Origin of the sequence: Spirillospora sp. NPDC048911, from assembly GCF_043198015.1 — a bacterium.
In the GTDB taxonomy this organism is placed as follows: domain Bacteria; phylum Actinomycetota; class Actinomycetes; order Streptosporangiales; family Streptosporangiaceae; genus Spirillospora.
On sequence record NZ_JBICUD010000009.1, the window covers coordinates 169,811 to 497,993 of the forward strand.

Here is a 328,183-nt window from a genome sequence, read left to right on the forward strand (position 1 = left end):
GATCGGCAACGCGCTGCGGCTGATGCTGGTCGACGAGCAGTTCGCCGTGACGCTCCAGGGCGGCCGCGGCAGCGTCGTGCAGGCGCTCAACCAGGTGCTGTGGGAGGACACGCCGTCCCAGAACAACATCGGCCGCTTCGCCGTGCACTCCTGCGAGCTGGCCGGACGCAAGGTCCGTCCCGGTGACATGCTGATCCTGGGGTGGGCCGCGGCCAACGCCGACCCGCAGGTACAGCCCACGGCGCACGGTGCCGGCGCCGGCAACCGCGCCCACCTGTCGTTCGGGCACGGCGACCACGGCTGCCCGTTCCCCGCGCCGGAGCTCGCCGAGGTCATCGCGAGGACGGCGGTCGAGGTGCTGCTCGACCGGCTGCCCGACATCGAGCTCGCGGTCAAGCCCGACGAGCTCCTGTGGCTCCCGTCGTTCTGGGTCCGCCGCCTGGCCGCCCTGCCGGTCACGTTCAGCCCCGCCGCCGCCTCCCACCGAGGCTGACCCGGCTCCGCGAACCGGTGAGGCGGCCCGGGGCCGGCCGCCTCACGGTGGTTGGGGCCGGCCCCGGTCACGTCTTCGCCGCGTCGTACTCCTCGCGCGCCTTCTGGACCGCCGCCATGCGCCGCTCGGTCCACTGGGAGAGATCGCGGATCTGCTCGGCGGCCTCGCGGCCGAGGCCGGTGAGGGAATAGTCCACGCGGGGCGGGATCACGGGCTTGGCGTCGCGGTGGACCATGCCATCGCGTTCGAGGGTCTGCAGGGTCTGGGCCAGCATTTTCTCGCTCACCCTGCCGATCTCCCGGCGCAGCTCGCTGAAGCGGTACGAGCGGTCGAGCAGCGCGATGAGGATCAGCGCGCCCCAGCGGCTCGTGACATGCTCCAGGACGAGGCGGTGGGGGCAGATCCCGTCGCCGTCGGCGGCGTTCCGCAGGCGTTCCGCGAGCGTCGTCGTCTCACTTACCTTCACACCAGTACCTTACTTTGAAGTGGGTACTTTCAGAAGAGTTAGCCGCCTCCTAGGTTGAGTGACGTAGAGCGACCCCATAAAGGAGATGCCACACCATGAGCATTGTCGTCACCGGCGCCACCGGGAACCTCGGCCGACTCGTCATCGAGGGCCTGGTGGAGAAGGTCCCGGCCGATCAGATCACCGCCGTCGTCCGCGGCGAGGAGAAGGCCGCCGGCCTCGCGGCCCGCGGCGTGAAGATCGCGATCGCCGACTACAACGCCCCCGAGACCTTCGTCGGCCTGTTCTCCGCCGGCGACAAAGTGCTGCTGATCTCGGGCAACGAGTTCGACAAGGGCCGAGTCGGCCAGCACAAGGTCGTCCTGGCCGCCGCGAGGCAGGCCGGGGTCGCCCTGCTCGCCTACACCAGCGCCCTCGGCTCTCTGACCTCCTCCCTCGCCGACGATCACAGGGACACCGAGGCGGCGATCCTGGAGTCCGGCCTGCCCTACGTCCTGCTGCGCAACGGCTGGTACAGCGAGAACTACACCGGGCAGCTGGCCCCAGTGCTCCAGTACGGCGCCGTCACCCAGGCCGCGGGCCAGGGCCGCATCGCCTCCGCCGCCCGTGCCGACTACGCCGCCGCCGCGGTCGCCGTGCTCACGGGCGAGGGGCACCAGAACAAGATCTACGAGCTGAGCGGCGACACCGCCTGGAGCTTCGCCGAGTACGCGGCCGAGCTGAGCAGGCAGACCGGCCGGGAGATCGGCTACAACGCCATCTCCGCCGAGGACTACACCGCCATGCTGTCCGGCGCCGGGGTCCCGGAGCCGCTCGCGGCGATCCTGGCCGGCGTGGAGGTCGCCATCGAGAAGGGCGAGCTGGCCGGCACCAGCGGCGACCTCTCCCGGCTGGCCGGGCGGCCCACTACGCCGATCGCCGACTCCATCGCCGTCGCATTGAAGAACTCGGCCGCGTCATAGCTCGGCGGCGAGTGGTTCCTGTGCGCTCACGCCATGGTCGGCGCAGACGATGACCTCGCAGGGCGAGTCGCGCAGGACGCCCGGCACGGTGCCACCGCCCAGCGGGCTGCCGCCGTCGGAACGCACACGTGCTCCGATGACGAGCAGTTCGGAGTGTGCGGAGGCCCCCACCAGCGTCATGGCGGGCTCACCTTCGAGGACGCGCAAACGGGTCGTCCGGTGCTGCGACACCGGAATCGTGTGCGCGACGAGTTCTCGCAGCCGCAGCCACTCCGCCGCGACGCGCCACGCCGGCCGGCCGCGGCCGGCCGGCGGCGCGAGCACCCGCACGACCTTGAGCTGCGCGTGCCGCCGCTCGGCCTCCGCGGCCGCCCTGCGCAGGGCGGCGATCGAATTCGGTGACCCGTCGACCCCGACGATCACGCTCCGCCTGTCCGGCCTGACGTGCATGGACGCCTCCTTCGTTCACCCTCCACTCTGGGGCTCCGGGCACGTCCCGCCGTAGTGCCGAGCGGCCCGATCGAACGGGACCTTCGGCCCTGATCGGGTGCCGGTCTCCGCCGTGAGATCGGCGGTTTCGCTCAGCGGAGTTCCGACTGGAGACGCTGGGCGTTGCCGTGTTCGATGGCCGTGCGCGTGCCGGGTGACAGGGTTCGCAGCCGTGCGAGGCCCGTCTCGGCGCGGATCGCCACGTTGGGGGCGTCCGAGCCGAAGAGGAAGCGGTCCGGGCGGGCCTCCAGTTCGGCGTCCGGCAGCGCGACCGGGTCGTCGATGACCGGTGTCAGGTCGGCGTGGACGTTCGGGTGCGCGGCGACGAGCGCGAGCGCCGCGGCGGTGGACGGGTGCGCGGTGTGCGCGATGATCAGCGGGGCGCCGGGATGCCGCCGGGCGATCCGCGCCAGGGACGCCAGTTCGGTGGCGTGCGTCCGGCCGGTGACGTCGTGGCCTACATGGACGACGGTGGGGAGGCATCGGCGCTCGACCAGCCGCCACAGGGCGTCGAGGCGCGCGTCGTCGGCGCTGAAGCCGCCCACCGAACAGTGCAGCTTGAGCACGCGCAGCCCGAGAACGTCGAGTGCCGTGCCGACGACGCGTTCGGGATCGTCGTCGCCCGGATGCGCGGTGGCGCCGCCCACGATGCGGACGCCGGGATGGGGCGACGCCTGCGCCAGCGCCGCGCTGGCCTCGTTCAGGCCCTCCGCGACACCGGGCTTGTGGGCGTACGGCAGATTCCACACCTCGCCGATCCCGGCCTCCGCGTGGGCGGCCAGGACGGTCGCGTGGTCGTTGGGATAGGCCAGCTCGAGGGGGAGATGCCGGAGGAAGAAATCGCGCACCTTCGCACCGAGCCGGCCCGGCAGCAGATGGACGTGCGCGTCAACGATCATCGTGGGCGATCGTACCGGGCGATGAACCTTTGCCGGCTCACCGGTCGTAGAACCGAGGTGGGATCTTCGTCCGCCGAGTGCGGCCGGGGAACGGAAGGAGCTTCGACAATGGGTCTCTTGGTGCCGGTGGCGATCGCCGGAACCCTCGTCCTGTCCATGGGGACGTCCGCGTCCGCCGGGGCGCCGGCCGCCGCGCCCGGGGACGCGGACAAGGTCACACGGCTGACCCGCCAGATCAAGGCGCTGGAAGCGGCGTCCGGCGGACGGCTGGAGCAGCTGCGCGACGCCCGCCTGGACGCCGGCACCTCGCTGCGGCAGGTCCAGTCCCTCGGCGCGGACCTCGAGCGGGCGCGGAGCGAGGTGGCCACGCTGGCGGCCTCGCAGTACATCAACAACGGCATGGACCCGTCCGTCCAGGTGCTGGGCGGCGGGGACCCGCGGCAGATGCTCGACGGCGCGACGATCGCGGCGCAGCTGAGCGAGCAGCGGGCGGCCAGGGTCAGGCAGATCGAGACCCTGCGCGCGCAGCAGGAACGGACGCGCCGCGAGGCCGAAACCAAGATCAAGAAGCTGGAGGCCGACGTCCGGGAGATCGCCGGCCAGAAGGAGCGGGTGCGGGCCCTGCTCAAGAAGTTCAAGCCGGAGTCACCGATGGTCGGCAGCGGCGGAATGACCCCGCGGATGGTCGCGGTGCGCAACGAGATCGAGTCGGAGCTCGGGCCGTTCCTGACCATCGGCTGCACTCGCCCCGGCGACCCGCAGGACCACGGCACCGGCCGGGCCTGCGACTTCATGGAGAGCACCGGCGGCAAGATGCCGTCCGCCGACCGCGTCGCCCACGGCGACCAGGTCGCGGCGTACGCGATCAAGCACGCCGGACGGCTCGGGATCAAGTACATCATCTGGCGCCAGCGGATCTACGACATGCGCAACCCCGGCTGGCGGGCGATGTCGGATCGGGGGAGCATCACGCAGAACCACTTCGACCACAATCACATCTCCGTGTTCTGAGCGTCCGTCCAGATCCGCCACAGTCGCGGCTGGTCGCCGTCCTCCCTGTCGGACGCGAAGAGCATCTCGACGCCCGAACGCACGACGCGCACGCCGATGGCGTCGTCGTCCAGCACCAGCTCGGGCGCTAGTTCCCAGCCGAGCCCCGCGGTGCTCAGCGCGGCCACCACACGTTCATAGGGAAGCTCGGCGGGCCGCGGCTCGTGCCAGCCGCACAACGCGGCCGGCAGGGCCACCTCGTCCCCGTCCGTCCGCACGGTGATCTTGTGGACCCGGTGCTGGACGAACATCAGCGGGACGCCCGGCTCGACATCTACCCGTTCGACCCGGCCACCGGCCACCGGACCAGCGCGCAGCCCGTCGCGACCTATCAATTCGGTGGCTCCGGTGACGGGTCGTTCGGCCCCTTCAAAGGCCGGGGGACGTCCACTACGAGTTCGCGATGTCGAAGGACGGCACCAACCAGGTCCATCACCACTACTACCAGCCGTTCCGCCGCACCGACCTCGGGATCCGCGTGCTCAGCGGCGACCCCGGCGGCCCCCTCGACTGGCTCATCGAGCGCAACAGGAACCACGTCGCGACGCTGATCTACCGCAACAAGGAGTGGTGGGGCGACCAGGGCGCGAACAGCGACACGCTGACCCTCGACGGCACCGGCGTCCTCAACGCCACCATCGCGCCGCGCACCAAGCGGGCCTGCGGCATCTTCATGTACGACTGGCACTCCGATCGCCGGACCGACCTGAACACCACCGTGGGCCTGTTCCCGGTGCTGCCCTTCATCTCCGGCGCCGACCACTACATGCCCGCCTCCGCGACGGGAACGGTGACGCTGGAAACGCGTCAACGCGCCGCAGACGGCCAGACCGACCGGCTCAGAATCCCCGCCCGGCCGTCCGACACCCACATGAACTCCATCTACATCGACGACTACGCCTGACGGCCAGTGTGTGTGCAGGGGCCTCCTGGGGAGGCCCCTGCACGGTCGGGTTGTCAGTGGCGAGCGAAGTAGTTCGGTTGTGTCTGGGTGTTCAGCTCGCGCAGGCGGATCCTCTTGCCGCCGTCGGTGCGGCGGTCCCTGATGTCGACGACGTCAAGGCCCTTCTGGATGTCGCTGGAGTAGATGTAGCCGTTGTAGTAGTACGCCGACCAGGTGCCGCCGAGGGCGAATCCGGGCGGGAGCGGGCCGCGCTCGAAGAAGCCGAGCTCCTTCGGCTTGCGCGAGTTGGTGAAGTCCCACACCGAGATGCCGCCCTGGTACCAGGACTGCACCATGATGTCGCGGCCCTTCACGGGGATCAGCGAGCCGTTGTGCGCGACGCAGTTCTCGGTGCTCGCGTTCTCGCGCGGGATCTTGTAGTAGCTGCGGAAGCGCAGCTTGCGCTTCTTGCCCTTGCCGACGATGTCGTAGATCGCGTTGGCGCCCTTGGTCGGGCCGACGGCCGGGTTGCAGGTCGCGGCCGAGCCGCCGCCGAGCTCGTCGGTGAAGACGACCTTGCTGGCGCGCTGGTTGAACGTGGCCGAGTGCCAGAAGGCGAAGTTGGTCGTGTCGCGGATGGTGGTGATCACCTTGGGCTTCTCCGGGTTGGAGATGTCGAAGAGCGCGCCGTCGCCCATGCAGGCGCCCGCCGCGATGTCCTTGTCGGGGTAGGCGGTGATGTCGTGGCAGCCGGTGGTCGGGACCCAGGTGTCGTCGCCCGGAACGGGATTGTCCGGCCGGCCGGGGTTGCCCGGGTTGCCGCCGTCGGGGAACAGCACCGGGGTGGCCACGACCGAGGCCGTGGTGGGCGCCCGCAGCGGGACCTTGACGATCGAGATCTTGTCGAACGGGGCCTCGCAGTTCGGGCCGGCGTTGGGCGTTCCGACGAGCCAGGTGGGCAGGATGTACGACGACACGTAGATGTAGACCGAGCCGTGCTTGCCCGGGACCAGCGTGTGCGTGTGCGAGCCGCACTGGGTCTTGACGGACTTGATGTAGCGCGGGTTGGCCTTGTCACTGATGTCGAAGATCTTGATGCCCTCCCAGGCGGTCGGGTCCGACACCGGCTTGGCCACGCTCTGGCACGAGTCGTCGCTGCGCGACGAGTCGGTGGACAGGAACAGCAGCTTCCCGTCGGCCGCCACGGACACGTCGTTCTGCGACCCAGGACAGCTCACCATGCTGACGATCGTGGGCGCGCTGGGCTTGCTGATGTCATAGATGGTGAAGCCCAGGTAGTTGCCCGAGATCGCGTACTTCCCGGTGAACGTGATGTCGGTGCCGAAAGCGGTCGGCCCGGCGAACGGCCCCTGTTTGGGGACGTTGGCGAGGTGCTTGACATTGGAACTGGTCACGACCTCGTCGACCGGGGGGATGTCCGCCGCCCCGGCCGGCGCGCCCAGCAGGGCCGACACGACCATGATGAGGCCGGTCAGCGTTCCCAGCACCGCTCGCCTGGTCGATCTCTGTTGGAGACTTGAGGCCACGTTCTCTCCTTTGGCGTCGCCTGTGACCCCCCGAAGATCTGATCCACTGGAGTATTGCCCTGGTTTGTCAAGTACGGCCAGAGGTATGACCTCTTGTGGTCGCGTGGACCGGGCCGGTATCGCCGCCGCGAGAACGGAACCATAAACGAAATGGATTCGTCCGGCACGGGAGTGGACGCGGCGGAGATGTGTGAGCGTTTCGCTACTTACAAGAAATATTTCGGCACCGCGTCCGCGTAGGCCGACTGAGTCGACCGGCAAAACGAAATTTTGGCCGGTTCACGCCAGTGAGGCCGCTTGACAGCTTTCTCTGTAAAACGTATCAAGATGATCTTGTGATGTATATTTCCACAGCTCATAGCAGGTGTGGTCGAAGGATTATAGGACGATCAAGCAGTCCGTCACTCGTTGTGTCCATTCCCGCGCCTTGCCAGTACTTGCTGGTTTTCTGCTGATCGACTTCCATCTCCACCATGGAGAAGGTCATGGGTGTCATCGAGGAATGGCGACGGCGGATCGATGATCATCCACTGCACAAGTGGCTGGTCGACGAGGACGACGGGGTCGAGCCCGAACAGAAGTTGTGGTTCGCCCTTTACTTCACCAACTTCATCATGTATTTTCGCGAGCTGAACATCTATCACATTTCCTACGAGGCCCGGCCCGGCCTCATCTCCGGGACCGGCGGCCACGGCGACGCCGACGGCCTGCGGAAGAAGGCCATCTCGGCGCACGCCGGGGAGGACATGACACACTCGCGCCTCTTCATGCGCGACTTCCGGACGCTCGGCTGGGACGAGCTGCTCGGCTGGCGGCCCTCGGAGGTGCTGCACTGGCTGTTCTCCAGCGAGGTCAACGAGCAGCTGCGGCGGCGGACGACCGCGATCACCAAGCTCTACGTCGAGGCCGCCGACCCGGCCGTCAAGTACGCGGTGGTCGAGGCGGTCGAGGCCTGCGGGCACGGTCTCTTCCGGCACACGTGCCGGCTCGCCGACCGGTACACCGAGCGGACCGGCAAGGAGCTCATCTACTGGGGGCAGTTCCACCTGGCGCGCGAGACCGGCCACGCCGTCGAGGAGTACGACGAGGGCGAGTTCGAGGGGCTGGAACTGACCCCCGAGCAGCGCGAGACCGCCATCGGCCTGGCGGTCCGCGCGTTCGAGCTGATCGACGAGCAGAACAGCCACATGCTGCAACTGGCCCAGGAGACGATCTCGCAGGGCGGCTTCGCCGAGCGCCGCCGCCTGCACGCCGCGCCGGTGACCACGGTGCCCGCCAAGGAACGCGACATGGCCGGCTGGGACCGATCGCAGTTCTGGCCGGAGCCGTACGAGTTCCACTTCTGGCCGGTGAACGCGCATCCCAGCCAGCAGCCCGTCGTCGAGGCGCTGCGCCGCAGCGACCGCGCCGTGCGCAAGTCGGGCATCCTGGATCTGCTCCAGACGCAGGACGTCGAGGAGGGGCTGGGGCTGCTGCGGCTGGCGCTGATGTTCATCGCCGCCGACACCTGCGGGACGCCCACCGTCTACCGGTACATGGTCCCGTACGCCTATCCGAACACTCCGGAGGAACGGGCCGTCAACCGGATCGCGCGACAGTTCGGCCGGCGCGCGCACATGCTCTACGCCGACTGGGAGTCGCTGGGCATCAACGAGCGGCTGGGCTGGCCGGTCAGCCGGACGCTGGAGTTCGTCTACCTCGACGCCGCCACCGAGTCGCACCGCGATCTGCGGGCCGTGGTCACCCATCACATCGACGCCACGACCGACCCGATCCTGCGGTACTGGACGATGGTCGGGCTCAAGAAGATGACCGCCACCTACGCCGACGGCACCGGTGACCTGGCCCGCCGCGTCGAGGCGGCCACCGGCCTGGACCTGCCCTACCTCACCCTCAAGCAGAACCCGGACAAGGTCGTCCTGGAACCCGATCCCGTGGCCGACGCCGTCCGGTTCGAGGAGCAAGAGATCGACGCCGCCACCGCGGCACGCGCCGCCGCACTGGTCGAGGACATCGCCGAGGCCATCCGCGTCCGCTATCTCAAGATGGTCGACTCCATCCGGGAACGGCATTACCCGGAAGTCGCCTGACCCGGTGGGCGTGACAGCCGGGCCGCGTCCGGAGGAGATGGACGACCTCGGCGTCCCGGAGCACCCGGGAAGCCACGAGGAGTTCGTCGCCGACCCGTACGCCCACTACCGCCTGCTGCGGACGGCAGGCGGTTCGGTGCAGCGCGCGCACTCCGGCGGGCGGCTGCTGGTGCTCGGCCACCGCGAGTGCGCGGCGGCGCTGCGCGACCGGCGACTGCGGCACCCGCTGGAGCGCGTGAACGTCGGCGGCGACCAGTTCCGCCGGATGGTCCACCCGATGTTCACCCCCGCCGCGGTGGCCGCGCGCCGCCGCCGGATCGACGACGAGGTGGCACGCCTGCTGGCCGGGGCGCCGCGCGGCCCGGCGGCGTTCGAGGTGGTCGAAGGGCTCGCCCGGCCCCTCACCCTCGCGGTGATCGGAGACCTGCTGGGGCTGCCGGAGGCCGACCGGCACCGGCTCGCCGCCGCCCCGTCGGTGCTGTCGGGCGCGATCGACCCGGACCGGATCGACCCGGCGGCGCTGGAGCTGGCCGGCCTGTTCGGCGAGCTGTTCGAGGCCCGTCGTGCCGAGCCCGCCGACGACCTGGTGAGCCACATGATCCGGTACGTCGGCGGGGACCACCGGCCGTGGGCAGAGTCGCTGGCCCGGGGATGCCATGTGCTGCTGCGCGCGGGGTACGACGCGACCGCGCACGCCGTCGGCAATCTCGTGCTGGCGCTCGGACGGCACCCGGGCGGGCGGAAGTTCCTGGGGGGTCACCCAGATCGGATCCCGGCGGCGGTGCAGGAGGTGCTGCGGTACGACCCGCCGGTGCAGATCGTCGGCCGGGTCGCCGCCGAGGCCCTCGACATCGGCGGGGCGCGGGTGGCGGCGGGGGAGACGGTGCTGCTCGTCCTCGCCGCGGCCAACCGGGATCCCGAATGGCTGCCGGCCCCCGACGTGCTGGACGTCGGCCGATCGGAGGCGGAGCTGGCCGGCCAGCTGGCCTTCGGCGGCGGCGGTCACTTCTGCCTGGGCGCGGCACTGGCCAGGGCGCAGGCCGCCGCCGTGATGTCGGCGTTGTGCCGCGGGCCCGTCCAGCTCGCCGGTACGAGCGCGAGTGCGCCGGTGTACCGGCCCGGCTTCCCGATCCGCGGGCTGGCCGAACTTCACGTGGTGCTGAGGTAGGTGGCGGCGTAGTGGTCGAGAACAGCGGGCAGCCGCTCTGGCGGGCCGTCGGGAACCGTCAGGACGATCTCCTCGACTCCGGCGGACGCGAAGTACTCCACCTCCTGGGGGTTGGGCGGGAACCCTCCGCACGGGACGATCCGCAGATCGGACAGGTCGCGGTCCCGTTCCGCCATGGCCTTGCGCAGGTTGGGCAGGCCCGCCGCCAGGCTCCAACTGCCCACCGGGAGCCAGCCGTCGGCGTACTCGGCGATGTGCTCGCACAGCACCGGCCCGCCGAAGCCGCCCAGCAGGATCGGCGGGCCGCCCGGCTGGACCGGCTTGGGCCAGCAGAAGCTCGGCTCGAACGACACGTGCTCGCCGGTGAACGCGGCCTCGTCCTGCGTCCACAGGGCACGCATGGCGAGCACGTGCTCGCGCACCACCGCGCGCCGCAGCCCGGGGTCGACGCCGTGGTTGCGGGTCTCCTCGGTCATCCAGCCGAACCCCACGCCGAAGTCGAACCGGCCGCCGGAGATCAGGTCGAGCGTGGCCGCCGCCTTGGCGGTGACGATCGGCTCGCGCTGGGCGACCAGGCTCACCGCCGTCCCCAGCCGGATCCGCGAGGTCACCGCCGCCGCGGCGGCGAGCGCGACGAACGGGTCGAGCAACCGGTGGTATTCCTGCGGCAGCGAGCCGTCCGGCGTTCCGGGAAAGGGCGTGCTGCGATCGACCGGGACATGTGTGTGCTCGGCCAGGAAAAGGGAGGAGAATCCGCGATCCTCGGCCTCTTTCGCGGCGTCGGAAACTGTCGCCGTCAGATCCGTGGGAAACATCGTTATTCCGAACTTCATGGGGCGAGCATAAGTCGGAGATGGCCGGAAGGGAATGGCCGGTGAATGATTTCGATCTGACGGGGCGGGTGGCGTTCGTGACCGGTGCCTCCCGGGGCATCGGCCGCCAGATCACGCTGGGGCTGGCCCGGGCCGGGGCCGACGTGGCGGTGGTCGCCCGTTCCGGTGAGGGGCTCAAGGCGGTCGCCGACGAGGTGGCGGCGCTGGGCCGGGCCGCCGTCGCGATCGCCTGCGACGTCACCGACCGGGCCGCGCTGCAGGCGGCCGCGGCCCGGTCGCTGCGGGAGTTTGGCCAGGTCGACGTGCTGGTCAACAACGCCGGGGCGGTCGCGACGGCCGGGCCGCTGACCCATCTGGAACCGGCCGGCTGGGAGGCCTCGCTGCGCGTCAACCTGGACGCCGCGGTGTGGGGCTGCCAGGTCTTCGCCGAGCACATGCTGGGACGCGGCAGCGGCTCGGTGATCAATGTGACCTCGGTCGCGGCGGTCGTGGGCGCCCCGTTTCTGGCCGCCTACAGCGCGGCCAAGGGCGCGGTCGCCGCCTTCACCCGGACGCTCGCCGCCGAATGGGCGTCCCAGGGCGTGCGCGTCAACGCGCTGTGTCCAGGGATGACGATGACCGATATCAATCGGATGTGGTGGGAGGACCCGGAAATCCGCCGCCAGACATCTTCACAGGTGCCGATGCAGCGTTATGCGGAGGCCGGTGAAATGGCTGGACCGGCCGTCTTTCTGGCTTCGCCGGCGTCCTCTTTCATGACCGGCCAGGTACTGGTGGTCGACGGCGGTCAGAGCATTGTCTGAGTTTGGAGACGGGAGATCGACGATGGGCGAGACAACGGCTGTGGTCTTCGACCTGGGTGGCGTCCTCGCCCACCCTCCGAAGGGGCCGATGGCCCCGCCGAAGGACTTCTTCGGCCCGGCGGGCGACGCCGGCGGGACGGACCAGGCCGACGACCACCCGTGGCACCGGCTCGAACGAGGCGACCTCACGCTGGAAGAGGCCCTCACGTTGCTGTTCGAGGACATGGGCGTCCCGATGCCCTCCTCGGGTGCACCGCTTCCTCCCGGCATGATGCCCCCGGGCATGCCATCTCCGGACGTGCCGCCTCCGGGCATGCCGCCACCGGTTCAGCCGCAGGGCGCGCCGGGGCCGGGCCCGTTCGGGCTGCCGCTGCCGCCCCCGTTCAAGCTGGAGCCCGCCTTCGTCTCCCTGGCCGAGGATCTGTCCGCCGCCGGTCTCAAGCTCGCCCTGTGCGCCAACCTGGTGCGCGAACTGGAACCGCTGTGGTGGGACCTGTATCCCTGGCCCGACCTGTTCACCATCATCGTCCGCTCGTACGAGCTGGGCGCCCGCAAGCCCGATCCTCTCCCGTACGCGACCGTGCTGGAGCGCCTCGGAACCACGCCTGCGGAGACGGTCTTCGTGGACGACTCGGCGCGCAACCTCGCGACCGCCGGGACGCTGGGCATGGTCACGGTTCTGGCGGACGGCCCCGCCGCCGCCGACCGGATCCGGGAGCTCTCCGGGCTGTCCGCGCCGTCCCGTCCCGCCACCGAACCGGCCGTCACCGCCTCACCCAAGACCGACGACGACCACCAAGGCGCCGCCGAAAAGGTCCTGGCGAACCTTCGGACCCTGGCGCGCAGGCTTCCCGAACGTTCGGCGGAGATCGAGAGTGCCCGCGCCATCCCTCGCGACATCATCGAGGACCTGCGGGACACCGGCATCTTCCGGGCCCTCTACCCGGCCTCGCTCGGCGGGCCGGGCCTGTCGGACCCGCAGCTGGTCGAGGCGATCGAGATCCTCGCCGCGGGCGACGCCTCGGTGGCCTGGTGCGCGGCCATCGGGCTGGACGCGGCGCTGAGCGCGCAGAGCTGGCCCGACGAGCAGGTGCGCGAGGTCTTCCCCAGCCCGGACCTGATCACCGCCGCGGTGCTCCCGCCCCTCGGCAAGGGCGTGCGTGTGGCGGACGGATTCGAGCTGACCGGACGCTGGTCGTTCGCCAGCGGCATCGGGCACGCCGACCGCGTCCTGTGCGGTTTCCTGGCCGATGGCGCCACGCCCGTCTGGCGGATCGCCGTCGTGAACCCCGGCGACGTGCGGATCCACGACACCTGGAACACCACCGGCCTGCGCGGCACGGGCTCGCACGACATCGAGATCCGCGAGCTCCTGGTGCCCGAAAGGCACACCTGGCCGTTCCTGGGCACGGGCACGGACCGCGCGGACGGATTCAGCCTCCCGGCCGACCGGGTCAACGCCAAGATGGCGGGCCTGCCGCTGGGCATCGGCACGGCGGCGCTCCAAGCCGCCATCCGGATCCTGAGCGGCAAGAAGGACATGATGACCCGTCAGCCCGCCGCCGCGCACCCGGGCGTCCGGGCGAACGTGGCACGGGCCGAGTCGCTGATCGAGGCGTCGCGGGCGTACGTGCACCGGTCGCTCCAGCCCGGCGGGCGACGAGGCGACGCCGCCCTGGCCCGCCAGTTCGCCCACCGGTCGTGCCGCGAGGCCGTCCAGCTCCTGTACGACACCGTCGGGTCCGCCGCGGTCTACAGCGAGCGCACCCCGCTCGACCGGCACCTCCGCGACCTCACCACGGCCTGCCAGCACGCCGCGGTCGGCCAGCGGATCCTGGAGGGCGTCGGCGAGCTGCGGCTGGGCGGCGACCCGATGTCACCGTTCATCTAGGGAAAGGGCCCACGCCGTCTTCGCGGTTACCGTGGTGGCCATGATCCGATCACGGTGGGTGGACGCGCTGCTCTGGCTCCTGGTGCTTCCGTTCACCGTCTGGGCGGCACTGCGGATCTCGGGCTGGACGCCCACCTGGCATTGGGTGTCGCTCGTCGCCTTCACCCCGTACGTGGCCGCTGCCTCGATATTTCCCGTGATCCTCGCGCTGGTGCTGCGTCGTCGGGTGGTCGCGTCGACGGCGGTGGTCACGGCCATCGCGTTCGCCGTGGTCGTCCTGCCCAGGGTCTTCCCGGACGGCAACCCCTCCGCGCATGGAGCGCGGCTGAGGGTGCTCAGCGTCAACATGGCGGTGGGTCAGGCCGACGCGGCCGCCACGACGAAGCTGGTACGCGAGGTCCGGCCAGATGCCCTGATGCTGCAAGAGCCGACCCCGAAGGCGATCGAGAACCTCGACAGAGCCGGGTTGCGCGCCCTCATGCCGTACGTCGTCGACCGGTCGTTCCTTGAGACGCCGGGCTCCGGCATCTACGCGCGCTTCCCCCTCACCGAACTGCCGATGATCGAGATCGGCGGGTTCCGGCAGGCCCGCGCCATCCTTGAGCAGCCGGGTGGGCAGCGCGTCGAGGTCGTCTCCGTGCACCCCTGCTCTCCCAGCGACGCGCACGATACGCCGTGCTGGGCCGATGGCCTGAAAGCCCTCCCCAGCGCGGACGGCGGGCCCAAGGTGCTCGCCGGCGACTTCAACTCCACGCTGGACCACCGCCCGCTGCGTGATCTGCTCGGCAGCGGCTATCGAGACGCCGCCGACGTCAGGGGCAAGGCGCTGATACCGACCTGGCCGCAGCGTTGGTGGAACGTCCCGGAGGTGACGCTCGACCACGTGCTCGCCGACCGCCGGATGGCGGTGGAGGAGTTCAGTGTGCACTCCCTGCCCGGCACCGACCATCGCGCGGTGTTCGCCGCCCTGCGCCTGCCCTAGGGGACTGCTGCCCGGAAGGCGAGTCCGTTGCCGTGGACGCGCAGCGGGCCGCCGAGCGCGGGGACGAAGAGCGCCTCGCCGCGGTGCAGGACTTCGCGGGACGAACCGCGCCCTACCGTGAGCCGGCCGTCGAGGCAGAGAAGCGCGCTCGGGCCCGGCGCGGTGATCTCGATGGTGTCGCCGTCGGGGCGGAGGCGGGTGAGCTGGAACTGGGCCGCCGGGGTCGGGAACACGTCCTCCCCGTTCGGCAGCCTGACCGCGTCCACCAGCTCGGGCGCCGAGGGCTCGAAGCGGGTGACGGCCTGGAGTTCGGCGAGGTCGACGAGCTTGGACGTGAGGCCGCCGCGGAGGACGTTGTCGGAGCTGGCCATGATTTCCACGCCGGTGCCGCGCAGGTAGGCGTGGATCGTGCGGGGGCGTGCGAACAGCGCCTGGCCCGGTACCAGGGTGACGAGGTTCATCAGGAGCGAGGCGACCACTCCGGGGTCGGCCGGATACTGGTCGCCCAGCCGTCGCGCCCACGCGAGCTCTGGACCGTCCGCGTCCATCACCTCGGCCACCAGCGCGGGACGGTCGGCGGCCGGCCAGCCGGCCAGCAGGGTCATCGCCGCCTTCGGCCCGCCGGTCAGGAGCGACCGCGCCACCCGGCCGAGGCGGTCGCCGCCGGCCGCCGTCAGCAGTTCCGCCGCCTCGTCCGGCTCGCGGAATCCGCACAGCGCCTCGAAGCCGGTGAGGGCGTAGAGGAGCTCGGGTTTGGGCCAGTCGTCGTGGTAGCTGCGCTTGGGGTCACCGGGTGCGAGCCCGCCGCGCTGTTCGCGGGCGTAGCCGTCGCGGGCCTGGCCGGCGTCGGGGTGCACCTGGATGGACAGCGGCCGTTCGACCGCGAGGACCTTCAGCAGGAAGGGCAGCCGGTCCGCGCCGGAGCCGATCATCGGCTCCGGCGCGGCGGCGATGGCGGCGTGGAGGGTGCGGCCGTCGGGGAGCCGGGACGGGGCGCTCGGGTGCGCGCCGATCCACAGCTCCGCCTCGGGCCCGGCGCTCGGCGCGGTACGGCCGAGCAGCCCGGCGAGCACGGTGTGCGAGCCCCAGTCGTACGCCCGGACCGGATTGTCCAGCCGCAGCAGTTCGCTCATGCCCGCCTCCACGTCGATGCCTACTTGGTGAGCGGGGACAGCTTGGGGTCGTTGGCGTAGGCGTCCTTGGCGTTCTCCTTGGTGACGATGACCGGCGGCAGCAGGAACGCCGGGACGACCTTGACGCCGTTGTTGTACGACTTGGTGTCGTTGATCTCCGGCTGGCCGCCGCCCTGCAGCGACTTGACCATCTTCACGGTGTCCGCGACGAGCTTGCGGGTGTCCTTGTTGATCGTGGAGTACTGCACGCCCGCCATGATGGACTTGACCGACTCGACCTCGGAGTCCTGGCCGGTGACGACCGGCACCGGCTTGCCGGCGCCCTTGACCGAGGTGATGATGGCGCGGGCGAGGGTGTCGTTCGGCGACAGCACGCCGTCGGGGCTCTTGTTGCCGCTGTAGGTCGAGGTCAGCAGCGAGTCCATGCGCTGCTGCGCGACCTCGGCCTTCCAGCCCTGGACGGCGGTCTGCTTGACGTCCTTCTGGCCGGAGCCGACCTTGACCTCGCCCTTGTCGATGAGCGGCTTGAGCACGTCCATGGCGCCGTTGAAGAACACGGCGGAGTTGTTGTCGTCCGGCGAGCCCGAGAACAGCTCGATGGTCCACGGCCCCTTGGCCTTCTTGGCCTTCATGCCGTCCAGCAGCGCCTGGCCCTGGAGCTGGCCGACCTTGAAGTTGTCGAACGCGATGTAGTAGTCGACGTCCTTGGTGTTGGTGATGAGCCGGTCGTAGGCGATGACGATCGCGCCGGACTCCTTGGCCTGCTTCACCTGGGTCGACAGCTGCGCGGCGTCGGTCGCGCCGATGACGATGACCTTCGCCTTCTTGGTGACCATGGCGGAGATCTGCGCCTGCTGGTCGGCGACGGTGGTGGAGGCGCCCGCGTACTGCACGTCGGGCTTGAAGCCGGCCTCCTTGAGCCCGTTGACGAACAGGTCGCCGGCGAGGACCCAGTTCTCCGACGTCTTGGACGGCAGCGCGACGCCGATGACGGAGTCCGCCGCGAAGCCCTTGTCCGCCGACTTGCCGTCCCCGCCCTCACGTTCGTTGGAGCAGGCGGCGGCGCCGAGCGCCAGCATGGCCGCCGCGCCGACGGCGAAGGCCTTGGTCGCGAGTGTGCGCATGGGGGGTGAACCTTTCTCGGAGTACTGCGGGGTGGTGGGTCGAGCGGGGTGCCGACCGTCACGGCGGGATCGGGGACCGCCGCGACGGCCGGTCGTGCTGCGTCAGCCGGTCGCCGGGGCCTTGTCGGCGTCGGGAAGCGAGTCGGCCGGTTCCGCGGCGGCGGGCGGATCGTCGCGCCGGAACGGCCTCATGATCGAGCCGATGACCGAGAAGCGGCCCTGGCTGTTGTTGTAGACGTCGAGCGCGGCGGCGAGCAGCAGCACCAGGCCCTTGATGATCTGGACCAGGTCCGAGCCGACGCCCTCCAGCTGCAGGCCGTTGTTGAGCAGGGCCATGACCAGGCCGCCGACGATCGAGCCGCTGATGGTGCCGAGGCCGCCGGAGACGGCGGCGCCGCCGATGAACACGGCCGCGATCGCGTCGAGCTCCCAGCTGAGCCCGTCCTGCGGGCCGGACGCGGCCGACCGGGCCACGAAGATCATGCCGGCCAGCGAGGCGAGCACCGACATGTTCATCATCACGAGGAAGTTGACCCGCTGGAGCTTCACGCCGGACAGCTCGGCGGCGCGGGAGTTGCCGCCGACCGCGTAGATGTGCCGGCCGCCGGCGGTGTTGCGCGTGTAGAACGAGTAGGCGATCACGAGGACGGCCAGGATGATGCCGGACACGGGCAGGCTGGTGCCGACCCGGCCGCCGGCGAAGCGCAGCGTCGCGAAGATGATGACGCCGACCATGACCGCGAGGCGCACCCCGGAGACCCACATCGGCGTCGGCTCGGTGCCCATCTGCTGCCGGATCTGCCGGGCGCGCCACTCCCTCCAGACCACCCCGGCGCACGCGGCCAGGCCCAGGAGCAGGGTCAGGTTGTTGTAGCCGGTGTTGGGGCCCACCTCGGGCAGGAAGCCGGCGCCGATGTTCCGGAAGCCCTCGGGCACCGGCACCGTGTCGGCGTTGCCGATGAACTGGTTGCCGCCGCGGAACAGCAGCATGCCGCCCAGCGTGACGATGAACGCCGGCACCCCCACGTAGGCGACCCAGAAGCCCTGCCAGGCGCCGATGAGCGCGCCGACCAGCAGGCCGAACACGATCGCCGCGGGCCACGGCAGGTCGTAGTCCTTCATCGCCTTGGCGACCACGATGCCGGTGAACGCGGCGACCGAGCCGACCGACAGGTCGATGTGCCCGGCGACGATCACCATCAGCATGCCGATGGCGAGGATGAGGATGTAGGAGTACTGGCTGACGACCGCGATGAGGTTGCCCGAGGTCAGCGTGAGGCCGTCGGTCAGCACCTGGAACAGCAGGATGATCGCCACCAGCGTGAAGATCATGCCGAACTGGCGGGCGTTGGAGGTGCTGCCCCCGAAGAGGTTCTTCTTGAGGTCTTGGTAACGGCTCATGGCGTCGCCATCTTCTTGGTAGAGGTCATCTGCTTCATGAGGAGTTCCGGGTCGGCGTCGCTCTGCCGCACGTTGCCGGTGATGGTCCCCTCGAACACGGTGTAGACGCGGTCGCACAGGCCGATGAGCTCGGGCAGCTCCGAGGAGATGACGATGACGCCCTTGCCCTGGTCGGCGAGCCGCTGGATGATCCCGTAGATCTCGTACTTGGCGCCCACGTCGATGCCGCGCGTCGGCTCGTCGAGGATCAGCAGGTCCGGATCGGTGAACATCCACTTCGCCAGGACGACCTTCTGCTGGTTGCCGCCGGAGAGCTTGGTGACGCCCTCGTCGACCGTCGGCGCCTTGACCCGCAGGCTGTGGCGGTACTCGTCGGCGGCCCGGTACTCGCGCACCTGGTCGATGACGCCGTGCCGGGCGACCTTCGGCAGCTTGGCGGCCACGATCGAGGTCTTGATGTCGTCGAGCAGGTTGAGCCCGATCGCCTTGCGGTCCTCGCTCACGTACGCCAGGCCGTGCTTGATCGCCTCGTCGACCGATCTGAGCTGGATCTCCTTGCCGTCCTTGTAGACCCGCCCGCCGAGCCAGACCCCGTACGAGCGGCCGAACAGGCTCATCGCGAGTTCGGTGCGGCCGGCGCCCATGAGGCCGGCGAAGCCGACGATCTCACCGCGGCGGACGTTGAAGCTGGAGTTCTTGCACACCAGCCGCTCGGTGGAGATCGGGTGGCGCACCGTCCAGTTCTTGACCTCGAAGAACACCTCGCCGATCGCGGGCGTGCGGTCGGGGAACCGGCGGCTGAGCTCGCGGCCCACCATGCCGCGCACGATGCGGTCCTCGTCGACGCCGCCGGCGCTCACGTCGAGCGTCTCGATGCTCCGTCCGTCGCGCAGGATCGTGATGGAGTCGGCGATCGCCTCGATCTCGTTGAGCTTGTGCGAGATGATGATCGAGGTGATGCCCTGCCGCTTGAACTCGCGCAGCAGGTCGAGCAGGTGCCGCGAGTCGGCCTCGTTGAGGGCCGCGGTCGGCTCGTCCAGGATGAGCAGCTTCACCTCTTTGGCGAACGCCTTGGCGATCTCGACGAGCTGCTGCTTGCCGACGCCGATGTCTTTGATGAGGGTGTCGGGCTCCTCCTTGAGGCCGACCTGCTCCAGCAGTTCCAGGACGCGGCGCCGGGCGGCCTTCCAGTCGATCGCGCCGCGCCGCCGCGGCTCGTTGCCGAGGAAGACGTTCTCGGTGATCGACATGCCGGGCACCAGCGCGAGCTCCTGGTGGATGATCACGATGCCGGCGTGCTCGCTGGCGCGGATGTCGCCGAACCGGACCTCCTGGCCCTGGTAGGTGATGTCACCGCTGTAGGTGCCGTGGGGGTGCACGCCGCTCAGGACCTTCATGAGCGTCGACTTGCCCGCGCCGTTCTCCCCGCAGATCGCGTGGATCTCGCCGGTGCGGACGACGAGGTTGACATCGGCCAGAGCGGTCACGCCGGGGAACGTCTTGGTGATCGAGCGCATCTCGAGCAGGACCGGGGCGCGGTCCACCCGGCTGGCTTTCGACATCGACAGTCTCCGATGATCTTGTCCGGTGAGACCGGGGCGAGGCGCCGGTTCACCGCTGTGGTGCCTTCATGTGAGGTGCGTTACGTTGCGGCACCTTAAATCCAATTGATTTACAAAGTCAACGCCAAGGGACAGAATGTCGCAGGCGTCGAGCAGAGAGGACCCAGGGTGCGGCAAGCAGGTACGAATCTCCCCAAGGTGGGCCGGTACAACCGAGCGGTGGTGCTGGACCAGATCCAGCTCGCCGACGGCGTCAGCCGGACGGAGATCGCCCAGCACACCGGTCTCACCCCGCAGACAGTCTCCGGCATCGTGCGCCGGCTGCTCGACGAGGGCATCGTGCGCGAGGACGGCTCCAGCCGCGTCGCCGGCACGGGGAAGCCGCGCACCACGCTCCGGATCAACCCCGACGCGGGCAGCGCGGTCGGGCTCCACTTCGACCCGGTCGAGCTCGCCTGCGTGGTGGTCGACCTGCTCGGCAAGCCGCTGGTGCTGAAGCGGCGCCCGACACCGCCGGGCGCCGACCCGGCGGCCGTCGTCGAGGCCATGGCGGATCTCGTCGGCGATGTGCTCGCCGAGGCGAAGGTGCCGCGCGACCGGGTGCTCGGCCTCGGCCTCGCCAGCCCCGGCCCGATCGACCAGTACTCCGGCATGGTGGTCACGCCGCCCAAGCTCGCGCACTGGACGCGCGTGCCGGTGAAGCAGCAGCTGAGCGAGGCCACCGGCCTGCCGGTGACGCTCGACAACGACGCCACCGCCGCCGCGATCGGCGAGCGGTGGTCGGGCGCGGGGAAGGGCGTGGCCAACTTCGCCTACTTCTTCTTCGGCACCGGCATCGGCGGCGGTCTCGTCCTCAACCACCAGGTCCACCGGGGCGGCTCGCTCAACGCCGCTGAGTTCGGCCATACGACCGTGCTGCCGGACGGACCGGAGTGCTACTGCGGCAACCGGGGCTGCCTGGAGATCCTCGTCAGCCCCGCCGCGATCATCGCCGAGACGCACCGCCGGCTCGGCGAGCAGGTGGGCAGCGTGCTGTCGGAGCCGTTCCGCCGTGATCCGGCCACGGTCGACCATGCCGCGATCCGGCTCGCCGCCGCGTCCGGCGACCCCCTCGCGGGCGAGATCATCGACGCGGCCGCGCGGCACGTCGCCTCCATCGCCGTCAGCGTCGTGAACATCACCGACGTCGACCTCATCGTGCTCGGCGGCCACGGCATCCGGCACGTCGAGACGCGGTACGTCGACGCCGTCACCGCGGCCGTCGCCAGCCGCCCGCTGTCGCGGCACATCCGCGTGGTGGACGTCGCGCCCTCGCCCCTCGGCGCGGACGCCGCCGTCGTGGGCGGCGCCTCGCTCGTCCTGCACGCCACCTACTCGCCGCAACTGTCGGCGCTGCTCACGGATTGACCGGAAGGACGCACATGGACGACGTCGTGCTCGCGGTGGACATCGGCGGCACCAAGATCAGCGCCGGCCTGGTCAGCGCGGCCGGGGACGTGCACCGGCACGCCGAGGTCGCCACCCCCGCGGCCGAGCCCCGGCTCACCGAGGCGCTGCGCGGGTTGCTCGCCTCGACGATCGACGGCGTGCGGCCGACCGCCGTCGGCCTGGCCTCGGCCGGGCCGGTCGATCTGCCGAACGGCACGATCAGTCCCGTGAACATCCCGGCCTGGCGCGACTTCCCGGTGGTCAATCTCGCCCGCGACGTCGTGCCCGGCGTGCCGGTCACCCTCGTCCTCGACGGCATCGCCGCGGCGGTGGGCGAGCACTGGCGCGGCGCCGGACGCGGCGCGACGTCCATGCTCGGGATCGTCGTGTCCACCGGCGTCGGCGGCGGCCTCGTGCTCGACGGCGCCCCGTACGCCGGACCGAGCGGCAACGCCGGCCACCTCGGCCACACGGTCGTCGACCCCGCCGGCCCGGCGTGCTCCTGCGGCGGGACCGGCTGCGTCGAGGCCTACGCCAGCGGCCCGTCCATGGTCCGCTGGGCCAGGGAACACGGCTGGACCGGCCCCGACGCCCGCGCGCTGGCCGCCGACGCCGCCGACGGTGACACCGTCGCCCTGGAGGCCTTCGACCAGGGCACCCAGGCGCTGGCGCGCGGCATCGCCGCCACGTCGGCACTGTGCGATCTCGACCGCGTCGTGATCGGCGGCGGGGTGTCGGCCGCCGGCGAGGTGCTGTTCGCGCCACTGCGCCGGCACCTCGAACGCCTGGTCACCCTCGACTACACGCAGCGGGTGACCGTCCACCCGTCCACCCTCGGCCGGCACGGCGGCCTGCTCGGCGCCGCGCGCAGCGCCCTCCTCGCCGCACGGGCCGGAGCACCAGCACGCACCTGATCAGGGGGGCGCCATCAGCGACCGGACGGTCGCGATGACGATGTCCGCGGTCTCGTTCTCCTTCAGGTCGTCGTTGCGCGTCTGCTCCGCGGCGGTGATCAGGACCGCGTGGATGACGTTGACCAACCAGGCGATCGGCAGGTCGGTGCGGAAGGTTCCGTCGTCCTGGCCCCGGCGGATGAGGGCCTCGACGCGCTCGGCGGGGGCGGCGTGGAGCTCGCGGATGCGCCCGGGCGGCAGCGTGCCCTGGGCCGCGGTCAGCAACGCCGTCGACTCGGCCACGAGTGACCAGCTGGAGGCGAGCAACCGGCTGAGGGCCTCGAACGCGTTCCCGCCGAGGTCGACGCCGGCCAGGGCCTTCTCGCCCTCGTTCAGGGCGTCGACCAGGGCGGCCTCGATCAGCTCCGGCCGTGTCCGGAAGTGGCCGTAGAGCGTCATCCGCCCCACGCCCGCGGCCTTGGCGATGTCGTCGGTGCTCGCGTTCGGATCGCTGCTCAGGCTCCTGCGGGCGGCGGAGACGATGCGGGCGATGTTGCGTTCGGCGTCGGCGCGCCGTCGCGGGCTGCTCATGAGGACAGCTTAACTCGTACGGGAATATACGTGTTACGCTTCGCGCTAGAAGTCGTATATGTACATACGAGTTATGGCGGGAGCCCCTCGATGACACATGAACCGACCACACGGCCGCATCCGTTGCGGTGGCGCATCCTCGGCTTTCTCGGCGTGGCCCAGCTGATGCTGATCCTCGACGTCACCGTCGTGGCCATCGCGCTGCCGCACATCGAGACCGATCTGGGCCTCGGCCGGCAGGCCGTGACCTGGACCGTCAGCGCCTACACCCTCGCGTTCGGCGGCCTGATGCTGCTGGGCGGACGGGCCGCCGACCTCTTCGGCGCCAAACGCGTGGTGCTCGCCGGCCTGCTGATCTTCACGGCCGCGTCGCTGGCGACCGGGTTCGCCGACGACGCCGGCCTGCTGCTGGGCGGCCGCATCGCCCAGGGAGTCGGCGCGGCGCTGCTGTCGCCGTCGGCGCTCTCGCTCGTCGTCGGGCTGTTCGACGGCGACGAGCGGAACAAGGCGCTCGGGGTGTGGTCCGCCCTCGGCGGTGGCGGCGCGGCCCTCGGCGTCCTCGTGGGCGGGCTGCTGACCGCCGGTCCCGGCTGGCCCTGGGTCTTCTTCGTCAACGTGCCCATCGGGCTGGTCATCATCGTCGCGCTCGCGCGGATGTTGCCGCACCAGGCCCCGCCCACGCCCCGGCCCAGGCTGGACATCCTCGGCGCCGTACTGGCCGCCGCCTCGTCCGTCGCGTTGATCTATGCGCTCATCCGCGCCGGAGACGACGGATGGCTCACCGCGGCCGGCGGCTGGCTCGTCCTGGCGGCCGGGCTCGGCTATCTCGCCTTCGTGGTGCGGCAGAAGACCGCCAGGTCGCCGATGATGGACGTCGGGCTGCTGGCCCGGCGTCCCGTGGCCACCGGCACGTTTCTCATCCTGATGGCCACCGCCCTGATGATCGCGGTGTTCTTCCTCGGCACGTTCTACTTCCAGCACGCGCGGGACTACGGGGCTCTTCGCACCGGTCTGCTGTTCCTCCCGGTCGCCGTCGCCACCATGCTCGGGGCCGACCTCACCGGCCGGGCCATCGGCAGGCTGGGGGCGCGCCCGCTCGCGGTGGCCGGGCTGCTCGTCGCCGCGATCGGCCTGGCCCTGCCCGCACTGGTGATGGAGCCGGCGACCGTCGCCGTCGGCACGGCGATCGCGGGTGCCGGGACCGGCGCGCTGTTCGTCGTCGCGTCGGCGACCGCACTCGGCCAGGTCGCCCCGCACGAGGCCGGGATCGCCTCCGGCATCGTCAGCACGTTCCATGAGTTCGGCGCCTCCGCCGGAGCCGCCGTCATCTCCAGCGTGGCGGCGGCCAGCCTCGTCAGCGACACGCTCTCGGGATTCACCGACGGCTTCGTCCTGGCCGCGGTGGCCGCCGCGGCCGGGGCCCTCGTGGCCGCCGTCCTGACCCCGGGCATGCCCAAGCAGGCCGTCGCGTGACGGCCGGACCGGCCGGCCGCTTTCCGCGCTGGAGCGGCCGGCCAGGTCGTTCAGTGCGCGTGCGGCATGGCGCTCATCTGGGGTTTGCCAGCCGGGACGAGAACGGCCGCGAGGAGGGCCGCGACGGCGGCGGTGATCGCCGTCGCGGTGTAGGCGTCGGTGAATCCGTCGATCGACGGCGCCGCGCTCAGCCCGGCCGCGGCGAGCGTGGACGCGGTCGCGACGCCGATGGCCCCGCCGAGTTCGTGGAAGGTGTTGATGACGCCTGAGGCGAGGCCCTCCTGGCCGTGTTCGATGTGGGCGAGCGCCGAGGTGGTGGCGGTGACGAAGACGGGACCGACTCCGGCGGCGGCGATGACGAGGCCGGGCAGCAGCCCGGTGTAGACGCTGCCGTCCGCCGAGAGTTGGGTCAGGAGACCGGTGCCGATGGCGACCAGCGCGAGACCTGTCGCCGCGACGGCCCGGGTGCCGATGACGCTGACGAGCCGCCCGGCCAGATGCGCCCCGGCGCCGGTGGCCAACGCGGCGGGCAGGAACAGCAGGCCCGTTTCCAGCGCGCTGATGTGGCGCAGGTGCTGGAGGTAGAGCGAGCCGAGGAAGAACAGAGAGATCAGCAGGCCCGACCCCGCGAGCATCAGGAACGCGCCGACGGCGACAGGGCGCCGCGCCAGCATCCCGACGTGCATCAGCGGTGTGCGCGTGGCCCGTTCGATGACCGCGAACGCCGCGTACAGGACGACGGCGGCGGCCAGCGGGATGAGCGTCCCGGCGTCGCTCCACCCCTCGTCGCCTGCGGTGACCAGGCCGTAGATGAGCGCGGCGGTGGCGGCGGTCACGGTCAGCGCGCCGAGAAGGTCGATGCGCGGCCGGTCTCGGCGAGCGTGGCGAACGGCGGGCACGGCCGAGGGGAGCGCGGCGAGCACGGCGACGCCGACCGGCACGTTCACGAAGAAGACCCATCGCCAGCCGGGCCCGGCGGTCAGGACGCCGCCGACCAGCACCCCCGCCGCGAAACCGATTCCGCCGAGGCCCGCCCACACGCCGAGGGCCTTGTTGCGCTCCTCGCCGTGGAACGTCGTGGTGATGATCGCCAGGGCGGCGGGGGACAGGAGTGCCGCGCCGACGCCCTGGGCGATCCGTCCGCCGATCAGCAGCGTCTCGTTCTGCGCGAGGCCGGTGGCCAGCGAGGCGAGCGTGAAGGCCGCGAGGCCGGTGAGCGCCGTCCGCCTGGCTCCGAAGAGATCCGCGAGCCGTCCGCCGAGCAGCATCAGGCCGCCGAAGAACAGCGTGTAGGCGGTGACGGCCCAGGTGAGCGTCGTGCGCCCGAGCCGCAGGTCGGCGCCGATGTCGGGCAGCGCGACGTTCACCACCGTGACGTCGAGGATCAGCATGAACTGGGCGACGCTGATCAGCGTGAGCGCCGTCCAGCGCCGTGGCGCGCCCGCCTCTGGAGGTGCGGCCGGGACGTGCGAGGGATGCGACATCGAGACTCCTAACCCGAACAAGCATGTTCGGGTTATATAAACCCCTGCCCGGTATTAAGTCAAACGGTGCTGTTCGGGATTCGGGTAGGATCGGCCGCATGGCAGAGAGCAGCGGGCAGGCCGTGGCGCGCCGCGGCGGCGGGCGCAAGAGGGCCGACGCCGAACGCAACATCGCCCTGATCCGCGCGGTCGCGGCCGAGTGCCTCGCCCGCGACCGCAACGCCTCCATGAGCGACATCGCCAAGGCCGCGGGGCTGGGACGGGTCACCCTCTACGCGCACTTCGCCTCGCGGGAGGACCTGCTGCGGGCCGTGCTCGCCGAGGCCATCGCCGAGGGGACGGAGGTCATCACGGCGGCCCTGCCCGAGGACGGTCCGCCCGCCGAGGCGTTCGCGCGGGTCATCCGTTCCTGCTGGCCGTTCCTGAGCCGCTACGGCAGCCTGCATGCCGCCGCGCGACGCGCGCTACCGCCCGAGGAGGTGCGCGGCTTCCACGATGAGCCGCTGGCCCAGGTGGAACGGCTCATCGACCGCGGCCGGGCGGAAGGTGCCTTCCGAGGTGACTTGCCGCTCGAATGGCTGGTGACGTCGGTGTACACGCTGCTTCACGCGGCCTCCGACGACGTCGCCGACGGGCGGCTCGCGGGCGAGGACGTCGGGGAGATCCTCGTGAAGACCCTGCTTGGCCTGCTCAGGGCCGAGTAGGCGTCGGAGGCTTACGTTCTGCCCTCGGGTGGCACCACTTTGAGTGCCGTCCGCAGCGCCTCGGCCTCTTCAGGAGACAGGTCGGAGAGGAAGTGCACGAGCGCGGCGGCCTGGTTGTCGCTGGTGGCGAGCGCCTCGCGCATGAGCCTGGCGGTGTAGCCCTCGCGGGAGCTGACCGGCTCGTAGAGGAACGCGCGGCCCTCGCGCCCGCGGCGCAGCCAGCCCTTCTTGTGCAGGTTGTCCATGACGGTCATCACCGTCGTGTAGGCGATCGTCCGCTCCCGCTGGAGGTCCTCCAGGACCTCGCGGACGGTGGCGGGACGGCCGTAGGACCACAGCCGGTCCATGACCACGGCCTCCAGATCGCCGAAGCGCTGCCCGGCCATGCCCACCACCCTGTCGATCCCCTCGCCCCCGCGGCCACGCGGATACTACAGGTCATAGTAGGCCGAGGCGGAGGTGGATCACTCCGCCGAATCCGGGTAGTACCTACGGCGTGTCGGAGCCTCGTCCGGAACGTGGGCGGCCATGAACGGCTATCAGGCCGCGCTGGTCCTGGTGCTGCTCGCCGTGGCGATGGTCGCGGCGGTCTACGCGCTGGGCGCGCTCGCCGCCGTGACCCGGTCTCCTCTGGAGGGCGGCCCGTTCGCGGCGGGCGAGCTTCCGGCCGAGCACGCCGTCAGCCGCTTCCATGTGCGCTGGTACCCGATCACCATGATCTTCCTGGCCTTCGACATGGAGATGATCTTCATGTACCCATGGACGGTCGTCGTGGCGGACATGGGCGCCAAGGCCGTGGTGGAGATGTTCCTCTTCCTCGGGCTCCTGCTGGTGGGCGTCCTCTACGCCTGGCGTGAGGGAGCCCTGCGGTGGGTCTGAGCGAGGCGCTGTTCAGGTTCGCGGCGACGGCGCCGCGCCCGCTGGTGGTGGCGGTGCCGGGAGGCACCGCGGTACGGCTGGCGGCGGAGCGGGAGCTCAGGCTCCGTGGACGGCGTCCGGCGCTCGCGCCGGCCCAGGCGAATCTCCTCGTCCTCTGCGGAGAGCCGGCCGGGGCTCTCGAAGCCGCCGCACAGCGCGTATGGGAGCAGATCCCAGCGCCGCGAGCGCGCGTCGAGGTGCGCCTTCCGGGCGACATGGCGAGGCTGCTGGACGAAGCGGCGGAATCGCTGGCCCACCGCGATGACCAACGTGCTCAGGCCGCTGTCCGTCGGCGTGCGCAGCCGACGGTGGAGGCCGAGGCTGCTGAGGGCGGCGGCGGGCATGACCATCACCACGGCCATCACGGGGAGATGGCCTTGCCCGGCGGGCTGGCGATGGCCGATCGTGCTCCGGACCGCGACGGGCTCAAGCTGGATCGCCTGCACGTCACGCTCGGACCGGTGCTGAACGATTGGCCGGCGGGGCTGGTCCTGCGGGTCGCCTTGCAGGGCGACGTCATCCAAGAGGCGCGAGCGGACGTTTCCATGCGGCCCGCCGATGGCACCGCGTTCTGGGACGAGCCGTGGCATCGCCTTCGCGAAGGCGACCGGGTCTCCCGCGGAGAGCTGGCGCGGCGCAGGGCGGCGGCCCATCTCGACAGCCTCGGCCGCCTGCTGGGCGTCGCGGGGTGGGAGGGCCCCGCGTGGGCCGCTCGCGGCCTGCGAGACGATCTCCTGACCGGGGCCGGGCGCGCGGCGATCGTCCCGAGGTTCGCGCGGTTCGCTCGCCGGGCCGGCCGTTCGCGGCTGTTGCGGGCGATGACCGACGGCCTGGGCGTGATCGATGCCGAGGCGGCCACGGCGCACGGCATCACCGGCCCGGCGTCGCGCGCGGCCGCTTCCGGCGGTGATGTCACGGCGCGCTGGCGGGTCTGGCTGGCGGAGACAGCCGAGGCGCTCGATGACCTGGAGTCGAGCGAGCCGGGTACGCCCGCCGAAGGCCCGCGTGGTTCGGTGGCCGAGCGAAGAGCGCCGAGCGAGAGCCTGCTTTCGGCGTTGCCCTCGATGGTGAACGGCGCGGAGCTGGCGGCAGCGCGGCTCATCGTGGCGAGTCTCGATCCCGATCTCGACGGGCTCTCCGATCGGGCCGCCGCCGAGGCGGCCGCCCATGAGTGACGACATCGGATTCTGGGCGGTCGCGGGACTCCTGGTGGCGGTGGGCGTGCTGGCGTTCGCCGCGGCGATGCTGGACTCGGTCATGGGCGCCGCCGCGATGGGCCGCGCGCGTCCGGCGGGCGCGATGCTCGATCCCGTTCGCGAGACCGCCCGGCTCCTGGTCCAGCAGCGCGCCGTCGTGCCTGCCTCGGACTCCGTCCTGCGGCTGATCGGCACAGGCGGGATCGTCGTGGCCGCCGCGCTCGCCGCTCTCGTGGTCCCGATCGGCGCGCGGCCCGTCGCGGACCTCGACATCGGCGTGATCTGGTTCAACGCGATGGAGGTGCTGGTCTGGGCGGCGCTGTGGCTGATCGGCTGGGGCTCCAACGCGCCGTTCGCTCTCGTGGGCGGCTACCGCTTCATCGCCCAGGGCTTGGCGTACGAGTTGCCGCACATGTTCGCGCTCATCACCGCCGCGCTGGGAGCGGGTTCGCTGCGCGTCGGTGACGTGGTCGACGCTCAGGCCGGACTGTGGTTCGTGGTGTGGATGCCGGTCGCTTTCGCCGTCTACCTCCTGTCGGCGCTGGCCATGGCGTTCTGGGGGCCACTCGCGCAGCCGGTCGACGACGACCTGGCGGGCGGCGCGGTGAGCGAGCTGGCGGGGCCCGACCGGCTCGTGTTCCTGGCGGGCCGGTACGCGTTGCTCGCGGTCACGGCGGCGTTCGCGGTGCCGCTGTTCCTTGGCGGCGGGGCGGGGCCGTGGCTGCCGGACTGGGTCTGGACGCCGCTCAAGACGGCCGCCGTTCTCGGTGTGCTGGTGTGGGCGCGCTGGCGGCTGCCCGCCGTGCGGATGGACCGGTTCTTGGAGATCGCCTGGATGGTGCTGATCCCGGCCGTCCTGCTCCAGGCCCTCGTCGTCGGTATCGTCGTGGTGGTGCGGGGCTGACATGGGCGACGCGGGCTTCTGGATCCTGGCGGCGGGCGCGGTGGCGACCGGCGCGGGCGTCTTCCGGGTCGACTCGATGGCGCGCGCGACGTTCCTGCTGCTGGCGTCCTTCCTGTGCGCGGCGGGCGAGCTGCTCCTGCTGGGGCTGGGCTACCTCGGGCTGGTCATCGTGCTGATGATGACCATGGAGATGGTCGTCATGGCGGTCTTCATGGTCATGTACATGATGAACCCGGCCGGGCTGATGCCCATGACGATGGTCCACAACCGGCGGGCGGCGGCGGTGATCGCGGTGGTCACCTTCGTCCTGCTCACCGCCGGGATCCTGCTCACCCCCTGGCCGGAACGGCGGGGCGCGCGGCCGGCGGATTCGACCAGGCAGCTCGGTGAGGCGATCATGGGGCCGCAGATGCTGCTGATGATCGTGATCGGCGTCGCCATCCTGGCCACGATGATCGCGAGCGTGGCGCTGGCGACGCACCGGGGCCGGTACGACCGGTACGGCGACCGCCTCGACCGCCGGCGGCCCGAGGACCCGATTCCGGGAGGCCGCCGGTGACGCTCGACGCGTTCCTGATCCTCGCCGCGGCGCTCTTCGCGGTCGGCCTGTACGGGGCGCTCACCCAGCAGTCCATCGTCATGATCATGATGGGCCTGGAGCTGATGGTGAACGGGCTGCTCGTGGCGGGCGGCGCGTTCTGGTACTTCGTCGCCCCGGCCACCGCCGACGGGCAACTGGTCGTCCTGGTCGCCGTCACCGTCATGGCGCTGGAGATGGCGATGGGCTTCGCCGTCACGACCGCCATCTTCCGCGCCCGCGACGTCGACGTCACCGACGACGCCGAGGACCTCAAGGGATGAGCGCGCCGGCCTGGCTGCTGCCCGCCGTGCCGCTGGTCACGGGCGGTGCGCTGGTGACCGCCGGACGGCGCGCCGACCCGTGGGCACCCGCCGTGGGAGTGGCCGCCGCGCTCGCGTCGCTGGGGCTGGCGATCGCGGCGGCGGCCGTCCGGCCGTCGGCGACCGCGCCGTTCATCGCGGGCGCCCCGGTGGGCGTGGCCGTGGACGGGCTCTCCGCCGTCCTGGTCGTGACCGTCACGGCGGTGACCCTCGCGGTGCTGGTGTACTCGGTCGGGGAGTTCGGGCCGGACGAGGCGCGAGCGCGCTTCTTCGGGCTGATGTCGCTCTTCGCGGGATCGATGCTCGTGACCGTCACGGCCACGACCCTGCCGCTGCTGCTGATGGCCTGGGAGGTCATGGGAGCCACCTCGTACGCGCTGATCGGGTTCTGGTGGCGCGAACCGCGGCGGGCGGACGCCGCGACCACCGTCTTCCTCACGACCCGGACGGGCGACCTCGGGCTCTACATCGCCGCGGGAGCCGGGCTGGCCGGTGCGGGCACGCTGGCGCTCGACCGGCTCCCGCAGGCGAGCGGCGGCTGGCTCCACGTGGTCGCGGCCGGAGTCGTCGCCGCCGCGCTGGGGAAGTCGGCGCAGCTTCCGTTCTCCTTCTGGTTGTCGCGGGCGATGGAGGGCCCCAGCCCGGTATCGGCGCTCCTGCACTCGGCGACCATGGTCGCGGCGGGCGCGTACCTCCTCCTGCGGCTCCAGCCGCTGCTCGCCGCCACCGGCTGGGCGGGGCCGCTGGTCGCCTGGACCGGCGCCGTGACCGCCCTGGCGCTGGGCGCGGTCGCCGTCGCGCAGCGCGACCTCAAGCAACTGCTGGCCGCGTCGACCTGCGCCCAGATCGGATTCATGGTGCTCGCGGCCGGAGCGGCCGGGGTCAGCGGAGGAGTGGCGCATCTCGTCGGTCATGCGGCGACCAAGAGCCTGCTGTTCCTCGTCGCGGGGATCTGGCTGGGCACGCTCGGGACCAAGGACCTGCTCGCTCTGCGAGGCGCCACCCGCCGATGGCCGCGCGTCGGGACTGCCTTCACGGTGGGCGGTCTGGCCCTCGCCGGGCTGGCGCCGCTTTCTCTCTGGGCGACCAAGGACGCCGTCCTGGCGGCGGCGTGGAAGGAGAACCCGGGGCTGTACGCGGTGGCGCTCGTGGCCGCGTTGCTCGGTGCCGTCTACTCGGCCAAGGCGATCACGCTGGTGTGGCAGCGTTCCGGCGGCGCCGCGGAGACCACGGGAACCGTGGGCAGGTGGCGAGCCGCTCCGTTGCCGGTGCTGGCCGTGATCGCCGCCGGGGTCGGTGTCTATGCCGTCCCGGCGGTCGCCGAAGCGTTCGCCGACCTGGTGGATCTCCCGGTGGTCGAGCCCGAGCCGTGGCAGCTCGTCCTCTCCGCTGTGCTCGCCCTGGTGGTGGTCATCGGCACGGTCGTCGGCGTCCGTCACGGCGTCCGCCTGCCCCGCCCCGTCCAGGTTCCGTTCGCGGGATGGCTGGGGCTGGAACAGGCCGCGCATCTGCTCTTCGTCCGTCCGACCTTCACGCTCGCCAACGCCCTCGCCCGCTTCGACGACCGGGTGGTGGACGGGGGAGTACGCGTCGCGGCCAAGGCCGTCCACCACGCGGCACGGCTCGCGGACCTGCGCCTGGAACACCCGATCGACGCCCTCGTCAACGGCGTCGCAGCTGCCTTCCGCTGGCTGGGCCAGGTGGCCCGACGTCCGCAGACGGGACAGCTGCACGCTTACTACGCGCAGGCGGCGGTGCTCTTCGTCGCCCTCGCCGTGATCCTGGTGCTGGTGAGGTGACCGTGCTCAGTCTGGTGATCTTCTTGCCGCTGGCCGCCGCGCTGATCCTGGGCGCGCTGCCGCGCATGACCGGCACGGCCGTCCGGATCGCGTGGGTGACGGTCTCCGTGGCCGACCTCGCTCTGGTGGCCTGGCTGTGGGCCGGCTACGAAGCGGACGACGGTATTGGTTACGAGACCGAGCTGCGGTGGATCCCATCGGTGGACTCGGGCTACCACGTGGGCGTCGACGGGCTCTCGCTCCCGCTCCTGGCGCTCACGGCGGTGCTCTTCCTCGCCTGCGCCGTCTATCCGGCGCCCGAGGGCGGCCGCCTCCGTGCGTACGCCGCGCTCTTCCTCTTCCTGGAGTCGGTCTCCCTGGGGTTGTTCGCGGCGCTCGACCTGATCCTCTTCTTCGTCTTCTTCGACCTGTCGATCGTCGGCATGTACTTCGTCATCGCCGTGTGGGGCCACGGCGAGCGCGGCCGGGCGGCGCTGAAGTTCTTCCTCTACACCTTCCTCGGCTCGCTCGCCCTCCTCGTGGCGTTCATCGGGCTCTTCCTCGCCGCCGACCCGCACACCTTCGACATGGTCGAGCTCGCCCGGCAGAACCCCCTCGCCAGAGGCGGGACGACCGCCGGGCTGGTACTGCTCGCGCTCGGCGCCGGGCTGGCCGTCAAGACCCCGACCGTCCCGTTCCACACCTGGCTGCCGCCCGCGCACACCGACGCGCCCGCCGCCGGGTCGGCGATCCTCGCCGGGGTGCTGCTGAAGATGGGGACGTACGGCTTCGTGCGCATCGCCATGCCGATGCTGCCCGACACCTGGCGACGCTACGCCTGGGTCACCGTCATCGTCGGGCTCGTCAGCGTCCTGTACGGGGCACTGGTGGCGCTGGCCCAGGAGAACTTCAAACGCATGGTCGCCTACACCTCCGTCAACCACATGGGCTACATCGTCCTCGCGGTCGGGGCTGCCGGAGTGCTGGCGCACGGCGACGCGCAGGCACGGGAGCTGGCGGTCACCGGCGCGGTCACGCAGATGGTCAGTCACGGGCTCATCACCGGCGGGCTCTTCCTGATCGCGGGGGTCCTGTACGACCGGCGCCGCACCTACGAGATGGGCGAGTACGGAGGGCTCGCCGGGCAGGCCCCCCTGCTCGGCGGGCTGGCCGCCGTGGCCGCGTTCGCCTCACTGGGGCTGCCGGGGTTCTCCGGCTTCATCGCCGAGTTCCAGATCTTCACGGGCGGGCTGGCGACCGCCACGGTGGCGACCGCGCTCGCCGTGCTCGGCATCCTCGTCACGGCCGGGTTGTTCCTGCGCGCCTACCAGCGCATGTTCCTGGGGCCGGGCGACTCGGCGTTCGCCGATCTCACCATGGCCGAGACGGCCGCGATCGTGCCGCTGCTTCTCGTGGCGCTCGTCATCGGGATCTTCCCGCGGTTCCTGCTGGACGTGATCGAGCCCGCGTCGCGCACGGTCGTGGAACTGGTCGCGCGGTGAACGAGGACCCGGTCGCGCTGCTGCCCGAGCTGATCCTGCTCGGGGGAGCGGTGCTCGGCCTGCTCACGGGTCTGTTCCTGCCCCGGGCACGGCAGTGGGTGGTCTCGGTCATCGCCGCCACGGCGCTCGTGGCAGGGATCGTCGCGGCCCTCATCGCGGCCACCGGGCCCGACGAGATGGCCTTCGAGACGTACGCCATCGACATCGGAACGCACGCCACGCGGATCACGGTGATGGCCGCGATGCTCCTGGTGCTCGGGATCTCCCGTGACACGGTGCGCGGCCACGCCCGCGAGACCGAATTCGTCACGCTCCTCCTGCTCGCGGCTCTCGGCACGGTGCTGCTGGGCGGGGTGAGCGATCTGCTCCTGCTGGTCGCCGCGTATCTCCTGGCCGGCATCCCCGCGTACGCGCTGACCGGCTTCGGCAAGGACGCCCTCGGCACTGAGGCGGCGCTGAAGTACTACCTGATGGGCGCGTTCCTGGGCGTCGCGATGCTCGCGGGCGTCACCGTCCTGTACGGCGCGACCGGAAGCACCGGATATGCCGCGCTTCGCGAGACGGCCGGGGGAGCGCCCTCCGGCGCGATGGCCGTGGGCGTCGTCGCGCTGATGGCCGGGCTGGTCTTCAAGACCGGCGCGGTCCCCGGGCACTTCTGGGTGCCCGACGTCGCCGAGGGCGCGTCCGCCCCGGTCGCCGCGTTCGTCACCACCGTCCCCAAGATCGGCGGGCTGGTCGCGGTCTACCGGCTGTTCGACCAGGCGCTGGAGCCCGCCGACGTCCGCTGGCGGCTGCTGATCGCGTTGCTGGCCACGGCGAGCATGACGCTGGGCAACCTCGCCGCGTTCTTCCAGGACGACCCGCGACGCCTGCTCGGCTACTCGACCATCAGCCAGGTCGGGTACGCGCTGCTCGCGGTGGTCGCCGCCGGGCGCGACGACGCGTTCGGGCTCGCGGCGCTGCTGTTCTACCTCGCCGGATACGCCGTCACCAACCTCGGCGCCTTCGCCGTCGTCGCCGAGTTTCCGAAGGCCCGCACGCTGGACGGCTACACCGGGCTGTTCCGGAGCCATCGCGGCCTCGCCCTGGCATTGATCGTCTGTCTGCTGGGTCTCGTCGGCACCCCGCCCACGGCCGTGTTCGTCGGTAAGGTCGGCGTTTTCACGGCGGCCGCGGACGCGGGCTTCGGCTGGCTCATGGTCGTCGCGGCGATCAACACGGTCGTGAGCCTCTTCTACTACTTGCGCTGGGTGGTGCCGTTGTTCGCCCGGGAAACGACCTTGCCGGCCGGGCGGGCTGTCCTGGAGCCCGCCGGCCGGTGGAGCCGGGGCGTCGCGTACGGATGCGCCGTGGGCACCGTCGTCCTCGGGCTCGTCGCCGGTCCGGTGCTCGACGCCTTCACGGCACAATGAGGGATGGAGGTGGCGCTGTGGCTGGATTGAGCGGCTCGCTCGAGCGCGCTGTGATGGACGTGCTGTGGTCGGCGTCCGGGCCGCTGCGGGTTCGCCGGCTCCTGGAGGCGCTGAACGAGGGAGCATCCAAACCGCTGGCCTACAACACCGTGCAGACGGTGGCCGAACGACTCGTCGCCAAGGGGATGGTCGTGCGCAGCCCCGACGGCCAGGCCTTCCGGTACGCCCCGAAACGCGCCCGCGAGGACTACGCCGTCGAGCTGATGCTGGGGGCGCTGACCGAGAGCGCCGACCATGGCGCGATCCTCACGCGGTTCGCCGAGAGCGTCGCCCCCGAGGACGCCCGTGAGCTGCTGGAAGCGCTGCGCCGGCGCACCGGCGGGCACTAGGTAACGTGACTCCATGCCCGCGCTCCTGATCGGCCTGGTCGCCGCCACCGTCCTGCTGGGCTACCCGGCCGGGCCGGCCCTGGCCCGGTTCCGCCCGTTCGCCGATCATCCCGGTGCCCAAGTCGCCTGCTGGGCGGGGCTGCTGCTGGGCACGGTCGCGGCGACCACCGCCCTGATCACGATCGCGCTGTTCGCGCCCCCCACGCCGGGGCACGGCGTCCTGGAGTGGCTGCAGGACTGCCTGCCCCACCATTCGCCCGTGGCCTTCGTCCTGGGCGGGCTGGCCAGCCTCGCGATCCTGGGCGCGTGCGGCGCGCGGCTGGCCCAGGGGCTCCCGCGGCTGTGGCGTTCCCTCCGCCAGCGACGTGATCACCGCTCGATGCTGCATCTCGTCGCGCGGGAAGACCACCGGAACGCCGACGTCCTCCTGCTCGACCACCCGCTGCCGGTCGCGTACTGCCTGCCGTCCCGCTGGCGGCCGATCGTGCTCAGCACCGGCGCCCAGGCCCGGCTCACCGATCTCCAGCTCCAGGCCGTCCTGGCGCACGAGCGCGCCCACCTCCGGCAACGCCATCACGCGCTGCTGCTGTTCCTCGATCTGACCCACACGCTGCTGTCGTGGCTGCCCACCGTTCGCCGCGCCAAGGCGGTCCTGCCGACGCTCCTGGAGATGTCCGCCGACGACGCGGCGGCGCGCAGGTGGGGGAGGCGGACGCTCGCCGGCGCGCTGCGCCAGGTCGCGGCCACGCCGGGGCTCGCCGGAGCGCTCGCCGCGGCCGGTCCCGGAGACGGCCCGCTGTCGCTCCGGCTCACCCGGCTCGAGACCGCCGTCCCCGCCGGTCCGGCGCACCACACCCGGCGGGTCCTCGCCTGGACGGTGGCCGCGGTCACGGCCGTCGTGCCGGTCGTCACCGCCGCCGCCGCGCTCTCCTCGCTCGCCGTAGTCTGCTGACCCGGCTGCGGCGTATGGGGCAATTTCCCGACTTGGGTGGCGATGCCGCCCTTAACCTCCTACGCTCTGTCGGAGTCAGGGCTCCTATGCCCTGTAGGAGCCTGCGCGCGGGTGCCGCGCCGGGCCGAGGACTCCGATCCGAAAGGTGCGTAGATGCTGCGACGAGGCGCCACTGGCCCGGGCCAGGCGTTCACCCGCCTCACCGCGGCGGCGGCCGGGACGGCCACCATCACCGTGACGCTGGCGTTCCTGCCGGTGAATCCGGCCGTGGCCGCGCCCGAGCCCTCCCGCCGGGAGCTGACCGCGCAGGAGAAGAAGCTCGCCGACCAGGCCGAGCAGCTCAGCGAGCAGTACAACGGGCTGCGCGTGCGGCTGAAGCAGGCGCAGCGCGCCGCCACGGTGGCCAAGGAGAACGCCCGGCGCCAGAGCGACGCCCTGGCGAAGGTCCGGGCCCAGGTCGCGCAGGTGGCCGCGGACGCCTACAAGAACGGCGACGTCGACCCGGCGGCGGCGATGGTCTCCTCGGGCGACCCGCAGGCGGTCCTGGACCGCTCCGCAACCCTGAACTTCTTCGCCCAGCAGCACGGCACCCAGGTCGGGGCCCTCCTGCAGGCCGTCCAGTCGTCCGAACGCGCCCGCAGGTCGGCGGACGCCCGCGCCAAGGAGGTGCGGGACCTCACCGCCGAGGCCGAACGCAAGCGGCGCGAGTTGCAGACCCGGCTCAAGAAGGTCCAGAAGGCGCTCGGCAAGATCTCGTCCTCCTCGCCGTCCAAGCGGGGCTCGGCTCCGGACGTCGCCCCCGGCAAGGCGTCGGCCAAGGCAATGGGGGCTGTCCGCGCGGCGCTGAACCAGCTCGGCGTCCCCTACTCGTGGGGCGGCGGCAGCGCGTCCGGGCCGACCTACGGCACCGCGCAGGGACGCGACATCAAGGGCTTCGACTGCTCGGGGCTGACCCTGTACGCGTACGCCCAGGTGGGGGTCGGCCTGCCGCACTACACCGGGAGCCAGTTCAACGCGGGCACCCGCGTCTCCCAGAGCCAGCTCCAGCCGGGCGACCTCGTCTTCTTCTACAGCGACCTGCACCACATGGGCATGTACATCGGCGGCGGCAAGATGGTCCACGCCCCGCAGACCGGCGATGTCGTCAAGATCAGTACCATCTCCGGCCGCCCCTTCGCAGGCGGCGTCCGCATAGCCTGACCCCGCCTCATCGGTGCCGCGCCGGAGTCCGGGCATCGGCAGGGGATTCTGACTCCGGGCGATGTGCCCTGAGCAGCGTGGCCATGACGAGGCCGCCGACGACCAGGAGGCCGGCGGCGATGGTGAGCGCGAACGAGAAGCCTTCCCCCGCCGGACGACCGGAACCGGGCAGGGCGTCGCTGCGACGTTCGGCGACGGTGACCAGCACCGCGACCCCCACCGCGCCGCCGAGCTGCTGGACGGAGGTGAACAGGGCCGACCCGAGACCGGCGTTCTCCCCGGTGGTGCCCGTGACCGCGGCCGCCGTCAGGACCGGCAGGCTCAGCCCGCATCCCAGGCTCGTGACGAGCAGGCCCGGCAGCACGCCCGCCGGGTACGGATCGCCCGGCGCCACGCCGGACAGCAGGAGCAGCCCGGCCGAGCTGATCAGAAAGGACAGGGTGAGGGCCCAGCGCGGGCCCATCCGCGTCATCGTCCGTGTCGCGAGCCACATGCCGGTGAGGATTCCGGCGCCGAAGGGCAGGTAGGCGACACCGGCCTGGAGCGGACCGTATCCGAGCACCGTCTGCAGGTGGACCATCAGCAGGAAGGCCATCGCGTAGAAGGCCGCGGAGAACAGCAGGGTCGCGGCGTTGGCGACGGCGCGCGTTCGATCGGACAGGAACGACATCGGCACCAGAGGCTCGGCCGCCCGAGACTGCGCCACGGCGAATCCAGCGGCCAAGACGGCGGAGAGAAGCAGCGGGGCGAGGACGGCCGTGTCCGTCCAGCCTGATTCGCCGGCCTGGAGCAGGCCGTAGACCAGGGACACCACGGCGGCGGTGCCCAGGACGGCGCCGGGCACGTCCAGGCGCGCCCGGCGGCCGGCCCGGCTCTCGGTGACCAGACGGGGCATGAGGACGAGGGCGGCCGCGGCCACGGGCAGGTTGATCAGGAAGATCCAGCGCCACGACGTGAGGTCGGTGAGCGCCCCGGAGATCACCAGGCCCGCCGTGCCGCCCAGAGCCGCGATGCCGCCCCAGACACCCAGCGCTCTGGCGCGTTCCCGGGCTTCGGGGAACAACAGCGTGATCAGCGCCAGCGCGGCGGGGCTGGCCATGGCCGCCCCCGCGCCCTGGACGAAGCGCCCGGCGACGAGTTGCCAGGGCTGCTGGGCGAGCCCGCAGGCCAGGCTCGCCGCCCCGAACAGCGCCACCCCGGTCATGAAGACCCGGCGTCTGCCCAGCAGGTCGGCCATGCGGCCGACCAGCAACAGCAGCCCGCCGAAGGCCAGGAAGTAGGCGTTGACGACCCAGGCCAGCCTCGGACCGCCGAAGCCCAGGTCGTCGCGGAGGCTGGGGAGGGCGACGCTCACCACGGTGTCGTCCAGGACCAGCATGAACTGCACGAAGCACAACACGACCAGCGCCGCTCCGCGGCGGTCGGAGATGGAATCGATCATCACCCGGACGACGCTATGCAGCGGTCGGTTTGGCCACAATCCGCGATGGGGCCAGCTCATATCGCGTTGAGGACATATCCTGGCGGACATGATCGAGGTCGTCGACACCGCCGTCCCGGCAGGGGTGGGCGTCATCGTCGTGGGGCACTTCCCGCTGGCGTCCGGCGACTGGATCGCCCCGCACAGCCATACGCACCACCAGCTGGCGTGGACGCGGAGCGGTGTGCTCGGCGTCGCCGTCGATGACTCGTACTGGGTTCTGCCGCCCGCCCGAGCCCTGTGGCTGCCGGCGGGAGTCGTGCACCGGACCGGCGCGACGCGCGACGCGGTGCTGTGCGGGCTCTACTTCGATCCGGAGCGATGCGCCCTCGACTGGGCGGAGCCCACCGCGGTCGGCGTCGGCGGGCTGCTGGCCCATCTGATCGCCCACCTCGCCCGCGACGACCTCGCCGACGACGCGCGGCTGCGGGCGGAGGCGGTGGTGCTGGATCTGCTGCATCCGTTGCCGGCCCTGCCGATCGAGGTTCCGGTGCCCGTGGACGAACGTGTCCGCGCCGTGGCGGACGCCCTGCTCGCCGACCCCGCCGACCCGCGCGGCCTTGAAGCCCACGCACGGGCGATCGGAGTGAGCCGGCGTACGCTGACCCGGCTGTTCGTCAGTGACACGGGCATGAGCTTCGACCGGTGGCGCACCCACATGCGGCTGCGGGCGGCCCTGCCGCTCCTCGCCGAAGGCCGGTCGGTGTCGCACGCCGCGCGCGCCGTCGGGTACGCGACCCCGAGCGCCTTCCTCGCCGCGTTCCGCCGGACCGTCGGCACCTCGCCCGGGCGCTACCTCAACGGGGACACCGCCCTCGGCGTTTGATCGCACCGGCGGCGCCCGCACTACGATGGCCGCATGTCAGAGCGCGACCGCCCCTCGCCTCCCGTCGTCCACCGGCACGAGTGGACCCCGGGCCGGGATCAGCTGGAGGCGGCGAGTTCGGTGTTCGCCCTGCTGTCCGACCCGACGCGGCTGCATCTGCTGTGGCTGCTGGCCGAGGGGGAGGCCGACGTGACCGAGCTGACCACGGCCAGCGGCGCGGCCCGGCCCGCCGTCAGCCAGCATCTGGCCAAGCTCCGCCTCGCGCACCTGGTCCAGTCCCGCCGGGAAGGGCGGCGCGTCGTGTATTCGCTGCGCGATGGCCACCTGCGGGGCCTGGTGATGGAGGCCCTGAACCACGCCGATCACCGGATGACCGGCGAGCCCTGGCACTCCTGAACCACACGATTCCTCAGCACGGGAATACCTCTCGACGCTTCCATGGTTGTCATGTGCGCAACTGCGCACATATGCACAGGAGTTTCGACGAGAGGCGGAGTCATGTTCCTCGTGCTACGCGACCGGACCTACCGGCACCTGTTCGCCGCGCAGGCCATCGCCCTGGTGGGCACCGGGCTGGCCACCGTGGCGCTGAGCCTGCTCGCCTACGACATGGCGGGGGCCGGTGCCTCCGCGGTGCTCGGCACCGCGCTGGCCATCAAGATGATCGCCTACGTCGGCATCGCCCCGGTGATCGGCGCCTACGCCGACCGGCTCCCGCGCCGGACCCTGCTGGTGGCGACCGACCTCATCCGCGGCGGTGTAGCCCTGGCCCTGCCGTTCGTGACCGAGGTGTGGCAGGTCTACGTTCTGATCTTCCTGCTGCAGTCGGCCTCCGCGGCGTTCACTCCGACGTTCCAGGCGACCATCCCCGAGGTGCTCCCGGCCGAGCGGGACTACACCCGGGCGCTGTCGCTGTCGCGGCTGGCCTACGACCTGGAGAGCCTGTTCAGCCCCGTCCTCGCGGCCGGATTGCTCGCCCTCATCACCTACAACTGGCTGTTCTTCGGCACCGTGCTCGGCTTCCTCGCGTCGGCGGCCCTCGTCGTCTCTGTCGTCCTGCCCAAGCCCGCACCCGGACAGCGCAGCGGCGGCGCTTTCGCCAAGGCGACCTACGGAACGCGGCTCTTCGGGACCACACCGCAACTGCGGAGCCTCCTTGCGCTGAACATGGTGATCGCCGCCGCCGGTGCCATGGTCATCGTCAACACCGTCGTCCTCGTCCGCGATCACCTGGACCGGGCCGCGGGGGACGTCTCGCTGGCGTTCGGCGCGTTCGGGGCCGGGTCGATGGCCGTGGCCCTGCTGCTGCCCCGCGTGCTGGAGAGGATCAGCGACCGCACCGTGATGCTGTTCGGCGCCCTCGTCCTCCTGGCGGTCCTCGCCGCTCTCACTCTCGGGCTCGCTCTGGGCGCCATGACCTGGGCGTCACTGCTGATCGCGTGGGCGGTGCTGGGCGCGGCCTCGTCCGCCGTCCTCACTCCGACGGGCAGCCTCATCCGCCGTTCGGTGCGCTCGGCCGACCTGCCCGCCGCGTTCGCCGCCCAGTTCTCCCTCTCCCACGCGGCCTGGCTGCTCACCTACCCGCTCGCCGGGTGGCTGGCCGCTGAGGCGGGCATGACCGCGGCCGCCGGAGCCCTCACCGCGATCGCCTTCGTCGCCGCGGCGGCGGCCTGGGCCCTGTGGCCGGCCAAGACGACGGCGACCCCCGCCCCCTTGGCCGAATCAACCTCCCACCTCACTCAAGAGGACACGGCCCTCGCCGCCTGACGGGGACGCGGAGGCCCGGCGCCGATCACGACGCCGGGCCTCCATGTGTCACATCTTCTTCAGCAACTGCCGCATCGTGGCGATCTCGGCGGTCTGCGAGCTGATGATGGAGCCCGCCATGGTCTTGGCGGCCGGGAACCGTCCCGAGGCCTGCTCGGTCCTGGCCATGGCCACCGCTCCCTGGTGATGCTTGATCATCATGTTCAGGAACGCCTTGTCGTAGGCCATGCCCGACAGCTTGCCGAGCCTCTCCATCTCCTTGGTGGACATCATCCCGTCCGCCCCGCCGTGGTTCATCCCGCCGTGGTCCATGCTCATCCCCGGCGACGGCGCGGGGGCGCCCCAGCCGGTGAGCCACTCGGTCATCTGCTTGATCTCCGGATCCTGGGCCTTCTCGATGCCGGCGGCCAGCTTCTTGACCTCCGGCATGGCGGCCCTGGTCTTGGCCGGCTCGGCCATCTCCAGCGCCTGCTGGTGATGCGGGATCATCATCTGGGCGAACATGACGTCCTGCTGGTTGTGCTGCCCCGGCTGCTGCCCGGCGGTGGACGCCGAGTGGCCCGGCGTCGAGCCGCCGCCCGCCTCCTTCTTGTCGTCCCCGCAGGCGGTGAGCGCGAAGGCGAGGACGGGAGCGATGATGAGCGGGATCGTGCGCTTCATGGTGAGACCTTCCGTGTTGAGAGATGACGGGGACGAGGTCACCGTCACAGCCGCAACACGGCCGATCTGAAGGCCAGTGGAGGGGGCGAACGGCCCGCGTCCAGAGGACACGGGCGCACGTTGCTCCAGGGAACGAGGATCGCGGGCCGCCATGTTCGCCAGACGGCCAGGAGGAGAGCGCCGAAGGAGACAAGCGTCAGCAGCGCCAGGCAGATCTCGCCGCCCGAGTGACGCCCAGGTTCATGGGCACCGCCGCTCTGCGCCTCCCCGTGGCCGACGATCGAATGCTCGACTCCGACACCGGGCAGACCTGACGCGTCGGCGGGACTGCTGGACGCCTGGAGGCCGTGCATGGCCATCACGCAACAGACCAGGGCGAGCCTGAGGAAGACCATCCCGATGCGCTCGCGCGCGGATGCCCCTCGCATGAACCTCTCGCCCTTCCGGAGAACGTCGGCCTGCCGCCGAGATCGGTTAACTATACAGCTTAGTACTATCTCCCTTAGTAGTTTGCTGGAGGCCCGATGATCCGCCGGCCGGGGGAGATGCCTCGGTCAGGCGGACGGCGGGGAGTGCGCGGTCGAGCCATGCCGGCAGCCACCAGTTGGCTGGGCCTGCCAGGCGCATGAGGGCCGGGACCACGATCACGCGGATCAGGGTCGCGTCGATGAGGACGGCGGCGGCCAGGGCGAAGCCCATCTGCTTGGTGAGCGGCGCGGCGGGCACAGTTCCTGCAAGCCGCCGCCACGGTGTTCGCGCGCAAGGGTTACCACGGCGCGCGCATGGACGACGTCGTGGCCGAGGCAGGCTCCAGTAAGGGCGCGCTCTACTGGTACTTCAAGAGCAAGGAAGAGCTGGCCGTCGCGCTCGTCCACCAGATGCTCGAAGGCCAGGAGCAGGCGGCGCGGGCGCTGATGGAGAGCGAGGCGCCCCCCATGGAGCGCCTCGAACGGCTGGCCCGCGGCTTCGCGCAGGACCTGGTCAAAACTCCTCCACTGGCGACGTTGTCGCTGGAACTGCTGTCGCTGGCCCCGCACATCCCCGAGATCAAGGAATGCTTCGCCCGCCACCACGAACGCTTCGCCGGTCAGCTGCGAGCGCTGCTGCGGCAGGCGAAGGGCGAGGGCGACGCGGTGTCGATCGACTCGACCGCGCTCGCGCTCGCGGCGATGGTCGGCGGGCTCGTCATGCACTGGACGCTCTCGCCGGAAGGCTTCGACCTGGAGGAGCAGCTGTGGCGGGCGGTGGGCGCGATCGTCCGCTGACCCGCTCAGTTGGGGGAGGGGCCGGCGGTCTGCACGTGGCCGCCCAGGCGGCTGCGGAGGGGCTGGAGCAGTTCCGGAGTGGAGACGACGATCCAGCGGGTGCCGACCAGGTAGGCGCCGCCGTACATCTGGGAGTGCCGCAGCCAGTCCTGCTGGCCCTTGGCGGTGTCGAACGTGTTGAGCATGTACTTGCCCGTGGGCGTCACGCACACGGCCTGGCGGTAGTCGGCGGGCCTGCCGCGCAGTTGGGGCGTGCATCCCATGGCGGCGCCCAGCTGTTCGATGCTCATCACCGGCCCGGCGGACGTGCTTGAGCGTGCGGACGCCGGACGGGGCTCGTCGCCGGAGCAGCCCGTCATGAGCGACGCCACCGTGATGGCTCCGAGCCCGACCGCCGGCGCCTTCACCGTTCCTCGCAGCCGACAGCGAATCACTGCGTGCCTCCCAGTCCCCGGGTGTCGATCTACACACGGGTACGGATCTCGCCGGCTCGTTCGTTCGACGGGAACCCCACTTTTTCTACGTTGTGTAGAAGAAGTGGCCGGGGACCTCCGGGAGGCGTCAGGCGCGCAGGGCTTCTCTCAGGCGGACCACGGCGGGGCGCGACTCCAGGTGGAGGCGCGTGATGTCGAGGCCCTCGTCCCCCAGGATGACCAGCAGCCCGGAGTCGCCGATCGCGTAGACGACGATGTGGCCGCTCTGGCATCGGGTGACCACCTCGCGCAGTTCCCCCATGCCGACCTCCTTGCCGGTGCTCTTGCCCAGGCCCAGCGCGGCGGCGGCGAGCGCGGCGAGGACGTCCGGACGCACCTCGTCGGTGTCGGAGGCGATCAGGATTCCGTCGACGGAGGCGACGGCGCTGTCGGTCAGCCCGGTCACCTTGTCGCGCAACGTGTGAAGCTCTGCGAGCACGGTCTCGGTGCTCGCCCCTGTACTGGGCATCGTGTCGGGCCCCCGTGTGGTCAACGGCGTGAAACGGCCCGCCTCCCGCCGCCGCGGCGGGAGCAGGAGGTGGCCGGAGTGAGATGGCGCGGCGCTCGCGTCCGCGAGGCCGGGGTGTCCCAGGCGTCCTACAGGCTCAGGGAGTTGTCGATGTTGCGGAGGTTGTGGCGCGCGAGGGCGAGGTTGGCGCGGGAGCGGTCGAGCGCGAGGTACAGGAACAGCCGGCTGCCGCCGCGCTCGAGCAGCCGGATCAGGTGGTACTGCTTGTCCAGCGTGATGAGGATGTCCTCGATGGAGTCGTTGATCCGCAGCGCCTCCAGCGTGCGGACCTTGGCCCTGATGACCTCGGTGTTGCCCGCCGAGGCGACCTCCAGGTCGAGGGCCTGGCCGCCCCCGAGCGAGCCGAGCGACATGCCGCTCTCGTAGTCGACGAGGGCCGCGCCGATGGCACCGTCGGTGGCCATGGCTTCCTTGAGCGCGGATTCGATGTTCACTCGTGTCCCCTTAGTCTGAGCCCGGCCAGCCGAGTCCGATCAGCCCCGGACTGGTGACGGATGCGTCGGCGCCCACCCCTGGCCACCGCGCGTTCCGGGTGATCTTCGGCAATATACCGGGACAAGTCAGGTGAAGTGATCCAATTCACTCATCGAAACGAATGTGGCGCCCGGCGGCCCCGGGTGGCGCCTCCGACTGCGGCCATCCGAGCCTCCGCCGGGGGCGGGCCTGGCAAAATGCGCTCAGCGTCATGCGACACCACCGACACTCATGGGGGACCGACACCGTGACCGCGTCATCCATCCCAGCCGACCCCTCCGGGCAGGTCCTGCCCGAGCCGGTGGGGGTCCTCAGCTCGGCCCTCAGCCGCCGGGCCCACGAGCGCTTCTCCGGGACGCTGCGCATCGACGGGGGACAGGACGGAACGGTGACGATGCGGGACGGGCTCGTCATCGCCGCCGCCACGCCCGCGTCGCCGGGGCCGGAGTCGATCCTGCTGCGGTCGGGACGGATCTCCGAGGACGAGTGGACCGAGGCGTTCGCCGCGGCCGCCCCGGCGGGCCGGATGCCCGCCGAGCTGGTCGAGCGGGACCTCGTCGGCGCCGCGGGCCTGGAGGTGCTGACACAGGTGGCGGTCATGGACGCGGTCTTCGCCATGGCGCTGTGCGGGATACAGACCTGCACGGCCCGGCCCGCAGGGGAGGACGACCTGGCACCGCTGCTGCCCTCCGATCCCGGCATCGAGGTCGACCGGCTGCTGCGCGAGACCAGCCGCCGGCTCGCCACGGCGGTGGAATGGCGCCCGCTCGGGCTTGAGATGCAGACCCGGCCGCAGCCGGCCGGTGAGCCCGCGGACGCGCCCGTCAACGCGTCCCGCGCCGAGGTGCTGGCCAAGGTCAACGGGCGCCGCACTGTCCGCGACATCGCCTTCGTTCTTGGCCGCGGCATCTTCTCGGTGATGAACGACCTGGCCGTGCTCGCGCAAGACGGGCACCTGACTTTCAAGCACCGCTGACTCCGGCGCGCCCATACCCATTGCGTCACGGGCCGGGTAATGGCAGCGCCGACGGAATTCCTGTCAATTATACGTACTGTCCAGTACGAATGTTCTCCGTCGTTCCAGGCTCTGGTCTGCGCGAATCCGGCAGCCGATCTTTCCAGAAAAGAGGCCGATTCTGGTTGTGCGTGTGTGAAAATTGGGATGGTTTCACGCTGCGCGGGGGATATGCCGGATGAGTTCGTTTGATGAGACGTTCGACCCGACGACTCCAGCCGACGCCCGCATCTACGACTACATCATCGGGGGCAAGGACCACTACGGGCCCGACCGCGGGGTGGCCGAGGGGCTCCAGGAGGGCCCCTGGGGCGACGACCCCGAGCGCCGTCCGGCCGTGGAGAACCGGCGGTTCCTGCGCCGCGCCGTGCGCTTCCTGCTGGACGCGGGGATCAGGCAGTTCGTCGACATCGGCTGCGGCCTGCCCACCCGCACGAACGTCCACGACCTCGCCCACGAAGCCGACCCCGCCGCCCGCGTCGTGTACGTCGACCACGATCACGTCGTGGTCAACCACTACCGGGCGCTGCTGTCGAGCTCGTCGACGGCGACGGTGATCAAGGCGGACGCGCGGCGTCCGGACGAGATTTTGGACAGGCTCCGTGCGGCCCCCCTCGTCGACCTCCAGCGTCCGCTCGGAGTGCTCATGGTCGGCCTGCTGCACCTGATAGCCGACGAGGACGAGCCGGCCGAGGCCGTGGCCCGGTTCAGGGACGCTGTCGTTCCCGGCAGCTACCTGGCGCTTTCCCATCTGACGGGGGAGGGCCAGGATCCGGTGCACGTCGCCCAGTTCGTCGAGATGTTCCAGAGTGCGCGCGAGCCGATGGTCATGCGCCCGCGTGCGCGGATCCGCACCTTCTTCGACGGCCTCGACCTCGTCGAGCCGGGCATGGTCGACGCCCCGGACTGGCGCCCCAACCGCGCCTACCCGCCGCCCTCCGGCTGGCTGGTGGCGGGCGTGGCCCGCAAGAACTGACGCCGGCCGCAAGCCGCACCGCCGACCCCTTGACAGATCGTTTGAGCCCGAACATTCTTTAGGGCACGCCCGGCGTTCACCACCCTCAGCGACGTCCTGACGCTCTGTTTCCCCTGCCGAAGGGAATTCACGATGAACGCTGGAATCAATCGCCGACGGTTCCTCGGCCAGGCGGCCGGGGTGGCCGCGGGCGCGGCGGCCGCACCGGTCCTGTCCGCGGGTCCCGCGTCCGCCGGAGGCCGTGGCCGCGGCGCCGCGGACCTGATCGTCTACAACGGGCGCGTCCAGATCATGGACAGGCGCCTGCGCCGCGCCGAGGCGGTGGCCATCCGCGCCGGCGTCGTGATCGCGGTCGGGCGCGAGCGGGACGTCCGCCGCCTGGCCGGGCGGAGCACGGAGTCGATCGACGCCCGGGGCGGCACCGTGCTCCCCGGCGTCAACGACTCGCACGTACATCTGGGCGGCTACGGGCTCGACTTCCCGCCGTACACCATCGAGGTGGACGTCGCCACGATCAAGGAGCTGGCCGACGCGGTGGCCGCGGCCGTGGCGGCGGCCGGGGCTCCCGGCTCCTGGATCCGCGGGCAGGGCTGGAACGAGAACCGGCTGCCGCACCCGCCGCGCCGGACCGATCTCGACCCTGTCTCCGGGGACCATCCGGTCGTCCTCAGGGACTTCTCCGGGCACATGATGGCGGTGAACTCCAAGGTCCTGCGGCTGGCGGGCATCACCCGCGACACCCCCGCGCCGCCCGGCGGGGTGATCGAGAAGGACGCCGGCGGCGAGCCCACCGGCGTCCTGCGCGAGAGCGCCCAGGACCTGGTCAACCCCGTCGTGCCTCCGTTCACCGAGGCCGAGCTGGAGAACGCCATCGACAAGGCGATCACGATGCTCCACGCCCAGGGCATCACCAGCATCACCGATCCCGGGATCCCCCTGACGCAGTTGGCGCTGTACGGGCGCAAGGCCCGCGCGGGCACGCTGCCGCTGCGCATCACCGCGCTGCTCACCGGCGGCAGGTCCCCGGACCAGGTGCGCGCCACGCTCGCCGCCTACGAACCGTTGCGCGGCGTCGACCCGCGGATGCTGCGGGCCGCCGGGGTCAAGCTCATCATCGACGGCGTGCCGACCGCGGCGCAGACGGCCTGGCTCCACAAGCCCTATGTGGACGGCACCAACGGCAAACCGGTCATCCATGGCGACACGATCGAGGAGGCGGTCGCGAACCTGCACGCCATGATCGCGCTCGTTCACGGCGCCGGAATGCAGGTGGGGACGCACGCCACCGGGGACGCCGGGATCGACGCCGTCGTGGCGGGCTACCTCGCCGCCATGCGCGGCGACCGGCGCCACCGCGATCCGCGCCACTACGTCATCCACGGCGACCTGACGCCGCCCGGCACGCTGCGCACGATGGCCCGCCACGACATCGGCGTCAACATGAACGCGACGATCAAGTACGTGCTGGGCCGGACGCTCGACGCCAACCTCGGCCCCGAGCGCACCGACTACCAGTGGCCCTACCGCACCGCCCTCGACCTGGGCGTTCGGGTGACCAGCGCCTCGGACGCCCCGGTGACCACGCCGAGCTGGCTGCAAGGCGTGCAGTCGGCGGTGCTGCGCAAGGGCCTGTACGGCGGCGTCGCGGGAGAGGCCGAACGCATCACCGTCAAGGAGGCGCTGGTGACCTACACCAGGACGAGCGCCTGGCAGGACCGTGCCGAACGCTGGAAGGGCACGCTGGAGCCAGGCATGGCCGGTGACGTGTGCATCGTCGACGGTGACGTGCTGGGCGCGGATCCCGAGACGCTGGTCCAGATGCGCATCGCCGCGACGATCCTCGGCGGCCGGGTGGTCTACGACGGCAAAGCCGTGCCGGCGGCGACCGTCGGTGCCGTCGCACCTGCCGCCAACTGGCGCCACGCCCGCGGAGCCGCGTGCCTGCAGAGCGGTGGCTGCTGCTGCGCGCTGGCCGGACGAGAGGCCGCGAGGGCATGACCGGCCAAGGCGGATCAGGCCTGCGCCAAGCCGACCCGGCCGACGGAGGCGCGGGCCGTCTCGCGAGGAACAGGCTCGGCGTCACGGGCATCGTCTTCTTCGTCGTCGCCGCGGCCGCGCCCCTGGTCGGCATGACCGGCGCCGTCCCCATCGCCATCGTCCTCGGCGACGGGGCCGGCGCGCCCGGCGCCTATCTCGCCGTGGGCCTCGTCCTGCTGATCTTCAGCGTCGGCTACTCGGCGATGAGCCATCGGGTGACGAACACCGGGGCGTTCTTCGCCTACGTCGGCCGGGGGCTCGGCGTGGCCCCGGGCGTGGGGTCGGCGTTCGTCTCCCTGTTCGCCTACATGGTGATCCAGCTCGCGGTCTTCGGGTTCTTCGGGGCCGTCATGGCACGGCAGATGGACACCGAGCTCGGCATCGATCTGGCCTGGTGGGCGTGGGCCCTGATCGCCTGGGCGCTGGTGCTGGCCCTGTCCGCGCTGAGCGTCGACATCGGGGCCAAGGTGCTGGGCCTGCTGATGGTGCTCGAAGTGCTGTCCCTGGCGCTCGTGGCCGTGGCGGTCCTGCTCGACGGCGGCGGGCCGGACGGCATGTCGCCGGCGTCCTCGTTCTCGCCCGGCAACATCTTCGCCGGCGGGTTCACCGGCTCGGCGGGCATCGCGCTGGCCTTCGCCTTCGCCTCCTACATCGGCTTCGAGGCGACCGCCATCTACGGCGAGGAGACCAGGGATCCCAAGCGCAGCGTCCCGCGCGCGACGTACATCGCCGTCTCGCTGATCGCGCTGCTGTTCGCGTTCACCTCGTGGGCGGTGGTCAGCGGTCTCGGCAGCGACACGGTCGCCGACCGCGTCGCCGAGATCTCGACCGTGGACGGGACGCCGCTCGCCGACCCCGCAGCGGTCCTCTTCGCCGTCGCCAAGGAGTACGTCGGCGGCTGGCTGGCGACGCTGATGAGCTGGCTCGTGCTCTCCAGCCTCTTCGCGGGACTGCTCGCGTTCCAGAACAGCGCGGCACGCTACGTCTTCTCGATGGCGAGAGCAGGGGTACTGCCCGCCGCCCTCGGCCGGGTCAACGGACGCGGCGCGCCGGTGCTCGGCACCGCCGCGGTCGCGGTCGTGTCCCTGGTCGTCATCGTCCTGTTCCGGGTCACCGGCCGCGATCCGGTGGTGCACCTGTTCACCTGGTTCAGCGCCGTGGCGGTCCTCGGCATCGTGCTGGTCGAGATCCTCGTCTCCGCCGCCGTGATCGTGTACTTCCGCAGGGAGGACCGGAGCGAGCGCGTGTGGAGCACGCTGGTCGCGCCCGCCGTCGCCATCGTCGGCCTGGCGCTCGGGATGTACCTGCTCATGTCACGCTTCGGCCTGATGGCCGGGACCGCCGCCAAGGGCGCCGACCCCGCCAAGGAGTCGTGGAGCCTGTCGCCGCTGGGATGGTTCCTGGCGATGCTGCCGTTCCTCGTCCTCGCGATCGGGATGGCCGTCGGCGCCGTGCGGCGCAAGAGGGAGAACTCGCAGGCCATGGCCGATCTGGTGACCTGACAGCCGCTGAGGAGATGAGAAATGACGGCTCCGCGCTTCGTGCTCGTGCTGAGCGAGAACTGGACGATGACCGGCGGCCGCGATCTGCCGGCCCTGGTCCGCTGGGCACGGGAGGCCGAGGACGCGGGCTTCGACGCCGCCATGGTCAGCGAGCACATCGTCCTCGGCCCGGACGCCGGTGCCGAGGGCGTCATGCGCAACCCGCGCGAGTACGCGCTGCCCGGCAACCAGGACCCCCGCACGCCCTGGCCGTCGTCGCTCGTGCTGCTCGCGTCGATCGCCGCGGTCACCTCGCGGCTGCGGCTCGCCGCGGCCGCGGTGATCGCCCCGCTCCGGCACCCGCTCGCGCTCGCGCGCGACCTCGGCACGCTCGACCTGCTGTCCGAGGGACGCCTGGTGGTGCAGCCCACCGTGAGCTGGAGCAGGGACGAGTACGCCGCCCTCGGCGTGCCCTTCGAGCGCCGGGGCCGCATCCTCGACGAGCAACTGGAGATCTGGAGCCGACTCTGGCAGGGCTCCCCAACCTCGTTCGAAGGACAGCACTACGCCTTCGAGGACGTGTACTTCGAGCCGCGCGCCCACCGTCCCGACGGCCCCCGGATGTGGTTCGGGGGCCGCCGACTCCACGACAGACTCCTGAACCGCCTCGTCCAGTACGGCCACGGCTTCCACCCGCTGGGCAGGCCAACCCCGGAGGAGCTCGCCCGGCTGGAGACGGCCTTCGCTGCCGCGGGCCGCGACATGGCGGATCTGGAGATGATCGGAGGAACCCGCCCGAAGTTCCCGGACGACCGGTCCTGTGCCCCCCTCCCGCCCGCCCTGGAAAGCATCCCGGAACAGGTCGCTCAGGGATTCACGACGTTCTGCATCAAGCCTTCGCAGTTCATCGACGACCCGAAGGGCGTCGGCGCGTTCTGCCGGGAGGTCATCGAACGCACCGACGCCCTGCTCAGCTGAGGGTGACGGTGACCGGCATTTGTTTGATGCCGTTGACGAAGTTGGAGCGGACTCGGCGGATGTCTCCGGCCAGGCGGATGTCGGCCAGTCTCGGCAGGAGCTCCTCGAACATGATGCGCATCTCCAGGCGGGCCAGGGCGCTGCCTAGGCAGAAGTGGGGGCTGCCCTTGCCGAAGGTGATGTGCTCGTTCGGCGAACGAGTGATGTCGAAGCGGCCGGGGTCGGCGAAGACGTCCTCGTCGCGGTTGCCGGAGGCGAACCACAGCACGACCTTGTCGCCCTCTTTGATCTTCTTGCCGCGCATTTCGACGTCGCGGGTGGCGGTCCGGCGGAAGTGGTAGACGGGCGACGCCCAGCGCAGGAACTCCTCCACGGCGGTCGGCATGAGGTCGAGGTCGCCGCGCAGGCGCTCGGCCGCGGCGGGGTGCTCGATGAGCGCCCGCATGGAGTGCGTGATGGCGTGCCTGGTGGTCTCGTTGCCGGCGACCACGAGGAGCAGGAAGTAGTTGTCGAAGTCGCGGTCGGAGAGGGGTTCGCCGTCGCGGGGGGCCTGGTTGACCAGCTTGCTGATCAGGTCGGTGCCGGTCCCGCCGCGCCGCCGCGCCGCCAGCTCCCGGCCGTACTCGAACACCTCCAGTGAGGCGGGGCTGCGGAAGGGCAGGTCGCGGTACCGCTCGCTCTCCTCGCTGTGCAGCAGGACGTCGGCGTACTCGGGATCGGTGTTGGCGATGATCCGGTTGCCCCAGTCGATGAGCCGCACGGTGTCGTCGTCCGGGACGTCGAGCATCCGGGCCAGCACGTTGATCGGGAAGTCCGCCGCGACCTCCTTCACGAAGTCGAAGGTGCCCTTGGCGAGCGCGGCGTCCAGCGTGCGGGCGGTCAGCCCGCGCAGGAACGTGGCGTAGCCCGCGACCGCCCGGGGCGTGAACTCGCGGTGGAGCAGCCGCCGCAGCGCCAGATGCCGGGGGCCGTCGGTCTCCAGCATGGACCGGCGGATGGCCGCCTGGCGTTCGTCCACCTCCTCCAGGTTGACGAACCGGGTGGAGGTGAAGGTCGCCGTGTCCCGGTCGGCGGCGATGATGTCGGCGTGCCGGGTGAGCGACCAGAAGCCCCCGCCGCCGTCGCTCTCGGGATTCCAGTGCACCGGCTCGTTACGGCGCAGCTCCTCGAACATCCGCCACGGCGTCCGGTCGTCCAGGAAGTTGTCGACGTCGGCGAGGTCCACCGGAAGGGTGTCGGCTGCCAAGGCTGTCTCCTTACAGATGGTGGGCGTACTCGCGGAACTCCCAGTCGGTCACGTGCCGCTGGAATCGGGCGATCTCGTCCCGCTTGTAGGCCAGGTAGGAGCCGACGAACCGTTCACCGAGCACGCCGGTCAGTTCCTCGTCATCGGCCAGGGCGTCGAGCGCGGCCGTCAGGTCACCTGGGAGCCGGGCGGCCTTGCTGACGTCGTAGCCGTAGCCCTCCAACGGCGGCGGCGCGGTGAGCTTGCCGCGGATGCCCAGGTAGGCGGCGGCCAGCAGGGCGGCGATGCCGAGGTAGGGGTTGGCTCCGGCGTCGCCGAGCCGCAGTTCCAGCCGGGTGGCGCCGCCGCGCTCCGGCGGGACGCGGATCATCGCGCTGCGGTTGTCCAGGCCCCAGTCGATCAGCCAGGGCGCCAGGGTGTCGGGGCCGAACCGCTTGTAGGAGTTGATCGACGGGTTGAAGATCGCGGCGAGCGCGGGCGCGTGCGCGAGGACGCCCGCGATCGCCTGCTGCGCGGTCTCCGACAGCCCGTCCGGACCGGCGTCCGGCCCGTCGAAGACGTTGCGGCCGTTCTCGTCCGTGCACGACAGATGGACGTGGAAGCCCGAGCCGCCGTCGTCGTTGAACGGCTTGGCCATGAACGTCGCCAGCCGTCCCTCGGTGCGGGCGAGCTCCTTGACGGCCGACCTCAGCCGGAACGCCCGGTCGGCGGCGTCGAGCGCGCCGGAGTGGTCGAGGTTGATCTCGAACTGGCCGCAGGAGAACTCGTGGTTGGCCATGGTCGCGCCGAGCCCGAGGTCGCGCAGGTGCCGCAGGGTGCGCAGCAGGTGGCCGTCGGGGTCGGTTCTGCGGCCGACGGTGTAGACGTTGCCGGGGCCCTCGCCGTAGCGGCGCCAGCCGTTCGGGGCGCCGGGGTCGGGCTCGCACAGGTAGTACTCCAGCTCCGGCCCGGCGACGGGGACGAGGCCGAGTTCGGAGAGCCGGCCGATGGCGTGCCGCAGGACCTCGCGGGGCCCTTCGGCGCACGGTTCGGTGCCGCCCGGTTCGTACGCGTCGCCGAGGCACTGCGCCACGCCCGGCTCCCACGGGATCGCGGCCAGCGTGGACAGATCGGGCCGGACGCAGATGTCGGGCAGGCCCGCGTCGAGGCCGCCGGCGATATCGACGACGTCACCCTGGGGGCTGGTGTGGTAGACCGCGCGGCAGAAGGCCAGGCCGTGCTCCATCACCGCGGGCAGCCGGCCGACGAGGACGTCCCGGCCGCGATCGACGCCGATCAGGTCGGGGAAGGAGACCCGGACCACGTCGATGCCGTCGGCCGTCAGCCGTTCCACGACGTCGTGGACGTCCAGGGAGTGCGGTCCGGGCACGGGGGCTCCCCTCGGGCGGGCGGGTCACTCGTTTGGGATCAAACAATATGTGCGCCGCTGGAGCCTGACAAGGGTGCGGCTCGACTTAGGTGAACATTCGCGCTCGTCAGGTGACAAGACCGGCCGCCCGCGCATACCGTACGGGTCCAAATGAAATGGTCGGAGGAGGCGGCGTGGTGCCGGTGCGAGGGTTCCTGTATCCCAAGACGGCGACGGGACGTTCGTCGCTGATCCCCAGTCCGCCCTGGCACTACTCCGGTGATCTGCTCACCGTGGAGTACCGGACCGACCCGGCGCGGGTCGCGGAGCTGCTTCCCGGCCCCCTCGAACCCGCGCCCGAGGATCCCGGGGCGGTCGCGATCATCTGGGCGGACTGGCAGTCCTGCTCGGAGACCGCCGAAGAACTCCTCGATCCCGTGCGGGCCCAGTACAAGGAGTGCTTCGTCGTGGTGCGCTGCTCGTTCCAGGGACGTACCTACAGCCGCTGTGTCTACATCTGGGTCGACAAGGACTTCGCCATCGCACGAGGGATCTACCAGGGCTACCCGAAGAAGCTCGGCTCGATCCACCAGACGCGCCCCCACCCGTACGGGCAGGCCGCCCCGCGCATCGGCGCGGGCGGACGGTTCGGCGCGACCCTCGCCGCCGCGGACCGGAGGCTGGCCGAGGCCGTGGTCACCTTGCGCGAGCCGTCCGAGACCAACGGGTTCGTCAACGGCCACCCGATGGCCCACCACCGCTTCCTGCCGTCGATCGAGCCGGCCGGCCCCCCGGCGCTCGACGAGCTGATCGAGTCCGGCGGCGCCGGCTTCGAGGCCGGTCCCGCCTGGGCGGGCGACGCCGAGCTGAGGCTGTTCGAGGCGCCGACCGAGGAGCTGGCCCGTCTCGAAGTCGCCGAAGTCATCGGGGCGTACTTCCGCCAGGTCGGGGTCGTCTGGAACGGAGGCAGGCGGCTGTGGGGCGGGTAGATTCGACGTAGCCGAAGCCCGTCGGTCGTCGAGAGGACATCAGTGACCGGCCACCACACACTGCGCGAGACCGAGCAGGCCATCCAGCGGCGGCTCGGAGACGTCGTCCTCCGCCCCGACGCGATGATGTCGGTCTCCAACATCTACCGGGCCGCCGCCGCGATCCGCCAGCACTTCGAGAGCTCGGTGCTGCGCTCGGCGGATCTCACCTGGACGGCGTTCGTCGTGCTGTGGGTGGTGTGGATCTGGGACGAGATCGAGACCCGGCACGCCGCCGAGGAGGCCGGCATCTCCAAGGGCACCCTCACCGGGGTGGTCAAGACGCTGGAGGGCCGCGGGCTGATGGAACGCGGTCCGCACGAGAGCGACGGCCGCCGGGTCGTCCTCCGGCTGACCGGCAAGGGGCGCGAGCTGATGGAACGGCTCTTCCCCGAGTTCAACGCCGAAGAGGCGTTCGTCGTCGAGCGCCTGGACCAGGGCCAGAACAAGGCGCTGGCGCAGTCGCTCGCGACCATCGTCGAGCACCTGGAGAGCGAGGGGGAGGAGCGCCGCACCTCCCTGCGGGACGGGGCGCCCCTGCCCCCTCGGCGCTCCGGACGCCGCGCGCGAGCCTGACCGTCACGCCCCGCCCCTTGCGGTCACCTGCCTTTGCGGGGCGCGCTTGCCGCGGAACTCCCAGTCGCCGCCGAACGCGGTGGAGATGACCTCTTCCGACTCGGTGGGCTGGGCGCCGCAGTCGTCGCGGACCGGCACGGGACCGGCCACGATGTGGTTGCGCAGCCGCCCGAGCCCCTCGGCCTCGACTTCGACCACGTCGCCCGGCTGCACGGGGCGCGAGTTGGCCGGGGTGCCCGACAGCAGGACGTCCCCCGGGTAGAGGGTGATGGTGCGGGCGATGTCGGCGACGAGGTAGTGCATGTCCCATTCCATCTCGTCGGTGCCCCCGTCCTGCACCAGCTCGCCGTTGACGTAGGTGCGCAGGTACTTCCCGCGGAAGTCCCAGCCGGTGACCAGGCCGGGGCCCAGCGGGCACAGCGTGTCCGAGCCCTTGACCCGCAGCATCGAGCCGGCGTCGGTGTCGCGGAAGTCGTGCAGCCCGTAGTCGTTGGCCACCGTGTATCCGGCGATGTACGCGCCGGCCTCCTCGGGGGAGACGTTGCGGCATGTCCGGCCGATGACGATCGCGATCTCGCCCTCGTAGTTGAGGTACTTGCACCGCTCCGGCCGGACGACCGCGCCGCCGTGGGCGTTCAGGGCGGAGACCGGCTTGTGGAAGAACGTGGGCGCGGCGGGCAGCCGGGCCTGGAACTCTTCCACGCGGCTGCGGTGGTTGAGGTGCACCGCGACCACCTTGGTCGGCCTGCACGGCGGCAGGTGCACGGCCTCCTCGGCGCGTACCCGGCGGCCGTCGGCGGCGACCAGGTCGTCGCCCTCGCGGACGACCTGAACGTCCGCGCCGTCCAGCAGGATCCTGCGGTACTCGGGCATCACGCCGTCCATCCGTGGTCGGGCCGGTCGAACCAGATGTGCACCTGGCCCGTTCCGACGGAGTTCTCGTACGCGCTGTACAGGCGGCCGGGAGCCGTGCAGGCGCCCTCGCCCAGAGCGCCGATCATCATCAGGTAGTGGCCGAACCGCGCCTCCGGCTTGAAGCGCAGGAACTCCGGCATCGTGGCCAGAACGCGGGCATGGTCGCCGCGCGTCAGCCAGCCGATGCGCTCCTCGTCGGCGGCGCGGGCCTCGGGGGTGAAGATGTGCGACGGATCGGCCGCCTCGTGGTCACGGATCTGGCGCAGCGGCCAGAACGTGTGCGACAGCGCGCCCGAGGCGATGAGGAGGACGCGCCGGTCGGTGGCCGCGATCGCGTCCCCCAGTGCGCGGCCGAGGCGCAGGAAGTCCTCGGTGTCGGCGGTCTGGCACACGCCGATCGACATCCAGCGCTTGCCCTCCAGGTCGAGGTAGGGGTTGCCGCGCACCCCGAGGTACGTCCACAGGTTGACGGTGGCGTAGTAGATCGGCAGGTAGGGGTCGTCGACCGGCGTGATCCACGTCCCGTGCTCGTCGGCGTGGCGCGCGACGGCGCGGGCCAGCTCCGGGTCGCCGGGGAAGTCGTAGGGCATCCGGCACATGCCGCGCGGCAGTTCCTCGGAGGTGTACAGCCCGGCCCGGCGGTCATGGGCGGTGGTCACGAACTCGACCGTGGTGGCCCAGTGCGAGTCGAGGACGACGACGGTGTCATAGTCGTCCACCCGGTCGAAGACGTCGGCGCGCAGCCGCTCCAAGCCGTCGACCAGGGTGGAGTCCTCGCCGTGGTTCAGCTCGCGGCGGGTGACCTCCGGGAGGACGATCGTGGGAACGTGCGCCAGGAGCCCGGCGCCGGTTACTTCTCCCATGGGGCCATCACCGTGTTCTTCACGTCGCAGTAGAAATCGAAGCTCCAGTCGCCGCCCTCGCGCCCTACGCCCGACTGCCGGGACCCTCCGAACGGGGCCTGCAGGTCGCGGACGAAGAAGCAGTTGACCCACACCGTTCCGGCGACGAGCCGCCCGGAGACACGGGCGGCGCGCTCGGGGTCGCCGGTGGCGAGGGTGGCGGCGAGGCCGAACCGCGTGCCGTTGGCCATCGCGGCGGCCTGCTCCTCGGTGTCGAAGGTCTGGAGGGTCAGGACGGGCCCGAAGACCTCCTCGTTGAGGATCTCGCTGCCCTCGCGGGCACCCGTGAAGAGCGTGGGCCGGTAGTAGAGCCCGCCGAGCTCGGTGTTGGGACCGCCGCCGATCAGTGCCCGCGCTCCGTCCTCGACGGCGCGCCGCACGAATCCGTCGACGCGCTCGAAATGCCGGCGATGAATCTGCGGGCCGAGGTCGGTGCTCGTGTCGCGTGGATCGCCTTGGACGAGGCGTCCCGTCCGGGCGAGGAAGCGCTCGGTGAACTCGCCGGCGACGGACGCCTCCACCAGCAGCCGCGTCGCGGCCAGGCACACCTGCCCGGCGTTGTCGTACTGCTCCACGGCCAGGTCGACTGCGAGGTCCAGGTCGGCGTCGGCGAACACCAGCAGCGGCGACTTGCCGCCGAGCTCCAGCGACAGCGGGGTCAGGTTCGGCGCCGCCGCCGCGGCGATGGCGCGCGCCGTCGGCACCGAGCCCGTGAAGCTGATCCGCCGCACGTCCGGATGCGCGACCAGCGCCGCGCCGGCCTCCGCGCCGAACCCCTGGACGACGTTGAGCACGCCGTCGCGCAACCCGGCCTCGGCGGCGATCTCGGCCATCAGCGAGGCCGTCAGCGGGGACCATTCGGCGGGCTTGAGCACGACGGTGTTCCCGGCGGCCAGCGCGGGCGCGACCTTCCAGGTGGCCAGCATGAGCGGCGCGTTCCACGGAGTGATCAGGGCGCAGACGCCTGCGGGATCCCAGCTGACGTGGTTGCGGTGGCCGCGGGTCTCGAAGTCGTCATGGCCTAGGCGCAGCAGCCAGTCGGCGAAGAAACGGAAGTTGTGCGCCACACGCGGCATGACCCCGCGCCGGTGAGATCGGATCAGTGCTCCGTTGTCGGCCGTCTCGACCTGGGCCAGCTCCTCGACGCGCTTGTCGACGCCGTCGGCGATCGCGTGCAGCACCCGGGCCCGTTCCTCCCGGCTCGTGCGGGCCCAGCCGGGGAACGCCCGGGCGGCGGCGGTCACGGCGGCCTCCGCCTCGGCGGCCCCGCCCCGCGCGATCTCGGCGATCGGCTGCTCGTCGATGGGGGAGACGTCGGTGAACGCGGTGCCCGAGCCGACCCGTTCACCGCCGATCCAGTGGTCGGTGTCGACGGTGACGCCCGCGACCTCTGCCATGGCGGCACTCCGTTCGGTATTGTTTGGCCTCAAATGAACTCTACCGGATGGAGCGGCCGTGACCGAGGACTGGCGCGAGCGGGCGGCCCGGCTGACACCGCGCACCGGCCACCACATCGGCGGCGCCTTCGTGCCGAGCCGCGACGGCGCCACCTCGCCGGTCGTCTCGCCCCGGGACGGCCGCACGATCGCCGACGTGGCCGCCGCAGGCCCGGCGGACGTCAACGACGCGGTGGCCGCGGCGCGGAAGGCGTTCGACGAAGGGCCCTGGCCCCGGCTCGCCCCCGCCGGCCGCAAGGCCGCCCTCCTCCGCCTGGCCGAGCTCGTCGAACGCGACCGCCGGACGCTCGCCCTGCTGATCTCGCTGGAGATGGGCAAACCGATCTCCGAGGCGGACGGCATCGAGCTGCGCGCGGTCATCGGCTGCCTGCGCTGGTACGCCGAGGCCGCCGACAAGCTCGTCGACGAGTCGCCACGGACGGACGCCGGCTCCCTGGCTCTGGTCACCCGCGAGCCGGTCGGGGTCGTCGCGGCGGTCGTCCCGTGGAACTTCCCGCTCACCATGGCGGCCTGGAAGCTCGCCCCGGCACTGGCCGCCGGATGCACGGTGATCCTGAAACCGGCCGAGGAGTCCCCGCTGTCGGCCCTGCACCTGGCCGCGCTGGCCGCCGAGGCGGGCCTGCCGGACGGGGTCTTCAACGTCGTCAACGGCCGTGGCGAGATCGCCGGACGGGCGCTCGGCGAGCATCCCGGCGTCGACACGCTGGCCTTCACCGGCTCCACCGAGGTCGGCCGCCACTTCCTGCGCTACGCGGCCGGCTCCAACCTCAAACGGGTGTGGCTGGAGCTGGGCGGGAAGTCGCCCAACATCATCCTGCCGGACGCGCCCGATCTCGACGCCGCCGCCGACACCGCCGCCTGGGGCGTCTTCTTCAACGCCGGTGAGATGTGCACGGCCCCGTCCCGGCTGCTCGTCCACCGCTCCGTCGCCGACCGGGTGCTGGACCGGATCGTCGCCCGCGCCGAGAAGCTCGCGGTCGGCGACCCCCTCGACCCGGCCACCACGATGGGCCCGCTGGTCTCGGCCCGCCACCGCGACCGCGTCCTGTCGTACGTTCAGGCCGGTCAAGCCGAAGGTGCCCGCCTGCGCGCCGGAGGCACCCCGATCTCAGGTGACGGCTACTACCTCCGCCCGACCGTCTTCGACCAGGTAGAACCTGCCATGCGGATCGCCAAGGAGGAGATCTTCGGCCCTGTGCTGTCGGTCCTCGCCTTCGACGACCTCGACGAGGCCGTGCGGCTGGCCAACGACACCGACTACGGCCTGGCCGCCGCCGTCTGGACCTCCGATCTGTCGACCGCGCACACGGTCTCGCGCGCGCTCCGCGCCGGAACCGTCTGGGTCAACTGCTACGAGGAAGGCGACATGAGCGTCCCGTTCGGGGGCGTCAAGCAGTCAGGCCACGGCCGGGACAAGTCACTGCACGCCCTCGGCAAGTACCTCGACCTCAAGACCACCTGGATCAAGCTGTGAGGCCGCTGATCGCCGTCCCGGCCCGCTTCTCCGCCGGCGCCTCGGCACTGCGCTACGCCGCCGAGGTCGCCGCCCGCGCTCTGGTCGAGGCGGTCTGGCGAGGCGGCGGCGAACCGTTCATCATGCATCCGGCCGCCGAGGTCGCCGAACGCCTGGCCCGCTGCGACGGGGTGCTGCTGCCGGGCGGCGGCGACCTGCACCCCCGCCACTACGGCGACGCCAATGAGCACGACGCCCTGTACGACGTGGACGACGAGCAGGACGCCTTCGACCTGGCCGTCGCCGAACACGCCCTGGCCGCCGGGCTCCCGATGCTGGCGATCTGCCGCGGCCTGCAGGTCGTGAACGTCGTCCTTGGCGGAACGCTGCGGCAGCACATGGAAGCCGACCACCGCCATGTCGTCCACAGAGTCGTAGCCGAGCCCGGCTCACTGCTCGCGAAGACCGCGTCCGAGCTGACCGCGTCCTGCTACCACCACCAGACCATCGAACGCCTAGGGTCCGGCCTGACCGTCACCGCACGGGCAGCCGACGGAACGATCGAGGCCGCCGGGCTTCCGGAGGCGACCGGCTGGTTCCTCGGCGTCCAATGGCACCCGGAGGACACGGCCGCCACCGACCCGGCCCAGCAGTCCCTCTTCACCGCCCTCGTCCAAGCATCCACCGGAACCCTCAACCTCCGTACGGCAGCAGTAGCCGGTTGAGGGCCGAGGGGTCGCCGCGGGCGAACCGGGCCCCGTTGACCGACAGGACGCCGGGATGGCCTGATGGTTCAGGAGTTGCGCAGGTAGGTCAGGACGGCCAGGACGCGGATGTTGACGCCGGACCGTTCGTCGTCCTGGGGCAGGCCCAGCTTCCGGGAGACCGCGGTGATGCGTTTCTCGACGGTCTTGTGGCTGTAGTTCATCTCGCCGGCGATCGCGTTGTTGGAACGGCCCTCGGCCATGAGCTCCAGGACGCGTTTCTCGCTGGCGGTCAGGTCGCGGAGGGGGTCGACCGCGCGGTGGCGGCTGATGACGCGGTGAATGACCTCGGTGTCGATGACCACCTCGCCCCTCGCCACGCGCACCACGGCGTCGACCAGACGATCGGTGTCCTGCACCCGGTCCTTGACCAGGTACCCGACCGCCTCCGTCGCGATCTCCAGCAGCCGTACCGCGTAGGACGTCTCGGCGTAGTGGGAGAGGACCAGGAGACCGGTCCGGGGATGGCCGGCCCGGATCCGGGCGGCCGCCTGGAGGCCCTCGTCGCGCTGATCCGGCGGCATGCGGATGTCCAGGATCACGAGGTCGGGCGGGTCGGCGGCGACCACGCGCAGGAGTTCGGGCAGCGATCCCGCCTGGCCGATCACCTCGAAGCCCCGGCGGGTCAGGGTCTCGGCGAGGATCTGCCGGAGCAGCCCGGAGTCGTCCGCGATCACCAGCCGCACGGCGCGCCCCTGGCTGGCCGACAGCGGTCAGGGGCCCGGGCGGCGTGATCGTCCGACGGAGAATATCGGTGTGTCATCGGATGACACCCTAAGCGCCGGCCCGCGGGGCGGCCGGGCACGGGCGATCTCGCTCGCGGTGGCCGGGGTCCTCGTCGCGCTCGTCGTCAATGCCCTCACCTGGGGTGACGCGCCGTACGGGATGTCGGCCTGGCTCCTGGTCGAGTTGCCCGGCGTCTCGTTCACGGTCTGCGGCCTGGTGCTGAGCCTGCGGCGGCGCGGGAACGGCATCGGGCCGCGCATGGCCGTCGTCGGGTGCGTCTGGTACGCGGGGACGTTGCAGGCCAGTCACGATCCGATCGTGTTCCGGCTGGGGTACGTGCTGTTCTTCGTCCCGCTCGTGACCTTCGTCCACATGGTGCTCGCCCTGCCCGACGGCCGGCTGGCCCGCGACGAGCGGGTGAACGTGGCCGCCCAGTACGTCACCGCCGTGGGGCTCCAGGTGATCCAGCTGCTGTATGCGGGCTCGCCGCAGCCCGAGATGTGGGGCGACAACCCGCAGCCGGTCTCGGCCTGGGGACGGCTGGGCAACACCATGATGATCCTGTTCGCCGTCGTCTCGATCGCGCAGGTCGTGCGCAAGTGGCGGCGGGCGGGCCGGCCCGGGCGCCGGGAGTACGCCCTGGTCTGGGCCTCGGTCCTCGGCGTGGGACTGGTGATCGCAGCCTCCGCCGCCCTCTACCTGATCGGGGTCGGCTGGCTGGACCGGCAGCGCCTCGGGCTCGCGTTCATCCTGAGCGTCCTCGTCCTGCCCGTCGCGGTCGCGGCGGGCCTGCTGCGCACCCGCCTGGCCCGTCTCGAGGTCGCCGACCTGGTCGTACGGCTGGACAAGGCGGTCGAGCCCGCCGAGGTGCGGTCCGCCATCGCCCGCGCGCTCGGCGATCCCGGTCTGGACCTGCGGTTCCCGCTCCCGGACGGCACCGGCTACGTCGGGGTCGACGGCAGGCCGGCACCGCTGCCGGCCGACGCCGGCCGCGCGCGCACCGCGGTGGCCCGCCAGGGCAGGGTCCTCGCGGTGCTCCTCCACGATCCGGAACTGCACCGGCAGCGCACGCTGGTCGACTCCGTCGTGGCCGCGGCCGGCCTGTCGCTGGACAACGCGCGCCTGTACGCCGCCCAGCACGCCCAGCTCGAACAGATCCGCGACTCGCGGGCCCGGGTCGTGGTCGCCGCCGACGCGGAACGGGCCCGCATCCAGCGGGACCTGCACGACGGCGTCCAGCACAAGCTGCTGACCATCGCGCTCTGCTTCGGCCAGGCCCGCGACCATCTCGCCGACGCGGGCCACTCGACGGCGCGCGACCTGGAGACCATCTCCGGCATGATGCGCGAGGTCATCCGGGACCTCAGGGACGTCGCCGAGGACATCTGCCCTCCCGCGCTGACCGAGCAGGGCCTCGCGGTCGCGATGGAGACCGTCGCCGAGCGGGCCCCGCTCCCCGTCGTCGCCGACGTCCCGGTCCGCCGGTGGCCCGGCCATGTCGAACGCGCGGCGTACTTCGTCATCGCCGAGGCGCTGGCCAACGTCTACAAGCACGCGCGTGCGGGGAAGGCCACCGTCCACGTCGCCGACGAGCCCCGCCGGCTGATCGTCACGGTCAGTGACGACGGGGTCGGCGGGGCGGAGCCCGGCAAGGGAACAGGACTGCGGGGGCTCCAGGACCGGGTCTCCGCACTGGGCGGATCTCTGAGCGTCGGCGACGCTCCCGGCTCGGGCACCAGGCTCATCGCCGTACTGCCGATCTGACCGTCCCGTAGGGAAATCCCTCCCGTGTCGGAGGGCCAGCCCCGATGCCGGCACGCCGTCCCGCTGCGAGGGTGAAATTCCCAAGGCAGACCGAAAGGGATGAAAATGCGAAAGACGATCGGCCAGATTTCCATCGTCGCGTCGGCCGCGGTCGCGAGCGCCGTGCTGGTCAGCCCCATGCCCGCCTTCGCGAACGCCACCGTCAAGGCGGTGCTCGACAATGGCGAGACCGTTCAGTTCACCGGCAGCGACAGCGGCGCCCGCAAGAACAAGGTCAAGGGCAACGTCACCTTTACCGTCCGCTCTAATGGCAATTGGACGATGGACAGCAGGACCAGCAACTCGCTCATCGCGTGGCGGAACGTCACCTGGACCTGCGATCTGCTGTTCGGCCCGGCGCACAGCACCATCCGCTACACCATCGGCAGCCACCGCGTCGGCGGCGGCGACACCAAGAACCGCCACGCCGGTGCCTACGACGCCGACATCCAGGAGTTCTTCGGCGAGATCCGCAACCGTGGCGAGGCCAACTGCAACATCAGCATCGGCTGACACCCCGAAATCCCTGCCGGCGGACGTCGTGGTCCGCCGGCAGGGTCTTGCCTCCTGACCAGCGGCGTGCGGTGCCGTTTGTAGGACCCCCACAACCCAGCGGCTCCACTCTGCAAGGTGCGGGACATTGGTATACCCGCCAGTAACCGAGCAGGGTGTAGATCAAGGTGCAGGCGACGGCCCGGGAGCCGGGCGTCGCGGTCCGCACGGGGTAGTCGGGAGGCTCAGCCGGTGTTCAGTCGTGTCGCCATCGTCAATCGTGGTGAGGCCGCCATGCGGCTCATCCACGCCGTCCGTGATCTCTCGGCGGAGACCGGGGCGCGGATCGAGACGGTCGCCCTCTACACCGACGCCGACCGCGGCGCGACGTTCGTCCGGGAGGCCGACGTCGCCTACTCGCTGGGCCCCGCGTCGGCCCGCCCCTACCTCGACCACGCCGTGCTGGAGCGCGCGCTGACCGAGACCGGCGCCGACGCCGCCTGGGTCGGCTGGGGCTTCGTCGCCGAGGACCCGGCGTTCGCCGAGCTGTGCGACAAGATCGGCGTCACCTTCGTCGGGCCGAGCGCCGAGGCGATGCGCCGGCTCGGCGACAAGATCGGCGCCAAGCTGATCGCCGAGGAGGTCGGCGTTCCGGTCGCGCCGTGGAGCCGCGGCGAGGTCGCCACCCTGGACGACGCGCTGCGCGCCGGTGCGGAGATCGGCTACCCGCTGATGCTCAAGGCGACCGCGGGCGGCGGCGGGCGCGGCATCCGCATGGTCGCCTCGCACGAGGACCTGACCGACGCCTACGAGCGCACCAGCCAGGAGGCGCTGCGCGCGTTCGGCTCCGGCGTGGTCTTCCTGGAGCGCCTGGTCACCGGCGCCCGGCACGTCGAGGTCCAGGTCATCTCCGACGGGGAGGCCGCGTGGGCGCTGGGCGTCCGCGACTGCTCGGTGCAGCGCCGCAACCAGAAGATCATCGAGGAGTCCGCGTCCCCGGTCCTGGGGCCCGAGCAGGCCGCCGAGCTGAAGACGTCGGCCGAGCGCCTCGCCGTGGCCGTCGGCTACCGCGGCGCCTGCACCGTCGAGTTCCTCTACCACCCCGGCGAGAAGCTGTTCGCGTTCCTCGAGGTCAACACGCGGCTGCAGGTCGAGCACCCGATCACCGAGATCACCACCGGCACCGACCTGGTCCGGCTGCAGTTGCACGTGGCGAACGGCGGCCGGCTCGAAGGGCTCCAGCCCGCGGAGGCCGGCCACGCCATCGAGGCCCGGCTCAACGCCGAGGACCCCGACCGCGACTTCGCGCCCGCTCCCGGCCGCATCGCGCGCCTGGTGCTGCCCGCCGGGCCCGGCATCCGCGTCGACACCGGCGTCAGCGAGGGCGACACCATCCCGGCCGACTTCGACTCGATGATCGCGAAGATCATCGCCTATGGCCGCGACCGCGAGCAGGCGCTGGGCCGGCTGCGCCGCGCGATGGCCGACACCACGGTGATCATCGAGGGCGGCGCGACCAACAAGAGCTTCGTGCTCGACCTGCTCGACCAGCCCGAGGTGATCGACGCGAGCGCCGACACCGGCTGGATCGACCGCGTCCGCGCCGAGGGCCGCCTGGTCGCCCACCGGCACTCCGCCGTCGCCCTGGCCGCGGCCGCGATCGAGGCGTACCAGGACGAGGAGGAGATCAGCCGGCAGCGGCTGCTGGCCACCGCGCACGGCGGGCGTCCGCAGGTGCAGCACGACCCGGGCCGCCCGCTCGACCTCAAGCTGCGCGGCGTCGGCTACCGGGTGAGCGTGGCCCGGGTCGGGCCGAGCCGCTTCCGCGTCGGCGTCTCCGGTGGCGGCGACGCGCACCCGGCGGACGTCGAGGTGGAACGGTTCGACGCGCACAGCGGCCAGATCGTGGTCAACGGCCGCCGGTTCCGGCTGGTGTCGGCCACGCACGGACCGGTCCACCTGGTCGAGGTCGACGGCGTCACGCACCGGATCAGCCGCGACGAGGGCGGGGTCGTCCGCTCGCCCGCGCCCGCGCTGGTGGTCGCGACGCCGGTGGCGCCCGGCGACGAGGTCGAGGCCGGCGCCCCGATCCTGGTGCTGGAGAGCATGAAGATGGAGACGGTGCTGCGCGCGCCGTTCCGCGCCCGCGTCCGGGAGTGCCCGGTGTCGGTGGGCGGCCAGGTCGAGACCGGCGCGCCGCTGATGCGGCTGGAGCCGCTGGCCGACGAGGACGAGGCGGAGGCAGAGTCCGCCGCCGAGGCCGTCCCGATCGACCTGCCCGAGGCGCCCGCGGCGGCGTCCGCGGCCGAACGCGCCGAACGCTGCCTGCGTGACCTGCGCGGCCTGCTGCTCGGCTTCGACGCCGACCCGGACCACCGCCGGCGGGTCCTGGCGGACTACGTGACCGCGCGCGCCGAGCTGGCCGGACGGCCGCTCCAAGGCGAGCTCGACCTGCTCGACGTGTTCGCCGACCTGTCCGAGCTCAGCCGCAACAAGCCGGGCGGCGAGCTCGACGCCGAGCCGGGCAGCCCGGTGCACAGCCCGCGCGAGTTCTTCCACAGCTATCTGCAGAGCCTCGACGTCGAGCGCGCCGGAGTCACCGAGGCATTCCAGGCCGGCCTCACCAAGGTCTTCGCCCACTACGGCGTCGACGGCCTCGACCGCACGCCGGAGCTGGAGGCCGCGGTCTTCCGGATCTTCCTGGCCCAGCAGCAGATGGGCGCCGGCGTCGCGATCGTGTCGGAGGTGCTGCGCCAGTGGCTGGTCGGGGTGCCGCCGTTCGAGGAGTTCGGTGAGCGCGCCGGGCCCGCCCTCGAGCACCTGATCGAGGCCACGCAGGTGCGGTTCCCCTCGGTGGCCGACCTGGCCCGAGGTGTCGTGTTCCGCTGGTTCACCCAGCCCGTGATGCGCCGCAACCGCGCCAAGGTCTACCTGTCGGTGCGCGAAGACCTGCGCTACCTCGACCGCAACCCGGACGCGCCCGACCGCGCCGAGCGCATCCAGGCCATGGTGGCCAGCTCCGAGCCGCTGGTCCGGCTCATCGGCCAGCGGATCGGCCGGCTCGGCCGCGACCACGCGCCGCTCCTGGAAGTGCTGACCCGGCGCTACTACGGCAACCGCTGGCTGACGGACGTCACCGCGCGGGAGACCGCGGGCTGCCCGTTCGTCACCGCCGAGCACACCGGCTCGGGCGAGGTGAGACGCGTCGTCACGACCGGCGTCGACATCGCCGCGCTGCCCGACGCCATCGGCGCCGTCGTCGCGTTCGCCGACGGCGTCCCCGACCGCGGGCTCGTCGCCGACCTCTACATCACGTGGGAAGACCAGCCTGACGCCGACGAGATGGCGGTACGGCTCGGGCGGCTCCTCGCCGAGCAGCCGCTGCCCGCGGGCGTCCGCCGGATCACCGCCACCGTCACCGCCGCCAGCGGCGCCGTGATGCACCACCACTTCACCTTCCGGCCCGACGGCGAAGGCTTCGCCGAGGACCGGCTGATCCGCGGCCTGCACCCGCAGATCGCGCAGCGCCTCCAGCTGCAGCGGCTGCGCGACTTCGACCTCACCCGGCTGCCGTCCGCGGACGAGGAGATCTACCTGTTCAAGGCCGTCGCGAAGAGCAACCCGGCCGACGAGCGGCTCATCGCGCTCGGCCAGGTCCGCGACCTGACGCCGGTGCGCGAGGCCGACGGCAGGCTGGTCGCGCTGCCCGTGGCCGAGGACGTGTTCACCGGGTGCCTGGACGCGATCCGCAACATCCAGGCGCAGCGGCCGCAGAACAAGCGGTTCGACACCAACCGGATCATGATGTACGTCTGGCCGCCGACCGACCTCACCGTCGACGAGCTCAAGGCCCTGATCCAGCGCCTGCTGCCGACCATCGCCGGCGCGGGCCTGGAGGAGGTCCAGTTCGTCGCCCGCCGGCGCACCCCCGCCGGCGCGCTGACCGAGATCGCGGTACGGATCACCCAGGAGCCGGGCCACGGCCCGCGCATGCACATCGCCGGGCCGTCGACCGAGCCGGTGCGGCCCCTGGACGACTACCGGCAGAAGGTGCTGCGCGCCGCCCGGCGCGGCAACATCTACCCGTACGAGCTGACGGGCCTGCTCGCCGGGCCGGGCGGCGGCTTCGTCGAGCACGACCTCGACGATGACGGCGTCCTCGTCCCGGTGGACCGGCCGAGGGGGAAGAACTCCGCGGCGATCGTGGCGGGCGTCGTCACGACCCTGACCGAGCGGCATCCCGAAGGCGTCACCCGCGTCGTGCTGCTGGGCGACCCGACCAAGGCGCTGGGCGCGCTGTCCGAGCCGGAGTGCTCCAGGGTGATCGCCGCGCTCGACCTGGCCGAGCGGATGAGGGTCCCCCTCGAATGGTTCGCCCTCTCCGCGGGCGCCCGGATCTCGATGAGCTCGGGCACCGAGAACATGGACTGGGTCGCGGCCGCCCTCAAGCGGATCGTCACGTTCACCCAGAACGGCGGCGAGATCAACATCGTCGTCGCCGGGATCAACGTCGGCGCCCAGCCGTACTGGAACGCCGAGGCGACGATGCTCATGCACACCAAGGGCATCCTCGTGATGACGCCCGACTCGGCGATGGTGCTCACCGGCAAGCAGTCGCTCGACTTCTCCGGCGGCGTGTCGGCCGAGGACAACTTCGGCATCGGCGGCTACGACCGCGTCATGGGGCCGAACGGCCAGGCGCAGTACTGGGCGCCCAGCCTGCCCGCCGCCCGCGACGTCCTCATGGCGCACTACGACCACACCTACGTCGTCCCCGGGGAAACGGCCCCGCGGAAGGCCGCCACGGCCGACCCGGCCGACCGCGACGTCTCGGACTTCCCGCACGCGATCGCCGGCAGCGACTTCAGTACCGTCGGCGAGATCTTCTCCGCGGAGCACAACCCGGACCGCAAGAAGCCGTTCGACATCCGCACGGTGATGCGCGCCCTGTCCGACCAGGACCACCCCGTCCTCGAACGCTGGGCGGGCATGGCCGACGCCGAGACCTCCGCCGTGCAGGACGTGCACATCGGCGGATGGCCGGTCTGCCTGATCGGCATCGAGTCGCGCTCGGTCCCGCGGCGCGGCTTCCCGCCCACCGACGGCCCGGACACCTACACCGCCGGCACGCTCTTCCCGCGCTCCTCCAAGAAGACGGCCCGCGCGATCAACGCCGCGTCCGGCAACCGTCCCCTCGTCGTCCTCGCGAACCTCTCCGGCTTCGACGGCTCACCGGAGTCGATGCGCAAGCTGCAGCTGGAGTACGGCGCCGAGATCGGCCGGGCGATCGTCAACTTCGAGGGCCCGATCGTGTTCTGCGTCATCTCCCGCTACCACGGCGGCGCGTTCGTGGTCTTCTCCAAGGCGCTCAACCCGAACATGACCGTGCTGGCCCTCGAAGGCTCGTTCGCCTCGGTGCTCGGCGGCGCCCCGGCGGCCGCGGTGGTGTTCTCCGGCGAGGTGAACAACCGCACCGCGACCGACCCGCGGGTGACCGAACTGCAGGCCCAGGTGTCGGGCACGAGCGGCGCCGAACGAGCCGCACTGAACGCTCAGCTCGCCGAAGTGCAGTCGTCCGTCCGCGCCGAGAAGCTGGGCGAGGTCGCCACCGAGTTCGACCGCGTCCACAGCATCCAGCGCGCGGTCGAGGTCGGCTCGGTGGACGCCATCATCAGCGCCGCCGAACTGCGCCCCCGCATCATCAAGGCCATCGAACAAGCCCTGAACCCCTGACACTCCACGGCGGAGAGCGGCTCTGAACACGCTCTCCGGCCGAAGCTGATCATCTCGCCCGGGCCGCTCATACCGGCCTGGGCGATTCGTCCGCCAGACGGCGTGCACATGCATTTGGACGTGCATTCGGCCTTGCATTTGCACGGTCGCTTGCTGGATGATACAACCCGAGTCTGCAGAGGCCGCCTGCTTCGCCACCCGCCAGGGGAGCCGGGACATGGACATGTCGCCCGCCATGCATCGCACGATCGTGTGTATCGACGTGGAGGGCTTCGGAGACCGGCGCCGGAGGAACTTCGACCAGGGCGCGGTGAGGGCCGCCATGTATCAGGCGCTGACGGATGCCTGCGCCGGGTCGGGAGTGTCCTGGCGGGAGTGCTATCACGAAGATCGCGGCGATGGCGTCCTGGTCCTGGTCTCGCCCGAAGTGCCCAAGAGCTACTTAGTGACCTCGTTCCCCCAGAAGCTGGCCATGGCCTTGGCCGCGCACAACCGGAAGTGCACCCCGCAGACCCGGATCCGGCTGCGGCTGGCGGTGCACGCCGGCGAGGTGCACTACGACCGGTACGGTGTGGTCGGCAATGCGATCAACTTGACCTTCCGGCTGCTGGAGACCCCTCAGCTCAAGGCCGGCCTGGCCGATTCCCCCACGGCCGTGGCGTTGATCAGTTCACGATGGTTCTTCGAAGAGGTCATCCAGCACACCCCGGCGGCCGGGGCCGAGCGCTACCACCCGGTTCAGGTGCTGGTGAAGGAGACCCGGACCGACGCGTGGATGCGTCTCATCGATCATGGAGACTCTCGGGACGAGCTCCCCGGCGCCGCCTGGAACGATCTTCTGTCCGCCAAAGCGAAGCTGTGCCTGGAGCTGGAGGGGGCCGCCCGGCTCATTCGCGGCTATGAGCTCCATGCCGTCCCGGAGCTTCTGCAGACCGCGGACTATGCCCGTGCCACCTTGCGGTTCGAATACCCGGGCGTTTCCCGTGACGGCATCACCAGGCGAGTCGATCTCCTGATGCGACGGCAGCGGATCCTGCACGGATCCGAACCCTGCCGGCTGTGGGTCGTGATCGACGAAGGGGCGCTGAGGCGACGGTGCAGCAGTGCCGTCATGCGGCAGCAACTCGCATATCTCATCGAGATGAGCCGGCTGCGGCACATCACCATCCAGATCATGCCGTTGAGCGCGGGCGTCGCCGCGGGGGGCGCTCTCACCCTCCTGCGCTTTCCCGCGCCCGAGACAGCGGACGCCGTGTATCTCGAGACGCTCTCACGCGGGCTCTACCTCGACAGGCCGGCCGACGTCGAGCACTACCAGCAGGTCATGTACCGCCTCTGCGTCCTGGCCGCGCAGCCCGACGACACGACGGCGTTCCTCCACCGGATCATGCGAGAGATCTGACCGGCCGACGAGCAACCCGTGTGAGCGGCGTGCCCCAAAAAATAATCGATCGATTAGTATTTGGGTGTGGGCGGGAAGGCGCAGGGGCGAGCGGCGGATGTCGCGTCGTTGCCACGCCCGGTCCGGACCCTTGCCGTGGTGGCGGCCGCTGATGACACCGGCAGGACGTCCGTCATCGCGGACGCGGCGAGAGCCATGGGCCTTCCCGGCGATGCTTTGGACCTTGCCGAACGGACGGGTGTCCTCGACGTCGGCGCGGCCGTTCGTTTCCGTCAGCCGCTGCTTCGCGCCGCCGCCTATCGGGGTGCGCCGCCGGAGGTGCGGAAGGCCGCGCATCGTGCGCTGGCCAGGGTGTTCGCGCGCGAGAGTGACGTCCGGCGGCAGGCGGCGCACCTGGCGGCGTCGCACGCCACGGATGCGGAGATGGCCGCCGAACTGGAGGCGACCGCCGCGCGCCTCCGCGACCTGGGCCGTCACGCTGCCGCTGCGGAGGCCTGCGAGCGCGCGGCGTCGTTCGGTGATACCGGCGGGCGGCTTGTGGCGGCTGCGGAGGCCGCGTTGGCCGCAGGGAAGCCCCGCAGCGCACGCTTGCTCGCAGCGCGGGCGGTGACGGCCGATGCCGCCGTGCGGCTCCGGGCCGCCGCCGTGCGCGGCCGCGCGGAGTACGAGGTCGGGTCCGCGAGCCTCGCGGCACGCCTTTTGACGGCCGCCGGTATGCCGGTGGACGCGGCTGACGCCGCTCGCACTTGCGGTGATCTCAAGGCGCTGCGTGAGGCGGGCCGGGCGCTTGCCGACGGGGCTCTGGAAAGTGGTGATCTCGTCGTTGTCCGGGCGTGGACGGCGGCTGCCGAAGGCGACACCGCGACTGGCCTGCGGCTGCTGTGTGACGTTGCGGGGTGGCGTCCCGACCGCTGTCCGCCGCGATTGCGTCCGTACGTCGCAGACGCGGCTTTGCTCGTCGGAGACGACGAGGCGGCGGTGGACGTGGCGGCGCTGCACGTCCTGGAACTGCGCGGGCGGGGCTTGACGGGTCTGCTGGCCCGCGTGCTGCCGCTGCTCGCGCGGGCGCAGCTCATGCGGGGCGCGCACAGGGAGGCGCGTGCCCTGATCGGCGAGGGACGTCACCTCGCGCGCCGGGCGGGCTCGCGCCGCCTGCTCGCGCGCTTGGACGCCCTCGACGCCCGCCTCGCCGCCACCCGGGGCGACTTCGATCGAGCCCGCGCCCTGGCCGTTCCGGCGGTCGGGGACGACGTGCCGGCGCGTTCGTGGGCCGTTGAGGCGCTTGTGCTCCTCGATCTGATCAGTGGCACGCCTGAGCGGGTCTTCGGGCGGCGCGACCTGCCCGTCGAGAGCCTGCCCGACGTGGTGGCGGCGGCCGTCGCCGCGGGGACGCCTGGTGAGGGGCAGGGGCCTGCCGACGCGTTCGCTGAGTTCGCGGAGGCGTGCGGGAAGCCCTGGGCGCAGGCCGTGGCGTCCCGTTGCCGGGCGCTGCTGGCCCCGGACGGGGAGGCGGGCGAGCATTTCGAACGCGCCGTCCGGCTGCATCGAAAGGGCGGCCGGCCCTTCGAACGAGCCCGGACCGACCTGCTCTACGGCCGGTGGCTGCGCGGCGAGCGGCGCCGGGACGAGGCGCAGGTTCGGCTGCGCAGCGCGGTGGAACTGTTCGAGCACCTGGACGCCGAGCCGTGGGCCGAGCGGGCCCGCGCAGAGTTGCGGGCCGCCGGTTCCGGCGAGCCCGCGGCCGCGTCCGGCGGGGACCGGCTCGGCCGGCTCTCCCCGCACGAGCTCCAGGTCGTCCGGCTGGCCGCGGCCGGCGCCTCCAACCGGGAGATCGGCGCCCGGCTCTCGGTGAGCCACCGCACGGTCGGCTACCACCTGAACAAGGCGTTCCCGAAGCTGGGCGTCGCGTCCCGGCTGGAACTGGCACGGTTCGTCCTCGACGAGCCCGCGGCCCGGATGCCGGAAGGCAGGGCGTCATGACGGCTCCGGTCTTGTACGGGCGGAACGGGTGCCTGGCGGAGATCCGTACGCTGGTCGACCGGGCCCGCCTCGGCCTCGGCGGGACGCTGGTCGTCCGCGGCGAGGCGGGGATCGGCAAGTCCGTCCTGCTTGAGCGCGCCGCCCGCTTCGCTGCGGATGGCCGCGTATTGCGCGTGCGGGGCGTCGCGTCCGAGACGGACCCTCCGCCGGACGACCGCCCTTCTGTTGGTGTGGCGTCGTTGCTCGCCGGTCTGCCCGAAGCCGGGCCGTTGCTCTGCCTGGTCGACGACGCGCAGTGGCTGGACCAGGCCTCCACGGACGCGCTGGCGGACGCCGCGCGGCGACTCGGCGGCGAACGGATCGCGCTGGTGCTGGCGGCTGACGGGGACGCTTCTCCGTTCCCGTCCGCCGAGTGGCGCCTGGCCCCGCTTGGAAGGGCCGACGCCGAGGCTCTGCTGGACGAGCGAGCCGGCGGGTTGCCGCCTGACGTCCGCGCCCGCGTTCTCGGCCAGGCGGCCGGCAACCCCCTCGCGCTGCTCGAACTGGCCGCCGCTTTCGAACGACTCGGCGCACACACGGTCACGCCCGGCCAGGAACGAGACGTGCCTTTCCGATGGGCCTTCCAGGATCGTCTCCAGCGGCTCCCCGAGCCCGCGCGCGAGGCTCTGACGGTCGTCGCCGCGGACGACACCGGCGATCTCGGCACGGTGCTGCGTGCCCTGGAGGCCCTCGGGCATCGTCGGCCGGTTCTCGCATCCGCCGAGCGGGACGGGTTGCTGGCGATCACCGGCGCGTCCATCGGCTTCCGGCATCCCCTCGCCCGTTCCGCAGCCTACGGCGCGGCTCCGCTGGCGTCCCGGCTCGCGGCCCACCGGGCGCTCGCCGAGACCGCGGGCGGGTTCGAGCAGAGATCCCGGCATCTGGCGGCCGGCGTTCTCGGCCCCGACGAGGCCACTGCGCAGTCGCTCGAGAATACCGGCGACGAGGCCCGGCGGCACGGTGACCTGGAGGCCGCAGCGAACGCTTACGAGCGGGCCGCGCGGCTCACGCCTCCCCAAGCAAACGGGGAAGGGCGGCGGCTCGTGGCGGCGGCGCGCGCCTGGGCGGGGCTCGGCCGGCTCGACCGGGCCGAGGCCGCCGCCACCCGGGCCGCGGGCCGCACCGGCGATCCCCGTGACCTGGCGGCCGTCGCCGAGGTGCGGGCCGCCGTCGAACGCGAGCGCGGGTCACCGCGGCTCGCCGGGACGATCCTGCTGGACGGCGCGCGCCGCGCCGGGGACGCCGTGCTCGTCTCCCGGCTGCTCGGTGACGCCGTCCTCGGAGCCGGCTACGGCGCCGACCACGACGCGCTGCTCGCCGCGGCCGCCGTGCTGGACGAAGAGCGCCATCTCGACGCGGCGTTCGCCGGACGCGCCCGATGGGTCCGCGCCCTCGCCGGGTTCTACGCCGCCGACTCTGGCACGGCCGTCCCGGAGCTGCGCGCCGGGCTGGCCGCCCCCGGCGCGATGGACGAACCGCCCGCGATCAAGGTGACGATGGTGTTCGCCGCGCACGCGATCGGCGACGACGCGGTCGGGGCCCGGCTCGCGGCGCGGCTCCTGGAGGACTGCCGGGGACATGACTCCGCCGTCCTCCTGCCCGACGCGATGCAGATGGTGGTGCTGTCCCGGCTCGTCCAAGGCGACCACACGGGCGCCCGCAGGCTCGCCGGCGAGGCGCTGGAGGCGGCCGGTGGCTCTCGTGCGGCCCACCGTGCCGGGTATCTGACCGGGTTGCTCGCCTGGCTGGCCGCCGCCGAGGGTGATGGGGACCGCGTCGCCGCGCTCGCGGAGAAGATCGGCTGGGCCACGACGAGCGGCAGCCGGCCCGTGGAGGGATGGGTGACGGCCGCGTGGGCGTTGCTGGAGCTCGGCCGCGGCCGGCCCCAGGCCGCCCTCGACCGGCTCAGGGCACTCCAGGAGGGACCTGCCTCGCACGTCCTGCCCGCCGTGTTCGCGTTGCCCGACCATGTGGAGGCCGCCGTTCGCGCGGGCCACCGGGAGCTGGCCGTTCCGGCGGCCGAGAGGTTCACCGAGTTCGCGGAGCACACCGGGCAGCCCTGGGCGCAGGCCGTGGCGTTGCGATGCCGCGCCCTGCTCGCCACAGGCGAGGACGCGGGCCGTGCCTATGAAACCGCGGTGAGCACGCACCCCTCGGACCGCCGTCCGTTCGAGCGGGCCAGGACAGAGCTGCTGTACGGCGAGTGGCTGCGCAGGCGGCGACGCCGCGGCGAGGCCCGGTCCCACCTGCGGGCGGCCGCGGCCGTCTTCGCGGAGAGGGGCGCTCTGCCGTGGGCCGGGCGAGCGCGCGGCGAGCTGGACGCGACGGGCGAGCGGACGGCCCGGTCAGGCCCCGGCGGCCCGTCCGGGCGGCTCACCTCGCAGGAGCTCCAGGTCGTGCGGCTCGCCGCGACCGGCGCGTCCAACCGGGAGATCGCCGTCCGGCTGTCCTTGAGCCCCCACACCGTCGGCTACCACCTGTACAAGGCGTTCCCCAAGCTCGGCGTCACGTCACGGATCCAGCTGCGGCGCCTCGACCTGCCGGAGACCTGGAGTGCCGATGGCTGAGCCGAACACCGACCCGCCGCGGCGCCGTGGACGGCCGCCGAAGAGCGAGGCGGGCGACACCAAGGCCGCTCTGGAACGCGCAGCGCTCGACCTGTTCGCCAAGCACGGCTACGCGGGAACGTCCATCCGGGCGGTCGCGCGTGCCGTCGGGCTCAGCGAGAGCGTGCTGTACGCGCACTTCCCCAGCAAGCGGGCCTTGTTCGAGGCCGCGCTCGCCCGGCTGGGACCGCACGGCGCCGCGATCGTCATGGACGACCTGTCCCCGGCGCCCGTCGCGAACGATCCCGCCGGTTATGTCCGCGCCCTGATCACGCAGCTGATGGAGCTGTGGGACACCGCCGACGCGCGCCTGTTCATGAGCCTCATGGCCCGGGACGGCATGGCGCACGACCCGTCCGTGACCGGCGCCATCGAGGGCTCGGTCCACCGGCTCGCCGAGGTGATCGAGGGCTGGGAGGCCGGCGGGCACGTCCGTGCGGGGCTCGGCACCGCGGACGAGCTCGCCTACGCGCTGCTCGCCCCCGTCGGCCAGTCGCGCTTCCTCTGGCTGCACAACGACGCCACGCCTGAGCAGCGCCGGGCCGCCGTGGACCGGGCGCTGCGTCACGCCGAGTTCTTCATCCGCACGGTTCTGCGCTGACCGCAGGCCTCCGCTCGCGCCGCCTCGACGCGGCGCGAGCGGACGGCCGCGGTCAGCCCGCGTGGACGGGGAGGTGCATCTCGTCGGCCGCTCCGGGCGCCGGACGCGGGGTGTTCATCACCAGAAGAATGATCACACCGGCCGTGCAGACGATCGCGGCGGCCCAGCCGAAGCCGGTCGCGAAGCCGTCCGCCAGGCCCTCGCGCAGGACGGCCGGGCTCTGGGGGCGGCCCGCCAGGTGGTCGGCGGTCGCGCTGGTCGCCACGGTGTTGAGCAGCGCCGTGCCGATCGAGCCGCCGATCTGCTGCATGGTGTTCACGGTGGCCGACGCCGCGCCGGCCTCCGCCTCGCCGACCCCGTGCGTGGCGTAGCTCATCGCCGGCGGCATCACCAGCCCCATGCCGAAGCCGAGCAGGCACATCGCGGGCAGCAGCGTCCCGGCGTACGAGCTGCCGGCGTCGAGCACCGTCAGCCAGCCCAGCGCGCCGGACGCGATGAGCAGGCCGGGACCCATGAGCGCGCGCGGCGGCGCCTTCGGCAGCAGGCGCGTGGCCACGCCGCCCGCGCCGACGAGGACCGCCGCCGTCATCGGCAGGAACGCGCACCCGGCCTTCAACGCCGAGTACCCCATCACGATCTGCATGTGGTACGTCAGGAACAGGAACGTCGCGAACATGCCGATGATCCCGAGGCCGACGGCGAGGAACGCGCCGCCCCGCGTCCGGCTGAGCACCACCCCGGGCGGCAGCAACGGACGCGAGACCCGCGTCTCCACCACGGCGAAGACGGCGAGCAGCACGACCCCCGCCGAGAGCAGGCCGAGGACGGTGCCGGAGTCCCAGCCGTCCTCCTCCGCGATGCTGCACCCGTAGACCACGGCGAGCAGGCCGAGGACGGCGACGACCACGCCGGGCAGGTCGAACCGGGCGCGCTCCTTCGTGCGCTCGCCGGCGGGCATGAGGGGCAGGCCGAGCGCCGCGACGCCCGCGATGGCCACGTTGACGTACATGCACCAGCGCCAGTCGAGGTACTCGGTGAGCAGGCCGCCGAGGATCAGGCCGATCGCCCCGCCGCCCGCCGCGATGGCGCCGAAGATGCCGAACGCCTTCGCGCGCTCGTCGGTGCGGCTGAAGTTGACCGTGAGCAGCGACAGCGCCGCCGGCGCGAGCAGCGCGGCGAAGACGCCCTGCAGCGCGCGGGCCGCCAGCAGCGTGCCGAAGCCGGGCGCCGCCCCGCCGAGCGCCGAGGCGAGCGCGAACCCCGCCAGCCCGATCGCGAACGACCGGCGCCGCCCCGTGTAGTCGGCGATCCGCCCGCCGAGCAGCAGCAGGCTGCCGAACGCCAGGGTGTAGGCGGTGACGACCCACTGCCGGTCACCGTCGGAGATGTCCAGATCCTGCTGGGCCGAGGGCAGCGCGATGTTCACGATGGTGATGTCGAGGACGATCATCAGCTGGGCCAGGCAGATGAACACCAGCGCCACCCAGCGGCGGCGGTCCGGCCCGGCGTCGGCCGGCGGCACGGCCGGGTTTCCGTTGGACGACATGGCGAAGCCTTTCTCGAAGAGTTGTCCTCTCCGGAGTCTTCGCCGGGGTGGCATCGCGCCGAATCCCGCACTCGACCAGTGATGAGATTTCGGGATCGGCGTACCGGGCCCATGACATCGCGCGCTACTCGGCGTCAAGATGCAGCTTCCGATAGTCAGTGGGGCAGCGGCCCATTACCTTGCGGAACAGCCGCCCGAAGTGCGCCGCGTCGGTGAATCCCCAGCGCGACGCGATGGCGCAAACGGAGAGTTCGGCCAGCCGGGGGTCGGCGAGGTCGCGGCGGCAGCGTTCGAGGCGATGATGGCGAATCCACGCGGCGACGCTGAGTTCGCCCTTTGCCTGAAAGAGTTTGTGCAGATGCCGGGTGGAAATGTGGTGCGCGGCGGCGATGGCGCCGGGAGTCAGCGCCGGATCGGCGAGATGCCGCTCGATGAACTCCCGGATGCCGGCCAGGAGTTCCTCCTGATGGGCGACCAGTGGCCGGGCGTCGTCGGCCAGCTGGTGCGCGCACGTCGTCGCGATCAGATCGAGCGTGACCCGGCCCAGGCTGGCCGCCTCCGACGGGCGATAGGCGTGCGCGTTGCGGACGAGTTCGTCGAGGTAGCGCGACAGCACCGCGCCCATGCCCTGCCGCCCGTTGAACGGGACCGCGAGCAGTCCCGATATCGACGGAACGAGGGCCTGCAACGGCGCTCTGGGGATTTTCACGAGGATGAGCCGGGAGACCTCGGTGGCCGCGACGTGCCGCATCCGCGGTGGCCGGCCGCTGTCGCAGAGAACGAAGTCACCGGCGCCGAAGGAGTTGTCGTACCTGCCTTGAGAGGCCCTTCCCGAGCCGCCGCAAGACAGATGGAGGAGCACGACTTCCGGATCGCACCGTCTGATCAGCCGCTTTGCGCGATCCGCCTCAATCGACGGGCCGGCCATCGAGGAAACAACTACGGTTCCGAGGTTCAGCACTTCAGCCGGGGTACGGAACATGACCTCCATCACCTGCAATGCGCACCTCCATCGCGAATCAAGTCCGAGTTTTGCAACTGGTGATCGGGCCTGTCATGACCCACAATTGAGTGTCAGCCGTACGGGGGTCTTGACATCCGGCCCCCGGATTAGCGAGGACGGAGAACCGGTATCGCCGTGCCATGCCGCATTCGCGCGCACGACCTCCGACGTGATCGATGACCGAAGCGAGCCGCCGCTGGACCTCGACGGACCCGGCCGGCCCTTCCGGCTACGCGCTGGCGCGCACCGTGCTCCGATTCGCGATCGCGCTGCGCTGCGGCGGGGTCGCGGCGGCCTGCGTCGCCGCCGCCGTCGGTGACGGCACCGGGATCTCCCGCGGCTGGCAGGTGGCCGTGCTGGGCGGGCTGGCGGCGTGGGCGGCGTTCTTCAGCGTGGTCGCCGTCCGCCGCGGGCTGGGGCTGCCGCTGATCACCGCCGACACCGCGCTGGTGGCGCTGGCGATGCTCGTCCAGGACCGCATCGTTCCCGGCTCGATGGTCGTCGACGAGACCACCTGGGCGATCATGCTGGCCAGCACCGCCATCTACGTGGCGCAGCTCGCGCTGCGCCCGGTCGTGGCGCTGCCGTACGCGGCGGTCGTCATCGCCGCCTACCTGACCGGTGTCCAGGAGTCGACCAGCCAGGTCCGCGTCCTGTTCGTCCAGGCCGCGGTGGTGAGCGCGATGATGTGGCTGATGCGCCGCGGCGGGCGGCGCGCCGACGCCATCGTCGCGGCCCGCGACCGCGAGCGGCGGCGGGCCATGCTGGAGGCGGCCCGCCGGGTGGACGAGCGCCACCACCGGTTGCAGATGCACGACTCGGTGCTCGCGCCGCTCACGATGATCGCGTCGGGGGCCCTTCAGGCCGGCTCGCCGGGCCTGCGCGAGGGCGCGCGCCAGGCGCTCCAGGTCATGGAGGAGTTCTCCCCGTCGCCGCCGGCCGCCGGCGCACCGGTGGCCGACCTGGTCGAACGACTGGAGGGACTGATCGCCCAGCTGCGGCCGGCGCTGTCGTGCGATCTCACCGTCGCCGGGGAACGCGTCGCCGGGGAACGCGGATCCGGTGAGCCGCGCATCGAGGTCCCCGAACCCGTCGCCTCGGCGATCGGCGACGCGGTCCGGGAGGCCCTGCGCAACGTCGCGGCGCACGCCGGTGTGCCGGACGCGTCGGTGGGCGTGGAGCCGTGCGGCGACACCGTCCGGGTGGAGGTGGCCGACCGCGGCCGCGGGTTCGACCCTTCCCGCGTCCCCGCCGCGCGGCGCGGCATCAGAAACTCGATCGTGGAACGCATGGCGATGGCCGGTGGGATCGCCACCGTCCGGTCCCGCCCGGACGAGGGGACCGTGGTCACCCTGCGGTGGACCCGTGGCTGACCGCGTGGCCGGCCCGGTGGCCGGCAGCGCGCCCGCCGGCCCGTTCGCCGTGCGCTTCAACCGGGCCTTCGACATCGCCACGGTGACCGCGGTCGCCCTGTGGCAGGTCGTCTCCGTCGGCACGGCGGTCCTGGCCTACTACGACCGGTACCGGTCCCCGGCGGCGGCGGTGGCCGTCTGGGCCGCCGAACTGCTGATCATCGTGTGCGGCGCGGTGCTCCTCCTGCGCAGGAGGTGGAGTCCCGCGCTGACCTGGTCGCTGGCCGCGCTGGACCTCGCCACCGGGGTCGCGATGGCCGTCAACTGCCCCGGCCCCGAGCAGCTGAGGATCAACTGGGCGTGGACGTCGGTCGGGCTGATCGGCGTCCTGCTCCTGCTGCACCGGCCGGTCCGCGAAGTAGTGTCGCTGCTGGCCCTCAACGCGGGAATCATCGTCGTGGCGCTGACGGCCGAGGGAGAGCTGGACCGGCAGGCCGTCGCCGGCTTCATCACCCTGCTGTACGCGTCGGCCAGCATTCAGCTGGCCCTCATCGCCGGCGCGCGGGTGTTCCGGTTCAGCGGCGGCATGGCCGCCGAGGCGGCGGCCGAACGCTGGGAGATGGCGACGCGCGAGACCGTCATCGCCGAGGTCGCGGCGGCCCGGCAGGACCGCTACCTGGAGGTGCGCATGCTGATCGCCGGGGTGCTGCGAGGCCTGTCCGACGGCACCGCCGATCCCGCCGACCCGGCCGTCCGGCACCGGTGCGCCACGGCGGAGGCCATGCTGCGGCAGCTGCTGACCGAACGCGACGACGTCCCCGACCCGCTACTGCGCCTCCTGCGGACCAGCATCGACGAGGCCATGCGCCGCGGCGCCGTCGTCGACCTCGCCCAGGTCGGCGAGGTGCCACCGATGAGCGAGGAGGTCGCCGCGGCGATCGCCGAGGTCCCGCTGGCCGTGCTGACCGGCGTCCGCGAGAACGCGCGCGTCACCGTGGTGTCCGGCACGACGGGCCAGGTCAGCGTCTCGGTGCTCGTCGACGGCGACGCCCTCGTGCCCGCGGCGGCCCGTTCGAGCGGGCGGGCGGCGGGCGTCAACGTCACCAGCGACCGCGATGGAGACCTGCTGTGGGTGGAGGCCGCATGGGACGGACCGTGACCATCGCCGTCATCGACGACCAGGACGTCGTGCTCTCCGGCGTCCAGAACTGGATCGCCGAGGATCCCGGCCGCCGGGTCGAGATCGTGCATGTCGGCACGGATCTCGACGAGCTCGGCACCGGGCCGGCGGCGACGGCCGACGTGCTGGTCATCGACCTGCGCATCGAGGGCGAGATGGTCTTCGACCGCATCGCGGCGCTCGCGCGGGCCGGTCGCCGGATCGTCGTGTTCTCCCAGTACGCCGAGCACCACGTCGTCCACCGCGCCGTGACGGCCGGGGCCCGCGCCTACATCTCCAAGGAGGCCGGCGAGGGGCGACGGCACCTGATCGAGGCCATCCTGGCGGTGGCCGGCGGCGAGACCTACACCACCCCCTCGCAGGCCGGGGCGATGCTCGCCGCCACCGGTCACGACCGGCCGAGCTTCTCCGAGCAGGAACTGCGCAGCATGCGGCTGTGGCTGGGCGGCCTCACCCGCGCCGCGGTGGCCCGCCAGATGGGGATCAGCGAGCACACCGTCAAGCAGTACCTCGACCGGGCCCGGGACAAGTACGCCAAGGCGGGACGCGAGGCGCCGACCCGGATCGCCCTCTACCGCGAGGCCCTGCGCGACGGCATCGTCGACGACTGAGCCTCGCGCCGCGCCGGGCGACCACTTTCCAGTGCCGGCGGTGTCTATCCAAGTGAGAGACGCCACCAGGAGGAAGGAGCCGGCATGCGAGGAATCCCGCCGGCAAGGGAGACCGATGCCCGCGGCAACGCTCGGCGTCCGGCCGAAGAACTGCTGGCGCTGGCGCGGGCCGGCGACGGCGAGGCGTTCCGCGGGCTGGTGGAGCCGTACCGGCGTGAGCTCCAGGTGCACTGCTACCGCATTCTCGGCTCGGTGCAGGACGCCGAGGACCTGGTGCAGGAGACGCTGCTGGCGGCATGGCGCGGGATCGGCGACTTCGAGGAACGCGCGGCGGTACGGACATGGCTCTACCGGATCGCGACCAATCGCTGCCTGAACGCGCTCCGGGCCGGCGCACGCCGTCCGCACGAGTACGCGGGGTACCGGCCGGAGGTCCCGTTGCCCGAGCCATCGCATCGCAGAGCGGAACCGAGCTGGCTGGAGCCGTACCCCGACGTGCTGCTCGACGACATCGTCGACGAGATGCCCGGACCGGAGGCGCGGTACGAGGCCAGGGAGTCGGTGTCGCTTGCGTTCTTGGCGGCGTTGCAACAATTGCCGCCGAGGCAACGGGCCGTCTTGGTATTGAGGGACGTGCTGGGATTCCGGGCCGCCGAGGTCGCGGCCATTCTCGACACGACCGAGAACGCGGTGACCAGCGCGCTGAAACGGGCGCGGGGCACGCTGGCGGACGAGCTGCCGGAGCGGGACGGCGCCCCGCTGCCGGACTCGCCGCGAGAACGCCGGATCGTGGACGATTTCGCCCGCGCGTTCCAGGCGGGGGACGTCGACGCGGTCGTGGCGCTGCTGACGGACGACGCGTGGCTGACGATGCCGCCGCTGCCGCTGGAATACCAGGGCCCGGAGGCCATCCGGCATTTCCTGGTGACGGTCGCGCTCCGCGGCGGCCGCCGGTATGTGCTGATTCCGACGCGGGCGAACGGCCAGCCGGCGTTCGGCTGCTATGTGCGCGATCCGCGGAGTTCCCTCCTGCACGCGCACGGCGTGATCGTGCTGACCCTGGCCGGCGACCGGGTCACCGCGGTGACGCGGTTCCTGGACAACTCGCTGCTGGCGGTGTTCGGCCTGCCGCGCTCGCTCCGCGACTGAACTCCGCGACTGAACTCCGCGATCGAGCCAGCCGGTTTCCACCAATTTTGAGTCGAAGGGGAAACGTGAGTACTGACGATGGGCGAATGACGTCCAAGCAGGCATGGGTGTTGGGCCTCGCCTCGTTGGCGTCGTTCATGATGGCTCTGGACAGCCTGGTCGTGACGACGGCACTGAGCACGATCCGGCAGGACCTGACGGCATCGCTCGAATCACTTGAATGGACGGTCAATTCCTACAATCTGACGTTCGCGGTATTGCTGCTGACCGGTGCGGCATTGGGCGACCGGTTCGGACGCCGGCGAATGTTCGTCGGCGGGCTGGCAATCTTCACCCTCGCGTCGGTGGCTTGCGCCCTGTCCCCGAACATCGGCACGCTGATCGCGTCCCGGGCGTTGCAGGGCGCCGGCGCCGCGATGGTGCTCCCGCTGTCGCTCACCCTGATCAGCGCGATGTTCCCGCCCCGGCAGCGCGGCAAGGCGATGGGGCTGTACCTGGGCCTCACCGGGCTGGCGACGTTCAGCGGGCCGTTCGTCGGCGGCGCCATCGCCGAGGGGCTGGCCTGGCAGTGGATCTTCTGGATCAACCTGCCGCTCGGCCTGATCGCGATCGTGCTCACGACGCGGCGCGTGGCCGAGAGCGCCGGCCCGAACACCCGGTTCGACCTGGGCGGGGTGGTGCTGGTGACCCTGGGCGCGTTCGGCATCGTCTGGGGCTTGGTGCGTGGAAATCCGGCCGGCTGGAGCAGCGCCGAAGTGGTGGGCGCGCTGGTGCTCGGCGCCGTGCTCGTGATCGCGTTCGTGCTCTGGGAACGGCGCGCGAAGGCGCCGATGCTGCCGATGCGGTTCTTCCGGCTGAGGGCGTTCGCCACGGCCAACCCGGCGAACTTCTTCGTCTTCGCCTCCCTCTACGGGACGCTGTTCTTCATCGCGCAGTACTTCCAGACCGTGCTGGGCGAGGGGCCGCTCGGCGCCGGCCTGCGGCTGATGCCGTGGACCGCGACGCTGATGGTGTGCGCGCCGATCGCCGGCGCGCTGGCCGACAGGTACGGCGACCGGACGTTCGTGGTCGGCGGGCTACTGCTCCAGACCCTCGGAATGGGCTGGATCGCCCTGGTCGCCGGGACCGGCACGGGCTACGTCGAGCTGCTCCCCCCGATGATCGTCAGCGGGGTCGGGCTGACCATGGCCATGCCCGCGGCGCAGAAGTCGGTGGTCGGAGCGGTGCAGCCGCGGGAGATCGGCCAGGCGTCCGGCGCCTTCATGATGCTGCGGATCTTCGGCGGGGTGTTCGGCACCGCGGTCACGGTCGCCGTCTTCGCCGCCGCCGGGGGCTACTCCTCGCCCGCGGAGTTCAGCGACGGCTTCACGGCCGCGATGAAGGCGGTCACCGCACTCGCGTTCATCGGCGTGCTCGCCGCCCTGGGCATGCCCGCCAGACGGCCCGCGATGGTCGCACCGCAACCGGTCGGCGCCGCACCTCAAAGCGTCAGGAACTGATGACAGGCGCGAACGCCGACGCGTCGAGTCGGCGTTCGCGCCTTTCGGCGGGAAGGGCGGGCTCTGGCCGTTCCGGACTCTCGAAGAACGGCGTAGATCTATGATCGCTGGGACGCGGCGTCGGGCGCGTCGCGTTCCAGGGGGCTGAGTCGTGCGTCGTTTCTCTTTGCTCGTCGTGGTCTTCTCGATGTGCCTTTTCGGCGTCAGCGCGGTGCGGACGGCGGAGGGCGCGGCCGGTGGCGCGGATCCGCTGGTGTGGGGCCGCCACAAGGTCGTGAGCGAGACCTACGACCTGGGTGACCGGGCGTTCAAGCTTCCGGGCGGTCTCGGGCGCGCCGAGCTGGCGGGTGTCGTTCATCATCCGCGCGGCCCGCGGGGCAAGAGGTTTCCGATGGTCGTCTTCTTGCACGGGCTCTACGACACGTGCACAGGCGGCGGCGATGCGGGAACGAGCTGGCCGTGCCCGCGGGGGAGCCGTGCGATCCCCAGCTATCGGGGCTTCGATTACATCGGGCGCCGCCTCGCCAGTCACGGTTACGTGGTGGTGTCGATCAGCGCCAACGGCATCAACGCCCCCGACCATGGCGGTCCTTCGCGGGAGGGCATGAACGCGCGAGGGCTTCTCGTCCAGAAGCACCTCGATCTGTGGAAGCAGTGGTCGGCCAAGGGCGGGAAGCCGTTCGGCAAGCGGTTCCTCGGGGCGATCGACTTCATGCGGGTCGGGACCATGGGCCATTCGCGCGGTGGCGAGGGCGTCGTCCGCCACTACGAGATCAACGCCGCGCGCGGCAGGCCGTACGGGGTGCGGGCGGTCCTGCCGCTGGACCCGAGCGACTTCTTCCGGCCGGTCGCCACGGGGACCGCGATGGCGGTGGTGCTGGCGCGCTGCGGCGGCAAGGGCATCGGCGTCGAGTACTACGACGACGCGCGGTACCGGCTCGCCGGTGACCGCGGCGCCAAGCACACGGTCACCGTCATGGGCGCCAACCACAACTACTTCAACACCGTCTGGACCCAGGACGACTGGCGAGGGGACCGGCGGTCGGCATGCCACCCGAGCCGGCCGACGCGGCTCACCGCGGCGCAGCAGCGCAACGTGGGCATCGCCTACGTCGCCGGGTTCTTCCGCAGCCATCTCGGCGGCGAGCGGGCCCTGGCGCCGATGTGGCGAGGCGAGACCGTCCCGCGGTCGATCGCGCCCGCCAAGGTCCTCGTGAGCCGGCTGGCGCCGAGCCGACGTGACGTCAACCGCCTGCGAGGCGCCGCCGACCTGCGTCGCAACGCCCTCGGCGGCAAGGTCACCACGATCGGGGCGGCCTCGGTGAAGCTGTGCGGGGGGCCGCGGCGTCTCACCTGCCTGCGCCGGCCCGGCGCCTCGGCGACCGAGCCGCACCAGGGGACCGCGGACGCGCCGGGCCCCGGGCTGAGCGTGCTGAAGATCTCGTGGTCGGGCAAGGCCTCGTACACGAACGCGATTCCCGCCCGGCACGGGAACGTCCGCCGCTTCCGGGCGATCGTCCTCCGCGGCGCGCTGGACTTCACCGACCCGGGCAATCCACGCGGGCGCCCCCAGAACGTGCGGATCAAGCTGACCGACGCCCGGGGCCGCACCGCGTCCGCCGCGACCGTCCGCCACTCCGCCGCGCTCGGCTTTCCACCACCGGTCGGCGCCGATGAGGAAACACCCTTCCTCCTCAACCAGGTGAGAGTGCCCTTGTCGGCCTTCCGGGGCGTGGACCTGCGCAACGTACGCGGTGTCTCCCTCGACTTCGGGACGACCACGAAGGGTTCGATCGGCATCACCGATCTGGCGTTCACCGAGTGAGGCGTCCCTGCCTTCGAGACACACTTCCCACGATTCGGGTCATGCTCCGATTCTCGGCGGCGAGACGCCGGGAGCCCGCTGGTAAGTTCCGGTTCCTCGGGGCGACGAGCTGAGGAGAGTGCTCGTGCAGGTGAGCACCGACGGAGTACCGGCCGGCGAGCGATTCGACTTCTGGAACGACGTGAGCGCGCGAACGTGGGTGCCCTACGAGCTGCGCTGCGCGCCACCGCTGAGAGACGGTTTCCAGGCCCACCTCAGCGTGCGGGAGCTCGGCTCGGTGCAGGTGACGCTGATGACGACCACACCGTACGAGATCCACCGCACCGGCGAGCTCATCCGGCGGTCCGACCCGGGGCTGTGGAAACTGGGCGTCGCCGTGAGCGGCGCGGGCACCGCGGCGCAGGACGACCGGCACACCGAGTTCGCGGTCGGCGACCTGATGCTCTACGACACGTCCCGCCCGTACTCCGCCGCGCTGGCGGCCGGCACCAGGACGAGCCGGCTGCTCGTCCTGCGCTTCGCGCCCGCCCTGCTGCCGCTGCCGCCCCGGGCCCTCGCGGAGCTGACCGCGACGCGCATCCCCGGCACCCACGGCGTCGGCGCGCTGACCTCGCAGTTCCTGCTGCGGCTCGCCCGGCACATCGACGAGTACAGCGCCGCCGACGCGGCCAGGCTGTCGACCCTCTCGCTGGACCTGCTGGCCGCGGCGTTAGCCCACGAGCTGGACGCCGAGGGATCGATGCCGGAGCGGACCCGGCACCGGGCGCTGCTCGCGCGGATCGACGCCTTCATCCAGCGGAATCTCGGTGATCCACAGCTGACACCGGGTGCGATCGCGGCGGCGCACAACGTCTCGCTGCGCTATCTGCACAAGCTGTTCCACGACCAGGACCGCACGGTCGCCGGCTGCATCCGCGAACGCCGCCTGGAGCAGTGCCGGCACGACCTGGCCGACCCGCTGCTGGCCACCCGCCCGATCGGAGCGGTCGCGGCGCGATGGGGATTCACCAGCCCGGCACACTTCAGCCAGGCCTTTCGCAGAACCTACGGCCTCTCCCCACGCCAGTTCAGAGAACAGCACACCGAACGAGCCACGGCGCACGGCCGCTGAGGCCCCCTGCGCCGAAGCCGCTCAGCCGCACGTCGCCGGCCGGGGTGATCAGCACGTTCGCGGGCGTGATCGCACGGTGCAGGAGGCCTTGCTCATGCCCATGCCTGAGGGCGTCGAGCGCCGCGAGCCCGATCTCGGCGACCCGGTCCGGCCGGCGGCCCGCCGCTCGGGCGGTGTGGCGATGCCCGTCTTGTCACCGGTTTCGCGGATGTGTTTGTACGGTGCCGTACGCAAGGCTTACCGTGAAGACGTGCCCAGTGCCTGGCCCGCTAGGGGATCCGCCGCTCACCCGGCGGTTCCGCGCGATCACGTGCGCTCCGGCGGTGACGGTGACCACTCCGGCCGGGTGCGGGCCGCGTTCGAGGTGGTGGTGCTGGCGGCCTCCGCGGGCGGGCTGGGCGTGCTGATGCGGGTACTGGCCGCGCTGCCGCCCGACTTCCCCGCCGCGGTGCTGGTGGTCCAGCATCGCGGGCCGCTGTCCGGCACGGCATTGGAGCCGGCCGCCGGCCACCATGATGATCCACTGGCGACGCTGCTGGGCCGGCGCAGTGCCCTGCCGGTGCGGGTGGCAGCGGCGGGTGAGCGGCTCACCGCGGGCACGGTGCTGGTGGTTCCGCTGCGGACCGCGCTGCGGCTGGACGCCGCCGACACGGTGGTGCTGGAGCCGGCCGGGTCACGGCGGATGGCCGACACCACGCTGGCGGCGCTGGCGGGCAGGTTCGGGCCGCGGCTGATCGGCGTGGTGCTGACCGGGCTGCTGGACGACGGCGCGGCCGGAGTCCGGGCGGTCAAGGCGGCCGGCGGCCGGGTCCTCGTCCAGGACCCGCACGACGCCGCGGCGGCGGCCATGCCGACGGCGGCGCTGGCCACCGGATGCGTGGATCTGGTCCTGCCGGCGGCGCGGATGGCGACGGCGCTGACCGCGTTCATCATGGCGCCCGGCGCCGCCGAACTGCTGCAGGTGCCGATCCCGGCATGGGCCCGGCCCACCGGGGAAGGACACGAGGGATAGTCAGACGATCATTCCTCGGCTTTCGGGACGTCGCCATGCCGACCGCCACGGGTCCGGACGGATCCACCGGAACCGGTCCTGATCCGCGCCGCAACCGCCTGCTGGCCGGCCTCCCGGCGAAGGTCTACCAGCGCGTCGTGCCGGACCTGGAGCAGTTCCATGCCGGCATGCGCCATGAGGTGTACGGGCCGGGCCAGCCCATCGAGCACGTCTACTTCCCGCTGTACTCGGTGTTCTCGCTCGTGGCCGAGGCGGACGGCAAGGCGGTGGAGGTCGCCACCATCGGTCATGAGGGGATGGTGGGCCTGCCGGTGTTCCTCGGGGCCGCCACCAGCCCCAACCGCGCGTTCTGCCAGATCCCCGGCCCCACTCTCCGCATGACCGCCGCCCAGCTGCGGCGGCTGCTCCAAGACAACGGAGTGCTGCACACGGCGCTGCACCACTACACCCAGGCCACTTTGGTGCAGCTGGCCCAGAGCGTGGCGTGCAACCGGCTCCACGACAACGCCCAGCGCATGAGCCGCTGGATCCTCACCACGCACGACCGCATGGACACCGACCGGTTCACCCTGACGCACGAGTTCCTGGCCCAGATGCTGGGCGTACGCCGCGCCACGGTCTCCGAGCACGCCGCCAACCTGCAGAGGCAAGGCCTGATCACCTACAGCCGTGGCGCGATGACGATCACCGATCGGCGGGGGCTGGAAGGGAACACCTGCGAGTGCTATCACATCGTCCGCACGGAGTTCGACGCGCTGCTCGGCCGTGACCGGCTGACGCCTTCCAGCTGATCTGAGCCAAGGCGGGCCAGGGGCGCGGGACGCTGGTCAGTCCGCCTTCGCCTGGGTGCGGCGGGCATAGGCGCGGGCGGCACGGGCGCGGTCGCCGCAGCGGACGGAACACCAGTGGCGGCGGCCGTGGCGCAGCAGGTAGCGGCTGCAGGGCGGAGAGCCGCAGGCCGTGAGGCGCTCGGCGTCGGGGCCGGTGAGGAGGTCGGCCGAGTTGGCCGAGAGGGTCGCCAGCGCGTGGTCGAGGATCTCGTTGGTGGGGCAGGGCGCCGCGCGGTAGGGCCCGTTCTTCTCGTCCCAGTACAGCAGGAGGGCCGTCGGCGCCCTGCTCAGCGCGTCGTTGACGGCGGACAGGGCGGCGGGCAGGGCGGGCACTCCGGCGACGCGGGCGGCGAACAGCGATCTGAGGTGTTCGCGCAGCGAACGCAATTGCGCGGCGCACATCTCCTGGACCCCGGCATCGGCCGGCGCGAGGCCGTGTTCCGTCAGCCACCGGTTGGCCCCTTGGGGTGTGCCGAGGAGGTCGATGAACTGGCCCCCGGGCAGCGCGATGGCGGTGTTGACGAAGTCGAGGGCCGGATAGTCCGCCGCCCCCGGCGCGGGCGGCGGCGCGGACTCGGCGGTCGCGGTCTCCCTCATGACTGTCATGGTACGGGTTGCGCTGGTCCGTGAGAAACGGCTAGCGTCACATCACGGATAATCTCCTACTCATCCGTGAGGTGTCGTCATGGCCAGTACGACCGGCGAGCAGTTCCCCGTCCGCGTCTTCGGGGGGCCGACCGCCCTCTTCGACTACGGCGGGCTGCGGTTCCTCACCGATCCGACCTTCGACGCCCCCGGCGACTACCACGTGCCGGGCGGCAAGCTCACCAAGACGGCGCCCGCCGCCGCGGCGGCGGAGAGCCTCGGCCGCGTCGACGTGGTCCTGCTCTCCCACGACGAGCACCCCGACAACCTCGACAACGCCGGCCGCGCCCTCCTGGCCGACGTCCCGCTCACCCTCACCACGCCCGGCGGCGGGCAGCGCCTGGGGGAGGGGGCCAAGGGGCTCGCCGACTGGGAGCCGATCGAGCTGGACCGTCCCGGCGGCGGCACGCTCACCGTGACCGGCGTGCCCGCCCTGCACGGGCCGGGCGCACGGGAGGAGGTCGAGCCGATCACCGGCCAGGTCGTGGGTTTCGTCCTGACCGGGGACGGCCTGCCCACGGTCTACGTCAGCGGCGACAACGCCTCGCTCGATCTGGTGAAGGAGATCGCCGGGCGGTTCGGCCCGGTCGACACCGCCATCCTCTTCGCCGGGGCGCCCCGCTTCACCGTCCTCTTCGACAACGCGCTGATCGTCCTCGACAGTGCCCAGACCGCCGAGGCCGCCCAGATCCTCGGCGCCCGGCGGGTGGTCCCCGTCCATTACGACAGCTGGGCCCACTTCACCGAGGGGCGAGACGAGCTGGTGGCCGCCTTCACCGCCGCGGGACTGCTGGACCGCCTGGACCTCGGCGCCCCTTAGGAGAGGAGCGCGTCGGCGAGCTCGCGCCACTGGGGCATGGCGGACCGGCCCGGCTCGACGCCGATCACCTGGATGCCGACGTGGTCGGCGCCCGCCTCGACATGGCCGCGGAGCTTCTTGACGATGGTGCCGGTATCGCCCCAGAACACGAAGTCGTCGATGAGCCGGTCGCTGCCGCCGCCGGTGATCTCTTCCTCGGCGTAGCCCAGGCGGCGGAACTTGGCGATGTTGAACTTGCCGTTGAGGTAGACGTCCATGTGCTCGCGCGCGATGGCGCGGGCCTTGCCGGGGTCGGTCTCGAACAGCACCGCGTGCTCGACGCCCAGGAAGGCGTCCGGGCCGAGGATCTCCCGGGCCTGCGCGGTGTGCGCGGTGTTGACCTTGTAGCAGTGGGCGCCGGCGGAGCGGTCGCGGGCCAGCTGCAGCATCTTGGGCCCGTAGGCGGCCAGGACGCGGCGGATCGGGGTGGCGGGCGCGGGGTTGGGCGTCTCGAGCGCGTCCAGCTCGTCCAGGTATTCGGTCATGGCCGTCATGGGAGTGGTGCCGGGGCGGTCGTTGCCGCCGAAGCCCAGGCCGAGCACGTGCCGGCCGGGGTAGGCGTCGGCCAGCAGCAGCGCGGCGCCGTGCGTCCACATGGCCTTGCGCGACCAGATCTTGGCGATGCCGTTGATGACGTGGATGCGCTCGGTGGCCGACAGCAGGAAGCCGGCGTGCGTGAACGCCTCGCGGCCGAGCAGCTCGGGGACCCAGAACGCCTTCCATCCCCGCTGCTCGAGCTCCTGGATCGAGTCGCGCATCCGCGCGGCCGGCTGGAACTCGAAGTCAAAGGTCCAGACCCCGAACGTGCCGAGATCCAGCCCGTCGATGCTCCCCATCGGGCATCCCCCCATGCGTGTGCCGAACGAACGCATCGAAGTATCGCAGAATTGCGATGTGAATCCAAGCGGAGTGGATGATCATGGACTTCGACTCCCGTGCGGACGGGACAATGGCGGTATGAGCGATCTCGTTGACGACAGCCGGCCTCAGGACATCCAGCCCAACACCTGGACGCCCCTTCTCGGTACCGACGCCGAACTGCTCGTCGACGGCATCGGCGAACCCGTGCAGGTCGAGACCGAGACCCTGCGCTCCCGCGACGGCGACGTCACGATCCAGTTCACCCTCTGCGTGAACGGGGTGAGCATCGCCCTGCGTGCTCCTGCCGCGCCTGAGCTGGGGTGATCCGTCCCGCGATGAGTTCCAGGGGTGATCGCGGTCCATATCGGCGGACGGAATTCGTACCGACCGAGGAGGACGGACACGTGGGCAAGTGGAGACGGCGGCTCGGGGCGCTGGTGGCCGGGATCGTGCTCGCGGGGCAGGCCGTGGGCGTCGCGGCCGCGGACGAGCGGCGGACGTACCGGGGTGAGATCGACGGCGCGACGTTCAAGGTCGTGGTGCCGGAGCACTGGAACCGCACGCTGGTGCTCTACAGCCACGGCTACTACCCGGAGCAGGGCTTTCCGATCTCGGACGTCGCGCTGAGCAACCATCCGCAGACCGCGGAATGGCTGCTCGACCACGGGTACGCGCTGGCGGCCTCGGAGTACAAGGGCAAGTACGGCTACGCGGTCGAGCCGGCGTTGACGGACCAGATCGCGCTGCTGGACTGGTTCGGCAACCAGGTGGGGAAGCCGCGGCGCACCGTCGCGACCGGGCAGTCGATGGGCGGCATCGTCGCGACGCTGCTCGCCGAACGGAACCCGGGACGCTTCGCGGGCGTGGCGGCCATCTGCGCGGCCTTCGACTTCAGCGGCTACATGAACACGGCGCTCGACCTCAACTTCGCGACCAGGACCCTGCTCGCGCCGGGCGAGGACATCGACCTCGTCCACCCGAAGAATCCGAAGGCGAGCGCGCAGGCGTTGTCGGACGCGATCGACCGTGCCCTCACGACGCCGGAGGGCCGGGCCCGGCTGGCGCTGGTGGGGTCGTTCGGCAACATCCCGGCCTGGTACTCCACGTACGATCCGAAGCCGACCGAGCTCGCGGAGCGGATCCGCCAGCAGGCGACGTGGGTGCAGGGCGCCTACACCTTGGGCAACGGGCCCATCGGGCGCGCGGACATCGAACGCCGCGCGGGCGGCAACCCCTCCTGGAACGTCGGGGTCGACTACGGACGGCAGCTCGCGCGTTCCGGGCAGAGGGCACTGGTCGCCAAGGCCTACCGTGAGGCCCGCATCGACGTGAAGGACGATCTGCGGCGACTCGCCAAGGCCCCGCGCATCGCCGCGGATCCCGGAGCCGTCCCCTACCTCTTCCGTTACGGCGTCGCGCGGGGGACCACGCCGGTTCCGGTGCTGGCCATCCACAACACCGGCGACGGCGGGGCCCCCGCGTTCGGCCAGCGCTGGTACGCGGATCAGGTCAGGCGCCACGGCGACCCGGCCAAGCTGCGCCAGACCTACGTCGACCGGGGCAGCCACTGCGCGTTCACGGCCGCCGAAGAGGTCGTCGCGATGCGCAATCTGGTCGAACGGCTCGACACGGGCAAGTGGCCCAACCTCAACCCCAAGCGTCTCAACCAGGCGGCCGGTGCCTACCCGGAGCAGTACCAGGAGCCCGTCGACTTCCTGACCGGCCAGGCCAAGGTCGTGAAGCCCGCCTTCACGACGTTCACCCCTGGCTTCCCTCCGCGCCCCTCCCGCTGACTTCCAGACCTGGACGGGCCGCCAGCGGCCCGTCCAGGCGTGTCCCCGGCCGGCGGGGGTTCAGCGGTTGTCGGCGATGTGGTTGGCCGCGATGTAGCCGAACGTCATGGCGGGCCCGATGGTCGAGCCGGCACCGGCGTAGCTGTGGCCCATGACGGCGGCGCTGGCGTTGCCCGCCGCGTAGAGGCCGGGGATGACGGCGCGTCCCGTGGTGAGCACGCGGGCGCTGGCGTCGGTCACCATGCCGCCCTTGGTGCCCAGGTCACCTGGGACGATCTTGAACGCGTAGTACGGCGGCAGCCAGAGCGGGGCCAGGCAGGAGTTCGGCTTGATGATGGGGTCGGTGTAGTAGTGGTCGTAGGCGCTGTCGCCCCGCTTGAAGTCGAGGTCCTTGCCGCTCGTGGCGAAGCCGTTGAACCGGCTGATCGTGCTCTGCAGGGCGGCGCCGGGAACGCCCATCGCGGTGGCCAGGCCCGAGATCGACCATGACTTGACGACCGCGCCGCTGGAATACCACGCGCTCGGGAAGTCCAGGGTCGGCGCGATGTCCTTGAACAGGTAGCGGTTGCGGTAATTCTGGTCGATGACCATCCAGGACGGGATGCACGGCGCGGTGGGGTTCTTGTCGTACATGACGTGGACGACGTCGCTGTAGGGGGCCGCCTCGTTCACGAAGCGCACGCCCTGCCGGTTGACGATGATGCTGCCGGGCAGGGTGCGTTCGGCCAGGCAGAAGTACGGCTCGCCGGGCAGCGGGATCGCGGGTCCCCACCAGGCGTCCTCCATCAGCGCGACCGCCGCGCCGACCTCCTGGCCCGCCTCGATGCCGTCGCCGGTGTTGGAGTCCGCGCCGACCGTCCAGTCGGTGCCGATGGGCTGGCGCTGGTACTGCTTGCGCATGCTCGCGTTGTGCTCGAAACCGCCGGAGCCGACCACGACGCCGTACCGGGCCATGACCAGGGTCTGGGCACCGTTGCGCGTCACCAGTACGCCGGTGACGCGGCCGTTGTCGACGCGCAGGTCGACGAGCGGGCTGTTCAGCCAGACGGGCACGCCCGCCTGCTGCAGCCCGGCGCGCAGCGCCCCGGCCAGCGACTGGCCCATCGTGAGCGGTTTCTTGCCCTGGGCGACGGCCTGTGACCAGCGGGTGTACGTCTCCAGCGCGAGCGCGGCGCCCTTGGCGTTGACCAGGGCGAGGTTGAGCCACTTGTAGTCGCCGCTGAAGACGACCTGCCCGCTGGGCACCGGGATGTAGGCCGGGTTGAGGTTGGCGAGCTCAGTGCCGAGGAGCTTCCCGTCGAACATGTCCGGCTCGATGGAACGGCCGCCCGGCATGCCGCCGGGCAGCTCGGGATAGTAGTCGGAGTAGCCGTCCATGAACCGGAACCGCAGCGGGCTGTTCTGCATGACGAACGAGATCATGGCCGGGCCCTTGGCGAGGAACGCCGCGCGCCGGTCGGCGGGCACCTCGCTCCCCACGACCGCCGCGAGGTAGGAGGCGGCCTTGGCGGGGGTGTCGGGCACGCCCGCGGCCAGGATGACCTGGTTGTTCGGGATCCAGATGCCCGCGCCGGACCGGGCCGCCGAGCCGCCGAACTTCGCCGCCTTCTCGACCACGAGCGTGCTCAGGCCGCGCTTGGCCGCGGTCAGCGCGGCGGTCATGCCGGCGGCCCCGGCGCCGACCACGACGACGTCGTACTCGGCGGCGGCCGCGGTGTCGGCGTGGGCCGCGACGCTGCCGAGCACGTGGGAGCCGAACAGGATCCCGGCTCCGCCGGCGGCCGCGCCGCGCAGCACGGCGCGGCGGGAGGGATGGGGCGTCTGGTCGGGCATGGCGGTCCCTTCACGCGAGGTGGCATGACGGCGCCTCGCGCCCGGCACCTGTGACGGCGATCACGTGATGGCCGTCACAGCGGCAAGCATGCGCTTGCTCGCTTTCGCTGTCAACGGCACAAGGGCACCCCGGCTCGGACCAAGGCCGGGGCGCCCTTGGATCTCTACCGCCCGCCTCCGATGATGCGCAGGATGGTCGCGCGGAAGTACGTGACGTCACCGTAGATGGCAGGAGAAGTGGCGCAGGTGCTGGCCGTGCCGCGGCTCGTCGCGCCGACGAGCTGCCAGCTGCCCGGTCCGCCGATCACGGCGGGACCGCCGGAGTCGCCGTAGCAGGCGCCGCGGCCGCCGCCGCCGTTGACGCACAGCTCGCTGGCCCCGTTGATCCCGCTGCAGCGGGAGTCGGCGAGGATGCTGGTGTCGAGCTGGCGCAGGCCGACCGGCGCGGAGCCGCAGCCGCGGGTCGGACAGGTGATTCCCCAGCCGATGATCCGGGTGGACGAGCCGACCGGCGCGCTGGTCGCGATCGGCGCCGGCGTCCGGGTGGAGGCGGTGCTCAGCGTCAGCAGCGCGACGTCGGCGCCGAGCACCTGGCGGCCGGAGACCCGGCGGACCTCGCCGCCCGACGTGCGGTTGGTGGTGCCGATCCGCACCTGATACGGAGTCCCGCAGTGCGACGCCGTCACCACGTGACGCGGGCCGACCAGCGTGCCGCCGCAGTTGTGGCTGCCGCTGGAGCTCTGCAGCGACGCCATCCAGCTGTAGGTCTCGGTCGCGGGCACGCCGCCCACGATCTTCGGGGTCGGCGGCGTGGGATCGTCCTGCGCGAGCGACGTCCCGGCGAACGCCACGATCGCGAACGGGACGGCAAGCGCGCTCGCCAGTAGAGTCTTGATGCGCATAAGTTCTCCTCGCAATTGCGCGTCACCAATTCGGGGAAATCGAACGGTAGACGTGCCGCGAGGCCCCGTAAACGCCCGCACCCGGCAAGGAACACGTTGATCGACGTAGTCGGCCCTTTTTAAGTAATTCTATTAATTTAACAGCGCATTTTCGCCCCATCGCACGACCGTCGAATACGGCCACCTGAAGATCAACTCCGCCGCCCGCCGTTCAAGCGGGGGGAAGGGTGCCGGGGGGATTGGGGCGGGTGGGTGTGTCGTGGTCGAGATGGGGGCGGGTTTTCGGTAGAGCGGTTGTTGAGCAGGGAGAACTCGGCTATCGGGGAAGCGGGGATCGGGTGGCATGGTAGATGCGGGCAAGGCGTCGAGGCGGGTGGCGCTTCCTGAGCCGGGGGTGCGGGGAGACGAGGTGGGGCTGGACTTCGCCCGTGCGTGGGTGGAGTTTCCCGATCCGGCCGACGCCGAGCAGGTCTTCCGCTGCGACCTGACGTGGCTGGCGTCGCGCTGGACTTGTTTGTTCGGGCGTGGTTGCCAGGGCATCGCCGGGCGGGCGAGCGACGGGTGTTGCTCGCTGGGCGCGCACTTCGCCGATCAGGAGGACGAGGACCGGGTCATCGGGCACGCCTCGCGGCTCACGCCCGAGACCTGGCAGCACCATCGGGCGGCCGACGGCATCGCCAAGAACCTTCGCGGTGGTGGCCGGCAGACCCGGATCGTCGATGGGGCGTGTGTCTTCTTGAACCGGCCCGGTTTCGCGGGGGGAGAAGGCTGCGCCTTGCACGCGCTGGCCCTGCGCGAGGGCCGCGAGCCGCTGGAACTCAAGCCGGACGTCTGCTGGCAGCTCCCCATCCGCCGCACCTACGACTGGGTGGACCGGCCGGACGGCACGCGGGTGCTGATGGTGACGATCTCCGAGTACGACCGGCGCGCGTGGGGCGGCGGCGGGCACGACCTGCACTGGTGGTGCACGGAGGCGAGGTCGGCGCACGGCGCGGGCGAGCCGCTGTTCCTGTCGTACCGGCCGGAACTGGTCGCCTTGATGGGCCCGCGCGCGTACCGGGAACTGGCCGGGCGGTGCGAGCGGCATCTGGCCTGCCCGGTGGCCCCCCATCCGGCCGATCCCGCCTGACGCAAGGTTCGCGCAAGGTCGGCGCCAGAGCCCGTCACTAGCGTTCTTCTCGTGGCGATATTGGTGACGGGGGCGACCGGGAACATGGGCGTGCCGCTGGTTCGCGAACTGTGCCGCCTGGGACGCGAACCACGAGTGACCACACGAAATGCGCGCAGGGCCAATTCACTTCTTCCCGAAGGCGTCGACATTGCCGAAGGCGATTTGACGGAGCCGGAATTCCTCGACCGGGCATTGCGCGGAGTCGACAAACTCTTCTTGTTTCTCGAAGCCGGCGACCCGGTCCGTGTCCTCGAGGCGGCCGGCCGGTCCGGTGTCTCCTACGTCGTCCTCGTGACGTCCTTGCTGGCCGAGACCCGCCCGCGATCCTTCGTCGGCCGGTTCGCGCTGGAGACCGAACGCGCGATGTGGGAGGGCGGATTCCGCGGGGCCGTCCTCCGGCCGTGGGAGTACGCGTCCAACACGCTGGCCTGGGCCCGGGAGATCAGGGACGGCGACGTCGTCCGGCAGCCGAGCGCGGGCCTCGCCTCGCCGGTCATCGCCCCGGAGGACGTCGCCGCCGTCGCCGCGCGGACGCTGCTCGAGGACCACGACGGGCGGACGTACGCGCTGACCGGCCCGGCCGAGGTGACCGCCGTGCAGAAGGTCCGCGCGCTCGGGACGGCCGTCGGGCGCGAGCTGTCGTTCCAGGAGACCGCCGACCCGGAGCTGCTGGAGAAGATCCGGACCTCTCCCGAGGAGGTCGCCGAGAGCGTCGGCGTGTGCTTCATGGAGAGCCCCGGCGTGCGTTCGACCGTCCGGGACCTCACGGGCCGCCCGCCGCGCTCGTTCGGCGAATGGGCGCTCGACCACGCCGAATCCTTCAAATAGCTCGGCCGGGGGAGACCATGAGATCGAGCACGGCGTACCGGACGTCATCACCAACATTTATTCCCGATCGGAATATCAGCGAATCCCACGAGGCGGCCCTCGCCTTCATCCGGACGGCCGTGCGCGCCGCCGTCGACGGCCGTGCCGGTACCGTGGCGAGCCGCGTCGCGTTCGACCCGTCCTTCGCGGCGACGTTCGCGTCGTCCGAGACGCGCGAGCAGCTCAGGCGGCGCCTGGGCGTCGACCTCGGCTACGACGCGGGCGACGACCTGGCGGCCGCGATCTGCGGCCTGCCGCTCCTGCCGGGCGACGCGGACGACCTGGTGGGGGAGTTCGCGCGGATGGCCGGCGCCGGGCGGGCGGGGTGGCGCTTCCGCGTCTTCCGGGCCTGGAACGGCTTTCCGGCCGACACGAGCTGCACGGCGGTGGCGGGGCACGCGCTGTACGAGCGGAACCTCATCTCTCCCGACGGCCTGATGGGGATCGCGCGAGAGCTGCTCCTCACCGCCGTGCCAGCCGGCCCCCGTCCGGGCGTGGTCGCCGTCTACTGGGACGACGACGCGCCGCCCGGCGCGCTCCGGCGCGGCCGCACGCATGACCCGGTCGCCTGCGCGAACGCGCTCTGCGTCCTCATGGAGACGCGACGGCTCGGCCTGCGGGACGCCGACGAGGCGATCGAGGCCGGCCTGCGGTACGTCGGCGGCCATCTGCTCTCGCGCGACTACCTGCGGGGGAGCCGCTACCACCCCGCGCCCGAGGCGTTCCTGTACGCGGTGTCCAGGCTCGTCAAGAGGTTCCCGTCGTGCCGCGAACCATTGGCGGAGCCGCTGGCCGAGGCGATCCTCGCCCGGGACGACGACCGGGGGAACGCGCTGAACGTCGCGCTGCGGACCCTCGCGGCACACAACACCGGACTCTTCGGCGGCCGGCCGGAACGCCTGCGAAAGCTCCTCGACACCCAGGAGCCCGACGGCTCCTGGCCCGCCCTGCCCTATTTCAAGCTCGGGCGGTTTCCGGTCTATTTCGGCTCGCGCGTCCTCTCCACGCTGTTCGCCGCAGCGGCCATCCGCGTCACGGCGACGGACGGGACCGGTCATGACCACTCGTGAGCTCGACGCCGACGTGGTGATCGTGGGAGCCGGCCCGGTGGGCCTGATGCTGGCGGTGGAGCTGCGGCTGTCCCGGGCCCGGGTCGTCGTCGTGGACCAGCCGGCCGTCCCGAGGCCGGAGTCCCGGGCCGTGCAGCTCAACACGCGCACCGCGGAGATCCTGCACGCCCGCTGGATGGACGACCTTCTCGACGAGGCCGAGCCCGAACCCGAGGCGCACTTCGGCGGGCTCACGTTGGACCTCGCCACGTTGGACAGCCCGTACGCCGGCAACTGGAAGGTGCCGCGGTACCGGATCGAGGCCGCGCTGGCGCGGCGGGCGAGGGATCTCGGCGCGGTGCTGCTGCGCTCGTACCGGGTCCACGACCTCACCGAGACGAGCCAGGAGATCCACTGCGGTGTGGAGGGCCCGGCGGGGCGCAGGACGCTCCGGGCCGAGTACGTGGTCGGCTGCGACGGCGACGACAGCGATGTACGGAGGCTGGGCGGTTTCGCGTTCCCCGCGACGGCGGCGACGAAGGAGATCCTCTGCGCCGATGTGACCGGCCTGCGGATCCGCGACCGCCGGTTCGAACGGAGGGAACGCGGCCTGGCCGTCGCCGCGACGCACCGGGACGTGACGCGGGTGATGGTGCACGCCCTCGGCCGGCCCCCGGTCCGGCGTGACCGGCCCCCCGCGTTCGCCGAGATCGCCGGCGTCTGGGCGCGGGTGACCGGCGAGGACATCTTCGGCGCGCACCCGATCTGGACGGGCGCGTTCAGCGACGTTCGTGGCCAGGCCACTCAATACCGGCGTGGGCGCATCCTGCTGGCGGGCGGCGCAGCCCACCGCCACCCGCCGATCGGCGGGCAGTCGATCAACGTGGGGCTCCAGGACGCGGTGAACCTCGGCTGGAGGCTCGCCGGGCACGTCCGCGGCTGGGCGGGCACCGGCCTCCTGGACGGCTACCACGCCGAACGCCACCCGGTCGGCGCACGCGTCCTCCAGGCCGGCGCGGCCCAGGAGACCTTGCTCCTCGGCGGGCCCGAAGTGACACCGCTGCGCACCGTCCTGGCGGAGCTCCTCATCCACGAGCCGGTTCGCGCGCACCTCGCGGGGCTCGCCGGCGGCCTCGACGTCCGTTACGGCGCGGGCCGCCATCCGCTCGTCGGCCGCCGCATGCCCGCCGTCGGCCTGCGCACGGCGTCCGGCACGGTCTCCACGGCCAGGACGGGGGCGGACGGCAGAGGTCTGCTCCTCACCTTGCCGGGATCACCGATCGGCTTGGCCGAGACCGACGCCCTGGCCTCTGCGTGGGCGTCGCGTCTCCACGTCGTCCACGCCGCCCGTCCACCCGAGGCGAGCGCGCTCGACGGGCTGCACACGGTGCTGCTGCGGCCCGACGGCCATGTGGCGTGGGTGAACGGCGAGGCCACCGGCCTGGCGGACGCGCTGCGCCGATGGTTCGGGACGCCGTCCCCAGCACGACCGCGGCAACTGCAGAAAGGCCGGAGCTCATGACCACGGACACCTGTGACCAAAGGATGGACATGACCGAGGAACGTGGCCGCGTCCGCGCGTTCCCGGACGCCACGGGCCCCGTCTACTTCGACGAGGAGACGAACGTCTACGTCGTCTCGTCGCACGAGGCCGCGAAGAAGGTGCTGCAGGACGCCGGCTTCGGTGGCGACCAGACCGACAACCTGGACCTCATCGCCCGGCTCGGCGCCATGGACGAGTTGTCGCCCCTGGTCAGCGCGATGCTGGCGCTCTTCACCGACGGGCCGACGCACGACCGGCTCCGGCTCGCCGTCGCCCGCAGGTTCACCCCGAAGCGGGTCGCCGCGATGCGGCCGCGCGTCCGGGCCCTCATCGACGCCGCGCTGGACGGCGTGGACGGGCGGGACGAGTTCGACGTCATCACCGACCTGGCGCAGCCGGTCACGCTCGGCGTCATCGCCGAGATGCTCGACATCGGCGTCGACAGCGCGCGGGTCGTCCTCGGGTTCGCCAACAGGATCGTCGCGTTCATGGAGCTCCGGCCGACCGGCCGGCAGCTCCTCGACGCGAGCGAGGCGGCGCGGAGCTGCTCGCTGTTCCTGCTGCCGATCCTCGCCGGACGGCGCGAGTCGCCCGGCGACGACCTGCTGAGCGCGCTCCTGACGATGGAGCTCGACGGTGATCTCCTGCTGGTCGAGGAGGTGCTCACGATGGTCGTGCTGCTGATGATCGCCGGCCACGAGGCGCCCGCGCACTTCATCGCCAACGGGGCCAGGGCGCTGCTGGACGATCCGGCCGAGCGCCGGCGGCTGCAGGAGAACCCCGATCTCTACGGGGTCGCGGTCGAGGAGCTCCTGCGGCTGCACCACCCGGTCGGCTATCTCAGCCGGACCGCCACCAAGGACCAGGTGCTGGCCGGGCGCCACATCGCCGCGGGCAGCCGGGTCGTCGTGGACCTGGCGGCGGTCAACCGGGATCCGGCCCGGTACCGCGACCCCGACCGCCTCGACATCCTGCGCACCGATCCCGGCCATCTCTCGTTCGGCACCGGGACGCGCTACTGCGTCGGCCGCGCGCTCGGCCGCCTGGAGGCCGAGGAGACGCTCCGGCGGCTGTTCGCCCGCTTCCCCGACCTGACCCTGGCCGACACCCGCCTCACCAGGCGCCCGTCCGCCATGTTCCACGCCCTCGACAGGCTCCCCGTGCACCCGAAGCCACAGGCCTGAAGCCGCCCCGGAAGAGAACACCATGGACACCCAGGTCATCATTGTGGGGGGCGGCCCGGCGGGCCTCATGCTCGCCGGTGAGCTGCGCGTCGGCGGCGTCGACGTGATCGTCCTCGAACGCCTGCCGGAGCCGGCGGGGCGGCCGCGCGGGCTCGGCCTGGCCGCCAGGACGATGGAGGTCTTCGACCAGCGGGGCCTGCTGCCGCGCCTGGGCCCCGTCGAGACCGGCGACCGCGGGCACTTCGGCGGCCTGCCCCTGGACCTCGCTGTCCTGGAGGGCGCCCGCCACGGGGCCGGGAACGTCTCCCAGGCGCGCACCGAGGCCATGCTGGCGGAGTGGGCGGCCGAGATCGGCGCCGACATCCGGCGAGGCCACGAGCTGACGGGGCTGACCGACCGCGGCGACGCCGTCGAGGCCGACGTGGCGGGGCCGGCCGGTCCCTACCGGCTCCGCGCGCCGTACCTGGCCGGCTGCGACGGCGGCGGCGGCCTCGTCCGCGAGGCCGCGGGGTTCGACTTCCCCGGCACCGAATCCACCATGGAGGGCTCCCCGGACACCGGCCGCGTGATCGTCCGCCAGGTGACCGAATACCGCAGGGGCCGGGTGCTGCTGGCCGGGGACGCCGCCCACGTCCAGCTGCCCGCCTGCGGGGAGCGGTTGGACACCGGCGTCCAGGACTCGGTCAACCTCGGCTGGAAACTCGCCGCCGAGCTCTCGGGCTGGGCACCGGAGGGTCTGCTCGGCACGTACGACATCGAACGCCATCCCGTGGGCCGGCGGTCGCTGACCAGCACCCAGGCGCAGGCGCTCCTCTGCTGGGGCGGCCCGCGGACGGAGCCGTTGCGCGAGCTGATGTCGGAGCTGACGGCGTACGAGGAGGCCGCTCGCCACCTGGCCGGCATGGTCAGCGGCCTGGAGATCCGCTACGACATGGGACCGGGTGACCATCCGCTGCTGGGGCTCCGCATGCCCAAGCGCGAGCTCGCCGGCGGCAGCGGCACGACCACCACCACCGGCCTGCTGCACCGCGGCAGGGGCGTGCTGCTGGATCTGGCCGACGACGCGGCGCTGCGCGACCTCGCGGAGCCATGGGCCGACCGGATCGACGTCGTGACCGCCCAGCCGCACGGGCTCGCCTCAGCCGACCCTCTGCACGGCACCGGCGCGGTCTTCGTGCGCCCGGACGGCCACGTCGGCTGGGCCGCTCCCGACGGCACGGGCCAGGACCTGCCCACGGCCCTGGCCTGCTGGGCGGGCCCTCCGCGAGCGTCATGAACACACGTCACGAGCACACGTCCCGACAGGAGGACCGGCATGGGTGATCTGACGGGCAAGACGGCGCTGGTCACGGGGGCCAGCCGCGGCATCGGACGGGCCACGGCCGAGCGCCTGGCGGCGGACGGCGCCCTGGTGGCCGTCCACTACGGCAGCGACGCGGCGGCGGCCGGCGAGGTCGTGGCCCGCATCGAGAAGGCGGGCGGGCAGGCGTTCACCGTCGGCGCCACCCTGGGCGTGGCCGGCGACATCGACACCCTCTTCACGGGCCTGGAGGCCGGGCTCGACGAGCACGGCGCGGGCGGCGCGGGGCTCGGCATCCTGGTGAACAACGCCGGGGTCATGGGCGGCGTCGCGCCCGAGGACACCACGCCCGCGCTGTTCGACGAGCTGGTCGCCGTGAACGCCAAGGCCCCGTTCTTCATCATCCAGCGGGCGCTGCGGATCATGCCGGACGGCGGCCGCGTCATCAACATCTCCTCCGGGCTGACCCGCTTCGCCAACCCCAACGAGATCGCCTACGCGATGACCAAGGGCGCGGTCGAGATGCTGGCCCTCCACTACGCCAAGTACCTCGGCCCGCGCGGCATCACCGTCAACAGCGTCGCGCCGGGCGTCACCCGCAACGGCAATCCGGTCTTCGACGTCCCGGAGGCCGTCGAGCAGATGGCCGCGCTGTCGGCGTTCCACCGGATCGGTGAACCCGGCGACATCGCCGACGTCGTCGCGTTCCTGGCGTCCGACGAGGCCCGCTGGATCACCGGGGCGTTCCTGGACGCCACCGGCGGCACGCTGGCCGGCTGACATGCCCCTCCACACCGTGACACCGCCGGTGTCCCGCCGCCCCGCCCAGCTCGCGGAGCAGATCGCCGAGCGCCAGCCCGGGGGCGCCGAGCAGCCGCGCGCTCGCCGCGCGCAGGGTCCGCGGCAGCCCGGCGCAGGCGTCGGCCAGGTCGCGCGCGGCCGAGACCTCCGTGCCCACCCGGGCCTCGCCGAGGACCTCGCGCAGCATGAGCACCGCCTCGTCCGGCGTGAGCGTGGCCAGCGAGTGCCGCCGGGCGCCCGGCAGCTCGCCCAGCGCCGACCGGCTGGTGACGAGCACGGCGGCGCTCGGCGTCCCGGGCAGCAGGGCCCGCACCTGCGCGGCGTCCCGGGCGCCGTCCAGCACCAGCAGCACCCGCCGGTCGGAGACGCGGGCCCGGAGCACCGCGGCGCGCGCCTCGGCCGACCGGGGGAGCGCCGCGGCGGGGACGCCGATGGCGATGAGCAGGTCGGCCAGCACGTCGGCGACGGGTCTCGGCGACGCGCCGTCGCCGTTCAGCGCCACGTACCACTGCCCGTCGGGGAAGGACGAGCGGAGATCGTGCGCGACGCGGACGGCCAGCTCGGTCTTGCCCACGCCCTCCGGCCCCCACACCACCGTCACCCTCGGCCCGCCCGCGTCGGCCAGGCCCTCGACCAGCCGTTTCCGGTCGAGGCCGCGGGCGACGAAGTCCGCCGCCGCCGGTGGCAGCTGGCACAGCCGCTCCCACGGCCCGGCGGTGACCGCCACCGAAGCGGCCTCCGGAGCGGCCGCCGAATCGAGCGCGGGATCGGCCCGCAGGATCCTCGTGTGCAGATCGCGCAGCTCGGCGCCCGGATCGATGCCCAGCTCCTCGGCCAGCAGCCGCCGGACGCCGGCGAACGCGGCCAGCGCCTCGGCCTGCCGGTTGTCCCGGTAGAGCGCCAGCATCAGCCGGCTCCAGAAGCCCTCCTGGAGCGGGTGGTCGCGGGTCAGATCGCGGAGCTGGCCGACGACCCGCGCGTGGCGCCCGGCGTCCAGATCGAGGTCGAGCTGCCGGCGGATCGTCTCCAGCCGCAGTTCCTCCAGCTTGGGGACCAGCGAGTGGTGCAACTCCGGCGAGGGCACGTCGGCCAGGGCCGGTCCGCGCCACAGGGCCAGCGCCCTGCCGAGACTCGTCCGCTCGGCGGGCGGCTCGCCGCGTTCGCGCGCCCGCGCCGCCTCCTTGAGGAGGGCGTCGAACTCGTGCAGGTCCAGCTCGCCGGGACCGGCCTCGATCAGGTAGCCCGAACTCGTCGTGCGGATGACGTCGGAGTCGCCCAGTGACAGCCGGAGCCTTTTCACCATCGCGTAGAGCGACGCTCGCGCGGCCCGGGGAGGTGCTTCCCACACGTAGTCGATGAGCCTGTCCACCGGAACGGTCTCGTTCGCGTGCAGCAGGAGCGCCGCGGCGATCGTCCGCTCCTTGCCGGCGGTCACCGCCCGCGCCGAGCCGCCGACCTCCAGCCGCAAGGTCCCCAGGACCGAGAATCGCCGGGTGACATAGGCCGCCATTCGTTTGCCCCCTTGGAACGCCGAGACCCGAACCCCCACCAAAAAGTGCGTCCCGCCTGCGGCGCAATCAGTCGGACGAAGGTGGACGGGATCGGACGATCTCGGATGCCTTACCATGGCCGCGGTTAGTCACAACAAGGGCCATGGGGGACATGGACGCCGCCGCGACACCGCCGTCGGGCGATGGTGCCGAGCCTTGTCCGTACCAAGGACTGGCGCCGTTCGAGGCCGACCGGACCGAGCTGTTCTTCGGGCGCGCCCGGGCGACTCGCGGCCTCCTCGATCGCCTCGCGCCACGGGTCCGCGAACGCGGATCCATCCTCCTCGTCTCGGGCGCGTCGGGCGTCGGCAAGTCCTCGCTCCTGCGCGCGGGGCTGATCCCCGCACTGGCCGAGGGGATGCTGCCGGTCAGCGGATCGGAGCACTGGCCGCGCCTGCTCATCACGCCGACCTCGGATCCCTCGCACGCGCTGGCCGAGGCGTGGGCGAAGGCGCACGGCGGGTCCGTCGACGAGGTGGCCGGGCGACTCCGCGACGACCCGGGGCGCGCGCTGGCGGATCCGGCCGGCCCGGACGGCCGTCTCGTCCTGGTGGTCGACCAGTTCGAGGAGCTGTTCACCCTGGTGACCGGCGAACGGGAACGCCAGTCGTTCGTCGGGATCCTGCACGCCCTCGCCGAAGGGCCCGCGCGGGCCGTGGTGGTCGTCGGCCTGCGCGCCGACTACTGGGACCGGTGCGCCGCCTACCCGCAGTTCGCCGAGGCCATCCAGGACGGCCAGGTCATCGTCGAGCCCATGACCGAGTCGGACCTCCGGCTGGCCGTCACCGGCCCCGCGGCGGCGGTGGGACTGGAGATCGAGCCGGGCCTGGTGGACACGATCCTGGGCGACCTGCGCGCCGACCGGTCGCCCGACGACAGATATGACCCCGGTGCCCTGCCGCTGCTCTCCCAGGCGCTGCGCAACACCTGGCACAAGCGGGAGAACGGCCGGCTGACCATCCGGAGCTACGAGGAGGCCGGCCAGGTCCGCGACTCCGTGCGCCGCACGGCCGACGAGGTCCTCCAGCGGCTGCCGGCGGCGGATCGCGCCGTCGCGTTCAAGCTCTTCCGGCGCATGACCGTGATCGCCCCGGGCGGCCGGGCGGCCCGGCGGCCGGCCACGCTCACCGAGCTCCACGCCGCCGCCCTCGCGCCGTCGGTCCCGGCGGCGGAACGGCGGGACCGGGTCGGCGCGCTGCTGTCGGCGTTCGCCGGCCGGCGCCTGATCACGCTGCACGAGGAGACCGCCGAGATCGCGCACGACGCGCTCTTGGCGGCCTGGCCCGCGCTCCGCCAGTGGCTCGAACCCGACCTGACCGCCCAGGCGGTCTACGAACGGCTCATCGACGACGCCGGTCAGTGGGCCGAGCACGGTCGCGACCCCGCGTTCCTCTACCGGGGCGTCCGGCTGCTGTCGGTCGACGACAGCCGGCCGCGCTGGGACGGTGACCCCGCCAGCTTCCCGCCGCCGGGCCCGACCGCGGCCGCCTTCCTCGGGGCGTCCGAGCGGGAGGCCCGGCGGGCCGGGCGCCGCCGCCGTGCCGTCATGGCCGTCCTCGCGGTCGCGTCGGTGCTCACCCTGATCGCGGCGGTCCTGGCGCTCGACGCGGCGGACGACGCCGATCACCAGCGCGACCTGGCGGTCTCGCGCCAGCTCGCCGCCCAGAGCGAGGTCGCCGACGACCCGATCGCCCGCACGCTGCTCGCCGTGGCGGCCTGGCGGATCGCGCCCACCGTCGAGGCCCGCCACCGCCTGCTGGACGCGGCGGCCAACCCGGGCCGGGGCAAGCTCACCGGGCACGAGTCGGAGGTCCGGACGGTGGTGTTCAGCCCCGACGGCAAGCGCGTCGCCACCGGGAGCGCGGACCGCACCGCGCGGCTCTGGGACCCCGCGTCGCGCCGCCAGCTCGGCGCCCCGTTCGTCCACCCGCGGGACGAGTGCGGGACCGCGGGCGTCAAGGCGGTCTTCGCCGTGCAGGGACGGATGCTGGTCACGAGCTGCCTCAGCACGGTCCGGTTCTGGGACATCGCCACGCACCGGCAGATCGGCGCCCCGCTCGACAGCGGCGGGGTCGTCTCGGCGCTCGCGGTCGCCCCGGACGGCCGCACGCTCGCGATCGCGAGCCTCCAGGGCACGGTCCGGCTGTGGGACGTGACCGCGCGCCGCTGGATCTCGGGCCCCATGGGCCACGCGGATCCGGGCGTCCTGAACGCCGTCAACGCGGTGGCCTTCACCACCGGCGGAAAACGCCTGGTCACCGCGGGCGCCGACCGTGCCGCGCGGCTCTGGGACACGGCGACCTCCCGGCAGCTCGGCGCGCCGTTCGAGGGGCACACCAGGGAGATCAACGACGTCTCGCCGAGCCCGGACGGGACGGCTTTCGCGACCGCCGCCTCGGACGGCACCGTCCGGCTGTGGAACCTGACCACGCACCGGCAGATCGGCGCCGCCCTGACGGCGCGCGACGGCAGGGCCGCCCTCTGGTCCGTCGCCTACAGTCCCGACGGGACGAGGCTCGCCACCGGCGGGAGCGACGGCTTCACCCGCTTCTGGGACGTGGCCGGCCACGAGCAGGTGGGGATGGAGCTCGGCGACAACCACTTCGCCGTCCAGCGGGTGGCGTTCAGCCCGGACGGCCGGCTCGTCGCCGCCGCCGGCGCCGACAGCGTGGTGCGGCTCGGAGATCCGGTGACCTATCAGCAGGTCGGCGGCGCCCTGCGCGGGTCGTCGATCGTGGCGATGAGCCCCGACGGGAAGATCGTGGCGGCGGCCGGGACGAAGGGCTCGGGGCCCGTGGTCCGGTTCTGGAGCGCCGCCACCCGCCGCCCGATCGGCGACCCGGACGAATCCGCGGACGGGCAGCCGGCCGGCGGGCGCCCGGCGGACGGCGGCCGCGCCACCCTCCGCGGCGTCGTCCACGTCCTCGGCTTCGCCCGCGACGGGCGGACGCTCACGGCCGTCGGCCCGGACGGGGTGCGGACGTGGGACACGGCGACCGGGCGCCCGGCCGGCCCAGCCACGACCCTCGGGCAGCGCACGGGCAACGGGCGGCTCACCGCGGACGGCAGGCTCCTCGCGGCCCAGCAGAACCAGTCCATCGTGTTCTGGGACGTCGGCGCGCGCCGCGAGACCGGCCCCAGGATCACCGTGCCCGGCCACACCGAGGTGATCTCGGCGATGGCGGTCAGCCCCGACGGCACCACCCTCGCCACCGCCGGTTTCGACCGCAAGGTGCGCGTCTTCGACATCGCCACGCGGCGCCCGGTCGGCGGCCCGGTCGGCATCGCGTCCAACGGCATGATCGACGCGCTGGCGTTCAGCCCCGACAGCCGCGTCCTGGCGGCCACCGCCGACGACCAGACCGTGCGGCTGTGGGACGTGGCGCGGCGGCGGCCGATCGGGGCCGCGCTCACCGGGCACACCGGCGCGGTCACCGCGATGGCGTTCAGCCCGGACGGCACGGTCCTCGCGACGGGCGCCATGGACGGCTCCCTGCGGCTGTGGGATCTGCTGACCTACCGCCAGCTCGGGCATCCGCTCACCGGCCAGGAGCGCGGCGGCATCGCCGGGATCGCCTACGGCCCGGACGGGCGGACCGTCGCGACCGCGGGCGCCGAGACCGTGCGACTCTGGAACGTGGCGCTGCCCGCCGATCCGGTGGCGGCCGCGTGCGCGAACGCGGGCCGCTCCTTCACCCGCGCCGAGTGGGAACGCTACGTGCCCCAGGAGGCGTTCCGCCAGATATGTCAGTGAGCCCGAGATGTCACTGAGCCCGAGATGTCGCACAGCGCACGTGCCGGCTCGGCGAACGACCCACGTGGACGGACGAGGCAGGAATGTTCTTTCGAGGTTTCCGGCGCCGGACCGGCCGGCCCGTTCCGGAACTGGCCGGGCTGTTCCGCTCGATCGTGGCCGAGAGCCGGCAGATCCACCCGATGGCCGCCGACTTCCTCGAGCACTTCATGGACGGCGCCGGCGCGTCCCGGGCCATGTCGCGGCGGTGGCTGCGCTCGTTCCGGGTGATCAGGAAGGCCGAGCGCAAGAACCAGCGCCGGTTCGAGCGGCAGCTCGCGCGGGCGGCCCGGGCGCTGGCCGACGGCGACTCGACCTGGGTGAACGACCACTGGGACGCGCGGATCAACGCGTTCATCGGCACCGAGCTCTTCTACGTCAGCAGGATGAGCCTGCTGCGCTCGCGCGGCTCGTTCGTCCTGACGCGGACGGGGGCGGACGTGGCGGTGTCCGGCACGGTCCGGCACCACTGGTTCGATCCCTATGACTGGGACCGCGGCCGGTGGGTCTACATTCCGAAGCACGGGTTCGTCCCGATCGCGGTCGGCCGGGAACTGGTCGAGTCCGACGAGGCGCGCAACTTCCTGATGGAGTCGCGCCACGTCCAGACGCTGGTGGGCACCTGCAGCGACGACCGATGGCCACGACGGGGGAGAGCGACGTTCGAGTGGGCGCTGGTGGGGACCGATCAGCGATGACCACCGGTGACTCCCGTCCCCCCGACCCGGCCGGCGCGGGCACGCCGGCCGACTTCGTCCAGACGCTGGTGCGGCTCCGGCAGTGGGCGGGCGAGCCGTCGCTGAGCAGGCTGCGCTCGCTCGGCGGCCAGACGGTGATCCCGGACGGCACCGCGATCGACGCGCTGCCGAAGAGCACGATCTCGCATGTGCTGCGGCAGCCGGGCAAGGTGCCGCGGTGGGACTTCGTCAAGGCGTTCGTCACCGCGTGCCTGAGCTACGGCGACTATCCGGCCGAGCTCATCCCGGGGGAGCTCGAACGCTGGCGCGCCGCCAGGACGGCCCTGACCGACCCGCCGGCCCGTCCCGCGGTTTCTGAAGCTCCGGCGGAGGACGCGGCGGCGCCGGCGGCGCCGGACGAGCCGGTGACCATGGCGGTGCCGGAGGCGGTCAAGAGCTGGATCATGGCCCAGGTCGAGGCCGCCGACCGTCCCCCGGCCGACCCCGCCCTCGAACTGCTGGCCCGGCGCGCGGCCGGGGAGGCTGACAGGGCGCGCAAGGGGCTGCTCGGCGGCTACAACATCGCCCCGATCTCCTTCGGCGCGCAGGCGGGCCCGCGCCATCCCGGTGAGGACGCGGAGGCGATCGACGACCTGCGTTCGATCGGCCGGTTCTTCAGCGGGCTGCGGCCGCGGCGCCTGCTCGTCGTGGGGGAGTCGGGGGCGGGCAAGACGGTGCTCGCCATCGAGCTGGTGCTGCAGCTGATGGAGCGGTTCGCCGCGGGCGGCGTGCCGCCGGGCGAGCGCCCGATGGTCCCGGTGCGCCTCGACGCGGCCCGCTGGACGCTGGGCACCCCGTTCGAGCGCTGGGTGGCCGGGCAGCTCGCGCAGGAGTACGGGCTCGCGGCGCAGGACGCGGCACGGCTCGTCCGCGATCGCCGGGTGCTGCCGGTGGTGGACGGGCTCGACGAGCTGGACCCCGAGCCCTCCAACGGCAAGCCGCGCCGCGCGATCGGGCTGCTGGCCGAGCTCAACCGGTACAGCGACCTCTCGGGGCGGCGCGCGGGAGCGGTGGTCGTGACCTGCCGCGCCGACCGGTACGCGCGGCTCTCCGAGGCCCGGGTGGGTCTTGAGGACGCCGCCCGCATCCACCTGCACTCGCTGAGCGTCGAGCAGATCGGCGCCTACCTGCACGCCCGCTGGCCGGACGGTCATCCGTGCGGCGAGCACCGCGACGGCATCGTGGCGATGCTGTCCGGCCCGTCGGCCGAGGCGGTGCACATCGCGCTGGCCACGCCGTGGCGGCTGCTGCTGACCGTGACCGCCGTGGAGTCCGGCGCCGACCCCGCCGAGCTGCTGCACGCCGAGACCGAGGCCGACGACGGCAAGGCGGCGGCGCGGATCACCCGGCGGCTGCTCGACGCCTACGTCCCGGCGGCGACCGAGCTGACCCCGCGCGGCGCCCACGGCGCGCCCTACCGGCCCGAGCAGGTTCGTTCCTGGCTGGTGAACCTCGCCGCCCATCTGCGCTGGCAGGCCGTGCACGCCGCCGAGACCGACCGGCCGCCGCCCGGCCTGACGGCGATCGACGTCGTTCCGCACCTGCTGTGGCCCATCGGCGGCAGGCGGCGGGTCCGGGTGCTGCACGCGCTGTGCGCCGCGGCCTTCGCGGTCGTCGCCATGCTGGCGTTCTGGGCGGGCTCGGCGGTCGACGCTCCCGGTGCCGCGGACGCCGGGCTCGGCGCCGCCGAGGCGCTCACCCTGGCGCTGATGGCGGGCTGGGTGACCATCGCGACCGGGATGGCGCTGTCGGCCTGGCCGTCGGCCGCCGGCGGGCGCGCCAACGTGCCCCGGCGCCAGCGCGTGACCGGCGGCCTGATCGGCATCGTGGCGGGCGCCCCGGCCGGTGCGCTCGGCGGCCTGGCGGGGCTCTGGCTCACCAGGGGCGAGGTCTTCGGCGTCGGTTTCGCGCTCATCGCGGGTTCCACGGGAGGCTTCGTCCTCGGCGCGGTCATCGGGGTGACCGCCGCCGGACGGCGCGGCGCCGAGCGCATGACCATCACCGAGGCGGTCCGCGCCGGACCGGCGAGCCTCATGGGGTTCGGCCTGTGCGGCGCGCTCACCGGGCTGCCGCCGCTGCGGCTCGCCGGCGCCGGCCCGCCGGCGTTCACCCTCGGCGTCACGGGCGCCTTCGTGCTGGCGTTCGCGCTCGGCGTCGTCTTCAAGATCGCCACCGGCGGCTGGAGCCCGGACGCGGAGCTGGCCCACCCGCGCGAGGCGCTGCACCGCGATCCGACGATCGGCGTGGCGTTCGGCCTCACCGGCGGCGTCGCCGCGTTCCTGGTGTTCGTCCTGAACCAGGGAGTGCTCGAGTCCCTCGTGTGCGCGCTCGTCGGCGGCGTCACGTTCGGGCTCGCCTTCGGCGCGGTCGCCTGGTCCCGCACGATGATCGGCCTGGTCGTCGCCGCCTCGCGCGGCCTGCTCCCGCTGCGGCTGTGGACGTTCCTCGACTGGGCCTGCGAGGCGCGGCTGCTGCGCGTCAGCGGCGCCACGTACCAGTTCCGCCACCGTGAGCTCCAGGACTTTCTCACCCCCGAAGGCGCGGACGCCCAGGTCAACGGGGTGATCGGGATGGACGGCCGAGAGCGGGGTAGGGCCCGGCCTGACGATGTGGCTCGGGGGAGCGATGAGTGAGGAGTGAGGACGATGGGACTCCGCAACCGGTTCTCGCGCGGCCGTGCGACCCGCGACACCGCCGACGCCCGCGAGCGGCGCCGCACCCCGAGCTTCCGGGAGATGCGCGCCAGGCTCCGCACCGAGAAGGCCGAGGCCAAGCTGCTGGAGACGGAGACCAAGATCCACGAAGAGGCCGCCCGGCTGCGCCTGCGCGCACGCCCGCGCCGGTAGGTGTTCAGCTGGTAGGTGTTCAGAGGCCCAGGTTCCATTGCCAAGCGAACCACGTGAGGGCCAAGAGACCGGTGAGCAGGCCGATCTGGTGGACGCGTGCGGTGAGGCCGGCGCCTGAGCCTCGCCAGGCTTTGACGGTGTAGAACGACGCGCAGGCGGTCATCACGACCACGACGACGGGCAGTACGAGCAGGGCTCGGAAGCTGAACGGCACCCCGTACAGGAACTCACTGGTATCGCCTAGGACCTGAACGAAGAGCAGCACCAGGAAGGCGAGGCCAAGGGCGAGAGCGCTCGCGGCAAGGGAACGCGCTATCCGCCAGGCCGAGCTCCGGGGGCGGCGACGGAGGCGTGCCAGCGGTACCGCGAGCGCGCTGAGGGCCGCGAGCACGAAGACGAGCAGGACGCCCAGGTTGACCGGCAGGGTCTCGGCGGCGCCCATCAGCTGGTAGGCGGGGCCGTCGGTCGCGACGTAGCGGCGGCCCTCCGGTCCGGCGAGGAACACGAGATGGTCCCTCCCGTCGGCGCGCGTGTAGAAGCCGTTTCCCTGAGGCCTCCAGGTCTCGCCCTTGAACCGGACGGTGCCGTCGCCGTCCACCTTCAACCGGGCCGGGCCGAGCAGGACCAGCAGCTTCTCGACCGTCGACTCGTTGTGGCGGGCGGGCTTGTAGAAGCCGCCGCGCGGAGCGGCCTCGGCCCGCAGCGTCGGCGGCGTCGGGGAAGGCTGGGAGGACGCCTGCGCGGGTTTGGCGGACGCGGGCACGAACTGGTCGAAGAAGAAGCGTCCCACCGCGGTGACGGTGTCCACTCCGCCCGTGCCGTTGGTCGAGATGAACAGCCCGAGATCGCACCCGGGAACGAGGATCATCTGGCTCTGGAACCCCTCCCAGCTGCCGTCGTGCATCAGGACGCGATGCCCGTTGATGGTCCTATCCATGAAGCCGTGGGCATACCCGCCGAGCCGTGGGTCGGCCGCATAGGAGCGTTCGTGCATCCGCGCCGCCGTCTCGGGCTTGAGGACGGCCCGCGTGCCGAACCGGCCCCCGTCCAGATGGGCGATCATGAAGTGGGCCATGTCGGTGGCCGTGGTGCTGACGGACCCGTCGGGCGGCATGACGTCGAAGGTGAACGGGATCCGCCGCGGCGGCCTGGCGTCGGAGTCGTAGCTGCGGGCGAGGTCGCGCGCGAGCGGAGCCGGGACGGGCTCGGTCGCGGTGCTGCGGTTCATGGCCAGCGGCGCGAAGAGGTGGCTCTGGACGTACCGGTCGTAGGGTTCGCCGCTCACCCGGCTGACGATGTGTCCGGCGAGCGCGGCCCCGTAGTTGGAGTAGGCGGATATCTCGCCCGGCGGGCGGATCAGGGCGGGCATGTGGTGGGCGAGGTGGTCCTCCAGGGACGGCACACCGCCGCTGGTCCGCGCTCCGGTGCCGACGACCTGTCCCTCGAAGCCCGCCGTGTGGTTCATGAGGGTGCGCAGGGTCACCGGGCGCCCGCGGACGGAGGGGACCTTGAACGCGGTCAGATACCGGTTCACGTCCGTGTCCAGGTCGAGCCTGCCCAGCTCGACCTGCTGCATCACCGCCGTCCAGGTGAAGACCTTGGTGATCGAGGCGATCCGCACCAGGGACTTCGCCGGGTCGAACGCGACGCCCCGTTCGACGTCGGCCGATCCGTACCCCTTGGCGAAGATGGTCCGGCCGTGCGACACCACGGACACCACCGCGCCCGGCACGTGATCGTCCCGGAGCCGGCCCGGCAGCGCGCCGTCGAAGAACGCGCCCAGGCCCGCCGTGGGACAGGCGGCCGCCGGTGCGGACGCGGCGGTCCGCGCCGCCCCGGCGGGCGGCGCCGGTGCGGCGAGCGAGCAGCACGCGAGGATCAGGCCGAGCACGGTACGAACGATCAGGCGGGTCTTCGGCGCGGGCATGGACGGTCCCTTCCTGGACTGGACGCTCGGTTCAGTGCCGGAGGGGGAGGGGCGAGCGCACATCGGAGCGCGGGCGACGCCGCGTTCCGACGAAAGTCGGAGCACGGCGGCCGTTTCCGGCGACGAAAGGCGGATGAGGGCGGCCCTGGCCGCGGCCTAGGCTGCGGGCATGGATGCAGCGCGCCGCCGGTGGGCCGTGGACGCGGCCCTCGTCGTGGTGTGCCTGGCCCTCACCGTTCTCGCCGTCAGAGGCCGGTGGGCGCCCATGCCCTCGGTGGTCATCGCCGGTGCCGGCGCGGCCGGGAGCCTGGCGCAGCTGTGGCGGCGCCGCCTGCCGTGGGCGGCGGCGGTGGCCGGAGCCGCGGCCTATCTCCTGTCGGGCAATCCGGGGCCGGTGATCGTCGGGCTGTATTCCAGCGGCGCCTCCATGCCCCTCCGGTACGCGTGGATGCCCACGGTCGCCGGATGGGCGGGACTCGCGGGCTGGTCATGGATCGACGAGGGCCACCTCACGCTGGGCGGCGTGGCGGGAATGGCCCTCGGTGCCGCCCTCGTCACGGCGGCGGGCGTGTACGTCGCCACGCGGCGGGCGCTGGCCGAGTCCTGGCGCGCGCGGGCCGAGGGCGCGGAGGCCGAGCGGCGGTTGCGCGACGAGCAGGCCCGCGCCGCCGAACGGGCCCGGATCGCCCGCGAGATGCACGATGTGCTGGCCCACAAGGTCTCGCTGATCGCCCTGCACGCCGGGGCGCTCGAACTCACCGCGGGAGGCGGTTCCGCTCCGGTGCGGAAAGGGGCGGCCCTGATCCGGGTGACGGCCAGGGAGGCGCTCCAGGAGCTGCGCTATGTCCTCGGCGCGCTCCGGACGGACGAGGCGTCGCTCGACGAGCCGTTCTCCGACCTGGCCTCGCTCGTCGGCGCGGCCGTCCGGGCGGGACAGCGGGTCGAGCTCGACGATCGAGCCGGGACGCTGCCGCCGGTCATGGCCCGCGTCGTCTTCCGCGTCGTCCAGGAAGGGCTGACCAACGCCCGCAAACACGCACCGCACGCCCGGGCCACCGTCACCGTTGACCGCGTCGCCGGTGGCGCGGTGAGCGTCACCGTCCACAACGACGGCGGCGCAGAGCCCGCCGACCTGCCCGGCTCCGGCACCGGCCTCGTGGGGCTCGCCGAGCGCCTCCGCCTCGTCGGCGGCACCCTGCACAGCGGCCCGGCCGGCGCGGGCTGGCGGCTGCGCGCCGAGCTCCCGTGGCGCGCCGACGGCGTGCCGGGCGACGCGTCGTGATCTCCGTCCTGCTCGTCGACGACGAGGCCCTCGTCCGCGCGGGGCTGCGCATGATCCTGGAGACGGCCGGCGATCTGACGGTGATCGGGGAGGCCGCCACCGGCCGGGCGGCGATCGACGCGGTCGGCGCGGCCCGGCCCGACGTGGTGCTGATGGACATCCGCATGCCGGGCCTCGACGGGCTCACCGCCACCGCGGCGATCCGCGCCCGGGCCCGGCCGCCCGCGGTGATCGTCCTGACCACCTTCGACGCCGACGACGCGGTCTTCCGGGCCCTGGAGGCGGGGGCGACGGGCTTCCTCCTCAAGGACACCCCGCCCCACGACCTTCTGCGCGCCGTACGCCTGGCGGCGGCGGGTGACGCGATGCTCTCGCCCCAGGTCACCCGGCAGGTGATCGACCGTGTCACCGCCCAGGACCGCACCCGCCGCCGCGACGCCCTCGACCGGCTGCGAGTTCTCACCGAACGGGAACGGGAGGTGCTCATCCAGATCGGCCTCGGCCACGCGAACGCCGCCATCGCAGCCAACCTGCACATGAGCGAGGCCACGGTGAAGAGCCATATCTCCCGGCTCTTCGACAAGCTGGCCGCCACGAACCGCGTGCAACTGGCCATCGCGGCCTTCCGCGCGGGAATCGTCGAATAGGCCACCCGGATCGATGGCGTAACGACAGTGGACCTGATGGCGCCCCCTTATTTCATGGGGAGGCGTTCATCAGGTCCGCTGTTGTTTCCTGTCTTTTCATGTCACGGTGCGCGGTTGTAGACCCGGAAATGGACGTGGGTCTTGTCGCCGCCGTCCCATTCGACGAAGCCGGGATCGACTTCGGCATTGGTCTCCGGCGCGATGACCTGGTTGAAGTCCTTGGTCATGCGGATCCTGTCGGACAGGCAGCCGCAGGTGCCCTCGCGCAGGTAGACGGTCCCGTGGATGCGGATGCCGCCGTCCGGCAGGAGGTCCGCCATCGCGTACAGCGTGGTGTGGACCTCGCCGCCGCACCCCCAGCCCTTGTCGAAGATCACCTGCTGGTAGCCGTAGACGATGTCGTTGTAGGACAGGCCGTCATGGCAATATTCGTTCTGCGAGGGCCAGTTCTCGTCGTCCTCGATGTAGACGCTGCCGGAAATGCTGACGCGCCGGGGCGGGTCCGCGAACGCCGGTGTGATCGCGGTGCCGAGCATCCCGGCCATCGCCATTCCGGCGACACCCAGGGACGCGAATCTGCGAATCAAGTATGCCTCCCCCACTGCATGTGACTGGAGCCCTTGTTTCCGTGCCTGAATGGTGTCATCGGGCTCAGATCATCAGCAAGCCTCATTTACCTATCCGCCGGGTTCTGCGAATTATGGATTAGCTTGCTATGTCGGGGAAGATCGATATATGTCCTTGGCTCGCCGCTACCAGGAGGATGACGACGATGCTGGTTCTCGCCTTGGCGGCCGCCGCGTTCTATGGCGCCTCCGACTTCCTCGGCGGGCTGCTTTCGCGCCGCGCCCACTACGCGTTCGTCGGGCTGGTCGGGCAGACGACCGCCACCGTCGCGACCGTCCTCGCGGCCTTCGCCCTCGGGTCGGCCGCGCCCGGCGGCGCGGTGCTGGCGTGGGGCCTGGCCGCCGGGATCGGGGCGGCCGTGGGGACGCTCGCGCTCTACAGGGGACTGGCCCGAGGGCGGATGAACGTGGCGGGGCCGCTCTCGGCGGTCGGTGCGGCGGGCGTCCCGGTGCTGGTGGACATCGCGTTCGGGCAACGGCTCACGGTCGCGACCATGCTCGGCATCGGGCTGGCCATCCCCGGGATCTGGCTGGTGTCGTCGGAATCGGGGCGCGGCGGCTTCGCCGCCGGGGGAGTGGGCGAGGGACTGCTGGCCGGGCTCGGCTTCGCGGTGCTGTTCGTGTGCCTCGACCGGGCCGGGGACGGCGCGGGACTATGGCCCGTGGCCGCCGGGCAGGCGGCCTCCGTCGTGGTGCTCGCCGCCGTAGCGCTCAGGATCCGCCCGAACGCGCCCGAGCGTGCGTCCTGGACGGCGATCTGGCCCGGCGTCCTCGGCGCCGCCGCGACGATCCTCTACTTCCTCGCCGCCCACGCGGGAACGATGGCGATCGCCGCCGTCATCACCTCGCTCTACCCCGCGTTCACCGTCGTCCTCGCGGCCGTGGTGCTGCGGGAGCGGACGAGCCTGACGCACGGCGCCGGCCTGGCCCTCTGCGCGGTATCGGTCGGAGCCTTCGTCATGGGATGAGCTCCACGCACGAGCACGCCCGCGGCGGCGGCCACGAGGGACTCGTCGTAGGGGGCCTGACCGTGCATGGTGGGAGTCGGGAACCGCTTCGGGGTGGGGTGGTACCGGGTGGTGGCCGGAAGGTGAGAAGCTTCTCGGGGGTGTTTGTCATCCGACAAGCATTTGGGGGAGAGGGAGGCGAGCGTGAGCGAGACCGTGGACGCGGAGCGGGCCGCCGGCGGCGGGAAGGCCGGCGAGGCCGAGCTCCGGCAACTGCTCGCGGGCCTGACCGCGGTGCGCGACGGCGACTTCGGCACCCGGCTTCCCGACGACGCGCACGGGCTGCTCGGTGAGATCGCCGTGGTGTTCAACGGCATGGTCGACCAGCTGTCGCTGTTCACCTCCGAGGTCACCCGGGTCGCGCGCGAGGTCGGCACGGAGGGACGGCTGGGCGGCCAGGCCCAGGTGCCGGGCGTCTCGGGTACCTGGGAGGACCTGACCGTCTCGGTGAACGCCATGGCCGGCAATCTGACCACGCAGGTCCGCGACATCGCCCAGGTGGCGACGGCGGTGGCCAAGGGCGACCTGTCGCAGAAGATCGACGTGGACGCGCGCGGCGAGTTCCTGGAGCTGAAGAACACCGTCAACACGATGGTCGACCAGCTGTCCTCGTTCGCCGACGAGGTGACGCGGGTGGCGCGCGAGGTGGGCAGTGAAGGTCGGCTGGGCGGTCAGGCCGATGTGAAGGGCGTGTCGGGCACCTGGCGCGACCTGACCGACTCCGTGAACTTCATGGCGGGCAACCTCACCGACCAGGTGCGCAATATCGCCCAGGTCACCACCGCCGTCGCGCAGGGCGACCTGTCCCAGAAGATCACCGTGGACGCCCGCGGCGAGATCCTCCAGCTGAAGAACACCGTCAACACGATGGTCGATCAGCTCTCGGCGTTCGCCGACGAGGTGACGCGGGTGGCGCGCGAGGTGGGCAGTGAAGGTCGGCTGGGCGGCCAGGCCGATGTGAAGGGCGTGTCGGGCACCTGGAAGGACCTCACGGAGTCGGTCAACGTCATGGCCGACAACCTCACCGCCCAGGTGCGTTCCATCGCCCAGGTCACCACGGCGGTCGCCAAGGGCGACCTGACCCAGAAGATCCGCGTGGACGCGCGCGGCGAGATCCTGGAGCTGAAGGAGACCATCAACACGATGGTCGATCAGCTGTCGGCGTTCGCCGACGAGGTGACGCGGGTGGCGCGCGAGGTCGGCACGGAGGGCAACCTCGGCGGCCAGGCCACGGTCCGCGGCGTCTCGGGGACCTGGAAGGACCTCACCGACAACGTCAACGTGATGGCCTCCAACCTCACCAACCAGGTCCGCTCGATCGCCCAGGTGGCGACGGCGGTGGCCCGCGGCGACCTGTCACAGAAGATCACCGTGGAGGCCAAGGGCGAGGTCGCGGCGCTCGCCCAGACGATCAACACGATGGTCACCACGCTGTCGGCGTTCGCCGGCGAGGTGACCCGGGTGGCGCGCGAGGTGGGCACCGAGGGCCAGCTCGGCGGCCAGGCCCAGGTCCCGCACGTGGCCGGCACCTGGAAGGACCTCACCGACAACGTCAACTCGATGGCCAACAACCTGACCAACCAGGTGCGCAACATCGCGCAGGTCACCACGGCCGTCGCGCAGGGCGACCTGACCAAGAAGATCGACGTGGACGCGCGCGGCGAGATCCTCGCGCTGAAGACGACGATCAACACGATGGTCGACCAGCTGTCGGCGTTCGCCGCGGAGGTCACGCGGGTGGCGCGCGAGGTCGGCAGCGAGGGCCGGCTCGGCGGCCAGGCCGAGGTCGAGGGCGTGTCGGGCACGTGGAAGCGGCTGACCGAGAACGTCAACGAGCTCGCCGGCAACCTCACCCGGCAGGTGCGCGCCATCGCCGAGGTGACCAGCGCGGTCACCTCGGGCGACCTGACCCGGTCCATCACCGTCGACGCCTCCGGCGAGGTGGCCGAGCTCAAGGACAACATCAACCTGATGGTGCTGTCCCTGCGCGACACGACCCGGGCGAACGAGGAGCAGGACTGGCTCAAGACCAACCTCGCCCGGATCTCGGGGCTGATGCAGGGACACCGCGACCTCGCCGTGGTGGCCGACCTGATCATGGACGAGCTGACCCCGCTGGTCGCGGCGCAGGTCGGCGCGTTCTACCTCGCGGAGGACGGCGAGGACGGGGTCGAGCTGCAGCTGATCGGCTCGTACGGCTACCCGGCGGACGGCGACCCGGCCGCGCCGGGACGGCCCACCCGGTTCCGGCTGGGCCGGTCGCTGGTCGGGCAGGCCGCGCGCAGCCGCCAGGCCATCGCCGTGGACGAGGTGCCGCCCGGGTACGTCACGGTGTCGTCGGGGCTCGGCCACAGCGCGCCCAACAGCCTGATCGTCCTGCCCATCGTGGTCGAGGACCAGGTGCTGGGCGTCATCGAGCTGGCCGCGGTGGGGCCGTTCACGCCGGTGCAGCGGGCGTTCCTCGAACAGCTGATGGAGAACATCGGCGTCAACGTCAACACCATCGTCGCCAACGCGCGCACCGACGAGCTGCTCGCCGAGTCGCAGCGGCTGGCGACCGAGCTGCAGGCGCGGTCCGGCGAGCTGCAGATCCGGCAGGAGGAGCTGCAGCGCTCGAACGCGGAGCTGGAGGAGAAGGCCGCGCTGCTGGCCAGCCAGAACCGCGACATCGAGACCAAGAACCTGGAGATCGAGCAGGCCCGGCAGGAGCTGGAGGCGCGCGCCCAGCAGCTCGCGCTGGCGTCCAAGTACAAGTCGGAGTTCCTGGCCAACATGAGCCACGAGCTGCGCACGCCGCTCAACAGCCTGCTGATCCTGGCGCAGCTGCTGGCCCAGAACCCCACCCGCAACCTCACGCCCAAGCAGGTCGAGTACGCGGGGATCATCCATTCGGCGGGCTCGGACCTGCTCCAGCTGATCAACGACATCCTCGACCTGTCGAAGGTCGAGGCGGGCAAGATGGACATCAGCCCCGAGCGGGTCCCGCTGCGCCACCTGCTGGAGTACGTCGAGGCCACGTTCCGGCCCATGACGACGCAGAAGAGCCTGGACTTCCGGCTCACCACCGCCCCGGGCGTGCCCACCGAGCTGCTCACCGACGACTCGCGCCTGCGCCAGGTGCTGCGCAACCTGCTGTCGAACGCGGTCAAGTTCACCGAGGCCGGCAGCGTCGAGCTGCGCATCGAACGGGCCGACCCGAAGGAGCTGCCGCCGTCGGTGCGGCCGTACGGCGAGGCCATCGCCTTCCGGGTGGAGGACACCGGCGTCGGCATCGCCGAGGAGCAGCTGGAGACCATCTTCGGCGCGTTCCAGCAGGCCGACGGGACCACCAGCCGCAAGTACGGGGGCACCGGTCTGGGGTTGTCGATCAGCCGTGAGATCGCCTACCTGCTCGGCGGGGCCATCACCGCCACCAGCGCGCTCGGCAAGGGCAGCACGTTCGTGCTCTACCTGCCGCTCGCCCGCCGGGACTTCGTCGACCTGGCCGAGGGCCGGATCACCAAGATCAGCGCGACGCCGGCGGGGACGGCGGGCGCCATCCAGGCGACCGTGATGGAGCGCGCCGACGAGCGGCCGCCGGCGGCGCCGGGCACGCCGCGCCTCGCGCCGCCGCGCCGGCGCCGGCTCCTGGTCATCGAGGAACGCGCGGCGGGACTGCTGTCCCTGGTCGCCGAGAGCGCCGTCGCCGACCTGGCCGGCGGCGGGGGCGGCGAGCCGGCCGACCCCCGCGGGCCGGTCGAGCTCGTCACCGCGCTGGGGGCCGAGGAGGCCGCCGCCGCGCTGGCCGCGGACGCCTGCCACTGCGTCGTGCTCCAGCTCGACATGGCGGGCGGGGCGGCCCTGCGCTTCCTGGAGTCGATGGACGGGGACGCCGCCGTCCGCGGGGTGCCGGTCCTCGCGCACCACAACCGGCGGCTGGAGCCGGAGCACGAACGCGTCCTCCAGGAACGGGCCGGCACGCAGCCGCTGGAGCTGCTGTCGAGCCTGGACGAGCTGCGCGAACGCATCGCCCTGCATCTCTCCGCCGAGCAACCCGGGGACGTGCTGCCGCTCGTCCGCCACGACGAGGCCGGCGCGCCCGCCCCGCGCGAGATCGACGTGTCGCTGGCCGGCCGCACGGTGCTGGTCGTCGACGACGACGTGCGCAACGTCTTCGCGCTCACCGGCATCCTCGAACTGCACGGGATGAACGTCGTGCACGCCGAGAACGGCCGCAAGGGCATCGAGGCCCTCGCCGAGCACCCGGGCGTGGACCTCGTCCTGATGGACGTGATGATGCCGGAGATGGACGGCTACGCGGCCACCGCCGCCATCCGCGCCATGCCCGGGCACGCCGCCCTGCCCATCATCATGGTGACCGCCAAGGCCATGCCCGGCGACCAGGAGAAGAGCCTGGCGGCCGGGGCCAGCGACTACGTCACCAAGCCGCTCAACGCCGACGACCTCATCGCCTGCATCCACCGCTGCCTGGACGCGCAGTGACGTCCGCGGGCATCACCAGGCTGGCGCTGACCGTCGAGCAGCTGCGCGAGGAGGTGCAGCGCGCCCAGGCCGCCGCCGAGGGACGCGGCGTGATCGAGCTGGCCACCGGCGTCCTGGTCGAGCGGCTGCGGTGCGGCCCGGCGGAGGCCGCCGCCCAGCTGGCGTCCCTGGCCGAGGAGGCGGGCCTCACGCAGATCGAGCTCGCGGCCGACATCATCAACCAGGCGGCGCGCGACCGCGTCACCGAGGTCACCCAGGACTTCCTGGAACGAGCCGTCCGGCCCGGAAGCGGGCCCGGAGCCGGGCTCGGGACCGGAGCCGGGGCCGGGGATGCGGACCGGGCGGCGCGGTCCTCGGCCGTGCGGATGCGCGCGGCCGAGAACGGTGCCCTGGCGGCGGACGACACCCAGGCCGTGGCCAAGTCGCTGCTCGAACACGCGCTGGCACCGCTGGGCGCGATCGCGGTGGCCGTCTGGGCCGCGGCGCCGGACGCCTCGCTGACCCTGGCCGGGTCCGCCGGGTTCTCATCCGCCGAGGCCGCGCGCTGGCGGTACGTGCCGCCCGGGGTGGCCACGCCCGCCCGGCGGGCCCTGACCGAACGCCGGATCGTCCGGTTCGCCTCGCTGGCGGAGGCAGGGCTGCCCTCGATCGGGCATCGCGAGTTCCCGGAGGGCGGGCGCGTCACCGTCCCGGCGGGCACGGGCGGCCGCATCATCGGCGTGCTCGAGATCTGCTGGCCCGACCCGCTCGAACCGCAGCCCCGGCAGATCGAGCGCCAGATCGAGGCATTGGCCGACCTGTGCGCTCACACCCTGGAAACACGTCCGCCGGTTGGCAGTGCCCTCGCCACACGGAACTCAGCACTGCCAGATCCAGCGCTGGGGGAGCTCGTCGACCTGGCCGACGGCCTGCATGACCCGGCCCTGGTACTTCGTCCCTACCTCGACGCCGACGGACGCTTGGCCGACTTCCGTATCCACCACATCAACAGGCAGTTCGTCGACCCCGCCGGACGGCCTCGTAGCGACGTCGCCGGAACGCTGCTGCTGGAGTCCTATCCGCTCGCCGCCGAGCAGGACGGGCTGTTCGAGAAGGTCGAACGGGTGCACGCCACCGGCGAGGCCTTCCGTGCCGAACGCATGACCCTCACCGCCCTCGTGGACCAGGTGCCGCTGACCGCCGTCGCCGACATCAGCGTCAGCCGCCAAGGCGAGAGCGTGCTTCTCATCTGGCGGGTCCATGACGAGATGGCGCGGCTGGCGAGCCTGCTGCAGCACGCACAACGGCTGGGCCGCATCGGCGGCTTCGAGGAAAGCCTGGTCACCGGCGAAATCACGTGGGCCAGCCAGGTGTTCGCCTTGCACGGGCTACCTTCCACGGCCGCGCCCGTCCCGCTCACCCGCCTGCCCGACCAGGCCCACCCGGACGACGACATCGCCATCGGCCGTTTCCTGCGCGCCCTCCTGCACCAGCGGCGGCCCGCGTCCACCGCGTTCCGGCTGAACCGCCCGGACGGCATCGTCCGGCACATCCGCGTCATCGCCGAACCGGTGCTCGCCGACGACGGTCACCTGCTCGGAGTCCGCGGGGCGTACCAGGACATCTCGGCCCAGCACTGGACCGAGGTCGCCCTCGCCGCCACCCGCGACCAGCTCGCGTACACCGAGCGCCAGGCGGCCGAGCACAACCGCCTCGCCCTGCAGTTGCAGCGCGCCATCATGCCGCCCACCCGGGCTCCCATCGACGCCGCCGGCCTCCGGGTCGCCGTGCGCTACCGCCCCGCCGAGGACGAGTACCTGGTCGGCGGCGACTGGTACGACGCGACGGTGCTGCCCAGCGGCCAGGTCCTGCTCTGCGTCGGCGACGTGGCCGGGCACGGCATCCAGGCGGCGACCGACATGGTCGTCCTCCGCAACGCCCTGCGCGGCCTGGCCACCACCGGCACCGGCCCGGCACAGCTGTTGACGTGGCTCAACCTCATGGCCAACCACCTGACCGAACACGTCACGGCCACCGCCCTGTGCGCGCTGTACGACCCGGACGGCCGCACGCTGCGATGGGCGAGGGCCGGCCACCCGCCGCCCGTCCTCGTACGGCAGGGCAGGGCCGGCGTCCTGCCCCCGATCCAGGGGCTCCTGCTCGGCGCCCTCCCCGAGGCCGTGTACGAGGAAGGCGCCGTGGATCTGGAGGCCGGCGACACCCTCCTGATGTACACCGACGGCCTCATCGAACGCCGGGACCGTTCCCTGCAAGAGACCCTGGACCACCTCCTGGCCACAGTCGAGGAACCCACCTCCGGCCTGGAGGAGCTCATGGACCATCTCCTCACCCACAGCAACGCCGACACCGACGACGACACCTGCATCGTCGGCATCCACCTTCCCTGACGACCCAGGGCCCTGGTTTCCTCGTTGAAGGACCGGGGAGGCGAGAGTCGGACTCATCCGGCAGTCGGGAGGTGCGCCTTGGTGACGACGGGAACGCTGGCCGCGTTCGTGACGGCGACCGTGATCCTCAACCTCGTCCCGGGACCCAGCATGGTGTTCCTGCTGGCTCGCGGTCTCAGCCACGGCCGTCCGTGGCGGTGCGGTCGGCCCTCGGGCTGATGACCTCGGCGTCGGTCTTCGTCACGGCCACCGCGCTGGGCGTGACCGCGATTCTGGCCTCGTCCGCGCTCGCCTTCGCGGTCGTGCGCTGGCTCGGCGTCGCCTACCTGCTGTTTCTCGGCGTGCAGACGCTGGTGAAGCGGCGGCCGCCCGCGCGCCGCGAGACCGGGCGCGGCGTCTACCGGCAGGCGTTCATCGTCGGCATCGGCAATCCCAAGACCGCGATCTTCTTTCTCGCCTTCTTCCCGCAGTTCGTCGACCCCGCCCGCGGGCCGGCGGCGGCGCAGATCCTGATCCTCGGGTCGCTGTTCGTGCTCGTCGGCGCGGTCTTCGACCTCTCGTACGCCCTGTCGGCCGGAGCGCTCAGGTCGCGGCTGCTGAACCGGCCCGGCGCCCCCGCCTGGATGCGCAGGATCTCCGGCTCGCTCTACCTTCTGCTGGGCGGCTGGCTCGCCGCCACCGGCTCGCGCTGAACGCGGGTCTCGGCAGGGGCCGGGCTGTTCTGAGCGGCAGCAGAAAATCACGGTGCCCCGCTGACGGATGGGGTGAACAACTGTAAGCGAACAGTCACTTCCCTGCGGGCCGCTCGCGGGGTTACTTTTGTTGAATCGCGCTGTGACCTGGCAGTTCGCCCGCCCTGGCCCAGAGAGGAGGGGTGGCCGGGCCACACGGCGAGGTGTGGAGACACGACCGCTGGCCCGTTGTTGGCACGCACGCCCCCGGCTACGACGGCCAGCGGCCGTGCGGACGACTCCGCCGCTCTCCGGCCCTGCGGTGTCGACCATTCCGTCGTCGTCATCGGTCTTGCCGCACGATCGTCCCGTACGCGACACGGGCGACCTACGTTGCCGCTGAGAGACCGGATCGACGACGTCACCGAGCTGAACGGGTCACAGGGCTGGGGCGACCTCGACATCATCTCCAGCGCCGGCGATCTGAACCGGTTCTTCCGGGCCCTGATGCGCGGGAGGCTGCTGCCGCCACGGCAGTTGAAGGCGATGAAGACGACCGTCGACAATCCCGATTTCCCGGGCGCGTCCTATGGGCTCGGCATCGAACGGGTGACGATGGGCTGCGGCGTCAGCCTGTGGTACCACGACGGAGGCATGGTGGGGTGGATCTCCCTGGTCTCCACCACGGAGGACGGAGGCCACCAGTTTCAACTACAACGGTGACTGGGGAGTGGAGACCGCGTTCGCCATAGCGAACGCCGAGTTCTGCGACGCCCCTTCCCGTTCACGCTGAGGCCCGTCTCGCCGGCGGGACGTGCGGCGGGGAACCGGTCTCCAGAAGCTCCAGGCGGTCCGGTTCGCGGAGGCGCCGGGTGAGGAGCCAGGCCAAGATCGGGAAGACGGTCAGCGCCGCCAGCATGGTGTGCAGGGACGTCGCGTCCGCCAGGGCGCCGAAGGCCGGGGCGAGGACGCCGCCGACGCTCACCGCCAGGCCGAGGGTCACACCGCTCGCGGTGCCCACCCGGTTGGGCAGGTAGTCCTGGCCGAGGGTGATGTGCAGGGAGAACGGCACGTAGAGGGCGATTCCCGCGATGGCGATGAGCCCGTAGAGGGCTGGGCCGGGGACGAGCACGACACCGGCGACCGCCAGGATCGCCACGGCGTAGGCACGCCGCACCGTGCGGATCCGTCCCCAGCGCTTGGCCAGGCGCCCGCCGAGCACCGTGCCGACCGCGCCCCCGGCGAACAGGACGAAGAGCGCGGCGCCGCCCGCCGCGTCCCCGGGATGGACCCGTTGCTGCACGAAGAGGCTTAGGAACGAACTGAGCCCGACGTAGGTGATCGATCGCAGGATGACGACCGCCGACAGGACGCGGAAGGCCGGCCAGTCGTCGCGGCCGCGTGCCGGGGGACGCGCCGCGCCGCCCGCGCGCCGTCCCAGCAGCGGCAGCGTGACCAGCGCGCCGAGCACCGCGGGCAGGACCAGGAACGGCGCGGCGGCGAGCCCTCCGGCCGCCAGCACCGGCGTCGCGAGCACAGGGGCGAGGGCGAAGCCGATGTTCCCGCCGAGGGAGAACCAGCTCATGCCCACGTGGTCGCCGCCGGTCACCGCGCGGGCCAGCCGGGCCGCCTCCGGGTGGTACGCGGCGACCCCGAAACCGGTCAGCGCGATCGCCGCGAGCGCGAGCGGATACGACTCGGTCAGCCCGACCAGCGCCACGCCCAGCCCGGCGGCGAGGGTGCTCACCGGGACGAGCCACGGCATCGCCCACCGGTCGGTGAGCACCCCGAACAGCGGCTGGATCACCGACGACAGCAGCGAGGCGGCCAGCACGAACCCGGACACGCCGAGGTAGCCGTAGTGCCGTTCGGCCACGAGGAACGGCACCAGCACCGGCACGATGCCCTGATAGACGTCGACGCTCGCGTGCCCGACCGGCAGCAGCAGCCGCTTGTTCGCTTCCATGCCCCCAGCGTTGATCGCCAGGGGCCTTGTCGGCTTCCGATAAACTGCCAACAAATGTCGATTCCCCGCCACATGCCCGTGGCGCCCACCGGGCTGCGCCGCCTCGTCCCGGGCGGAGCGATCGACGCCCACCGCCACGACGAGCACCAGATCGTGTACGCCGCGCGGGGCGTACTGTCGGTCACGACCGACCGGGGGCGCTGGATCGCGCCCGCCACCCGGGCCATCTGGGTGCCCGCCGGTACGGTCCACGAGCACCGCGCCTACGGCCGGACCGACGTCCACCTCGTGGGCCTCCCGGTGGGCACGAACCCGCTGGGCCTGGACGCCCCCGCCGTGCTCGCGGTCGGGCCGCTCCTGCGCGAGTTGATCATCGAGTACACCCGCGGGGAGGGGGAGGACGCCGAACGCGACCGGCTCCGGGCCGTCCTGCTCGATCGGCTCCGGCATTCGCCGCGGCACCCGGTGCACCTGCCCAGCCCGCGCGACGCGAGGCTGGCCGCGGTATGCGCCCTGCTCAACGAGAACCCCGCCGACGGCCGCACGCTGGCCGAACTCGGCGCCCAGGCCGGAGCCAGTGAGCGCACCCTGTCCCGGCTCTTCCGCGCGGAGCTGCACATGACGTTCCCGCAGTGGCGCACCCAGCTGCGGCTGCACCACGCGCTGATCCTGCTCGCCGACGGCACCCCCGTCACCGCCGTCGCGCACCGCTGCGGCTGGGCCTCGGCGAGCGCCTTCATCGACGTCTTCCGCCGCACCTTCGGCCACACCCCCGGCCGCAACGGCTGATCCTTCAGAAGGCCGCGATCGCGGAATTGGAACGGGCCGTGGAAGCGCGGTGAGGTTTGTTTAATCGTATCGGTGGGGGTACGAGATGGTCATGGCTACTTTGTTGTGGATCATCGCGGTAGTGCTGGTCATCTCGGGCATCTACGTACTCATCGCCCGCAGGGACATTCTGTGGGGCGCCGTTCTGATCGTCGTCGGCCTTTTGGTCGGCCCGGGTGGCGTCAGCATTTTCAGTTGACGCGGCTCGCCGATAGCGGAGTGCCAATTCGCTCCGGAATGACCTGGCGACTGATCTGATGTGCCGGCCCCGCCGTGGACTTGGGGGCGAGACCACGGCGGGGCTTCGGCCTGCCCGCGGACGAGGGTTGTCCTCGGCCGGCATCGCCGCTTTACTTGACCCTAGCTTTTGTAAACCGAATGTGGTTCTGGCGGGGGTGGCGGGACGTGCTCAAGGTCGAGGACATCAACCTGACGGACTGGGAGTTCTGGCGGCGGCCGCTGGCGGACCGCCACGAGGCGTTCAAGGCGCTGCGCTGGGAGCCCTCGCTGATCCACTTCGAGGAGCCCGACGTCGTCATCGTCCCGCGCGGGCCGGGCTACTACGCGCTGACCAGGCACGCCGACGTCGTCGAGGCCTCGCGCCGGCCCCAGGACTTCTGCTCGGGCCGCGGCGCGACCAACATCCCGGACATGCCGGGCGACATGCACGAGTACTTCGGCTCGATGATCAATATGGACGACCCGCGGCATGCCAAGATCCGCCGCATCGTCTCCCGGGCCTTCTCGCCACGGATGATCCAGCGGTTCGAGGACCAGGTGGAGGCCGTGGCGGCCCAGATCCTCGACGAGGTCGAGGCGGGCGGCACCGGCGACTTCGTGGCCGACGTCGCCGCGCGGCTCCCATTGAAGATCATCTGCGACATGATGGGCATCGGCGCCGAGCACTACCGGACCGTCCTGGACGCCACCAACATCATCCTCGCCGGCAACGACGCGGAGTTCGTCCCGGCGGGCGACCCCGAGCAGGTCGCGCTCGCGCTGCTGGGCGCCGGCCAGACCCTCAAGGACATCGTCGAGGAGCTCGGCCGGCAGCGGCGCGCGGAGCCCGCCGACGACCTGACCTCGGCCCTCGTCAACGCCAACCTCGACGGCGAGTCGCTCACCGACCAGGAGCTCGGCTCCTTCTTCATCCTGCTGGTGGTGGCCGGCAACGAGACGACACGCAACGCCATCGCCCACGGCCTCGACCTGTTCACCCGCCACCCGGAGCAGCGGGCCCTGCTCGCCGAGGACTTCGAGGGACGCGTCGCGGGCGCGGTGGAGGAGATCGTCCGGTACGTGTCGCCGGTCGTCTGGATGCGGCGCACGGCGACCCGCGACACCACGCTCAACGAGCACGAGATCAAGGCGGGGGACAAGCTCGTCCTCTACTACTGGTCGGCCAACCGCGACGAGACCGTGTTCGCCGGCGCGGACCGGTTCGACATCCTGCGCGACCCCAATCCGCACCTCGGGTTCGGCGGCCCGGGCCCGCACTTCTGCCTCGGCGCCCATCTCGCGCGCCGCGAGATCACGGTCATGTTCCGCGAGCTGCTGACGCGTCTGCCCGGCATCCGCTCCGGGACGCCGGACCGCCTGGAGTCCAGCTTCATCAACGGGATCAAACGCCTGCCCTACACGTTCTGACAGGGCGCGGGCCCGCGCCGGTCACTTGCCGATGAAGCCCTTCGACTGCAGCCACGCCTCGGCGACCTTCACGGGTTCCTTGCCGTTGACGTCGACCTCGCCGTTGAGCTCCTGGAGGACGGGATCGGTGATGGCCGCCGCGACCGGATTGATGATCTTCTCGATGGCGGTGTGCTCCTGGTAGACCGACGCGCGCACGGTCAGCGCCGGGTTGTAGATCGGGAAGAACTTCTTGTCGTCGACGATCGGGGTGAGGGCCAGCGCCTTGATGCGTCCGTCGGTCGTGGTCACCTCGCCGAAGGTGCAGGGGTTGCGTTTGGAGATGGCGTTGTAGATGGCGCCCTCGGCCAAGGTGGCGAGGGAGCTCTTCGGGAGGGTGAATCCGTAGGCCTTCTGGAGGCCGGGCCAGCCGTCGTCGCGGCCCGCGAACTCGCTGGCCACGCACATGGAGGCCTTGGCCGGATCACTCTTCGCGAGGCGCGCGTAGTCGGACAGGTTCTTGATGCCGAGTTCCTGCGCGGCGGTGGTCTTCACTCCGATGGCGTAGGTGTCATTGGCGGGAGCCGGAGCGAGCCACTTCACCTTGTTCTTGCTCAGGTCTTGCTGGGCGGCCTCCTGGTATTGCCTGGCGGGGTCATCGATCGGCTTGGTGTTCTTGAGGTAATTGATCCAGGCGGTGCCGGTGTACTCCCAGTACATATCTATGCTGCCTGATGTCAATGCGGCCCGTGTGGTGTTGCTTCCTTGGAGCCCGCATTTCTCGCGCACGGTCGCGCCCGCCGAACGCAGGGCGAGGCTGGTGATCTGGCACAGGACGAGTTGTTCGGTGAATTCCTTGGACCCGACAGTGAACGAGGCTCCCTTCAACGAGTTTCCTTTGGCGAGGGTGCCTTCCTTGGCGTCGGTGGTCGACGAGCTGAAACAGCCCGTGGTCATGGTGGCGAGCGCGAGGGAGCAGGCGGCGATCGGGATCAGGCGCATGGTGTCTCTCCTCTGGATGAGCCGTGCCGGATGGGGTCTGGGTCAGAGTCCGCGAGGGCGCAGGTAGTGCTCGGCGAGACCGACGAGCCAGTCGGAGGCCATCGCGAGCACGGCGGTCAGGACGCAGCCGGTGAGCAGGACGGGCGTCCGGTTCAGCGCTATGCCGGTGTTGATGAGATCGCCCAGGCCCCCCGCGTTGGTGAACGCGGCGAGCGTCGCGGTCCCCACGTTCAGGATCACCGCGACGCGGACGCTGGCGAGGATCACCGGGACCGCCAGCGGAAGCTCGATCCGGAACAGCACGGTGGTCCTGGTCAGCCCGATGCCCCGCCCGGCGTCGATGAGCGAGCGGTCGACGCCCTGCAGGCCGACCATGGTGTTGCGGAGCACCGGGAGCGCGGACACGAGGACGAGCGCGACCAGCGCCGGCCGGAAGCCGATGCCGACCGTCACGGCGAGGAGCACGAGCACCCCCACCGACGGCACCGCCTGCCCGACGTTGGCCAGCGCGAGGAACGGCGTGGCGAGCCAGCGCACCCGCGGCCGGGTCAGCACGACGCCGAGCGGGATCGCCACCGCGAGGACCAGCGCGGTGGACACCGCGACCAGCTGGATGTGCTCGACGAACCGCTGGACGATGATGTCCCGGTTGATGGCCCGCCGTTCGATGTCGTCGAGGTCCTGGCCGTGCAGATAGAGCGCGAGCGCCGCACACGCCACGACCAGGAACGCGGGCGTGACAAGCATGCCGAGCACCGACCGGCCACCGGTGCGGTCTTCGTCGCGCTGGTCGAGCATCGACGTGACGGTCATCGCCGGCCGCCGGTCACGTCGCCGGTCACATCCGCCGGATCGGGGCCCGGCCCCGCCGGATGGGGAGACTCCTGCACGATGGTCGCCCAGGAGAGCCTGCCGGCGGGCGTCCCGTCCTCGCCGGTGACGACCGCGACGTCGTCGCCCGCCCGCAGCATCACGTCGAGCGCCTCGTACAGGCTCTGGTCGATCCGCACGGTCGCCGCGCCGGGCGCTTCCCCGCCGGTGAGGGGTTCGAGGTCGATCGAGCCGACCGGGACGAGCCGCAACCGGCGCATCGCCGCACCCGATCCGACGAACGAGGCGACGAACTCGTCGGCGGGCTCGCCGAGGATCGCCGCCGGGGTGTCGTACTGGACGAGCCGGGCGTGCTGCCCCAGCATCGCGACGCGGTCACCGAGCTTGAGGGCCTCGGTGAGGTCGTGCGTCACGAGCACGATGGTCTTGCCGATCCGCGCCTGCAACTCCAGGAACGCGTCCTGCAGCCGTTCCCGCGTGATCGGGTCGATGGCGCCGAACGGCTCGTCCATCAGCATCGCGGGCGGGTCGGCGGCCAGCGCGCGGGCCACCCCGACGCGCTGCTGCTGCCCGCCCGAGAGCTCCTTGGGGTAGCGGCGGCGGAACGTCGCGGGTTCGAGCCCCACCAGGTCGAGCAGCTCGTCGACCCGCTCCCGGATCCGCTTCTTGTCCCAGCCCAGCGCCCGGGGGACGAGCCCGATGTTGTCGGCGATCGTCATGTGGGGGAACAGCCCGACCTGCTGGATCACGTATCCGATCCGGCGGCGCAGCTGGTCGGGGTCGACCCGGGTGACGTCCTCGCCGTCGAGGAAGATCCGCCCTGAGGTCGGCTCGATCAGGCGGTTGATGAGGCGGAGCGTGGTGGTCTTGCCACAGCCCGACGGGCCCAGCAGGACGACGGTCTCGCCGTCCCGCACGCTGAGCGACAGGTCGTCGACCGCGGCCGCGGCCTGCCCGGGGTAGCGCTTGCTCACCCCGTCGAGCCGGATCATCTCCTTCGGTTCGGTCATCGGATGCCCCTGGAGGTCGTGAGCCGGAACAGGACGACGAACAGCAGGTCCAGGGCCAGCGCCAGCAGGGCGACGCCCAGCGTGCCGGCGAGCGTGTCGTTCAGCGCGTTGGCCCCGCCGATGCGGGCCAGGCCGCCGAAGATGAGCTCGCCGAGGCCCGGCCCGGCGACCGCGGCGGCGATGGCCGCGATGGCGACGGTCATGATCGTGGAGACGCGCACGCCGGTGAGCACGACCGGCCACGCGAGGGGGAGGCGGACCCGCAGCATGACCCGGGCGCGGCCCAGGCCCATGCCGCGGGCCGCCTCCTCCACGGCGCCCGGCACCGACTCCAGGCCGGTGATGGTGTTGCGCAGGATCGGGAAGACGGCGTAGAGGACCAGGGCGGTGATGGTGGGGGTCAGGCCCAGCCCGAACAGCGGGATGAGCAGGCCGAACAGCGCGAGTGAGGGGACGGTGAGCATCGTGCCGGTGAGCCCGAGCGCCAGCCGGCTGGCGCGGGGCCTGCCCTCGACCACGATCCCGAGGCCGATCCCGATCGCGGCCGCGATGGCGACCGCGAGCAGGACGACCTGGGCGTGTTCGGCGGTCATCTGGGCTATCGTCGGCCAGCGATCAGCGAGGTAGTCGGAGAAGGACATCGCTGCCTCCTGTGGGGGGTCGCCTCACGAGCCCTACCCACCCGTGATCTCCCACAAGCGACGCCCATCGCCTCACATCAGGCGCTGCTGCGCCTTCTGGCGGCGGGTGGCGACGGCCGAGCCCGACTCGCGGCGCGCCATCCGCCGGAGCACGATCGGCGCCAGCACCAGACCCGCGGTCGCCCACAGGCCGAGGACGGCGGCCGTCTCCAGGTGGCGCCAGGAATCGCCGATCTCGGCGGCGGCCATCGCGTCCGGCAGCATCGCCGAGCGCAGGCCCAGGCTCATCCAGTAGAGAGGGAACACCTGGGCCGCCCACTGCAGCCAGTCGGGGAACGACGCGACCGGGTAGAACACGCCCGAGACGCCCATCAGCGCCATGACGGGCAGCGCGACGAACCCCGCGCCCTGCGCGGTGTCGAAGAGGGAGCCGAGGATCGCGCCGATCGGCAGCACCGCGACGAAGCCGAGCACCAGGACCCAGGCGAGCGTCAGCCATGACGACGCGCCGTCCAGCCGCAGGCCGTCGAAGAGGAAGGCGGCGGGGACCAGGGGGACGAGCATTCCGGCGACGGCGGCTCCCGTGCGGCTGAGGATCTTGCCGGTGAGGTAGCCGGTCATGCCGTTCGGCGTCGCCTTGGCGCGCAGGAGCGTGCCGTCCTCGCGGTCCATCGTCAGCGAGAGGGCCAGCCCGATCATCCCGGCGAACACGACGTTCATCCCGAGGACGCCGGGGACCGACTGGGTGCCCAGCGAGAAGCCGGTGCCCGGCACCGTGTTGTCGCGCAGCACGTACATGACGATCAGCGCGACGACGGGAAAGAACATCATCGACCAGACGTCCTGCGGGCTGGTCATGGTCTGCCGGAACTCGATCCGGCCGCGCTGCAGGCCCGCGCCGAAGGCCGTGCCGAGAACCGTGACGTGCGGGCTCATCGGGCCACCTCCGCCAGCTCGCCCGGCGCCTCGGTCCGCTGCCCGGACTCGAACTCCCGCACCAGCGTCATGTAGACGTCCTCCAAACTGCTCCTCCGGATCTCCAGATCTCCGATGTCCTCGCCGTATCTGGCGAAGAGCTCGCGGACATGGCGGGTCGCGTCCTCGACCGAGTCCACGTGGCGCTCGCCGTCCCTGCGGTAGCTCACCTCGGCCTTGCCGGCGACCTGCTCGGTCAGCTCCGCCGCGCTGCCGTCGGCCACGATGTGCCCGCCCGCGAGGATCACGATCCGGTCGGCGAGCCGTTCCGCCTCCTCCAGGTCGTGAGTGGTGAGCAGGATCGAGGTGCCCTCCAGGTCCGCCAGGCGCTGGACGAGCTCATGGAACTCCCGCCGGGCTTGCGGGTCGAAGCCGACGGTCGGCTCGTCGAGGAACAGCAGATCCGGCCGGCCGGCCAGGCCGATCGCCACGTCGAGCCTGCGGCGCTGCCCGCCGGAGAGGGTGGCGATGACCGCGTCCGCCCGGCCGGACAGGCCGACGAGGTCCAGCAGCGCGCCGGTGCCGTACGGGCGAGGTCGCTGGGGCGTGCCGTACGGGGCGTAGTAGCGGCCGAGATGGTCGAGGAGCTCGCGCACCCGCCATCTGCCGTGGTCGCGCCACGACTGCAGCACGATGCCGAGCCGGGCGCGCCACGCCTCGTCCCCTGCCTCCGGGTCGGCGCCCAGGACGCGCACCTCGCCGGACGAGCGGCGGCGGAAGCCCTCCAGGATCTCGATGGTCGTCGTCTTGCCCGCGCCGTTCGGCCCCAGGAGCGCGACCACCTCGCCCTGGCGGACGCGGAGGTCCACTCCGCGCAGCACGTCGGCGGGCCCGTAGCGCATCCTGAGAGCCCGCGTCTCGATGGCGGGCGCACCGTTCTCACCTGCATTCATACCTTCAAGTTTGTCATTGAACCACGCACTTGATAGTTACGGTGATCAGCCCCCGCATACGATGGGACGATGGCCAAAGAACCCTCAACCAGGGCCGTGAAGACCAAGGCGGCGCTGCGTCCCGTCGACCTGGCGCGGATGGCGGGCGTCTCCACCCAGCAGATCCGCAATTACGCCGACGAGGGCATCCTGCCGCCCACCGAACGGACGGCCGCCGGCTACCGCAGGTTCGAGCCCCGGCACCGCGAGGCCATGCTGACCTACCGGGTGCTGGCGAAGGGGTTCGGCTGGGACGCCGCCCGTTCGATCATGCGGGCGCTGCACGCGGGCGGCCTCGCGCCGGCCGTCGCGCTGGTCGACGCCCGCCACGCCGCGCTCCACGAGCAGCGGCTGTCCCTCCACGCCGCGGCCGAGGCGCTCGAAGCGGTCGCCGGGCAGGTGCCGGAGGCGCCGGATTCGCCGCGTTCCGGCCTGCGCATCGGTGAGGTCGCCGCACACCTCGGCGTGCGCACGTCGGCCCTGCGGGTGTGGGAGGCCGCCGGCCTGCTGGCGCCGCAGCGTGAGAGGGGCACGGGCTACCGGCGCTACGGTGCCGCCGACGTGCGGGACGCGCGCATGGTCACCATGCTCCGGCAGGGCCGCTACCCGCTGCATCAGATCCAGGCCGTCCTCGACGGCCTGCGCCGGACCGGCAGCACCGTGGAGCTCCGTGCCGCCATCGCCGAACGCCACGCGGCCCTGAACACCACGTCGGCGGCCATGCTGGAGGGCACCGCCCATCTGTACCGCTACGTCACCGACCATCTGCCGGACGCGTGAGCAGGTCGCGGGCGGCCCGCTCGGCGGCGTCGATCTTGCGTTCGACGAGGTCGAGACCGCGATCCCAGAAGCCGGGGTCGGCGAGGTCGACGCCGACGATCCGGCCGAGCTCCTCCGGGCTGCGCGATCCGCCCGCCCGGAGCAGGTCGAGGTAGCTGGGCACGAACGCCTCGCCCTCCGCCTCGTACCGCCCGTACACCGCGAGCGCGAGCAGCTGCCCGTAGGCGTAGGCGTACACGTAGCCCGGCGTGGAGATGAAGTGCGGCACGTACGACCACCACGTCCGGTAGCCCTCGGTGACCTCGACGGCGTCGCCGAGCATCTCCTGCTGCGTCGCCGCCCACAGCTCACCGAAACGCTCGACCGACAGCTCGCCCTCCTCGCGCCGGTGAGTGTGCACGAGGTGTTCGAAGCGGTTCATCGCGATCTGCCGGAAGACGGTCAGGATGGAACCCTCGACCGACTCCGCCAGCAACGCCAGCCGCGACTCCGGGGTGGGCGCCCGTTCCAGCAGCCGTCCGAACACCAGCGTCTCGCCGAAGACCGACGCGGTCTCGGCCAGGGTCAGGGGCGTCGCCATGTGGAAGATGCCCTGCCGCGCGCCCAGCGCCGCGTGGACGCCGTGCCCAAGTTCGTGCGCGAGGGTGAGAACGTCCCGGCGGAGGTGCGTGTAGTTGAGGAGCACGTAGGGATGGACGCGCGGCGAGCCGTAGGAGCAGAACGCGCCGCCGCGCTTGCCCGGCCGGACGGGCGCGTCGATCCAGCGTTCGTCGTGGAACCGCCGGACGATGGCGCCGAGCTCAGGCGAGAAGTCCGTGTAGGTCTCGGCGACGAGCTCGCGGGCGTCGTGCCACGGCACCCGCTCCTCGTCCCGCGTGACGGCGGCCATGCGGTCGTGGTCGGCGAGCCGGCCGAGGCCGAGCAGCCGCGCCTTGAACCGGTACCAGCGGCGCGGCAGCTCGTAGCGGCCGCGGACGGCCTCGATCAGGGCCCGCACCGACTCGTCGCTCGCCTCGTTGGCGAGGTTGCGGGAGGCGAGCCAGTGCGGGTGGGAGCGCAGCCGGTCGTCGGTCGCCTTGTCGGCGAGCAGCATGTTGAACGCGTAGGCGCGGGTGCGCAGGCCGGGCCGGAGCGCGGCGCTGATCCGCGCGGCCGTGTCGCGCCGCACGTCGCGGTCGGGGGAGTAGAGGCCCGCGAACGCGGTCTCGAGCGCGACCGGCCCGGCCGGGAGCTCGACCCGGATCGCCGCCCGCTGCTCGTCGAACAGCCGCACCCAGGCGGAGCGCCCGGACACCGCCTTCTCGGCGAGGATCTTCTCCTCCGCCTCGGCCAGCAGATGCGGGCGGTGCCGCCGTGCGGTGACCAGATGGTGGCGGACGAAGCCGAGCCCGTCCGCGGCCAGCAGCTCCTCGGCCTTTCCGTCCGAGAGTGCCGCCCATTCGAGCCGGAAGAACACCAGCGCCGTCTCGATCCCGGTGCGCTTCTCCTCGACGTGTTGCAGCAGCGCGCCGCGGACGGGGTCGGCAGTGTCGATCGAGAACGACAGGTTCGCGTACGTCGCGGCGCGCGCCACGAGCTCCTTGATCTCACCCAGCTCGCCGGCGGCGGCGACCAGCCCCGGCCCGTCCAGGTCGCCGATCGTGCCCGCGTACCGCGCGGCGAACGCGTCGGCGCGGCGCCGGGCCTCGGCCAGCAGGGCGTCGACGGCGGACGCCGGGTCATCGGCACCGGCGTCCGCGATCAGATGGGCGAGGTTCCAGGAGACCTCGCCGGCGTCGGGTTCCATCCGATCAGCTCGCGAGCCGCGGGAAGGCGACGGGGCTTCGCAGCCCCTGGCGGTCCACGGCGCGCAGGCCGAACTGGACGTTGTCCTTGGCGAGGTCGATCGTGGCCGTGGTGACGTCGCCGACGTCGATCCGGTGGGTCCAGTCGGCCGCCGTGGTCTCGCGCCAGACCACCTCGTATCCGGCCAGCCCGGCGTCGGTGCCGCGGTCCCATGTGAGCGTCGTGCTGTTGGTGAGCAGGGCCGAGACGATCTGCACGTTCTTGGGGGTGCCGGGGCCCTGCGCCAGCGACCACAGGGTCGCGCCGTTCACCCTGGCGACGCGCGCCATGTAGTCGAAGTCGACGAACTGGACGAGGTCGCCGAACTGAACCCCGTTCTCGACCCGGACGTCCTGGTGCTCGTGGTCGTAGTTCTCCCTGGGCTCGGTGAACCTCGCCGCCGGATAGCCCTGCCGCAGGAACGAGATGTGGTCGCTGCCGCGCAGGTAACGGTCGCGCCGCCAGACGACGCGCACGTTCATGCCGGTCTGGTCGTTCTCCGCGACGTTCTGGACGAACCGCGCGAGCTGACGGGACGGCCCGTCGTTCTCGCCGCCGATGGACTGCCGGATCGACGCCTCGGCCGGGGTCTCGGTGGTCGGCACGCCCTCCACGAACAGCCTGACCGTGTGCGGGTCGGGCCGCGTGCCGTCCCAGGCCCTGCTGGCGCCGACGATGTCGTTGCTGAACATGGCCTGCACGTCCGCGCCCGCCGCCTTCAGCTCGGCGGCCATGTGCGCCGAGCCGTAGAGCCCCTGTTCCTCGGCGGAGACCACGGCGAACACCACGGTGCCCCGGGTGCGCCGCGTCGCGAACACGCGGGCGAGCTCCATCACGACCGCGACCCCGGAGGCGTCGTCGTCCGCCCCGGGCGCGTCGGCGGTGGCGTTCATGACGTCCGTGACGCGGGAGTCGAGATGACCGCTGATCACGTACATCCGTTCGGGCGAGGCGTCGCCGCGCAGCGTGGCGATGACGTTGGTGATGGTGGTCGGCGCCGGTATCCGCGGCGAGACGGGCTGGACGAACGACTGTTTCCGCACGGTCATCCGCCCACCCGAGGCCGCCGCGGACTCGCTCATCCGCGCGTACACCCATTCGGTGGCCGCGCCGATGCCGCGCGCCGGATCGGTCTGGCTGGACAGGGTGTGCCGGGTGCCGAAGCCGACCAGCCGCTGGACGGTGGAACGGATCCGGTTCCGGTCGACCTCCCGCAGCAGGTCCCGGAGTTCCCTGCCGGGGCGTTGGGGGGTGATGGGCCGGCCGGGCCCGGGCGGGGCCGCGTGGCCGGTGTCCGCGGCCGCCTGGTCCGCGAGGAGGGGCACCGAGACCGCGGGTACCGAGACCGCGGTGACGGCGGAGGCGGAGAGGAACGCACGGCGGCTGGAGCCTGCGCGCCCTCGAGCGTCACGTTTCTCCATGAACTGAACCAATACGACATCAGTCGACAAGTCCACCGGCAGAGCCGGATCGGCACAACCTCCGACGGATCATCGCCTCACCCAGGAGACCCCGTCGCCCGGGTCCGCGAACTCGACGTGCAGAAGCGCCATCTTGAGCCTTTCCTCGTCCCGACCTCGAGTCCGAGGCTAGGGGCCGTACGAACGCGGCGGAACGGTAAGAAAGGCTCGGGCGGAAGGAACCGGACGCGCGGGACCGCGGACCCGCCGGTGCGCCGAGGTTGCGCCCGCCTCCCGGGGGAATGGCCTCGGGCATGGCAGCGCGAGATCTGGTGGTCATCGGCGGCTCGGCCGGCGGGGTGGAGGCTCTGCGAGGGCTGGTGGCCGGTCTGCCCGCGGATCTCGCGGCCGCCGTGCTGGTGGTCATGCACACGCCCGCCTCCTCGACGGGCAGGCTGGCCAGGGTGGTGGCGGACGCCGGGCGGCTCCCGGCCGCGCTCGCGGTGGACCGGCAACCGCTGCGTCGGGGCCGGATCCGGGTGGCGGTCCCCGACCACCATCTGCTCGTCGGTCACATGGGGGACTCCGGAGCCGACAGGGGGACCGTGGTGACGCGGGTGGCCCGGGGGCCGAGGGTCAACCGGGTGCGCCCCGCCGTCGATCCCCTCTTCCGGAGCGCCGCGCGCTGGTGCGGTCCGCGCGTGATCGGGGTCGTGCTGTCCGGGGTCCTCGACGACGGCGCCGCCGGGGCGAGCGCGATCGCCGCCTGCGGCGGGACCGTCCTCGTGCAGGACGCGAAGGAGGCCCGCTTCGACGGCATGCCCGCCGCGGCCCTGGCCGCCGTGCCCGACGCCGTCGTGGGCTCGGCCGCGGAACTCGGGCGGGTGGTCGGCGAGCTGGCGGGGGGCCGGGCCGATGACGTCATGGAGTGCCCGGACGACGAACTGGTGGCGGAGATCGAGATGATGGAACGCGGCGGTCCCGGTCCGGTGGAGGGCCCCGGGCCCGGAACCGAGTCAGGGTTCGGCTGTCCCGAGTGCGGCGGCGGGATGAAGATCATTACGACGGGCAAGAGCGTGCACTATCGCTGCCACGTGGGTCACGCCTATTCCCCCCAGACTCTGGCCGCCTTCAAGTCCGAGACCGCCGAAAAGGCGCTGTGGTCCGCCGCCAGCGCGCTCCAGGAGAAGGCCGCCGTGCACCAGCGGCTCGCCGCCGGCGCCGCCGCGAACGGCCGTGCGGAACTGCAGAGGGAGCACCTCCGCACCGGCCAGGAGGCGGCCACGGCCGCCGCTCTCATCCTGCGGGAGTTCCTCGCGCCCGAATGAGACCCGGCCGCGGGATCTCAAACGTGTTCTCCACCTCCATTTTCCCTGCATAACGGGCAGATCGCCGGGTAGGCGGAGGGGGCCAGGCAGCGGCGAAGGAGATGACGATCATGCCTAATCCCCAGCGACCCGAGACGCGGCGATCGGAGCACCCGGCCCGATGACCATGAACGTGATCGCGAAGACGGCGCCCGGGGTGATCGCGCCGCCCCTCCCGGAGCCTCGCGGTCCGCTGTCGGAGGCCGTGATCGCACTCCTGCGGCGCCGGCCGGGGGACTCCGAGGCGGGGCCGGCCCTCCCGGCCACCACGGCCGGCGCCGACCCGCTGGGCGAGGACCTCCAGCTCGCGCTGTACGTCTGCTACGAACTGCACTACCGCGGGTTCGCGGACGTGGCGCCGGAATGGGAGTGGGAGCCGTCGCTCCTCGGCCTGCGCGCGGCCATGGAACGCGAGTTCCTGGCGTCATTGCGCGAAGGCCTGCCCGGTGGCGACGACGTCTCCGGCGCCATCGAGGAGCTGCTGGTCGAGCCGGTCGACGCGGACGGGGTGAGCCAGTACCTGCGCGACACCGGGGAACGCCGGCAGCTGCGCGAATACGTGGCGCACCGTTCGATCTACCACCTCAAGGAGGCGGATCCCCAGGCGTGGGTGATCCCGCGCCTCGACGGCAGGGCCAAGGCCGCCCTGGTCGCGGTGGAGTTCGACGAGTACGGCGGGGGACGCGCCGAGCGGATGCACTCGCGGTTGTTCGCCGACCTGATGGAGGAGCTCGACCTCGATCCGGCCTACGGCGCCTATCTGGACGCCGCTCCCGCGGCGATGCTCGCGACGGTCAACATGATGTCGATGTTCGGCCTGCACCGCGCGTGGCGCGGCGCCCTGGTCGGCCATTTCGCGGTCGTGGAGATCACCAGCCCGCCCGCCGCCCAGCGGATGGCGAGCGCGCTGGAACGGCTCGGCGTGGGCGAGCGCGGCCGGCAATTCTTCACCGAGCACGTCGTGGCGGACGCCGTGCACGAGCAGGTGCTGCGCCGGGACGTGATCGGCGGCCTGCTGGAGTCGGAGCCGGAGCTCGCCGCGGACGTCGTGCTGGGCGTCCAGGCGACCTGCCATCTGGAGGACCGGCTCGCCGAGCACCTGCTCGGCTGCTGGCGATCGGCCCCGGCCCGCTCCTCCTCGCGGCGTCCTCTCTGACGGACGCCGGAAACCTCATCACCGACAATGGAGTTGCTGAACACGATGCTGCTGCTGCGACCACCAGGTGTGTACCGGCCCCAGGGTGACACCGATCTGCTGAGCGAGACCCTGCGGCGCACGCCCGTCCCGGCGGGCGCGCGGGTGCTGGACATCGGCACCGGGACGGGGGCCGTGTCGGTGGCCGCGGCGCGCCACGGCGACTGCCGGGTGACCGCGGTGGACGTGTCGCTGCGCGCGGTCCTGGCCGCGCGGCTCAACACGATGATCCGCGGCCTGCCGGTCAGGGTCCGGCGGGGAGACCTGTTCGCGCCGGTCCGCGGCCAGCTCTTCGACGTCATCCTGGCCAATCCGCCGTACGTGCCGGGACACGTGGCCCTGCCCTCGCTGCACAGCCGGGCACGCGCCTGGAACGCCGGGCTCGACGGCCGGCACGTCCTCGACCGGATCTGCGCGCAGGCCCCCGAGCACCTCGCGCCGGGAGGCACGCTGCTGATGGTGCACTCGGCCCTGAGCGGGATCGAGCAGACCCTGGACATGCTGCGCGCCGCCGGGCTCACCGCCGAGGTGGCCGCCGGCGGCATGGAGCCGTTCGGCCCGGTCATGCGGGCCAGAGCGCACGTCCTGGAACGCCGGGGCCTGATCCGCCCCGGGCAGCGATACGAGGAGCTGGTGGTGGTCCGTGCGGGCCGAGCCGAGAACTGACGTGACCCGGGTGACGGTGGTGCGTGGCGGGCCGCTCCTGGTGGAGGGGCCCGTCGAGGTCACCCTCGAGGACGGCACCGTCGCGCGCTCCGACCGCTTCATGACGGCGCTGTGCGCCTGCCGGCGGAGCCGCTCCTTCCCGTTCTGCGACACCAGCCATCGCCGCCGCGTGCGCACGGACAAGGATGATTGACCCGATCACGCACCCCCTCTGAGCAGGGCATCGTAGAAGAGATCCCTTTCGTCAGGCCGACGGTGAACCCCCGGACGGGGTGAGCGCCGTACATGGGTTGAGCCCGTGCTTCGGTGAACTGACAGGGGAGACGATGCGTGATCAAGACATGAAGCTGACGGAAGTGGCCGAGTCGGGCCTGACGACACGCCGTGGCACGTTCCGTGCGATCGCCTTCCGGGACCCGGTCGACGGGCACGAGCACATGGCCCTGGTGTACGGCGAGACCGCCGCGCGCGAGCACGTCCTGGTGCGGATGCACTCCGAGTGCATGACCGGGGACATCTTCGGCGCCCTGCGGTGCGAGTGCGGCGAGCAGCTCAACACGGCGCTCGACATGATCGTCCGCGAGGGCGCGGGGGTCCTGGTCTACCTGCGGGGCCACGAGGGCCGCGGCATCGGCCTGGTCGCCAAGGCCCGGACCCACATCCTCCAGGACGAGCAGGGGCTCGACACGATCGACTCCGCGACGGCGCTCGGCCTGCCCGTGGACGTGCGCGACTACGGCCCGGCGGCCCGCGTGCTCGGCCACCTGGGCATCCGCTCGGTCCGGCTGATGTCCAACAACCCGGAGAAGGTCAGCGCGCTGGAGTCGTACGGGATCACGGTGGCGGCGCGCGTCCCGGTCCTGGCGCCCGCGCACGCGGACAACATCGCCTACCTCACCGCCAAGCGCGACCGGCTCGGGCACGACCTGCCGCAGATCGCCCGCGACAACGTGGGAGACGCCTGTGGCTGAGCCGTCCGGCCAGGGGCACCTGCTGCCCGTCGCCCGCGCCGCCGTGGCGCTGGGGCGCGACATCGTCCGGACCCGCGCGCCGGTGTCGGTGACGGCCAAGGGCGACCGCGACATGGTGACCGACGTCGACCTCGCCGTCGAGGACGCGATCCGGGAGTTCCTGTCGAGGGAGACCCCGGAGATCGGGATCCTGGGGGAGGAGTACGGCCACTCCGGTGCGGCCGAGAACTCGCTGTGGTGGGCCCTGGACCCGGTGGACGGGACCGCGAACCTCGCCCGTGGCATACCGCTGTGCGGCATATCCCTCGCGCTCGTCGACGGGCTGCGGGGCGTGCTCGCGGCGATCGAGCTGCCGTTCCTGGACGTGGGTTACAGCGCCGCCGAGGGCCAGGGCGCCTATGCGGGAGACCAGCGCGTCCACGTCTCGGGCATCGCCGACCTGCCCGCCGCCATGATCTCGGTGGGCGACTTCGCCCTGGGCGGGAGCCCGGAGGCCGAGGCGAAGAACCGGGTCCGCCTGGCGCTGCTCAGCAGCATGGGCGCGCGCGCCCAGCGGATCCGGATGATCGGCACGGCGGCGATCGACCTGGCGTGGGTGGCGCAGGGCCGTCTCGACGCGACGGTCATCCTGTCGAACCAGCCCTGGGACACGATGGCGGGCGCGCTCCTCGTCCGCGAGGCGGGCGGCCTCGTCCTCGACCGCGACGGCACCGACCACACGGCCGGGTCGGCCGCGACGATCGCCCTGACCCCGGGGCTGCGGGCCGAGCTCATGGCGAGCCTCGGGAGTTCCTATGCGACCGCATGAAACCTGGGTGATCGCGGGGGTGGGCGCGCAGTCGGCCCTGCTGGCGGTGTTGTGGGCCGGCTTCGGACTGGGCCCGGTGGCGTTGCTGACCGGCGCCCTCTACGCCGTGGGGCTGCCCGTCCTGCTGGCAGCGGCCATGCGCCGGGCGGGCCGCCGGGGGCTGGGGCCGGCCAACCGGGTCACGCTCACCCGCGCGATCCTCGTCGGCGGCGCCACCGCGCTCGTGGCCGACGGCGCCGACCGGGGCGCGGCGCTCGCGAGCCTCGTCGTCCTGGCCGCCGTGGCGCTCGTCATGGACGGGGTCGACGGGCAGGTCGCCCGGCGGACCGGGACGGTGTCGCCGCTGGGGGCGCGGTTCGACATGGAGGTCGACGCCTTCCTCATCCTGGTGCTGAGCGTTCACGTCGCCCTCATCGCGGGGCTGTGGGTGCTGGCGATCGGAGCCATGCGGTACGCCTTCGTCATCGCCGCCCGGTACCTGCCGTGGCTGCGTGGCGAACTGCCCCGGAGCCTCGCCCGCAAGGCCGTCTGCGCGCTCCAGGGCATCGTCCTCGTCGTGGCCGGCGCCGGAGTGCTGCCCGTCCTGGCCGCGAGCGTTCTGGCCGGGCTGGCGCTGCTGGCCCTGGTGTGGTCGTTCGGACGAGACATCGCCCGGCTGCGGCGCGCGTCCCTGATTCCGCAGGCCGAGACGGAGGGTGAGGATGGAACGCGCCGCACGCGCATTCTGGCTGCGGTCTCCTGAGAAGGGCGAGATCCGCGCGGTCGGCCTTCCCGAGCCCGGCCCGGACGAGGTGCTCGTCCGGACGCTGTACTCGGGCGTGAGCCGTGGGACGGAGACGCTGGTCTTCCAGGGCCGCGTGCCGGAGAACCAGTACGACGTGATGCGCGCGCCCTTCCAGGAGGGCGGCTTCCCCGCCCCGGTGAAGTACGGCTACCTCAACGTCGGACTGGTGGAAGACGGGCCGGGCGGGCTGATCGGCCGGGCCGTCTTCAGCCTCTACCCGCACCAGACGCGGTTCGTCGTCCCGGCGGACGCCGTGACGGTCGTCCCCGAGGCCGTGCCACCCGGCCGGGCGGTGCTCGCCGGGACGGTGGAAACGGCAGTGAACGCCCTGTGGGACGCGGCGCCGCTGGTCGGAGACCGGATCGCCGTGGTGGGGGCGGGCATGGTCGGCTGCGCCGTCGCCAGGCTGCTCGCCGGCGTCCCCGGCGCCCGCGTCCAGCTCGTGGACATCGATCCGGACCGCGCCTCGGTCGCCGAACGGCTCGGCGTCGCGTTCGCCTCGCCCGACCGAGCCGACGGCGAGTGCGACCTGGTGCTGCACGCCAGCGCCACCGAGGCCGGGCTCGTCCGTTCACTGGAGCTTCTCGCGCACGAGGGCGAGGTCATCGACCTCAGCTGGTACGGCGACCGGCGGATCGGCCTGCCGCTCGGTGAGGCCTTCCACTCCCGGCGCCTCGCCATCCGCAGCAGCCAGGTCGGCTCGGTCTCCCCGGCGCGGCGAGCACGGCGGACCCACGCCGACCGCACGGCGCTCGCGCTCGGCCTGCTCGCCGACCCGGCGTTCGACGCGCTCATCACCGGCGAGAGCGACTTCGAGGACCTGCCGGGCGTCTTGCCCCGGCTCGCCTCCGGCGAGCTGCCCGCCCTATGCCATCGCATCACCTACGGCTGAGAGGAACGCCCGTTGTTCAGCATCACCGTCCGCGACCACGTCATGATCGCCCACAGCTTCCGCGGCGAGGTCTTCGGGCCCGCGCAGCGGCTGCACGGCGCGACCTTCGTCGTGGACGCGACGTTCCGGCGGACCGAGCTCGACGAGGACAACATCGTCGTCGACATCGGGCTCGCCACCCGGGAGCTGGGCGCGCTGCTCGGCGAGCTCAACTACCGCAACCTCGACGACGAGCCCGCCTTCGCCGGCGTCAACACCTCCACCGAGTTCCTGGCCAAGGTCATCGCCGACGGGCTCGCCGAGCGGGTGGACAAGGGACTCCTCGGTGAAGGAGCGCGCGGCCTGGAGGGCGTCACCGTCACGCTGCACGAGTCGCACGTCGCCTGGGCCAGTTACGAGCGCGCCCTATGAACCTCCCTTACGTCGTCCTGCCGGGCGATGTGGACGACACGTCCGCGCCCAGCGGCGGGAACGTCTACGACCGCCGTCTGTGCGAGCACCTGGCGACGGCGGACGAGATCCTGATCGCGGGGGCGTGGCCCCGGCCGGACGAGACGGCGAGAGCCGAGCTGGCACGCGCGCTGGCCGCCCTGCCCGACGGCTCCATCGTGCTCCTCGACGGTCTCGTCGCGTGCGGTGTCCCGGACGTCGTGGTCCCGCAGGCGCGGCGCCTCCGGCTCGTGGTCCTGGTGCACCTGCCGCTCGCCGAGGAGACCGGGCTCGCGGCCGAGACGGCCGCCGGGCTCGACGTCCTGGAGCGCGAGACCCTGCACGCGGTCGACGCCGTCATGACCACCAGCTTCTGGGCCGCGCGGCATCTGGTCGACCACCACGGGCTGGCGGCCGAACGGGTGCACGTCGTGCCGCCGGGCGTCGACCCCGCCGCGCCGGCCGCGGGCACGGACGGCGGGACGCGGCTGCTCTGCGTCGGCTCGCTCACCCCGCGCAAAGGGCACGACCTGCTCGTGGAGGCCCTCGCGACCGTCACCGACCTGCCGTGGAGCTGCGTGTGGGCCGGCCCCGCGAACCGGGCCCCCGGCTACGTCGAGGAACTGCGCTGGTCGATCGAGCACCACGGGCTCACCGAACGGATCGAGCTGGTGGGCCCCCGTACCGGAGAGCCGCTGGACGCCGCGTACGCCGAGGCCGACCTGCTGGTGCTGCCGTCCCGCGCCGAGACCTACGGCATGGTGGTGACCGAGGCGCTGGCCCGGGGCGTCCCCGTCCTGGCGACGGCGGTCGGCGGCGTGCCGGAGGCGCTCGGCCGCGCCGGCGACGCCGGGGCGCCGGGCCTGCTCGTACCGCCGGACGACGTGCCGGCGCTCGCCGACGCGCTGCGGCGCTGGCTGCGGGACGAGCCCCTGCGGCGCCGGCTGCGGAACGCCGCGACCGAACGGCGCCGGACCCTCGCGGGCTGGGAGGAGACCGCGCGGCGCGTGACCGCCGTGCTCGACCGGCTCACCCCCCGCTTCAGCCCCGGGTGGCTGGCGCTGCGCGAGGGCGCCGACGCCGCCGCCCGCGCCGCCGGGCTGCTCGACGCGCTGCCGGCGGACGGGCCGCGGGTCATCCACGATCTCGGCTGCGGCACCGGCTCGATGGGGCGCTGGCTCGCCGGGCGGCTGACGGGCCCGCAGCACTGGGTCCTGCACGACCGCGATCCCGAGCTGCTCCGGCGGGCGGGCGAGAGCCTGCCGGCCGAGGCCGCCGGCGGAGGCCCGGTCACCGCCGAGACGCGCGAGGGCGATCTCGCCGACCTTCGCGCCGCCGACCTGGCCGGGGCGACGCTGATCACGGCCTCGGCGCTGCTCGACGTCCTGACGGCCGACCAGCTGGCCGCGCTGGCCGACGCGATCGTGGGCGCCGGATGCCCGGCCCTGCTCACGCTGTCGGTCGTCGGCCGGGTCGAACTGTCCCCCGCCGACCCCCTCGACGCCGTGATCGAGGCCGCGTTCAACGACCACCAGCGGCGGTCCGGCCTGCTCGGCCCGGCCGCCGCCGACGCCGCCACCGAGGCGTTCGAGCTCCGTGGCGCCAAGGTGCGCGCCCAGCCCAGCCCGTGGCGGCTCGGGCGGCCCGACCAGGCCGCGCTGGCCACCGAGTGGCTCCGCGGCTGGGTCGGGGCGGCCTGCGAGCAGCGCCCCGACCTGGAGCCGCAGGCCCGGCACTACCTCTGGCGCCGCCTCGACGCCTGCGCGCAGGGCGCGCTGCGCGTCGTGGTCCATCACACCGACCTGCTAGTGGAGCCCTCATGAAGCGGACCCTGTGCGGAGTGGTCATCCTGACCGCCCTCGTGTGGTGGCAGAGCACGGACGCCTTCGTCGCCGCGTTCCGCGTGATCGACGCCCGGTCGCTGGTGGCCGCGGTCGCCATCGGCGGGCTGACCACCGTGCTCAGCGCCGGGCGATGGAGCCTGGTGGCGCGGGGCCTCGGGCTGCGCCTGCCGATGGGCACGGCCGTCGCGAGCTACTACCGGGCGCTCTTCCTGAACGCGGTGCTCCCGGCGGGCGTGCTCGGCGACGTCCACCGCGCGGTGAGCCACGGCAAGGACGAGGGCGACGTCCGCCGCGGCGTCCGGGCGGTCGTCATGGAACGGGCCGCAGGCCAGATCGTGCTCGTCGTCGTCGCCCTCGCCGCCATCGCGGCGGCGGGCGGGTTCGTCCCGGGCCGGGCCGTCGCCGCCGGGCTGCTGTGCGCGGTCGTGGCCTTCGCCGTGCTGGCCGTGACCTCGCGGTGGACCTGGCCGGGCGTGCTGCTCCTCTCGGGGGCCGCGCTGGCCGGCCACGTCGGCCTCTTCGTCGTGGCGGGACGGCTCGCCGGCGTGACCGCGCCGATCGCCGACCTCGTGCCGCTGGCGCTGGTGGCCCTGCTGGTGATGGTGCTGCCGGTCAACGTCGGCGGCTGGGGGCCGCGCGAGGCCGCCTCCACCATGGCCTTCGGCGCGGCCGGGCTCGGCGGCGCCCAGGGCCTCACCGTCGCCGTCGTCTACGGCATGCTCGCGCTCGTCGCGAGCCTGCCGGGCGCCGCGGTCCTACTCCTCGGCCGTCGCCGCGCCCGGGTCGCTGAGGTCGGGCGCGCCGGGGTCGAGGACGCCGAGGTAGTCGCCGAAGGACCCGGCCAGGCTCGCGAGAAGGTCCCGGCCCTTGCCGGCGGTGGCCCGCGACGGCCGTCCGATCACACCCGACCCGGTGTAGGGGGCCATGCCGAGCGTGAGCAGGTGCTTCCGGTCGTCCGCCGGATGGTCGGCGGATTCGTATCCGGGCCGGAGGAGCTCCGGATGAGCGTGCAGGAGGATGGACGTCTCGATCTCGCCCGCATGCATGTCGTCGTCGAGCGAGGTCTCGATCCCGGCGGCGCTCCGCGCCTGCTCCCAATCCTGGAGGCCCGGGAAGAGGGCCATCTGGCCGCGCGCCTCCTGGACGATGTTCCCGAGCACGTAGTTGCCGCCATGGCCGTTGACCAGAACGAGCCGAGTCACGCCTGACCGGCGCAGCGACCCGGCGATGTCGTCGACCACCGAGTACAGCGTCCGCGCCGAGATGCTCACGGTCCCCGGCCAGTCGGCGTGCTCGTGCGAGCACGAGATCGTCACGGGCGGGAGGCGCAGCACGGGATGCGCGGCGGCGATCTCCGCGGCGATCGTGCAGGCGATCACGGTGTCGGTCGCCAGCGGGAGGAACGGGCCGTGCTGCTCGAAGCTGCCGACGGGCAGCACCGCGACCCGGGCCCGCCGGACCCGTTCGTCGGTGGTGGTGTCCTGCGGGAGGAGAGAAGGGATCACACTGTTCATTGTGGGGCGGGCGGGAGGACGGGAGTGCCGTCGGCCCCCGCGACATGGAGCGGCACGCCGCGGGCCCGCAGTGCCCCGACCGTCTCCCTGGGCGTCTTGGCGTCGACGATGACCAGGTCGAACGCGGTGAGGGGCGCGAGCTGGTAGAGCCCGTTCTTGGCGAACTTGCTGTGGTCGACGAGCAGGACGCGGCGGTCGGCCGACTCCATCAGCGCGCGCTTGACCGCGACGGTCTCCTGCGACTGGTGGTAGCAGTGCCCGTTGGTGATCGCGGTCGTGGACATGAACAGGATGTCCGCGTGCAGTGACCGGATGGCCTCGCTCGCGCGCAGGCCGAGGAAGGCGTCGTAGGCGGGATAGTAGGCGCCGCCCAGGGCGACCAGGTCGACGCCGGGCTCGCCCGCCAGCAGGTTGACCGCGGTGAGGAAGTTGGTGATCACCGTGAGCGGGCCGCGGGCCGGCAGCAGCCCCGCGAGCGCCAGCCCGGTGGTGCTCTCGTCGATCATGACCGAGGCCCCGGCCTGGACGAGGCTCTCGGCGGCCCCGGCGAGCTGCCGCTTCTCGTCCGACATCGCCTGGAGCCGGTGGCGCACGTCGCCGTGGTGCACGGCGGACGGCTCGGCGGTGGCGCCGCCCCGGACCTTGCGGAGCCAGCCGCGGCTCTGCAGCTCGTCGAGATCGCGGTGGATGGTCATGAGGCTGACGCCGTAGGCGTCGGCGAGGTCCTTGTTCTGGACGAACCCCTCGTCCGCGACCCGCTGCCGGATCCCCTCGCGGCGGTCCCGCGCGCCCACTCCGTCGTTGCCCCCGGACGTTCCCGCGGCGGTCCCGTCGTCGGTCACCGGGCCGCACCCCCTCGCTCGGCTCGATCGCGCTGATGTGAACTAAATGTGAAGATAACACAGCTATCGCCCAAGGCTGGGCCCGCTCCTTGCCCAGGTCGACCCGGTCCATCAACTTGTGATCACGCTTTATCACGGCTGTGAGTGTTAAGTTCTCGTTGCACGTTGACACTTCTCCCGTCGATCGTGTTGTGTTCATCACCGCAACTCAGACGCCGCCCCTTCCGACCGGGCGGGACCCCGAGGAGAACCAGTGAAGATGCCTTCCTTCAAAGCGTTCGCCGCGACCGCCGCCGCCCTGGCCGTGCTCGCCCCCGTGGCGGCGTGCTCGTCCGGTGGCTCCGGCGGCTCCGGCGGAGCCAAGGGCGCCAAGATCGCCTTCCTGATGCCGGACATCGCCTCCACCCGGTACGAGCTGTACGACGCGCCCCTGTTCAAGGCCAAGATCAAGCAGCTCTGCGGCGACTGCGAGGTGCTCTACCAGAACGCGGGCGCCGACGCCGCCAAGCAGCAGCAGCAGGCCAACTCGGTGCTCGCGCAGGGCGTCAAGGCCATCGTCATCGACCCGGTCGACTCCGCCGCGGCGGCCTCCACCGTGCGGATGGCGCAGTCGCGCAAGGTGCCGATCATCGCCTACGACCGGCCGATCCCGGCGGCCAAGGCCGACTACTACATCTCGTTCGACAACGAGAAGATCGGCGCGATGATCGCCCAGTCGCTGGTCGACCAGCTCAAGAAGACCAAGGCGCAGGGCGGTGTCCTGCAGGTCAACGGCTCGCCGACCGACGCGGCCGCCGGGCTCATCAAGAAGGGCATCCACAGCTCGGTCGACAGCAGCGGCTTCAAGCTGCTCGCCGAGTACGACACGCCGGGCTGGGAGCCGAGCAAGGCCCAGGAGTGGGTGAGCGGCCAGATCAGCAAGTTCCCCGGCCAGATCGCGGGCGTGGTCGCCGCCAACGACGGCACCGGCGGCGGCGCCATCGCCGCCTTCAAGGCCGCGAACGTCAAGGTGCCGCCGATCACCGGCAACGACGCCGAGCTCGCCGCCGCGCAGCGGATCATCAACGGCGACCAGTACAACACGATCTCCAAGCCGATCAAGATCGTGGCCGAGGCGGCCGCCGACGCCGCGTACCAGTTCGTCGAGGGCAAGACGCCGAAGGGCAACACCACGCTCTTCAACACGCCGTCGCAACTCTTCACGCCGACCGTCGTCACCAAGGACAACATCGCCGCGGTCCTGCTCGGCCCGAACGGCGCCCTCAAGGCCTCGGAGGTCTGCACCGCGAACTACAAGGCCGCCTGCGAAAAGCTCGGTCTCAAGTGAGCGCCGCGACCACCACGGCGGCGCCGCTGCTGTCGCTCCGCGGGATCAGCAAGTCCTTCGGCGCGGTCGCCGCGCTGACCGACGTGGACCTGGACGTGGCGGCCGGCGAGGTCGTCGCCCTCGTGGGCGACAACGGCGCCGGGAAGTCCACCCTGGTCAAGGTGCTCTCGGGCGTCCACGCCCCGGACTCGGGGACCATCTCCTTCGGCTCCGAGACGGTGAGCATCCCCAGCCCGGCGGCCGCCCAGGCGCTCGGCATCGCCACCGTCTTCCAGGACCTGGCGCTCTGCGAGAACCTCAACGTCATCGAGAACCTGTTCCTCGGCCGCGAGCTGCGCGGGCACCGCCTCGACGACGTGCGGATGGAGGTCCGGTCGCGGGAGCTGCTCCAGCAGCTGTCGGCCAAGATCCCGTCGGTGCGGGCGCCGATCGCCGCGCTGTCGGGCGGCCAGCGGCAGACCGTGGCGATCGCCCGGTCGTTGCTCGGCGACCCGAAGGTCATCATCCTGGACGAGCCGACGGCCGCGCTCGGCGTGGCGCAGACGGCCGAGGTGCTCAACCTGATCGACCGCCTTCGCGAACGCGGTCACGGCGTCATCATGATCAGCCACAACATGGCCGACGTGACCGCCGTCGCCGACCGGGTCGTGGTGCTCCGGCTCGGCCGCAACAACGGCGTGTTCGACGCCGAGACCGCGACCGCGGAGGAACTGGTCACCGCGATCACCGGTGCCGCCGACAACGCCGTCACCCGGCGCTCGGCACGCCGCCGCGGGCCGGCGGCGGCGGGCGCTGGAGCCATAGGTACGAAGGAGGGGACGGACGATGAGTGATCTCGACACGGTGGAGGCGGTCGCGCCGGCCGCGGCCGAGTTCGACCCCGACCGGCCGCGCGGGGTCACCGGCACCCTCGCGGTGCTCGCCGCCCGCTTCCGCGGCGGCGACCTCGGCGTCGCGCCGGTGGTGGCCGGGCTGGTGGTGATCTGGACGGTGATGCAGATCCTCAACCCGATCTTCCTGTCCAGCACCAACCTGGTGAACCTCGCGATCGAGTGCGTGCCGGTCGGCATCATCGCGCTCGGCGTGATGTTCATGCTGCTGGTCGGCCAGATCGACCTGTCCGTGGGCTCGATCAGCGGCCTGAGCGCGGCGGTCACCGCGGTGCTCTTCGTCGACCAGGGCCTGTCGCCGTGGCTGGCGGTGGCGGGCGCGGTCCTGCTGGCCTGCCTGGTCGGCTGGCTGTACGCGCAGGTGTTCAACCGGCTGGGCGTGCCGAGCTTCGTCATCACGCTGGCGGGGCTGCTCGGGTTCCTCGGCGTGCAGCTGTGGATGCTGGGGGCCAAGGGCTCGATCAACCTCCCGTTCGACTCGGGCCTCGTCACGTTCGCCCAGCTGCAGTTCGTGCCGCCGTGGCTCGCGTACACCCTGGTCGCGGCGGGCGCCGTCGCGCTCTTCGCCGGCGGCTACTCCCGCGCCTCCGCCCGCCGCGGCGCCGGCCTCCCGGCGACCTCGACGCAGGCCCTGCTGCTGCGCAGCGCCGTCCTGCTCGCCGGCCTCGGCGCGGCGGTCTGGTACCTCAACCGGGACCGCGGCGTCGGCTGGATGTTCGTGCTCTTCCTCGGCCTCGTGCTGGCGACCCACTACGTCCTCTCGCGGACGAAGTACGGCAAGTCGCTGTACGCGGTGGGCGGCAACGTCGAGGCGGCCCGGCGCGCGGGCATCAACGTCAAGGCGATCTACGCGTCGGCCTTCATGCTGTGCACCACGCTCGCCGCGATCGGCGGCGTGCTCGCGGCGGCCCGCCTGGCGGCGGCCAACCAGAGCAGCGGCGGCGGCGACGTCAACCTCAACGCGATCGCGGCGGCGGTCATCGGCGGCACGAGCCTGTTCGGCGGCCGGGGGAGCGCGTTCGCGGCGCTGCTCGGCATCGTCGTCATCCAGTCGATCTCCAGCGGTCTCACGCTGCTCAACCTCGACTCCTCGTACCGGTTCATGGTCACCGGAGCGGTGCTGCTGCTCGCGGTGGCGCTGGACTCGGTCGCCCGCCGCTCCCGCGCCTCCAGCGGACGTGCGTGATGGCCGTCATCTGCGTCGACGCCGGCACCACCATGATCAAGGTGGTCGGCTACGACGACGCGGGCGCCGAGCTCGCCGTCGTCCGGCAGGGCACGCAGGTCCGGGGGGCGGAGCCGGGCTGGGCCGAGCAGAGCATGCCCTCGGTGTGGCAGGCCGTCGTCCGCGGCGTCCGCGAGGTCCTGGAGGTGACGGGCGCCGACGTGAGCTACGTGGCGCTGACCGCGCAGGGCGACGGGAGCTGGCTGGTCGACGCCGGCGGCGAGCCGACCGGCCCGGCGATCCTGTGGAACGACGGCCGGGCGGGCGAGATCGTCGAACGGTGGGTCGAGTCGGGCGTGCTGACCGAGGCGTTCCGCGTGAACGGCTCGCTGGCGTTCGCGGGCCTGCCCGCCGGAATCCTCACCTGGCTGCGCGAACACGACCCGGAGCGGCTCCGCCGGTCGGCGGCGTCGCTGACCTGCGGTGGCTGGATCTTCTCCCGCCTCACCGGTGTGGTGGCCGTGGACGGATCGGACGCCTCCGTCCCGTTCATGGACATCCGGGAGCGCGACTACTCGGCCGAGCTGTTCCGGCTGTACGACATGGAGTGGGCGCGCCCGCTGCTCCCGCGGCTGCTCGCGGACGACGACCGGGTCGCCGGGCTGACGGCGACGGCGGCGGCGGCGCTGGGCCTGCCCGAGGGCACGCCGATCGTGCTGGCGCCGTACGACATCGCCACGACCGCCATCGGCGTGGGCGCGGTGGACGTCGGCCAGTCGTGCGTCATCCTCGGGACCACGCTGTGCACCGAGATGGTCGTCGACGCGCCGCGGCTCGACGGCGAGCCGTCCGGCCTCACGGTGGCGATGGGCCTGCCGGGCCGCTATCTGCGGGCGTTCCCGACCCTCGCGGGCGGCCAGGTGGTCGACTGGGCGTGCCGCATGCTCGGGCTGGAAGGCGACCCCGCCGGCCTGTCGGAGCTGGCCGCACGTGCTCCCGTCGGCGCGAACGGCCTGGTCTTCCTGCCGTACCTGTCGCCCGCCGGTGAACGCGCGCCGTTCCTCGATGCCCAGGCGCGCGGCGCGTTCCACGGCCTCACCGTCGACCACGAGCGGGAGGATCTGGCACGCGCCGTCCTCGAAGGGCTCAGCCTGGTGGTGCGCGACTGCCTGACCGCCGCCGGCACCAGGCCCACCGAACTGCGGGTGAGCGGCGGCGGCTCCGCCAGCCCCCTGTGGCTCCAGCTGATGGCCGACGTCACGGGCGTCCCGGTCGTGCGGACGGGCGACGCCGAGCCGGGAGCGCGGGGCGCGTACATCATCGGGCTGCTCGCGACCGGCGAGGCGGCGACCGCGCGGGAGGCGGCCGACGCTCATGTCCGCATCGGCGACGCCTACGAGCCCGACCCGGCCCGTGCCGCCACGTACAACCGGCTCTACCAGGCCTTTCTCGACATCCGGGTGGCCGCCGCGGCGACCTGGCCGATCCTCGCGGCGACACGTGACGCCTCGAGCCGGAACCGATCCGACGGGGGGAATCCGTGACCCGGCCGAAACACCGGGCCGACGACGTGTGGGTGGGGGTGGACCTCGGCACCCAGAGCGTCCGCGCCCTGGCCGTGACCGCCACCGGCGCGGTCGCCGGGACGGGCAGCCGCAGGCTCACCAGCAGGCGGGACGGTCCCCGCCACGAGCAGGACCCCGAGGAGTGGTGGCGGGCCGTGGGGGAGGCGTGCCGGGCGGCCCTGCGCGGCGTTTCCGCGGAGGCCGTGCGCGCGGTCGCCGTGGACGGCACGTCCGGGACCGTCCTCCTCACCGATCCCGACGGCCGGCCGCTGACCCCGGGCCTGATGTACGACGACACCCGCGCCGCGGACCAGGTGCGGCGCGCGGACGAGGCCGGGGGAGAGGTCTGGCGGCGGCTCGGCTACCAGCGCATGCAGCCGGCCTGGGCGCTGCCCAAGGTGCTGTGGCTGCTGGACGAGATGCCCGGCGTCGCCAAGAAGGCGCGTCTCGCGCATCAGGTCGATTTCGTCAACCGGCGGCTCGCCGGGCACGCCGTAGCGACCGACCTGAGCAACGCCCTCAAGACGGGCGCCGACCTGATCGCGGAGACCTGGCCGGAGCGGGTGTTCGAGGAGCTGGGCGTGCCCGCGGGGCTGCTCCCGCCCTTGGAACGTTCCGGCACCGTGCTCGGCTCGGTCTGCGCCGACGCCGCCGAGGCGACCGGCCTGCCCGCCGGCATCCCCATCGTCGCGGGCTGCACCGACGGCTGCGCCGCCCAGCTCGGCACGGGACGGCTCACCGTCGGCTCCTGGAACTCCGTACTCGGCACCACGCTGGTCCTCAAGGGCGTCACCACGGACCTGATCCAGGACCCGCTCGGCGTCGTCTACTCGCACAAGGCGCCCGACGGCGGCTGGCTCCCCGGCGGCGCGTCCAGCACCGGGGCGGGCATCATCAGCCGCGACTTCCCGGACCGCGACCTCGACGAGCTCACCCGGCAGGCGCGCCGGCGCGAACCGGCGGGGACGCTCACCTATCCGCTGGTCTCGTCCGGCGAGCGGTTCCCCTTCGTCGCGCCCGAGGCGCGCGGCTTCGTCCTCGACGAGGATGGGGACGAGGGCGACCGGTTCGCCTCGGTGCTGCAGGGCATCGGCTACGTCGAGCGGCTCTGCTTCGACTACCTGGACATGCTGGGCGCGCCGATCGGGGGTGACCTGACGCTGACCGGGGGAACGACGAGGAGCACGTACTGGTGCCGGCTGCGGGCCGACATCCTCGGGCGGCCGGTGCTGCTGCCCGAACAGGCCGAACCGGCTCTCGGCGCGGCCGTGCTGGCCGCCGCCGCGTCGACCGGCCGGCGGGTCGCCGAGACCGCCGCGTCCATGGTCCGCGTCCGGGAGACCATCGACCCCCGCCCGACCCACACCGCCCGTTTCGACGACGGCTACCTCCGCCTCGTCGCCGAGCTCGAACGGCGCGGCTGGCTGCCCCCCGCCGCCGCCGCCCACGCACGGGAAAGGACGCCACGATGACCCGACTGGTTCTGGTACGTCACGGAGAGACGACGTGGCACGCGGAGAACCGCTACGCGGGGGTCACCGACGTCCCACTCACCCCGCGCGGTCTCGACCAGGCACGGCAGCTCGCCGACTGGGCCAGGACGGCGGAGCTCGCCGCCATCTGGTCGTCGGACCTGACGCGGGCGCGGCTCACCGCCGCCCCCTGCGCCGAGGCCGCCGGGCTGCCGCTCCAGATCGACCAGCGGCTCCGCGAGCTGAACTTCGGGCACGCCGAGGGCCTCACGCGGACGGAGATGCGCCAGCGTTTCCCGGAGGCGCTCCAGGCGTTCCACGCCGATCCGGTGAACGGCCATCTCCCCGGCGGGGAGGACCCCGCCGCCGCGGCCGAACGTTTCACCGCCTGCCTGCACGACATCGTCGGGCGGTATCCCGACGACCGGGTCCTCGTGATCGCCCACACCACCGCGATCCGCCTGGCCCTCTGCACCCTCCTGGGGCTGCCCCTGCCGGACTACCGGCGGCTGTTCCCGTCCGTGCACAACTGTGCCCTGACCGAAGTGCGCGTCGAGGACGGCGAGATCGCCCTCCTCGCGTTCAACACCCCGATCGAAGCCCTGGAGCCGCAATGACCGTCCGTGTCCTGGCCGCCGGTGACCACTTCGTGTTCAACCGGCTGTTCATCGACGCGATCCGTGCCGAGATCCCCGCAGCCGACCTGGCGTTCACCGAGCTGACCCTGCCCTGGCCGGTGGAGCCGTTCGGCCGGGTCGCCGAGGTGGACGAGGCGTCCGGCACCGAGGACCAGCTGATCGAGGCCCTCGGGGACGCGGAGATCTGCGTGACCCAGATGGCCCCGCTCACCCGCCGCATCCTGGAGGCGTCACCGGACCTGCGCCTCTTCGGGATCAGCCGGGGCGGCCCGGTCAACGCCAACCTGGAGGCCGCCGCCGAACACGGCGTCGCCGTCTGCAACGCTCCCGGCCGCAACGCGGGCGCCACCGCCGAGCACACCCTCGGCATGATCATGGCGGCGGCGCGTCGTATCCCCCAGACCCACACCGACCTCCACACGGGCCAGTGGCGCAGCGACTACTACCGCTACGAGGCGGTCGGCCCCGAGCTGGACGGCAGCACGGTGGGCCTGGTCGGCTGCGGAGCCGTCGGCCGCCGCGTGGCGCGCATGCTGGCCGCCCTGGGCGCCCACGTCCTGGTCTACGACCCCTATACGGACCTGGGCGACCTGGCCGAGTCGGTCTCCCTCGAAGAACTCCTGACCCGCGCACAGATCGTGACCCTCCACGCCCGCGTCACCCCCGAGACGACCGGCATGATCGGCGCCGCTCAGATCGCGGCGATGCCCCCAGGCGCGATCATCGTCAACTGCGCCCGCGGTGCCCTCCTCGACTACGACGCCGTCTGCGACGCCCTCGACAGCGGCCACCTCTTCGGCGCCGCCTTCGACGTCTTCCCCGAGGAGCCGATCCCGCCAGGCTCACGCCTCCTGACCAGCCCCAACATCACGCTCACCCCGCACCTGGCGGGCGCGAGCAAGCAGACCGCCGTCAACGCGGCCCGCATCATCGCCGAAGAAGTGGGCCGCTATCTCCGAGGCGAACCCCTGGCCCACTCCGCCAACGGCCTGGAAAAGCCCTTCGTCCGCAACTGACCCATCGTTGGTTGACCCTTGAGGTCGCTGCCGCACGTAGTTCCCGGTGAGGAGAACTCTCGCCGACGAGCTGAGGAGCCGACGTGAGCATCGACCCCGCCTACCGTTACTACGACGACCCGTGGGGTGATCGCGCTCGGACGGCGACGCGCACGTTCGAAGCGCCGTGGGAGGGTGCCCCGCAGGTCCCGCCGTTCGCGTACACGGACGAGACGGGCCGGCGCCGCGACAGGGGATCTCGCGGGATCCTGGTCGCGGCCGCCCTGATCTCCGCCTTGAGCGGTGCCGTGGCGGGCGCCGGCGGTGCCATCGCCACCGGTCTGGTGGGAGCCGGGCAGCCGGGAGCCGGGCTCCAGACGGAGGCGGCCGCCGACACGGCGACGCGGCCCGGGGACCTGCGGAGCGCGGCGGCGAGGGTCCAGCGGAGCGTGGTCTCGATCGACGTGCGCGGGGCGGCGGGCCGCTCGACCGGTTCGGGCTTCGCGATCGACGGCCAGGGCAACATCCTGACCAACGCCCACGTCGTGGAGGGCGGGCGGACGTTCGTCGTCATGCTGCCGGACCGCAGGAACGTCAGCGCGCGTCTCGTGGGCGCCGACGCGGCCAACGACATCGCGGTGCTGTCGGTCGGGGCGTCCACGAGCCCTCCACCGCTGGTCATGGGCCGTTCTTCGAGCCTGCGCGTCGGAGACCAGGTGCTCGCGGTGGGCTCGCCCCTCGGGCTGGCCGGTACCGTCACGTCCGGCATCGTCAGCGCGGCCCAGCGCCAGGTGTCTCTCGGCAACGGCAACCGGCAGGCGGCCGTGCAGACCGACGCGTCGATCAACCCCGGGAACTCCGGCGGTCCGCTGGTCGACACCCGCGGCCGGGTCATCGGGGTCAACACGGCCATCGCGACGCTGGGCCAGGGGGCGGACGGCGGCGGGTCGGGCTCGATCGGCATCGGCTTCGCCATTCCCGCGGAGCGCGCGGACGCCATCGCGCGCCGCCTCATCCGGTAGCGCGGCGAGCCCGGTGCCGCCGAGATCGAAGTGCTCCCGAGCGGCACGTGCGAGCAGGAAGAGATGCTGCGCGACGGCCGCGCCGACGTGGCACTCATGCATACGCCGTTCAACTCCCTCGCCGGGTTCGACAGCGAGGAACTGCTGACCGAGGGACGGATCGCCGTCCTGCCCGCCGGGCACCCTCTCGCCACGCACACGACCTTGACCCTGGCCGACGTCACCGACGTCCCTGATCTTCCGCTCGCCCGCTGGCCCCGCGACGGCGTCTACCCTCCCGGCCCCGGCCCCGAGGTCCGCGACCAGACCCAACTGGCCCAGCTGATCGCCCTCGGACGCACCGCGGCCATCTTCCCCGACTCCTCCCGCGCCTGGCTCTGGGCCGAACACACCGCCGTCCCCCTCATCGACGCACCCCCCGTCGTCACCCACATCGCCTGGCCTCCGCACAGCCGCTCCCGCACCCTCGCCCAGCTGATCCGCACGGCCACACGACTCTGACGGCACGGTGTCCGGGCTGCTCGCGTCGAGGTCAGGCGGCGAGTTGTTCGGTGGGGCGGAGGCGTTCGAGGACCCGGTCGTAGGTGCGGGCGGTCTCGTCGGCGATGCGGTTCCAGGAGTAGCGGCTGTGGGCGCGGTCGGCGGCGGCGATGGAGTAGCCCGTCAGGGTGGTCTGTTCGGTGAGCAGGAGGCGGACGGCGCGGCCGATGGCGGTGGGGCGGTCCGGGGGGACGTGCAGGCCGGTGATGCCGTCCAGGACGCAGTCGGCGGCGCCTGCGACGGGTGTGGCGATGACGGGGACGCCGCAGGCCATGGCCTCCAGCGGGGCCAGGGGCGAGGTGCCGGTGGGGGAGAGGCAGAGTGCCAGCTCGGCGGTGCGCAGGAGGCGGGGGAGGGTCTTGCGGGGCATGGCGCCGAGGAAGATGACGCGGTCGTCGACGCCGAGTTCCTTGGTGAGGACCTGGAGTTCGCGGACCTGGGTGTCGCCCTCCAGTTCTTCGCGGGCGGGGCCGCCGGTGATGGCCAATTCGGCGTCGGGGATGTGGATCAGGGAGCGGATGGCGGTGGCGGCGCCGCCGTCGTCCAGGTCGTCGGTCAGGACGACGAGGCGGTCGCGGTCGCTGCGGGGCAGCGCGGGGCCGAGCTGGCTGAAGTGCTCGGTGTCCACGCCGTAGGGGGTGATGGTGATGGAGCGGCGCGGGACGCCGATCTTGACGAGTCGTTCGGCTTCGTCGGTGCAGCCGGCCAGGACCGCGGCGGCGTTGCGGCCGATCGCCTTCTCCAGGCGGAGCCGGGAGGGGTGCACCGGCCTGCCGGTCGTGCGGCTGTGGTAGCTCTGCACGATCGGGATGTCGAGGCCGCGGGCGGCGGCGGTGGCGGCCAGGCCGGCGATCCAGCCGTGGGCGTGCACGAGGTCGGGCTTGCCGTGCGGGGTGGACCAGTGGTGGTGCAGGGCCGCGGCCAGGTCCGTGACGTGCGGGATCAGTTCGTCGTCGGTGAGCGGGCGGGCCGGTCCGGCGTCCAGGTGGATCAGCCTCGCGGTGGCGCTCAGCTTGGTGCGGCCGGGCGCGGCCGCCTCGTGGCGTCGGGTGTAGAGGGTGACCTGCCGTTCGCCTTGGCCGAGCGCGCGGGCGAGTTCGGCTACGTGTACGGCTTCGACCTGCTGGTTCTCGACGGTGGCGGCGGAAACCAGGGCGATGTTCAGGGGGGAAGACACGACACGACCTCCGGATGTGCGCAGGGGCAACCAGGAGATGTCGTCGTCTTAGACACCCACTCGCAGGATCTTGTTTCCAGGACCGATCGCGACGAAACCTCCCAATCCGGTTGCTGTCCGACTTCGTCCGCCTCCCGCTCGCCGGCATTAATCGTCTCGCCAGAGACGGATTGACCCCCGGACGGCGGACGTGACGCTGGCCGAATTTCACGCCAGAATCTGCACAACTGAGATGAATCCCAGTGAAAGGTGTGCCAAGTGTCTGTGGTCATCGGCTCCCCAGCATCCTCTGCCGGAACGTTCCCCCACAGAGGATCTGATGACACTGTGTGACAAGTTCGCTTCCCCGAGGAGCGGCAATTGCCGCCCGGGGAATTTCTCATGCTCGCCGTAGGGCGCTTGCGCGCCGAACCGTCGCTGACGGGGAGCGGGCCATACGGGGATGAGGCGGCCTGACGGCCGCCGCGTGTGCCGGCTCGTCTCCCGCTACGGACCGGCCGTCTCTCGATCATTGACCGCGTCACGCCCCTTGATGGAGCGGGACGCGGCTCCGCTGGAATCTTCCTCGGTCACCGTGTCTGTCGGCCATGCACGGCTGGATACTCGAATGGAGAGATAATGGCGAACCAGGTCAGTGACACCGAACAGATGAAGTCCGTTCTCTACAGAAAGAAGCCGCAACGGGTGCAACGTGGAGTCGTCTCCGACGAGGGGCGCCGCGGCAATGTGCTCACGACGGCGGTAGGGCTGCAGATACCGGCCGAATTGACGTTCGAGGACTGGGAGCGGGCCGGCCGCCAGCTCTCCGGGATCGTGAACTCGTCGGCATGGTGGCTCGGCGACTGGCTCGTATACGGCAAGGAGCACTACCGCGACCGGTACGAGCGGGGAATCCTCGCGGCCGGGCTGCAATACCAGACGTTGCGCAACTACGCCTGGGTCGCGGGGCGGTTCGAGTTGTGCCGCCGGCACGCGGCGCTGAGCTTCCAGCATCACGCCGAGGTCGCGTCGCTGCCGGTCGAGGAGCAGGACAAGTGGCTCGACCACGCCGAGAAGGCGAGGTGGACCACCAAGCAGCTGCGAGAGAGCATCCGGCTCTCGCGCGCGACCGAGGCCCGCGAGGTCGCGCGGCCCGAGGCCACGCAACGGCTCGCGGTGCCCGGCAGCCACATGCGGCGCTGGCACCTGGCGGCGGAGCAGTCGGGAATCGACCTCCAGCAATGGGTGCTGACCACGCTGGACAGCGCGGCCGCGCGGGCACTGGAGGAATGGTCCGGCGAGAAGGCATGAGGGCGGCTGTCACCGACGCCGGCCACCGGACTCCGTGAAGGGACACCATGCCCACCTTCGACACGCCGGAACCGATCCTGGCCTCGATCCGCATCGGGGCCGGGGTCGTCCGGATCACGGCGGAGAACCGGGCCGACACCGTCGTCGAGATCGCTCCGAACTCCGGCACCAGAGCCGACGTGCGGGCCGCGGAGCGGGTCCGGGTGGACTACGAGGCCCGCGAGCTCCTGGTGCGGACCTCCTGGGCACGGACCCTGTTCGGCAGGTCCGGCGGGGTCATCGTGGAGGTGGTGCTGCCTAAGGGCTCACGGCTGAGGGGCACCGCGCGCAGGGGCGATCTCGTCTGCGCGGGGCGGCTGTGGGAGTGCGAGTTCAGGACCGGCGCCGGGAGGCTCCGGGTCGAGGACGCGGGCCCGGTCCGCCTGCGCACCCGGCACGGCGACGTCGCGCTGGGGCGTGCGACGGCCGACGTCGACGTGGCCACGGGTTCCGGCGAGCTGCGGATCGGACGCGTGGACGGCGACCTGGAGCTCAGGAACTCCAACGGTCACACCTGGATCGAGGAGATCACCGGCGACCTGCGGCTGAAGGTGGCCAACGGGAACGTCGACATCGGCCGCGCCCACGGCTCGGTCACCTCGACGGCCGCCAGGGGCAGTATCCGTGTCAAGGAGGTGACCCGCGGCCGGGTCGAGCTCCGGACCGGGACGGGTGACGTCGAGGTCGGCGTCCACGGCGGCACCGCGGCGTGGCTCGACGTCAAGTCCCGGGCGGGCACGGTGCGCACCGCCCTCGACGATGCCGGCCAGCCTGGCGACCGCACCGAGACCGTGGAGGTGCACGCCCGGACGGGCCGCGGCGACATCACGATCTGCCGGGCGGTGGCGGGATGACGGGAATGTCCTGCCGACGGGACGCGCCGCCTCGGAATATCGAAAAGGACGTCCGCCGGGGGTGGTCCGGCCATTCTTCCTTTCTTAGACTTCGAGTGCCGGTCCGAATGGAGGGGCTCGGAACATGATCTCGATCTCCGGGAATTCGGGCGCACGAGAAGGGAATTCGCCGTGAACATTTCTGGTGACCCGGGCCGCGGCACGGGATTCGTCGACGTCGAGCTCGTGGGCGGCCCGGCCGGCGGGCCCACCCGTGTCAACGTGCCCGTGTCGGCCGTGGACGAGGGCGAACTGAAGGTCGAGCGAGGCGGCGGATACGACCACTACGTGCGTGCGCAGCCGGGCGGCGGTGCCGAGGTGCCCGTCTTCACCTGGGCCACCCGGACGAAGATCGCCGAATAGCTCCCGGCCCTCGGCACTCGCCGGCGGCACCGGCCGGCGTCAGTTCCGGAATTGGCAGGCCACTTTCGGCCGCCTCATGCCGTGGCCGAATCCGCGGCCGGGCCACCGTCGTTGGGCCGCGCAAACGCGCCAGTGTGATGACCTTGTGACGCTGGGAAGTTCGCTCGCTCACCGCCATGGCCGTAATCGTCTTTCGGGCGGGACGCCGATCGGGTGATACTGCTCCACATGTCGGAGGCGATCTTACCTTTCGGGACATGGGGCGATGGCTGTACCGAGCATGTGGCGCGGTGTGACGGTCCGATCCGACCCGGGGCCCGGGCCCTCGGAATACGCGCTGGCCTACGCGATCCGCGGTTTCGTGGTCGCGCTCCGCTGCGGCGCCGTGGTGGCGGCGGTCGTCGCGGCGGCGGTCGACGGCGGCGGCGGAGTGTCCCGGCTCTGGCAACTGGCCTTGCTCGGCGGACTCGTTCTGTGGTCCGCGTTCTTCACCATGACGGCGGTCCGTTATGGACCGGGGTCTTTCCTCGTGGCCGGTGACTCGGCCGTGGTGGCGCTGGTACTGCTCGCCCAGCCACGGCTCGTCCCCGTCGCGTCGGTCGTCGACGAGACCACGTGGGCCATCGTGCTCGCGGGGTCGGCGGTCTACGTGGCGCTGCTGTCGACCGGCCGGCTGACCGGGTCGCTGCTGGCGGCGGGCGTCATCGCCGCCTACATGATCGGTGTTCCGGCCGAGACCAGCCAGGTGCGCAGCCTGGTCGTCCAGGCCACGGCGGTGAGTGTGATCATGTGGCTGCTGCGCCGCGGCGGCCGGCGGGCCGACGTGATCGTCGCGGACCGCGACCGCGAACGGCGGCGGTCGATGGTGGAGGCGGCCCGCCGGGCCGACGAGCGGATCCACCGTTTCCAGGTGCACGACACCGTGCTGTCGATGCTCAGCATGGTCGCCTCGGGCGCCGTCCCGGCGGACTCGCCCGGCCTGCGCAGGGACGCGCGCAGGGCGATGCAAGTGATGGAACGGTTCTCCGGAGGATGGCTCGACGGCGACGGGACACCGGTCGACCTCGCGGAACAGCTGCGCGGGCTCACCGAGGAGCTGTCCGTCCCGGTCACCGTCGATCTCACCATCGTCCATGACGGTGACGCGGCCCGAATGGAGGTTCCCGCGCCGGTCGCGGCGGCGATCACGGGTGCGGCCGGCGAGGCGCTGCGCAACGTCGACCGCCACGCCGGGGTCTCCCGGGCGTGCGTGCGGGCCGAGCGGCACGGCGGCGCGGTCACGGTCACCGTCGCCGACCGGGGGCGGGGATTCGAGCCCGTCGGAGCGCAGGTGAGCCGCCGCGGCATCAGGCACTCGATCGTCGAACGCATGATCACGGTCGGTGGCCGCGCCACGGTCGACTCCCGGCCCGGCGCCGGGACCGAGATCACGCTGCGGTGGCCCCGTGGTTGAAGCGTCGCCGCGGACGTCGTTCGCCGTGCGTTTCAACCGGGCGTTCGACGCGGCCATGGTGTGCACGGCGGCCCTGTGGCAGGTCGGCGCCGCGGGCACGGCCCTGCTGACCTACCTCGACCACTACCGGTCGCCCCTCGTGGCCGTCGCGGTCTGGGCGGCGCAGTGCCTGCTCCTCGTGGTCGCCTCGGTCCTGCTCCTTCGCAGCGGGGGCGGCTCCCGCTGGACCGTGCCGCTGGCCGTGGCCGACCTCACCACGGGGATCGTGATGGCGGCCGACTGCCCGCAGGGCGAGCTGCTGAGGATCAACTGGGCGTGGACCACGGCCGGGCTGATCGGCGTGCTGCTGCTCATGCACCGGCCCCTGCGGGAGTTCGTCGGGTTCCTGGTCGTGAACGCGGGCGTCGTCCTCGTCGCGCTGGTGTCCACCTGCGACCTGAACCGGCACGTCATCGCCGGGTTCGTGGTCCTGCTGTACGCCTCGGCCAGCATCCAGCTCGCGATGGCCGGCGGCGCGCGCGTGTTCCGGGCGAGCGGCGGCGTCGCCGCCGCGGCGGCCGCCGACCGGTGGGAGATGGCCACCCGGGAGATGGTCATCGCGGAGGTCGCCGCGGCGCGGCAGGACCGCTATCACGAGGCGGGACGGCTCGTCGCGCCCATCCTGCGGGGGCTGGCCGACGGCAGCGCCGATCCGTCCGATCCGTCGTTGCGGCATCGCTGTGCCACCGCCGAGAAGATGCTCCGGCAGCTGCTGGCCGAGCAGGAGGACATTCCGGATCCGCTGCTGCGGCTCCTCCAGCCCGGCGTCGACGAGGCGCTGCGCCGCGGGGCGGTGGTCGACGTGGCCCGGGTCGGCGAGCCGCCGCCGATGGACCAGGCGACCGTCTCGGGGCTCGCGGAGGTGGCGCTCGCGGTGCTGGCGAGGACGCGGACGTACGCGCGGATCACCGTCGTCTCGACGGCCACCGACCAGGTCAGCGTCTCGGTCCTGACCGACGACCCCGCCGCCGGTGACATCACCGCGGGAGACGCCGGAGACGCCGGCGGCGGGGTCGACCTCACCATCGATCATGACGGTGAGCTGCTCTGGGCGGAGGCGCGATGGGCCCGACCGTGACCATCGCGGTCATCGACGACCAGGACGTGGTGCTGACGGGGATCAAGACCTGGGTCGCCGAGGACGCGCGGCACCGGGTCGAGATCGTCCACACCGGCCTGGACTTCGCCGACCTGGACACCGGCGCGGCCGCGACGGCCGACGTCCTGGTCGTCGACCTCCGCGTCGACGGCGAGCTCGTCTTCGACCGCATCGCCGCGCTCGCCGGTAAAGGCCGCAAGATCGTCGTGTTCTCCCAGCACGGCGAGCCGGACGTCATCCACCAGGCCGAGCTGGCCGGTGCCCGGGCCTACATCACCAAGGACTCCAACGAAGGCAGGACCCACCTCATCGAGGCGATCCTCACGGTGGCCGCCGGCGGCAGATACACCACTCCGTCGCAGGCGGGCGCCATGCTCGCCGCGAACGGGACCCTCGACGGGACACCCAGATTCTCCGACCAGGAACTGCGGACGATGCGGCTCTGGCTCGGCGGCCTCACCCGCGCCGGAGTCGCCCGCCAGATGGGCATCAGCGAGCACACGGTGAAGCAGTATCTGGAACGGGCCCGGGAGAAGTATTCCAGGGCGGGCCGCGAAGTGCAGACCCGTGTCGACCTTTACCGCGAGGCCCGCCGCGACGGCATCGTCACCGATTGACACCGCGCGCCGCTCATTGGCCCCGGTTCCTTTTGCCCGGCCATTCGGGCTCCCTTGTGGTGTCGGCGGCCGAGACTTACGGTGGCGTCAGCATTCGAGGGCCAGTGCGGATTCAGGGTGTCCCGTCGACGGGACGGCGCCGAAATGGCGAGCCCGGCACGGCCCCGGAGAATTGCAATCCCGAGTTGCCCGTGACCTTCGATCCCGAGTCACGTCGTGACGGTCAAGGACGGTGGCGAATGAGCACGAATCCCTTCGACGACGAGGACGGCCGTTTCCTCGTCGTGGTCAACGACGAGGACCAGCATTCCCTTTGGCCGGTGTTCACCGAGGTGCCCGCGGGCTGGCGGATGGTCTTCGGTGAGGCGTCCAGGGCCGAATGCCTGGAGTACGTCGAGCGGAACTGGACCGACATGCGCCCGCGAAGCCTGCGGGAGGCCATGGCGGCGGACTGAACCCCGGCCGGATGCTGCGGAGGAGTGGATCGCGATGTTCGTGCCTGGCATGTACCGGGAGCCCGACGCGCAGTGGATCGTCGAGCTGATGCGGCGGAATCCGCTGGCGCTGCTCATGACCAACGGCGGTGACGCGGAAGGGCCGTACGGCACGCATCTGCCGGTCGTCCCGGACCCGCGGCCGCCCGCCGGGGAGTCCGCCGGCGGGCGCGCGGACCTGACCGGGACGACGCTGCTCGGCCACATGAACCGGGGGAACCCCCAGTGGAAGGCGCTGCGGCCCGCGATGCCCGCGGTGCTCAGCTTCGCGGGCCCGCACGCCTACGTCTCGCCGGCGCTCTACCGGTTCACCCCCACGGCGCCGACCTGGAACTACACGGCCGCGCAGGTGCGCGGGGTGATCGACAAGGTCGAGTCCGACGAGGAGACGCTGGCCGTGGTGCGCTCCACGGTGCGGGTCCTGGAGGCCGATTTCGGATACGGCTGGGACATGTCCGGGTCGATCGGCCACTTCCGCCGGATCCTGCCCGGGGTGGGCGCGTTCCGGTTCACGGTCACCCGGGCCGAGGCGATCTTCAAGCTCAGCCAGGAGCAGAGCACCGAGACGCGAGGCCGGGTCTGCCGCCACTTCGCCGAGGAGGGGGCCGGCGGGCAGCGGGAGGTCGCGGAGTACATGAACAGGCTGACCGAAGTGGAATGACGTGATCGCCGCCCAGGCGAACACCCCTGGTCCGAAGATGACGTTTGGGGAGCATCCTGTGAGTGCTACGAACGGTTACAAGACGGAGCCGGTGACCACCGGCGGTGATCCCGCGCAGCGCGACGTGGTCCTGTCCATCGTGGGGAAACAGGCGACGGCGCGGAAGTCGGGGATGGTCTTCGCGCAGAACCTGTCGGAGCGGTCCTGGGAGCAGATCGGGTCCGGCCTGCGCGAGCTCACGAACTCCTCGGCGTGGTGGCTCGCCGACTGGCTGATCTTCGGGGAGGCCGCCTACGGGCTGCGGCGGTACCGGGAGGCGATCGACCGCACCGGGCTCGACTACCAGACCTTGCGCAACTACGCGTGGGTGGCCCGGCGGTTCGAGCACCACCGCAGGCGGGACGCCCTCAGCTTCGCCCACCACGCCGAGGTGACCCGCCTGTCGCCGCCTGAGCAGGATTACTGGCTGCGCAAAGCCGAACAGCAGAAGTGGTCGCGCAACGAGCTCCGCAGGGCGGTTCGCGCCAGCCTGGCCGAGCAGAGCCGCGAGGCGAGCCTCCCCCCGGGCGGCGACGAGAAGCGCGAGGCGCCCCGGGCGGCCGAGCCGGCGGGAGCCGGCGAGCGCCGGCGGAAGGGCACCACGCTCACCATCGAACTGTCCGCCCGCCAGCTGGACTCCTACGCGGAGGTCGCGGCCGCGCACGGCCTGCCCGTCGACAAGTGGGCGACGCAGGTGCTCGACGCCGCCGATTGGCGTACCGCCTAGATCCCGCCCCAGATCCCTGCCCCAGATCCCCGTCACACCGGAGTCGGTTGATGATCCTCCAGGGAAAGCGGGTCGCCCTGCCCCCGGCGCCCGTCGTCCACAAGCGGTTCGAGGCGCACGCGGAGGTCGCCCCCCAGGCCGTCGCGGTCTTCTGCGCCGGGCGGCGGGTGACGTACGCGGAGCTGGACGCGAGGGCGAACCGGTTCGCGCACTTCCTCGCCGCGCGCGGGCACGGCCGGGGCGCGAAGGTCGGCGTCTGCCTCGACTACTCGATCGGCATGGTCGTCGCCGTCCTCGGCACGCTGAAGGCGGGCGCGGCCTACGTACCGCTCGACCCGGCCTACCCGCCGGCGCGGCTCCGGCTGCTGCTGGGGCAGATCCCCGATCTCGCCCTGATCGTGGCCTCCCCGGCGACGGCCGGGATGGTCGGATCGGCGGTCGCCGAGGTCGTCGATCTCGATCAGCTGTCCGGTCAGCTGGCGGGTCTCCCCGCGACCCGTCCCGACGTCTGCGTCACCGGAGACGACGTGTGCTACGCGGTCTTCACGTCCGGGTCGACCGGTACGCCGAAGCTGACCGCGGTGCGGCACGAGGGCTGGTTCAACCTGCTGAACTGGCTGGCGCTCGAGTACGGCCTGCACCGCGGGTCGCACAACCTGGTCGTCAGCGCGTTCGGGTTCGACCTCTCCCAGCGCAGCCTGATGGCGCCACTGTTCTGTGGCGCCACCCAGTACCTGATGGCGAGCCGGAACTTCGACGCCCTGATGGCCTATCGCATGCTGACCGAGCACGAGATACGCACGGTGCACTGCGCATCGAGCACGCTGTACCTGCTGGTGGACTGGGAGACCGCGCGCGGAGGCGAGGCGCTCACCAGGCTGGACTACGTGCTGTTCGGCGGGGAGCCGCTGAAGGCCGAGCGCATCGCGGACTGGGCGCGGCGCGAGGGCAACATGTGCACCCTGCTGCACCAGTACGGCGTCGCCGAGTGCACGGACGTCGCGACGTCGTACGACTTCACCGGCCACCGCGCCGGCGAGCACGACATCACGCCGGTCGGCGGACCGGCCTACAACACCGACATCCACCTCCTCGACGAGCGGATGCGCGGTGTCGGGGCGGGGGAGTACGGGGAGATCTGCATCTCCGGCACCAGTGTCGGCGCGGGCTACCTCAACGGCGCGGGTCCCGAATCCGGGAAGTTCACGACGGTCGTGGTCGGCGGCGCGCCGCGCAGGCTGTACCGCACGGGTGACCGCGGCTTCGTGACCGAGGCCGGGGACCTCGTCGTCACCGGCAGGATGGACGCGCAGGTGAAGGTGCGGGGCATGCGCATCGACCCCGCCGACATCGAGCGCGCGCTCGGCAGGCTGGCCGGGGTCCGGGAGGCCGCCGTGGTGATCGCGCCCCCCGGCTCCGGGGCGGGCTCCGGCTCCGGTGAGGCCGAGCTGGTCGCGTTCATCGTCCCGGCGGGCGACGCCCTCGCCGCGAACGACGTGCGCGCCCGGCTCCTCGAAACGCTGCCGCGGAACATGGTCCCGGCCCGGTGCGTCAACATCCCGCGGCTCCCGTTGAGCCCGCACGGGAAAGTGGACCGCACGGCGCTGGCCGACGCGTGCCGCGATCATTTCGCCGGCAGCGGCACCACGGCATGACCGGCGGACCTTGATGGCAATGGAGAGGACTGTGATGATCGCCGACAAGGTGCGCGCCATCTGGTGCCGCGAACTCCGGCGCGACGACGTGTCGGTCGATGACGACTTCTTCGCCCTGGGCGGCCAGTCCGTGATCATGGCCAGAATCCAGGTCGCCCTCATCGAGGAATTGGGCGTCGAGGTCCCGGTGGACCAGATGTTCCTCAATCCGACGGTGGCGTCGATTTCCACTTACATCGAATCCCTGGATTCTCTGCCCCGATAACGGCAACCCCGGCGCCGCTCCATGTCCTGCCGGCGGGACACATATTCCGCCCCGCCGGATCGCGCGGCTAGCGTCGAATTCATCATTCACTCGGTATGAGAGGCGCCATGTACGACGTGATTGTCATCGGTGCCCGTTGTGCGGGTTCGCCGGCGGCCATGTTGTTCGCGCGGGAGGGATATCGCGTCCTGCTCCTGGAGAAAGCGCGCTTTCCCAAGGACACGCTCTCTTCGCATTATATTCACCAGCCCGGAGTGGCGCTGCTCGGCCGGTGGGGACTGCTCGACGAGCTCCGCGACGCGGGCTGCCGGCCGATCGACCACGAGAGCTACGAGGGGCCCGGCGTCCGGCTGGACGGCTTCTCCCTGCCGGTCGACGGCTACCGGACGACCTACGCGCCCAGGCGGTTCGTGCTCGATCCGATCCTCGCCGGCGGCGCCGTGGCGGCCGGTGCCGAGTTCCGGGAGTCCTGCGCGGTCACCGATCTGCTGTTCGAGGACGACCGGGTCGCCGGGGTGCGGTACACGACTCCCGGCGGCGCCGAGGCGACGGACCGGGCGCGGCTGGTCGTCGGCGCGGACGGCATGCGATCGCTGGTGGCCCGCAAGGCCGGCGCGCCCAACGTCGTCGAGCACCCGCGGCTGACCTGCGTCTACTACGGCTACTGGGCGGGGGTCCCCGCGCACATGGAGCTGTACGAGCGGCCGGGACGCTGGATCGTCGCCATCCCCACCAACGACGACCTCACGCTGATCATGGCCTACTTCCCGCAGGACGAGTTCTCCGGCGTCCGCGCCGCGGTGGAGGCCTCCCTCCTCGAAGCCGTCCGCACCACGGCCCCCGGGCTGTACGAGCGGATGGCGGCGGGCAGGCGCGTGGAACGGCTGTACGGCACGGGGCATCAGGAGAACTTCTTCCGCAAGGCCTACGGGCCGGGGTGGGTGCTGCTCGGCGACGCGGTGCACCACAAGGACTCCATCACCGCCCGCGGCATCACCGACGCCTTCATCCAGGCCCGGTCCCTCACCGGGCACATCGGAGGGCGGCTGCACGACGACGCCGCGCTGGAGGCGGCGCTGAAGCGCTACGAGAACGACCTGAACGACGACTTCCCCGACCTCTACCAGGGCGTGCTCAACGTGGCCGAGCTCAAGCCGGAGGGGCGGACGGAGATGCTGCGGAAACTGGCCGGTCACCAGGAGCTGGTCGACCGGTACTTCTCCACGGTGTCGGGCGCGTGCTCCTTCGACGACTTCTACAACGCCGAACTCTTGACGGTGCTCGATCAGAACTGACCGGCGGCTCGCTCCCCGGTCGTCCGCCGATATGGAGAAACAATGATCCCGTTGTCGTTCGCGCAGCGCCGCCTGTGGTTCGTGGACCGGTTCGAAGGCCCGTCGCCGACCTACAACGGCGCCTTCGCCCTGCGGCTGACCGGTGAGCTGAGCGTGGGCGCGCTCCAGTCGGCGCTCCGCGACGTCATCGACCGGCACGAGGTCCTCCGCACGGTGATCGTCGAGGACGAGGACGGCGTCCCGCACCAGCGGGTGCTGCCCGCCGGCCGCAAGCCGTTCGACCTGCCGGTCGTCGAGGTCGCGACGGAGGAGGAGCGGGCTGCGGCGGTCGGCGGGGAGGCCACCGGGAACTTCGACCTGGCCGCCGACGCGCCGATCCGCGCCAGGCTGATCCGGTGCGGATCGCGCGAGTACACGCTGGTGCTGGTGATGCACCACATCGCCGTGGACGGGGAGTCCTTCGGGCCGCTGTTCCGCGACCTCATCACGGCCTATGTGGCCCGCAGAGAGGGCAGGGCACCGGCGTGGGAGCCGCTTCCGGTGCAGTACGCGGACTACACGCTGTGGCAGCAGGACGTGCTCGGCGACGAGTCCGATCCGGACAGCCTGGCGGCCGGGCAGCTGGAGTACTGGCGGCGGACCTTGGCCGATCTGGCGCAGCCGCTGGCCCTGCCGACCGATCGGCCGCGCCCGAAGGCGATGAGCCACCGCGGCGACACGGTGCGGTTCTCGATCGACCCCGACCTGCTCCGGTCCGTGGAGAAGCTGGCCGCGCAGGCGGACACCACGGTCTCGATGGTCATGCACGCCGCGCTGGCGGTCCTCCTGCACCACCTCGGCTGCGGCGACGACGTGCCCATCGGCGCGCCGATCGCGGGCCGCACCGATGAGGAGCTGCGGGACCTCGTCGGGTTCTTCGTCAACACCTGGGTGCTTCGCGTCGACCTCTCGGGAGACCCGGCCTTCTCCGAGCTCCTCCAGCGGGTGCGGGACCGGGCCCTCGCCGCCTACGACAACCAGGACATGCCGTTCGAGCGGCTGGTGGAGCTGCTGAACCCCGACCGGTCCACCGCCTACAGCCCCTTCTTCCAGGTGATGCTCGCCTGGCAGCCGCCCGTGCCCGACATGGAGTTCCCCGGCCTCGACGTCCGGACCGAAAGGCTCGAGACCGGGACGGCCAAGTTCGACCTGTTCTTCGACATGATCCCGAGCGGTTCGGGCGGAGCGAGCTGCCGTCTGGAGTACGTCACCGACCTGTTCGACAGGGAGACGGTCGAGGACATCGCGAACCGGTTCGTCCGCGTGCTGGGCCGGCTCGCGGCCGACCCGGGGCGCAGGATCGGCTGCGTCGACGTGCTCGACGCGGCCGAGCGGGACCGGCTGCTCACGGGGTTCAACGACACCGCCACCGCGGTCTCCGGGCCGCTGACGGTCCCTGAGCTGTTCGAAGAGCAGGTGGCCAGGACGCCGCACGCCCCGGCGATCGTGTGCGGCGACCGGACGCTGACCTACCGGGAGCTCGACGACCGGGCGAACGGCGTCGCGTGGGAGCTGGTCCGGCGCGGCGCCGGACCGGAGGATCTGGTGGCGCTGGCGTTGCCGCGCACGGAGGACCTGGTGGCCGGCCTGCTCGGGATCCTCAAGTCCGGTGCCGGGTACCTGCCGATGGACCCGCGGTACCTCGGCGGCCGCGCGGTGAGCGTGCTGTCCGAAGCGCGCCCGCGGTTCGCGGTCAGCGACACCGGGACGTGGCGAGACCTGCCGCCCAACGACATCTCGGTCGTCGACCTCGACCACCGCCTCGAATGGGACTCGCCCGAAGGGGCGCCGGGCGACGCGGACCGGATCTCTCCGTTGAGCCCGGACAACCTGGCGTACGTCATGTACACCTCCGGATCCACGGGCACGCCGAAGGGCGCGGCGATCACCCACCGCAACGTCGTCAACGGAGTGCGCGAGCTGGTGCGCGTCCTCGACGCGCCGCCCGGCTGGCGGATGCTGGCCGGCACCTCGGTGAACTTCGACGTGTCGGTCTTCGAGCTGCTGACCACCCTGTCCACCGGCGGCACCGCCGAGGTGGCGCCCGACGTGCTGATGCTCGGCGAGCGGGACGCCTGGGACGGGCACGTGATCAGCGCGGTTCCCTCGGTGCTCGAAGAGCTGGTGGGCCACCTCGGGAAGACGTCCGGGGTGCGCTCGGTCGTGCTCGCGGGCGACGTGCTTCCGGCCCGGTTGGTGCGGCAGGTGCGCGAGTCCCTGCCCGACGCGCAGATCGTGAACTCGTACGGGCAGAGTGAGAGCTTCTACGCCACCACGTTCTCCCTCCCGGCGTCCGAGGAATGGGCGGAGGGCGACGTCGCGCCCATCGGCACGCCGCTGGGGAACATGCGCGCCTATGTGCTGGGGCCGGGGCTCGCCCCGGCGCCGCAGGGCGTGATCGGTGAGCTGTACGTGGCCGGGACCTGCCTCGGCCGCGGCTACCACGGCCGGCCGGACCTCACCGCCGAGCGGTTCGTGGCGAATCCGTTCGGCCCCGCGGGCGACCGGATGTACCGCACGGGCGACCTCGCCCGCTGGAACGCGCGCGGTCGGCTGGAGTGCGTCGGCAGGGCCGACGGCCAGGTGAAGGTGCGGGGCTTCCGCATCGAGACCGCCGAGGTCGAAGCGGTGTGCGCGCGGTACCCCGGGATCAGCCAGGCGGTGGTGGTCAGCCGGGAGGCGCCCGCGGGCGGCCGGCGCCTCGTCGCGTACGTGGTGCACGACGGCGAGGGGGCCGTCGGTGACGACGGTGCCGGCGGCATCGGCGACGTCAACGCGCTGGCCGGCGCCTCGGCCGCCGAGCTGCGCACGTTCGTCGCGGCGCGGCTGCCCGACTACATGGTGCCGTCGGCCTTCGTGACCCTGGGCCGGATGCCGCTCGGGCCGACCGGCAAGCTGGACCGCTCGGCGCTGCCCGAACCGGAGTTCGCCGGCGAGGCCTACCGGGAGCCGCGCACCGAGGCCGAGGTGATCATCACGTCGGCGTACGCGGACGTGCTCGGGGTAGAGCGGATCGGCGTCGACGACGACTTCTTCGCGGTGGGCGGGGACAGCCTGCGGTCGATCCAGGTGGTGGCGCGGGCCCGGGCCCGGGGCCTGGACCTCACCACACGGGAGATCTTCGAGTGCCGCACGGCGGCCCGGCTGGCCGCGGTGGCCGCCGCCCGCCGGGACCGGGTGCCCGTACTCGCGGAGGACGCGGGCGGCGGCGTCGGCCCGATGCCGTTGCAGCCGGTCGCGCGGCACGTGTTCGAGCACGGCGGCGGGATGAACCGGTTCGCCATGGCGATGACGCTGGAGCTGCCCGCGGGCATCGGCGCCGGCGGGCTGGCCGCGACGCTGGACGCCGTGCTCGACCGGCACGACATGCTGCGCGCGCGGCTGGTGCGCGGCGACGAGCTCTCCCTCGTCGTGCCTCCGGCGGGCACCGTGCGGGCGGCGGACCTCATCCGCCAGGTTCCGTGCGACGGCCGGTGGGACGAGCCGTCCTCGCTGGAGACCGCGAAGGCGGAGCTGGACGCCGCGGCCGGGCGGCTCGACCCCGAGGCCGGGATCATGGCGGCCTTCGTCTGGTTCGCCGCCGAGCCCGGTGCGGGCCGGCTGCTCGTGGTGCTCCACCACCTGGTGGTCGACGGTGTCTCCTGGCGCGTCCTCATGTCGGACCTCGCCGAGGCGTGGCGGCAGGTCCGGTCCGGCGGGACGCCCGAGCTGCCCGCAGTCGGGACGTCGGCCCGCCGCTGGGCGTCGGCGCTGCAGGCCGAGGCGCTCTCCCCGGAGCGGGAAGCGGAGGTGGAGTACTGGCGGGACATGCTCGAGGCACCGAACCCGCCGCTGGGCGACCGTGCGTTCGACCCGGCGGTGGACGTGATGTCCACGGTCGCCGCCGTGCGGGTGGAACTGCCGGCCGACGTCACCGAGGCGGTGCTGACCAGGCTGCCCGCGGCGTTCCGAGGCACCGGGACCGATGTGCTGCTCGCCGCGCTCGCCCTGGCGGTGAACCGGTGGAGCGGCGCCGACCGCTCGACCCTCGTCCGGCTGGAGGGGCACGGCCGCGAGGAGGACGTCGTCCCCGGAGCCGACCTCTCCCGGACCGTCGGGTGGTTCACCAGCATGTACCCGGCCCGGATCGACGTGCGCGGGGTCGACCTGGCCGACGTGCTGGCGGGCGGCCCATCGGCGGGGAAGGCGATCAAACTGGTCAAGGAGCAGCTGCGCGGCATCCCGGACAAGGGCGTGGGATACGGGCTGCTGCGCCATCTGAACCCCGAGACCGCCGCGCAGCTCGCCGACCATCCGGCGCCGCAGATCGGCTTCAACTACCTCGGCCGGATCTCCGGCGCCGACGTGCCCGAACACCTGCGCGCGGACGGCTGGGGACCGGCGTCCTGGTCCGCCGAACTGGCCCCGGCGCCCGACCCGGACCTGCCCGCGCTGTCCGCGCTGGAGATCGGCTCGGTCGCCACGGAGACCGCCGGCGGCACCCGGTTGCAGACCGCCTTCATGTTCCCCACCGGGGTGCTGCCGGAGGAGCGGGCCACCGAACTGGCCGAGCTCTGGGCCGAGGTGCTGCACGGCATGGCCGCGTACGCCGCGCGCCCGGACATCGGCGGGCTCACGCCCTCGGACGCCCCGCTCGTTCCGGTGCGGCAGGACGAGATCGAGGACTGGGAGGCACGCTACGGCCGGCTGGCCGAGGTGTGGCCGCAGGCCCCGGGACAGTCCGGCCTCCAGTTCCAGGCCGCGGTCGCCGACGGCTCCTTCGACGTCTACCACATGCAGTTCGTGCTGCACCTGTCCGGCGACGTGGACGCGGCGCGCCTGCGGTCGGCGGGGCAGGCGCTGCTCGACCGGTACCCGAACCTCCGCTCCGCCTTCCTCACCGGAGCCGGCGGCGATCCGGTCCAGGTCGTGCCCGAACACGTCGCCCTGCCCTGGCGGCACATCGATCTGACCGGTCGCGGCGAAGCCGGGCAGAACGCGGCGCTCGGCGACGCCCTCGCCGCCGACCGGGCCGACCAGCTCGACCCCACCCGGCCGCCGCTGTTCCGCCTGACCCTGCTCACCTGCGGGCCGCGGCGGGCGAAACTCATCATCACGGCGCATCACACCCTGTTCGACGGCTGGTCGTCGTCGCTGGTGATCACGGATCTGATCCGGCTGTACTCCGGGGCCTACGAGCTTCCCCCGGTCCGGAGCTACGGCGACCACCTGGCCTGGCTGTCCACGCGGGATTGGGAGGCCTCGGCCGCCCGATGGGCCGCCGAGCTCGCCGGACTCGACCAGCCGACCCTCGTCGCGCCGGCGGCTCCCGTCCAGGAGACGGCGTCCGCCCTCGGGCGGGTCGAGGTCCCCCTGCCGGTCGACAAGGGGCGCGAGCTCGCCCGGCGCGCCGCGGAACTCGGCGTCACGCTGAACACGCTCCTGCAGGGCGCGTGGGGCATCCTGCTCTCGAAGCTGACCGGGCGGCAGGACGTGGTGTTCGGGGCCGCCGTCAACGGCCGCCCGGCGGAACTCCCCGGTTCGGACCAGATGGTCGGCCTGTTCATCAACACCCTGCCGACCAGGGTGTTCTGCAGGCCCGACCACAGCGTGGGCGACGTCATCAGCGAGTTGCAGGACCGGCAGACCGCCCTGCTCGACCACCACTACTACGGCCTGGCCGACATCCAGCGCGGCGCCGGGCTGCCCGCCCTGTTCGACACGATCATCGTGTTCGAGAACTATCCGGTCGACCGCGAGGGCGTCGTCGACGCGAACATCGCGGCGGGCTTCACGATCGACGCCATCCGGCCGTTCGCGGGCTCGCACTACCCGCTCACGCTCAACGCCGCCGACCCCTACCTGCGGCTCTCCCTCGACTACCAGAACAACCTCTACGACCGCGACGCGGCCGAGGGGATCGCCGCCCGGCTCGTCCGGGTGCTGGACCAGGTGCTCGAAGACCCCGGCACGCGTCTCGCGGACATCGACGTGCTGGACGGGGACGAGCGGAAGTGGTTGCTGCATGGGGTGAACGACACGGTCGAGCCGACGCTGGAGCCGGGGCTGGTGGAGGCGGTTTCCGGGCAGGCGAAGGCGACGCCGGATGCGCTCGCTGTCGTCGGCGAGGAGAACTCGCTGACCTATGGGGAGTTGGAGGCGCGGGCGAATCGGCTGGCGCGTTGGCTGGCCGGTCGTGGTGTGGGGCCGGAGTCGCTGGTGGCGGTGTGCCTGCCGAGGTCGGTGGATCTGGTGGTGGCGTTGCTGGCGGTGGTGAAGGCGGGTGCGGCGTATATCCCGATCGATCCGGATCATCCGCGTTCTCGGATCGACTACATCCTCCAGGACGCGAAACCGGCGCTCCTCATCGACACCGAGGCGCTGGCCGGTGTGGATTGTTCGGGATATCCCGACTCGGCACCGGAGACGGAGGTGGCGCCGGACAACACCGCCTATGTGATCTACACGTCGGGGTCGACGGGCAATCCGAAGGGCGTGGCGGTTTCGCGGGGTGCGCTGGCGAATTTCCTGGCGACGATGAGCCGGCGGGTGCCGTTGTCGTCCGCGGATCGGCTGCTGGCGGTGACGACGGTCTCGTTCGACATCGCAGCGCTGGAGCTGTACCTGCCGCTGATCTCCGGTGCGGCGGTGGTGCTGGCAGGGGAGCAGGACGCCGTTTCCCAGTCTTCGGCCGTGGAGGTGCTGCGCCGTAACGGGGTCACCGTCGTGCAGGCCACGCCCGCGTTCTGGCAGATGCTGCTCATGGACGAGCCGGACGCCGCGGCGGGTCTGCGGGTCCTGGTCGGTGGGGAGGCTCTGCCTGGACGGCTGGCCGAGGCGCTCGCCGGCCAGGCCGCCGAGGTGTTGAACGTCTACGGCCCGACGGAGACGACGATCTGGTCGACCATGGCGCCCGTCGAGACCGGGGCGCAGGTGGCGATCGGGTCGCCGATCGGGAACACCCAGGTGTACGTGCTGGACTCTGGGCTGCGTCCGGTCCCGCGTGGGGTGCAGGGTGAGCTGTACATCGCCGGTGACGGGCTGGCCCGGGGCTACTTCGGCCGCCCTGGGCTGACCTCGGAGCGGTTCGTGGCGTGCCCGTTCGGTCCCGAGGGTGCGCGCATGTACCGCACAGGCGATCTGGTGCGCTACGGCGGCGACGGTCGGCTGGAGTACATCGGCCGTACCGACTTCCAGGTGAAGGTCCGGGGTTTCCGGATCGAGCTGGGCGAGATCGAGCATGTACTGGCTGAACATCCCGATGTGGGGCAGGCCGTCGCGGTGGTGCGGGAGATCCGTGCCGGTGACCAGCGGCTCATCGCGTACGTGGTGCCGGACGGCAAGGCGGACCCCTCCGGGCTCGACATCGAGGCGTTGACAGATCTGCTCCGGGAGCGCGTGCCGGAGTACATGGTCCCGTCGGCGATCGTGCCGATGGCCGAATTCCCCACCACGCCGAACGGCAAGCTCGACCGCGCCGCGCTTCCCGCGCCCGACCACACCCCCGCCACGACCGGACGGGAACCGCGCGACCGGCGTGAGGAAGTCCTCTGCCGGCTGTTCGCCGAGCTTCTCGAACGGGAGAAGGTCGGCATCGACGACGACTTCTTCGCCTTCGGCGGGCATTCGCTGCTGGCGACCCGGCTGATCGGCCGGATCCGCAACGAGCTCCATGTCGACGTGAAGGTCGCGATGGTGTTCCGCAATCCGACCGTCGCCCAGCTGGCGGCTCGCATCGAGGAGCTGAAGACGTCGAACCGCCCCCGGCTGCGCAGGATGACGGTGGAGGAGCAGCGCTGATGATCCCCTTGTCCTTCGCCCAGCGCCGGTTGTGGTTCCTCGATCGCCTGGAAGGCAGGTCCGCGACCTACAACTTCCCGTTCGCGCTGCGCCTGGAGGGGCCACTGGACACGGCGGCTCTGGCCGCGGCGGTGACGGACGTCGCGACCCGGCACGAGAGCCTGCGCACCCTCATCGCCGAGAACACGGACGGCACGCCGGAACAGCGGATCCTGCCCCCGGAGGAGGCGATCCTCCCCTTCCGCGTGGCCGACGTGGCCGCGGACGCGGTCGACGGCTCGATGCATGAGGCCGTGTGCGAGGGGTTCGACCTGGACACGGACCTTCCCCTGCGGACCACCGTCTTCCGCGTCTCTCCGCGGGAACACGTGCTCCTGTTCGTCTTCCACCACATCGCCACGGACGGCGCGTCGATGGCGCCGTTCCTCCGGGACCTGATGTCGGCGTACTCGGCCCGCCACCGGGGGAAGGCGCCGGAGTGGACACCGCTGCCGGTGCAGTACAAGGACTACACGCTGTGGCAACGGCAGCTCCTCGGCGACGAAGCCGACCCGGAGAGCATCGTCGCGGCGCAGCTGGACCACTGGCGGCGGGAACTGGCCGGGGTGCCGCAGCCGGTGCGGCTGCCGCTGGACCGGCCCCGGCCGGCGGTGGCCGGCCACCACGGCGGCCATGTCGACCTCGTGCTGGAACCGGAGCTGGTCGCCGGCCTCGGGAAGCTGGCCGCAGACCGCGGCGCCACGGCGCCGATGGTGGCCCAGGCCGCGCTGGCGGTGCTGCTGCAGAAGCTGGGCGGCGGCGACGACGTGACGATCGGCAGCCCGATCGAGGGGCGCACCGACGAGGCCCTGGCCGATCTGATCGGCCTCTTCATCAACACCTGGGTCCTGCGCGCCGACCTGTCGGGTGACCCGTCGTTCGGCGAACTGGTCGAGCAGGTGCGGGACAAGGCCCTCGCCGCCTACGACAACCAGGACCTGCCGTTCGAGCGGCTGGTGGAGCTCCTCAACCCGGACCGCTCGACCTCGTACCAGCCGCTGTTCCAGGTGATGCTGGCCTGGCAGTTCCTGTGGCCGCGGATCGAGATGCCGGAGCTGCGGGTCACCCCCGTCCCGGCGGGCACCGGCACCGCGAAGCTCGACCTGTACTTCAACATCATCCCGAACGAGTCCGGGGGAGTGTACGGGCGGCTGGAGTACGCGACGGAACTCTTCGACCACGACACGGCCGTCGACATCGTCCACCGGTTCGCGCTCGTCCTGAGGCAGGTGGTCGCCGACCCCGGCACGCGTCTCGGTGATATCGACGTGCTGCGTGAAGACGAGCGGCGGTGGCTGTCACATGGCGTGAACGACACGGCCGAGCCGGCGCTGGAGCGGGGCCTGGTGGAGTCGGTGGCCCGTCAGGCGGTGGTGTCGCCGGATGCGCCCGCCGTCATCGGCGAAGAGGTGTCGCTCTCCTACGCGGAGCTGGAGGCGCGGGCGAACCGGCTGGCGCGTTGGCTGGCCGGTCGTGGTGTGGGGCCGGAGTCGCTGGTCGCCGTGTGCCTGCCGCGGTCGGTGGATCTGGTGGTGGCGTTGCTGGCGGTGCTGAAGACCGGTGGGGCCTACGTCCCGATCGATCTGGATCACCCGCGCTCTCGGATCGACTACATCCTCCAGGACGCGGACCCGGTGCTCGTCCTGGACGCCGAGGCGCTGGCCGGCGCGGATTGGCCGGGGTCGCCGGACGTGGCGCCCGAGGTGGCCGTCTCGCCGGAGAACACGGCGTATGTGATCTACACGTCGGGGTCGACGGGCAGCCCGAAGGGCGTGGCGGTTTCGCGGGGGGCGTTGGCGAATTTCCTGGCGACGATGAGCCGGCGGGTGCCGTTGTCGTCTGCGGATCGGCTGCTGGCGGTGACGACGGTCTCGTTCGACATCGCAGCGCTGGAGCTGTATCTCCCGCTGCTCTCAGGAGCGGCAGTGGTGCTCGCGGGGAGGGACACCGTTTCCGATCCGCCGGCCTTGGTGGCGATGACGCACCGCCACCAGGTCACCGTGGCCCAGGCCACGCCCGCCTTCTGGCAGATGCTGCTGACCCACGAACCCGGCGCCGCGAAGGGGCTACGCGTGCTGGTGGGCGGGGAGGCTCTGCCGGCTCCGCTCGCCGAGAACCTGGCCGACCAGGCCGCCGAGGTGCTGAACGTCTACGGTCCGACGGAGACGACGATCTGGTCGACCATGGCGCCCGTCGAGACCGGGGCGCAGGTGGCGATCGGGTCGCCGATCGGGAACACCCAGGCGTACGTGCTGGACTCTGGGCTGCGTCCGGTCCCGCGTGGGGTGGCGGGTGAGCTGTACATCGCGGGTGACGGGCTGGCCCGGGGCTACTTCGGCCGCCCTGGATTGACCTCGGGACGGTTCGTGGCGTGCCCGTTCGGCCCTGCCGGTGCGCGGATGTACCGCACCGGTGATCTGGTGCGGTGGGGCAAGGACGCTCGGCTGGAGTACATCGGCCGGACGGACTTCCAGGTGAAGGTCCGGGGTTTCCGGATCGAGCTGGGCGAGATCGAGCACGTGCTCGCCGCGCATCCCGGCGTGGCGCAGACCGCCGTCGTGGTGCGGGAGGACCAGCAGGACGACAAGCGCCTCGTCGGTTACGTGGTGCCCAAGCCCGACGCGGTGTCGGCGGCTGACGCAGGCGCTCAGGTCGACGAGTGGCAGCAGGTGTACGACGAAAGCTACACGGCCTCCAACGACCAGCCATTGGGTGAGGACTTCCAGTTGTGGAGGTCGTCGTATGACGGTGAGCCGATTCCGCGTGAGCAGATGCTGGAGTGGCGGGATGCCGCGGTGGCGCAGGTGTTGCGGTTCGAGCCGCGGCGTGTGCTGGAGATCGGCGTGGGGTCGGGTCTGCTGCTGGCGAAGATCGTCGGCGAGGTGGAGGAGTACTGGGGCACCGACATCTCGGCGACGGTCGTGGATCGGGTCCGCGCTCAGGCTGAGCGCGCCGGTCTGGGCGGCCGGGTCCGGCTGAGCGCCCAGGCGGCGGATGACGTGTCGGGGTTGCCTCGCGCCGCGTTCGACACGGTCGTGCTGAATTCGGTGGTGCAGTACTTCCCGAGCGCCGACTACCTGGATCAGGTGCTGCGCGAGGTCATGGGCCTGCTCGCGCCCGGTGGCCGGGTGATCGTCGGCGACGTTCGCAACGCCGCGACGGTGCGGGTTCTGCTGGCGGCGGTGCAGCGCGCGGCGCATCCCCACGCCTCGCACGAGCAGCTGCGGACGCTGGTGGAGAAGGAACTGCTCGCCGAACGCGAGCTGGTGATCGCTCCAGAGTGGTTCAACGAGTGGGCCCAGCACCGATCGGTCGGGGTCGACGTCCGGTTGAAGAGCGCGGTCGCGCACAACGAACTGTCCCGGCACCGCTACGAGGTCGTGCTTTACAAGGAACCCGCCGACGTGCTCGACCTCAACGGTGCGCCGGCGGTGGCGTGGAGCAGGGAAGTGCTTGACCTGGACGGCCTGTGCCGCTTCGCGGATCAGGTGGGTGGCCCGGTGCGGGCGACCGGGATACCCAACGCGCGCCTGGCCGAGGAGGCCGCCGCGGCTGTCGGGATAGGCGTCCTTGACCCGGCGTCTGCGCCGGCCGGGCCGGCCGACCCGGAGGAACTGCGCCGTGCGGCGCGTGGGCATGGGCGGGACGCGATCGTCACCTGGTCCGGTGACGACGCGCGCTGTTTCGACCTGGTGCTGCTGCCGGGCCACCGGGACGAACACCAGGACGGGCGGCGGATCGTCTCCGGCGGGTTCGTTCCCGGCGGCACGGGCGGAAGGCCGCGGGCGAACACCCCCGCGCTCGCCAGGTCGATCGGCCCGCTGCTCGCCGAGCTGCCCGAATACCTGCGCGGCCGCCTCCCGGACTACATGGTGCCGTCCACGCTGGTGCCCCTCTCGGAGATCCCGCTGACCCCGAACGGGAAGCTCGACCGGCGAGCACTGCCGGTGCCGGACCACGCGCGGGAGGCGACCGGCCGGGCTCCGCGCACCCGGCTCGAGGAGACCCTGTGCGCGCTGTTCGCCGAAGTGCTCGGGGTGGCGAGCATCGGCCTCGACAACGACTACTTCGCACTCGGCGGCGACAGCATCCGTTCCGTCCAGGTCGTCGCGCGGGCCAAGGCCCGTGGCGTGACGGTCAGCGTGCGGGAGATCTTCGAGCACCGCACGGTCGCCCGGCTCGCGGAACTGATCGAGGGAAGGGACGAGGAGGGCCCCGCCCTGGCCGAGCTGCCGGGTGGCGGCGTCGGGTGGGCTCCGTTGCCTCCGGCGGTGGCGCCCGATCTCGCGCTCGGTGGCGCCATCGGCGCGTTCTGCACCTCAAGGGTGCTGATCCCGCCCGGGGACGTCGACCGCCCGGAGCTGGTCGCGGTGATCCAGGCCGTGCTGGACCGGCACGACGTGCTGCGCGCCCGGCTCGACAGAGCGGAGCCCGGCCTGCTGATCGGGCCGCCCGGCGGCGTGGCCGCCGAAGCGCTGCTGCGGACGGTCCGCCGCGATGACACTGGCGGTGACCCGGTTCTCGCCGAGCTCGAAGCCGCCGCGGGCCGCCTGGACCCGGACGCGGGCGTCATGGCGCAGTTCGTGTGGCTCACCTCGGACTCGGACGCCGACCGGCTGCTGGTCGTCGTGCACCGCCTGGTCATGGACCGCGTCTCCTGGGGGATCCTGGTCCCGGACCTGGTTCTCGCCTGGCGGCGGGCACGGGAGGCCCGGACTCCGGCACCGGCGCGGGTGGGCACCTCGTTCCGCCGATGGGCACACGCCCTGGCCGGCGAGGCGGCCGACCCGGCGCGGGTGGCGGAACTGCCGTTCTGGCAACAGATTCTGCGCGACGAGGAGCCCGTGCTCGGGGCACGGGAGCAGGAGCCGGACCGAGAGCGTGGCGTCGCGGACACGGTGCAGGTCAACGTGCCCGCAGATGTCACAGAGACCTTGCTGGACCGGCTGCCCTCGGCGTTCCGCGCCGACGCCGACGACGGCTTGCTCGCCGGATTGGTGCTGGCGCTGGCCCGCCGGCGCGAGTCGCGCGGCCTGCCGGAGGCGCCGGCGCTGGTCCGGCTGGAGAGCCGGGACCGGGACGAGCAGGTGGTGCCCGGCGCCGACCTGTCCCGCACGATCGGGTGGCTCACCGCGGTGTTCCCGATGCGGCTGGAACTGCCCGGCATCGACGTGGCGGAGGCGTTCGCCGGTGGTCCGGCCGCCGGACGAGCGATCAAGGCCGTCAAGGAGCAGCTGCGGGCGGTACCGGGCGACGGCGCCGGCTACGGCCTCCTGCGCCACCTCAACCCGGACACCGCCGCCGAGCTCACCGGTGACCGGGAACCACCGATCGGTTTCACCTACCACGGCTCGTCCTCCGGCGCGGACCTCCCCGCGGACCTGCGCGGCCTGGGATGGGAGCTGGACACGGCACACCGGGACCTGGCCGCCGGGCCGGGCGGGAACGCACCGGTGCGGTCCGAGCTGGAGATCGATGCGGTTGCCGACGGGGACGGGCTGACCGCGTGCTTCAGCTTCCAGTCTGGTGTGCTGTCCCGTGCCGAGGTGACCGAGCTGGCCGGGCTGTGGGTCGAGGCGCTGACCGGCCTGGCCCGGCACGCTTCGGCCCCGGGCGCCGGTGGGCTGACTCCGTCGGACGCACCGCTGGCCGGGGTGCGCCAGCAGGAGATCGACACATGGGAGGACCGGTTCGGCCGGCTGTCCGAAGTGTGGCCGGTGACCCCGGTGCAGTCCGGGATGTTGTTCCACACGATGCTGGCCGGCACGTCGTTCGACGCCTACCACACGCAGTGGGTCTTCCACCTGTCCGGCGAGGTCGACCCGGAGCGGCTGCGGCGGGCCGGCCAGGCGCTCCTGGGACGTTACGCCAACCTCCGCGCGGCGTTCGTCGACCAGGCGGACGGCGACATCGTGCAGGTGGTGCCGGAAACGGTGTCCCTGCCGTGGCAGCACCTCGACCTGACCGCGGCCGGTGCGGCGGAACGGGACCAGGCGTTCGAGCGATTCCTCGCGCGGGACCTGGCCGCCCACTTCGACGTGAGCGCCCCGCCCCTGATCCGGCTGGCGCTCGCCGTCCTGGAGCCCGATCGGGCCGAACTCGTGCTGACCGCCCACCACGCGCTGTTCGACGGCTGGTCCATGCCCCTGCTGATGCGGGACCTGCTGTCGCTCTACTCGTCCGACGGCGATCCGACGGGCCTGCCCGGTACCCGCAGCTACGGTGACTTCCTGTCGTGGCTCGCACGGCAGGACCGTGACGAGGCCGCGGGTGTATGGGCGGCCGAGCTCGACGGGGTGGACGAACCCACCTTGCTCGTGCCACGCGCGGGCGGGCAGCGCGATCCCGAAGGCTTCGCGCACATCGAGATGACGTTCGAAGACGTGGACGGCCTGTCCCGGCGGGCCGCGCGACTCGGCGTCACGCTCAACACCCTCGTCCAAGGCGCGTGGGCCGTGCTGCTCGCGGAACTCACCGGGCGGACGGACGTCGTGTTCGGCGCCACCGTGGCAGGCCGCCCGGCCGCCCTCATGGACGGCGGCGACATGGTCGGCCTGTTCATCAACACCATCCCCGTCCGGGTACGCTGCGAGCGGCAGGACACCCTCGCCGGCCTGCTCACCGCGCTGCAGGACCGGCAGGCCGCGTTGTTCGACCACCATCATCACAGCCTCGCGGAGATCCAGCAGGCCACCGGGCTGAGCGCGCTGTTCGACACCCTGGTGCTCTTCGAGTCGTTCCCCGTCGACACCGGAGCGCTCGACGCGGCCGACTCCTCGGCCGGAATCGCCGTCACCGGGGCGCGGCCGTTCGCCGGCACGCACTACCCGGTCACGCTGACCGCCGTGCCCGCCCCGCGATTGCAGCTTTCCATGCAGTACCAGAAGGACCTGCTGGATGCGGACACCGCGGCCGGCATCGCCGACCGCTACACCCGGATACTCGGCCAGTTCCTCGCCGACCCCGGCACGCGCCTCGGGGACATCGACGTGCTGGGCGAGGACGAGCGGCGGTGGCTGCTGCACGAGGTGAACGACACGGCCGAGCCGACGCTGGAGCCGGGACTGGTGGAGGCGGTGGCACGGCGGGCGGCGGTGACACCCGATGCTCCGGCCGTCATCGGCGACAAGGCGTCGCTGTCGTACGCGGAGCTGGACGTCAGGGCGAACCGGCTGGCGTCGTGGCTGATCGGCCGTGGTGTGCGGCCGGAGTCGCTGGTGGCCGTCCGCCTGCGGCGGTCCGCGGATCTCGTGGTCGCGCTGCTGGCGGTGCTCAAGGCAGGCGCCGCCTATGTCCCGATCGACCCGGACCATCCGCGCTCTCGGATCGGCTACATCATCGGCGACGCGGATCCGGTGCTGGTGCTGGACGACGACGTGCTGGCCGGCGCGGACTGGCCGGGGTTGCCGGACGCGGCGCCCGAGGTGGCCGTCTCGCCGGAGAACACGGCGTATGTGATCTACACGTCGGGGTCGACGGGCAATCCGAAGGGCGTGGCGGTTTCGCGGGGTGCGCTGGCGAATTTCCTGGCGACGATGAGCCGGCGGGTGCCGTTGACGCGTGAAGATCGGTTGTTGGCGGTGACGACGGTCTCGTTCGACATCGCGGCGCTGGAGCTCTATCTCCCATTGATCGCCGGTGCCGCGGTGGTGCTGGCGGGGGAGAAGGACTCCGCTTCCGATACGTCGGCGGTGGCGATGATGCGCCGTCACGGGGTGACCGTCGTGCAGGCCACGCCGGCGTTCTGGCAGATGCTGCTGACCCACGAGCCGGACGCCGCGAAGGGGCTTCGGGTCCTGGTGGGCGGTGAGGCCCTGCCCGCCCCGCTGGCCGAGACGCTGGCCGGCCAGGCCGTCGAGGTGTTGAACGTCTACGGTCCGACGGAGACGACGATCTGGTCGACCATGGCGCCCGTCGAGGCCGGGACGGCGGTGGCGATCGGGTCGCCGATCGGGAACACCCAGGTCTACGTCCTCGACGCGCGGTTGCTGCCGGCTCCCCGCGGGGTCGCGGGCGAGCTCTACATCGCCGGTGACGGATTGGCCCGGGGCTACTTCGGCCGCCCCGGACTGACCTCGGAGCGGTTCGTGGCGTGCCCGTTCGGCCCTGCCGGTGCGCGCATGTATCGCACTGGAGATCTGGTGCGGTGGGGGAGGGACGGTCGGCTGGAGTACATCGGGCGTACCGACTTCCAGGTGAAGGTCCGGGGTTTCCGGATCGAGCTGGGCGAGATCGAGCACGTGCTCGCCGCGCATCCGGGTGTGGCGCAGGCCGTCGCGGTGGTGCGGGAGGTTCGCGCCGGGGACCAGCGGCTGATCGCGTACGTGGTGCCGGACGGCGGGGCGGACCCGGCCGGGCTCGACGTCGAGAGTCTGAAGGCCCTGCTGCGGGAGCGCGTGCCGGAGTACATGGTCCCCTCGGCGATCGTGCCGATGACCGAATTCCCCACCACACCGAACGGGAAACTCGACCGTGCTGCGCTCCCCGCACCCGACCGTTCCGGAGCCGCGGCCGGACGGAAGCCCCGAAACCAGCGCGAGGAGACCCTGTGCGCCCTGTACGCGGAGGTGCTCGGGCTGGAGAGGGTCGGCATCGACGACGACTTCTTCGCCCTCGGCGGGCACTCGCTCCTGGCCACCCGGCTGATCAGCCGCGTCCGCACCGAGCTGGGGGTCGAGATTCCCATCCGCACGTTCTTCGACCTGCCGACGGTGTCCGCGCTCGCCGCGTGGTCGGAGAGGCCCGCCGCTCGCCGCCGTCCCGCCTTGCGCAAGATGACCGTAGAGGAGTGAGGCAATGATCCCGCTGTCGTTCGCGCAACGGCGCATGTGGCTCCTGCACCAGCTGGAAGGGGCGTCGGAGACCTACAACATGTCGGCGGCGTTCCGGCTCACCGGCCCCCTGGACCAGGCCGCCCTCGCCGCGGCGATCCGCGACGTGATCGACCGGCACGAGATCCTGCGCACCACGTACGGCACGAACGGCGACGGAGAACCCCACCAGCGGATCCTGCCGATGGCGGAGGTGCCGACGCGGGTGCCGGTCTTCGAGGTGGCGCCCGGGGAGGTGTCCGACGCGGTCGGCAAGGCCGTCGCGCACCATTTCGACCTGGCGGCCGAACTCCCGGTACGGGCGAGCCTGTTCCGCTGCTCCCCTGAGGAGCACGTCCTCGTCCTGGTCATCCATCACATCGCCATGGACGGCAGCTCGGGCGCGCCACTGGCACGGGACATCGCCGACGCCTACACGGCCCGCAGGGACGGCCGGGCACCGGAGTGGGAGCCGTTGCCCGTGCAGTACAAGGACTACACGCTGTGGCAGCGGGAGTTGCTCGGCGACATCGCCGACCCGGGCAGTCTCGCCGCGGAGCAGGTCGAGTACTGGCGCATGGAGCTGGCCGGGGTACCGCAGCCGCTGAGCCTGCCGCTGGACCGCCCGCGGCCCGCGGAAGCGAGCCCGCACGGCGACACGGTCGACTTCGTCGTTGAACGCGACGTGGCGGCCGGACTGGAGAAGCTCGCCGCCGAGCGCGGGACGACCATGTCGATGCTCCTGCAAGCCGCACTGGCGGTGCTGCTGCACAAGCTCGGCGGCGGCGAGGACGTGACGATCGGCAGCCCGGTCGCCGGGCGGACCGACGAGGCGCTGGCCGAGCTGGTCGGATTCTTCGCCAACACCCTGGTGCTGCGGGCCGACCTCTCCGGCGACCCGTCGTTCACCGGCCTGCTCGCGCAGGTGCGGGACAAGGCGCTGACGGCCTACGGGCACCAGGACCTGCCGTTCGAGACGCTGGTCGAGGCGATCAACCCCGACCGCTCCGCGGCGTACCAGCCGCTGTTCCAGGTGATGTTCGCCTGGCAGAACTTCGAGAGGCGGAACCTCGAACTCCCCGGGCTCGACGTGGAGTACGAGCAGGCCCTCACCTCGACCGTCAAGTTCGACCTGTTCTTCAGCATGGCCGCGGACGACGCGGGCGCGCTGAGGGGCGACCTCCAGTACGCGACCCGGCTGTTCGACCGGGACACGGCCGAGGCCATCGCCACCAGGTTCACGCGTGTGCTGGAACGGCTGGTCGATGATCCAGGCGTGTGCGTCGGGGACGTCGACGTGCTGGATAAGGACGAGCGGAAGTGGTTGCTGCATGGGGTGAACGACACGGTCGAGCCGACGTTGGAGCCGGGTCTGGTGGAGGCGGTTTCCGGGCAGGCGGAGGCGACGCCTCAGGCGCCCGCGGTGATCGGCGATGAGGTGTCGCTGTCTTATCGGGAACTGGAGGCGCGGGCGAATCGGCTGGCGCGCTGGCTGACAGATCGTGGTGTGGCACCGGAGTCGCTGGTGGCGGTGTGCCTGCCGAGGTCGGCCGATCTGGTGGTGGCGTTGCTGGCGGTGCTCAAAGCAGGTGCGGCGTATATCCCGATCGATCCGGATCATCCGAGTACTCGGATCGGCTACATCCTTAAGGACGCGGCCCCGGTGCTCCTCCTGGACGCCGAGGCGCTGGCCGATGCGGATTGTTCGCGATACCCCGACTCTGCGCCCGAAGTGGCCGTCTCGCCGAGCAGCACGGCGTATGTGATCTACACATCGGGTTCGACGGGAAACCCGAAGGGTGTGGCGGTTTCGCGGGGTGCGCTGGCGAATTTCCTGGCGACGATGAGCCGGCGGGTGCCGTTGTCGTCCGCGGATCGGTTGCTGGCGGTGACGACGGTCTCGTTCGACATCGCAGCGCTGGAGCTGTACCTCCCGCTGATCATCGGCGCCGCGGTGGTCCTGGCGGAGAAGGAAGTCGTCGCCGAGCCGTCGGCCGTCGTGCAGGTGATGAGCCGTCACGGCGTCACCGTCGTCCAGGCCACGCCCGCGTTCTGGCAGATGCTGCTCACGGACGAGCCGCACGCCGCGGCGGGGCTGCGGGTCCTGGTCGGTGGAGAGGCGCTGCCGGCACGTCTCGCTGAGAACCTGGCCGAACAGGCCGCCGAGGTGCTGAACGTCTACGGTCCGACCGAGACGACGATCTGGTCGACGATGGCGCCGGTGAAGGTCGGGGCGGGTGTCCCGGCGATCGGATCGCCGATCGGGAACACCCAGGTCTACGTCCTCGACGCGCGGTTGCTGCCGGCTCCTCGTGGGGTCGCGGGCGAGCTGTACATCGCGGGTGAGGGTCTGGCTCGCGGGTATCAGGGCCGGCCGGAACTGACCTCGGAGCGGTTCGTGGCGTGCCCGTTCGGTCCTGCCGGTGCGCGCATGTACCGCACGGGTGACCTGGTGCGTTACGGCGGCGACGGTCGGCTGGAGTACATCGGCCGGACGGACTTCCAGGTGAAGGTCCGGGGTTTCCGGATCGAGCTGGGCGAGATCGAGCACGTCCTGGCCGCGCATCCGGATGTTGCGCAGGCCGCCGTCGTGGTGCGGGAGGGCCGGGAGGGCGACAAGCGCCTTGTCGGCTATGTGGTGCCCAAGCCGGATATCGCGGCTGACACCGGCGCTCAGGTGGACGAGTGGCGCCAGGTCTACGACGACGGTTACGCCGAATCCGGTGATGAGGCGTGGGGTGAGGACTTCCAGTTGTGGAGGTCGTCGTATGACGGTGAGCCGATTCCGCGTGAGCAGATGCTGGAGTGGCGGGATGCCGCGGTGGCGCAGGTGTTGCGGTTCGAGCCGCGGCGTGTGCTGGAGATCGGCGTGGGGTCGGGTCTGCTGCTGGCGAAGATCGTCGGCGAGGTGGAGGAGTACTGGGGCACCGACATCTCGGCGACGGTGGTCGACCGCGTCCGCGTCCAGGCCGAGCAGAACGGGCACGGCGAACGCGTCCGGCTGAGCGCCCGACCCGCCGACGACATCTCTGGACTGCCCCGGGCGAGATTCGACACCGTGGTGCTCAACTCGGTGATCCAGTACTTCCCGGACGAGAGCTACCTGGACCGGGTGCTGCGCCAGGCCATGGAATTGCTCGCGCCCGGTGGCCGGATCATCGTCGGCGACGTCCGGAACGCCGCGACGCTCCGGGTCCTGCTGACGGCGGTGCAGCGCTCGGCGCATCCTCACGCCTCGCCCGCGGACTTGCGGACGTTGGTCGACAAGGCGCTGCTCGCCGAGCGGGAGCTGGTCGTCGCCCCGGAGTGGTTCGCCGAGTGGGCGCGTGAACACGCCGATGGTGTGGACGTCCGCTTGAAGGCGGGGCGGGCGCACAACGAGCTCACCCGGCATCGCTATGAGGTCGTGCTCCACAAGGAGCCTGCCGACGTGCTCGACCTGGCCGAGGTGCCGTCGGTGGCGTGGGGCCGGGAGGTGTCCGATCTGGACGGGCTGAGCGGCCACGTGGACCGGGCGGGGGGCCCCGTGCGGGTGACCGGGATACCGAACGCGCGCCTGGCCGACGAGGCCGCTGCGGCCACAACGGCCGGTTCGCGGAGTGAGGCCGTCGCGTCCGGAGGTCCACTCGATCCCGAGGAGGTCACCCGATGGGCGCGGCGGCAGGGACGGGAGGCGGTCCTCACCTGGTCGGGCGAGAACGTCCACGACTTCGACGCGGTGCTGCTGCCCGGGCCGCGGGCCGTCTCCGGCGGGTTCGTCCCGAGCGGCGCGGGCGGACGGGCCCGGGTGAACGCTCCCGCGCTCGCCACGGCGATCGGCCCGCTGCTCACCGAGCTGCCCGGATACCTCCGGGAGCGGCTTCCGGACTACATGGTGCCGTCCGCGCTGGTGCCGCTCCTGGAGATCCCGCTGACCCCGAACGGCAAGCTCGACCGGCGGGCGCTGCCGTCGGAGCACGCGAGCACCGCGGCCGGCCGTGCGCCGCGCAACCTGAGCGAACGAACGCTGTGCTCGCTCTTCGGCGAGCTGCTCGGCCTGGAGAAGGTCGGTATCGACGACGACTTCTTCGCGCTCGGCGGGCATTCCCTCCTCGCCGTCCGGCTCATCGCCCGCATCCGCGACCATTTCGACATCGACGTGCCGCTCAGGACGATCATCAAGTACCCCACGGTGGCCGAGCTGGGCGCGCTGATGCTCGCGAACAGCGTTCCCCAGGAACACGCCGACCCCTTCTCGGTCGTGTTCCCGTTGAACGCCGATCCCGGAACGGGCAAGCCGCCGGTCTGGTTCTTCCACACGGGAGGTGGGCTGAGCTGGGCGTACTTCAGCTTCGAGCCCTACCTGCGGGATCGGCCGCTCTACGCCCTGCAGTCCCGCGGCCTCGACGGCACCGAGGCGCTGCCGGGGTCCGTGGAGGAGATGGTCGACGACTACGTCACCGAGCTGCTCGGGATCCAGCCGGAGGGGCCGTTCCACCTGATCGGCTGGTCCTATGGCGGCACCGTCGTGCACGCCGTCGCGGACGCGCTCGACCGGCGCGGGCACGAGGTCGCCTTCGTGGCCGTCCTGGACTCCCTGCCGGGGCACGAGTTCAAGGAACAGGCCGGCCGGGACCAGTCGGAGTTCCGGAAGGAGCTCGAAGACTTCCACAGCCAGTTCATGAACCTCGGCAACCAGGAACATCTCCTGGACAGCATGTCGAAGGTGCTGATGAACAACATGCACATCATGGCGAAATTCGAATCACCGACATATCGCGGTGATGTGCTCTATTTCAATGCCGAGTCCAAGCCCGAGGGGCTGATCCAGGGATCGTGGGCGCGCCTGTGGCGGCCTTACGTCCTCGGTTCCCTCGAAGTGCACGACGTCCGCGGCACGCATTTCGACATGCACATGCCCGGCCCCGCGGCGGAGATCTTCGAGGTCATCACCCGCAAGCTGGCGGACTGACCGGGACATCGAACGGAGTTGCTCAGGGTGAGAGAAGTCGATGAATCCGCGGAGGGCGGAGGCCCGGCCACGCTGCTGTGCGTGCCGTTCGCGGGAGCGGGCCCTTCGTTCTTCCATCCGTGGAAGGCGCTGTCCGCCGGCCGGTGGCGAGTGGTCACGGTCGAGCTGCCCGGCAGGGAGAAGCGGCTCCTGGAGACGCCGTATCGCAATGTCGTCGAAGCGGCCAAGAGCGAGGTAGACGGCATCGTCGCGGAGCTCGGCGAAGGAGCGCGGACCGTGCTGTTCGGGCACAGCCTGGGCGCGGTGCTCGCGTACGAGCTGGCGCATCTGCTGAGCGCGCGCGATGTGCGCGTCGAGCAGTTGGTCGTCAGCGGCTCGCCGGGGCCGTGGACGCAGCGCGAGCGGCGGGCGTCGGGACTGCCGGACGAGGAGTTCCTCGCCAGGGTCGAGGAGTTCGCGGGTTTCCGGCACCCGGCTCTCGATCACCCGGAGATGCGCGAACTGATCCTCCCCACGCTGCAGGCCGACTGCGAGATGCACGAGAACTACGTCCCGAGCACCGACGAACCGGTGTCGGTGCCGATCCACTCGCTGCGGGGCGGCTCCGACGGCCTGGTGAGCGCGGAACAGGCCCGGGAGTGGCGGCGCGCGACCACGAGTGAATTCGGTTACGCGGAATTCCAGGGCGACCACATGTACCTGGTCGACCGTGCCCGGGAAGTGCTGGACACGATCGAGGCGGGCCGATGACGCGAAACGGGAGAACGCCCTCCGTCGCCGTGTTCGGGGCGGGAGTGATGGGCGTCGGCATCACCGCCCTCGTCGTCGGGCGAGGGCTGCCGGTCACGCTCGTGGACGTCGACCAGGCGCGGCTGGAGACGGCTCGCAAGCGGGTACGGGACGAGCTCCGGATGGCGCACATGATGGGAGCCCTTCCGCGGCGCGGGCCGGCCGGTGAGCTGAGCCTCGCCGGCTCGGCGGTGGCGGCGGCGGACGCCACCTGGGCGATCGAGGCGATCACCGAGGACGCCGAGTTGAAGGCCAAGGTCCACAGGGAGATCGCCGCCGCGGTGGCGCCGGGGACGCCGCGGATCACCAACACCTCGTCCATCCCGGTCGACGAACTCGCCGGCCAGGTCCCCGCCCCCGTGGACCTGGTCGGCGTCCACTTCATGAACCCGCCCTACCTGATCGGCACGCTCGAGGTCATTCGCGGACCCCGGACCGGCGAACGGGCCATGTCGGCCGTGCGGGACCTCCTGACCGCACTGGACCGGAAGGGGATCGTGGTCGGCGACGGCCCCGGCTTCGTCACCAGCCGGGTGCTGCACCGCATGATCAACGACGCGGCCAACGTCGTCGCGGAGGGCCGGGCCACCGTCGAGGACGTCGACGCGCTGATGGAAGGCTGCCTCGGGCATCCGACGGGTCCGCTGCGGACCGCCGACCTGATCGGGATCGACAACCTCGTCGACTCCCTGACGGTGCTGTACGAGCGCACCGGAGACGAGGGCTGCCGCCCGAGCGAGCTGCTCCTGCGCAAGGTCGCGGACGGCGACCACGGGCGCAAGACCGGCCGGGGCTTCTACGAGTACGGGACCCGCTGATGGCCGGCCAGGTGGAGCTGAGCGAGCGCCTGCTCGGCTACGTGCGGTCGGTGTCCCTGCGCGACGACGAGATCCTCCGTGACCTGGTCGCCGAGACGGCGTTCATGCCGGCGCTCAGCGCCATGGTGACCATGCCGGAAGAGGGACAGCTGCTCGCCATGCTGGTCGGGCTGACCGGTGCGAAGAACGTGCTGGAGATAGGCACGTTCACCGGTTACAGCACGCTGTGCATGGCGCGGGCGCTGCCGGCCGGCGGCCGGATCATCACCTGTGACATCAGCGAGCGCTGGACCCGGATCGCCCAGCGGTACTGGGTTCGCGCCGGGGTGTCCGACCGGATCGAGCTACGGCTCGGCGACGGCGCGGAGACGATGTCGGCGCTGCTCGCCGAGCGTGGGCCGGAGACCTTCGACCTGGTGTTCGTCGACGCCGACAAGACCGGCTACGCGCACTACTACGAGCAGGCGCTGACCCACCTGCGGCCCGGCGGCCTGGTGGTGCTCGACAACACGCTCTATTTCGGGCGGGTCGCGGATCCGGACGCGGACGACCCCGACACGGGCGCCATCCGCGCGCTCAACGCCTCGCTGCACGACGACAAGAGAGTCGGCCTGTCCATGCTCGTGATGGCGGACGGGATCACGCTGGCCCGCAAGAACACAGTGAGCTGAGAAGGGAGCTGTCCCATGACGGAATCGACGACCGCGTCATCGGTCGCTGAGATCGAGCAGCGCATCGGTGCGTTCCTTGAGACGAAGACCAAGACGACCTGGGAGCCGGAGGTGGATCTGTTCGCCTCGGGCGTGGTCTCCTCGCTCTTCGCGATGGAGCTGGTGGTGTTCGTGGAGGGGACGTTCGGCATCACCGTGGAGGGCGCCGACCTCGCGATCGACAACTTCCGCACGTTGCGGTCCATGAGCTCGCTGGTGACGCGGCTACACGGCGACCACGCCGGTGCTTGAGACCCTGACCGCGCTGGTCAGCGACACGGTCGCCGGCGCCGCGGGCGAGTGGGACGTGGCGGGCGAGATCCCGGTCGGCGTCATGCGGGGCCTGGGCGCGAAGGGCGTGCTGTGCGCCGAGGCGGCCCCCGAGTTCGGCGGTCTCGGGCTGTCCGGCATGGACAACGGGGAGCTCACCGCGCACACCGGCGCGCTGTGCGGCTCGCTGCGCAGCGTGATGACGTCCCAGGGGATGGCCGCGTGGACCGTCCAGCGGTTCGGCGACGGCGCGCAGCGGGCGGAGTACATCGGCCGTCTCACCGGCGGGGACCTGGCCGCGGTGGCGTTCAGCGAGCCGGGCGCCGGCAGCGACCTCGCCGCGATGACCACCGGGATCCGGCGCGACGGCGACGAGATCGTCATCGACGGCACCAAGACGTGGATCACGGTCGCCGCCTACGCCGACTGGATCGTGGTGTTCGGCCGCTACCAGGGTGCCGGCGCGGTCGCCGTGGTGCCGGCGTCGGCGCCCGGTGTCCGGATCACGCGCGTGGCCGACCCGCTCGGCTGCCGCGCCGCCGGGCACGCCTCCGTGGTGCTCGACGACGTGCGGCTGCCCGGGCGGAACCTGCTCGCGGTGGCCGGCCAGCCGGTCGTCATGCTGACCACCATCGCCCTGACCTACGGCCGGCTGTCGGTCGCCTGGGGATGCGTCGGCATCCTGCGCGCCTGTCTCGCGGCCGTCGCCCGGCACGCCGCAGACCGCGAGCAGTTCGGGCGACCCCTGCTGAAGCACCAGCTCGTCGCCCGCCATCTGGCCGAGCTCTACGCCGCGGAGCGGACGGCGACGTTCGCGTGCGAGCAGGCCGGCCGCAGCCGGGACGGCGGTTCGCCGGAGCAGGTGCAGGCGTCGGTCCTCGCCAAGCACGTCGCGGCCGGGAACGCCGCCCGTGGCGCGGCGTCGGCGATGCAGGTGCTCGCCTCCGCCGGCGCGGCGGGCGGGCACGTGGTGGAGCGGGCCTACCGCGACGCGAAGCTCATGGAAGTCATCGAAGGCAGCAACGAGATCTGCCAGCTGATCCTCGCCGAGCACGCCGCCTCGGCGGCGGGCTGAGAGGTCGTACCGGGACGGAACGGGAGCGGACATGTCCGGAGCGGATCCGATCGTGAAATGCCTGATCTGGGATCTCGACAACACGCTGTGGAACGGCACGCTGGTCGAGGACGGTCACGTCGAGGTCGACGACGTCGTCCGCAAGGTCGTGACGGGGCTCGACGCGCGCGGCGTGCTGCAGGCCGTGTCGAGCCGCAACGACCACGACGAGGCGTGGGCGCGGCTGGAGAAGCTCGGCCTGGCCGAGTACTTCGTCCTGCCGCACATCGGCTGGGGCCCGAAGTCGGAATCGGTGCGGAAGATCGCCGAACGGCTGAACTTCTCGCTGAAGACGATCGCGTTCATCGACGACCTGCCGAGCGAGCGCGCCGAGGTCCACTACCACCTGCCGGAGGTCCGGTGCTATCCGGCCGAGCAGGCACGCGACCTGCTCGACCTGGCCGAGTTCAGCCCGCCGGTGGTCACCGTCGACGCCCGCCGGCGCCGCGAGATGTACCAGGCCGGGTTCGAGCGGGACCAGCAGCGCGAGAGCTTCCAGGGCGCCGACGAGGACTTCCTGCGCTCCCTCGACCTGGTGATGCACATCGCGGAGGCCAGGGACGAGGAGATCACGCGGGTCGAGGAGCTGACCCTGCGGACCAGCCAGATGAACGCGACCGGCGTGCACTACCCGGACACCGCGCTGCGCGCGCTGCTGTCCGACGAGGACCACGACGTGCTGGTGGTCTCGATGTCCGACCGCTTCGGACCGCACGGCGCGGTCGGGGTCATGCTGATCGAGAAGACGGCGCGGGCATGGCGCATCAAGCTGCTGGCGACGTCGTGCCGGGTCGTCTCCTTCGGCGCGGGCGCGGTGCTGCTGCGGTGGCTCACCGACGCGGCGGCGCGGGCCGGAGTGCACCTCGTCGCCGATTTCAGGCGTACCGAGCGCAACCGGATGATGGAGGTGGCCTACCGGTTCGCCGGATTCACCACCGCGGAATGCGCCTGTCTCGCCCCGTTCACGCCTCCCGAGGGCACCGAGTGCCTCCATCTGGAGCCGGTCCGGCAGGACCCGCCGACGACCATGCGCGTCATCGCCCCCGCCCGGACGGGTCCGTCCTGGACCGGCGTGTGAACGTCAACCCCGGCCGTCCGAAGGGGCCGTCCCGCCGGCGGGACGGCCCGAAACCTCCCGGCGGCCGTGATGGTGGTGCTGGTCGGAAGGAAGGAACCTGGCAATGGAATCGTCGCCACAGGAGATCTCGGCGCTGTGGGCCGAATTCCTCGACGGGCGCGAGGTCGGGGTCGATGACGACTTCTTCGCGATCGGCGGCAACTCGCTGATCGGCATCAAGATCATCGACCGGGTGACCCGGGACTACGGCGTCGAGCTGTCCGTGCGCGACTTCTACCTGGCGCAGACCCCGGCGCGGGTCGCCGAGCTGATCCGGCGGGGGAGGGCACGGGCATGAGGTTGACGCCGGCCGCCGCGGGCGGCATCGGGATCGACCTCGATCGCGTCGACCTGTTCGACCTGGACCTGTACACCTCGGGCGATCCGCACCCGGTCTGGGACGCGATGCGCGCGAAGGCGCCCCTGCACCACCAGGTCCTGCCGGACGGCCGGGAGTTCTGGTCGGTGACCCGCTACGACGACGTCTGCCGCGTGCTCGGCGACCACCGGGCGTTCACCTCGGAGCGCGGCACGGTGGTCACCCACCTCGGCGAGGACGACGTCGCGGCGGGCAGGCTGATGACGTCCACCGACCCGCCGCGCCACACCGAGGTCCGCAGGGCGATCGGCGCCAGGCTCACGGCGCGGGCGGTGGCGTCCTGGCGGGACCGGATCCGGCGGGCGGTCGTGCGCTTCCTCGAACCGGCCCTGGACGGCGGCTCGTTCGACCTGGCCGAGCGGGCGCACCGCCTCCCGATGGTCGTCGCGGGCCCGCTGCTGGGGATCCCGGAGCGGGACTGGGACGAGCTCGTGCAGCTGACCGCGATGGTGACGGCGCCGTCGGACCCGCACTTCCAGCACGGCAGCGAGGCCGCGACGCTGGCCATCTCCCACCATGAGCTGGTCACCTACGTCACCGAGTGGGTCAGGCGGCGGCGGTCGGACGGCGGCGAGGACGGGAGCCTGCTCGACCACCTCATGAGCGTCCGCGCGGGAGACGCGCCGCTGACCGACGAGGAGATCGCCCTCGACGGCTACAGCATTCTCCTGGGCGCCAACGTGACGACGCCGCACACCGTCTCGGGCACCGTGCTCGCCCTCATCGAGCGGCCCGAGCAGTTGGACAAGGCGCAGGCCGACCCGTCACTAATCCCGAACCTGGTCGAGGAAGGGCTGCGCTGGACGTCGGCCGCCTGCAACTTCATGCGGTACGCCGTGAGCGACATCCGGATCGGCGGGGGCACGATCCCGGCCGGCGGGGCGGTCGTCGCGTGGATCGGGTCGGCCAACCGGGACGAGTCCCAGTTCACCGATCCGCACGAGTTCGACATCACGCGCAGCGGCGCGGGCCGCCACGTCGCGTTCGGATTCGGGCCGCACTACTGCGTCGGGGGACCGCTGGCCCGGCTGACGCTGCGCGTCTTCTTCGAGGAGCTGCTCCAGCGGTTCGGATCGATCGTCCTCGACGGCGAACCGCGGCACCTGCGGTCGTACTTCATCGCCGGGATGACCCACCTGCCCATCGTCGCCGAGAAACGAGCGACGCCATGACCCCCGGCTCAGCCACCGTCACCTCGCCGTGGTTCGTTCGGCCGCAGTCCGCCGGGCACCCCGCCCGGATCTTCTGCTTCCCCTACTCCGGGTCCGGGGCCTCGGCCTTCAGCGCCTGGCCGGCCGCGATCGGCGACATCGAGATCTGCCCCGTGCAGTTCCCCGGCCGCGAGAACCGGCTGGGCGAACCCCACTACGGCACCTACGAGAATCTCGCCACCGGCCTGGCCGGGCCCCTGGTGCCGCTGCTCGACACGCCGTTCGCGTTCTTCGGGCACTGCGCGGGCGCGCTGGTCGCGTTCGAGACCGTGGTCCGCCTCGCCGAACTGGGACTGCCCGGACCGCGGTGCCTCATCGTGTCGGGCCAGCCGGCCCCGCACGACGCCGCTCTGGACCGCATGCTCACCATGACCGAGCCCGAGCTGCGCGCCGAGCTGGAGTCGGTCATCCGCGGCCGGGGGATCGAACCGCGGCCGGACATGATCGATCTGGGCATGGTCGTGCTGCTCCGCGATCTCACCGCCGCGGCCGGGTACCGGCGGGCGGAGCCGGTCGCGGTGCGATGCCCCATCGTCGCGCTGCACTGGCGGGACGACCCCGACGTCAGCCTCGGCCAGTTCGACGGGTGGCGCCGGTACGCCGAGTCCGTCGAGATCCGGGTCGTCGACGGCGGCCACCACGACTTCATGAACGCGCCGGACGACCTGCTGAAGCCGTTGACCTCGTGGCGGTGACCGCAGTGCAGCCGGTGGTCCCCATCAAGCCCGGTGAAACCCCGCACACCGCAGCCTCACCACAGCCGCCCCACCCGGCGGAACGGCCGGGCCCACCGGGCCCGCGGCCGGCCGTCCCCGTCACCACCTGACCCTCTGTGAGGAATGGCATGTCTGTTGACGACACCCGCGGCGACGCGGGTCTCGCCGCCGGCCGTCCGGGCTTCCGTGCCGCCACGCTCCCACTGATCATCTCCGGGGAGAGCCGGGATGACGTATCGGCGCGGGCACGGCGACTGCTCGCCCACCACGAGGAGAACCGGCCCGCGCTGCGCGACCTCGCCCTGTCCCTCGCGGCCGCGCACGCGGCCTGCGAGCCCTCCGCCGTCCGGCACCGGACCGTCCTGTGGGCGGACGAGGGCCAGGACCCGGCCGGTGAGCTGGCCGCGCTCGCCCGCGGCGACCGGAGCGCCACCCGGATCAGCGGCAGCGCCGCCGCACGGGACCGGGTCGTCTTCGTCTTCCCCGGCCAGGGCTCCCAGTGGATCGGCATGGCGGCCGGGCTCCTCGACGACTCCGACGTCTTCCGCGAGGCCATAGACGCGAGTGCCCGGGCCCTCGCCCCCTATGTCGACTGGTCGCTGGAGGACGTCCTGCGGGGAGCGCCCGGCGCCGCGTCCCTGGACCATGACTCCGTCGTCCAGCCCGCGCTGTTCGCGGTGATGGTGGCCCTCGCCGAGCTGTGGAAGTCCTTCGGGGTGCGGCCCGCGGCCGTGCTCGGGCAGAGCAACGGCGAGATCGCCGCCGCCGTCGTCGCCGGTGGCCTGTCCCTGGAGGACGGGGCGCGGGTGGTGTCGCTGTGGAGCAGGGCCCAGGCCCGGCTCGCGGGCCAGGGCGGGATGATCTCGGTGTCGGCGCCGCTCGCGTCCCTGGAACGCAGGATCGCCGAGGCGGGCGACCGGCTCGCCGTCGGCCTGGTCAACGGACCGCGGTCGGTGGTCTTGTCCGGCGACCGCGACGTCATCGACCGGCTGCTCGACGAGCTCCCCGCCGAGGGAGCGCCGGCCAAGCGGATCCCCGTGGACGTCGCGGGGCACTCCCCGCACATCGAGGCGCTGCGCGAGGAGGTGCTCACCGGGCTCGCGCCGATCCGGCCACGGCCGGCGACCGTGCCGTTCCACTCGACGGTGACGGGCGACTTCCTCGACACCACCGCGCTGGACGCCGCCTACTGGTACTCCAACCTGCGCAACACGGTGCGGTTCGAGCGCTCCGTCCGCGCCCTCGAGCCAGGCCACCAGGCCTTCATCGAGATCAGCTCGCACCCGGTCATCACCATGGCGCTCCAGCAGACCCTGGACGACCTGGCCTCCGACGCGGTCGTGGTGGAGTCGCTGCGCCGCAACGAAACCGGAACGCGCCGGTTCCTCGCCTCGCTCGCCCGGTTGCACGCCGCCGGCGCCACCGTGGACTGGCGGCCGGCGTTCGGCACGGACGCCTCACGCACCGAACTGCCCGCGCACCCGTCGCGTGCGGGGGACCGGGCTCCGGCCGACCCGGCACCGGCCACGGCCGGCGAGCGCACGCCGGAGGAGGTCCTGGACGGCCTCCTGGAGCTGGTCCGAGCCGAGACCGCCCTGGTCATGGAGCTCGACGCCGACGCCGGGCTCGACGGCACGGAGGCGTTCCGCGACCTCGGCCTCGACTCCGCGCGCGCCGTGGAGCTGCGCAACCGCCTGGTCGAGGCCACCGGCCTGCGGCTCCCGGTGACGCTGCTCTTCGACCACCCCACCCCGGAGCAGCTCGCCCAGCACATCGCGGCGCTGCGGACCGGCACCGCCGCCGGGCCGGCGACGCCCGCGAGGCGCCGTGCCGGCGACGCCGACGAACCCATCGCCATCGTCTCCATGGCCTGCCGTTTCCCCGGCGGCGTGGCCTCGGGGGAGGACCTGTGGCGGCTGGTCCTGGACGAGAAGCACGTGATCTCCGGCTTCCCCGTCAACCGGAACTGGGCCCTCGACACCCTCTTCGACGACGACCCCGGCACCCCGGGCCGCTCGTACACCCGCCAGGGCGCATTCCTGCACGACGCGGACCTGTTCGACGCCGAGTTCTTCGGCATCAGCCCGCGCGAGGCCCTGGGCATGGACCCGCAGCAGCGCCTCGTCCTGGAGACCGCGTGGGAGGCCCTGGAGCGGGCCGGGATCGACCCGGCCGCGCTGCGCGGCAGCGACACCGGCGTCTACCTCGGCGCGCTCGCCCAGGACTACGGGCCACGGCTGCACGAGGCGGACGACAGGGCCGGCGGATTCCTGCTGACCGGCACCTTCACCAGCGTGCTCTCCGGCCGCGTCGCCTACACCTTCGGCCTGCGCGGCCCCGCCGTCACCGTGGACACCGCGTGCTCCTCGTCCCTGGTGTCCCTGCACCTGGCCGCGCAGGCCCTGCGTGCCGGCGACTGCGCGCTGGCCATGGCGGGCGGCGTCACGGTGATGTCGAGCCCCGGCATGTTCGTGGAGTTCAGCCGCCAGCGCGGGCTGTCGCCCGACGGCCGCTGCAAGGCGTTCGCCGACGGCGCGGACGGCACGGGCTGGGGCGAGGGCGTGGGAATCCTGCTCCTGGAGCGGCTCTCCGACGCCCGCCGCAACGGCCACGAGATCCTGGCCGTCGTCCGCGGCTCGGCCATCAACCAGGACGGCGCCAGCAACGGGCTCGCCGCGCCGAGCGGCCCGGCCCAGGAACGGGTGATCCAGGAGGCGCTCGCCGCGGCCGGGCTCGCCGCCGCGGACGTCGACGCGGTCGAGGCGCACGGCACGGGCACGCGGCTCGGCGACCCGATCGAGGCCGGTGCGCTGCTCGCGAGCTACGGGCAGGGCCGCGCGGCCGACCGGCCCCTGTACCTGGGCTCGCTCAAGTCCAACATCGGCCACACCCAGGCCGCGGCCGGCGTCGGCGGAGTGATCAAGACGGTCTTCGCGATGCGGCACGGCATCCTGCCGCGCAGCCTGCACCTGCACAAGCCCACGCCGCACGTCGACTGGAGCAGCGGCGCCGTGCACCCGCTCACCGAGGCGCTGCCCTGGCCCGACACCGGCCGGCCGCGCCGGGCCGGCGTGTCCTCGTTCGGCATCAGCGGCACCAACGCCCACGTCATCCTGGAACAGACGCCGCACGAGCCCGCCGTGCCCGAGGGGCCGGCGGCCCCCGCCGAGGACGGCGCGCCGCGGCCATGGGTGATCTCCGGCCGCACCGAGGAGGCTCTGCGCGCTCAGGCCGCACGCCTGCGCGCCTTCGTGGCCGCCGACCCCGGCCTCTCCCTCGCCGACGTCGGCCTGACACTGGCGGGCGCGCGGGCACGATTCGCCCACAGCGCCGCCGTCATCGCCCACGACCGCCCCGGCTTCCTCGATGGCCTCGCCGCGCTCGCCGACGGAACACCCGCCACCAACGTGATAGGCGGCCCGACGGCGACGTCGGCCAAGACCCGTACCGCGTTCCTGTTCACCGGGCAGGGCAGCCAGCGCCCGGGTATGGGCCGACAGCTGTACGAGACCGAGCCGGTGTTCGCGGCGGCGTTCGACGCCGTGTGCGCCCACCTTGACCAGCACCTGCCGATTCCCCTCAAGACCATCGTCTTCGCACCCGACGCGGAGGACGGGGGCGACGGGGTCGAGGACGCCCGGGTGCACCAGACGGTCTTCACCCAGCCCGCCCTGTTCGCCCTCGAAGTCGCGCTGTACCGGGTGCTCGAGCACTACGGCGTGACCCCCGACCACCTGCTCGGCCACTCGGTCGGCGAGATCGCCGCCGCCCATGTCGCAGGCGTCCTCGACCTGGCCGACGCCTGCACCCTGGTCGCCCACCGGGCCCGCCTGATGCAGTCCGCCCCGGTGGGCGGCGCCATGATCGCGATCGGGGCCACCGAGGACGAGATCCGCCAGTCTCTGGCCCCCTACACCGGACGCCTGGACCTGGCCGCCGTCAACGGCCCGACCTCCGTGGTCATCACCGGCGACCCCGACGCCGCCCGCGAACTGGCGCAGACGTGGAAAGACCGGGGCCGCAGAACCCGCGGCCTGAAAGTCAGCCACGCCTTCCATTCCCCTCACATGGACGCCATCCTCGACCAATTCCGCGACGTGGCGGCCACACTGACCTACGCGGAGCCACGGATCCCCGTGATCTCCAACCTCACCGGGCGCGTCGCCACCACGGGAGAACTGACCGACCCCGACTACTGGGCACGCCACCTACGCGGCACGGTCCGGTTCGCCGACGGCGTGAGCACCCTGGCGGCCCAGAACGTCACCACGTACGTGGAACTCGGCCCCGCCCCCGTCCTCACGGCCATGGCCAGCGACTGCCTGGGCGAAGACGGCCCGCAACCGTTCGCCGTACTGCGGCCCGACCGGCCCGAGCCGCACACGTTCACCACCGCCCTGGCCAACCTCGCCCTGCACGGCCACACCCTGGACACCGGACGGCTGTTCCCCGGCGCCCGCCAGACCGCACTGCCCACCTACGCCTTCCAACGCCGCCGCTACTGGCTCAACGCCCCCGCGGCACGCGGCAACGCCACCGGCCTCGGCCTCAGCCCCGCGGACCATCCGCTTCTCGGCGCCGCCGTAGACCTCGCCGGAAACAACACCGCCGTCCTCACCGGACAGATCTCCCTGGCAGACCACCCGTGGCTCGCCGACCACGCAGTGACCGGCACCGTGCTCCTGCCCGGCGCCGCATTCATCGACCTGGCCCTGCATGCGGGCGAACGACTCGGCTGCCACCACATCGACGAACTCACCCTGGAGGCCCCGCTACCACTCCCCGAGCAGGGCAACGTCCAAGTACAGATCACCGTCGAGACGCCCGCCCCCGACGGCCACCGATCCGTGACCATTCACGCACGACACGGCGACGACGAGGACTGGACCCGTCATGCCACCGGTGTGCTCACCGCCGAGGCGCCGGACACACCGGATCCGGCGGAATGGGCGGATCTGGCGGCGTGGCCGCCGGTCGACGCCGCCCCTCTGCCCGCCGAGAGCATCTATGACCGGCTCGCTGATCGCGGCTACCGGCACGGCCCCGCCTTCCAGGGCGTGACCGCAGCGTGGCGCAACGGCGACACTCTCTACGCCGAGGTCACTCTCCCCACCGACGGCACCGACACCGCTGAGTACGGCATCCACCCTGCCCTCCTGGACGCCGCGCTCCATCCGGCCGCCGCCACCGGCCCCGGGCAGGACCTGGATCAGGTGCTTCTTCCGTTCACGTGGTCGAACGTCCGGCTTCATGCGGTGGGCGCTCGGGTGTTGCGTGTCCAGATCACCCTTGTTGACGCGGGGACGCTACGCGTCAGGCTGGCCGATCCGGCCGGGCAGCCGGTCGCCGAGGTGGGATCGCTGGTCCTGCGGCCGATCGGCGCCGAGCAACTGGCGAAGGCCGTCACGACAGGGGGAGACGACCACCTGTTCCGTCTGGCCTGGACGCCCGTGCCGGACGCGTCTCTGCCCGATGACACCACTGCCGTTCCGGAGGTGGTGATCGATACCGGCTGGCTAAGGCGTTCCGGCTCGGCTGACGATGTTCCCGGCTCGGTGCGCGGAGCTGTCGAGCACGTGTTGGGGCTGGTGCAGTCGTGGCCGGCTGAAGAGCGGCCGGCCGACAGCCGGTTGGTAGTGGTCACTCGGAGAGCCGTCGCGGTCGACGCCGATACCGAGTCGCCGAGCCTTGCGGATGCCGCTGTTTGGGGTTTGCTCCGTTCGGCTCAAAGCGAGAACCCGGGCCGTTTCGTCGTGATCGATGTGGAGGACGAGGACGCCGTCTCGGCTGATTCGTTCCGTGCGGCGCTGGCAAGCGGCGAGCCGCAGGTGGCTCTGCGCGACGGTCACCAGCAGCTGTACGTCCCCCGGCTCGTGCGCGAGGCCCTGCCGGACAACGACGCCACTGCGCCGGAGCCCGCTGTGGGCGGCACGGTCCTGATCACCGGTGGCACGGGCACGCTGGGCGCGTTGTTCGCGCGCCATTACGCGACGGCTCGGCAGGCCGGTCATCTGCTGCTGACCAGCCGACGCGGCATGGACGCTCCGGGCGCGCCCGAGCTGGCCGCTGAGCTGGCCGAACTGGGCGCGAAGGTCACCATCGCCGCCTGCGACACCGCCGACCGCGACGCCCTCGCCGGACTTCTGGCGACGATCCCGGACGAGCACCCGCTGACCGCTGTGGTGCACGCCGCCGGTGTGCTGGACGACGGCGTCATCACCTCCTTGACGGCCGAGCGTGTCGACACCGTGTTCCGACCCAAGGTCGACGCAGCGTGGCACCTGCACGAGCTCACCCGCGGGGCGGAGCTCACCGAGTTCGTTCTCTTCTCGTCCATGGCCGGTGTGCTGGGCAATCCAGGCCAGGGCAACTACGCGGCGGCCAACGTCTTCCTCGACGCGCTGGCTCAGCGTCGTCGCGCCGACGGTCTGCCCGCCACTTCCCTGGCGTGGGGATTGTGGTCGGACAGCAGCGGCATGGCCGGTCATCTGGATGAGGTGCAGCTGACTCGCCTGGCTCGCTGGGGGCTCAAGCCCATCACGGCGCAGGAGGGACTCGCCCTCTTCGAGGCGGCCATCGCCCTGGACGAGGCGGCGCTGGTTCCCGCGCGGTTGGATGTCGCGCGGTTGGAGCGGGGCGACAACGGGGCGTTGCCCGCGGTGCTGGGCGCTTTGGTGCGTCCGCGTGCCGTGCGGCGTATCGCTGCGGCGGGTTCGGCGGGCGGTGCGGCCGGAGGGCAGCGGTTCGCCGGGATGTCGGCGGCCGATGCCGAACGCGAGCTTGCGGAGGTGGTGCGCGCTCACGCCGCGACCGTGTTGGGGCATGGGAGTCCGGAGGCGGTTCGGCCGGACAGCAAGTTCAAGGACCTCGGCTTCGACTCGCTGTCGGCGGTGGAGCTGCGCAACCGCTTGACCGCGGCGGTCGGTCTGCACCTGTCGGCCACGGCGGTGTTCGACTATCCGACGCCGGCCGCGATGGCGCGGCACCTGCGCGGCGAACTGCTGGGCGAGGCGGCGCCCGCTGCCGGAACCGCGGTCATGGCTACCGCGGTGGATGAGCCGGTGGCTGTGGTGGGCATCGGCTGCCGGTATCCGGGTGGTGTGCTTTCCGCGGAGGATCTGTGGTCCTTGGTGGAGAGCGGGACGGATGCCGTCGCGGAGTTTCCGACTACTCGTGGCTGGGATGTCGAGGGGTTGTACGACCCTGAGCCGGGGAAGCCGGGTAAGTCGTATTCGCGTCATGGTGGGTTTCTTTATGACGCCGACGCCTTCGATCCTGCCTTCTTCGGGATCAGCCCCCGCGAAGCCCTGGCGACGGATCCCCAGCAGCGCCTCCTGCTGGAGGTGGCCTGGGAGACGATCGAACGTGCCGGGATCGATCCCGCCACCCTCCACGCCACCCCTACCGGCGTCTTCACCGGTGTCATGTACGGCGACTACGCCAGCCGCCTCAGCTCGTTCCCGGAGGACCTCGAGGGGTACTTGATCAACGGCAGCGCGGGCAGCGTCGCTTCTGGCCGTGTCGCCTATACCTTCGGGTTGGAGGGGCCGGCGGTGACGGTCGACACCGCCTGCTCGTCTTCCCTGGTGGCGTTGCATCTGGCCGCGCAGGCGCTACGGCAGGGGGAGTGCTCCCTGGCCCTGGCCGGCGGCGTCACCGTCCTGGCGACGCCTGATGTCTTCACCGAGTTCAGCAAGCAGCGTGGGCTTGCGGCGGACGGCAGATGCAAGTCCTTCGCCGAGGCGGCGGACGGCGTCGGCTGGAGTGAAGGTGTCGGCCTGCTGTTGCTGGAACGGCTGTCGGACGCGCGGAAGAACGGCCACCAGGTGCTGGCGGTCGTGCGCGGCTCGGCGGTCAACCAGGACGGCGCGTCCAACGGTTTGACGGCGCCCAATGGGCCTTCGCAGGAGCGCGTCATCCGGCAGGCCCTGGCCAACGCTCGCCTGACGCCGGATGAGATCGATGCCGTGGAGGGCCATGGCACCGGCACCACCTTGGGCGACCCGATCGAGGCCCAGGCGTTGATCGCGACCTATGGCCAGGGGCGGCCGGAAGATCGGCCGTTGTGGCTGGGTTCGCTGAAGTCGAACATCGGGCACACCCAGGCCGCGGCGGGTGTGGGCGGCGTGATCAAGATGATCATGGCCATGAGGTACGGGGTGCTGCCCAGGACGCTGCACGTCGACGCACCCTCGCCGCACATCAACTGGGAGTCCGGCGCGGTTGAGCTTCTGACGGAGGAGCGGGCGTGGCCGGACACGGGACGTCCGCGCCGTGCGGGTGTGTCCTCGTTCGGCGTCAGCGGCACCAACGCGCACCTGATCGTCGAGCAGGCCCCGGAGAGCGAGAACGCCGCCGGGGAGCCGGTGGTGGTGACGGATGGAACGTTGCCGTGGCTGGTGTCGGCCAAGTCCCAGGTCGCGCTCGGTGAGCAGGCGCGGCGGTTGCTGGATCACCTTGACCGTTACCCCGATGCGTCGCCTGCCGAGATCGGTCACGCGCTGGTGGCGGGCCGTTCGGTGTTCGATCACCGGGCGGTGGTGATCGGCCGGGAACCCGCCGACTTTCGAAGTGGCTTGGCGGCGTTGGCCGCCGGTGAGCCCTCTGCCCACGTGGTCACCGGAACGGCGGCCGCCCAACCTGGCAGGACGGTGTTCGTCTTCCCCGGTCAGGGGTCGCAGTGGGTCGGCATGGGTGTGGAGTTGATGCGCACTTCGCCGGTGTTCGCCGAGCAGCTGACGGCTTGCGCGGAGGCGTTGGAGCCGTTCACCGGCTGGAACCTCATCGACGTCCTGACACAGGCGCCCGAGGCTCCCGGCCTGGATCGGGTGGATGTGGTCCAGCCAGCCCTCTGGGCGATGATGATCTCTCTGGCCCGCATGTGGGATCACCTCGGGATCACCCCCGACGCGGTGGTCGGCCACTCCCAGGGCGAGATCGCTGCCGCGCATATCGCTGGTGTGCTGTCGTTGGAGGACTCGGCGCGCCTTGTCGCACTGCGCAGTCGGGCACTGGTGGAGATCTGCGGGCCGGGCAGGATGCTGACCGTACTGGCCCCCGCCGACCAGGTACGGGCGATGCTGGCCGACGGCGACAGCGGCCTGTCGGTGGCTGCGGTGAACGGCCCGGCCACGGTGACGGTGTCGGGCTCGGTGGACGCGATGGCCGAGTTCAACGCCACGCTCTCCAAGGCCGGGATGATGCGCTGGGAAGTCCCGGGAGTGGACTTCGCCGCCCACTCCCCGCACGTTCACACCCTGCACGACCAGCTGCTGGAGCAGCTGGCACCGATCGACCCGCGACCGGCGACCGTGGCGTTCTATTCCACCGTCACCGGTCACCTCGGTGGCCCGGTGGCTGACACGACGGTGATGGACGCGGCGTACTGGTACGACAACCTGGCGACCACAGTTGATTTCCAGGCCGCCACCCGCGCCCTGCTGGATGACGGGCACACGCTGTTCATTGAAGCCAGCCCTCACCCAGTGTTGACCAGTGCCTTGCAGGAGACCTCCGAGAATCATGCGGGCACCGGCGAGGTCGCCATCACCGGCACCCTGCGCCGTGACGACGACACCTGGCAACGTGTACTGACCTCCCTGGCCACCACCCACACCCATACCACCGCCAACTGGTCGGGCTTCTACCCCACCACCCGCCCCACCCACCTCGACCTGCCCACCTACCCCTTCCAGCACCAGCACTACTGGCTGCTCGACGGCACCACCGCCACTGATCCTCACTCCATTGGCCTGCACGCCGCCGACCACGGCCTGCTGGGTGCCGCCGTCGCCCTCGCGGACGGCGACGGCCACCTGTTCACCGGCCGGTTGTCACTGCAGACGCACGGCTGGCTGGTCGATCACGCGGTCTTCGACACCCCCCTGCTGCCCGGCACGGCCTTCATCGAGCTGGCCTTGCACGCCGGCCAGGCCACCGACAGTCCCCACCTGGAAGACCTCACCCTCGAAGCACCTCTCACGCTCCCGGCCTCCGGTGGTGTCCATCTGCAGGTGCAGGTGGAGGCAGCCGAAGGCGACGGCCGCCGGACCCTGGCCATCCACTCCCGGCCAGACGACGCCACACCCGGGCAGCCCTGGACCCGCCATGCCACCGGAGTCCTCACCTCCCAGGCGTCCGCCATGCCGGACACGGCCGAGTGGGCGGACCTGATGGCTTGGCCGCCAGCCGGTGCCACCCCTCTGCCCACCGACGGCCTCTATGACCAGCTTGCTGATCGCGGCTACCAGTACGGCCCCGCCTTCCAGGGCCTGACCGCGGCCTGGCGCCACGGCGACACTCTCTACGCCGAGGTCACCCTGCCCACCGACACCACCGACGTCGATCACTACGGCATCCACCCGGCTCTTCTGGACGCCGCGCTCCACACGATCGCCGCCACCGGTCCCCGGCAACACTCGGACCAGGTGCTCCTTCCGTTCGCGTGGTCGAGTGTCCGGCTTCACGCTGTGGGTGCCCGGGTGCTGCGGGTCCAGATCACTCCCTCAGAGACGGGGACGCTGCGCGTCAGGCTCGCTGATCCCGTTGGGAAGCCGGTCGCCGAGGTGGCATCGCTGGCCATGCGGCCGATCGCCACCGACCAGTTGGCGCAGACCGTTGCGGCGAGGGGAGAGGATCACCTGTTCCGTCTGGCCTGGACCCCCATGCCCGTTGTGGAGGGGCCGATCGCGTCGTCGCCTGATGATGGGGTGGTCGCCACCGGCGTGCTGGAGCATTCCGGAGATGTTCCCGGCTCGGTGCGCGGGGCTGTTGAGCATGTGTTGGGTTTGGTGCAGTCGCGGCTGGCCGAGGAGCGATCGGCCGATGGCCGCCTGGTCGTGGTCACCCGGCGAGCCGTCGTGGTCGATGCCGATACCGAGTCGCCGAATCTCGCGGACGCGGCTGTGTGGGGTCTGCTCCGCACGGCCCAAAGCGAGAACCCGGGCCGCTTCGTCGTGATCGATGTGGAGGACGAGGGCGCCCTCTCGGCTGATGTGCTGGGTGCGGCGTTGGCAAGTGGCGAGCCGCAGGTGGCTGTCCGGAACGGCGATCAACAGCTGTACGTCCCCCGGCTCGTGCGGGAGATCCCGTCCGACGAGGCTGTTGTGCCGGAGCCCGCTGTGGGCGGCACGGTTCTGATCACCGGTGGCACGGGCACGCTGGGCGCGTTGTTCGCGCGCCGGTACGCGATGGCCGGCCAGGCCGGTCATCTGCTGCTGGTCAGCCGCCGCGGGCTGGACGCTGCGGGCGCGCCCGAACTGGCCGACGAGTTGGCTGAGCTGGGTGTGAAGGTCACCATCGCTGCTTGTGACACCGCTGATCGGGATGCTCTCGCAGAGCTTTTGGCGGCCATCCCTGACGAGCATCCGCTGACCGCCGTGGTGCACGCTGCGGGCGTACTGGACGACGGCGTGATCACGTCCTTGACGGCCGAGCGCATGGACAGTGTGTTCCGTCCCAAGGTCGACGCTGCCTGGCATCTGCATGAGCTCACCCGCGAGATGGACCTCGCCGAGTTCGTCCTGTTCTCCTCGATGGCAGGTCTTCTGGGCAATCCGGGGCAGGGCAACTACGCGGCGGCCAACGTCTTCCTCGACGCACTGGCCCAGCGCCGTCGCGCCGAGGGCCTGCCCGCCACCTCCCTGGCGTGGGGACTGTGGTCAGACAGCAGCGGCATGACCGGTCATCTGGCCGAGGTCGATGTGACCCGCATGGCTCGTTTCGGGATCAAGCCCATCACGGCGGACGAGGGGCTGGCGTTGTTCGAGGCCGCCCGGGTGACGGGCACCGCCTGTCTGGCCCCCGCCAAGATCGACCCCGTTCTGCTCCGTTCCCAACTGGAGGCCGGCGCTGTTTCCGCCGTCCTTCAGGGCCTCGTGCGCGTTCCCGTCCGCAAGGCCACCACGGCGGCCGATGCCGTCACCCTGGCCGATCGCCTGGCCCGCCTCTCGCCTGCGGAGGCAGAAGACACTCTTGCCGGCCTCGTCCGCAGCAACGTCGCGGCCGTCCTGGGCCACGCCACGCCCGATGCCATCAACCTCGATCAGGCGTTCAAGGACCTCGGGTTCGACTCGCTGACCGCCGTTGAGCTTCGCAACCGCCTCAACGCCGCCACCGGCCTGCGTCTCCCCGCGACACTGATCTTCGATCACCCCACCCCGCACCGCCTGGTCGCCCATCTCCGCGCCGCCCTCGTCTCGACCGCCCACGCACCCGCCGTCGCCCCGGCCGCGACGGTCACGCCCCTCGCCGCCGACGAGCCCATCGCCATCGTCGGCATCGGCTGCCGGTACCCGGGCGGCGCGCACTCGGCGGAGGACTTGTGGAACCTGGTGGCGGGCGGGACGGATGCCGTCGCGGAGTTCCCGAGTACTCGTGGCTGGGACGTCGAGGCGCTGTATGACCCTGAGCCCGGAAAGCCGGGCAAGTCGTATTCGCGTCATGGTGCGTTCCTTGATGACGCCGACGCCTTCGATCCTGCGTTCTTCGGGATCAGTCCCCGTGAGGCCCTGGCGATGGACCCTCAGCAGCGGCTGCTGCTGGAGGTCGCCTGGGAGACCATCGAACGCGCCGGGATCGACCCCACCGCTCTGCACGCCACCCCCACCGGCGTCTTCGCGGGCGTCATGTACGGCGACTACGCCAGCCGTCTCAACTCCGTCCCGGAAGACCTTGAGGGATACCTAGGCAACGGGAGCGCGGGCAGCGTCGCGTCGGGTCGTGTCGCCTACACCTTCGGGTTGGAGGGGCCGGCGGTGACGGTCGACACCGCCTGCTCGTCCTCTCTGGTGGCCCTGCACCTGGCCGCCCAGGCGCTGCGCAACGGCGAGTGCTCCTTGGCTCTGGCCGGTGGCGTCAACGTCATGGCGACGCCTGGTGTCTTCACTGAGTTCAGCAAGCAGCGTGGACTGGCCGCCGATGGGCGGTGCAAGTCCTTCGCGGCCGCCGCCGACGGCGCGAGCTGGGGCGAGGGTGTCGGCCTGCTGCTGCTGGAACGGTTGTCGGACGCGCGGAAGAACGGCCACCCGGTGCTGGCGGTTGTGCGTGGCTCGGCGGTCAACCAGGACGGTGCGTCCAACGGCCTGACCGCTCCCAACGGGCCTTCGCAGGAGCGGGTGATCCGGCAGGCCCTGGCCAACGCCCGTCTGACGCCGGACGAGGTCGACGTGGTGGAGGGGCATGGCACGGGTACCACGCTGGGTGACCCGATCGAGGCCCAAGCGCTGCTGGCGACCTATGGTCAGGACCGTCCCGAAGACCGGCCGTTGTGGCTGGGGTCGTTGAAGTCCAACATCGGGCACACGATGGCGGCGGCCGGTGTGGCCGGTGTGATCAAGATGGTGATGGCCCTGCGGCACGGGGTGTTGCCGCGCACGCTGCACGTGGACGAGCCGACCCCGCACGTCGACTGGACCGCAGGTGCCGTCGAGCTGCTGACCGAGAACCGCGCTTGGCCTGAGATCGACCGTCCGCGCCGCGCCGGGATCTCCTCCTTCGGCATCAGTGGCACCAACGCGCACTTGATCGTCGAGCAGGCCCCGGAGAGCGAGAACACCGCCGAAGAACCGGTGGTGGTGACGGGCGGTACGTTGCCGTGGCTGGTGTCGGCGAAGTCGGAGACGGCGCTCGCCGAGCAGGCGCGGCGGCTGCTGGATCATCTCGACAACCACCCGGACGCGACGCCTGCCGAGATCGGTCACGCGCTGACGGCGAGCCGCTCAGCCTTCGATCACCGGGCAGTGGTGATCGGCCGGGAGCCCGCCGACTTCCGAAGTGGCTTGGCGGCGTTGGCCGGCGGTGAGCCCTCTGCCCATGTGGTCACTGGAACGGTGCCCGCTCAGCCCGGGAAGACCGTCTTGGTCTTTCCGGGGCAGGGGTCGCAGTGGGTCGGCATGGGTGTGGAGCTGATGCGCACTTCGCCGGTGTTCGCCGAGCAGCTGACGGCTTGCGCGGCGGCGTTGGAGCCGTTCACCGGCTGGAACCTCATCGACGTTCTCACCCAAGCACCCGGGGCTCCCGGCCTGGAGCGGGTGGATGTGGTGCAGCCCGCCCTGTGGGCGATGATGATCTCTCTGGCCCGCATGTGGGAGCACCTCGGGATCACCCCGGACGCGGTGGTCGGCCACTCTCAAGGTGAGATCGCGGCCGCCCACATCGCCGGGATTCTCTCGCTGGAGGACTCAGCCCGGATCGTGGCGTTGCGTTCTCAGACCATCGGCCACATCGCCGGTCAGGGCGGCATGGCCTCCCTGCCCCTTGCCGTGGCGGACGCCGAGCGCCTCATCGCCCGGTGGGACGGGCGGCTCGCCGTCGCCACCATCAACGGACCGTCGGCCACGGTGGTCGCGGGTGACACCGACGCCGTCGAGGAGCTGCTGGCTCAGTGCGGGGGGGAGGGCATCCGGGCCCGGAAGATCCCGGTGGATTACGCCTCCCACTCCTCGCACGTCCAGGCTCTGCACGACCGCCTCCTGGAGTTGCTGGCTCCGATCGAGCCGCAGCCGGCCACGGTCGCGTTCTACTCCACCGTCACCGGCCACCTCGGCGAGCCGATGGCCGACACCACGGTGATGAACGCCCAGTACTGGTACGACAACCTGGCCACGACCGTCGACTTCCAAGCCGCCACCCGCTCCCTGCTCGACGACGGCCACACGCTGTTCATCGAGGCCAGTCCCCACCCCGTCCTCATCCACCCCCTTCAGGAGACCGCCGAAGACCACGGAGACACCGGCGACGTCGCCATCACCGGCACCCTGCGCCGCGACGACGACTCCTGGCAACGCGTACTGACCTCCCTGGCCACCACCCACACCAACACCCGAGCCACCGCCAACTGGTCAGGCTTCTATCCCGCGACCCGCCCCACCCACCTCGACCTGCCCACCTACCCCTTCCAGCACGAGCACTACTGGCTACTGGACGCCGACCGACCCGGCACCGATCCCCATGCCATCGGCCAGCACCCCGCCGATCATGGCCTGCTGGGTGCCGCCGTCGCCCTCGCGGACGGTGAGGGCCACCTGTTCACCGGGCGCCTGTCGCTGAGCAGCCACCCCTGGCTGGCCGACCACGCGGTCTCCGGCACCGTTCTGCTGCCCGGCACCGCGTTCGTCGAACTCGCCCTCCACACAGGCCAGGCCACCGGCACGCCCCACCTGGAGGACCTCACCCTCCAAACACCCCTCACACTCCCGGCCACCCGCGGCATCCACCTGCAGGTGCACGTCAAGGCAGCCGACCACGACGGCCGCCGGGCCCTGACCGTCCACTCCCGGCCCGACGACGCCACCCCCGACCAGACCTGGACCTGCCACGCCACCGGCACTCTCGCCCCTCAGGCGTCCACCACACCGGACACGGCCGAGTGGGCAGAGCCGACGGCCTGGCCGCCGGCCGACGCCACCCCCCTCCCCACCGGCGCCCTCTACGACCAGCTTGCCGATCGCGGCTACCAGTACGGGCCCGCCTTCCAGGGCCTGACCGCTGCCTGGCGCAACGGCGACACCATCTACGCCGAGGTCGCCCTGCCCACCGACGACGCCGGCGACATCCCTGCCGACGTTGACCGTCATGGCGTCCATCCCGCTCTTCTGGACGCGGCGCTCCACCCGATCGTGGTCACCGGTCCCGGGCAGGACCCGGATCAGGTGCTTCTTCCGTTTGCGTGGTCGAACGTGCGGCTTCACGCCGTAGGCGCCCGGATGCTGCGCGTCCAGATCACCCCCTCGGACGCCGGGTCAGTGCGAGTCAGGCTCGCCGATCCCGCTGGGCAGCCGGTCGCCGAGGTGGGGTCGCTGGCCATGCGGCCGATCACCGCCGAACAGCTGGCGAAGGCCGTGACGACAGGCGGCGAGGACCACCTGTTCCGCATGGAGTGGGTGGGCCGGGCGGTGGAGGACACCGCTGGTGCTCCGTCCGGTCCTTGGGCGCTCGTGGGCGACGACGCACTCGGGCTGGGCGTCGTTCTGGACGCCGTGCAGATGCAGCGGTATGCGGACTTGTCCGCGTTCGGCGACGAGCTCGAAGACACCGCGTCCGCCTCTCGACCCGAACTCGTCCTGGCCTGCCGCCTCCCCGGTGAAGACGCCGTCTCCGCCGATCCCGCCTCCGCTCGCGCCGAGTTGCGCAAGGCGCTGGCCTTGGTGCAGTCGTGGCTGGCCGACGAGCGGTTCGCCGACACGCGGCTGGTGCTGGTCACTTGTGGCGCGGTGGCGACCGGGGACGACGAGCGGCCGGATCTCGCCCTGGCGCCGGTCTGGGGTCTGCTGCGCACCGCGCAGACGGAGAATCCGGATCGTCTCGTCCTTGTCGATGTTGACGGGGACGAACGTTCCCTGCGGGTGCTGCCGGACGCGCTTGCCCGTGGTGAGCCGCAGTTCGCGGTGCGCGGGGGAGAGGTCCTGGTGCCGCGGCTCGTGCGGGCCGAGGCCGGCGGCATGCTGATGCCCCCGCGGGAGAAGGCGGCGTGGCGGCTGGACGTGACCAGCCGCGGGACGCTGGACGCCCTGTCGCTGGTGGGAGCCCCCGAGGCGATGGAGCCGTTGCTGCCGCACCAGGTCAGGGTCGCCGTACGCGCGGCCGGGCTCAACTTCCGGGACGTGCTCATCGCGCTCGGCGTCTACCCGGGTGAGGCCTCCATGGGCATGGAGGGCGCCGGGGTGGTGACCGAGGTCGGCTCGGCCGTGACCGGCCTGGAGCCGGGCGACCGCGTGATGGGCATGGTGCCGGGGGCGTTCGGCCCGGTGGCGGTGACCGATCACCGGCTGGTGGTGCCGATCCCCGAGGGCTGGTCGTTCGAGGACGCGGCGTCGGTGCCGATGGTGTTCGCGACGGCGTACCACTGCCTGGTGAACCTGGCGGGGCTGCGATCGGGCGAGTCGGTGCTCGTGCACGCCGCCGCGGGTGGTGTGGGCATGGCCGCGGTGCAGCTGTCGCGGCATCTGGGCGCGGAGGTGTTCGGCACGGCGAGCACCGGCAAGTGGGCCGCGCTGAGGGACTCCGGGCTGGACGAGGAGCACATCGCCTCGTCGCGGACGCTGGAGTTCGAGGAGCGGTTCCTGTCGGCCACCGGCGGCCGGGGCGTGGACGTCGTACTGGACTGCCTGGCGCGGGAGTTCGTGGACGCCTCGCTCCGGCTGCTGCCCCGCGGCGGGCGTTTCGTCGAGATGGGCAAGACCGACCTCCGCGATCCCCGCGAGGTGGCCGAAGCCCACCCCGGTGTGGCGTATCAGGCGTTCGACATGGCCAGGCTCGCTCCGCAGGAGCCGGAGCGGTTCGGAGAGATGCTGACCGAGATCGTCGCCTTGTTCGAGCGCGGCGCCCTGCGGCACTCGCCGGTACGGACATGGGACGTGCGGCAGGCACCGGAGGCGTTCCGCGTGCTCAGCCAGGCCCAGCACGTCGGGAAGATCGTGCTCACCATGCCGCCGGTGCGGGACCCGGAGGGCACGGTGCTGATCACCGGCGGCACGGGCACGCTGGGCGGGCTGCTGGCAAGGCATCTGGTGACCGAGCGTGGGGTGCGGCGGCTCCTGCTGGCCAGCCGGCGCGGCGCGGGGGCCGAGGGCGCCGGGGAGCTGGTCGAGCAGCTGGCCGGGCTCGGAGCGACGGCCGAGGTCGTGGCGTGCGATGTCTCCGATCGCGAGGCGCTGTCCGGCTTGCTGGACGGGATCCCGGCCGAGCATCCGCTGACCGCGGTCGTTCACACGGCGGGTGTGCTGGACGACGGCCTGGTCTCCGCTCTGACGCCCGAGCGGCTGGACGCGGTGCTGCGCCCCAAGATGGACGCGGCGTGGCATCTGCACGAGCTCACGCGCGAGAAGGACCTCGCCGAGTTCGTTCTCTTCTCGTCGATGGCGGGTGTCCTGGGCAACGCGGGTCAGGGCAACTATGCGGCGGCCAACGTCTTCCTCGACGCGCTGGCCCAGCGCCGCCGCGCCGACGGCCTGCCCGCCACCTCCCTGGCGTGGGGCATGTGGTCCGACAGGAGCGGCATGACCGGCCACCTGGACGACGTGGATCTGACCCGCATGGCTCGCCTCGGGGTCGAGCCCATGACCGCGCAGGAGGGCATGGCGCTGTTCGAGGCGGCCGTCGCCTCGAACCAGGCGGCGCTGGTTCCGGCGCGGCTGGACGTCGCGCGGCTGGAGCAGGGCGACAACGGGGCGTTGCCCGCGATGCTCAGGGCCTTGGTGCGCCCGCGTGCCGTGCGGCGCATCGCCGCGGCCGGTTCGGCGGGCGGTGCGACGGCCGGGCAGCGGTTCGCCGGGATGCCGGCGGCCGACGCCGAACGTGAGCTTGCGGAGATGGTGCGCGCTCACGCCGCGACCGTGCTGGGGCACGCGAGCCCCGAGGCGGTCCGGCCCGACGGCAAGTTCAAGGAGCTCGGTTTCGACTCGCTGTCGGCGGTGGAGCTGCGCAACCGCTTGACCACGGCGCTCGGCCTTCGCCTGTCGGCCACAGCGGTCTTCGACTTCCCCACGCCGGCCGCGCTGGCCCGGCACCTGCGCGGTGAACTGCTCGGCGAGGCGGCGCCCACTGCCGCAGCCGTGGTCACGGCCGCCGCGCTGGACGAGCCCGTGGCGATCGTGGGCATCGGATGCCGGCTCCCCGGAGGCGTGGATTCGCCGGAGGAGCTGTGGGAGCTGGTCGCGTCCGGCACCGAGGCGATCTCGGGACTGCCGGTCGACCGTGGCTGGGACGTCGAGGGGTTGTACGACCCCGATCCCGGCCGGCCGGGCAAGACCTACGTCCGCGAGGGCGGCTTCCTGTACGACGCGGCCGGGTTCGACGCGGGCTTCTTCGGGATCAGCCCGCGTGAGGCGAAGGGGATGGATCCGCAGCAGCGACTGCTGCTGGAGGTCGCCTGGGAAGCGTTCGAACGGGCGGGCATCCGCCCGGAATCGGTGCACGGCAGCCAGACGGGCGTGTTCGTCGGCGCGTTGTCGCAGGACTACGGCTCATTGCTGCATCAGGCCGCGGAGGGCATGGAAGGCCTGCTCCTGACCGGCAAGTCGACCAGTGTGATCTCTGGTCGGCTGGCCTACTTCCTCGGGCTGGAGGGCCCGGCGATCACCGTCGACACGGCGTGTTCGTCGTCGCTGGTGGCCTTGCATCAGGCCGCGCAGGCCCTGCGCCAGGGGGAGTGCTCCCTCGCTGTGGCCGGTGGTGTGTCGGTGATGGCCACTCCGGGTTTGTTCACCGAGTTCAGCCGCCAGCGCGGGCTGGCGCCCGACGGGCGGATCAAGGCGTTCGCGGCCGCCGCCGACGGCACGGGATGGGGCGAGGGTGTCGGCGTCCTGCTGCTGGAACGGTTGTCGGACGCGCGGAAGAACGGCCACCCGGTGCTGGCGGTTGTGCGTGGCTCGGCGGTCAACCAGGACGGTGCGTCCAACGGCCTGACCGCTCCCAACGGGCCTTCGCAGGAGCGGGTGATCCGGCAGGCCCTGGCCAACGCCCGTCTCACGCCGGACGAGGTCGATGCGGTCGAGGGGCATGGCACGGGTACCACGCTGGGTGACCCGATCGAGGCCCAAGCGCTGCTGGCGACCTATGGTCAGGACCGTCCCGAAGACCGGCCGTTGTGGCTGGGGTCGTTGAAGTCCAACATCGGGCACACGATGGCGGCGGCCGGTGTGGCCGGTGTGATCAAGATGGTGATGGCCCTGCGGCACGGGGTGTTGCCGCGCACGCTGCACGTGGACGAGCCGACCCCGCACGTCGACTGGACCGCGGGCGCGGTGGAGGTACTGACCGAGAACCGCGCTTGGCCCGAGATCGACCGTCCGCGACGCGCCGGCATTTCGTCGTTCGGCATCAGTGGCACCAACGCTCACATGGTGCTGGAACAGGCCCCGGAGGATGAGGACGTTCCTGTCCGGGATGCGCCGGATCCGGCCCCCGCGATGGTGACGGACGGAACGTTGCCGTGGCTGGTGTCGGCGAAGTCGGAGACGGCGCTCGCCGAGCAGGCGCGGCGGCTGCTGGATCATCTCGACAGCCACCCGGACGCGACGCCTGCCGAGATCGGTCACGCGCTGACGGCGAGCCGTTCGATCTTCGATCACCGGGCGGTCGTGGTCGGCAGGGATCTGGCCGATTTCCATGGTGGGCTGGCCGCGCTGGCCGCCGGTGAGCCGTCCGCTGTCGTGGTGACCGGCACGGCGGCCGCCCAGCCTGGCAGGACGGTGTTCGTCTTCCCCGGGCAGGGGTCGCAGTGGGTCGGCATGGGTGTGGAGCTGATGCGCACTTCGCCGGTGTTCGCCGAGCAGCTGACGGCTTGCGCGGAGGCGTTGGAGCCGTTCACCGGCTGGAACCTCATCGATGTCCTCACCCAAGCACCCGACGCTCCCGGCCTGGACCGGGTCGATGTGGTGCAGCCCGCACTGTGGGCGATGATGATTTCGCTGGCTCGCATGTGGGAGCACCTGGGCATTACCCCCGACGCGGTGGTCGGCCACTCCCAGGGCGAGATCGCCGCCGCCCATATCGCCGGGATTCTCTCGCTGGAGGACTCCGCTCGCATCGTGGCGTTGCGTTCTCAAGCCATCAGCCACATCGCCGGGCGGGGCGGCATGGTGTCCTTGCCCCTCGCCGCGGCGGACGCCGAGGCCCTCATCGCCAGGTGGAAGGGGCGGGTGGCCGTCGCCGCGGTCAACGGCCCGTCGGCCACGGTGGTCGCCGGTGATGCCGACGCGCTGGCGGAGGTCGTCGCTCACTGCGAGGGCGAGGACATCCGCGCCCGCAAGATCCCGGTGGACTACGCCTCCCACTCCCCGCACGTGGAGGCGCTCCACGACCGGCTCCTGGAGCTGCTGGCCCCGGTGCGCCCGCGGGAAGCAGAGGTCGCGTTCTACTCGACGGTGGCCGGCCACGCCGACGGCGTGATGAGCGACACGACGGCGATGGGAGCGGTGTACTGGTACGAGAACCTGCGTACCACCGTGGCGTTCGAGGCGACCACCCGCGCCCTGCTGGACGACGGCCACACGCTGTTCATCGAGGCCAGTCCCCACCCCGTCCTCATCCACCCCCTTCAGGAGACCGCCGAAGACCACGGAGACACCGGCGACGTCGCCATCACCGGCACCCTGCGCCGCGACGACGACACCTGGCAACGCCTGCTGACCTCCCTCGCCGCCGCACACACCCACGCCACCCCGCACTGGCCGGGCTTCTATCCCGCCACCCGGCCGGCCCGCCTCGACCTGCCCACCTACCCCTTCGAGCACCAGCACTACTGGCTGGAGACACTTGAGAGCGCGGGGGACGCGGCGGCGGCCGGGCAGGCGGCGGTCGAACATCCACTGCTCGGTGCGGTGGTGGAACTCGCCGGGAGCGATGTCACCGTGCTGACCGGGCGGTTGTCGTTGCAGACCCATGGCTGGCTGGTCGATCACGCGGTCTCGGACACGGTTCTGCTGCCCGGCACGGCCTTCGTCGAGATGGCGCTGCGCGCGGGTGACGAGGTGGGCTGCGACCACCTTGAGGAACTCACCCTGCAGGCACCGCTCGTCCTGCCCGCGACAGGCGGCGTCCAACTGCGGGTGGAAGTGGAGGAGTCCGACGACGCCGGACGGCGTCCGGTGAACCTCCACTCCCGGCCCGACGGCGAGGGGACGGCTGCGCCCTGGACCTGCCATGCCACCGGTGTGCTCGCCACAGGCGGCCCGGTGCCGTCCTCGTGGGACGCGCGGGTGTGGCCGCCGGCCGGGGCGCAGCCGATGGAGATCGATGAGCCCTACTCGTCACTGGCGGCCCTCGGCTACCAGTACGGCCCCGCGTTCCAGGGGCTGCGGACGGTGTGGAAGCGCGGCGACGAGGTGTTCGCCGAGGTGGCGCTGCCCGAGGACCGGCACGCCGAAGCGGCGGCGTTCGGTCTTCACCCCGCGCTGCTGGACGCGACCCTGCACGCCGGGCTCATCCCGGACCAGGAGAACGGGCAGGAGCCGGAGCCGCCGAGGCTGCCGTTCGTGTGGTCCGACGTGCGGCTGCACGCGACCGGCGCCACGAGCGTGCGGGTGCGGCTGGCCCCCTCGGGACGTGACGCCCTCGCGGTGGAGGTCGCCGACAGCGAGGGCGCGCTGGTCGCGTCGGTCGGCTCGCTGGCGACGCGTCCCGTCGACCCCGAGAAGCTGGGCGGGACGCGGGACGGGCACCACGACTCGCTGTTCCGCATGGAATGGGTGAGCCGGGCGGTGCAGAACGCCGCCGCCGGGCTCCCGGGCGTCCCGTGGGCACTGCTAGGCGACGACGTACACGGACTGGGCACCGCTCTGGACGCCGCACAGATACGGCGATACACCGACCTGGCCGTGCTCAGCGGCGAGCTTGCCGCCTCCGGATCCGGCGTCCGCCCCGAACTCGTGCTGGCCTGCCATCTGCCCGACGACGACGCCACTTCCGGGGATCCCGCCGCTGCTCGTGTCGAGTTGCTCAAGGCGTTGTCCTTGGTGCGGTCGTGGCTTGCCGACGAGCAGCTCGCCGACCTGCGGCTCGTGGTGGTCACTCAGGGCGCGGTGGCGGCCGGCGACACGGAGCAGCCGCGTCTCGCCCTGGCTCCGGTCTGGGGCCTGCTGCGCTCTGCGCAGACGGAGAACCCGGACCGCTTCGTCCTAGCCGACGTTGACGGCGAGGAGCGTTCCCTCCAAGCCCTGCCTGCCGCACTCGCCTGTGGAGAGTCGCAGTTCGCGGTGCGCGGGGGAGAGGTCCTGGTGCCGCGACTGGTCCGGGCCACGGGCGGGCTGACGACCCCGCGGGGCGAGGCGGCGTGGCGGCTGGACGTGACCAGCAGCGGAACCCTGGACGCGCTGTCCCTGGTGGCGGCCCCCGACGCCGTGGAGCCGTTGCAGGCGGACCAGATCCGGATCGCCGTGCGCGCGGCCGGGCTCAACTTCCGGGACGTGCTCATCGCCCTGGGCATGTACCCGGGTGAGGCGTCGATGGGCAACGAGGGCGCGGGCACCGTCGTCGAGGTCGGGTCCGAGGTCGAGGGCCTGGCGGTCGGCGACCGGGTGATGGGTTTGATCCCCGGCTCCTTCGGCCCGACGGCGGTCGTCGACCGCCGGCTCGTCGCCCCGGTCCCGGCCGGATGGACCTTCGAGCAGGCCGCCTCCGCGGCCACGGTGTTCCTGACCGCGATGTACGCGCTGGTGGACCTGGCCGGGCTCAAGGCGGGCGAGAAGGTCCTCGTCCATGCCGCGGCCGGTGGTGTGGGCATGGCCGCCGTGCGCCTCGCCCGCCATCTGGGCGCCGAGGTCTACGGCACCGCCGGCGAGGGCAAGTGGGACACGCTGCGTGCGGCAGGGCTGGACGATCAGCACATCGCGTCGTCGCGCACTGCCGAGTTCGAGGAGTCGTTCGCCGCCGCCACCGGGGGCGCCGGGATGGACGTCGTTCTCGACTCGCTCAGCGGCGAGCTGGTGGACGCGTCGCTGCGGCTGCTGCCGCGCGGCGGGCGCTTCATCGAGATGGGCAAGACCGACCTCCGCGACCCGGAGCGGGTCGCGGAGCGGCACGCGGGCGTGCGCTACCGGGCGTTCGACCTGCTGGAGGCCGGCCCGGACCGGCTGGCCGAGATGCTGGCCGAGCTGGTGGAGCTGTTCGAGGCCGGGGTGCTCCAGCCGCTGCCCGTCCGCTCCTACGACATCCGGCGGGCGGCCGAGGCCTTCCGCTACATGAGCCAGGCCAAGCACGTCGGAAAGATCGTGCTCACCATGCCGCCTGTGTGGAAGCCGGAGGGCACGGTGCTGATCACCGGCGGCACGGGCACGCTGGGCGGGCTGCTGGCCCGGCATCTGGTGACCGAATACGGGGTGCGGCGGCTGCTGCTGGCCAGCCGACGCGGGCCTGAGGCCGACGGCGCCGGGGAGCTGGTGGAGCGGCTGGCCGGGCTCGGGGCGACGGCCGAGGTGGTGGCATGCGATGTCTCCGATCGTGAGGCGCTGTCGGGCCTGCTGGAGGGGATCCCGGCCGAGCATCCGCTGACCGCGGTCGTTCACACGGCGGGTGTGCTGGACGACGGCCTGGCTTCCGCGTTGACGCCCGGACGGCTGGACACAGTGCTCCGCCCCAAGGTCGACGCCGCCTGGCACTTGCACGAGCTGACCCGTGAGATGGGCCTCGCCGAGTTCGTTCTCTTCTCGTCCATGGCGGGCGTTCTGGGCAATGCGGGCCAGGGCAACTACGCCGCCGCGAACCTTTACCTCGACGCGCTGGCCGAGCACCGGCAGGCCCAGGGCCTCCCGGCCAAGTCGCTGGCCTGGGGTTTCTGGGACCAGCGCAGCGGCCTGACCGAAGACCTCGACCAGGCCGATCTCGCCCGATTCGCGCGGGCCGGTGTCGTGCCCCTGCGGTCGGACGAGGGACTGGCCCTGTTCGACGCGGCCGTGGCACTCGATGAACCGACGCTGGTCCCGGCGCGGCTGGACACCGCGCGGCTGGCCCAGGGCGGGACCGGGGCGGTGCCCGCGGTGCTGGGTGCTCTGGTGCGTCCCCGTGCCGTCCGGCGGACCGCGGCGGCCGGGTCGGCGGATGGGCGGCGGTTCGCCGGGATGTCCGCCGCCGACGCGGAGCGCGAGCTGCTGGAGGTGGTGCGCGCCCATGCCGCGACCGTGCTGGGGCATGCGAGTCCGGAGGCGGTCCGGCCCGACGGCAAGTTCAAGGAGCTCGGTTTCGATTCGCTGTCGGCGGTGGAGCTGCGGAACCGTCTGGCTGCGGCGATCGGTCTGCGCCTGTCGGCGACGGCGGTCTTCGACTATCCGACCCCGGCGGTGATGGCGAGGCACCTGCGCGGTGAGTTGCTGGGCGAAGCGGCACCCGCCGCCGAGCCCGTGGCCATGGCCGCCGCGCTGGACGAGCCGGTGGCCGTCGTCGGCATCGGATGCCGGCTTCCCGGGGACGTTGGATCGCCTGGGGAATTGTGGGAGCTGGTCGCGTCCGGTACCGAGGCGATCTCGGGGATGCCCACCGATCGTGGCTGGGACGTCGAGGGATTGTACGACCCTGACCCCGACCGGCCGGGCAAGACCTACGTCCGCGAGGGCGGCTTCCTGTACGACGCGGCGGCGTTCGACGCCGGATTCTTCGGGATCAGCCCGCGTGAGGCGATGGCGATGGACCCGCAGCAGCGGCTGCTGCTGGAGACCGCCTGGGAGGCGCTGGAGCGGGCGGGCATCGACCCGGCCACGCTGCGCGGCAGCCAGACCGGTGTGTTCATGGGCGCGCTGTCGCAGGAGTACGGCGCGCCAGTGCACGACGCCGCCGGGTTGGACGGATACCTGCTGACCGGCAAGTCGGCCAGCGTGATCTCAGGTCGACTGGCGTACTTCCTCGGGCTGGAGGGCCCGGCGATCACCGTCGACACGGCGTGTTCGTCGTCGCTGGTGGCGCTGCATCAGGCGACGCAGGCGTTGCGCCAAGGGGAGTGCTCATTGGCGGTGGCCGGTGGTGTGTCGGTGATGGCCACTCCGGGTTTGTTCACCGAGTTCAGCCGCCAGCGCGGATTGGCACCGGACGGGCGGATCAAGGCGTTCGCGGCCGCCGCCGACGGCACCGGCTGGGGCGAGGGCGTCGGCGTCCTGCTGCTGGAACGGCTCTCGGACGCGCAACGCGAGGGCCATGAGGTGCTGGCGGTCATCCGCGGCTCGGCGGTCAACCAGGACGGCGCGTCCAACGGCCTGACCGCTCCCAACGGGCCTGCACAGGAGCGCGTCATCCGCCAGGCCCTGGCCAACGCCCAGGTCGAGGCCGGCGAGATCGACCTGGTCGAGGCACACGGGACCGGCACCACGCTGGGCGACCCGATCGAGGCCCAAGCGCTGATCGCGACTTATGGTCAGGGCCGGTCGGAAGACCGGCCGCTGTGGCTGGGGTCGCTGAAGTCCAACATCGGGCACACGATGGCGGCCGCCGGTGTGGCCGGTGTGATCAAGATGGTGATGGCCCTGCGCCATGGGGTGATGCCCAAGACACTGAACGTGGACGAGCCGACCCCGCACGTCGACTGGACCGCGGGCGCCGTCGAGCTGCTGACCGAGGGCCGGGCCTGGCCGGACACCGGGCATCCGCGCCGCGCCGGGATCTCCTCCTTCGGCATCAGCGGCACCAACGCGCACCTGATCGTCGAGCAGGCCCCCGAGAGCGAGAACGCCACCGACCAGAACGCGCCGGAGCCGGTGGCGGTGACCGACGGGACACTGCCGTGGCCGGTGTCGGCGAAGTCGGAGACGGCGCTCGCCGAACAGGCACGGCGGCTGCTGGATCATCTCGACAGCCACCCGGACGCGACGCCTGCCCAGATCGGTCACGCGCTGGCGACGGGCCGCTCGGTCTTCGACCACCGCGCGGTGGTGGTCGGCCGGGAACTCGCCGACCTCAGGGACGGGCTGGCCGCGCTCGCCGCCGGCGATCCCTCCCCGCACCTGGTCACCGGCACGGCGGCCGCCCAGCCCGGCAAGGCCGTCTTCGTCTTCCCCGGGCAGGGCTCGCAGTGGGTCGGCATGGGCGTGGAGCTGATGGCCACCAGCCCCGTCTTCGCCCAGCACCTCACCGCCTGCGCGGCAGCGTTGGAACCGTTCACCGGCTGGAATCTCATCGACGTTCTCACCGAGGCGCCGGACGCCCCCGGCTTGGACCGGGTGGACGTGGTCCAGCCTGCCCTGTGGGCGATGATGATCTCCCTGGCTCGCCTGTGGGAGCACCTCGGGATCACCCCGGACGCGGTGGTCGGTCACTCCCAGGGAGAGATCGCCGCCGCCCACATAGCCGGTGTGCTGTCCCTGGAGGACTCGGCCCGCGTTGTGGCGTTGCGCTCTGCCGCCATCACCCGCATCGCGGGCCGGGGCGGGATGGTCTCCCTGCCGCTGTCCATGGCCGATGCCTCGGTGCTCGTCTCCCGGTGGGAGGGACGGCTTGCCGTCGCGACCATCAACGGACCGTCGGCCACCGTGGTCGCCGGTGGCACCGACGCCGTCGAGGAGTTGCTGACCTTCTGCGAGGGCGAGGGCGTCCGGGCCCGCCGCATCCCCGTCGACTATGCCTCCCACTCCTCGCACGTTCAGGCTCTGCACGACCGGCTGCTGGAGTTGCTGGCACCCATCGAGCCGCAACCGGCGACCGTGGCGTTCTACTCCACGGTGGCCGGGCACGTGGGCGGGGCCATGGCCGACACGACGGTCATGAACGCCCAGTACTGGCACGACAACCTGGCCACGACCGTCGACTTCCAGGCCGCCACCCGCGCCCTGCTGGACGATGGGCACACCCTGTTCATCGAGGCCAGCCCCCACCCCGTCCTCACGCATCCCCTGCAGGAAACCGCCGAAGACCACCCGGCGGGCGAGCAGGCCATGGCCACCGGAACCCTGCGCCGCGACGAGGGCACTTGGCAGCGCGTGCTGACCTCCCTGGCCACCACCCACACTCACACCACCGCCGACTGGTCGGGCTTCTACCCAGCCACGCGGCCCACCCACCTCGACCTGCCTACCTACCCCTTCGAACACCAGCACTACTGGGTCCGGCACACCACCGCGGGCAACGACCCCCGCACCATGGGCCTGCACGCCGCCGACCACGGCCTGCTGCGTGCCGCCGTCGCCCTCGCGGACGGCGACGGCCACGTGTTCACCGGACGCCTGTCGCTGCGCAGCCACCCCTGGCTGGCCGACCATTCTGTCCACGACACGCCCCTCCTGACCGGCACGGCGTTCATCGAGCTGGCCTTGCACGCCGGTCAGGCCACCGACACTCCGCACCTCGAAGACCTCACGCTCGAAGCGCCCCTCACACTCCCGTCCGCCGGCGGTGTCCATCTGCAAGTGCAGGTGGAGGCGGCCGACGGTGACGGTCGCCGGGCGCTGACCATCCACTCCCGGCCCGACGACGCCGCCCCCGACCGGCCCTGGACCCGTCACGCCACCGGCATCCTCGCCCAGGCGTCCGCCGCGCCGGACACGGCCGAGTGGGCGGACCTGGCGGCATGGCCACCGGCCGGTGCCACCGCGCTGCCCGTCGACAGCCTCTACGATCACCTCGCTGATCGCGGCTACCGCTACGGCCCCGCCTTCGAGGGGTTGACCGCGGTCTGGCGCCACGGCGAGACCCTCTACGCCGAGGTCGCCCTCCCCGCCGACGACACCACCGATGCCGGCCGCTACGGCATCCATCCCGCCCTCCTGGACGCCGCGCTCCACCCGATCATCGCCACTGGGCCCGGACAGGACCCGGACCAGGTACATCTTCCGTTCGCATGGTCGAACGTCCGGCTTCACGCCGTGGGAGCACGCGCACTGCGCGTCCAGATCACCCCGGTTGACGCGGGCGCGCTACACGTCAGGCTCGCCGACCCCGCTGGGCGGCCGGTCGCCGAGGTGGCGTCGCTCGCCGTGCGGCCGATCGCCGTCGAGCAACTGGCGGAGGCTGTCGCAGGGGCAGGAGACGACCACCTGTTCCGTTTGGCCTGGACGCCCGTGTCGGACGCGTCGTTGCCGGATGACACCACAGCCGTTCCAGACGTGGTGATCGATACCGGCCTGCTGGAGCATTCCGGCTCGCCTGAGGATGTTCCCGGCGCCGCGCGTGAGGCTGTTCAGCATGTGTTGGATTTGGCGCAGTCCTGGCTGGCTGAGGAGCGATCGGCCGATGGCCGGTTGGTGGTGGTCACCCGGCGAGCGGTCGTGGTCGACGCCGATACCGAGTCGCCGAATCTCGTGGACGCCGCCGTGTGGGGTTTGCTCCGTTCGGCTCAAAGCGAGAACCCGGGCCGTTTCGTCCTGCTCGATGTGGAGGACGAGGACGCCGCCTCGGCTGATTTGGTGCGTGCGGCGTTGGCAGGCGACGAGCCGCAGATCGCTGTCCGTGGCGGCGACCAGCAGCAGCTTTACGTTCCCCGGCTGGTGCGGGAGTCCGTGCCAGGCGACGCCACTGCGCCGGAGCCTGCTGTGGGCGGCACGGTCCTGATCACCGGCGGCACGGGCACGCTGGGCGCGTTGTTCGCGCGCCATTACGCGACGGCTCGGCAGGCCGGTCATCTGCTGCTGACCAGCCGACGCGGCATGGACGCTCCGGGCGCGCCCGAGCTGGCCGCTGAGCTGGCCGAACTGGGCGCGAAGGTCACCATCGCCGCCTGCGACACCGCCGACCGCGACGCCCTCGCCGGACTTCTGGCGGAGATCCCCGACGAACATCCCCTCACCGCTGTGGTGCACGCCGCCGGTGTGCTGGACGACGGAATCATCACGTCCTTGACGGCAGAGCGCGTGAACACGGTGTTCCGTCCCAAGGTCGACGCCGCTTGGCATCTGCACGAGCTCACCCGCGGGGCGGACCTCGCCGAGTTCGTCTTGTTCTCCTCGATGGCCGGTGCTCTGGGCAATCCAGGCCAGGGCAACTACGCGGCGGCCAACGTCTTCCTCGACGCACTGGCCCAGCGACGACGCGCTGAGGGACTGGCCGCCACCTCCCTGGCGTGGGGGCTGTGGTCAGACAGCAGCGGCATGACCGGCCACCTGGACGACACGCATCTGGCCCGCATGGCTCGCCTCGGCATCAAGCCCATCACGGCGGACGAGGGGCTGGCGCTGTTCGAGGCCGCCCGCGTCGCGGGCACCACGTGCCTGGCCCCTGCCAAGATCGAAACCGCCCCGCTTCGTCCCCTCCTGGAGAACGGCACTCTTCCCGCCGTCCTCCAGGGACTGGTGCGCGTTCCCGTCCGCAAGGCCACCGCGGCCGCTACGGCGGCCGACGGCGTCACCCTCCGCGATCGCCTGGCCCACCTCTCCGCCGAGGAGGCCGAGGACACTCTCGCCAGCCTTGTCCGCACCCACGTCGCCGCCGTCCTTGGGCACGCGACGTCCGACGCCATCAACCTCGACCGGGCGTTCGGCGACCTCGGGTTCGACTCGCTGACCGCGGTCGAGCTTCGCAACCGCCTCAACGCCGCCACCGGCCTGCGTCTCCCCGCGACACTGATCTTCGATCACCCCACCCCGCACCGCCTGACCACCCATCTCCGCGCCGCCCTCGTCTCGACCGCCCACGCACCCACCCCTGCCCCGGCCGCGACGGTCACGCCCATCGCCGCCGACGAGCCCATCGCCATCGTCGGCATCGGCTGCCGGTACCCGGGCGGCGCGCACTCGGCGGAGGACTTGTGGAACCTGGTGGCGGGCGGGACGGATGCCGTCGCGGAGTTCCCGAGTACTCGTGGCTGGGACGTCGAGGCGCTGTATGACCCTGAGCCCGGAAAGCCGGGCAAGACGTACACGCGCCACGGCGCATTCCTCTACGACGCAGACACCTTCGACCCCGCCTTCTTCGGCATCAACCCCCGGGAAGCCCTCGCCATGGACCCCCAGCAACGGCTGCTGCTGGAGGTCGCCTGGGAGACCATCGAACGCGCCGGGATCGACCCCACCGCCCTCCAGGCCACCCCCACCGGCGTCTTCGCGGGCGTCATGTACGGCGACTACGCCAGCCGTCTCAACTCCGTCCCGGAAGACCTTGAGGGATACCTAGGCAACGGGAGCGCGGGCAGCGTCGCGTCGGGTCGTGTCGCCTACACCTTCGGGTTGGAGGGGCCGGCGGTGACGGTCGACACCGCCTGCTCGTCCTCTCTGGTGGCCCTGCACCTGGCCGCCCAGGCGCTACGGCAGGGGGAGTGCTCCCTTGCTCTGGCCGGTGGCGTCACCGTCCTGGCAACACCTGGTGTCTTCACCGAAATCAGCAAGCAGCGCGGGCTTGCCGCCGACGGACGATGCAAGTCCTTCGCGGCCGCCGCCGACGGCGCCGGCTGGGGCGAGGGCGTGGGCCTGCTGCTGCTCGAACGTCTCTCCGACGCGCGGAAGAACGGCCACCCGGTGCTGGCGGTCGTGCGTGGCTCGGCGGTCAACCAGGACGGTGCGTCCAACGGCCTGACCGCTCCCAACGGGCCTTCGCAGGAGCGGGTGATCCGGCAGGCCCTGGCCAACGCCCGTCTGACGCCGGACGAGGTCGACGTGGTGGAGGGGCATGGCACGGGCACCACGCTGGGTGACCCGATCGAGGCCCAAGCGCTGATCGCCACCTATGGCCAAGGACGACCGCAGGACCGGCCGTTGTGGCTGGGGTCGCTGAAGTCGAATATCGGGCACACGCAGGCCGCGGCGGGTGTGGGCGGCGTGATCAAGATGATTATGGCCATGCGGAACGGTGTGCTGCCCAGGACGCTGCACGTTGACGCTCCTTCGCCGCACATCGATTGGGAGTCCGGCGCTGTCGAGTTGCTGACCGAGGAGCGGTCGTGGCCGGAGACGGGTCGTCCGCGCCGTGCGGGTGTGTCCTCGTTCGGCGTCAGCGGCACCAACGTCCACGTCATCGTGGAGCAGGCCCCGGAGGCCGAGAGCCCCACCGATCAGGACATGCCGGAGCCGGTGGTGGCCACGGACGGGACGTTGCCGTGGCTGGTGTCGGCGAAGTCGGAGACGGCGCTCGCCGAGCAGGCGCGGCGGCTGCTGGATCATCTCGACAGCCACCCGGACGCGACGCCTGCCGAGATCGGTCACGCGCTGACGGCGAGCCGTTCGATCTTCGATCACCGGGCGGTGGTGATCGGCCGGGAGCCCGCCGACTTCCGAAGTGGCTTGGCGGCGTTGGCCGGCGGTGAGCCCTCTGCGCGTGTGGTGACCGGCACGGTGCCCGCTCAGCCCGGAAAGACGGTGTTCGTCTTCCCCGGGCAGGGGTCGCAGTGGGTCGGCATGGGTGTGGAGCTGATGCGCACTTCGCCGGTGTTCGCCGAGCAGCTGACGGCTTGCGCGGAGGCGTTGGAGCCGTTCACCGGCTGGAACCTCATCGATGTCCTCACCCAAGCACCCGGGGCTCCCGGCCTGGAGCGGGTGGATGTGGTGCAGCCCGCCCTGTGGGCGATGATGATCTCTCTGGCCCGCATGTGGGATCACCTCGGGATCACCCCGGACGCGGTGGTCGGCCACTCTCAAGGTGAGATCGCCGCCGCCCACATCGCCGGGGTCCTCTCCCTGGAGGACTCTGCGCGTCTCGTCGCGCTGCGCAGTCAGGCCCTGATGGAGATCTGCGGGTTCGGCAGGATGCTGACCGTGCTGGCTCCTGAGGAGCGAGTGCGGGCGATGCTGGCGGCCGGGCACGGTGACCTGGCGGTGGCCGCGGTGAACGGTCCGGCCACTGTCACGGTGTCGGGTTCAGCGACCGCGATGGCCGAATTCAACACCGCCCTCTCCGAGGCCGGGATGATGCGCTGGCAGGTGCCAGGCGTGGACTTCGCCGCCCACTCCGCGCAGGTGAAGGCACTGCAGGACCAGCTCCTGGAGCAGCTGGCGCCCATCGACCCCCAACCGGCCACCGTGGCGTTCTACTCCACCGTCACCGGCTACCTCGGCGAGCCGCTCGCCGACACCACAGTCATGGACGCCCAGTACTGGTACGACAACCTGGCCGCCACCGTCGACTTCCAAGCCGCCACCCGCGCCCTGCTGGACGACGGCCACACGCTGTTCATCGAGGCCAGCCCTCACCCCGTCCTCACCAGCGCGCTGCAGGAGACGACCGAAGACCACGGAAACACCAGCGATGTCGCCATCACCGGCACCCTGCGCCGCGACGACGACACCTGGCAGCGCGTGCTGACCTCCCTGGCCACCACCCACACCCACACCACCGCCGACTGGACGAGCTTCTATCCCGCCACCCGGCCCACCCACCTCGACCTGCCCACCTACCCCTTCCAGCACCGGCACTACTGGCTGCTGGACGCCGCCCAAGCGAGCACCGACCGCGCGGCCAACGGCTCGGCGGGCCCGGTCGAGGCCGAGTTCTGGGACGCCGTAGACCGGGAGGACCTGGACTCGCTGATCAGCACGCTGGAGCTGGGAGACGCGGGGGGTGAGCGCGACGCCGTGGATTCCGCACTTCCGGCCGTGCTGTCCGCCATGTCGTCCTGGCGGCGGCGCCAACTGGACCGTGCGGCACTGGAGAGCTGGCGCTACCAGGCGACGTGGAAGCCGCTGCCCGGCATCGGGGCCGGGGCGAACCAGAGGCTGGACGGGAGCGCCTGGCTGGTGGTCGTTCCCGAGACGGCCGCCCCGGACCCCGCGGTGGAGACGGTGCTCGACGCGCTGCGGTGGCGCCGTGCCCGGGTGGTCCGGCTGGACGTCGCACCGGCCGACCTGCGGGACCGCGCCGCGCTCGCCCGGCAGCTCGCCACCGTGCTCGCCGAGGACGAGGCCCCGGACCGGCTCACCGGAGTGCTGTCCCTCGCCGCGCTCGTCGACGACGGTCTGGGCGCCGCGCACGAGCCGGTCTCCGATGGCCTCGCGGGCACGGTCGCCCTGGTGCAGGCGCTGGAGGACGCGGGCGTCGAGGCACGCCTGTGGTGCCTGACGCGCGAGGCGGTGTCCACGGGGAACGCCGACGCCGTCGCCAACCCGTTGCAGGCCCAGATCTGGGGCCTTGGCCAGGTCGTGGCCTTGGAACGGCCGCAGCGATGGGGCGGGCTCGTGGACGTGCCCGCCCGGCTGGACGGGCGCGCCGCGGAGTTGCTGTGCGCCGTCCTCGCCGGCGTTGACGAAGTGGACCGCGCAGGCGCGGGCCATGGCGAAGACCAGGTGGCGGTACGCGCCTCGGGAGCGTTCGGCCGGCGGCTGGCGCGGGCTCCGCTGGGTGACGCGCCCGAGCGGGACTGGCGTCCACGGGGAACCGTGCTGGTGACGGGCGGTGCGGGCGAGGTCGGCTCGCACGTCTGCCGCTGGCTGGCCCGGGCCGGAGCGCCGCACCTTCTGCTGGTCGGCAGGCGCGGCGACAAGACGCCCGGCATCGCTGAGCTGGCGGCGGAGCTGACGGGACTCGGATCGCGCGTGACCGTGGCCGCGCTCGACGTCGCCGACCGGGACGGGCTGCGGGAGCTGCTGGCGTCGGTTCCGCGGGAGCACCCGCTGACCGCCGTGTTCCACGGCGCCGCGGTGCTCGCGGACGGGTTGGTGGAGTCCCTCACGGCGGAGCGACTGGAACAGGTTCTCCGGCCCAAGGTGGCCGCCGCCACGGTGCTGCACGAGCTCACCGCCGACCTGGAGCTGGACGCGTTCGTGCTCTTCTCCTCGGCCGCCGGAGTCTTCGGCAGCGGCGGGCAGGGCGGGTACGCCGCCGCCAACGCCTTCCTCGACGCGCTGGCCCAGCTGCGGCGGGCGGCCGGGTTGCCCGCGACCGCCGTGGCCTGGGGGTCATGGGGCGGCGGCGGCCTGGTGACCGGCAAGGTGGCGGATCGCCTGCGCAGGCAGGGGCTGCCGCCGATGGCTCCCGACACGGCGGTGGCGGCGCTGGTCGCCTCGCTGAGCCGGGAGGAGACGCAGGTGACGGTGGCTCAGGTGGAGTGGGCCGACTTCGTGCCCGCGTTCACCGCGGCCCGTCCCAGCCGGCTCATCGCCGATCTCCCCGACGTCGCCTCGCTCACGGCGGAGCCCTCTGCGGCCGGTCACACCAACGGCGCGTCGGAGGGCGACCTCGTCGCCCGGCTGAGGGAGCTGCCGGACGGCAGGCTGGACGACGCCCTGCTGGAGACCGTCAGCGCGCACGCGGCGGCGGTCCTCGGCCTGGACGGGCCGGACGCGATCGGCGCCGAGCGCGCGTTCAGCCTGGCCGGTTTCGACTCGCTGACCGCCGTGGAGCTGCGGAACCGGCTGTGGCGCGTGACCGGGCTGCCGCTGCCGGCCACGCTGCTGTTCGACTATCCGACGCCGGTCGCCGCGGCGCGGTACCTGCGGGAGGAGCTCTTCCCGGAGCGGATGGCCCGAGGCGGCGGCCCTGGTGCCGCCGCTGGCGGGGCGGCGGCGGCCGCGGACGACGCCGAGGTGCGGGATCTGCTGCTGTCGATTCCGCCGGCGCGGCTGCGCGAGGCGGGGCTGCTGGAGTCGCTGCTGAGCCTGGCCGGTGGCCCGGCGGCCGGCGGCGCCGAGACCAACGGCGGGGGTCACGCGCCGCGGAACGGCGACGGGCCGTCGCTGGACGAGATGGGCGTGGACGACCTGGTGCGCATGGCGATGGAGAACGACGTCCCTGACGAGATGCGGAGTTCATGATGGCCGAATCGAATGATGCCGTTGTCGAGGCGTTGCGCGCATCTCTCAAGGAGACCGAACGGCTTCGCCGCGTGAACGCCGAACTGTCCGCGGCGACGCGCGAGCCGATCGCGATCGTCGGCATGAGCTGCCGCTATCCGGGCGGCGTGCGCTCGCCGGAGGACCTGTGGGACCTGGTCGCCGCCGAACGGGACGCGATCTCCGGCTTCCCGGGCGACCGCGGCTGGGACCTCGACGGGCTGTACGCGCCGGAGCCGGGCGCTTACGGTAAGTCGTACGTGCGCGAGGGCGGCTTCCTGTACGACGCCGACGAGTTCGACCCGGGCTTCTTCGAGATCAGCCCGCGCGAGGCGACGGCGATGGAACCGCAGCAGCGGCTGCTGCTGGAGACCTCGTGGGAGGCGTTCGAGCGGGCGGGCATCGACCCGGCGACGCTGCGCGGCAGCCGTACGGGCGTCTTCGTGGGGATCGCGCACCAGGAGTACGGGGCGGCGCGGATGCACGAGTCGCCCGAAGCGCTCGAAGGGTACCTCGGGGCGGGCACCTCGACCGCGATCGCCGCCGGGCGCGTCTCCTACGTGTGGGGGCTGGAGGGACCGGCCGCCACCATCGACACGGCGTGCTCGTCGTCGCTGGTGACGCTGCACATGGCGGCCCAGTCGCTGCGCAACGGGGAGTGCTCGCTGGCCCTGGCGGGCGGCGTGACGGTCATGCCGATGCCCGGCGTGTTCGTCGAGTTCAGCCGCCAGCGCGGGCTGGCCCCGGACGGCCGGTGCAAGCCGTTCGCGGCCGCCGCCGACGGCACGGCCTGGGGCGAGGGCGTGGGCCTGCTGCTGCTCGAACGCCTCTCCGACGCGCGGAAGAACGGCCACCGGGTGCTGGCGGTCGTGCGCGGCTCGGCCGTCAACCAGGACGGTGCCAGCAACGGCCTCACCGCCCCCAACGGCCCGTCCCAGCAGCGCCTCATCCGCCGGGCCCTGGCGAACGCGCGGCTGACGGCGGACCAGGTGGACGCCGTCGAGGCGCACGGCACGGGCACGACTCTGGGCGACCCGATCGAGGCGCAGGCGCTGCTGGCCACCTACGGCAAGGACCGGCCCGGGGACCGGCCGCTGTGGCTGGGGTCGGTGAAGTCGAACATCGGCCACACGCAGTGCGCGGCGGGCGCGGCGGGCGTCATCAAGATGGTCATGGCCATGCGGCACGGCACCCTGCCGAGGTCGCTGCATCTGGACGAGCCGACGCCGCATGTGAACTGGTCGGCGGGCGCGGTGGAGCCGCTCGCGGAGGCGCGGCCCTGGCCGGAGACCGGCGGCCGGCCGCGGCGGGCGGGCGTGTCGTCGTTCGGCGTGAGCGGCACCAACGCGCACCTGATCCTTGAGGAGGCGCCCGAGGAGGAGACCGCGCCCGAGACCACGCCGGGCACTGCCGATCACGTGCCGGCCGGTGCCGGCGGGCTGGTCCCGTGGATCGTGTCGGCGCGGTCGGAGGAGGCGCTGCGGGCCCAGGCGGAGAAGCTGCGCGACTTCGCCGCCGCCGACGCGGGCTTGGACCTCGCCGATGTCGGCTGGTCGCTGGCTTCGAGCCGGGCGCGGCTTGAGCATCGCGCGGTGGTGCTGGGGCGCGACCGGGACGAGTTGCTGAGCGGTCTGGCGTCGGTGAGGGGCGGCGTGGAGACGGCCGGGACGGTGCGTGGCGTCGCCGGAAAACTCGGTGGTTCCGTCTTCATGTTCCCGGGGCAGGGGGCGCGGTGGGCCGGTGTGGCGCGGCAGCTCTACGACGCCTTCCCCGTCTTCGCGCAGAGCCTCGACGAGGTCTGCGAACGCTTCGACGCGCACCTCCCCTTTTCGTTGACGTCCCTGTTGCTCGCCGATGAACCTGCGGAACGCGAGCGGACGGATGTCGCGCAGCCGGCGTTGTTCGCACTCCAAGTCGGCCTGTATCGACTCGTGACGCGGTACTTCCCGCGGCCGGACCACCTGATCGGCCACTCGGTCGGCGAGATCGCGGCCGCCCACGTGTCCGGAGCCATCGACCTGGACTCCGCGACCAGGCTCGTGGCCGCTCGCGGCCGGGTCATGCAGACGGTCGCCGAGCCGGGCGCCATGCTGGCGGTCCGGGCCTCGGAAGACGAGGTGAGGGCGCTGCTCGGCCCGTACGGCCGCGTCGGGATCGCCGCCGTCAACGGCCCGGACTCGGTCGTGATCTCGGGCGCCGGCGACGAGGTCCACGAGCTCCGCGAACGGCTCGCCGGCGACGGCACGTCGGCGAAGCCGCTCGAGGTCGGCCACGCGTTCCACTCTCCGCTCATGGACCCGATCCTGGACGAGTTCGCGGGCTCCATCGGCACGCTCCGCGCGGGCGAGATGGCGATCCCGGTCGTCTCGACCAGGCTGGGCCGCGAGGCCACGCTCCAGGAGCTGACGTCCGCCGAGCACTGGGTGCACCACGTCCGCGAACCCGTTCGCTTCTTCGACGCGGTAGAGCACGCCCGCGCCGCCGGTGCGCGCGTCTTCCTCGAAGTGGGCCCGGGATCGGCACTCGCGAGCATCACCAGAGAAGCCTTCGCCGATGAGGGCGTGGACGACGCGCTGGTCCTGTCGTCGTCGCGGCGCGACCGCGGGGCGGTGGAGGCGCTGGTCGGCTCGCTGGCCCAGTTGCACGTGCGGGGCGGCGTCGTGGACTGGAACGCCCTGATCGGGGCGCGCCGGCGCGTGGACCTCCCGACGTACGCGTTCGAGCGGCACCGGTACTGGCTCGACTCCTCGGCCGGGACGGGCACGGCGGACGTGGCCTCCGCCGGGCTCTCGGCTCCGGAGCACCCGCTGCTGGGCGCCGTCGTGGACCATCCCGGCACCGGCGAGGTGGTCTTCACCGGCCTGTGGTCGCTGCGGACCCACGGCTGGCTGGCCGATCACGCCGTGTTCGGCGCGGTCGTCGTACCGGCGACGGCCTACCTGGACCTGGCACTGTGGGCGGGCGACCTCGTCGGGTGCGCCGCGGTCGAGGAACTCTCCCTGGAAGTCCCGCTGATCCTTCCCGGCTCGGGCGGCGTGCAGGTGCGGATCGTCGCCGGTGCGGTGGACGAGACGGGCCGCCGCTCCCTGGACGTGTACTCGCGTCCCGGCGAAGACGGCCGGGCGGTGGGTGGCTGGGCCCGGCACGCGACGGGGAGCCTGGCACCGAGCACGCAGCAGGCGGGCGCACGCGACGATGACGTGCGATCACTTGCCGTGTGGCCGCCGGCCGGGGCACGGCGGCTCGACATCGACGATCTCTACGAGAGCCTCGCGGACGTCGGTTTCGACTACGGTCCGGTCTTCCGCGGGCTACGCGAAGTGTGGCGGCACGGTGATGATCTTTACGCGCTGGCCACGCTGCCGGCGATCGACGACGGCCCGTCCGGCGGTGAGTTCCCGCTGCATCCGGCGCTGATCGACTCGGCGCTGCACGCGGTGGCGATCGGCGGTGTCATCGACGCCGGCGGCCAGGGCTGGGTGCCCTTCTCGTGGTCAGGCGTGGAGCTGACCGGAGGGCGCGGCCTGAGCGTGAAGGTCCGGATCACCCCGGCCGGCGAGGGCGCCGTGTCCGTGACGATCGCCGACGAGCACGGCCGCGAGATCGCCCATATCGGGGCGCTGACGTTCCGGCCGGTCAATGCCGGGCAACTGCGTTCGGCGCGAGGCGGGAATGAGCCATCGCTGTTCGAGCTGCAATGGCGGCCGCTCCAGCAGAGCAAGCCGGAGACCTGCGGCGGGCAATGGGGCGTCCTCGGTACGAAGAACGGCCTGGCCTCCCGGCTCTCCAAGCCAGGCGACGAGGACGTCCCGTTCTACGAGTCCATGGACGAGGTCCTCACGGGCAAGGCACCCCAGCACATCGTCCTCTGCCTGGACGACTTCGTCCCCGCCGGCTCTGACCTGCTCGCCGAGGTCGTCAGCGCTGACACACGCATTCTGGGCTGGGCTCAGCGGTTCCTCGCCGAGGAGCGGCTCGCCGATTCCACGCTGGTGGTTCTCACCCGCCTGGCCCTCGACACCGGCGGAGGAGAGGGCGTCGAAAGCCTTCCCGGCGCGTCGGTGTGGGGCCTGATCCGCTCCGCCCAGACCGAGCACCCCGGCAGGTTCCGGCTGGTGGACGTCGATGACGAGGAGGCGTCCCTCGCACGCCTCCCGGACGCGCTGGCCGTCGGTGAGGCCCAGCTGGCACTGCGCGGCGGAGCGTGCCTCGTGCCGCGCATGACACCCGCCTCACCCGCGGACCATCGGCTCGAACCACCCGCCGCCGGCGCCCACCGGTTGGGCATCCCGGTCAAGGGGACCTTGGAGAACCTGACCTGGGTGCCCTGCCCCGCGGTGGAAGCGCCCCTGACCAGCGGGCAGGTGCGCATCGCCGTACAGGCCGCCGGGCTCAACTTCCGGGACGTCACGATCGCCCTGGGACTGGTGGACGGGACGGCCTTCGACGCCGGGATCGGCAGCGAGGGCGCCGGAATGGTGTTGGAGGTCGCGGACGACGTCACCGGCCTCGCGCCGGGTGATCGGGTGATGGGCGCGTTCACCGGCGCCTTCGGCGGCGTGGCCGTGACCGATCACCGCTTGCTCACGCCCATCCCCGACGGCTGGAACTACGCCGAGGCGGCGTCGGTGCCGACCGCCTTCCTCACCGCCTACTACGCGCTCTTCCGTCTGGTGAGGCTCGAGAAGGGGCAGCGGATTCTCATCCACGCCGCGGCGAGCGGGGTCGGGATGGCCGCCGTTCAACTGGCGAAGCACGCCGGCGCCGAGATCTACGCGACCGCGAGCCCGGCCAAATGGCCCGTCCTGCGCGCGCTGGGACTGGACGACGAGCACCTGGCGTCGTCGCGGGACCTGGAGTTCGCGGACAAGTTCCTGGAGTCCTCGGGCGGCCGCGGCGTGGACGTCGTCCTGAACTCCCTCGCGCACACGTTCGTCGACGCCTCGCTGAGGCTGCTCCCCGGCGGCGGAGACTTCCTCGAGATGGGCAAGACCGACGTCCGCGACCGCCGTCAGGTGGCGGCAGGTCACCCGGGGGTCGACTACCGGGCCTTCGACGTCTTCGGAGCGACGGGCATGGATCTGCTCCAGGAGCTGTCCCGGGACGTCATGGAGCTGTTCACCGACGGCCGGGTGCGCCTGAACCCGATCACGGTTCGCGACATCCGCGACGCGCGCACGGCGTTCCGCGAGATGAGCCAGGGCCGCCACGTCGGCAAGCTGGTCCTCGACGTGAGTGGCGGCTTCGGCGGCGGGACCGTGCTGGTCACGGGCGGGACCGGGGCAGTGGGCTCGCAGGTCGCGCGGCACCTCGTCACCGGCCACGGGGTGCGGAGCCTCATGCTTGCGAGCCGGCGGGGAACGGAGGCGGACGGGGTCTCCGAGCTGGTCTCGGACCTGGAGAAGGCGGGCGCGGCCGTCAAAGTGGTGGCGTGCGACGTCGCGGACCGGGCAGCCGTGGCGGACCTGCTCGCAGCCGTGCCGGGGGAGTACCCGCTGACGGCGGTCGTGCACGCGGCGGGGGTGGTGGCCGACGGCACGGTCGAGTCGCTGACCGCCGAGAGCCTCGAACGCGTGCTGCGCGCCAAGGTCGGCGGCGCGGTGAACCTGCACGAGCTGACCAGGGACCGCACCCTGTCGGCGTTCGTCCAGTTCTCCGCTCTGGCGGGCACGCTCGGCGGCGGAGGGCAGGCGAACTACGCCGCGGCGAACGCGTTCCTGGACGGTCTGGCGGCGCGGCGCAGGGCGTCCGGGCTGGCCGGCACGTCGCTCTGCTGGGGCTGGTGGGAGCGGCGCGGCGGCATGGCCGCGGACCTGGACCAGGCCGGCCTCGCGCGGATCAGGCGGGCCGGGGTCGTGGAGATGCCCGTGCCCGAGGCCCTGACCCTGTTCGACTCGGCGCTGGCGCTCGGCAGGCCCGTGCTCATCCCCGCCCGGCTGGACCTTTCCGTGCTGCGCGGCAGGACCGGCGACGAGTTGCCGCCCCTCCTGCGCGACGTCGCCGACGGTGTCCGTCCACGCCGGAGCCGGGCGGGCACGACCGGGGACGGCGGCGACCCCCGACTGCCCGCCAGGCTGGCGGCCCTGCCGGAGGGTGAGGCGGAGACGGCCGTCCTGGACTGGGTCCGCACGCAGACCGCCATCGTCCTCGGACACCCGTCCGGCGCGACCGTCGACGCGGACCTGGCGTTCACCCGCCTCGGCTTCGACTCGCTGACCTCGGTCGAACTGTGCAACCGCCTGGCCTCCGCGACCGGGCTGCGCCTGCCGTCCACCCTCGTCTTCAGCTACCCGACACCACGTGAGCTGGGCCGGCACATCTCCGGCCTGCTGCGTCCGGCACCGGACACCGACGCCCATGCGGACACCGATGCCGACAGGCATGCGGACACGCACCCGGACGTCCGTACGGGCGAACTCGCGGACCTGGACCTCAACGCACTCGTCGACCTGGCTCTGAACGAAGGGTGAGAGACATGGACAACTCCGCGGACCGCACGGCGGACGGCGCGGACCGGGTCGAGCGGGCGCTCCGCACGCTGCTGGAGGAGCGCGACCGCCTCCGGCGGGAGAACGAGGCCCTGAAGGCCGGGCGCGGCGAGCCGATCGCCGTGGTGGCCATGGCGTGCCGCTTCCCGGGCGGCGTCGCGTCGCCCGAGGACCTGTGGGACGCGGTCCACGGCGGCCGGGACCTGGTGGAGGAGTTCCCGCGGGACCGCGGCTGGCGGGACGTTTTCGACGAGGACCCCGACACCCTGGGCGGCTCGTACGTGCGCCACGGGGGCTTCCTCGCGGATGTGGCGGACTTCGACGCGGACTTCTTCGGCATCAGCCCCCGGGAGGCGCTGGCGATCGACCCGCAGCAGCGCCTGCTGCTGGAGACGTCGTGGGAGGTCTTCGAGCGGGCGGGCATGGTTCCCGCCGACGTGCGCGGGGCCGACGTCGGCGTCTTCTCCGGAGTGAGCTCACCCGAGTACGGGCTGCGGTTCCTGGAGGTGACCCGGCACGAGTTGGAGGGCCACCTGGCGCTCGGGAGCGCCCTGAGCGTGGCGTCCGGCCGGGTGGCGTACGAGCTGGGACTGACCGGGCCGGCGCTGACCGTGGACACGGCGTGTTCGTCGTCGCTGGTGGCCGTTCACCTGGCGGTGAAGTCGCTGCGCTCGGGGGAGTGCTCCCTCGCCGTGGCGGGCGGTGCGGCGGTGATGTCGACGCCCGGCGCGTTCGTGGAGTTCTCCCGGCAGCGCGGGCTGTCGGCCGACGGCCGGTGCAAGGCCTTCGCGGACGCCTCCGACGGGACCGCCTGGGCCGAGGGGGTGGGCGTGCTGCTGCTGGAACGGTTGTCCGACGCCCGCCGCAACGGCCACCCGGTGCTGGCCACCCTGCGCGGTTCCGCGGTGAACCAGGACGGGGCGAGCAACGGCCTGACCGCTCCCAGCGGCCGCGCCCAGGAGCAGGTGATCCTGAAGGCGCTGGCGGACGCGGGGATCGCGGGGTCAGAGGTGGACCTGGTCGAAGCCCATGGCACCGGCACCGCGCTGGGGGACCCTATCGAGGCGGGCGCCCTGCTGGCGACCTACGGGCAGGGCCGGGCCGACGGTCGGCCGCTCTGGCTGGGATCCCTGAAGTCGAACATCGGCCACGCCCAGGCGGCCGCCGGGGTCGCCGGGGTCATCAAGGCCGTGATGGCCCTGCACCACCGGTTCCTGCCGCAGACCCTGCACGTGGACATGCCCTCCCGGCACGTGGACTGGTCATCGGGCGCGGTCGAACTGCTGGTGGAGGGGCGTGCGTGGCCCCGGGAAGCGGGTCCGCGGCGAGCCGGGGTGTCATCGTTCGGCTTCAGCGGAACCAACGCGCATGTGGTCCTGGAAGAGGAACCGCCGGTGGACCGGGGTGCCGAGCCCGGTGCGGGCCCGGCCCCCGCAGGGGGGCTGGTGCCGTGGGTGGTGTCGGGCAAGACCGCGACGGCCCTGGAGAAGCAGGCGGCCAGGCTGCGCGATTTCGTCTCCGCCGGTCCGGACGTCGACATCGCCGATGTCGGATGGTCCCTGGTGTCGAGCCGGTCGCGGTTCGCGCATCGCGCCGTGGTGCTGGGGCGTGACCGGGAGGAACTGCTGAGCGGCCTGGCGTCGCTGAGCGACGGCGCCGAGTCCGCCGGGGCCGTACGTGGCCGTGCCGGGGACCTCGGTGGCGTCGTCTTCATGTTCCCCGGGCAGGGTTCGCAATGGGTCGGCATGGGCCGGCGACTTTACGACGCCTTTCCCGTCTTCGCCCGCAGTCTCGACGAGTGCGCGGCCGCGCTGGCCGAGTGGGCCGACTGGTCACTGCTGGACGTGGTGCGCGGAGCGGAGGGGGCGCCCTCCCTGGACGAGGTGGACATCGTCCAGCCGGCACTCTTCTCGGTGATGGTGTCCATGGCCGCCCTGTGGCGGTCGTGGGGCGTCGCGCCGGCGGCCGTGGTGGGGCACAGCCAGGGCGAGATAGCCGCCGCCCATGTGTGCGGCGCGCTGTCGTTGCGCGATGCCGCCAAGATCGTGGCGCTTCGCAGCCGAGCCCTGCGGAGCCTGATCGGTCAGGGCGGGATGGCGTCGGTCGCGGAGTCCGCGGACGTCGTGGCGGCACATCTCGCTCCGTGGCACGACCGGCTGAGCATCGCCGTCGTCAACGGGCCCCGTTCGGCGGTGGTCTCCGGTGAACCGGACGCACTCGACGAGTTCGTCGAGAAGATGATGGCCGAAGGCACCCAGGCCCGGCGGATCGCGGTCGATTACGCCTCGCACTCGCCTCAGGTGGCCGGGGTCCGCGACCAGGTGATCGAACCACTGCTCGACCTCGACCCGAGAACGTCGACGCTGCCCTTCTACTCGACGCTCCGCGGCGAGAAGATCGACGCCGCGGAGCTGAACGGCACCTACTGGTACGACAACCTGCGGGAGAAGGTCCTGTTCGCGCCTTCCGTGCGGCGGCTCCTCGACGACGGGTACCGGGTGTTCATCGAGATGAGCCCGCACCCCGTTCTGACCGTCCCGGTGGAGGACATGGTCGAGGACGTGGACGACGCGGTGGTCCTGTCCTCGGCACGGCGGGACCGGGGCGAGGTGGAGGCCGTGGTCGGCTCGCTGGCCCGGTTGCACGTCCAGGGCGGCGCCGTGGACTGGAGCGCCCTGTTCGGGACGCGCCGGCGGGTGGAGCTGCCCACGTACGCGTTCCAGCGGCGGCGGTACTGGCTGGACCCACCCCGCACGGTGGTCGAGGCGGAGCCGCCGTCGGACGAGCCCGTCGAGGACGGTGAGGAGCCCGTCGCCCTGCGGGACAGGATCAGCGGCCTTCCCGAGGACGAGGCGACGGCGCTCGTGCTGGACCACGTCCGGATGAAGATCGCCGCGGTGCTCGGTCATCCCTCTGCCGCGTCCGTCGATCCCGACCAGGAGTTCCTGACCATGGGGTTCGATTCGCTGCTGGCGGTGGATCTGAGCAAGCGCCTGGCCGCGACGACCGGTGTCAGGTTGCGGGCGAACGTGGTGCTGCGGCACCCGACGCCGAGGCTGGTCGCGGGGCACATCCTGACCTTGGTGGCCGGCCGCGACGGGTCGTGATCGCGCGCTGTCGCGGGTGTCCGCCGCGCCGCTGCGGCGGGGTGTCCGCCGTCCCGTGGGATCGTCTCGCCGGCGGGACGCAAGGTGGCCTCCGGCCTGGTGTGTTGCGCTGCCGGGTGGTGTTGAACGGTTGATCCACTTTCGTGAGAGTGAGTTCGGCCGCGGATTCCGCTGGGTCCCGGCCCGTTCACTGAGGGGATGATCTCTGTGCGTTCGTTCGCGGCCCAGGCGGGGGCGAGCCGACCGCGGATGGTGAAGGGAGCGTTCAATGATCACTGAGCCCGTCTTGACCGCCACGTTCCAGCCGACCGACGGTGCGGCGCCCGCGGATCACCAAGCCCGGGCCCGCCGCCTCAACTTCCTCTACCAGGACGGTCTGGTCCTCTCCTCGATCATCCGCGCCCTCGACTCGCTGGGCCTGCTGGAGGCCGGCCCCGGCAAGGACTGCGGCCTTCCCGAAACCGGGTACCTGAACGTGATCCGGCGCTGCCTCGCGAGCGTCGGCTGGTTCGGCGACGACCTGGCTTCGGCGGAATGGACGGTGTCCGGGCGCGCAGCCCTACGCCATCGCGAGCAGCTCGTGGGGGCGGGCCGCTTCCTCACCCGGTTCGCCGGCAGCGCGCCCGACTCGTGGAAGGCGCCGTGGGGCGCCGAGACCTCCGAGGAGTTCTCGGCCGCGGTCGTCCGCTTCGAGGAGTGGCGTGCGGACGCCGAGCGGGACGAGCTCGTCGGCGCCCTCCTGGAAGGAGCTCTGCTCCTGCCGGTGATGCTGTCGCTTCGCGCCCGCGAGGGCGACGACCTGCTCCCGCCGGACGCCGAGCGGCTTCTCGTCCTGCTCGGCTGGATCGGCGCCGACGGCCGCTGGACTCGGCAGGGTCTGGCGTGTCGCGGGTTCAGCGATCATTTCGGCATGGCGGCCTCCTACCTCCCCATGCTGGCCCGCCTCGAGGAGCTGCTCCGCGGCGAGCTCGTGGTCGACCCCGGCGGCGTCGAGTGGCACTGCGAACGCGAACTCAACGTGCAGGCCAGCGCGGCCGCGCACCGCCGCTACTTCGCCGACGCGGACCCGATCTTCCGCGAGATCTTCACGCACGGCAAGCCGCCGGCGTTCATCGCGGACATGGGCTGCGGCGACGGCAGCTGGCTCGCCCATCTGTACCGCCTCATCGGCGACGGCGTCCGCTATGTCGGAATCGACGCCAGCCCGGTCGCCCTGGACAACGCGCGGCGGACGCTGGAGGCCGTCGGCGTCCGCGCCCCCCTGCTCCTCCTCGGCGACGTCGCCTCGCCGGGCGACCTGCGGGAGCAGCTCGCGCGGCACGGCCTGGCGATCGAGGACGGCCTGCACATCCGCTCCTTCCTCGATCACGACCGGACCTATCTCGGCGGGCCGACGTCCGGCGAGCCCTTCTCGGCGTCCGGCGCCTACGTGGCACCCGACGGCACGCCGTTGTCGGCCGACGAGGTCGAGGCCGATCTGGTGGCCCACCTCGAACGCTGGAAGCCGCACATCGGCCGGCACGGCCTGGTGATCCTCGAGGCGCACTGCGTGCCGCCGCGGGTCGCGTCCCAGCATCTCGGCGCCCTGCACTCGGTCGCCTTCGACACCTACCACGGCCTGTCACACCAGTATCCGGTCGAGTACTCGACCTTCATGAGCTCCTGCCGCAAGGCCGGCCTGACCGCGGTCAGTCACCACGAGCGCCGCTACCCGACGACGCGCCCCTTCGTGGCGGTCTCGCTCAACCGGTTCATGTGCGCGGAACCCGATCCGCTGGCGGAGAGCCGGCCGGGCGTCCGCGGCGAGCAGGTCCTCCCGGTGCCCGAGGAGGCCGGCTGCTGGTCCCCGGAACCGGGAACCGACCTGAGCGACGGCCGCGGCCTGCACGAACTGCTCTATTTCGACGGGGCGCTCGCCCAGCCCCGCCGGTGGTGCGCCGGAGCGACCGGCTTCGTGGTCCGCGAGGTCCTGGCCGACCTCGAGGCCCGCGCCGAGCGGGCTCGCGCGGGTGACGTCATCCGCGTCATGGACTACGGGGCGGGAACCGGCCTGGCGTCGATCGAGCTCTCCAAGGCCTGCATCGCGCACTACCTTCCGGACCGCCTCGCCGGACGCGGCATCGGCTTCGAGCTCCATCTGGTCGACCTGCCGAACGGGTGGTTCGCCCTTGGCCACGAGCTGCTCAAGGACGTCCCGTGGGCCAGGTTCCATTCGCTGCGAGGCGAGGACGGGAAGTTCCGCGATCTGCTCGAGGTCACCGAGGGTGATCACATCGATGTCGTGATGGCCAATATGGTGTTCCACCTGCTTCGCGAGGGCGCGATGCGGCACGCGGCGGACTCGATCGCGGCGGTGCTGGCACCTGGCGGCACGCTGGTCTTCAGCGCACCCGACCTCGGGCCCGTCACCGGGCATTCGGTCCTCTTCCACGAGCCCAACCGCCTGCTCCGCCGGCACTGGCTGGACGCGATGGACGGCGCCGACCCCTCGGCGCTGCCCGCACCGTTACGCGAGGCCGTCGCCCAGGCGCGGTCCGCCTCCAGGCCGCTCAGCCGGCAGCGCGCGGATCGCCGCATTCTGCCCACGCCGCGGACGGTCGAGAGCGTCGCCGCGGACCTCGAACGCTCGTTGACCGGCACGACGACCTCCCAGACGTTCGAGCTGCTCGCGGAGGAGAGCCTGGCGACCGCGCTCGTCCCGTCGAATCAGGCCGAATACCTCGCCGAGATCACCGACCGCGCGACCCGCGAGGAAGTCATTCGGTACATCATGGGCGAATACGTTTTCCCGGAACTGATGACGGGCCCGGCCGGAACCGGTCTCGGATTCAACATCGAATGGAAATTCGGCGTATTCGAGCGCGCCGTCCGGTGCGACTAGGGATCGTCTCGCCGGCGGGACGCAAGGTGGCCTCCGGCCTGGTGTGTTGCGCCGCCGGGTGGTGTTGAACGGCTGATCCGCTTTCGTGAGGGTGAGTGTGGCCGCGGATTCCGCTGATTCCCGGCCCGTTCACTGAGGGGATGATCTCTGTGCGTTCGTTCGGTGTGTCGTCCGCGCATGAAGGGATGTGGCGGGCGCAGAAGATGGCTCCCGACACGCTGAACCATGCGATGACCACGTGGGAGGTCGGCGGTGCGCTGGACCCGGTGGTCATGGAGTCTGCGTTCCGGCACGTGCTGGACGAGGCGGAGGTGCTGCGCGTCGGCTTCGTCGAGGACGGCGGCGAGCTGCGGCAGGTACCCCGGGAGCTGGGCGGCTGGCGGCCGTTCTCCCTGGATCTGAGCGCCGAGGCCGATCCCGGCCAGGCAGCGCGCGACGAGCTGGCCGACATGCTGCGGCAGCCGTTCGACCTGGAGCGCGACCTGCTGTTCCGCCTGGGCGTGGTCAGGCTCGCGGCGGCCCGCTGGCTGGTGGTGATCGCCTACCATCACCTGATCTCGGACGGCTACGGCGTCGGTGGTCTGCTGTCGCGCCGCCTCGCCGAGGTGTACACGGCGCTGGTGCGCGGCTCGGACGTGCCGGAGCCGCCCCACCCGTGGGACGTCGGGTCGTTCGCGGCCCGGGCGGGGGAGTACCGCGCCTCCCAGCGGTTCACCGATGACCTTGAGTTCTGGCGTGACTACCTGAAGGACGCGCCCGCGCCCGCGCAGGTCCCGCACGTCGTCATGTCCGACTCGACGCGGTCCGCGCTCTCCGAACCGCTGGACGATGGCGACCGCTGGTCGGAGGTGGCCGGTGGCATCGGCATGGTGAGCCGGGCGCTGGCCGTTCCGCGCGCGGAGGCCGACGCGTGGACCGAGGCCGCGAAGTCCATGGGCATGTGGCTGTCCTCGATGCTGACCGCGGCCGCGGCGGTGTACTTTCGGCACCGCTGCGAACGTCCGGAGTTCCTCTTCTCGCTGGCCGTGGGCAACCGGTCCGGGGCGGCGGGCACGACGCCCGGCCTGGCCGTGAACGTGGTGCCGGTGCGGGTGAAGGTCCCGCTCGCTGCGACCTTCATCGAGGTCGCCGACGCGGTGGGCGACGAGATGTACGAGATCTTCGATCATCTGGCCTGCCACTACTCGGACATCCAGCGGGCGAGCGGGGCCGTCCTGAGCGGCCGCGGCGGCTTCGGCGCCGTCATGAACATCGTCGAGTTCGTGGAACGGATCCACTTCGACGGCGTTCCGGCACGCTACCTCGGGGGGACGACGGGGGCGTTCGACGAGCTGTCGTTCGGCTTCTGCGGCGACGGAACCCCGCAGGGCGACCTGTATCTCCGGCTCGACGCCCCCGCGGGCCTGTACTCGGGCGCGGAGCTGCGCGTCATCGGCGAGGAGCTGATCACCTACGTCCGTGCCGTGGTGGCCTGCGAGGGGCGGCTGCCGGTCGGGGCGCTGGACGTGGTGAGCGGGGCCGAGCGGGAGCGGGTCCTGGTGGAGCCGAACGACACGGCGGCGCCGGTGCCGGGGCTGACGGTGCCCGAGCTGTTCGCCCGCCAGGTCGAGCGTGCCCCCGACGCCGTCGCGGTGGTGTCGGGGGACTCGCAGATCTCCTACCGGGTGCTGGATGAGCTGTCCGGCCGCGTGGCCGAGGCGTTGCGGCGCCGGGGTGTCGGGTCCGAGACGGTCGTGGCGGTGGCGTTGCCCAGGTCGGTGGACCTGGTGGTCGCTCTGTTGGGCGTGGTGAAGGCGGGCGGAGCCTACCTGCTGATCGACCCGACGTCGTCCGTGGAGCGGATCAGGCCGGTGGTGACCGGCGCCGCGGTGCGGGCGCTGCTCACCGGCACGACGACGGCCGACGTGTTCTCCGCCGGTCTGGACGTTCCGGCGATCGTCTTCGACGACGCCTGCTCGGCCACCACCGACGACGTCGTTCCGGACGTTTCAGTCCCGGCGCGTCGGGACGGCCTGCTGGCCGTGATGCACGGCTCCGGGTCGGCCGGCGCGCCCGCGGGCGTCGCGGTGACGCACCGGAACCTGGAGCGGTACGTCATGGATCGCCACTGGCGGGACGGCGGCCATCGCGTCGTGCTGTGGCATGCGCCGCACTCCTACGACGTGCTCGCACTCGAGGTCTGGACGCCGCTGCTGAACGGCGGCCGGATCGTGGTGGCGCCGCCGGGGAGGCTGGACGCCGACGTGCTGGCCGCGATGCGGGCGGCGCACCAGATCTCGACGGTGTGGTTGCCCGCGGGCGTGTTCGCCGCGATCGCGACGGAACGTCCGGAGAGCGTCGCCGGGTTGCGCGAGGTCTGGACCGGCGGGGACCGCCCCTCCTTGACCGCGGTGCGGCGGGTGCGGGAGGCGTGCCCCGAAGTCGCGATCGTGCACGGTCACGGCGCGGCGGAGACCAGCGGCTTCATCGCGTGCCACCGCCTTACGGCGGACGATCGGGAGGGGGGCGCGGGCGGGCTCGGCCGCCCGATGGACAACACGGCCCTCTACGTGCTGGGACCGGGACTGGCGCCGGTCCCGGCCGGCGTGACCGGAGAGCTCTACGTGGCCGGATCCGGCGTGGCGCGCGGGTACACCGGCCGACCCGGACAGACCGCGGAGCGGTTCGTGCCGTGTCCGTTCGGGCCGGCCGGCGGGCTCATGTACCGGACCGGGGACCGGGCGCGATGGGGTGTCGACGGTCGCCTGGAGTACGCGGGCCGGGCCGGCGTCCAGGCACGGATACGCGGTGTCGCGGTCGAGCCGGTCGAGGTCGAGGCGGTGCTGTCGGAGTATCCCGGGGTGGCGCAGTCGGCGGTGGTCGTCCGGGAGGACGACTCCGGACAACAGCGGCTGGTGGCCTACGCGGTTCCGCTGGAGCCCCGGGTCGGCCTCTCGGCGGAGGAACTGCGCCGGTTCGCCGCGGGGCGGTTGCCGGAGGCCCTGATGCCGTCGGCGGTCGTGGTGCTGGAACGCCTGCCGGTGACGGCGGGTGGGATCGTCGACCGGGTGTCGCTACCAGATCCGGAGTCCGGCGGCCGGAAGTACCGCGGACCGCGCAACGCCACCGAGCGGGTCCTGTGCACGCTCGTCGCCGAGGTGCTCGAACGGGACCGGGTGGGCATCGACGACGACTTCTTCGACCTCGGCGGGAACTCGCTGCGGGCGATCAGGCTGGTCGGCCTGATCCGGGCGGAGCTGAACCAGGAGGTCTCCATCCGCACGTTGTTCGTGGCCCGCACCGTTGCCGGCCTGTCCGGCATGTGGCAGGACTTCGCCCGGTCCAGGAGGCCGGCTCTGCACAGGAGGACCAAGGACGGTGAGGCCCTCTGAGTGCGCTCGTTGCCCGTCGCGCCGTCCGTGTCAGCGGGAGGATCCCCCATGAGAGACCGTGAACACGAGATCTACGACGTGGTCGGCATCGGGTTCGGTCCGTCCAACCTCTCGCTGGCCATCGCGATGGAAGAGTGCGGGGCGCATGGCCTGGACGGAGGGCTCAGTGCCGTCTTCCTCGAGCGTCAGTCCTCCTTCGGCTGGCACCGCAACATGCTGCTGCCGTCGGCCACAATGCAGATCTCCTTCCTCAAGGATCTGGTCACCTTCCGCAATCCGACCTCGCGTTTCAGCTTCATCGCCTACCTGCACGCGGCGGGGCGGCTCCCGCAGTTCGTCAACAACCAGGACTTCTTCCCCACGCGCCAGGAGTTCCACCAGTACCTCGAATGGGCGCAGGCCCAGGTGGCCGATCGCATCGCGTACGGCTCGGAGGTGACGTCGATCCGGCTGCCGCCGGGTGCCGGTCCGGAGTCGGCCGACCGGCTGCGGCTGGAGGTGACGGATACCGCCGGCCTGGGGGACCGTGTGGTCGAGGCACGGAACGTGGTGATCTCGACGGGCCTGGTCCCGAGCATGCCCGCGGGAGCCGAGCGTGACGAACGGGTGTGGCACAGCTCCGAGTTCCTGGCGAAGTACCGCCGGACGGACCCCGCGGACCTGCGCCAGGTGGCGGTGGTCGGTGCGGGCCAGAGCGCCGCCGAGATCACCAGGTTCCTGTACGACGAGCTCCCGCACGCCGACGTGTGGGCGATCATCCCGTCCTACGGCTACTCCGCCGCCGACGACACCCCCTTCGCCAACCAGATCTTCGATCCCTCGGCCGTCGACGACTACTACTTCGGCACGGTGCAGACCCGGGAGGCGTTCTGGCGGTACCACCGCAACACGAACTACTCGGTCGTCGACGACGAGGTGATCCGGGATTTGTACCGCCGGGCGTACGACGACGAGGTACGAGGCGCCAGGCGCCTGCGGTTCCTCAATCTGACGAGGGTCACCGGGGTGAAGCGAGCCGGCGCCGAGACCCGTGTCTCGCTGCGGGCCGGCCCCGACGGCGAGCCGCGGGAGCTCGACTTGGACGCGCTCGTCTGCGCGACCGGCTACACGGCGATGGAGCCCACGGACCTGCTCGGCGACCTCGACCGGCACTGCCTGCGTGACGAGGCGGGCAGGTACCGGGTGGAGCGGGACTACCGCATCGTCACCTCTCCCGAGATGCGGTGCGGCATCTATTTCCAGGGCGGTACCGAGCACACCCACGGCCTGACCTCCTCGCTGCTGTCGAACCTCGCGGTACGGAGCGGTGAGATCGCCGACTCGATCGCCGCCCGCTGTGCGGGGCGGGGCACCGAGCGCGCGGTCCCCGCCGCTGTCGGGGGCGACATCATCCGCTGAACGCATGGGAAGGGAAGTCCCCGAATGAGGAGTCCGATGGAAGAGCAAGGCGAGGAGCAATGGGTGCGCCGCTTCCGTGATGGCGACGGGTGCGGGACCAAGCTCGTCTGCTTTCCCCATGCCGGTGGCTGGGCGGCGGCGTACCGCACCTGGCCTCAGGGCCTGCCCTCGGACGTCGGCGTGCTCGCCGTCCGGTACCCGGGCCGGGAGGACCGGCACGGTGATCCGCTCCCGTCCGGACTGGAGGTCCTCGCCGACGACATCGCCGACGCGTTCGGCGAGCTCGCGCGGCATCGGCTGGTGCTGTTCGGTCACAGCATGGGGGCCTCGGTCGCGCACGAGGTGGCGGTGCGCCTCCAGGAACGAGGGTGCCCGCCGGCCGCCCTGTGCGTATCCGGCAGGCGCCCGCCGCGGCTGCTGGACGACCGGCGGCGGCTCTCGGGCACCGACGAGGAGATCATCGCGGACATCGTGCGCTTCGACGCGCGACGTGCCGCGGTCTTCGCGGACCCTGACCTGCGGAAGATGGTGCTCCCCGCCATCCGCGCGGACTACCGGTTGGTGGACGACTATTGCGGCGGCGACCGGCCTCCCCTCGACTGCCCGGTGTACGGCTACGTCGGTGACGATGACCCCGAGGTGACCGTCGAACAGATGCGCGGCTGGGCGGAGGTGACGCGGCAGGCGTTCCGGCTGCGGGTACTGCCCGGCGGGCACTTCTACCTCATGGCGGAGGAGGCCGCGCTGCTGGCCGACCTGAGTGGCGTACTGAGCGGCGTACTGGGCCGCGTTGCGGCGACCGCCGAGACCACGACCCGGTCCTGACGGCGCCGCAACGCGGCCCGGCCCTGACGGCGGCGCCTACTGTGCCGGGCCGAACCAGGTGGCGAGGGCCCTCCGGAGCGCCGCGGTGTCGCCTGGGCCGTCGGCGGCCGCCCAGGCGACATGGCCGTCGGGGCGGATGAGGAGCGCGGCGGGAGTGGAGATCTCGCCGACGGCCGGGACCGGCCAGCGGTCATCCTCACTCCGCGCCTCGACGACGTCGACGCGATCGGTCCAGCCCTCGGCGGCCGCCGCCACCTCGGCACTGCCGCGCAGGTCGAGCAGTACTGGCCGGCCGGCGTGCAGCAGTTCGTAGACGCGGCCCGCGCCGTCCGACGTCTTGAGGTCGGCGTCGGGGACCCGGCGGCCCGCCAGCGGGTGGTCGGCGTCGACCGGGTACTGGATGTCCAAGCCGGTGAGCATGCCGCACAGGTACCGGTTGACGTCGTCGAACATGATGAGCGAGGCGAACACGTCGCGCAGTGCCTCGGTCTGGGCGCCGGGACGGGCGAGGGCCGTCTGGGCCCGGGTGTTGTGCAGAACGCTCTCCCCGACGGGGTGGCGCTCGTCGTGGTAGCTGTCCAGCAGGCTCTCCGGCGCCCGGCCGAGCACCACCGAGGCGAGCTTCCAGCCGAGGTTGACCGCGTCCTGCATGCCCAGGTTCAGCCCTTGCCCGCCGAGCGGGAAGTGGATGTGCGCCGCGTCGCCCGCGAGCAGCACCCGGCCCTCCCGGTACCGGGCCGCCTGCCGTGCGGCGTCGGTGAACCGGGAGACCCACCGCGGGCCGTGCATGCCGTAGTCGGTGCCCGCGACCCTGATCAGTGATTCCCGGAGCTGCTCGAACGTGACGGGTTCGTCGCGGTCGCGATCCCCGGCGAGGCTGTAGTCGGATGTGATCACCCGGTACCAGCCCGGTTCGAAGGCGATCACCGAGTAGCCGCCGCCGGCGGTGCGCCGTCCCCAGATGTAGTCCTCGGTCAGATCGGGGAGCTCGACGTCGCCGATCAGCGCGGTCATCGTCGCCGGAGTGCCGGGGAAGTCGATTCCCGCCAGCTTGCGCACCGCGCTGCGCCCGCCGTCGCAGCCCACGAGGTAGCGGGCGCGCAGCGTCGCGGACGTGTCCTCCGCCGTGCGCAGCTCGACCGTCACGCCCGCCTCGTCCTGGCGGATCCCGCTCACCTCGGACGAGCGGCGCACCCGCACGCCGAGCTCGGTGGCCCACTCCTCCAGCAGCCGCTCGATGGCGGACTGCAGGATCATCAGCGGACGGGGATGCCTGGACTCGAACTCGTCGAACTCCAGATAGAGGCCGGAGAAGTGGCCCACCCCCTGCAGCTCGCCGATCGCCAGGAAACGCTCCAGGACTCCGCGCTGGTCCAGCACCTCCAGGGTGCGCGAGTGCATTCCGCCGGCTCGCGACTCGCCCGACCGTTCCGCGAGCCGTTCGGCCACCACCACGTCGACGCCCGCCAGCCGCAGCTCGCAGGCGAGCATCAGGCCCGTCGGCCCGGCGCCCGCGATCACCACGTCCGTGTCCATGCCGGTGTGCCCCACGCCGATCCCCTCACTGTCGTCGAATCCCCTCCACGCTCACGGAAGGGGATCGGCCGTTCAAGACGGCGCCGGGCCGGGCTGGGGCAGGCCGCTGCCGGACTTGCCACGTCCCGCCGGCGGGACGGACCGGGCGCGGGGCGTCCGCGACGCGCTGCGCCCCGCGCTCACCGACCCGGATCCCGTCGTGCGGGTGACGGCCGTCTACCACCTGGCGACCCACGGGGAGTGGGCGGACGGTGTCCTGGACGGGCTGATCCGCCATTCCGAATCGCGATCCGCAACCAGACTCTGAGTCTTCTCGGCTCGTACCGATCCGCCTCGCCCCTGCTCTGGACGAGCCTCGGCACGCCCGGCTGTCCGAGGCCGATCCGAGCATCCGCCGCATGGCCCTGGCCGCGCTGGTGAAGGCCGGAACGGCGCCTCCCGAACCTGACGACCGGGTCAACCGCTACGTCCTCGGCAAGATCCTCACGCGTCCGCGCTCCTGAGCGCCGTGGAGAACGGGCCGTCCCCGGCGAAGGCGATCGCGGCGAAGCGCTCTCCCATGCGGCGGTATCCGGCGGCGTTGGGATGGAGGTCGTCGGGCAGGTCCGCGACGTCGGCCGGGCCGAAGAGCTCCCGGCCGTCCAGGTAGTGCAGGTTCGGGTCGGAGCGTTCGGCGGCGATCCCGCGCAGGACGTCCCTGATCACGGTCAGGCTCAGGGCGCCGGCGGCGATGTCGGCGGCGATGTCGGCGGGGTCGCCCGAGGCGGTGAAGCGCCACCCGTCCGCGCCCTGCACGAGGCCGGTCGGTCCCGGCCGGGTCTCGACGATGGGGCAGGCGACCGGCGAGACGAGCAGGAGCGGAGCGTCGGGGTGGCCGTCCCGGACGGTGTCGAGGAAGCCGTGGACGGCGGGCACGAAGGCCCGCAACCGCATCGTGGCGCCGTTGACGACGTTGATGCCCAGCTTGAGGCTGATCAGGTCGGCCGGGAGGTCGCGGATCGTCCGGGCGGTGAACGGATCGAGCATCGCGTTGCCGCCCAGACCCAGGTTCAGCACCTCGACGCCCGCCCGCCGCGCGGCGACCACCGGCCACGAGCCGAGCGGGCCGTCGGCGTCCGCGCAGTGGCTGATGGAGCTGCCGTGGTGGATCCAGACGGGCCGGTCGCCCGGCTCGGGTGGGTGGACTGGGGCGTCGGCGCGCAGGTCCACGAGCTCGACCTGCGAACTCTGCGGCAGCCAGATCTCCACCTCTTTGAAACCGGGCGGCAGCCCGAATCGGACCACGTCCGGGAGCCCGTTCTCCCGGCGCACCGCTCCGGTCTCCAGGTCGAGCACCAGGACTCCGCCGTCGGGCGCGGGCACGCGGCCGGCGGGTTCGCCGTCGACCACGAGATCGAAGCAGCCGGCGGGCTCCGCGTCGGGGTCGCCGGCGAACCACGTCCGGGTGATCAGCACCGTCAGCTCCAGCGAGGTCGCCTCGGTGCCGAAGACCAGCCGGACGCCGGACGGCTGGGAGACCACCATCTCGCAGAAGGCGTCCGGCAGTTGCGGCCTGGTCCACGACGGCAACCGCCTCGGCATCCATCCCGCCGGGGTCCGCTCCAGATCGAGGGCGCCGCGCAGCCGGACCGAGCAGCTGGGCAGCGGAACGTCCATATCGTGCATACCGTCATCATCCCTCGAAGGAGGGTGCGCGCAGATCGGCGATGCATTCGCGTAGCAGGGCCAGCAGTTCGTCGTCAGGGGTGTGCGCGGTCGCGGCCCGTACCGCGACGACGACCCGCATGGCCGCGCTGTGGACGTACAGCCGCTCCAGCAGTCCGGCCCAGCGCCGGGCCGCCGGCTTCGGGCCCCGCCGAAGCCGCCGGTGGGCGTTGCGGAGGTCCCATTCGAGTGCGTAGCGCAGGCTCTCGTCGCGCGGCGGACGCTTCAGCGCGGTCGCGGCGCAGCGGGCGACCAGCCGCGCGGCCGTCGCGGCGCTGGACGGCGCCGTGCCGATCATCTGGGGAGCCAGGGCGGCGAGCTGTTCCCGGGCCGCCGCCGTGACCGCGTCGTTGACGGTGCGGGCCACCGCGGCGAGCACCGGGTCCACGCAGCGCGGATGGTCGCTCCACGGCTCTCCGCTGAGCACCGAGACCAGCTCCATCACGCACACCTGGCCGCCGGGCGTCCGGTGACGGCCACGGCCCAGGCTCGGCGACTGTGACATGACTCTCTCTTTCGCGAACGGCATACCGTCGCCCGTATACTGAAAACACCATGGCCGATGTCATCCGTCCCGTCGCGCGTCCGGTGCCGCTCCGGCAGACCGTGTACGACGCGCTCGTCGAGCTCATCGTCGGCGGCGTCCTGCAGCCCGGCCAGCGCATGGTCGAGGCCGAGCTGGCCCGCCAGCTCGGGGTCAGCCGGCAGCCGATCCGCGAGGCCTTCCACCGGCTGGAGGCCGAGGGCTGGGTCGACCTGCGGCCCGGCCAGGGCGCCTTCGTGCACACGCCCACCGAGCAGGAGGTCGACCAGCTCCTCGACGTCCGGGGGCTGCTGGAGAGCGAGGCGGCGCGGCTGGCCGCCGGCGCCGCCGCCCCGGCCGACGTGGCCGCGCTGCGCGCCATCTGCCGGCGCGGCGTCGACGCGCTGGACGCGGGCGACCCCGAGCGCATCGTCGACGCCAACGCCGAGTTCCACGCCCAGGTCCGCGCCATCTCCGGCAACGTGGTCCTGGCCGAGCTCATCGGCATGGTCGACCGGCGGGTCCGCTGGTACTACCGGCGGGTGGTGGAGTCGCGGGGCCGCGAGTCGTGGACCGAGCACGCCGACCTCGTCGAGGCGATCGAGGCGCACGACGAGCCGCGCGCCGCCGCCGTCGCCCGCCGCCACACCGAACGGACCCGCGACGCCTACCACGCGACGCGCTAGGGGATCGCCTCCGCGGCGGCCTCCTCGGCGGCCGGTGGCGCGGGCAGTTCGCCGACGGCCTGCTTGACCAGCGGACGGATGAGGAACCACGTCAGCAACGTCGCCAGCGCGCTGCATCCGGCCATCGCCCACAGCACCGGTATCCACTGGCCCGACCCGCCGTTGAGGGAGGCCAGCCACGCGGCCCCGGGCGCGGCGAAGAACGCGGCCATGCCCTTGGACGTGTAGAGCATCCCGTAGTTGGTGGTGGCGTGGGCCCGGCCGAACAGATCTCCCACGGTCGCCGGGAACAGCGAGTAGATCTCGCCCCAGGAGAAGAACGCCAGCGCCGTCAGCACCACGAACGCCACCGGCTCCTCGATGAACGTGATCCAGGCCAGCATCACGACGAACTGGAAGCCGAACGCCAGGGTCAGCGCCGTCTCCCGGCCGATGTGGTCGGACACCCAGCCCCAGAACGGCCGGCACACCCCGTTCAGGACGCGGTCCACCAGCAGGGCGAGCACCAGCGCGCTCGTCCCGAGCCAGAGCACCCCCTCGTCCATGCCGTAGTCCTTGCCGATCGGCTTGAGCTGCGCCGTCATCACCAGCCCGGTGAACGCCATCATCATCATGACCAGGTACAGGGCCCAGAAGGCCGGCTGGCGCAACGTCTCCCGCCAGGTGAAGTCGCGGGTGCTCATCCGCACCCTGGCCCGGATCTTCCGCTCTTTCTCGGCCCAGTCCGGCGGCTGCCAGCCTGCCGCCGGGCTCCGGACGAACAGCGCCGCCAGCGCCACCACGATCCCCTGAACGATCCCGAAGGTGATGAACGTGGCCCGGTAGCCGGAGGAGTCGATCATGCGTGAGATCGGGACGATGGTGAGCGCGGTCCCGGCGCCGTACCCGCCGGCCACCAGCCCGGCGCACAGCCCGCGATGGTCGGGGAACCACTTGAGCGCGGTGCCCACGCAGGAGCCGTAGATCGCGCCGGCGCCGACGCCGCCGACGGCGTAGACCGCCCACAGGACGTAGATGTCGTCCGCCAGGCCGGAGCCGACCCAGGACGCGGCGATCAGCACCGCCCCCGCCAGCATGACCAGCCGCGGGCCGAACCGGTCGACCAGCCAGCCCTCGACCGGCACCAGCCAGGTCTCGGTGAAGACGAACGCGGTGAACGCGAACTGGACCGCGGTCAGCTCGGCGCCGAGGCTCGTCTCCAGCGGGTCGGTGAACAGGGTCCAGGCGTACTGCAGGTTGGCGATCGCCATCATCGACACGACCAGCGACACCAGGACCCACCAGCGGTTCACGGTGAATCCCGGGACCAGGTGGTCTTTGTTCTTGTGCGCCACTACCGGCATCTCCGGCCTCCTCGGGCTCTCCGCGCGTCGCGCTAGGGCAGCCGGACGAGGCTGACGGGATCGGGCGCCCCCGGATCGTTCGCGTTGTCGATCAGCTCGATCTCGGCCCTGTCCGAGAGAACGTGCAGGGAGCCGTCGGCGCCGTACGCGCGGATGATCACGACGGTCCCGTCCTGGTGGGTGTAGCGCTCCTCGGTGTAGAGCGCGGTCTGGTTCCTCTCGGCGGCGACGGCCGCGTCCCCCTGCCATTCGAAGCGGTAGGGGGCGAGCGGCAGCCGCAGCTCGTAGGGAAAACGGTCGCGGTTCATTGCGGGCCTCCCGCCGACGGTGATGCCTGCGCCCGCGCGGAACTGACCCGCGCGGGACGGGCATGCGCGGGAGGGGCACGGGTCAGGACAGGCCGAGGATCTGGAACAGCTCGCGCCGGGCCGGGCCGTCCTCGGCGGCGGCGACCAGCTCGTCCAGGCCCCAGCCGGCTTCCTCCAGCAGGTCCCGGCCGTGGTCGAACAGCCGGTGCCGGCGGCCGGGCGGCACCGCCTCGACCACCAGATGCCCGATGATCTGCACGACGGCCTCGCGCAGCGCGTCCTGGTCGCGGGACCGGGACGGGCCGACCGAGAGCGGCAGCAGCCGCGGCACCCGGCCGGGCGGCCCGTCCTCACCGTCGCGCGCCACGTCAGTCACCTCCGGGACGAGCCGTGCCGCCGCCGAGACGGGCGCGGAGGCGGGTGTAGCTTCCGGGCGCGCCGACGTCGATGACCTCGGCCAGCTCGAACGTGCGCCCGCCCGGTGATCCGTCGGCCAGCCGGACCGGCGCCCCTTCCGCCCACACCTCGAATCTCGTGTCCGCGGCGTGCGGGCCGATCCGCAGCACGTACCGCAGGACCGACCCGTGATCGGGCAGGTAGCGCTGCTGCCGCCCGCCGTCGAAGCGCAGCTGGTACATCGCCGGTCCTCCTAGGCGCCGATGCCCCGGTTGAGCGGCATCGCGTAGTTCTCCTCCTTGAGGCGCGCGTGCCGTTCAGGGTCTTCCAGGTCGATGAGCTCGTCGGGCACGTCCATGCCGATGTCCACCCAGTTCTGGTTGGCGGACCGCTGCATCCGCGCGACGTGCTCGGGCAGCATGTGCCCGAACCGGCCCTGCATCGCCAGGTAGTCGGTGACCGGCCGCTGCGCCGGCGGGTGGAAGTAGGAGTACTCGCGCGTCTCCGGGTCGTACTCCCACACCGGGAACAGGCCCGCCTCCACCACCCGGCGGCCGATCTCGACGGTCATCGACGTCTGGTAGACCCAGCCCTTCTGGCACGGCGTGAAGCAGTGCAGGAACGCCGCGCCCCGCAGGTTGAGCCCCTTGCGGGTCTTGTTCATCACGTCGACGGGGTAGCCGACCGTGGTGGTCGCCACGTAGCAGTGCGGATGGCCCTCGGCCATCATCCTGGCCAGGTTCTTGGGCGGCAGCGTCTTCCCCTCGGGGATCTTCGTCCCGAACGGGGTGAACGTCGTCATCCCGGCGTACGGGGTGGTCGGTGAGGTCTGGATGCCGGTGTTGGCGTAGCACTCGTTGTCGTAGCAGACGAACAGCGCGTCGTGGTTCCGGTACAGCGCGCCGGAGATCGACCCGAGCCCGATGTCGGAGGCCGACCCGTCGCCGGCCATCACGATGAGGTTCGGGTACGGGCCGTCGTACCGGCCCTTCCGGATCATCGCCTCGTACGCCGCCGCCATGCCCGAGGTGAACGAGCCGCCGCTGGCGATCGGGGTGTGCGCCCACGGCACGGTGTAGGGGGTGCAGAGGTAGGTGGAGTTGGCGACGTACATGCATCCGGTGGGGCCCGCCAGGATCGTGTCCTCGCCGGCCGCCTTGAGCGTCCAGCGGTACTCGATCGCCGGGCCGCAGCCCGCGCAGGTGCGGTGCCCCGCCTGGTAGGGGTCCTCGCCCGGGAGATCGGGGAGGTAGTGCAGGTCCCGGCCGTCCTCGTCGGGGACGGCGGCGGAGCGGCCCTGCTCGTCGAACAGCGGCAGATGCTGCCTGATGACCTCGTGCATACGGCTCAGTCCTCGGGTTTGGTTCCTCTGGTTCAGTCCTCGAACCCGACCCAGTGGGTGGGCTTCTCGACGGCGCCGCGTTCCTGGGCCTGGGCGAGCTTTCCGGCCATCCAGTCGAACTCGGCGATGGGCACGGTCTCGCCGCCCAGCCCGGCCATGAACGAGGTGACCAGCGGCCGGCCGTGGGGGGAGTGGAACAGCGCGGTCGTCACGTCCAGCGACAGGATGCCGCCGTAGCTGGCGCCGCCGAGCCCCAGGTTGGTCTCCACGACGCCGACGGCCTTCACCCCGCGCAGCGCCTTCTGCAGATCCTCGGTGGGGAACGGCCGGACCCACATCAGCCGCGCCATGCCCGCCTTGACGCCCCGCGCCCGCAGCCGCTGGATCGCGGCCCGGCACGTCACCGAGTGCCCGCCGGAGATGACGAACGCGATCTCGGCGTCGTCCAGCAGGTACTCCTCGACGAAGTGGGCGTAGCGGCGGCCGAACACCTCGGCGAACTCATCGGTGCGCCGACGGATGACCGGAATGGCCGTCTCCATCGCCCGCGCCCGCTCCAGCTGCAACGGCGGCCCCTGCGCCGGGTGGATCTGCGCGCCGTGCGACACCGGGTGCCGCGGGTTGAGCGGGAACGGCAGGTTGTACGGCGGCAGGTAGCGGTCCACTTGCTCGGCCGAGGGCATCTCCACCTCGCCGGCGATGTGCGAGACGAAGTAGCCGTCCTGGACGATCATCTGGGGCAGCAGCACCCGCGGGTCCTCGCCGATGGCGTAGCCGATCAGCGTCTTGTCGAAGACCTCCTGCGGGGTCGCCGCCCAGCCCAGCAGCCAGCCCATGTCGCGGGTGCACAGCGCGTCGGTGTGCTCGGAGCCGAAGTCGCCGGGCGGGTCGAGGGTGCGGTCGGCGATCGCCATCTGGATCGGGATCCGCGCGCCCGAGGTGATCGAGTACATCTCGTACCCGTAGGTCACCCCGACGCCGGACGAGCCCGTGTACGCCCGAGCCCCGCACGACCCGGCGCCGAACGCGGCCGAGAGCTGGGCGTGCTCGCCGTCGGCGTGCAGGTACTCGGCGTCCAGGACGCCGTCGGCGATGAACTGCGCCAGGTTCATCATGATCGCGGTGTACGGGCGGATCGGGTAGGCGGTGACCACGTCGACGTTGGCGTACAGCGCGCCGTACGCCGCCGCCGCGCAGCCGTTCAGCCGCACCCGGGTGCCCGCGGCGTTCCGCAGGAACGCCTCGCCCTCGGGGGTGCGCTCGCCCCGTGCCAGCCAGGCGGGCCCGTTCGCGTGGACGGTCGTCACCTCGGCGGGAGGGGCCTCGCGAATGGTCGTCATCGGCTCACACCTTCCGGGCGGCGTCGTAGGCGGCGGTCTGCTCCTCGATGAGGCGGGCGATCGGCGGGGACTGCTCGGCGTGCGCGCCGTCGTGGGTGGCGAACGCGGTCTCCATGCGGACCACCGCGTCCGGCTCGTCGAAGTCCATCTCGGGCGCCTTCTCCAGGCAGCCGGTCGGGCACTCCTGCACGCACACCAGGCAGCCCTTGCAGTACGGCAGCCGGATCTCGTACTCGCCGTTCTCCCGGGCACCGCGCATCACGCTGACGTCGGGGCAGACGAGATAGCAGTTGTCGCAGCCGTTGCAGACGCCGCAGCTCATGCACCGGTCAGACTCGGCCACCGCCTCCTCGCGGCTGTAGGCGAGGGTGACCTCGACCTTCTGCCCCCTCCGGCGCTCCTCGGGCGGGGTCACCGGCGCCTCCATGCGCGGTGCCTTGGGGAAGTACGCGGTGTTCAGCCGCTCGTAGGGCATGATCTCGACCGGCTCGGGCTCCTCGGGCCCGGCATCGCGCAGCAGGGCGTCGATGTTGAGCGCGGCCCGCTTGCCGTCGCCGAGCGCGTCCACCACCATGGACGGCCCGCGCGCCACGTCCCCGCCGACGAACACGGTGGACCCGGCCCGGCCGTATCCGTCGCTCTTCACCAGACCGTTCTCGACCATCTCGGGTGCTAGCCAATCCAGTTGCTGCACTTGACCGATCGCCACCATCACGGTGTCGCAGGCGACCTCGCGTTCGGTGCCGGGGATCATCTCGGGCACGACGCGTCCGGCCTCGTCCTTGGTCAGCCGCGCGTCGCACAGCACGGCGCCGGTGACCACGCCGTCCTCGCCGAGGACGCGGGCGACCGCGGTGTTGGTGGCGTACCGCACCCGCTCCTCGCGGCCCTGCTCCAGATCCTCCTGGACGATCAGCAGCTCGTCCGGCGACTCCAGCGACACGATGGTCGCCTCGCCGCCGCCGAGCCGGATGGCCGAGCGGGCGGCGTCGGACGCGGTGTTGCCGCCGCCGACCACCAGCACCTCGCGGCCGACCTTGACCGGCCGGTTCAGCCCGGCCTCGCGCAGGAACTCCATCGCCCCGACGACCCCGCGCAGGTCGGCGCCCTCGATACCGAGCCGCCGTCCCACGTCCTGGCCGAGGCCGAGGAAGACGGCGTCATAGTCGTTCACCAGATCGTCGACGCACACCCCCTCACCGACCCGTACGCCGCAGCGGATCTCGATCCCGCCCAGCCCTTCGATCTTGGCGATCTCGGCATCAAGGATCTCTTCGGGCAGATGCCAATGCGGGATCCCGGCCCGGAGCATCCCGCCGGGCCGGGGCAGCGCCTCGTAGATCACGCTCGAGTGCCCGCGCCGCCGCAGGTGGTACGCGCAGGCCAGGCCCGCCGGACCGGACCCCACGATGGCGACGCGCCGCCCGGACAGCGGGGGCACGGCAACCGGATTCTCGGCCAGCTGCAATCCGAAGTCGCCCAGGAACCGCTCCACGCTCCGGATCCCGATCGGCTCGTCATGGAACCCCCGATTGCAAGCCGTCTCGCACGGGTGGTAACAGACGCGGCCGGTCACCGACGGCATCGGGTTGTCTTCCAGAATGGTCAGGTACCCGTCCAGGTACCGCTCGTGCTTGACGTAGTCGAGGTACTTCTGGATCTGCTCGCCGGTCGGGCAGGCGTTGTTGCACGGCGGAGTCTTGTCCTTGTACACGGGCCGGAACGAGCGGAAGTTGCCGGTGGGGAAGAGCCGCTGCCCCTCCTCCTCGGTGGGCGGCGGGGTCACTCCGGCGATGGGGAGTCGCAGATGCGCCGGGACCCGGGTGCCACGGACGGACATGGGAGCCCTCCTCAGACGGCGGAACGGGAAAGGACGCGGTACTGGTCGGCGCCGCGCAGCAGAGCCTCACGGTCGGCGACGACGTCCGCCACCGCCTCGATCGGCAGAACCCCCGTCTCGGCGACCAAGGCGCCCAGCACCGGGGCGGCGACGCCCATGCCGATCGCCAGCCGTTCCACCGCGCCCTCGGTGGACATGCGGTCGAACGCGAGCTCCGACAGGTCGCGGACGAACATCCACGGACTCGACCCTCGCTGCTCGGCGAGCCCCACGGCGTCGACGACCACCAATTTGGCGAGCTTGTCCAGCATGTGCTCCGGCAGGAACTTCAGCAGATATTCAGGCTCCCGCGCGGAGTTGACGACCAGCACACCCTCACCGGGCCGGGTGCCCCGGAAGAAGTTGACGGCCTTGACGATGGTCTCTTCGATCAGCACCACCCAGTCGGGGTGCGGGTTCTCGTAGACGAACCGATCCTCGATCGGCTGGTCCGCCAGCCGCGCGTACCGGCGGACGAGGCAGTTGGTCCTGTCGGGGTCGTCGACGTAGTCGCTGACGTTCTCCGCGTGGTAGCCCAGGGACCGCGCCGTCGCGGCGACGCACGAGGAGACGTCGCGCGCCTCCTTGTCCATGATGATCCCCCGAGACCAGACGGTGAGCTCGTGGTACACGAGGCCTCCCTAGATCGGTATACCGTCGCCGGGATACAGGACATCGTATACCGACACCAAGGGATGACAACCCCCAAAAATCAACGTGGCAGGGTGAGGGGATGGACTACGTCTCCCAGTTCCATCGCGAGGTGCTGGCGTTCGAGGCAGCGGCCCGCTCCACCATCGGCCCCTCCCCGGCGCCCCTGATCCCGTCCTGCCCCGGCTGGTCGATGGCGGATCTGGTCCTTCACCTGGGCGGGGTGCACCGCTACCTGTCCCACGTCATCGAGGGACGACTGCAGAAACCTCCGGACCCCTCCGACCTCAGCCTGCTCAGCTTGCCCGCGGACGTGCGCGGTTGGCCGCGGCCGGAGCGCGCGCCCCATCACGGACCGGTGCCGGAAGGCCTGATCGACTGGTTCGCGGAGGGCGCCGCCGTCCTGGAGTCGCTTCTTGCAACCAGTGACCCCGACACGGCCGTCTGGACCTGGTCCACAGAGCAGACCGTCGGATTCTGGCAGCGCATGCAGAGCATCGAAGCCGCCGTACACCGCTGGGACGCCGAGAACGCCATCGGAACGGCCCAGCCGATCGACGCCGCGCCGGCAGCCGACGCCGTCCGCCAGACGTTCGAGGTCATGGCGCCGGCCCGGCGAGCCTGGACGCAGGCACCGCCCGGCTCAGGAGAGAGTTACCGCTTCCGCCAGACCGACGGCCCCACCGACCTGCGCGTACGTTTCGAAGCCGCCAACATCCACATCGACCAAGACACAGGCCCCTGCGACGTCGAACTGACCGGCACAGCGTCAGACCTGATGCTCTTCCTCTGGCAAAGACTGCCCGCCGACCAACTCGAAGTGGACGGCGACCCCCAATTGCCAGATCGCTACTTCACCCTCGTCCCTCCGGTATGACCGCCCTCGTCAACGACGCCCATTCGGCGGCGGTGAGCTCCAGGATCGGGCCGGTGCCGCCCTGCTTGCTGTCGCGGATGCCGATGGTGCCGTCCGTGGCCTGCCCAACTTCGACACAGTGCCCGTTGGGCTCGCTGCGGCGTGACTTGCGCCAGCCGGAGTAATGCTTGGTCATGTTTCCGATCCTGCCTGTTCGGTCAGCCGATCGGCCACCCGGTCGAGAAAGGCGATGCTGTCGCCGGGGGACAGTGCGGCTTCCCGGAGGCGGTCGTACATACCGGTATACCGCGCGACTTCCTTGCGTTGAGTGAGAACGAGGTCAGTGGTGACACCGTCGACCACCACCACTGCCGGGTCGGTTGGATCGGCGAACGTGTAGATGTGGAACGAGGACTTGGGGAGGAAACCGCCCTCTATGCGAGCGTCGTGGGGGAGGATGCGGACGGTGATTCGTCCCTCTGCGGAGACCGCGGTCGTCAGGCGCCGAAGCTGGGTCGCCATGGCCTCTGGCGGCACGGCCAGCCGGTGGATCACGCACTCGTCCAGCACGGCCTCGTAGGAAGGACCGTCGGGGCGGAGCAGTTCGCGCTGCCGGTTCGCGCGGGCGTCGGCCATCCGTGCCGGGTCGTAGTCGATCTTTCCCTGGCACCGGTCGAGCTCGATCAAAGCTGTGATGAACTCGGGGCTCTGCAGGACTCCCGGCATCGCGGTCTGGTCGTAGCTGCGAATGGTCTCGGCGCTGTGTTCGAGATCGGCGGCGAGTTTCTGGCGCGGTCCCATGGACATCCCGTAGCGGTCCCACCATCCCTTTTCGGCGGCTTCTCGAGCGAGCTGGAATACCTTGTCGTGCTGGCGACCGGTGATGTCGAGGGTCTCGAGCATGTTCAGGATGTCGTGCAGGTCCGGGCGCATCTGCCCGTTCTCCAGCCGGGTGATCTTTGACGGGGACTGGTGGATGAGCCGCGCCAGACCGTCGACGGTCAGGTCGCGCTCGTCGCGGATCTTGCGAAGCTCGACGGCGAGTTGCCGTCGGCGGATGTAGGCGCTGGGCATGGCACCTCTTCCCTTGACGAGCCGTTGGTCGCGCTGCGTGCGGATCAATAACTTTGCGCGACCGGCCCGGGGTGTGCAACGGGATTGCCGAACGTGGCAGATATTCGGGGCTGCGAAATTTGGGGCCGCGACTTTTGCCCACCCGGAGTTGGTGGCACCGATCCGCGCTCGCCCTGATTCGCCGTCGGATGGCCTCATTGGGCGGTTCTTCAGGCGCGAAAGCCTCCTCGCGATGACGATGGGCTTGAGAACGAGCGGCAGGACCGCTTGATTCGACTCCCGTCTTCCCCCGAGGTGCCCCGATGTCCCTTGCGATGCTGTTCGCCCCCGACCCCGCCGCGCTGCTCTGGCGGCGGTCGTTCCCCGGTGAGACCGTTCAGGCCGCGGCCGCCCGTCGTTTCGTCGCGGCGCTGCTGGACGGCTGCGACCTGCTCGACGATGTGCTGCTGGCCACCGACGAGATGGTGGTCAACGCGCTGCGGCACACCAAGTCGGGCTCTCCCGGCGGCACGTTCACGGTCGAGATCGGACGCAGGGAGGCCGCCATCGTCGTCGGCGTGAGAGACGAGGGCGGCCCGACCGAGCCCGCCGTCGTCGACGCGGACGAGTACGCCGAGTCTGGGCGAGGGCTGCGGACGATCTCCACCCTGGCCACGGGATGGGGCTGGTTCGGCAACGAGCAGGCCCGTACCGTCACGGCGGTGTTCGGCGTCTCCTGGGTCACCGCCGCATAAGGGCCTTCAACGGCGTCCCCATCCATCGCCTGACACGCTGCCATCTCCCAGGCTTGGCAGGAGGCGGCGGCTTGGGTGTCAATGGTCGCTGTGACGCTGCTTTGTGACGTTCCCGCTGCTCCGCACCACCGACATCCTCCAGAAGGCTTTGCGCCTTCCGGTCGACGACGTGGGTAAAGGCTTGCTGGGAGTATCCGAAGATCACTGCCCACGCGATGATCTGTGCGGAGCTGTCGAGGGCGCTGAGCCCGGGGACGAATTCGCCGCTCAGCAGCAGCAAGCCCAGCAGTGCGGTCAGCGTTCCCAGCGCCAGTTTGAGGAACGCCAGGGTGGCGGGCAGGCTGTAGGGAGTACTGGTGCCGCGAACTTTGCGAAGTGCGGTGGCGGAGGCGACTGCTCCGGCGACCAGACCCAGGAGCTCGATCAGCGGAACGTCCCAAGCGTTTACCGTGCCGACCATGACCGTGTCCAGCTTCTCCGGGGACGGCAGGGGGGACTGATCCGTCGGGCAGACGACCAGCGAGGTCGACTTAGTTGCTCCGGGCTCGACCTTTGTCGGCTGGAAGCACACCGGCAATTTCTCCGGCGTGATCGACCCTAATACGCAGAGTCCAGCTGCCAGGAGCAACAGCACAAGCGCGGAGAGCAGGAGAAGATTGCGGAAGCTGCGTAGGCGCATCTGCTCGTTGCGGGCCTCGGCCATCGCTCCATGTACTGCGGAGATCAGTTGCTCTTTGTAAGGCGGCTGGGGCGGGGGAGTTGAGGTGCGGGCCGCCGGAGCGGTGTGCGCCGACATCCGCTCTGCTTCCAGCGCCAGATCCAGGTCCACGCATCGCGGATCGCTCGGCACGAGGTGTTGCCGGATGTAGCTGACAAGTGCCGCTGTCTGGCCATTGACGTACTCTGCCGGCGCGGCCCGGAGGACGAATACCTCGGCCGCGTCCAGATGGGCGTGCACCCGTTGGACTGCTGACCCGTTCAGCCTCCTCAGCAAGCCACGCTGCTCCAGGGCCTCGCGCACGCGGCCAAGTTCCTTCTCGGCTCCGCGCAGCAATTTCTCGTCCGTGATGTTCTCTTTATCGCGCATGGAGCAGACAAGAATTTCAAGCTCGCAGACCCGGGCTAAAGATTCTTCACGCCACGAGCTGGTGAATTTCGCCGGATCGAATGTCATCTGGTTTTTAGGGGGTGAGGGCGGCTTGGTCTACTACGTCGGTCAGGCGTTCTCGGTGGCGGTAGGCGGCGCGTTGGTGGTCGGCGCCTGTGCCCGTGGTCAGGAGGCGCCGCAGGCCGGTGGTCGCGTAGTCGAGGTCGCCGTTGTCCTCAAGGGCGTCGTGGACGTGGGTGAGGAGGGCGGTGGCCAGGTCGCGCTGGGCGGCGGGTTTGCCGGTGAACGGATTGATGCCCTTGCCGGAGAGGCCGTCGCGGGCCGCGAGCCAGTAGGCGGCGCGCAGGATCTCGGGTTGGGGGTCGGGGGTGGGGGCGTTTCCCTCGATGGCGGTGACCGACTGCTGGACGAGGGCACGGACGAGGGCGGCGAAGAGCACGGCGTCGTCCGCGGTCAATGCGACGTCAGCGAGTCGTATCTCGATGGTCGGGAAGCGGGTGGACGGGCGGACGTCCCAGAAGAGGGTCGCCGGGTCCATGAGGGCGCCGCAGTCGAGGAGCTTTTCCACGGTCTCGTCAAAGTGGGCCAGGGAACGGAAGCAGGGGGGCGGCCCGGCGACGGGCCAGCGCGCCCAGGCCATCACCCGCCAGCAGACGTGGCCCGTGTCGCGGCCCGCCCAGTAGGGGGAGTTGGCCGAGAGTGCGAGGAGGGTGGGGAGCCAGGGGCGAAGGTGGTTGCTCACTTCGACGGCCAGGGCGCGGTCGGCTATGCCTACGTGGACGTGGCAAGAGCAGATGCTCATATCGTCGTCTAGCGCTCGGTAGTGCGCGAGGCTGTCGGCATAGCGGGGGCCCTGGCTGATGGGCGGCGGGATCGGGTCGCCTAGGACAGGGGTGCCTGTCGCGACCAAGAGTGTGTTTTCGGTGGCGGCGGCGGACGCCATCGTGGCGCGCATCGACCGGATCTGCTCGTCGAGCTTGGTGAGGTCGTCGCAGGGCGAGGTCTTCGCCTCGGCCGAGGAGGCGACCAGCTCGGTGGAGACGCGGTCGCCGAGGCCGGCGGACGCGCGCGCGACGACCGCCGGGGCGCGGGGGACCACCCGCCGCGACATCGGGTCGACGACGAAATACTCCTCTTCGACGCCGAATCTGAGGGCCATCCCACCACCTCTGCTCCGGTCGCCGTAGGCGGCCACGCCCTCACGACGTTACGTGGTGGGAAAGGGCTTCGCCAGCCGCCCGGGCCCGGAGAAGATCATGACGGGCGCGGGCGGCCGGAGATCGTCAGTGCCGCGGTTCGTCCACGACGACGTCGGTCATGATGTCGACGGCCCAGGCGACCGCGCAGCCGGCCAGCACGATCGCCGAGCCGCCCCAGAACATTGGCCAGTTCGGGCCGAGGACGAGCGCCACGCCGCCGATGGCGAAACCGATGAAGATGATCGTCACCGCTACCCAGGACTTCGGCCGTCCCGCGTGGCTTCCACTCGACATGCGTGCTACCTCTTAGTTCGTCAACGGACCCTGCCGCCGAGAACCTTAGCAACGGGCGTGCCCGAGCCTGATCCGGGGTTAGGGCCCGGGTTGTCCGGGCATTGTGGCGTACGTCATAGACTGGCTGGTCAAGGGGACCCCACTCGCAATGACAAGTACGCGCTCGCTTACCATCCCTGCCATGACGGTGCCGCCTGAAGAACTCGACCTGGCCGCCGCCTTCCCTCCGGCTGAGCGGGACCGGTGGCGGGAGATGGTGAAGGGTGTGCTGCGCAAGTCCGGCGCAGCGGCCGACGACACGCCCCTGGACGAGATCGAGGGGTTGCTGACCCGCGACTCCTATGACGGCGTCCCGATCGCCGCCCTCTACACCGGGGACGACACCTACACCGGGGACGACACCGCGCCAGGCCGCCCCGGGCTGGCCCCGTACGTGCGCGAGGTGCGTCCAGAGGGCGAGGGCCTGGCGGGCTGGGACGTACGGCAGCGCCACGTCCATCCTGATCCCGCCGTCACGCGGAAGGCGATCCTCGCCGACCTTGAGAACGGCGCGACGTCGGTATGGCTCACGCTCGGCGCGGGAGGCCTGCCTGTGGCGGCGCTGTCCCGGGCGCTGGACGGCGTGTTCCTCGACCTGGCACCGATTGTCCTGGACGCGGGCGGCGACACCGTTGAGGCAGCCAAAGTTTTCCTCGCGCTGGCCAAGGAGAATGGCAATGCGGCGGAGGTCTCCGGCAACCTGGGAGCCGATCCGCTGGGCTTGAGGGCGCGCGCCGGTGGACCTGACGTGGCCCTGGGATGGGCCGCTGAGCTGGCCGCGCGATGCGTCCGGGAGTTCCCCAGGTTGCGGGCGATCACCGTGGACGGCACCGTCTACCACGACGCGGGCGGCGGCGACGCGGAAGAGCTCGGCGCCGCCGTGGCCGCCGGGGTCGCCTACCTGCGAACGCTCACCGAGGCGGGGCTGAGCGTCGACGAGGCGTTCGGGCAGCTGGAGTTCCGGCTGGCGGTCAACGCCGACCAGTTCCTCTCGATCGCCAAGCTGCGCGCCGCGCGGCGGTTGTGGCAGCGGGTCGCCGAGGTGAGCGGGGCCGCCGAGGGCACGGTCATGAAGATCCACGCGGTCACGTCGTCGGCGATGATGACCCGCCGCGATCCGTGGGTGAACATGCTGCGCACCACCGTGGCGACGTTCGCGGCCGGGGTGGGCGGCGCCGACGCGGTCACCGTCCAGCCGTTCGACGCCAGGCTCGGGCTGCCCGACGACTTCGCCCGGCGGATCGCGCGCAACACCCAGACGCTGCTCCTGGAGGAGTCGAGCCTGGCGCGCGTGGTCGACCCGGCGGGCGGCTCCTGGTACGTGGAGCGGCTCACCGAGGAGCTCGCGCAGGCCGCGTGGACGTGGTTCACCGAGATCGAGAAGGCCGGGGGAGCGGCCGCGGCGCTCGGCTCGGGGCTGATCGCCGACCGCCTGGCCGCGACCTGGGCGCGCCGCCGCAAGGACCTCGCGCGCCGGAAGGCACCGCTCACCGGAGTCAGCGAGTTCCCCAACATCAACGAGAAGCTGCCGCAGCGAGAGCCGGCCCCCGATCAGCCGGACGGCGGGCTTCCGCAAGTGCGGTACGCGCAAGACTTCGAGACCCTGCGGGACCGATCGGACGCGCACGCCGAGGCGACCGGTGCCCGTCCCAAGGTCTTTCTGGCCACGCTAGGGCCGATCGCCGTGCACACCGCGCGCGCCTCGTTCGCCGCCAATCTCTTCCAGGCAGGCGGCATTGAGACCGTCAGCGGGCCACCTGAAGACTTCGCCGATAGCGGCGCGAAGGTCGTCTGCCTCTGCTCCAGTGACAAGTTGTACGCCGAGCAGGCGGAAGATGCCGCACGGACGCTGAAGGACGCGGGCGCGGTCAAAGTTTGGCTCGCGGGCAAGGGAACCTATGACGGGGTGGACGCGCACGTCTTCGCCGGATGCGACACGGTCGAGGTACTGGAGACCACCCTCCGTGATGTCGGAGTGGGCACCGATGCTGGAGTGGGCACCGATCTGGGAGTGAGCAGCCGATGATCCCCGATTTCGCCGAGATCGAGCTCGGGGCGCCGGGCTCCGCCGACGACGCCGCCAAGCGGTGGCGCGCGGCCGTCACCGAGGCGACCGGGCAGGACCCGGACGCCCAGACGTGGGACACGCCCGAGGGCATCGGCGTCCGGCCCCTCTACACCGGCGACGACCTCGCCGGGCTGGACTTCCTCGACACCTATCCCGGCATCGCCCCGTACCTGCGCGGCCCGTACCCCGCCATGTACGCGACGCAGCCATGGACGATCCGCCAGTACGCGGGGTTCTCCACCGCCGAGGAGTCCAACGCGTTCTACAGGCGCAACCTCGCCGCAGGGCAGAAGGGCCTGTCGGTCGCGTTCGACCTGGCCACGCACCGCGGCTACGACTCCGATCACCCGCGTGTGGCGGGCGACGTCGGCATGGCCGGGGTCGCGATCGACTCGATCTACGACATGCGGCAGCTCTTCGACGGCATCCCGCTGGACGAGATGAGCGTGTCGATGACCATGAACGGCGCGGTGCTGCCCGTCCTCGCGCTCTACATCGCCGCCGCCGAGGAGCAGGGGGTGGCGCCCGAGCAGCTGGCCGGGACCATCCAGAACGACATCCTCAAAGAGTTCATGGTCCGCAACACCTACATCTACCCGCCGTCGCCGTCGATGCGGATCATCTCCGACATCTTCGCGTTCACGTCGCAGCGCATGCCGAAGTACAACTCGATCTCGATCTCCGGCTACCACATCCAGGAGGCCGGGGCCACGGCCGACCTGGAGCTGGCCTACACACTCGCCGACGGCGTCGAGTACATCCGGGCGGGCCGGGAGGCGGGTCTCGACATCGACGCGTTCGCGCCGCGGCTGTCGTTCTTCTGGGCGATCGGCATGAACTTCTTCATGGAGGTCGCCAAGCTGCGCGCGGCACGGTTGCTGTGGGCCAAGCTGGTCAAACGGTTCGATCCGCAAAACGCGAAGTCGCTCAGCTTGCGCACCCACTCGCAGACGTCGGGGTGGTCGCTGACAGCGCAGGACGTCTTCAACAACGTCGCGCGTACCTGTATCGAGGCGATGGCGGCGACGCAGGGCCACACCCAGTCGCTGCACACCAACGCCCTGGACGAGGCACTCGCGCTGCCTACGGACTTCTCCGCCCGCATTGCCCGCAACACGCAACTGCTGCTCCAGCAGGAGTCCGGTACCACCCGCACCATCGACCCTTGGGGCGGCAGCGCTTACGTCGAACGCCTCACCTACGACCTGGCGCGGCGTACGTGGGCCCACATCGAAGAGGTCGAAGAGGCCGGGGGCATGGCCAAGGCCATCGACGAGGGACTCCCCAAGCTGCGCATCGAAGAGGCCGCCGCCCGCACCCAGGCGCGCATCGACTCGGGCCGCCAGCCGGTCATCGGCGTCAACAAGTACCGCCCGGACGCCGACGAGCAGATCGAGGTCCTCAAGGTCGACAACGCGTCGGTGCGCGCCCAGCAGATCGAGAAGCTGCGGCGCCTGCGCGAGGAACGTTCGGAGGACGGCACGCGGGCGGCCCTGGCGGCGCTCAGCAACGCCGCGCAGGCCGCAGAGGACGGCACACGTCCCGACGACCTCGCCCACAACCTGCTCGCGCTCGCCATCGACGCCGCCCGCGCCAAGGCGACCGTAGGCGAGATCTCCGACGCGCTGGAACGGGTGTACGGGCGGCACGCCGCGCAGATCCGTACGATCTCTGGCGTGTACCGGGAGGAGGCAGGCCAGGTGAGCGCCATCGAGAAGGCCCGTGCCGCGACCGCCGGGTTCGAGGCGGCCGAGGGGCGGCGGCCGCGCATCCTGGTCGCCAAGATGGGCCAGGACGGCCACGACCGCGGCCAGAAGGTCATCGCCACCGGCTTCGCCGACCTCGGCTTCGACGTGGACGTGGGCCCGCTGTTCCAGACCCCCGGCGAGGTCGCCCGCCAGGCCGTCGAGGCCGACGTGCACATCGTCGGCGTCAACTCGCTCGCCGCCGGGCACCTGACCCTCGTGCCCGCGCTGCGCGAGGAGCTCGCCGCCCTGGGCCGCGACGACATCATGATCGTCGTCGGCGGCGTCATCCCGCCGCAGGACTTCGACGAGCTCCGCGCCGCCGGGGCCGCGGCGATCTTCCCGCCCGGCACCGTCCTCGCGGACGCGGCGCTCGGCCTGCTGGAGGAGCTGTCGGCCAAGCTGGGACACGCCGCGTGAGCCGGACGTGAACTCACTCGACGACTACGTCAAGGGGGTGCGGGAGGGCTCCAGGGCGTGGATCGCGCGTTCGATCACGCTCGTGGAGTCCAGCCGCCCCGACCACCGGGAGCTCGCCCAGCGCCTCCTGGTCGAGCTGACGCCGCACGCCGGAGGGGCCCGGCGGGTCGGCATCACCGGCGTGCCCGGCGTCGGCAAGTCCACGTTCATCGACGCGCTCGGCACCGCCCTCACCACGGACGGGCACAAGGTGGCGGTGCTCGCCGTCGACCCGTCCTCCACCCGCACGGGCGGCAGCATCCTCGGCGACAAGACGCGCATGAACCGCCTCGCCGTCGACCCGGACGCCTTCATCCGGCCCTCGCCGACCGCCGGGACGCTGGGCGGTGTCGCCAAGGCCACCCGCGAGGCGATGGTGGTGATGGAGGCGGCCGGATACGACATCGTCCTCGTCGAGACGGTCGGCGTCGGCCAGTCGGAGACCGCCGTCGCCGAAATGGTCGACTCGTTCCTCTTCCTCACCCTCGCCCGCACCGGCGACCAGCTGCAGGGCATCAAGAAGGGCGTCCTGGAGCTCGCCGACGTGATCGCCGTCAACAAGGCGGACGGCGAGCACGCGATGGAGGCCAAGAAGGCGGCCCGCGAGCTGTCCGGCGCACTCCGCCTCCTGCGCAGCGACGAACGCGTGCGCGACATCCCCGTCCTGACGTGCAGCGCCAAGGAGAACACCGGCCTCGACACGATCTGGCAGCACATCGTCGACCATCAGGACCGCCTCAAGGAGACCGGCGAGCTCGACGAACGCCGCCGCCGCCAGCAGATCGGCTGGACGTGGGCGATGGTCCGCGACCGGCTGCTGACCGAACTGCACGAGCACCCGGCCGTACGAGAGGCCGCCCCAGACCTGGAGGCACAGGTCGCGGAGGGGACGCTCACCCCCGCTCTGGCGGCCGAAACCATCCTCGCGGCGTTCACTCGGCGGCCTTGAGGGCGGATCCTGGCCGGATTCGGGTCATGGGTTAGGCCGGGTGAGGCTCGTGACCGCTCGGAATCCGCTACAAATGGCGGATGGACGTCATCGTGGTCGATGATCCGACGGACGAACAGATCCGGCAGTGGCACGCCGTGCTCCTCGCGGTTCACGGCGCGGAGCCGGCCGGGGACCCCGCCCCCGGGCCGGAGCACACGGCCGCCTGGCTGCTGGGCGCCGAACAGGGCTCCCGGCAGCGGTTCTGGGCGGCCGTGGAGGGCGACGAGATGATCGCCGTGGCCGCGCTCAGGCTGCCCGGGGAGCCCGGCGCCGACCGGCCCGGCGAGATCGACATCCGGGTCCGGCCGGAGCGGCGCCGCGCCGGGATCGGCACCCGCCTGCTCACCGAGGCCGCCGAGGGCCTGCGCGGGGACGGCCGTACGAGCGTGCTGGCCCAAGTATCTGCCGGCACCCCGGCGATACCGTTTCTGGAGTCGCATGGATTCCACTGCGTCCTGACCCTGAGCGGGCTCCTGCTGCACCTGGACGACGTCCCGGCGGAACGGGTAGCCGCGCTCGTGGCGGCGGGCCCGCCTGGCTACGACCTCGTCCGCTGGCAGGGCGTAGTGCCCGACGAGTACGCCGCCGCCCTGGCGCGCGCCAAGCACGCGATGGCAGACATGTCCGCCTATGAGGGCGCGCCGTGGGACGCCGACCGGGTCCGCGAGATGGCCGAGATGGTCAACAAGCGAGGGGACGACCTCTACACGGTCGCCGCCGTCCAGGGCACCACCGTCGCCGGCTTCACCGAGATCGTGGTGCCCGCGCTGGGCCCGGAACGCGCCGCCCAGTACGACACCGCCGTCGTCCCCGAGCACCGCGGGCGCAGGCTGGGCATCTGGGTCAAGGCGGCGATGCTCGAATGGCTGCGGCGGGAGCGCCCGGAGGTCCGCGAGATCGAGACCGACAACGCGGGCGACAACGTGCACATGCTGGCCGTCAACGAAGAACTGGGCTTCCGCCGCCAGTGCGAGTCCCGCGAGTACCAGGCCGCCGCCGGCGACCTCCCGGGCTGAGTTATCCACAGAATCCCGCTCTAGTGCGCGGGCCCCGCCCGTCATCGAACCTGGTCCTACCCGCGGTCCGCCCGGACCGCCGAAGTAGGAGGTATCGATGGTGACGACGCGTTTCCTGGTGGCGGCCGACGAGAGCGCCACCCCTGACCTCGCCCATCTCCGCAAGGCCCTTCCCGACACCCCCTTAGCCCAGACGGCCCGAGCCCTCCTGGGCTCACCGCAGCTGACCATCGACGCTGCAAGCACCGCACCCACCCGCTGGAGCCCTCGCCTTCTCCGCCTGGGCGGCGTCCCTGACGGCCTCCAACGTGTGATCAAGGCCCGCCACCACATCCTCGTCCATTCCACGGCCGCGCCCTCAGACCAGCCCCGGCACGCCCAGGCGGCCCGCCTCGTGGCCAGGGTCCTCGCCACCGTGATGAGCGGCGACCTGGTCGACCTCGACTCCAGCCAGCTCCTCTCCACCTCCACGGAGCCCGACCGTTTCGTCCTGGGCGACGAGTGGATCGGCGTCTTCGTGGCCCTCGCCGAGGGCCGCGACGCCGAGCACTGCGTGCGAGCCGGCACCGCGGGCATGCACCGCTTCGGCCTGCCGGAGATCATGGCCACCGAGGTGCCCTACGGCCACATGCTCACCGCGGCCAACATCCTGCGCGCCCTAGCGTTCAGGCTCCTGTCCGACGGTGCCCTCTCCCGGAACCACCTGCTAGACCCCGACGACCTCCTCCGCTTCTGGGGAGCCCACCCGGCCTACCCAGCCAAACCGCGTCATCCAAACGGCCCAGACCAAGCAATCCGTGCAGACCAAGCGGACCACACAGGCGATGCGGGGGAGGTAGGCCGTGCGGGCGACCCGGGCTATGCGGGCGAGGCAGGCCATGCGGACGATGCGGGTCAGTCGGGCTGGTCGAGTGGGTTGGGGCGCTTGCGATTGCGGTTGGCGCAGTCCGTGTCTGACTGTCCCGGGTGCGACGCGGGGGTGGAGGTCGTGCCGCCTACGTGGCGCGGGGATCCGGTCTGGTGGGAGGGGAGAGCGGGTGCGGCGATGCCCAAGCTGGTGTCCGCGTGACGGCACTGTTTCCGCACCGGCTCGAAATCCGGCGCGAAAATCCGTTGCCCGGGTCAGGCCGGGTGGGCACCCTAATGGTGGTGACGGAAAACCGGAACCCCAGGAATTGTCTGGTCATTCCTCTGTAGTTCAAAGGCAGAACGCCGCACTGTTAATGCGGATATCCAGGTTCGAATCCTGGCGGGGGAGCGGGAGGAGGGGAGGTGGTGGCGGTGACGGTACTCGTCCTGAACGCGTCGTACGAGCCGTTCCAGAAGGTCGACCTGCGGCATGCCATCCGCATGCTGGTGCGCGGGGTGGCAGTCGTGGAGGAGGCGGAGGAGGGCCGGACGTTCGGCCACTTCCCCGTGCCGCGGGTGCTGAGGCTCGTCAGGTACGTCGCCATGCGCTGGAGACACGGCAGGCGCCCGCCATGGAGCAAGCGGGGCGTCTACCTGCGCGACAAGGGGCTCTGCGGCTACTGCGGAAAGCGCGGCCACACGATAGACCACGTGCTTCCGCAGTCGCGCGGTGGCGCCGACACCTGGCACAACACCGTGCTCGCCTGCGGGAAGTGCAACAACCGCAAGGGCAGCCGCACGCCCGAGGAAGCGGGAATGCGGCTGCACCTGGAGCTGCGCATCCCGCGCTGGGAAGAGCTCGTCGGCCTCTGACGCGCTCGAATCCAGCCGCCCGCCACGGGCACCGACCTCGAGACGCACACCTGCCGGACCGTCTCCATTTGGAGCGGTCCGGCTGGCTTTTTCCGGTAGAGTCACCATCCGGTGGCTTCTGTGTGACGCTATGTGTTTAGGGAAGCGTCTGAGGCTAATTGGCCGATTGTGGTAGCGTGCCGCCAATCTTCTGGATGATACGGAGGAGATCGGTGGCGGCCCACGACCCCCTCGGCAGGAAGCGACGCTTCGCCGGTGGACCTTCGCTGCGCAGACGCTGCGCGGCCCTCGCCCTGGTCATGGCGGTCTCCGCGGCGTTGCCCCCGGCGTCCAGCGGCGCCGCCGGCATCCCGGCGAAACCCAAGGACCTCAAGAAGGAGTACGCGAAGCTCAAGAAGCGCGCGGACGCCCTCAACAAGGAATACCGCGGTGAGCTCGTCTCCCTCGACCAGGCCAAGAAGGCCGCCGAGCGGGCCGGGCTGGAGGCCGACAGGCTGACCCGTGACTTCGAGACGGCCCGGGCCGACCTGAGCCGTTTCGCCGCGTCCTCGTACATGAGCGGCAGGTTCGACACCATCCCCATGGTCACCTCCGGTGATCCGAGGTCGGCCATCCGGGACATGACCGTGGTCGAGCACCTCTCCCGCAACACCGGGCGACGCATCGAGAGCCTGGAGACCCTCGCGAGCCAGGCCTCCCGGTCGCGGCAGGCGGCGACCGCCAAGCTGGCCGACGTCCGCAAGGAGATCGACGACCTGGAGGGGCAGCGGGCGCGGGTCAAGAAGCTGCTCGCCAAGTACAAGCCCGAGACCCCCAGCGGCGGCTCCGGCACCCCCGGCCGCCCTGATGGCGCCCCCAAGACCAAGTCCCCGCTCATCGGCCCGTCGATGACGAGCCGAATGCGCACGCTGATGCTGGCCATCGACGGCAAGTACGGGCCGTTCCCCGCGATCGGCTGCTCCCGCCCCGGCGACCCGCAGGACCACGGCTCGGGCACCGCGTGCGACTTCATGGAGAGCACCGGCGGCAAGATGCCGAGCTCCGGCGCCCGCGCCCACGGCGACGCGGTCGCGCAGTTCGTGATCAGTAACGCCTCCCGCTACGGCGTGAAGTACGTGATCTGGCGCCAGCGCATCTACGACATGCGCGGCAGCGGCGGCTGGAAGTCGATGTCCGACCGCGGCAGCATCACCGCCAACCACTACGACCACGTCCACGTCTCAGTCCTCTGACCTTGCCCGCGGCCATGGAGTCCCCTCCCCGGATCCGCGCCGCGAGGCGCGGTGCCCGGAAGGCCGTCCACCTCGGTCGGCTTTGCATGTCGAACACCTGTCGTTGACCTCGAAAAGACCCTAAACTCCAGAACGTGGTCACCAATGACTCTCGGTAGTCGAGCGGTGGCCTGAGAGGTCTCGGGCGGGGGCCCGACGACACCGGGGGGTGACGTACACGATGAACATGCCCGAACGAGAGGCAGCCGACCAGCTGGTCCGGCTCACACGGCTCATCGTCGGCGCCGGGGGCCTGCCCGCGCCGTGGCACGAGGACGGGCCGGGGCCTGAGGAAGCGCGCGTCCTGCGCCACAACCAGGCCGAGCTGACCGCACGCGAGCAGGAGGTGCTCGGCCTCCTGGTGCGCGGTTGGTTCAACCGGCGTCTCGCGGAGATCCTGGAGATCTCCGAGGCGGCGGTCGAGAACCACCTGCGGGCGCTCCTGCGGGATTTCGAGCAGCCGCCGAGCCGCGCCCGGGCCCGGCGGGACAGACCCCCCGGCGCCACTGACCGCCCCTGCACCCGCCGCCGTTCCCCGGCCGTTTGGTAAGGGCGGCCCAGGACACGGCGCAACGGGGCGCGGTGCAGCAGGGCGCGGCGGAGCGGGGGCACAGCGCAGGGGTGGCCCAGGGCGCGGCGGAGCGGTGCGGCCCACGGCGCTGTGCAGCGGAGCACAGCGCAGCGGTGCGGCCCAGGGCGCGGTGTAACCGGGGCCAGGCACAACGCAGCGGGGGTGCGGTGCAGCAGGGGCCGGGAGCGGTGCGGCCCACGGCGTGGTGAAGCATGGCGCGGCGGAGCGCGGTACGGCGCAGCGGAGCACATCGCAGGGGAGTAGCCCAGGGCGCGGCGCAGTGGCGCGGCGGGGCGGGCGGCCTTGGGTGCGTTCTAGGTGTCGGTGAGGGGTAGCAGCACCTGGAAGCGGGTGTCGCCGGGTTGTGACTCCACGCGGATGTCGCCGTTGTGGCGGTCGACGACGATGCGCCACGAGATGTCGAGGCCCAGGCCCGTGCCCTGGCCCACCGGCTTGGTGGTGAAGAACGGGGTGAAGACCCGGGCGAGGTTCTCCTCCGGGATGCCGGTGCCCGTGTCGGCGACCTCCACGAGGGCGTGGTCGTTCTCCCTGGCCGTCCTGATGGTGAGGGTGCCCTTGCCGTTCATGGCGTAGAGGGCGTTGACGATCAGGTTCGTCCACACCTGGTTGAGCTCGGCGGCGTAGACCGGGACCTCGGGCAGGTCCGGGTCGTACGACGTGACCACCTGGACGTTGGAGCCGATCTTGCGCTTCAGCATCGTGAGCGTGCTGTCCAGCAGCTGGCGCAGGTCGACGCGCTGGTGCGGGGCGCGGTCGAGCTGCGAGTACTGGCGCGCCGAGTCGAGGAGGGCGGTGATGCGGCCGGTGGCGTCGGAGATCTCCGCCTGCAGCTGGCCGACCTCGATGACCTCCGCGAGCCAGCGCATCGCGGCCGGGAGCTGGCGGTCGCCCGCCACGGCCGCGACCTCCTGCGCGTCGGCCACGCCCAGCCCGGCGGCGACGAGGCCCGGGGCGAGCTCCCAGCCGCCGTCGACGTCGTGCTCCTCCAGCCAGTCGCCGAGCTCGTCCTCGGCGTCGCTGATCTCCAGCGGCGTGCGGGGGCGGCTCTGCGGCTCGCGGAGGTGCTCGCGCAGGTGGACGAGCTTGCCGAGCCGTTCGCAGTCGACGCCGGCGGCCGCGAGCTCGGCCAGGCGCTTCTGGGCGGAGACGAGCCGGTCGCCGAGCTCGGCGCTGGCGCGCGAGGCCGCCGCGGCCGGGTTGTTGAGCTCGTGGGTGAGGCCGGCGGTGATGGTGCCGAGCGCCGTCAGCCGTTCGCGCTGGTCGACGATCCGCCGGGCGTTGTTCATGCCGAAGAAGATGCCCTCCAGCAGGTGCGTCGCCATCGGGAACCACTCGCGGACGGCCTTGCCGAACTTGCGCGCCGGCAGGGCGAACATGCGGGTCGGCAGGGTGGCCCGCAGCGTGTGCGCGTACTTCTGCTCGATCCGGTCGTTGAGGTACGCCATCACGGCGCCCCCGTACACCCCGGGCGTGGAGCCGCGCGTCAGCTCGGCCTGGTGCTCCCGGATCAGCTGGGAGAGCGAGACCTCCCCCTCCAGCAGGACGAAGAGGAACTCCGCGGGCTCGCCCTGCGCGCAGACGATGTCGCCCTCGGAGTACGCGCGCACCGAGCCGTACTCGCACAGCCACGCCAGCTGCTCGTCGTCGAGGCGCTCGAAGAGGAACAGCGCGCGCAGTTCGTCGGGCGTGACAGTGGTCATGGCGCCGCCTTGTCTGGACTGAGGAGGGAGGGACGAGCGACGAGGGAAGGCATGGCGTCAATGCGCCATGGCCTGGAGTGGCGGAGCCGCGACCGTGAGCACGTCATGACTGCTCCAGGTAGCGGTGGACCAGCGCTACGGCCATGGCGCCGTCGCCCACCGCGGAGGCGACTCGCTTCATCGAGTCGGCCCGGACGTCGCCCGCGGCGAAGACGCCGGGGACGCTCGTCTCCAGGTGGTAGGGCTGGCGGTGGACGGGCCAGCCGGCGGGGCGGCGGCCGTCGGCGACGAGGTCGGGGCCGGTCACCACGTAGCCGCGCGCGTCGCGTTCGACGACGCCGTCGAGCCATTCGGTGCGGGGTTCGGCGCCGATGAAGACGAAGAGCCAGTGCGCGTCGACGATCCGTTCGCCGCCGGGGCCCGCGAGGGTGAGCCGCTCCAGGTGGTCGGTGCCCTCGCCGGAGACGACGGTGGTCTGGGTGTGGACCTCGATGTTGGGGATGTCGGCGATCTGCTGGATCAGGTAGTGCGACATCGACTTCTCCAGGCCGTCGGCCCGGACGAGGATGTGCACGTGCTTGGCGACGCGGGAGAGGTTGACCGCCGCCTGCCCGGCCGAGTTGGCGCCGCCGACGACGTAGACCTCCTCGTCGGTGCAGCTGGACGTCTCGGCCATCGCCGCGCCGTAGTAGACGCCGACGCCGACCAGGGCGTCCAGGCCCGTCGCGTCGAGCCAGCGGTAGGAGACGCCGGTCGCCAGGATGACCGCGTGGGCGGCGATCTCGGTGCCGTCGGCCTGCCGGACCACCCGGGCCTGGCCGCGCGTCTCCAGCCCGACGACCTTGCCGGTGGTGATCAGCTCGGCGCCGAACCGCTCGGCCTGGCGGCGGGCACGGTCGGCGAGCTGGGCGCCGGAGACGCCGTCGGGGAAGCCGAGGTAGTTCTCGATGCGCGAGCTCTGGCCGGCCTGGCCGCCCGAGGCGTGCCGTTCGATCAGGACGGTGCGCAGGCCCTCGGACGCCCCGTACACCGCCGCGCCGAGCCCGGCCGGGCCGCCGCCCACCACGACCAGGTCGTAGAAGTCGGCCTCGGGGGAGGTGGACAGGCCGACCGCCGCCGCCAGCTCGGCGTCGGTGGGGGCCGAGAGCGTGGTGCCGTCGGCGGTGACGACCAGCGGCAGCTCGGGGTCGCCCGCGGCCTTGAGCAGCTCGGCGGCCTCGGGGGCGGTGTCGAGGAGCCAGGTGTAGGGCACCTGGTTGCGCGCCAGGAAGTCACGGACCTGGTACGAGCGGCTGGACCAGCGGTGCCCGACCACGCGCAGCTCGCCGGGGGTGGCCCGCTCGGTCCGCAGCCAGGCCTCCAGCTGCGAGTCGATCACCGGGTAGAACTTCTCGTCCGGCGGGTTCCAGGGCTTGAGCATGTAGTGGTCGAGGTCCACCACGTTGATGGCGCGGATCGCGGCGTCGGTGTCGGCGTAGGCCGTCAGCAGCACCCGGCGGGCGTACGGGAAGAGGTCCATGGCCTCCTCCAGGAACTCCACGCCGGTCATCTCGGGCATCCGGTGGTCGGCCAGCAGCAGGGCGGTGTCGTCCCCGCGCAGCCGCAGCTCGCGCAGCGAGTCGAGGGCCTGCGGACCGGACTCGGCGCGCACGATCCGGTAGGTCTCGGCGTACCGGCGGCGCAGGTCACGTGCCACGGCCCGGGACACCCCGGGATCGTCGTCCACGGTCAGCAGCACAGGCTTGGACAACACCCAACTCCCTGGTCTTCTCCTGATCGCGTGCTCCGCGATTCGGTCAAAGCCTACGTCGCCTGACCATCGGCGCGGAGCCCCCCGGCCACGGTGGCCTTGCCGGGGCGACCCCGGTGCCGGGCGCGGGAGGTGTCATCGGCCATGATCGACGCATGGACGTGCGTGTTGCTCTGATCGGCTTCGGTACCGGCGGCTCGGTTTTCCACGCGCCGCTGATCTCCTCGGTTCCCGGGATGCGGCTGGCGGCCGTGGTCACCGCCAATCCCGAGCGCCAGGCGGCCGTCCGCGAGCGCTACCCGGACGCGAAGGTCCTGGACAGCGCGGACCGGCTGTGGGAGGCCACCGGGGTGTACGACCTGGTGGTGGTGACCGCGCCCAACCGCCAGCACGTGCCGCTGGCCCGGGAGGCCCTCAGCTGCGGGATGCCGGTGGTCGTCGACAAGCCGGTGGCGACGTCGGCGGACGAGGCGCGGTCGCTCGCCGCGCTGAGCGCCGTCCGCGGGCTGCCGGTGATCCCGTTCCACAACCGGCGGTGGGACGGGGACCTTCGGACGGCCGCCAAGCTGATCAGGGAAGGCACGCTGGGGGACGTGCAGCGCTTCGAGTCGCGCTTCGAGCGGTGGCGGCCCCAGGTCAAGCAGGGCTGGAAGGAGAGCGACGACCCCAGGGACGCCGGCGGGATCCTGTACGACCTCGGCTCGCACCTCATCGACCAGGCGATCCATCTCTTCGGCCGTCCCCGGCAGGTGTACGCGGAGATCGACGTCCGCCGGGCGGGGGCGGGCGCGGTGGCCCCGGACGACGCGTTCGTCGCGCTGACCCACGCGGGTGGCGTGCGGTCCCACCTGTGGATGAGCGCGACCGCGGCGCAGCTCGGGCCGCGGTTCCGGGTTCTCGGCGGCCGCGCCGCGTACACGGTCCACGGGCTGGACGGCCAGGAGGACGCCCTGCGCGAGGGCCTGACCCCGCGCGACAAGGGCTGGGGCGTCGCACCGGCCGAGGCGTACGGGCTGATCGGCACGCCCGGTGACGAGCGCGCCCAGCCCACGGAACGAGGCGCGTACCAGGAGTTCTACGCCGAGGTCGGACGGACCGTGCGCGGCGAGGCGCCGCCGCCGGTCGCGCTCGCCGACGCCGTCCTCGGCCTGGAGATCATCGAGGCGGCCCTCCGCTCGGCCCGGGACGGCGAGGTCGTCGAGCCGGCTCCGGTTCAGTAGCGCAGATCGGCCAGCACCCCGTAGTGGTCGGACGGGAGGACGCCTTCGACCGGCTCGGTGCCCAGCAGCTCACAGTGCACGGGATGACCGGCGCCGCGGGCTCTCGGCCAGGCGGAGAAGACGTAGTCGATCCGGCGGTCGGGGAAGAGCACCGGGCGCGCCCAGGGGTTCGCGTTGGTCCAGGTGTGCCCCGGCGTGCCGTTGCCCGCCAGCTCCCACGCGTCGTAGAAGACGAGGCCGGGGGCCGACACGGCGGTGCGGCCGGTGAGCATCCGGATCTCGTCGCTGTCCGGACCGGCGTTGAAGTCGCCGCAGAGCAGGACGGGCGCCGAGGTGTCGGCCACCTTCCGCACGTACGCGCCGAGGTCGCGGACCTGCCCCTGCCGCTGGACGCTGTGCCCGAGCTTCCAGCCGAGCCCGACGCCGAACACGTGCACCGGCCCGCGCGGCCCGTCCGCCCGCGCGTACACCGCCAGCCCCGCGTCCCAGCCCTCCTGGTCGCCGAGCCGCTGCCGGCCCACCAGGGAGAGCGGCCAGCGGGACATGATCAGGATGCCCGACATCCCGCCGTCCTCCGAGCCGTCCTCGGGCGCGCCGAGGAACGCGTGGTGGGGCAGGCCGAGGGCGTGCTTCAGCCGCTCGGCCTGGGTGTCGTCGGCGCTCTCCCAGGCCTCGGTGAACACCACCAGGTCGGCCGCCGCGGTCTTGAGCACGTCGAGGATCGCCCGTTCGCGTTCGCGCCACGGGCCGTACCGCGACCAGACGTTCCAGGTCGCCACCCGCATCGTGGTCTCGATCAACGGCCCGTACGGCTGGTCGATGTCGTAGCCCATTCCATGAGCGTTTCACCGCCCGGCGCGGGGTTCCAGACCCATCGAGTCCGGGTCGTCCGGATTGTCCGCACCGCAACAACCCTCGCGCGGAATCTGTCCGGAGCGTACAAGCCGCCGCGTCGAGGGTGTGATTTGCTCACAAATGTCGGGCTCACACCGGCAAGCGAGACCCGGACCGACGCCTGTTGGATCGTTTTCCGGTCCGGGTCCTCGCCTGGCGGCTCGGACCCGGATCGCAAAACCGGCGAGCGCGACATCGCTCCGCGATCTTCGCGTGGAGCTTCGCCTGGCGGCTCGCTCCGGCTCAGGTAGCGCGCTCGCGTGCGGATCGAGGTCGCCCCTCGGCCGGGTTCGGCACCGGTCAGTCGAAGAGGTCGGGCTGCTCGCGGGTGATCTGGTCGTACAGGGGCTGGTAGTTGATCCAGCCGACGAGGTCGTTGCCGATCTGCGTGTGGGTCAGCTTGGCGTTCTCGGGCTCGATCGGCACCACCGTCCCGGCGGCCTTGGCCAGGAGCTGCACCTGGCACGAGCGCTCCATCGTGATGAACCACCAGGCGGCGGCGTCGACGGTCTCACCGACGGTGAGCAGGCCGTGGTTGCGCAGGATGACGGCCTTGTAGTCGCCGAGGGCGGCGGCGATGCGCTTGCCCTCCTCCAGGTCGGTCACGACGCCGGTGTAGTCGTCGAAGAGGCCGTGGTCCTCGTAGAACGCGCAGACGTCCTGCGTGATGGGCTCCAGCTTCTGGCCCAGCGCGGAGATCGCGCGGCCGTGCGTGGAGTGGCTGTGCGCGGCGGCGACCACGCCGGGACGGGCCTGGTGCACCTGGGAGTGAATGGCGAAAGCGGCCTCGTTGACCGGGTAGCGGCCCTCCACCACCTGGCCCTGGTGGTCGACCAGGATCAGGTCGCTGACCTTGACGTGCTTGAAGGACATGCCGAACGGGTTGACCCAGAAATGGTCGGTGCGCTCGGGATCGCGAGCGGTGATGTGACCGGCCACGCCCTCCTCGAACCCGAACTTGCCGAAGATCCGCAAGGCGGCCGTGAGCCGCTCCTTGCGGTGCCGGCGCTCGTCCTCGACGGAGTCGAAGGACGGGGGCAGCCGGAAGATCAGATCGGTCGGCAGCTTGTCGAGGAACTTCTCGTCTTCGGACACGGGGGACACTCCTTCGATTGTCTCGTACCACCAAACATCATCCGTCCGGCCGTCGCCTAGGCTGGATTGGTCCAAGCAGGAGGACGACCGTTGTCCGGAAGGGACAACGGGCGAGGCGAGGAGGACGCCGATGGCGCCGCCGGACGCCGACCCGTTCCTCAAGATGGTGCTGGAGCGCAGCACCGACCCCGCGCTGCTGGACGCGACCGTGCGGGCGGCGCGGAGCAGGTCCGAGCTGGTCGCGGCCCTGCCGGAGGAGGAGACCCGGCGCCATACCCGGGCCCTCCTCAACGGAGTGCTCGCCGCGCTGGCCAACGGCGGCGAGCCCGGCGAGGACGTGCTCGCGGCGGCGGAACGGCTCGGCTCGGACCGGGCCCGCCAGGGGGTTCCGGTGGCCTCGTTCCTGGACGGCTTCCAGGCGGGCCGGTCGCATCTGGTCCGGTTGCTGATCGAGGAGGGGCGTGCCCTCGCGGTGCCCGCCGACGTGCTGCTCGACGGCGTCACCCGCATCGACGAGATCTCCACCGCCCTCGTCCACCGCATGGTCCACGCCCACCGGGTCGCTGAGCTGGAGATGGCACGGACGACGCGCGAGGGCCATATCCAGATGCTGCGTCAGCTCCTGCACGGGGAGTCCGAGCCGGTTCTCGCGCCGCTCGACCCCTCCGTCCTCTACCACTGCGTGGTCTCCGACGTCAGCGACCCCGCCGTGGCCGCCGCGATCGAGGCCGCCCTCACCGCCACCGGGCCCGGGCTCTGCGGGCTCGTCGACGGGCGGCTGGCTGCCCTCGTCACCCGGCTGCCGTCGTTCCCGCCGGACACCCCGCTGCTGGTGGCGGCCCCGCCGGTGCCGCCCGCGGAGATCGCGCCGCTCTACGAGCTGGGGCGGCGGGCGTTGCGGGCGGGACGCACGGCCGGGCTGCACGGCCTGCGGCGCCTGACCGATCTCGCGCTGCTCACGGCCACCCGGTCGGAGCCCGAGCTCGGCCGCCTGCTGGCCACCGGCCTCCTCGGCGCGCTGAGCCCCGGCGACCCGTTCCACCGGGAGCTCGCCGAGACGGCGCTGGCCTACCTCGATCACGGCGGCCGGATCGACGACACGGCCGCCGCGTTGCACGTCCACGGGAACACCGTGAAATACAGGCTCCGCCGCCTTCGCGAGCTGACGGGCCGGTCGCCGTCGGACGCGGGCGGGGCGGAGGCCGCGGCGCACTGGTGGTGGGCGCTGCGCAGCTGGCTCGGCCGTGGATGAAAACCTGGACTCGACAGGGGGAGGCATCATGAATCGACCGAGGGTCAGCACGCTCATGTGGCCGACGGAGCCATGGCCGGACGCCGGGGCGCTCTGGCGCCGCGCCGAAGAGGCGGGGTTCCACGCCGCGTGGGTGTACGACCACATCGCCTGGCGGGGCATCACGCCGTGGTACGACGCGTACGCCACGCTGTCCGCCGCGGCGGCGATCACCTCGCGGATCCGGCTGGGCACGCTCGTCACCTCGCCCAACTTCCGCCATCCGGTGCCCACCGCGCACGCGGCCAGGGCCGTCGACCTCATCAGCGGCGGCCGGTTCACGCTGGGCATCGGCGCGGGCGGCACGCACCGCAACTCGGACGCCGGCATCCTCGGCGGCGACGAGTGGACGCCCCGCGAACGCACCGGCCGCTTCGCCGAATGGACGGACCTCATGGACGCGCTCCTGCGCGGGCCCGAGGTGACGTTCGAGGGCACCTACTACTCCGCCCGCGAGGTGCTGACCTCGCCGGGTTGCGTCCAGCGGCCGAGGCTGCCGTTCGCCATCGCCGCCACCGGGCCGCGCGGCTTGCGCGTGGCCGCCCGCCAGGCCGACACGTGGGTCACCACCGGCAGCCGTCAGCTCCGCCACGACCCGCAGGAAGCGGTGCGCAGGCAGTTGGAGGGCCTCGGCGAGGCGTGCGAGGCCGAAGGACGCGACCCGGGCGAGCTGCGGCGGCTGTTCCTCACCGGCTTCACCGACGAGCCCTGGCTCGACTCCCTCGACGCGTTCGCCGAGCTCGCAGGCCGCTACGCCGAGCTGGGCATCACCGACATCGCCCTCCACTGGCCGCGCCCCGGCACCGACTGGGACGCCGACATGAAGGTCTTCGAAGCGATCGCGGACGCCTACCGAGCCTGACCGGACGAGCCTGGCCGAACGCCTGGATCATCGGCGCCCGCCGGGCTAGGCTCGGCCACTCTCCAGAAGCCATGCAGCGACAGAGGACTGAAACGCCATGCCGTACGTGCTGCTCGCGGTGGCCATCGCCGCCGAGGTGACGGCGACCCTGTCGCTGCGGGCCTCGGAGGGGTTCTCCAAGTTCGGCCCGTCCGCGATCGTCGTGGTCGGCTACGTCGTCTCGTTCCTCCTGCTGGCCAAGGCGCTGACGGCGCTGAACGTGGGCCCGGTCTACGCGATCTGGTCGGCGCTCGGCACGGTGGGCGCCTTCGCCGGGGGAGTGCTGCTCTTCGACGAGCCGGTCCGGCCGGTGGCCATCGTCGGCGCGGGCATCATCATCGTCGGGGTGATCGTGATGAATCTCGGCGGTGGCGTGAGCCACGGATGAAAGGAGCGGCCCCCCAAGCCGCTTCGCCGGGGCCGCCTTCATCGCCGTCCAGGTCATGTGAGGTGCGGTGGGCGGCGGCCGGGCCAGCCGTCCAGTTCTTCGAGGGCGGAGGCCAGCCGCACGAGCACCGCCTCGTCCCAGGGGCCGCCGATCAGGTGCGCGCCGATCGGAAGACCCTCGGCTGAGGTGTGGACCGGCAGGCTGACGGCGGGCAGGCCGGAGATGTTGCAGACGGAGGTGAACGAGATCATCTGGACCTCGGTGAGCCGGAATCCGCCCGGGTTCGCGTTGGCCTCCGCCAGGCAGGCGCCGGACCGCGGCGGCGGGCAGGCGAGCGTCGGGGTGAGCAGGACGTCGAAGTCGCGGCCCCACTGGGCGCGGACCTGCACCGACTCGGTCTGCAGGAGCGCGGCCGCCCGGGTGTAGATCCCCGAGTGGGCGCGCAGGGTGAGCCCCCAGCCCGTCCGGTAGGCCGCCAGCAGCACCAGCCCGATCACCGCGACGGCGACCAGGCCGCAGACCAGCCGGTACGCCGGATAGGGCGCGGTCAGCACCGTCACGGTCCCGGCGACCGGAGACTCGACGGAGCGGGCGGTGGAGGTGAACTGCAGCTCCGCCACCTGACGCAGCGCCATGCCGACGCCCCAGGTGACGAGCATGGTCGCCAGCGGGTCCGCGAGGGGGCGTCGCAGCAGCAGCCGTTCGACCAGCACCAGCAGCGGAGCGGCGCCTGCCAGGGCGAGCGTCACCCGCCAGCCGAACGCCGGCCCGGTCACGACCGCGGCCGTGTACGCCCCCACCATGACCAGGTCGCCCTGCGCCAGGTTCACCACGCGGGTCGCCGCGAAGGTCACGGCCATGCCGACGGTGACGAGACCGGAGACCGGACAGGTGATGATCGCCAGGAGTACGTCCACGTGGCGACGTCCTTCCTCTTCCGCGAACAGGAGATGAATGGCAATATCGGCCACTCCGGAGGGTCGTGTTGGCGCGAGAGCGCACACTTCTGGTACTGGAGCGCAGAGGAGAGGCTCATGCCCCTCGAAGCCCGGCCGGACGGCACGATCGTCTACGGCTACATGGACCCCGGCGTCCACGACCCCGCCAGGGCGTTCGACGCCGTCCTGGTGCGGACGGCGACCCCCTACTCCGCGGACACCCGCCTCCACCGGTTCGGCGCCCTCACCGCCTGCGACATCGCCGGCGAGCAACCGGCACAGGTCAGCCCGCACGCGGCTCCCTTCGCGCAGGACTTCGGCATCGCGCTGGGGCTGCTGCTGGAAGGTGACGGGACGATCGAGCAAGACGGCCGCCTGTGCACGCTGTCGCCGGGCGACGTCGTCTTCTACAGCGGAGGGCACCCGTACCGCCTCGACCTCGGCGTCGACTACCGCTGGCTCGTGGTGCGGCTGGACCCCGGTACGGTCTCCCTCGCGCGGCGGGCCCCGAACACCGTCGCGAACCAGGAGCTCAGCGGCTCTCCCTGCGGCCGGATCCTGTCCTCGATGCTCGTCGAGCTCGCCCATCGGGGCCACCGTCTCGGACCGCTGTCGAGGGGGGAGATGGGCGAGCACGTCACGGGTGTCGTCCGGACCCTCCTCCGCGAGCACGGCGGCCGGCCCGCGCAGCCCGCTCGCACGCTGGAACGGATCCTCGAGCACATCGACCGGCACCTGGACGGGCCGTTCTCACCGGCCCAGATCGCGGCCGCCCACCACATCTCGGTCCGCACCCTGCACTCGCTGTTCCAGAAGCAGGGCGAGACACTCGGCGATCACATCCGGCGAAGGCGTCTGGACCGCATCCGCCGGGACCTCGCCGACCCGGGCCTGGCCCATCTTCCGTCGTACGCCGTGGCGGCCCGCTGGGACATCCACGACCCCAGCCATTTCGGCAAGCTCTTCAAGACCGAGTTCGGCCTGTCCCCCCGGGAGTTCCGCGCCCGGTTGCGTCCCGGCGACGCCGGGACGTGACGCCCTCGGCCTGACGCCGTCGCCTTCAGGCCTGGCGGCTGCGGCGGCGGCGCGCGGCCTCCTGGCTGAACGCGATGACCAGCCACGTCAGGGCGGTGGCGTCGTCGACGATCCCGACGGGCAGGAACGGGTCGGGGATGAGGTCGATCGGCGACACGATGTAGACCACCGCGGCGATCATCGCGGCGATCTTGCCGGTGCCGGTCCGGTAGTAGGCCTCGACCGCCGAACGGCTCGGGCGGTTCTTCGTGCGGCGGCGGAGCCGGAGGATTCCCGCGAAGGCCAAGACCGCACCGAGCGTCATCAGGACAGCGCCGGCCACGTCGAAGTCCGTGGCGAACACGAGGATCGTGCCTGCGAGGAGGAGGGGGAGACCGAGCCAGAGCATGAGCACCACCGTATGTAGTTACATCCGGTATTGCCCGCCCTCCACGCCCCATTCACCGAACGGCGGAGTTTCCCCCGCGTCCATGGCCGAGCACGCCTTGTCGCCCAGGCAGACGAAGACGAGCCGCTTCACGCGAAGCCGGCGGGCGGCCTCGGCCGTCTCCGCCACGTCCGAGTTGTCGGCCCCGGCGAAGACCAGATCGGCTGCCTCCGCCCAGTCGGGCAGCTTGACGAAGTCCGGCGCCCACACCGCGCACCGGTGGCCACGGGTGATCTTGTAGCCGTGCACGCCCGCCCTGGGGTGCGCGACCGGCAGCGGATCGACGTGCAGCGTGCCGTGGAGGTACGGCGCGACGGCGGGTTCGAGCATGTCCGCCTCGTGGGCGATGCGCCGCAGGTCGTCGCGGAGGGGCCCGTGCTCGTCGGCCACCAGCCAGGCGTGCACGTTCTCCGGCGGCTCGGAGCCCGGGCCGCCGTCCAGGCCCACCCGCGCGTGCCCGTACTCGACGAGCAGGCCCGCCGGCGCGAACCGGGGCGACCTGGCCGTCCCGATGCCGAGCAGCAGGAGCCGTGCCACCCCTCGATCGTCACCCCGCCGCGCCGCCGCGTCCAGCCCCGGATGGTCGGGACGGGGTCAATTTCAGGACGCCTCGCGGGCGGTGGTGGTGAGGTATTCGGGCGCCTGGCCGGCCAGCAGCTCCGTCGGCGTGCAACCGGCGAGCGCGCGGAACTCGCGGTTGAGATGGGCCTGGTCGTAGTAGCCGCAGGTGACGGCGAGGTCGACCCAGCTCGGCACGCCCTGCCGATCGAACGGCGCGGACATCAGCTCGACGGCGTGCTGGAACCGCAGCACGCGCGCCATCACCTTCGGGCTGAGGCCGACCTGCTCCTTGAAGCGGTGGGTGAGGTGCTTGCGGCTCCAGCCCACCTCGCCGGCGAGCGCGGCCACCGGCGTCCGGCCGCAGGTCGTGTCGAGCAGGCGCCAGGCCTCCCGCACCTCCGGGTCGGGGGAGGGGCCGATCTCGAGCCGGCCGAGCAGGAACGCGTCGAGGAGATCGAACCGCTCGGCCCAGCCCGCGGCGTCCTGGAGCCGGCCGACGAGCCTTGGCACCTCAGGCCCCAGGACGTCGGCGAGGTCGACGGCGCGGTTGGTGAGCTCGCCCATCGGGACGCCGAGCAGGGTGTAGGCGCCGAGCGGCGTGAGGTCGAGCTGGACGCCGCGCTGGCCTCCCTCGTGCTCGTACATTCCGTGGCCGTCGTGCATGCCCGCGATGAACGGGCCGTAGACGGCCGGGGCGGCCCCGGGATCGGGCACGTGCAGCCGCAGCGGCGGCCCCAAATTGATGATCATGACCGTGTGGCGGGTCGGCAGGGTCCGCATCCGGCTCGGAGCGGGCACGGACTCCCAGTAACCGTCGTAGGCGGCGAGGAACGGGCGCAGCGCGGGATGGGGCCGCCCCGCCGCCAGCCAGAAGGCCCCCCGGTTCTCGACCCGGACGTACCTGTCGCTCACGCCGCCAGTCTGACATCCGGGTCGGACAGCCCGGGCGGCGGTGCTACTCGTACATCTGGCCGCAGACCGCGATCCGGGCCAGGTCGGCCCAGGTCATCGTGGTGATCGGGCGGACGTAGGAGCGGGGCTGTGCCGAGCCGCCCGGCGAGCCGGCGGGGAGCGGGACGCGGGCGCCGTCCACCGGGTCCCAGCCGCCGAGGCTGCCGGCGACGGCGCACTCCAGGTAGGTGGCCGGGTCGAAGTTGTACCAGCGCGGCGGCGTCGCCCGGCGGCCGGCGGCGGCCGGGCGCGGGGCGTCGACGCCGAAGCGGGCCTGCGGGCCGGGCGGTGCGGCCTGGAACTCGGCCAGGTCGGCGAGCTGGGAGAGGATCACCCGCTCCCAGTCGCCGTAACCGTCGGGCTCGCGGCCCGGCAACGACAGGTCCTTGCCGCACCACGCCGGGTCGAACTCGGCGGGCGGCGCGACGGCGGCCGCCGAGAACATCGCCGCCACGTCGTCCGGTTCGAGGACCTCGCGGGTGCGGAGCGGCGCGCTCACCCGCCACAGCGACCGCAGGAACGCCGACAGCGACCACGCCCTCGTCCGCGCCTCCTGGCCGAGGTGGAGGAAGTGCAGGTAGAGGTCGCGGTTGGTGTGCAGGGCGGGGCCGGGCGGGCCGCTGATCCAGTAGAGCTGCTTGTGCGGGATGCCGCTCTCGAGGACCAGCACCTGGGCCAGGGCCGCGATGCGGGACTCGTGCGCGGCCATCGGGAACTCGTTGCCGAGATCGTCCTGGCGAATGACGTCCCACGTCTCCATCCGGCTCCTCCACGGTCGCCGATCAGTGCCGTTTCAGCGTCCCCGCGCAGAGAGTCTCCCATCCGGGTGGCCGACGACCAGTAGTTGCCATGTCACTTTCCGGACTCGAAGTCGTGACCCGCGGTCAGCGCCGGGACCGGTGGAGCACCTGGAGCTCGGTGAACCCGTAGAGGCCCCAGGGCCCGTTCTCCACGCCGACGCCGCTCCACTTGAACCCGCCGAACGGCTGGTGCGGCGCGAGCGCCAGGTGCGTGTTGACCCATGCGGTGCCGCATTCCAGGCGGCCCGCGACCTCGGCGGCCCGCTCGGCGTCGGCGCCCCAGACCGAGCCGGACAGGCCGAAGTGCGTCCCGTTGGCGCGGGCGACGGCCTCGTCCAGATCGGCGTACTTCATGATCGGCAGCGCCGGGCCGAACTGCTCCTCGTCCACGATCCGGACGCCGTCGGCGAGGTCGGCCAGGATCGTCGGCTCGAAGAAGTAGCCGGGGCCGTCGATGGGCTTGCCGCCCGCGGCCGCCCGGGCGCCCTGGGCCAGGGCCTCGGCGACCAGTTCGGAGACGCGCTCGTACTGCGGCTCGTTGTTGATCGGCCCGTACTGGACGCCCTCGTCCAGCCCGTTGCCGACCTTGACCGAACGGGCCTTGGCGGCCAGCGCGTCCACCACGTCGCCGTAGAGGCTCTCCGGGACGTACACCCGCTTGATCGCCGAGCAGACCTGGCCGTTGTTCTGGAACGCGGCGCCGAACAGCTTGTCGGCCACCGCGGCCGGGTCGGCGTCGTCGAGGAGGATCGCCGGGTCGTTGCCGCCCAGTTCGAGCGTGACCCGCTTGAGGTCGGACGCGGCGGCCGCGGCGACCCGCTTGCCGGTGGCGACGCTGCCGGTGAAGCTGATCTTGCGCGGCACGTCGTGCGCGGTCATCCAGGCGCCGAGCTCGTTGCCGCCGGTCACGACGTTGAACACGCCGGGCGGCAGGACGTCGCGCAGGATCTCGCCGAGCTTGAGGCTGCTCAGCGGCGTGTACGGGGAGGGCTTGAGGACCACGGTGTTGCCGGCGAGCAGCGCGGGCGCCAGCTTCCAGATCGCCAGCAGGAGCGGGTAGTTCCACGGCGTGATGGCCGCGACGACGCCCATCGGGCGCCGGACGACCTCGACGAACGCCCTGTCGTCGTCCTGGATGACCTCGCGGGGCAGTTCCAGCTCGGCGAAGTACTTGAGCCAGACGCCCGCGCCGACGACCTCCATCGTGGCCTCGGCGAGCGGCCTGCCCTGTTCGAGGGTGAGGATCCGCCCGATCTCCTCGGACCTGGCGAACATCAGGTCGGCGGCGGCGAGCAGCGCCTTGCGCCGGGCCTGCTCGTCGCCGCGCCACCCGGCGAACGCCGCCTGGGCGGCGGCCATGGCCTGGTCGAGCTGCTCGTGCGAGGCGTCGGGTGCCCGCTCGGCCACCGCGCCGGTCGCGGGATTGATCACGCCGAACGTGCCGGGCGCGTCCACGCCGGTCCCGTCGATGGTCATCGTGAAGTCGGTCACCGCTCTGCCTCCGCTTCGCCGGATCTAACCGAATGACGTTCAGTATTCATGCCGGAGCCGTTCCCGGCCACCCCGGCCACAGCGGGCCACGGCCGCATCCGGCTGATCCGGTCTACCCGGGGCGCGGGCCGATACATGATCGGCTTCATGCGATCACGTCTGACAGCGGTGTTCGCCCTCACCCTCGCCCTCGCCGCCTCCGGCGGGGCGGCGACGGCGACCGCGGCACCCAGCACCCCATCGGTCAAGGCACCTCCCACGCTCTCCGATCCCCATCCCTGCGAAGGCCAGCCGGGCTTCACCTGCTCGATGCTGACCGTACCGCTCGACCATCGCGGCAAGGGGAAGGGCGAGCTCCGGCTCCAGGTCGCGACGTCGGACAACGCGGCCGCGCCCAAGGGCACGCTCCTCTTCCTCACCGGCGGGCCCGGCCAGCCGGGCGTCCCGTTCATCACGCGGATCTCCCAGCGGCTGCCCGAAGTGGCGAAGAACTACCGCATCGTGATGATCGACCAGCGCGGCACCGGCGACTTCGGGGCGATCGACTGCCCGCAGCTCCAGGCGCAGGTCGGCAGCTCCGACATCGAGCCGCCGACGGTCGCGGCGATCGACGAGTGCGCGGGGATCCTCGGCGACCGGCGGCACTACTTCACCAGCGAGCAGACCACCGGTGACCTGGAGATGTTCCGCCGAGCGCTCGGCGTGCGGACCTGGGTGGTGGACGGGGTCTCCTACGGCTCGTTCACCGCGGCCCGGTACGCCGTCGCCCACCCCCGGAACGTGAGCCGGCTGGTCCTGGACTCGGTGCTGCCGCACGTCGACCCGCAGCGCGACGACCCGCTCTACCTCACCGGCCTGCGCGCCCAGGCACGCGTGCTGCGCGACGCCTGCGCCACCGCCCCGGCCTGCGGGTTCGACCCCGCCAAGGATCTGGCCTGGCTGGCCCGGCACCGCAAGGACCATGTGATGATCTTCGACCTGATCGTCACGTACGAGTTCCTCGACCCCACCTACCGCAACCCGAACCCGGCGGGCCTGCCCGCGGGATCCGGCGACGTGATCGGGGCGCTCCACGAGGCGCGCAACGGGGACCCGGCGCGCCTCGACCAGCAGCTCGCCCTGCTGAACTCCGGCGGCGACCCCGTCAACCGCTACAGCTCGGGCCTGCACATCGCGACCATCTGCGGCGACGGCCAGTTCCCCTGGGGCACCTCGGAGGCGCCCGTCGCCGGCCGGCAGGCGATCCTCGAACACACCCGCAGAGCGCTGCCGACCCGCGCGGTGTGGCCGTACACCGCCGACACCGCGGTCGGGAACGGCTTCATCCAGGAGTGCCTCTACTGGCCGCGGTCACAGCACACCGCCGAGCCCAAGGTGAAACTCCCGCGCGTCCCGACGCTGATCCTGAACGGTGACCGCGACCTGTCGACGCCGCTCGAATGGGCCAAGGAGGAGCTGCGGTACGCGCCGGGCGGGCAGCTCGTCGTGGTCAAGGGCGCCTCGCACTCGATCCAGAACCGCGAGCTCGGCACGCAGGGCCGCGACGCGGTCAACGCCTTCCTGAACGGCTGACGGCACCGGAACGGCACCGGCGCCGGTACTGGCACGCGGATGAGCCTCGCCTGCGGGAGAAGGAGGCGAGGCTCATCCTGGTCCGGTCCTGGTCAGGTGGACAGCAGGCGTTCGAGGAGGTCCCGGTAGGCGCGCAGCGCCAGGCGGTGCCGCTCGGTGTCGGCCGGGGCGTCCTTCTCGGTGCGCCAGCGCTCGTCCAGCGTCCGCTTGCGCGCGGCGACGGACACCTTGATCGCCTCGACCACCTCGGTGGTCAGCTCGTCCGCCTTGCGCACGGCGTCCTGCGGGTCGTCGACGAACGCGGACTGCAGCTCGCGCCACCGCTCGTGGAACCGTTCGGCGTCCTTGGTGTCCATGAGCCGCTCGACGCGATCCTCGGCGGTCGGCTCCGACGGCTTCGCGGACTCCGGCACCGGCGCGGGCCCCGGCTTGGCGCCGGTCTCGGGCTTGCTGCCGGTCTCGGGCGTGGCGCCCGTGGCACCGGTCCCGGGCTTGGCGCCGGTTTCGGGCTTTGCGCCGGCCCCGGGCACGGGCGTCGGCTGGGTCCTCGGCTCCGGCGGCTTGGGGACGGGCCGCTCGCCCGGCTTGGCCGTGTCGCGCGGGTTCGGGAACGCCGTGGCCACCTCGCTCTCCGGCGGGCCACCGGCGACGCGGGTGTCCCCGGTGACGGCCGCGTCGCCGGTGCCCGCGGCCTGCGCGCGCTCGTCGGCGGTCAGATCCCGCCCGGCGGGACCGGGCGCCTTGCCCGGCCGGGGGCCGGGACGGTCGGCAGGTCGGTTCTCCATGGTCGATCAGCTCCTGGGGTGGGGGTCGTCGCCACGGCGCTCGCCCGACCGCGCCTCCGGCCGTGCTTCGGGTCGCGGCTCCGGTCGCGCCTCCCGCTCGGCGGCGGTCTGCGCCTTCGGCTCCACCTGCGGCGCCGGTTCGGACCTCGGCTGAGGCGGACGCGGCGTGGCGCCGCGCTCTTCCGCCGGCACGGCGAGCAGGTCCTCGAAGAGGGCGCGGTAGTGCACCATCGCCTGGCGGAGGTCCTCGGTGGACGCCTCCTTCTGCGTGGCGCGGTCGCTGATGCCGTGGGCGCGCCGGTAGTGGTCGATCATGCGGCCGTGCTCGACCGACAGGTGCGCGACCTTGTCGTCGAAGTCGCGGGTCGGGTAGCCGCGCTCGCCCATGACGACGGTCACGAGGCGGTCCGCCTGCTCGACGGCGGCCTCGGGAGTGTCGACGAACTGCTCCTGGACGTGCACCCACTGCTCGCGGTAGAGGTCGCGCTGGCGGGGGTCGAGATCGTGCAGCTCCAGTTCCTCGTGCCGCTGCCGGCGGGAGACCAGCTCCCGCTCGGCGGCCGCCTTGCCGCCGTGCCGCTCCACGGCCCGGTCGTACTCGGGGCCGAACTGTTGCCGCAGCCGCCGCGTCTGGGCCTGCTTCCAGGCCAGGAACCCGGCGCCGGCGATGGCCGCGATGATGACGACGGCTATGACGACCATGAGAACGGTCGACATCGTTGCCTCCGTAGGTCTCTTTTGGAACGAACGGCAGGGCGATGCCCCGACAAACGGCATCGAAACAGCCACGCCGGTTGCGGTGTGCCCGTTCCCGGTCACTTTCTTATGTCTGATTTGCTGCGGTGTGCCGGATGTGCATGCTGAGATGGACCCGTACGCGAGCCCGGCCCCGCCTCCCGCGGGCCCGCGCGGATGGGATGTGATCAGCGTGCGCCACGCCTTCGGTCTCCTTCTCGGCATCCTGCTGGCCCCCGGGCTGGTGTACGGCTCCGCCTGGGGGTTCGTGCAGGCGTCGCAGTCCTTCGACGGCGAGGGCCGGCAGATCACCGACAGCACGCGCATGTACGGGGCGTTCGCCCTGCTGGCCGCCGTCGGGCTGGTCGTGGGTGTGATCATCGTCGCCCGCTGGGCGTCGCCGCTGGTGTCCCTCGTGCCCGCGCTCGCCCTCATCGGGTTTTCGGTTTATTTCCTGATCGATCCCGGCCGCGTCCTCGACCTGCCCGACAAGGTGCCGCCCGGCGGCGACCTCGACTCCGGGATCCGCATCCTGCTCGGCTCGGGCGTCTACGCGATGATGGGATTCGCGCTGATGGCCCCGACCTGGGCGCCGCGCCGCTGGTCGGGCCGCCGGCTCGACGACGATCTGGAGGAGCCGTCCGACTACTACGCCAGGGTCCCCACCTGACGGTAGAGCCGGGCCACCACCTCCTCGATGTCGGCGTCCCGCAGCGCGATGTCGCGCACCTCGTGGCGTTCGGCCAGCGCGGCCACCACCGTCGCGGCGTTCGCCGACCGGGGCAGCCGCAGCCACTGGCGCGGCCCCTCGACCCGCTCCACGACCACGTCCGGGAGTGAGATCGGCGGGCACGGCCGGGCCAGCTCGACCACCAGCAGCCGGTCGGCGTCCACGGTGGCGCGCAGCCGGGTGAGGTCGCCGTCGTAGGCCAGCCGCCCGTGATCGATGATCATGACGCGGCGGCAGAGCCGTTCGATGTCGCCGAGGTCGTGCGTCGTCAGCAGGATCGTGGTGCCGCGCTCGGAGTTGAGCCGCGCGAGGAACTCGCGCACCGTCGCCTTGCTGACCACGTCCAGGCCGATGGTGGGCTCGTCCAGCACGAGCAGTTCGGGATCGTGCAGCAGCGCCGCCGTAAGGTCGCCGCGCATCCGCTGGCCCAGGCTGAGCTGGCGGACGGGGGTGTCGAGGAACGGGCCGAGTTCGAGCAGGCCGGTCAGCTCGGCCAGCCGGGCCCGGTGCGCGGCCGCGTCCACCCGGTACAGGTGCCGGATCAGGGTCAGGCTGTCGCGCAGCGGCAGGTCCCACCACAGCGTGGTGCGCTGCCCGAAGACCACGCCGATCCGCCGCGCCAGCGTGGTGCGCTGCCGGGACGGATCCAGGCCGCAGACCCGCACCGAGCCGGACGTCGGCGTGAGGATCCCGGTGAGCATCTTGATGGTCGTCGACTTGCCCGCGCCGTTCGGGCCGAGATAGCCGACGAACTCGCCCGCCGCGACGCCGAACGAGACGTCGTCGACCGCGTGGACGGTGGCCGCGCTCCGGCGGATCCGCCCGGTGCGCCGCCGCACGGTGAACGACTTGGCGACCCCGGCCACCTCGATCATCGTCCTCAGCTTCCCGTCGATCGGTAGTGGCGGAGCCCGGCCCGCCAGACGAACCCCGCGAGCACGCAGACCGCGACGGCGACGGCCGGGGCGGCGAAGCGCACCGCCCAGGGCAGGCCGAGAGGGTCGGGGCGGCCGAGCACGTAGAGTCCGGGCTGCCAGTTCACGAACGCGAGCGGGACGACGAAGGTCACCCCGCGCACGAAGTCCCGGGCGTAGATGCTCAGCGGGTACTGCGTCATGAACCCGCCGCCGTAGGTGACGGACTTGGTCGCCCCATGCCCGTCGATCAGCACGAACTGCAGCGAGGCCGTCAGCACCCACAACCCGGAGAAGATCGTGGCGCCGGTGAGGATCATCGCCGGGATCATCGCCACCCGGCCCGCCGTCCAGGCCACGTCAAGCCGGGGCAGCGTCAGCACCAGCACCACGACGGCCGGGATGAGCTTGCCGATCCGCCGGGGCGAGAAGTCCTCGGTGGCGATCTGGACGAGCGGGCTCACCGGCCGCACCAGCATGGCGTCGAGCGTGCCCTCCCGGATGTGCTTCCCGAGCCTCTCGGTGGTCCCGAACATCGCGTCGGCGAACGCGAACGACAGCGCCGAAGTCCCGTAGAGGAACAGGACCTCCGGCGCGGTGAACCCGGCGATGCGCGGGGCGCGCGTGAACAGCACCATGATCGCGGCCACGTCCAGCGCGCTCACCACGGCCGAGGCGAGGGTGAGCAGCACCATCGAGATCGGGTACTGCGCCGCCGCCCGGATCCACGTCCAGGCCAGCAGCCCGTACACCCGGACCACCTCGCCCGGCGCCACCGGCGCACGCGGTTCAGCCACCGTGGATCACCAGCTTGCGCCGCGCCGCGACGGTGAGCAGCCCGCCCGCCGCCAGCAGCGCCGCGGCCCAGCCCGCCTGGAAGCCGAGCGCCGCGAACAGGCCGGGACCGGTGCGCTTGCCGAGGTAGACGTCGGCCGGCACCTGGACCAGCGCCGCCCACGGCAGGGCCCGCGCGAGGTCGCCGAGCCAGCCCGGGAACACCACCAGCGGCAGGATCATGCCGGAGAAGAACAGCGACATGACCAGCGAGACGGCCTGCAGCCCGCGGTCGTCATGCAGCCAGAACACCGCCAGCGCGACCAGGTAGCGGATCGCGAAGCTGACCAGCACGCCCAGGAACAGCGCGAGGGCGAAGGCCGCGAGCGCCCCGGGCCCGGCGGGGCGGAGCGTGAAGACGAGCATCCCGGCCACCATGGGAAGGGCGCTGCGCAGGACCAGCTCGGCGGTGGCGCGGCCCAGGTCGTCGGCCAGCCACCAGCCCTGCAGCCCGACCGGCCGGTAGAGGTCGATCGCCACGTCGCCGCTGCGGATCCGCTCGCTGAGCTCCAGCCCGCGGAAGACCTGCACCGGGCCGATCATGGCCTGGGTGAGGAAGCAGAAGGTGATCGCGTCGGTGACGTCGTAGCCGCCCAGGGCCGGGCGGGCCTGCCAGAGGGCGATCAGCACGTACGCCCGCATGAACGCGAAGACGGTGTTGGTGACGGACTCGGCGGCGGAGCTGAGCGGGTAGGCGGTGTAGCGGCGGAGCGCGTACCAGGCCACCCACGGAAAGACGCTCACTCGACCGGAGCATAGAGCGGATGCCGGGGGAGCTCCATGCAAAATTCACGAACGGGCCGAGCGAGCGGGCCGCTGAGCGAGCGGAGGCCGGACCGGGCGATGCCCGATCCGGCCTCCCGCTCACCCGGCTTCCGCTTGAGGCAGCGGACCAGCACTCCGGGACTACGGGAGCGGAGGCTTGCCGGGGGAGTAGATCCAGGTCTTGAAGAACTGGGTCAGGTCCTGGCCGGAGACCTGGTTGGCCAGGGCGGTGAACTGCTCGGTCGTGACGTTCTTGTCCGCGTACTTCTTGACCCACGTGCGCAGCAGCAGGAAGAACTTCTCGTCCCCGATGCGCTCACGCAGGAACTGCAGCACCATCGCGCCGCCGTTGTAGACGCGGTTGTTGAACATGGTGTCGCGCTGCGGGTTGGCGATGACGACCGACCACCAGGGGGCTCCCGCCGGGTCCGGGAACGGCCGTGCGTTGTAGGTGGCGCGGACGGCGTCGGCGACGGTGGCGCCGCCGTGCTTCTCGACCCACCACAGGTGCGACCAGGTCGCGAAGCTCTCGTTGAGCCAGATGTCCTGCCAGCGGGCCACCGAGACGCTGTCGCCGAACCACTGGTGCGCCAGCTCGTGCGCGATGGTGAGCGTGTTCCGGACCGCCGAGTAGACCGGCTTGCCCTGCGTCTCCAGGGAGAAGCCGAGCGGCTGGCCGTTGAACTGGGCGTCGTCGGCGATGGCGCCGGTGGTGTTGAACGGGTACGGGCCGTAGGTCTTGGTCCAGAGGTCCGTGGCCTCGTTGGTGGTGTCGAAGAAGAAGTCCACGGCGTTCGGCTGGCTCGCGATGAGCGCGGGGTCGACCGCGGTGTAGTTGGGCGTGCCCAGCGGGGTCTTGCCCGTCCTCACCGTCCACTTGCCGATGTCGAGCGTGGTGAGGTACGTCGCCATGGGGCTGTCCTCGTGCCACTTGAAGACGCTCGCCTGGGTGGCCGAACGGCGGCGGCTGAACGAGACGGCCTGGGTCTTCTGGCTCTTCAGGACACCGTTGGTGACGGCGCTCAGGCCCTTGGGCACGGTGATGGTGTAGTCGTACCGTGCCTTGTCGATCGGGTGGTCGTTCGACGGGAACCACGTCGAGGCGCCGTTGGGCTCGGCGCCGACGAACGCGCCGTCGGGCGTGTGCAGGAACCCGTACGGCGAGCCGAAGACGATCGGCGAGCCCACGATGGTCTGCGGGACGCCGCCGTAGGTGACGCTCACCTTGAAGATGCGGCCCTTCCGGATGCCCTTGCGGGGCGTCACGGTCAGCTCCTGGCCGCGGCGCTTGAAGGAGGCCTTCTTCTTGTCGACCTTGACGCGCGCCACGTCCATGCCCTGGAGGTCCAGGTTGAAGCTGGACAGGTTCTGGGTGGCGCGCGCGGTGATCGTCACGACACCGTCGAGCTGGTCGAAGTCCGGGTCGTACTTCAGGTCGAGGTTGTAGTGCTGGGCGTCGTACCCGCCGTTGCCCTCCAGCGGGAAGTACGCGTCGCCCACTCCGGACGCGCCTGGGGTGAACCGGACGCGGTCCGCGGACGCCGCCGGGGCCAGCGCCACCACGCTGACGGCGGCGAGCGTGAGAGGAAGGACGCGTCCAGGGGTTCGGCGCAGGCGGACCTGCGGAGATCGGCGCAAGGCCATCGGTGGATCCTCTCCCTTGAGTGATCGACAACCTGTACACATTGGCCGTATTTGGGAGAGATGTCGAGGGCTGTGCCGAATGTGGCCGTGCGTGTGAACCCCCTGGTCGTTCGCGCGTCCACGCCCTCCGTGAACGCCCTCGGGCGCGCACGAAAAGGCCCCTCCAGGAGGCGAGCGAGTGCCGGAGGGGCCTTTTCGGGTGGTGCCGAGGATCAGTGGAACTGGCCCTCTTCGGTGGAGCCCTTGAGCGCCGTGGTGGACGAGTTCGGGGCGATCGCGGTGCTGACCTGGTCGAAGTAACCGGTGCCGGCCTCGCGCTGGTGCTTGACGGCGGTGAAGCCGCGGTCGGCCGAGGCGAACTCGCGCTCCTGCAGTTCGACGTAGGCGGTCATGCCCTCGCGGGCGTAGCCGTAGGCCAGGTCGAACATGCCGTGGTTGAGGGCGTGGAAGCCGGCCAGCGTGATGAACTGGAACTTGAAGCCCATGTGCCCGAGCTCGCGCTGGAACTTGGCGATGGTCGCGTCGTCCAGGTGCTTCTTCCAGTTGAAGGAAGGCGAGCAGTTGTAGGCCAGCATCTGGTCCGGGTGCTCGGCCTTGACGGCCTCGGCGAACTTGCGCGCCTGCTCCAGGTCCGGGGTGCCGGTCTCCATCCAGATGAGGTCGGAGTACGGCGCGTAGGCCTTGGCTCGGGCGATGCAGGGCTCGATGCCGTTGGTGACCCGGTAGAAGCCCTCGGCGGTGCGCTCGCCGGTGATGAACTCGCGGTCGCGCTCGTCCACGTCCGTCGTGATCAGGGTCGCGGCCTCGGCGTCGGTCCGCGCGATGATCAGGGACGGCACGTTGGAGATGTCCGCCGCGAGGCGGGCGGTGTTGAGGGTCTTGATGTGCTGCGAGGTCGGGATGAGGACCTTGCCGCCCAGGTGGCCGCACTTCTTCTCGGAGGCCAGCTGGTCCTCCCAGTGCACGCCCGCCGCACCGGCGGCGATCATGCCCTTCATCAGCTCGAAGGCGTTCAGCACGCCGCCGAAGCCGGCCTCGGCGTCGGCCACGATCGGAGCGAGGAAGTGCGTGTCGCCCTCGCCCTCGGACCACTGCACCTGGTCGGCGCGCAGCAGGGCGTTGTTGATGCGGCGCACGACCTGCGGGACCGAGTTGGCCGGGTAGATGCTCTGGTCGGGGTAGGTCTGGCCGGCCAGGTTGGCGTCGGCGGCGACCTGCCAGCCCGACAGGTAGATGGCCTTGAGACCGGCCTTCACCTGCTGGACGGCCTGCATGCCGGTGAGCGCGCCGAGCGAGTGGACGTAGTCCTCCTCGCGCAGCAGCTTCCACAGGCGCTCCGCCCCGAGGCGGGCGAGGGTGAACTCCTCCTGGACCGAACCGCGGAGCCGGACGACGTCCTCGGCGGTGTAGGTCCGCTCGATGCTCTTCCAGCGCTCGTCGGTCTCCCACTGTCGCCGCAGCTCGTCGGCTGCGCCCTTGAGGCGACTGTCGCTCATGATGATGCCCTTCTGTGTCGTCCCCTGGGTGCTTGGGCATGAGTCTGCCCCGGCTGCAAGCCCTTAATGAACTCGCGAGTAACGAAAGATTGTCATTTCTTCCGCTACCATGAAGCTGTGACGACCTTGCGGCCAGAAGAACCCCTTAACTTGACGAGTGACGTAGATCTCGTCACCTTCGGCCAGCGGCTCCGCCACCTCCGGCGCAGCCGCGGCATGACGCTGTCCGATCTGGGCGAGCGCGTGGGCCGGGCACCCTCCCAGCTCTCCCTGCTGGAGAACGGGCGGCGCGAGCCCAAGCTCTCGCTCCTGCAGTCCCTGGCCGCGGCCCTCGAAGTTCCGGTGGAAGAGCTGCTGCGGCGGCAGCCGCCCAGCCGCCGTGCCCAGCTGGAGATCGCCCTGGAGGAGGCCCAGCGCGATCCGCTGTACCGGACCCTGGGCCTGTCCCACCTCAAGGTCAGCAAGCGCATGCCGAACGAGGTGATCGAGCACATCCTCGCCCTCTACGGGGAGCTGCGGCGCAGCCGCACCAAGCCCACCGCGAGCCCCGAGGAGGCCCGCAAGGCCAACGCCGAGCTGCGGCGCCAGATGCACGAGCGCGGCAACTACTTCGGCGACATCGAGGCCGTGGCGGCCCGCACCCTCGACGCGATCGGCTACCGGGGCGGCGCGGTCTCGCAGGGCATGCTGATGACGCTGGTCGGCCACTTCGGCTTCGGCCTGCAGTACGTCCAGGACCTGCCCCGCTCGGTGCGGTCGATCACCGACCTGCGCAACCGGCGGATCTACCTGGAGCGCGAGCAGCTCGGCATGCACACGCCGCGGACGATCCTGCTGCAGACCCTCGGCCACATCGCGCTCGACCACGACCAGCCGCGCGACTTCGCCGACTTCCTCCGCCAGCGGGTGGAGGCCAACTACTTCGGCGCCGCGATCCTGCTGCCCGAGCGCGCGGTCGCCCCCTACCTCCTGGAGGCCAAGGAGGCCCGCGAACTGTCGGTGGAGGACCTGGCGGACGTCTTCTCCGTCTCGTACGAGATGGCCGCGCACCGCTTCACCAACATGGCGACCCACCACCTCGGCCTGCAACTGCACTTCACCAAGAACGACGAGAACGGCACCATCTACAAGGCCTACGCCAACGACGGCCTGCTCTTCCCGCAGGACGAGGACGGGGCGATCGAGGGCCAGCGGATGTGCCGGCAGTGGGCCGGCCGCCACGTCTTCAACGCCGCCGACCGCTTCTCGGTCTACTACCAGTACACCGACACCCCCACCGGAACGTACTGGTGCCTCTCCCACATCGACCCGTCGCACGAGCGCGACTTCGCGATCACCCTGGGCGTGCGGTTCGAGGACTCACGGTGGTTCCGGGGCCGGGAGAGCACCAACAGGGTCAAGTCGGCCTGCCCGGACGGCGACTGCTGCCAGCGGCCGCCGCAGGAGCTCGCCGAACGGTGGGAGGGCATGGCGTGGCCGTCGGCCCGCGCCCATTCCCATGTGCTCTCGGTGCTGCCGCCCGGGGCCTTCCCGGGCGTCGACGAGGCCGACGTCTACGCGTTCCTGGACAAGCACGCCGCCGGCTGACCGGGCGACGGCCGGCAGGCGACGCCGGTCAGGCGAAACGCGGCGGCAACGGCCGCTCCATCGCCGCGTGGAGGCGTTCCAGATAGGCCTCGCCCTGGCTGAGATCGCCGTCGTACGTGCGGATGACCTTCAGGATCTGCTCGACCCAGGCGTCCCACTCCGGACGCGTCGCGGGATCGAGGCGGCCGTGCTTCTCGGCGACGTCGAGGATCGCGCGGCCGATCTCCCCGCCCATCTCGCCCTTGTAGCGGAACCGCTGCTTGAACAGGCCGATGTGGGTGAGGGCGACCGGGCGGCCGCTCAGCACGGCCGACAGGTTGAGGTACGCCTCGATGCCGAAGTCGGCGGGGGCGTCGTCCGCCAGGATCTCGGGGCGGACGGCCCGGAACCCGCTGAGCGGACGGCCGCCGAACAGGCCGTCGGCCTCGGGGACCAGTGCGCGCACCAGCGGGCCGTAGATGGAGAGCGTCGCGCTCAGGATGGGCTTGGGCGGGGGGTCGTCGAAATCGGCGACCACCATGGCCGTCGACGCGGGAGAGGAGTCGATCGCCGCGCGCAATGTCGACGGAATGTTGCGGCCTTTCTCGACGATATCGGCGTCGAGAAAGCACAGCCACGGAGTTTTCGTGGCGCGGGCCATCGCCGCCATGGCCGCGCCCTTTCCCAAGGGCGCCGGAAGCACTTCGCAACCGAGGGACCGCGCCCGTTCGGCGGTGCCGTCGGTGGAGGCGCTGTCGACGACGACGACACGGGTGGAGGCGTCCGCGGCCTCCCATGCCTGCCGGACCGCATTCTCCACATAGGGCTCTTCGTTGTGGGCTACGATCGCGATAGTGAGCATTGCGGGGCAAATCCCTCCCGACTGGACCATTAGCTGGATTCGTACATACGACCTCGGCGACCTGGCAGACATCGCGCCCCGTGACCTTCTCATCGCGGGAAGCGACGGCACGGGGGAACTGCTCGACGTCGACGCTCAAGCGTTCTTCGACATCCAGACCCTGCGGCTCGGTCATGTGGCCAGGTACCGCCTTCCCCCGATCACGTTCGACGGGGTGCTGCGGCTGCGCGGCGGCGATCGTCCGGTCAGCGGCGAGGTGTCGGTCCACCTGCTGGTGCACGCCTCCGGATTCATGGTCATCAGACCTACCCTACGGTCGGCGTGGCTAAGCGCCGGCGGCCGCGTGACGGCCGAGATCCTCGGGCAGCTGGAACGGGCCATGTGGATCACGGGATACCCGTTGCGCTGGCACGTTCCCAGCGGCCAGGTGGTCGAGGGCAGCGTCCGGTGCGTCATGAACTGGGTCTTCTTCGACCTCTACGAGCGCGTGCACGGCGTGGACGACCCCGGCCAGGTCGCGGTGTGGGCCCTCGAAGGCATCCAGGGCTGCGACCGCCTCCACGACATGTACGCCGAAGGGCTCATCAACTACCCGTTCCCGGGCAGCTTCGGCGCGCAGTTCGAGATCGTGAACCCGCAGCTCAGCCCGCTCTTCCGGGGCATGGAGACCGAGGGTGAGTGGCAGCGCACGATCGACTACCTGATGTACCCCGACCGCACCGACATGCGCGCGGTGCCGATCGCCCTCGGCCGGGAGACGCTCGACCGCTGGTACCTGTCGGAGAACCAGGCGCTGACCCTCGTCCCGGCGGGCGAGCCCGACCCGGAGATGGACGTGATCGACCCGGACCGGACGCAGCTCCTGGAGACCCTCGGGCTGCGCCGGGCCGTGCTCCGCTGCGTCCAGCGCGACACCCAGCGGGTGCTCACCGAACGCCTCACCGTCACCCGCTACCAGCTCGAACGCTGGCAGCACATGGTCGCCAGCACCACCGACGACTACGTGCTCCACGACCGCATCGGCCAGCTCATCGAGCCCATCCGCCGGCACAACAGCAACGAGATCCTCATCCGCGACCTCGGCGACCTCGAACGCCAGGTGCGGGCCAACCTCGCCTGGTTCCAGGAGCGCCTGGACACCCTCTCGGCCTGGACCGGCGGCCTGGTGGGCGCCGCGGTCGGCACCGTGGCGATGGTGCTCAGCCTCCAGGAGGCGCTGAAGGCGGTGCTCAGCCAGTCCCTCGGCCGTGAACCGGACAAGGTCTTCCAGGACTTCGGCTGGCTCTTCGCGCTGACGATGCTGGCCCTCATGATCATCTCGTTCGGGCTCGCCGTCACGCTGATCCGGCGGGTGACGCGCAAGCTGAGCCCCTTCTCCCGCAAGCTGCCCACGCGCGGCGGGCCCCGCGCCAGGCGGCGCGCCCGGGCCATCCGGCGCGCCATCGCCGAGCGGTCCGAGCCGCCGCGGCGGTCCGCGGTGCCACCGCCCGTCCCGCCGCCGCTCGCCGAGGGCGAGCAGCCTGCCGAGGCTTGACGGCACGGCTCGTCATGGGTGCGTCTCGCGGCGTGCTTGACTGTGAACTCGCCGTCACCCGGCGCCGCGTAGCGAGGAGGACAGGTCCATGTCGAGGAACGGACAGAGCGCGGGATTCCTGCCCGAGCTGATCCAGCCGGATCGCGCCATCGGGGCCCGCCGGTTCGACTTCTCGCGCCGGGTCGCGGTGATGGCCATCATCAACCGCACGCCCGACTCGTTCCACGACCGGGGCGCGACGTTCCAGCTCGACCGGGCGGTGGAGGCGGCGGAGCGGGCGGTCGCCGACGGCGCCGACTGGCTGGACATCGGCGGCATGCCGTTCGGCAAGGGACCGGAGATCTCGGTCGCCGAGGAGATCGACCGGGTCGCGCCGGTGATCCGGGCGGCCCGGGCGAGGACCGACGCGGTGATCTCGGTCGACACCTTCCGCGCCGAGGTGGCCGAGGCGGCGCTGGCGGCCGGGGCCGACGTCGTCAACGACACCAGCGGCCTCAAGGATCCAGGGCTGGCGCCGGTGGTGGCCAAGACCGGGGCGGGCCTGGTCGTCACCCACAGCCTGGCCGGTCCCCGGGTGGAGCACCCCAAACCCGCCTACGACGACGTCGTCGGCGAGGTGGGAGAGTTCCTGCGCGACCGCGTGGCGCGAGCGCTCGCCGCCGGGGTCGATCCCGGCTGCATCGTCATCGACCCGGGGCACGACCTCAACAAGAACACCTACCACTCACTGGAGATCACCCGGCGGCTGGGCGAGATCGCGGCCATCGGGTACCCGCTGCTGGTGGCCGTGTCCAACAAGGACTTCATCGGCGAGATCGAGGACCGTCCGCAGCACGACCGGCTGGAGGGCACGCTCGCCGTCATCGCCGCGTGCGTCCTGCAGGGCGCGCGGATCGTCCGCGTCCACGACGTCCGGGCCGCGGTGGCCGCGGTGCGGACGATCGAGGCGGTGCTCGGATTCCGCGAGCCCCTTGCCCCGCGCCACAACCTTTGATCACATCGGCCTCAGGAGAACGAGGAGGCCCGCATGACGGTCAGGTTGTTCGGCGAGCCCGGCGGCCGCGGTGACGCCATCGCCAGTTTCGAGGAGACCGGGGCACCGGCCGACGCGCCGTGCTGGGTCGCCTCGATGACCAATGACGACGACACCAAGAGCGTCTTCCTGGCGACGCAGTTCGACGCGGCGGCGGCGTACCGGGAGTTCCACGGCGCGGGCACGTTCGACATGCCGGGCCTCCAGCCCGTGACCATCGTGACCATCAAGGACCGGACAGGCTGAGCCGGCGCCCTCTCTCCTGTGACTCCGGCCACGTGTTACCACCGGTAACTCCCGCTGCTGCTACCGTTGGTAACAGGAGATATTGGAGAGAGGGTCAATAACGATGACGAGCACCGAGGCGACGCCGTTCTCGCTGGAGCTCAGCGAAGATGTCAGCGAAGTCCGGCAATGGGTCCACGAGTTCGCCAAGGACGTCGTGCGCCCCGCCGCGGAGGAGTGGGACGAGCGCGAGGAGACCCCTTGGCCGCTCATCCAGGAGGCCTCGAAGGTGGGCCTGTACTCGCTCGACTTCTTCGCCACCCAGTGGCTGGAGCCCACCGGGCTCGGCATCCCGGTCGCGTTCGAGGAGCTGTTCTGGGGCGACGCCGGCATCGCGCTGTCGATCGTCGGCACCGGCCTGGCGGCCGCCTCGATCGCCGCGGTCGGCCTGCCCGAGCAGATCGCCGAGTGGGTTCCGCAGATGTTCGGCACCCCCGACGACGTCAAGCTCGGCGCCTTCTGCGCCTCCGAGCCCGACGCCGGCAGCGACGTCGGCTCGATCCGCACCCGTGCCACCTTCGACGAGGCCAAGGACGAGTGGGTGATCAACGGCACCAAGACGTGGGCCACCAACGGCGGCATCGCCGACATCCACGTCGTGGTCGCCTCCGTCCACCCCGAGCTCGGCAGCCGCGGCCAGGCCAGCTTCATCATCCCGCCGCACACGCCGGGCCTGAAGCAGGGGCAGAAGTTCAAGAAGCACGGCATCCGGGCCTCGCACACCGCCGAAGTGGTCCTTGACAACGTGCGCGTCCCGAGCCATCTGATCATCGGCGGCAAGGAGAAGTTCGACGAGCGCATCGCCCGCGTCCGCGAGGGCAAGAGCGCCAAGGGCCAGGCCGCGATGAAGACCTTCGAGACCACCCGGCCGACCGTCGGCGCGATGGCCCTCGGCGTCGCCCGCGCCGCCTACGACTACGCCCTCCAGTACTCCCAGGAGCGCGAGCAGTTCGGCAAGAAGATCGGCGACTTCCAGGCCATCGCGTTCAAGCTGGCCGACATGAAGTGCCAGATCGACGCCGCCCGCCTCATGGTGTGGCGCGCCGCCTGGATGGCCCGCACCGGCAAGGACTTCACCAGCGCCGAGGGCTCCATGGCCAAGCTCATGGCCAGCGAGGCCGCCGTCCGCGTGACCGAGGAGGCCATCCAGATCCTCGGCGGCAACGGCTACACCCGCGAGTACCCGGTGGAGCGCATGCACCGCGACTCCAAGATCTTCACGATCTTCGAGGGCACCAGCGAGATCCAGCGCCTGGTCATCGCCCGCACCATCACCGGCCTCCCCGTCCGCTGACCCCGAGCAAGCCGTGCCCCTGACCAAGCACCTGGTCAGGGGCACTTTCACCGCTATTCGGCGATGCGGGTGCGTTGTGTCCAGCGGAACACGATCCGGGAAAGGATCGCGCTCGGCTGGATCGCTTCGCATTCGAAGTGCTCCCACCCGCCGAGCCGCTGCAACTTGATCTTTCCGCCGGCGATCGCATCGGGGCTCACGCGCTGTCGCCGGGGCAGGTCTGGCGGACCTCCTTCGAGGTGGATCTCGATTTCTCCGTTCTCGAAATGCGTTTTCACAACGGTGCTCCGTCCGTAATTGGCGACAGATCCCTCAGCTCGCCGTCGCGTCCCAGTGAACGAGGAGCCGGCCGAGACGGTCGATGACCGTCGCGGGAGAAGTGGTCAGGTAGAAGTGGCCGCCTTGGAAGACGACCAGGTCGAATGTGCCGGTGGTGTGGTTCCTCCAGGCCCGGGCCTCGTCGAGGGTCACCTGGGGATCGCTGTCGCCGGTGAACACGGTCACAGGGCAGGGGACCGTCGAGCCTGGATCAGAGGAGTAGGTCTCGATGGCGGTGTAGTCGGCCCGAATCGCCGGAAGAAACGCCTCGCGCATCTCCTCGTCCTCCAGGAGAGCGGTCTCGGTCCCGCCCAGCCTGCGGATTTCAGCGACGATGCCCGCGTCGTCCCGCCCGTGCACCGTATCGATGCGCCGCCGGGAGGGTGCGCGGCGTCCCGACGCCACCAGTCCCAGTGGCGGCCGATCCATCCGGCGGGCGGTCTCGAACGCCAGCGCGGCGCCCATGCTGTGGCCGAAGAAGGCCGACCGGTCCATCGGCCACGAGGAGAGCGCGTCGGCCGCCGCGTCGGCCAGCCGGCCCAGATCGGTGATCGGCCTTTCGGCCCGGCGATCCTGACGTCCGGGGTACTGCAGGGCCAACACCTCAATGCCCTTTTCGGCCAGAGCGGTGGCGACCGGAAAGTAGAAGCTGGCCGAACCGCCCGCATGCGGAAAGCACACAAGACGGAGATCGGCATCCGGAACGTGACGGAAACGCCTGATCCAGGTGTCGCGATCGGCTTGCGGCTCGCTGGTGTGCATGAGAGCAGCCTCGCGGCTGCGGCTAAAGTCTCCGCAAAGCCCGCTCGGTCAGCTGTGCTGTTCGAGAAAGGCGGGGCCGAGCCTCGCCGCCGGAATCGCGGACGACAGATCCGCGCGGCGACTGACGTCGAGCTTGCGGTAGACCCTGGTGAGGTGTTGTTCGACCGTGCTCACGGTGACGAACAGCCTGTTCGCGATCTGGCGGTTGGTGAATCCGTCGGCCGCCAGCGCGGCGACCCGCAGTTCGGCGTCACTGAGCTCGCCGATCGGCCCGTCGTCCGCCGGTTCGCCGGTCACGATGTCCGCGCGTCCCGCCTGGACCGCGAGCGGCATCCGGCGCAGCCAGTGCGCCCCGGACGCCTGGGCCAGGTGGTCGGCACGGCACGCGGTCCGCCGCGCGGTACCGATCTCACCGAGCTCATGCTGGACGCGGCTGAGGTCGGCGAGCGCCTGGGCGACGCCCAGCTTGTCCTGTGCCTTCTGGAGCGCGTCCACGGCCTCGAAGAGCATCGGGCGGCGGTCCTTGAGTTCGCTGTTGCCGGCCAGCGCGCGCAGGGTGAGCCCGCGCGTTCGGTGATCCCAGGCTGGGAGCATGGCCAGCTGCTCCTCGGCGAGCACGCGTCCCTTGTCGAGCCGGCCGAGTTCGGTATAGGCGTGCGCGGCCGCGGAACGCCACGGAGTGATCGCCGGGACGTCCAGGTTCCACCGGACCATCAGCCCCCCGCACACCTGGAAGTCGCCGAGAGCGGCGTGGAACCGCCCCATCGCCATGTGGTGCCAGCCGCGGGCATGCAGGTAGTGGAGGCCCACTCTGGTGTCGAACATCTCCTTGGGAACCGGCGCGTCGAGATACGTCCCGGCTCGGTCCAGGTTGCCCAGCCCCATCGTGGCCGTCACCATGCTCGCCACCGGCAGGCCGAAGGCCACGCCCCAGCTCTCGGGCGACAGGCCGGTCAGGGCCTGGGCGGACCGCCGATGCGCCGCTCGCAGATCCCCGCGCCGGATCTCGGCCCAGGCGCCCACGGCCGCCAGGATCGCCGTCCAGGCACGTGCGCGGCGCGCCTCGGCCTCCGCGGCCAGCGACTCGCACCAGAACACCGCCTTGTCCAGGGAGCCGCAATAGACCAGGCCGAGGAGGGCGGCGGTGACGGAGATCAGGGCCGACTCCTCAAGCCGCGCGCGCTGCAGCACCTGCTCGGCTGCCATGATCACCTCGTCGGGGCCGCCCTCCGGGAGGGGCAGCATCGAGAGGCGCGGGGCGAAGGTCTCTGACGTGGAGTCGGCCACGAAGGTCGCGGAGGAGACCGTGTGAGGGTAGAGGAAGGCCAGGCGCTGGGCGGCCTGCTCGCTGTCGCGCCCCTCGCGGGTGCGCAGGTACGACAGCACCTGTGCCGCGCCCTCCAGGCGTCCGTGCCAGGCCAGATAGTCGATGGTCTGGGCGCCGTAGCGCTCGCCCAGAAGCCCCTGCCGCGCGGCGGCGGTGAGTTCGGGGAGAAGCCGCTCCGCATTGGACGGGGCGATCCGCCATTCGGCGCGCGCGATGAGGAAGGAGAGCACGGCCCGCTCGCGGTCGTCGGCGCATTGCTGTTGCGCCAGCCTGAGCAGCAGCACGGCGCGGTCGCTGTCGCCCTTTTCGAGAGCGTGCTCGGCCGCTTCGGACAGCACCTCTGATCGCCACGGCGCACCGGGGCCGTCCGCGGACAGCAGGTGCTCGGCGACGACACTCGCGTGCGCTCCCGCGGCGTGGAGCACCCGGGCCGCCTCCGCGTGCAGCGCCTTGCGGTCGGCGGCGGCGATCGTCTGGAGCACTGCGAGCCTCGCCTTCTCGTGCCGGAAGCCGAGGCCGCACACCAGTCCCGCGTCCGCCAAGCTCTTGATCGCCTCCTCCACCGTCTGGTGGCCGTGCCCGAGCGCCGCGCCGAGCAGGCCGGGAGGGACCGGCTCGCCGAACACGGCGATTGCACGCGCGACGTCCAGTTCCGGTTGCTCGTACCAGCAGAGGCATCGGACGACGGCCGCCTGGAACGCCTCGCCGGGGACAGGGGCGGGGGAGTCCATTTCGTGAGCAGGATCGAACGAGTCGTCCAGGAGCGCCGTTGTCAGTAATGGATTACCGCCGGTCAAACCATGGAAGGCGGTGGCGAGACGCCGGGGGCAGAGGCGCCCCATGCGCTGGCTCAGCAGCGTTCCCACGGCGAACGGCGACAGCGGTTCGAGGCGGATCCGGCGGCAGTACGGCTGGCGCAGCAGGTCGGCCTCCAGAATCTGGTGACGTCCTCGCAGGCCGGAGTGTTCGGTGAGCACCACCATGACACGGTGCGAGCGCAACCGGCGGACAAGATAGAGAAGGCAGCGCAAGGACAGGTCGTCGACGTACTCGACGTCGTCCACGCAGATGATGATCGGCCGTTCCTTGGCGACTTCCTGCAACCGGCCCAGCAGGTCGCGCAGGGTGGGCGAGGCGAGTTGCTCGGTGGCGTCGGGCTCAGGCCGGGCCACGGCGTCGATGAGAGCGCGGTCGAGCGGCGGCAGTTCCCGGCCGGCGGCTCCGTCGGCCGACTCGACGTTGCGCATGAGCTGGTCGAGCACCCCGAGGGAGAGATGGCGTTCGGCGTGAGCTCCGGCGGCGCTCAGCACCAGTGCGCCGGCCTCGACGGCACGCTCGGCGAAGGTGTTCAGGAGCGCGGTCTTGCCGCAGGCCACCGGACCGTCGATGACCGCGACCTGCGCTGTTCCGGTGGCGCATTTCTCCAGCAGGTCATCAAGGACGGAGAATTCGATTGAACGTTCCACCAAAGTCACTGCTACGCCTCGTTAGGTCCCGGTGACAAATCGGCTGGCCACCTGGCTCGATACCAGGTGGCTCCTGTTTGGTGGGTGGGGATTCCTGTGATTGGCGGGATCATCGGCGACGTCCCCGATGATCATTTAATGTCGGATTGCTCCCGACCACTACCCACGTTGCACAGGGATATTTCACGTTCCACGAACGAATCTCAGTGGACCACAAGTGGATCACTTGGGATGGGCTCCCACCGGCCCCGCGTTCACTTCAAGCGGTCATGAGATCGAGACGTTCTGCGAACAGTGGTTCGTCGTCTCCGCGCAGAATGGCCATGTGGAGTCGCCGCAGGGAACGGCACGGTGCGAGTGCGAGTTCCTGTTCCAGGCGGTCATGGGCGGTCCGGTAGACCTTGAGCGCGTCGGCCTGCCGCTCGGAGCGGTAGAGCGCCACCATGAGCTGCCGGTAGAACGCCTCGTGCAGCGGGTGCTCCTCGGACAGCGAGTACAGTCGCCCGATCACGTCCCGATGGCGCCCCAGCCGAAGGTAGGCGTCGACGAGCAACTCGCGGCATTCCAGGCGGAGTTCCTCGAGCCAGGTCGCGTGGGCGGAGATGATCGGGCCGTCCCGCAGGTCCCCCAGCGTCGCGCCCCGCCACAGGCCGAGGGCCAGCTCGAAGGCCTCGGCGGCTTCTTCGAGCCGCTCCGCTCGCAGGGCGGAGCGAGCGTGCTCCGCGCACATCTCGAAGTCGAACACGTCCAGTTCGTGGCCGTCGAACTGGAAGAGATAGCCCGGTGGCCGGGTGACGATCGGGCTGCCCTCCTGTCCCGGGCGGGCGAGGAATTTGCGCAGCTGCGAGATATAGACGTGCAGGGAGGCCGTCGCGCGCCGCGGAGGGTGCTCGCCCCAGAGCTCCGACATCAGCTCGTCGGTGGTGGTCACCTGCGCGCCGCGGGCCAGCAGCACGGCCAGGACGATCTCGATCTTGTGAGCGGTCAGGCGTGAGACTCGTTCGTGATCCAGTACGCGGAGCGGGCCGAGCATTTCGAATCGCATTTGTTTCCCTCGGCGGACCAGTGGGGCTTAGCCCGACTTTGGCACAGCCCAAGGGTCCACTCGAGCCCCTATTTCGCCCCTAGAGACCCCAAACATGGCAGCTTACTATCTGCAGCGCATTCGAAGCTGAACGTCACTGCCGACGGCGACCTTTGGCGCAACTTTAGGGTCCAGGCCGACGATGGCGGCGGATCCGGGGCCGCCTTCTCGTGGTATTGCACCGGAGCCGAGTTCGGCCGTCTTGAACAGTGCTAATGGCTGGGTGACCTCGAATGGCAACCGAAGAACAGCTGGTCGATTACCTCAAGCGGGTCGCGGCGGAGCTGCACGACACGCGGCAGCGGCTCCAGGAGGTCGAGGAACGGAACACCGAGCCGGTGGCCGTGGTGGGCATGGCGTGCCGGTTCCCCGGCGGTGTGCGCTCGCCGGAGGACCTGTGGGAGCTGGTGTCCTCCGGGCGGGACGCGATCGGCGAGTTCCCGTCCAACCGCGGCTGGGACCTGGAGGGCCTCTACCACCCGGACCCCGACCACCCCGGCACCTGCTACGTGCGCGACGGCGGCTTCCTCCACGACGCGGACCAGTTCGATGCGGCGTTCTTCGGGATCAGCCCGCGCGAGGCCCTCGACGCCCACCCCCAGCAGCGTCTGCTCCTGGAGACGGCCTGGGAGGTGCTGGAGCGGGCCGGGGTCGATCCCGCCTCGCTGAAGGGCACCCCGACCGGTGTGTACGTGGGGACGGCCACCACCGGCAACGGCGCGCGCGGAGACGGAGCGACCGAGGGCTACGCCGGCAACGCCCCCAGCGTCCTGTCCGGGCGGATCGCCTACACCCTCGGGCTCGAAGGGCCGGCGCTGACGGTGGAGACGGCGTGCTCGTCGTCGCTGGCCGCGACTCACCTGGCGGCCCAGGCGCTCCGGCAGGGCGACTGCACGCTCGCCATGGCCGGCGGCGTGACGGTGATGCCGACGCCCGAAGTGTTCACCGGCTTCTCCCGGCAGCGGGGTCTGGCCCCGGACGGCCGGTGCAAGCCGTTCGCGGCGTCCGCTGACGGCACGGGCTGGGGTGAGGGTGTCGGCCTGCTGCTGCTGGAGCGTTTGCCGGACGCGCGCCGCAACGGTCATCGGGTGCTGGCGCTGGTCCGGGGGTCGGCGGTCAACCAGGACGGTGCGAGCAACGGCTTCACCGCCCCCAACGGCCCCTCGCAGCAGCGAGTGATCCGGCAGGCGCTGGCGAACGCGCGCCTGTCCCCGTCCGAGGTGGACGCGGTGGAGGCGCACGGCACCGGCACGCCGCTCGGTGACCCGATCGAGGCCGACGCGCTCCTGGCGACCTACGGGCGCGACCGCCCGCAGGACCGGCCGCTGTGGCTCGGCTCGATCAAGTCCAACATCGGGCACACGCAGGGCGCCGCGGGCGTCGCCGGGCTGATCAAGGTGATCATGGCGATCCGGAACGGTGTCCTCCCGCCCACCCTGCACGCCGCCGACGCCACCCCGCACGTGGATTGGTCGCAGGGCACGGTGCGGTTGCTGACCGAGGCCCGGGAGTGGCCGGCGACGGGCCGGCCGCGCCGGGCGGGCGTGTCGTCCTTCGGCATCTCCGGTACGAACGCGCACGTGATCGTTGAGCAGGCCGAGCCGGTCGAGGACGACCACTCCGAGGTGGACGGCCCGGCGGAGAGCGGCACCGGGGAGAACGGCCCCGAGGCCGAGCGGTCAGGCTCACCGGGTCCGGTTCCCTGGGTGGTGTCGGCACGCGGCGAGGAGGCCTTGCGCGCACAGGCGACGAGGCTGAGGGACTTCGCCGCGGCCGACCCCGGACCGTCTCCGGTCGATGTGGGCTGGTCGCTGATCAACACGCGGTCCCTGTTCGCGCGCCGGATGGTCTCCGTGGGGTCCACGCGTGCGGAACTGCTGGCGGGACTGGACGCCGCCGATCCGGTTGAGCCGGTGGACGGCGAGTCGGTATGGCTGTTCAGCGGTCAGGGCAGCCAGCGGGTGGGGATGGGCGCGGGCCTGCACGAGCGGTTCCCGGTGTTCGCCGAGGCATTCGACGAGATCTGTGAACTGCTCGATCCCTGCCTTGAGCGCCCACTGAAGCAGGTGGTGTTCGAGGGCCCCGACGAGATCCTGCAACACACCACCTATGCCCAGGCCGCCCTGTTCGCCGTCGAGGTCGCGCTGGCGCGGCTGCTGACGAGCATGGGCCTGCGGCCGGACGTCGTCGTGGGCCACTCGATCGGCGAAGTGGCCGCGGCTCACGTGGCCGGGGTCTTCGATCTCGCCGACGCGTGCCGGCTCGTGGGGGCGCGCGCGACCTTGATGGGGCGCCTGCCCGCGGGGGGCGCCATGGTGGCCGTCCAGGCCGCCGCCGACGAGGTGACGGTCCCCGACGGGGTGAGCGTGGCGGCGTTCAACACGCCGGACGGCACTGTGATCTCCGGGCCGGCCGAGCCGGTGAGCCGGCTCGAGGCCGAGTGGCGTGAGCGAGGACGTAAGACCAGGCGCCTGCGGGTCAGCCATGCCTTCCACTCGGCGTTGATGGATCCGATGCTGGACGACTTTGCCGAGGCGATCGGCGGCCTGTCGTTCGCCGAACCGTCGATCCCGCTGATCTGCGGCGTGACCGGCCAGGAGGCGGACGCGCAGATGGCCGGCCCCGCCTACTGGGTACGGCAGGTGCGCGAGCCGGTGCGTTTCCACCCGGCCATCACCCGGATCGCGGATCGGGCCGGGCGCTACATCGAACTGGGTCCTGACCCGGTACTGGCCACCTCCGTTCAGCGCACCGTCGACGAGGCCGACGCCGTGGCCGTGCTCGACGGCCGGTATCCCGACGCCGTCGCGTTCGGCCGCGCCCTCGGCCACCTCCACGCGGGCGGGGCGACGGTGGACTGGAGCCCCTGGTTCCCCGCCGACCCGGCGCCTCGCTTCGTCGATCTCCCCACCTACCCCTTCCAGCACGCGCGCTTCTGGCAGTCGGACCGACGGAAGGACGGTGACGCGGGGAGTCTGGGACTGACCGCGGCGGGGCATCCCCTGCTGGGTGCCGCCATAGAGCTGGCCGAGGGCGGCGCCTTCCTGCTGACCGGCCGTCTCACCGATCCGGCCGGTTCGTGGCTCGACGACCATGTGGTGGCGGGGACGCCGATGGCGGCCGGTGCGGTGCTGGTCGAATGGGCGCTGCGCGCCGCCGACGGCGTGGGCTGCGCGACCGTCGACGACCTGACGCTGCGGGCGCCGCTCGTCCTGCCGGTCTCCGGCGGGGTGCGCGTCCAGGTTCTGGTGGGTGCGGCCGGCGAGGGCGGCCGGAGGGAGCTGCAGATCTACTCACGGCCGGACGACGAGACCACCGAGGCGTGGGAGTGCCATGCCTCGGGGACCCTCGGTCCGGACGTCCCGCCGGGCGAGATGCCGCCGGAGACCGGAGGAGCGGAGGTCTGGCCTCCGCCGGGCGCCGAGCCCCTCGAGGTCGAGGGGCTGTACGAGCGCGCGGCCACGGCCGGGTATGAGTACGGCCCCGCGTTCCAGGGTGTGCGCGCGGCCTGGCGGCACGGTGACGACCTGCTGGCCGAGGTGGAACTGCCTGAGGCGGCCGGGGATGAGGACGGCTTCACCGTCCACCCGGTACTGCTGGACGCCGCCCTGCATCCGGCGCTGCTCACTGACCGTTCGGGCGACGAGAAGGTCTGGATTCCGTTCGACTGGAACGGCGTGACGCTCCACGCGAACGGGGCCACGAACGTACGCGTGCGTCTGTCACCGAGCGAGGACCGGGGCGGACGGTCTTTGCGCCTCCTGATGACCGACCCCGCGGGTCAACCCGTGCTGGACGTGGCGGAGCTGCGGATGCGGCCGGTCGACGGCAGCCAGTTCCAAGCCGTCGTGCGCGGCACTGCGAACGGCCTGTACACCGTCGACTGGACGCCCATCACCCCGTCTGGCGTCGACAGCGAATCCATCGCCGTCCTCGGCCCCGAGCCGGTGGGGCCGGAGCTGGTGGAGGCGGCGCTCCGGGCCGGCCCACCGCCCTCATCGGTGATGCTGGCGGAGGTCGGCGGACCCGAGGGCGACAACGCCGCCGACGACGGGCGCGCCACGGTGGAACGTGTCCTTGAAGCGGCCGTCGCATGGCTGGACGAGCCGCGGCTCGCGGACGTCCGGCTGGCGTTCGTCACCAGAGGCGGACTCGCCGAGGCCGGAGTATGGGGCCTCATCCGTAGTGCCCAGGCCGAGCACCCCGACCGCTTCCTGCTCATGGACGCCGCGCCCGATGCCGACGTCGCGCCGGCCGTGCGTTCGGCGGCGGATGCGGCCGAGGAGCAGGTGAGGGTGCGCGGCGATCAGATCCTGGTGCCCCGGCTCGGCCGCGCCACCGGTGACCGCGACCCCGACCGCGAACACGATCGCGGCGAGGGCGCCGAGGCGTCGCCGGCGGTCGGGGACGGGACCGTGATGGTGACCGGTGGCACCGGGAACCTCGGCGGGCTGGTGGCCGAGCATCTCGTCCGGCGGCACGGCGTGCGCCGTCTGCTGTTGCTGTCGCGGCGGGGCGGCGGGGCGCCCGGCGCGGCCGAGCTTGGAGCACGGCTCGCCGAGCTCGGCGCGCACGTCGATGTGGCGCCGGTCGACGTCGCCGACAAGGAGGCGCTGGCATGGGCACTGGCGGGCATCCCGGCGGAGCATCCCCTCGAGGCCGTGGTCCACGCCGCCGGGACTCTCGACGACGCGATCCTCACCTCGCACACCCCGGAACGCGTGGCGAACGTGTGGCGGCCGAAGGCGCTGGGCGCCTGGAACCTCCACACGCTGACGCGCGACCTTCCGCTGAAGCTCTTCTGGGTGTTCTCCTCGGCGGCCGGGACCATCGGCAACGCGGGACAGGCGGGCTACGCGGCGGCCAACGCGTTCTGCGACGCGCTGATGGCCCATCGCCGCGGCACCGGCCTTCCCGGCATGGCCGTGGCCTGGGGCCTCTGGGCCGGCGACGGTGGCATGAGCGCCCAACTGGCTCCAGCAGACCTCGCCAGGCTGCGTGGTGTGCGCCCGCTTTCGACCGAGCGCGGCCTGGCCCTTCTGGACGCGGCATGGCGGCTCGGTGAGGCCAACGTCGTGGCCGCCGACCTGTCCGTCGCGGGTGTTCCCGCCGGCGAACTGCCTCCGGCACTGCGCGGCCTGGCCGGGCGTGCACGCCGGCGGGCGGCCGCGGACGGCGGCGCGCCCACCCTGGCCGCGCGGTTGGAGGGGCTGGACGCCGACGCCCGAGCCGGACTGCTCGCGGACATCGTTCGTGAACGCGTCGCGGCCGTCCTCGGCCACTCCTCCCCGAACGAGGTGCGTCCGGACGCCAACTTCGAGGAGCTGGGATTCGACTCGCTGACGGTGGTGGAGCTGCGCAACAAGCTCGCGGCGGCCACCGGGCTGCGCCTGCCCGCGACGCTGGCCTTCGACCACCCGACCCCGCGGGCCCTGGCCCGGTACCTGGGCACGCGACTGGACGGCGCGAAGGCTCCGGCCGTCCCGGCGCGGACGGTCGCGCGGGCGGACGACCCGGTGGCGATCGTGGGAATGGCCTGCCACTATCCGGGCGGCGTGCGCTCGCCGGAGGACCTGTGGGAGCTGGTGGCGTCCGGGCGGGACGCGATCGGCGAGTTCCCGTCGAACCGCGGCTGGGACCTGGAACGGCTCTTCGCGCCGGACCCCGGCCGGCCGGGGACCAGTCACACCCGCGAAGGCGGATTCCTGCACGAGGCGGGAGAGTTCGACGCCGCGTTCTTCGGAATCAGCCCGCGGGAGGCGCTGGCGGCCGACCCGCAGCAGAGGCTCCTCCTGGAGACCGCCTGGGAGACCTTCGAGCGGGCGGGGATCGACCCGAGATCGCTCGGCGGCACACCGACCGGCGTCTACACGGGCGTCATGTACCACGACTACGCCACCGGCGCGGCCGACGACGACGCCGAGCTCGAAGGCTATGTGATGCCCGGGACGGGCAGCGCGATCTCCGGCCGGGTCGCCTACACGCTCGGGCTGGAGGGCCCGGCGCTGACGGTGGACACGGCGTGCTCGTCGTCGCTGGTCGCCCTGCATCTGGCCGCCGGCGCGCTGCGGCGGGGGGAGTGCGACCTCGCGCTCGCGGGCGGCGTCACCGTGATGGCGACCCCCGGCCTCTTCCCCGGCTTCTCGCGGCAGCGGGGGCTGGCCCGGGACGGGCGGTGCAAGTCGTTCGCGGCGTCCGCTGACGGCACGGGGTGGGGTGAGGGTGTCGGCTTGTTGCTGCTGGAGCGTCTGTCGGACGCGCGCCGTAACGGTCATCGCGTACTGGCGGTGGTCCGGGGGTCGGCGGTCAACCAGGACGGTGCGAGCAACGGCTTCACCGCCCCCAACGGCCCCTCGCAGGAACGGGTGATCGGGGCGGCGCTGGCGTCCGCCGGGCTCACGGCGTCCGATGTCGACGCGGTGGAGGCCCACGGCACCGGGACCAGGCTGGGCGACCCGATCGAGGCGCAGGCCGTGCTGGCGACCTACGGGCGGGACCGTTCTCAGGACCGGCCGCTCTGGCTGGGGTCGATCAAGTCGAACATGGGCCACACCCAGGCCGCGGCCGGTGTCGCCGGCGTGATCAAGATGGTCACGGCGATGCGGCACGCGACGCTGCCGCCCTCGCTGCACATCGACGAGCCCACCCCGGACGTCGACTGGTCGTCCGGGACCGTCCGCCTGCTGACCGAGGCCCGGGAGTGGCCGGCGGCGAGCCGGCCGCGCCGGGCGGGCGTGTCCTCGTTCGGCGCCTCGGGGACGAACGCGCACGTGATCGTAGAGGAGGCGGCCGACGAGGCCGAGATCGACGGCGAGGAGGAGCGGTCCGGGCCGGCGGGCGTGGTGCCGTGGGTGGTGTCGGCGCGCGGTGCGGAGGCGTTGCGTGCGCAGGCGACAGGGCTGAAGGAGTTTGTGGCTGAGGCTTCTGAGGTGTCGCCGGTCGAGGTGGGTTGGTCGTTGATCACGTCGCGGTCGCTGTTGGAGCGTCGGCTGGTGGCCATCGGTTCTTCGCGTGAGGAGTTGGTGGCGGGCCTGGATGCCGCCGATCTGGTGGAGCCGGTGGAGTCGGTGAGTGGTGAGGTGGTGTGGCTGTTCAGTGGTCAGGGCAGTCAGCGACCGGGTATGGGTGCGGGTTTGTATGAGCGGTTCCCGGTGTTCGCGGAGGCCTTTGACGAGGTGTGCGGGCTGCTGGATCCGCATCTGGAGCATGGGCTGGCATCGGTCGTCCTGGCCGGGGATCCAGAGGTCCTGGATCACACTATGTATGCGCAGGCGGGGTTGTTCGCGGTGCAGGTCGGTTTGGCGCGGTTGCTGGCCAGTATGGGTGTGCGGCCGGGCGCGGTGGTGGGTCATTCGATCGGGGAGGTGGCTGCGGCGTATGTGGCCGGTGTGTTCGACCTTGCGGATGCGTGCCGGTTGGTGGCTGCGCGGGCGGGGTTGATGGGGGCGCTTCCTGCGGGGGGTGCGATGGTGGCGATCCAGGCGGGAGCGGAAGAGCTGGCCGGGACACTGCCCGAGGGGGTGAGCATCGCGTCGTTCAATACTGCTGATGGTTCGGTGGTGTCGGGGCCGGAGGACCTGGTCGCCGAGGTGCAGGGGTGGTGGTCGGGGCGGGGGCGTAGGACCAAGCGGTTGTCGGTCAGTCATGCGTTCCATTCGGTGTTGATGGAGCCGATGCTGGATGACTTCGCGGCTGCCATCGGTGACCTGTCGTTCCGTGATCCGGTGATCTCGCTGGTCAGTACGTTGACTGGTGAACTGGAGGAGAGCGGTATCGCCACGGCTGACTATTGGGTGCGGCAGGTGCGTGAGCCGGTGCGGTTCCATCAGGCCATCACCCAGCTCACCCACCACACCAAGACTTTCGTGGAACTCGGCCCGGACCCCGTGCTGGCCACGGCCGTCCAGCACATCGCCGAGGACGCGCGAGCACTGGCCGTGCTCGACCACGACCAGCCCGATGCCGTCGCCTTCGGGCAGGCCCTGGGCCGATTGCACGCCGGCGGACTGGATGTGGACTGGAGCTCCTGGTTCCCCGCTGATCCCCGGCCTCGCATCATCGACCTGCCCACCTACCCCTTCCAACGTCAGAACTACTGGCTGGCCGCTGCCAGGGGAGGAAGCGGAGACGCGACGGGCCTTGGCCTGGACTCGGTCCGGCATCCGCTCCTCGGGGCGGCGATGCGGCTCGCGGACGCCGACACCCGAGTCCTCACCGGCCGGTTGCCGGGAGCCGACGGCGGGAGCTGGCTCGGCGAACACCGCGTTCTCGGCACCGTGCTCCTCCCGGGAACCGTTCTGGTCGAGTGGGCGCTCCGCGCGGCCGACGAAGTGGGCTGCTCAGGCGTGGAGGAGCTGACCCTGCGGGCGCCGCTGGTGCTCCCTGCCACCGGCAGCCTCCCGGTCCAGATCGTGGTGAGTCCGGCCGAGGACGACGGCCGTCGGCAGATACGACTGTTCTCCCGCTCCGACGACGAGTGGGTCTGCCACGCCGAGGGCGCACTGGTGCCGGAACCTCTGGGCACGCCGGAGACGCTCGGCGGTCAGTGGCCCCCGGCGGGCGCCGAGCCCCTGCCGGTGGACGGTTTCTACGAAAGCGTCGCGGCCGCCGGTTACGAGTACGGCCCCGCGTTCCAGGGCATGCGGGCGGCCTGGCGGGACGGCCGGGATCTGCTGGGGGAGATCGCCCTGCCAGAGGAGGCGGGCGAATCCGCCGGATTCGGCCTCCATCCGGCACTGCTGGACGCCGCGCTGCACCCGGCGCTGCTGGCGGGCGGACCGGACGGCGAAGCCCCGTACCTCCCGTTCGTCTGGAGCGGGATCTCGCTCTGGGCGAGGGATACCAGGAGCGTGCGGGTCAGGCTGTCTCCCATCGAGCCGGACGGGCTCAAGGTGACGGTGGCCGATGCCGCCGGATCGCCCGTGCTCGGCCTCGAGCAGCTCGTGATGCGTCCGGCCGACCCCAAGCAGTTCCGCACTCGTGGTGTCGAGGGCCTGTTCACCGTCGAATGGACGTCGGCTCCAGACCCGGTCACCGCCGCTCCGGACGAATTCGAGATCGTCGAAGCGGAGACCGCGGAGGGGGCGCTGCGGAACGTGCGGGACTGGCTGGCCGGCTCCGGGCCCGATGACGATCGGCGGCTCGCGGTCGTCACGCGCGGTGCGGTGGGGGAGTCTCCCGACCCGGACGCGGCGGCGGTGTGGGGTCTGGTGCGCTGCGCGCAGCTGGAGAACCCCGGCCGCTTCGTCCTGGTCGATCTCGACGAGGACTCGGAGGCCGGACCGGCGCTCGACGCCGGGGAGCCGCAGGTGGCGGTCCGGGACGGCCGGCCGTTCGTGCCGCGTCTGGTGCGGGCCGGCGCGCCACCGGAGCTGACGGCTCCGGCCGGGGAGGCCGCGTGGCGGCTGAGCGCGGCGAACGCGTCGACGCTTGAGGATGTGTCGGTCGCCGCCTGCCCTGAGGTGCTGGAGCCGTTGGAGCCGGGCCGGGTGCGGGTCGAGGTGCGTGCGGCCGGTGTCAATTTCCGGGATGTCCTGATCGCGCTGGGCATGATCCCGGGCTTCGGTGGCATTGGTGGTGAGGGTGCCGGGGTGGTGACCGAGGTCGGTCCCGAGGTCACGAATGTGGCGGTCGGTGACCGGGTGATGGGGTTGTTCGGCGGTGCGTTCGGCCCGGTGGCGGTGGC

General features: G+C 71.8%; 238 protein-coding genes, 1 tRNA gene and 2 pseudogenes (1 of these 241 only partly in view). 157 read left to right on the top strand and 84 right to left on the bottom strand.

Annotation, left to right across the window (positions count from 1 at the left end):
* A protein-coding gene (locus ACGFNU_RS35620; protein ID WP_392600970.1) for a cytochrome P450 crosses the window boundary here: on the top strand, positions 1-493 show its 3' portion. 749 nt of this gene lie to the left of the window's left edge; the window shows 493 of its 1,242 coding nt (coding positions 750-1,242); the start codon falls outside the window, past its left edge; its stop codon occupies positions 491-493.
* A gap of 67 nt (positions 494-560) precedes the next feature.
* On the opposite strand, the gene ACGFNU_RS35625 is transcribed toward ACGFNU_RS35620, so the two are convergent.
* Positions 561-959, bottom strand: a complete 399-nt coding sequence (locus ACGFNU_RS35625) for a winged helix-turn-helix transcriptional regulator (protein WP_392600971.1) — start codon at positions 957-959, stop codon at positions 561-563.
* A gap of 95 nt (positions 960-1,054) precedes the next feature.
* Between ACGFNU_RS35625 and ACGFNU_RS35630 the strand changes: the two genes are divergently transcribed.
* Positions 1,055-1,921, top strand: a complete 867-nt coding sequence (locus tag ACGFNU_RS35630) for an SDR family oxidoreductase (protein ID WP_392600972.1) — start codon at positions 1,055-1,057, stop codon at positions 1,919-1,921.
* Here the strand turns inward: ACGFNU_RS35630 and ACGFNU_RS35635 are convergent.
* Both ACGFNU_RS35635 and ACGFNU_RS35640 read right to left on the bottom strand, forming a co-directional pair.
* The gene (locus tag ACGFNU_RS35635) at positions 1,916-2,371 is read right to left on the bottom strand and encodes a universal stress protein (RefSeq protein ID WP_392600973.1); all 456 of its coding nucleotides are present in this window, start codon (positions 2,369-2,371) and stop codon (positions 1,916-1,918) included. The two genes, ACGFNU_RS35630 and ACGFNU_RS35635, sit on opposite strands and share 6 nt — an antisense overlap.
* A gap of 131 nt (positions 2,372-2,502) precedes the next feature.
* Entirely contained in the window at positions 2,503-3,309 is an 807-nt protein-coding gene (locus ACGFNU_RS35640; protein WP_392600974.1) for an amidohydrolase family protein, read from the bottom strand.
* Positions 3,310-3,417: 108 nt separating this feature from the next.
* On the opposite strand from ACGFNU_RS35640, the gene ACGFNU_RS35645 reads away from it, so the two are divergent.
* Positions 3,418-4,320 carry a hypothetical protein gene (locus tag ACGFNU_RS35645; protein WP_392600975.1) on the top strand — a complete coding sequence of 301 codons (903 nt, stop codon included), beginning with the start codon at positions 3,418-3,420 and terminating at the stop codon, positions 4,318-4,320.
* On the opposite strand, the gene ACGFNU_RS35650 is transcribed toward ACGFNU_RS35645, so the two are convergent.
* Positions 4,302-4,661, bottom strand: coding sequence for a hypothetical protein (locus ACGFNU_RS35650; RefSeq protein WP_392601209.1), 360 nt, complete (start codon positions 4,659-4,661; stop codon positions 4,302-4,304). The two genes, ACGFNU_RS35645 and ACGFNU_RS35650, sit on opposite strands and share 19 nt — an antisense overlap.
* Here ACGFNU_RS35650 and ACGFNU_RS35655 point away from each other — a divergent pair.
* A pseudogene (locus ACGFNU_RS35655) lies at positions 4,596-4,789 on the top strand (hypothetical protein); the annotation flags it as partial. The gene ACGFNU_RS35650 and the pseudogene ACGFNU_RS35655 sit on opposite strands and share 66 nt — an antisense overlap.
* Positions 4,763-5,263 carry a hypothetical protein gene (locus ACGFNU_RS35660; protein WP_392601202.1) on the top strand — a complete coding sequence of 167 codons (501 nt, stop codon included), beginning with the start codon at positions 4,763-4,765 and terminating at the stop codon, positions 5,261-5,263. The pseudogene ACGFNU_RS35655 and the gene ACGFNU_RS35660, both read left to right, overlap by 27 nt.
* Positions 5,264-5,316: 53 nt before the next feature.
* Here the strand turns inward: ACGFNU_RS35660 and ACGFNU_RS35665 are convergent, their stop codons facing one another.
* Positions 5,317-6,723 carry an LVIVD repeat-containing protein gene (locus ACGFNU_RS35665; protein WP_392601203.1) on the bottom strand — a complete coding sequence of 469 codons (1,407 nt, stop codon included), beginning with the start codon at positions 6,721-6,723 and terminating at the stop codon, positions 5,317-5,319.
* A gap of 539 nt (positions 6,724-7,262) precedes the next feature.
* Here ACGFNU_RS35665 and ACGFNU_RS35670 point away from each other — a divergent pair.
* Complete coding sequence (locus tag ACGFNU_RS35670) at positions 7,263-8,879, top strand: hypothetical protein (protein ID WP_392600976.1); 1,617 nt, start codon at positions 7,263-7,265, stop codon at positions 8,877-8,879.
* 4 nt (positions 8,880-8,883) lie between these two features.
* On the top strand, positions 8,884-10,047 hold the full coding sequence (locus tag ACGFNU_RS35675) for a cytochrome P450 (RefSeq protein WP_392600977.1): 1,164 nt from the start codon (positions 8,884-8,886) through the stop codon (positions 10,045-10,047).
* On the opposite strand, the gene ACGFNU_RS35680 is transcribed toward ACGFNU_RS35675, so the two are convergent.
* A complete protein-coding gene (locus ACGFNU_RS35680; protein ID WP_392600978.1) occupies positions 10,029-10,880 on the bottom strand; it encodes an LLM class F420-dependent oxidoreductase in 852 nt (283 codons plus the stop codon). The two genes, ACGFNU_RS35675 and ACGFNU_RS35680, sit on opposite strands and share 19 nt — an antisense overlap.
* 20 nt (positions 10,881-10,900) lie before the next feature.
* Here ACGFNU_RS35680 and ACGFNU_RS35685 point away from each other — a divergent pair, with 20 nt between their 5' ends.
* The 3 genes from ACGFNU_RS35685 to ACGFNU_RS35695 are packed head-to-tail and all read left to right on the top strand — an operon-like array spanning position 10,901 to position 14,556.
* Positions 10,901-11,683: an SDR family NAD(P)-dependent oxidoreductase gene (locus ACGFNU_RS35685; protein WP_392600979.1), complete on the top strand. Its 783-nt coding sequence runs from the start codon at positions 10,901-10,903 to the stop codon at positions 11,681-11,683.
* A 22-nt stretch (positions 11,684-11,705) separates the two neighbouring features.
* On the top strand, positions 11,706-13,574 hold the full coding sequence (locus tag ACGFNU_RS35690; protein ID WP_392600980.1) for an HAD-IA family hydrolase: 1,869 nt from the start codon (positions 11,706-11,708) through the stop codon (positions 13,572-13,574).
* Between the two features lie 40 nt (positions 13,575-13,614).
* Positions 13,615-14,556 (top strand): endonuclease/exonuclease/phosphatase family protein, encoded by a 942-nt coding sequence (locus tag ACGFNU_RS35695; RefSeq protein ID WP_392600981.1) that lies wholly within the window; start codon positions 13,615-13,617, stop codon positions 14,554-14,556.
* Here ACGFNU_RS35695 and manA read toward each other — a convergent pair.
* The 4 genes from manA to mmsA all read right to left on the bottom strand — a co-directional run bounded on the left by manA (position 14,553) and on the right by mmsA (position 19,776).
* Positions 14,553-15,689 carry a mannose-6-phosphate isomerase, class I gene (gene manA / locus ACGFNU_RS35700; RefSeq protein ID WP_392600982.1) on the bottom strand — a complete coding sequence of 379 codons (1,137 nt, stop codon included), beginning with the start codon at positions 15,687-15,689 and terminating at the stop codon, positions 14,553-14,555. The two genes, ACGFNU_RS35695 and manA, sit on opposite strands and share 4 nt — an antisense overlap.
* Positions 15,690-15,709: 20 nt before the next feature.
* Positions 15,710-16,813 carry a substrate-binding domain-containing protein gene (locus ACGFNU_RS35705; protein WP_392600983.1) on the bottom strand — a complete coding sequence of 368 codons (1,104 nt, stop codon included), beginning with the start codon at positions 16,811-16,813 and terminating at the stop codon, positions 15,710-15,712.
* A 102-nt stretch (positions 16,814-16,915) separates the two neighbouring features.
* The gene (mmsB, locus tag ACGFNU_RS35710) at positions 16,916-18,214 is read right to left on the bottom strand and encodes a multiple monosaccharide ABC transporter permease (protein ID WP_392600984.1); all 1,299 of its coding nucleotides are present in this window, start codon (positions 18,212-18,214) and stop codon (positions 16,916-16,918) included.
* Complete coding sequence (gene mmsA / locus ACGFNU_RS35715) at positions 18,211-19,776, bottom strand: multiple monosaccharide ABC transporter ATP-binding protein (protein WP_392600985.1); 1,566 nt, start codon at positions 19,774-19,776, stop codon at positions 18,211-18,213. The genes mmsB and mmsA overlap by 4 nt, the downstream gene beginning before the upstream one ends.
* Before the next feature lie 168 nt (positions 19,777-19,944).
* Here mmsA and ACGFNU_RS35720 point away from each other — a divergent pair, with 168 nt between their 5' ends.
* Complete coding sequence (locus tag ACGFNU_RS35720; protein ID WP_392600986.1) at positions 19,945-21,183, top strand: ROK family protein; 1,239 nt, start codon at positions 19,945-19,947, stop codon at positions 21,181-21,183.
* Between the two features lie 14 nt (positions 21,184-21,197).
* On the top strand, positions 21,198-22,118 hold the full coding sequence (locus tag ACGFNU_RS35725; RefSeq protein WP_392600987.1) for an ROK family protein: 921 nt from the start codon (positions 21,198-21,200) through the stop codon (positions 22,116-22,118).
* Here the strand turns inward: ACGFNU_RS35725 and ACGFNU_RS35730 are convergent, their stop codons facing one another.
* Positions 22,119-22,688 (bottom strand): TetR/AcrR family transcriptional regulator, encoded by a 570-nt coding sequence (locus ACGFNU_RS35730; RefSeq protein ID WP_392600988.1) that lies wholly within the window; start codon positions 22,686-22,688, stop codon positions 22,119-22,121.
* Positions 22,689-22,778: 90 nt separating this feature from the next.
* Between ACGFNU_RS35730 and ACGFNU_RS35735 the strand changes: the two genes are divergently transcribed.
* Complete coding sequence (locus tag ACGFNU_RS35735; protein ID WP_392600989.1) at positions 22,779-24,161, top strand: MFS transporter; 1,383 nt, start codon at positions 22,779-22,781, stop codon at positions 24,159-24,161.
* 50 nt (positions 24,162-24,211) lie between these two features.
* On the opposite strand, the gene ACGFNU_RS35740 is transcribed toward ACGFNU_RS35735, so the two are convergent.
* Positions 24,212-25,645: an MFS transporter gene (locus tag ACGFNU_RS35740; RefSeq protein WP_392600990.1), complete on the bottom strand. Its 1,434-nt coding sequence runs from the start codon at positions 25,643-25,645 to the stop codon at positions 24,212-24,214.
* Positions 25,646-25,743: 98 nt separating this feature from the next.
* Here ACGFNU_RS35740 and ACGFNU_RS35745 point away from each other — a divergent pair, with 98 nt between their 5' ends.
* On the top strand, positions 25,744-26,349 hold the full coding sequence (locus ACGFNU_RS35745; RefSeq protein ID WP_392600991.1) for a TetR/AcrR family transcriptional regulator: 606 nt from the start codon (positions 25,744-25,746) through the stop codon (positions 26,347-26,349).
* Positions 26,350-26,360: 11 nt separating this feature from the next.
* On the opposite strand, the gene ACGFNU_RS35750 is transcribed toward ACGFNU_RS35745, so the two are convergent.
* Positions 26,361-26,735 (bottom strand): BlaI/MecI/CopY family transcriptional regulator, encoded by a 375-nt coding sequence (locus tag ACGFNU_RS35750; protein ID WP_392600992.1) that lies wholly within the window; start codon positions 26,733-26,735, stop codon positions 26,361-26,363.
* A gap of 142 nt (positions 26,736-26,877) precedes the next feature.
* On the opposite strand from ACGFNU_RS35750, the gene ACGFNU_RS35755 reads away from it, so the two are divergent.
* The 11 genes from ACGFNU_RS35755 to ACGFNU_RS35805 all read left to right on the top strand — a co-directional run bounded on the left by ACGFNU_RS35755 (position 26,878) and on the right by ACGFNU_RS35805 (position 37,500).
* The gene (locus ACGFNU_RS35755) at positions 26,878-27,228 is read left to right on the top strand and encodes an NADH-quinone oxidoreductase subunit A (protein WP_392600993.1); all 351 of its coding nucleotides are present in this window, start codon (positions 26,878-26,880) and stop codon (positions 27,226-27,228) included.
* Positions 27,219-28,442: a hypothetical protein gene (locus tag ACGFNU_RS35760; RefSeq protein WP_392600994.1), complete on the top strand. Its 1,224-nt coding sequence runs from the start codon at positions 27,219-27,221 to the stop codon at positions 28,440-28,442. Before ACGFNU_RS35755 ends, ACGFNU_RS35760 begins: the two co-directional genes overlap by 10 nt.
* On the top strand, positions 28,435-29,367 hold the full coding sequence (locus ACGFNU_RS35765; protein ID WP_392600995.1) for a complex I subunit 1 family protein: 933 nt from the start codon (positions 28,435-28,437) through the stop codon (positions 29,365-29,367). Before ACGFNU_RS35760 ends, ACGFNU_RS35765 begins: the two co-directional genes overlap by 8 nt.
* 1 nt (position 29,368) lies before the next feature.
* Positions 29,369-29,926 carry an NADH-quinone oxidoreductase subunit J gene (locus tag ACGFNU_RS35770; protein WP_392600996.1) on the top strand — a complete coding sequence of 186 codons (558 nt, stop codon included), beginning with the start codon at positions 29,369-29,371 and terminating at the stop codon, positions 29,924-29,926.
* A complete protein-coding gene (gene nuoK, locus ACGFNU_RS35775; protein ID WP_392600997.1) occupies positions 29,923-30,228 on the top strand; it encodes an NADH-quinone oxidoreductase subunit NuoK in 306 nt (101 codons plus the stop codon). The genes ACGFNU_RS35770 and nuoK overlap by 4 nt, the downstream gene beginning before the upstream one ends.
* Positions 30,225-32,066, top strand: coding sequence for an NADH-quinone oxidoreductase subunit L (locus ACGFNU_RS35780; RefSeq protein WP_392600998.1), 1,842 nt, complete (start codon positions 30,225-30,227; stop codon positions 32,064-32,066). Before nuoK ends, ACGFNU_RS35780 begins: the two co-directional genes overlap by 4 nt.
* Positions 32,063-33,547 (top strand): NuoM family protein, encoded by a 1,485-nt coding sequence (locus ACGFNU_RS35785; protein WP_392600999.1) that lies wholly within the window; start codon positions 32,063-32,065, stop codon positions 33,545-33,547. The genes ACGFNU_RS35780 and ACGFNU_RS35785 overlap by 4 nt, the downstream gene beginning before the upstream one ends.
* Positions 33,544-34,959 (top strand): NADH-quinone oxidoreductase subunit N, encoded by a 1,416-nt coding sequence (locus ACGFNU_RS35790; RefSeq protein ID WP_392601000.1) that lies wholly within the window; start codon positions 33,544-33,546, stop codon positions 34,957-34,959. Before ACGFNU_RS35785 ends, ACGFNU_RS35790 begins: the two co-directional genes overlap by 4 nt.
* A 17-nt stretch (positions 34,960-34,976) precedes the next feature.
* Positions 34,977-35,348, top strand: a complete 372-nt coding sequence (locus ACGFNU_RS35795) for a BlaI/MecI/CopY family transcriptional regulator (protein WP_392601001.1) — start codon at positions 34,977-34,979, stop codon at positions 35,346-35,348.
* 13 nt (positions 35,349-35,361) lie between these two features.
* Positions 35,362-36,300 carry a M56 family metallopeptidase gene (locus ACGFNU_RS35800; RefSeq protein ID WP_392601002.1) on the top strand — a complete coding sequence of 313 codons (939 nt, stop codon included), beginning with the start codon at positions 35,362-35,364 and terminating at the stop codon, positions 36,298-36,300.
* 153 nt (positions 36,301-36,453) lie between these two features.
* Entirely contained in the window at positions 36,454-37,500 is a 1,047-nt protein-coding gene (locus ACGFNU_RS35805) for an NlpC/P60 family protein (protein ID WP_392601003.1), read from the top strand.
* A gap of 7 nt (positions 37,501-37,507) precedes the next feature.
* Here the strand turns inward: ACGFNU_RS35805 and ACGFNU_RS35810 are convergent, their stop codons facing one another.
* Positions 37,508-38,941, bottom strand: coding sequence for a DHA2 family efflux MFS transporter permease subunit (locus ACGFNU_RS35810; protein WP_392601004.1), 1,434 nt, complete (start codon positions 38,939-38,941; stop codon positions 37,508-37,510).
* A gap of 88 nt (positions 38,942-39,029) precedes the next feature.
* Between ACGFNU_RS35810 and ACGFNU_RS35815 the strand changes: the two genes are divergently transcribed.
* The 3 genes from ACGFNU_RS35815 to ACGFNU_RS35825 all read left to right on the top strand — a co-directional run bounded on the left by ACGFNU_RS35815 (position 39,030) and on the right by ACGFNU_RS35825 (position 41,573).
* Positions 39,030-39,806 (top strand): AraC family transcriptional regulator, encoded by a 777-nt coding sequence (locus tag ACGFNU_RS35815; protein WP_392601005.1) that lies wholly within the window; start codon positions 39,030-39,032, stop codon positions 39,804-39,806.
* A 33-nt stretch (positions 39,807-39,839) separates the two neighbouring features.
* Entirely contained in the window at positions 39,840-40,202 is a 363-nt protein-coding gene (locus ACGFNU_RS35820) for an ArsR/SmtB family transcription factor (protein ID WP_392601006.1), read from the top strand.
* Between the two features lie 102 nt (positions 40,203-40,304).
* On the top strand, positions 40,305-41,573 hold the full coding sequence (locus ACGFNU_RS35825) for an MFS transporter (RefSeq protein ID WP_392601007.1): 1,269 nt from the start codon (positions 40,305-40,307) through the stop codon (positions 41,571-41,573).
* Positions 41,574-41,621: 48 nt separating this feature from the next.
* Here ACGFNU_RS35825 and ACGFNU_RS35830 read toward each other — a convergent pair whose 3' ends face one another.
* Positions 41,622-42,233 carry a DUF305 domain-containing protein gene (locus ACGFNU_RS35830; RefSeq protein ID WP_392601008.1) on the bottom strand — a complete coding sequence of 204 codons (612 nt, stop codon included), beginning with the start codon at positions 42,231-42,233 and terminating at the stop codon, positions 41,622-41,624.
* A 44-nt stretch (positions 42,234-42,277) separates the two neighbouring features.
* On the bottom strand, positions 42,278-42,661 hold the full coding sequence (locus ACGFNU_RS35835; protein WP_392601009.1) for a hypothetical protein: 384 nt from the start codon (positions 42,659-42,661) through the stop codon (positions 42,278-42,280).
* A gap of 303 nt (positions 42,662-42,964) precedes the next feature.
* Between ACGFNU_RS35835 and ACGFNU_RS35840 the strand changes: the two genes are divergently transcribed.
* The gene (locus ACGFNU_RS35840; RefSeq protein WP_392601204.1) at positions 42,965-43,498 is read left to right on the top strand and encodes a TetR/AcrR family transcriptional regulator; all 534 of its coding nucleotides are present in this window, start codon (positions 42,965-42,967) and stop codon (positions 43,496-43,498) included.
* Between the two features lie 5 nt (positions 43,499-43,503).
* On the opposite strand, the gene ACGFNU_RS35845 is transcribed toward ACGFNU_RS35840, so the two are convergent.
* From ACGFNU_RS35845 to ACGFNU_RS35855, 3 genes are all read right to left on the bottom strand, one after another.
* Entirely contained in the window at positions 43,504-43,905 is a 402-nt protein-coding gene (locus tag ACGFNU_RS35845) for a hypothetical protein (protein WP_392601010.1), read from the bottom strand.
* A gap of 154 nt (positions 43,906-44,059) precedes the next feature.
* Positions 44,060-44,440, bottom strand: a complete 381-nt coding sequence (locus ACGFNU_RS35850) for a roadblock/LC7 domain-containing protein (RefSeq protein ID WP_392601011.1) — start codon at positions 44,438-44,440, stop codon at positions 44,060-44,062.
* 128 nt (positions 44,441-44,568) lie between these two features.
* On the bottom strand, positions 44,569-44,904 hold the full coding sequence (locus ACGFNU_RS35855) for a hypothetical protein (protein ID WP_392601205.1): 336 nt from the start codon (positions 44,902-44,904) through the stop codon (positions 44,569-44,571).
* A 317-nt stretch (positions 44,905-45,221) separates the two neighbouring features.
* Here ACGFNU_RS35855 and ACGFNU_RS35860 point away from each other — a divergent pair, with 317 nt between their 5' ends.
* The 5 genes from ACGFNU_RS35860 (at position 45,222) to ACGFNU_RS35880 (ending at position 51,461) form a co-directional block, all read left to right on the top strand.
* Positions 45,222-45,950 carry a hypothetical protein gene (locus tag ACGFNU_RS35860; protein WP_392601012.1) on the top strand — a complete coding sequence of 243 codons (729 nt, stop codon included), beginning with the start codon at positions 45,222-45,224 and terminating at the stop codon, positions 45,948-45,950.
* Between the two features lie 217 nt (positions 45,951-46,167).
* Positions 46,168-46,965, top strand: a complete 798-nt coding sequence (locus ACGFNU_RS35865; RefSeq protein ID WP_392601013.1) for an SAM-dependent methyltransferase — start codon at positions 46,168-46,170, stop codon at positions 46,963-46,965.
* A gap of 132 nt (positions 46,966-47,097) precedes the next feature.
* Positions 47,098-48,963, top strand: coding sequence for an amidohydrolase (locus tag ACGFNU_RS35870; RefSeq protein ID WP_392601014.1), 1,866 nt, complete (start codon positions 47,098-47,100; stop codon positions 48,961-48,963).
* Positions 48,903-50,504, top strand: a complete 1,602-nt coding sequence (locus ACGFNU_RS35875; protein ID WP_392601015.1) for an APC family permease — start codon at positions 48,903-48,905, stop codon at positions 50,502-50,504. The genes ACGFNU_RS35870 and ACGFNU_RS35875 overlap by 61 nt, the downstream gene beginning before the upstream one ends.
* Positions 50,505-50,525: 21 nt before the next feature.
* Positions 50,526-51,461, top strand: coding sequence for a TIGR03619 family F420-dependent LLM class oxidoreductase (locus ACGFNU_RS35880; protein ID WP_392601016.1), 936 nt, complete (start codon positions 50,526-50,528; stop codon positions 51,459-51,461).
* On the opposite strand, the gene ACGFNU_RS35885 is transcribed toward ACGFNU_RS35880, so the two are convergent.
* Positions 51,454-52,707 (bottom strand): cytochrome P450, encoded by a 1,254-nt coding sequence (locus tag ACGFNU_RS35885; RefSeq protein WP_392601017.1) that lies wholly within the window; start codon positions 52,705-52,707, stop codon positions 51,454-51,456. The genes ACGFNU_RS35880 and ACGFNU_RS35885 overlap by 8 nt on opposite strands.
* A 10-nt stretch (positions 52,708-52,717) precedes the next feature.
* The gene (locus ACGFNU_RS35890) at positions 52,718-54,076 is read right to left on the bottom strand and encodes a glutamine synthetase family protein (RefSeq protein ID WP_392601018.1); all 1,359 of its coding nucleotides are present in this window, start codon (positions 54,074-54,076) and stop codon (positions 52,718-52,720) included.
* A gap of 173 nt (positions 54,077-54,249) precedes the next feature.
* Here ACGFNU_RS35890 and ACGFNU_RS35895 point away from each other — a divergent pair, with 173 nt between their 5' ends.
* A complete protein-coding gene (locus tag ACGFNU_RS35895; protein ID WP_392601019.1) occupies positions 54,250-55,044 on the top strand; it encodes an acetoacetate decarboxylase family protein in 795 nt (264 codons plus the stop codon).
* A 42-nt stretch (positions 55,045-55,086) separates the two neighbouring features.
* Positions 55,087-55,659, top strand: a complete 573-nt coding sequence (locus tag ACGFNU_RS35900) for a MarR family winged helix-turn-helix transcriptional regulator (protein ID WP_392601020.1) — start codon at positions 55,087-55,089, stop codon at positions 55,657-55,659.
* Positions 55,660-55,662: 3 nt separating this feature from the next.
* Here the strand turns inward: ACGFNU_RS35900 and ACGFNU_RS35905 are convergent, their stop codons facing one another.
* The 3 genes from ACGFNU_RS35905 to ACGFNU_RS35915 are packed head-to-tail and all read right to left on the bottom strand — an operon-like array spanning position 55,663 to position 58,873.
* Positions 55,663-56,532, bottom strand: coding sequence for a fumarylacetoacetate hydrolase family protein (locus ACGFNU_RS35905; protein ID WP_392601021.1), 870 nt, complete (start codon positions 56,530-56,532; stop codon positions 55,663-55,665).
* On the bottom strand, positions 56,532-57,437 hold the full coding sequence (locus tag ACGFNU_RS35910) for a catechol 1,2-dioxygenase (RefSeq protein ID WP_392601022.1): 906 nt from the start codon (positions 57,435-57,437) through the stop codon (positions 56,532-56,534). Before ACGFNU_RS35910 ends, ACGFNU_RS35905 begins: the two co-directional genes overlap by 1 nt.
* Entirely contained in the window at positions 57,425-58,873 is a 1,449-nt protein-coding gene (locus ACGFNU_RS35915; RefSeq protein ID WP_392601023.1) for an aldehyde dehydrogenase, read from the bottom strand. The genes ACGFNU_RS35910 and ACGFNU_RS35915 overlap by 13 nt, the downstream gene beginning before the upstream one ends.
* Positions 58,874-58,931: 58 nt before the next feature.
* On the opposite strand from ACGFNU_RS35915, the gene ACGFNU_RS35920 reads away from it, so the two are divergent.
* On the top strand, positions 58,932-60,407 hold the full coding sequence (locus ACGFNU_RS35920) for an aldehyde dehydrogenase family protein (RefSeq protein WP_392601024.1): 1,476 nt from the start codon (positions 58,932-58,934) through the stop codon (positions 60,405-60,407).
* Positions 60,404-61,111 carry a gamma-glutamyl-gamma-aminobutyrate hydrolase family protein gene (locus ACGFNU_RS35925; protein WP_392601025.1) on the top strand — a complete coding sequence of 236 codons (708 nt, stop codon included), beginning with the start codon at positions 60,404-60,406 and terminating at the stop codon, positions 61,109-61,111. The genes ACGFNU_RS35920 and ACGFNU_RS35925 overlap by 4 nt, the downstream gene beginning before the upstream one ends.
* A gap of 68 nt (positions 61,112-61,179) precedes the next feature.
* On the opposite strand, the gene ACGFNU_RS35930 is transcribed toward ACGFNU_RS35925, so the two are convergent.
* Positions 61,180-61,836, bottom strand: a complete 657-nt coding sequence (locus ACGFNU_RS35930; protein ID WP_392601026.1) for a response regulator — start codon at positions 61,834-61,836, stop codon at positions 61,180-61,182.
* Between the two features lie 70 nt (positions 61,837-61,906).
* Between ACGFNU_RS35930 and ACGFNU_RS35935 the strand changes: the two genes are divergently transcribed.
* From ACGFNU_RS35935 to ACGFNU_RS35965, 7 genes are all read left to right on the top strand, one after another.
* Positions 61,907-63,640 (top strand): sensor histidine kinase, encoded by a 1,734-nt coding sequence (locus ACGFNU_RS35935; protein WP_392601027.1) that lies wholly within the window; start codon positions 61,907-61,909, stop codon positions 63,638-63,640.
* Between the two features lie 105 nt (positions 63,641-63,745).
* On the top strand, positions 63,746-64,192 hold the full coding sequence (locus ACGFNU_RS35940; protein WP_392601028.1) for a hypothetical protein: 447 nt from the start codon (positions 63,746-63,748) through the stop codon (positions 64,190-64,192).
* A gap of 231 nt (positions 64,193-64,423) precedes the next feature.
* Complete coding sequence (locus ACGFNU_RS35945) at positions 64,424-69,904, top strand: biotin carboxylase N-terminal domain-containing protein (protein WP_392601029.1); 5,481 nt, start codon at positions 64,424-64,426, stop codon at positions 69,902-69,904.
* Positions 69,905-70,121: 217 nt separating this feature from the next.
* Positions 70,122-71,306, top strand: coding sequence for a Scr1 family TA system antitoxin-like transcriptional regulator (locus ACGFNU_RS35950; protein ID WP_392601030.1), 1,185 nt, complete (start codon positions 70,122-70,124; stop codon positions 71,304-71,306).
* Between the two features lie 138 nt (positions 71,307-71,444).
* Complete coding sequence (locus ACGFNU_RS35955) at positions 71,445-73,286, top strand: LuxR C-terminal-related transcriptional regulator (protein ID WP_392601031.1); 1,842 nt, start codon at positions 71,445-71,447, stop codon at positions 73,284-73,286.
* Positions 73,283-75,892: a LuxR C-terminal-related transcriptional regulator gene (locus tag ACGFNU_RS35960; RefSeq protein ID WP_392601032.1), complete on the top strand. Its 2,610-nt coding sequence runs from the start codon at positions 73,283-73,285 to the stop codon at positions 75,890-75,892. The genes ACGFNU_RS35955 and ACGFNU_RS35960 overlap by 4 nt, the downstream gene beginning before the upstream one ends.
* On the top strand, positions 75,885-76,532 hold the full coding sequence (locus ACGFNU_RS35965) for a TetR/AcrR family transcriptional regulator (RefSeq protein ID WP_392601033.1): 648 nt from the start codon (positions 75,885-75,887) through the stop codon (positions 76,530-76,532). The genes ACGFNU_RS35960 and ACGFNU_RS35965 overlap by 8 nt, the downstream gene beginning before the upstream one ends.
* A 52-nt stretch (positions 76,533-76,584) precedes the next feature.
* Here ACGFNU_RS35965 and ACGFNU_RS35970 read toward each other — a convergent pair whose 3' ends face one another.
* Together ACGFNU_RS35970 and ACGFNU_RS35975 are read right to left on the bottom strand one after the other, a co-directional pair.
* Positions 76,585-78,078, bottom strand: a complete 1,494-nt coding sequence (locus ACGFNU_RS35970) for an MFS transporter (RefSeq protein ID WP_392601034.1) — start codon at positions 78,076-78,078, stop codon at positions 76,585-76,587.
* Positions 78,079-78,202: 124 nt separating this feature from the next.
* Positions 78,203-79,069 carry a helix-turn-helix domain-containing protein gene (locus ACGFNU_RS35975; protein WP_392601206.1) on the bottom strand — a complete coding sequence of 289 codons (867 nt, stop codon included), beginning with the start codon at positions 79,067-79,069 and terminating at the stop codon, positions 78,203-78,205.
* A 188-nt stretch (positions 79,070-79,257) separates the two neighbouring features.
* Between ACGFNU_RS35975 and ACGFNU_RS35980 the strand changes: the two genes are divergently transcribed.
* The 9 genes from ACGFNU_RS35980 to ACGFNU_RS36020 all read left to right on the top strand — a co-directional run bounded on the left by ACGFNU_RS35980 (position 79,258) and on the right by ACGFNU_RS36020 (position 89,611).
* Positions 79,258-80,454, top strand: coding sequence for a sensor histidine kinase (locus ACGFNU_RS35980; protein ID WP_392601035.1), 1,197 nt, complete (start codon positions 79,258-79,260; stop codon positions 80,452-80,454).
* Entirely contained in the window at positions 80,447-81,592 is a 1,146-nt protein-coding gene (locus tag ACGFNU_RS35985) for a hypothetical protein (RefSeq protein ID WP_392601036.1), read from the top strand. Before ACGFNU_RS35980 ends, ACGFNU_RS35985 begins: the two co-directional genes overlap by 8 nt.
* Complete coding sequence (locus tag ACGFNU_RS35990; protein WP_392601037.1) at positions 81,577-82,224, top strand: response regulator; 648 nt, start codon at positions 81,577-81,579, stop codon at positions 82,222-82,224. The genes ACGFNU_RS35985 and ACGFNU_RS35990 overlap by 16 nt, the downstream gene beginning before the upstream one ends.
* A gap of 84 nt (positions 82,225-82,308) precedes the next feature.
* Entirely contained in the window at positions 82,309-83,373 is a 1,065-nt protein-coding gene (locus ACGFNU_RS35995; RefSeq protein ID WP_392601038.1) for a sigma-70 family RNA polymerase sigma factor, read from the top strand.
* Between the two features lie 86 nt (positions 83,374-83,459).
* Positions 83,460-84,872, top strand: a complete 1,413-nt coding sequence (locus ACGFNU_RS36000; RefSeq protein WP_392601039.1) for an MFS transporter — start codon at positions 83,460-83,462, stop codon at positions 84,870-84,872.
* 151 nt (positions 84,873-85,023) lie between these two features.
* Positions 85,024-86,697 carry a hypothetical protein gene (locus ACGFNU_RS36005; RefSeq protein WP_392601040.1) on the top strand — a complete coding sequence of 558 codons (1,674 nt, stop codon included), beginning with the start codon at positions 85,024-85,026 and terminating at the stop codon, positions 86,695-86,697.
* 124 nt (positions 86,698-86,821) lie between these two features.
* A complete protein-coding gene (locus ACGFNU_RS36010; protein ID WP_392601041.1) occupies positions 86,822-87,808 on the top strand; it encodes a helix-turn-helix domain-containing protein in 987 nt (328 codons plus the stop codon).
* A 94-nt stretch (positions 87,809-87,902) separates the two neighbouring features.
* On the top strand, positions 87,903-88,820 hold the full coding sequence (locus ACGFNU_RS36015) for a chemotaxis protein CheB (protein ID WP_392601042.1): 918 nt from the start codon (positions 87,903-87,905) through the stop codon (positions 88,818-88,820).
* Between the two features lie 35 nt (positions 88,821-88,855).
* On the top strand, positions 88,856-89,611 hold the full coding sequence (locus ACGFNU_RS36020) for a Crp/Fnr family transcriptional regulator (protein WP_392601043.1): 756 nt from the start codon (positions 88,856-88,858) through the stop codon (positions 89,609-89,611).
* 36 nt (positions 89,612-89,647) lie between these two features.
* On the opposite strand, the gene ACGFNU_RS36025 is transcribed toward ACGFNU_RS36020, so the two are convergent.
* Positions 89,648-90,247 carry a CGNR zinc finger domain-containing protein gene (locus tag ACGFNU_RS36025; protein WP_392601044.1) on the bottom strand — a complete coding sequence of 200 codons (600 nt, stop codon included), beginning with the start codon at positions 90,245-90,247 and terminating at the stop codon, positions 89,648-89,650.
* Positions 90,248-90,335: 88 nt separating this feature from the next.
* Between ACGFNU_RS36025 and ACGFNU_RS36030 the strand changes: the two genes are divergently transcribed.
* Positions 90,336-91,115 carry an MBL fold metallo-hydrolase gene (locus ACGFNU_RS36030; protein ID WP_392601045.1) on the top strand — a complete coding sequence of 260 codons (780 nt, stop codon included), beginning with the start codon at positions 90,336-90,338 and terminating at the stop codon, positions 91,113-91,115.
* Here ACGFNU_RS36030 and ACGFNU_RS36035 read toward each other — a convergent pair.
* A complete protein-coding gene (locus ACGFNU_RS36035; RefSeq protein WP_392601046.1) occupies positions 91,112-91,990 on the bottom strand; it encodes a TIGR03620 family F420-dependent LLM class oxidoreductase in 879 nt (292 codons plus the stop codon). The two genes, ACGFNU_RS36030 and ACGFNU_RS36035, sit on opposite strands and share 4 nt — an antisense overlap.
* Before the next feature lie 121 nt (positions 91,991-92,111).
* Here ACGFNU_RS36035 and ACGFNU_RS36040 point away from each other — a divergent pair, with 121 nt between their 5' ends.
* Together ACGFNU_RS36040 and ACGFNU_RS36045 are read left to right on the top strand one after the other, a co-directional pair.
* A complete protein-coding gene (locus tag ACGFNU_RS36040; RefSeq protein WP_392601047.1) occupies positions 92,112-92,339 on the top strand; it encodes a hypothetical protein in 228 nt (75 codons plus the stop codon).
* 80 nt (positions 92,340-92,419) lie between these two features.
* Positions 92,420-93,808, top strand: coding sequence for an alpha/beta hydrolase family protein (locus tag ACGFNU_RS36045; protein WP_392601048.1), 1,389 nt, complete (start codon positions 92,420-92,422; stop codon positions 93,806-93,808).
* Positions 93,809-93,868: 60 nt separating this feature from the next.
* Here the strand turns inward: ACGFNU_RS36045 and kstD are convergent, their stop codons facing one another.
* On the bottom strand, positions 93,869-95,641 hold the full coding sequence (gene kstD / locus ACGFNU_RS36050; protein WP_392601049.1) for a 3-oxosteroid 1-dehydrogenase: 1,773 nt from the start codon (positions 95,639-95,641) through the stop codon (positions 93,869-93,871).
* A gap of 164 nt (positions 95,642-95,805) precedes the next feature.
* Entirely contained in the window at positions 95,806-96,543 is a 738-nt protein-coding gene (locus ACGFNU_RS36055) for a S1 family peptidase (RefSeq protein ID WP_392601050.1), read from the bottom strand.
* Between the two features lie 373 nt (positions 96,544-96,916).
* On the opposite strand from ACGFNU_RS36055, the gene ACGFNU_RS36060 reads away from it, so the two are divergent.
* The 7 genes from ACGFNU_RS36060 to ACGFNU_RS36090 all read left to right on the top strand — a co-directional run bounded on the left by ACGFNU_RS36060 (position 96,917) and on the right by ACGFNU_RS36090 (position 104,437).
* A complete protein-coding gene (locus tag ACGFNU_RS36060; protein WP_392601051.1) occupies positions 96,917-97,672 on the top strand; it encodes a hypothetical protein in 756 nt (251 codons plus the stop codon).
* A gap of 63 nt (positions 97,673-97,735) precedes the next feature.
* Positions 97,736-98,542: an NAD(P)H-binding protein gene (locus tag ACGFNU_RS36065; protein ID WP_392601207.1), complete on the top strand. Its 807-nt coding sequence runs from the start codon at positions 97,736-97,738 to the stop codon at positions 98,540-98,542.
* 17 nt (positions 98,543-98,559) lie between these two features.
* Positions 98,560-99,651 (top strand): hypothetical protein, encoded by a 1,092-nt coding sequence (locus ACGFNU_RS36070; protein ID WP_392601052.1) that lies wholly within the window; start codon positions 98,560-98,562, stop codon positions 99,649-99,651.
* Complete coding sequence (locus tag ACGFNU_RS36075; protein WP_392601053.1) at positions 99,638-101,152, top strand: FAD-dependent monooxygenase; 1,515 nt, start codon at positions 99,638-99,640, stop codon at positions 101,150-101,152. Before ACGFNU_RS36070 ends, ACGFNU_RS36075 begins: the two co-directional genes overlap by 14 nt.
* Before the next feature lie 29 nt (positions 101,153-101,181).
* Positions 101,182-102,357: a cytochrome P450 gene (locus ACGFNU_RS36080; RefSeq protein WP_392601054.1), complete on the top strand. Its 1,176-nt coding sequence runs from the start codon at positions 101,182-101,184 to the stop codon at positions 102,355-102,357.
* Positions 102,358-102,379: 22 nt separating this feature from the next.
* Complete coding sequence (locus ACGFNU_RS36085; protein WP_392601055.1) at positions 102,380-103,633, top strand: FAD-dependent monooxygenase; 1,254 nt, start codon at positions 102,380-102,382, stop codon at positions 103,631-103,633.
* Between the two features lie 39 nt (positions 103,634-103,672).
* A complete protein-coding gene (locus ACGFNU_RS36090) occupies positions 103,673-104,437 on the top strand; it encodes an SDR family oxidoreductase (protein WP_392601056.1) in 765 nt (254 codons plus the stop codon).
* Here the strand turns inward: ACGFNU_RS36090 and ACGFNU_RS36095 are convergent.
* Entirely contained in the window at positions 104,391-105,968 is a 1,578-nt protein-coding gene (locus ACGFNU_RS36095) for a BTAD domain-containing putative transcriptional regulator (protein ID WP_392601057.1), read from the bottom strand. The genes ACGFNU_RS36090 and ACGFNU_RS36095 overlap by 47 nt on opposite strands.
* A 143-nt stretch (positions 105,969-106,111) precedes the next feature.
* Between ACGFNU_RS36095 and ACGFNU_RS36100 the strand changes: the two genes are divergently transcribed.
* The 4 genes from ACGFNU_RS36100 (at position 106,112) to ACGFNU_RS36115 (ending at position 113,384) form a co-directional block, all read left to right on the top strand.
* Positions 106,112-109,762, top strand: coding sequence for an AAA family ATPase (locus tag ACGFNU_RS36100; RefSeq protein WP_392601058.1), 3,651 nt, complete (start codon positions 106,112-106,114; stop codon positions 109,760-109,762).
* Positions 109,763-109,845: 83 nt separating this feature from the next.
* Entirely contained in the window at positions 109,846-110,499 is a 654-nt protein-coding gene (locus ACGFNU_RS36105) for a hypothetical protein (RefSeq protein ID WP_392601059.1), read from the top strand.
* On the top strand, positions 110,496-113,171 hold the full coding sequence (locus ACGFNU_RS36110; protein ID WP_392601060.1) for an NACHT domain-containing protein: 2,676 nt from the start codon (positions 110,496-110,498) through the stop codon (positions 113,169-113,171). The genes ACGFNU_RS36105 and ACGFNU_RS36110 overlap by 4 nt, the downstream gene beginning before the upstream one ends.
* A gap of 12 nt (positions 113,172-113,183) precedes the next feature.
* A complete protein-coding gene (locus ACGFNU_RS36115) occupies positions 113,184-113,384 on the top strand; it encodes a hypothetical protein (protein WP_392601061.1) in 201 nt (66 codons plus the stop codon).
* Positions 113,385-113,403: 19 nt separating this feature from the next.
* Here the strand turns inward: ACGFNU_RS36115 and ACGFNU_RS36120 are convergent, their stop codons facing one another.
* Entirely contained in the window at positions 113,404-115,311 is a 1,908-nt protein-coding gene (locus ACGFNU_RS36120) for a serine hydrolase domain-containing protein (RefSeq protein WP_392601062.1), read from the bottom strand.
* 169 nt (positions 115,312-115,480) lie between these two features.
* Between ACGFNU_RS36120 and ACGFNU_RS36125 the strand changes: the two genes are divergently transcribed.
* Complete coding sequence (locus tag ACGFNU_RS36125) at positions 115,481-116,593, top strand: sensor histidine kinase (protein ID WP_392601063.1); 1,113 nt, start codon at positions 115,481-115,483, stop codon at positions 116,591-116,593.
* Positions 116,590-117,240, top strand: a complete 651-nt coding sequence (locus ACGFNU_RS36130; protein ID WP_392601064.1) for a response regulator — start codon at positions 116,590-116,592, stop codon at positions 117,238-117,240. The genes ACGFNU_RS36125 and ACGFNU_RS36130 overlap by 4 nt, the downstream gene beginning before the upstream one ends.
* 101 nt (positions 117,241-117,341) lie before the next feature.
* Here ACGFNU_RS36130 and ACGFNU_RS36135 read toward each other — a convergent pair whose 3' ends face one another.
* A complete protein-coding gene (locus ACGFNU_RS36135) occupies positions 117,342-117,827 on the bottom strand; it encodes a hypothetical protein (protein WP_392601065.1) in 486 nt (161 codons plus the stop codon).
* Between the two features lie 185 nt (positions 117,828-118,012).
* Here ACGFNU_RS36135 and ACGFNU_RS36140 point away from each other — a divergent pair, with 185 nt between their 5' ends.
* The 6 genes from ACGFNU_RS36140 (at position 118,013) to ACGFNU_RS36165 (ending at position 127,136) form a co-directional block, all read left to right on the top strand.
* Positions 118,013-118,834 (top strand): EamA family transporter, encoded by an 822-nt coding sequence (locus ACGFNU_RS36140; RefSeq protein ID WP_392601066.1) that lies wholly within the window; start codon positions 118,013-118,015, stop codon positions 118,832-118,834.
* Between the two features lie 252 nt (positions 118,835-119,086).
* Positions 119,087-123,355 (top strand): HAMP domain-containing protein, encoded by a 4,269-nt coding sequence (locus ACGFNU_RS36145; RefSeq protein WP_392601208.1) that lies wholly within the window; start codon positions 119,087-119,089, stop codon positions 123,353-123,355.
* Entirely contained in the window at positions 123,352-125,742 is a 2,391-nt protein-coding gene (locus ACGFNU_RS36150) for a SpoIIE family protein phosphatase (protein ID WP_392601067.1), read from the top strand. Before ACGFNU_RS36145 ends, ACGFNU_RS36150 begins: the two co-directional genes overlap by 4 nt.
* A gap of 81 nt (positions 125,743-125,823) precedes the next feature.
* Entirely contained in the window at positions 125,824-125,961 is a 138-nt protein-coding gene (locus ACGFNU_RS36155) for a hypothetical protein (RefSeq protein ID WP_392601068.1), read from the top strand.
* Positions 125,961-126,434: a LysE family translocator gene (locus ACGFNU_RS36160; protein WP_392601069.1), complete on the top strand. Its 474-nt coding sequence runs from the start codon at positions 125,961-125,963 to the stop codon at positions 126,432-126,434. The genes ACGFNU_RS36155 and ACGFNU_RS36160 overlap by 1 nt, the downstream gene beginning before the upstream one ends.
* 72 nt (positions 126,435-126,506) lie before the next feature.
* On the top strand, positions 126,507-127,136 hold the full coding sequence (locus ACGFNU_RS36165; RefSeq protein WP_392601070.1) for a serine hydrolase: 630 nt from the start codon (positions 126,507-126,509) through the stop codon (positions 127,134-127,136).
* Between the two features lie 61 nt (positions 127,137-127,197).
* Here the strand turns inward: ACGFNU_RS36165 and ACGFNU_RS36170 are convergent, their stop codons facing one another.
* Positions 127,198-128,379, bottom strand: coding sequence for an MFS transporter (locus tag ACGFNU_RS36170; RefSeq protein WP_392601071.1), 1,182 nt, complete (start codon positions 128,377-128,379; stop codon positions 127,198-127,200).
* A 54-nt stretch (positions 128,380-128,433) separates the two neighbouring features.
* Here ACGFNU_RS36170 and ACGFNU_RS36175 point away from each other — a divergent pair, with 54 nt between their 5' ends.
* From ACGFNU_RS36175 to ACGFNU_RS36185, 3 genes are all read left to right on the top strand, one after another.
* Positions 128,434-129,168: an AraC family transcriptional regulator gene (locus ACGFNU_RS36175; protein ID WP_392601072.1), complete on the top strand. Its 735-nt coding sequence runs from the start codon at positions 128,434-128,436 to the stop codon at positions 129,166-129,168.
* A 91-nt stretch (positions 129,169-129,259) separates the two neighbouring features.
* Positions 129,260-129,406, top strand: coding sequence for a GPGG-motif small membrane protein (locus ACGFNU_RS36180; RefSeq protein ID WP_392601073.1), 147 nt, complete (start codon positions 129,260-129,262; stop codon positions 129,404-129,406).
* Between the two features lie 179 nt (positions 129,407-129,585).
* Positions 129,586-130,854 carry a cytochrome P450 gene (locus tag ACGFNU_RS36185; RefSeq protein WP_392601074.1) on the top strand — a complete coding sequence of 423 codons (1,269 nt, stop codon included), beginning with the start codon at positions 129,586-129,588 and terminating at the stop codon, positions 130,852-130,854.
* Positions 130,855-130,875: 21 nt separating this feature from the next.
* Here ACGFNU_RS36185 and ACGFNU_RS36190 read toward each other — a convergent pair whose 3' ends face one another.
* The 6 genes from ACGFNU_RS36190 to ACGFNU_RS36215 form a co-directional block, all read right to left on the bottom strand.
* Positions 130,876-131,835 (bottom strand): glycine betaine ABC transporter substrate-binding protein, encoded by a 960-nt coding sequence (locus tag ACGFNU_RS36190; RefSeq protein WP_392601075.1) that lies wholly within the window; start codon positions 131,833-131,835, stop codon positions 130,876-130,878.
* Positions 131,836-131,877: 42 nt separating this feature from the next.
* Complete coding sequence (locus ACGFNU_RS36195) at positions 131,878-132,648, bottom strand: ABC transporter permease (RefSeq protein WP_392601076.1); 771 nt, start codon at positions 132,646-132,648, stop codon at positions 131,878-131,880.
* Positions 132,645-133,676: an ABC transporter ATP-binding protein gene (locus tag ACGFNU_RS36200; protein ID WP_392601077.1), complete on the bottom strand. Its 1,032-nt coding sequence runs from the start codon at positions 133,674-133,676 to the stop codon at positions 132,645-132,647. The genes ACGFNU_RS36195 and ACGFNU_RS36200 overlap by 4 nt, the downstream gene beginning before the upstream one ends.
* On the bottom strand, positions 133,673-134,317 hold the full coding sequence (locus ACGFNU_RS36205; RefSeq protein WP_392601078.1) for an ABC transporter permease: 645 nt from the start codon (positions 134,315-134,317) through the stop codon (positions 133,673-133,675). The genes ACGFNU_RS36200 and ACGFNU_RS36205 overlap by 4 nt, the downstream gene beginning before the upstream one ends.
* A 72-nt stretch (positions 134,318-134,389) precedes the next feature.
* On the bottom strand, positions 134,390-135,253 hold the full coding sequence (locus ACGFNU_RS36210; RefSeq protein ID WP_392601079.1) for an ABC transporter permease: 864 nt from the start codon (positions 135,251-135,253) through the stop codon (positions 134,390-134,392).
* Positions 135,250-136,185: an ABC transporter ATP-binding protein gene (locus ACGFNU_RS36215; RefSeq protein ID WP_392601080.1), complete on the bottom strand. Its 936-nt coding sequence runs from the start codon at positions 136,183-136,185 to the stop codon at positions 135,250-135,252. The genes ACGFNU_RS36210 and ACGFNU_RS36215 overlap by 4 nt, the downstream gene beginning before the upstream one ends.
* A gap of 69 nt (positions 136,186-136,254) precedes the next feature.
* On the opposite strand from ACGFNU_RS36215, the gene ACGFNU_RS36220 reads away from it, so the two are divergent.
* Positions 136,255-137,004 carry a MerR family transcriptional regulator gene (locus tag ACGFNU_RS36220; RefSeq protein ID WP_392601081.1) on the top strand — a complete coding sequence of 250 codons (750 nt, stop codon included), beginning with the start codon at positions 136,255-136,257 and terminating at the stop codon, positions 137,002-137,004.
* Here the strand turns inward: ACGFNU_RS36220 and ACGFNU_RS36225 are convergent.
* Positions 136,979-138,790, bottom strand: coding sequence for a M3 family oligoendopeptidase (locus ACGFNU_RS36225; protein ID WP_392601082.1), 1,812 nt, complete (start codon positions 138,788-138,790; stop codon positions 136,979-136,981). The two genes, ACGFNU_RS36220 and ACGFNU_RS36225, sit on opposite strands and share 26 nt — an antisense overlap.
* 4 nt (positions 138,791-138,794) lie before the next feature.
* Positions 138,795-140,249: a M20/M25/M40 family metallo-hydrolase gene (locus ACGFNU_RS36230; protein ID WP_392601083.1), complete on the bottom strand. Its 1,455-nt coding sequence runs from the start codon at positions 140,247-140,249 to the stop codon at positions 138,795-138,797.
* A 293-nt stretch (positions 140,250-140,542) separates the two neighbouring features.
* On the opposite strand from ACGFNU_RS36230, the gene ACGFNU_RS36235 reads away from it, so the two are divergent.
* The 11 genes and pseudogenes from ACGFNU_RS36235 to ACGFNU_RS36285 form a co-directional block, all read left to right on the top strand.
* Positions 140,543-141,556, top strand: coding sequence for a chemotaxis protein CheB (locus ACGFNU_RS36235; protein WP_392601084.1), 1,014 nt, complete (start codon positions 140,543-140,545; stop codon positions 141,554-141,556).
* 160 nt (positions 141,557-141,716) lie between these two features.
* Entirely contained in the window at positions 141,717-142,751 is a 1,035-nt protein-coding gene (locus ACGFNU_RS36240) for an iron-containing redox enzyme family protein (protein WP_392601085.1), read from the top strand.
* A gap of 27 nt (positions 142,752-142,778) precedes the next feature.
* Positions 142,779-143,456 (top strand): HemK2/MTQ2 family protein methyltransferase, encoded by a 678-nt coding sequence (locus ACGFNU_RS36245; RefSeq protein WP_392601086.1) that lies wholly within the window; start codon positions 142,779-142,781, stop codon positions 143,454-143,456.
* A 10-nt stretch (positions 143,457-143,466) separates the two neighbouring features.
* Positions 143,467-143,649: a CDGSH iron-sulfur domain-containing protein gene (locus ACGFNU_RS36250; RefSeq protein ID WP_392601087.1), complete on the top strand. Its 183-nt coding sequence runs from the start codon at positions 143,467-143,469 to the stop codon at positions 143,647-143,649.
* A gap of 148 nt (positions 143,650-143,797) precedes the next feature.
* Complete coding sequence (locus ACGFNU_RS36255; RefSeq protein ID WP_392601088.1) at positions 143,798-144,427, top strand: GTP cyclohydrolase II; 630 nt, start codon at positions 143,798-143,800, stop codon at positions 144,425-144,427.
* Positions 144,420-145,235, top strand: coding sequence for an inositol monophosphatase family protein (locus tag ACGFNU_RS36260; RefSeq protein ID WP_392601089.1), 816 nt, complete (start codon positions 144,420-144,422; stop codon positions 145,233-145,235). The genes ACGFNU_RS36255 and ACGFNU_RS36260 overlap by 8 nt, the downstream gene beginning before the upstream one ends.
* Positions 145,222-145,977, top strand: coding sequence for a CDP-alcohol phosphatidyltransferase family protein (locus ACGFNU_RS36265; RefSeq protein ID WP_392601090.1), 756 nt, complete (start codon positions 145,222-145,224; stop codon positions 145,975-145,977). Before ACGFNU_RS36260 ends, ACGFNU_RS36265 begins: the two co-directional genes overlap by 14 nt.
* A complete protein-coding gene (locus tag ACGFNU_RS36270) occupies positions 145,937-146,911 on the top strand; it encodes a zinc-binding alcohol dehydrogenase (protein WP_392601091.1) in 975 nt (324 codons plus the stop codon). The genes ACGFNU_RS36265 and ACGFNU_RS36270 overlap by 41 nt, the downstream gene beginning before the upstream one ends.
* Before the next feature lie 12 nt (positions 146,912-146,923).
* On the top strand, positions 146,924-147,322 hold the full coding sequence (locus tag ACGFNU_RS36275) for a 6-pyruvoyl tetrahydropterin synthase family protein (protein WP_392601092.1): 399 nt from the start codon (positions 146,924-146,926) through the stop codon (positions 147,320-147,322).
* Positions 147,319-149,163: a glycosyltransferase gene (locus ACGFNU_RS36280; protein WP_392601093.1), complete on the top strand. Its 1,845-nt coding sequence runs from the start codon at positions 147,319-147,321 to the stop codon at positions 149,161-149,163. The genes ACGFNU_RS36275 and ACGFNU_RS36280 overlap by 4 nt, the downstream gene beginning before the upstream one ends.
* Positions 149,160-149,573, top strand: a pseudogene (locus ACGFNU_RS36285) (lysylphosphatidylglycerol synthase domain-containing protein); the annotation flags it as partial. The gene ACGFNU_RS36280 and the pseudogene ACGFNU_RS36285, both read left to right, overlap by 4 nt.
* 366 nt (positions 149,574-149,939) lie before the next feature.
* On the opposite strand, the gene ACGFNU_RS36290 reads toward ACGFNU_RS36285, so the two are convergent.
* Together ACGFNU_RS36290 and ACGFNU_RS36295 are read right to left on the bottom strand one after the other, a co-directional pair.
* Entirely contained in the window at positions 149,940-150,698 is a 759-nt protein-coding gene (locus ACGFNU_RS36290; protein WP_392601094.1) for a creatininase family protein, read from the bottom strand.
* Positions 150,695-151,540 carry a DeoR/GlpR family DNA-binding transcription regulator gene (locus ACGFNU_RS36295; protein WP_392601095.1) on the bottom strand — a complete coding sequence of 282 codons (846 nt, stop codon included), beginning with the start codon at positions 151,538-151,540 and terminating at the stop codon, positions 150,695-150,697. The genes ACGFNU_RS36290 and ACGFNU_RS36295 overlap by 4 nt, the downstream gene beginning before the upstream one ends.
* Positions 151,541-151,799: 259 nt before the next feature.
* Here ACGFNU_RS36295 and ACGFNU_RS36300 point away from each other — a divergent pair, with 259 nt between their 5' ends.
* From ACGFNU_RS36300 to ACGFNU_RS36340, 9 genes are all read left to right on the top strand, one after another.
* Complete coding sequence (locus tag ACGFNU_RS36300) at positions 151,800-152,867, top strand: substrate-binding domain-containing protein (protein WP_392601096.1); 1,068 nt, start codon at positions 151,800-151,802, stop codon at positions 152,865-152,867.
* Entirely contained in the window at positions 152,864-153,700 is an 837-nt protein-coding gene (locus ACGFNU_RS36305) for an ATP-binding cassette domain-containing protein (RefSeq protein ID WP_392601097.1), read from the top strand. Before ACGFNU_RS36300 ends, ACGFNU_RS36305 begins: the two co-directional genes overlap by 4 nt.
* Entirely contained in the window at positions 153,693-154,943 is a 1,251-nt protein-coding gene (locus ACGFNU_RS36310) for a sugar ABC transporter permease (RefSeq protein WP_392601098.1), read from the top strand. Before ACGFNU_RS36305 ends, ACGFNU_RS36310 begins: the two co-directional genes overlap by 8 nt.
* On the top strand, positions 154,943-156,466 hold the full coding sequence (locus ACGFNU_RS36315; RefSeq protein WP_392601099.1) for an FGGY family carbohydrate kinase: 1,524 nt from the start codon (positions 154,943-154,945) through the stop codon (positions 156,464-156,466). The genes ACGFNU_RS36310 and ACGFNU_RS36315 overlap by 1 nt, the downstream gene beginning before the upstream one ends.
* Positions 156,463-157,959, top strand: a complete 1,497-nt coding sequence (locus tag ACGFNU_RS36320; RefSeq protein WP_392601100.1) for an FGGY-family carbohydrate kinase — start codon at positions 156,463-156,465, stop codon at positions 157,957-157,959. Before ACGFNU_RS36315 ends, ACGFNU_RS36320 begins: the two co-directional genes overlap by 4 nt.
* The gene (locus tag ACGFNU_RS36325; RefSeq protein WP_392601101.1) at positions 157,956-158,576 is read left to right on the top strand and encodes a histidine phosphatase family protein; all 621 of its coding nucleotides are present in this window, start codon (positions 157,956-157,958) and stop codon (positions 158,574-158,576) included. Before ACGFNU_RS36320 ends, ACGFNU_RS36325 begins: the two co-directional genes overlap by 4 nt.
* Positions 158,573-159,613 carry a 2-hydroxyacid dehydrogenase gene (locus ACGFNU_RS36330; RefSeq protein WP_392601102.1) on the top strand — a complete coding sequence of 347 codons (1,041 nt, stop codon included), beginning with the start codon at positions 158,573-158,575 and terminating at the stop codon, positions 159,611-159,613. Before ACGFNU_RS36325 ends, ACGFNU_RS36330 begins: the two co-directional genes overlap by 4 nt.
* An 83-nt stretch (positions 159,614-159,696) precedes the next feature.
* Entirely contained in the window at positions 159,697-160,614 is a 918-nt protein-coding gene (locus ACGFNU_RS36335; RefSeq protein WP_392601103.1) for a S1C family serine protease, read from the top strand.
* Positions 160,615-160,644: 30 nt separating this feature from the next.
* Entirely contained in the window at positions 160,645-161,115 is a 471-nt protein-coding gene (locus tag ACGFNU_RS36340) for a LysR substrate-binding domain-containing protein (RefSeq protein ID WP_392601104.1), read from the top strand.
* Between the two features lie 31 nt (positions 161,116-161,146).
* Here the strand turns inward: ACGFNU_RS36340 and ACGFNU_RS36345 are convergent, their stop codons facing one another.
* Entirely contained in the window at positions 161,147-162,331 is a 1,185-nt protein-coding gene (locus ACGFNU_RS36345) for a glycosyltransferase (RefSeq protein ID WP_392601105.1), read from the bottom strand.
* Between the two features lie 618 nt (positions 162,332-162,949).
* Between ACGFNU_RS36345 and ACGFNU_RS36350 the strand changes: the two genes are divergently transcribed.
* The 31 genes from ACGFNU_RS36350 to ACGFNU_RS36500 all read left to right on the top strand — a co-directional run bounded on the left by ACGFNU_RS36350 (position 162,950) and on the right by ACGFNU_RS36500 (position 255,174).
* Positions 162,950-163,621 carry an LmbU family transcriptional regulator gene (locus ACGFNU_RS36350; RefSeq protein WP_392601106.1) on the top strand — a complete coding sequence of 224 codons (672 nt, stop codon included), beginning with the start codon at positions 162,950-162,952 and terminating at the stop codon, positions 163,619-163,621.
* Positions 163,622-163,668: 47 nt separating this feature from the next.
* The gene (locus ACGFNU_RS36355) at positions 163,669-164,514 is read left to right on the top strand and encodes a DUF4097 domain-containing protein (protein ID WP_392601107.1); all 846 of its coding nucleotides are present in this window, start codon (positions 163,669-163,671) and stop codon (positions 164,512-164,514) included.
* A 171-nt stretch (positions 164,515-164,685) separates the two neighbouring features.
* Entirely contained in the window at positions 164,686-164,916 is a 231-nt protein-coding gene (locus ACGFNU_RS36360) for a DUF5988 family protein (RefSeq protein WP_392601108.1), read from the top strand.
* Between the two features lie 292 nt (positions 164,917-165,208).
* Positions 165,209-166,369: a sensor histidine kinase gene (locus ACGFNU_RS36365; protein ID WP_392601109.1), complete on the top strand. Its 1,161-nt coding sequence runs from the start codon at positions 165,209-165,211 to the stop codon at positions 166,367-166,369.
* Positions 166,362-167,486 (top strand): hypothetical protein, encoded by a 1,125-nt coding sequence (locus ACGFNU_RS36370; RefSeq protein ID WP_392601110.1) that lies wholly within the window; start codon positions 166,362-166,364, stop codon positions 167,484-167,486. Before ACGFNU_RS36365 ends, ACGFNU_RS36370 begins: the two co-directional genes overlap by 8 nt.
* A complete protein-coding gene (locus ACGFNU_RS36375; protein ID WP_392601111.1) occupies positions 167,471-168,124 on the top strand; it encodes a DNA-binding response regulator in 654 nt (217 codons plus the stop codon). The genes ACGFNU_RS36370 and ACGFNU_RS36375 overlap by 16 nt, the downstream gene beginning before the upstream one ends.
* Positions 168,125-168,363: 239 nt before the next feature.
* Positions 168,364-168,579 (top strand): MbtH family protein, encoded by a 216-nt coding sequence (locus ACGFNU_RS36380; RefSeq protein ID WP_392601112.1) that lies wholly within the window; start codon positions 168,364-168,366, stop codon positions 168,577-168,579.
* 34 nt (positions 168,580-168,613) lie between these two features.
* A complete protein-coding gene (locus tag ACGFNU_RS36385; RefSeq protein WP_392601113.1) occupies positions 168,614-169,279 on the top strand; it encodes an FMN-binding negative transcriptional regulator in 666 nt (221 codons plus the stop codon).
* A gap of 58 nt (positions 169,280-169,337) precedes the next feature.
* Positions 169,338-170,045 (top strand): LmbU family transcriptional regulator, encoded by a 708-nt coding sequence (locus ACGFNU_RS36390; protein WP_392601114.1) that lies wholly within the window; start codon positions 169,338-169,340, stop codon positions 170,043-170,045.
* 50 nt (positions 170,046-170,095) lie between these two features.
* Positions 170,096-171,700, top strand: a complete 1,605-nt coding sequence (locus ACGFNU_RS36395) for an amino acid adenylation domain-containing protein (RefSeq protein ID WP_392601115.1) — start codon at positions 170,096-170,098, stop codon at positions 171,698-171,700.
* A gap of 34 nt (positions 171,701-171,734) precedes the next feature.
* Positions 171,735-171,965 (top strand): acyl carrier protein, encoded by a 231-nt coding sequence (locus ACGFNU_RS36400; protein WP_392601116.1) that lies wholly within the window; start codon positions 171,735-171,737, stop codon positions 171,963-171,965.
* A gap of 107 nt (positions 171,966-172,072) precedes the next feature.
* Positions 172,073-173,260: an NAD(P)/FAD-dependent oxidoreductase gene (locus ACGFNU_RS36405; protein WP_392601117.1), complete on the top strand. Its 1,188-nt coding sequence runs from the start codon at positions 172,073-172,075 to the stop codon at positions 173,258-173,260.
* 42 nt (positions 173,261-173,302) lie between these two features.
* Positions 173,303-181,078 (top strand): amino acid adenylation domain-containing protein, encoded by a 7,776-nt coding sequence (locus tag ACGFNU_RS36410; protein ID WP_392601118.1) that lies wholly within the window; start codon positions 173,303-173,305, stop codon positions 181,076-181,078.
* Positions 181,078-189,909, top strand: coding sequence for an amino acid adenylation domain-containing protein (locus ACGFNU_RS36415; protein ID WP_392601119.1), 8,832 nt, complete (start codon positions 181,078-181,080; stop codon positions 189,907-189,909). Before ACGFNU_RS36410 ends, ACGFNU_RS36415 begins: the two co-directional genes overlap by 1 nt.
* Positions 189,910-189,913: 4 nt before the next feature.
* Positions 189,914-194,878, top strand: coding sequence for an amino acid adenylation domain-containing protein (locus tag ACGFNU_RS36420; RefSeq protein WP_392601120.1), 4,965 nt, complete (start codon positions 189,914-189,916; stop codon positions 194,876-194,878).
* Between the two features lie 27 nt (positions 194,879-194,905).
* Positions 194,906-195,628 carry a thioesterase II family protein gene (locus tag ACGFNU_RS36425; protein WP_392601121.1) on the top strand — a complete coding sequence of 241 codons (723 nt, stop codon included), beginning with the start codon at positions 194,906-194,908 and terminating at the stop codon, positions 195,626-195,628.
* Complete coding sequence (locus ACGFNU_RS36430; protein WP_392601122.1) at positions 195,625-196,485, top strand: 3-hydroxyacyl-CoA dehydrogenase family protein; 861 nt, start codon at positions 195,625-195,627, stop codon at positions 196,483-196,485. Before ACGFNU_RS36425 ends, ACGFNU_RS36430 begins: the two co-directional genes overlap by 4 nt.
* Complete coding sequence (locus ACGFNU_RS36435) at positions 196,485-197,156, top strand: O-methyltransferase (protein WP_392601123.1); 672 nt, start codon at positions 196,485-196,487, stop codon at positions 197,154-197,156. The genes ACGFNU_RS36430 and ACGFNU_RS36435 overlap by 1 nt, the downstream gene beginning before the upstream one ends.
* Before the next feature lie 15 nt (positions 197,157-197,171).
* Positions 197,172-197,447, top strand: a complete 276-nt coding sequence (locus ACGFNU_RS36440) for an acyl carrier protein (protein ID WP_392601124.1) — start codon at positions 197,172-197,174, stop codon at positions 197,445-197,447.
* Complete coding sequence (locus tag ACGFNU_RS36445) at positions 197,440-198,540, top strand: acyl-CoA dehydrogenase family protein (protein ID WP_392601125.1); 1,101 nt, start codon at positions 197,440-197,442, stop codon at positions 198,538-198,540. Before ACGFNU_RS36440 ends, ACGFNU_RS36445 begins: the two co-directional genes overlap by 8 nt.
* Before the next feature lie 31 nt (positions 198,541-198,571).
* Positions 198,572-199,657 carry an HAD-IIIC family phosphatase gene (locus tag ACGFNU_RS36450; protein WP_392601126.1) on the top strand — a complete coding sequence of 362 codons (1,086 nt, stop codon included), beginning with the start codon at positions 198,572-198,574 and terminating at the stop codon, positions 199,655-199,657.
* Between the two features lie 103 nt (positions 199,658-199,760).
* Positions 199,761-199,994: a phosphopantetheine-binding protein gene (locus tag ACGFNU_RS36455; RefSeq protein ID WP_392601127.1), complete on the top strand. Its 234-nt coding sequence runs from the start codon at positions 199,761-199,763 to the stop codon at positions 199,992-199,994.
* Entirely contained in the window at positions 199,991-201,247 is a 1,257-nt protein-coding gene (locus tag ACGFNU_RS36460) for a cytochrome P450 (RefSeq protein ID WP_392601128.1), read from the top strand. Before ACGFNU_RS36455 ends, ACGFNU_RS36460 begins: the two co-directional genes overlap by 4 nt.
* On the top strand, positions 201,244-201,981 hold the full coding sequence (locus tag ACGFNU_RS36465) for a thioesterase II family protein (protein WP_392601129.1): 738 nt from the start codon (positions 201,244-201,246) through the stop codon (positions 201,979-201,981). The genes ACGFNU_RS36460 and ACGFNU_RS36465 overlap by 4 nt, the downstream gene beginning before the upstream one ends.
* Positions 201,982-202,130: 149 nt before the next feature.
* Positions 202,131-237,086, top strand: coding sequence for a type I polyketide synthase (locus ACGFNU_RS36470; RefSeq protein ID WP_392601130.1), 34,956 nt, complete (start codon positions 202,131-202,133; stop codon positions 237,084-237,086).
* A complete protein-coding gene (locus ACGFNU_RS36475; protein ID WP_392601131.1) occupies positions 237,086-243,574 on the top strand; it encodes an SDR family NAD(P)-dependent oxidoreductase in 6,489 nt (2,162 codons plus the stop codon). The genes ACGFNU_RS36470 and ACGFNU_RS36475 overlap by 1 nt, the downstream gene beginning before the upstream one ends.
* Before the next feature lie 5 nt (positions 243,575-243,579).
* Positions 243,580-246,699 carry a type I polyketide synthase gene (locus ACGFNU_RS36480; protein ID WP_392601132.1) on the top strand — a complete coding sequence of 1,040 codons (3,120 nt, stop codon included), beginning with the start codon at positions 243,580-243,582 and terminating at the stop codon, positions 246,697-246,699.
* Between the two features lie 268 nt (positions 246,700-246,967).
* Positions 246,968-249,580, top strand: coding sequence for a methyltransferase domain-containing protein (locus ACGFNU_RS36485; protein WP_392601133.1), 2,613 nt, complete (start codon positions 246,968-246,970; stop codon positions 249,578-249,580).
* Positions 249,581-249,720: 140 nt separating this feature from the next.
* Positions 249,721-252,951 carry an amino acid adenylation domain-containing protein gene (locus ACGFNU_RS36490; RefSeq protein ID WP_392601134.1) on the top strand — a complete coding sequence of 1,077 codons (3,231 nt, stop codon included), beginning with the start codon at positions 249,721-249,723 and terminating at the stop codon, positions 252,949-252,951.
* A 48-nt stretch (positions 252,952-252,999) separates the two neighbouring features.
* Positions 253,000-254,349 (top strand): lysine N(6)-hydroxylase/L-ornithine N(5)-oxygenase family protein, encoded by a 1,350-nt coding sequence (locus ACGFNU_RS36495; protein ID WP_392601135.1) that lies wholly within the window; start codon positions 253,000-253,002, stop codon positions 254,347-254,349.
* A gap of 36 nt (positions 254,350-254,385) precedes the next feature.
* On the top strand, positions 254,386-255,174 hold the full coding sequence (locus ACGFNU_RS36500; protein ID WP_392601136.1) for a thioesterase II family protein: 789 nt from the start codon (positions 254,386-254,388) through the stop codon (positions 255,172-255,174).
* Between the two features lie 36 nt (positions 255,175-255,210).
* Here ACGFNU_RS36500 and ACGFNU_RS36505 read toward each other — a convergent pair whose 3' ends face one another.
* Positions 255,211-256,725 (bottom strand): FAD-dependent monooxygenase, encoded by a 1,515-nt coding sequence (locus tag ACGFNU_RS36505; protein ID WP_392601137.1) that lies wholly within the window; start codon positions 256,723-256,725, stop codon positions 255,211-255,213.
* Between the two features lie 100 nt (positions 256,726-256,825).
* On the opposite strand from ACGFNU_RS36505, the gene ACGFNU_RS36510 reads away from it, so the two are divergent.
* The gene (locus ACGFNU_RS36510) at positions 256,826-257,017 is read left to right on the top strand and encodes a hypothetical protein (RefSeq protein ID WP_392601138.1); all 192 of its coding nucleotides are present in this window, start codon (positions 256,826-256,828) and stop codon (positions 257,015-257,017) included.
* A gap of 176 nt (positions 257,018-257,193) precedes the next feature.
* Here ACGFNU_RS36510 and ACGFNU_RS36515 read toward each other — a convergent pair whose 3' ends face one another.
* Together ACGFNU_RS36515 and ACGFNU_RS36520 are read right to left on the bottom strand one after the other, a co-directional pair.
* Positions 257,194-258,375: a GDSL-type esterase/lipase family protein gene (locus ACGFNU_RS36515; RefSeq protein ID WP_392601139.1), complete on the bottom strand. Its 1,182-nt coding sequence runs from the start codon at positions 258,373-258,375 to the stop codon at positions 257,194-257,196.
* Positions 258,376-258,382: 7 nt separating this feature from the next.
* Positions 258,383-258,919: a hypothetical protein gene (locus ACGFNU_RS36520; protein WP_392601140.1), complete on the bottom strand. Its 537-nt coding sequence runs from the start codon at positions 258,917-258,919 to the stop codon at positions 258,383-258,385.
* A gap of 50 nt (positions 258,920-258,969) precedes the next feature.
* Between ACGFNU_RS36520 and ACGFNU_RS36525 the strand changes: the two genes are divergently transcribed.
* On the top strand, positions 258,970-259,623 hold the full coding sequence (locus ACGFNU_RS36525; RefSeq protein WP_392601141.1) for a GntR family transcriptional regulator: 654 nt from the start codon (positions 258,970-258,972) through the stop codon (positions 259,621-259,623).
* Here ACGFNU_RS36525 and oxlT read toward each other — a convergent pair.
* The 8 genes from oxlT to ACGFNU_RS36565 all read right to left on the bottom strand — a co-directional run bounded on the left by oxlT (position 259,620) and on the right by ACGFNU_RS36565 (position 266,863).
* Positions 259,620-260,966, bottom strand: coding sequence for an oxalate/formate MFS antiporter (oxlT, locus tag ACGFNU_RS36530; protein WP_392601142.1), 1,347 nt, complete (start codon positions 260,964-260,966; stop codon positions 259,620-259,622). The genes ACGFNU_RS36525 and oxlT overlap by 4 nt on opposite strands.
* Positions 260,967-260,998: 32 nt before the next feature.
* Entirely contained in the window at positions 260,999-261,274 is a 276-nt protein-coding gene (locus tag ACGFNU_RS36535; protein WP_392601143.1) for a hypothetical protein, read from the bottom strand.
* Positions 261,275-261,356: 82 nt separating this feature from the next.
* Positions 261,357-261,641: a hypothetical protein gene (locus ACGFNU_RS36540; protein WP_392601144.1), complete on the bottom strand. Its 285-nt coding sequence runs from the start codon at positions 261,639-261,641 to the stop codon at positions 261,357-261,359.
* Between the two features lies 1 nt (position 261,642).
* Positions 261,643-261,912, bottom strand: a complete 270-nt coding sequence (locus ACGFNU_RS36545) for a hypothetical protein (RefSeq protein ID WP_392601145.1) — start codon at positions 261,910-261,912, stop codon at positions 261,643-261,645.
* Between the two features lie 11 nt (positions 261,913-261,923).
* Positions 261,924-263,012 (bottom strand): thiamine pyrophosphate-dependent enzyme, encoded by a 1,089-nt coding sequence (locus ACGFNU_RS36550; protein ID WP_392601146.1) that lies wholly within the window; start codon positions 263,010-263,012, stop codon positions 261,924-261,926.
* A 32-nt stretch (positions 263,013-263,044) separates the two neighbouring features.
* Positions 263,045-264,352, bottom strand: a complete 1,308-nt coding sequence (locus tag ACGFNU_RS36555) for an oxalate oxidoreductase subunit alpha (protein WP_392601147.1) — start codon at positions 264,350-264,352, stop codon at positions 263,045-263,047.
* 4 nt (positions 264,353-264,356) lie between these two features.
* A complete protein-coding gene (locus ACGFNU_RS36560; protein ID WP_392601148.1) occupies positions 264,357-266,192 on the bottom strand; it encodes an NAD(P)-binding protein in 1,836 nt (611 codons plus the stop codon).
* A gap of 11 nt (positions 266,193-266,203) precedes the next feature.
* Positions 266,204-266,863 carry a hypothetical protein gene (locus ACGFNU_RS36565; RefSeq protein WP_392601149.1) on the bottom strand — a complete coding sequence of 220 codons (660 nt, stop codon included), beginning with the start codon at positions 266,861-266,863 and terminating at the stop codon, positions 266,204-266,206.
* A 101-nt stretch (positions 266,864-266,964) separates the two neighbouring features.
* Between ACGFNU_RS36565 and ACGFNU_RS36570 the strand changes: the two genes are divergently transcribed.
* Complete coding sequence (locus ACGFNU_RS36570; RefSeq protein WP_392601150.1) at positions 266,965-267,759, top strand: maleylpyruvate isomerase family mycothiol-dependent enzyme; 795 nt, start codon at positions 266,965-266,967, stop codon at positions 267,757-267,759.
* Here ACGFNU_RS36570 and ACGFNU_RS36575 read toward each other — a convergent pair.
* Together ACGFNU_RS36575 and ACGFNU_RS36580 are read right to left on the bottom strand one after the other, a co-directional pair.
* Positions 267,737-267,934 carry a DUF397 domain-containing protein gene (locus ACGFNU_RS36575; protein ID WP_392601151.1) on the bottom strand — a complete coding sequence of 66 codons (198 nt, stop codon included), beginning with the start codon at positions 267,932-267,934 and terminating at the stop codon, positions 267,737-267,739. The genes ACGFNU_RS36570 and ACGFNU_RS36575 overlap by 23 nt on opposite strands.
* The gene (locus ACGFNU_RS36580) at positions 267,931-269,010 is read right to left on the bottom strand and encodes a helix-turn-helix domain-containing protein (RefSeq protein WP_392601152.1); all 1,080 of its coding nucleotides are present in this window, start codon (positions 269,008-269,010) and stop codon (positions 267,931-267,933) included. The genes ACGFNU_RS36575 and ACGFNU_RS36580 overlap by 4 nt, the downstream gene beginning before the upstream one ends.
* A 104-nt stretch (positions 269,011-269,114) precedes the next feature.
* Here ACGFNU_RS36580 and ACGFNU_RS36585 point away from each other — a divergent pair, with 104 nt between their 5' ends.
* Positions 269,115-269,546: an ATP-binding protein gene (locus ACGFNU_RS36585; RefSeq protein WP_392601153.1), complete on the top strand. Its 432-nt coding sequence runs from the start codon at positions 269,115-269,117 to the stop codon at positions 269,544-269,546.
* Here ACGFNU_RS36585 and ACGFNU_RS36590 read toward each other — a convergent pair.
* From ACGFNU_RS36590 to ACGFNU_RS36600, 3 genes are all read right to left on the bottom strand, one after another.
* Positions 269,533-270,720 (bottom strand): hypothetical protein, encoded by a 1,188-nt coding sequence (locus ACGFNU_RS36590; RefSeq protein ID WP_392601154.1) that lies wholly within the window; start codon positions 270,718-270,720, stop codon positions 269,533-269,535. The genes ACGFNU_RS36585 and ACGFNU_RS36590 overlap by 14 nt on opposite strands.
* A 7-nt stretch (positions 270,721-270,727) precedes the next feature.
* The gene (locus ACGFNU_RS36595; RefSeq protein ID WP_392601155.1) at positions 270,728-271,813 is read right to left on the bottom strand and encodes a glutamate--cysteine ligase; all 1,086 of its coding nucleotides are present in this window, start codon (positions 271,811-271,813) and stop codon (positions 270,728-270,730) included.
* 124 nt (positions 271,814-271,937) lie between these two features.
* Positions 271,938-272,147 (bottom strand): HGxxPAAW family protein, encoded by a 210-nt coding sequence (locus tag ACGFNU_RS36600; protein WP_392601156.1) that lies wholly within the window; start codon positions 272,145-272,147, stop codon positions 271,938-271,940.
* 181 nt (positions 272,148-272,328) lie between these two features.
* On the opposite strand from ACGFNU_RS36600, the gene ACGFNU_RS36605 reads away from it, so the two are divergent.
* The 9 genes from ACGFNU_RS36605 (at position 272,329) to ACGFNU_RS36645 (ending at position 282,008) form a co-directional block, all read left to right on the top strand.
* A complete protein-coding gene (locus ACGFNU_RS36605; RefSeq protein ID WP_392601157.1) occupies positions 272,329-274,212 on the top strand; it encodes a methylmalonyl-CoA mutase family protein in 1,884 nt (627 codons plus the stop codon).
* Positions 274,209-276,419, top strand: coding sequence for a methylmalonyl-CoA mutase (gene scpA, locus ACGFNU_RS36610; RefSeq protein ID WP_392601158.1), 2,211 nt, complete (start codon positions 274,209-274,211; stop codon positions 276,417-276,419). The genes ACGFNU_RS36605 and scpA overlap by 4 nt, the downstream gene beginning before the upstream one ends.
* 7 nt (positions 276,420-276,426) lie before the next feature.
* A complete protein-coding gene (meaB, locus tag ACGFNU_RS36615; RefSeq protein ID WP_392601159.1) occupies positions 276,427-277,407 on the top strand; it encodes a methylmalonyl Co-A mutase-associated GTPase MeaB in 981 nt (326 codons plus the stop codon).
* 80 nt (positions 277,408-277,487) lie between these two features.
* Positions 277,488-278,465, top strand: coding sequence for a GNAT family N-acetyltransferase (locus tag ACGFNU_RS36620; RefSeq protein WP_392601160.1), 978 nt, complete (start codon positions 277,488-277,490; stop codon positions 278,463-278,465).
* 97 nt (positions 278,466-278,562) lie between these two features.
* Positions 278,563-279,534 carry a hypothetical protein gene (locus ACGFNU_RS36625; RefSeq protein WP_392601161.1) on the top strand — a complete coding sequence of 324 codons (972 nt, stop codon included), beginning with the start codon at positions 278,563-278,565 and terminating at the stop codon, positions 279,532-279,534.
* 118 nt (positions 279,535-279,652) lie between these two features.
* A tRNA-Asn gene (locus ACGFNU_RS36630) sits at positions 279,653-279,723 on the top strand.
* A gap of 17 nt (positions 279,724-279,740) precedes the next feature.
* A complete protein-coding gene (locus tag ACGFNU_RS36635) occupies positions 279,741-280,187 on the top strand; it encodes an HNH endonuclease (RefSeq protein ID WP_392601162.1) in 447 nt (148 codons plus the stop codon).
* Positions 280,188-280,399: 212 nt separating this feature from the next.
* Positions 280,400-281,419 (top strand): coiled-coil domain-containing protein, encoded by a 1,020-nt coding sequence (locus ACGFNU_RS36640; protein ID WP_392601163.1) that lies wholly within the window; start codon positions 280,400-280,402, stop codon positions 281,417-281,419.
* Between the two features lie 226 nt (positions 281,420-281,645).
* A complete protein-coding gene (locus ACGFNU_RS36645; protein ID WP_392601164.1) occupies positions 281,646-282,008 on the top strand; it encodes a helix-turn-helix transcriptional regulator in 363 nt (120 codons plus the stop codon).
* Positions 282,009-282,343: 335 nt separating this feature from the next.
* On the opposite strand, the gene ACGFNU_RS36650 is transcribed toward ACGFNU_RS36645, so the two are convergent.
* Entirely contained in the window at positions 282,344-283,750 is a 1,407-nt protein-coding gene (locus ACGFNU_RS36650) for an ATP-binding protein (protein WP_392601165.1), read from the bottom strand.
* A 103-nt stretch (positions 283,751-283,853) separates the two neighbouring features.
* A complete protein-coding gene (locus ACGFNU_RS36655; protein WP_392601166.1) occupies positions 283,854-285,500 on the bottom strand; it encodes an FAD-dependent oxidoreductase in 1,647 nt (548 codons plus the stop codon).
* Between the two features lie 155 nt (positions 285,501-285,655).
* Here ACGFNU_RS36655 and ACGFNU_RS36660 point away from each other — a divergent pair, with 155 nt between their 5' ends.
* Positions 285,656-286,720: a Gfo/Idh/MocA family oxidoreductase gene (locus ACGFNU_RS36660; RefSeq protein ID WP_392601167.1), complete on the top strand. Its 1,065-nt coding sequence runs from the start codon at positions 285,656-285,658 to the stop codon at positions 286,718-286,720.
* On the opposite strand, the gene ACGFNU_RS36665 is transcribed toward ACGFNU_RS36660, so the two are convergent.
* Positions 286,714-287,553, bottom strand: a complete 840-nt coding sequence (locus tag ACGFNU_RS36665) for an endonuclease/exonuclease/phosphatase family protein (RefSeq protein ID WP_392601168.1) — start codon at positions 287,551-287,553, stop codon at positions 286,714-286,716. The two genes, ACGFNU_RS36660 and ACGFNU_RS36665, sit on opposite strands and share 7 nt — an antisense overlap.
* A gap of 361 nt (positions 287,554-287,914) precedes the next feature.
* Positions 287,915-288,709, bottom strand: a complete 795-nt coding sequence (locus ACGFNU_RS36670; RefSeq protein ID WP_392601169.1) for a class II aldolase/adducin family protein — start codon at positions 288,707-288,709, stop codon at positions 287,915-287,917.
* A gap of 130 nt (positions 288,710-288,839) precedes the next feature.
* On the opposite strand from ACGFNU_RS36670, the gene ACGFNU_RS36675 reads away from it, so the two are divergent.
* From ACGFNU_RS36675 to ACGFNU_RS36685, 3 genes are all read left to right on the top strand, one after another.
* On the top strand, positions 288,840-289,961 hold the full coding sequence (locus ACGFNU_RS36675; protein WP_392601170.1) for a helix-turn-helix domain-containing protein: 1,122 nt from the start codon (positions 288,840-288,842) through the stop codon (positions 289,959-289,961).
* A 28-nt stretch (positions 289,962-289,989) separates the two neighbouring features.
* Positions 289,990-290,862: an LLM class flavin-dependent oxidoreductase gene (locus ACGFNU_RS36680; protein WP_392601171.1), complete on the top strand. Its 873-nt coding sequence runs from the start codon at positions 289,990-289,992 to the stop codon at positions 290,860-290,862.
* A 97-nt stretch (positions 290,863-290,959) separates the two neighbouring features.
* Positions 290,960-291,289: a DMT family transporter gene (locus ACGFNU_RS36685; RefSeq protein ID WP_392601172.1), complete on the top strand. Its 330-nt coding sequence runs from the start codon at positions 290,960-290,962 to the stop codon at positions 291,287-291,289.
* Between the two features lie 53 nt (positions 291,290-291,342).
* On the opposite strand, the gene ACGFNU_RS36690 is transcribed toward ACGFNU_RS36685, so the two are convergent.
* The gene (locus ACGFNU_RS36690) at positions 291,343-292,206 is read right to left on the bottom strand and encodes an amidase family protein (RefSeq protein WP_392601173.1); all 864 of its coding nucleotides are present in this window, start codon (positions 292,204-292,206) and stop codon (positions 291,343-291,345) included.
* Positions 292,207-292,323: 117 nt separating this feature from the next.
* Between ACGFNU_RS36690 and ACGFNU_RS36695 the strand changes: the two genes are divergently transcribed.
* A complete protein-coding gene (locus tag ACGFNU_RS36695; protein WP_392601174.1) occupies positions 292,324-293,262 on the top strand; it encodes a helix-turn-helix domain-containing protein in 939 nt (312 codons plus the stop codon).
* A 25-nt stretch (positions 293,263-293,287) separates the two neighbouring features.
* Here ACGFNU_RS36695 and ACGFNU_RS36700 read toward each other — a convergent pair whose 3' ends face one another.
* The 5 genes from ACGFNU_RS36700 to ACGFNU_RS36720 form a co-directional block, all read right to left on the bottom strand.
* Positions 293,288-293,650, bottom strand: a complete 363-nt coding sequence (locus tag ACGFNU_RS36700) for a YkvA family protein (protein ID WP_392601175.1) — start codon at positions 293,648-293,650, stop codon at positions 293,288-293,290.
* Positions 293,651-293,668: 18 nt separating this feature from the next.
* The gene (locus ACGFNU_RS36705) at positions 293,669-294,226 is read right to left on the bottom strand and encodes a hypothetical protein (protein WP_392601176.1); all 558 of its coding nucleotides are present in this window, start codon (positions 294,224-294,226) and stop codon (positions 293,669-293,671) included.
* A gap of 63 nt (positions 294,227-294,289) precedes the next feature.
* Positions 294,290-295,162: a helix-turn-helix domain-containing protein gene (locus ACGFNU_RS36710; protein WP_392601177.1), complete on the bottom strand. Its 873-nt coding sequence runs from the start codon at positions 295,160-295,162 to the stop codon at positions 294,290-294,292.
* Between the two features lie 43 nt (positions 295,163-295,205).
* Entirely contained in the window at positions 295,206-295,961 is a 756-nt protein-coding gene (locus ACGFNU_RS36715) for a hypothetical protein (protein ID WP_392601178.1), read from the bottom strand.
* Positions 295,962-296,085: 124 nt separating this feature from the next.
* The gene (locus tag ACGFNU_RS36720; protein ID WP_392601179.1) at positions 296,086-297,492 is read right to left on the bottom strand and encodes an aldehyde dehydrogenase family protein; all 1,407 of its coding nucleotides are present in this window, start codon (positions 297,490-297,492) and stop codon (positions 296,086-296,088) included.
* Between the two features lie 147 nt (positions 297,493-297,639).
* On the opposite strand from ACGFNU_RS36720, the gene ACGFNU_RS36725 reads away from it, so the two are divergent.
* A complete protein-coding gene (locus ACGFNU_RS36725; RefSeq protein WP_392601180.1) occupies positions 297,640-299,064 on the top strand; it encodes an alpha/beta fold hydrolase in 1,425 nt (474 codons plus the stop codon).
* 92 nt (positions 299,065-299,156) lie between these two features.
* Here the strand turns inward: ACGFNU_RS36725 and ACGFNU_RS36730 are convergent, their stop codons facing one another.
* A complete protein-coding gene (locus ACGFNU_RS36730) occupies positions 299,157-299,849 on the bottom strand; it encodes a hypothetical protein (protein ID WP_392601181.1) in 693 nt (230 codons plus the stop codon).
* A gap of 6 nt (positions 299,850-299,855) precedes the next feature.
* Positions 299,856-300,566 (bottom strand): hypothetical protein, encoded by a 711-nt coding sequence (locus ACGFNU_RS36735; RefSeq protein WP_392601182.1) that lies wholly within the window; start codon positions 300,564-300,566, stop codon positions 299,856-299,858.
* 136 nt (positions 300,567-300,702) lie between these two features.
* Here ACGFNU_RS36735 and ACGFNU_RS36740 point away from each other — a divergent pair, with 136 nt between their 5' ends.
* Positions 300,703-301,254 carry a hypothetical protein gene (locus ACGFNU_RS36740; protein WP_392601183.1) on the top strand — a complete coding sequence of 184 codons (552 nt, stop codon included), beginning with the start codon at positions 300,703-300,705 and terminating at the stop codon, positions 301,252-301,254.
* Here ACGFNU_RS36740 and ACGFNU_RS36745 read toward each other — a convergent pair.
* The 5 genes from ACGFNU_RS36745 to aceA form a co-directional block, all read right to left on the bottom strand.
* Complete coding sequence (locus ACGFNU_RS36745; RefSeq protein ID WP_392601184.1) at positions 301,233-302,189, bottom strand: ATP-binding cassette domain-containing protein; 957 nt, start codon at positions 302,187-302,189, stop codon at positions 301,233-301,235. The two genes, ACGFNU_RS36740 and ACGFNU_RS36745, sit on opposite strands and share 22 nt — an antisense overlap.
* A 5-nt stretch (positions 302,190-302,194) precedes the next feature.
* Positions 302,195-303,025: an ABC transporter permease gene (locus ACGFNU_RS36750; protein WP_392601185.1), complete on the bottom strand. Its 831-nt coding sequence runs from the start codon at positions 303,023-303,025 to the stop codon at positions 302,195-302,197.
* Complete coding sequence (locus ACGFNU_RS36755) at positions 303,018-303,806, bottom strand: ABC transporter permease (RefSeq protein ID WP_392601186.1); 789 nt, start codon at positions 303,804-303,806, stop codon at positions 303,018-303,020. The genes ACGFNU_RS36750 and ACGFNU_RS36755 overlap by 8 nt, the downstream gene beginning before the upstream one ends.
* 162 nt (positions 303,807-303,968) lie before the next feature.
* Positions 303,969-305,471 (bottom strand): M1 family metallopeptidase, encoded by a 1,503-nt coding sequence (locus ACGFNU_RS36760; RefSeq protein ID WP_392601187.1) that lies wholly within the window; start codon positions 305,469-305,471, stop codon positions 303,969-303,971.
* 212 nt (positions 305,472-305,683) lie between these two features.
* A complete protein-coding gene (aceA, locus tag ACGFNU_RS36765) occupies positions 305,684-306,967 on the bottom strand; it encodes an isocitrate lyase (protein ID WP_392601188.1) in 1,284 nt (427 codons plus the stop codon).
* 150 nt (positions 306,968-307,117) lie between these two features.
* Here aceA and ACGFNU_RS36770 point away from each other — a divergent pair, with 150 nt between their 5' ends.
* Positions 307,118-308,554, top strand: a complete 1,437-nt coding sequence (locus tag ACGFNU_RS36770) for a helix-turn-helix domain-containing protein (RefSeq protein ID WP_392601189.1) — start codon at positions 307,118-307,120, stop codon at positions 308,552-308,554.
* Between the two features lie 28 nt (positions 308,555-308,582).
* Here ACGFNU_RS36770 and ACGFNU_RS36775 read toward each other — a convergent pair whose 3' ends face one another.
* Positions 308,583-309,353 carry a glycosyltransferase gene (locus tag ACGFNU_RS36775; protein ID WP_392601190.1) on the bottom strand — a complete coding sequence of 257 codons (771 nt, stop codon included), beginning with the start codon at positions 309,351-309,353 and terminating at the stop codon, positions 308,583-308,585.
* Positions 309,354-309,387: 34 nt separating this feature from the next.
* On the opposite strand from ACGFNU_RS36775, the gene ACGFNU_RS36780 reads away from it, so the two are divergent.
* The 4 genes from ACGFNU_RS36780 (at position 309,388) to ACGFNU_RS36795 (ending at position 313,541) form a co-directional block, all read left to right on the top strand.
* Positions 309,388-310,929 (top strand): hypothetical protein, encoded by a 1,542-nt coding sequence (locus tag ACGFNU_RS36780; protein WP_392601191.1) that lies wholly within the window; start codon positions 309,388-309,390, stop codon positions 310,927-310,929.
* A gap of 88 nt (positions 310,930-311,017) precedes the next feature.
* The gene (folP, locus tag ACGFNU_RS36785) at positions 311,018-311,923 is read left to right on the top strand and encodes a dihydropteroate synthase (protein ID WP_392601192.1); all 906 of its coding nucleotides are present in this window, start codon (positions 311,018-311,020) and stop codon (positions 311,921-311,923) included.
* Positions 311,924-311,956: 33 nt separating this feature from the next.
* The gene (locus tag ACGFNU_RS36790) at positions 311,957-312,208 is read left to right on the top strand and encodes a hypothetical protein (RefSeq protein ID WP_392601193.1); all 252 of its coding nucleotides are present in this window, start codon (positions 311,957-311,959) and stop codon (positions 312,206-312,208) included.
* Positions 312,209-312,311: 103 nt separating this feature from the next.
* Complete coding sequence (locus ACGFNU_RS36795; protein WP_392601194.1) at positions 312,312-313,541, top strand: acyl-CoA dehydrogenase family protein; 1,230 nt, start codon at positions 312,312-312,314, stop codon at positions 313,539-313,541.
* A gap of 53 nt (positions 313,542-313,594) precedes the next feature.
* On the opposite strand, the gene ACGFNU_RS36800 is transcribed toward ACGFNU_RS36795, so the two are convergent.
* The 4 genes from ACGFNU_RS36800 to ACGFNU_RS36815 all read right to left on the bottom strand — a co-directional run bounded on the left by ACGFNU_RS36800 (position 313,595) and on the right by ACGFNU_RS36815 (position 318,459).
* Positions 313,595-313,819 carry a DUF5988 family protein gene (locus ACGFNU_RS36800; RefSeq protein WP_392601195.1) on the bottom strand — a complete coding sequence of 75 codons (225 nt, stop codon included), beginning with the start codon at positions 313,817-313,819 and terminating at the stop codon, positions 313,595-313,597.
* A gap of 34 nt (positions 313,820-313,853) precedes the next feature.
* The gene (locus tag ACGFNU_RS36805) at positions 313,854-314,621 is read right to left on the bottom strand and encodes a thioesterase II family protein (protein WP_392601196.1); all 768 of its coding nucleotides are present in this window, start codon (positions 314,619-314,621) and stop codon (positions 313,854-313,856) included.
* Between the two features lie 48 nt (positions 314,622-314,669).
* Entirely contained in the window at positions 314,670-317,414 is a 2,745-nt protein-coding gene (locus tag ACGFNU_RS36810; protein WP_392601197.1) for an ATP-binding protein, read from the bottom strand.
* 259 nt (positions 317,415-317,673) lie between these two features.
* Entirely contained in the window at positions 317,674-318,459 is a 786-nt protein-coding gene (locus ACGFNU_RS36815) for a BTAD domain-containing putative transcriptional regulator (RefSeq protein ID WP_392601198.1), read from the bottom strand.
* Positions 318,460-318,731: 272 nt separating this feature from the next.
* Here ACGFNU_RS36815 and ACGFNU_RS36820 point away from each other — a divergent pair.
* A partial coding sequence (locus ACGFNU_RS36820; RefSeq protein ID WP_392601199.1) for a type I polyketide synthase occupies positions 318,732-328,183 on the top strand: 9,452 nt, incomplete at its 3' end.

Bases quoted from the DNA above. Each gene is read 5' to 3' on its own strand.
- ACGFNU_RS35630 (WP_392600972.1), top strand. From the start codon at position 1,055: ATGAGCATTGTCGTCACCGGCGCCACCGGGAACCTCGGCCGACTCGTC.
- ACGFNU_RS35635 (WP_392600973.1), bottom strand. From the start codon at position 2,371: ATGCACGTCAGGCCGGACAGGCGGAGCGTGATCGTCGGGGTCGACGGG.
- ACGFNU_RS35640 (WP_392600974.1), bottom strand. From the start codon at position 3,309: ATGATCGTTGACGCGCACGTCCATCTGCTGCCGGGCCGGCTCGGTGCG.
- ACGFNU_RS35645 (WP_392600975.1), top strand. From the start codon at position 3,418: ATGGGTCTCTTGGTGCCGGTGGCGATCGCCGGAACCCTCGTCCTGTCC.
- ACGFNU_RS35660 (WP_392601202.1), top strand. From the start codon at position 4,763: ATGTCGAAGGACGGCACCAACCAGGTCCATCACCACTACTACCAGCCG.
- ACGFNU_RS35665 (WP_392601203.1), bottom strand. From the start codon at position 6,723: ATGGTCGTGTCGGCCCTGCTGGGCGCGCCGGCCGGGGCGGCGGACATC.
- ACGFNU_RS35670 (WP_392600976.1), top strand. From the start codon at position 7,263: ATGGAGAAGGTCATGGGTGTCATCGAGGAATGGCGACGGCGGATCGAT.
- ACGFNU_RS35680 (WP_392600978.1), bottom strand. From the start codon at position 10,880: ATGAAGTTCGGAATAACGATGTTTCCCACGGATCTGACGGCGACAGTT.
- ACGFNU_RS35685 (WP_392600979.1), top strand. From the start codon at position 10,901: ATGGCCGGAAGGGAATGGCCGGTGAATGATTTCGATCTGACGGGGCGG.
- ACGFNU_RS35690 (WP_392600980.1), top strand. From the start codon at position 11,706: ATGGGCGAGACAACGGCTGTGGTCTTCGACCTGGGTGGCGTCCTCGCC.
- ACGFNU_RS35695 (WP_392600981.1), top strand. From the start codon at position 13,615: ATGATCCGATCACGGTGGGTGGACGCGCTGCTCTGGCTCCTGGTGCTT.
- manA (WP_392600982.1), bottom strand. From the start codon at position 15,689: ATGAGCGAACTGCTGCGGCTGGACAATCCGGTCCGGGCGTACGACTGG.
- ACGFNU_RS35705 (WP_392600983.1), bottom strand. From the start codon at position 16,813: ATGCGCACACTCGCGACCAAGGCCTTCGCCGTCGGCGCGGCGGCCATG.
- mmsB (WP_392600984.1), bottom strand. From the start codon at position 18,214: ATGAGCCGTTACCAAGACCTCAAGAAGAACCTCTTCGGGGGCAGCACC.
- mmsA (WP_392600985.1), bottom strand. From the start codon at position 19,776: ATGTCGAAAGCCAGCCGGGTGGACCGCGCCCCGGTCCTGCTCGAGATG.
- ACGFNU_RS35725 (WP_392600987.1), top strand. From the start codon at position 21,198: ATGGACGACGTCGTGCTCGCGGTGGACATCGGCGGCACCAAGATCAGC.
- ACGFNU_RS35730 (WP_392600988.1), bottom strand. From the start codon at position 22,688: ATGAGCAGCCCGCGACGGCGCGCCGACGCCGAACGCAACATCGCCCGC.
- ACGFNU_RS35735 (WP_392600989.1), top strand. From the start codon at position 22,779: ATGACACATGAACCGACCACACGGCCGCATCCGTTGCGGTGGCGCATC.
- ACGFNU_RS35740 (WP_392600990.1), bottom strand. From the start codon at position 25,645: ATGTCGCATCCCTCGCACGTCCCGGCCGCACCTCCAGAGGCGGGCGCG.
- ACGFNU_RS35745 (WP_392600991.1), top strand. From the start codon at position 25,744: ATGGCAGAGAGCAGCGGGCAGGCCGTGGCGCGCCGCGGCGGCGGGCGC.
- ACGFNU_RS35750 (WP_392600992.1), bottom strand. From the start codon at position 26,735: ATGGCCGGGCAGCGCTTCGGCGATCTGGAGGCCGTGGTCATGGACCGG.
- ACGFNU_RS35755 (WP_392600993.1), top strand. From the start codon at position 26,878: ATGAACGGCTATCAGGCCGCGCTGGTCCTGGTGCTGCTCGCCGTGGCG.
- ACGFNU_RS35765 (WP_392600995.1), top strand. From the start codon at position 28,435: ATGAGTGACGACATCGGATTCTGGGCGGTCGCGGGACTCCTGGTGGCG.
- ACGFNU_RS35770 (WP_392600996.1), top strand. From the start codon at position 29,369: ATGGGCGACGCGGGCTTCTGGATCCTGGCGGCGGGCGCGGTGGCGACC.
- ACGFNU_RS35780 (WP_392600998.1), top strand. From the start codon at position 30,225: ATGAGCGCGCCGGCCTGGCTGCTGCCCGCCGTGCCGCTGGTCACGGGC.
- ACGFNU_RS35800 (WP_392601002.1), top strand. From the start codon at position 35,362: ATGCCCGCGCTCCTGATCGGCCTGGTCGCCGCCACCGTCCTGCTGGGC.
- ACGFNU_RS35805 (WP_392601003.1), top strand. From the start codon at position 36,454: ATGCTGCGACGAGGCGCCACTGGCCCGGGCCAGGCGTTCACCCGCCTC.
- ACGFNU_RS35810 (WP_392601004.1), bottom strand. From the start codon at position 38,941: ATGATCGATTCCATCTCCGACCGCCGCGGAGCGGCGCTGGTCGTGTTG.
- ACGFNU_RS35815 (WP_392601005.1), top strand. From the start codon at position 39,030: ATGATCGAGGTCGTCGACACCGCCGTCCCGGCAGGGGTGGGCGTCATC.
- ACGFNU_RS35820 (WP_392601006.1), top strand. From the start codon at position 39,840: ATGTCAGAGCGCGACCGCCCCTCGCCTCCCGTCGTCCACCGGCACGAG.
- ACGFNU_RS35825 (WP_392601007.1), top strand. From the start codon at position 40,305: ATGTTCCTCGTGCTACGCGACCGGACCTACCGGCACCTGTTCGCCGCG.
- ACGFNU_RS35830 (WP_392601008.1), bottom strand. From the start codon at position 42,233: ATGAAGCGCACGATCCCGCTCATCATCGCTCCCGTCCTCGCCTTCGCG.
- ACGFNU_RS35835 (WP_392601009.1), bottom strand. From the start codon at position 42,661: ATGCGAGGGGCATCCGCGCGCGAGCGCATCGGGATGGTCTTCCTCAGG.
- ACGFNU_RS35850 (WP_392601011.1), bottom strand. From the start codon at position 44,440: ATGCCCAGTACAGGGGCGAGCACCGAGACCGTGCTCGCAGAGCTTCAC.
- ACGFNU_RS35855 (WP_392601205.1), bottom strand. From the start codon at position 44,904: ATGGCCACCGACGGTGCCATCGGCGCGGCCCTCGTCGACTACGAGAGC.
- ACGFNU_RS35865 (WP_392601013.1), top strand. From the start codon at position 46,168: ATGAGTTCGTTTGATGAGACGTTCGACCCGACGACTCCAGCCGACGCC.
- ACGFNU_RS35870 (WP_392601014.1), top strand. From the start codon at position 47,098: ATGAACGCTGGAATCAATCGCCGACGGTTCCTCGGCCAGGCGGCCGGG.
- ACGFNU_RS35880 (WP_392601016.1), top strand. From the start codon at position 50,526: ATGACGGCTCCGCGCTTCGTGCTCGTGCTGAGCGAGAACTGGACGATG.
- ACGFNU_RS35905 (WP_392601021.1), bottom strand. From the start codon at position 56,532: ATGCCCGAGTACCGCAGGATCCTGCTGGACGGCGCGGACGTTCAGGTC.
- ACGFNU_RS35910 (WP_392601022.1), bottom strand. From the start codon at position 57,437: ATGGGAGAAGTAACCGGCGCCGGGCTCCTGGCGCACGTTCCCACGATC.
- ACGFNU_RS35915 (WP_392601023.1), bottom strand. From the start codon at position 58,873: ATGGCAGAGGTCGCGGGCGTCACCGTCGACACCGACCACTGGATCGGC.
- ACGFNU_RS35940 (WP_392601028.1), top strand. From the start codon at position 63,746: ATGCGAAAGACGATCGGCCAGATTTCCATCGTCGCGTCGGCCGCGGTC.
- ACGFNU_RS35950 (WP_392601030.1), top strand. From the start codon at position 70,122: ATGGACATGTCGCCCGCCATGCATCGCACGATCGTGTGTATCGACGTG.
- ACGFNU_RS35960 (WP_392601032.1), top strand. From the start codon at position 73,283: ATGACGGCTCCGGTCTTGTACGGGCGGAACGGGTGCCTGGCGGAGATC.
- ACGFNU_RS35965 (WP_392601033.1), top strand. From the start codon at position 75,885: ATGGCTGAGCCGAACACCGACCCGCCGCGGCGCCGTGGACGGCCGCCG.
- ACGFNU_RS35970 (WP_392601034.1), bottom strand. From the start codon at position 78,078: ATGTCGTCCAACGGAAACCCGGCCGTGCCGCCGGCCGACGCCGGGCCG.
- ACGFNU_RS35975 (WP_392601206.1), bottom strand. From the start codon at position 79,069: ATGGAGGTCATGTTCCGTACCCCGGCTGAAGTGCTGAACCTCGGAACC.
- ACGFNU_RS35980 (WP_392601035.1), top strand. From the start codon at position 79,258: ATGACCGAAGCGAGCCGCCGCTGGACCTCGACGGACCCGGCCGGCCCT.
- ACGFNU_RS35990 (WP_392601037.1), top strand. From the start codon at position 81,577: ATGGGACGGACCGTGACCATCGCCGTCATCGACGACCAGGACGTCGTG.
- ACGFNU_RS35995 (WP_392601038.1), top strand. From the start codon at position 82,309: ATGCGAGGAATCCCGCCGGCAAGGGAGACCGATGCCCGCGGCAACGCT.
- ACGFNU_RS36000 (WP_392601039.1), top strand. From the start codon at position 83,460: ATGACGTCCAAGCAGGCATGGGTGTTGGGCCTCGCCTCGTTGGCGTCG.
- ACGFNU_RS36015 (WP_392601042.1), top strand. From the start codon at position 87,903: ATGCCCATGCCTGAGGGCGTCGAGCGCCGCGAGCCCGATCTCGGCGAC.
- ACGFNU_RS36020 (WP_392601043.1), top strand. From the start codon at position 88,856: ATGCCGACCGCCACGGGTCCGGACGGATCCACCGGAACCGGTCCTGAT.
- ACGFNU_RS36025 (WP_392601044.1), bottom strand. From the start codon at position 90,247: ATGAGGGAGACCGCGACCGCCGAGTCCGCGCCGCCGCCCGCGCCGGGG.
- ACGFNU_RS36030 (WP_392601045.1), top strand. From the start codon at position 90,336: ATGGCCAGTACGACCGGCGAGCAGTTCCCCGTCCGCGTCTTCGGGGGG.
- ACGFNU_RS36035 (WP_392601046.1), bottom strand. From the start codon at position 91,990: ATGGGGAGCATCGACGGGCTGGATCTCGGCACGTTCGGGGTCTGGACC.
- ACGFNU_RS36040 (WP_392601047.1), top strand. From the start codon at position 92,112: ATGAGCGATCTCGTTGACGACAGCCGGCCTCAGGACATCCAGCCCAAC.
- kstD (WP_392601049.1), bottom strand. From the start codon at position 95,641: ATGCCCGACCAGACGCCCCATCCCTCCCGCCGCGCCGTGCTGCGCGGC.
- ACGFNU_RS36055 (WP_392601050.1), bottom strand. From the start codon at position 96,543: ATGCGCATCAAGACTCTACTGGCGAGCGCGCTTGCCGTCCCGTTCGCG.
- ACGFNU_RS36070 (WP_392601052.1), top strand. From the start codon at position 98,560: ATGAGATCGAGCACGGCGTACCGGACGTCATCACCAACATTTATTCCC.
- ACGFNU_RS36075 (WP_392601053.1), top strand. From the start codon at position 99,638: ATGACCACTCGTGAGCTCGACGCCGACGTGGTGATCGTGGGAGCCGGC.
- ACGFNU_RS36080 (WP_392601054.1), top strand. From the start codon at position 101,182: ATGACCGAGGAACGTGGCCGCGTCCGCGCGTTCCCGGACGCCACGGGC.
- ACGFNU_RS36085 (WP_392601055.1), top strand. From the start codon at position 102,380: ATGGACACCCAGGTCATCATTGTGGGGGGCGGCCCGGCGGGCCTCATG.
- ACGFNU_RS36090 (WP_392601056.1), top strand. From the start codon at position 103,673: ATGGGTGATCTGACGGGCAAGACGGCGCTGGTCACGGGGGCCAGCCGC.
- ACGFNU_RS36095 (WP_392601057.1), bottom strand. From the start codon at position 105,968: ATGGCGGCCTATGTCACCCGGCGATTCTCGGTCCTGGGGACCTTGCGG.
- ACGFNU_RS36100 (WP_392601058.1), top strand. From the start codon at position 106,112: ATGGGGGACATGGACGCCGCCGCGACACCGCCGTCGGGCGATGGTGCC.
- ACGFNU_RS36105 (WP_392601059.1), top strand. From the start codon at position 109,846: ATGTTCTTTCGAGGTTTCCGGCGCCGGACCGGCCGGCCCGTTCCGGAA.
- ACGFNU_RS36110 (WP_392601060.1), top strand. From the start codon at position 110,496: ATGACCACCGGTGACTCCCGTCCCCCCGACCCGGCCGGCGCGGGCACG.
- ACGFNU_RS36115 (WP_392601061.1), top strand. From the start codon at position 113,184: ATGGGACTCCGCAACCGGTTCTCGCGCGGCCGTGCGACCCGCGACACC.
- ACGFNU_RS36120 (WP_392601062.1), bottom strand. From the start codon at position 115,311: ATGCCCGCGCCGAAGACCCGCCTGATCGTTCGTACCGTGCTCGGCCTG.
- ACGFNU_RS36125 (WP_392601063.1), top strand. From the start codon at position 115,481: ATGGATGCAGCGCGCCGCCGGTGGGCCGTGGACGCGGCCCTCGTCGTG.
- ACGFNU_RS36140 (WP_392601066.1), top strand. From the start codon at position 118,013: ATGCTGGTTCTCGCCTTGGCGGCCGCCGCGTTCTATGGCGCCTCCGAC.
- ACGFNU_RS36160 (WP_392601069.1), top strand. From the start codon at position 125,961: ATGACCTCGGCGTCGGTCTTCGTCACGGCCACCGCGCTGGGCGTGACC.
- ACGFNU_RS36170 (WP_392601071.1), bottom strand. From the start codon at position 128,379: ATGGAAGCGAACAAGCGGCTGCTGCTGCCGGTCGGGCACGCGAGCGTC.
- ACGFNU_RS36175 (WP_392601072.1), top strand. From the start codon at position 128,434: ATGTCGATTCCCCGCCACATGCCCGTGGCGCCCACCGGGCTGCGCCGC.
- ACGFNU_RS36180 (WP_392601073.1), top strand. From the start codon at position 129,260: ATGGCTACTTTGTTGTGGATCATCGCGGTAGTGCTGGTCATCTCGGGC.
- ACGFNU_RS36185 (WP_392601074.1), top strand. From the start codon at position 129,586: ATGTGGTTCTGGCGGGGGTGGCGGGACGTGCTCAAGGTCGAGGACATC.
- ACGFNU_RS36190 (WP_392601075.1), bottom strand. From the start codon at position 131,835: ATGCGCCTGATCCCGATCGCCGCCTGCTCCCTCGCGCTCGCCACCATG.
- ACGFNU_RS36195 (WP_392601076.1), bottom strand. From the start codon at position 132,648: ATGACCGTCACGTCGATGCTCGACCAGCGCGACGAAGACCGCACCGGT.
- ACGFNU_RS36200 (WP_392601077.1), bottom strand. From the start codon at position 133,676: ATGACCGAACCGAAGGAGATGATCCGGCTCGACGGGGTGAGCAAGCGC.
- ACGFNU_RS36205 (WP_392601078.1), bottom strand. From the start codon at position 134,317: ATGTCCTTCTCCGACTACCTCGCTGATCGCTGGCCGACGATAGCCCAG.
- ACGFNU_RS36210 (WP_392601079.1), bottom strand. From the start codon at position 135,253: ATGAGCCCGCACGTCACGGTTCTCGGCACGGCCTTCGGCGCGGGCCTG.
- ACGFNU_RS36215 (WP_392601080.1), bottom strand. From the start codon at position 136,185: ATGAATGCAGGTGAGAACGGTGCGCCCGCCATCGAGACGCGGGCTCTC.
- ACGFNU_RS36220 (WP_392601081.1), top strand. From the start codon at position 136,255: ATGGCCAAAGAACCCTCAACCAGGGCCGTGAAGACCAAGGCGGCGCTG.
- ACGFNU_RS36225 (WP_392601082.1), bottom strand. From the start codon at position 138,790: ATGGAACCCGACGCCGGCGAGGTCTCCTGGAACCTCGCCCATCTGATC.
- ACGFNU_RS36230 (WP_392601083.1), bottom strand. From the start codon at position 140,249: ATGGAGAAACGTGACGCTCGAGGGCGCGCAGGCTCCAGCCGCCGTGCG.
- ACGFNU_RS36235 (WP_392601084.1), top strand. From the start codon at position 140,543: ATGGCAGCGCGAGATCTGGTGGTCATCGGCGGCTCGGCCGGCGGGGTG.
- ACGFNU_RS36240 (WP_392601085.1), top strand. From the start codon at position 141,717: ATGACCATGAACGTGATCGCGAAGACGGCGCCCGGGGTGATCGCGCCG.
- ACGFNU_RS36245 (WP_392601086.1), top strand. From the start codon at position 142,779: ATGGAGTTGCTGAACACGATGCTGCTGCTGCGACCACCAGGTGTGTAC.
- ACGFNU_RS36255 (WP_392601088.1), top strand. From the start codon at position 143,798: ATGAAGCTGACGGAAGTGGCCGAGTCGGGCCTGACGACACGCCGTGGC.
- ACGFNU_RS36265 (WP_392601090.1), top strand. From the start codon at position 145,222: ATGCGACCGCATGAAACCTGGGTGATCGCGGGGGTGGGCGCGCAGTCG.
- ACGFNU_RS36270 (WP_392601091.1), top strand. From the start codon at position 145,937: ATGGAACGCGCCGCACGCGCATTCTGGCTGCGGTCTCCTGAGAAGGGC.
- ACGFNU_RS36280 (WP_392601093.1), top strand. From the start codon at position 147,319: ATGAACCTCCCTTACGTCGTCCTGCCGGGCGATGTGGACGACACGTCC.
- ACGFNU_RS36290 (WP_392601094.1), bottom strand. From the start codon at position 150,698: ATGAACAGTGTGATCCCTTCTCTCCTCCCGCAGGACACCACCACCGAC.
- ACGFNU_RS36300 (WP_392601096.1), top strand. From the start codon at position 151,800: ATGCCTTCCTTCAAAGCGTTCGCCGCGACCGCCGCCGCCCTGGCCGTG.
- ACGFNU_RS36310 (WP_392601098.1), top strand. From the start codon at position 153,693: ATGAGTGATCTCGACACGGTGGAGGCGGTCGCGCCGGCCGCGGCCGAG.
- ACGFNU_RS36315 (WP_392601099.1), top strand. From the start codon at position 154,943: ATGGCCGTCATCTGCGTCGACGCCGGCACCACCATGATCAAGGTGGTC.
- ACGFNU_RS36325 (WP_392601101.1), top strand. From the start codon at position 157,956: ATGACCCGACTGGTTCTGGTACGTCACGGAGAGACGACGTGGCACGCG.
- ACGFNU_RS36330 (WP_392601102.1), top strand. From the start codon at position 158,573: ATGACCGTCCGTGTCCTGGCCGCCGGTGACCACTTCGTGTTCAACCGG.
- ACGFNU_RS36350 (WP_392601106.1), top strand. From the start codon at position 162,950: ATGGCGAACCAGGTCAGTGACACCGAACAGATGAAGTCCGTTCTCTAC.
- ACGFNU_RS36355 (WP_392601107.1), top strand. From the start codon at position 163,669: ATGCCCACCTTCGACACGCCGGAACCGATCCTGGCCTCGATCCGCATC.
- ACGFNU_RS36375 (WP_392601111.1), top strand. From the start codon at position 167,471: ATGGGCCCGACCGTGACCATCGCGGTCATCGACGACCAGGACGTGGTG.
- ACGFNU_RS36380 (WP_392601112.1), top strand. From the start codon at position 168,364: ATGAGCACGAATCCCTTCGACGACGAGGACGGCCGTTTCCTCGTCGTG.
- ACGFNU_RS36385 (WP_392601113.1), top strand. From the start codon at position 168,614: ATGTTCGTGCCTGGCATGTACCGGGAGCCCGACGCGCAGTGGATCGTC.
- ACGFNU_RS36395 (WP_392601115.1), top strand. From the start codon at position 170,096: ATGATCCTCCAGGGAAAGCGGGTCGCCCTGCCCCCGGCGCCCGTCGTC.
- ACGFNU_RS36400 (WP_392601116.1), top strand. From the start codon at position 171,735: ATGATCGCCGACAAGGTGCGCGCCATCTGGTGCCGCGAACTCCGGCGC.
- ACGFNU_RS36405 (WP_392601117.1), top strand. From the start codon at position 172,073: ATGTACGACGTGATTGTCATCGGTGCCCGTTGTGCGGGTTCGCCGGCG.
- ACGFNU_RS36410 (WP_392601118.1), top strand. From the start codon at position 173,303: ATGATCCCGTTGTCGTTCGCGCAGCGCCGCCTGTGGTTCGTGGACCGG.
- ACGFNU_RS36415 (WP_392601119.1), top strand. From the start codon at position 181,078: ATGATCCCCTTGTCCTTCGCCCAGCGCCGGTTGTGGTTCCTCGATCGC.
- ACGFNU_RS36420 (WP_392601120.1), top strand. From the start codon at position 189,914: ATGATCCCGCTGTCGTTCGCGCAACGGCGCATGTGGCTCCTGCACCAG.
- ACGFNU_RS36430 (WP_392601122.1), top strand. From the start codon at position 195,625: ATGACGCGAAACGGGAGAACGCCCTCCGTCGCCGTGTTCGGGGCGGGA.
- ACGFNU_RS36435 (WP_392601123.1), top strand. From the start codon at position 196,485: ATGGCCGGCCAGGTGGAGCTGAGCGAGCGCCTGCTCGGCTACGTGCGG.
- ACGFNU_RS36440 (WP_392601124.1), top strand. From the start codon at position 197,172: ATGACGGAATCGACGACCGCGTCATCGGTCGCTGAGATCGAGCAGCGC.
- ACGFNU_RS36450 (WP_392601126.1), top strand. From the start codon at position 198,572: ATGTCCGGAGCGGATCCGATCGTGAAATGCCTGATCTGGGATCTCGAC.
- ACGFNU_RS36455 (WP_392601127.1), top strand. From the start codon at position 199,761: ATGGAATCGTCGCCACAGGAGATCTCGGCGCTGTGGGCCGAATTCCTC.
- ACGFNU_RS36460 (WP_392601128.1), top strand. From the start codon at position 199,991: ATGAGGTTGACGCCGGCCGCCGCGGGCGGCATCGGGATCGACCTCGAT.
- ACGFNU_RS36465 (WP_392601129.1), top strand. From the start codon at position 201,244: ATGACCCCCGGCTCAGCCACCGTCACCTCGCCGTGGTTCGTTCGGCCG.
- ACGFNU_RS36470 (WP_392601130.1), top strand. From the start codon at position 202,131: ATGTCTGTTGACGACACCCGCGGCGACGCGGGTCTCGCCGCCGGCCGT.
- ACGFNU_RS36475 (WP_392601131.1), top strand. From the start codon at position 237,086: ATGGCCGAATCGAATGATGCCGTTGTCGAGGCGTTGCGCGCATCTCTC.
- ACGFNU_RS36480 (WP_392601132.1), top strand. From the start codon at position 243,580: ATGGACAACTCCGCGGACCGCACGGCGGACGGCGCGGACCGGGTCGAG.
- ACGFNU_RS36485 (WP_392601133.1), top strand. From the start codon at position 246,968: ATGATCACTGAGCCCGTCTTGACCGCCACGTTCCAGCCGACCGACGGT.
- ACGFNU_RS36490 (WP_392601134.1), top strand. From the start codon at position 249,721: ATGATCTCTGTGCGTTCGTTCGGTGTGTCGTCCGCGCATGAAGGGATG.
- ACGFNU_RS36495 (WP_392601135.1), top strand. From the start codon at position 253,000: ATGAGAGACCGTGAACACGAGATCTACGACGTGGTCGGCATCGGGTTC.
- ACGFNU_RS36500 (WP_392601136.1), top strand. From the start codon at position 254,386: ATGGAAGAGCAAGGCGAGGAGCAATGGGTGCGCCGCTTCCGTGATGGC.
- ACGFNU_RS36515 (WP_392601139.1), bottom strand. From the start codon at position 258,375: ATGCACGATATGGACGTTCCGCTGCCCAGCTGCTCGGTCCGGCTGCGC.
- ACGFNU_RS36520 (WP_392601140.1), bottom strand. From the start codon at position 258,919: ATGTCACAGTCGCCGAGCCTGGGCCGTGGCCGTCACCGGACGCCCGGC.
- ACGFNU_RS36525 (WP_392601141.1), top strand. From the start codon at position 258,970: ATGGCCGATGTCATCCGTCCCGTCGCGCGTCCGGTGCCGCTCCGGCAG.
- oxlT (WP_392601142.1), bottom strand. From the start codon at position 260,966: ATGCCGGTAGTGGCGCACAAGAACAAAGACCACCTGGTCCCGGGATTC.
- ACGFNU_RS36535 (WP_392601143.1), bottom strand. From the start codon at position 261,274: ATGAACCGCGACCGTTTTCCCTACGAGCTGCGGCTGCCGCTCGCCCCC.
- ACGFNU_RS36545 (WP_392601145.1), bottom strand. From the start codon at position 261,912: ATGTACCAGCTGCGCTTCGACGGCGGGCGGCAGCAGCGCTACCTGCCC.
- ACGFNU_RS36550 (WP_392601146.1), bottom strand. From the start codon at position 263,012: ATGCACGAGGTCATCAGGCAGCATCTGCCGCTGTTCGACGAGCAGGGC.
- ACGFNU_RS36555 (WP_392601147.1), bottom strand. From the start codon at position 264,352: ATGACGACCATTCGCGAGGCCCCTCCCGCCGAGGTGACGACCGTCCAC.
- ACGFNU_RS36560 (WP_392601148.1), bottom strand. From the start codon at position 266,192: ATGTCCGTCCGTGGCACCCGGGTCCCGGCGCATCTGCGACTCCCCATC.
- ACGFNU_RS36570 (WP_392601150.1), top strand. From the start codon at position 266,965: ATGGACTACGTCTCCCAGTTCCATCGCGAGGTGCTGGCGTTCGAGGCA.
- ACGFNU_RS36575 (WP_392601151.1), bottom strand. From the start codon at position 267,934: ATGACCAAGCATTACTCCGGCTGGCGCAAGTCACGCCGCAGCGAGCCC.
- ACGFNU_RS36580 (WP_392601152.1), bottom strand. From the start codon at position 269,010: ATGAGGCCATCCGACGGCGAATCAGGGCGAGCGCGGATCGGTGCCACC.
- ACGFNU_RS36585 (WP_392601153.1), top strand. From the start codon at position 269,115: ATGTCCCTTGCGATGCTGTTCGCCCCCGACCCCGCCGCGCTGCTCTGG.
- ACGFNU_RS36590 (WP_392601154.1), bottom strand. From the start codon at position 270,720: ATGACATTCGATCCGGCGAAATTCACCAGCTCGTGGCGTGAAGAATCT.
- ACGFNU_RS36595 (WP_392601155.1), bottom strand. From the start codon at position 271,813: ATGGCCCTCAGATTCGGCGTCGAAGAGGAGTATTTCGTCGTCGACCCG.
- ACGFNU_RS36600 (WP_392601156.1), bottom strand. From the start codon at position 272,147: ATGTCGAGTGGAAGCCACGCGGGACGGCCGAAGTCCTGGGTAGCGGTG.
- ACGFNU_RS36605 (WP_392601157.1), top strand. From the start codon at position 272,329: ATGACGGTGCCGCCTGAAGAACTCGACCTGGCCGCCGCCTTCCCTCCG.
- scpA (WP_392601158.1), top strand. From the start codon at position 274,209: ATGATCCCCGATTTCGCCGAGATCGAGCTCGGGGCGCCGGGCTCCGCC.
- ACGFNU_RS36620 (WP_392601160.1), top strand. From the start codon at position 277,488: ATGGACGTCATCGTGGTCGATGATCCGACGGACGAACAGATCCGGCAG.
- ACGFNU_RS36625 (WP_392601161.1), top strand. From the start codon at position 278,563: ATGGTGACGACGCGTTTCCTGGTGGCGGCCGACGAGAGCGCCACCCCT.
- ACGFNU_RS36645 (WP_392601164.1), top strand. From the start codon at position 281,646: ATGCCCGAACGAGAGGCAGCCGACCAGCTGGTCCGGCTCACACGGCTC.
- ACGFNU_RS36650 (WP_392601165.1), bottom strand. From the start codon at position 283,750: ATGACCACTGTCACGCCCGACGAACTGCGCGCGCTGTTCCTCTTCGAG.
- ACGFNU_RS36660 (WP_392601167.1), top strand. From the start codon at position 285,656: ATGGACGTGCGTGTTGCTCTGATCGGCTTCGGTACCGGCGGCTCGGTT.
- ACGFNU_RS36665 (WP_392601168.1), bottom strand. From the start codon at position 287,553: ATGGGCTACGACATCGACCAGCCGTACGGGCCGTTGATCGAGACCACG.
- ACGFNU_RS36675 (WP_392601170.1), top strand. From the start codon at position 288,840: ATGGCGCCGCCGGACGCCGACCCGTTCCTCAAGATGGTGCTGGAGCGC.
- ACGFNU_RS36680 (WP_392601171.1), top strand. From the start codon at position 289,990: ATGAATCGACCGAGGGTCAGCACGCTCATGTGGCCGACGGAGCCATGG.
- ACGFNU_RS36685 (WP_392601172.1), top strand. From the start codon at position 290,960: ATGCCGTACGTGCTGCTCGCGGTGGCCATCGCCGCCGAGGTGACGGCG.
- ACGFNU_RS36695 (WP_392601174.1), top strand. From the start codon at position 292,324: ATGCCCCTCGAAGCCCGGCCGGACGGCACGATCGTCTACGGCTACATG.
- ACGFNU_RS36700 (WP_392601175.1), bottom strand. From the start codon at position 293,650: ATGCTCTGGCTCGGTCTCCCCCTCCTCCTCGCAGGCACGATCCTCGTG.
- ACGFNU_RS36715 (WP_392601178.1), bottom strand. From the start codon at position 295,961: ATGGAGACGTGGGACGTCATTCGCCAGGACGATCTCGGCAACGAGTTC.
- ACGFNU_RS36725 (WP_392601180.1), top strand. From the start codon at position 297,640: ATGCGATCACGTCTGACAGCGGTGTTCGCCCTCACCCTCGCCCTCGCC.
- ACGFNU_RS36730 (WP_392601181.1), bottom strand. From the start codon at position 299,849: ATGGAGAACCGACCTGCCGACCGTCCCGGCCCCCGGCCGGGCAAGGCG.
- ACGFNU_RS36735 (WP_392601182.1), bottom strand. From the start codon at position 300,566: ATGTCGACCGTTCTCATGGTCGTCATAGCCGTCGTCATCATCGCGGCC.
- ACGFNU_RS36745 (WP_392601184.1), bottom strand. From the start codon at position 302,189: ATGATCGAGGTGGCCGGGGTCGCCAAGTCGTTCACCGTGCGGCGGCGC.
- ACGFNU_RS36760 (WP_392601187.1), bottom strand. From the start codon at position 305,471: ATGGCCTTGCGCCGATCTCCGCAGGTCCGCCTGCGCCGAACCCCTGGA.
- aceA (WP_392601188.1), bottom strand. From the start codon at position 306,967: ATGAGCGACAGTCGCCTCAAGGGCGCAGCCGACGAGCTGCGGCGACAG.
- folP (WP_392601192.1), top strand. From the start codon at position 311,018: ATGTCGAGGAACGGACAGAGCGCGGGATTCCTGCCCGAGCTGATCCAG.
- ACGFNU_RS36790 (WP_392601193.1), top strand. From the start codon at position 311,957: ATGACGGTCAGGTTGTTCGGCGAGCCCGGCGGCCGCGGTGACGCCATC.
- ACGFNU_RS36795 (WP_392601194.1), top strand. From the start codon at position 312,312: ATGACGAGCACCGAGGCGACGCCGTTCTCGCTGGAGCTCAGCGAAGAT.
- ACGFNU_RS36805 (WP_392601196.1), bottom strand. From the start codon at position 314,621: ATGCACACCAGCGAGCCGCAAGCCGATCGCGACACCTGGATCAGGCGT.
- ACGFNU_RS36815 (WP_392601198.1), bottom strand. From the start codon at position 318,459: ATGCGATTCGAAATGCTCGGCCCGCTCCGCGTACTGGATCACGAACGA.